395 protein-coding genes, 20 tRNA genes, 9 rRNA genes, 9 pseudogenes and 3 riboswitches (2 of these 436 cut by a window edge) are annotated in these 461373 nt (G+C 53.8%); of the genes and pseudogenes, 178 read left to right on the plus strand and 255 right to left on the minus strand.

Going from position 1 to position 461373, the window contains the following annotated elements; all coding sequences use genetic code 11:
• Window positions 1-310 carry the 5' portion of a galactofuranose ABC transporter, galactofuranose-binding protein YtfQ gene (ytfQ, locus tag U0026_RS20200; protein WP_062776115.1) on the minus strand. It extends 647 nt beyond the left edge of the window, so 310 of the gene's 957 nt are visible here — the first part of the coding sequence; its start codon is at window positions 308-310; the stop codon falls past the left edge of the window.
• Between the two features lie 402 nt (window positions 311-712).
• Here ytfQ and ppa point away from each other — a divergent pair, with 402 nt between their 5' ends.
• On the plus strand, window positions 713-1240 hold the full coding sequence (gene ppa, locus U0026_RS20205) for an inorganic diphosphatase (protein ID WP_062776113.1): 528 nt from the start codon (window positions 713-715) through the stop codon (window positions 1238-1240).
• A 158-nt stretch (window positions 1241-1398) separates the two neighbouring features.
• On the opposite strand, the gene U0026_RS20210 is transcribed toward ppa, so the two are convergent.
• Genes U0026_RS20210 through tamA form a run of 3 tightly spaced genes read right to left on the minus strand, consistent with a single transcriptional unit; the run spans window position 1399 to window position 7252 of the window.
• Window positions 1399-1743, minus strand: coding sequence for a gamma-glutamylcyclotransferase family protein (locus U0026_RS20210; RefSeq protein ID WP_062776111.1), 345 nt, complete (start codon window positions 1741-1743; stop codon window positions 1399-1401).
• A gap of 2 nt (window positions 1744-1745) precedes the next feature.
• Entirely contained in the window at window positions 1746-5522 is a 3777-nt protein-coding gene (tamB, locus tag U0026_RS20215) for an autotransporter assembly complex protein TamB (RefSeq protein ID WP_062776110.1), read from the minus strand.
• A complete protein-coding gene (gene tamA, locus U0026_RS20220) occupies window positions 5519-7252 on the minus strand; it encodes an autotransporter assembly complex protein TamA (protein WP_062776108.1) in 1734 nt (577 codons plus the stop codon). Before tamA ends, tamB begins: the two co-directional genes overlap by 4 nt.
• A 269-nt stretch (window positions 7253-7521) precedes the next feature.
• Here tamA and msrA point away from each other — a divergent pair, with 269 nt between their 5' ends.
• A complete protein-coding gene (gene msrA, locus U0026_RS20225) occupies window positions 7522-8166 on the plus strand; it encodes a peptide-methionine (S)-S-oxide reductase MsrA (protein WP_062776106.1) in 645 nt (214 codons plus the stop codon).
• Here the strand turns inward: msrA and U0026_RS20230 are convergent.
• Complete coding sequence (locus U0026_RS20230) at window positions 8163-9221, minus strand: LacI family DNA-binding transcriptional regulator (RefSeq protein ID WP_062776125.1); 1059 nt, start codon at window positions 9219-9221, stop codon at window positions 8163-8165. The genes msrA and U0026_RS20230 overlap by 4 nt on opposite strands.
• Window positions 9222-9410: 189 nt before the next feature.
• On the opposite strand from U0026_RS20230, the gene U0026_RS20235 reads away from it, so the two are divergent.
• The 6 genes from U0026_RS20235 (at window position 9411) to paeA (ending at window position 16991) form a co-directional block, all read left to right on the plus strand.
• The gene (locus tag U0026_RS20235) at window positions 9411-10565 is read left to right on the plus strand and encodes a Gfo/Idh/MocA family protein (protein ID WP_062776104.1); all 1155 of its coding nucleotides are present in this window, start codon (window positions 9411-9413) and stop codon (window positions 10563-10565) included.
• A 19-nt stretch (window positions 10566-10584) separates the two neighbouring features.
• Entirely contained in the window at window positions 10585-11763 is a 1179-nt protein-coding gene (locus U0026_RS20240; protein ID WP_062776102.1) for a Gfo/Idh/MocA family protein, read from the plus strand.
• A 2-nt stretch (window positions 11764-11765) separates the two neighbouring features.
• On the plus strand, window positions 11766-12833 hold the full coding sequence (locus U0026_RS20245; RefSeq protein WP_062776100.1) for a Gfo/Idh/MocA family protein: 1068 nt from the start codon (window positions 11766-11768) through the stop codon (window positions 12831-12833).
• Between the two features lie 12 nt (window positions 12834-12845).
• Entirely contained in the window at window positions 12846-13868 is a 1023-nt protein-coding gene (locus U0026_RS20250) for a Gfo/Idh/MocA family protein (protein WP_062776097.1), read from the plus strand.
• Window positions 13869-13958: 90 nt separating this feature from the next.
• Window positions 13959-15503, plus strand: a complete 1545-nt coding sequence (locus U0026_RS20255) for an MFS transporter (protein WP_062776095.1) — start codon at window positions 13959-13961, stop codon at window positions 15501-15503.
• 144 nt (window positions 15504-15647) lie between these two features.
• Window positions 15648-16991: a polyamine export protein PaeA gene (gene paeA / locus U0026_RS20260; protein ID WP_062776093.1), complete on the plus strand. Its 1344-nt coding sequence runs from the start codon at window positions 15648-15650 to the stop codon at window positions 16989-16991.
• Window positions 16992-17068: 77 nt separating this feature from the next.
• Here paeA and U0026_RS20265 read toward each other — a convergent pair whose 3' ends face one another.
• Window positions 17069-17275 carry a DUF1107 domain-containing protein gene (locus U0026_RS20265; protein WP_062776091.1) on the minus strand — a complete coding sequence of 69 codons (207 nt, stop codon included), beginning with the start codon at window positions 17273-17275 and terminating at the stop codon, window positions 17069-17071.
• Between the two features lie 322 nt (window positions 17276-17597).
• Between U0026_RS20265 and U0026_RS20270 the strand changes: the two genes are divergently transcribed.
• The gene (locus tag U0026_RS20270; protein ID WP_062776089.1) at window positions 17598-18152 is read left to right on the plus strand and encodes a YtfJ family protein; all 555 of its coding nucleotides are present in this window, start codon (window positions 17598-17600) and stop codon (window positions 18150-18152) included.
• Here U0026_RS20270 and cysQ read toward each other — a convergent pair.
• Window positions 18149-18895 (minus strand): 3'(2'),5'-bisphosphate nucleotidase CysQ, encoded by a 747-nt coding sequence (cysQ, locus tag U0026_RS20275; RefSeq protein ID WP_062776088.1) that lies wholly within the window; start codon window positions 18893-18895, stop codon window positions 18149-18151. The genes U0026_RS20270 and cysQ overlap by 4 nt on opposite strands.
• Before the next feature lie 210 nt (window positions 18896-19105).
• On the opposite strand from cysQ, the gene U0026_RS20280 reads away from it, so the two are divergent.
• Complete coding sequence (locus tag U0026_RS20280) at window positions 19106-21049, plus strand: bifunctional 2',3'-cyclic-nucleotide 2'-phosphodiesterase/3'-nucleotidase (protein WP_126440903.1); 1944 nt, start codon at window positions 19106-19108, stop codon at window positions 21047-21049.
• 75 nt (window positions 21050-21124) lie between these two features.
• Here U0026_RS20280 and U0026_RS20285 read toward each other — a convergent pair whose 3' ends face one another.
• Window positions 21125-21511: a winged helix-turn-helix transcriptional regulator gene (locus U0026_RS20285; RefSeq protein ID WP_062776084.1), complete on the minus strand. Its 387-nt coding sequence runs from the start codon at window positions 21509-21511 to the stop codon at window positions 21125-21127.
• A gap of 84 nt (window positions 21512-21595) precedes the next feature.
• Here U0026_RS20285 and U0026_RS20290 point away from each other — a divergent pair, with 84 nt between their 5' ends.
• From U0026_RS20290 to U0026_RS20300, 3 genes are all read left to right on the plus strand, one after another.
• On the plus strand, window positions 21596-22444 hold the full coding sequence (locus tag U0026_RS20290; protein ID WP_062776083.1) for an SDR family oxidoreductase: 849 nt from the start codon (window positions 21596-21598) through the stop codon (window positions 22442-22444).
• An 80-nt stretch (window positions 22445-22524) separates the two neighbouring features.
• On the plus strand, window positions 22525-23349 hold the full coding sequence (locus tag U0026_RS20295; protein ID WP_062776081.1) for an AraC family transcriptional regulator: 825 nt from the start codon (window positions 22525-22527) through the stop codon (window positions 23347-23349).
• A 75-nt stretch (window positions 23350-23424) separates the two neighbouring features.
• Window positions 23425-24381, plus strand: a complete 957-nt coding sequence (locus tag U0026_RS20300) for a DMT family transporter (protein WP_062776079.1) — start codon at window positions 23425-23427, stop codon at window positions 24379-24381.
• 142 nt (window positions 24382-24523) lie between these two features.
• Here U0026_RS20300 and U0026_RS20305 read toward each other — a convergent pair whose 3' ends face one another.
• Window positions 24524-26173, minus strand: coding sequence for a methyl-accepting chemotaxis protein (locus U0026_RS20305; RefSeq protein WP_062776078.1), 1650 nt, complete (start codon window positions 26171-26173; stop codon window positions 24524-24526).
• Window positions 26174-26403: 230 nt separating this feature from the next.
• On the opposite strand from U0026_RS20305, the gene ytfE reads away from it, so the two are divergent.
• Window positions 26404-27066 carry an iron-sulfur cluster repair protein YtfE gene (ytfE, locus tag U0026_RS20310; RefSeq protein WP_062776076.1) on the plus strand — a complete coding sequence of 221 codons (663 nt, stop codon included), beginning with the start codon at window positions 26404-26406 and terminating at the stop codon, window positions 27064-27066.
• 37 nt (window positions 27067-27103) lie between these two features.
• On the opposite strand, the gene nudI is transcribed toward ytfE, so the two are convergent.
• From nudI to fklB, 3 genes are all read right to left on the minus strand, one after another.
• Window positions 27104-27529, minus strand: a complete 426-nt coding sequence (nudI, locus tag U0026_RS20315) for a nucleoside triphosphatase NudI (protein WP_062776074.1) — start codon at window positions 27527-27529, stop codon at window positions 27104-27106.
• 258 nt (window positions 27530-27787) lie between these two features.
• The gene (cycA, locus tag U0026_RS20320; protein WP_062776073.1) at window positions 27788-29194 is read right to left on the minus strand and encodes a D-serine/D-alanine/glycine transporter; all 1407 of its coding nucleotides are present in this window, start codon (window positions 29192-29194) and stop codon (window positions 27788-27790) included.
• A 301-nt stretch (window positions 29195-29495) separates the two neighbouring features.
• Window positions 29496-30116 carry an FKBP-type peptidyl-prolyl cis-trans isomerase gene (fklB, locus tag U0026_RS20325; protein ID WP_062776071.1) on the minus strand — a complete coding sequence of 207 codons (621 nt, stop codon included), beginning with the start codon at window positions 30114-30116 and terminating at the stop codon, window positions 29496-29498.
• A gap of 325 nt (window positions 30117-30441) precedes the next feature.
• On the opposite strand from fklB, the gene U0026_RS20330 reads away from it, so the two are divergent.
• Window positions 30442-31077 (plus strand): LysM-like peptidoglycan-binding domain-containing protein, encoded by a 636-nt coding sequence (locus U0026_RS20330; RefSeq protein WP_062776070.1) that lies wholly within the window; start codon window positions 30442-30444, stop codon window positions 31075-31077.
• A gap of 92 nt (window positions 31078-31169) precedes the next feature.
• Here U0026_RS20330 and U0026_RS20335 read toward each other — a convergent pair whose 3' ends face one another.
• From U0026_RS20335 to rpsF, 5 genes are all read right to left on the minus strand, one after another.
• Window positions 31170-32099 (minus strand): DMT family transporter, encoded by a 930-nt coding sequence (locus U0026_RS20335; protein WP_062776068.1) that lies wholly within the window; start codon window positions 32097-32099, stop codon window positions 31170-31172.
• A gap of 146 nt (window positions 32100-32245) precedes the next feature.
• A complete protein-coding gene (gene rplI / locus U0026_RS20340; protein WP_062776066.1) occupies window positions 32246-32695 on the minus strand; it encodes a 50S ribosomal protein L9 in 450 nt (149 codons plus the stop codon).
• A gap of 39 nt (window positions 32696-32734) precedes the next feature.
• Window positions 32735-32962, minus strand: coding sequence for a 30S ribosomal protein S18 (gene rpsR, locus U0026_RS20345; protein ID WP_002210155.1), 228 nt, complete (start codon window positions 32960-32962; stop codon window positions 32735-32737).
• Window positions 32963-32966: 4 nt separating this feature from the next.
• A complete protein-coding gene (gene priB, locus U0026_RS20350) occupies window positions 32967-33281 on the minus strand; it encodes a primosomal replication protein N (protein ID WP_062776065.1) in 315 nt (104 codons plus the stop codon).
• A gap of 6 nt (window positions 33282-33287) precedes the next feature.
• Window positions 33288-33683, minus strand: coding sequence for a 30S ribosomal protein S6 (gene rpsF, locus U0026_RS20355; RefSeq protein ID WP_015966190.1), 396 nt, complete (start codon window positions 33681-33683; stop codon window positions 33288-33290).
• 339 nt (window positions 33684-34022) lie between these two features.
• On the opposite strand from rpsF, the gene U0026_RS20360 reads away from it, so the two are divergent.
• Window positions 34023-34298 (plus strand): YdgH/BhsA/McbA family protein, encoded by a 276-nt coding sequence (locus U0026_RS20360; protein WP_062776063.1) that lies wholly within the window; start codon window positions 34023-34025, stop codon window positions 34296-34298.
• Between the two features lie 154 nt (window positions 34299-34452).
• Here the strand turns inward: U0026_RS20360 and U0026_RS20365 are convergent, their stop codons facing one another.
• From U0026_RS20365 to ulaA, 6 genes are read right to left on the minus strand one after another with little or no spacing between them, the layout of a single operon-like run.
• The gene (locus U0026_RS20365; RefSeq protein ID WP_062776061.1) at window positions 34453-35136 is read right to left on the minus strand and encodes an L-ribulose-5-phosphate 4-epimerase; all 684 of its coding nucleotides are present in this window, start codon (window positions 35134-35136) and stop codon (window positions 34453-34455) included.
• Complete coding sequence (locus U0026_RS20370) at window positions 35136-35990, minus strand: L-ribulose-5-phosphate 3-epimerase (RefSeq protein WP_062776060.1); 855 nt, start codon at window positions 35988-35990, stop codon at window positions 35136-35138. Before U0026_RS20370 ends, U0026_RS20365 begins: the two co-directional genes overlap by 1 nt.
• A gap of 9 nt (window positions 35991-35999) precedes the next feature.
• On the minus strand, window positions 36000-36650 hold the full coding sequence (gene ulaD / locus U0026_RS20375) for a 3-keto-L-gulonate-6-phosphate decarboxylase UlaD (RefSeq protein WP_062776058.1): 651 nt from the start codon (window positions 36648-36650) through the stop codon (window positions 36000-36002).
• Between the two features lie 13 nt (window positions 36651-36663).
• Window positions 36664-37131: a PTS ascorbate transporter subunit IIA gene (gene ulaC / locus U0026_RS20380; RefSeq protein ID WP_062776056.1), complete on the minus strand. Its 468-nt coding sequence runs from the start codon at window positions 37129-37131 to the stop codon at window positions 36664-36666.
• Window positions 37132-37140: 9 nt separating this feature from the next.
• Window positions 37141-37446, minus strand: coding sequence for a PTS ascorbate transporter subunit IIB (ulaB, locus tag U0026_RS20385; RefSeq protein ID WP_062776053.1), 306 nt, complete (start codon window positions 37444-37446; stop codon window positions 37141-37143).
• Between the two features lie 12 nt (window positions 37447-37458).
• Entirely contained in the window at window positions 37459-38859 is a 1401-nt protein-coding gene (gene ulaA, locus U0026_RS20390; protein WP_062776052.1) for a PTS ascorbate transporter subunit IIC, read from the minus strand.
• A 362-nt stretch (window positions 38860-39221) separates the two neighbouring features.
• Here ulaA and ulaG point away from each other — a divergent pair, with 362 nt between their 5' ends.
• Both ulaG and ulaR read left to right on the plus strand, forming a co-directional pair.
• The gene (ulaG, locus tag U0026_RS20395) at window positions 39222-40286 is read left to right on the plus strand and encodes an L-ascorbate 6-phosphate lactonase (protein WP_062776049.1); all 1065 of its coding nucleotides are present in this window, start codon (window positions 39222-39224) and stop codon (window positions 40284-40286) included.
• A gap of 332 nt (window positions 40287-40618) precedes the next feature.
• Entirely contained in the window at window positions 40619-41374 is a 756-nt protein-coding gene (gene ulaR / locus U0026_RS20400) for an HTH-type transcriptional regulator UlaR (RefSeq protein ID WP_062776047.1), read from the plus strand.
• Here ulaR and yjfP read toward each other — a convergent pair.
• Window positions 41371-42108, minus strand: coding sequence for an esterase (yjfP, locus tag U0026_RS20405; protein WP_062776045.1), 738 nt, complete (start codon window positions 42106-42108; stop codon window positions 41371-41373). The two genes, ulaR and yjfP, sit on opposite strands and share 4 nt — an antisense overlap.
• 205 nt (window positions 42109-42313) lie before the next feature.
• Here yjfP and bsmA point away from each other — a divergent pair, with 205 nt between their 5' ends.
• The gene (gene bsmA, locus U0026_RS20410) at window positions 42314-42622 is read left to right on the plus strand and encodes a biofilm peroxide resistance protein BsmA (RefSeq protein WP_062776043.1); all 309 of its coding nucleotides are present in this window, start codon (window positions 42314-42316) and stop codon (window positions 42620-42622) included.
• A 130-nt stretch (window positions 42623-42752) separates the two neighbouring features.
• Complete coding sequence (yjfN, locus tag U0026_RS20415) at window positions 42753-43028, plus strand: DUF1471 family protease activator YjfN (protein WP_062776042.1); 276 nt, start codon at window positions 42753-42755, stop codon at window positions 43026-43028.
• 59 nt (window positions 43029-43087) lie between these two features.
• On the opposite strand, the gene U0026_RS20420 is transcribed toward yjfN, so the two are convergent.
• From U0026_RS20420 to nnr, 16 genes are all read right to left on the minus strand, one after another.
• Entirely contained in the window at window positions 43088-44710 is a 1623-nt protein-coding gene (locus U0026_RS20420) for an isovaleryl-CoA dehydrogenase (RefSeq protein ID WP_062776039.1), read from the minus strand.
• An 81-nt stretch (window positions 44711-44791) separates the two neighbouring features.
• On the minus strand, window positions 44792-45880 hold the full coding sequence (locus U0026_RS20425) for a tellurite resistance/C4-dicarboxylate transporter family protein (RefSeq protein ID WP_062776037.1): 1089 nt from the start codon (window positions 45878-45880) through the stop codon (window positions 44792-44794).
• Window positions 45881-45930: 50 nt separating this feature from the next.
• Complete coding sequence (gene rlmB, locus U0026_RS20430; protein WP_062776036.1) at window positions 45931-46662, minus strand: 23S rRNA (guanosine(2251)-2'-O)-methyltransferase RlmB; 732 nt, start codon at window positions 46660-46662, stop codon at window positions 45931-45933.
• A gap of 84 nt (window positions 46663-46746) precedes the next feature.
• Window positions 46747-49269 carry a ribonuclease R gene (rnr, locus tag U0026_RS20435; RefSeq protein ID WP_062776034.1) on the minus strand — a complete coding sequence of 841 codons (2523 nt, stop codon included), beginning with the start codon at window positions 49267-49269 and terminating at the stop codon, window positions 46747-46749.
• 41 nt (window positions 49270-49310) lie between these two features.
• A complete protein-coding gene (gene nsrR / locus U0026_RS20440; RefSeq protein ID WP_062776033.1) occupies window positions 49311-49736 on the minus strand; it encodes a nitric oxide-sensing transcriptional repressor NsrR in 426 nt (141 codons plus the stop codon).
• Between the two features lie 227 nt (window positions 49737-49963).
• Window positions 49964-51262: an adenylosuccinate synthase gene (gene purA, locus U0026_RS20445; RefSeq protein WP_062776122.1), complete on the minus strand. Its 1299-nt coding sequence runs from the start codon at window positions 51260-51262 to the stop codon at window positions 49964-49966.
• A 101-nt stretch (window positions 51263-51363) separates the two neighbouring features.
• On the minus strand, window positions 51364-51561 hold the full coding sequence (locus U0026_RS20450) for a DUF2065 domain-containing protein (protein ID WP_062776031.1): 198 nt from the start codon (window positions 51559-51561) through the stop codon (window positions 51364-51366).
• 71 nt (window positions 51562-51632) lie between these two features.
• Complete coding sequence (gene hflC / locus U0026_RS20455; protein ID WP_062776030.1) at window positions 51633-52637, minus strand: protease modulator HflC; 1005 nt, start codon at window positions 52635-52637, stop codon at window positions 51633-51635.
• 2 nt (window positions 52638-52639) lie between these two features.
• A complete protein-coding gene (hflK, locus tag U0026_RS20460) occupies window positions 52640-53902 on the minus strand; it encodes an FtsH protease activity modulator HflK (protein ID WP_062776028.1) in 1263 nt (420 codons plus the stop codon).
• Between the two features lie 157 nt (window positions 53903-54059).
• Window positions 54060-55340, minus strand: a complete 1281-nt coding sequence (gene hflX, locus U0026_RS20465) for a ribosome rescue GTPase HflX (protein WP_062776026.1) — start codon at window positions 55338-55340, stop codon at window positions 54060-54062.
• Between the two features lie 75 nt (window positions 55341-55415).
• Window positions 55416-55721, minus strand: a complete 306-nt coding sequence (gene hfq, locus U0026_RS20470; protein WP_062776024.1) for an RNA chaperone Hfq — start codon at window positions 55719-55721, stop codon at window positions 55416-55418.
• Window positions 55722-55844: 123 nt separating this feature from the next.
• Entirely contained in the window at window positions 55845-56795 is a 951-nt protein-coding gene (gene miaA, locus U0026_RS20475) for a tRNA (adenosine(37)-N6)-dimethylallyltransferase MiaA (RefSeq protein WP_062776023.1), read from the minus strand.
• A complete protein-coding gene (gene mutL / locus U0026_RS20480; RefSeq protein ID WP_062776021.1) occupies window positions 56788-58647 on the minus strand; it encodes a DNA mismatch repair endonuclease MutL in 1860 nt (619 codons plus the stop codon). Before mutL ends, miaA begins: the two co-directional genes overlap by 8 nt.
• 9 nt (window positions 58648-58656) lie before the next feature.
• Entirely contained in the window at window positions 58657-60015 is a 1359-nt protein-coding gene (amiB, locus tag U0026_RS20485; protein ID WP_062776018.1) for an N-acetylmuramoyl-L-alanine amidase AmiB, read from the minus strand.
• A 16-nt stretch (window positions 60016-60031) separates the two neighbouring features.
• Window positions 60032-60493 carry a tRNA (adenosine(37)-N6)-threonylcarbamoyltransferase complex ATPase subunit type 1 TsaE gene (gene tsaE, locus U0026_RS20490; RefSeq protein WP_062776016.1) on the minus strand — a complete coding sequence of 154 codons (462 nt, stop codon included), beginning with the start codon at window positions 60491-60493 and terminating at the stop codon, window positions 60032-60034.
• The gene (nnr, locus tag U0026_RS20495) at window positions 60486-62012 is read right to left on the minus strand and encodes a bifunctional ADP-dependent NAD(P)H-hydrate dehydratase/NAD(P)H-hydrate epimerase (protein WP_062776014.1); all 1527 of its coding nucleotides are present in this window, start codon (window positions 62010-62012) and stop codon (window positions 60486-60488) included. Before nnr ends, tsaE begins: the two co-directional genes overlap by 8 nt.
• Here nnr and queG point away from each other — a divergent pair.
• Window positions 62011-63150 (plus strand): tRNA epoxyqueuosine(34) reductase QueG, encoded by a 1140-nt coding sequence (gene queG, locus U0026_RS20500; protein ID WP_062776012.1) that lies wholly within the window; start codon window positions 62011-62013, stop codon window positions 63148-63150. The genes nnr and queG overlap by 2 nt on opposite strands.
• 270 nt (window positions 63151-63420) lie before the next feature.
• Here queG and U0026_RS20505 read toward each other — a convergent pair.
• The 4 genes from U0026_RS20505 to orn form a co-directional block, all read right to left on the minus strand.
• Window positions 63421-63496, minus strand: a tRNA-Gly gene (locus tag U0026_RS20505).
• Window positions 63497-63530: 34 nt separating this feature from the next.
• Window positions 63531-63606, minus strand: a tRNA-Gly gene (locus U0026_RS20510).
• 34 nt (window positions 63607-63640) lie between these two features.
• Window positions 63641-63716 (minus strand) — tRNA-Gly (locus U0026_RS20515).
• 180 nt (window positions 63717-63896) lie between these two features.
• Window positions 63897-64442, minus strand: a complete 546-nt coding sequence (gene orn / locus U0026_RS20520) for an oligoribonuclease (RefSeq protein WP_062776010.1) — start codon at window positions 64440-64442, stop codon at window positions 63897-63899.
• 116 nt (window positions 64443-64558) lie between these two features.
• On the opposite strand from orn, the gene rsgA reads away from it, so the two are divergent.
• The 3 genes from rsgA to mscM all read left to right on the plus strand — a co-directional run bounded on the left by rsgA (window position 64559) and on the right by mscM (window position 70129).
• Entirely contained in the window at window positions 64559-65614 is a 1056-nt protein-coding gene (rsgA, locus tag U0026_RS20525; protein ID WP_062776008.1) for a small ribosomal subunit biogenesis GTPase RsgA, read from the plus strand.
• A gap of 120 nt (window positions 65615-65734) precedes the next feature.
• On the plus strand, window positions 65735-66787 hold the full coding sequence (gene asd / locus U0026_RS20530; RefSeq protein WP_062776007.1) for an archaetidylserine decarboxylase: 1053 nt from the start codon (window positions 65735-65737) through the stop codon (window positions 66785-66787).
• Between the two features lie 21 nt (window positions 66788-66808).
• Window positions 66809-70129: a miniconductance mechanosensitive channel MscM gene (gene mscM / locus U0026_RS20535; RefSeq protein WP_062776004.1), complete on the plus strand. Its 3321-nt coding sequence runs from the start codon at window positions 66809-66811 to the stop codon at window positions 70127-70129.
• 176 nt (window positions 70130-70305) lie between these two features.
• On the opposite strand, the gene yjeM is transcribed toward mscM, so the two are convergent.
• Together yjeM and epmA are read right to left on the minus strand one after the other, a co-directional pair.
• On the minus strand, window positions 70306-71808 hold the full coding sequence (gene yjeM / locus U0026_RS20540) for a glutamate/gamma-aminobutyrate family transporter YjeM (RefSeq protein ID WP_062776002.1): 1503 nt from the start codon (window positions 71806-71808) through the stop codon (window positions 70306-70308).
• A 222-nt stretch (window positions 71809-72030) separates the two neighbouring features.
• Window positions 72031-73008, minus strand: a complete 978-nt coding sequence (epmA, locus tag U0026_RS20545) for an elongation factor P--(R)-beta-lysine ligase (RefSeq protein ID WP_062776001.1) — start codon at window positions 73006-73008, stop codon at window positions 72031-72033.
• Window positions 73009-73319: 311 nt separating this feature from the next.
• On the opposite strand from epmA, the gene frdA reads away from it, so the two are divergent.
• From frdA to frdD, 4 genes are read left to right on the plus strand one after another with little or no spacing between them, the layout of a single operon-like run.
• The gene (gene frdA, locus U0026_RS20550; protein WP_062775999.1) at window positions 73320-75110 is read left to right on the plus strand and encodes a fumarate reductase (quinol) flavoprotein subunit; all 1791 of its coding nucleotides are present in this window, start codon (window positions 73320-73322) and stop codon (window positions 75108-75110) included.
• Window positions 75103-75837 (plus strand): succinate dehydrogenase/fumarate reductase iron-sulfur subunit, encoded by a 735-nt coding sequence (locus U0026_RS20555; protein WP_062775997.1) that lies wholly within the window; start codon window positions 75103-75105, stop codon window positions 75835-75837. The genes frdA and U0026_RS20555 overlap by 8 nt, the downstream gene beginning before the upstream one ends.
• A gap of 10 nt (window positions 75838-75847) precedes the next feature.
• Window positions 75848-76243 carry a fumarate reductase subunit FrdC gene (gene frdC, locus U0026_RS20560; protein ID WP_062775996.1) on the plus strand — a complete coding sequence of 132 codons (396 nt, stop codon included), beginning with the start codon at window positions 75848-75850 and terminating at the stop codon, window positions 76241-76243.
• A gap of 10 nt (window positions 76244-76253) precedes the next feature.
• Window positions 76254-76613 carry a fumarate reductase subunit FrdD gene (gene frdD, locus U0026_RS20565; RefSeq protein ID WP_062775993.1) on the plus strand — a complete coding sequence of 120 codons (360 nt, stop codon included), beginning with the start codon at window positions 76254-76256 and terminating at the stop codon, window positions 76611-76613.
• A 29-nt stretch (window positions 76614-76642) separates the two neighbouring features.
• Here the strand turns inward: frdD and ampR are convergent, their stop codons facing one another.
• A complete protein-coding gene (ampR, locus tag U0026_RS20570; protein ID WP_062775991.1) occupies window positions 76643-77518 on the minus strand; it encodes a LysR family transcriptional regulator AmpR in 876 nt (291 codons plus the stop codon).
• Window positions 77519-77650: 132 nt separating this feature from the next.
• Between ampR and blaACT the strand changes: the two genes are divergently transcribed.
• Window positions 77651-78796, plus strand: coding sequence for an ACT family cephalosporin-hydrolyzing class C beta-lactamase (gene blaACT / locus U0026_RS20575; protein WP_062775989.1), 1146 nt, complete (start codon window positions 77651-77653; stop codon window positions 78794-78796).
• A 37-nt stretch (window positions 78797-78833) separates the two neighbouring features.
• On the opposite strand, the gene sugE is transcribed toward blaACT, so the two are convergent.
• The 4 genes from sugE to efp form a co-directional block, all read right to left on the minus strand.
• Entirely contained in the window at window positions 78834-79151 is a 318-nt protein-coding gene (gene sugE / locus U0026_RS20580) for a quaternary ammonium compound efflux SMR transporter SugE (RefSeq protein WP_062775987.1), read from the minus strand.
• A 135-nt stretch (window positions 79152-79286) separates the two neighbouring features.
• A complete protein-coding gene (gene ecnB, locus U0026_RS20585) occupies window positions 79287-79433 on the minus strand; it encodes a lipoprotein toxin entericidin B (protein WP_062775985.1) in 147 nt (48 codons plus the stop codon).
• A 99-nt stretch (window positions 79434-79532) separates the two neighbouring features.
• Window positions 79533-79664 carry an entericidin A/B family lipoprotein gene (locus U0026_RS20590; protein ID WP_062775983.1) on the minus strand — a complete coding sequence of 44 codons (132 nt, stop codon included), beginning with the start codon at window positions 79662-79664 and terminating at the stop codon, window positions 79533-79535.
• A 54-nt stretch (window positions 79665-79718) separates the two neighbouring features.
• A complete protein-coding gene (gene efp, locus U0026_RS20595) occupies window positions 79719-80285 on the minus strand; it encodes an elongation factor P (protein WP_062775981.1) in 567 nt (188 codons plus the stop codon).
• A 40-nt stretch (window positions 80286-80325) separates the two neighbouring features.
• Here efp and epmB point away from each other — a divergent pair, with 40 nt between their 5' ends.
• Both epmB and yjeJ read left to right on the plus strand, forming a co-directional pair.
• On the plus strand, window positions 80326-81354 hold the full coding sequence (gene epmB, locus U0026_RS20600; protein ID WP_062775979.1) for an EF-P beta-lysylation protein EpmB: 1029 nt from the start codon (window positions 80326-80328) through the stop codon (window positions 81352-81354).
• A 153-nt stretch (window positions 81355-81507) separates the two neighbouring features.
• Window positions 81508-82365, plus strand: coding sequence for a YjeJ family protein (yjeJ, locus tag U0026_RS20605; protein WP_062775977.1), 858 nt, complete (start codon window positions 81508-81510; stop codon window positions 82363-82365).
• 39 nt (window positions 82366-82404) lie between these two features.
• Here the strand turns inward: yjeJ and U0026_RS20610 are convergent, their stop codons facing one another.
• Entirely contained in the window at window positions 82405-82758 is a 354-nt protein-coding gene (locus U0026_RS20610) for a DUF4156 domain-containing protein (RefSeq protein ID WP_062775976.1), read from the minus strand.
• Window positions 82759-83003: 245 nt separating this feature from the next.
• On the opposite strand from U0026_RS20610, the gene U0026_RS20615 reads away from it, so the two are divergent.
• Genes U0026_RS20615 through iadA form a run of 3 tightly spaced genes read left to right on the plus strand, consistent with a single transcriptional unit; the run spans window position 83004 to window position 85299 of the window.
• Window positions 83004-83684, plus strand: coding sequence for a nucleoside recognition domain-containing protein (locus U0026_RS20615; protein ID WP_062775974.1), 681 nt, complete (start codon window positions 83004-83006; stop codon window positions 83682-83684).
• Window positions 83665-84126, plus strand: a complete 462-nt coding sequence (locus U0026_RS20620) for a YjiG family protein (protein WP_062775972.1) — start codon at window positions 83665-83667, stop codon at window positions 84124-84126. Before U0026_RS20615 ends, U0026_RS20620 begins: the two co-directional genes overlap by 20 nt.
• A gap of 9 nt (window positions 84127-84135) precedes the next feature.
• Window positions 84136-85299 carry a beta-aspartyl-peptidase gene (gene iadA / locus U0026_RS20625; RefSeq protein ID WP_062775970.1) on the plus strand — a complete coding sequence of 388 codons (1164 nt, stop codon included), beginning with the start codon at window positions 84136-84138 and terminating at the stop codon, window positions 85297-85299.
• Window positions 85300-85372: 73 nt separating this feature from the next.
• On the opposite strand, the gene groL is transcribed toward iadA, so the two are convergent.
• Window positions 85373-87016, minus strand: a complete 1644-nt coding sequence (gene groL, locus U0026_RS20630; protein WP_062775968.1) for a chaperonin GroEL — start codon at window positions 87014-87016, stop codon at window positions 85373-85375.
• Window positions 87017-87049: 33 nt separating this feature from the next.
• Window positions 87050-87343, minus strand: a complete 294-nt coding sequence (locus U0026_RS20635; protein ID WP_003855929.1) for a co-chaperone GroES — start codon at window positions 87341-87343, stop codon at window positions 87050-87052.
• 239 nt (window positions 87344-87582) lie between these two features.
• Here U0026_RS20635 and yjeH point away from each other — a divergent pair, with 239 nt between their 5' ends.
• Window positions 87583-88842, plus strand: a complete 1260-nt coding sequence (yjeH, locus tag U0026_RS20640) for an L-methionine/branched-chain amino acid transporter (protein WP_062775967.1) — start codon at window positions 87583-87585, stop codon at window positions 88840-88842.
• Window positions 88843-88928: 86 nt separating this feature from the next.
• Here the strand turns inward: yjeH and U0026_RS20645 are convergent, their stop codons facing one another.
• Window positions 88929-89405, minus strand: a complete 477-nt coding sequence (locus U0026_RS20645) for an FxsA family protein (RefSeq protein WP_062775965.1) — start codon at window positions 89403-89405, stop codon at window positions 88929-88931.
• Window positions 89406-89743: 338 nt separating this feature from the next.
• Between U0026_RS20645 and aspA the strand changes: the two genes are divergently transcribed.
• The 5 genes from aspA to U0026_RS20670 all read left to right on the plus strand — a co-directional run bounded on the left by aspA (window position 89744) and on the right by U0026_RS20670 (window position 95326).
• Entirely contained in the window at window positions 89744-91180 is a 1437-nt protein-coding gene (aspA, locus tag U0026_RS20650) for an aspartate ammonia-lyase (RefSeq protein ID WP_062775963.1), read from the plus strand.
• 110 nt (window positions 91181-91290) lie between these two features.
• Complete coding sequence (locus tag U0026_RS20655; protein ID WP_062775961.1) at window positions 91291-92592, plus strand: anaerobic C4-dicarboxylate transporter; 1302 nt, start codon at window positions 91291-91293, stop codon at window positions 92590-92592.
• 110 nt (window positions 92593-92702) lie between these two features.
• The gene (gene cutA, locus U0026_RS20660; RefSeq protein ID WP_062775959.1) at window positions 92703-93026 is read left to right on the plus strand and encodes a divalent cation tolerance protein CutA; all 324 of its coding nucleotides are present in this window, start codon (window positions 92703-92705) and stop codon (window positions 93024-93026) included.
• Complete coding sequence (locus U0026_RS20665) at window positions 93002-94705, plus strand: protein-disulfide reductase DsbD (protein ID WP_062775957.1); 1704 nt, start codon at window positions 93002-93004, stop codon at window positions 94703-94705. Before cutA ends, U0026_RS20665 begins: the two co-directional genes overlap by 25 nt.
• Before the next feature lie 45 nt (window positions 94706-94750).
• On the plus strand, window positions 94751-95326 hold the full coding sequence (locus tag U0026_RS20670) for a transcriptional regulator (protein ID WP_062775955.1): 576 nt from the start codon (window positions 94751-94753) through the stop codon (window positions 95324-95326).
• On the opposite strand, the gene U0026_RS20675 is transcribed toward U0026_RS20670, so the two are convergent.
• Window positions 95323-95913: a LysE family translocator gene (locus tag U0026_RS20675; protein WP_062775953.1), complete on the minus strand. Its 591-nt coding sequence runs from the start codon at window positions 95911-95913 to the stop codon at window positions 95323-95325. The genes U0026_RS20670 and U0026_RS20675 overlap by 4 nt on opposite strands.
• A 36-nt stretch (window positions 95914-95949) precedes the next feature.
• Window positions 95950-96798, minus strand: coding sequence for an AraC family transcriptional regulator (locus tag U0026_RS20680; RefSeq protein WP_062775951.1), 849 nt, complete (start codon window positions 96796-96798; stop codon window positions 95950-95952).
• Between the two features lie 169 nt (window positions 96799-96967).
• Here U0026_RS20680 and U0026_RS20685 point away from each other — a divergent pair.
• Window positions 96968-97043: transfer RNA gene (locus U0026_RS20685), tRNA-Phe, on the plus strand.
• Window positions 97044-97180: 137 nt separating this feature from the next.
• Here U0026_RS20685 and U0026_RS20690 read toward each other — a convergent pair.
• Entirely contained in the window at window positions 97181-97573 is a 393-nt protein-coding gene (locus U0026_RS20690; protein ID WP_062775949.1) for a hypothetical protein, read from the minus strand.
• A 256-nt stretch (window positions 97574-97829) separates the two neighbouring features.
• On the opposite strand from U0026_RS20690, the gene U0026_RS20695 reads away from it, so the two are divergent.
• Window positions 97830-98333, plus strand: a complete 504-nt coding sequence (locus tag U0026_RS20695; protein WP_062775947.1) for a 2-thiouracil desulfurase family protein — start codon at window positions 97830-97832, stop codon at window positions 98331-98333.
• Between the two features lie 115 nt (window positions 98334-98448).
• On the opposite strand, the gene U0026_RS20700 is transcribed toward U0026_RS20695, so the two are convergent.
• From U0026_RS20700 to U0026_RS20745, 10 genes are all read right to left on the minus strand, one after another.
• Complete coding sequence (locus U0026_RS20700) at window positions 98449-99078, minus strand: NrsF family protein (RefSeq protein ID WP_062775944.1); 630 nt, start codon at window positions 99076-99078, stop codon at window positions 98449-98451.
• The gene (locus tag U0026_RS20705) at window positions 99065-99622 is read right to left on the minus strand and encodes a sigma-70 family RNA polymerase sigma factor (RefSeq protein ID WP_062775942.1); all 558 of its coding nucleotides are present in this window, start codon (window positions 99620-99622) and stop codon (window positions 99065-99067) included. The genes U0026_RS20700 and U0026_RS20705 overlap by 14 nt, the downstream gene beginning before the upstream one ends.
• A 20-nt stretch (window positions 99623-99642) precedes the next feature.
• Window positions 99643-100875, minus strand: a complete 1233-nt coding sequence (locus U0026_RS20710; protein WP_062775940.1) for a protein-disulfide reductase DsbD family protein — start codon at window positions 100873-100875, stop codon at window positions 99643-99645.
• Window positions 100876-100895: 20 nt separating this feature from the next.
• Window positions 100896-101447, minus strand: a complete 552-nt coding sequence (locus U0026_RS20715; RefSeq protein ID WP_062775938.1) for a peroxiredoxin — start codon at window positions 101445-101447, stop codon at window positions 100896-100898.
• Window positions 101448-101665: 218 nt separating this feature from the next.
• A complete protein-coding gene (locus U0026_RS20720; protein WP_062775936.1) occupies window positions 101666-103045 on the minus strand; it encodes an amidohydrolase family protein in 1380 nt (459 codons plus the stop codon).
• Window positions 103046-103054: 9 nt separating this feature from the next.
• Complete coding sequence (locus U0026_RS20725) at window positions 103055-104008, minus strand: carbamate kinase family protein (protein WP_062775933.1); 954 nt, start codon at window positions 104006-104008, stop codon at window positions 103055-103057.
• An 838-nt stretch (window positions 104009-104846) separates the two neighbouring features.
• Window positions 104847-106262 carry a YlbE family protein gene (locus tag U0026_RS20730; protein WP_062779061.1) on the minus strand — a complete coding sequence of 472 codons (1416 nt, stop codon included), beginning with the start codon at window positions 106260-106262 and terminating at the stop codon, window positions 104847-104849.
• Complete coding sequence (fdrA, locus tag U0026_RS20735) at window positions 106262-107809, minus strand: acyl-CoA synthetase FdrA (protein ID WP_062779058.1); 1548 nt, start codon at window positions 107807-107809, stop codon at window positions 106262-106264. The genes U0026_RS20730 and fdrA overlap by 1 nt, the downstream gene beginning before the upstream one ends.
• Window positions 107787-108662 (minus strand): oxamate carbamoyltransferase subunit AllH family protein, encoded by an 876-nt coding sequence (locus U0026_RS20740; protein WP_062779055.1) that lies wholly within the window; start codon window positions 108660-108662, stop codon window positions 107787-107789. Before U0026_RS20740 ends, fdrA begins: the two co-directional genes overlap by 23 nt.
• Before the next feature lie 39 nt (window positions 108663-108701).
• Entirely contained in the window at window positions 108702-109307 is a 606-nt protein-coding gene (locus U0026_RS20745) for an ankyrin repeat domain-containing protein (RefSeq protein ID WP_062779052.1), read from the minus strand.
• A 243-nt stretch (window positions 109308-109550) separates the two neighbouring features.
• Here U0026_RS20745 and U0026_RS20750 point away from each other — a divergent pair, with 243 nt between their 5' ends.
• Together U0026_RS20750 and U0026_RS20755 are read left to right on the plus strand one after the other, a co-directional pair.
• Window positions 109551-110045 (plus strand): DUF1097 domain-containing protein, encoded by a 495-nt coding sequence (locus U0026_RS20750; protein ID WP_062779049.1) that lies wholly within the window; start codon window positions 109551-109553, stop codon window positions 110043-110045.
• Between the two features lie 145 nt (window positions 110046-110190).
• Entirely contained in the window at window positions 110191-111117 is a 927-nt protein-coding gene (locus U0026_RS20755; RefSeq protein ID WP_062779047.1) for a LysR substrate-binding domain-containing protein, read from the plus strand.
• A 199-nt stretch (window positions 111118-111316) separates the two neighbouring features.
• Here the strand turns inward: U0026_RS20755 and U0026_RS20760 are convergent, their stop codons facing one another.
• From U0026_RS20760 to U0026_RS20770, 3 genes are all read right to left on the minus strand, one after another.
• On the minus strand, window positions 111317-111754 hold the full coding sequence (locus U0026_RS20760) for a hypothetical protein (RefSeq protein WP_062779045.1): 438 nt from the start codon (window positions 111752-111754) through the stop codon (window positions 111317-111319).
• A 155-nt stretch (window positions 111755-111909) separates the two neighbouring features.
• A complete protein-coding gene (locus tag U0026_RS20765; RefSeq protein ID WP_062779043.1) occupies window positions 111910-115209 on the minus strand; it encodes a CapA family protein in 3300 nt (1099 codons plus the stop codon).
• Window positions 115210-115253: 44 nt separating this feature from the next.
• Complete coding sequence (locus U0026_RS20770; protein ID WP_073971232.1) at window positions 115254-116129, minus strand: alpha/beta hydrolase family protein; 876 nt, start codon at window positions 116127-116129, stop codon at window positions 115254-115256.
• 122 nt (window positions 116130-116251) lie between these two features.
• Here U0026_RS20770 and U0026_RS20775 point away from each other — a divergent pair.
• The 10 genes and pseudogenes from U0026_RS20775 to U0026_RS20820 all read left to right on the plus strand — a co-directional run.
• A pseudogene (locus U0026_RS20775) lies at window positions 116252-117886 on the plus strand (Mur ligase); the annotation flags it as partial.
• A gap of 43 nt (window positions 117887-117929) precedes the next feature.
• The gene (lapG, locus tag U0026_RS20780) at window positions 117930-118631 is read left to right on the plus strand and encodes a cysteine protease LapG (RefSeq protein WP_373859611.1); all 702 of its coding nucleotides are present in this window, start codon (window positions 117930-117932) and stop codon (window positions 118629-118631) included.
• Window positions 118632-118640: 9 nt separating this feature from the next.
• Complete coding sequence (gene lapD / locus U0026_RS20785; RefSeq protein WP_062779034.1) at window positions 118641-120587, plus strand: cyclic di-GMP receptor LapD; 1947 nt, start codon at window positions 118641-118643, stop codon at window positions 120585-120587.
• 181 nt (window positions 120588-120768) lie between these two features.
• On the plus strand, window positions 120769-120999 hold the full coding sequence (locus U0026_RS20790) for a hypothetical protein (protein ID WP_241974036.1): 231 nt from the start codon (window positions 120769-120771) through the stop codon (window positions 120997-120999).
• 330 nt (window positions 121000-121329) lie between these two features.
• Window positions 121330-121701: pseudogene (locus U0026_RS22815) on the plus strand (retention module-containing protein); the annotation flags it as partial.
• A 130-nt stretch (window positions 121702-121831) separates the two neighbouring features.
• Window positions 121832-123829 carry a YML083C domain-containing protein gene (locus U0026_RS20800; RefSeq protein ID WP_241973916.1) on the plus strand — a complete coding sequence of 666 codons (1998 nt, stop codon included), beginning with the start codon at window positions 121832-121834 and terminating at the stop codon, window positions 123827-123829.
• Window positions 123830-123927: 98 nt separating this feature from the next.
• The gene (locus tag U0026_RS20805) at window positions 123928-125388 is read left to right on the plus strand and encodes a hypothetical protein (RefSeq protein ID WP_169802392.1); all 1461 of its coding nucleotides are present in this window, start codon (window positions 123928-123930) and stop codon (window positions 125386-125388) included.
• Window positions 125389-125596: 208 nt separating this feature from the next.
• On the plus strand, window positions 125597-126949 hold the full coding sequence (locus U0026_RS20810) for a TolC family outer membrane protein (protein WP_062779032.1): 1353 nt from the start codon (window positions 125597-125599) through the stop codon (window positions 126947-126949).
• 96 nt (window positions 126950-127045) lie between these two features.
• The gene (locus tag U0026_RS20815) at window positions 127046-129232 is read left to right on the plus strand and encodes a type I secretion system permease/ATPase (protein WP_062779029.1); all 2187 of its coding nucleotides are present in this window, start codon (window positions 127046-127048) and stop codon (window positions 129230-129232) included.
• Complete coding sequence (locus U0026_RS20820; protein WP_062779026.1) at window positions 129219-130580, plus strand: HlyD family type I secretion periplasmic adaptor subunit; 1362 nt, start codon at window positions 129219-129221, stop codon at window positions 130578-130580. The genes U0026_RS20815 and U0026_RS20820 overlap by 14 nt, the downstream gene beginning before the upstream one ends.
• Window positions 130581-130880: 300 nt before the next feature.
• On the opposite strand, the gene proP is transcribed toward U0026_RS20820, so the two are convergent.
• Window positions 130881-132383: a glycine betaine/L-proline transporter ProP gene (gene proP / locus U0026_RS20825; RefSeq protein ID WP_062779019.1), complete on the minus strand. Its 1503-nt coding sequence runs from the start codon at window positions 132381-132383 to the stop codon at window positions 130881-130883.
• A 686-nt stretch (window positions 132384-133069) separates the two neighbouring features.
• Between proP and kdgT the strand changes: the two genes are divergently transcribed.
• The 17 genes from kdgT to phnP all read left to right on the plus strand — a co-directional run bounded on the left by kdgT (window position 133070) and on the right by phnP (window position 146485).
• The gene (gene kdgT / locus U0026_RS20830; protein WP_062779017.1) at window positions 133070-134068 is read left to right on the plus strand and encodes a 2-keto-3-deoxygluconate transporter; all 999 of its coding nucleotides are present in this window, start codon (window positions 133070-133072) and stop codon (window positions 134066-134068) included.
• Between the two features lie 243 nt (window positions 134069-134311).
• Complete coding sequence (locus U0026_RS20835; protein WP_062779015.1) at window positions 134312-134647, plus strand: zinc ribbon domain-containing protein YjdM; 336 nt, start codon at window positions 134312-134314, stop codon at window positions 134645-134647.
• Between the two features lie 180 nt (window positions 134648-134827).
• A complete protein-coding gene (gene yjdN, locus U0026_RS20840) occupies window positions 134828-135274 on the plus strand; it encodes a VOC family metalloprotein YjdN (RefSeq protein WP_062779013.1) in 447 nt (148 codons plus the stop codon).
• Window positions 135275-135406: 132 nt separating this feature from the next.
• Complete coding sequence (gene phnC / locus U0026_RS20845; RefSeq protein WP_062779011.1) at window positions 135407-136195, plus strand: phosphonate ABC transporter ATP-binding protein; 789 nt, start codon at window positions 135407-135409, stop codon at window positions 136193-136195.
• 23 nt (window positions 136196-136218) lie between these two features.
• On the plus strand, window positions 136219-137235 hold the full coding sequence (phnD, locus tag U0026_RS20850) for a phosphonate ABC transporter substrate-binding protein (protein WP_153743843.1): 1017 nt from the start codon (window positions 136219-136221) through the stop codon (window positions 137233-137235).
• 367 nt (window positions 137236-137602) lie between these two features.
• On the plus strand, window positions 137603-138385 hold the full coding sequence (gene phnE, locus U0026_RS20855) for a phosphonate ABC transporter, permease protein PhnE (protein WP_062778110.1): 783 nt from the start codon (window positions 137603-137605) through the stop codon (window positions 138383-138385).
• A gap of 20 nt (window positions 138386-138405) precedes the next feature.
• On the plus strand, window positions 138406-139131 hold the full coding sequence (gene phnF, locus U0026_RS20860) for a phosphonate metabolism transcriptional regulator PhnF (RefSeq protein WP_062778109.1): 726 nt from the start codon (window positions 138406-138408) through the stop codon (window positions 139129-139131).
• A complete protein-coding gene (gene phnG / locus U0026_RS20865) occupies window positions 139132-139584 on the plus strand; it encodes a phosphonate C-P lyase system protein PhnG (protein ID WP_062778107.1) in 453 nt (150 codons plus the stop codon).
• A complete protein-coding gene (gene phnH, locus U0026_RS20870; RefSeq protein ID WP_062778105.1) occupies window positions 139581-140165 on the plus strand; it encodes a phosphonate C-P lyase system protein PhnH in 585 nt (194 codons plus the stop codon). Before phnG ends, phnH begins: the two co-directional genes overlap by 4 nt.
• A 1-nt stretch (window position 140166) precedes the next feature.
• A complete protein-coding gene (locus U0026_RS20875) occupies window positions 140167-141231 on the plus strand; it encodes a carbon-phosphorus lyase complex subunit (RefSeq protein WP_062778103.1) in 1065 nt (354 codons plus the stop codon).
• The gene (gene phnJ, locus U0026_RS20880) at window positions 141224-142069 is read left to right on the plus strand and encodes an alpha-D-ribose 1-methylphosphonate 5-phosphate C-P-lyase PhnJ (protein ID WP_062778101.1); all 846 of its coding nucleotides are present in this window, start codon (window positions 141224-141226) and stop codon (window positions 142067-142069) included. Before U0026_RS20875 ends, phnJ begins: the two co-directional genes overlap by 8 nt.
• Window positions 142066-142824 (plus strand): phosphonate C-P lyase system protein PhnK, encoded by a 759-nt coding sequence (gene phnK, locus U0026_RS20885; protein ID WP_062778099.1) that lies wholly within the window; start codon window positions 142066-142068, stop codon window positions 142822-142824. The genes phnJ and phnK overlap by 4 nt, the downstream gene beginning before the upstream one ends.
• Window positions 142825-142938: 114 nt before the next feature.
• On the plus strand, window positions 142939-143619 hold the full coding sequence (gene phnL / locus U0026_RS20890; protein ID WP_062778114.1) for a phosphonate C-P lyase system protein PhnL: 681 nt from the start codon (window positions 142939-142941) through the stop codon (window positions 143617-143619).
• The gene (gene phnM, locus U0026_RS20895) at window positions 143616-144752 is read left to right on the plus strand and encodes an alpha-D-ribose 1-methylphosphonate 5-triphosphate diphosphatase (protein WP_062778097.1); all 1137 of its coding nucleotides are present in this window, start codon (window positions 143616-143618) and stop codon (window positions 144750-144752) included. The genes phnL and phnM overlap by 4 nt, the downstream gene beginning before the upstream one ends.
• Entirely contained in the window at window positions 144752-145303 is a 552-nt protein-coding gene (gene phnN, locus U0026_RS20900; protein WP_062778095.1) for a ribose 1,5-bisphosphokinase, read from the plus strand. The genes phnM and phnN overlap by 1 nt, the downstream gene beginning before the upstream one ends.
• Complete coding sequence (gene phnO / locus U0026_RS20905; protein ID WP_062778093.1) at window positions 145296-145730, plus strand: aminoalkylphosphonate N-acetyltransferase; 435 nt, start codon at window positions 145296-145298, stop codon at window positions 145728-145730. Before phnN ends, phnO begins: the two co-directional genes overlap by 8 nt.
• On the plus strand, window positions 145727-146485 hold the full coding sequence (gene phnP, locus U0026_RS20910; RefSeq protein WP_062778091.1) for a phosphonate metabolism protein PhnP: 759 nt from the start codon (window positions 145727-145729) through the stop codon (window positions 146483-146485). Before phnO ends, phnP begins: the two co-directional genes overlap by 4 nt.
• On the opposite strand, the gene yjdP is transcribed toward phnP, so the two are convergent.
• The gene (gene yjdP, locus U0026_RS20915) at window positions 146482-146802 is read right to left on the minus strand and encodes a DDRRRQL repeat protein YjdP (protein ID WP_062778090.1); all 321 of its coding nucleotides are present in this window, start codon (window positions 146800-146802) and stop codon (window positions 146482-146484) included. The genes phnP and yjdP overlap by 4 nt on opposite strands.
• 402 nt (window positions 146803-147204) lie before the next feature.
• Between yjdP and U0026_RS20920 the strand changes: the two genes are divergently transcribed.
• The 6 genes from U0026_RS20920 (at window position 147205) to U0026_RS20945 (ending at window position 155220) form a co-directional block, all read left to right on the plus strand.
• Window positions 147205-147480: a YtcA family lipoprotein gene (locus U0026_RS20920; RefSeq protein ID WP_062778088.1), complete on the plus strand. Its 276-nt coding sequence runs from the start codon at window positions 147205-147207 to the stop codon at window positions 147478-147480.
• 19 nt (window positions 147481-147499) lie between these two features.
• On the plus strand, window positions 147500-148531 hold the full coding sequence (mdtN, locus tag U0026_RS20925) for a multidrug transporter subunit MdtN (RefSeq protein WP_062778086.1): 1032 nt from the start codon (window positions 147500-147502) through the stop codon (window positions 148529-148531).
• Window positions 148531-150507: a multidrug efflux transporter permease subunit MdtO gene (mdtO, locus tag U0026_RS20930; RefSeq protein WP_062778084.1), complete on the plus strand. Its 1977-nt coding sequence runs from the start codon at window positions 148531-148533 to the stop codon at window positions 150505-150507. The genes mdtN and mdtO overlap by 1 nt, the downstream gene beginning before the upstream one ends.
• Window positions 150504-151946 (plus strand): MdtP family multidrug efflux transporter outer membrane subunit, encoded by a 1443-nt coding sequence (locus tag U0026_RS20935; protein ID WP_062778083.1) that lies wholly within the window; start codon window positions 150504-150506, stop codon window positions 151944-151946. The genes mdtO and U0026_RS20935 overlap by 4 nt, the downstream gene beginning before the upstream one ends.
• A 294-nt stretch (window positions 151947-152240) precedes the next feature.
• Entirely contained in the window at window positions 152241-154388 is a 2148-nt protein-coding gene (gene fdhF, locus U0026_RS20940; RefSeq protein WP_082806333.1) for a formate dehydrogenase subunit alpha, read from the plus strand.
• A 148-nt stretch (window positions 154389-154536) separates the two neighbouring features.
• Window positions 154537-155220 carry a tetratricopeptide repeat protein gene (locus tag U0026_RS20945; RefSeq protein ID WP_062778079.1) on the plus strand — a complete coding sequence of 228 codons (684 nt, stop codon included), beginning with the start codon at window positions 154537-154539 and terminating at the stop codon, window positions 155218-155220.
• A 201-nt stretch (window positions 155221-155421) separates the two neighbouring features.
• Here the strand turns inward: U0026_RS20945 and gltP are convergent, their stop codons facing one another.
• Window positions 155422-156735, minus strand: a complete 1314-nt coding sequence (gltP, locus tag U0026_RS20950; protein WP_062778077.1) for a glutamate/aspartate:proton symporter GltP — start codon at window positions 156733-156735, stop codon at window positions 155422-155424.
• A 414-nt stretch (window positions 156736-157149) separates the two neighbouring features.
• Here gltP and acs point away from each other — a divergent pair, with 414 nt between their 5' ends.
• From acs to actP, 3 genes are all read left to right on the plus strand, one after another.
• Window positions 157150-159108 (plus strand): acetate--CoA ligase, encoded by a 1959-nt coding sequence (acs, locus tag U0026_RS20955; protein WP_062778075.1) that lies wholly within the window; start codon window positions 157150-157152, stop codon window positions 159106-159108.
• A 138-nt stretch (window positions 159109-159246) separates the two neighbouring features.
• Entirely contained in the window at window positions 159247-159561 is a 315-nt protein-coding gene (locus U0026_RS20960) for a DUF485 domain-containing protein (protein ID WP_062778073.1), read from the plus strand.
• The gene (gene actP / locus U0026_RS20965) at window positions 159558-161207 is read left to right on the plus strand and encodes a cation/acetate symporter ActP (RefSeq protein ID WP_062778071.1); all 1650 of its coding nucleotides are present in this window, start codon (window positions 159558-159560) and stop codon (window positions 161205-161207) included. The genes U0026_RS20960 and actP overlap by 4 nt, the downstream gene beginning before the upstream one ends.
• Before the next feature lie 210 nt (window positions 161208-161417).
• On the opposite strand, the gene U0026_RS20970 is transcribed toward actP, so the two are convergent.
• The gene (locus U0026_RS20970) at window positions 161418-162995 is read right to left on the minus strand and encodes a hypothetical protein (RefSeq protein WP_062778069.1); all 1578 of its coding nucleotides are present in this window, start codon (window positions 162993-162995) and stop codon (window positions 161418-161420) included.
• 47 nt (window positions 162996-163042) lie between these two features.
• Here U0026_RS20970 and U0026_RS20975 point away from each other — a divergent pair, with 47 nt between their 5' ends.
• On the plus strand, window positions 163043-164338 hold the full coding sequence (locus U0026_RS20975; protein WP_062778067.1) for a Gfo/Idh/MocA family protein: 1296 nt from the start codon (window positions 163043-163045) through the stop codon (window positions 164336-164338).
• A 106-nt stretch (window positions 164339-164444) separates the two neighbouring features.
• Window positions 164445-165728: an ABC transporter substrate-binding protein gene (locus U0026_RS20980; protein ID WP_373859571.1), complete on the plus strand. Its 1284-nt coding sequence runs from the start codon at window positions 164445-164447 to the stop codon at window positions 165726-165728.
• Window positions 165729-165824: 96 nt separating this feature from the next.
• Here U0026_RS20980 and U0026_RS20985 read toward each other — a convergent pair whose 3' ends face one another.
• The gene (locus U0026_RS20985; RefSeq protein ID WP_062778063.1) at window positions 165825-166514 is read right to left on the minus strand and encodes an LrgB family protein; all 690 of its coding nucleotides are present in this window, start codon (window positions 166512-166514) and stop codon (window positions 165825-165827) included.
• Window positions 166507-166917, minus strand: coding sequence for a CidA/LrgA family protein (locus tag U0026_RS20990; RefSeq protein WP_062778061.1), 411 nt, complete (start codon window positions 166915-166917; stop codon window positions 166507-166509). Before U0026_RS20990 ends, U0026_RS20985 begins: the two co-directional genes overlap by 8 nt.
• Before the next feature lie 102 nt (window positions 166918-167019).
• On the opposite strand from U0026_RS20990, the gene U0026_RS20995 reads away from it, so the two are divergent.
• Window positions 167020-167904 carry a LysR family transcriptional regulator gene (locus U0026_RS20995; protein WP_062778059.1) on the plus strand — a complete coding sequence of 295 codons (885 nt, stop codon included), beginning with the start codon at window positions 167020-167022 and terminating at the stop codon, window positions 167902-167904.
• Window positions 167905-167997: 93 nt separating this feature from the next.
• Here the strand turns inward: U0026_RS20995 and U0026_RS21000 are convergent, their stop codons facing one another.
• The 3 genes from U0026_RS21000 to soxR all read right to left on the minus strand — a co-directional run bounded on the left by U0026_RS21000 (window position 167998) and on the right by soxR (window position 172045).
• Window positions 167998-169644, minus strand: a complete 1647-nt coding sequence (locus tag U0026_RS21000) for a Na+/H+ antiporter (RefSeq protein WP_062778057.1) — start codon at window positions 169642-169644, stop codon at window positions 167998-168000.
• 195 nt (window positions 169645-169839) lie between these two features.
• Window positions 169840-171189, minus strand: coding sequence for an NCS2 family permease (locus U0026_RS21005; protein WP_062778055.1), 1350 nt, complete (start codon window positions 171187-171189; stop codon window positions 169840-169842).
• A gap of 397 nt (window positions 171190-171586) precedes the next feature.
• On the minus strand, window positions 171587-172045 hold the full coding sequence (soxR, locus tag U0026_RS21010; RefSeq protein WP_062778053.1) for a redox-sensitive transcriptional activator SoxR: 459 nt from the start codon (window positions 172043-172045) through the stop codon (window positions 171587-171589).
• An 87-nt stretch (window positions 172046-172132) separates the two neighbouring features.
• Here soxR and soxS point away from each other — a divergent pair, with 87 nt between their 5' ends.
• The 3 genes from soxS to U0026_RS21025 all read left to right on the plus strand — a co-directional run bounded on the left by soxS (window position 172133) and on the right by U0026_RS21025 (window position 174652).
• Window positions 172133-172462 (plus strand): superoxide response transcriptional regulator SoxS, encoded by a 330-nt coding sequence (soxS, locus tag U0026_RS21015; RefSeq protein WP_062778051.1) that lies wholly within the window; start codon window positions 172133-172135, stop codon window positions 172460-172462.
• 255 nt (window positions 172463-172717) lie between these two features.
• Complete coding sequence (locus tag U0026_RS21020) at window positions 172718-172999, plus strand: YjcB family protein (protein ID WP_062778049.1); 282 nt, start codon at window positions 172718-172720, stop codon at window positions 172997-172999.
• A gap of 138 nt (window positions 173000-173137) precedes the next feature.
• The gene (locus U0026_RS21025; RefSeq protein ID WP_062778048.1) at window positions 173138-174652 is read left to right on the plus strand and encodes an MltF family protein; all 1515 of its coding nucleotides are present in this window, start codon (window positions 173138-173140) and stop codon (window positions 174650-174652) included.
• A 205-nt stretch (window positions 174653-174857) separates the two neighbouring features.
• Here the strand turns inward: U0026_RS21025 and ssb1 are convergent, their stop codons facing one another.
• Window positions 174858-175400, minus strand: a complete 543-nt coding sequence (ssb1, locus tag U0026_RS21030) for a single-stranded DNA-binding protein SSB1 (RefSeq protein ID WP_062778046.1) — start codon at window positions 175398-175400, stop codon at window positions 174858-174860.
• 251 nt (window positions 175401-175651) lie between these two features.
• On the opposite strand from ssb1, the gene uvrA reads away from it, so the two are divergent.
• On the plus strand, window positions 175652-178477 hold the full coding sequence (gene uvrA, locus U0026_RS21035) for an excinuclease ABC subunit UvrA (protein WP_062778044.1): 2826 nt from the start codon (window positions 175652-175654) through the stop codon (window positions 178475-178477).
• Here the strand turns inward: uvrA and U0026_RS21040 are convergent, their stop codons facing one another.
• The 5 genes from U0026_RS21040 to dnaB all read right to left on the minus strand — a co-directional run bounded on the left by U0026_RS21040 (window position 178478) and on the right by dnaB (window position 183845).
• Window positions 178478-178831 carry an MmcQ/YjbR family DNA-binding protein gene (locus U0026_RS21040; protein WP_062778042.1) on the minus strand — a complete coding sequence of 118 codons (354 nt, stop codon included), beginning with the start codon at window positions 178829-178831 and terminating at the stop codon, window positions 178478-178480. It abuts the gene before it with no gap.
• Between the two features lie 236 nt (window positions 178832-179067).
• The gene (gene aphA / locus U0026_RS21045) at window positions 179068-179781 is read right to left on the minus strand and encodes an acid phosphatase AphA (RefSeq protein WP_062778040.1); all 714 of its coding nucleotides are present in this window, start codon (window positions 179779-179781) and stop codon (window positions 179068-179070) included.
• Window positions 179782-179980: 199 nt separating this feature from the next.
• A complete protein-coding gene (gene tyrB / locus U0026_RS21050) occupies window positions 179981-181174 on the minus strand; it encodes an aromatic amino acid transaminase (RefSeq protein WP_062778038.1) in 1194 nt (397 codons plus the stop codon).
• A 128-nt stretch (window positions 181175-181302) separates the two neighbouring features.
• Window positions 181303-182382 carry an alanine racemase gene (gene alr / locus U0026_RS21055; RefSeq protein ID WP_062778036.1) on the minus strand — a complete coding sequence of 360 codons (1080 nt, stop codon included), beginning with the start codon at window positions 182380-182382 and terminating at the stop codon, window positions 181303-181305.
• Between the two features lie 47 nt (window positions 182383-182429).
• On the minus strand, window positions 182430-183845 hold the full coding sequence (dnaB, locus tag U0026_RS21060; RefSeq protein WP_062778034.1) for a replicative DNA helicase: 1416 nt from the start codon (window positions 183843-183845) through the stop codon (window positions 182430-182432).
• Between the two features lie 89 nt (window positions 183846-183934).
• Here dnaB and U0026_RS21065 point away from each other — a divergent pair, with 89 nt between their 5' ends.
• Window positions 183935-184918, plus strand: coding sequence for a quinone oxidoreductase (locus U0026_RS21065; RefSeq protein ID WP_062778032.1), 984 nt, complete (start codon window positions 183935-183937; stop codon window positions 184916-184918).
• A 171-nt stretch (window positions 184919-185089) separates the two neighbouring features.
• Here the strand turns inward: U0026_RS21065 and pspG are convergent, their stop codons facing one another.
• Window positions 185090-185329: an envelope stress response protein PspG gene (gene pspG, locus U0026_RS21070; protein WP_062778030.1), complete on the minus strand. Its 240-nt coding sequence runs from the start codon at window positions 185327-185329 to the stop codon at window positions 185090-185092.
• Window positions 185330-185469: 140 nt separating this feature from the next.
• Window positions 185470-186468: a tRNA dihydrouridine(20/20a) synthase DusA gene (gene dusA / locus U0026_RS21075; protein WP_062778028.1), complete on the minus strand. Its 999-nt coding sequence runs from the start codon at window positions 186466-186468 to the stop codon at window positions 185470-185472.
• Between the two features lie 142 nt (window positions 186469-186610).
• Here dusA and U0026_RS21080 point away from each other — a divergent pair, with 142 nt between their 5' ends.
• On the plus strand, window positions 186611-186874 hold the full coding sequence (locus U0026_RS21080) for a type II toxin-antitoxin system HicA family toxin (RefSeq protein ID WP_062778026.1): 264 nt from the start codon (window positions 186611-186613) through the stop codon (window positions 186872-186874).
• Window positions 186871-187206 (plus strand): type II toxin-antitoxin system HicB family antitoxin, encoded by a 336-nt coding sequence (locus U0026_RS21085; RefSeq protein WP_218017074.1) that lies wholly within the window; start codon window positions 186871-186873, stop codon window positions 187204-187206. The genes U0026_RS21080 and U0026_RS21085 overlap by 4 nt, the downstream gene beginning before the upstream one ends.
• A 54-nt stretch (window positions 187207-187260) precedes the next feature.
• Here the strand turns inward: U0026_RS21085 and U0026_RS21090 are convergent, their stop codons facing one another.
• Together U0026_RS21090 and U0026_RS21095 are read right to left on the minus strand one after the other, a co-directional pair.
• The gene (locus U0026_RS21090) at window positions 187261-188508 is read right to left on the minus strand and encodes a conjugal transfer protein TraF (protein WP_062778025.1); all 1248 of its coding nucleotides are present in this window, start codon (window positions 188506-188508) and stop codon (window positions 187261-187263) included.
• Between the two features lie 172 nt (window positions 188509-188680).
• The gene (locus U0026_RS21095; RefSeq protein WP_062778023.1) at window positions 188681-189169 is read right to left on the minus strand and encodes a cupin domain-containing protein; all 489 of its coding nucleotides are present in this window, start codon (window positions 189167-189169) and stop codon (window positions 188681-188683) included.
• Between the two features lie 125 nt (window positions 189170-189294).
• Between U0026_RS21095 and zur the strand changes: the two genes are divergently transcribed.
• Window positions 189295-189810: a zinc uptake transcriptional repressor Zur gene (zur, locus tag U0026_RS21100; RefSeq protein WP_062778021.1), complete on the plus strand. Its 516-nt coding sequence runs from the start codon at window positions 189295-189297 to the stop codon at window positions 189808-189810.
• Window positions 189811-189864: 54 nt separating this feature from the next.
• Here the strand turns inward: zur and U0026_RS21105 are convergent, their stop codons facing one another.
• The 4 genes from U0026_RS21105 to U0026_RS21120 form a co-directional block, all read right to left on the minus strand.
• A complete protein-coding gene (locus U0026_RS21105) occupies window positions 189865-190074 on the minus strand; it encodes a CsbD family protein (RefSeq protein ID WP_062778019.1) in 210 nt (69 codons plus the stop codon).
• A 140-nt stretch (window positions 190075-190214) separates the two neighbouring features.
• The gene (gene dinF / locus U0026_RS21110) at window positions 190215-191534 is read right to left on the minus strand and encodes an MATE family efflux transporter DinF (protein WP_062778017.1); all 1320 of its coding nucleotides are present in this window, start codon (window positions 191532-191534) and stop codon (window positions 190215-190217) included.
• A gap of 69 nt (window positions 191535-191603) precedes the next feature.
• Window positions 191604-192212 carry a transcriptional repressor LexA gene (gene lexA / locus U0026_RS21115; RefSeq protein ID WP_062778015.1) on the minus strand — a complete coding sequence of 203 codons (609 nt, stop codon included), beginning with the start codon at window positions 192210-192212 and terminating at the stop codon, window positions 191604-191606.
• A 99-nt stretch (window positions 192213-192311) separates the two neighbouring features.
• A complete protein-coding gene (locus tag U0026_RS21120) occupies window positions 192312-192680 on the minus strand; it encodes a diacylglycerol kinase (protein ID WP_062778013.1) in 369 nt (122 codons plus the stop codon).
• 128 nt (window positions 192681-192808) lie between these two features.
• Between U0026_RS21120 and plsB the strand changes: the two genes are divergently transcribed.
• Window positions 192809-195238 carry a glycerol-3-phosphate 1-O-acyltransferase PlsB gene (gene plsB / locus U0026_RS21125; RefSeq protein WP_062778011.1) on the plus strand — a complete coding sequence of 810 codons (2430 nt, stop codon included), beginning with the start codon at window positions 192809-192811 and terminating at the stop codon, window positions 195236-195238.
• Between the two features lie 177 nt (window positions 195239-195415).
• Here the strand turns inward: plsB and ubiA are convergent, their stop codons facing one another.
• From ubiA to malK, 5 genes are all read right to left on the minus strand, one after another.
• The gene (ubiA, locus tag U0026_RS21130) at window positions 195416-196288 is read right to left on the minus strand and encodes a 4-hydroxybenzoate octaprenyltransferase (protein WP_062778009.1); all 873 of its coding nucleotides are present in this window, start codon (window positions 196286-196288) and stop codon (window positions 195416-195418) included.
• A gap of 24 nt (window positions 196289-196312) precedes the next feature.
• Window positions 196313-196810, minus strand: a complete 498-nt coding sequence (gene ubiC / locus U0026_RS21135; RefSeq protein WP_062778007.1) for a chorismate lyase — start codon at window positions 196808-196810, stop codon at window positions 196313-196315.
• A 187-nt stretch (window positions 196811-196997) separates the two neighbouring features.
• The gene (gene malM / locus U0026_RS21140) at window positions 196998-197936 is read right to left on the minus strand and encodes a maltose operon protein MalM (protein ID WP_062778005.1); all 939 of its coding nucleotides are present in this window, start codon (window positions 197934-197936) and stop codon (window positions 196998-197000) included.
• Between the two features lie 115 nt (window positions 197937-198051).
• Window positions 198052-199410, minus strand: coding sequence for a maltoporin (locus tag U0026_RS21145; protein WP_062778003.1), 1359 nt, complete (start codon window positions 199408-199410; stop codon window positions 198052-198054).
• 102 nt (window positions 199411-199512) lie between these two features.
• Window positions 199513-200622: a maltose/maltodextrin ABC transporter ATP-binding protein MalK gene (gene malK / locus U0026_RS21150; protein WP_062778000.1), complete on the minus strand. Its 1110-nt coding sequence runs from the start codon at window positions 200620-200622 to the stop codon at window positions 199513-199515.
• Window positions 200623-200991: 369 nt separating this feature from the next.
• Here malK and malE point away from each other — a divergent pair, with 369 nt between their 5' ends.
• From malE to malG, 3 genes are all read left to right on the plus strand, one after another.
• Window positions 200992-202182: a maltose/maltodextrin ABC transporter substrate-binding protein MalE gene (gene malE, locus U0026_RS21155; protein WP_062777997.1), complete on the plus strand. Its 1191-nt coding sequence runs from the start codon at window positions 200992-200994 to the stop codon at window positions 202180-202182.
• Between the two features lie 124 nt (window positions 202183-202306).
• Complete coding sequence (gene malF, locus U0026_RS21160) at window positions 202307-203851, plus strand: maltose ABC transporter permease MalF (RefSeq protein ID WP_062777994.1); 1545 nt, start codon at window positions 202307-202309, stop codon at window positions 203849-203851.
• Between the two features lie 14 nt (window positions 203852-203865).
• On the plus strand, window positions 203866-204756 hold the full coding sequence (malG, locus tag U0026_RS21165; RefSeq protein ID WP_062777991.1) for a maltose ABC transporter permease MalG: 891 nt from the start codon (window positions 203866-203868) through the stop codon (window positions 204754-204756).
• Between the two features lie 355 nt (window positions 204757-205111).
• On the opposite strand, the gene psiE is transcribed toward malG, so the two are convergent.
• Window positions 205112-205522 (minus strand): phosphate-starvation-inducible protein PsiE, encoded by a 411-nt coding sequence (gene psiE, locus U0026_RS21170; RefSeq protein ID WP_062777989.1) that lies wholly within the window; start codon window positions 205520-205522, stop codon window positions 205112-205114.
• Between the two features lie 427 nt (window positions 205523-205949).
• On the opposite strand from psiE, the gene U0026_RS21175 reads away from it, so the two are divergent.
• The 6 genes and pseudogenes from U0026_RS21175 to U0026_RS21200 all read left to right on the plus strand — a co-directional run bounded on the left by U0026_RS21175 (window position 205950) and on the right by U0026_RS21200 (window position 209528).
• Entirely contained in the window at window positions 205950-207227 is a 1278-nt protein-coding gene (locus U0026_RS21175) for an L-cysteine desulfidase family protein (RefSeq protein ID WP_062777984.1), read from the plus strand.
• Window positions 207228-207286: 59 nt separating this feature from the next.
• Window positions 207287-207535, plus strand: a pseudogene (locus U0026_RS21180) (AzlC family ABC transporter permease); the annotation flags it as partial.
• A 48-nt stretch (window positions 207536-207583) separates the two neighbouring features.
• A protein-coding gene (locus U0026_RS21185; protein WP_241973917.1) for an IS1-like element IS1B family transposase occupies window positions 207584-208281 on the plus strand; the annotation gives its coding sequence in 2 pieces (ribosomal slippage) (window positions 207584-207833 and window positions 207833-208281; 699 coding nt in all).
• Between the two features lie 16 nt (window positions 208282-208297).
• Window positions 208298-208807 (plus strand): annotated as a pseudogene (locus U0026_RS21190) (AzlC family ABC transporter permease); the annotation flags it as partial.
• Window positions 208800-209120: an AzlD domain-containing protein gene (locus U0026_RS21195; protein WP_062779392.1), complete on the plus strand. Its 321-nt coding sequence runs from the start codon at window positions 208800-208802 to the stop codon at window positions 209118-209120. The pseudogene U0026_RS21190 and the gene U0026_RS21195, both read left to right, overlap by 8 nt.
• Before the next feature lie 27 nt (window positions 209121-209147).
• Window positions 209148-209528 (plus strand): RidA family protein, encoded by a 381-nt coding sequence (locus U0026_RS21200; protein ID WP_062779390.1) that lies wholly within the window; start codon window positions 209148-209150, stop codon window positions 209526-209528.
• Window positions 209529-209649: 121 nt separating this feature from the next.
• On the opposite strand, the gene U0026_RS21205 is transcribed toward U0026_RS21200, so the two are convergent.
• The 5 genes from U0026_RS21205 to pgi form a co-directional block, all read right to left on the minus strand.
• A complete protein-coding gene (locus U0026_RS21205) occupies window positions 209650-211746 on the minus strand; it encodes a YjbH domain-containing protein (protein ID WP_062779389.1) in 2097 nt (698 codons plus the stop codon).
• Window positions 211746-212483: a capsule biosynthesis GfcC family protein gene (locus tag U0026_RS21210; RefSeq protein ID WP_062779387.1), complete on the minus strand. Its 738-nt coding sequence runs from the start codon at window positions 212481-212483 to the stop codon at window positions 211746-211748. The genes U0026_RS21205 and U0026_RS21210 overlap by 1 nt, the downstream gene beginning before the upstream one ends.
• A complete protein-coding gene (locus U0026_RS21215; RefSeq protein ID WP_062779385.1) occupies window positions 212480-213118 on the minus strand; it encodes a YjbF family lipoprotein in 639 nt (212 codons plus the stop codon). The genes U0026_RS21210 and U0026_RS21215 overlap by 4 nt, the downstream gene beginning before the upstream one ends.
• Window positions 213119-213179: 61 nt before the next feature.
• Window positions 213180-213425: an exopolysaccharide production protein YjbE gene (gene yjbE / locus U0026_RS21220; RefSeq protein ID WP_062779383.1), complete on the minus strand. Its 246-nt coding sequence runs from the start codon at window positions 213423-213425 to the stop codon at window positions 213180-213182.
• Between the two features lie 335 nt (window positions 213426-213760).
• Window positions 213761-215410: a glucose-6-phosphate isomerase gene (gene pgi, locus U0026_RS21225; protein WP_062779381.1), complete on the minus strand. Its 1650-nt coding sequence runs from the start codon at window positions 215408-215410 to the stop codon at window positions 213761-213763.
• A gap of 244 nt (window positions 215411-215654) precedes the next feature.
• Window positions 215655-215852: riboswitch (Lysine riboswitch) on the plus strand.
• A gap of 114 nt (window positions 215853-215966) precedes the next feature.
• Here pgi and lysC point away from each other — a divergent pair.
• From lysC to U0026_RS21240, 3 genes are all read left to right on the plus strand, one after another.
• Window positions 215967-217316 carry a lysine-sensitive aspartokinase 3 gene (gene lysC / locus U0026_RS21230; protein ID WP_062779379.1) on the plus strand — a complete coding sequence of 450 codons (1350 nt, stop codon included), beginning with the start codon at window positions 215967-215969 and terminating at the stop codon, window positions 217314-217316.
• 267 nt (window positions 217317-217583) lie between these two features.
• Window positions 217584-218525 carry a ketopantoate/pantoate/pantothenate transporter PanS gene (panS, locus tag U0026_RS21235; protein ID WP_062779377.1) on the plus strand — a complete coding sequence of 314 codons (942 nt, stop codon included), beginning with the start codon at window positions 217584-217586 and terminating at the stop codon, window positions 218523-218525.
• Between the two features lie 228 nt (window positions 218526-218753).
• Complete coding sequence (locus U0026_RS21240) at window positions 218754-219026, plus strand: YjbD family protein (RefSeq protein WP_062779375.1); 273 nt, start codon at window positions 218754-218756, stop codon at window positions 219024-219026.
• Here the strand turns inward: U0026_RS21240 and rluF are convergent.
• A complete protein-coding gene (rluF, locus tag U0026_RS21245; RefSeq protein WP_062779373.1) occupies window positions 219023-219895 on the minus strand; it encodes a 23S rRNA pseudouridine(2604) synthase RluF in 873 nt (290 codons plus the stop codon). The genes U0026_RS21240 and rluF overlap by 4 nt on opposite strands.
• Before the next feature lie 219 nt (window positions 219896-220114).
• On the opposite strand from rluF, the gene U0026_RS21250 reads away from it, so the two are divergent.
• Both U0026_RS21250 and U0026_RS21255 read left to right on the plus strand, forming a co-directional pair.
• The gene (locus tag U0026_RS21250) at window positions 220115-221038 is read left to right on the plus strand and encodes a sugar-binding transcriptional regulator (protein ID WP_062779372.1); all 924 of its coding nucleotides are present in this window, start codon (window positions 220115-220117) and stop codon (window positions 221036-221038) included.
• 21 nt (window positions 221039-221059) lie between these two features.
• A complete protein-coding gene (locus tag U0026_RS21255) occupies window positions 221060-221872 on the plus strand; it encodes a shikimate 5-dehydrogenase (RefSeq protein WP_062779370.1) in 813 nt (270 codons plus the stop codon).
• Window positions 221873-221903: 31 nt separating this feature from the next.
• On the opposite strand, the gene U0026_RS21260 is transcribed toward U0026_RS21255, so the two are convergent.
• Both U0026_RS21260 and U0026_RS21265 read right to left on the minus strand, forming a co-directional pair.
• Window positions 221904-222221 (minus strand): CcdB family protein, encoded by a 318-nt coding sequence (locus U0026_RS21260; protein ID WP_062779368.1) that lies wholly within the window; start codon window positions 222219-222221, stop codon window positions 221904-221906.
• Window positions 222221-222514, minus strand: a complete 294-nt coding sequence (locus U0026_RS21265) for a type II toxin-antitoxin system CcdA family antitoxin (RefSeq protein ID WP_062779367.1) — start codon at window positions 222512-222514, stop codon at window positions 222221-222223. The genes U0026_RS21260 and U0026_RS21265 overlap by 1 nt, the downstream gene beginning before the upstream one ends.
• A 183-nt stretch (window positions 222515-222697) precedes the next feature.
• Between U0026_RS21265 and pepE the strand changes: the two genes are divergently transcribed.
• Window positions 222698-223387: a dipeptidase PepE gene (gene pepE / locus U0026_RS21270; protein WP_062779365.1), complete on the plus strand. Its 690-nt coding sequence runs from the start codon at window positions 222698-222700 to the stop codon at window positions 223385-223387.
• A 130-nt stretch (window positions 223388-223517) separates the two neighbouring features.
• Here pepE and U0026_RS21275 read toward each other — a convergent pair whose 3' ends face one another.
• Together U0026_RS21275 and metH are read right to left on the minus strand one after the other, a co-directional pair.
• Window positions 223518-225149, minus strand: a complete 1632-nt coding sequence (locus U0026_RS21275) for a Na/Pi cotransporter family protein (RefSeq protein ID WP_062779363.1) — start codon at window positions 225147-225149, stop codon at window positions 223518-223520.
• A 220-nt stretch (window positions 225150-225369) separates the two neighbouring features.
• On the minus strand, window positions 225370-229053 hold the full coding sequence (gene metH / locus U0026_RS21280; protein WP_062779361.1) for a methionine synthase: 3684 nt from the start codon (window positions 229051-229053) through the stop codon (window positions 225370-225372).
• Between the two features lie 195 nt (window positions 229054-229248).
• On the opposite strand from metH, the gene iclR reads away from it, so the two are divergent.
• Window positions 229249-230073 carry a glyoxylate bypass operon transcriptional repressor IclR gene (iclR, locus tag U0026_RS21285; protein ID WP_062779359.1) on the plus strand — a complete coding sequence of 275 codons (825 nt, stop codon included), beginning with the start codon at window positions 229249-229251 and terminating at the stop codon, window positions 230071-230073.
• Window positions 230074-230124: 51 nt separating this feature from the next.
• Here the strand turns inward: iclR and aceK are convergent, their stop codons facing one another.
• From aceK to U0026_RS21330, 9 genes are all read right to left on the minus strand, one after another.
• Entirely contained in the window at window positions 230125-231909 is a 1785-nt protein-coding gene (gene aceK / locus U0026_RS21290) for a bifunctional isocitrate dehydrogenase kinase/phosphatase (protein ID WP_062779357.1), read from the minus strand.
• Between the two features lie 102 nt (window positions 231910-232011).
• Complete coding sequence (gene aceA, locus U0026_RS21295) at window positions 232012-233316, minus strand: isocitrate lyase (RefSeq protein ID WP_062779355.1); 1305 nt, start codon at window positions 233314-233316, stop codon at window positions 232012-232014.
• 31 nt (window positions 233317-233347) lie between these two features.
• Entirely contained in the window at window positions 233348-234949 is a 1602-nt protein-coding gene (gene aceB / locus U0026_RS21300) for a malate synthase A (RefSeq protein ID WP_062779353.1), read from the minus strand.
• Window positions 234950-235219: 270 nt separating this feature from the next.
• Window positions 235220-236149 (minus strand): homoserine O-acetyltransferase MetA, encoded by a 930-nt coding sequence (gene metA / locus U0026_RS21305; RefSeq protein ID WP_062779350.1) that lies wholly within the window; start codon window positions 236147-236149, stop codon window positions 235220-235222.
• Between the two features lie 336 nt (window positions 236150-236485).
• A 5S ribosomal RNA gene (rrf, locus tag U0026_RS21310) occupies window positions 236486-236601 on the minus strand.
• A 97-nt stretch (window positions 236602-236698) separates the two neighbouring features.
• Window positions 236699-239608, minus strand: a 23S ribosomal RNA gene (locus tag U0026_RS21315).
• A gap of 210 nt (window positions 239609-239818) precedes the next feature.
• Window positions 239819-239894: transfer RNA gene (locus U0026_RS21320), tRNA-Ala, on the minus strand.
• 109 nt (window positions 239895-240003) lie between these two features.
• Window positions 240004-240080: transfer RNA gene (locus tag U0026_RS21325), tRNA-Ile, on the minus strand.
• Window positions 240081-240149: 69 nt separating this feature from the next.
• A 16S ribosomal RNA gene (locus U0026_RS21330) occupies window positions 240150-241689 on the minus strand.
• The 16S, 23S and 5S rRNA genes sit together here with 2 tRNA genes alongside, the layout of an rRNA operon.
• Window positions 241690-242318: 629 nt before the next feature.
• Between U0026_RS21330 and purH the strand changes: the two genes are divergently transcribed.
• Window positions 242319-243908, plus strand: a complete 1590-nt coding sequence (purH, locus tag U0026_RS21335) for a bifunctional phosphoribosylaminoimidazolecarboxamide formyltransferase/IMP cyclohydrolase (RefSeq protein ID WP_062779841.1) — start codon at window positions 242319-242321, stop codon at window positions 243906-243908.
• 15 nt (window positions 243909-243923) lie between these two features.
• Window positions 243924-245213, plus strand: coding sequence for a phosphoribosylamine--glycine ligase (gene purD / locus U0026_RS21340; RefSeq protein WP_062779843.1), 1290 nt, complete (start codon window positions 243924-243926; stop codon window positions 245211-245213).
• Window positions 245214-245310: 97 nt separating this feature from the next.
• On the opposite strand, the gene U0026_RS21345 is transcribed toward purD, so the two are convergent.
• From U0026_RS21345 to nudC, 8 genes and pseudogenes are all read right to left on the minus strand, one after another.
• The gene (locus tag U0026_RS21345) at window positions 245311-246003 is read right to left on the minus strand and encodes a DUF1481 domain-containing protein (protein WP_073971255.1); all 693 of its coding nucleotides are present in this window, start codon (window positions 246001-246003) and stop codon (window positions 245311-245313) included.
• Between the two features lie 12 nt (window positions 246004-246015).
• Window positions 246016-246204 (minus strand): annotated as a pseudogene (locus tag U0026_RS21350) (HU family DNA-binding protein); the annotation flags it as partial.
• 19 nt (window positions 246205-246223) lie between these two features.
• Window positions 246224-247371 (minus strand): IS3 family transposase gene (locus U0026_RS21355; RefSeq protein WP_126440740.1). Its coding sequence is split into 2 segments (ribosomal slippage): window positions 246224-247134 and window positions 247134-247371, totalling 1149 coding nucleotides; the frame shifts between segments, so codons are not numbered across the junction.
• 62 nt (window positions 247372-247433) lie between these two features.
• A pseudogene (locus U0026_RS21360) lies at window positions 247434-247520 on the minus strand (HU family DNA-binding protein); the annotation flags it as partial.
• Window positions 247521-247706: 186 nt separating this feature from the next.
• Window positions 247707-248297 carry a YjaG family protein gene (locus U0026_RS21365; RefSeq protein WP_062779347.1) on the minus strand — a complete coding sequence of 197 codons (591 nt, stop codon included), beginning with the start codon at window positions 248295-248297 and terminating at the stop codon, window positions 247707-247709.
• Window positions 248298-248330: 33 nt separating this feature from the next.
• Entirely contained in the window at window positions 248331-249011 is a 681-nt protein-coding gene (gene nfi / locus U0026_RS21370; RefSeq protein WP_062779344.1) for a deoxyribonuclease V, read from the minus strand.
• 9 nt (window positions 249012-249020) lie between these two features.
• On the minus strand, window positions 249021-250085 hold the full coding sequence (hemE, locus tag U0026_RS21375; protein ID WP_062779341.1) for a uroporphyrinogen decarboxylase: 1065 nt from the start codon (window positions 250083-250085) through the stop codon (window positions 249021-249023).
• A gap of 39 nt (window positions 250086-250124) precedes the next feature.
• Window positions 250125-250898 (minus strand): NAD(+) diphosphatase, encoded by a 774-nt coding sequence (gene nudC / locus U0026_RS21380; RefSeq protein ID WP_062779338.1) that lies wholly within the window; start codon window positions 250896-250898, stop codon window positions 250125-250127.
• Window positions 250899-250995: 97 nt separating this feature from the next.
• On the opposite strand from nudC, the gene U0026_RS21385 reads away from it, so the two are divergent.
• The 10 genes from U0026_RS21385 (at window position 250996) to U0026_RS21430 (ending at window position 259822) form a co-directional block, all read left to right on the plus strand.
• Window positions 250996-251481: an Rsd/AlgQ family anti-sigma factor gene (locus U0026_RS21385; RefSeq protein ID WP_062779335.1), complete on the plus strand. Its 486-nt coding sequence runs from the start codon at window positions 250996-250998 to the stop codon at window positions 251479-251481.
• Window positions 251482-251534: 53 nt separating this feature from the next.
• Window positions 251535-251644, plus strand: a riboswitch (TPP riboswitch).
• An 82-nt stretch (window positions 251645-251726) separates the two neighbouring features.
• On the plus strand, window positions 251727-253625 hold the full coding sequence (thiC, locus tag U0026_RS21390; protein ID WP_062779332.1) for a phosphomethylpyrimidine synthase ThiC: 1899 nt from the start codon (window positions 251727-251729) through the stop codon (window positions 253623-253625).
• Complete coding sequence (gene thiE / locus U0026_RS21395; RefSeq protein ID WP_062779329.1) at window positions 253625-254260, plus strand: thiamine phosphate synthase; 636 nt, start codon at window positions 253625-253627, stop codon at window positions 254258-254260. Before thiC ends, thiE begins: the two co-directional genes overlap by 1 nt.
• Window positions 254253-255008 carry a HesA/MoeB/ThiF family protein gene (locus tag U0026_RS21400; protein ID WP_062779326.1) on the plus strand — a complete coding sequence of 252 codons (756 nt, stop codon included), beginning with the start codon at window positions 254253-254255 and terminating at the stop codon, window positions 255006-255008. Before thiE ends, U0026_RS21400 begins: the two co-directional genes overlap by 8 nt.
• Window positions 254992-255192 (plus strand): sulfur carrier protein ThiS, encoded by a 201-nt coding sequence (gene thiS / locus U0026_RS21405; RefSeq protein ID WP_062779323.1) that lies wholly within the window; start codon window positions 254992-254994, stop codon window positions 255190-255192. The genes U0026_RS21400 and thiS overlap by 17 nt, the downstream gene beginning before the upstream one ends.
• Before the next feature lies 1 nt (window position 255193).
• Window positions 255194-255964 carry a thiazole synthase gene (gene thiG / locus U0026_RS21410; protein ID WP_062779320.1) on the plus strand — a complete coding sequence of 257 codons (771 nt, stop codon included), beginning with the start codon at window positions 255194-255196 and terminating at the stop codon, window positions 255962-255964.
• Window positions 255961-257091, plus strand: coding sequence for a 2-iminoacetate synthase ThiH (gene thiH / locus U0026_RS21415; protein WP_062779317.1), 1131 nt, complete (start codon window positions 255961-255963; stop codon window positions 257089-257091). Before thiG ends, thiH begins: the two co-directional genes overlap by 4 nt.
• Window positions 257092-257464: 373 nt before the next feature.
• Window positions 257465-259006, plus strand: coding sequence for a sensor domain-containing diguanylate cyclase (locus U0026_RS21420; protein ID WP_062779313.1), 1542 nt, complete (start codon window positions 257465-257467; stop codon window positions 259004-259006).
• A 185-nt stretch (window positions 259007-259191) separates the two neighbouring features.
• Window positions 259192-259497 carry a PTS sugar transporter subunit IIB gene (locus U0026_RS21425; RefSeq protein WP_062779310.1) on the plus strand — a complete coding sequence of 102 codons (306 nt, stop codon included), beginning with the start codon at window positions 259192-259194 and terminating at the stop codon, window positions 259495-259497.
• A 7-nt stretch (window positions 259498-259504) separates the two neighbouring features.
• Entirely contained in the window at window positions 259505-259822 is a 318-nt protein-coding gene (locus U0026_RS21430) for a PTS lactose/cellobiose transporter subunit IIA (RefSeq protein ID WP_062779307.1), read from the plus strand.
• 63 nt (window positions 259823-259885) lie between these two features.
• On the opposite strand, the gene U0026_RS21435 is transcribed toward U0026_RS21430, so the two are convergent.
• The 16 genes from U0026_RS21435 to U0026_RS21510 form a co-directional block, all read right to left on the minus strand.
• Window positions 259886-260860, minus strand: a complete 975-nt coding sequence (locus U0026_RS21435; protein ID WP_062779306.1) for an ABC transporter permease — start codon at window positions 260858-260860, stop codon at window positions 259886-259888.
• Complete coding sequence (locus U0026_RS21440; RefSeq protein WP_062779303.1) at window positions 260853-262382, minus strand: sugar ABC transporter ATP-binding protein; 1530 nt, start codon at window positions 262380-262382, stop codon at window positions 260853-260855. Before U0026_RS21440 ends, U0026_RS21435 begins: the two co-directional genes overlap by 8 nt.
• 76 nt (window positions 262383-262458) lie before the next feature.
• Entirely contained in the window at window positions 262459-263421 is a 963-nt protein-coding gene (locus U0026_RS21445) for a sugar ABC transporter substrate-binding protein (RefSeq protein WP_156484222.1), read from the minus strand.
• A 200-nt stretch (window positions 263422-263621) separates the two neighbouring features.
• Window positions 263622-267845: a DNA-directed RNA polymerase subunit beta' gene (gene rpoC / locus U0026_RS21450; RefSeq protein WP_062779297.1), complete on the minus strand. Its 4224-nt coding sequence runs from the start codon at window positions 267843-267845 to the stop codon at window positions 263622-263624.
• A 76-nt stretch (window positions 267846-267921) separates the two neighbouring features.
• The gene (rpoB, locus tag U0026_RS21455; RefSeq protein WP_062779294.1) at window positions 267922-271950 is read right to left on the minus strand and encodes a DNA-directed RNA polymerase subunit beta; all 4029 of its coding nucleotides are present in this window, start codon (window positions 271948-271950) and stop codon (window positions 267922-267924) included.
• A gap of 317 nt (window positions 271951-272267) precedes the next feature.
• Complete coding sequence (gene rplL, locus U0026_RS21460; protein WP_052285352.1) at window positions 272268-272633, minus strand: 50S ribosomal protein L7/L12; 366 nt, start codon at window positions 272631-272633, stop codon at window positions 272268-272270.
• A 66-nt stretch (window positions 272634-272699) separates the two neighbouring features.
• Window positions 272700-273197, minus strand: a complete 498-nt coding sequence (gene rplJ, locus U0026_RS21465; RefSeq protein WP_024548056.1) for a 50S ribosomal protein L10 — start codon at window positions 273195-273197, stop codon at window positions 272700-272702.
• A gap of 417 nt (window positions 273198-273614) precedes the next feature.
• The gene (gene rplA, locus U0026_RS21470) at window positions 273615-274319 is read right to left on the minus strand and encodes a 50S ribosomal protein L1 (protein ID WP_062779291.1); all 705 of its coding nucleotides are present in this window, start codon (window positions 274317-274319) and stop codon (window positions 273615-273617) included.
• 3 nt (window positions 274320-274322) lie between these two features.
• On the minus strand, window positions 274323-274751 hold the full coding sequence (gene rplK / locus U0026_RS21475; protein WP_062779289.1) for a 50S ribosomal protein L11: 429 nt from the start codon (window positions 274749-274751) through the stop codon (window positions 274323-274325).
• A gap of 159 nt (window positions 274752-274910) precedes the next feature.
• Window positions 274911-275456, minus strand: a complete 546-nt coding sequence (gene nusG, locus U0026_RS21480; RefSeq protein ID WP_062779286.1) for a transcription termination/antitermination protein NusG — start codon at window positions 275454-275456, stop codon at window positions 274911-274913.
• Window position 275457: 1 nt separating this feature from the next.
• Window positions 275458-275841 carry a preprotein translocase subunit SecE gene (gene secE / locus U0026_RS21485; protein WP_062779283.1) on the minus strand — a complete coding sequence of 128 codons (384 nt, stop codon included), beginning with the start codon at window positions 275839-275841 and terminating at the stop codon, window positions 275458-275460.
• A gap of 222 nt (window positions 275842-276063) precedes the next feature.
• A complete protein-coding gene (tuf, locus tag U0026_RS21490; RefSeq protein WP_126440922.1) occupies window positions 276064-277248 on the minus strand; it encodes an elongation factor Tu in 1185 nt (394 codons plus the stop codon).
• A 116-nt stretch (window positions 277249-277364) separates the two neighbouring features.
• A tRNA-Thr gene (locus U0026_RS21495) sits at window positions 277365-277440 on the minus strand.
• Window positions 277441-277445: 5 nt separating this feature from the next.
• Window positions 277446-277520, minus strand: a tRNA-Gly gene (locus tag U0026_RS21500).
• A gap of 118 nt (window positions 277521-277638) precedes the next feature.
• Window positions 277639-277723 (minus strand) — tRNA-Tyr (locus tag U0026_RS21505).
• Window positions 277724-277733: 10 nt separating this feature from the next.
• A tRNA-Thr gene (locus tag U0026_RS21510) sits at window positions 277734-277809 on the minus strand.
• 412 nt (window positions 277810-278221) lie between these two features.
• On the opposite strand from U0026_RS21510, the gene coaA reads away from it, so the two are divergent.
• On the plus strand, window positions 278222-279172 hold the full coding sequence (gene coaA, locus U0026_RS21515) for a type I pantothenate kinase (RefSeq protein WP_062779868.1): 951 nt from the start codon (window positions 278222-278224) through the stop codon (window positions 279170-279172).
• A 37-nt stretch (window positions 279173-279209) separates the two neighbouring features.
• Here coaA and birA read toward each other — a convergent pair whose 3' ends face one another.
• The 10 genes from birA to pepQ all read right to left on the minus strand — a co-directional run bounded on the left by birA (window position 279210) and on the right by pepQ (window position 290921).
• Window positions 279210-280172, minus strand: a complete 963-nt coding sequence (gene birA / locus U0026_RS21520) for a bifunctional biotin--[acetyl-CoA-carboxylase] ligase/biotin operon repressor BirA (RefSeq protein ID WP_062779866.1) — start codon at window positions 280170-280172, stop codon at window positions 279210-279212.
• Window positions 280169-281197 (minus strand): UDP-N-acetylmuramate dehydrogenase, encoded by a 1029-nt coding sequence (gene murB / locus U0026_RS21525; protein WP_062779864.1) that lies wholly within the window; start codon window positions 281195-281197, stop codon window positions 280169-280171. The genes birA and murB overlap by 4 nt, the downstream gene beginning before the upstream one ends.
• A 301-nt stretch (window positions 281198-281498) precedes the next feature.
• Window positions 281499-281614 (minus strand): 5S ribosomal RNA (gene rrf, locus U0026_RS21530).
• Window positions 281615-281711: 97 nt separating this feature from the next.
• Window positions 281712-284621 (minus strand): 23S ribosomal RNA (locus U0026_RS21535).
• A gap of 217 nt (window positions 284622-284838) precedes the next feature.
• A tRNA-Glu gene (locus U0026_RS21540) sits at window positions 284839-284913 on the minus strand.
• Between the two features lie 86 nt (window positions 284914-284999).
• Window positions 285000-286539 (minus strand): 16S ribosomal RNA (locus U0026_RS21545).
• 396 nt (window positions 286540-286935) lie between these two features.
• Entirely contained in the window at window positions 286936-287469 is a 534-nt protein-coding gene (gene hemG, locus U0026_RS21550; RefSeq protein ID WP_062777466.1) for a menaquinone-dependent protoporphyrinogen IX dehydrogenase, read from the minus strand.
• 12 nt (window positions 287470-287481) lie between these two features.
• A complete protein-coding gene (gene trkH / locus U0026_RS21555; RefSeq protein WP_062777464.1) occupies window positions 287482-288933 on the minus strand; it encodes a Trk system potassium transporter TrkH in 1452 nt (483 codons plus the stop codon).
• Between the two features lie 42 nt (window positions 288934-288975).
• A complete protein-coding gene (locus tag U0026_RS21560; protein WP_062777462.1) occupies window positions 288976-289590 on the minus strand; it encodes an IMPACT family protein in 615 nt (204 codons plus the stop codon).
• A complete protein-coding gene (pepQ, locus tag U0026_RS21565; RefSeq protein WP_062777460.1) occupies window positions 289590-290921 on the minus strand; it encodes a Xaa-Pro dipeptidase in 1332 nt (443 codons plus the stop codon). The genes U0026_RS21560 and pepQ overlap by 1 nt, the downstream gene beginning before the upstream one ends.
• 190 nt (window positions 290922-291111) lie before the next feature.
• On the opposite strand from pepQ, the gene fadB reads away from it, so the two are divergent.
• A complete protein-coding gene (fadB, locus tag U0026_RS21570) occupies window positions 291112-293301 on the plus strand; it encodes a fatty acid oxidation complex subunit alpha FadB (protein WP_062777458.1) in 2190 nt (729 codons plus the stop codon).
• 9 nt (window positions 293302-293310) lie between these two features.
• Complete coding sequence (gene fadA, locus U0026_RS21575) at window positions 293311-294474, plus strand: acetyl-CoA C-acyltransferase FadA (protein WP_062777456.1); 1164 nt, start codon at window positions 293311-293313, stop codon at window positions 294472-294474.
• Between the two features lie 168 nt (window positions 294475-294642).
• On the opposite strand, the gene fre is transcribed toward fadA, so the two are convergent.
• Both fre and ubiD read right to left on the minus strand, forming a co-directional pair.
• Entirely contained in the window at window positions 294643-295344 is a 702-nt protein-coding gene (gene fre, locus U0026_RS21580; RefSeq protein WP_062777454.1) for an NAD(P)H-flavin reductase, read from the minus strand.
• Window positions 295345-295396: 52 nt separating this feature from the next.
• On the minus strand, window positions 295397-296875 hold the full coding sequence (ubiD, locus tag U0026_RS21585) for a 4-hydroxy-3-polyprenylbenzoate decarboxylase (RefSeq protein WP_062777453.1): 1479 nt from the start codon (window positions 296873-296875) through the stop codon (window positions 295397-295399).
• A gap of 163 nt (window positions 296876-297038) precedes the next feature.
• On the opposite strand from ubiD, the gene rfaH reads away from it, so the two are divergent.
• On the plus strand, window positions 297039-297527 hold the full coding sequence (rfaH, locus tag U0026_RS21590) for a transcription/translation regulatory transformer protein RfaH (RefSeq protein ID WP_062777451.1): 489 nt from the start codon (window positions 297039-297041) through the stop codon (window positions 297525-297527).
• A gap of 1 nt (window position 297528) precedes the next feature.
• Here rfaH and tatD read toward each other — a convergent pair whose 3' ends face one another.
• The 9 genes from tatD to udp all read right to left on the minus strand — a co-directional run bounded on the left by tatD (window position 297529) and on the right by udp (window position 305406).
• Window positions 297529-298323, minus strand: coding sequence for a 3'-5' ssDNA/RNA exonuclease TatD (tatD, locus tag U0026_RS21595; RefSeq protein ID WP_164717425.1), 795 nt, complete (start codon window positions 298321-298323; stop codon window positions 297529-297531).
• Between the two features lie 27 nt (window positions 298324-298350).
• Window positions 298351-299115, minus strand: a complete 765-nt coding sequence (gene tatC / locus U0026_RS21600) for a Sec-independent protein translocase subunit TatC (protein ID WP_062777447.1) — start codon at window positions 299113-299115, stop codon at window positions 298351-298353.
• A gap of 2 nt (window positions 299116-299117) precedes the next feature.
• Entirely contained in the window at window positions 299118-299648 is a 531-nt protein-coding gene (tatB, locus tag U0026_RS21605; RefSeq protein WP_062777446.1) for a Sec-independent protein translocase protein TatB, read from the minus strand.
• Window positions 299649-299651: 3 nt separating this feature from the next.
• Window positions 299652-299906 carry a Sec-independent protein translocase subunit TatA gene (tatA, locus tag U0026_RS21610; protein WP_062777444.1) on the minus strand — a complete coding sequence of 85 codons (255 nt, stop codon included), beginning with the start codon at window positions 299904-299906 and terminating at the stop codon, window positions 299652-299654.
• Window positions 299907-299982: 76 nt separating this feature from the next.
• The gene (gene ubiB, locus U0026_RS21615) at window positions 299983-301623 is read right to left on the minus strand and encodes a ubiquinone biosynthesis regulatory protein kinase UbiB (RefSeq protein WP_062777442.1); all 1641 of its coding nucleotides are present in this window, start codon (window positions 301621-301623) and stop codon (window positions 299983-299985) included.
• The gene (gene ubiJ, locus U0026_RS21620; RefSeq protein ID WP_062777440.1) at window positions 301620-302225 is read right to left on the minus strand and encodes a ubiquinone biosynthesis protein UbiJ; all 606 of its coding nucleotides are present in this window, start codon (window positions 302223-302225) and stop codon (window positions 301620-301622) included. The genes ubiB and ubiJ overlap by 4 nt, the downstream gene beginning before the upstream one ends.
• 13 nt (window positions 302226-302238) lie before the next feature.
• Entirely contained in the window at window positions 302239-302994 is a 756-nt protein-coding gene (gene ubiE, locus U0026_RS21625; protein ID WP_062777438.1) for a bifunctional demethylmenaquinone methyltransferase/2-methoxy-6-polyprenyl-1,4-benzoquinol methylase UbiE, read from the minus strand.
• A gap of 100 nt (window positions 302995-303094) precedes the next feature.
• Entirely contained in the window at window positions 303095-304504 is a 1410-nt protein-coding gene (gene rmuC / locus U0026_RS21630; RefSeq protein ID WP_062777434.1) for a DNA recombination protein RmuC, read from the minus strand.
• A gap of 140 nt (window positions 304505-304644) precedes the next feature.
• A complete protein-coding gene (gene udp, locus U0026_RS21635) occupies window positions 304645-305406 on the minus strand; it encodes a uridine phosphorylase (protein WP_062777432.1) in 762 nt (253 codons plus the stop codon).
• A gap of 237 nt (window positions 305407-305643) precedes the next feature.
• Here udp and U0026_RS21640 point away from each other — a divergent pair, with 237 nt between their 5' ends.
• A complete protein-coding gene (locus tag U0026_RS21640) occupies window positions 305644-306459 on the plus strand; it encodes a dienelactone hydrolase family protein (RefSeq protein WP_062777430.1) in 816 nt (271 codons plus the stop codon).
• Window positions 306460-306558: 99 nt separating this feature from the next.
• On the opposite strand, the gene metE is transcribed toward U0026_RS21640, so the two are convergent.
• Window positions 306559-308820 (minus strand): 5-methyltetrahydropteroyltriglutamate--homocysteine S-methyltransferase, encoded by a 2262-nt coding sequence (metE, locus tag U0026_RS21645; protein ID WP_062777467.1) that lies wholly within the window; start codon window positions 308818-308820, stop codon window positions 306559-306561.
• 117 nt (window positions 308821-308937) lie between these two features.
• On the opposite strand from metE, the gene metR reads away from it, so the two are divergent.
• The gene (gene metR / locus U0026_RS21650; RefSeq protein WP_062777429.1) at window positions 308938-309891 is read left to right on the plus strand and encodes an HTH-type transcriptional regulator MetR; all 954 of its coding nucleotides are present in this window, start codon (window positions 308938-308940) and stop codon (window positions 309889-309891) included.
• On the opposite strand, the gene U0026_RS21655 is transcribed toward metR, so the two are convergent.
• From U0026_RS21655 to pldB, 3 genes are all read right to left on the minus strand, one after another.
• The gene (locus U0026_RS21655; RefSeq protein WP_062777427.1) at window positions 309779-310678 is read right to left on the minus strand and encodes a carboxylate/amino acid/amine transporter; all 900 of its coding nucleotides are present in this window, start codon (window positions 310676-310678) and stop codon (window positions 309779-309781) included. The genes metR and U0026_RS21655 overlap by 113 nt on opposite strands.
• 85 nt (window positions 310679-310763) lie before the next feature.
• Window positions 310764-311564 (minus strand): sugar/pyridoxal phosphate phosphatase YigL, encoded by an 801-nt coding sequence (gene yigL, locus U0026_RS21660; RefSeq protein WP_062777425.1) that lies wholly within the window; start codon window positions 311562-311564, stop codon window positions 310764-310766.
• Between the two features lie 40 nt (window positions 311565-311604).
• Window positions 311605-312597 carry a lysophospholipase L2 gene (pldB, locus tag U0026_RS21665; protein ID WP_062777423.1) on the minus strand — a complete coding sequence of 331 codons (993 nt, stop codon included), beginning with the start codon at window positions 312595-312597 and terminating at the stop codon, window positions 311605-311607.
• A gap of 109 nt (window positions 312598-312706) precedes the next feature.
• On the opposite strand from pldB, the gene rhtB reads away from it, so the two are divergent.
• A complete protein-coding gene (gene rhtB / locus U0026_RS21670) occupies window positions 312707-313327 on the plus strand; it encodes a homoserine/homoserine lactone efflux protein (protein WP_062777421.1) in 621 nt (206 codons plus the stop codon).
• A gap of 40 nt (window positions 313328-313367) precedes the next feature.
• Here the strand turns inward: rhtB and rhtC are convergent, their stop codons facing one another.
• The 3 genes from rhtC to pldA all read right to left on the minus strand — a co-directional run bounded on the left by rhtC (window position 313368) and on the right by pldA (window position 316887).
• Window positions 313368-313991 (minus strand): threonine export protein RhtC, encoded by a 624-nt coding sequence (gene rhtC / locus U0026_RS21675; protein WP_062777419.1) that lies wholly within the window; start codon window positions 313989-313991, stop codon window positions 313368-313370.
• Between the two features lie 81 nt (window positions 313992-314072).
• Window positions 314073-315902, minus strand: a complete 1830-nt coding sequence (gene recQ, locus U0026_RS21680) for an ATP-dependent DNA helicase RecQ (protein WP_062777417.1) — start codon at window positions 315900-315902, stop codon at window positions 314073-314075.
• A gap of 118 nt (window positions 315903-316020) precedes the next feature.
• Window positions 316021-316887, minus strand: coding sequence for a phospholipase A (pldA, locus tag U0026_RS21685; RefSeq protein WP_062777415.1), 867 nt, complete (start codon window positions 316885-316887; stop codon window positions 316021-316023).
• 160 nt (window positions 316888-317047) lie between these two features.
• Here pldA and yigI point away from each other — a divergent pair, with 160 nt between their 5' ends.
• On the plus strand, window positions 317048-317515 hold the full coding sequence (yigI, locus tag U0026_RS21690) for an acyl-CoA thioesterase YigI (protein WP_062777413.1): 468 nt from the start codon (window positions 317048-317050) through the stop codon (window positions 317513-317515).
• Between the two features lie 50 nt (window positions 317516-317565).
• Entirely contained in the window at window positions 317566-318459 is an 894-nt protein-coding gene (gene rarD, locus U0026_RS21695) for an EamA family transporter RarD (RefSeq protein WP_062777411.1), read from the plus strand.
• 90 nt (window positions 318460-318549) lie between these two features.
• On the opposite strand, the gene corA is transcribed toward rarD, so the two are convergent.
• The 8 genes from corA to lptM all read right to left on the minus strand — a co-directional run bounded on the left by corA (window position 318550) and on the right by lptM (window position 325464).
• Window positions 318550-319500: a magnesium/cobalt transporter CorA gene (gene corA / locus U0026_RS21700; protein WP_062777409.1), complete on the minus strand. Its 951-nt coding sequence runs from the start codon at window positions 319498-319500 to the stop codon at window positions 318550-318552.
• Between the two features lie 151 nt (window positions 319501-319651).
• On the minus strand, window positions 319652-319708 hold the full coding sequence (ysgD, locus tag U0026_RS21705) for a YsgD/CorL family protein (RefSeq protein ID WP_218007475.1): 57 nt from the start codon (window positions 319706-319708) through the stop codon (window positions 319652-319654).
• 147 nt (window positions 319709-319855) lie between these two features.
• Window positions 319856-322018, minus strand: coding sequence for a DNA helicase II (gene uvrD, locus U0026_RS21710; RefSeq protein WP_062777407.1), 2163 nt, complete (start codon window positions 322016-322018; stop codon window positions 319856-319858).
• Between the two features lie 63 nt (window positions 322019-322081).
• Window positions 322082-322798: a 5-amino-6-(5-phospho-D-ribitylamino)uracil phosphatase YigB gene (gene yigB, locus U0026_RS21715; protein ID WP_062777405.1), complete on the minus strand. Its 717-nt coding sequence runs from the start codon at window positions 322796-322798 to the stop codon at window positions 322082-322084.
• Window positions 322798-323700: a tyrosine recombinase XerC gene (gene xerC / locus U0026_RS21720; RefSeq protein ID WP_062777403.1), complete on the minus strand. Its 903-nt coding sequence runs from the start codon at window positions 323698-323700 to the stop codon at window positions 322798-322800. Before xerC ends, yigB begins: the two co-directional genes overlap by 1 nt.
• Window positions 323697-324404, minus strand: a complete 708-nt coding sequence (locus tag U0026_RS21725; protein ID WP_062777401.1) for a DUF484 domain-containing protein — start codon at window positions 324402-324404, stop codon at window positions 323697-323699. Before U0026_RS21725 ends, xerC begins: the two co-directional genes overlap by 4 nt.
• Window positions 324401-325225 (minus strand): diaminopimelate epimerase, encoded by an 825-nt coding sequence (gene dapF, locus U0026_RS21730; protein WP_062777399.1) that lies wholly within the window; start codon window positions 325223-325225, stop codon window positions 324401-324403. Before dapF ends, U0026_RS21725 begins: the two co-directional genes overlap by 4 nt.
• Before the next feature lie 35 nt (window positions 325226-325260).
• Window positions 325261-325464 carry an LPS translocon maturation chaperone LptM gene (gene lptM / locus U0026_RS21735; RefSeq protein WP_062777397.1) on the minus strand — a complete coding sequence of 68 codons (204 nt, stop codon included), beginning with the start codon at window positions 325462-325464 and terminating at the stop codon, window positions 325261-325263.
• A gap of 138 nt (window positions 325465-325602) precedes the next feature.
• On the opposite strand from lptM, the gene cyaY reads away from it, so the two are divergent.
• The gene (cyaY, locus tag U0026_RS21740) at window positions 325603-325923 is read left to right on the plus strand and encodes an iron donor protein CyaY (protein ID WP_062777395.1); all 321 of its coding nucleotides are present in this window, start codon (window positions 325603-325605) and stop codon (window positions 325921-325923) included.
• Between the two features lie 138 nt (window positions 325924-326061).
• On the opposite strand, the gene cyaA is transcribed toward cyaY, so the two are convergent.
• A complete protein-coding gene (cyaA, locus tag U0026_RS21745; RefSeq protein ID WP_062777393.1) occupies window positions 326062-328611 on the minus strand; it encodes a class I adenylate cyclase in 2550 nt (849 codons plus the stop codon).
• A 409-nt stretch (window positions 328612-329020) separates the two neighbouring features.
• Between cyaA and hemC the strand changes: the two genes are divergently transcribed.
• The 5 genes from hemC (at window position 329021) to U0026_RS21770 (ending at window position 335500) form a co-directional block, all read left to right on the plus strand.
• Entirely contained in the window at window positions 329021-329962 is a 942-nt protein-coding gene (hemC, locus tag U0026_RS21750) for a hydroxymethylbilane synthase (protein ID WP_062777391.1), read from the plus strand.
• Window positions 329959-330699 (plus strand): uroporphyrinogen-III synthase, encoded by a 741-nt coding sequence (hemD, locus tag U0026_RS21755; protein ID WP_062777389.1) that lies wholly within the window; start codon window positions 329959-329961, stop codon window positions 330697-330699. The genes hemC and hemD overlap by 4 nt, the downstream gene beginning before the upstream one ends.
• Before the next feature lie 21 nt (window positions 330700-330720).
• A complete protein-coding gene (hemX, locus tag U0026_RS21760; protein WP_062777387.1) occupies window positions 330721-331923 on the plus strand; it encodes a uroporphyrinogen-III C-methyltransferase in 1203 nt (400 codons plus the stop codon).
• A 3-nt stretch (window positions 331924-331926) separates the two neighbouring features.
• Entirely contained in the window at window positions 331927-333123 is a 1197-nt protein-coding gene (hemY, locus tag U0026_RS21765; protein WP_062777385.1) for a protoheme IX biogenesis protein HemY, read from the plus strand.
• A gap of 724 nt (window positions 333124-333847) precedes the next feature.
• Complete coding sequence (locus U0026_RS21770) at window positions 333848-335500, plus strand: sulfatase-like hydrolase/transferase (RefSeq protein WP_062777383.1); 1653 nt, start codon at window positions 333848-333850, stop codon at window positions 335498-335500.
• A gap of 38 nt (window positions 335501-335538) precedes the next feature.
• Here the strand turns inward: U0026_RS21770 and U0026_RS21775 are convergent, their stop codons facing one another.
• The 22 genes and pseudogenes from U0026_RS21775 to trxA all read right to left on the minus strand — a co-directional run bounded on the left by U0026_RS21775 (window position 335539) and on the right by trxA (window position 354203).
• Entirely contained in the window at window positions 335539-336774 is a 1236-nt protein-coding gene (locus U0026_RS21775; protein WP_062777382.1) for an anaerobic sulfatase maturase, read from the minus strand.
• 144 nt (window positions 336775-336918) lie between these two features.
• Window positions 336919-336995 (minus strand) — tRNA-Pro (locus U0026_RS21780).
• Window positions 336996-337094: 99 nt separating this feature from the next.
• Window positions 337095-337171: transfer RNA gene (locus U0026_RS21785), tRNA-Pro, on the minus strand.
• Window positions 337172-337221: 50 nt separating this feature from the next.
• Window positions 337222-337308, minus strand: a tRNA-Leu gene (locus U0026_RS21790).
• Window positions 337309-337331: 23 nt separating this feature from the next.
• Window positions 337332-337407: transfer RNA gene (locus U0026_RS21795), tRNA-His, on the minus strand.
• Between the two features lie 59 nt (window positions 337408-337466).
• Window positions 337467-337543 (minus strand) — tRNA-Arg (locus U0026_RS21800).
• A gap of 102 nt (window positions 337544-337645) precedes the next feature.
• On the minus strand, window positions 337646-339031 hold the full coding sequence (gene thrP / locus U0026_RS21805; protein WP_062777380.1) for a bifunctional threonine/serine APC transporter ThrP: 1386 nt from the start codon (window positions 339029-339031) through the stop codon (window positions 337646-337648).
• A gap of 230 nt (window positions 339032-339261) precedes the next feature.
• Complete coding sequence (gene wecG / locus U0026_RS21810) at window positions 339262-340002, minus strand: lipopolysaccharide N-acetylmannosaminouronosyltransferase (protein WP_062777378.1); 741 nt, start codon at window positions 340000-340002, stop codon at window positions 339262-339264.
• Window position 340003: 1 nt separating this feature from the next.
• Window positions 340004-341356, minus strand: a complete 1353-nt coding sequence (gene wzyE / locus U0026_RS21815; RefSeq protein ID WP_062777376.1) for an ECA oligosaccharide polymerase — start codon at window positions 341354-341356, stop codon at window positions 340004-340006.
• Entirely contained in the window at window positions 341353-342432 is a 1080-nt protein-coding gene (locus tag U0026_RS21820) for a TDP-N-acetylfucosamine:lipid II N-acetylfucosaminyltransferase (RefSeq protein ID WP_062777374.1), read from the minus strand. The genes wzyE and U0026_RS21820 overlap by 4 nt, the downstream gene beginning before the upstream one ends.
• Window positions 342429-343679, minus strand: coding sequence for a lipid III flippase WzxE (gene wzxE / locus U0026_RS21825; protein ID WP_062777372.1), 1251 nt, complete (start codon window positions 343677-343679; stop codon window positions 342429-342431). The genes U0026_RS21820 and wzxE overlap by 4 nt, the downstream gene beginning before the upstream one ends.
• Before the next feature lies 1 nt (window position 343680).
• On the minus strand, window positions 343681-344811 hold the full coding sequence (gene rffA, locus U0026_RS21830) for a dTDP-4-amino-4,6-dideoxygalactose transaminase (protein ID WP_062777370.1): 1131 nt from the start codon (window positions 344809-344811) through the stop codon (window positions 343681-343683).
• 4 nt (window positions 344812-344815) lie between these two features.
• Window positions 344816-345490: a dTDP-4-amino-4,6-dideoxy-D-galactose acyltransferase gene (gene rffC / locus U0026_RS21835; protein ID WP_062777368.1), complete on the minus strand. Its 675-nt coding sequence runs from the start codon at window positions 345488-345490 to the stop codon at window positions 344816-344818.
• Window positions 345468-346349 carry a glucose-1-phosphate thymidylyltransferase RfbA gene (gene rfbA, locus U0026_RS21840; protein ID WP_062777366.1) on the minus strand — a complete coding sequence of 294 codons (882 nt, stop codon included), beginning with the start codon at window positions 346347-346349 and terminating at the stop codon, window positions 345468-345470. The genes rffC and rfbA overlap by 23 nt, the downstream gene beginning before the upstream one ends.
• A gap of 21 nt (window positions 346350-346370) precedes the next feature.
• Window positions 346371-347438, minus strand: coding sequence for a dTDP-glucose 4,6-dehydratase (rffG, locus tag U0026_RS21845; RefSeq protein WP_062777364.1), 1068 nt, complete (start codon window positions 347436-347438; stop codon window positions 346371-346373).
• A complete protein-coding gene (gene wecC / locus U0026_RS21850) occupies window positions 347435-348697 on the minus strand; it encodes a UDP-N-acetyl-D-mannosamine dehydrogenase (RefSeq protein ID WP_062777362.1) in 1263 nt (420 codons plus the stop codon). Before wecC ends, rffG begins: the two co-directional genes overlap by 4 nt.
• Complete coding sequence (wecB, locus tag U0026_RS21855) at window positions 348694-349824, minus strand: non-hydrolyzing UDP-N-acetylglucosamine 2-epimerase (RefSeq protein ID WP_073971181.1); 1131 nt, start codon at window positions 349822-349824, stop codon at window positions 348694-348696. The genes wecC and wecB overlap by 4 nt, the downstream gene beginning before the upstream one ends.
• Window positions 349825-349879: 55 nt before the next feature.
• Window positions 349880-350926, minus strand: a complete 1047-nt coding sequence (wzzE, locus tag U0026_RS21860) for an ECA polysaccharide chain length modulation protein (protein ID WP_062777358.1) — start codon at window positions 350924-350926, stop codon at window positions 349880-349882.
• 13 nt (window positions 350927-350939) lie between these two features.
• Window positions 350940-352043 carry a UDP-N-acetylglucosamine--undecaprenyl-phosphate N-acetylglucosaminephosphotransferase gene (wecA, locus tag U0026_RS21865; RefSeq protein ID WP_062777356.1) on the minus strand — a complete coding sequence of 368 codons (1104 nt, stop codon included), beginning with the start codon at window positions 352041-352043 and terminating at the stop codon, window positions 350940-350942.
• A gap of 239 nt (window positions 352044-352282) precedes the next feature.
• A complete protein-coding gene (rho, locus tag U0026_RS21870; protein ID WP_052285527.1) occupies window positions 352283-353542 on the minus strand; it encodes a transcription termination factor Rho in 1260 nt (419 codons plus the stop codon).
• An 89-nt stretch (window positions 353543-353631) separates the two neighbouring features.
• Window positions 353632-353733: pseudogene (locus U0026_RS21875) on the minus strand (hypothetical protein); the annotation flags it as partial.
• A gap of 140 nt (window positions 353734-353873) precedes the next feature.
• A complete protein-coding gene (gene trxA / locus U0026_RS21880) occupies window positions 353874-354203 on the minus strand; it encodes a thioredoxin TrxA (protein WP_062777354.1) in 330 nt (109 codons plus the stop codon).
• Window positions 354204-354346: 143 nt separating this feature from the next.
• Between trxA and rhlB the strand changes: the two genes are divergently transcribed.
• Together rhlB and gppA are read left to right on the plus strand one after the other, a co-directional pair.
• Window positions 354347-355612: an ATP-dependent RNA helicase RhlB gene (rhlB, locus tag U0026_RS21885; RefSeq protein WP_062777352.1), complete on the plus strand. Its 1266-nt coding sequence runs from the start codon at window positions 354347-354349 to the stop codon at window positions 355610-355612.
• Between the two features lie 135 nt (window positions 355613-355747).
• Window positions 355748-357229, plus strand: coding sequence for a guanosine-5'-triphosphate,3'-diphosphate diphosphatase (gppA, locus tag U0026_RS21890; RefSeq protein ID WP_062777350.1), 1482 nt, complete (start codon window positions 355748-355750; stop codon window positions 357227-357229).
• Window positions 357230-357267: 38 nt separating this feature from the next.
• On the opposite strand, the gene rep is transcribed toward gppA, so the two are convergent.
• Window positions 357268-359292, minus strand: a complete 2025-nt coding sequence (gene rep / locus U0026_RS21895; RefSeq protein WP_062777348.1) for a DNA helicase Rep — start codon at window positions 359290-359292, stop codon at window positions 357268-357270.
• A gap of 114 nt (window positions 359293-359406) precedes the next feature.
• On the opposite strand from rep, the gene ppiC (U0026_RS21900) reads away from it, so the two are divergent.
• A complete protein-coding gene (gene ppiC, locus U0026_RS21900) occupies window positions 359407-359688 on the plus strand; it encodes a peptidylprolyl isomerase PpiC (protein WP_062777346.1) in 282 nt (93 codons plus the stop codon).
• Window positions 359689-359738: 50 nt separating this feature from the next.
• On the plus strand, window positions 359739-360020 hold the full coding sequence (gene ppiC, locus U0026_RS21905; protein WP_062777345.1) for a peptidylprolyl isomerase PpiC: 282 nt from the start codon (window positions 359739-359741) through the stop codon (window positions 360018-360020).
• Window positions 360021-360284: 264 nt separating this feature from the next.
• On the opposite strand, the gene ilvC is transcribed toward ppiC (U0026_RS21905), so the two are convergent.
• A complete protein-coding gene (gene ilvC / locus U0026_RS21910; protein ID WP_062777343.1) occupies window positions 360285-361760 on the minus strand; it encodes a ketol-acid reductoisomerase in 1476 nt (491 codons plus the stop codon).
• Between the two features lie 153 nt (window positions 361761-361913).
• Between ilvC and ilvY the strand changes: the two genes are divergently transcribed.
• Window positions 361914-362822 carry an HTH-type transcriptional activator IlvY gene (gene ilvY, locus U0026_RS21915; RefSeq protein WP_062777342.1) on the plus strand — a complete coding sequence of 303 codons (909 nt, stop codon included), beginning with the start codon at window positions 361914-361916 and terminating at the stop codon, window positions 362820-362822.
• 209 nt (window positions 362823-363031) lie between these two features.
• A complete protein-coding gene (fabV, locus tag U0026_RS21920) occupies window positions 363032-364225 on the plus strand; it encodes an enoyl-ACP reductase FabV (RefSeq protein WP_062777340.1) in 1194 nt (397 codons plus the stop codon).
• An 84-nt stretch (window positions 364226-364309) separates the two neighbouring features.
• Here the strand turns inward: fabV and ilvA are convergent, their stop codons facing one another.
• The 6 genes from ilvA to ilvL all read right to left on the minus strand — a co-directional run bounded on the left by ilvA (window position 364310) and on the right by ilvL (window position 370867).
• Window positions 364310-365854, minus strand: coding sequence for a threonine ammonia-lyase, biosynthetic (gene ilvA / locus U0026_RS21925; protein ID WP_062777338.1), 1545 nt, complete (start codon window positions 365852-365854; stop codon window positions 364310-364312).
• A gap of 2 nt (window positions 365855-365856) precedes the next feature.
• Window positions 365857-367707 carry a dihydroxy-acid dehydratase gene (gene ilvD / locus U0026_RS21930; RefSeq protein WP_062777336.1) on the minus strand — a complete coding sequence of 617 codons (1851 nt, stop codon included), beginning with the start codon at window positions 367705-367707 and terminating at the stop codon, window positions 365857-365859.
• 65 nt (window positions 367708-367772) lie between these two features.
• Window positions 367773-368702, minus strand: coding sequence for a branched-chain-amino-acid transaminase (gene ilvE, locus U0026_RS21935; protein WP_062777334.1), 930 nt, complete (start codon window positions 368700-368702; stop codon window positions 367773-367775).
• Between the two features lie 17 nt (window positions 368703-368719).
• Window positions 368720-368986 carry an acetolactate synthase 2 small subunit gene (gene ilvM / locus U0026_RS21940; protein ID WP_062777332.1) on the minus strand — a complete coding sequence of 89 codons (267 nt, stop codon included), beginning with the start codon at window positions 368984-368986 and terminating at the stop codon, window positions 368720-368722.
• A complete protein-coding gene (gene ilvG, locus U0026_RS21945; protein WP_062777330.1) occupies window positions 368983-370629 on the minus strand; it encodes an acetolactate synthase 2 catalytic subunit in 1647 nt (548 codons plus the stop codon). Before ilvG ends, ilvM begins: the two co-directional genes overlap by 4 nt.
• Before the next feature lie 139 nt (window positions 370630-370768).
• On the minus strand, window positions 370769-370867 hold the full coding sequence (gene ilvL / locus U0026_RS21950; protein WP_015966468.1) for an ilv operon leader peptide: 99 nt from the start codon (window positions 370865-370867) through the stop codon (window positions 370769-370771).
• 352 nt (window positions 370868-371219) lie between these two features.
• Here ilvL and U0026_RS21955 point away from each other — a divergent pair, with 352 nt between their 5' ends.
• Window positions 371220-372740, plus strand: coding sequence for a YifB family Mg chelatase-like AAA ATPase (locus U0026_RS21955; protein WP_062777328.1), 1521 nt, complete (start codon window positions 371220-371222; stop codon window positions 372738-372740).
• Between the two features lie 27 nt (window positions 372741-372767).
• On the opposite strand, the gene U0026_RS21960 is transcribed toward U0026_RS21955, so the two are convergent.
• Window positions 372768-373106, minus strand: a complete 339-nt coding sequence (locus U0026_RS21960; RefSeq protein WP_062777326.1) for a MaoP family protein — start codon at window positions 373104-373106, stop codon at window positions 372768-372770.
• Between the two features lie 88 nt (window positions 373107-373194).
• Here U0026_RS21960 and hdfR point away from each other — a divergent pair, with 88 nt between their 5' ends.
• A complete protein-coding gene (gene hdfR, locus U0026_RS21965) occupies window positions 373195-374043 on the plus strand; it encodes an HTH-type transcriptional regulator HdfR (protein ID WP_370923024.1) in 849 nt (282 codons plus the stop codon).
• A 100-nt stretch (window positions 374044-374143) separates the two neighbouring features.
• Here the strand turns inward: hdfR and U0026_RS21970 are convergent.
• The 9 genes from U0026_RS21970 to btuB all read right to left on the minus strand — a co-directional run bounded on the left by U0026_RS21970 (window position 374144) and on the right by btuB (window position 382653).
• A tRNA-Trp gene (locus U0026_RS21970) sits at window positions 374144-374219 on the minus strand.
• Between the two features lie 63 nt (window positions 374220-374282).
• Window positions 374283-374359, minus strand: a tRNA-Asp gene (locus U0026_RS21975).
• Between the two features lie 55 nt (window positions 374360-374414).
• Window positions 374415-374530, minus strand: a 5S ribosomal RNA gene (rrf, locus tag U0026_RS21980).
• A 97-nt stretch (window positions 374531-374627) separates the two neighbouring features.
• Window positions 374628-377537, minus strand: a 23S ribosomal RNA gene (locus U0026_RS21985).
• Window positions 377538-377747: 210 nt separating this feature from the next.
• Window positions 377748-377823 (minus strand) — tRNA-Ala (locus tag U0026_RS21990).
• Window positions 377824-377931: 108 nt separating this feature from the next.
• Window positions 377932-378008 (minus strand) — tRNA-Ile (locus tag U0026_RS21995).
• Window positions 378009-378077: 69 nt separating this feature from the next.
• A 16S ribosomal RNA gene (locus U0026_RS22000) occupies window positions 378078-379617 on the minus strand.
• Between the two features lie 377 nt (window positions 379618-379994).
• Entirely contained in the window at window positions 379995-380852 is an 858-nt protein-coding gene (gene murI, locus U0026_RS22005) for a glutamate racemase (protein WP_062776606.1), read from the minus strand.
• Window positions 380797-382653 (minus strand): TonB-dependent vitamin B12 receptor BtuB, encoded by a 1857-nt coding sequence (gene btuB / locus U0026_RS22010; RefSeq protein ID WP_062776607.1) that lies wholly within the window; start codon window positions 382651-382653, stop codon window positions 380797-380799. The genes murI and btuB overlap by 56 nt, the downstream gene beginning before the upstream one ends.
• A gap of 65 nt (window positions 382654-382718) precedes the next feature.
• A riboswitch (cobalamin riboswitch) is annotated at window positions 382719-382904 on the minus strand.
• Window positions 382905-383017: 113 nt separating this feature from the next.
• On the opposite strand from btuB, the gene trmA reads away from it, so the two are divergent.
• The gene (gene trmA / locus U0026_RS22015; protein WP_062776604.1) at window positions 383018-384118 is read left to right on the plus strand and encodes a tRNA (uridine(54)-C5)-methyltransferase TrmA; all 1101 of its coding nucleotides are present in this window, start codon (window positions 383018-383020) and stop codon (window positions 384116-384118) included.
• Window positions 384119-384163: 45 nt separating this feature from the next.
• On the opposite strand, the gene U0026_RS22020 is transcribed toward trmA, so the two are convergent.
• Both U0026_RS22020 and fabR read right to left on the minus strand, forming a co-directional pair.
• The gene (locus U0026_RS22020) at window positions 384164-384517 is read right to left on the minus strand and encodes a YijD family membrane protein (RefSeq protein WP_062776602.1); all 354 of its coding nucleotides are present in this window, start codon (window positions 384515-384517) and stop codon (window positions 384164-384166) included.
• Window positions 384518-384532: 15 nt separating this feature from the next.
• Window positions 384533-385167, minus strand: a pseudogene (fabR, locus tag U0026_RS22025) (HTH-type transcriptional repressor FabR).
• Between the two features lie 197 nt (window positions 385168-385364).
• Here fabR and sthA point away from each other — a divergent pair.
• Window positions 385365-386765 carry a Si-specific NAD(P)(+) transhydrogenase gene (sthA, locus tag U0026_RS22030; protein ID WP_062776600.1) on the plus strand — a complete coding sequence of 467 codons (1401 nt, stop codon included), beginning with the start codon at window positions 385365-385367 and terminating at the stop codon, window positions 386763-386765.
• Here the strand turns inward: sthA and oxyR are convergent.
• The 4 genes from oxyR to argC form a co-directional block, all read right to left on the minus strand.
• Window positions 386748-387665: a DNA-binding transcriptional regulator OxyR gene (gene oxyR, locus U0026_RS22035; RefSeq protein WP_062776598.1), complete on the minus strand. Its 918-nt coding sequence runs from the start codon at window positions 387663-387665 to the stop codon at window positions 386748-386750. The two genes, sthA and oxyR, sit on opposite strands and share 18 nt — an antisense overlap.
• A gap of 322 nt (window positions 387666-387987) precedes the next feature.
• On the minus strand, window positions 387988-389361 hold the full coding sequence (argH, locus tag U0026_RS22040; RefSeq protein WP_062776596.1) for an argininosuccinate lyase: 1374 nt from the start codon (window positions 389359-389361) through the stop codon (window positions 387988-387990).
• A gap of 144 nt (window positions 389362-389505) precedes the next feature.
• Entirely contained in the window at window positions 389506-390279 is a 774-nt protein-coding gene (gene argB, locus U0026_RS22045; protein ID WP_062776594.1) for an acetylglutamate kinase, read from the minus strand.
• Window positions 390280-390291: 12 nt separating this feature from the next.
• Window positions 390292-391296 carry an N-acetyl-gamma-glutamyl-phosphate reductase gene (argC, locus tag U0026_RS22050; protein ID WP_062776593.1) on the minus strand — a complete coding sequence of 335 codons (1005 nt, stop codon included), beginning with the start codon at window positions 391294-391296 and terminating at the stop codon, window positions 390292-390294.
• 153 nt (window positions 391297-391449) lie between these two features.
• Here argC and argE point away from each other — a divergent pair, with 153 nt between their 5' ends.
• The 3 genes from argE (at window position 391450) to U0026_RS22065 (ending at window position 396792) form a co-directional block, all read left to right on the plus strand.
• Window positions 391450-392601 (plus strand): acetylornithine deacetylase, encoded by a 1152-nt coding sequence (gene argE / locus U0026_RS22055; protein WP_062776591.1) that lies wholly within the window; start codon window positions 391450-391452, stop codon window positions 392599-392601.
• 507 nt (window positions 392602-393108) lie between these two features.
• Entirely contained in the window at window positions 393109-395760 is a 2652-nt protein-coding gene (gene ppc, locus U0026_RS22060) for a phosphoenolpyruvate carboxylase (RefSeq protein ID WP_062776589.1), read from the plus strand.
• 183 nt (window positions 395761-395943) lie between these two features.
• Window positions 395944-396792, plus strand: coding sequence for a helix-turn-helix transcriptional regulator (locus tag U0026_RS22065; RefSeq protein ID WP_062776587.1), 849 nt, complete (start codon window positions 395944-395946; stop codon window positions 396790-396792).
• On the opposite strand, the gene U0026_RS22070 is transcribed toward U0026_RS22065, so the two are convergent.
• The 3 genes from U0026_RS22070 to U0026_RS22080 form a co-directional block, all read right to left on the minus strand.
• Window positions 396779-397135 (minus strand): PTS fructose-like transporter subunit IIB, encoded by a 357-nt coding sequence (locus U0026_RS22070; RefSeq protein ID WP_062776586.1) that lies wholly within the window; start codon window positions 397133-397135, stop codon window positions 396779-396781. The two genes, U0026_RS22065 and U0026_RS22070, sit on opposite strands and share 14 nt — an antisense overlap.
• 93 nt (window positions 397136-397228) lie before the next feature.
• A complete protein-coding gene (locus U0026_RS22075; protein WP_062776585.1) occupies window positions 397229-397549 on the minus strand; it encodes a PTS fructose-like transporter subunit IIB in 321 nt (106 codons plus the stop codon).
• A 17-nt stretch (window positions 397550-397566) separates the two neighbouring features.
• Window positions 397567-398646, minus strand: a complete 1080-nt coding sequence (locus tag U0026_RS22080; RefSeq protein ID WP_062776583.1) for a PTS fructose transporter subunit EIIC — start codon at window positions 398644-398646, stop codon at window positions 397567-397569.
• Between the two features lie 312 nt (window positions 398647-398958).
• Between U0026_RS22080 and ptsP the strand changes: the two genes are divergently transcribed.
• The 3 genes from ptsP to gldA are packed head-to-tail and all read left to right on the plus strand — an operon-like array spanning window position 398959 to window position 403249.
• Complete coding sequence (gene ptsP / locus U0026_RS22085) at window positions 398959-401460, plus strand: phosphoenolpyruvate--protein phosphotransferase (protein WP_062776581.1); 2502 nt, start codon at window positions 398959-398961, stop codon at window positions 401458-401460.
• A gap of 11 nt (window positions 401461-401471) precedes the next feature.
• Window positions 401472-402134, plus strand: coding sequence for a fructose-6-phosphate aldolase (fsa, locus tag U0026_RS22090; RefSeq protein ID WP_062776580.1), 663 nt, complete (start codon window positions 401472-401474; stop codon window positions 402132-402134).
• An 11-nt stretch (window positions 402135-402145) separates the two neighbouring features.
• Entirely contained in the window at window positions 402146-403249 is a 1104-nt protein-coding gene (gldA, locus tag U0026_RS22095) for a bifunctional L-1,2-propanediol dehydrogenase/glycerol dehydrogenase (RefSeq protein WP_062776578.1), read from the plus strand.
• Window positions 403250-403452: 203 nt separating this feature from the next.
• Here the strand turns inward: gldA and katG are convergent, their stop codons facing one another.
• The 3 genes from katG to metF all read right to left on the minus strand — a co-directional run bounded on the left by katG (window position 403453) and on the right by metF (window position 407767).
• Complete coding sequence (katG, locus tag U0026_RS22100; protein WP_062776577.1) at window positions 403453-405627, minus strand: catalase/peroxidase HPI; 2175 nt, start codon at window positions 405625-405627, stop codon at window positions 403453-403455.
• Window positions 405628-405853: 226 nt separating this feature from the next.
• Window positions 405854-406759, minus strand: coding sequence for a DMT family transporter (locus U0026_RS22105; protein WP_062776575.1), 906 nt, complete (start codon window positions 406757-406759; stop codon window positions 405854-405856).
• Window positions 406760-406882: 123 nt separating this feature from the next.
• Entirely contained in the window at window positions 406883-407767 is an 885-nt protein-coding gene (gene metF / locus U0026_RS22110) for a methylenetetrahydrofolate reductase (protein ID WP_062776573.1), read from the minus strand.
• A gap of 409 nt (window positions 407768-408176) precedes the next feature.
• Between metF and U0026_RS22115 the strand changes: the two genes are divergently transcribed.
• Both U0026_RS22115 and malI read left to right on the plus strand, forming a co-directional pair.
• A complete protein-coding gene (locus U0026_RS22115) occupies window positions 408177-409676 on the plus strand; it encodes a PTS transporter subunit EIIC (RefSeq protein WP_062776571.1) in 1500 nt (499 codons plus the stop codon).
• A gap of 89 nt (window positions 409677-409765) precedes the next feature.
• Entirely contained in the window at window positions 409766-410782 is a 1017-nt protein-coding gene (gene malI / locus U0026_RS22120) for a Mal regulon transcriptional regulator MalI (RefSeq protein ID WP_062776570.1), read from the plus strand.
• On the opposite strand, the gene U0026_RS22125 is transcribed toward malI, so the two are convergent.
• Window positions 410779-411663: a LysR family transcriptional regulator gene (locus U0026_RS22125; protein ID WP_062776569.1), complete on the minus strand. Its 885-nt coding sequence runs from the start codon at window positions 411661-411663 to the stop codon at window positions 410779-410781. The genes malI and U0026_RS22125 overlap by 4 nt on opposite strands.
• 89 nt (window positions 411664-411752) lie before the next feature.
• On the opposite strand from U0026_RS22125, the gene U0026_RS22130 reads away from it, so the two are divergent.
• Complete coding sequence (locus tag U0026_RS22130) at window positions 411753-412124, plus strand: carboxymuconolactone decarboxylase family protein (protein WP_062776567.1); 372 nt, start codon at window positions 411753-411755, stop codon at window positions 412122-412124.
• Between the two features lie 100 nt (window positions 412125-412224).
• Here the strand turns inward: U0026_RS22130 and U0026_RS22135 are convergent, their stop codons facing one another.
• Together U0026_RS22135 and metB are read right to left on the minus strand one after the other, a co-directional pair.
• Window positions 412225-414657, minus strand: a complete 2433-nt coding sequence (locus U0026_RS22135) for a bifunctional aspartate kinase/homoserine dehydrogenase II (protein ID WP_062776565.1) — start codon at window positions 414655-414657, stop codon at window positions 412225-412227.
• 2 nt (window positions 414658-414659) lie between these two features.
• A complete protein-coding gene (gene metB / locus U0026_RS22140) occupies window positions 414660-415820 on the minus strand; it encodes a cystathionine gamma-synthase (RefSeq protein WP_062776564.1) in 1161 nt (386 codons plus the stop codon).
• A 259-nt stretch (window positions 415821-416079) separates the two neighbouring features.
• On the opposite strand from metB, the gene metJ reads away from it, so the two are divergent.
• The gene (gene metJ, locus U0026_RS22145) at window positions 416080-416397 is read left to right on the plus strand and encodes a met regulon transcriptional regulator MetJ (RefSeq protein WP_052284227.1); all 318 of its coding nucleotides are present in this window, start codon (window positions 416080-416082) and stop codon (window positions 416395-416397) included.
• Window positions 416398-416506: 109 nt separating this feature from the next.
• On the opposite strand, the gene U0026_RS22150 is transcribed toward metJ, so the two are convergent.
• Both U0026_RS22150 and U0026_RS22155 read right to left on the minus strand, forming a co-directional pair.
• A complete protein-coding gene (locus U0026_RS22150; RefSeq protein WP_062776561.1) occupies window positions 416507-417943 on the minus strand; it encodes a glycoside hydrolase family 32 protein in 1437 nt (478 codons plus the stop codon).
• Between the two features lie 16 nt (window positions 417944-417959).
• A pseudogene (locus tag U0026_RS22155) lies at window positions 417960-419200 on the minus strand (oligosaccharide MFS transporter).
• 232 nt (window positions 419201-419432) lie between these two features.
• Here U0026_RS22155 and U0026_RS22160 point away from each other — a divergent pair.
• A complete protein-coding gene (locus U0026_RS22160; protein WP_062776560.1) occupies window positions 419433-420428 on the plus strand; it encodes a LacI family DNA-binding transcriptional regulator in 996 nt (331 codons plus the stop codon).
• A gap of 311 nt (window positions 420429-420739) precedes the next feature.
• Here U0026_RS22160 and U0026_RS22165 read toward each other — a convergent pair whose 3' ends face one another.
• The 3 genes from U0026_RS22165 to rpmE all read right to left on the minus strand — a co-directional run bounded on the left by U0026_RS22165 (window position 420740) and on the right by rpmE (window position 423560).
• On the minus strand, window positions 420740-422164 hold the full coding sequence (locus U0026_RS22165; protein WP_062776558.1) for an MFS transporter: 1425 nt from the start codon (window positions 422162-422164) through the stop codon (window positions 420740-420742).
• 89 nt (window positions 422165-422253) lie between these two features.
• Window positions 422254-422934 carry an oligogalacturonate-specific porin KdgM family protein gene (locus U0026_RS22170; protein WP_062776556.1) on the minus strand — a complete coding sequence of 227 codons (681 nt, stop codon included), beginning with the start codon at window positions 422932-422934 and terminating at the stop codon, window positions 422254-422256.
• Window positions 422935-423347: 413 nt separating this feature from the next.
• Entirely contained in the window at window positions 423348-423560 is a 213-nt protein-coding gene (gene rpmE / locus U0026_RS22175) for a 50S ribosomal protein L31 (protein WP_062776554.1), read from the minus strand.
• A 195-nt stretch (window positions 423561-423755) separates the two neighbouring features.
• On the opposite strand from rpmE, the gene priA reads away from it, so the two are divergent.
• The 7 genes from priA (at window position 423756) to rraA (ending at window position 431734) form a co-directional block, all read left to right on the plus strand.
• On the plus strand, window positions 423756-425951 hold the full coding sequence (gene priA / locus U0026_RS22180; protein ID WP_062776552.1) for a primosomal protein N': 2196 nt from the start codon (window positions 423756-423758) through the stop codon (window positions 425949-425951).
• Window positions 425952-426101: 150 nt separating this feature from the next.
• Window positions 426102-427124 (plus strand): DNA-binding transcriptional regulator CytR, encoded by a 1023-nt coding sequence (gene cytR / locus U0026_RS22185; RefSeq protein ID WP_062776550.1) that lies wholly within the window; start codon window positions 426102-426104, stop codon window positions 427122-427124.
• A 98-nt stretch (window positions 427125-427222) separates the two neighbouring features.
• A complete protein-coding gene (gene ftsN / locus U0026_RS22190) occupies window positions 427223-428188 on the plus strand; it encodes a cell division protein FtsN (RefSeq protein ID WP_073971156.1) in 966 nt (321 codons plus the stop codon).
• A gap of 99 nt (window positions 428189-428287) precedes the next feature.
• A complete protein-coding gene (gene hslV / locus U0026_RS22195; RefSeq protein ID WP_062776547.1) occupies window positions 428288-428818 on the plus strand; it encodes an ATP-dependent protease subunit HslV in 531 nt (176 codons plus the stop codon).
• A gap of 9 nt (window positions 428819-428827) precedes the next feature.
• Window positions 428828-430159, plus strand: coding sequence for an HslU--HslV peptidase ATPase subunit (gene hslU, locus U0026_RS22200; RefSeq protein ID WP_062776546.1), 1332 nt, complete (start codon window positions 428828-428830; stop codon window positions 430157-430159).
• 70 nt (window positions 430160-430229) lie between these two features.
• Window positions 430230-431156, plus strand: a complete 927-nt coding sequence (menA, locus tag U0026_RS22205; RefSeq protein ID WP_062776544.1) for a 1,4-dihydroxy-2-naphthoate polyprenyltransferase — start codon at window positions 430230-430232, stop codon at window positions 431154-431156.
• A 92-nt stretch (window positions 431157-431248) separates the two neighbouring features.
• Window positions 431249-431734, plus strand: coding sequence for a ribonuclease E activity regulator RraA (gene rraA / locus U0026_RS22210; protein WP_062776542.1), 486 nt, complete (start codon window positions 431249-431251; stop codon window positions 431732-431734).
• 76 nt (window positions 431735-431810) lie between these two features.
• On the opposite strand, the gene pfkA is transcribed toward rraA, so the two are convergent.
• The 3 genes from pfkA to cpxP form a co-directional block, all read right to left on the minus strand.
• Window positions 431811-432773 carry a 6-phosphofructokinase gene (pfkA, locus tag U0026_RS22215; RefSeq protein ID WP_062776540.1) on the minus strand — a complete coding sequence of 321 codons (963 nt, stop codon included), beginning with the start codon at window positions 432771-432773 and terminating at the stop codon, window positions 431811-431813.
• Between the two features lie 198 nt (window positions 432774-432971).
• Window positions 432972-433865, minus strand: coding sequence for a CDF family cation-efflux transporter FieF (gene fieF, locus U0026_RS22220; RefSeq protein WP_062776538.1), 894 nt, complete (start codon window positions 433863-433865; stop codon window positions 432972-432974).
• Between the two features lie 139 nt (window positions 433866-434004).
• Entirely contained in the window at window positions 434005-434505 is a 501-nt protein-coding gene (gene cpxP, locus U0026_RS22225) for a cell-envelope stress modulator CpxP (RefSeq protein ID WP_062776537.1), read from the minus strand.
• A 149-nt stretch (window positions 434506-434654) separates the two neighbouring features.
• Between cpxP and cpxR the strand changes: the two genes are divergently transcribed.
• Both cpxR and cpxA read left to right on the plus strand, forming a co-directional pair.
• Complete coding sequence (gene cpxR / locus U0026_RS22230) at window positions 434655-435353, plus strand: envelope stress response regulator transcription factor CpxR (protein ID WP_062776535.1); 699 nt, start codon at window positions 434655-434657, stop codon at window positions 435351-435353.
• On the plus strand, window positions 435350-436723 hold the full coding sequence (cpxA, locus tag U0026_RS22235) for an envelope stress sensor histidine kinase CpxA (protein WP_062776532.1): 1374 nt from the start codon (window positions 435350-435352) through the stop codon (window positions 436721-436723). The genes cpxR and cpxA overlap by 4 nt, the downstream gene beginning before the upstream one ends.
• Before the next feature lie 141 nt (window positions 436724-436864).
• Here cpxA and yiiM read toward each other — a convergent pair whose 3' ends face one another.
• A complete protein-coding gene (yiiM, locus tag U0026_RS22240) occupies window positions 436865-437602 on the minus strand; it encodes a 6-hydroxyaminopurine reductase (protein WP_126440930.1) in 738 nt (245 codons plus the stop codon).
• A gap of 6 nt (window positions 437603-437608) precedes the next feature.
• Window positions 437609-438229, minus strand: coding sequence for a superoxide dismutase [Mn] (gene sodA / locus U0026_RS22245; protein ID WP_062776529.1), 621 nt, complete (start codon window positions 438227-438229; stop codon window positions 437609-437611).
• Between the two features lie 290 nt (window positions 438230-438519).
• On the opposite strand from sodA, the gene rhaT reads away from it, so the two are divergent.
• Window positions 438520-439554, plus strand: a complete 1035-nt coding sequence (rhaT, locus tag U0026_RS22250) for an L-rhamnose/proton symporter RhaT (protein WP_062776527.1) — start codon at window positions 438520-438522, stop codon at window positions 439552-439554.
• Between the two features lie 5 nt (window positions 439555-439559).
• Here the strand turns inward: rhaT and rhaR are convergent, their stop codons facing one another.
• Together rhaR and rhaS are read right to left on the minus strand one after the other, a co-directional pair.
• The gene (gene rhaR, locus U0026_RS22255) at window positions 439560-440408 is read right to left on the minus strand and encodes an HTH-type transcriptional activator RhaR (RefSeq protein WP_062776525.1); all 849 of its coding nucleotides are present in this window, start codon (window positions 440406-440408) and stop codon (window positions 439560-439562) included.
• A gap of 71 nt (window positions 440409-440479) precedes the next feature.
• Window positions 440480-441316 (minus strand): HTH-type transcriptional activator RhaS, encoded by an 837-nt coding sequence (gene rhaS / locus U0026_RS22260; RefSeq protein ID WP_062776523.1) that lies wholly within the window; start codon window positions 441314-441316, stop codon window positions 440480-440482.
• Between the two features lie 303 nt (window positions 441317-441619).
• Between rhaS and rhaB the strand changes: the two genes are divergently transcribed.
• The 5 genes from rhaB (at window position 441620) to rhaM (ending at window position 446957) form a co-directional block, all read left to right on the plus strand.
• Window positions 441620-443089 carry a rhamnulokinase gene (gene rhaB / locus U0026_RS22265; RefSeq protein WP_062776521.1) on the plus strand — a complete coding sequence of 490 codons (1470 nt, stop codon included), beginning with the start codon at window positions 441620-441622 and terminating at the stop codon, window positions 443087-443089.
• Window positions 443086-444345: an L-rhamnose isomerase gene (gene rhaA, locus U0026_RS22270; protein ID WP_062776520.1), complete on the plus strand. Its 1260-nt coding sequence runs from the start codon at window positions 443086-443088 to the stop codon at window positions 444343-444345. Before rhaB ends, rhaA begins: the two co-directional genes overlap by 4 nt.
• 132 nt (window positions 444346-444477) lie before the next feature.
• The gene (gene rhaD, locus U0026_RS22275; RefSeq protein WP_062776518.1) at window positions 444478-445308 is read left to right on the plus strand and encodes a rhamnulose-1-phosphate aldolase; all 831 of its coding nucleotides are present in this window, start codon (window positions 444478-444480) and stop codon (window positions 445306-445308) included.
• A gap of 189 nt (window positions 445309-445497) precedes the next feature.
• Entirely contained in the window at window positions 445498-446646 is a 1149-nt protein-coding gene (gene fucO, locus U0026_RS22280; RefSeq protein ID WP_062776516.1) for a lactaldehyde reductase, read from the plus strand.
• Window positions 446643-446957, plus strand: coding sequence for an L-rhamnose mutarotase (rhaM, locus tag U0026_RS22285; RefSeq protein ID WP_062776515.1), 315 nt, complete (start codon window positions 446643-446645; stop codon window positions 446955-446957). Before fucO ends, rhaM begins: the two co-directional genes overlap by 4 nt.
• A 96-nt stretch (window positions 446958-447053) precedes the next feature.
• Here rhaM and U0026_RS22290 read toward each other — a convergent pair whose 3' ends face one another.
• Together U0026_RS22290 and U0026_RS22295 are read right to left on the minus strand one after the other, a co-directional pair.
• On the minus strand, window positions 447054-448448 hold the full coding sequence (locus tag U0026_RS22290) for a carbohydrate porin (RefSeq protein WP_062776513.1): 1395 nt from the start codon (window positions 448446-448448) through the stop codon (window positions 447054-447056).
• A gap of 353 nt (window positions 448449-448801) precedes the next feature.
• On the minus strand, window positions 448802-449350 hold the full coding sequence (locus U0026_RS22295; protein WP_062776512.1) for a helix-turn-helix domain-containing protein: 549 nt from the start codon (window positions 449348-449350) through the stop codon (window positions 448802-448804).
• A 114-nt stretch (window positions 449351-449464) separates the two neighbouring features.
• Between U0026_RS22295 and U0026_RS22300 the strand changes: the two genes are divergently transcribed.
• On the plus strand, window positions 449465-450115 hold the full coding sequence (locus tag U0026_RS22300) for an AzlC family ABC transporter permease (RefSeq protein WP_126441020.1): 651 nt from the start codon (window positions 449465-449467) through the stop codon (window positions 450113-450115).
• Window positions 450115-450438 (plus strand): AzlD domain-containing protein, encoded by a 324-nt coding sequence (locus U0026_RS22305; RefSeq protein WP_062776508.1) that lies wholly within the window; start codon window positions 450115-450117, stop codon window positions 450436-450438. Before U0026_RS22300 ends, U0026_RS22305 begins: the two co-directional genes overlap by 1 nt.
• Before the next feature lie 88 nt (window positions 450439-450526).
• Here the strand turns inward: U0026_RS22305 and U0026_RS22310 are convergent, their stop codons facing one another.
• Both U0026_RS22310 and fdhD read right to left on the minus strand, forming a co-directional pair.
• Complete coding sequence (locus U0026_RS22310) at window positions 450527-450739, minus strand: YdgH/BhsA/McbA family protein (protein ID WP_062776506.1); 213 nt, start codon at window positions 450737-450739, stop codon at window positions 450527-450529.
• Window positions 450740-450867: 128 nt separating this feature from the next.
• Window positions 450868-451617 (minus strand): formate dehydrogenase accessory sulfurtransferase FdhD, encoded by a 750-nt coding sequence (fdhD, locus tag U0026_RS22315; protein WP_218017073.1) that lies wholly within the window; start codon window positions 451615-451617, stop codon window positions 450868-450870.
• Window positions 451618-452119: 502 nt separating this feature from the next.
• Between fdhD and fdnG the strand changes: the two genes are divergently transcribed.
• The 5 genes from fdnG (at window position 452120) to U0026_RS22340 (ending at window position 458800) form a co-directional block, all read left to right on the plus strand.
• On the plus strand, window positions 452120-455170 hold the full coding sequence (gene fdnG / locus U0026_RS22320; protein ID WP_153743971.1) for a formate dehydrogenase-N subunit alpha: 3051 nt from the start codon (window positions 452120-452122) through the stop codon (window positions 455168-455170).
• A gap of 12 nt (window positions 455171-455182) precedes the next feature.
• Window positions 455183-456085 carry a formate dehydrogenase subunit beta gene (fdxH, locus tag U0026_RS22325; RefSeq protein WP_062776499.1) on the plus strand — a complete coding sequence of 301 codons (903 nt, stop codon included), beginning with the start codon at window positions 455183-455185 and terminating at the stop codon, window positions 456083-456085.
• Window positions 456082-456717, plus strand: a complete 636-nt coding sequence (fdoI, locus tag U0026_RS22330; RefSeq protein WP_062776497.1) for a formate dehydrogenase cytochrome b556 subunit — start codon at window positions 456082-456084, stop codon at window positions 456715-456717. The genes fdxH and fdoI overlap by 4 nt, the downstream gene beginning before the upstream one ends.
• Window positions 456714-457643, plus strand: a complete 930-nt coding sequence (gene fdhE, locus U0026_RS22335; RefSeq protein WP_062776496.1) for a formate dehydrogenase accessory protein FdhE — start codon at window positions 456714-456716, stop codon at window positions 457641-457643. Before fdoI ends, fdhE begins: the two co-directional genes overlap by 4 nt.
• A 239-nt stretch (window positions 457644-457882) precedes the next feature.
• Window positions 457883-458800 carry an alpha/beta hydrolase gene (locus tag U0026_RS22340; protein ID WP_062776494.1) on the plus strand — a complete coding sequence of 306 codons (918 nt, stop codon included), beginning with the start codon at window positions 457883-457885 and terminating at the stop codon, window positions 458798-458800.
• Between the two features lie 26 nt (window positions 458801-458826).
• Here U0026_RS22340 and fabY read toward each other — a convergent pair whose 3' ends face one another.
• The 4 genes in view from fabY to yihX are tightly spaced (at most 44 nt apart) and all read right to left on the minus strand, a layout consistent with a single transcriptional unit that may run on beyond the window.
• Window positions 458827-459768 carry a fatty acid biosynthesis protein FabY gene (gene fabY / locus U0026_RS22345; protein ID WP_062776493.1) on the minus strand — a complete coding sequence of 314 codons (942 nt, stop codon included), beginning with the start codon at window positions 459766-459768 and terminating at the stop codon, window positions 458827-458829.
• A 44-nt stretch (window positions 459769-459812) separates the two neighbouring features.
• The gene (dtd, locus tag U0026_RS22350; RefSeq protein ID WP_062776491.1) at window positions 459813-460250 is read right to left on the minus strand and encodes a D-aminoacyl-tRNA deacylase; all 438 of its coding nucleotides are present in this window, start codon (window positions 460248-460250) and stop codon (window positions 459813-459815) included.
• 2 nt (window positions 460251-460252) lie between these two features.
• Complete coding sequence (locus U0026_RS22355) at window positions 460253-461113, minus strand: virulence factor BrkB family protein (protein WP_062776490.1); 861 nt, start codon at window positions 461111-461113, stop codon at window positions 460253-460255.
• Window positions 461107-461373, minus strand: partial view of a glucose-1-phosphatase gene (gene yihX, locus U0026_RS22360; protein WP_062776488.1) — the 3' portion only. It continues 333 nt past the right edge of the window; 267 of the gene's 600 nt are visible here — the last part of the coding sequence; the start codon falls outside the window, past its right edge; its stop codon occupies window positions 461107-461109. The genes U0026_RS22355 and yihX overlap by 7 nt, the downstream gene beginning before the upstream one ends.

Below are 461373 nucleotides of genomic sequence, written 5' to 3' on the forward strand. Positions count from 1 at the left end.
TCGCCTCTTTGGCTTCTTTCAGTACCGGTTCCCAGCCTGTCGCTACCACAGGTGCGATAAAGATGGCATCAACGCCCTGGGCAATAAACGAACGTACCGCTTTAAGTTGGTTTTCCTGTTTTTGCTGCCCGTCGGCAATCTTCAGGGTGATGCCGCGTTTTTGGGCTTCCTGCTTAGCGACGTTAGTTTCCGCCGCACGCCAGCCGGATTCAGAGCCGACCTGCGAAAATCCTACCGTTAATGGAGCAGCCATGACCATAGACGACATGGCTGCGGAAACTGCTGTGACAAGGAGTAAGCGCTTCCACATAGAGGTATCCTCATAGGGTTATCGTTGGTTAAATATTCTTCTGCGGAAGAACTATAGACAATGGGCTATGTAACGGAATGAGTTACATCACACTTCAAAAAAGTAAATTATTTGTTAACTAGCGAGATGTGGAAGAGATCAACAAGGAGAAGGGGTCGCGCATCCATTGAGCGCTATCGATTTTGTGCAGAAATGCAGCGAGCCGCCGTCATTTTTTACCGTGATGTAAACGGTTTCATGATTTTATTCAGGATGCGGCTAAGTTTATGGATTTTCCTGCCGTAGGAAGTGGCTGAAAAAGACGGACGCGAAGGCGGGGGACGTAAAACAGGTCAAGACTTTCGTGGCGAGTTGGCTATAATACCGGGCACTAGTTTGCCATACATTCTAAAGGAAACAGACATGAGCTTACTCAACGTCCCTGCGGGTAAAGATCTGCCGGAAGATATCTACGTTGTCATCGAAATCCCAGCTAACGCAGATCCTATCAAATACGAAGTCGACAAAGAGAGCGGCGCGCTGTTCGTTGACCGTTTCATGTCCACCGCGATGTTCTATCCGTGCAACTACGGCTACATCAACCACACCCTGTCTCTGGACGGTGATCCGGTTGACGTACTGGTCCCAACTCCGTACCCACTGGAGCCAGGTTCAGTTATTCGCTGCCGTCCAGTTGGCGTGCTGAAAATGACCGACGAATCTGGTGAAGATGCGAAACTGGTTGCGGTACCGCACACCAAGCTGAGCAAAGAATACGATCACATCAAAGATGTGAACGACCTGCCAGACCTGCTGAAAGCGCAGATCACCCACTTCTTCGAGCACTACAAAGACCTCGAAGCAGGCAAATGGGTTAAAGTTGACGGTTGGGAAGATGCAGCAGCAGCTAAAGCTGAAATCATCGCTTCCTTCGAGCGCGCGAAGAAATAAGATTTCTTTTCGAGCTTTGCAAGACACCGCCTTCGGGCGGTGTTTTTGTTTGTGCGGATCCCGGCGGCGCTGCGCTTGGCCGGGCTACGGGCGGGTGAAGAATCTTGCAGTATCAACAATACAAAAAACAACGCCACCCGAAGGTGGCGTTGCCGTATTCAATACTGGTCTTTATCCAACCAGTTGCCGCTTTCTATCAGCTTCATCCCGTCAATTGGGCGCTGATAGACGTACATCCAGGCGCTACCATACGGCGTCTGGATGAGATGACGAGCGTATTCGCCCGCCTTGGTGCGCAGCGCATCCAGTTCGGCCAGCGTCGAGGCGTCTATCCGATAAACCTCACCGTGTACTGTGCCATCACCGGGCACCGCGCCTGGATAGTGGCCCAGGCTGTACAGCTGATAATCGGGAACGCTATGATCGCCCAGCCACAGGGCGTTGGTCATCCAGTGGCTGTTACCTTGTTTGCGCCGTAAACTGCCGTACACAAATATTCGCATTGCTAAAACTCAAACTGATAGAGCAAATCGAGCGCCTGGTCTACGCCAGACACCGCTTCCAGATACAGCTTAGGCATCAGGCGATAGCGTAACGTGAGCGTCGCTAAAGAGTCAAAGATCCCCACACCATATTTCACCTGCAGACCCGGCAATACGTAACCACTGACCACCACCTGGGAGGAATCACCCACCCCTTGCGTATCTAAAGCCAGATTACTTACGCCAAACGTCTCGCCGATTTTACCCACAACTTGACCACTTTGTGCAACCCCCAGACCAATAAGCATTGATGTCATCGCCGCACTGTCACTCTGGCCGCTGTCCAGACCTTGTCCTCGGACGAGGTAGGAGAGCGCTTCTTGCTGCGACATGGCCGGGTCAGAGAAGACCTCAGCCTTAGGTTGATCGGCAGTCCCCGTGACGCGAACACCGGCGATTACGTCGTTTTCTGTCGACTCTGGGTTACGAATAGCTTCGATATTGAGCAGCGGCTGATCAGGCGGACCGGAGAATAGCAGTTCGCCTTTACGCACGATCAAATCCTGCCCATAGGCGTGGAAGCGACCTTCCGGAATATTAATTTGCCCGTTCAGACCCAGCCCTTGTTTATCCTGCGCGACTTTCAGATCGCCGGTCAGACGTGCTTTCAGGCCAAACGCATCGAGGCGAACGTTGTTGCCAACGTGGATCATCAGGTTGCTGTTGATCGGAATCGATGCCGATTTAACCTCTTTTGGCTGAAGTTGATCGTTTAGCATCACTTCATCTTTAGAGACGCCCACTGCGCTCTCAGGCACTTCCTTCACGACGATACGCGCCCATGGAACATCGACGCTGCCATCAAGCGTGAACAGGCTTGGCGTGGCGTTAAATTCGATATCCGGTGACACATCAAGACGCACCATTGGTGGCACGGTGATACGCACCCGGCTGCCTTTCGCCGCAATACGCGCACGCCAGTTCTCGATCTGCCGCCAGTCCGCGTCGCCATTAAGGCTAATCTGCCCTTGCTGGGTACGGATTTCCCCTTGTAGCGTGGAGCTGGCACCGTTGAAGTTCATGGTTATCTGGCTTGGCTGCATGTCGAACGGCATAAAGTTACCGTCAACATCGATACCGTTAAGCTGCAACTGGCCGAACATCAGCGGACTTTGTACATCACCGCCCAGCCGCAAGTTCGCGTTAACCTTACCGTCCGCCTTTTCCCCTCGGGAGAAGACAGGATTAATCATCGCCAGCGAGAAGTTACGGATGTTGACGTTACCGCCCAGGTTACGTCGGCCTTGCGGATCGGTGACCTGTACCTGACCGTCCAGCTGACCGTTATTGGTCAAACGGATAAGCCAGCCCAGCTCGGCGCGATTATTGTGTAGGTCAGCGTTAAGGTTCAGGGTATCAAACGCCACTGGCAGCGGCGCGTTGTTGACTATCTGCGTCACCTTCACGTTGCGCCCAGAAAGCGACACTTTGCCCTGCGGCAGCCCTTCTTTGGTGGTGTCCCAGCTCACATCAGCATTACCGCTGAACACGCCGCTAGCTTGCGTATCTTCCGGCATAAACGGTTTGAGCATCGCCAGGTCAAAACGGTTGAGATTGACGAGGGCACGACCCGCCGCCCCGGCATCAATGGTCTGCGGCACGCACAGTTCGGCATTCGGGTTCACCCAGCAGTGCGGCCCAATACTGATTTTCTGTTCGAGGTTACGATAATCCAGTGCGATATCGCGGTTTATCGACCACGGCCCGACCGGCGTCTGGAAACGGGTATTACTCAGCGCCCCTTTCCAGCGCTCCTCTTTACGATCAAAACTGCCTGACAGTGCCAGTTGGCCGGAAACCGGCTCGCCCTGCACCTGCAATTGCAGCGAGTGCTGTTTTTCACTGCCTTTTGCTGACAGATGAACCAGACCGATATTGACGCTCGGCTGCACAATGCGCTCCACGCGCACATCGAGATTACCGGCAATCTGGTCGGTCGATTTCACATCGCCATCGACGCGTACCTGACCAATCGACAGTTCCTGCCAGCGCAGGCCGCGGGCGGTGATATCTGCCAGCAACTGCGGTGCGTCCACGGTGCCGCGGATATGCACCAGACCTTTAGCGGTACCGCCAAGCCCTGGTAGCATATTGTCGAGTTTCGGCGCATCAATATTGGCGTCGAGGTTGAGATCTTTTACCCCCAGCTCGCCCTTAATATCGGCGGTGTTATTCCCTAAGGCCACGTGCAGCCCCGGAATAGTCCACTGCAAATAGCTGTTGCCACGCAGCGAACCATCGACCTTCACCTTGTTCTGCTTAACGTTACCGGTGATTTTCATCTCCGGAACGTTCATCTGCCAGGTGCCGCCGTAGAGGCTGCCGTTGGTTTTGATCAACCCGTCGATTTTCGAAGGCCAATCTGGCGCAACCTTCGCGGTATTAATGCCCCGCAGCGCCAGTTCACCGCGCCAGCTAATCGCCTGCTGCCAGTCGAGTAGCGCGGTCAGCTCCGTTTTACCTTCCAGCGCCGCCACGGTGAGTTTATCCAGGTTCACCTGCCGCTCGTTGCCTTTGGCATCAATCGTAATATCCGCAGGCGGCACGCCCTCGCCCTTCACGCTGGTGCTAAAGGAGAGGGTGTAGTCGGTCATCTTGCCGCCCAGTTTTAGCTTGAGCTTATCGGCCTGGAACTGTTTTTCGCCGGTAAACGGCCAGTACAACTGCTTGCTGTCAATCGCGACATTAAACGGCAAACCGGCCTCCGCCAGCTGCGCCTGCGCCCGCAGATTCATGTCTACCTGGCCGGAGAGGTTCACGCCCACTTCCAGCTGTTTGCGCACATCGCCGGCAATTTTCAGCTTTATCTTCTCGCCCTTTAGCGGATCGATATTCAGCGTACTGTTAAGGGTCATGTCGACCGGCCAGTCATTCATGAGCTGCGCGGTACCGCTGGCGTTCACCGTCCCCTGGCTGGAATCGATATCCAGCGTGTCGAGCTTCATGTTGCCGTCAATACTGCTCACCTTCAGCAGCATTTTATAGATCGTCAGATCGGTATCGCCGGTGATGCGCAGCTGTTCGCCGCTAAAGGATTGGATATTGAGGTTCAGCGGCAGATGGACATCGGTCATCTCCGGGAGCACCGGTTTAGAGAACAGCTCGGTTAGAGTTTCGCCCAGCGGTTTTTCCTGCGGCTGCGGGTTATTGATCTTCGGTTCAACCACCTCTTTTTGCGCCACGTCCGCCACTTTCGGCAGTGCTATCAAAAGCCCCTGCAACGCGGTTGGCGTCAGCGTCAGGTTTTTCTCCTGCCACTGAAGGCCGCTGCTGAAGTCCATTACGGACACCGTGGTGTCATCAATCTTGATATTAATGTTATTCAGCGCAACCCGGCTTAGGGTGATGGGATACGGTGTGGAAAGATTCAGCGGGCCGCTATCTTCTTCCTCAACCTTCGCGGCAGGCGGCATTTTGCTGCTATCGATAGCCACGTTGATATCACGCAGCGCAATATCGTTGACGCACAGATTACTGTGCCACAGGCAGCTTAGGTTAACCGCCAGGTGGAATTCACCGGCATCCACCGCCACGCCCGGCTGGGTGTAGCGCACTTTTTTCAGCGTCAGATCTCGCCAGCCGCCGGTCACTTGACCGATTTCCAGACCCGGCACCCAGCGGTTCGCCGCATTAAACAGCAGATGTAACCCCGTCGTGGTGCCTATCAGGAAGCCGACAGCCCCCACCAGCACCACGAGGAAAAGCAAAACACCGAGGCTTATTTTCTTCCATAACGTCATAGTTCAGGCCCCAGACCGATATAAAACTGCAATCCATGTTCATCTTTGTCGCCGACCGGAACGGCGAAATCGAGCTTGATTGGCCCAACAGGAGACTGCCAGCGCACGCCGACACCGGCCCCCATTTTCCAGTCGCTTTGGCGGATATCACTCACCGCTTCACCGCCATCAACAAACATCGCGCCCCACCATTTTCCGGTGACGTTGTACTGATATTCCATCGAGCCGGTCGCCAGTTTTGATGCACCAATCAGTTTGCCTTTGGAATCTCTCGGAGCAATGGATTTGTATTTATAGCCACGAATACTGCGGTCGCCACCGGCGAAGAAGCGCAGGTCTGGCGGCACACGATCGAAGTCGCCGGTTTCAATCCAGCCGAGATTACCGCGCATCACGAAACGATGGCTGTCATACAGTGTACGGATCCAGACGTTCTGGGCCTGGAAGACGGAGAAATCAACGTCAGAGCCCCAGGCAGTATTGGAGTAATCAATGGAGTAACGCTGTGAATCGCCCCAGGTCGGCATCAGGCCACCGCGCGAGCGGGTACGGCTGATGGAAACACCAGGATAGAACAGCATGGTGGTATTGGTGACATCGGCCTGAGTAAAGTGGTCGAGGCTCCAGCGCAGGTTAATCGCGCGCTGCCAGCCGCTGGAGAGGTCCCAGAAGCGTGACACGGCAAGCGTCGTGGAGTCGGCTTTGGTATCGTTCAGGTCGGTGCTTTTAAAGCCGCCCTGCACCAGATAATACTGCTCCAGCGGATTTTTCAGCAGCGGCATCTTATAGCTGAAATCAAGCTGTTGTTCCGGTGCCGAGACGCTAAGGCTGGTCGTCAGACTGTGACCGTAAGAGTTCACCCATGGTTTCCTCCATGACCCTTTCACGCGAGGGCCGACATCGGTCGAGTACCCCCCACCGACCTCAACGGTATTTTCACTGCGCGGCGATACCACGCCATGCAGCGGTAATACTTTGGTTTTGCGGGATTTTTCAAACTCAGGTGCGACCACGACAGAATTAAACCACCCCGTCGCGGACAACCGACGGTTCAATTCAGCCAGATCGCTGGACTGGTAATAGTCGCCCTTATGAAACGGCACCAGATGCTGTAAATACTCTTCGCGGATCTGCGAGCCTTCAAAAGTGACGTCGCCAAACCGATAGCGCTCGCCGCTATCGTAATCGATATCCCAGAAGGCCTGATGGCGGTCAAGCGAGACACCAAGCTGGCTCTTTTTAAACTCGCTATCGAAGTAGCCTTTACGCAGCGCGACGCTGGTCAGAGAGCCTTTGAAGCTATCGTAATCGCCGTGATCCAGCACCGTACCAATCTTTGGACGGGTTTTGAGCAGCTTAAGATAATCACTGTCGTCGCGTGCGCCACCGCGCAGAATCACATCAGTGCCACCAATACGCACCGGCTCGCCCGGCGTCACTTTCGCCAGCAGCACCTGGCGACCTTTGGCCGGCGGTGGCTTGAGTTCGAAATCAATCGTCGGTTCGTAATAGCCAAGGGCCTTTAACCCTTCGCGAATAGCATCGTCCACGCGCGCGCGAAAACGACGATCTGGCGTCACTTCGTCACCATCAATCGTCGAAAGCTGCGCCCTGACGTTCTTTTGTAGTTCGCCTGAGAGGCCTTCAACCTGTAGACGGATGTTTGCTGCACTGGCAACACCGCTGGTCAGCAGCAAGCTCACCAAACATAACTGGCGGATTTGTCGCACATTTTCTCCTGAATATCCTTGTTTCCACCCCAAAAAAGGAAACGAAAGTCCGCTCCGCGGTCATGGCTGATTTTGGCCATTTTGCGCACTTACGGCGCACGGCTTATAACACCAATTTAAAAAACCCACTCTTTGTCGGGTTGAAATACAGACAGAGCCCCTAATTATTCTTATGTTTAAATCTAGACGTATTCGGCGTGGTTATTGTGTTAAAAGACGCGCCAGGTTACAACCTTAACGAAAATTACTGTTTCCCGGAGATCAATCCCATGAGTCTAGTTGATAAAAAACACCTTGTATCTCAATCGGATGCGTTGTCCGGAAGAAATACACCTATGCCGGTCGCCACGCTCAATGTTGTGACAGAACACTCAATGACGCACGTTCCTGATGGAATGGAGGTCGCGATTTTCGCGATGGGCTGCTTCTGGGGCGTTGAACGTCTCTACTGGCAAATGCCCGGCGTTTACAGTACCGCAGCAGGTTATACCGGCGGATTTACGCCGAATCCAACCTATCGGGAAGTGTGTTCTGGTGAGACCGGGCACGCAGAAGCGGTGCGCGTCGTTTTCGATCCAGCAGTAGTCAGCTACGGCGATTTACTGAAAACGTTCTGGGAAAATCACGACCCGGCGCAGGGTATGCGTCAGGGTAACGACCACGGCATCCAGTACCGTTCGGCCATCTACCCTACGACACCTGAGCAAGAAGTGGAGGCGCACGCCAGTCTGAAGCAATTCCAGGACGCCATGCGCACGGCAGGCGATGAACGCGCGATCACCACCGAAATTGAAGCCGCAAAACCGTTCTATTACGCGGAAGATGAGCACCAGCAGTATCTGCACAAAAATCCGTACGGCTACTGCGGTATCGGCGGGATTGGGGTTTGTCTGCCGCCACAGTTACAGAACTAACCGTCGAGTGCCACGCGCGCCGCATGCCGCGTGGCGTTAGCTACGGACCCGAAATCCATTACATTCCCCTGCAATAAGAGATTGTAAACCGGCGATTGTGGCCGGTTTAGCCGCGTTTGCAGCAAATGCACCGCTTCAATCCCCAAATCGCGGCATGGCACGCGAATACCGGTAATCGGCATCGTCAGGCTGTTTTCCAGATTCCACGTAAAATCAGTGGTGATAATAGAGATGTCTTCCGGTACGCGTAGCCCATAACGCTGCAACACGTTCATCACCCCTTCGGTCATGTTCGTGCTGTTAGGGAAGATAACATCTGGCCACAGCGTACGATCGTGCTCTTTCAGCCACTTATCCAGCGCTCGCTCTGCCTCTTGCGCCGTAAACCACTCGGTGACCAGTAAATCATGCTGAGGGTTGAAGGGAATGTGGTAGTAGCGATAGGCCTCTTTAATGCCATCCAGCCGGGCATACAGCGTTTCACGACGCAGGCAGGTCATCGTCAGCACGCGCCGATGACCTTGTTCAAAGAGATAGCGCATCGCGGTAAACCCGATGGCCCGGTGGTCGGGCGAGACGCAGTCCAACGCCATATCCCTGTCGATAGAATTAATGAGCACACAGGGTTTATTCAGGGTGCTGGCAAGCTTGAGAATCGTCGGGTCGTCCGTGCCGATGATGACCACGGCGTTGATATTCTTCTGGTTGGCTTTCTCGAGAAATAATTTGACGTCGGCTCGCTGCTCTTCCAGCGCGCAATGGCTTATCCAGACATCGTGCGGCGCACTGGCTTCGGCAATGCCTTTTGTCACCTCCAGATAAAAAGTATCGCCCCGCCCCTGGAATGTCCGTTCCGGCGCAAATACCGCAATACCGTTAATCAACAGCCGCCCATTTGCCAATGAGTCGAGCACCCCGAGCTGGCGAGCGCATTTCACAATCGCCTCACGCGCCTTCTCGCTGGTGTAGGATTTGCCGCTCAGTACCCGGGAAACCGTGCTGATGGAGTAGCCAGTCCGGGCGGCTATTTCATCCATTTTTAGCTTACCTGACATTGTGTGACCTCGCTCGCAATCATCTTTTGCAAATTTTTGCAGATGCAGTGAGCTGATTTTAAAACCCATTTTCAATTTCTCGCCCATATTCCTTTCCCGCCTGCGAGCATTCTCACAAATTCCATTTGTTCGCCTTCACCACCTTGCCTATTTTCAGGCATCAGACATTCCTATCACGTAAGGTGCAACATGGAAAAGGTGCGATTTGGCATTATCGGCGTGGGTAATATCGGGACCGTTCACGCCCGTTACCTGCTGGCGGGGACGGTGAAAGAAGCCTGTCTGACGGCAGTGTGCGACAACAATCTCGATAAACATGCGGCCATTCGCCAGCTTGTCGGCGCAGAGATTGAAATATTCAGCGACGCCGAGGCAATGCTGAAAAGCGGGCTGATTGATGCGGTGATTGTCTCCACGCCGCACTATGACCACCCAGGCCTGTCAATGCTGGCCATGCGCCACGGAATCCATACGTTGTGCGAGAAACCGGCGGGCGTTTACACCGCGCAGGTGCGCGAGATGAACGAATTTGCCCGTGGCTGCAACGTGGTGTTCGGCATGATGTTCAACCAGCGCCCGAACCCGCTGTATCAGAAAGTGAAAGATCTGATCGACAGCGGCGAGTTGGGCGAACTGCGCCGTTCAAACTGGATTATCACCAACTGGTATCGCTCACAGAGTTACTACAACTCCGGCGGCTGGCGCGCGACGTGGAAAGGCGAAGGCGGCGGCGTGCTCTTAAACCAGGACCCGCATCAACTCGACCTGTGGCAGTGGCTGGTTGGGATGCCGGTGCGGATGCGCGCCTTCTGCCAGGAAGGTAAGCATCGCCAGATTGAAGTGGAAAACGAAGTCACCGCTTACGCCGAATACGCCAATGGCGCGACCGGGGTGTTTATCACCACTACCGCCGAAGCGCCGGGCACCAATCGCCTGGAGATCGCAGGCGATCGCGGAAAAGTGGTGGTCGAGGACGGCAAGCTGCGCTTCTGGCGGCTGCGGGAATCTGAAACCGAATTTAACGCCCGCTGGCAAAACGGCTTTGGCGAGCCGGAGTGCTGGGAAGTCACTCTGCCGGTGGCCCCGGAATCCAGTGAACACTACGTGGTCACCGCCAACTTTGCCGCCGCCGTGCTGCACGGTACGCCGCTTATCGCCCCCGGCACCGACGGTATTCACGGTCTGACGCTCTCTAACGCCATGCACTTGTCCACCTGGACCGACGGCTGGGTTGACCTGCCGTTTGACGAGGCGCTGTTTAAAAAATTACTCGACGAACGCATCGCGCGCTCGGTGGATAAGCAGGTTGAAAGCAAGACCCTGGATGCCTCCGGCACCTGGTAAACCGCAGCAGGAGAGACGTATGTTACGCATTGCCATCGTGGGAACCGGGAATATTTCCCATAACCATATTCAGGGATATCAGGAGTTTGCCGATCGCTGCCAGATTGTGGCGTTAGTCGATATCTATCCCGAAAAAGCACTAGAGAAAAAAGAGCGCTACGGACTCACGCAAGCGACGGTATTCAGCAGCCATCAGGCAATGCTGGCGTCGGGCATTGAGGTCGACATCGTCGATGTCTGCACCCCGCCGTATGTGCATGCAGAAATCAGCGTCGATGCCCTTAACGCCGGGAAGCACGTGCTGTGCGAAAAACCGATGGCGGCGTCGCTTGAAGAGTGCGATGCGATGATCGCCGCCCAGCGCGCCAGCGGCAAAATTCTCTCGATTATCGCCCAGAACCGCTTTACCGATGCCTTCTGGCGTTTGAAGCAGGTTGTCGATTCCGGCGAGCTGGGAAAAATTTGTCACGCGCAGGTGGATTCGTTCTGGTGGCGCGGCCACTGCTATTACGACCTGTGGTGGCGCGGTACGTGGGAAAAAGAAGGCGGCGGCTGCACCCTCAACCATGCGGTTCACCATATCGATGCCATTCAATGGATGCTCGGCTTCCCGACTGAAGTGGTGGCGATGATGACCAACGTTGCTCACGACAACGCCGAAGTGGAAGACCTCTCAGCCGCAATTTTCCGCTATAGCAGCGGCGCGCTAACACAGTTGACCGCCTCGGTGGTGCATCACGGCGAAGATCAGAAGATCGTCATTCAAGGCGATAAAGCACGGATTTCCGCGCCGTGGGACATGTGGGCCAGCGTTTCCGCCGATAACGGCTTCCCGCAAGAACAGCATGATGATGAACGCGAAGCGCGGCTGGACGCCCTATTCCGCAATACGCCGAAGCTGAAATATACCCTGCATACCGGGCAGATTAACGATCTGCTTAACGCGGTTGAACAGCACGGCGCACCGCTGATTGACGGTGTGCAGGGCAAACGCTCGCTGGAGCTTATCACCGCTATTTATCAATCCTCGATTACCGGACGGGTGGTTACCCTGCCCGTCAATCCTGATGAGCCCTGGTATAAAACCGGTGGCCTGGTTTCCCTCGCCCCACACTTCTACGAGAAAGCCGCCTCGGTGGAAAACTTCAGTGAAGTTGGCGCAATCCCGTTGGGCAAAGATTTGGACAAAGGAGCATAAACATGAGCATCAAAGACGGTATGAACTACGCCCCAGTGGGCAAACCACAGCCGGTTGTCGGCGCGGGTGAGTTTGTTATTGCCGCCGCCGCACTCGACCACGGCCATATTTACGGGATGTGTAACGGCCTGATTGAAGCCGGCGCCACGCTGAAATGGGTTTATGATCCTGACCCAGCGAAGGTCGATAAATTCGTGCAGCAGTACCCGCAGGTACAGGTTGCACCAACGCTGGAAACTATCCTCAACGACGAGAGCGTGCAATTGGTTACCGGTGCCGCTATTCCGTCCGAGCGTTGCGCACTGGGGCTGAAGGTGATGGACGCAGGTAAAGACTATTTCACCGATAAAGCGCCGTTAACCACGCTAGCTCAACTGGATGCGGCCAAACGTAAAGTGGCGCAAACCGGGCGCAAATATGCGGTCTACTACAGCGAACGCCTGCACGTTGAAAGCGCGGTGTTTGCCGGGCAGTTAGTGCAACAAGGCGCGATTGGCCGCGTGATGCAAACGCTGGGCGTCGGCCCGCACCGTGAAGGCGAAGGTCGCCCGGACTGGTTCTACGAGAAGGAATTTTTCGGCGGCATCCTGTGCGATATCGGCAGCCACCAGATTGAACAGTTTTTGTTCTACACCGGCAACAGCGACGCTCACGTGGTAGCAAGCCAGGTACGTAACGTGAATCACCCGCAGTATCCGCAGTTTGAAGATTTTGGCGACGCGATGCTAGCAGGAGACAACGGCGCAACCGGCTACTTCCGCTGCGACTGGTTCACACCTGATGGCCTTTCCAGCTGGGGCGACGGTCGCCTGACGCTTTTAGGCACCGACGGCTATATCGAAATCCGTAAATACGTCGATATCACCCGCGGCGAGCAGGACGTGGTTTATCTGGTCAACAAAGAGGGTGAGTTCCGCTATCCGGTTGCCGGACAGGTGGGCTTCCCGTACTTCGGCCAACTGATTCTGGACTGCCTGAATCGTACGGAAAACGCGATGACCCAGGAACACACCTTTAAAGCCGCCGAGCTGTGCGTGAAAGCGCAAATGCTGGCGAACGCCGTAGCGTAACGAGAGGCGGTGATGAAAACACGTCATGTGGCGATTATCGGCGGCGGGGCTATCCATACCTGTCATGTGGAAGCCCTGAGCCAGCTCCCTAATGTGGCCTTACGTGCCCTTGTCGATATCGACGGGGATAAGGGAAGCCAGCTGGCGGCGAGCTACGGCTGCCAGTTTTACCTGGATTACCGCGAGATGCTGCGCGATGACGCCATTGACGTGGTACACATCTGCACGCCGCACTTCCTGCATAAGCCAATGATCCTGGCAGCGCTGGCGGCGGGGAAACAGGTGTTCTGCGAGAAACCGATGGTCATGAATCCGCAAGAGGTGGCGGAGATTCAGGCCGCTGCCACGGTGGCCCAGCGCCACGTCGGGATCTGTTATCAAAACCGCCTTAACCCAACCAGCCTGGCTATCCAGCGCTGTATTGAGGAAGGATCGCTTGGTGCCATGCGCGCGATTAAAGCCGTGCTCACCTGGTCGCGTGCCGGGCGCTATTACAGCGCCAGCCCGTGGCGGGGCAGTTTCGCCACCGAAGGCGGCAGCTTGCTGATTAATCAGGCCATTCATACGCTGGATTTGATGCAGTGGTTTGGCGAAGGCGTCAGCCGCTTAAAAGGGGTGGTCGACAGCACGTTGCTGGCAGATGAGATCGAGACCGAAGATAGCGCGATGGCGACGATGTGCTTTAACAACGGCGCGCGCGGGCTATTTTACGCCAGCAACTGTCACGCCAGCGACTCACCGCTGCTGCTGGAGTTGGAATTCGAGCACGGGATGCTGCGTCTTGCGGACAACGTGCTGTGGCAAATCCGTGGCGATGAGCATACCAGTCTTGCCAGCGACGCGTCCCCGGATGGGGTGGGCAAAAGCTATTGGGGCATCGGCCATCAGCAGGCTATTCACCATTTTTATCAAGGACTCGATAATAATACTGCCGTGAATTATTGCGGTATCCATGAAGCGGCAAAATCATTACAGATAGTTAATGCCATTTACCAATCGTCACTATTGAGGAAGTGGGTGAATATAATAGAGTGATCGTCATCCACTATTTCCTGCTGTCAATAATATAAGGTGCAGAGCTGACTCTGCACTGAAACACCCTACCAGTACAGGAATAATAATATTATGGTAAAACCAACCGAACGCCGCGTTGGCTATGGCATCGCTATAGGCTACGGGGTAACCGATCTTTTTGGCGGCGGCGCCTTTGCCGTTATAGGAACATGGCTTTTATTTTTTTACACCACCTATTGTGGTTTAACCGTATTAGAAGCCGGGTCAATATTTGCTATCGCACGTATTATTGATGCGATATTAAGTCCGGTGATGGGCTACATCACCGATAACTTTGGTAACACCTGGCTTGGGCGTAAGTTTGGCCGACGCCGCTTCTTCTTGTTGATAAGCTCACCGCTGATGTTCCTCTACGCGCTGGTGTGGGTTACCGACATGAATTACTGGTACTACCTGGGAACCTATCTGTCGATTGAACTGCTGTCCGCCATGGTGCTGGTGCCGTGGGAAACGCTGGCCGCAGAGATGACCAACCGTTTTAGCGAACGTACCAGGTTGTCGGGCGTGCGTATGATGTGCTCGGCGCTTGGCGGTTTTCTGGCGGTCTCCATTCCCGGTATCATTATGCAATATACCGGTAAGGATAACTCACTAACCTACACGCTCACCGGTATGGTCTTTGCAGTTATTTACTGTGTCGCGGTATTTACCACCTGGGCCTGCACCTGGGAAGCCAAAGATGTTCGTGAAGAATATGAATTCCAACCGGATAATCAACGCAGCAGCGGTCTTTTAAACCATTTAAAATATCTGGTGCTCGATCTTATTTCTTCATTCAAGATAAAAATATTTCGTCAACATATTCTGATTTATATCTGCTCATTTACCGCCATGGATGTGTTTGGGTCAGTATTTGCTTATTACGTGGTGTACGCGTTACATCATGATACTGATATGGTTTCCGGCTTATTAAGCATTGCCGCCTTTGTTTTAATTCCCGGCACCTTCGGTTTTATGATGTTAATGAATAAGTTTAATCTCACACCATCGGGCGCACTGAGGCTCTCATACGGCAGTATTTTTGTGGTGCTGGCATTCCTGTTTATCGCTTATATCGGCAACTTGCAGGTACCCACGCTGCTGTTCTCCGCCGTCTTTGTCCTGTTAGGGCTGGCAAAAGCCGGGCTTTACTACATTCCATGGAACATCTACAGCTTTATCCCGGACGTCGATGAGATCGTGACCCGCCAACGCCGCGAAGGCATTTTCGCCGGTGTGATGGTGTTAACGCGAAAAAGCACCGTGGCGCTGGCAATCATGCTGATTGGTATCGTGCTGGAAGAAAGTGGCTTTGTGAAAGGTGGCGGTTCTCAGCCTGCTAGCGCCCTTCACGCGATCATCGGCCTGATGGTATTTGCCACCGCAGCGCTGCTGGCGGTGAGCTTCTACATGACTTACCGCTTCAAGCTTACGCAGAAAACACACAACCTGCTGGTGAAGGAAGTCGCGCGCCGTAAGCTTGGGGGTAATTCGGAAGACTGCGATCAGGAGACTCGCGAGGTGATTCTGGCGCTGACGGGCTACCCTTATGATAAGGTTTGGGATGCGGTGCCAAATGGCAATGCTAAAACCAAGCCGCTGGTGACAAACGGTTAACCTCTGGCAGCTTTACAGTCCCTTACGCTATACTAGCTTCTGAAAATGCCGGCCCATCTTCTTCGGGCCGGTTTTCAATATGTATTTCACACAGATTTATCAACTTCCCCTTCCGAGGATCTGGCCAGACGGGCCGGATAAGATATGTTAAACAGTATACTCATCATACTTTGTCTGATCGCAGTAAGTGCGTTCTTCTCAATCTCTGAGATTTCACTTGCCGCATCGCGCAAAATTAAACTGAAACTGCTTGCCGATGAAGGCAACATCAACGCCCAACGTGTTCTAAAAATGCAGGAAAACCCCGGGATGTTTTTCACCGTGGTGCAAATTGGCCTGAATGCCGTTGCCATCCTCGGTGGTATCGTCGGTGATGCCGCATTTTCTCCTGTATTTAACTCTCTGTTTTCCCAATACGTGTCTGCGGAACTCTCCGAACAGTTGAGCTTTATTCTCTCCTTCTCGCTGGTTACCGGTCTGTTTATCCTGTTTGCAGACTTAACCCCGAAACGCATCGGTATGGTTGCGCCTGAAGTTGTGGCACTGCGCATCATCAACCCGATGCGCTTCTGCTTGTTCATCTTCCGTCCGCTGGTCTGGTTCTTTAACGGCATGGCCAATATCATCTTCCGTATCTTCAAGCTGCCGATGGTACGTAAAGACGATCTGACCTCTGATGATATTTATGCGGTCTTCGAAGCCGGTGCGCTGTCTGGCGTGCTGCGAAAGCAAGAACATGAGCTGATTGAAAACGTGTTCGAACTGGAATCCCGTACCGTACCGTCATCCATGACGCCGCGTGAGAATGTGATCTGGTTCGATCTGCACGAAGACGAGCAGAGCCTGAAAAATAAAGTCGCTGAACACCCGCACTCTAAGTTCCTGGTGTGTAATGAAGATATCGACCATATCATCGGCTACGTTGACTCAAAAGACCTGCTGAACCGCGTGCTGGCAAACCAAAGTATGGCGCTGAACAGTGGCGTGCAAATTCGCAATACGCTGATTGTGCCGGACACACTGACATTGTCTGAAGCGCTGGAAAGCTTCAAAGCGGCCGGTGAAGACTTCGCTATCATCATGAACGAATATGCGTTAGTGGTGGGGATCATCACCCTTAACGACGTGATGACCACGCTGATGGGCGACCTGGTTGGTCAGGGGCTGGAAGAGCAGATTGTCGCTCGTGATGAAAACTCATGGCTGATTGACGGCGGTACGCCGATTGATGACGTCATGCGCGTGCTGGATATCGATGATTTCCCGCAGTCAGACAACTACGAAACCATCGGCGGCTTTATGATGTTTATGCTGCGTAAGATCCCGAAACGCACCGACTCGGTGAAGTTCTCCGGCTATAAGTTTGAGGTGGTCGATATTGATAACTACCGCATCGATCAGCTTCTGGTGACGCGTATCGACAACAAACCAACGGTACTGGTACCGAAGCAGGCCGACATGATGGAAAGCGAGCAAAACAACGCGTAAGCCCTTTTCCACAGGCTAGAAACATCAACGGCTCCCATTGGGAGCCGTTTTCAATTCTACCGCATTAAGCTTTCAGGTTACGCCATCTCAGTTTGCAGACGTAACACCTGGCGGTTCACTTCAGACATCACAGATAGGTGCTGCTTGTCTTTAATTTTAGGGAGAACAATTTTCCCTTTATCAAATTCAAAAGCGCCAACGTCCTTGATATACAACCGTCCACGGAACAGGGTCTTCACATACTTAGCTACCTGAAACGGGTTGTAGCGTTGGAAAATTTTCATTCTAATCTCCTGCGAGTACTACGCCCTAGTTGATCCACATTTGGCTCAACGCTCCGGGGCGCAAAGTTAAATACTCGTTAACTATAGTCCATAAAAACTAAGGGCCTCCATCATAGGGGGCCTTATTTACCAATTTATTACAATAATTCAGAACTTTCTTTTCAGACATACGACGAAGACAGTATAAGTCTTCGTTTTTATACAATTGTGTGCGTTCCCCCACAAACTGGCACCGTCTTTGCGGGAAAAGTCCATAAATCGCACTTATGATTAAAACTATCGACCAAGTGGTCGGATCACCTGCATAAAAAAAGGAAAAACCATGACTCTACGTACGCTTCTCGCGGTTTCATGCCTGTTAATGCCGTTAATGGCCTCCGCACATAACTTCACAACCGGGCAACGCGTTGCACCCATCGGCGTGGCGGATCGGGGCGAATTGATTCTCGATAGTGATAAGTTTAGCTACAAAAACTGGAATAGCGCGATGCTGCCTGGAAAAGTGCGGGTGGTGCAACATATTGCCGGACGCTCGTCGGCAAAAGAGAAAAATGCGGGGCTAATTGAAGCCATTAAGTCCGCCAAACTGCCTCATGACCGCTACCAGACCACTACCATTGTTAACACCGATGATGCCATTCCAGGCTCAGCGATGTTTGTCCGCAGCAGCCTTGAGAGCAATAAAAAGCTCTATCCATGGTCGCAGTTTGTGGTCGACAGCGATGGTGTAGTGCGTAAAGCCTGGCAGCTTGATGAAGAAAGCTCTGCGATTGTGGTGCTGGATAAAGACGGCAAGATACAGTGGGCAAAAGACGGCGCGCTGACGACGGCGGAAGTGCAGCAGGTGATTACCCTGCTGCATAAGCTGCTGAATTAAAAAATAGAGACGCGGAAACCGGGGTTTAAGAACGACTCACGCGGGGTATAATCCAGCGTTTTGCCCTGCCAGTCGTTCACGTGCGCCCCGGCGGCGGCGGCCACCGCGTGCCCCGCCGCGGTATCCCAGATATTGGTTGGCCCGAAGCGTGGATACAGCTGCGCTTCACCTTCCGCGACCAGACAGAATTTCAGTGACGATCCGATAGATGCCGTCTGGTGCTCGCCCAATTGCTGCAAGTACTCTTTCAGCTCATCATCGTTCGCATAATGGGAACGACTGACCACCACTCGTGGCGGGTTCGCATCACGTACCTGAATTTGCCGACTCACGCCGCCCTCTTCCTTCCATGCTTTGCCGTTAGCCGCGCTGTACATCACTTTCAACACCGGCGCATACACAACGCCCAGCACCGCTTTGCCATTTTCTATCAACGCAATATTCACGGTGAACTCGCCGTTACGTTTGATGAACTCTTTGGTGCCGTCCAGTGGGTCGACCAGCCAATAACGCTGCCAGTGCTGGCGAACATCCCAGCCAGGAGGGTCTTCTTCAGACAAAATTGGGATATCCGGCGTCATTGCCTTCAGGCCGTTAACAATCACATAGTGGGCCGCGATATCGGCCGCTGTGACCGGGGAATCATCTTTCTTGCTGGTCACGTCTAACGGCTGCTTACCCTCATACACCTGCATGATGGCATCACCCGCGTCACGCGCAAGTTGACTGACTTGTTCTAACATTCTCCACCTCGTTGAGATTACAGTGGCGTTAACTTATTGTTTTATTTATATCGCATTGCCGTTAATTCCGCTATTGCCATCATCGTTCCACAGACTGTGAACCGCTGCCGATTTCCCGTCATGATTTTCTGGCATGATTCACATCTTCATAAGTAACAGAAAACAAATACATTTAAATCTGTGTCTTAGATCTATAAAAGGATGCCTCTGATGATCAAGTTTAGCGCAACGCTGCTGGCTACGCTGATAGCAGCCAGCGTAAATGCCGCGACGGTGGACCTCCGCATAATGGAAACCACCGATCTGCATAGCAATATGATGGATTTTGATTACTACAAAGATACCGCTACCGAGAAATTCGGCCTGGTGCGCACGGCAAGCCTGATTAACGCCGCACGTGACGAGGTGAAGAACAGTGTGCTGGTCGATAATGGCGATGTGATTCAGGGCAGCCCGCTTGGCGATTATATGGCGGCGAAAGGCCTCAAGCAGGGTGATATTCACCCGGTCTACAAAGCGATGAATCTGCTCGACTATGCGGTAGGCAACCTCGGCAACCACGAATTTAACTACGGGCTAGACTATCTGCATAAAGCGCTGGCAGGAGCGAAATTCCCGTACGTTAACGCCAATATCATCGACGTTAAGACTAAAAAGCCGCTATTTACCCCTTATCTGATTAAAGAGACCGATGTCGTCGATAAAGACGGTAACAAGCATACCCTGAAAATCGGCTATATCGGCTTTGTGCCTCCGCAGATTATGACGTGGGATAAAGCGAATCTGAGCGGTAAAGTCACGGTCAACGACATCACCGAAACGGCGCGTAAATATGTGCCGGAGATGCGCGCCAACGGCGCAGATGTGGTTGTCGTGATAGCCCACTCTGGCCTTTCCGCCGCCCCGTATCAGGCGATGGCCGAAAACTCGGTCTACTACTTAAGCCAGGTGCCTGGCGTTAACGCCATTATGTTTGGTCACGCCCACGCGGTGTTCCCGGGCAAGGATTTTGCCAACATTAAAGGCGTGGATATCGCCAAAGGTACGCTCAACGGTATTCCCGCCGTGATGCCGGGGATGTGGGGCGATCACTTAGGGGTGGTCGATCTGGTGCTGAACAACGACAGCGGCAAATGGCAGGTCACAACCGCCGAGGCACAGGCGCGACCAATTTATGATGCGGCAGCGAAAAAATCACTGGCGGCGGAAGACAGTAAACTGGTTGCGGCGCTGAAGACCGACCACGATGCCACACGTGAGTTCGTCAGCAAGCCTATCGGTAAATCTTCCGACAACATGTACAGCTTCCTGTCGCTGGTACAGGACGACCCGACCGTACAGGTGGTCAACATGGCGCAGAAAGCCTACGTTGAGCACTATATTCAGGGCGATCCGGATTTAGCAAAACTGCCGGTACTCTCTGCCGCCGCGCCGTTTAAAGCCGGTGGTCGTAAGAACGATCCTGCAAGCTTTGTTGAAGTGGAAAAAGGTCAGCTCACCTTCCGTAACGCCGCCGACCTCTATCTCTACCCGAACACACTGGTGGTGGTGAAAGCCAGCGGTAAAGAGGTGAAAGAGTGGCTGGAATGTTCCGCTGGGCAGTTTAACCAGATTGATCCGCACAGCACTAAACCGCAGGGGCTGATTAACTGGGATGGCTTCCGCACCTATAACTTCGACGTTATAGACGGCGTGAATTATCAGGTGGATATCACTCAGCCAGCGCGCTACGACGGCGAATGCCAGAGCGTTAACCCGAAAGCGGAGCGCATTAAACATCTGACCTTTAACGGTAAGCCAATCGACCCGAACGCGACCTTCCTCGTCGCCACCAATAACTATCGCGCCTACGGTGGCAAGTTCGCGGGCACCGGCGACAGTCATATCGCTTTCGCCTCGCCGGACGAGAACCGCTCCGTGCTGGCGGCATGGATAAGCGCCGAGTCGAAGAAAGCCGGTGAGATTCATCCGGCAGCTGATAACAACTGGCGTCTGGCGCCGATCCACAGCGACACGAAGCTGGATATTCGCTTTGAAACCTCGCCTTCAGAGAAAGCGGCGACGTTTATTAAAGAGAAAGCCCAGTATCCGATGAAGCAGGTGACGACTGATGAGATTGGTTTTGCGATTTATCAGGTGGATTTGAGTCAGTAACATTTTGCGGGGTTCCCGGCGGCGCTGCGCTTGGCCGGGCTACGTGAGTGCATATTTGTAGCCCGGTCGAGGCGTTTACGCCGACACCGGGGTTTTCTGCGCCATCACATCCGGCAAATTGACCTCAATCCAGTCCGCCAGCGCGGCAACTTTCTCACTCACTGCCTCCCCCATCGGGGTCAGACTATACTCCACGCGCGGCGGTACGACCGGGTAAGAGATGCGATTGATAAAGCCATCTTGCTCCAGCGCCTGCAACGACTGGGCGAGCATTTTTTCGCTCACCCCACCCATCTTGCGGCGCAGGTCGCTAAAACGGTGTGTGCCTTCACGCAGCGCCACCAAAATCAATACGCCCCAACGGCTGGTCACGTGTTTGAGTACGTCACGCGAGGGGCAGCTTTCGGCGAACAAATTGCCGTTACGTAGCTTTTGCGTCAGCGTCGGATTTATTTCTTTCATACTTACCTTTTTGTACGTACTTACTAAAAGTTAGTTATGGTGTTAGCTTACCACAACACCATACGAACACGAAGGAGAACACCCATGATTGCGATTACAGGCGCCACCGGCCAACTTGGTCAACTCGTTCTTGATGACCTGCTAAACACCACCGCGGCGCAGCAATTGGCGGCGATAGTGCGTAACCCAGCAAAGGCGCAAGCGCTTAGCCAAAAAGGCGTGGCGGTTCGTCAGGCCGATTACAATGATGAAGCTGCACTCACTGCTGCATTACAAGACGTTGATAAACTCCTGATCATCTCTTCGAGCGAAGTGGGTCAGCGTGCGCCGCAGCACCGCAATATCATCAATGCCGCCAAAGCGGCGGGCGTGAAATTTATCGCCTACACCAGCCTGCTGCATGCGGATAAATCTCCGCTGGGCCTGGCAGATGAACATATTACTACCGAAAAAATGCTGGCCGATTCCGGCATTCCTTACGCACTGCTGCGTAACGGCTGGTATACCGAAAACTATCTGGCGAGCGCACCACCGGCTCTGGAACACGGCGTGTTTATCGGCGCTGCCGGTGAGGGTAAAATCGCCTCGGCAACCCGCGCCGACTACGCTGCCGCGGCGGCTCGTGTGATAAGTGAAGAGGGTCATGCAGGGAAAGTCTACGAACTGGCGGGCGATCATGGCTGGACGCTCTCCGAACTTGCCGCTGAACTGTCGAAACAGAGTGGTAAAAACGTGGTTTATCAGAACCTGAGCCAGGCGGATTTCGCCGCTGCGCTGAAGAGCGTTGGCCTGCCGGAAGGGTTAGCGGATATGCTGGCTGACTCCGACGTTGGCGCATCAAAAGGCGGGCTGTTCGATGACACTCATACGCTCAGTAAACTGATTGGCCGCCCAACCACGTCGCTTGCCGACAGCGTCAAAAGCATCCTGTAAGCGTTAAAAAACGGTTAAATGTGGTAGCGCCCCTGCGGGTCATCTCTGATAATAAAGAGAGGCCTCGGGGGAAATATCACGTGCAGGGTGTACCAGAACAGTTCAGCGATGAGAAAGACAGCGCGCGCTTTCGCCATCTGGCGCAGGTGCCGGGCGTTGAGCTGTATCACGCGCATATCTCGCGCTATGCCTTCGAACCTCATACCCATGAAGCGTTTGGTATCGGCATCATTGAAGCCGGTGCCGAGCGCTTTCGCTATCGCGGCAGCCAGTACGTCGCCCCCGTCCACTCCGTTGTCACCATGAATCCGGATGAGCTGCATACCGGTGAGGCCGAAACCGCCGACGGCTGGCGCTACCGGATGATTTATCTGGAGCCTGACCTGCTCGAAGACGTCACCGGTATCCGCCACTGGTGGTTTGCCGATGTGACTCGCCATGATCCACAGCGTTCACAGATGATTGGCCGCCAGATCCACGCGCTCTGGCATACCGACGATCCTCTGGCACAGAAAGGTCTGTTGTTAGATATGATCGACACCTTCCAGCCGCTGGCCCGCCATGCGCCGGTGTTAGCCGAGGCCAAACATCGTTTTTCCCGCGTGCGCGAATACCTTTACGACAACTATATGCACCCCATCACCCTTGATGAGCTGGCGAACGTCGCCGCCCTCAGCCCGTGGCATTTTCAGCGTCAGTTCAAAGTCCATTTCCACGTGACGCCCCATCAAATGTTGATGGCCGTCCGCCTGTGGCGGGCAAAAGAGTTTCTCACTCACGGGATGCCTGCGGCCGAAGTCGCAGCCGCCACCGGGCTGACCGACCAATCTCACCTGACTCGCGCCTTTACTCAACGCTACGGTATTACTCCGGTGCGCTATCAAAAACAGGTCGCCCGTCGCTAATCAGCAATCTCATACAATACTCAATAGCTTTCCCTTCCTACACTTGGCGCATGATAAATAGATCAGGATGTCATGATGATTAGCGGTGTGCTGTACGCTCTGTTAGCGGGGTTAATGTGGGGGCTGATTTTTGTCGGGCCGCTTATCGTACCGGAATACCCGGCGGTGTTGCAGTCTATGGGACGTTATCTGGCGCTGGGGCTGATTGCCCTGCCGCTGGCATGGCTGGGGCGTCAACGTTTACGTCAGCTCTCGCGGCAGGATTGGTGGACGGCGCTGGCGCTGACGATGGTCGGTAACGTTATCTATTATTTTTTCCTTGCCAGCGCTATTCAGCGTACCGGTGCGCCGGTCTCGACGATGATTATTGCCACCCTGCCGGTGGTGATCCCCATTTTCGCTAACCTGCTTTACAGTCAGCGAGACGGCAAGCTTTCCTGGCTTCGGCTGATGCCCGCGCTGGTGCTGATTGGCATCGGGCTAATGTGCGTTAACGTGGCAGAGCTTCGTCAGGGGTTGCCTGATTTCAGCGGCTGGCGTTACGGCTCGGGCATCGCACTGGCCTCCGTATCAGTGGTGTGCTGGGCATGGTATGCGCTGCGTAACGCCCGATGGCTGCGTGAGAACCCGGACAAACCACCGCTGATGTGGGCCACCGCGCAGGCGCTGGTGACATTACCCGTTTCCGTACTCGGCTACGGTTCGGCCTGCCTGTGGCTGCATGTGCGGACACCCGATTTCGCACTGCCTTTCGGCCCGCGCCCGGCGATGTTTATTGGATTGATGGTGGCAATTGCCGTGCTGTGTTCATGGGTAGGCGCGCTGTGCTGGAACGTGGCTAGCCAGCGGCTGCCGACGGTAATTTTAGGGCCGTTGATTGTCTTTGAAACGCTGGCGGGGTTGCTGTACACCTTCTTATTACGCCAGCAGATGCCACCAATGTTGACGCTGAGTGGGATTGCGCTGCTGGTGGTAGGCGTGGTGATTGCGGTGCGGTCTAAACCGCAGAAACCGGCGGTGGTGCCGGTATGAGGCTCAGTGCCTGTGTTGCCTGATGGCGCTGCGCTTATCAGGCCTACAAGGTCTGCACGATAAATGTAGACCGGATAAGGCGTTTACGCCGCCATCCGGCAATCAAAGACCGGCAGAAATGCCGGTCTTTGAAGCACAAGGCTTAGAAGGTTTCCCAGTTCGCTTCATTCATCGACGCGGTTTTCGCCGTTGGCACAATGGCCTTCTTCACCGGCGCTTTTTGCAGCTGCTGCTGGCGCGTGATTTTAAACACCGCCACCGTTTCATTCAGTCGGGCAGCCTGCTCTTCCAGCGCGGCGGCGGCCGTTGCCGACTCTTCCACCAGCGAGGCGTTCTGCTGCGTAACGCGATCCATCTCAGCGACCGCCTGCCCAACCTGGTCGATCCCACGGCTTTGCTCGTCAGAAGCGGAGGCGATTTCACCCATAATATCGCTCACACGGGTGACCGCATTGACGATTTCCGCCATCGTAGCCCCGGCTTCGTGAACCAGCGCGGAACCGGCGCTAACGCGATTGCCAGAATCATCAATCAACCCTTTGATCTCTTTTGCTGCCTGTGCGCTGCGCTGCGCCAGGGTGCGAACTTCTCCGGCGACCACCGCAAAACCACGCCCCTGTTCACCGGCACGGGCGGCTTCTACCGCGGCATTCAGCGCCAGAATGTTAGTCTGGAAGGCAATGCCATCAATCACGTTGGTGATCTGCGCAATCTTGCTGGAACTGGCGGCAATTTCATCCATAGTCCGCACGACTCCATCCACCACATTCCCGCCCTTCTGCGCCGTCGCCGACGCATTATGCGCCAGTTGGGTCGCCTGGCGAGCGTTGTCGGCGTTTTGCTTAACGGTAGCGGTTAACTGCTCCATGCTAGCGGCCGTTTCTTCCAGCGATGCCGCCTGCTGCTCGGTACGCGATGAAAGATCGTTGCTGCCCGCCGAGATTTCGCCCGCACCGGTGTAGATGGTGTCCGCACCCTCGCGCACCACACCGACGGTGTTCGCCAGTGACTGCTGCATCTCGTTGACGTTGCGCGCCAGCAGCGCCATTTCGTTGCTGCCTTCAGTATTGATGTTGTTGGTCAGGTCACCTTCAGCGATATGGCGGATATGCGCCATCACTAAATGCAGCGGCTTTAACAGCACACGCTGCATGGCTACCCAGCTCATGATGATGACGGCAACGACCATCAGCATGATCGCCGCCAGCGTCCACAGAATACGCGTGTAGTCGCTCTCATTTTGCTGGATACCGGCATTGGTTAATGACGCCTGCGCCGCACGCCAGTCCTGGTAAACCGCCTGCATAGCCTGCTGTTTCTGTTCGGCGTTCTGTTTAAACATCTCGTCCAGCTTGCCTTCCGCCAGCAGTTCGTTCATGCGGGCGAGCGTTGCCGAGTAAATACCGTACTGCTTCTCAAGATTGTCTGACAGGTGCTCATCTAACCCCGGTGTTTCAGGCAGCGCGTAGTATTTGTCGTAATGACGTTTTGCCTCGGCCAGCAGATTATTGGCAGTATCCACCAGCGTTTTCAATTCACCGCCGTTGATACTACTCGCCATGCTACCTTGCAGACGCAGCATGCCACGGTTAAGAGTGACGCGCGCCTGGTTGAGGCTTATCCACGCATCGGTAAACTCCGCCACGTTCTGGCTGGAGAGCTGTGAAACGGTAAAGTTCTGCTTATCATTGTTGACCGCACGCACGAATACGCCCGCTGAGATAAGCTGCATTGCGCCCAGCGCAAGCAACACGATAATCAATACGGTGATGACTTTTATTCTTTTAAACATCATTTGCCTTTCTAGTGCAGGTGATCTGAAGTCTCACTATCGGCAGTATGGCGGGGTTATTTAATCGATTCAGGTCTTACCAGAACCATTCTTAATAAGATTCAGCACCTTAAACATAAATAAATTTTTGTGACAGTCGTCACTTAAATCCGCTCCCTCTAAAGGGGTATATCTTTATTTAAAGATGTATTTAAAATACAACTTATACTATTGATGACGAGGTAACTGCTATGGCCTTCCGCGACCAACCCTTAGGCGAGCTTGCGCTCTCCATTCCACGCGCATCCGCGCTGTTCCGTAAATACGATATGGATTACTGCTGCGGCGGTAAGCAGACGCTCGCACGCGCGGCTGCAAGGAAAGAACTGGACGTAGAAGTGATTGAAGCGGAGCTTGCGAAATTGGCAGAAGAGCCGGTTGAGAAAGACTGGCGTATTGCCCCTCTGCCGGAAATCATCGACCACATCGTGGTGCGTTACCACGACCGTCACCGTGAACAACTACCAGAGCTGATTTTGCAGGCTACCAAGGTTGAACGCGTTCACGCCGACAAACCTAACGTGCCAAAAGGTCTGGCGAAATACCTGACCATGCTGCACCAGGAGCTTTCCAGCCACATGATGAAAGAGGAACAGATTCTGTTCCCGATGATAAAACAAGGCATGGGCAGCCAGGCGATGGGGCCAATCAGCGTGATGGAAAGCGAGCACGATGAAGCCGGTGAACTGCTGGAAGTGATTAAGCACACCACGCAGAACGTCACCATTCCGCCGGAAGCCTGCACTACCTGGAAGGCGATGTACAACGGCATTAACGAAATGATCGACGATCTGATGGAACACATCAGCCTCGAAAATAACGTCCTGTTCCCGCGCGCGTTAGCCGGAGAATAAGACCATAAGCCGCCTCCTGCTGGGGGCGGTTTTTTATTTACAGCAGTCCTTTCTGGCGGAACGTTTCCTGCGTCGCCACATTCAAATCCATGCCAGCCAACGCTTCGGGTTTCACCCAGGCAATTTCTTGAAACTCTTCATTGAAGGTCACGTCGCGGTTAGCGCTTACGCAATCGAAGATGAGATAAATCATGTAGATCTTTTCGGTTGTTCCGTCGGCATAGGTTTTCACCCGCACGTCGTCACGAAAGGCCCAGGGTTTCACTTCGGTGATATCTAACGCGTCACCAAGCTCTTCACGGATCTCTCGTCTGAGTGCCTCTTCCATTGTTTCGCCGGGTTCCATGCCGCCGCCGGATAGCGCCCATTGATTCGGGAAGACGCCACGGTCAACGGCCATTTTACACAGCAGGTATTCGCCCTCGTTTTGAATTACCGGGCAGACAATCGTTCTCTGACGCATTTCATCTCCATATGCTTTCAGGTGTGGCGGGGACGTTAGCATGTTGAAAGTCGGGGGGCTACGAGGTGGGGCGCAAAAATGAAGAAAGCGCCACGATGGGCGCTTTGTGCAGTTTCCCCTCACCTCGGCCCTCTCCCCAAAGGGGCGAGGGGGAAAATCGCATCGAGCAATCTTCTCTCCCGGAGAACAACGGTGAAAATCGCACCAGACTGTCCCCTCTCCCCCTAGGGGAGAGGGTTAGGGTGAGGGGGAAGTCTCTTACTTAGCTCGCTGATTCTTACGCAGGAACATCCAACCCAGTCCCAACACGATAAACCAAATAGGCGTCACCATCAGCGCTTCACGGGTATCGGCTTCCAGCGTCAGCAGCACCAGCACGAAAGCGAAGAACGCCATACATACCCAGCACATCACTTTGCCCAGCGGCATTTTGTATTTGGAAGATTCATGCAGATGTGGACGCTGTTTACGATAAACCAGGTAAGAGCACAGGATAATCGTCCAGACGAACATAAACAGAATTGCCGATACGGTGGTAATCATGGTGAACGCGGCGATCACGCTTGGGTTCACCATCAGCATCACCACGCCACCCAGCAGGCAGATACAGGAGAAGGTCAAGCCCTTCGCCGGTACTGCACGTTTGGAGAGCTTAGCGAACAGGCCAGGTGCTACGCCATCTTGCGCCAAACCAAACAGCATGCGGCTGGTTGAGAAGACGCCGCTGTTGGCGGACGAGGTGGCTGAGGTCAGCACCACAAAGTTGATGATACTGGCCGCGGCCGGCAGGCCTACCAGCATAAACAGTTCAACGAACGGGCTCTTATCCGGCACCACTGAACTCCACGGGGTCACGGACATGATGACGATCAGCGCGAACACGTAGAACATGATGATACGAATAGGAATGGAGTTAATCGCGCGCGGCAGCGATTTCTCTGGATCTTTAGTTTCAGCAGCGGTGGTACCCACCAGCTCAATACCTACGAAGGCGAATACCGCTATCTGGAAGCCTGCGAAGAAGCCGCTAATCCCTTTCGGGAACCAGCCGCCATCATTCCACAGGTGAGCAAAAGAAGCTTCAACACCGGTCGGTGATGTAAAGTGCGTCAGCACCATGACAAGACCAACGATAATCAGCCCCACGATGGCGACAATTTTGATCATCGCAAACCAGAATTCCATCTCTCCGAACATCTTAACCGTGGCAAGGTTAAGGCTCAGCAGCAGGACAACCACCGCTAGCGAAGCGACCCAATCAGAGAGTCCGGGGAACCAGAATTGGGCATAGGCGGTTATCGCCACCACATCGGCCATCCCGGTGACAACCCAGCAGAACCAATACGTCCAGCCGGTAAAATAGCCTGCCCACGGGCCCAACAGGTCGGCGGCAAAGTCACTGAACGACTTATATTCGAGGTTGGAGAGCAGCAGCTCGCCCATTGCACGCATCACGAAGAAAAGCATAAAACCGATGATCATATAAACGAAGATGATCGACGGCCCCGCGAGGCTGATTGTTTTCCCCGAGCCCATAAACAGACCTGTCCCGATGGCGCCGCCGATCGCGATAAGTTGAATATGTCGGTTAGTTAGGTTTCGCCGTAGCGTCTGTTCAGTCGGCTCCTGCCCATCGGCAGCAGCGACCTTGATCTGATCAACCATGTGATTTCTTCCTGTTGTTTCTGTCTGTGTTGTGCGGGCTCTACTGGCCCTTTATGTCGTCATGCAAGACGATCCTATCTATAGGATGCCTCGATATTAGGTAAGAATCGGAGGGATGAATACTATGATTTAAATATAATGTTAATTTTATGTTTAAAGTGAGTGTTATATCACCTCACCTATGGGAAACAGCTCACAAAAATACACGCAACAGCGGTATTTGCAAGATTAAATCCCAGGATATATCAAACTTCAGGAGTTTGTATCCCCTCCCCTTGCGGAGAGAGGATAAACGCGAGGATTACAGGATTTCCAGTAACTCGACGTCAAAGACCAGAGTGCTGAACGGAGGGATAGATGCACCCGCGCCACGCTCACCGTAGGCCAGTTCGTGAGGGATAGTCAGTTCCCATTTAGAGCCAACTGGCATCAGGGTCAGCGCTTCAATCCAGCCTGGAATCACGCCATTAACCGGGAATTCAGCCGGTTCGCCACGTGCAACAGAACTGTCAAAGACGGTGCCATCAATCAGTTTGCCGGTGTAATGCACGCGAACGTGGTCGGTACGTGCCGGGATTGCGCCTTCACCCTGGGTCAGAACGCGGAACTGCAGACCGGTTTCGGTGCTGTTTACGCCGTCTTTTTCACGGTTTTCTTCCAGGTATTTCACGCCATCTTCTGCCATTGAGGCAAAACGTTCGCGACGAACCGCGTCAGCACGTTCGTGGATTTCACGCAGCGCACGGTGAACAACGTCTACTGGTACAGCAGGCTGTTTGCCTTCCAGCGCGTCAGCAATACCGGCAACCAGTGCTTCCGGCAGTAAACCCTGCAAACCGGACTCGCTCAGCTGCTGTCCTACCTGCAGGCCAATACCGTAGCTTGCCTGTGCTTCAATGGTGTCAAAAGTCGGGGTGGCCATCGTCTTTCCTTTCTTCGGGTATAAAGTAGCGGGCAGCATAGCAGCCACGCCGCATAGGGTAAAACTTTGTGTCAGGAAAGATGACAAATTACCGGGAAAAAGAAACAATAAATATTACCTATGGGATATGATGAAAGAATGCTTTACCACGTTCATCAGGCAGTTATACCCAAAATAATTCGAGTTGCAGGAAGGCGGCAAGGGAGTGAATCCCCAGGAGCTTACTCCTGTAAGTGACTGGGGTGAACGAGTGCAGCCAACGCACCTGCAACTTGAAGTATGACGGGTATAGTTGATAGCGAAGACACGGAGCAGGAGGAAAGCCATGCCCGGGAGATTTGAAGTGAAACCTTTGCTGAAGAAAATCTGGCACGCGCCGGACGATCTCCGCATCCTGGATCCGCTGCCGCTTGCCCACCGTCGCGGGGTGATTATCGCCGTAGTGGTGGTGATTATCGGCTTTTTACTGCCTTCCGCAGATGACAGCCCACCGGCTCCGGTCAGCCGTAATGCGCAGCTGGACTTCCAGTCACAGTCCATGCCGCAGCCTGATGCACAGCCACTGCATGCACAGTTGGTGACGCCGACAAATGACCTGGATCAGGTGGCACCGGTAGAGCCAGAACCGGTGCAGGAAGAGCAGCCAACGGAACAGGCCGCGCCGTCACGCACTCAACCGTATCAGGAGAACGCCAATAGCAATGAATGGCGTACCTATCAGGTCGAGGCCGGGAAGACGATGGCACAGCTGTTCCGCGACAATAACCTACCGCCAACCGATGTGTATGCCATGGCGCAGGTTGAAGGTGCAGGCAAGCCGCTGAGTACGCTTAAAAACGGCCAGAAAGTGCAGATTCGTAAAAACGCGAATGGCGTGGTGACGGGTTTAACCATTGAGTCCGATAACGGACAGGTGCTGTTTACCCGTCAGGCAGATGGCAGCTTTATTCGCGCTCGCTAACCGTGCGAATTGCCGGGTGGCGGATTCGCCTTACCCGGCCTACGATCTTGATGCCTGGTAAGCGCAGCGCCATCAGGCATCAAGATAAAGCGTTACCGCTTCACCTTGTTCACCCACCAAATCCCCGAACACACCAGCACCAGCGCCAGCGCATATTTCCACTCAAAAATATTCTCCCCGAGGAAGATAGCCGATAGCACCGAGCCCGATACCGGGATCAGGAAGTTAAACGGCGCAATCATGCCCACGCGATTGTATTTGAGCAGAATGCTCCACAGAGCGAAAGCCACTGAAGAGAGCAGTGTCAGGTAGCCCAGAATCGCCACCGATGAGATACCGTGGAAGGTAAGATGACCGCCGCTAAGGTAACCGCCTACCACCAGCGCCAGGCCACCTAGCGCCAGTTGATAGCCCGTCATGACCGTTGGGTCGACGGTTTGTGAGATGCGCTTCCCATACAGTGAGGCCGCCGACAAAATAAAGGCCGCCAGCACGACAGAACCATCACCCAACAGGCTAAAGCTGAAGTCCAGCAGGCCGCTGTTGAAGTTCACTACCATCACGCCCGCAAAACCCAGAATACAGCCCAGCGTTTTGTTATAGCTGAGCTTGTCATTCTGGTAGATAAAGTGCGCCAGCAGTACGCTAAAGAAGGTGCCGGTCGCATTCATGATCGAGCCTTTAACCCCGGTGGTGAAGGCAAGACCAATATAGAAGAAGATATATTGCAGCGAGGTTTGCGTGAGCCCCAACAGCGTCAGTTGCCCGAATTGACGAGGGCTTAAGCGAGCGATCGGTTTTCGCTGTGCCAGCGCCAGTAGCAATAGCAGCAGCCCGGCAAACAGGAAGCGGTAACCAGCAAAGACAATTTTGGTCGGGATATCGTCGGCGGCAATCTGGAAAATTTCATATCCGCTTTTGATAGCTGGATAGGCGCTTCCCCATAGCAAGCAGCAGAAAGCTGCTGAGATATAAACGACGTTCTTGCGAGAAAATAACGGCGGCTGGCTGAGAGTATCCATTCTTTCACCATAAATTAAAATTATGTTTTATTTTTATGATTATCGCGAAAAGGATGAAAGATAGCCAGTTGAAAAGTGGTGGGGTCAGAAAGCAAAACGCCGGCACAAGGCCGGCGGTTTGTTGTTACCAAAACGTGGGTTGCTGATTAAGCAGCAACAACGTTGATGATAACTTTAGCGAATACTTCGCTGTGAACCTGGAAGTCCACTTCGTGCTCGCCAACAGTACGCAGAACGCCGTTCGGCAGACGAACTTCGCTCTTAGCAACATTAACGCCAGCTGCAGTAACTGCATCAGCGATGTCGCGAGTACCGATGGAACCGAACAGTTTACCTTCGTCGCCAGCTTTAGACGCGATGGTTACTGATTCCAGTGCTACGATCTGTGCAGCACGAGCTTCTGCAGCGCCCAGAACGTCAGCCAGTTTAGCTTCCAGTTCTGCACGACGTGCTTCGAAGAATTCAACGTTTTTCTTGGTAGCAGGAACAGCTTTGCCCTGTGGTACCAGGAAGTTACGAGCGTAGCCCGCTTTAACGTTAACTTGATCACCCAGGGTGCCCAGGTTTGCTACTTTATCAAGCAGAATAACTTGCATTACCTTATCCTCTTAAAGTCGTTAATAGACGGCGGCCGATTACTGATGACGATCGGTATACGGCAGCAGGGACAGGTAGCGAGCGCGCTTGATGCAGCGAGCCAGCTGACGCTGGTATTTTGCACGAGTACCGGTAATACGGCTCGGGACAATTTTACCGCTTTCGGTAATGTAGTTTTTCAACGTTGCGATGTCTTTGTAATCGATCTCAACAACGCCTTCCGCGGTGAAACGGCAGAACTTGCGACGACGGAAATAACGTGCCATATGGCTAGTCTCCAGAATCTATCAATTCAATCTGCTCGGCATGCAGAACCATTTTGCTCAGGCCATTCTTTGCTTTGTGGCAACAGATAAAACCCTGAACGGTGACTGCACTGCCGACCGTTATACTGTGAGTAATGGCTTGGTTTTCGTGTCCGCTAATAATAACGGGCATTTGGCACCATGCCTGCCGGTGGAAACCGGCTTCCTCTTGCACAGAACGGTGCTCAAGCACGAACTGGCAATGAGGAATTCCTGATGGGCTGACCTTGCGAAGCGGCGTCCTGCACACAGTGCCGGATAACACCAGACGGTTGGTCATCAGAAATTACTCTTCAGAATCCCCAGCTTCAGCATCATCTGCGGTTTCATTTGCGAAATCGTCACGACGTTCACGACGCTCGTCTTTCGCTTTAACCATTGGAGATGCTTCGGTAACAGCGTGCTTAGTACGCATAACCATGCTGCGGATAACGGCATCGTTGAAGCGGAAGTTTGTTTCCAGCTCATCGATCGCTTCCTGCGGGGCTTCAACGTTCAGCAGAACGTAGTGAGCTTTGTGCAGTTTGTTGATCGGATAAGCCAGCTGACGGCGGCCCCAGTCTTCCAGACGGTGGATCGTGCCTTCTGCTGCAGTGATTGCACCAGTGTAGCGTTCGATCATACCCGGAACCTGTTCGCTCTGGTCAGGATGGACCATAAAAACGATTTCGTAATGACGCATCGAATTGCTCCTTACGGATTATTCAGCCTCCTGTCTGGGTCAGCCGAGGCCCATGGAGGCAAGGAACGTGTTAAAGGTCGGCTGAAAAATGACGCGTAATAGTACTTGCGCCCCTCTGGAAACACAAGCTGATTGCGCAAAAAATTCGCACAAAGCGCAAAGTGAGCCTAAGTCGGTGATTTAAAATTAAACAGCCCGATAAGCGGTAATTTTTTGAACAACAGCATCAGAAATGGTCTCGGTGGAGTTGCCGCAGACGGATTACACTTATATCAGAAGTCACCCACAACCAGAGGAGAGCCCCGCGTTAACGTCAGGACTGTCGGTAAGGAGTCAAGTATGAAAAACATCATTTTTGCCATAATAGCTGCGTTACTGGTAAGCACCAGCGCACAGGCTGCCATTAAGATTGATGGCCGTCAGGCACGTAACATGGACGATGTGCAGAGCCTGGGAGTTATCTATATCAATCATAATATCGCCACTGAGCAAGAGGCCGACCAGGCACTCAGTCAGCAGAGCGATGCACAGGGGGCCAAATACTATCAGCCTATCCTGATGCATGAGCCGGGAAGCGATGGGTTAATCCACGCCAGCGCTGCTATTTATCGCTGATACCCGACCTTCGCCCCCGCCTAGGGGGCGAAGCATAAAAAGCCCCGAAACCAGACCAGTAACATCCCGTGGGAGTACAAATTTCGGGGCGTGATGCTTTTTGTCGGTAGCCTGAGTGGGATTCCGGCGGCGCTGCGCTTGGCCGGGCTACGGGTTACTGCCCGTAATAAGCATTTGGGCCGTGCTTACGCATGAAATGCTTATGCATCAGGTAATCATCAATATGGTTGAGCGCCGGGTTAATAGCACGCGCAATCCACGCCATTCTCGCCACCTCTTCCATCACCACCGCATTATGTACCGCATCGTGCGCATCTTTACCCCAGGCAAACGGGCCGTGCTGATAGACCACAACGCCCGGCGTATGCAGCGGCTCAGCATCACCCAACGTTTCGATGATCACTTTGCCGGTGTTCAGCTCATACTCGCCCTGCACTTCTTCTGCCGTTAACGCCCGAGTGCAGGGAATGTCGCCGAAGAAGTAGTCCGCGTGGGTCGTCCCCAGCGCCGGAATAGCCAGCCCCGCCTGCGCCCAGGCCGTGGCGTGGGTGGAGTGGGTATGCACTACGCCGCCAAGCGAGGGGTAACGCTGATACAGCGCCAGATGGGTCGCGGTATCAGAAGAAGGACGATAGCGACCTTCCACGACTTTCCCTGACATATCCACCACCACCATATCGTCAGCGGTCATGCTCTCATAGACGACACCGCTAGGCTTAATCACCACCAGCCCACGTTCACGGTCAATAGCGCTAACGTTACCCCAGGTAAAAGTCACCAGCCCGTAGCGCGGCAAGTCCATATTGGCGTCGAATACCTGCTGTTTAAGCTCTTGCATTATGCCACCTCCACAAGGCCCGCACGGGCCATTCGCGCTTTCACCCAGTCACGCGCTTTGGCCACTTCTTGCGCCGGGTTATCAGAGGTTTCGCTCCACATTTCAATCAAATATGGGCCGCAGTAACCGCTCTCTTTAAGCGTTTCAAAGCAGCGTTCAAAATCAACCACGCCTTCACCAAACGGCACATTTTTGAAGACGCCGGGTTTGGTGTCTTTCACATGTACGGCGACGATATGCCCAATTCCGGCCTGGAGTTCCATCTGCACGTCGTTATCCCACGCCGACAGGTTGCCGATATCTGGATAGAGCTGGAACCATGGGTTATTCAGATAGTGCGCGTAGCCCAGCGCTTTGCTGATCGAGTTCATCAGCGGGTAGTCCATGATCTCCATCGCTAGCGTCACCTGCGCACGGCTGGCCATCTCGACGCTCTCTTTCAGCCCATCGCGGAAACGGCGGCGCGTTTCGTTGTTGGCTTCCTGATAGTAAACGTCATAGCCCGCCAGCTGGATAACGCGGATACCAATATCCTGTGCGAACTGAATCGCCTTGCGCATAATCTCCAGACCCTGCGCCCGCACCGCATCGTCTTCACTGCCTAACGGGAAACGGCGGTGAGCGGAGAGGCACATGGACGGCACCCGTACGCCGGTTTCGGCAATCGCGCTCACCAGCGCCAGACGCTGCTCCCGGCTCCAGTCAAGCCGGGCCAGCCGCGCATCGGTTTCATCCACCGACATTTCGACAAAATCAAACCCCAGCTCTTTTGCCAGCTGTAGCCGCTCCATCCAGCACTCCCCGGCGGGGAGCGCTTTCTCGTAGATACCGAGCGGTGTGTTATTTAACGACATAGCCGCTCCTTAGCCCCAAAGCTGGGCAATAGAGCGTTTAAACTGACGCGCTGCTTCTACCGGTGAAGCAGCATCACGAATACTGCGACCCGCAATAAAGACGTGAATCGGAATGCCTTTGAACAACGGCAGATCTTCCAGCGCCAGGCCGCCAGTCACCGTGACCTTAAAGCCCATATCCGCCAGACGCTTGATGGCGCTGATATCCGCCTCACCCCACGCCACGCCCGCCGCCTGCGCATCACGGCTGCGGTGATACACTACCTGCCTGATACCGGCGTCGCGCCACTCCTGCGCCTGTTCCCAGGTCCAGAAGCCTGTCAGCTCAATCTGGACGTCGCCGTTGAACTCTTTCGCCACGTCCAGCGCGCCTTTAGTGGTGTTGATATCCGCGCAGCAGATCACCGTCACCCAGTCAGCATTGGCTTCAAAGCACATGCGCGAGAGGATTTTGCCCGCATCGGCAATTTTGGCATCCGCCAGCACGATTTTATGTGGATACAGCGCTTTCAGGTCGCGAACCGCACGCACACCTTCGGCCACGCAAAGAATGGTGCCAACTTCAATAATGTCGACTTCATCGGCAATCAGGCGCGTTGTTTCATACGCGGAGGCCATTGATTGGTTATCCAGTGCAACCTGCAACATAGGTAATGACATTTTGGTATTCCTTTTAAACAGCCGCCGCGTTGGCGTTATCAATTAAATCCAGCACTTCCTGCGCGGTGCGGCAGGCGCGTAAACGGTCGAAGTTGGCTTCATCATCAAACAAATTGACGATCTGCATGATGCCCACTTCCTGGTGAGTGTTGGCATCAACTGCCGCCATGGTTATCAGGATATCGACCGGGTCGTTATCTTCGTGGTTAAACACCAGCGGCGTTTTTAGCGTCACTAGGGCAAAGCCGGTTTTCTTAACGCCCTCTTCCGGGCGCCCGTGCGGCATCGCCAGACCCGGCGCAATGACAAAGTAAGGGCCATGTTGAGCAACGCCATCTAAAATGGCCTGGTAGTAGCGTGGCTCGACCACGTCAGCTTTAACCAGCAGGTCAACGCCCAGCTTGACCGCTTCCTGCCAGGTTGCCGCAGCGGCTTGTAAAAGAATGGCGTCGTTGTCCACCAGCGAATCACGTAATTTCATGGCGCTTCCTTACTTCACGTCCTTCGGAAAATGTTCTTTGATCACTTCAAGCAGCTTCGGCCCAAAGTCGGCAGGCGACAGCATGTTGCGCACGCCTACGACGTATTTGTTGCCGGAAACGGTGATTTCGCCAGCGATATGGGTGGAGGCGATAATAATGTCCGCGCCGCTCAATTCACTTTTGTATTCCCCTACCGCGCAGCTGTTCACCGTATGGTCAATGTTTGACTGCGTCAGGAACTGATCCACCTTCATTTTCATGATCATGGAACTGCCTTGCCCGTTACCACATACAGCCAGAATACGTACGGTCATAGTCAAAACTCCTTATTGAGCAGAAGCGTCTGCCAGTTGTTTTTCCGCATCTTCCTCAGCGCGCAGCGCGCGTCCGGCGAAGACCATATAAGCCAGTGCAATCACAATAATGACGGCCATAAAGACGATGCCGACGGAGGCGAAGCCCTGCATCATCGGCGGTGCCAGAATTGACCAGTCCGCCATACCCATCCAGGCGCTCATACCGGTGAGTTTCACCGCCCAGACGCAGCCAAAGATTTCAATCATGCCCATCACCAGACAGATCTTGAGTGCCGCGCGCCAGCCGCCAAAGTGGTTAGCAAACACGCCAATGGTGGCGTTGGAGAAGAACATCGGGATAAAGCCAGGGATGATGAGAATGGAAGAACCGATGCCAACCAGAATACCGACGGCGATCAGCTGACCGATGGTGCCCCACATAAAGCCCCAGACCACGGCGTTCGGCGCGAAGCTATAAATTGCCGCACAATCGATTGCCAGCACAGCGCCTGGGATCAGGCGTTGAGAAATGCCGTTGAACGCTTCAGAGAGCTCGGCGACAAACATGCGCACGCCCTGAGTGATGATGAAAATCGCCACCGCAAATGAGAAGCCGGTTTGCAGGATATAGACTGTCCAGTGGGTTTTCCCCGCCATCGCCTGGACAACATCAATACCGAAAGAGAGCAAAATCGCGCCAAAGAAGATGGTCATCACAATCGCCGTGGAGACGATATTGTCGTGGAAAATATTCAGCCAGCCCGGCAGTTTGAGGTCTTCCACGCTCTCTTCTTTCTTGCCCAGATACGGCGCGATTTTATAGGCGATCCATGACGCAAACTGCTGCTGGTGTCCAATGGAGAAGCCGCAGCCGTCGGTCACTTCTTGCGTTGGCTTGTACATCATGTTGGACGTGATGCCCCAGTAGAGCGATACCAGTACCGCCGTGCAGATAATGGTGGTCCACATCGGGTAACCGAAGATATAGAAGGAAACCGCAATCAGCCCCGCCTGCTGGAACATGATGTGCCCGGTGAGCATGATGGTGCGAATACCGGTAATCCGCCGCAAGAGCACGTAACAGATATTCAGCGCCAGCGCTAACAGCACGGCATAGCCCACCCAACTATAGGCGTCGCCCATACGTTCGATGGTTGCCATCATGGAGGCGTAGGTATCAGAAATCGCGCCGTTGATGCCATAAACCTCAGACATCTTCGCCACCACCGGTTTAAAGGTGCTGGTCAGAATGCCGGACCCGGCCTGCAACAGCATAAAACCGATAATTGTTTTAATGGTGCCTTTAATAATCACGCTGACGCTTTTACGCAGCAGGATGTAGCCAAGGCAGGTCACGATACCCAACAGCAGCGGAGCGTTGGTCATCACCTGGTTAAAAAAGACGGTAAAGATGTTGTAGAGGATCTCCATCACGCTCTCCAGTCATTGAGGGAGGCTAAACCTACTCCGAGGTTAGCCGGGTGCCACACACTCTAATAATCAAAAATAATCACAACAAGATTCAATATGATTAATTGTGACGCGCGCCGCAATAATAAGCGCATCTTTAGCATGGAAATGCTTTGCAATAAAATCGCATGAGAATAAACGATTAAAATCAATAAATTAGAATTCATACATTGGTTAATCATTGATTATATGTCGTTACTTCCGGAACCAATACACCTCATTTCACGAAAATTACCCCATTGCATTCATGAAAAAACGATGCCAATATAAATCATAACAAATCACATAATGATTACTTATGACAAGTAAAAGAGGAAAACACGATGAGCAAAGTAGAAACTATCTCGCGGGAATCCTGGATCCTGAGCACCTTCCCGGAATGGGGAAGCTGGCTGAATGAAGAGATTGAGCAGGAGCAGGTCGCGCCGGGAACCTTTGCAATGTGGTGGCTGGGCTGTACGGGGATCTGGTTGAAATCAGAAGGCAGCGCCAACATCTGCATCGACTTCTGGTGTGGTACCGGTAAGCAAAGCCACGGTAACCCATTGATGAAGCAGGGACACCAGATGCAACGGATGGCTGGGGTGAAAAAACTGCAGCCAAACCTGCGTACCACGCCGTTTGTACTGGACCCGTTTGCCATTCGCCAAATTGATGCTGTGCTGGCGACTCACGATCATAATGATCATATCGATGTGAACGTCGCCGCCGCCGTCATGCAGAATTGTGCTGATGATGTGCCATTTATCGGGCCGCAGACCTGTGTTGATCTGTGGATCGGATGGGGCGTGCCGGAATCACGCTGCATCGTGGTTAAACCAGGCGATGTAGTGAAAGTGAAAGATATTGAAATTCATGCGCTTGATGCATTTGACCGTACGGCACTGATCACCCTACCAGCGGATCAAAAAGCGGCTGGCGTGCTGCCAGACGGTATGGATGCGCGGGCGGTTAACTATCTGTTTAAAACCCCGGGCGGTACGCTGTATCACAGCGGTGATTCCCACTATTCCAACTACTACGCTAAGCACGGTAACGAACACCAAATCGACGTCGCACTGGGCTCATACGGTGAAAACCCACGCGGGATTACCGATAAAATGACCAGCGCCGATATGTTGCGTATGGCGGAAGCGCTGAATACCAAAGTGGTGATTCCATTCCACCATGATATCTGGTCAAACTTCCAGGCCGATCCTCAAGAGATTCGCGTGCTGTGGGAGATGAAAAAAGACCGTCTGAAGTACGGATTCAAACCATTTATCTGGCAGGTTGGCGGCAAATTTACATGGCCGCTGGATAAAGATAACTTCGAATACCACTATCCGCGCGGTTTCGATGACTGCTTTACCATTGAGCCGGATCTGCCGTTTAAATCGTTCCTGTAGTTTGTTGGCTACGCAGAAATCCCGGCGGCGCTGCGCTTGGCCGGGCTACTCGTGCGGTTTCGATGACTGCTTTACCATTGAGCCGGATCTGCCGTTTAAATCGTTCCTGTAATATTTGGGTTACGCAGAAATCCCGGCGGCGCCGCGCTTGGCCGGGCTACTCGCGCACAAAGAGGTAGCCCGGCCAAACGTAGCGCCGCCGGGGGAAATCCGCGCACACCCACACATAAACGGTGCTTCCGGAAATTCCCCACCTCATCGGGATATAGTTTTAGTATTTTGCTGATTTTTCAAATATCATCTTTACTCATCATTTCTTTTCGGATTAGCTCATGACGGAAGCGCAAAGACATCAGATTCTACTGGAACTGCTGGCACAAGCGGGCTTTGTTACAGTAGAGCAGGTGATTTCCCGTCTGGGGATCTCACCCGCCACGGCCCGCAGGGACATTAACAAACTCGATGAAAGCGGCAAGCTGAAGAAGGTGCGCAACGGCGCCGAGGCTATCAACCAGCAGCGCCCAAGCTGGTCGCCGATGAATATTCATCAGGCACAGAACCACGATGAAAAAGTTCGGATTGCCAAAGCCGCTGCACAGCTGGTGATGCCGGGCGAAAGCGTGGTGATCAACTGCGGATCGACCGCCTTTTTAGTCGGCCAGGAGATCTGCGGCAAGCCGGTGCAGATCATCACCAACTACCTGCCGCTCGCCAACTACCTTATCGAGAAAGAACACGACAGCGTGATCATTATGGGCGGCCAGTACAACCGTAGCCACGCGATTACGCTTAGCCCACAGGGTAGCGAGAATAGCCTCTACGCTGGACACTGGATGTTCACCAGCGGCAAAGGACTCACGACGGAAGGGCTGTACAAAACCGATATGCTGACTGCGATGGCCGAACAAAAGATGCTGAACGTGGTGGGCAAACTCGCGGTACTGGTCGACAGCAGTAAAGTCGGTGAGCGAGCGGGCATGCTGTTTAGTCGTGCCGATGAGATTGATATCTTAATCACCGGCAAACAAGCAGACCCCGAGATCCTCAAAAAGCTTGAAGATCAGGGCGTACAGGTGGTCCGCGTCTAAAGATGCTGGCGGAAAAACGCTACCGTACTCGCCAGTGCTTCAGGCGTAATGCGGTGGCGAACGCCCGATTGCCAGACACAGGTTAGCCGTTCATCCAGATGGGCTTCTCGCAGCGCCTGCTGTAGACGGAAGGTTTCCCCTGCGGGCACCACATCATCTTCTTCGCCATGCCATAGCAGTAACGGACGATCGGCCAGCCTCGCAAGTTGATGCCCGACATCCCATTTTGCCAACGGTGCCCGCAGCCGTTCCTGCTCCTGCGTTGTCGCTGCAGTGGGTGGGAACAGAGAGTGCGATAGCGACGTGAAGTAGCCCGACCCCATCAGACTCGCCACGCATTTCAGTTCAGGATGCTGCGCCATGAGCCCCAGTGCGGTCATTCCGCCCATTGATGCACCGGCAACCGCCACTCTTCCCTCACTCACCAGCCCGCTCGCCAGCAGTGCATCTCTTAGCGCGGGAAACTCGGTGAAGTTCTGCACCAAAATCTGCCAGAAATGCTGCATCCGTCCTTCGCTATCTCCGGTAAAGCGTTCACCGTGATCGGCAGCGCTGGGCATAATGACCCGAAAACCCGCCTGCGCTAATGCCACTGCAAAATAGCTATAAACCACGTTAGAAGAGGTAAATCCGTGATAAAACACGATGCTGGGAAGCGCTTTTTCCACGTATCCTTTGGGGCAGGCATGGAGAATTTGTTGTCCTGCCAGCGTGCGCATTTCCAGTTCAATCATGAGTTAACTCCTTTAGCTATGCTGCTAAGGCATACGAAATTGATGCAGTAATATGACGACAATACCCTTGATTGATAACATTGAGAACCCGGTTACGGTTTCAGGTTATTTTCATTCGAAAATAGCGCTATGGTTAACAATTCAGGAACATTAACCTAAAAGGGAATTTTTTCCCCACTACACTATGTCTATCAGGAAACGGGAAATGGCGATAAAACGGTTTATCCCTATGTTGTTGGCGCTCATGCTGAGCGGTTGCACCCTGCTGGAAGGCACGCCCGAAGCGCCCCCAGCAGTAACCGACCACCCGCAGGAGATTCGCCGCAACCAGACGGAAGGTTTGCAGCGCATGGGTACAGTCAGCGCGCTGGTACACGGCTCGCCGATGGACGTTGAAGAGACGATCAGGGCAAAAGCCACCGCGCAGAAAGCGGATTACTATGTGATCGTCATGATTGATGACACCGTAGTGCCGGGGCAGTGGTACTCACAGGCCATTCTTTACCGTAAGTAACCTTTTATTCGCTTTACGTAGGTTTGCACCACTTCACGTTTCCTTGATGCACAATGGCGCCTCTGTCTGAATACAGGATATGCGTCTGCTATGGACTGCCCCCACTGGGTTATGTGAAATGGAGCTGACGATGAAACAATCATTTACCTTATCTACCCTGCTATTGCCCGGCGGCTCGCACACTACGGCGGCACAATCCGCAGAGTTTGCCAGCGCAGATTGTGTCACCGGGCTTAATGAAATCGGGCTGATTTCAGTGAATAACGTTGCCGGAAGCCTGGAAGATGTCGAGATGGAGATTGCCCGTAAGGCAGACGAGCAAGGCGCCTCCTGGTATCGTATTGTTCAGATGTATGAAGAACCGCAGCAAGATAACTGGCGAGCACAGGCGATAATCTATGCCTAAGACCAGCCAATAGTGGAAGATGCGTTAACGCTGTAACGCCTCTTCCACGCCCCAATGACTCACCGAACGCCCCCCGTCGCGCGACTCAATACCTCATTGATCACCTGTTCATTCAGTAACACGCCACCGCGTGAGTCCAGCATCATCTGGCACCATGCTTGAGCCAAAGGTGGAGACGCATAACGCAGCATCTGTGCCCCAACGCCCAGTAAATAAACCTGGCCCGTAATTTCGCGTCCCATTGCCTCTGAAGGCTTTCGTAGCCGCTGCTGTAACTGCCGCCATTGGCGGTCGAAATGACGATCCAGCCCTTTAACTTCCGCACACTCGGCGGCCAACAGCGAAACGGCATCCGGTTGCTTCATCAATACGCGCAATACGTCGAGGCACATGATGTTACCGGAGCCCTCCCAAATACTATTCACCGGCATCTCACGGAACAGACGAGGCAGTTCACTCTCTTCGCAATAGCCGATACCGCCCAGCACCTCCATCGCTTCTGCAACAAAAGGAATACCCGCTTTGCAGATGGCAAATTTGGCCGCAGGGGTAAACAGCCGCGCCCACAGCGCCTCCTGCGGGGAGCGAGATTGCCCCCAGGCGCTGGCGAGGCGAAACAGCAATGCAGTTTGCCCTTCCAGCTGTAACGCCATTTTGCCCAGAACCTGGCGCATTAACGGGAGATCAACCAGATTATGGCCGAATGCCTGACGCTGGTACGCATGGTAGACAGCCACTGATAACGCACGACGCATCAAACCGTGGCTGCCAAGCGCACAATCAAAACGCGTCAGGCCGCCCATTTTCAGGATCTGCCGGATACCGTCCCCCTCCTCACCGATTGGCCAGCCGAGCGCTTGATCAAATTCCACCTCGCTGCTGGCATTGGCGCGGTTACCGAGCTTATCCTTCAGCCGTTCCAGCCTAATCGCGTTACGCGTGCCATCGGGCAATAAGCGCGGTACAAAGAAGCAGGTTAACCCGCCATCAGCCTGTGCCAGCACCAGATGAGCGTCGCTTTGTGGTACGGAGTAGAACCATTTATGCCCGGTGAGTTGATAGCTACCATCCGCCAGCCGTGCGGCACGGGTGCTGTTGCTTAGGACGTCTGAGCCCCCCTGCTTTTCCGTCATGCCCATACCGATAAGCAGTCCGCGTTTCATCGCACCCGGCTGCTGATGTGGGTCATAACGGTCACTGTTTAAAGGCGTGCGCCAGTCTGAAAATAGCGGCGGCAGCGTTTTCAATAGCAAAGGCGTGGCGGCAAATGTCATGGTGATGGGGCATAACGTTCCGGCTTCTACCTGCGCATGCAGCATAAAGCGTGCGGCGCGGGCGACAAATGCTCCGTTGCGCGCCTCTTCTTCCCAAGGGAGGTTATGCACACGGTTGGCACAGAGCCCCTGCATCAACAAATGCCAGGCAGGATGGAAGCGAACGTCATCTTGCCGTTGCCCTTGCGGATCGTAACGAAGCAATTCAGGGGGATGTGCATTGGCTAACCGTCCCAACTCCAGTGATTCGGCGGTGCCAAACTGTTGACCAATACTGGCGAGCAGGTCGCTGTCCCAACCCGCATCGTGACGGGCAACCGCCTCGCACAGGGCGATATCAGATAAGAACAGATTACTGTTGTTTAAGGGGGTCGGTTGATTAAAAACGGTATGAGTCTGCCAGCGCACTGTCTCTCCCTCCGTCAATGGGCAATGCCCTAAGTATGGACGGAGGTGAAGCATCAACAGCGTGCAAGGTCACAAAATAGGTTATTGCACCTTAATTCTCTTGCAGAAAGAGGCCAGCATCCAGAGGTAAAAACCTAGCCACAGCAGTAAAACTCCGACCATTGCGACCCTAACCCATTCAGTGGGTAAATCAACCTTGAGATATTGCATAACGTTCATTGTTGTGACGGCAAACATGCCGGAAGGGAAAACAATAGACCAGTTGCCAGGCGAATATGCCAGGTTCAGTGAACGCGTTACCGTACGCCAGACTAGAATCGTCAACAGCAGTATCAGCCACCATGCCGCTGCCGCCCAAAGGAAAAAGGTGATGGTAATTATCGATGGGGTAACGGCGAGAAACAGATCATGATGATCGTTTTCCAGCACCTTTACTCCAGCCAACGAAGCAATCGCCAGCGCCCCCATATTAATCCACCATGAGGGAGAAAAATCTTTACGGTTTACCGATCTGAATAGCCATTTGAAGAAGATCAGCGGGATAATAATGAAATAAAGCATGATGCTCGCCGACCACAACGCCGTAAGCATTAGCACCTGCAGTTGCGGCGCAGTACCTCGTAGCGACATGCCCAATACCACAATAGAACACCCTGACACGGTGCACAGCAGCCATAGCCCATCGAGTCCCTGTGCAGGCGAACACTTATCCTTAGACATGGCGATACCGGCAATTAGCGAGAAGATCACCACCAGATACAGGGAAATGCTGATAAACAACAGCACATTCGGCATGCTATGGAGCGTCGTTAACGCATTGTATTGCACACCAAGCACGCTGGTGCCCGCGACCATCGTCAAGTAGCCAGGGCCTTTATCGGAGTGAATCAAATCCTCCCACACTACCGTAGGGTATGTGATGAGTTTAGCGATTGCTAAAATGAGGCAGAGTGCATAGTGAAGCGTATTAAGGTAGAGCAGGGCTCGTGCAATGCTGTGAAAACCCGCCGTCTCGCAACCAATACTGACGATACCGGTCGCCATGACCAGGGCAAAATAGTTATAGGGGAAGTGAGCGATAATTCGCGGAATCAGAGATGAACAAGGAGCAGGATTCATGAATAGCAGCCACTTTTCGTCAAGAGAGGCGGATGAAATTAATGCGGTCACCCTCTCCGTTAGGAAGTAGGGTGACCGCATTACGCTGTCACCCTGAAAGCTTAGCCGCGCTGGCGTACCGCTTCAAACAAACAAATGCCGGTCGCAACGGAGACGTTCAGCGACGACACGCTGCCCGCCATCGGAATGCTGATCAGTTCATCACAGTGTTCGCGGGTCAAACGACGCATGCCTTCACCTTCCGCGCCCATCACCAGCGCCATCGCACCGGTCATTTTGCTCTGGAACAGAGTATGCGTGGCTTCACCAGCGGTACCGACAATCCAAACGCTCTCTTCTTGCAGCATACGCATGGTACGCGCCAGGTTTGTCACGCGGATAAGCGGCACGTTTTCTGCGGCACCACAGGCGACTTTTTTCGCCGTCGCGTTCAGTTGCGCCGAGCGATCTCTTGGCACGATAACCGCATGGACACCGGCAGCATCCGCGCTACGCAGGCAGGCGCCGAGGTTATGCGGATCGGTAACGCCATCGAGGATCAGCAGGAACGGTTTGTCGATTGACGCAAGCAGCTCCGGCAGATCGTTTTCCTGATACTGACGACCCGGCTTCACGCGCGCAATGATCCCCTGGTGCACCGCACCTTCGCTTTTCTCGTCCAGGTACTGACGATTTGCCAGTTGGATCACCACGCCCTGCGCTTCCAGTGCGTCGATAAGCGGCATCAGACGCTTGTCATCGCGGCCTTTCAGAATAAAAACTTCCTGAAAACGTTCAGGCGCACGTTCCAGCAGTGCCTGCACTGCATGGATGCCGTAAATCATTTCGCTCATTCAATTCACTCGTTACTTGTGTATTCGGGATTGCCCTTATTTCCCGCTTCCATACAGGAAGCGGGAGGTGGGGATCACAATAGTTTACTCAGTCGGTTTCTTTTTTGCAGCACGCTTCGCTTTAGTCGCGGCAGCAATTTTCTGTGACTTCGCCGATGGCTTTTTGGCTTTTTTCGCACCGGTTTTGTCAGAAGCCGGTTTCGCTTTACCTTGCTCAGTTGCCTGATTCGGGTTGGCTTTGCCATTCTTCGCGGACGAATTCGGGTTAGCTTTCGCTTTACCTTTCTTCTCGCCGCGGAAGGCGCTGTCCGGCTCAAAGTTGGTGCGTTTGCCCGCCTGGCGACGACGACTCGCGCTCGGCTTACCGCCGCTGCCTTTCTTCGCTTTCTCGCGTTCGGTCTTACCGACGTTACGCGGGCCACGCTCGCTGGAAATCAGTGAGAAGTCGATTTTACGCTCGTCCATGTTGACCGCTTCAACGCGAACTTCAACACGGTCGCCGAGGCGATAGGTCTGACCGCCGGATTCGCCAATCAGACGCTGACCAATCTGGTCAAAGCGATAGTAGTCGTTATCCAGCGAAGAAACGTGCACCAGGCCATCGATAAACAACTCATCCAGACGAACGAAGAAGCCAAAGCCGGTGACACTGGCGATAACGCCATTAAAGACGTTGCCCACCTGATCCTGCATAAAGTCGCATTTCAACCAGTCGGAAACGTCGCGTGTGGCCTCATCGGCACGGCGTTCAGCCATTGAACAGTGCTGACCAAGTTGCAGCATCTCTTCCAGCGAGTAATGGTAGCCGCCAGTTTCAGTGCTGTTACCTTGGTGCCCCTGCTCTTTCGCCAACAGATACTTAATGGCGCGGTGCAGCGAGAGGTCAGGATAACGACGGATTGGTGACGTAAAGTGCGCATAAGATTGCAGCGCCAGGCCGAAGTGACCGCGGTTTTCCGGATCGTAAATCGCCTGCTTCATCGAGCGCAGCAGCATGGTTTGCAGCATTTCCGCATCTGGACGGCCAGCGACAGATTCCAGCAGCTCCGCATAATCACGCGGCTCCGGTTTGTTGCCGCCAGGCAGTTCCAGCCCTAATTCCGACAGCACCGAACGGAAAGCGGTAATGGCTTCGGTTGTTGGTTTGTCGTGAATACGGAACAGCGCAGGCTCTTTGGCTTTCTCAACGAAACGTGCCGCCGAGATGTTGGCCAGGATCATGCACTCTTCAATCAGCTTGTGCGCATCGTTACGCTGAGTCTGCTCGATTCGTTCAATGCGGCGGTCGGCGTTGAAGATAAACTTCGCCTCTTCGCTTTCAAACGAGATGCCGCCACGCTCAGCACGCGCTTCATCCAACACTTTGTAGAGGTTATGCAGCTCTTCAATGTGTTTAACCAGCGGCGCATACTGTTCACGCAGCTCCTGGTCGCCTTGCAACATATGCCAGACCTTGGTGTAGGTCAGACGCGCATGCGAACTCATCACCGCTTCGTAGAATTTGAAACCGGTTAAGCGCCCTTTCGTCGAGATAGTCATTTCACAGACCATACACAGACGGTCAACCTGCGGGTTCAGGGAACACAGGCCGTTAGAGAGCACTTCCGGCAGCATCGGGACAACCTGCGTTGGGAAGTACACGGAAGTCCCGCGATTACGGGCTTCGCCATCCAGCGGAGTCGGCGGACGGACGTAATAACTGACGTCAGCAATCGCAACCCACAGACGCCAGCCGCCACCGCGTTTTTTCTCGCAGTAGACCGCATCATCAAAGTCGCGGGCATCTTCGCCATCGATAGTTACCAGCGGCAAATCACGCAGGTCAACGCGGCCCACTTTTGCCTCTTCCGGCACCTGCTCTTTCAACCCGGCAACCTGCGCTTCTACCGCTGGCGGCCAGACATAAGGAATCTCATGGGTACGCAGTGCCATCTCAACGGCCATGCCGGTACCCATGTTTTCGCCCAGCACTTCAACGATTTTACCAATCGCTTTGGTGCGACGGGTTGGGCGCTGAGTCAGTTCGACCACCACCACAAAGCCCATACGCGCACCCATCACCGCTTCTGGCGGGATCAGGATGTCGAAGCTCAGACGGCTATCGTCCGGCACCACAAAGCCAACGCCAGCGTCGGTGAAGTAGCGACCGACAATTTGCGCGTTGCGTGGCACCAGTACACGGACAATACGCCCTTCGCGACGACCTTTGCGGTCAGCGCCCAGCGGCTGTGCCAGCACTTCATCGCCGTGCATGCACATTTTCATCTGCTCGCTCGACAGATACAGGTCGTCTTTACGACCTTCCACGCGCAGGAAGCCAAAGCCATCGCGATGGCCGATAACCATGCCTTTAAGCAGGTCAAGACGTTCCGGCAACGCGTAGCACTGGCGGCGGGTAAAGACTAACTGCCCGTCGCGCTCCATGGCGCGCAGGCGACGACGCAGAGCTTCAATTTGCTCTTCGCCTTCAATATTCAACTCAACGGCCAGCTCTTCACGATTTGCCGGTTTTTCGCGTTTTGTTAAGTGTTCAAGGATAAATTCCCGGCTCGGGATAGGGTTGTCGTACTTCTGGGTTTCACGTTCCAGGAAAGGATCTTTTGACATGTCGGTTCCTCCGTCATCATCGCTGCCGGCGGTAGTAATAATTACTCCACCAGCAATAATTTATAAAGCGGTTGATTTTTTTCAACCAAATCGGCCAGTGTGTGGTTATCCAGTTCCTTGAGAAAACTTTGCACGGCTTCAGAAAGTGCCTGTTTCAAACGACAGGCTGGCGTTATGTGGCAGAATTCGCTGCTGCAGTTCACCAGCGTTAACGGTTCTAAATCGCGCACGACATCGCCGACGCGGATCTCTTTTGCAGGTTTACCCAGGCGAATACCACCGTTCTTCCCACGGACTGCCATGACGTATCCGGCACGGCTCAGCTGATTGATGATTTTAACCATATGGTTACGCGACACGCCGTAGACCTCGGTCACCTCCGAGATGCTCGTCATCTTGCCTTCCGGCAGCGACGCCATGTAAATCAGCGCACGTAATCCATAATCGGTAAAACTTGTTAACTGCACATCAACCTCAGGGAAATGGGGAGTAAAAGGTAAGCTTGTTGATATTAATTATATTGATGATAAACCAGCCAGCGTCTGAGCCGCTAATTTATTTCATGACGGGAAGGAAAAAAGCGAAGAGATAACGCACGATTAAGCCGGATGGCGACGCTTTGCGTCTTATCCGGCCTACAGAATGAGTAGGCCTGATAAGCGCAGCACCATCAGGCGCCGCGCCCTGACCATAATTATGCGTCGAACGGGTCGCGCAGGATCATGGTTTCAGTACGGTCTGGGCCAGTTGAAATAATATCAATCGGCACGCCGGTCAGTTCTTCAATACGCTGAATGTAGTCCAGTGCTGCCTGTGGCAGACCGCTACGTTCCTTCACGCCAAAGGTGGTTTCAGACCAACCCGGCATGGTTTCATAGATTGGTTCAATACCTTCCCAATCATCTGCTGCCAGCGGAGTGGTAGTCACTTCACGACCATCCGGCATACGGTAAGCAACACAGACTTTCACTTCTTTCAAGCCGTCCAGAACGTCCAGCTTGGTCAGGCAGAAGCCAGACAGGGAGTTAATCTGTACCGCGCGACGTACGGCAACGGCGTCAAGCCAGCCGGTACGACGACGACGACCGGTAGTTGCACCGAATTCGTTACCCTGTTTGCACAGGAACTCACCGGTTTCATCAAACAATTCGGTCGGGAATGGACCAGCACCCACGCGAGTGGAGTACGCTTTGATGATACCCAGTACGTAGTCAACATAGCGCGGGCCAAGGCCTGAACCGGTTGCTACGCCACCTGCGGTGGTGTTAGAAGAGGTCACGTACGGATAGGTACCGTGGTCGATATCCAGCAGCGTACCCTGTGCGCCTTCGAACATCACGAAGTCACCGCGTTTACGTGCCTGATCCAGCAGGTCAGAAACGTCTACCACCATACCGGTCAGGATGTCGGCAACCGCCATCACATCGTCCAGCACTTTCTGGTAGTCAACCGCTTCAACTTTGTAATAGTTCACCAGCTGGAAGTTGTGATATTCCATCACATCTTTCAGTTTTTCGGCGAAGGTTTCTTTGTCGAAGAGATCACCCACACGCAGACCGCGGCGAGCAACTTTATCTTCATAAGCAGGACCGATACCACGACCGGTGGTGCCGATAGCTTTGGAACCGCGCGCTTTTTCGCGAGCGCCATCCAGAGCGACGTGATAATCGAGGATTAACGGGCAGGCTTCGGAGAGCAGCAGACGCTCACGAACCGGGATACCACGGTCTTCCAGGCCTTTCATCTCTTTCATCAGCGCAGCAGGAGACAGCACAACACCGTTACCGATGATGCTAGTCACATTCTCACGAAGAATACCTGATGGAATAAGATGGAGGACGGTTTTCTCACCGTTGATTACGAGAGTATGGCCTGCGTTATGGCCACCCTGATAGCGAACAACATATTTTGCACGCTCAGTCAGAAGATCGACGATCTTCCCTTTACCTTCGTCACCCCATTGGGTGCCCAGCACGACGACGTTGTTACCCATTTTAAAAATTACCGGTTGCTTAAAAATGGATTCTACCATCGCTTTTTCAGATATACAGCACTTTTTACCCACAAAATAGCGTCTGTATGCTCTTTTTTTAATCAGCCAACCGTTTTCGTCAACATGTAGTAGATGACGATGCCAGCAACCACAAGACCCCCGCCAAATCGCCGTAATATCGTATCCGGTAATTGCGTCATCGTAGAGATCATCTTGCGCCAGGCTTTCGGATACAGCATTGGCCCCAGGCCCTCAAGCACCAAAACCAGCGCAAGCGCCAGCAGGATTGTCGAATTCATTATTCATCACTCTTATAAAAAAACCACCGACTCCCGGAAGAGGCGGTGGTTTTGTTCACGCGTCAGCGCAATTAACGCGTCGCGTTACCTGGCGTCTTCATGTAGCGGAAGAAGTCGCTATCCGGGCTCAGCACCATCACGTCCTGGTTGCCGCTGAAGCTCGCTTCATAGGCACGCAGGCTACGGATAAAGGCATAGAAGTCTGGATCCTGGCTGAACGCATCAGCGAACAGTTTCGCCGCTTCTGCATCGCCTTCACCGCGCATAATACGTCCCTGACGTTCTGATTCTGCCAGCGTCTTCGTCACTTCATAGTCAGCGGTAGCGCGCAGTTTTTCTGCCTCTTCCTGACCTTGTGAACGGTGACGACGGGCAACGGCTTCACGCTCAGCACGCATACGGTTGTAAATCGCTTCTGAAACCTCAGCAGGCAGGTTGATCTGCTTGATACGCACATCGACCACTTCAATCCCTAACGCCGCCATACTGTTCGGGTTAATGGTTGGCCCCTTGATGTTAGCCTGCTGCTCAACGCGCTCTGCGGCTTCCGCAATGGCGCTGTCAGCGGCTGGCGTGGAGACTTCATCCTCGGTACCCGCAGAACCGGAGTTCAGAGCATCGCGGACTTCCAGCGTTAAGCGACCACGGGAGTCGGTAACGATGTCTTTCACGTCCAGGCGACCAATCTCAGAACGCAGACGGTCAGAGAACTTACGTTTCAGCAGGACTTCGGCCTGGGAGACGTCGCCGCCGCCGGTTGCCAGGAAGTAACGGCTGAAATCGCTGATACGCCACTTAATGTAAGAGTCGACGATCAGGTCTTTCTTCTCTTTGGTCACGAAGCGATCGGCCTGGTTATCCATAGTCTGGATACGGGCATCAAGCATTTTTACCGATTGAATAAACGGAACCTTAAAGTGCAGGCCCGGCTCATAAATCAACGGCTTCTTGTCACCATCACGCACGACGCTGCTGAACTGGAACTTAATTCCGCGCTCGCCTTCTTTAACAACGAAGATAGAGGTGTAAAGCACTACCAGCGCAATGATGATAATCGCGATAACTGACTTACGCATCGTTATTCCCCCTGACGCTGGTAATCGTTACGCTGCGCGTTAGCGCGGCGTTGGTCCATGATATTGCCCTGACTGGCAGACGGCGTGTTACTTGCGCTGCTGCTGGAAGAGGACGCTGGCGGCAGGCGCAACAGGTTGTTGGCACCACTGCTATCGCTCTTTGCCGCTGGGGCATTACCGCCTTTCAGCATCTGATCCAACGGCAGAACCATCAGGTTGCCATTCTTGTTGTCGCTAACCAGCACTTTGCGGGTATGGCTAAGTACTTTTTCCATGGTCTCGATATACAGACGCTCGCGCGTAATCTGCGGTGCAGCTTTATATTCCGGCAGGAGCTTAGCAAAACGAGCAACCTCACCCTGCGCTTCCAGTACGGTCTGAGTCTTATACGCACGCGCTTCTTCCAGAATACGCTGCGCCTGACCGTTTGCACGTGGCTGCACTTCGTTGGTATACGCTTCCGCTTCGCGGATGTACTGCTGCTCGTTCTCACGCGCGGCAATCGCATCATCAAACGCAGCCTTCACCTCTTCCGGCGGACGAGCAGCCTGGAAGTTGACGTCCAGCAGGGTGATACCCATGTTGTATGGACGAATGGTCTCTTCCAGCTCACGCTGGGTATCGCTACGAATAACGGTACGACCTTCGGTCAGGATACGATCCATGGTGTATTTACCGATTACGCCACGCAGGGCGCTGTCGGTTGCCTGACGCAGGCTGTCGTCAGCACTGGTCACGCTAAACAGATAACGACGAGGATCGGTAATACGGTACTGCACGTTCATTTCAACGCGCACGACGTTTTCGTCGGAGGTCAGCATCACACCGGAAGCTGCCAGTTCGCGAACCGCTTCAACGTTCACCGGAGTGACTTCGTCAATAAAGGTTGGCTTCCAGTTCAGGCCCGGTTCAACCAAATGGCTGAACTGACCAAAACGGGTGACAACACCGCGCTCGGCTTCTTTGATGGTATAGAAACCGCTGGCCGCCCAGATAACGACCACGGCTGCAGCTGCGATACCGACAATACGACCGCCCATCGGAGCACGAGGCCCCTGAGACGAGTTACCGCCGCCGGAGCCGCCTTTACCGCCCCCAAAACCACCAAGCTTTTTGCTCAGTTTACGGAAGATATCATCCAAATCCGGTGGCCCCTGATCGCGACCGCCTTTATTTCCATTTCCCCCGGAGTTGCCGCCTTGATTATTGCTGCTCCCCCACGGGTCGCGGTCTTGTCCGTTATTACCGGGCTGATTCCACGCCATGTTTATGCTCCATATTTGTTATGCGGTGATATACCTTTTCCCAGTTCAGATCTTTTCGCTGTTAACCGCGACTCCATCCTGGTTGTCGCCGTCGCGTTGAGGCGACCTGAACCGCTGGGTGCCCAAAGGGCTAATTTTTTTCAGGCAAGCTGCACTATCAGACGACGTAGTCTGCCAGTGTTGGTTCTTGTTTACAGAGGCGACGCCAGTCGACAATCGGCATACGAACCTGCAAATTGACGCAGCCGTCATCCTCCATCCACTCTTTTTCGATTGCCTGAAGCTGATAAAAGCGACTACGCAAACGCCCTTCCTGCGGAGGTAAACGCAGCGTATGCTGCGCGACTTCACCGGAGAGCAGTTCCGTTAACGCCTGAAAAAGGAGTGGTACGCCTACCCCGGTGTGAGCAGACAGCCACACCCGGATAGGTTTGTTCTCTTCGTCCCTGTCGATACGGGGTTCAAACTCATCGAGCATATCGATTTTGTTCATCACCAGCAGGGTTGGAATCTCGTGCGCGTCGATCTCTTCAAGAACGGTATCAACCGCATCGATATTTTCCTGTACGCGAACGTCCGCAGCATCGATCACGTGGAGCAACAGCGTCGCTTCACGGGTTTCCTGCAACGTGGCTTTAAACGCCGCCACCAGGTCATGAGGCAGGTGGCGAATAAAACCAACGGTATCGGCTAATACCGTTTCACCGACATCCGCAACATCAATACGACGCAGGGTCGGATCGAGAGTTGCGAACAGCTGATCGGCGGCATACACCTCCGACTCAGTCAGGTGGTTAAACAACGTTGATTTACCGGCGTTGGTGTATCCCACCAGCGATACCGTCGGCACATCAGCCTTGACGCGCGCACGACGTCCCTGCTCACGCTGTTTGGCAACTCTCTCAATGCGCGAGAGAATTTGCATAATACGATTACGCAGTAAACGACGGTCAGTTTCGAGCTGGGTTTCACCCGGACCACGCAAACCGATACCGCCTTTTTGTCTTTCAAGGTGCGTCCAGCCGCGTACCAGGCGTGTTGCCAGGTGGCGTAGCTGTGCGAGCTCAACCTGCAGCTTACCTTCATGGGTACGCGCACGTTGGGCAAAAATATCTAAAATCAGACCCGTACGGTCAATAACCCGACATTCACACAAACGTTCAAGATTACGTTCCTGCGCGGGGCTAAGTGCATGATCAAACAGCACAACGGAAGCGCCTGTCGCTTTTACGGCTTCCGCAATTTCGACAGCCTTACCTTCACCAACAAAATACTTTGGGTGCGGGGCTTTACGGCTACCAGTAATCACCTGCAATGCTTCGACGCCGGCAGAAGAGACCAGAGATTCAAACTCCTGGAGGTCTTCCATGTCTTTGTCTTGCGTAAAATAGATGTGTACCAGCACCGCCTGCTCACCGGCATCATAACGGTCAAACAAGCGTTATATCTCCTGAAATACCAGCGGGGAACCTTAGTAATTCGGCTCCCCGACTTGGATTAACAGCCTTCAACCTTACTCGGTTTCTTCGCTGTCTTGCGGCGCAGAACCCTGCGCGGTGCCACCGTGGTGGTAGTTGCTACCTGTGCCGCCGCCAGCATTGTTGCTGTGATGAGAAACCGGACGTGACGGAACAACGGTAGAAATTGCGTGCTTATAGACCATCTGGCTGACCGTGTTTTTCAACAGGATCACAAACTGATCGAAAGACTCAATTTGACCTTGCAGCTTAATACCATTCACCAAATAAATAGAAACTGGAACTCGTTCCCGACGCAATGCGTTCAGGAACGGATCTTGTAATGATTGCCCCTTAGCCATTCTCTCTTTTCCTTATATGCTTATTTGTACTTATACACTTCGTCATTCAGGCAACGCCTGAGCGATTTGCGTATGAACCTTACGATTCGAAAATTGCGCACGATACGACTCAATTGTACACATTCAATGAGTACTAGCACCCACTACCTGCATAACCTGGCTAAACGCCTGCTCTGGCTGCTCACTATCTAACCAATGAACGCCTTCCCAACCGCGTAACCACGTCACCTGGCGCTTCGCTAGCTGTCTCGTGGCACAAACTCCTCTATAAACCATTTCATCATATGAAATCTCGCCTTCAAGGTAAGACCACATCTGGCGGTATCCCACACAACGAATGGAAGGCATGTCCGTATGCAAATCTCCGCGAGCAAATAGCGCTCGCACTTCTGCTTCAAAACCTGAAGCTAACATCTGATGAAAACGCTGCTCAATGCGCTGATGGAGCAGTTCACGGCTCGCCGGGGCGATGGCGAACTGATGCACCTTATAGGGCAGAGCGTCTCCTGACGTTTGTGTCAGCTCCGTTAAAGTTTTACCCGAAATGAAAAAAACTTCCAGTGCTCGGGAAAGTCTTTGCGGATCATTTGGATGAATACGCTCAGCGGCAACAGGATCTATCTCCCGTAACTGCTGATGTAGCGCAACCCATCCTTGCTCTGCCGCCTGCTGTTCAATCCGCGCCCGGACTTCCGGGTCGGCTGAAGGCAGCGGTGATAAACCTTCAAGCAACGCCTTGAAATATAACATTGTGCCACCGACCAGCAGGGGAATTTTCCCAGCTGCGGTGATCTCCGCCATCTGCGCTAAGGCATCACGACGAAAATCCGCCGCCGAATAGGCCTGCGACGGATCGAGAATATCCAATAATCGATGCGGGGCGGCTTGTAACTCTTCCTCGCAAGGCTTGGCAGTGCCGATATCCATCCCTTGATAAATAAGGGCTGAATCAACACTAATCAACTCAACTGGCAAAACTTTACGTAATTCAATTGCCAACGCTGTTTTGCCCGAAGCCGTGGGCCCCATTAAAAAAATTGCCTTAGGCAGGCTCGCCTCGGTTACATCACTCATTTCTCAGGGCATTCATCGCAGAATCTAAATCAACAGGTTGTAACAGACCACCTGGTGGGGATTTGACAAGCTGCGGGCAAAGACGTTCAACATCCGCCAGCATGCCAATCGCCTGTGCCGTGTTCCACTGGGCATGATCGCTCGCCAGATTGCGGGCCAACCACTGCGCAATGTTCCCGGCATCGACATGACTTTGTCCCACTAAGTAGCCTATCAGTTCAGGAATCAAGATTTGTAAATTTTGTTGTCGTAAGGGTAAAGGCACCGCGCGGACAGTGACGTGCTGCCCTTCCAACAGGATTTCAATACCCAGTTGGCTTAGCGTCGCTTGCGCGTCTTTCAGCGTCTTACGTTCATCTTCGCGGGCCTTAAGGCGCAGCGGAATCAACAACGGCTGGGCGCAAATCGTCGCGTCCCCCGGCGTTAGCTGCGCTTGACGCAACCAGCGTTCCGCCACGGGCAACGCCAATATGCTCAGCTTCCCGTTACGTTCAAGCAACGCGCAGGTGTCAGCCATAATCGCTAACACACGCCCAAAGCTCTGGCTATGCCCCACCAGATTATCCGCCTCTGGCTGCGCGGGCTCCGGTCGACCGTCTGGCGTATCCAGCAGTTGGCGATAAAGCGCGCCTTGCTGCTTTTGATAACCAGGCTGTGCGTTCGGCCAACTTGCTCCGCCGCTATTACCGGCTCGCGAGCTTGCGCCACCGGTTGATGATTGATAACGGGGAGTTTCTGGTTCACGGGCTACCGCAGGTTCAGCAAACTGGTTGCGACCGGCAGCGATGCGGTTTTCCGGCAATGCGCGCGGCGCGGGTTCATCCTCGGCCGTCAGCGGCAGCGGCGTATCCAGTTGCTGTTGCAGCACGCTCAGCACGCCCTGGTAGATAAAGTCATGCACCAATCGCGACTGATGGAAACGTACTTCATGCTTTGCCGGATGTACGTTCACATCCACCTGATGTGGATCGATTTCCAGATACAACACGAAGGCCGGCTGCTGATCGGCGCCGAGCTTGTCTTCACAGGCCTGGCGAATCGCGTGGTTAATCAGCCGGTCGCGCATCATGCGTCCGTTCACGTAACAGTACTGAATTTCCGCCAGCGCCGTGGTGGTGTGATTCGGGTCGGCAACCCAACCGCGCAGCGCTAAATCGCCATGCTGCCACTCGATTGCCAGCGCTTGTTCAAGAAACGGCACGCCGCAAATGGCGCCGAGGCGACGATCTTTTGATGCCCCTTCCGCCACCGCCCGGTACTGGCGGATGACTTTACCGTTATGGGTCAGATTGAAGCTCACATCGAAACGCGCCAGCGCAATGCGGCGGATAATCTCATCAATGTGATTAAATTCGGTTTTTTCCGTGCGCATAAACTTACGCCGCGCCGGGGTGTTGTAGAACAGGTCCAGCACTTCCAGCGTCGTCCCGACCGGGTGCGCCGCCGGCTTGACCGTCACCGCTTGATCGCGGCCTTCCGCGTAGGCTTGCCAGGCTTCCTGCTGTTCCGCTGTGCGTGAGGTCAGAGTCAGACGGGCAACTGAGCTGATACTCGCCAGCGCTTCACCGCGAAAACCGAGGCTGACAATCGCCTCAAGGTCGTCGAGCGAAGCAATTTTACTGGTGGCATGACGCGCCAGCGCCAGCGCTAGCTCGTCTTTTTTAATTCCGCAGCCGTTATCACGAATGCGGATAAGCTTGGCCCCACCGCGTTCGATATCAATATCGATGCGGGTAGCGCCCGCATCGAGACTGTTTTCGACCAGCTCTTTCACTACCGATGCAGGACGCTCCACCACTTCACCCGCAGCAATCTGGTTGGCAAGCTGTGGCGGTAAAACCTGAATCGGCATGAATACTCCTTAGTTAACGAGCGTCCTGTTAGATGACGCGGCGCTGGCGGTTTGTGACTGTTCGTCACGAGGGCCGGATTGTATCGGATGCGCCGTAAAATAGTTACGTAAACCGGTATAAATGGCATTAGCAATTTTCTGCTGATAGTCATCGCTGCCCAGCAGGCGCTCTTCGCCGCTGTTACTGATAAAGCCGGTCTCAACCAGGATTGACGGGATATCCGGCGAACGCAGCACGCCAAGGCTGGCATGTTCCGGGCGACGTTTATGCAAATTACCCACCCGTTGCATCTGGCTGATAACACTGGTCGCCACATCATACCCTACGCGCTGGGAATGACCGAATTGCAGATCCAGCACCGCCTGGCTCAGGTAAGGGTCTGCCTGACTGTTCGCCAATACATCTCCCGCCCCGCCCAGCAATTCTGACTGTTTCTCATGCTGCTCAAGCCAACCGGCCATTTCACTGTTGGCCCGACGGTTAGACAGCACCCACACGGAAGCACCGGTTGCATCGCGATTTGGCGCGGCATCGGCATGAATCGACACCAGGAAGTGGGCGTTTTGCTTACGCGCCACGTCAGAGCGTCCCATCACCGAAATAAAGTAGTCGCCATCACGCGTTAATACGCCACGGAACATCGGATCGTCGTTCAACAAGGCCCTGAGCTTACGCGCAATGGCGATGGTGACGTTCTTCTCGCGCGTACCGCCCGGGCCAATCGCACCAGGATCCTGTCCACCGTGACCGGCATCGATAGCAATAATCACTTTATCACCAGGAACGCTGCTCGCGCGCGCTGCCGGACGTGGCGTTGGGTTAACGGTATTGGCAATGGCAGGCTGGCGCTCGCTGGTCACGATACGCCCGCTATTGCTGCTACCGCTAAACGGATTACGCGCAGGCTGGCTTGGCGTTGGCGCAACCACCGGCGTTTCCACCCGCTTTACGACCACAGGGGGCGGCGGTGGAGGTGGCGGCGCATCCGCATTAATGGTGAACACCACGGTATAGCTGGCCCCGTTTTGCTGTTTCACCGCCCGCGTTTTGCCATTTTCCGTTAAGTCGACCACCAGTCGTAACGATTGATCGTCTTTCGGCGTCGCGGAGCGAATACCTTTCACCAGGTTGTTACCGCTAAAGCGCAGCGGCAGCCCTTGAATCACGCCCGTTTGCTTGATATCCAGTACGACGCTACGTTTGTCGTCCTGGCTAAAGTTATATTCCGGATCACCCATAAAGCTGAACGTGATACGCGCCTGCGTTTCACTGTTCGCCACCTGGATGTCAGACAAGCTCGCCGCCATTGCCGGTGTACCCACCAGCATCAGCGCGGCGATTAACCACCCTTTTGCGCGAAAAATCATCCTGCGATCCCTAAAATTAACCGGCAAACCGCGCCAGCAGAGACTCACCTAATGAGGAGACCGCAGCGATGCGCGCCTCACGCCCTTGCGCCTGGTAATCTAAGTGTATTTCGATATCCGGCTCGGGCAGAACACCGGTGCCCTGTTGTGGCCATTCCACCAGGCAAATGGCATCGTTAGCAAAGTAATCGCGGATCCCCATAAATTCGAGCTCCTCAGGATCCGCAAGGCGGTACAAATCAAAGTGGTAGACCATGAGTTCGGCGAGCTGATAAGGCTCCACCAGGGTATAGGTGGGACTTTTGACATTGCCCTTATGGCCCAGCGCCTGTAGGAATCCACGGCTAAAGGTGGTTTTACCCGCGCCTAAATCGCCATACAGATAGATAACCGTTGCGCCGACGCAGGCCTGCGCCACTCGGTTGCCAAGGTCAAGGGTTGCCTGCTCGTCAGCTAAAGGAATCACTCGATTAATCATGGTTTACGTCAATCACATCCGGGTTAACAACACGCCGTAGCGTGGAAAAAAGATCGGTCGCCAGCATACCGCGGGTGCCATAGCGCGCCGCCAGTTCGTCGGCAGCAGCACCGTGGGCGATACACCCCGCGCAGGCTGCATCATACGGCGATAATGCCTGCCCCAGCAATGCGCCAATGATGCCGGAAAGTACATCCCCCATTCCACCACTGGCCATGCCAGCATTTCCGGCATCAATAATACTGTTCACACCGCGTTCATCGGCGACGATCGTCCCTGCGCCTTTCAGCACCACGACGCCGCCGTACCGTTGTACCAGACGCTGTGCAGAAAGTAAGCGATCATTCTCAATTTCCGCCACCTTACAGTTGAGCAGACGCGCGGCCTCTCCGGGATGCGGTGTGATCACGCGATTGTGACGTTTATCCGGATTGATTGCCAGTAGGTTCAGCGCGTCGGCATCCCACAGCGTAGGTTTGCGGAAATTGTCGATTTTACGCAGCGCCTGTTTCCCCCACGCCGCCTGACCGAGGCCTGGGCCAATCACCACCACATCCGCCCATTCCAGGCTTTCATCCAGCGACTGCGGCGTGAGTTCATCGACCATCAGCTCCGGGCGGGCGGTGATTATCGGAACAATATTTTCAACGCGTGTCAGCACTTTCACTAACCCCGCCCCTGCGCGCAGTGCCGCCTCACCTGCCATTCTTATCGCCCCTGCGGTGCCGTGGTCGCCACCAATCACCACCAGCCGACCATGGTCACCTTTATGCGAAGTAGGACGGCGCGGCGTAAACCACTGCGCCAGTTGGGAAGCATCCAGGCGATGAATGTTTGTTGACTGTTGTGACAGCCACGCCTCCAGCCCCAGCGCATGGTGGTGGAGCTGTCCGACCACATCGCGCGCCTTTCCGGTTAATAACCCCGGCTTGAGTGCGATAAAAGTGATGGTGTGATGAGCATGAACAACCGCGCCAGGCGTCGTCCCGGTCTGAGCATTGAGTCCGGACGGAATATCCAGCGCAATAATCGGCGCAGGGAAGTGGTTAGCTTGTTCAATCAGGCTCGCCACGTTCTCGCGCGGCGCATTTTGCAGGCCGGTCCCCAGCAGTCCGTCGATAATTAAATCGGCATCCTGCGGCCATGGAGTCGCTGTTGAGTGAATCACTCCATCAGCGGCAAGCCACGCTTCACGCGCGCTAAGTGCTTCTTGTGGCAACGGTTTATCACTTGCTTGTGCCAGCAACGTCACCCGAATGCCCGCCGCCACTGCCAGGCGAGCGACGACGTAGCCATCGCCACCGTTATTGCCATGACCACACAAAATCAGCCAGTGTCGTGCCGCAGGATATGCCGTGCGCGCTACGTCAAACGCCGCCTGACCCGCGCGCAACATCAGCTCATACAAGGAAATGCCGAGGCTCTGGGCCGCCGTTTTTTCGGCGCGACGCAGTTCGTCCGCAGGCCATATGGAGTGTGGTATACTTTGGGGGATTCTTGTCAATGTATGGTCCGTCATGTCACAGCCCCTCGATCTCAATCAATTAGCGCAACAAATCAAACAATGGGGCACTGAACTCGGTTTTCAGCAGGTCGGTATTACCGATACTGACCTCAGCGAAGCCGAACCCAAACTTCAGGCATGGCTGGATAAACAATACCACGGCGAGATGGATTGGATGGCGCGCCACGGCATGATGCGCGCCCGTCCGCACGAACTACAGCCCGGAACGCTCCGGGTGATTAGCGTTCGCATGAACTATCTTCCCGCCAATGCGGCTTTTGCCCGCACGCTGAAAAACCCCGAACTCGGTTACGTCAGCCGTTATGCCCTTGGGCGTGATTATCATAAGCTGTTGCGTAACCGCCTTAAAAAGCTCGGTGAAATGATTCAGGAACAGTGTGTCTCGCTGAATTTTAGACCGTTTGTCGACTCCGCGCCTATTCTTGAACGTCCTTTAGCTGAAAAAGCTGGAATTGGCTGGACCGGAAAGCACTCACTGATCCTCAACCGCGATGCCGGATCGTTCTTCTTCCTCGGCGAACTGCTGGTGGATATCCCACTGCCTATCGACCAACCGGTGGTCGAAGAGTGTGGGCGCTGCGTGGCCTGCATGACAATTTGCCCCACTGGCGCAATCGTCGAACCGTATACCGTTGACGCACGCCGCTGCATTTCCTACCTGACGATTGAGCTAGAAGGTGCCATCCCGGAAGAATTTCGCCCGCTCATCGGCAACCGAATCTATGGCTGTGACGACTGTCAGCTAATTTGTCCATGGAATCGTTTTTCACAGTTGACCGACGAAGCGGACTTCAGCCCGCGTAAAGCGCTGCATTCGCCAGAACTTATCGAACTGTTCGCCTGGAGCGAAGCTTGGTTTCTGAAAGTGACGGAAGGGTCGGCAATTCGCCGTATTGGTCATTTACGCTGGTTACGCAATATCGCCGTTGCACTGGGTAACGCACCGTGGAGCGAAGCGGCAATTCATGCGTTGGAAAGTCGTAGAGGTGAGTACCCACTACTCGATGAGCACATTGACTGGGCTATTGCGCAGCAAATTGAGCGACGTAACGCCTGTGTGGTTGAAGTGCAGTTGCCGAAGAAACAGCGGCTGGTGAGAGTGGTAGAAAAAGGGTTACCGCGCGACGCGTAAACTATTCACAGCCTGTGAGTAAAAATAAAAACACATTGCGTTTCAACACGCCAAAGTTCGTCAAGCGATCTCGCTAACATTTTGAAATGATATATCGTCTTATATTTCAATAAGATAATTAAACTCGCAAAAATCTTAAAAAAAATAGCATGCTAACAACAGAATGAAAGGCTGTGGATAACTCTGTTTACAAGAGTATTTCAGAAACGAAAAAAACAACCTCAACGAATGATTGCGTTGTGGAAGTATTTTTATTTTGGAAGAAAAATTTGGAGCGGGAAACGAGACTCGAACTCGCGACCCCGACCTTGGCAAGGTCGTGCTCTACCAACTGAGCTATTCCCGCTTGGGTGTGTCTTACTACGACTACTTTCAAATTTTGGAGCGGGAAACGAGACTCGAACTCGCGACCCCGACCTTGGCAAGGTCGTGCTCTACCAACTGAGCTATTCCCGCATTTAGGTGCTTGGTGCTGTACTACTTTCAAATTTGGAGCGGGAAACGAGACTCGAACTCGCGACCCCGACCTTGGCAAGGTCGTGCTCTACCAACTGAGCTATTCCCGCAAAATCTGGCAATTTTTGTTGCTGTCGTAATTCGCATTTCTGCTTCGTTACGGGAGGCGCATTATACGAGAATTCTTTCCCCCTGCAACCCCCCTTGAAGCGATTTTTTAAATTTATCGTTCAAGTGCTGGATAAATCGGCAGATTGACTATTCTATCGCCAATTCATCCCGTTAGCACGTTAAAGCTGAATAAAATGTTCGCGGTAGTAGGCCAGTTCCGCCACTGACTCACGGATATCATCCATCGCCTGGTGGGTGCCCTGTTTTTTGAAGCCAGGTAAAATTTCCGGTTTCCAGCGACGCGCCAGCTCTTTTAAGGTGCTCACGTCCAGATAGCGATAGTGGAAGTAGGATTCCAGCTCCGGCATGTATTTAAACAAGAAGCGACGATCCTGCCCGATGCTGTTCCCGCAAATCGGTGATTTACCTTCTGGCACCCACTTTTTCAGAAACTCCAGCGTCGCCAGTTCGGCTTCACGATCGCCCTGAGTACTGGCCTTCACGCGCTCAACCAGCCCGCTACCGGTATGGGTACGCACGTTCCAGTCATCCATCAGCGCCAATTGGGCATCTGATTGATGGACGGCAATCGTTGGCCCTTCCGCCAGAATATTGAGCTGCGCATCGGTCACCAGCGTGGCAATTTCGATAATGCGATCGTGCTCGGGATTCAGGCCGGTCATCTCCAGATCGATCCAAATCAGGTTGTTTTCATCTGCACTCATGTTATTTTCCACCCTTCTGTCTGACCTGCCGCAACAAGACGCGACGGGTTAACTAGTATTAATTAGCGTGTATCATAGAGGTTTTGCCCAGCACGGGCGACCAGGAGTCAGCACGATTGAGTAAAAATAAACTCTCCAAAGGTCAGCAGCGTCGCGTATCAGCTAACCACCAGCGCCGCTTAACCACCACAAAAGAGAAGCCCGATTTCGACGATAACCTGTTTGGCGAAGCCGCCGAAGGGATCGTCATTAGCCGCTTCGGTATGCACGCCGACGTGGAATCCGCCGATGGCGAAACCCACCGCTGCAATATCCGTCGCACCATTCGCTCACTGGTTACCGGCGACCGCGTCGTCTGGCGTCCAGGTAAAGCTGCCGCGGAAGGCGTAAGAGTCAAAGGTATCGTTGAAGCGGTACACGAACGCAAGTCGGTTCTGACGCGTCCGGACTTTTATGACGGCGTGAAGCCCATCGCTGCCAATATCGATCAAATTGTCATTGTGTCCGCTATTTTGCCAGAGCTGTCGCTGAATATTATCGACCGTTACCTCGTGGCTTGCGAAACGCTCGACGTAGAACCGCTGCTAGTATTGAATAAAATTGACCTGCTTGATGAAGAGGGCATGGCATTCGTCAACGAGCAGATGGATATCTACCGCAATATCGGTTATCGCGTCCTGATGGCTTCCAGCCATACTCAGGATGGCTTAAAGCCACTGGAAGAAGCGCTGACGAACCGAATCAGTATCTTTGCAGGGCAGTCTGGGGTCGGTAAATCCAGCTTGCTCAACGCTCTGCTGGGGCTCTCCGACGACAGCATCCTGACCAACGACGTTTCTAACGTCTCCGGTCTGGGGCAGCACACCACCACGGCGGCGCGTCTGTATCACTTCCCACACGGCGGCGACGTGATTGACTCCCCGGGCGTGCGTGAATTTGGTTTGTGGCACCTTGAGCCGGAACAAGTGACCAATGGATTTGTCGAATTCCATGACTATCTTGGCCTGTGCAAATATCGCGACTGTAAGCACGACAACGATCCCGGCTGCGCCATTCGTGAAGCCGTTGAGAACGGCAAGATTGCTGAATCACGTTTTGAGCATTACCACCACATTCTGGACAGTATGTCGCAGGTAAAAACGCGTAAAAACTTTTCAGATACCGATAAATGAGAACTATGATTTTGCCGACTGACATTCTGGCTAACAATCGCTAGAATCGGCCGCTTTTCTCATTAAGATCCGACGTTCGGCGTCGGATCAGGAACGACACATATTGGCCTGGAGGCTACCTTGTTAAACTCGTTTAAACTTTCACTGCAATACATTCTGCCTAAACTGTGGCTTACGCGTCTCGCAGGCTGGGGTGCAAGCAAACGAGCGGGATGGCTGACCAAACTGGTTATCGATCTGTTCGTGAAATTCTACAAGGTCGATATGAACGAGGCGCAGAAGCCGGATACCGCCAGCTATCGCACCTTCAACGATTTCTTTGTTCGTCCGCTGCGTGATGAAGTGCGTCCACTCAACACCGATCCAAGCGTCCTGGTGATGCCAGCCGACGGTGTTATTAGCCAGTTAGGTGCGATCGAAGGCGACAAAATTCTGCAGGCGAAAGGCCACAATTACTCGCTAGAAGCCCTGTTGGCCGGTAACTACATCATGGCTGACCTGTTCCGTAACGGGACATTCGCCACGACCTACCTGTCACCGCGCGACTATCACCGTGTGCATATGCCGTGTAACGGTATCCTGCGTGAGATGATTTACGTACCAGGCGATCTGTTCTCCGTAAACCACCTGACTGCACAAAATGTACCGAACCTGTTTGCCCGTAACGAGCGCGTCATCTGCCTGTTCGATACTGAGTTTGGCCCAATGGCACAGATTCTGGTTGGCGCGACGATTGTCGGCAGTATTGAAACCGTTTGGGCTGGCACCATCACCCCGCCACGTGAAGGCGTGATTAAGCGCTGGACCTACCCTGCGGGCGACCAGGAGGGTTCAATCGCTCTGCTGAAAGGTCAGGAAATGGGCCGCTTCAAGCTGGGTTCCACGGTTATTAACCTGTTTGCACCGGGCAAAGTGAAGCTGGCTGAGCAGCTGCAAAACCTCTCTGTGACCAAACTGGGTGAGCCGCTGGCTATCTCTACCGAAGCCGTCGTAGAACCAGAAGTGGTCGCCGAACCAGAAGTTGTGGTTGCGCCGGAAGTGGTCGTCGAACCGGAAATGGTGGCTGAACCAGAAGTCGTCGCTGAGCCGGTTATTATCGTTGAACCAGTTGAAGAAAAAGTTATCGAACAGAAGGTCGCACCACTGACCGACGATAAAAAAGAGCAAAGTTAATTACTGAAAAAGGGTTTTGATGTGCGCCTGATTATCACGTTACTGATGGCCTGGTGCCTCAGCCAGGGGGCGTACGCAGCGACGGCCCCCAACGCCCGACAAATCGCCCAAGAACTGGAACAGGCGAAAGCGGCCAAGCCCGCTCAGCCTGAAACCGTCGAGGCACTACAAAATGCACTGACCGCGCTTGAGGAGCAAAAAGGCTCCCTCGAGCGCGCCGCTCAGTATCAGCAAGTCATCGATAACTTCGCCAAACTCTCCCAGACGCTGCGCAACCAGCTAAATAATCTGCGCGATGAACCTCGCCCTGCACCAGAAGGCATGAGCTCAGATGCGCTAAACCAGGAGATTTTGCAGGTTAGCAGCCAGCTGCTAGAAAAAAGTCGCATTGCTCAACAGGAACAAGAGCGCGCACGCGATATTGCCGATTCTGTTAATCAGTTGCCACAGCAGCAAACCGACGCCCGCCGCCAGTTGAATGACGTGGAGCGCCGTATCGGCACGACGCCGGGCAATACACCGCTGGCGCAAGCGCAGGCCCTCAGTCTCCAGGCCGAATCCAGTAAACTTAAAGCGTTGGTTGATGAGCTAGAGCTGGCACAGTTATCGGCAAATAACCGCCAGGAGCTGTCACGTATGCGTTCTGAGCTGGCGCAAAAGCAGAGCGAGCAGCTCGACGCCTACTTGCAAGCACTACGTAATCAGTTGAACAGCCAGCGCCAGCGCGAAGCGGAACGGGCGCTGGAAAGCACCGAACTGTTGGCAGAGAACAGTGAGAACCTACCGGCAGGGATCGTTAACCAGTTTAAAATTAACCGTGAACTGTCACAGGCGCTGAACCAGCAAGCTCAGCGCATGGATCTCGTCGCCTCTCAGCAGCGTCAAGCAACCAACCAGACCCTTCAGGTGCGTCAGGCACTCAATACCCTACGCGAACAGTCCCAGTGGCTCGGCGCTTCGAATCTGCTAGGCGAAGCGTTACGCGCCCAGGTTTCACGTCTGCCAGAGATGCCAAAGCCACAGCAACTGGACACAGAAATGGCGCAACTTCGCGTTCATCGTCTGCGTTATGAAGACCTGCTGAATAAACAGCCGCAGTTGCGGCAGATTAATCAGGTTGACGGCCAGCCGCTCACCAGTGAGCAGAATCGTATTCTTGAGGCGCAACTGCGGACTCAACGCGAGCTACTCAATTCACTGCTGCAGGGTGGTGACACGCTGATCCTCGAGTTAACCAAGCTGAAGGTTTCCAACAGCCAGTTGGAAGATGCGCTCAAAGAGGTTAACGAAGCCACACACCGCTACCTGTTCTGGACGTCAGATGTGCGCCCTATCGACTTCAGCTGGCCGCTGGAGATCGTGCAAGACCTACGCCGCCTGATCTCACTGGACACCTTCAGTCAGCTTGGCAAAGCCAGCATGATGATGCTCACCAGCCGCCAGACATTGCTGCCGCTGTTTGCCGCTCTACTGCTGGTCGGTTTTAGCATTAGCTCACGTAAGCACTTCACGCGCTTCCTCGAGCGCTGTAGCGCGCGGGTAGGCAAAGTTACCCAGGATCACTTCTGGCTCACGATGCGCACCGTATTCTGGTCGATTCTGGTGGCATCACCGCTACCGGTACTGTGGGCCACGCTGGGTTACGGTCTTCAGGAGGCCTGGCCGTTCCCGCTTGCCGTAGCGATCGGCGATGGCGTCACCGCCACCGTGCCGCTGCTGTGGGTGGTGATGATCTGCGCCACCTTTGCGCGCACCAACGGTCTGTTTATCGTTCACTTCGGCTGGCCGCAAAATCGCGTCGCCCGTGCCATGCGCTATTACCTGATGAGCATTGGGCTTATCGTGCCGCTGATAATGGCGCTGATCATGTTCGATAACCTCAACGACCGCGAGTTCTCAGCATCGCTAGGCAGACTTTGCTTTATGTTGATCTGCGGAGCATTGGCGATTGTCACGCTCAGTCTCAAGCGCGCGGGAATTCCTTTGTATCTCGACAAAGAAGGCAACGGCGACAACCGGGTTAACAGCATGCTGTGGAACCTGATGATTGGCGCACCGCTGGTCGCCATTTTTGCTGCCGCCGTCGGCTACCTCGCCACCTCACAAGCGCTGCTGGCACGCCTTGAGACATCGGTCGCCATCTGGTTCCTGCTGTTGGTGATTTACCACGTCATCCGCCGCTGGATGTTAATTCAGCGCCGCCGACTGGCGTTTGAACGCGCCAAAAACAAGCGTGCTGAGATGCTGGCGCACCGCGCCCGTGGCGAAGAAGAGCCGCATCCGTCGAGCCTTGAAGGTGCGGCAGAAATGGAAGTCAGTGAGGTGAATCTCGATACCATCAGCGAACAATCGTTGCGGCTGGTACGGTCAATACTGATGCTGGTCGCACTGGTATCCGTGATTATTCTGTGGTCGGAAATTCACTCAGCGTTCGGCTTCCTTGAGAACATCTCGCTGTGGGACGTAACCTCAACCGTACAGGGCGTTGAGAGCATTGAGCCTATCACCCTCGGTGCCGTGTTGATTGCGATTTTGGTGTTGATTATCACCACCCAGCTTGTCCGTAACTTACCCGCGCTACTCGAGCTTGCCATCCTACAACATCTGTCGCTGACGCCGGGTACCGGCTATGCCATTACCACCATCACCAAATATCTGCTGCTGCTGATCGGTGGGCTGGTCGGATTCTCGATGATTGGTATTGAATGGGCGAAGTTACAGTGGCTAGTCGCGGCGCTGGGTGTCGGGTTGGGCTTTGGCTTGCAGGAGATATTCGCCAACTTTATCTCTGGTCTGATTATTCTGTTTGAGAAACCCATTCGTATCGGCGATACGGTCACCATCCGAGACCTGACCGGCAGCGTGACGAAAATTAACACCCGCGCCACCACTATCAGCGACTGGGACCGTAAGGAGATAATCGTGCCGAATAAAGCGTTTATCACCGAGCAGTTTATCAACTGGTCTCTGTCGGATTCGGTCACCCGCGTGGTGTTAAGTATTCCAGCACCGTCTGATGCCAATAGCGAAGAGGTGGCGCAGATCCTGCTCACCGCAGCGCACCGTTGCTCGCTGGTCATCGATACCCCGCCGCCGGAAGCTTTCCTCGTGGATTTACAACAGGGCATTCAGATCTTCGAGCTGCGTATCTATGCCGCCGAGATGGGTCACCGTATGCCGCTGCGTCACGAGCTGCACCAGTTGATTCTGGCCGGTTTCCGCCAGCACGGTATCGATATGCCGTTCCCACCGTTCCAGATGCGTCTGGAAAGCCTGAATGGCAAGAAAACGTCGAATACGTTGTCATCGGCGGGAAGAACACGCCAGCCGGGAAGTTTGTAAGCGCAACGATCTGTCGCAACAGGTAGGCCTGAAAGCTGCGCGCCATCAGGCACAACCCTGCAGATTGCCGGATGGCGGCTTCGCCTTATCCGGCCTGCGTAAACTGTAGCCCGGACGAGGTGCGCAAGCACCGACGCCGGGCTACCTTCCTGCCAGATCCCCTGCGGCATTCAACATTACTCCGCCGCCAACTCCGGTTGGCGGTTAATGCGGCGGTGATAGTTCTCATAAATCGCCATCGCCAACAGCGAGAAGAAGATCGGCCCACCGACCATCCATAGCGCGCTGCTCCAGTCACCCGCATCAATCACCGGCTGAATCACGGTAAAGATGTTGGCAAAAGTCACCACTAAAACCACCACCGTCGTTGCCAGCCATGTAGATGCCTTGGTTTTAAACATCACAAATGGACGTTCGAGATCCATTTTGGCTTTAAAGAACGGGAAGGCCAGCGCCAGGAACAGATATGGCAGGGTCATTGAGACATTCGCCATCAACGTCAGCTTGTTGTAAAACGCTGAAGCGGTATCACCGCCAAAAGAGACCAGCAGAATAAACAAGCTCACCAACGCACACTGCATCCACATTGCCGTAGATGGCATACCGTTTTCATTGAGACGGGTCATCGACGCCGGCCACAACGCTTTTGGCGTGCCCTGAATAATCGCCTTCAGCGGCGAGTAGCTTAAGGTGAAAAACGCGCCGGTATAGGCGAGGAACATCGACAGCCCGGTGATACGCGCAAACCATACGCCCACCGTGGCAGCCACTTCAGGCGGCAGGTGCAAAGCATTGCCAAGCGTGGTGCCCAGACTGGTCATCAGCACGTAGGTAATATTGCCAAGGTTAACCGAATGGTCGCTTAAAATTTGCTGCCAATTAGTACTCACACCCCACAAGAATATGGCGAGTGAATAACCAATCGAAATAACAATCGCGGCAAAGATAATACCTTTGGCAAAGTTCTTTTCCGGTTTATCAGTTTTGTCCACCAGACCACCGACAGCTTCAATACCGCCGTAAGCGAAAATGGCAAATACCACAAACGATAATACCGCCAGCCCGGATTGATAACCCGGATTCGGCGAGGCGGTGAAATTAATCGGCTGTGCGAAGTGGCCGCCGTTTAATAACAAAATGGCAATACTCACTAACAATAAAACTAAATTCAGACACATAACGGCAATGCCGCCCACGGCGGTAATTCGGGCAATTTTATTAATTCCTTTTGCCGCAACCGTTGTGACTAACACCATCCACACGACCGCTAACAGCCCGACCACCTGCGTGGAGGCCAGCCCCGCAAAGCCCCAGTGTTGGGTCATGTCTGTGCCAAATAAGAAGGTCGAGAACGGAACCCATACTTTCGCTGAGGTGCTTACCATCCAGATAACGTAGGAGGAGAACCACATAAAGGTGCCAATAAATGCGTAGCGCGGGCCGACGCTATTATTCATCCACGAATAGATACCGCCCTCTTCCTTACGGTAGGCAGATCCCATTTCAGCCATCATTAAGGCGAATGGAATAAAGAATAAAAGCGCGGAAAATATATACCAGGTGATGGCGCTATATCCCATCAGGTAAAACGCGGAGGGGCTATTGGCAAAACCAAAAACTGAGGTAAATATCATGAGAATGAGGCCAATAAGGCTCATCTTTTTTATTGATTGGGTCATTTGACCATCCCTTACTCTGGACTGTTTTTTTAACATATCGAGCGGCATCGCGCGGCAGGCTTGTATCGGCAAGGCAGCGGAAATCGACGCGAGAAATTGCTGGCAGGATGATAGCAAATAGCCAGACGAATCTTGTGGCCATAAGAGGGAATTTTGAAATTAAAAACTAGAAAATGGCGCAATTTGCGCCATTTTATGTTGCATAATTGTATGCAATCAGGCTTATGCCCGATCCACGCTGAACGCCAATACGTCCGACAGTTGTTCAGCGCCTAACGCCAGCATGACCAGACGATCAACGCCCAGGGCTACACCGGAACAGTCTGGTAAACCCGCCGCCAACGCATCCAGTAGATTCTGGTCGATAGGCTGTGCCGGGAGACCACGCGCTACGCGCTTGCGGTTATCCTGCTCAAAGCGCTGCTGCTGTTCGCGGGCGTCGGTCAGTTCATGGAAGCCATTCGCCAGCTCAATCCCTTTGAAGTAAACCTCAAAACGCTCGGCTACGCGGTGATCTTCAGCGCTAATCTGCGCAAGCGAAGCCTGGCTTGCCGGGAAGTGGTAAACAAACGTCGGCTTGTCTTTGCCGATATGCGGCTCAACGCCCATCGCAAACAACAGTTGTAGCAAGGTATCGCGGTCTTCTTCGGTATCGGCGATGTTGCTCAAATCAAGCTTTGCCGCCACTTCACGTAGCTGGGTTTTGTCCGCTGACAGCGGGTCAATTTCCAGGTGACGCTGGAACGCCTGCTGATAAGAGAGGCTTTCAGCGGGCTGGGTTTCCAGCACCTGCTGCAACAGATCATCGACTTCGTTAATCAGACGATACATGTCGAAGTGCGGTCGATACCACTCCAGCATAGTGAACTCTGGATTGTGGTGACGCCCCATCTCTTCGTTACGGAAGCTTCGGCACAGCTGGAATACCGGGCCACAGCCCGCTGCCAGCAGGCGCTTCATATGGTATTCCGGGCTGGTCATCAGATACAGATTCATGCCCTGGGAATGCCCCGGGCCAACAAAGCGAGTCTCAAACGGGACTAAATGGACGTCTGTCACCGTTGCCTGGCTCATACAAGGCGTCTCCACCTCCAGTACACCGCGGTCGGCAAAGAAACGACGAATTTCCGCCATCAGCGCCGCGCGTTTTAACAGGTTAGGGATGGATGCGCTCGGCTGCCAGGTTGCCGTCTCGCTCATGTTTTTTTCTCCGATTTCAGACAAGGGCACGAAGTCTACCCTCAAGCATCACATGACACAAATTTTGCCCAGCAATTTCCCGCAGGACAGGAACGACAATTTCTCTAAGTAATTCCACAACGTAATTCATCAGCTACATTGATAAATAAAGCGCACATAACGATAAAAAAATCGAACACGTCAAATTTCCCTGACGACCTCACGGGTATACTGCTTTACCCATAAAGGAGCAGTGGAAACGTTTTTACGCCAGGCTACCTGATATCCCCCGCGTAGCTTGTTGTGAAATAACAAAAATCTGGAGGAATGTCGTGCAAACCTTTCAAGCCGATCTTGCCATTATAGGCGCTGGTGGCGCTGGATTACGTGCTGCTATCGCAGCGGCCCAGGCCAACCCGAAAGCCAAAATCGCGTTGATCTCTAAAGTTTATCCTATGCGCAGCCACACGGTTGCCGCTGAAGGTGGCTCCGCCGCCGTCGCACAGGACCATGATAGCTTCGAATACCATTTTCACGACACCGTCGCCGGTGGCGACTGGCTTTGCGAACAGGATGTCGTCGATTACTTCGTCCACCATTGCCCAACGGAGATGACCCAGCTCGAACAGTGGGGTTGCCCGTGGAGTCGTCGCCCAGACGGTAGCGTCAACGTCCGACGTTTCGGCGGCATGAAAATCGAGCGTACGTGGTTCGCCGCCGATAAAACCGGCTTCCACATGCTGCATACTCTGTTCCAGACCTCCCTTCAATTCCCGCAAATCCAACGTTTTGATGAACACTTCGTCCTCGACATTCTGGTCGATGACGGTCAGGCCCGTGGCCTGGTGGCGATGAATATGATGGAAGGCTCACTGGTGCAAATTCGCGCCAACGCGGTGGTGATGGCGACCGGCGGCGCAGGCCGCGTGTATCGCTACAACACCAACGGTGGCATCGTCACCGGCGATGGTATGGGCATGGCGCTGAGCCACGGCGTGCCGCTGCGTGATATGGAATTTGTTCAGTATCACCCGACCGGTCTGCCGGGTTCGGGCATCCTGATGACTGAAGGCTGTCGTGGTGAAGGCGGTATCCTGGTCAACAAAAATGGCTATCGCTATTTGCAGGATTACGGCATGGGGCCGGAAACACCGCTCGGCGAGCCGAAAAACAAATATATGGAGCTGGGTCCGCGCGACAAAGTCTCCCAGGCCTTCTGGCACGAATGGCGTAAAGGCAACACCGTACCGACCCCGCGCGGCGATGTGGTTTACCTCGACCTGCGCCATCTCGGTGAGAAAAAGCTGCTGGAACGTCTGCCGTTTATCTGCGAACTGGCGAAAGCCTACGTCGGTGTCGATCCGGTGAAAGAGCCGATTCCTGTGCGTCCAACCGCGCACTACACCATGGGCGGCATCGAAACCGATCAGCACTGCGAAACCCGCATTAAAGGGCTGTTTGCCGTCGGCGAATGTTCTTCCGTCGGGCTGCATGGCGCAAACCGTCTGGGTTCCAACTCATTAGCAGAACTGGTGGTGTTTGGCCGCATGGCCGGCGAGCAGGCGATGGCGCGTGCTGCAACAGCGGGAGAAGCGAACGGCAGCGCGCTGGACGCGCAGGTCAGCGACATCGAAAACCGCCTGAAGGCCGTCATGAACCAGGAAGGCAACGAAAACTGGTCGAAGATCCGCGACGAAATGGGTCTGTCGATGGAAGAAGGCTGTGGGATTTACCGTACGCCGGAACTGATGCAGAAAACCATCGATAAACTGGCCGAGCTGCAAGAGCGTTTCAAGCGCGTGCGCGTGACCGATACTTCCAGCGTGTTCAACACTGACCTGCTCTACACCATCGAGCTGGGCCACGGGCTAAACGTTGCCGAATGTATGGCACACTCTGCAATGGCGCGTAAAGAGTCGCGCGGCGCACATCAGCGTCTGGATGAAGGCTGTACCGAACGTGATGACGTAAACTTCCTCAAGCATACCCTCGCCTTCCGCGATGCCGACGGCACCACCCGCCTCAACTATAGCGATGTAAAAATCACCACTCTGCCACCGGCGAAACGCATGTACGGCGGCGAAGCAGAAGCGGCCGAGAAGAAGGAGAAGGCCAATGGCTGAGATGCAAAATATCAAAATTGAGATTGTGCGCTACAACCCGGAAGTGGACAGTGCACCGCATAGCGCCTTTTATGAAGTGCCTTACGATGAGCAGACTTCACTGCTCGACGCGCTGGGCTACATCAAAGACAACCTGGCACCGGATTTAAGCTACCGCTGGTCCTGCCGTATGGCGATCTGTGGTTCCTGCGGCATGATGGTTAACAAGGTGCCAAAACTAGCCTGTAAGACCTTCCTACGCGAATACACCAAAGGTCTCAAGGTTGAAGCGCTGGCTAACTTCCCGATTGAACGCGATCTGGTGGTCGATATGACCCACTTTATCGAGAGTCTGGAAGCGATTAAACCGTACATCATCGGCAACCCACGCACGCCGGATCAGGGCCCGAACACGCAGACCCCGGCGCAGATGGCGAAATACCATCAGTTCTCCGGCTGCATCAACTGCGGTCTGTGCTATGCGGCCTGCCCACAGTTTGGCCTGAATCCTGAGTTCATTGGTCCTGCGGCCATAACGCTTGCGCACCGCTACAACGAAGACAGCCGCGATCACGGTAAGAAAGAACGTATGGCGCAGCTTAACGGCCAGAATGGCGTCTGGACCTGCACCTTTGTCGGTTACTGCTCCGAAGTGTGCCCGAAACACGTCGACCCGGCCGCCGCCATTCAGCAGGGCAAAGTGGAAAGCTCGAAAGACTTTCTTATCGCCACCCTGAAACCACGCTAAGGAGTGCATGATGACGACTAAACGCAAACCCTATGTACGGCCGATGCCGTCCACCTGGTGGAAAAATCTGCCGTTTTATCGCTTCTATATGCTGCGTGAAGGCACGGCGGTACCGGCGGTCTGGTTCAGCCTTGAACTGATGTATGGGATTTTCGCCCTCAAACACGGCCCTGAAACCTGGGCTAATTTTGTCGGCTTCCTGCAAAATCCCATTATCGTTATCCTGAACCTGATTGTGCTCGCAGCGGCGTTGCTTCATACCAAAACCTGGTTTGAACTGGCGCCGAAAGCCGCGAACATCATCGTAAAAGGCGAGAAAATGGGGCCAGAGCCGGTGATTAAAGGGCTATGGACGGTGACGGCTCTCGTCACTGTGGTCATTCTGTTTGTCGCACTGTTCTGGTAAGGAGACTATTGTGATCAATCCAAATCCAAAACGTTCTGACGAGCCGGTCTTCTGGGGACTGTTTGGCGCAGGCGGTATGTGGAGCGCCATCATTGCGCCGGTAATTATTCTACTGGTCGGTATTTTACTGCCGCTGGGGCTGTTCCCGGGCGACGCACTGAGCTATGAGCGCGTGCTGGCCTTTGCCAGCAGCTTCATTGGCCGCGTCTTCATCTTCCTGATGATTGTCCTGCCGCTGTGGTGCGGCCTGCACCGTATTCACCATGCGATGCACGACCTGAAAATCCACGTGCCAAGCGGCAAGTGGGTGTTCTACGGTCTGGCCACCATCCTGACCGTGGTCACATTGATTGCCGTGGTCACCATTTAAGTCCACAGGCCCGCCATCCGGCGGGCCTGTTATTTTCGCATCTTCCCCACCAGCCACTGCGCAAACTCACCCATGGCGGGCGTTTCTGCACGTGACTGAAGCCGGGTAAGCCAGTAACTCCCCAAATCAATCTGTGTTGTAAACGGCTGAACAATACGCTCGCTATTGAGCAAGTGGGTAAACATCTCAACGGGTGCAATAGCGATCCCTGCGCCTGCCTGTGCAGCTTCTAGCATGGTGACCGACGAATCAAATACCATCACCCGATGTGTCGGCGACGGCGGCAACTCACCCGCGGCCTGCATCCACGCCGTCCATTCATCGCGCCGGTAGGAACGCAGAAGAGTGAATTTCAACATATCGGCTGGCGAATGCAGATTAGCGGCAATCTCTGGCGAGCATAGCGGTGCCAATGGCGCAGGGCACAGGAACATTGCATCGGTGCCATGCCAGGCTCCGCCGCCGTAACGAAGGGTAAAATCCAGCCCCTCGGCCGCAGGATCGACACGGTTATTATGCGTCGACAGTTGTAGATCAATATGCGGGTAACGGCGATGAAAATCCTCAAGCTGTGAGAATAGGAAGCCGGTCGCAAACGTGCCAACGACGCCCACCTTCAGCTTCTCCTGAGCGCGATTACTGGCAAAGCGATCGAGCATCCCGGCGATACGATCAAAAGAATCGTTCAGGACGGGCAGGAGATTTTCGCCTTCAGTGGTCAACATCAGGCCGCGGGACACCCGCACAAAAAGCTGGCAATTCAAATGCTGCTCCAGCGCCTTCACATGCTGACTAATAGCCGAATGGGTCACATTCAGCTCAATAGCGGCATGCGTAAAATTCAGATGCCTGGCGGCGGCTTCGAAAGCCCGAAGCGAATTCAGGGGGATATAGCTGCGCGTCATAGACCCATCCGTTAGAAAAATTAACAGCTCATGCTAAATTTAACCGTTTGTCAGGCCTAGTCAAATCCCACAAACTACGCTCGTCTGAAGGGCCCGGACATACTCTTGATCTGTGATTATGGAAGATAATTGATGATGAAAAAATCCCTTTGCTGCGCCCTGCTGCTCGGCGTCTCTTGCACCACGTTTGCCGCGCCAATGTCTGAAAAACAGCTGGCTGACGTCGTGGAACGTACCATTACGCCGCTGATGAAAGCGCAGGCCGTTCCGGGCATGGCTGTCGCGGTCATTTACCAGGGCAAACCGCACTACTTTACCTTCGGCAAAGCCGATATCGCCGCCAATAAACCGGTGACCCCGCAAACGCTGTTCGAACTGGGTTCTATTAGCAAAACCTTCACCGGCGTGCTGGGCGGCGATGCCGTTGCTCGCGGTGAGATTTCCCTTAGCGATAAAGCGACAAAGTACTGGCCTGAATTGACCGGCAAACAGTGGCAATGTATTAGCCTACTGGATCTGGCGACCTATACCGCAGGCGGCCTGCCGCTACAGGTACCCGATGACGTCACCGATAACGCATCCTTGCTGCACTTCTACCAGACCTGGCAGCCGCAGTATCACCCCGGCAGCACGCGTCTTTATGCCAATGCCAGTATTGGTCTGTTTGGTGCGCTGGCCGTCAAACCGTCCGGCATGAGCTTTGAGCAAGCGATGACCGAACGCGTCTTTAAACCACTCAAATTAGCCCATACGTGGATAAACGTTCCACCACAAGAAACCCAGCACTACGCCTGGGGCTATCGCGACGGTAAGGCCGTCCACGTTTCGCCAGGCATGCTGGATGCACAAGCCTATGGCGTGAAAACGAACGTCGAAGATATGGCGAGCTGGGTGATAGCGAACATGACGCCGGACAGCGTCCAGGATGCGTCTTTGAAGCAAGGTATCACCCTGGCGCAGTCTCGCTACTGGCGCATCGGCTCTATGTATCAGGGACTTGGCTGGGAGATGCTTAACTGGCCGGTCGACGCCAAAACGGTAGTCAACGGTAGTGATAACAAGGTCGCACTGGCGGCGTTACCGGTGAAAGAAGTGAATCCGCCTGCGCCACCGGTCAAAGCATCGTGGGTACATAAAACCGGTTCTACCGGCGGGTTCGGTAGCTACGTGGCGTTTATCCCTGAAAAGGATCTTGGCATCGTGATGCTCGCCAACAAGAGCTATCCCAACCCTGCCCGTGTTGAAGCGGCTTACCGCATTCTGAGCGCGCTGCCATAACGGCTTGCCGGGCAGTGTCTCCACCGCCCGGTCAATATTAATGTGCGCTGATTTTCAAACCAATAATGCCCAGAACGATAAGCGCCAGGCTGGCAATACGCATTGGGCTTGCGGACTCACCTAACAGCAAAATACCGGTTATCGCCGCCCCGACCGCACCAATCCCCGTCCACACCGCATAGGCCGTTCCAACGGGCAGACTTTTCATCGCCCATGACAGCATTGCCATGCTAACGACCATCGCCACAACGGTAATCACGCTGGGAACCAGACGGCTAAAACCATGGGTATATTTAAGGCCAACGGCCCAGACGACTTCGAGAAGACCAGCAACAAAGAGAATTAACCAAGGCATATAAGGCTCCATTAAATGGGGCCGTCCCCGGATGCGATACGCTTACAGGTCGTCCCGTAAGGTTTTGTGAAAAGTCGCAGTAGTATAAGGCAGGAAAAACGACGGTACAACGTTACGCCGTACCGTCATATATCTTTATTGCTGGGCTTTAGTTGCCGCGCCAGAAATCGCACTGCCACCATCCGAAATATCCTGTCCCACACCACGTGTGGTATTACAGGCGGTTAAAACAGAGGAAAGTACCAGAACTGTAAAAAGTGATGCGATCGCTTTTTTCACCATAATAATATCCTTTGCGTGAGTTTTTGTTATCTAGCTCTATAAGCATAGACAACTTCACTCAGGATGTTGGGATCTCAGCGTTTTTTAGGAAGAAAGGAATTAACTCACGGCGTGGGAAATAGCGTGACCCAGACTCTGAATATCTTCACCCACGCCACGCGCGGTGTTGCAGCCGGTCAGCAGTGCGCCGCTCAGAAACAGCAGCAGAAAAAGTTTAACGGTCGGTTTCATCATCCATGCCCGCAAGAGATCGACGCAACAACAACGTTGCTGCGTCTAATCGCATTACTTGACGCGTGAGACGTATTCGCCAGAGCGAGTATCGACTTTGATCACTTCGCCAATCTGTACGAACAGTGGCACTTTAACGACAGCGCCGGTGCTCAGCGTTGCTGGTTTACCGCCGGTACCTGCGGTATCACCTTTCAGACCAGGATCGGTTTCAACGATTTCCAGTTCAACGAAGTTCGGTGGGGTCACGGAGATAGGCTGACCGTTCCACAGGGTCACGATGCACTCAGCCTGATCCAGCAGCCATTTCGCGTTATCACCAACCGCTTTCTCATCGGCAGCCAGCTGCTCGAAGGTTTCGTTGTTCATGAAGTGCCAGAACTCACCGTCGCTGTACAGGAAGGTCAGGTTCATATCGGCAACATCTGCACCTTCAGCAGAGTCGGTAGACTTGAAGGTTTTCTCAACACGAGTACCGGTCAACAGACGACGCAGTTTAACGCGTGCGAATGCCTGACCTTTACCCGGCTTAACGAATTCACTGGCTTCAACCGCGTACGGTTCGCCGTCCATCATGATTTTAAGACCAGCACGAAAATCGTTGCTATAGTAAGTCGCCATAAGGCCCTCTGAAATTGTTAAATGGTAGCTAAGCCACAAAATGGCGCATATTGTAACCCTAAATACCCCATCCAGAGAAGATTGGTTGATGCAACTTGCCGATGTTCTCACCGATCCGGATGAACTATTACGTCTTCTGAATATAGACGCTGATGAAAATTTGCTCGCAGGACGAGACGCGAAGCGCCTTTTCGCCCTGCGTGTTCCACGTGCATTTATCGCGCGAATGGAAAAAGGCAATCCCAACGATCCGCTTTTGCGCCAGGTACTGACCTCGCAAGAGGAGTTTATTGCCGCGCCCGGTTTTTCCACCGACCCGCTGGAAGAACAGCACAGCGTGGTACCCGGTCTGCTGCATAAGTACCGAAATCGCGCACTGTTGTTGGTCAAAGGGGGCTGTGCAGTCAACTGCCGTTATTGCTTCCGTCGTCACTTCCCGTATGCCGACAATCAGGGCAATAAACGCAACTGGCAGGCAGCGCTGGACTACATAAGCGCGCATCCGGAACTGGACGAAATTATCTTCTCCGGCGGCGATCCGTTGATGGCAAAAGATCATGAACTGGACTGGCTTGTCAGCCAGCTAGAGGCCATCCCGCATATCAAGCGCCTGCGCATTCACAGCCGCTTGCCGATTGTGATTCCCGCACGCATCACCGATACGCTGGTCGCCCGCTTCGCACGTTCATCGCTGCAAATTCTGCTGGTGAACCATATCAACCACGCCAATGAAATTGACGGCGCATTTTGCGCTGCCATGACCAACCTGCGCAAAGCGGGTGTCACGCTGCTTAACCAAAGCGTACTGTTGCGCGGCGTGAATGATAATGCGCAAACCCTGGCAAACCTTAGCAACGCGCTGTTTGATGCGGGAGTGATGCCTTATTACCTGCACGTGCTGGACAAAGTTCAAGGTGCGGCGCACTTCCTTGTCAGTGATGAAGAAGCGCGCGAAATCGTGCGTGAACTCTTAACGCTAGTCTCAGGCTATATGGTGCCAAAACTGGCGCGCGAAATTGGCGGAGAGCCAAGTAAAACGCCACTGGATCTCAATCTACGCCAACGTTAAGCCCCTCTCTCTATACAGGCTTCGGCCTGTATATATTCTCTGGACTTCATAGTGACCTGTGCTATTTTAACTCTCTCAATACTGCCATAAAAATAAACCAGATCAATAAGTTAAATAATTTCATTTAACTCAAAAATGGTTAAGGAGAACCGTTTGGCTATCACTATCATGGGTATTAATGCGGGCGTTATCCGCCAGGATAAAAATTTCATTGCTCTGGCGCTGAAAATCAAAGCCCCACGTAGCAAAGAGTTGCTTTTCTTCCTTCCTACACTGGTGCTGAAAGACCTGCTTATCGCACTGGAATTTCGTATTTCGCAGATCCCAACGCTCAGCGCAGACGACCGTAGCCACTATGAAAAATTGCGCGATAAAGCCGTGCAGAAAATGCATCAAAACATCCCCACTATTTCACGCGAAGAGCTGGAACACGCGGATGTGAATATGCGGGTCAATACCCTTGCGCTATTGCAACACGATGCGAACACCATGACCTTTGCACTGAATTTGCAATCAGGTAAAACCGTTGAGCTGACGGTTGATCTGCTCCAGATTGAGCTGCTGATTACCGTCATGATCCACGCCATCAACAACGCCGATATGCGCGAACTTGCCGTACGCATGTCATCAATTCTTGATTTCTTACCCCTGTACGACGTGGACTACCGCGACGGTGGCAATCTTGAATACGACTCTTATGACCACCCAGCCTGGAAGCGTAACTTGTTTGTGCATCATCTGGCGGTGCTTTATCGCTACACAGATGCTGACAGCAAAGTGCAGTTTTGTGGGACGGTGATTAAAACGCGCAGTAAGCCTGGGACTAAAGAAGTGGAGGGTATTTCTCGCCGCCTGCTGGACGTCAGCCCGCGACTGAACAAGCTAGCAAACATGCCAAGCCAGGTGCTGGTGAGAGCGCTCTCTTCCGATAAGAACAAAACGTTTAGCGCTGATGCCTGTATGCAAGCGCTCTATCAACTGCAACAAAACGCTGAAAAAGCCAAAGCCTGATTTGCAGCCCCCGGTAAAACGCCGGGGGCTACATAAAAATCAATTCGGGCACTTATAAACCTGGCCGTTCATTTCGCTATCGGTAGGAATGAAGCTGGACAACATGCCTTGCGTTGGGCTGCTCACACCGTAAATCACGTTTCCGCCCAGTTCAGCCGCATGGTTACGCAATGCGTTTGCCGCGCTACGCATCGAGCCGCCTTCAGCGCCCTGCTGGCCTGAAAGCCAGTTACCCTGTTTACCGGTTGCCGCGCCCACCAACTGACACTCCGCGCCCGGCTTATCTTCCACAAAGCGAACATTCTGGCCGCCAGCGGTCAGCTCCGTTGAAGAGCTACAGCCTGCTAACAGCAACGCCGCGCCGACAATCCCTGCTAAATATTTCACCTGCATGTTGTTCCCCATAATCAATAAGCTGGACGCATGTCGTCCGCGTTTAAACCTTATACTAAAAAGATGAACAAAAGAAAAATCCTCATGCATTTCTGCAATGAATATGGCAGATCATCGCCTTGAACCGAACGCCCCTAAATGTATTCCGATAATACGCTCAAAATGTCGTCTTTTGGCACCTTATGGTTTTTAGTGTTACCCGGTACACCGTTTCCGTACCGCGCACTCAACAATAAGGACACAACATGAGCAAAACATCCTCGGGAACAGAGGAAAAGGTGACATGGGTAGGTTATTTCGTTTTTGTACTTACCATTATTTTTTTCTCAGGCTGCTTCGCTAACAGCACACAATGGTGGCGTGTTTTCGATTTTACGGTGCTGAATGGCAGCTTTGGTCAGGTTAACGCCGTAGGCGAAAAAGCCCTCTCTTTTCGCGGCGTGGGTGGGACGGGGGCAAAAGATGGCTTCTTGTTCGCCCTTGAGCTAGCGCCATCCGTCATTTTGTCACTCGGTATTATTTCCGTCACCGAAGGGCTGGGAGGCCTACGCGCGGCGCAGCAGTTGATGACGCCAATACTGCGTCCTCTGCTGGGCATTCCGGGTATTTGCTCACTGGCGCTCATCGCCAACCTGCAAAACACCGATGCCGCCGCAGGGATGACAAAGGAACTGGCCGATGAGGGAGCAATTAGCGACCAGGAACGCGCCATTTTTGCCACATTCCAGACCAGCGGTAGCGCTATCATCACCAACTATTTTTCCTCTGGCGCTGCGCTGTTTGCGGTTCTTACCGTACCGGTCATCACCCCGCTGGTCGTCATTCTCCTGTTTAAATTTATCGGCGCTAATCTTTTACGCCTGTGGATTACCCAGCTTGAAAAACGCAGCCATAAGGAGGCCAGCAATGACAACTCTGCCGCGTAAAAACATCATGGACCTCTTTATCGATGGCGCTCGCCGCGGATTTACCATCGCCACCACCAGCCTTTTGCCAAACGTTGTCATGGCGTTTGTCATTATTCAGGCGCTCAAAGTTACCGGGCTTTTGGATATCGTGGGAAAAGTCTGCGAACCCATTATGGCGCTATGGGGATTACCGGGCGTTGCCGCGACGGTGTTACTCGCCTCAGTGATGAGCATGGGCGGTGGCGTCGGCGTTTGCGCAAGCCTGGTGGTCGCTGGCACGATTAGCGACCACGATGCCACCGTGCTCCTGCCTGCCATTTATCTGATGGGGAATCCGGTACAGAACACCGGCCGTTGCCTTGGCACCGCGGGGGTAAACCCAAAATATTATCCACACATTATCGTCATCTGCGTCGTCAACGCCCTGCTCTCTCTTTGGGTGATGCAGCTACTTTTCTAAGGAATCATGATGAACGTATCTTTGCTGGAGCCGCGTTTATTTCGCGATGCACATCTCTATACGCCAGAAGACCAGGGAATCTGCGATCTTCTGGTCGCGGGGGGAAAGATAATCGCCTATGAACCGGCGGGAGTCGACATTACGCTGCCGGGTTGTCAGGTGAGTTCGCTTGATGGCGCGACCGTTTGCCCAGGCTTTTTCGATCAGCATGTGCATTTGATTGGCGGTGGAGGTGAGGCGGGGCCGCACACGCGGACACCGGAAGTGCAGTTATCAAAGCTTGTGACCGCCGGAATCACCTCGGTGGTGGGCCTGCTCGGCACCGATGGCATCACCCGCCATCCTGAGTCACTGCTGGCCAAAACCCGCGCCCTCGAGCACGAAGGGATAAGCGCCTGGATGCTGACCGGTGCCTATGGGCTGCCGTCGCCGACCATTACCGGTAGCATCGAAAAAGACATCGCCTTTATCGATAAAATTATCGGCGTGAAATGCGCCATCTCCGATCACCGCTCTTCTGCGCCCGACACAGCCCAGCTAGCGAATATGGCGGCACAGTCACGCGTCGCGGGGCTGCTCGGGGCGAAAGCTGGGGTGTCTGTGTTTCATATGGGCAGTAGCTCGCGCGAACTGGAGCCCATCTATGAAATTCTAAGACGCAGCGATGTGCCCATCACGAAACTCCTCCCCACGCATGTTAACCGCGCCGAGTCACTGTTCATGGCAGCCCTGCGCTTTGCCCGTGAAGGCGGCTACATCGACATCACCAGCAGTATTGACGCACCTATCGACCCTGCCCGCGCCATTATGATGGCCCGCGAAGGCAACGTGCCGTTATCGCGAGTGACGCTGAGTTCCGATGGCAACGGTAGCCAGCCGCATTTCGATGCTAACGGTAATCTGACGGGGATCGGCGTAGCGGGATTTGAATCGCTGCTTAACACGTTGCAACAGCTAGTGATTGAGCATCATCTGCCGCTGGAAGAGGCGCTACTTCCGCTGACCCGCAATGTGGCTGAGTTTCTCGGGTTTGCCCATAAAGGGCAGCTGGCGCCAGGCTGTGATGCTGATTTTCTGGTACTGGATGAGGAGCTGAATATCCGTGAAGTCTGGGCTAAAGGCCGGCAGATGGTGCGCGACAATAAGGCTATTGTGAAAGGAACTTTTGAGTAATTGCCGCTAAAAAGCAAAACCCCCGAACATTTCTGTTCGGGGGTTTCTTTAGGCTATGGGGTATAGCGCACGATTACATCATGCCGCCCATACCACCCATGCCGCCCATACCAGCAGCACCTAAGTCAGGAGCATCGCCTTTAGGCAGGTCGGTCACCATGCACTCGGTGGTGATCATCAGGCCAGCAACAGAAGCGGCGTACTGCAGAGCAGAACGGGTCACTTTAGTTGGGTCCAGGATACCCATGTCGATCATGTTGCCGTATTCTTCGGTTGCTGCGTTGTATCCGTAGTTGCCGTCGCCCGCTTTCACGGTGTTAGCTACTACAGAAGGTTCTTCGCCGCAGTTCAGAACGATCTGACGCAGTGGAGCTTCCATTGCGCGCAGCGCAACTTTGATACCCACGTTCTGATCTTCGTTCTGGCCACGCAGGTTGCTCAGTTTAGACGCTACGCGAATCAGCGCAACACCACCACCAGCTACCACACCTTCTTCTACCGCAGCACGGGTCGCGTGCAGGGCATCGTCAACGCGTGCTTTTTTCTCTTTCATTTCAACTTCGGTAGCAGCACCGACTTTGATTACTGCAACGCCGCCAGCCAGTTTCGCTACGCGTTCCTGCAGTTTTTCACGGTCGTAGTCAGAAGTTGCTTCTTCAATCTGTTTACGGATCTGAGCAACACGGCCCTGAATCGCAGCTTCTTCACCCACACCATCGATGATAGTGGTGGTGTCTTTGTTGATCACAACGCGTTTTGCCTGGCCCATATCTTCCAGGGTCGCTTTTTCCAGCTCCATACCGATCTCTTCAGAGATAACGGTACCGCCAGTCAGGGTTGCGATGTCTTGCAGCATAGCTTTACGACGGTCGCCAAAGCCTGGTGCTTTAACCGCAGCCACTTTCACGATGCCACGCATGGTGTTAACCACCAGGGTCGCCAGCGCTTCGCCTTCAACATCTTCAGCAATGATCAGCAGTGGTTTACCGGCTTTCGCAACGGCTTCCAGAACTGGCAGCATTTCACGGATGTTGGAGATTTTCTTGTCAGCCAGCAGGATGAACGGGCTTTCCAGTTCAACAGCGCCAGTTTCTGGCTTGTTGATGAAGTATGGGGACAGGTAGCCACGGTCGAACTGCATACCTTCAACTACGTCCAGTTCGTCTTCCAGACCGGTACCGTCTTCAACGGTGATCACGCCTTCTTTACCGACTTTATCCATCGCTTCAGCGATCAGTTTACCGACGGTTTCGTCGGAGTTAGCGGAGATGGTACCAACCTGAGCAATGGCTTTAGAGTCAGAGCACGGTACGGACAGCGCTTTCAGTTCTTCAACAGCAGCAACGACAGCTTTGTCGATACCACGTTTCAGATCCATTGGGTTCATGCCAGCAGCAACGGCTTTCAGGCCTTCAGCGATGATAGACTGAGCCAGTACGGTTGCGGTGGTGGTACCGTCGCCTGCCGCGTCGTTCGCTTTAGAGGCAACTTCTTTCACCATCTGCGCGCCCATGTTTTCGAACTTGTCTTCCAGTTCGATTTCACGTGCTACGGATACGCCATCTTTAGTGATGGTTGGTGCACCGAAAGATTTGTCCAGAACCACGTTACGGCCTTTAGGGCCCAGGGTCACTTTTACTGCGTCTGCCAGTACGTTAACGCCGCGCAGCATTTTCACACGAGCGTCGTTACCAAATTTTACGTCTTTAGCTGCCATTTCTTCTATTCCTCAAATTCGTTCGCGCGTTACTTACGCTTCAACAATTGCCAGGATGTCGCTTTCAGACATGATCAACACTTCTTCATTGTCGATCTTCTCAGATTTCACGCCGTAGCCGTCGTTGAAAATCACGATGTCACCAACTTTAACGTCCAGCGGCTGCACGGTTCCGTTTTCCAGGATGCGGCCCTTACCGACAGCGATGATTTCGCCACGCGTTGATTTTGCTGCCGCAGAACCGGTCAGGACGATGCCGCCAGCAGATTTGGTTTCAACTTCTTTACGTTTGACGATCACACGATCATGTAGCGGACGAATACTCATTGATAGCTCTCCTTTGAGAAAGTCATTATCAGTTATGGATGACGCCGGGCCGAACACGGTTTTCCGACTAGTGCCTGAGAGATGGGGGTGTTCTCTTCCCCTTCAAGGGGGAAACTTAAAAAAATTTTTTTCCTGTGGCGTAATCACGATAAATCGCTGAAATACAGGCTGACTACAGCACAATGAGGCGGAGCCTAAATGGTAAAATCGCGCTCTTTGCAAAGGTATGGGCGAGGGTCATGGCAGGACTAAAACAGGAGCTAGGTTTAGCTCAGGGGATCGGATTACTCTCGACGTCGCTACTGGGCACCGGCGTCTTTGCTGTCCCGGCGTTGGGCGCATTGGTGGCGGGCAATAACAGCCTGTGGGCTTGGCCGGCCTTGATTGTACTGGTGTTTCCTGTCGCGATTGTCTTCGCTCTGCTCGGGCGTCATTTCCCCAGCGCGGGCGGTGTAGCGCATTTTGTTGAGATGGCCTTTGGCCCGCGATTAGCCCGTGTGACCGGCTGGCTGTTCCTGTCGGTTATCCCCGTTGGGCTGCCTGCCGCGCTGCATATCGCCTCCGGCTTCACCCAGGCGCTGTTTGGCTGGCACGGCTGGCAACTGCTGATGGCCGAAGTGGCGACGCTCGCCATTATCTGGTGGCTGGGGTCACGCGGAGCCAGCTCCAGCGCCAATATCCAGACGCTGGTGGCCATTATGATTGTCGCACTGCTGGCGGCTATCTGGGTCTACGGTGATATCGCGATTCAAGGCATTCCTTTCCCGGCGATTGCTGAGATCGACCATTCACAGCTGTTTGCCGCGCTGTCGGTGATGTTCTGGTGTTTTGTCGGCCTTGAAGCGTTTGCGCATATGGCCTCAGAATTTCGCCACCCGGAGCGGGACTTCCCCCGCGCGCTGATTATCGGCCTGCTGCTGGCAGGTGTGGTGTACTGGGCCTGCACGGTGCTGGTACTGCGTTTCCATGCCTATGGCGCGGCCAATACTGCCGCCGCATCGCTGCCGACCATCGTGGTGCAACTGTTCGGCGTGAAGGCACTGTGGGTGGCGAGCGTCATTGGTTTTCTCGCCTGTTTTGCCAGCCTCAATATCTACATTCAGAGCTTTGCCCGTCTGGTGTGGTCGCAAGCGCAATATAAACCCGCCAGCTATCTGGCGCGGCTGTCGCCAAACCACGTGCCGCGCAATGCGCTGAGCGTGGTGATTGGCAGTTGTATGGTGAGCACGCTGGCGAGCTATTGGCTCAACATCAATCTTGATGCGCTGATCATCTACGCCAACGGCATCTTTATCATGATTTATCTGCTGTGCATGCTGGCAGGCTGTAAGCTGCTCACCGGACGTTTCCGGATGCTGTCGATGCTCGGCGTGGCGCTGTGTGTGCTGTTGCTGGCGATGGTGGGCTGGAAGAGTCTGTACGCCATGGTGATGCTGGCGGCGCTGTGGTGGTTGCTGCCGAAGCGCAAAACCATTAAGCCGGATACGCACCCGGCTTAAATCCCGGCGGCGCTTCGCTTGGCCGGGCTACAACAACCGGTAGCCCGGGCGAGGCGTTTATGCCTACCCCGGGGCCGTGCTACGAATTACGGGCGGTTATCATCTTTATGGTCAATCTGGTCTGGGCGCTCGTCCTTACGCTGGTATTCGCCATCGAAGGTCTGCCCGCTCGTCGTCCCGCCAGCGAATCCGCCACCCGGCATACGATTAAAGTGCAGATAAGGCATCAGCTTGACGGTCAAATGCTTTTGCACCGGCGGTAAAAGCAGCACCAGTCCGAGGAAATCGGTAAAGAACCCCGGTAGCAGCAACAGCAAACCGGCAAGGATCAGCGAAACGCTTTTGACCATCTCCACCGCTGGGCTTTCACCCGCCTGCATCTTTTCCTGCATCAGCATCAGATTTTTGAAGCCCTGGTTACGCACCAAAGACATCCCGATAACCGAAGTAAAGATAACTAAAACTAACGTCAGCAGGACGCCAAACACATGGGCGACCTGGATAAAAATTGAGATCTCAATGTAAACATAGAGAAATATGGCAACTAACGGTATCCAGCGCACTGGCATCTCCTGTGAGGTAAACAACGCGTATCACGCGCCTGCGACAATTCATCATTCGCAGCATGAGATCTAAATGGTGGTTTTTCACCATTTTTCAATCAGAGCCGATTGATATTTTTGTCAACAATCGTCAAGCGGTGACTCATTTCACAAATCAATAATTCTTATGTGCTTCGCCTGATAATAAGTGATCCAGATAACTGCAATCCGCTATTATCAGCATATGATCATGGACACCGGGCCGATTAAGGAAATAATCTGCGGTCAGAAAAACGCATGACCACAAAAATCCTGCGTATTTGGTGAAATCATTGGCAGCTCGCAAAAAGAAGGTTCACATGCTAAACAACATTCGTATCGAAGAAGATCTGTTGGGTACCAGGGAAGTTCCTGCTGACGCTTACTACGGCGTTCATACTCTGAGAGCGATTGAAAACTTTTACATTAGTAACAGTAAAATCAGCGACATCCCAGAGTTCGTCCGTGGGATGGTGATGGTGAAGAAAGCGGCGGCGATGGCTAACAAAGAGCTGCAAACCATTCCTAAAGGCGTCGCGAATGCCATCATTGCTGCATGTGATGAAGTCCTGAATAACGGCAAATGCATGGACCAGTTCCCGGTTGACGTTTACCAGGGCGGTGCCGGCACCTCCGTCAACATGAACACCAACGAAGTGCTCGCGAACATCGGTCTCGAACTGATGGGCCATCAGAAAGGTGAATACCAGTTCCTGAACCCGAACGACCACGTCAACAAATGCCAGTCCACCAACGATGCCTACCCAACCGGTTTCCGCATCGCGGTGTATACCTCTATCGTGAAGCTGATTGATGCCATCCACCAGTTGGGCGAAGGCTTCCAGCGTAAAGCGGATGAATTCCAGGATGTCCTGAAAATGGGTCGCACCCAGTTGCAGGATGCCGTGCCGATGACGCTGGGCCAGGAATTCCATGCCTTCAGCGTATTGCTGAACGAAGAGACCAAAAACCTGCTGCGCACCGCGGAACTGCTGCTGGAAGTTAACCTCGGCGCGACCGCTATCGGCACCCGTCTGAACACCCCTGATGGCTACCAACAGCTGGCAGTACAGAAACTGGCGGAAGTCAGTAACCTGGCGGTTGTCCCGGCTGAAGACCTGATTGAAGCCACCTCAGACTGCGGCGCCTACGTCATGGTACACAGCTCGCTGAAACGCATGGCGGTGAAAATGTCGAAGATCTGTAATGACCTTCGCCTGCTCTCCTCCGGCCCGCGCGCTGGTTTAAACGAAATCAACCTGCCGGAACTGCAGGCGGGCTCCTCTATCATGCCAGCCAAAGTGAACCCGGTCGTGCCAGAAGTCGTAAACCAGGTCTGCTTTAAAGTGATTGGCAACGACACGACAGTCACCATGGCATCCGAAGCCGGTCAGTTGCAGCTGAACGTGATGGAGCCAGTGATTGGCCAGGCGATGTTTGAGTCTATCCACATCCTGACCAACGCCTGCTACAACCTGCTGGAAAAATGCGTCGACGGCATCACCGCCAACAAAGCGGTCTGCGAAAGCTACGTCTACAACTCCATCGGTATCGTCACCTACCTGAACCCGTTTATCGGCCACCACAACGGCGATATCGTCGGCAAAATCTGTGCTGAAACCGGCAAGAGCGTACGGGAAGTCGTGCTGGAACGCGGGCTGCTTACCGAAGCGGAGCTGGATGATATCTTCTCTCCGCAAAACCTGATGCACCCGGCCTATAAAGCGAAGCGATATACCGATGAAAGCGAACAGTAGTCTTTCAGACTAGATACACGAGGCATGTCATGATGACATGCCTTTTTTGTTTCTATAATTCACGAAAACACAACAATTACATATCAATCTGGTAAACAAGGAAGGCTAATATGTTTGGAGCAGAACTGGTCATTGTGCTTCTTGCCATTTATCTAGGGGCAAGACTCGGGGGGATCGGCATCGGCTTTGCCGGCGGCTTAGGCGTGCTGGTATTGACGCTGATTTTCCAGATACAACCGGGCGCGATACCCTTTGACGTTATCGAAATCATCATGGCCGTTATCGCCGCGATTGCCGCCATGCAGGTGGCAGGCGGGATGGATTATCTGGTCAGCCTGGCGGAGCGCATGCTGCGCCGTCACCCAAAATACATCACCTTCCTGGCGCCTTTAGTCACCTGGTTTATGACCATTCTGGCAGGCACCGGTCACACCGCCTTCTCTACGCTGCCGGTGATCACCGAAGTCGCCAAAGAGCAGGGTATTCGCCCTTCTCGTCCGCTGTCGATTGCCGTAGTCGCCTCACAGATTGCGATTACCGCCTCGCCAATTTCCGCGGCGGTGGTGTTCTTCGCGGGGATTCTGGAACCGATGGGCGTTAGCTACCTGACGCTGCTCTCCATCTGTATTCCGGTCACCCTGATTGCCGTGCTGCTTACCTCCGTGGTGTGTAACTTCCTCGGCTGCGAGCTAAAAGACGATCCGGTATACCAGGAGCGTCTGGCAAAAGGCGAAGTCAGCCTGCGCGGCAGCCAGGTCTTCAAGCTGAAGCCTCACGCTAAACGCTCGGTGCTGCTGTTCCTCATCGGCATCGTGGCGGTGATGTTCTACGCGACCGCCATCAGCGACACCGTTGGGCTTATCCAGAACCCGGTACTGCCGCGTAACGAAGCGATTGTGGTGTTCATGCTGACCATCGCCACGCTGATTTGCGTCACCTGCAAAATCGACACCGGCGAAATCCTGAATGCCAGCACCTTTAAATCAGGCATGAGCGCCTGCGTGTGCGTTCTGGGCGTGGCGTGGCTGGGCGATACCTTCGTTAAAGCGCACATCGCCGACATCCAGGCAGTGGCGGGTGACCTGCTGCAAAACTACCCATGGCTGCTGGCAATCGTGCTGTTCTTTGCCGCCACCCTGCTTTACTCCCAGGCAGCCACCACCAAAGCGCTGATGCCAGCGGCACTGATGCTGGGCGTCACCCCGCTGACGGCCATTGCATCCTTTGCGGCGGTTTCCGCGCTGTTCGTCCTGCCAACCTACCCAACGCTGCTGGCGGCGGTAGAAATGGACGACACCGGTTCTACGCGCATCGGCAAATACGTGTTTAACCACGCCTTCCTGATCCCGGGTGTTATCGCCATTACCCTGTGCGTGATTCTAGGCTTTATCTTCGGCGGCCTGATGCTCTAACCGCCTACGCTGTAAAAATCATTAAAGTCGGGCCGCTCTGCGGCCCGATTCATTCAACCCCGATGACCCGGCGTGCTATAGTGCCTTTTTTCATCGATACGAGGTTGGCAATGAGTACTCCCGACACTGTTGTGGTTCTCTGTACGGCTCCAGATGAAGCAACCGCCCAGGATCTGGCGGCAAAAGTACTGGCTGAAAAACTGGCAGCCTGCGCCACGCTGTTACCCGGCGCAACATCGCTCTACTACTGGGAGGGGAAACTCGAACAGGAGTATGAAGTGCAGATGATTTTAAAAACCAACGTCGCTCACCAGCAGGCGCTGCTCGATTGTCTGAAGGCCCACCACCCGTATCAAACGCCCGAATTACTCGTCATTCCCGTTTCTCATGCAGATGTTGATTATCACTCATGGCTCAACGCTTCCTTACGCTAGTTCTGCTGCTGTGCAGCACTTCCGCTTTCGCCGGGTTATTTGACGCGCCCGGCCGCTCTAATTTCGTCCCTGCTGACCAGGCCTTTGCCTTTGATTTTCAGCAGAACCAGCACGACGTTAACCTCACCTGGCAGGTGAAAGACGGCTACTACTTGTATCGCAAGCAGGTCAGCATCACGCCTGCCAATGCCCAAATCGCCCCGCTGCAAATGCCGAAAGGCGAATGGCATAACGACGAGTTTTACGGCAAAAGCGAAATCTATCGCCAGCAGTTAACGGTACCGGTAACTCTGACTCAAGCCGCACAAGGCGCCACGCTGACCGTCACCTATCAGGGCTGCGCTGATGCAGGCTTCTGCTACCCGCCAGAAACCAAAACCGTGCCGCTGAACGCCGTTGCGGCTCAGGCTCAAACTCCCCCTCTCCCCTCCGGGGAGAGGGCCGGGGTGCGGGGCGAATCCAGCGCCGATCTCCCGTTTAGCGCCCTCTGGGCCTTACTCATCGGTATCGGCATCGCCTTTACTCCCTGCGTACTGCCGATGTATCCGCTGATCTCCGGCATCGTCCTCGGCGGCAAACAGCGCCTCTCCACCGCTCGCGCACTACTGCTGGCCTTTATCTACGTACAAGGCATGGCGCTGACCTACACCGCGCTCGGCCTTATCGTCGCCGCCGCCGGAATGCAGTTCCAGGCCGCGCTCCAGCACCCTTACGTGCTCATCGGCCTGTCGGCGGTGTTTATCCTGCTGGCGCTGTCGATGTTCGGCGTTTTTTCACTCCAGCTACCGTCATCGCTGCAAACCCGCCTCGCTTTATTGAGCAACCGCCAACAGGGAGGCTCCACTGGCGGCGTATTCGTAATGGGGGCGATTGCCGGACTTATCTGCTCGCCGTGTACCACCGCGCCTCTGAGCGCCATTCTGCTGTATATCGCTCAGAGCGGTAATTTGTGGCTTGGCGGCGGGACACTGTACCTCTACGCCCTAGGCATGGGGCTGCCGCTGATTATCGTCACCGTCTTCGGCAACCGCCTGCTACCGAAAAGCGGCCCGTGGATGGCGCAGGTCAAAACCGCCTTTGGCTTTGTGATCCTCGCCCTCCCGGTATTCCTGCTGGAACGTATTATTGGCGATGTCTGGGGATTACGGTTATGGTCGATGCTCGGCGTGGCGTTCTTTGGTTGGGCGTTTATCTCAAGCCTTGGACTCAGCAAGCCGTGGCAACGAATCGTGCAGATTATCCTGTTAGCCGCAGCGCTGATTAGTGTACGTCCACTTCAGGACTGGGCTTTTGGTCACACGGCAACACAGAGCCAGGCGCATCTGAGCTTCACCCGTATCAGCAACGTTTCGGATCTCAATACCGCGCTCGCCAACGCGCGCGGCAAACCGGTGATGCTTGACCTCTACGCCGACTGGTGCGTAGCCTGCAAAGAATTTGAGAAGTACACCTTCAGCGACCCGCAGGTTCAGCGGGCACTGCAAAATACCGTCCTTTTGCAGGCCAACGTCACCGCCAATAGCGCGCAAGACGTGGCGCTGCTAAAGCATTTACAGGTTCTGGGGCTACCGACTATCCTCTTCTTCGATAAAGAGGGTAATGAACACCCCGACGCACGAGTGACCGGCTTTATGGATGCCAACGCATTCAGCGCACATTTGCGCGATCGCCAACCGTAGACAACACTTTTAGACGGGAAACTGTCGGTAACGGAGGAAAAGAACGTGCAACGCGAAGACGTATTAGGAGAAGCTCTACAGCTCCTTGAACAAGAAGGGATTGCGAGCACCACGCTGGAGATGGTTGCCGAGCGCGTGGACCGCCCGTTAGATGAACTGCGCCGCTTCTGGCCGGACAGCGAAGCGCTGCTGTATGACGCATTGCGCTACCTGAGCCAACAGGTTGAGACCTGGCGTCGTCAGTTAATGCTCAATGAAGAGCTCACGCCCGAACAAAAGCTGCTGGCTCGCTATACCGCACTGACCGATTGCGTCAGCAAAAATCGCTACCCCGGCTGCCTGTTTATTGCCGCCTGCACCTTCTACCCGGATGCGGATCACCCGATTCACCAGCTCGCCGAGCAGCAAAAGCGCGATGCTTACCAGTACAGCCATGAACTGCTGACGCAGCTGGAAGTGGATGACCCGGCGATGGTCGCCAAACAGATGCAGCTGGTGCTGGAAGGCTGCTTAAGCCGCATGCTGGTCAGCCGCAGCCAGGCCGACGTCGACACTGCCCATCGTCTGGCTGAAGATATCCTGCGCTTTGCCCAGTGCCGCCAGGGTGGCGCGCTGACCTAAGCCAGCATTCCTGCCCACGCCGACACCAGCAGACACAGCGCCATCAGCCGCTGAAACCGCACCATCGCCACGGTGGTGCGGAACACGCGGTTCACCGCCTTCCCAAGCCACGCCCAGCACATCAGACACGCCACCGAAATAAGCAAAAACCACAGCGCCATCAGCGCCACTTCACGCAGCGCATTCGCCCCGCTCGGCGCGAACAAACTCACCACCGCCAGCGCCATCATCCACGTTTTCGGGTTAATCACCTGCAACAATGCCGCCGCTTTGGCAGTAAAACGATGGCGTGTCTGCCCGGCAATATTCGCCGCCGGAGCGCAGAATAGCTGCCAGCTCATCCAGGTCAGCCACAGCACGCCTGCCCAACTCATCACCTGACGCACTAACGGATACTGGCTCAGTAACTCACCCGCACCAGCCCCCGAAACCAGCACAATGGCACTGGCAGCAACACAGCCGCTTATCAGCGCCGGGATCGTCGCCCTCACGCCATAGTGCTGGCTGTTGGTCAGCACCAGAATATTGGTAGGTCCTGGGGTGATTGAGGCAACAAAAGCAAACAGCAGGAACGGCATGATATTCACAGGTGACTCCTTATTATTGGAGTCCTGACTGTGCCGTTATTTATTGGAAACGTCTGGAAGGTTTGTGCACAACCGACGGTAGTGCGCGGGCGTAATGCGGTACGCCCGCTGGAACCAGCGCCCGAGGTGACTCTGGTCAGCAAAACCCAGTGTCGCCGCCACCTCCACCGGCAGCTCACCCAACCCCAGCAACTGGCGCGCTTTCGCCAACCGCAGCTGAATCAGCCACGCGTGCGGCGCCAGATGAAACTCGCGCTTAAAACTGCGCGTGAGGGTAAAACGGTCGGTGCCGGTCTCCCGCGCCAGATCCGACAGGCCAATATTATCGCCCATATGCGCATGCAGATAATCCCGCGCCCGGTGGGCGATGGCCGCACTTTGGATCTGTGACGGCAGCCGTTTGCGCCACTGACAATGCGAGGTCAACTGCGCCAGCAGATTATCCATGCTGCTTTGCTGCACGATACGCATCTCATCGGTATGCAAGGTACTGAAGGTGTCATTAATCGCCCGCACCAGCTGCGGCTCTCGGGTGAGCGTTTGGTTAAAGTGCAGTGAATAGCTGTCCGGCGTGGCGTCATAGAGCCCGTGCAGGGTGTGGGTCAGCCAGCGCTCGTCGAGATAAAACGTGAGGTAGGTAAAGCCTCCGGCCACCGGTGCATCACCGTCGTGTATCTCCCCCGGTTCCAGCAAAAAGGCATCGCCCGGCAGACTATGATGGCGCTCGCGACGACAGTGAAACTGCTGCGTTCCAGCGAGCGTGATGCCCACCAGATAGCTGTCGTGCCAGTGCGGGTCGAAGGCATGGCCTTCAAAGTGCGCTTTTATCGTTTCAATGCCGGTATCCGCATGCTGTCGCAGCTCAAGCCAGTCTTTTGTCGCCATCCTGCCCTCCTCTTGCCGCCAGCATTGCCTGATTGCCGCGCCGCTGTCTGGAAGATTTGTGCAAACAGTCGGCGTAAACGCGTAGATTGCCGGAATAGTAAGCAGTTGAACAGCTTTTCGGTGAATTTGGTTGACGAAAGAGAGCGACTACGGTTTAATGCGCCTCGTTGCCCGGATAGCTCAGTCGGTAGAGCAGGGGATTGAAAATCCCCGTGTCCTTGGTTCGATTCCGAGTCCGGGCACCACTATTTAAAGAAACCAGCCTACGGCTGGTTTTTTGCTATCTGGCTACGGCCGATTTCTGGGCGCTGATAAGCGTGGCTTTAATGCAGGCACGCTTACGCTAATAGCCCGGTAAGTGAATACAGGCGGTGGCTCTTTATCACTTAATTTTGCGGGATAAATTGCTGACCTGATTTGAAAGGTTGTCGTTGCTCCGCTTCATGCCATCAAGACTTCTTTGCAATCGCTCGATCTTACTCTCCTGCTCAGAATTCTTTCTCTCAAGCTGTAAAACCTTCTTAGTTAGCTCATCGACTTTGCGGTTGTCGGACTCCATCCTCCTCACGCTATCCTGCATTTTCTGTAGATCCGACTCCCTGAAATGAGAAGGCTGGATTTCATCTAAATCAGAAATTACCGGAATAAATCCTTTATTAGAGTTGCGGGCATCGATACTAACCTGGACGTTATTTTGATCCGCAGAGTGTACGTAACCTATTGAAGAAAAATAAAAAAAAGAGACAAAACACAGACCAGACAGATATTTATTCATTTCTAACGTCCTTTTATATTTTTCAATCACTTCCAGGAGCCTCCTTCTGGCATCACCCGCTCAGGATAAAACACATGGCTTACCCTCTGGCAATTCATAAACGGGGTTCCAGAGCAGAAGATACTATTCGTTTTTCATTATAAGACGCGTTTCCTCCCCCCCCAAATCCAACCGCCCCCCGCTCATTTTCTGCTACCTTATAACCGCCGGTATCGCGATAAGCGCGTTACCACGCACCTTATCAAAGGTATCTCCCATGCCCGTCAAAGAAAAAATCCTGCTTAGCGCCTGCCTGTCAGGACACCTTGTCCGCTACAACGGTACCGACAAATCCTGTTCCTCAGATCTGCTGCAACGCTGGCACGAAGAAGGCCGTCTGGTCACCCATTGCCCGGAACTGGCGGCAGGGCTACCTACCCCACGCTTATCCGCAGAGATGGTGAGTGGTCAGGGGATCGACGTGCTGAACGGGCACGCACAGGTGGTAGAAAGCGACGGGCGTGATGTGACGCAGCCGTATGTGCTGGCGGCGTGGCTGGCGTTAAAAACTGCGCAGAGTCAGGGCTGTCGGTTTGCGATTATGACCGACGGTAGCCCAACCTGCGGGAGCCAGAATGTATATGACGGGGCATTTAGCGGAGTGAGGGTACCGGGTGAAGGGGTCGCGGCGGCGCTGTTGCGCCAGCATGGAATTGAGGTGTTTAGCGAGTTTCAGTTGGATGCGCTGAAGCGGCGGTTGGATGAGGTTGAAGGGGCATAGATCGAGCAGTCCCGGCGTCGGCGCGTTGCGCCTCGACCGGGCTACGCCCAGCGGTACCCGGCAACATATGTATGCCGGATAAGCGTAGCGCCATCCGGCAATGCCACGGCGCTCATCAGACAATCCTCACCCACCGCCACCCCACCGCCATCATCACCAGCACAATCGTCACCCCCGCCGCCATATGGAGCAGGAAATCTAGCGGATGCACCTCCACCGGGTGGCAAAACGACAGCATCGTCAGCGCCATACAGGCGATTCCCACCCCTGACGTCGCCAGCGTGCGCAGCGGATACAGGGCCCGGGTGCGACGCAGGTAGCCCATCATAATGACCATCATCGGTGTGCTCACCGCCATCATAAACGCGTAGCAGTTCACTTCGTCGGGATGACTTTCCGGCGCGTGTGTCGTCCCGAGGCTGAAGATAACGCCGCCCAGCCAGAGCGCTATAAGTGGCACAAACCACTGCCAGCCCAGTGGTTTTCGCCCGGCAATGCTCAGCAGAAAGGCGTTACGTATTGCCAGTATGCCCATCACAAAAGCCACGGTCAGTTGCAGCGCCGCCAACAGCGCGCCGGATTGCGTCCAGTCCGTCGCTACCCGATGGAACACCAGGCTATTGAGCCAACCGCACGGCAGCGCCATCAGCAGCCAGGCGACGACCCGTCGGTTGCTCGCCCATGGGCGGCGTATTGGCCCGGCGTCGCGACTTAGCTTCGCAATAAAAAGATCATGATCGGTCATGGTTCGCTCCCATCCGGCGAAGGTTGGTAAGTGCTCTGTGTAATAGCGATTTCACCGCCGAAACGCTTAAATTATGGCGGACAGCGGCTTCGGCGAGGCTCATCTCCTGCAGGTGGATATGCTCCACAATCTGCCGTTGGCGTGAGGGGAGCTGGTCGAGGATCTGCGCCAGCGCTTCTTCTCGTTCATCCTCTTCCAGGATGTGTTCAGCGATAGGCTCAACGGCCTCCCCCTCATCGGCTTCACGCAGCCAGTGGCGGCCACGCTTACGCAGCGCATCAACGGTGCGGGCCTGGGTGATGGCCATCAACCACGGTAAAAACGGACAGGCGGGATCGTAGGTGTGGCGCACCCGATGGACTGCCAGCAGAACGTCCTGGATAACATCGTCAACCAGCACGCTGTCGGCAATCTGCTTGCGGACCATCACCCGAATCACCGGCACAATGGCCCGCAGCAGTTGGGTATAGGCATCGCGATCCCCCGCCTGCGCGCTTGTCATCAGCGCAGGCCATGCTTCACGCGGCGCTAAACCGTTATCCATATTCCGCCATGCCCGTTACCTCATGCTTTTTTACCGGATGCCTGATTCAGGGCGTTGACCACAATCGTCGGGGTCAGCACCTGCGGCAGCACTTTCGGGGCGCTGCCGTCCGCCGGGTAGACTACGTAGAGCGGCAAACCACCCTGCCCAAACGCGGTCATCGCGTCATCAATATCGGCGTTAAATTTGGTGGAGTCCGCCACCATGTAGATTGTATTCGTGCTCGCCAGCGCCTGCTTCACCGCCGCTGTGGAGAGCGACGTGCGCTCGTTTACCTGGCAGGTAATACACCAGGAGGCGGTGAAATCGACAAAGATAGCCTTGCCATGCCCGCGCATCTCCTCCACCGTCTGCGGCGACCACTTCACCTGGGTGATATTTTCCACGCGCGCAAGATCCGGCTGCGACGGCTGGACGTGCATCACGCCGGGCAGCGGGCTGACCGCAGCAATAAACAGCACCACCGTCACCGCCAGCAGCGCTTTATAGGATTTTCCGATATAGCGTCGGCGCTGGGCCATACCGTACAGCCACGCGGCAAAGCTCACCACTACGGCACAAATCAGCATCGCTAACAGCGCGGTGGTACCCGCTTGCTGCGTCAACACCCACACCAGCCAGGCAAACGCCCCGAGCATCGGGAACGCCAGGCCACGCTTGAGGATGTCCATCCATGCGCCCGGTCGCGGCAGATGTTTGGCGATGGCCGGGAACATCGAGACCAGCGTAAACGGCGCGGCAAAGCCTATCGCCAGCGACAGGAAAATCGCCAGTGAGGCCAGCGGAGGCTGCACCAGTGCATAGCCCACCGCGCCCGCCATAAAGGGTGCCGAGCAGGGTGTCGCCACCACAATCGCCAGCGCACCGGTTAGCGCAGAACGTACAAAAGCCCCGCTTCCTACCGAAATCTCCCCAGCTCTTTGCAACGACAAGCCCACTTCAAACACGCCGAGCAGATTCAGCGCCGCGCCCAAAATAATCAGCGCCAGCACGGCAATGACCATCGGCGACTGAAGCTGGAACCCCCAGCCGACGGCGGTACCACCGGCACGCAGCGCCAACAGTATGCCAGCCAGCACCAGCATGGTAAAAATCACGCCGAGCAAAAAGCCCAATCCTTCGGTGCGCGCACTTTTGGCATCACCCTCATGGCGCAAAATGCCCAGCGCTTTCAGTGAAATGACCGGGAACACGCAGGGCATCAGGTTGAGGATAATGCCGCCCACAAAGGCAGCCAGAATAGCAGTTAACATAGCGAACCCCGGCGGCTAAATTACGAGTGCGATTTCGCGTACAGCTTCACGGCATCCATCGCTTTCTGGATGTGTTCATCAGGGTTACGGTCGGTATAGCTCATCAGAATTTTGCCGTCCGGGGCGATCACAAACGAGGTACGGTCGGACAGCGTTTTGCCGTTCATCTGCATAAGCGTCTGGTACTGCGTCGCCACTTTCGCCCCTGGGTCTGCCGCCACGGTAAATTTATCCCGACACTCCAGCTTCGAGAACTCATCCACCTGGTCAACATTCCCGGCGGTCACGCCCACCACGGTTGCACCGAGCTTTTTGAAATCATCGGTGGCTTCGGCAAAGGCGTGCGCCTCAAGGGTACAGCCTTTGGTGAACGCAGCCGGAAAGAAGTAGAGCACTACCGGCCCTTTCTGCAAGGCCTGTTGCAGGGAGAAGGTCAGTGGCTTACCGCCGAGCGCGCCTTGCAGGCTGAAGTCCGGCGCTTTTGCGCCTGGTTCAAGGGCGGCATTCGCATTCATGGCGAAGAGAGAAAGGCTGAGTACGGCGGCGGCTGACAAGGTTTTTAAACGATTCATGGTCGACTCCATCAGGGGAATAAAGGTGCTCTGTACATAATAGTTCGCACGCTAAGGCCTGAAGGTTTCGGTCGGGGATAAAAAAATTTTAGGGGGAGTTCGAGCGCTCCCGGAGTCGGCGCGATACGGGTGCTATGTAGGCCGGATAAGCGCAGCGCCATCCGGCAGTATCGGCGCAGGTTGCCGGATGGCGGCGTTGCCTTGTCCGGCCTACAAGGTTATGCCACGCTTCCCCACACCAGCCGTCCTTTATGGAACGTTGCGGCGCGCGGAGAGATCCGCGCCACGGCTTCCGCCGAGCACGAGGCGTCCACCAGCACAAAGCTCGCCTCATCCTGCGCCTTGGGCCACACGCGCTCACCCTTCTCATTTAACGGCATCATGTCACCGGTCGCCAGGAACAGCGAGCGCGAGAGATTTTGTTCGTTCGGGCGGATGTAGAGTTGAGCGTACAGGTTGGCTTTTTCCAGCATATCGCCGAGGCCGTATGGCGCCCAATGATCGATGGCGCTATCGGTACCAGTCATCAGCGTCACGCCTTTGTCGCGTAGCTGTTTGAGCGGCATATGCAGCGTACCGATCGGCACCGTCGAGGCGATGGAAATCTGCTGCGCCGCCATCCGCGTCGCAATCTCATCAACCTGCTGTTCGTTCATCATTGCCAGCGCGAAAGCGTGGCTGATGGTCAGCTTGCCCTTGAGTTCTGGGGTTCTCTCTACGGTCTCCACCATATATTTCACCGCCGCCACGCCCGCGGGGCTGGTTTCATGAAGATGGATATCCACGCCTTTTTTATAGTCGATGGCAATCTGGAACATGGTGTCGAGGGACTTCTCCATTGCGCCATCGACGTTGGTCGGATCTAACCCGCCGACGTAATGCGCACCTGCCTGCATTGCTTCGCGCATCAGCGGTTCAGATTTCGATAACAGCAGGCCATGCTGCGGGAAGGCGACAATCTCACAGTCGAAATCAGCCTGACGTCGTGCCAGCACCGCCTGTAAATTTTCGAGGTTTTTCAGCCCGGAAACCGGCTCAATATTGCAGTGGCTACGGGCAATGGTAGTGCCTTTCGATTGCAGCAGATCAATCAGCTTCTCAGCCCGCTCCTGGGTGTACGGCTGGAGTTCAGGCAGCAGCTTTTGCTCGAGCTTTATCATATCCTGAATCGTGGTGCCCGCCGGGCGGTTGAGCGAGCGCCACGGGCCGCCGTAGAAGGTTTTGTCGAGGTGGATATGCATGTCGCGCATCGCGGGCAGCATCAGTTTGCCACCGGCATCATAGTGCGGCAGCGTGGCGTCCGGGTGGTTTTGATTATCGCGCAGGGCGACGATTTTGCCGTCCTGAATCTCCACGGTGTGACGCGCGGTACGGGTATGAACTGCCACCGCACCCTCATATTCAAAGCCCGTTTCGAGCAGCACGTTATCCAGATAGTAATGGCGGTCGGTGATGTTCATGGTTCCTTTGGTCTCGCAGGTCGCCGTGCCGGAAGTGGCAGCATACGCCACCGGGGCGGTCGCGCCAAACAGCGCGGCGGCGGTGACCATTTTGCCGCTGTGGCTCAAAAACTCACGGCGACTTTTGTTCTCTTTCATCGTCGTTCCTTAATGTTTGTGGATGATATGGGTGCCCGTTTCACCGCGCAGAGCGGCGGGCAGGCAGTCCGGGGTGGTGATAATTACCCGCTTCCCACCGTGTTGTAGAAACTGTAGGCTGGCGACAATTTTTGGCAGCATGCTGCCTGCCGGGAAATGGCCTTCGTGCATGTAGCGAGTCATGGTGGCGATATCCACAAGCCCCAGCGCCTGCTGCTCAGGTTTGCCGAAGTGGACGCAGACTTTTTCCACACCGGTGGTGATCACCAGAATATCGGCGTGGATCTCGCGCGCCAGCAGGGCGGTGGAAAGATCTTTGTCGATCACCGCGTCCACGCTGTGATAATCCCCGTCATCGCCCAGCACCACCGGAATTCCGCCGCCGCCCGCGCCGATCACCACAAAGCCTTGTTGAGTCAGCGTTTTGATGGCTTCAGCTTCGACAATACGTTTCGGCTCCGGCGAGGCCACCACGCGGCGATAACCGCGCCCGGAATCTTCGACAAAGCGCCATGTTGGATTCGCGCTTAGCAGGGCATCGCGCTGTTCGGCGCTAAAAAATGCGCCAATCGGTTTGCTGGGATGGATAAAGCCGGGATCGTTTTTATCCACCTCCACCTGCGTCACCACCGTCACCGCTTTTTGCTCGCCGCGTTTCGCCAGGCGGTTATTCAGCGCCTGTTGAATCAGATAACCGATGCCGCCCTGAGTGTCGGCAACGCAGTTGGCAAGCGGAGTGAGCGGCAGCCCTTCGCGCTCGTGGGCAATCTCCGCACGACGCAGATCCAGCCCCACCTGCGGGCCGTTACCGTGCGTCAGCACGATGTTGTAATCCGATGCCAGCATCGCCAGCACCGTGTCCGCCACCGCTTTCACCGCCTCTGACTGATGTTCAATCGACTGGCTGGCGTTGTCTTTGATTATGCTGTTGCCGCCAATGGCAACGACCACAAGTTCTTTCATCGTGTAGGTTCCAGTGCAGAAGGTGATGTGATTATTGTTGTTGGACCAATCGTTGTAGCCCGGCCAAGCGCAGCGCAGCCGGGGATTTCCGGCTCCGTACCCGTTGTCCCCTCACCCTAACCCTCTCCCCACAGGGGAGAGGGAACCGTTAAGTGCGCCCGGATACCATGTAGCCCGGCCAAGCGCAGCGCCGCCGGGGATTTCAGGCTCCGTGCCCGTTGTCCCCTCACCCTAGCCCTCTCCCCACAGGGGAGAGGGAACCGTTAGGTGCACTTGGATACCATGTAGTCCGGCCAAGCGCAGCGCCGCCGGGGATTTCCGGCTCCGTACCCGTTGTCCCCTCACCCTAGCCCTCTCCCCACAGGGGAGAGGGAACCGTTAAGTGCGCTCGGATACCAAGTAGCCCGGCCAAGCGCAGCGCCGCCGGAGATTTCAGGCTCCGTGCCCGTTATCCCCTCACCCTAACCCTCTCCCCATGGGGGAGAGGGAACCGTTAGGTGCACTTGGATATCATGTAGCCCGGCCAAGCGCAGCGCCGCCGGAGATTTCAGGCTCCGTGCCCGTTATCCCCTCACCCTAACCCTCTCCCCATACGGGAGAGGGAACCGTTAAGTGCGCTCGGATACCATGTAGCCCGGCCAAGCGCAGCGCCGCCGGGGATTTCAGGCTCCGTGCCCGTTGTCCCCTCACCCTAACCCTCTCCCCACAGGGGAGAGGGAACCGTTAAGTGCGCTCGGATACCATGTAGCCCGGCCAAGCAAAGCGCCGCCGGGGATTTCAGGCTCCGTGCCTGTTATCCCCTCACCCTAGCCCTCTCCCCAGAGGGGAGAGGGCACAGTCAGGCGTTATAATGTTCGCACCAGCTCAGAATCGCTTTCTCGAAACAGGCGAACGGCGGGTGTACTATCCCGGCGCCAATCATGCCGATACCCGCATCTTTATGGGCAATGGCGGTGTTGATCACCGGCAGAATGCCGCTGCTACCCACGCGGGTGATGTCGATAGCCGTTGGCACGCCCATAAAGCCAAGCAGCGGAATCGTGACGTTCGGGTTTTCACCCAGCGTGATTTCACGCATCTGGCGGGAGAAGTCGATAGCCTCTTCCACCGTGCCACCCACCAGCGCCACAATCGCCGGGGCTGTCGCCATCGCAAAACCACCGATGCCGTAGGTTTCGGTAATCGCGCTGTCGCCGATATCCAGCCCCGAGTCTTCCGGTTTGTATCCGGCAAACATCGGGCCAATCACCTGCTGCGCCGGGCCGGTAAACCACTGCCCCGGTAGGCCGCTGACCCGCAGGCCGAACTCGACGCCGTTGCGCGCCATGGTGGTGACCACGGTGCTGTACTCGATACCGTGCGCCGCGTCCATCGCCGCTTTGCACATCGCCATCCACGTCGGGCCTGAGAAGTAGTCGCTACTGGCGACAAACTCAAACACTTCGCGCTGCTGCTCAACGGAGTAACCCGCCTGAATAATCCCCGGCGTCAGCGCCTGAATCAGCAGAGTGGTACCCGCGTTGTTGCGGTTATGACACTCGTCGCCCATATGCAGCGCCTGGGCCAACATTAAGCGCAGGTCGATCTCGCCGATGATTTTCATCGCGTCGCGCAGCATCGGGCCCTGCACATCGCGCATCCAGTTCAGACGGTCGATCACGCTCTGGTCGTTGGCCCCCATGCGCAAGATCTTCGCCATCTGCTCGCTCATATTGGTATAAGCAATGTTGCCGTAGGTCTTGTTTTCGACGATATGCATAAACATCGAGGCCGAAGTGACGCCCGCCATCGACCCCACGCAGTCGTGCTCGTGGCACGGCGAGAAGGTGATTTCGCCGGAAGCCGCCAGCGCCGCCGCGTCGTCGATATCCTTCGCCAGCCCTTCAAACACCAGCGCCCCGGTGACCGCGCCTTTCATCGCGCCACACATATTTTCCCACTGCACCGGCGGGCCAGCGTGGAGGATCGTTTTCGGCGTCATGCCCGGCACCACGTTAATCGCCTGGTCAAAACCAATCAGCACCGGGTGCGACTGAATAATGCGCTCCAGCGCCTGCTGGTTAGCGGCGGCAATTTTGTCTGCCAGCGGTGAATCGGCAATGCTGTCCAGCGCCTTCACAATCTGCATATTGCCCTGCCCCGGCGGCGTCCAGTCGAGCTGGGCGACGTCGACATGCTGCTTTTTCAAATCATCGCTGAACAGGGCAATGCCTACGTTAATCACGTTCAACGGCTGGTTAAATAACTGGCTCATCAGGCATTCTCCCCTTTGCAGATAAATTCACGTGCCAGCAAACCGGTATTGGTGCTGCTGCTGGCGAGGACAACGCCCGCGTCGGTTAGCAACTGGCGCTGTTTTTCCAGCGACGGCGTATCGAGATCGGTACCCAGCACGTAGGCGAGGATCACCAGCTCACGGTCATCAGCGGCGGCGATCGCTTTTGCTTCGCGGATCGCCTCGATCGTTGAACCCACCGGATCCTCGTGCGATCCGAACCCCAGCACGAAATCCATCACGATCACGCCAACTTGCGGATCGCGCGCTTCCTGAATCAGGCGGCTGATGCGATTGGTCGGGTCGATCATCGGGTGCGGTTTGCCGTTGGTGAAATCGTCATCGCCAAAGTCGAGGAAGGTGTGTTTGACGCTGCGGTTAATGTCCGTCAGACGGAAGGCCGGATCCGGCTGAATATTGCTGTAGACGTCGCCGTGTTTTTCCATCACCGCAAACATCGTTTCGTCACACAGCGTGCCGCCGCAGAACAGGCCGCGAATGTATTTTTGCTGTGGCGTGAGCTTGCCGCGCACCTCAGCAATCAGCGCCTCGTTAAGCGGGTTAAGGTCGAGCGAGGCTTTCTCCACACCGCTCAGCAGAACCGCTTTCAGCGCTGCGTCTTTGGTCCCGCGCGCAAACTGTAGCCCTTGTTCATCAGCCGGAGGCTCAGCGCGGCCAAGGAAGCAGGCGACCACCGGTTTACGGCAGGCGCGGGCGCGTTCCACGACCTTGCGTGCCACCGCTGGAGCAGGTGGTTTAGACACCAGCACAATAATTTCGGTTTGCGGATCGTTTTCCAGCATGGTGATGGCATCAAGCATCATCAGGCCGCCAATTTTTTCGCTTAGGTCACGCCCACCGGTACCGATAAGCTGCGAGATGCCACCGCCGAAGTCGTGAATGCGCACGCTCAGCTCCTGGCTGCCGGTGCCGGATGCGCCAATAATGCCAATATTGCCGCGACGTACCGCGTTACCAAAACACAGCGCCGCGCCGTTAATGATGGCGGTGCCGCAGTCCGGCCCCATCATCAGCAGCCCTTTTTCATGCGCCAGTTGCTTAAGCGCCAGTTCATCTTCAATCGACACGTTGTCGGAGAACAGCATCACGTTCAGGTCGTTTTGCAGCGCCTGACGCGCTTCACGGGCGGCGAACAGACCATTGACCGAAATCACCGCCAGATTGCTGTCCGGAATGTGTTTTTTGGCACTGGCAAGGGTGGCGTAGCGCGCTTCGTGCGAGCCGCTGTCGGCCTTTTTAGTGAATAATTCTTCAATAGCCGCTAGCGTCTGATCGTTATCGGCACCGTCTTTGCCGTTGATGACAATCATCAGGTCACCGTTTTTTGCGCCATCGAGTTCTGTCGTCAGCAGCCCGAGATTTTTCAGCACGCCTTTGTTCATCTCAGTCGCCATTGCCACAAATGCCTGCTCAACGCCGTCAAGCTGGTTGGCGCGTGTCGATATCGACATCAGCGACACGGAATCAAAATACGTGTTCTTTTTAATAACTATTTTGACTGACATAATTCCCTCCATACGTTTGGCTCAGTGCGCAGGCGTCCGCCATGCCGTAAAGCATGTCGCAGCCGGAACTTGAGCCAATATTTTTGATATTGGCGATAGCCTGGATAGAAAAATAGGTGGGTTCATTAATGATATTATTAATAAGCCCGTAAAGACTTTCGCGATAGCGCTGTTCAAATGCGGCCTCCAGCGTTATGGCGCTGAGCAGCGTGGTATTTTTATTCGTGGCCTGAAGTGCGGCTAAAAAATCGGTTTTATATTTTTCTGCCGGATGCCCCGGTATAAATAAAACCGTACTCAGCCCCACTAAATAATCATCAGCCGACGGTGTTAAGCCGATACCCAAACCAATCATATTGGCAACCGCCGCGCTAATATTTTTACCGCTTTGTAATGCGTTAATTAATGTAAGACGTCGCTGCTGTAATTGTGTTGATATCGCTTGATAAAAGGGATTATCGCCCTGTCCAAGAAATAATGTCTCGTGATCCTGTAGCTGCTGGCGAATAACATCGTGCCAGCGTTGCCAGGGGATCTGAAAGAACCTGTCGGTATTCAATTGCAGTTCCGGCGGCTGCCAGCGTTGGCAGGAAGCGGTATCTATCCATTTATCCTCACCAATTGTGATACCTGAAAACTGAAACTGAACCGACTCGCCAGGCCGGAAAAGGCCTTCAAAGTGAGTGAGTGCCAACCTACTGCTATAAGGGGCGTTATCACAGGTTTCACATAACAACGTCAGCAACCGCTGCTGCGCCGGGAAGTAGATATTTACCGCCCGGGAGAAAACCTGTTCAACCCGCCCAACGCCGCGCTCGGACAAAAAGCGCGAATCCGCAGTTAGCGCTTGCACACACCGCCGTATTGGGGTGTCGATAGCGGTTCTCCTGGGTCAAGCTCCAGCAGCAATAAGCAACTGGGCAATTTCCTCAAATCCCTTCTCCCGCGCCAGTTCCAGCGGGGTTTTGCCATATTTATCGGTCATGTGCGGGCTCGCGCCGTGCTCCAGCAATAACGCCACAATCGCCTGCTGGGTTTCACCACCGTCGTTCAGTACAATGGCTTCCAGCAGCGGTGTCCAGCCAACAAAGTTGGTGTGATTGAGGTTAATTGCCGTGCGATGCAAAAGCTCCTGGACGATATCAAGATGGCCTTTTTCACACGCGGGCGTGAGCCCTACGCCGCCAAAACGGGTCAGGCGATTCAAATCCGGGCGTGCCGGTATAATTAAACGCAGTAGCGTTAAATCATTATTCAGGCAGCAAATCAGGAAAGGGTTTAAACAGGTGTGATCTTGTTTATTAATATCAGCGCCCGCGTCAATTAAGGTGGCCACGCAATCATATTTTTTATTCAGGCTCGCCAGCGTAATGGCGGTTTGCCCCTGGCGATTAACAGCATTAATATCGACACCCTGACGCAGACAGGATTTTAATTTTGCCAGCTCACCTTGTTGCGCTGCTAACAGATAATCAGCAATCAGATTGGTATTGGTCATTCTCATTCCCCTGATTTTTGTGGCTGTTTTTTGATGAATGGAGAATAGCAATGAAATTCATAGAAAAGAACCCGCTTAAATTTTATTCGCCGTAACCCGCCTCATTATTGAAAATAATTTAATAATCCGTACAGACTGTGCAGTGGTGCACCCTTTATCTCTTTGCCACGATGCCCCTTAACTCAATCGGGTTTTCTTTCTATATAGTTTCAGCACGAAACCACTATACGAGAGGAAATCATCATGAACGGACTCACCGCAACGGGCATTACTGTTGGGATCTGTGCAGGTCTCTGGCAAATGGTGTCCTCGCAGGTTGGGCTCGCACCTGGCTGGGAGTTACTCGGTACCATCGGGTTTGTCGCGTTCTGTAGTTTCTATGCGGCGGGCGGCGGTAACACCGGTTTTGTAAAGAGCCTGTTTGTGAATTACTCCGGGGCCGTGTGGGCGTTTCTGGCGGCGATGGCCTCCGGTTGGCTGGGGTCGGTAAGCGGCTTGTCGCCTTTCTGGGCTAGTGTGGTCATGACGGTGCCGTTCTCCGCCATGGTGGTCTGGCAGGGCCGATTCTGGCTCACCTCATTTATCCCAGGCGGCTTTCTTGGCATGACGCTGTTTTTCGCCACCGGGCTGAACTGGTGGGTCACGTTGCTCGGCTTTCTGGCGGGAAACTGCGTGGGGATTATCTCGGAATATACCGGACGCAAGCTAAGCGAGGCCACCTCGAAAGAGGCCGGATAAGCGCAGCGCCATCCGGCAGCATGCCACAGAGGTGCCAAATAGACGCATAAACGGCGGTTTTAAAAGTTATTCAAAAATGATTGCTCAATCATAAGCACTGCCAATACATTCATCAGTGGATCTCACTGATGGCAGGAGTGCGCGGATGAACTCAATTTTTACCGAAGAAAACCTGCTGGCGTTTACCACCGCCGCGCGGTTTGGCAGCTTTAGCAAGGCAGCGACGGAGCTGGGGCTGACCACCTCCGCCATCAGCTATACCATCAAGCGGATGGAAACCGGGCTGGATGTGGTGCTGTTTACCCGCAGCACGCGCAGTATTGAACTCACCGAGTCCGGTCGCTATTTTTTCCGCAAAGCCAGCGATCTGCTTAATGATTTCCATGCGATCAAACGCAGCATTGATACCATCGCCCAGGGAATTGAGACCCGCGTGCGCATCTGTATTAACCAGTTGCTGTATACGCCAAAGCACACCGCCCGACTGCTTCAGGTATTGAAAAAGCAGTTTCCGACCTGTCAGATAGCGGTGACCACCGAGGTCTATAACGGCGTGTGGGATTCGATCATTAATAACCAGGCCAATATCGCCATTGGCGCGCCGGATACCCTGCTGGACGGTGGCGGCATTGATTACACCGAGATTGGCGCGATTCGCTGGGCATTTGCTATCGCCCCAACTCACCCGCTGGCATTTATGCCGGAGCCCATTTCAGAAAGCCAGCTGCGGTTGTATCCCAACATCATGGTTGAAGACACTGCGCACACCATCAACAAAAAGGTCGGCTGGTTACTGCACGGTCAGGAGTCGATCCTGGTGCCGGATTTCAACACCAAATGCCAGTGCCAGATCCTCGGAGCGGGAATTGGTTTTCTGCCGGATTATATGGTGCGAGAGGCGCAGTCGTTACTGGTGACCCGCCAGATCCACAATCCACGTCAGGATTCGCGAATGCTGCTGGCAACCCAGCACTCAGCCACTGGGCAGGTGACGCAGTGGATTAAGAAGGAATTTGGGGCGCAGGGGGTGTTGACGCAAATCTATCAGGATCTTCTTCACCGCAAAGAATAACGGCTATTGCACAATGTTCTGAAGACTCGACCAGCCTCCTCACCCTAACCCTCTCCCCATAGGGGCGAGGGGACCGTTCGGTGTACGAATGATAGGACTGTTCTTACAAACTGGCACTATGTACTCCCTCTCCCTTTCAGGGAGAGGGCTGGGGTGAGGGTAAATACACTGAACATACAAATTGTTCTTTTCGCGCACATCACGTGCACATATAGCGAAACGGCCCCGGCTCGCACCGGCGCAGGATGACGTTCAGTCTGTTTTCTTTGAGGGTGTACATGCCACCGGAATACGGGTCGACGATAAACCACCCCGGAATGCCCCCAAAGATAAGGTTGCCAAAGGTGTACCAGTGACTGAGACGATATTCGAGCGGCACGATGCTGGAGTGATATCCCTCATGCTTTACCGTCAACGTATATTCCCGCTTGCCAAAATAACTGCCGTCGTTTTTTTTCAGGATAACCGATGTCGGCGTACTGCCCTTCGCTACAATATTGCCAACGCTATCCACGACGCTGAATGCCGTATTCGTCGGGAAGCTATTAATATAAACCGCTTCATCATCGCTTCCGACGATTGTGGCGCAGCCGGTGAGTAAAAAGGGCAATAACAAGACAAAAGCAAATCGCTTCATGATCAACACTCCAGTTCAATACCCGATAAAAGCGGCTGAAATGGAGGCTAACTTAAACCTGAAAACGATTTCCCAACATCGCAGCCGGATAAGGCGTTTACGCCGCCATCCGGCAATCAAGCCCGCGTTGCCCGATAGCGCTGCACTTACCGGGTCTACAGGCAGGAACCAAACTGAGCGGGCAGCGGCAAGATAATCACCCGACGCCCTTCAGCCAGCGTTTCAATCCTCGCGCCGTCATCAGTAAAGGTCACGCCCTGAGTTTTAAGGGCGGCGATCGCCTGTTCAAACTCATCGTTCGTAACCGGCCTTGGCTGCCAGAAAGTTTCCGGGTTTTGCGTGTAGATGGGATGAAGCTGAAGCTGCGGCTGTACACCGCCTAGCAACAAGCGGACGATAAAACTAAACGGCGGCACGCCGCGCTGCCGGTACTCGCCGTTGCTGTTGAACACACCGTTGCCAATACTGTAGGCCACCCAGCTATCGCCAAGTCGTTCAAATTCACCCAGCATATGTGGGCCAGAGCCAATAATCAGATCGGCCCCCGCCAGCGTCAACCGTCTTGCCAGCTGCCTTTGCATCGGCAGCGTCCAGCGGTAATCCTGCCCCCAATGGGCCAGTACCACGCTGGTGATTGACGGGGAGGCAGCTTTGTCCGCGCGTAATTGTTCAATTAAGCCCCCGCTCAGGCAAGCCGCTCCCGCGCGGCGCGGTAAGGCATAGAAGGCGCAATCTTGCTCCATATAGCGGCGATACCAGTAGGCGCTGTAGAACTTAAAGGTTCTCCCGCCCAGCGTAAACACCAGCGGCGCCTCTGCCTGCTGGGCGTTCAGCCCGGCGCCAAAACTGGCAATCCCCCCTTGTTTCAGGGCCGAAAGCGTGCTCTCAACACCTGAAATACCGGCATCCATCACGTGATTATTGCCCAGCGCCACCGCATCAATGCCCACTTTTTTAAGCGCCGCAACCGACCGCAGCGGGGAGCCCGTCAGGCAAAACGGTTTACGCCCCTGCAAGCCGTTTTCGTTCTCAATGCTCAATGCCGCTTCAAAGTTGGCGATGGTGTAATCGCTGCCCTTGAGCAGTGGTGCTATGCCCTGGAACGAGTAGTCGTATCCGTAGCGCATCAGCGCATCATCCACCCCACGTCTGGCGCGCTGCGCGCTGTACCACTCGCCATAATAGGTATCCCCCACCAGCGTGATGGTCGACGGTTCATTCAAGGCTTGCGGGACGGGCGCGACAACGTCTTCCGCGTCTGGGGCCAGCAGCCCATCCAGCAAATAATCCAGTTGGAAAGCATCGCTAGCACCTGCGGCACAGGCCAGTAAGAGCGCGTTATCCCGACGTTGGATAGCAAATCCCCAGCACGGTGAACCGCCAGAAGCGAAGCTATAGCTAGCGCGGCCGTCAGACTGAATATTATTGAGTTTTTGATGCAGAACGCCGCCGATATCCTGTTCAAAATCGGCGAACCAGTGCAAAAAGTGGGGATACGTCTGATAAAAATAGCGAATCAATGACGCCACATCTTCAAGCGTCGTTCGCTGCCCCTGCTGGGTGCGGCCCGCCAGGTTATTGATATGTGTCTTTTGCATCCCAGCTTTATCCATCACCGCCGCTAAAACCGCTAACGGATCGGAGGACGGGGTAGAAAGCAGGCTGGCGAGATTCATGGCGGCGTCGCGGGCGTTGCTGATAAGCATCCCCTGCACCAGTGATTTCACACTGAAACATTGCCCGTCCTGCAGCCCGAGCGCCGGGCCTTGCGAAAGCACATTATCGGGCACGGTTTTCACCGATACCACATCGCTCAGGCGATACGTTCTGGCCAGAATACCGGAGGCCAGCGCCGTGCTTAGCAAGAGATGGCTCAAATGACGCGGATTAAAGGTCTTGTAGTGATGATTCGCGCGCAGCACGCTGCCATCGTTAAGATTCACGAGCAGCGTGGCAGAGTCGTCGCCTAACGACACCACCGTCGCTTTTGCATGGTCTTTCATTTTGCCAATGATGAGGTGGAAATCAGAGTCGCTCACGCTGCCTTTAACCAGCACCACATCACCATCACGCAGCTCGCCCAGCACCGTTTCTGACATTAAGTCGACGTCGGTAAAATAGCCGCCAACGATGTGTGCCGGAAGCTTATTCTTAAGCGCCAGCATCTCTTCGCCGTGCAAATACACCTTATCAAACCCCGCCGCCAGAATCGGCTCTGCCAGCGCCTCATGGCTAACCTGCGCCAGCTCGCCAAGCGTTGCCAGCCTTCCCAGCACCGCAATGCGCCGCTGGTTTTCACCGCGCGGATAGAGCGCCGCCACCTCCAGCCCGTTTTTCATCGAGATAAATGCGGCGTTATAGTTGTCATCAATCAACGTGACCGCGCCGCCCGTCGGCAGGCGCAGCGTTTCGGCTTGCAGCTTTTTCGCCACATTACGGAAATATGCCATCCGGTTAGCCGCCTGACCGGTGTCAACGCCCAGCAGATGAAGTGCGGCCAGAACGGCCACCGAATTCCCTGCCATGCCCCGGCCTGGAACATTCAGGCGATAGGTGAGCGATGTGCCCCTGAGATTGACGGTGATATCCGAACCGTGGGTATCCGCTTCATAAGCGGTAATGGGAATGTCCGCATCTGGATGAAAGCCGTAGGTCAGCACCGTAGCGCCATACCCCTCCACCTTCTGGCGAACATAGTCGTATTCCGCCATGTCCCGGTTGAGCACCGCGTAGCCTTCCGGTTTCATGCCCCGGCACAGGCGGGATTTAAAGCGCGCGGTGTCGCGTAAGCCTTTGACGTAGTGGCTTATCTGCGTCAGGCCAATTTCGGTGATGATGGCAACGTCGGCCTTAATACGCGAACCCACACCGCCGGACTCCATCCACAGTGCCGAAATCGCCACCTCCAGCGCAACATAATCAGGGTTGGTAATGCAGCGTGCCAGGCTCACCGCTGTCCCGGTACGGGTATTGTGGTTGCCTCGGGTGGCAATCACCGCCCCTTCCTCACTCAGCAGCATATTCAGCAAATCTTTGGTGGAGGATTTGCCGACCGTGCCGGTCACCGCAACCACTTTGCCATGCATACGGGCACGCGCTTCATCGGCCAGGATATTCAGCACATCGTAAGAATTCTCGACCACCAGTTGCGGAAATTCCGGCGGCAGCTCGGGGATAAATCGTTGCACGATAGCCCCGCAGAATTTCTCATGATGACGCTTGAGCGTCTCGTGTGTGTCTTTCCAGCCGGCATAAATGCCCGAGTTACCCGACCCTTTATGCCAGGTATCAGCATCAATAGCGACCAACAGATAACGACGGCCAGGCTGTTTGAGATCAAACGTTTTTAAAGCGATATCATCCGCAAACCAGCCCTCTTGCGGCAGCACGCTCCAGCGGCCATTTAACAGTTGGGCCAGCTCATCGGCTTGCCATCCCTGTACCTGTTTGTGCATGTCAGCTTCCTTGAAAGGGAGACTTCAAATGGGGTGTATTCAAATCATAATTCACATTGCTGTAAATTTTGTCGCAATGGGCTGGATTTTAACTGATGAAACTGGGGGGCGACCGCGGGCCATTCAATTAAGGACACCCAGTGCCCTTTTGCACGTAATGCGGTGGCGAATTTCACCTGCAAATCAAATGGCGTCACGCGATCCTGTAAATTACCGATAATCAGTATATGGCGCTTGGGGTCGGCCACTATTCCACTTATATGTTCGAGGGGATCGTAAGGATTGGCCAGGCCATTAATATCTTTATCGCGCTGGCTTTTTTCACCACGAATAACCCGTAAGCGTTCAGCTCTTTCCAAAAGCCCATACGCACCTGAGGTCAAAATCGCGCAGCGAATATCCTGACGTCCCAACGTTAATATTGCCGCTGCCGCCGTCGCGCCGCCGCTATGGCCGCTGAGAATAAAATTCTGCATCCCGTAGCGCTCACGTAAGCTCGTTAATGCCGCGTCAACCGCCATAAACTCCGCACGCTGACGCCGCTTCGCATGATTACCGCTGGAACCATAAGTGCCCGGACGCGCCAGGATAATGACCGGTAAGCCTATCTTTTCAGAGAGTTTTTGCGCCTGAAGATTGAGTGCCTCAACCGTATTATTAGGAATGTCTGCGGGGTCACGACGCATCAGCGTATCCCGGTCGCCGGATAGCACCACCACCACATTTTTCGCCGAGGTAAGATGGCCCGCGGAGAAATAGCGAATACAGGCGTTTCCACCCGCATAATTCACCCACAGCGCCTGCTGCTGAAGCGGGCACTGTGCTTCAACCGCTGGTTGATTCCAGAGAAGCGGCGGCGATGCCCATGCGGATAAGGAAATACTGAGACATAATATAAAAACAGCGATCCGTTTACGCACGTTCCACTCCAGTTCAACGTTGAATAAACATTTTCGACAGAATACACAAAGCGCCGGACATGGTGTTATTCTGGCCCGATAAAATGTTGTACAAGGATTGACTGGCGCAACAAGGAGAATAAATGTCACTGAGTCATTTACTTGCGCAGACCCGGCCACAGGTCGAACAGCTTGGTATTGCCACGCAACCTGCTCCCTTCCCGGGATTTATTCTTTTTCTGAGCGCAAGCAATGGTCAGGAACGCGCCTTTACCACTTACGCCTGCGGCCAAACGCTGGACGAAGCCTGGCTGGCGGCGGCCAACGATTTACAGCGCTGGGAAAGCCAACAAACTACTGCTCCCGTTTGGCTGCGCGTCGATCTGGTCGATAAAATTCAGACCCTACGTTGGGATCGCTTGCAGGAAAAACTGGCGCAAACCAAGCGTAATTACTTCCGCTTTGGTCTGAGTTTTACTCCCGATTTCCAGCACGCTATCCTCGAACAAGAAATTAACGCCAATGCGCTGCTGTATGACGGCAATGAAGGCGTCGCTACGCCCAATGCCACCAACCTGGCACATTACGCACACTGGCGTTTTGCTACAACATTGCAGTGGCCCGAAAGCGCAGAACAGCTTATCTGGCGCTTCACCACCCGCAGCCTGGTTTGCGATGGCGATCAGGTCTATCCCATTGAATTTAGCGGACGTAATGCCGGTTACCGCCGCCTGAACCATTGGCAGGAAGAGGCGCTCGAACCGATGATCTTCTCCGCCAGCGACTATCTGGCGCGCCAGGTGCAGGCCTCAGGGCGCTACGACTATGGCTGGTTCCCCTGCTTTGACCGGGCTATTCCAACCTACAACACCCTGCGCCATGCCAGCTCCACCTATGCGCTGCTGGAAGGCTGGGAGATCACACAAGATAAATCACAGTTTGCCGCCATTGAACGGGCGCTGCACGACCTCTCAACGTCACTGATTGAAACCCGCACTTTGCCAGATGGCAGCGACGCAGACTTCCTTGTCGATACCGGCGGTGAAATTAAACTTGGCGGGAACGCGGTCTGCATCCTGGCAATGACCAAATATACCGAGCTGACCGGCGATACGCGTTATCTGTCACAGATGGAACGGCTGGCCAACGGTATCGGGTTCATGCAAAAACCGGAGACCGGCGGATTCAATCATGTGCTGCACGCCGCCGATCTGTCGCTCAAAGCCGAACACCGTATTATTTATTACGATGGGGAAGCGGCCTTTGCGCTCATGCGCCTGTACGGACTGACCCAAACGCCGCGCTGGCTGGCCATCGTCGAACGTGCCATGGAACATTTCATCGCCCAAAAACACTGGCAGGCGCACGATCACTGGCTAAGTTACTGCGTCAACGAATTAACGCTCTATCGTCCTGAACTGCGCTACTACCAGTTTGGCCTCGATAATGTGCGCGATCACCTCGACTTTGTTATCGAACGGGTAACCACTTACCCAACCCTGCTGGAGCTGATGATGGCGGCGTCACGGATGCTGGCACGTCTGGCCGACTCAGAGCATCGCCACTTGCTGGATGATTTCGATATGGCGAAATTCGATTGGGCGCTAGAGTCGCGTGCTCGCTATCTTGCTAACGGTTTTTTCTGGCCGGAACTGGCGATGTTTTTCAAAAACCCGCCACGCATCGTCGGCAGTTTTTTCATTCGTCACCACAGCTTCCGGGTACGAATCGATGATGTAGAACACTACCTTTCCGGCTATGTTGCTTACCGCAAACACTGGCGTCATTCACATGGCGACACGGTGTAATACGTTGGGGTTTATCCTCTTTCAACGACACCACGTCCGGGATTTCTTTTCCCGCGAACGCTGGCTGCCGTTTTTTTTGGCGCTGCTGTTACTTGTTCCTCCGGATTTAGGGGCAGGCTGGGATTTTAATACCATCAATTCGCGTACCCAGCGGCTTTATGGCCCGGCGACCCCGACTGCCCAGCGCAATATCGACGCCTGGGAAACGTTGCTTAAACACCCTCCCCAAGGCAATATTCGAAATAAGCTAAACATCGTAAATCAGTTTTTTAATTCGCGGATACGCTTCGTTGATGATATTACGGTGTGGGGACAACAAGATTATTGGGCAACGCCAGTGGAAGCACTGCGTAAAGGCGCGGGCGATTGTGAAGACTATGCGTTGGCAAAATATTTTACCCTACGAGAATTGGGCGTTCCTGCCAGCCAATTAAGAATTACCTACGTTAAAGCATTACAATTAAATCAGGCACATATGGTTGTGACGTGGTACGCGACCCCAGATGCAATTCCGCTGGTTCTGGATAATCTCAAGCCCGCCATATTACCCGCTACCGCGCGCAGCGATCTGCTTCCCGTTTATTCCTTCAACGGAGAAGGGTTATGGATCCCGCAGGCCAGCGGCAGCAAGCGCGTAGGCGACAGTACCAAACTCTCCCGTTGGCAGGATCTTCTCACCAGGATGCGTGCAGAAGGATTTGTAATTAATGAATAGGAAGCAGACATGTCACTTTATAAACAGCTACTGATTGGCATCTGCCTGTTTACGCTGACGATTTTCTGCGGCAATTTTTTTGCCACACTGGAAAGCTCACGCGAGCAATATCATAACCAGCTGAGCGCCCATGCCCAGGATGCCGCCACGGCACTCGGTCTTTCTCTGACCGCAAATATTGACGATCCGGTGATGACTGAGTTGATGGTGAACTCCATTTTCGACAGCGGTTATTTCTATCGCATTCGGGTCATTGATATCAAAAGCGGTAAGCCGATTATTGAACGGCAAAACGTGCCACCAAGCGCCAACGTCCCCGGCTGGTTTGCCCGTATGGTGCAGCTAAACCCAGGCCAGGGTGAAGCCATGGTGATGCGCGGTTGGACACAGGCCGCTCGCGTTGAAGTGATAAGCCACCCGATGTTTGCGCTAACGCGCCTGTGGGAAAGTCTCGTCGCCAGTTTCCTGTGGCTGACCGGCTGTAGCGCTCTGTGCATCCTTGGGGCGATGCTTCTGTTGCGTCATCGTCTTCGCCCGCTCAATTATATCGTTGAACAGGCGATGGCTATCAGCCGCCGCGAGTTCCTGAGTCTGCCAGCGCTGCCTAAAACGCCAGAACTTCGCCGAGTGGTGGAAGCGACCAACATGATGGTCACTCAGTTAAAAGCGCTGTTCAGCGAACAGGCAAAACGCACCGAAAGCCTGCGTCAAGAGGCCTATAACGACAGTCTGACTGGCCTGAACAACCGCCGCGCATTCGACATGAAACTCCTCACCAAACTGAGTGATGAAGACCATGCCGACGGCAATCTGATACTGCTTCGTGTACAGGACCTGATGGGGCTTAACCAACGTTTAGGCGGCGCGAATACCGATAAACTGCTGAAGTCCGTCACTGATATTCTCAACAACCTACAACAGCGTTTCTTCCACAGTGAAGGCTTTGTCGCCCGCATACGCGGCGGCGAGTTCGCCATCATCACCGCGCCAGTGTTAGCCACTGAAATGGAGAGTTTTGCGAGCGCCCTCAATACCCAGCTCAAAGCGTTGTACGAAACGGGATTAAGCGACGTGAATCCGGTAGCGCACTTTGCTGAGATCTCCTTCCGCTTTGGCGATTCACCACAGACAATCCTGCGACAGGCAGACCAGATTCTGGTTGCCGCTGAAGCCGATATGCGTACCTTTGTCGATCCTGAAAACGTCGAAAAACTGGCGCCGGATGAAGACCATCATCACTGGCATCAGCGTCTGAGCGCCATTCTGGATAAAGAAGCGTTCGAGCTATATTCCCAACCCGTTTATCAATGCAATGATCAACATATTGTTTTACACCGAAAAATTCTGGCGCGTATTAAAACCGAGGATGGCGAGATTATTCCAGCGGGCCGCTTTATTCCGTGGGTTCGCCGTCTGGCGCTAGGCCGACGTATGGATGTGGTGATGTTAAAGCAGACGCTCCGCGCGATGGAAAGTACCACTCACGCCTTTGCGCTGAGTATCAGCGGGGAGAGCGTGGCGGACGATGAGAGCCTCAATGCCCTGCTCCAGCCGCTTAAATCCGCGCGCCACCTAACCTCAAGATTGACGCTTGAACTCGACGAAAACGAACTGCCCGATCCGGAACGCGTTAGCGTGCTGGTGAAAAAGTTGCAGGATCTCGGCTGTGGCCTCGGCATCCAGCACTTCGGGGGCCGCTTCCATCTCATTGGTAACCTGCCTCAGTGGGGGCTTGCCTGGATCAAAGTGGACGGTGGGTACATTCATCGTATTGACGAAGAAGACGATAAAAAGCTATTTATCGAAGCCATCTACTGGGCGACACGGCAGATCAACCTGCCGCTTATCGCCGAACGTGTGGAAACAGAGGGTGAGCTAGCGGTACTGGAAAAAATAGGTCTGTACGGTGCAATGGGGCGTTATTTCAGCGACGCCAGCACGCTAGATCCTAAATAATTTGCGCTGCTGTCATTAGACCTGCAACGTGAAGTATGGCGGGCATACAATAAATCTCAGGAGAGCAACCATGCATTTTATCGAACGCGATGGTGAAGGACGGATCGTGCGGGTTGAAGCCGTTGAATTCAGCGGCATGACGGAAAGAAGCGAGAATTTAACGCCAGAAATCAGCGAATGAATTAAAGTGGAAGGCATCCGCGCCGCGACATTACAGCAGCTCCAGCAGAGCGATCTGGACATGGTTCGTGTGCTGGAAGACCTTATTGAAGTCCTGATGAGTAAGGGCGTCATCAGTATTACTGACCTGCCACCAGCCGCGCAAAATAAACTGTTGAACCGCGCCCAGGCACGTCAAACGCTCAGCGGTCTGGAAGGACTTATTGGCGATGATGATGAAAGACTCATCTAATCATTCGTATTATTAACTATTTCAGGCGTAAAATAGTACGCCTGAAATATCATTAGCTCCCTAACCATGCTTTTTTAATTCCTCTCTCCCTACCAATATTTCACAAGACATTTAGATTGAAACCACATTAAAATCAAAGAATATATTCCTCCTCCGTAATAACCTCGTAAGAGGTTATAAATATTGCATATTGCTGATGTTTTTCAGTGAAAATATAAGTCAAATTAATCTATCCAACTGAATTACATCGAATAGATCAACAATAGATGCAATCTTTTATTTGTGATTTTGCAGTTAAGGAAGAACTGCAAACACCGTGGGGAGTGTCATATGAGCGGTATAGCCGGAACAATAAAAACCATCATTGGGCAGGTTTTTGCCATTGCGCCTGACGGGAGTCGCCGTTTATTGGTAGAGGGCGACAAAATCCAGACTGGCGAGCAGATTGAGACAGGCGCAAACGGCGCCGTCACCCTGACACTCTCGAATGGGAAAACGTTCGATCTCGGGCGCGATAGCCACTGGGAAGGCGAGCATAATCTCTCACCAACCCCCTCTTCTACGGATCAAACGGATATTGCTGCCATTCAGCAAGCGATAGCCGACGGTCAGGATCCAACACAACTTCTGGAAGCCACCGCCGCTGGCCCGCAATCCCCAACCGGGAGCGGCGAACCCGGCGCTGGTGGCGCGCACACGCACGTTATCCTCGACCTGACTGGCGAGATTGTCGATCCCACCGCTGGCTACCCCACCCAAGGTCTGGACTTCCCCGATACCCCGGTAGCGGAAGAACTCACGATTCTGAATAACGCGGACGCGGATAATTCGCGTGATGATGGGGACGCCGATGCTGATGCGGACGCCGATTCCGATGCGGATGCAGATGCGGATGCCGACGCTGATGCCGATGCCGATGCGGACGCCGATTCCGACGCGGACGCTGATGCAGATGCGGATTCAGATGCGGACGCCGACGCCGATTCTGATGCGGACGCCGATTCCGACGCGGATGCAGACGCAGACGCGGACGCCGATGCGGATGCGGATGCGGATGCAGATTCCGACGCAGATGCGGATGCAGATGCAGATGCGGATTCAGACGCAGACGCGGATGCGGATTCCGACGCGGACGCCGATTCCGACGCAGATGCGGATGCTGATTCCGATTCGGACGCGGATGCAGATGCAGATGCAGATGCAGATGCTGATGCTGATGCGGATTCCGATGCAGACGCAGACGCAGATGCGGATGCCGACGCGGATTCAGATGCCGATGCTGACGCCGATGCAGATTCCGATGCTGACGCCGATGCAGATGCGGATGCGGATGCAGATTCCGACGCGGACGCCGATGCCGACGCGGATGCAGACGCAGACGCGGACGCGGATGCAGACGCGGATGCAGATTCCGATGCAGACGCCGATGCAGACGCGGACGCAGATGCCGATGCTGACGCAGATGCCGATGCTGACGCAGATGCCGATGCTGACGCAGATGCCGATGCGGACGCAGATTCCGATGCGGATGCAGACGCGGACGCGGATGCAGATGCGGATTCCGATGCAGACGCGGACGCTGATGCGGACGCTGATGCGGATGCGGATGCGGATGCGGATGCGGATGCCGATGCGGACGCCGATGCAGATTCCGACGCAGATGCAGATTCCGACGCAGATGCTGATTCCGACGCAGATGCTGATGCGGATTCAGACGCGGATGCGGATTCAGACGCAGATGCTGATGCGGATTCCGACGCGGACGCCGATGCTGACGCCGATTCCGACGCAGATGCGGATGCTGATTCCGATGCAGACGCCGACGCAGACGCAGATGCGGATGCCGACGCGGATTCAGATGCCGATGCTGACGCCGATGCAGATGCTGATGCAGATGCGGATGCTGATGCAGATTCCGACGCAGACGCCGATGCTGACGCAGATGCCGATGCAGATTCCGACGCAGATGCCGATGCAGATTCCGACGCAGATGCCGACGCGGATGCAGATTCCGACGCAGACGCCGATGCGGATGCAGATTCCGACGCAGACGCCGATGCGGATGCAGATTCCGACGCGGATGCTGATGCCGACGCGGATTCCGATGCTGACGCAGATTCCGATGCAGATTCCGACGCGGACGCAGATTCCGACGCGGACGCCGATGCGGATGCAGATTCCGACGCGGATGCCGATGCGGATGCTGACGCGGATGCGGATTCAGACGCCGACGCAGATTCCGATGCTGATGCTGATGCAGATGCAGATGCAGATTCCGACGCAGACGCGGATGCCGATGCCGATGCTGACGCAGATGCCGATGCAGATTCCGACGCAGATGCCGATGCGGATGCAGATTCCGACGCGGATTCCGACGCCGACGCAGACGCCGATGCAGATGCCGATGCGGATGCTGACGCGGACGCCGATGCAGATTCCGACGCAGATGCCGATTCCGACGCGGACGCCGATGCGGATGCCGATTCCGATGCTGACGCGGATGCAGACGCCGATGCTGACGCAGATTCCGACGCAGATTCCGACGCAGACGCCGATGCGGATGCCGATTCCGACGCGGATGCAGATGCCGACGCGGACGCGGATGCTGACGCAGATTCCGACGCGGATGCTGACGCAGATTCCGACGCGGATGCTGACGCCGATGCAGACGCAGATTCCGACGCGGATGCTGACGCCGATGCAGATGCCGATGCTGACGCCGATGCAGATGCCGACGCGGATGCCGATGCAGATGCCGACGCGGATGCTGACGCCGATGCAGATGCCGACGCCGATGCAGACGCAGATTCCGACGCCGACATCACCCTAAACATCGACTTCACCGCCTCAACCGGTACAAAAGTCTCTGAAGTAAACGGCGGCAGTAAAGATCCCAGCGGCAACGGTTTCGATGTTGATAGCAACGGGATGATCACATCCGTGGGTGAAAACGTGGTGCTCTGGGTTTCTAAGGGCGATGTTGGGAAGTATGTTTCCAGCGATATCCCTGCCGCCAATATTCACTATTACACCCAGGGGAATGCCAGCGGCACTGCGGGTAAGAGCGATATTTTCGTGCTGCACGAAGGCAGTACTTACACCCAGGGCGATAATACACAGCACGCCATGAACGCGGTGAACGGCAACCGGGAATCCACCACGAGCAGCGCGCACGACTATATCTTCGTTGCGGGCGCGTCGGCCTGGAGTTCGTCGGCAGGCTCGGCAAACATCAACAACAGCATTAACTATTACGAAAGCGTCAACGTCACGATTGGCAATAAAACCTACGGTGGCAATAACCGGGTATCAGACGTTATCTCCGGTAAAGGCGAAGAAGGGCTTAATCAGGGCGATCATGACGTTAAGACCAGCTGGCATTATGATCTCAATATCGACGCTAACCTTGAGGGCGGCGCTGATGGTGATCATATCACCTCCATCTCGCTGGGCGGCCTTCCTGTGGGATCAAACCTGAGTTATCAAGGCGTTAACTACACCGTCGACGCCCACGGTAATGTGGTCATCGATGTACAGGATAGCGCCGACCTTAACGCGCACCTGACGCTGACATCACTAACCGAGGTCACCAACCCAGGTTCAATTACCGTCGATATCTCGACGGAGGTCGGAGGCTCGCAGCATACGTCTGGTGATATTGATGCCAACAGCGGCGAGCATTCCATTCCCGTTAGTGAGAGCGCCCATACCTACTCAGCCGAAGCGCTGGACGAAGAACATCATGACGCGGTGGCGCACACGGACACCACCGAGCACGCCGACATGACAACCTCAGCCGAGAATCATTCGGACAGCGAGCTTACGGACAATAGCGCGAGTGAACATACCGACAACACAGACTCGGCTGCTCAAACAGAGAATACCGCGACCTCTGACCTGGCCGAAAATGCCAGCGCAACGGATCACGGGTCAGACAATCTGACAAACGATGACCCATCGACCAGCCAGGATAATGCCAGCCTGCTGATTGACCATGAGGATCTCGATTTAAGCACCGTTGACTCTGATACTTCTGCCGTACAGTCAACGAACGAAAATCCGGAAACGTCGCTTAACCTGCTGCTGGGCGATATTGATACACAGCTAAACGACACCGACGCGGCGCAGAGCGAAGCGTCGGTAGCTGAAAAATCTGCCCCGGCGGAAAGCGCCGAAATGAACACGGAAAACGTGATTAACCTCAGCGATATTATCCATGACGATGGCGCAAAAGATCTCAGCTCGCTAATACAAGTCGCGGATGCAACGGATAATACGCAGGCCGTTGGTCACGTGCAGGATGTTCCGGCGGATAGCGCTGAGGACTGGAACGCCCACGGCGCGGCTGAGCTGGACCATTTAATCGCGCAGCCTGACAGCGAGGTGTAATGCATAGGGTCAGTAAAAGCTGACCCTGCAACGTACACCGGTAAGAACGGCAAAACGTTGTAGATCGGCTCAAAAGCCGGCGACGGTGATTTACGATGCCATGGTGCAGTTAGGGCCATGCCGATAATTTTCTTTTTTGTCTAACGACATTGCCTCTGGCGGATGACACCACGAGTCAGGGAAATGGATCTATGGGAAGGTCTACACAATGAATAAACCAATTCGGGTATTAACAAGCCTCTCTTTACCACTGCTGTTTACCAACATCGCGAGCGCAGCCACTTTAGAACAGGCGGTAAAAGACAGTTTGCTGTGGCATCCGCAGGTCAGCGCTTCGGTCAACAGCCGTTATTCTGCCGATCAGGATTTACGGGCGGCCAAAGGGGGCTATTTACCCAGCTTAGATCTCTCCGCAGGTACCGGTTGGGAGCAGACCGATAACGCCAGCACCCGTGCTGCTGACGATCACCGCCGAAATCTGCACCGCAGCGAGTCGAGTATTAATCTGCGTCAGAACGTATTTAACGGTTTTGCCACCACCAGCGAAGTCGCTCGCCAAAAAGCGACGGTGAACTCCCGCGCTTACACGGTGATGAACACCAGCGAAGTGACGGCCCTGACCGCGATTCAAAGCTACCTGGATGTCCTGATGCGCCAGCGTATGGTGAAACTGGCGCAGGATAACCTGAAAAGTCACGAGCGTATTTTCGACCAGATCCGCCTGCGTACTGAAGAGGGTGTAGGGCGCACGGCGGACTATGAGCAAGCCCAGGCGCGTCTGGCTCAGGCCAAAAATAACCTGCTGACTGAGCAAACAAATCTGGAAGACGCGCAGGCGAACTACTACAGCGTCGTCGGAAAAGAGGCAGATGGCCTCTCGATGCCGATGACCACTAAAATCCCCGCGTCTCAGGCGCAAGCGCGCACGCTGATGCTGGATAACAGCCCGCTGCTGAAGCAAGCAGACTCGGATGTCGACGCCACTCGCCAGCAATATGAGGCGGCGAAGTCACGTTTTTATCCTAGCGTCGATGTGGATGTTGGTCGCAGAATGGATAACAACGTCGACGGTACACGCGGTCACGATCAGGAGTGGCAGGCGATGGTCAGAATGAACTATAACGTCTTCAACGGCGGCAGCGACCAGGCACAACTGTCCTCTTATGCCTATAAAATGCAGGAGGCTCAGGACGTGAAACGCAACGCTCTGCGTCAGTTGGATGAGGAGCTACGTCTGTCATGGAACGCCTGGCAGAATGCCAAACAACAGGTGCCCATTGCGAAAGACTATGCCGACCGCAGCGCCGTAGTGCGCACCGCGTACCAGGAACAGTTCAGCATCGGCGAGCGTAGCTTGCTGGACATGCTGGACAGTGAAAACGAAGTGTTCAACGCACAGCGCCGTTACGTCGAAATGCAATTTACGGAAATGTTCACCACCTACCGCATTAACGCGCGTATTGGCGATCTGTTAAAACAGCTGAATATTCAGGCTCCTTCAGCGGCACAACCGGTAGACATGCCGCAAACCGCGAATAGCGAATTACCTGAACTGCAGTAAAATTTTAGGCCTCTTGGTTATCTCATCATTCGGTGAGATAACCTTTTGTCTGTTTTAGCCTGGGCGATTTTTATCGCTGGTTTATAAGGTCTGACTATGGCGTCTACTACTGATTCACTTGAGCAAACGATCTCCGCAACGGATGATTCGGTCAGGCACGATCCGCGCCAGGACCACGATGATCCCCTGCTCGACGCGCTGATGATAGTCTGCAAATTGCACAACATCATCACCAGCCGTAATGTATTAACCGCCGGGCTTCCCCTGCAAGCCCACCTGCTTACCCTCAGCGCCTTTCCGCGCGCCGCACAGCGTGCGGGCCTGAAAGCGCGTGTTCTGCAACGGCCGCTGGAAAAAATCTCACCACTGTCGCTACCCGCCATCGTGCTGCTTAAAAACGATCAAGCCGCGGTACTGATAGGCTGGGATGACCAGCAACGTGCACGTCTGCTGCCGACCGAAACGGAAGGGGGAGAAATTGTGCTCACCCGCGAAGCGCTGGCGGAAAACTACAGCGATAAGGCAATTTTCATTCAGCCTGAGCACGCCTTTGACAACCAGCCAACGGCGGCGATTCCACGCACCCGCTCCTGGTTTAAAGACACCTTGAAGCTGTCCAAATTTCTCTATCTCGACTCGGTGGTCGCCAGCTTTATCATTAATATTATTGCTATCGCCACGCCGCTGTTCGTGATGAACGTTTACGACCGAGTGGTGCCAAACCAGGCGACTTCAACGTTGTGGGTGTTGGCTATCGGGATCAGCGTCGCGTTTATTTTTGACCTCATCTTGAAGGTATTACGCGGCATATGCCTCGATTTAGCAGGGAAAAAGACCGATCTTATCGTTTCTGCCGCGCTGTTTGAGCGCCTGCTGGGCATGAAAATGAAGGTGCGCCCCGACCGGGTGGGCGGCTTTGCGCAGAACTTCCAGGAGTATCAGTCGGTGCGCGAGTTTCTCTCCTCGCTGACCCTGACCACGCTTATCGATTTTCCGTTCACCCTACTCATTCTGCTGGTGATTGCCATCATCGGCGGCCCGCTAGCCTTTATCCCCCTGCTCTGCTACCCCATTGCCCTGCTGGTTAACTGGGTTATCCAGAAGCCGTTGATGACCCAGGTCCATAAGACCTATCGTCTGGCCACCGAGCGCCAGGCCATGCTGGTGGAAACCGTGACCGGGCTGGATGCCATTAAGGTCAATAACGCCCAAAGCGAGCGCCAGTATCAGTGGGAGCAGATTATCGGCCAGCTCAGCAAGCTTGAGATGCGGGTAAAATCACTCTCATACGTCGCAGTAAACTTTACCGCCTGGATCCAGCAAATTGGCGGTGTTGCCCTCATTGTCGCCGGGGTTTACAGCATTATCGCCGGTAATCTCAGCATGGGCGGGCTGATTGCCTGTTACTTGCTTAGCCGCCGCGCCGTCATGCCGATTGGCCAGTTCTGTAGCCTCATCACCCGCTATCAGCGCGCCAAAATGACCAAGGCCACTATCGACCGGATGATGGATCTCGAACAAGAAGTCCAGGAAGGTGAGGTGCCGCTTAAGCGCGAAACGCTGTCCGGGGCGATTGAGTTTCGTGATGTCTCCTTCCGTTATCCGCAAAACCAGTATCTTTCGCTTAACGGTGTGTCCTTGAAAATTGAACCGGGCGAGAAAGTGGGGATTATCGGCAGGAGCGGCTCAGGAAAAAGCTCACTGGCGAAACTGTTGGTTGGTTTTTATCAGCCGGACAGCGGGACTATCCTGATAGACGGCATTGATGCCCGCCAGCTCGACGTCAATGATGTGCGCCATAATATCGGCTATGCACCGCAGGACATCCATCTGTTCAGCGGCACACTGCGCGACAATCTGTTAACCGGCGCAGGCTATGCCGATGATGAAACCATGATTCGCGCGGCAACCATCGCGGGCGTACATGAGTTCGCTCGTCGCCATCCTTCCGGCTATAACATGCAGGTCGGTGAACGCGGGATGAATCTCTCCGGCGGGCAGCGTCAAGCCGTCGCCCTCGCCCGCGCGCTGCTACTCGACCCACCAATCCTGCTGATGGACGAGCCGACCAGCTCCATGGATAACACCAGTGAAGATCTGATTAAGAAAGCGCTGACGCCGATAGTCAGCAATAAAACGCTGCTTCTGGTCACCCACCGGGCATCACTGCTCACGCTGGTTGACCGTCTGATTATTCTCGATAACGGTAAAATCATCGCTGACGGTGCAAAAGAAAGCGTCATGGCCGCCCTGAAAAAAGGACAAATTCATGCGCAACGCTAAACTCAATCGCCTGATGCAATGGCTTTTCGGCGACAAAAACGGCGCTACGCTGACGGCCAATGAGGTCAATAAGGCGCTTATCGATGACTCACCGCGCGTGGTGCGTATTACGCTGTGGGTCATACTGGGCTTCTTTATCGTCATGATTGCCTGGGCATCGCTTGCTGAGATTGATGAAGTGACGCGCGGTGATGGCAAGGCAATTCCCTCTTCACGTCTGCAAAAAATCCAGAACCTGGAAGGCGGCATCGTCGCGGAAGTGTTTGTGCAAGAAGGCGAGGTGGTTAAGGCTGGTGCACCGCTGCTGCGCCTGGATGACACCCGTTTTCGTTCCAATGCGGGCGAGTCCGAGGCCGACCGGCTGGAGTTGAAAGCGCGCGTTCAGCGCCTGACCGCTCAGCTTGCCGATAAAGAAACGCTGACGCTGTCTGCAGATATTATGGAAAAAGTGCCGGATATCGCCAACGGTGAAGTGGAGCTGTTTACCAGCATCAACAAGCGTATTCAAAGCGAACTGTCCGGGCTTAATGAGCAACTGGTGCAGAAGAAACAGGATCTGCTGGACTATCAGGCGAAGGCCGAACAGTACCGTCGAAGCCTGGGGCTGTTGCAGCAAGAGATCGGCATGTCCGAGCCGCTGGTCGCCAAAGGGGCTATTTCCCGCGTCGAGGTGCTGCGTCTGCGCCGTTCTGAGGTGGAAACCCGTGGGCAGCTGGAATCTGTCACCCTGGCGGTGCCAAGAGCGCAGGCGGCGATTAAGGAGATTGAGAGTAAGGTTGCTGAACCGCGTGGGCGCTATCGTAGCGAGGCGTTAACGCAGTTGAATGAGGCTCGTACCGATCTCAGTAAAATAGAAGCCTCAGGCAAGGCGATTGATGATCGGGTGAACCGTACCTTGGTCACCTCGCCGGTGCGCGGTGTCGTGCAGCAGATGATGGTCAACACCATCGGCGGCGTCATTCAACCGGGGAGCGATTTGGTTGAAATCGTGCCGCTAGACGACACGCTGCTGATTGAGGCGAAAATCCGCCCTCAGGATATTGCCTTCCTGCGTCCGGGCCTTGAGGCCATGGTCAAGTTTACCGCCTACGATTACACCATCTACGGCGGTCTGAAGGCAAAGCTTGTGCAGATAAGCCCGGATACGGTGACGGATAAAGAAGGCAAAAGCTTCTACGTGATTCGTCTGCGTACTGATAAAAACCACCTCGGCAGCGATGCAAAACCGCTGATTATTATTCCGGGCATGGTGGCCTCGGTGGATATTATTACCGGTAAGAAAACGATTCTGGCTTATCTACTGAAGCCAATTCTCCGGGCGAAAGCGGAAGCGTTTCGCGAGCGGTAAAGACAAAAACCCGGTGACACTCACCGGGTTTCTTGTTGGTGCGGGGTACGTCCCGGCGGCGCTGCGCTTGGCCGGGCTACATTTCTGAAGCCAATTCTCCGGGCGAAAGCGGAAGCGTTTCGCGAGCGGTAAAGACAAAAACCCGGTGATGTTCACCGGTTTTTTTGTTGGTTCGTGGTGCGTCCCGGCGGCGCTGCGCTTGGCCGGGCTACATTTCAGATGTGGAATACGGGTTGTTTTGGTAGCCCGGGCAAGGCGTGAAACGCCGCCCCCGGGGCCACTCGGTGCCACATTCACACCTTAATCATTAATTTTCGGATGCTGCATCACCAACTGAGAACGTTTCTCCTGCAACACGGCAATCTCCTCATCGAGGTCTTCAATCTTATGCTCGATGTGGTCATGGTGCTCCTGGAGGATCTCTTTCGCTTCAGCCATATCCGATGCCGCAGGCGTCGCGCCTTTCAGCGGTCGGTTAGCGGTCTCTTTCATCGTCACACCGGTAATCAGACCAATCACCGCAACCACCATCAGGTAGTACGCTGGCATCATCAGATCCTGCGTCGTTTCCACCAGCCACGCGGCTAACGTTGGCGTCAGACCGGCAACCAGTACCGAGATGTTAAACGCACTCGCCAACGCACTGTAGCGGATGTGGGTCGGGAACATCGCCGGTAACGACGAGGCCATTACCCCGGTGAAACAGTTCAGAATTACCGCCAACAGCAGCAGACCGGAGAAAATCAGGCCGATAGAGTTGCTGTTAATCAGGATAAAGGCCGGAATCGAGAACACCAGCAATGCCACACTACCGACAACGATAAACGGACGGCGACCAAAACGGTCACTCAGCAGCCCCATTACCGGCTGAACAAACAGCATACCGATCATGATGGCGATAATAATCAACACGCCGTGGTCTTCCGAGTAGTGCAGGTTATGCGACAGGTAGCTCGGCATGTAGGTCAACAGCATGTAGTAGGTAACGTTGGTTGAGATAACCAGGCCGATACACGCCAGCAGGCTGCGCCAGTGTTTAGTCGCAATCTCTTTAAACGAAACCTTTGGTCCTTCCTGCAAGCCCTCACGATCGCCCTGTTCAAGCTTCTCAACGTGCTGCTGGAACGCCGGAGTCTCTTCTAGCGCATGGCGCAGGTAAAGACCAATGATCCCCAGCGGCAACGCGACGAAGAACGGAATACGCCAGCCCCACTCAAGGAAGTTCGCTTCACCCACGACGGTGGAAAGCAGTACAACCAGCCCCGCACCCATCACAAAACCGGCAATGGAACCGAAGTCCAGCCAGCTACCCATAAACCCACGTTTACGGTCAGGTGAATATTCGGCAACGAAGATAGATGCCCCGGTATATTCCCCACCTACCGAGAAGCCCTGTGCCATTTTACACAGCAGCAGCAGGATAGGTGCCCAGATACCAATCGTGGCATACGAAGGAATAAGGCCGATACAGAATGTACTGATCGACATAATGATAATGGTGATGGACAAGATCTTCTGACGGCCGTATTTATCCCCGAGCATCCCGAAGAACAATCCACCCAGTGGGCGAATCAGGAATGGGACGGAGAAGGTACCCAGTGCGGCAATCATCTGCACGCTTGGGTCAGCGTCCGGGAAGAAGACTTTACCTAATGCATAAGCAACAAACCCATAAACACCGAAGTCAAACCACTCCATCGCGTTCCCCAGCGAGGCTGCGGTGATGGCTTTGCGTAGCTTGGCATCGTCAATAATAGTGACGTCACGAATCGTGATCGGTTTTACTTTTTTCCTTTTAAGCATGGTTTTCCTCGTTCAATTTCGCCTTGAACGCACACCCAGTGGCTGCAAACGACACCGTGTTTGCTAGAGTGCGTATAGGACCTTTGGTGATCCTGTTTCCGTTTATTCAAGCGTAGCAGGTTTGCATGTCTTTGTTGGAGTATGTATTTCCAGACAACCAAACCTGTTGAGCCTGCTGGCGTATTAGTTAAAAAGGCAACCCTCGAAAATGACCGCTTGAGGGATAATCCTATTTACCCTAACAGCGATTTTTATTGTGATCAACTTAACAAAAGAATTACCCCCTGCCACTACCGCGAAATAATTCCCTCACATTTTTCCACAGATATAAATTTTCTATCCCCACAACACCTTACCAGCGCTGTCTATTTATTAATCAATTAATACAAAACACTTTTCAGAATTTTTCACATTTTTTTCACAGCTTTTTTATTTCTCATCAGAGTTCAGATTCCACTTATGAAATATGTGATCTATATATCTAAAACGTCGTTTTATTTTCATTGAATCAGCATTCCAGTAAATGCATTATAGCGTCCGAAACCGCGTTAAAGATGCCAGTAAACGCCGCCCTCAACCGGGTGATAACTGGGATACCAACACCAGATGATAGCAAGCTAATAAGCTGAAATTATTATACTTAACCTCTTCCATCACCTTACGGTGATGAGAAGCGAGGATGCAACATGAAGATTAAAGCAACAATGGAACGAATCCCGGGTGGGATGATGCTTATCCCGTTATTGTTAGGGGCAATTTTAAATACCTTTGCACCGAGCACTGGCGAATATTTTGGTTCTTTCACCAAAGGTATGATTGGCGGAACAGTCCCTATTCTGGCGGTCTGGTTCTTCTGTATTGGGGCATCCATTGATTTACGTGCCACCGGTACGGTATTACGCAAATCTGGCGCACTGGTACTGACCAAAATTGCGGTGGCGTGGGTCGTGGCAATGATTGCTGCGATGTTTATTCCAGACACCGGGATCCAGACCGGATTCTTTGCCGGGCTGTCGGTTCTGGCTATCGTTTCTGCGATGGATATGACCAACGGTGGGCTGTATGCCAGCCTGATGAATCAATACGGCACTAAAGAAGAGTCTGGTGCGTTCGTGCTGATGTCTCTGGAATCTGGCCCGCTGATGACCATGGTTATCCTCGGTTCCGCAGGCCTGGCATCGTTTGAGCCGCACCACTTTATTGGTGCCGTGCTGCCATTCCTGATTGGTTTTGCGCTGGGCAACCTCGACCACGACCTGCGTTCTTTCTTCAGCAAAGCTACGCCGGTGCTGATTCCGTTCTTCGGTTTCGCGCTGGGTAACACGATTAATCTGAACGTCATCCTCGACACCGGCCTGCTGGGTATCGTACTGGGCGTGGCGGTGATCATCATCACCGGTATCCCACTGATTATCGCCGACCGCGTGATTGGTGGCGGTAATGGTACCGCTGGTGTTGCTGCCTCCTCCGCCGCCGGTGCTGCCGTGGCGAACCCGGTGATTATTGCGCAGATTAACCCGTCATTCGCCCCAGTTGCCGCGTCAGCCACGGCATTGGTTGCCGCCAGCGTGATTGTTACGGCGATTCTGGTGCCGATTATTACCGCGCTGTACGCCAAACGTTACGGCAAGCCGCAATCAGCTGAAAATAAAACAGAAAGCGCTCAACAGCCCGCGCATCACTAATCTGTCCCCTCGCCCCTATGGGGAGAGGGTTAGGGTGAGGGGAGATATGCACGCTGTACCCTCACCCCGGCCCTCCCCCTGCAAGGGAGAGGGGAAAACATCCCCTCGTTTTCTGACCATTCGTCAACCAAACTCCGGATAACACCGACAAATGCAGGGTTTTGTTGTATCATTAGGGCCATTTTCGGCGATTTGCCGTTTTACAGGCCCTTGCCTTTCGCACTGCACTTTTAAGGATATCCCATGTCATTACCCCATTGCCCACAATGCAACTCCGAATACACCTATGAAGACAACGGCATGTTTATCTGCCCGGAATGCGCACACGAGTGGAATGATGCTGAACCCGCAGCCGACAGTGACGAGCTGATTGTCAAAGATGCCAACGGCAACCTGCTGGTCGATGGCGACAGCGTGACCGTGATTAAAGACCTGAAGGTCAAAGGCAGCTCTTCAATGCTGAAAATCGGCACCAAAGTGAAGAATATCCGTCTGGTGGAAGGCGATCACAACATCGATTGCAAAATCGACGGTTTCGGCCAGATGAAGCTGAAATCTGAGTTTGTGAAAAAGAACTGATTTCTGTGCGGTACTGTATTGCCGGATGGCGCTTAGCTTATCCGGCCTACAGGGTGCACAGTTCGTTGTAGGCCGGATAAGATGCGCAGCATCGCCATCCGGCAATCCCCCCGCCCCGCTTCGCCCCCTGAACCAACTCGCACTACACTTACTGGGCTATCCTTACCTGAGGTAACGATCATGCCATTAAGTCCGTATCTCGCTTTTTCCGGCAACTGCGCCGACGCTATCGCCTACTACCAACAGGCGTTGGGCGCGGAGCTACGCTACAAAATGACCTTCGGCGAAATGCCCCCCTCCGCCATGGATGATGAAGGTGGCTGCCCGTCCGGCCTCAAATTCCCCGACAGCGCTATCGCCCACGCCAACGTGTCGATTGCCGGCAGCGACATCATGATGAGCGATTCCGTCTCAAAAAATGACCTCCACTACACCGGTTTCACCCTGGTGCTCGACACCCAGGACGTCAAAGAAGGCAAACGGTGGTTCGATAACCTTGCTGCCAACGGCAAGGTGGAGATGCCCTGGCAGGAAACCTTCTGGGCGCACGGCTTTGGTCGCGTGGTCGACCGGTACGGCGTGCCGTGGATGATTAACGTCGTCAAACAGCAGGAGCCAACGCTCTAATCCCACGGGAGGCACGGCCTCCCGTCTTGTCATCGAAACCCCGCCAATTATTCATCGCCCAGTCATGTTCCGTTAACCCAAACGTCACACTACTTCGCCACGATGGAGCCACTTTTTTGAAGGGGTTCCAGCATGCAAACGATCATTCGCGTTGAAAAGCTCAACAAGACGTTCAATCAGCATCAGGTGCTGCACGCCATCGACCTGAACGTACACGCCGGTGAGATGGTCGCTCTGCTTGGGCCGTCCGGTTCTGGCAAATCCACCCTCTTACGCCATCTGAGCGGCCTGATTGTTGGCGATAAAACGCCGGAGTGCCACGTCGAGTTATTGGGCAAGACGGTGCAAAAGGCAGGCCGTCTGGCACGCGATATTCGCAAAAGCCGCGCCCACACTGGCTACATCTTCCAGCAGTTCAACCTGGTCAACCGCCTGAGCGTGCTGGAGAACGTGTTGATTGGCGCGCTCGGCAGCACGCCGTTCTGGCGTACCTGTTTTAACTGGTTCAGCCGCGAGCAAAAGCAGCGAGCATTGCAGGCATTGACCCGCGTGGGTATGGCACACATGGCCCACCAGCGTGTTTCAACTCTCTCCGGCGGCCAGCAGCAGCGCGTGGCAATTGCCCGGGCGCTGATGCAGCAGGCGAAGGTGATTCTGGCCGATGAACCGATTGCCTCACTGGACCCGGAATCAGCGCGCATCGTGATGGACACCCTGCGCGACATCAACCAGACCGATGGCATCACCGTGGTGGTGACGCTGCACCAGGTCGACTATGCGCTGCGCTACTGCGAACGCATCGTCGCGCTGCGTCAGGGACATGTGTTCTACGACGGTAGCAGCCAACAGTTTGATAACGAACGTTTTGACCATCTCTACCGCAGCATTAACCGCGTCGAAGAGAACGCGCAGGCTGCCTGACTCCCCACGATTGAGGAATGGAAATGAGCTATAAAACGGTTGCCGCGCTGGCCTTTACCAGCCTGTTTAGCCTCAGCACCCTGTTTGCCCCGGCACACGCCGAAGAGCAGGAAAAAGCGCTGAACTTCGGCATTATTTCGACGGAATCACAGCAGAATTTAAAGCCGCAATGGGAACCGTTCCTGAAGGACATGGAAAAGTCGCTGGGTGTAAAGGTTAACGCCTTCTTCGCGCCAGACTATGCCGGGATCATCCAGGGCATGCGTTTTAATAAAGTGGATATCGCCTGGTACGGCAACCTCTCGGCGATGGAAGCGGTGGATCGTGCTAACGGCCAGGTGTTTGCCCAGACCGTCGCCGCCGACGGCTCCCCGGGTTACTGGAGTGTGCTGATCGTCAACAAAGACAGCCCAATCAATAACCTTAACGACCTGCTCGCCAAACGCAAAGAACTCACTTTCGGCAACGGCGACCCGAACTCCACCTCAGGTTTCCTCGTCCCGGGTTACTACGTCTTCGCCAAAAACAATATCTCCGCCAGCGACTTCAAACGCACGGTCAACGCCAGTCACGAAACCAACGCGCTGGCGGTTGCTAATAAGCAGGTCGATGTGGCGACCAATAACACCGAAAACCTCGACAAGCTGAAGACTTCCGCACCAGAGAAATTGAAAGCGCTGAAGGTTATCTGGAAATCCCCTCTGATCCCGGGCGACCCGATTGTGTGGCGTAAGAATCTGTCCGAAGAGACCAAGGACAAGATCTACAAATTCTTTATGGGCTACGGCAAAACGCCGGAAGAAAAAGCGGTGCTGGAACGTTTGGGCTGGGCACCGTTCCGCGCCTCCAGCGACCTGCAGTTGCTGCCGATTCGTCAGCTGACGCTGTTTAAAGAGATGCAGACGGTGAAGGGCAACAGCACGCTGAACGAGGGCGAAAAGGCCACGAAGACCGCCGATATCCAGGCGCGGTTGAACGACCTTGACCGCACGACGGCGGCGATTGGTGCGATGACGTCCGTGAGCAAAGCAGTGCAGTGATCTTTTCCCCCCTCTCCCTCTGGGAGAGGGCCGGGGTGAGGGAAAATCGGTACGGAGCCGCCCCCTCACCCTAACCCTCTCCCCATAAGGGAGAGGGAACTCAGGAACCAAAGCAGTGCAGTGATCATTCCCCCTCTCCCTCTGGGAGAGGGCCGGGGTGAGGGAAAATCGGTACGGAGCCGCCCCCTCACCCTAACCCTCTCCCCATAAGGGAGAGGGAACTCAGGAACCAAAGCAGTGCAGTGATCTTTTCCCCCTCTCCCTCTGGGAGAGGGCCGGGGTGAGGGAAAATCGGCACGGAGCCGCCCCCTCACTCTAACCCTCTCCCCATAGAGGAGAGGGAACTCAGGAACCACGGAGCCAAACCATGCAACATACCATTACCGTTCCCCCACCCAAGCGCAGCTGGTTCTCGCTGATCAGCTGGGCCATCCTGCTCGCGGTGCTCGTCGTCTCCTGGGAAGGGGCGGAAATGAATCCGGTAACCCTGTTCACCGACGCGGGCAACATGGCGACCTTCGCCGCCGACTTCTTCCCGCCGGACTTTAGCCAGTGGCAGGACTACCTCAAAGAGATGGCCGTAACCCTGCAAATCGCCGTCTGGGGTACTGCTCTCGCCGTCGTTCTCTCCATTCCCTTTGGCCTGATGAGCGCCGAAAATCTGGTGCCGTGGTGGGTTTACCAACCGATGCGCCGCCTGATGGACGCCTGCCGCGCCATTAACGAAATGGTTTTCGCCATGCTGTTCGTCGTCGCCGTCGGTTTAGGCCCATTCGCCGGGGTGATGGCGCTGTTCATCCATACCACCGGGGTACTGTCTAAGCTGCTGTCTGAAGCAGTAGAAGCCATTGAACCCGGCCCGGTTGAAGGGATTCGCGCCACCGGCGCCAACAAAATTGAAGAAATTATCTACGGCGTCCTGCCGCAGGTGATGCCGCTTTTAATCTCCTATTCGCTGTACCGTTTTGAGTCCAACGTCCGCTCCGCCACGGTGGTCGGCATGGTGGGCGCAGGCGGGATTGGCGTGACGTTATGGGAAGCGATTCGCGGCTTTCAATTCCAGCAAACCTGCGCATTGATGGTGCTTATCATCGTCACCGTCAGCCTGCTGGATTTTCTATCACAGCGTTTGCGTAAGCACTTTATCTGATTAGCGAGGTCTTGTTGACTATGCACCTGTCTACACATCCGACCAGTTATCCCACACGTTATCAAGAGATTGCCGCTCACCTGGAACAAGAGCTGCGTCAGAACTACCGCTGCGGCGACTATCTGCCCGCCGAGCATCAGCTGGCGGCGCGCTTTGAAGTGAACCGTCACACCCTGCGCCGCGCTATCGACCAGTTGGTCGAAAAAGGCTGGGTGCAGCGCCGTCAAGGCATCGGCGTACTGGTGCTGATGCGCCCGTTCGACTACCCGCTCAATGCACAGGCACGCTTTAGCCAGAACCTGCTCGATCAGGGCAGCCATCCCACCAGCGAGAAGCTGCTGTCGGTGCTGCGTCCGGCCTCCGGGCATATCGCCGACGCGCTGGGGATTACCGAGGGCGACAACGTTATCCACCTGCGCACCCTGCGCCGGGTCAACGGCGTGGCGCTGTGCCTTATCGACCACTACTTTGCTGACCTCACCCTGTGGCCGCAACTGCAAAGTTTCAGCAGCGGTTCACTGCATGACTTCCTGCGCGAACAGTCCGGTATTGCGCTCAAACGCAGCCAGACCCGTATCAGCGCACGCCGGGCGCAGGCCAAAGAGAGCCAGCGGCTGGAAATCCCCAACATGGCGCCGCTTCTGTGCGTGCGCACCCTGAACCACCGTGAAGGCGATGATCAGGTGATGGAGTACTCCGTCAGCCTGACTCGCGCCGACATGATTGAATTTATTATGGAGCACTGAATGCACGCCACTATTGCTCACCGTCAGCACTGGATGTCGGTGCTGTCCCATAGCGATCCCGCAAGCCTCGCAGAAAAAATGGTCGCCCTGAATATCACCGCCGAATACGACGTCATTCGTGCGCCAGAAACCGGACTGGCTCAGCTTCAGGGCCGAATGGGCGGCATTGGCGATCGTTTTTTTGCCGGTGACGCCACCTTGACCCGCGCTGCCGTGCGCCTCGGCGACGGCACGCTGGGCTACAGCTGGATCCTCGGACGCGACAAATCGCATGCCGAACGCTGCGCGCTGCTCGATGCCCTACTCCAGCAGCCGACTCACTATCAAACCTTACTTGAAACCCTGATTACCCCGCTGGAAGCCGACCGCACGGCACGCATTGCCGCGCGTCAGGCTGAAATCAACGCCAGCCGGGTCGACTTCTTTACGCTGGTTCGCGGAGATAACGCATGACCCTGGAAACCGCTTTTTCATTTCCCGTGCAGGATGCCCAGCACAGCTTTCGTCGCCTGTTAAAAGCGATGAGCGAGCCGGGCGTGATTGTCGCACTGCATCAACTCAAACATGGCTGGCAGCCGCTGAACGTCGCCACCACCAGCGTGCTGCTGACGCTCGCCGATAACGACACGCCGGTGTGGCTGGCAGGCGCGCTGCATAACGATATCGTCAGCCAGAGCCTGCGTTTTCACACCAACGCACCGCTGGTGGAACAGCCGCAGCAGGCCACTTTCGCAGTATCCAATGACACCATCAGCCGTGAGCAACTCGACGCGCTGTGCGCCGGCAGCGCCGTTGCGCCGGAAACCAGCGCCACGCTGATAGTCCAGGTCGCCAGCCTCAGCGGTGGCCGCATGTTGCGTCTGACCGGTGCGGGCATCGCCGAGGAACGGATGATCGCCCCGCAGCTACCGGACTGCATCCTGCATGAATTGACCGAACGCCCGCACCCGTTCCCGCTCGGTGTCGATCTGATCCTCACCTGCGGCGAGCGGCTGTTAGCCATTCCGCGCACCACTCACGTAGAGGTTTGCTGATATGTACGTTGCCGTCAAAGGGGGCGAGAAGGCGATTGAAGCCGCTCACCAGCTCCAGGAAAGCCGACGCCGGGGCGATACCGCGCTACCGGAACTCTCCGTCGCCCAGATAGAAAACCAGCTGAATCTGGCAGTTGACCGGGTGATGACCGAAGGCGGCATTGCCGACCGCGAACTGGCGGCACTGGCGTTAAAGCAGGCCAGCGGCGATAACGTCGAAGCTATTTTTCTGCTGCGCGCCTACCGTACCACGCTGCCAAAGCTGGCGGTAAGCGAGCCGCTCGACACCCGTAAAATGCGCCTTGAGCGGCGTATCTCTGCGGTCTACAAAGATGTGCCTGGCGGGCAACTGCTTGGCCCCACCTACGATTACACTCACCGTCTGCTGGATTTCACACTGCTGGCAAACGGTGAAGCCCCAGCGCTGAAAACCGAAGACGGCGAGCACGCGCCCGCGCCGCATGTGTTCAGCTTGCTGGAAAATCAGGGTCTGGCAAACGCCGAAGCCTACCACGGCACCCTGCCTGACGACATTACCCGCACGCCACCGGTTTACCCGTGCTCACGCTCGTCCCGCTTGCAACAGCTAATGCGCGGCGATGAGGGCTATCTGCTGGCGCTGGCCTACTCCACCCAGCGCGGCTACGGACGTAATCACCCGTTTGCCGGGGAAATTCGCAGTGGCTATCTCGACGTGGAAATTGTGCCTGAGGAGCTGGGTTTTGCGGTGAACGTCGGCGAACTGCTGATGACCGAGTGCGAAATGGTCAACGGTTTCGTCGACCCCGCGGACGCACCGCCGCACTTCACCCGTGGCTACGGCCTGGTGTTCGGCATGAGCGAGCGCAAAGCGATGGCGATGGCGTTGATCGACCGCGCGTTACAGGCCCCGGAATACGGCGAGCATGCTATCGGCCCGGCACAGGATGAAGAGTTCGTGCTGGCGCACGCTGACAACGTTGAGGCCGCAGGCTTTGTCTCGCACCTCAAACTCCCTCACTACGTCGATTTCCAGGCCGAACTGGAACTGTTAAAACGCCTGCAACGGGAGCAGAACCATGGCTAATCTCAGCGGCTATAACTTTGCCTATCTTGATGAGCAGACCAAGCGCATGATTCGTCGCGCGATCATGAAAGCGGTGGCGATCCCCGGCTATCAGGTGCCGTTCGGCGGCCGTGAAATGCCGATGCCTTACGGCTGGGGCACCGGTGGGATCCAACTAACTGCTAGCGTGATCGGCGAATCTGACGTGCTGAAAGTCATCGATCAGGGCGCGGATGACACCACCAACGCCGTGTCGATCCGCAACTTCTTCCAGCGCGTGACCGGCGTTCACACCACCGACGCGACCTGTGACGCGACGCTTATTCAGACCCGCCATCGGATCCCGGAAACACCGCTGGTTGAGGATCAGATCCTTATCTTCCAGGTACCGATCCCTGAACCGCTGCGCTTTATCGAGCCGCGTGAAACCGAAACCCGCACCATGCACGCGCTGGAAGAGTACGGCGTGATGCAGGTGAAGCTGTATGAAGATATCGCCCGCTTCGGCCATATCGCCACCACCTACGCCTATCCGGTGAAGGTCAACGACCGCTATGTGATGGACCCGTCGCCGATCCCGAAATTTGATAACCCGAAGATGGACATGATGCCCGCGCTTCAGTTGTTTGGCGCCGGGCGCGAAAAACGCATCTACGCCGTACCGCCGTATACCCGCGTAGAGAGTCTCGATTTCGACGACCATCCGTTTACCGTGCAGCGCTGGGACGAGCCGTGCGCCATCTGCGGATCGACCCATAGCTATCTTGATGAAGTGGTACTGGATGATAGCGGCAACCGGATGTTTGTCTGCTCCGATACCGACTACTGCCGCCAACAGAGCGAGGCAAAAAAAGCATGACTCAACCATTACTCTCCGTTGACCGCCTGACCCATCTGTATGCGCCGGGGAAGGGGTTTAGCGATGTCTCCTTTGATTTGTGGCCGGGCGAGGTGCTGGGGATCGTGGGCGAGTCCGGTTCCGGCAAAACCACGTTGCTGAAGTCTATTTCCGCACGGCTGACGCCGCAGGAAGGCGTAATCCGCTATCAGGACAGTTCGCTGTATGCCATGAGCGAGGCCGAGCGTCGTCGCCTGTTACGCACCGAATGGGGCGTGGTGCATCAGCATCCAATGGACGGCCTGCGCCGTCAGGTGTCTGCGGGCGGTAATATCGGCGAACGGCTGATGGCGACCGGCGCGCGGCACTATGGTGATATTCGCGCTACCGCCCAGCGCTGGCTGGAAGAGGTCGAAATTCCAGCCTCGCGTATTGATGACCTGCCGACCACATTCTCCGGCGGAATGCAGCAGCGTTTGCAGATTGCCCGCAACCTGGTGACCCATCCGAAGCTGGTGTTTATGGACGAGCCAACCGGCGGGCTGGACGTGTCGGTGCAGGCACGCCTGCTCGACCTGCTGCGCAGCCTGGTGGTGGAGCTGAACCTGGCGGTGGTGATTGTCACCCATGATTTGGGCGTCGCGCGCCTGCTAGCTGACCGGTTGCTGGTGATGAAGCAAGGTCAGGTGGTGGAAAGTGGGTTAACCGACCGGGTACTCGACGATCCGCATCATCCGTACACGCAGTTGTTGGTGTCGTCGGTGTTGCAGAATTAACCCTCGTGCCGTTCCCGGCGGCGCTGCGCTTGGCCGGGCTACAGATTCGGAGTAGCCCGGCCAAGCGCAGCGCCGCCGGGGAAGCACAAATGCTTAAAGAGGCAAAAAATGAACGTGATCCGCGTTGAAAACGTCAGTAAAACCTTCGTTCTGCACCAACAAAACGGCGTCCAGCTCCCGGTACTGCGCGATGCCTCGCTTACGGTCAAGGCCGGTGAATGCGTGGTGCTGCACGGCCACTCAGGCAGTGGGAAATCCACCCTGCTGCGCTCGCTGTACGCCAACTATCTGCCGGACGAAGGGCATATCCACATTAAACACGGCGGCGAATGGGTGGATTTAGTCTGCGCCCCGGCGCGCAAAGTGGTGGAAGTGCGCAAAACCACCGTCGGCTGGGTGAGTCAGTTCCTGCGCGTCATCCCGCGCATTTCCACGCTCGACGTGGTGATGCAGCCGCTGCTCAACACCGGCGTACCGCGTGAAGCCTGTGCCGCCAAAGCCGCCAGGCTGCTGACCCGCCTGAATGTCCCTGAACATTTATGGCACCTTGCCCCATCAACCTTTTCCGGCGGCGAACAACAGCGCGTCAACATCGCCCGTGGCTTTATCGTCGACTACCCGATTTTGCTGCTCGACGAACCCACTGCCTCGCTGGATGCCAAAAACAGCGCGGCGGTTGTCAGTCTGATTAACGAAGCCAAAGCCCACGGTGCGGCCATCGTCGGCATTTTTCACGACGAAGTCGTCCGCAACCAGGTCGCCGACCGCCTTCATCCAATGGGTATTCCTGCATGATTATCAATAACGTCAAACTGGTGCTCGATAACGATGTGGTTCATGGCTCGCTTGAGGTGCAGGACGGTGAAATCCGTGCCTTTGCCGACAGTCAGAGTCGCCTTCCACAAGCAATGGACGGCGAAGGCGGCTGGCTGCTGCCGGGGCTGATTGAGCTGCATACCGATAATCTGGATAAATTCTTCACCCCGCGTCCAAAGGTTGACTGGCCTGCCCATTCGGCGATGAGCAGCCACGACGCGCTGATGGTCGCCAGCGGTATCACCACCGTGCTGGATGCGGTGGCGATTGGCGATGTGCGCGATGGCGGCGACCGTCTGGAAAATCTGGAGAAGATGATTAACGCCGTGGAAGAGACGCAAAAGCGCGGACTCAACCGCGCCGAACACCGCCTGCATCTGCGTTGCGAACTTCCGCACCACACCACGCTGCCGCTGTTTGAAAAACTGGTCAGCCGCGACCCGGTGTCGCTGGTATCATTGATGGATCATTCGCCGGGCCAGCGTCAGTTCGCCAACCGCGAGAAGTACCGGGAATATTATCAAGGTAAGTACTCACTTACCGATGCACAGATGCAGCAGTATGAAGCAGAACAGCTTCAGCTTGCAGCACGCTGGTCTCAGCCCAACCGTACCGCCATAGCAGGGCTGTGCCGCGAGCGGCAAATCGCGCTCGCCAGCCACGATGATGCCACGCACGATCACGTGGTTGAATCACATCTCTTAGGCAGCGTGATTGCCGAGTTCCCCACCACCTTTGAAGCCGCAGAAGCCTCGCGTCGCCACGGCATGAACGTGCTGATGGGCGCGCCCAATATCGTGCGTGGCGGCTCGCACTCCGGCAACGTGGCGGCGCATCAACTCGCCGAACTGGGGCTGCTGGATATTCTCTCTTCCGACTACTACCCAGCCAGCTTGCTGGATGCCGCGTTCCGCGTGGCAGATGACGAGAACAATGCTTTTACGCTGTCACAGGCGGTGAATCTGGTGACGCGAAACCCGGCACGGGCGCTGAGTCTGCACGACCGTGGGGTGATTGGTGAGGGCAAACGGGCCGACCTGGTGCTGGCGCACCGCAAAGGCGATCACGTTCATATCGACCACGTCTGGCGTCAGGGAAAAAGGGTGTTCTGATGAGGGGAAAACTTGTCTGGTTAATGGGGCCGTCAGGCTCCGGGAAAGATAGCCTGCTGGAGGTACTCCGCCTGCAGGAACACAGCGATCTGCTGGTCGCGCATCGCTATATCACCCGTCCGGCCACCGCTGGCTGTGAAAACCATATCGCTCTGAGTGAGCAGGAGTTTTTCACCCGTGCCGGGCGCAATCTGCTGGCGTTAAGCTGGCACGCCAACGGGCTGTACTACGGCGTGGGCGTGGAGATTGACCTCTGGCTGCACGGCGGCTTCGACGTGGTGGTTAACGGCTCCCGCGCCCATCTGCAGCAGGCAAAAGCCCGCTACGCTGAGGCGCTGCTGCCGGTCTGTTTACAGGTGTCGCCCGGGATTTTGCGCGAGCGCTTGCAGACTCGCGGCCGTGAAAACGGCGTCGAGATCGCCGCTCGTCTGGAACGTGCCGCACGCTACACGCCAACGGAGTGCCACACGCTCAATAACGACGGAAGTCTGCTACAGTCGGTGGATACACTGCTGGCCCTGATGGGACGAAAGGAGAAAAGCCATGCCTGAGCGTGAACTGCGCCATGCCACCTTTGAAGACGTCGACGACGTCTACGCGTTAATGTGCGAGTTAAAACAGGCCGAATTCGACCGCGATGCCTTTTACACCGGCTTCGCTGCCAATCTGCAGGACAAGAATCTGCATTATCAGTTGGCGCTGCTGGAGGGGTATGTTGTTGGCATGATAAGCCTGCATTTGCAGTTTCATCTGCATCACGCCAACTGGATAGGCGAGATTCAGGAACTGGTGGTGATGCCAAAGGCTCGCGGATCAAAAGTCGGTAGCTTGCTGCTGGCATGGGCGGAAGAGACGGCGCGTGAAGCGGGAGCCGAGATGACCGAACTGTCGACCAGCACCAAACGGCTTGATGCCCACCGTTTCTATCAGCGCGAAGGCTACGCGCCCAGCCACGTCCGCTTTACCAAAGCACTATGAGCTTAACCCTCACGCTTAGCGGTACCGGCGGCGCACAGGGTGTCCCCGCCTGGGGATGCCACTGCCCCGCCTGCACACGTGCCAGGCGGGCGCCGCAGTTTCGCCGTCAGGCCTGTAGCGGTGTGGTCAAATTCAATGATGCCGTTACGCTGCTTGATGCAGGGCTGCACGATCTCACTGAGCGCTGGCCTGCCGGCTCTTTCCAGCAGTTTTTGCTCACGCATTATCATATGGATCATGTACAAGGGCTGTTTCCGCTACGCTGGGGCGTGGGCGAAAAGGTGCCGGTCTACGGCCCACCGGATGAGCAAGGTTGTGACGATCTATTCAAACATCCCGGCCTGCTGGATTTCAGCCACACCGTTGAACCGTTTGTGGTTTTTGATTTGCAGGGATTGCAGGTAACGCCCGTACCGCTGCAACATTCAAAACTGACCTTCGGTTATCTGCTGGAGACGCCGCACAGCCGCGTCGCGTGGCTTTCCGACACCGCCGGGTTGCCGGAAAAAACGCTCACCTTTTTAAGCAGCAATCGCCCGCAGGTGATGGTGATTGATTGCAGCCATGCCCCGCAAGAACATACTCCGCGTAACCACAGTGATTTAGCCACCATTCAGGCGCTAAACGAACGAATCCGCTGCCCCCGAGTGATTCTGACCCACATCAGCCACCAGTTTGATGAATGGATGATGCATCACCTGCTCCCCGCAGGAATCGAAGCGGGCTATGACGGGCTAGAAATTACGCTGGATTAGCGGTCGTAATCCTCTTCCAGCCTGCGTTCTTCATCTTCAATTTGACGACGCTCCTGATCGAGCTGACGCTGACGGTCATCAATCTGTCGACGGCGATCGTCTAACTGACGGCGTCTGTCGTTATATTGCTGGCTGCTTGGCGAACTGCCGCGATCGTCCCACGAACGATCGTTATCCTCACGATCGTTGCCTGGGTTATAGGCGTCGTTGACCGCCTGCTGAATATTGCCGATCGCGTCGTCGATAATGTCCGCATGGGCTAGCTGGCTGGTCAGCGATACAACACCGAAAATAAAAGCACTCAGATAACGTTTCATAGAGCCAGTCTCATCAAGGGGGCTGGCTGTAGGTTAGGCGAGCGAGTCTAAGTCGTGTAGCGGAGGAATCTCAATTCAGAATGTGCAAAACACGCACGTTCACTATATGTGTTATCTAAATATTATTCATTGATATTATCATTATAAAAATTTACCCCCCATAAAATCAGGAAATAAACCAAAACCTATTACAGATCTCTTAATTTTTATTTTAATTAACACTCACGATCACATTCATATAATTGATAACCCAATGCTTAAAATAAAATAAACAAATAAGTTATGAATGCGGTTTCTTCACAACGCTATTTTTCTCATCAACAAAAATAGCCATACTGGTACTCCTTATTCTCTTTTACATTCACCCGGATATTGTTCGCAATACACAGGATGTATTTTAATATGCAAATAATTAAATCCAGGTTTGTGATGCAGCTAAAAAAAATTAGCGGTCTGCTACTCGCCGCGTCTCTCACCGGGTGCTCACTGCCCCCGGCGATCCCCGTTATTGGCGCTTATTACCCTAGCTGGCTTTTCTGCATGATTGCCGGCGTCATTCTGACGCTCATCACCCGGCGGGTGATCCTGCGAAAATATACATCGCCGTCATTTGCAGGGGTTATTTATACCGCCCTCTTTGCACTCTACTCCATGCTGTTCTGGCTGGTATTTTTTTAACTCACATTGAGATGCGCCCATGGAAAGCTCGCAGAAAAAAGCTCCTCGTAACAAAGTGCCCGCCCTGGCTCTGGTTATTCTTGCCCTTGTGGTGATGATATTTGTCATCTGGCGTGTCGATAGCGCCCCGTCCACCAGCGATGCCTATGCATCTGCCGACACCATTGATGTCGTCCCGGAAGTCAGTGGACGCATAATTGAACTGGCCGTCACCGATAACCAACAGGTGAAGCAAGGTGACCTGCTGTTCCGTATCGACCCTCGCCCATATGAGGCGAATCTTGCGAAAGCCCAGGCGATGCTGACTGCCCTCGATCAACAGATCATGCTGACCCAACGTACCGTGGATGCGCAAAAACTGGCTGCGAATTCCGTTGAAGCCACCGTCGCCAAAGCCCGCGCCGCCGCCAAACAGGCCAGCAGTACGTTAAACCGCACGGCCCCGCTGCTCTCGCAGGGATTTGTCTCGGCGGAAGACGTTGATCGTGCCCGCACCGCACAGCGCGCCAGTGAAGCCGATCTCAACGCGGCATTGTTGCAGGCACAACAGGCCGCCACTGCCGTTAGCGGCGTAGATGCGCTGGTCGCTCAGCGCGTCGCTATCCAGGCCGATATCGCCCTGACCCGACTGCATCTTGAAATGGCAACGGTGCGCGCGCCGTTCGACGGTCGCGTGGTGTCGCTAAAAACCTCCATTGGCCAGTTTGCTTCCGCGATGAAGCCGATCTTTACCCTGATTGATACCCGTCACTGGTACGTTATTGCCAATTTCCGCGAAACCGAGCTGAAAAATATCCACGCCGGGACCCCTGTTACCCTTCATCTGATGAGCGACAGCGGCAAAACCTTTAACGGCAAAGTCGATTCTATCGGCTACGGCGTGCTGCCGGACGATGGCGGCATGGTGCTTGGCGGCCTGCCGCGTGTCTCACGTTCGATTAACTGGGTGCGTGTCGCTCAGCGTTTCCCGGTAAAAATTGTGGTCGATAAACCGGATGCCGACATGTTCCGTATCGGCGCATCGGCGGTTGCCACGCTTGAGTCGCAATAATGAACGCGCTCAATTACCTGCCGCTCCCGCTGGTCAGGCTGTTGGCGTTTTTCCGTGAGGAGTTAAGCGAAAAACGCCCCGTGCGAGTGCCACAAACCCTCCAGCTGTGGGTGGGCTGTCTGCTGGTGGTGATTATCTCCATGACCTTTGAGATCCCGTTTATGGCGATCTCATTGGCGGTGCTGTTCTATGGCGTACAGTCGAATGCCTTTTACACCAAATTTGTCGCCATTCTGTTTGTGGTTGCCACGGTGATGGAAATCGGCAGCATGGTGCTGATCTATAAATGGTCTTACAGCTACCCGTTGATCCGTATGATCATTGCCAGCCTGATCGTCCTCGGCTGTATGTTTATGATGCGTACTTACAAGCTGGGGCTGCTGTTTTTCGCTGTCGCTATTATCGCCGTCTATGGTCAAACCTTCCCGGCGATGATTGATTATCCGGAAATCGTCGTTCGCCTCACGCTGTGGTGTATTGTGGTGGGGCTGTATCCTTCGCTGCTGATGGTGTTAATCGGTGTACTCTGGTTCCCAAGCCGCGCCGGAAAGCAAATGCAGGATGCGCTGTGCGCAAGGCTTGATGATGCGCTAAGCCATCTGACCACCACTACCACACCGCTGGCGGAAAAGTACGTCGAACGCGAAGTGCTGGCGCTGCAAAAGCTCAATGTTTTCTGTATGGCAGATGATGCCGACTGGAAAGCGCGCAGCGCCTGGTGGCAAACCTGCGTCATGACCGTCACCTATCTGTACACTACGCTGAATCGCTACGTCACCGACGCCGCCTCGCGGCATCCAGAACTGGTACATAAAATCCAGCGTGAAATTGCGTCGTTGCAACACGCGATTGCCGACGCCACACCCTGGCAAAGCACATGGCAACTGAGTGCCGACGAGCGCGCCGCTGCCCGCGAGTGTGGGCTGGAAAACCTCTGTGAACACCTGCATCGGCTTGGGCAGATGGATCCGGATACGCCGCCTGCCCCCGCCGCTAAACAGCCTTCGATGGTGCCGGACGCTTTCAGCAATCCCGTCTATATCCGCTACGCCCTGAAAACGCTGCTGGCCTGCATGATTTGCTACGTTTTCTACTCCGGCACCGACTGGGAAGGCATTCATACCTGTATGCTGACTTGCATTATCGTCGCTAACCCCAGCATTGGCGCATCCTGGCAAAAAATGGCGCTGCGTTTTGGCGGCGCGGTGTGCGGCGCAGTCCTGGCGCTTCTCATGACTATTTTCGTTATTCCGTGGATAGATAATATTGTTGAACTGCTGTGCGTGCTGGCACGGCTGCTTCTGCTGGGCGCGTGGATCGCCACCGGATCGGAGCGATCGTCGTATATCGGCACACAGATGATCGTCACCTTCGCGCTGGCCACCCTCGAGAATGCTTTTGGCCCGGTGTACGATCTGGTTGAGATCCGCGATCGTGCGGTTGGTATTCTGATCGGTACTGCCGTTTCCGCAGTGGTCTACACCTTTATCTGGCCGGAAAGCGAAGCCTCGGCCCTGCCGCAGAAACTGGCGGGCGCGCTGAGTACCCTTGGAAAACTGCTGCGTCTCCCTCAGCACGATCCCGCCATGCAGCGAACCTACCTTCAGCTACGCATTGGCTGTCACGCTGCTTTCAACGCTTGTGAAGAGATGCGCGAACGCGTGGCGCTGGAGCTTCAGCTCAATGATGATGAACGCAGCCAGCTACTGGCTCGTAGCGATGGCGTTATTCATCACGGGCGCGAGATCCTCTACCACTGCGATGGCCTCACCCAACCGGAGCCCCCGCTCGCCGAGACGCTTGAGCACTACGCGGCGGGTCTTGCCAGCAACAACACGCCGTCTGACCGTGACACATCATCAACCTTATCTGAACAAGCGCAGTGCGTGATGCAGCAGATAGCCCGTTTACCCGACTGGAATCATCCGGCCCACACTGCCGCCGGGGAACAGGCGCAAGGAGCCACATCTCAATGACCCGTAACTTATCCCGCTTAATTCTCTGCGGCCTGCTCGGCAGCACAACGGCGCTCTCCGGCTGCGCGCTGATCCGCAATGATTCCGCGCCACACGCGCAGCTGCAACCGGCACAAATCAAGCTGGCGAGCGATATTCACCTCGCCAGCCAGGGGTGGCCACAAGCGCAATGGTGGCGGCAGTTTAACGATCCACAGCTCAGCGCGCTGATTGAAAAAACTTTGTCCGGTTCCCACACGCTTGCCGAAGCGAAGCTGCGCGAAGAGAAAGCCCAGTCACTGGCCGAACTACTGGAGGGCGGGTCGAAGCTCCAGATGGCGGCACTGGGGATGATCAACCGTCAACGAGCCTCCGCCAACGGCTTCCTCGGGCCTTATGCGCTGGATGCGCCACGCTTAGGGATGGACGGCCCCTATTACACTGAAGCCACCGTCGGCCTGGTCGCTGGACTGGATCTCGATTTATGGGGCGCGCACCGCTCTGCGGTCGAGGCGGCAATTGGCGCGCATAACGCCGCACTGGCGGAAACCGCGGCGGTAGAACTGGCGCTCTCCACCGGGGTGGCGCAGCTTTACTACAGTATGCAGGCAAGCTTCCAGATGCAGAGTCTGCTTGAGCAAACCCGCGTGGTGATTGATTACGCCGTGCAGGCGCATCAGAGTAAAGTCACCCATGGTCTGGAAGCGAAAGTGCCGTACCACGGCGCGCGCGCGCAGGTACTGGCGGTCGATAAACAGATAGCCGCCGTGAAGGGGCAAATCAAAGAAACGCGCGAGTCGCTACGTGCGCTGATGGGCGCAGGTGCAGATGGGATGCCAGAAATTAAACCGGTGGCGCTACCGAAGGTACAAACGGGCATTCCAGCTACGCTTTCTTATAACCTGCTGGCCCGTCGTCCGGATCTACAAGCAATGCGCTGGTACGTACAAGCATCGCTGGATCAGGTAGATGCCGCACGCGCGCTGTTCTACCCAAGCTTTGACCTGAAAGTCTTCTTTGGCCTCGACTCCATCCACATCGACACGTTGTTTAAAAGCACCAGTCGCCAGATTAACGTCATTCCCGGTTTACGCCTGCCGCTGTTCGACGGTGGTCGCCTGAATGCCAATCTGAAAAACAGCCGTGCCACCAGCAACATGCTGATTGAGCGCTATAACCAGTCGGTATTGAATGCGGTGCGTGACGTAGCGATTAACGGTACTCGTTTGCAAACGCTGGACGATGAACGAGCCCTCCAGGCAGAACGCGTCGACGCCACGCGCTATAGCCAAAGCGCCGCCGAAGCCGCGTTTAAACGTGGCCTCGGCAGCCGACTTCAGGCCACCGAAGCCCAACTGCCGGTGCTTGCCGAGCAGATGTCGCTGCTGGTGCTCGACAGCCAGCGCGTGATTCAAAGCATTCAGCTCATTAAATCGTTGGGCGGCGGCTATCACCAGTAGGCCGGATGGCGCGCAGCTTTCAGGCCTACGAGACGGTAGCCCGGCCAAGCGAATGCGCCGCCGGGGAAACTCGGTGCAAAACCCCGGCATCGCAGCAAAGCCGAGCTACCGTTTAAATGTCATCCCATTATTCCTTTCGACACGTCAAATATGACGACAGCCTGTTTTTCGTCAGGGTTTTGACCAAAATTCACCCGTAATATCAGGGAATGCCCACAATAAAAAAGTGGCATAAAAGATGCATACTAAGGGCGACAGCGCGTATGCGCGATTTGATTAACTGGAGCGAGACCGATGAAAAAAGTCGTCACGGTTTGCCCGTATTGCGCATCAGGTTGCAAAATTAACCTGGTGGTCGATAACGGTAAAATCGTCCGGGCTGAGGCGGCGCAGGGGAAAACCAATCAGGGTACCCTGTGTCTGAAGGGCTATTATGGCTGGGACTTCATTAACGATACCCAGATCCTGACCCCACGCCTTAAGACCCCAATGATCCGTCGCCAGCGCGGCGGCAAACTGGAATCCGTATCCTGGGATGAAGCGCTAAATTACGTTGCTGACCGCCTGAGCGCGATCAAAGCGAAATACGGTCCTGATGCTATTCAGACTACCGGTTCCTCACGCGGAACGGGTAATGAAACCAACTATGTAATGCAGAAATTTGCGCGCGCCGTTATTGGTACCAATAACGTTGACTGCTGCGCTCGCGTCTGACACGGCCCTTCGGTTGCAGGTCTGCACCAATCGGTCGGTAACGGCGCAATGAGTAATGCGATTAACGAAATTGATAACACCGATTTAGTGTTTATTTTCGGGTACAACCCGGCGGATTCCCACCCTATCGTGGCGAATCACGTCATTAACGCTAAACGTAACGGGGCGAAAATCATCGTCTGCGATCCGCGTAAGATTGAAACTGCGCGCATTGCCGACATGCACATCGCGTTGAAAAACGGCTCGAATATCGCGCTGCTCAACGCCATGGGCCACGTCATTATTGAAGAAAACCTGTACGACAAAGCGTTCGTTGCCGCGCGTACTGAAGGTTATGAAGAGTACCGTAAGATTGTCGAAGGCTATACGCCGGAGTCTGTCGAAGCGATTACCGGCGTGAGCGCGCAGGAAATCCGTCAGGCAGCCCGTATGTATGCGGCGGCAAAAAGCGCGGCTATCCTGTGGGGCATGGGTGTGACCCAGTTCTACCAGGGTGTGGAAACCGTGCGTTCACTGACCAGCCTCGCGATGCTGACCGGCAACCTCGGTAAGCCAAGCGTCGGTGTTAACCCGGTTCGCGGCCAGAACAACGTTCAGGGTGCTTGCGATATGGGCGCGCTGCCGGACACCTATCCGGGCTATCAGTACGTGAAGTTCCCGGAAAACCGCGAGAAGTTTGCAAAAGCTTGGGGCGTAGAAAGCCTGCCAGCACACACCGGCTATCGCATCAGCGAGCTGCCGCACCGTGCGGCGCATGGCGAAGTGCGCGCGGCGTACATCATGGGTGAAGATCCGTTACAGACCGATGCTGAACTTTCCGCAGTGCGTAAAGGCTTCGAAGATCTGGAACTGGTTATCGTCCAGGATATCTTCATGACCAAAACCGCTGCCGCCGCAGACGTTATTTTACCGTCTACGTCGTGGGGCGAGCATGAAGGCGTCTTTACCGCCGCTGACCGTGGTTTCCAGCGCTTCTTTAAGGCCGTTGAGCCGAAGTGGGACCTGAAAACGGACTGGCAGATTATCAGTGAAATCGCCACCCGTATGGGCTACCAGATGCACTACAACAACACCCAGGAGATCTGGGACGAGTTGCGCGGTCTGTGCCCTGATTTCTACGGTGCCACCTACGACAAAATGGGCGAACTGGGCTATGTGATGTGGCCGTGCCGCGATGAGTCTGACGAAGACCAGGGGACGTCTTATCTCTTCAAAGAGAAGTTCGACACTCCGAACGGTCTGGCGCAGTTCTTTACCTGCGACTGGGTTGCGCCTATCGACAAACTCACCGACGAGTTCCCGATGGTGCTGTCGACGGTTCGCGAAGTCGGCCACTACTCTTGCCGTTCGATGACCGGTAACTGTGCGGCGCTGGCAGCACTGGCGGATGAACCGGGCTATGCCCAGATCAACACCGCCGACGCCGCGCGTTTAGGTATTGAAGATGAAGCGCTGGTGTGGGTGAATTCCCGCAAAGGCCGTGTCATCACCCGTGCCGCCGTGAGCGATCGTCCGAACAAAGGTGCGATTTACATGACCTACCAGTGGTGGATTGGGGCATGTAATGAGCTGGTGACCGAGAACTTAAGCCCGATTACCAAAACACCTGAGTACAAGTACTGTGCTGTGAACGTAGAACGCATTGCCGATCAACAGGCCGCCGAGCAGTATGTCATTGATGAGTACAGCAAGCTGAAGGCCAGTCTGCGCGAAAGCGCGATGGGCTAAGCGGACGCTGGGGACGCCCCGGAGTCGGTGCTGACGCACCTCGTCCGGGCTACTTAGCCGTCTGTCTCAACGCCCCCATTTCGGGGGCGTTTTTTTATCCTCGTTTTCTCTTTATACTGCCCTCTTCCTCGACTACCCACATAATAAGATGAAACGAATTTTTGCATTACTCTGGTTGATTGCCTTATCCGTACACGCGGAAGAGCCGGGCAGCCAGTATCAGAAAGCCGCAGAAGCGGGCGACGCTCGCGCGCAGTACTATCTGGCCGATACCTGGTTTAGCTCCCGTGATTTGGGTAAAGCAGAGTTTTGGGCACAGAAATCCGCTGACGGCGGCGATGCTGACGCCTATGCACTGCTGGCGCAGATTAAAATTACCAATCCGGTAAACCTCGATTTTCCTGCGGCCAAAATTCTGGCGGAAAAAGCCGTGAAAGCCGGCAGTCGGGCCGGGGAAGTAATTCTGGCACGTATCCTGATTAACAGTCAGTCGGGAGAGACCGACTATCCGCGAGCCATTACCCTCCTCCAGCAGGCCTCCATGAACGCCGAAAGCGATTTTGCGGTTGATGCGCAAATGCTGATGGGGCTGATTTACGCCAACGGCGTCGGGGTAAAGGAAGATGATGAAAAAGCGACGGATGCTTTCAAAAACAGCTCCACGTTGTCGCGTACCGGCTACGCCGAGTACTGGGCCGGGATGATGTTCTTGAACGGCGAGAAAGGCTTTATCGTGCCAAATAAACAGAAAGCGCTACAGTGGTTGAACCTGAGCTGTACGGAAGGGTTTGATACCGGGTGCGAAGAGTTTGATAAGGTGAGTGCGGAGTAAGGGGTTACACTCGCCTTTTAGCACTGTGTTGCACCCTCACCCCAACCCTCTCCCTGAAAGGGAGAGGGTGCATATCAGTCGCCACATCAGCGCACCAGCCAGTCCCCTCGGAGGGGTAGCCCGGCGAAGCGCCGCCGGGATAGTCACCAAATCCCAAAAATAATAACGCCGGGCAAGCCCGGCGTTATTGTTTCTATCTATTTATTGGTCAGCGGTTTTATCAAACCTGCCCAACACTTCGCGTTCATACGCCCGCGCTTTTTTGTGGTCGAATTTGTGTTCCCACTTAGAGATGACCAACACCGCCAGCGCGTTACCCACCACGTTCAGCGCGGTACGCGCCATATCGAGGATACGGTCAACACCGGCAATAAACGCCAGACCTTCCAGCGGAATACCCACGCTACCCAACGTCGCCAGCAGCACCACGAAGGAGACGCCCGGCACGCCAGCAATCCCTTTCGAGGTCACCATCAGCGTCAGTACCAGCACGATTTCCTGCCAGATAGACAGGTCGATACCGTACAGCTGCGCAATAAAGATCGCCGCAATACTCTGATACAGCGTTGAACCGTCGAGGTTAAAGGAGTAGCCGGTCGGTACCACGAAGCTGGTGATCGACGCCGGTGCGCCGTAGGCTTCCATCTTCTCAATAATACGCGGCAGCACGCTCTCGGAGCTGGCGGTGGAGTACGCCAGAATCAGTTCGTCTTTGAGGATGCGAATCAGGATCCAGATACTCAGCCCGCAGATACGTGCCACGATGCCTAGCACCACCAGCGCAAAGAACAGAATCGCGAAGTGAACCAGCAGCACCAGCTTCGCCAGCGGCCACAGCGAGGCAAAACCGAAATTCGCTACCGTCACAGCGATCAGCGCAAACACACCAACCGGCGCATAGCGCATGACCATGTGGGTCACTTTAAACATAGTTTCAGAGATAGAACGGAACACGGTGACCAGCGGTTCACGATGCGTGGCGGGCAGCGAAGAGAGGCCCAGACCGAACAACACCGAGAAGAAGATAATCGGCAGCATGTCGCCTTTAGCCATCGACGCCACGATATTGGTTGGCACCAGCGACAGAATCGTCCCCATCAACCCATGAGCGTGACTCTGTACTTCCGCCGTCGTACTTTGATATTTCGAAATATCCACCGTCGCCAGCTGCGACATATCGATCCCTGACCCAGGCTGGAAGACATTCGCCAGGGTAATACCGATAATAATCGCTATCGTGGTGATCACTTCGAAATAAAGAATGGTTTTAGCACCAATTCGGCCTAACTGTTTGGCGTCACCGACGCCAGCTATTCCCACGACCAGCGTTGAAATAACAATCGGCACGACGATCATTTTAATCAGATGGATGAAAATATCACCAGCGGGGGACAGGAGATTCAAAACCAACCAGTCACGGCTATCGCTATGATAATGAAGATAACTACCCAGAATAATACCTAGCACAAGGGCAATCAGAATTTGCCATGCAAGGCTGATTCGTGTTTTTTTCATAACTGCAGACTTCCTCAATGAAAAATACCATACCGAACGGGAATGGTATCCACTTGAAAGGGGGTGATTTGTGTTGCGTTTACTTTTAGAGGTTTTTAACGCGCAATATCAGTATCATTTGCACGGTATCTCGTGCAACCCTTTCAGATCAGGGCTTTTCACCACAAAAATCCTTATTCCCGCTAATTTCTACCAGTCATTATTTATAAGTTTTTGTTATAAAAACAAAAAATTTCCGCCATTTTCTATAAATCCCTTCCCGTAATTATTTCTGTTCAAAGAATCAAATGAACGTTATTTGAACAATTCCACTATTGCGTGATCTGCCGCGCAAATAGTAAACAAAGATTCTCCACCCTCTGTTATTAACTTTTATGAGACATATTATTAACATCTTACATGGAGAAAAAAAGCATGAGCCAAATTCACAAACACTCTATTCCTGCAAATATTGCAGAACACTGCCTGATAAATCCGGAACAATATCTGACCAAATACCAACAGTCGGTCACCCAACCAGATGCCTTCTGGGGTGAAGAGGGAAAAATCCTCGACTGGATGCAACCTTATACCAAGGTGAAAAACACCTCCTTTGCGCCTGGCAACATCTCCATTAAATGGTATGAAGATGGCACCCTGAACCTGGCGGCAAACTGCCTTGATCGCCACTTACAAGAGCGTGGCGATCAGACGGCGATTATCTGGGAAGGCGACGACGCCACCCAAAGCAAACATATTACCTATCGCGAACTGCATCGCGACGTCTGCCGTTTCGCCAATACTCTGCTGTCGCTGGGCGTGAAGAAAGGCGACGTGGTGGCGATCTATATGCCGATGGTGCCAGAAGCGGCCGTTGCCATGCTGGCCTGCGCCCGCATTGGTGCAATCCATTCGGTCATCTTTGGCGGCTTCTCCCCGGAAGCCGTGGCCGGGCGTATCATCGACTCCAATTCCCGTCTGGTGATCACCTCTGACGAAGGCGTGCGCGCCGGGCGTAACGTTCCACTGAAGAAAAACGTCGACGATGCGCTGAAAAACCCGAACGTCAAAACCATCGAAAACGTGGTTGTCCTCAAGCGCACCGGCGGAAAAATCGACTGGCAGGAAGGCCGCGACCTGTGGTGGCATGACCTGCAAGAGCAAGCCTCCGACCAGCATCAGCCGGAAGAGATGAATGCGGAAGACCCGCTATTTATCCTTTATACCTCCGGCTCCACTGGCAAGCCTAAGGGCGTACTGCACACCACTGGCGGTTATCTGGTGTATGCCGCGACCACCTTTAAGTATGTTTTCGACTACCATCCAGGCGACATCTACTGGTGTACTGCCGATGTGGGCTGGGTCACCGGTCACAGTTACCTGCTGTACGGCCCGCTGGCCTGCGGCGCAACCACGCTGATGTTTGAAGGCGTACCGAACTGGCCAACGCCTGCGCGTATGTGTCAGGTGGTTGATAAACATAAAGTTAACATTCTCTACACCGCGCCAACGGCCATCCGTGCGCTGATGGCGGAAGGCGATAAAGCCACCGCCGGAACCAATCGTTCCTCCCTGCGTATCCTGGGCTCCGTCGGTGAGCCGATTAACCCGGAAGCGTGGGAATGGTACTGGCGTCAAATCGGCAACGAAAAATGCCCGGTAATGGACACCTGGTGGCAAACCGAAACCGGTGGTTTTATGATCACCCCGCTACCGGGCGCTATCGAACTGAAAGCCGGTTCCGCCAGCCGTCCATTCTTTGGCGTGCAGCCTGCGCTGGTGGATAACGAAGGTCATCCTCAGGAAGGCGCTACCGAAGGCAACTTGGTGATCACCGACTCCTGGCCGGGGCAGGCACGTACGCTGTTTGGCGATCACGAACGCTTTGAACAGACCTACTTTTCCACCTTCCAGAATATGTATTTCAGCGGCGACGGCGCGCGTCGGGATGAAGACGGCTATTACTGGATTACCGGTCGTGTCGATGACGTGCTGAACGTTTCCGGTCACCGCTTAGGGACCGCAGAAATCGAATCGGCACTGGTATCGCATCCGAAGATTGCCGAAGCCGCAGTTGTCGGTATCCCACACAACATTAAAGGCCAGGCGATTTACGCCTACGTCACCCTGAACCACGGCGAAGAGCCAACCCCTGCGCTGTACACCGAAGTTCGCAACTGGGTGCGCAAAGAGATTGGCCCGCTGGCGACGCCGGACGTACTGCACTGGACTGATTCCCTGCCGAAAACCCGTTCAGGCAAAATTATGCGCCGTATTCTGCGCAAGATTGCCGCGGGCGATACCAGTAACCTGGGCGATACCTCAACGCTCGCCGATCCGGGTGTGGTGGATAAACTGCTGGAAGAGAAGCAGTCCATCGCCATGCCGTCATAAAACAACGTTGCCCGGTAGCGCTTCGCTTACCGGGCCTACAGTTCACCACCGAAGTAGGCCGGATAAGACGCCAGTCGCCCTCCGGCAATAGACAGCCCTATAACAAAAAACCTTACCTATACCTCTGGAGACTCTGTGATGAATGATCAAATTTGTCAGCAGATAGAAGGTAGTGCGCATTTCAGGGAACTGGTTCAAAAACGGCAACGGCTTGCCACCTTCTTATCGCTGATTATGTTAGTGGTTTACGTCGGCTTCATCTTGCTCATCGCTTTTGCCCCAGGCTGGCTTGGCACGCCGCTGCATGCGGGTACCAGCGTCACGCGCGGCATTCCTATTGGGATCGGCATTATCGTTATCTCCTTTATCCTGACCGGTATTTACGTCTGGCGGGCGAACAGCGAATTTGACCGTTTGAACAAGGCCGTACTGCGCGAGGTAAAAGCATCATGAAGAAAGTCCTGACGGCGCTCGCCGCCACACTTCCTTTCGCGGCCAACGCCGCAGACGCTATCAGCGGCCACGTCGAGCGCCAACCGACCAACTGGCAGGCGATTATCATGTTCCTGATTTTCGTCCTCCTGACGCTCTACATCACCTACTGGGCGTCAAAACGTGTTCGTTCCCGTAATGATTACTACACTGCGGGCGGCAACATTACCGGTTTCCAGAACGGGCTGGCGATTGCCGGTGACTTTATGTCGGCGGCATCGTTCCTTGGGATCTCCGCGCTGGTTTATACCTCCGGCTACGATGGTCTGATTTACTCGCTCGGTTTCCTCGTCGGCTGGCCAATCATTCTGTTCTTGATCGCCGAACGTCTGCGTAACCTCGGCCGCTACACCTTTGCCGACGTGGCGTCCTACCGCCTCAAGCAAGGGCCAATCCGTATGCTCTCTGCCTGCGGCTCTCTGGTGGTGGTAGCGCTGTATTTGATCGCTCAGATGGTGGGCGCAGGGAAACTTATCGAATTGCTGTTCGGCCTGAACTACCACGTCGCCGTGGTACTGGTGGGTGTGCTGATGGTGATGTACGTGCTGTTTGGCGGCATGCTCGCCACCACGTGGGTACAGATTATCAAAGCCGTCCTGCTGCTGTTCGGCGCCAGTTTTATGGCCTTTATGGTGATGAAGCACGTCGGCTTTAGCTTCAATAATTTGTTCACCGAAGCCATGGCGGTGCACCCGAAAGGGGCGGCGATTATGAGTCCGGGCGGGCTTGTGAAAGACCCGATATCCGCGCTGTCGCTGGGGCTGGGCTTGATGTTCGGTACCGCCGGTCTGCCGCATATTCTGATGCGTTTCTTCACCGTAAGCGATGCCAAAGAAGCGCGTAAGAGCGTGTTCTATGCCACCGGTTTTATGGGTTACTTCTACATTCTGACCTTTATCATCGGCTTCGGCGCCATCATGCTGGTCGGTGCAAACCCGGCGTTTAAAGACGCGGCGGGTGCGCTTATTGGCGGTAACAACATGGCGGCGGTGCATCTGGCTGACGCGGTTGGCGGTAACCTATTCCTCGGCTTTATTTCGGCGGTCGCTTTCGCCACCATTCTGGCGGTGGTCGCCGGTCTGACGCTGGCAGGCGCTTCGGCGGTCTCTCATGACCTGTACGCTAACGTCTTTAAGAAGGGCGCAACCGAGCGCGAAGAGCTGAAAGTCTCGAAGATTACGGTTCTGGTATTGGGTGTGGTAGCGATTCTGCTGGGTATTTTGTTTGAGAATCAGAATATTGCGTTCATGGTTGGCCTAGCGTTCTCTATCGCAGCAAGCTGCAACTTCCCTATCATTCTGCTTTCCATGTACTGGTCGAAACTGACCACCCGTGGCGCAATGATTGGCGGCTGGCTGGGGCTGTTGACGGCAGTGATTCTGATGATCCTTGGCCCAACCATTTGGGTGACGATCTTAGGTCACGAAAAAGCGGTCTTCCCGTATGAATATCCGGCGCTGTTCTCGATTGCCATCGCCTTTATCGGTATCTGGTTCTTCTCAGCCACCGATAACTCCGAAGCGGGCAACCTCGAACGCAACCAGTTCCGCGCGCAGTTTATCCGCTCGCAAACCGGTCTGGGCATCGATGAAGGTCGTGCACACTAAAAACCCCTCCCCGACCGCTGGTCGGGGATCACATTTTTTTGCCCTTCAGGTGACGTTTATCACGTCACCAAAATGATAAAAGCCGCTACGCATCACACACTTTATCTCCCCTTCGCGAAGCCCATCACACTTTTCCCGTTTTCACGCCTTTCCCCCGTTTTAGCACTACGACGTTTACAGACAATACCCGCCACAGTTTTTATTCTTTACTCACAGCGACTTATTAAGGCTTAGGGCAAAACGGCTCAACCGCTCCGGGCTTAACAGCAGCGGTAAGAATAATGGGCCGCTGGCGGGCGGATTGACCAGCCAGCGTTCCAGCGTATCGGTGTAGTGTAAAAGCTGATGCTGATGTTTTTGCAGTGTGTCACCAGGCAGGCTTTGCGGGCCGTAGTGGTCGAGCCACAGGATATCGGCCATCGCCGCAGCCACCCGGGAGAACATCTGGCTGTAGATTTCCGCGCTGCGCCAGGCGGCAAGCAGTATCTCCAGCGAGTCATTCTGACAGGTGATACGCGGCATCAGCTCACGCAGATTTTGTACCGTGCGTGAGGCCAAAAAGCAGGCGGCCTCTTTCTCCAGCGCCACCCGCTCGCGCTGTTCTTTGCCGAGTTCGGGGTCGTCGGTGGGCATCAGCGGTTGCCAGGCGTGCATCCAGTTAGCGCTGCGGGTGTCCATATGCAGAAGCTGCTGTGCCTGCGCGACGCTCTCCGGGATCTGGCTTTGGTAGTGCAACCGTCGCCCGAGGAAGTTAGGCGTTTTACATAGCCAGTCGTAGCTGGCGTGGACGATGGACGAGAGTTGATGCTTGTCCTGTAGAGAGCGAAAGCCAAGCTGCTGTTGTTCAGCCCAACATTCAAAAGCAGAAGGCTGCGCGGTATCAGCGGTCTGGTTGGCGGCAGAAAGGCCAAACAAGTTGATGGCATTGGCGGAGTCCATCACCCGGCTGTCGGGCAACCACTGCCAGCTCACGCGTGAGGTAATGGCTTCGATTTCGTTCTCAGTGGCACTCAGCGCCCAGCTCAACCGGCCGCTGATTTCATCACCCAGATAGCACGGCAGCGCGGTCCAGCCGTAGCCGGTGCCAAAGAGATCGTACTCGATCCATTTTTTATGTCCCGGCAGCGTGGCGATATGCGGGTGATTGGCAAAACCAGGATGGTAATCCAGCTCTGTGGCCTTCACCGAGGCGCGAACATCGTCGGGAAGCGTTGCCAGCAGGTTGGAGAGCTGTTGGCGCGGCCAGCTGTCATCAATGTAGTCACGCAGCACCAGCTTTTTGCCTTGGGCGCGCAGCAGGCTCCAGACGTCGTGCAGACTTTGCTGCCAGCGCGCGGTCTGAAAGTCCGGCGTGGTCAGGCTGAGGATAAGCCCGCTGAGATGTGGTAATGCCTGTAATAACGGATGCAAAATCGCGGCATAGAAATGCTGCCAGAAATCCGGCGAGCTTTTTTCGTCGAAGGTCAGTTCGGGAAATTTACGCTTAATTATATCGTCGCTCGGCGCGGCTTCGCCTTGCAGCCAGAACGATAAATTATTTTCCGCCAGATAACGGTCGACGCGTTTTAAATACTGCAACGCGTAATGTTGCTGATGAATAAGGTTCTCGACGTTAAGTTTTTGGCTTAATGGCGAGGGCGTAGCAAGCACAGAAAGCAGTTCCTGTTGGTGCAGGATGATGCCGGTGAAACCGTGCTGTTTCGCGCTTTTAACGCCCTGAATAAACCAGGGCCAGTGCCATATAAAAGTGCTATTCAGCTCCATCAATTGATGCGGAATACGTTTCATTGCCTCGCCCTGCAAATAAATATGTACTTATCATAATCGAGGATGCCATGAAAAAATATGCTCTGGTCGGAACTGGAGGTCGTGCGGGTTTATATATTGCCGCTATTGGTGGAACCTGGCGTGATAACGCCAAAATGGTCGCGTTTTGCGACACCAACCAGACGCGTATGAATTACGCCAATACGCTGCTGCAAAAAGAAGGCGCGGAGCCGGTCTCCACCTGGAAAGCGGCGCAGTTTGAAGAGATGATCCGCGAGACTCGCCCGGATATCATCATCGTTACCACCATGGACCGCACCCACGATGACTACATTGTCCGGGCGCTGCATGCGGGCTGTGATGTGATCACCGAAAAACCGATGACCATCGATGAGAAGCGCGCGCTGCGTATTCTCGACGCCATCGAAGAGACCGGGCACACCGTGCGCGTGGCCTTTAACTATCGCTATGCGCCGCACCACAGTAAAGTGCGCGAACTGCTGATGCAGGGCGTGATTGGCAACGTCACTTCCGTTCACTTTGAATGGCTGCTCAACACCGAGCACGGCGCAGATTATTTCCGTCGCTGGCACCGTGAAAAACGCAACAGCGGTGGCCTGCTGGTACACAAATCCACCCACCACTTCGACCTGATGAACTTCTGGCTGGCAAGCTATCCGGAGCGCGTTTACGCCGAAGGCAGCCTGCAATTCTACGGCAAAGAGAATGCCGAGAAGCGCGGCGCTTCCCGGTTCTACCCGCGCACCCACGGTTTTGCCGAAGCGAAAGACGATCCGTTTGCGCTGAATATGGCAGACAACGCGCAGCTAAAAGCGCTGTATCTCGACGCCGAGCATGAAGATAACTACTTCCGCGATCAGAGCGTGTTTAGCGACGGCATTACCATCGAAGACACCATGTCGGTGCTGGTGAAGTACCAGAATCAGGTGCAGCTCACCTACTCGCTCAATGCTTACCTGCCGTGGGAAGGGCTGAACGTGGTATTTAACGGTACTGAAGGCCGCCTGGAGATGAAAATCGTCGAGAAGTCCTACGTCAACGCCGGGGGCAAACGCGAAAACGAAGGCAGCCTGGAGCAGTGCGATATCACCGTGTTCCCGATGTTTGCCGAACCATGGAAAGCGGAATTCAACCTTGGTGAAGGCGGCCACGGCGGTGGCGATAACGCCATGCTGGCAGACCTGTTTGGCGAGCCGGGCAACGATCCGTTGCAGCGGGCGGCCGACCATCGTGCAGGCGCAATGTCTATCCTCACCGGCATTGCGGGCAATATCTCAATGCAGCAGCAGCGCCCGGTGAACTTTAAGGAATTTGAACTGGTTTCCCGCCTGGCGAAACGCTAAGCACCTCACTCCGGCGCGGCAGATCGCTGCGCCGGAGAGAAGGGTCAGTATTTTGTCGTTACTCACCTGTTTAATAAAACTATTTCTGCCTCTGTCCCGGAGACGAATAATGAATAAAATCGCGTCAGGTGTTATCGCATCACTGTTACTTTCCTGTACCTCTGTCTGGGCGCAGCAGCCCGTTGAATTACGCATGTCATGGTGGGGAGGCAACAGCCGCCACCAGGCGACCCTGAAGGCACTGGAGGCCTTTGAAAAGACCCATCCTGATATCAAAGTGAAGGCCGAATATACCGGCTGGGACGGACACCTCTCGCGCCTGACGACCCAAATGGCCAGCGGCACCGAGCCTGACGTTATGCAGACCAACTGGCCGTGGCTGATTATTTTCTCCAAAAATGGCGAAGGTTATTACGATCTCAATAAGCTCAAAGACCAGCTCGATTTAAGCCAATATCAGGCCAAAGATCTGCAATCGACCACCGTTAAAGGCAAGCTAAACGGCCTGCCGATTTCGGTCAACGCACCGGTGTTTTACTACAACGACGCCACCTGGAAAAAAGCCGGGCTGTCCTATCCGAAAACCTGGGATGAGTTCTTTGCCGCCGGGAAAACGTTCCAGCAAAAATTGGGCAACAATTACTACCCGTACAGCATGGTCGATCAGGACGTGATTTTGCTGCTCAACGCCTACATGATGCAGAAATATCAAAAACCGATGTTCGACAGCAGCGGTAAATTTACCTGGAGCGAGGAGCAGTGGGCCGAAGCGTTCAATTTTGTGAAGCGCCTGAGCGACGACCATATTCTTCCGTCGCCGAAAACACTCTCTTCTTACGGCAAAGGCAATCTGTATGAGATGAAACCGTGGATAGCGGGCGAATGGGGCGGGCTGTTTACGTGGAATATCACCATCCGCATGTTCGCTAACAATATGACGCCACCAGCCAAACTGGTGCTGGGCGACTACGTGATGCAACCGGGGTCAGATGAGTCGGGCGTGTACTTTAAAACGGCACAGATGTTCTCGGTGGCAAAATCCACTAAACACCCGAAAGAGGCGGCGATCCTGGTCAACTTCCTGCTAAACGACCCGCAGTCGGTTGAGGCGTTAGGGCTGGAGCGCGGTATTCCGTTGAGTAAAGCAGCAGAGACGCTGCTTACCGAGAAGGGCGTGATAGACCCGGCCGATCCGGTGGTTGCTGGGTTAAGACAGGCGCAGTCGCTGCATACCACCGCCGTGGCGACGCCGTATATTGAAGATTTACAGGTTATCGATCAATTTACCTCAGCCCGCGAAAAGCTCGATCAGGGTAAGCTGACAACCACGCAGGTCGCCGCAGAATTCCGTCAGCAGGTGGAGCGGATTGTGCGACGGTTGAACCGGTAAACTGGCATTGTTGCCTGATGGCGCACAGCTTTAAGGCCTACGGGATTGCGTCTTTTGTAGGCCGGATAAGCGCAGCGCCACCCGGCAGAGAACGGCTCAGAACATCAGCCAGCCAACCATCGGCGCAACCAGCACCATCACCACGCCGGAGAGCATCATCACAAGGCTAGCAACGACGCCTTCCTGCGGGCCCAGCTCGTAGGAGCGCGCGGTTCCAGCACCGTGTGACGCCGCGCCAAAGCCCGCGCCTTTTGCCATCCCTTCACGAATCGCCAGGCGTAAAAACAGCACGTCACCAATCGCCATACCAAACACCCCGGTCACTACCACGAACAGCGCCACCAGCTCCGGCTGACCGCCGAGTGATTTCGCCGCCGCCAGCGCAAACGGCGTGGTGATGGAGCGTACCGCCAGACTACGTTGAATCTCATCGGGCAGCGTGAACAACCGCGCCAGCCAGACCGAACTGGTGACCGCCACCACCGTTGCCGTCACCACGCCCGCAGAAAGCGACATCCAGTGACGCTTAATGATGGCCAGATTGTCATACACCGGCACCGCAAAGGCGATGGTCGCCGGGCCCAGCAGCCACAGCAGCCAGTGCGCTTCCCCCATGTAGTTTTGATAGGAAATATGGCCAAACACCAGCAGTAAGACCAGCAGCACCGGGGTCAAAACCAGCGGCATCAGCGGCAATTTACGAAAGCGGCGATACAGGCGTTTATTGGCAAAGTAGAGCACCAACGTAATCACCAGACACGCGACGCTCAGTTGAAAATTAGTCATGGCGCATCCGTTTCATTTCAAAGCGATACACCTTGTCGACTACCCAGGCGGTCGAGCCCAGCACCATCATCGTGCTCAGCGCAATCACCAGGAAAATCCGCCAGCCGTCAATCATCAGCAGCTGCGCGTAGTTCACTACCGCCACCACCGCCGGGACAAAGAACAACAGCATTTCGGCCAGCAGCCAGCGCGACCCGGCGCGCACCCATTTCAGCGGAACAATGTGACAGACGATCAGCGCCAGTAGCAGCACCATGCCGACCAGATTGGCAGGCAGCGGCAGATTCCACCAACTTACTAAATACTCAGCAAAAACAAACAGTCCAGCGTACAGCAGTACCTGTACCGGGACCTGCAAACGGTTTAAAACGGAGGGCACTACGCGCCCTAAGGCCTCAGCCATGGAGGGATGTCCAGAAAAAATCACAGGCGCACAGTATAGTGAGGCAACGATGATGACAGAAATGAATTAAACTCATTGGTAGCATAGTTTAGAGGCATAATCATGGACATAAGAACGCTGCGCTACTTTGTCGAAGTGGTTCGTCAACAGAGCTTTACCCGCGCAGCGGAGAAGCTTTTCGTGACGCAACCAACCATCAGCAAGATGCTCAAAAATCTGGAAGATGAACTGAATTGCACCCTGCTTATCCGCGACGGTCGTAAGCTGTTGATGACCGATACCGGGCAGGTGGTGTTCGAGCGCGGGCTGGCGATTCTGGATGAATTTCGGCAACTGGAAGCTGAGCTTAGCGATATCAATCATCTCAACAAAGGCGTGCTGCGGCTGGGGATCCCGCCGATGGTCGGCATGCTGATGGCTGGGCCGATTAGTCTGTTTCGCCAGCGCTATCCTGGCGTTGAGCTCAAAATATCTGAATTTGGCGGCCTGACCGTGCAGCAAGCAGTGATGAATGGCGAGCTGGATTTAGCGATGACCGCATTGCCGGTGGAAGACGAAGAAGCGCTCACCACCCGCCTGCTGTTTAGCCACCCGCTGTGCGTGCTGGTGCCGCGCTCCGGCGAATGGCTTGAGCAAACCTCAGTCTCACCAGAGCAGCTAGCCGCGCATCCGCTGCTGATTTATAACGAAGATTTTGCCCTAAGCCGCCAGTTGATGCAGCTTTTCGCTCACCACGATGTCAAGCCACGGATTGCGGTACGCAGCGGACAGTGGGATTTTCTCGCCGCCATGGTGCAGGCGGGTGTTGGCGTAGCAATTTTGCCGGAACCGATTTGTCGTCGTCTGGATGAAAAAACGCTGCGCTGGCTGCCGCTGGAAAGCGAGCTGCGCTGGCAGTTGGGGATGATTTGGCGGGAAGGGGTGTATTTGTCGCACAGCGCCCAGGCGTGGCTGAAGTGCTGCGAAGGCTTTGCGTTGCCGGAGTAGTACCGAGCCGCCCCGGGGTCGGCGCAAACGCCTCGCCCGGGCTACAAGATAGGTAGCCCGGCCAAGCGCAGCGCCGCCGAGAATCTCTATGTGCTACGCATCTTCAATCAACAACGCTTCCAGCAGGTCGAGGTCATGCAGCAGTTTCTGCAAGGTCTCGTTACTGATTTGCCGGGTTGCGCGCAGGTGATATAGCTCACCGCGCTCAGAACGCAGCGCCGCCAGGCGGAAGCGACGTTCCAGTTGCTCTTCCAGCATCGATGTTTCGACGTCATTTCGCCCATCAACCCGACGACGCAGGTTACCAATGACGCGCGAACTCACCTCGGTCAGCAATTGGTTATCGATATTCTCTTCGGTATCCGCCGCCAGACGCTCTTCCATTTTCTGGATAGCCACAATCGCCACGTCCGCCGTTGCTGCCCGCGCTAACCGCTCTTCTTTGCGCTGCTGAACATTGTCGGTCGATTCGATATGGCGCAGCAGAATCGGCAGCGCAATCACACCCACAAACAGCGAGAACAGAATCACACCCGCGGCCAGGAACACCAGTTCATAACGCGCCGGGAAAACATCACCGGACGGCAGCAGCAGCGGGATAGAAAGCACACCCGCCAGCGTAATGGCCCCACGCACCCCGGCAACCGTTGAGATAAGCAGTTCACGCGTGGTCCACGAACCAAACTCCATCGGTTTCTTTTTCAAGAAACGCTGACTTAATTTGCTCATCGTCCACAACCAGCCAAAACGTACAAACATCAGCGCGGCATAAATCAGGATGATATCGGTAAACAGCATCCAGGTTTCAACGTTCGGATCGGCCTCAGCCGCCACCAGCGAGCTATGGAGGATATCCGGCAATTGCAGGCCCAACAGCAGGAAAACCATGCCGTTAAACACGAATTCCAGCATCGCCCAGGTGCTGTTAGCACGCAGGCGCATCGCCAACGGTGCGGTACGCATCACGCCTGAACGGGTGATGGTCATCCCCGCAGCAACCGCCGCCAGGATACCGGAAACGCCGATATGTTCAGCAATCAGGTAGGAAGCGAACGGTAACAGGAACAGCAGCACAATCTGCGTGGCCGGTTCATCACCGCCCCAGCGACTCAGGAAACGCATGGAGCGGCCATATAGCCAACTGACCACAAAGCCCGCCAGAATGCCGCCTATCGCCACTTTGAGGAACTCTACTGTCGCACCGCCTACGGTGAAGATCATCGTACCCATCGCCACCGCGACGGCAAACTTCAACGACACCAGGCCGGAGGCGTCGTTCATCAGCGCCTCCCCCTGCAAAATGCCCATGATCTTTTTCGGAATGCGCCCTTCACCAACAATGCCGGAGAGCGCAACAGCATCGGTTGGCGACAGGACTGCCGCCAGCGCGAACGCCGGAATCAGCGGAATGCCAGGGACAATCCAGTAAATCAGGAAGCCAATCCCGACAACCGTCACCAGCACGAGCGCCAGCGCTAGCCCGAAGATCTCCCTACCGTGTTCAATAAACTCGCGCGTGGGTGTCTTCCAGCCATCCGCAAACAGCAGCGGTGGGATGAACAGTACGAGGAACAGTTCGGGGTCGAATTCAACATGCAAACCAAATGTCGGCCATGCCAGCATGGCACCAATGGCAATTTGCATTAAAGGAAGTGGAATCTGGAAAGGCAGTACGCGTGTCACCACCCCGGAGAGCGAAACCACAAGGGTCATAATAAGTATGGTAAAGAATATTTCCATGCGTTCCCTGTTTGCTGCGTTGTCTCAATTATTCAAAACATGAAGCGTCGTGCTTCTTATTATACGGTCTCCAGAGTAACGCAAAAGCAAACAAGACGTGGCTGAAAATGGAAAAAAAGTGTTGGTACGTACTGCACATGGATGACAAACAAAAAACCCGCCAGTTGGCGGGTTCTGTGGATCACGGTGACGATATTAAATCGCCCAGCCGCCCGCATAGAAAACGACCAGCGCCACCGCAATAATCACGGTACCGATATTCAACTTGCGCCATTCACCGGAGACCACGCGACCAATAACCAGCGTCGCGAAGCCGATCATGATGCCGGTCACGATGTTACAGGTCAGCACAATCATCACTGCAGTAATCAGGCCAGACATCGCGTCAACAAAATCGTTGAAGTCGATGCGCGCCACGTTGCTCAGCATCAGCAGGCCGACGTACATCAGCGCAGGTGCGGTCGCATAGCCTGGAACCAGGTAAGACAGCGGAGAGAGGAACAGGATCAGCAGGAACAAGATACCCACGGTCACCGCGGTTAAACCCGTTTTACCGCCCGCTGCCGTACCTGCTGCAGATTCAATGTACACCGCCGCTGGAGCCGCACCGACGACTGCGGAGAACACGCTGCTCAGGGAGTCGGTAGTCAGCGCTTTGCCGCCGTTGATGATCTGACCGTCTTTATCCAGCAGATTGGCCTGACCGGCTACAGCACGAATGGTACCGGTGGCGTCAAATACCGCCGTCATCACCAGCGCCAATACGCTTGGCAGCACGATTGGGTTCAGGGCCCCCATGATATCCAGGCTACCGATAAGCGAGTTGCCGTTGTCATCACTCAGGGATGGCATGGCGAAGATGCCAGAGAAGTGCACGTTGGGATCGAAAATCAGGCCAACAATGGAGATACCGATGATGGTCAGCAGAATACCGCCTGGCACCTTCAGTTTTTCCAGACCGATGATCATCGCCAGACCAATCAGCGTCATGATAACCGGGAAGCTATCGAATTTGCCCAGCGCAACCGGCAGACCTTCAATGGGGTTTTTAACAACCATGCCCACGCCGTTAGCGGCAATCAGCAGCAGGAACAGACCAATACCGATACCGGTGCCGTGCGCAATGCCCTGCGGCAAATTGCGCAAAATCCAGCTACGGATCCCAGAAGCAGAGATAATGGTAAACAGCACGCCCATCAGGAAGACGGCACCCAGAGCCACCGGAATGCTGATCTGCTGGCCCAGTACCAGGCTAAATGCGGTGAAGGCAGTCAGTGAAATGGCGCAGCCAATGGCTAGCGGCAGGTTTGCCCACAGACCCATGACAATTGAACCTACGCCCGCAACCAGACAGGTCGCGACGAAGACCGCGGCTGGCGGGAAGCCTGCTTTACCCAGCATACCCGGCACAACAATAACCGAGTACACCATTGCCAGGAAGGTCGTAAGACCGGCAACAATCTCCTGACGAACGGAGCTACCACGTGCAGAAATTTTAAACCAGGCGTCTAACGAACCGCCGGTACGCGCTGAAGGCGTAGACATAGAAAACATCCCCTGAGAGTTTTTATCATTCGTTCGTCTGCGTGGTGGAACATCCACTGCCAGTTAAGCGTCATCTCCTTGTGCTACATTGCGGCAATAGGGGAGCCACAAAAAAGCAAACGATTAACTCCGCGCAGACAAAACGATAATCGGAAGTCCCCATTTGCGCGTTTGCGCAATGAGGTGAGCCTGTCGTTTTCGACGTAAGATGCGTCCGAAAATTCGAGGCAAACGATTATCTGGCTTTTATACCCTCTTTTTCAACAGAAGTTTGCCCTGCTGTATCAAAATTAACGATTGCCGATGAAGAATTCACCAACCCATGCGCAAACGTTATCGTTAATGCGCAATCTGGCAACAATTCTGTGGCATAAATGTCGCAATCACCCGGCATGGATTATTCGTCTTCTAACAGTCGCGCACCGGTGCCCTCTTCACCCAATTTATCACCTGGGTTACGCAACGGGCAGTCACGCAATGACATACAACCGCAACCAATGCAGCCGTTGAGTTGATCGCGCAGCGCTTCCATGGCGTGGATGCGTTTATCCAGCTCTTCGCGCCATTGGGTGGTGAAATGCTTCCAGTCTTTCGGCCCCAGCGTGTGGTTTTCCGGTAGAACGCGCAGAGATTCACCAATGGTGCCGAGCGGGATCCCTAAGCGCTGGGCAATTTTAATAATCGCCACGTAGCGCAAAACATCGCGCTTATAGCGCCGCTGATTGCCGCTGTTTCTCGTGCTGCGAATCAGCCCTTTGCTTTCATAAAAATGTAACGCAGATACCGCTACGCCAGTTCGTTTCGCTACTTCACCCGGTGAAAGCAGCGTTTTTATTCTCGTCGATTTTTTTTCCATAATCCGCTTTACCTCAAGTTAACTTGAGGAATTATACTCGCCCTCAGAACAGAAATCGACGCGAAAATAGACAACGGGGAGAGCCTTATGTCCCATCGGGAAATTATTCAGACGCTTATTGAATGGATAGATGAACATATCGAGCAACCGCTTAATATCGATATCGTGGCCAAAAAATCCGGCTATTCGAAGTGGTACCTGCAACGGATGTTCCGCACCGTGATGCATCAAACGTTGGGTGATTACATTCGCCAGCGGCGTCTGTTGCTGGCGGCGGAAGCGCTGCGCACCACCCAGCGACCCATCTTCGATATCGCGATGGATCTGGGTTACGTTTCGCAGCAGACGTTTTCCCGCGTATTCCGCCGTGAATTCGACCGTACACCGACAGCCTATCGTCATCAGATCTCCGCTTAATATGCCTCTTTGCTGCCGTCGCACACCGCGCGGCAGCACCATTCCCATACCCTTTTAACGGTTATTTTACTGACAAAAATCCTGCGCCCGCCTCTGGTGAATAAAACAACAAACGTGATATAGTTCACAAAATAGAATGAAACAGAAACAGCGTTTCATCTCGTTTGATGCCTTCAGATAGCCAGAGCGCCTCGTGCCTCAGTGAACAACGCGCTGTCAGGGCAATGTCTTGTTTATCTCTGAGGATAAGGTTTCATGGTTTCCATTACCGCAGGCGTCGCGCTGCTACGTTGGCCGTTAACCAGCGCAGTACTGATGTTTATCGCCAGTACCCTGAAGATTCAACTTCGTAAATCAGACTACGCCGGGCTGGCAGTGATCAGCGGTATGCTGGGTGTCGCAGCAGCTTGCTGGTTCGCGACGGGCTTACTGGGGATTACTCTGGTGGATATTTCGACCATCTTTAATAACATCAAAGATGTGATGGTTGAAGTGATGAGTCATGCGCCGCCTGAATGGCCGGTGCCGATGTATTGAGTGCTGATGAAACTGCTAAAACCCCGATTTATCGGGGTTTTTTATTGCCCAAATTCACCAGGGAAAACCCTTTCCACACCAGGTGTTTTACTCTCCATCGACTAAAATAAACGGATGCGCCCTGCGGAGTGCCGCACCATGAACACCGTCCCTTTCTATCGTTTTATCATTCCCTGCCTCAGCGTTCTGCTGCTTCAACCCGCTTATGCTGCCTCGACGGAGAGTGAGCCTTCCGACACTCTAGAGGTCAATATCGAAACGATCATGCAGCCGTGGACGGGCGATCTTCCCGGCATGCAAGACCGACGAGTGATCCGGGTGTTGACCACCTACAGCAAGACCTTTTTTTTCATCACCAAAGGCCAGCAGCGCGGGGCAACTCACGATATTTTCGCTGCGTTTGAACAAAGCCTTAACGCGCAGTTGGCAAAAGATAAAAAGCTGAAGCAGCGCCATCTTAAGGTACGTATTATCTTCGTCCCGGTAACGCGAGATACGCTTTTTAGCGCCCTCAATGAAGGTAAAGGGGATATCGCGGCCGCAAACCTGACCATCACCCCTTCCCGCCAAAAAGAGGTCGCCTTCACCGAGCCACTCTACTCCGGGATCAAGGAGTTACTGATCTCAGGCCCCGCCTCTCCACAGGTAAAAAACCTCGACGATCTCTCCGGCAAGACGGTATTTGTGCGTCTTTCATCAAGCTATTACGAAAGCGTGCTTACCCTAAATGCGCGTTTCGCCAAAGAGAAGCGCCCTCCGGTAACCATCAAACCCGCTCCCGAAGCACTGGAAGATGAGGATTTACTGGAGATGCTTAACGCGGGGCTTATCCCTCTGACCGTGGTCGACCGCCATAAAGCCGTATTCTGGAAACAGGTATTCCCCAAAATTGAGGTACACGAAAAGGTGGTGCTCCGAGATGACGGCAGCATTGCCTGGGCCGTGCGTAAAAATAATCCGAAGCTGCTGGCTGAGCTGAATGATTTTGTCAAAGACCACCGCCAGGGCAGTACGCTGGGTAATACACTTTTGTTGCGCTATCTGAAGAGCGCAAGCTATGTCAAAAATGTCGCCGCAGAGAGGGAGCGACGCAAGTTTCTCAAGATGGTGGAGGTGTTTAGAAAATATGGCGACCGTTATGATGTTGACTGGCTATTGATGGCCGCGCAGGGATATCAGGAATCACGGCTCGATCAGTCGGTACGCAGCCATGTTGGGGCGATTGGCGTGATGCAGGTGATGCCAAAAACCGGTAAAGAGTTGAAGGTGGGCGACATCAAACAGCTGGATCCCAATATTCATGCTGGGGTGAAATATATGCGCTGGATGATCGATCGCTACTATGCCGATGAACCCATGACGCAGCTAGATAAGGCACTGTTTTCCTTCGCCTCCTATAATGCTGGGCCAGCGCGTATTGCTCGCCTGCGAGTGGAAACGAAGAAGCGTGACTTTGATCCCAATATCTGGTTTGGCAACGTCGAGAACCTTGCCGCTGAGAAAATTGGTGCAGAGACAGTGACCTACGTCAGCAACATCTATAAATACTACATCGCTTATCGGCTGATTCTTGACGAGATGAACCGCAAGCGGGTGGCGACGGGAAAGCCACCGATTCTGCCCGTGCTCAATGAAACATCAATGGCCAACTGAGGGCGTGATCGCCTCCACTGAATTACCTATCGTAGACCGGATAATGCATTTACGCCGCTGCACGGTTGTACCTGATGGCGCTTTGCTTATCATGCCTACCCAGAGCCGACGATAATCGACACCGTAGTCTGAGACGGTCTGCCCCAAAAACAAAAAACCCTGCCGAAGCAGGGTTTCATATTCTGAGTTCGCGAAAACGCGAGTCTTAGAATGGGATATCGTCGTCGAAGTCCATTGGTGGTTCGTTAGACTGTGCCGGTGCAGATTGTGGCTGCTGCTGCGGGCGAGACTGCGCGCCGCCGCTGAACTGATTGCCGCCCTGTGGCTGCTGAGGTTGACCCCAACCGCCCTGCTGCTGGCCGCCGCCTGCGTTACCGCCAGCCGGTGCGCCGCCGCCCTGACGGCCGCCGAGCATCTGCATGGTGCCGCCTACGTTCACGGTCACTTCAGTGGTGTATTTTTCAACGCCGGACTGATCGGTCCATTTACGGGTACGCAGCTGGCCTTCGATATAAACCTGAGAGCCTTTACGCAGGTATTCGCCCGCAACTTCCGCCAGCTTGCCAAACAGCACTACGCGGTGCCATTCGGTCTGCTCTTTCATTTCACCGGTCGCTTTATCGCGCCAGGATTCGGAAGTAGCCAGCGTAATGTTGGCAACTGCGCCACCATTCGGCATGTAGCGCACTTCCGGGTCCTGGCCCAGGTTACCGACGAGAATCACCTTGTTTACGCCTCTGCTGGCCATGTTTGTCTCTCCTGAATATGTGTCTTGATTAAGTGTAAACGCGCCAGTGTATCATTTCCAGACGGTATTTTGGTAGCTGCGAGGTGGATTCCACTAAACATCTTATTGCACTGCAATTTTCATCCGTCACTCCGTTCGGCATTCCAATACTGTATATTCATTCAGGTTAAGTTGTGTCATAATTAGCCGTTTCTGCCGTTTGTCCTTCGAACAAACCAGGCAATCCGTGTATCTTCTACCGGGAAAGGTGAATGGATAAGATCGAAGTTCGGGGCGCCCGCACCCACAATCTCAAAAACATCAACCTCGTCATCCCTCGCGACAAACTGATTGTCGTGACCGGGCTGTCTGGGTCTGGCAAATCCTCATTGGCTTTCGACACCCTCTACGCCGAGGGACAGCGTCGCTATGTAGAATCGCTTTCTGCCTATGCGCGTCAGTTCCTGTCGTTGATGGAAAAGCCGGACGTCGATCATATTGAAGGGCTGTCGCCAGCGATTTCTATCGAGCAGAAGTCGACCTCGCATAACCCGCGTTCTACCGTCGGTACCATCACCGAAATTCACGACTACCTGCGTCTGCTGTACGCACGTGTCGGCGAACCGCGCTGCCCGGATCACGACGTACCGCTGGCGGCGCAAACGGTCAGCCAGATGGTCGATAACGTGCTGTCGCAGCCGGAAGGCAAACGCCTAATGCTGCTGGCTCCGATCATTAAAGAGCGCAAAGGCGAGCACACCAAAACGCTGGAAAACCTGGCAAGCCAGGGTTACATCCGCGCGCGTATTGACGGCGAAGTGTGTGACCTGTCCGATCCGCCGAAGCTTGAGCTGCAAAAGAAACACACCATTGAAGTGGTTATCGACCGCTTTAAAGTTCGCGACGATCTGACGCAGCGTCTGGCTGAATCCTTTGAAACCGCGTTGGATCTCTCTGGCGGTACGGCGGTGGTCTCTGATATGGATGACCCGAAAGCGGAAGAGTTGTTATTCTCCGCCAACTTCGCCTGCCCGATTTGCGGCTACAGCATGCGTGAGCTGGAACCGCGCCTGTTCTCGTTCAACAACCCGGCAGGCGCCTGTCCAACCTGTGATGGTCTGGGCGTACAGCAGTATTTCGATCCTGACCGCGTTATCCAGAACCCCGAGTTGTCGCTGGCCGGTGGCGCCATTCGTGGCTGGGACCGTCGCAACTTCTATTACTTCCAGATGCTGAAATCACTGGCGGAGCACTATAAGTTCGACGTAGAAGCACCATGGGAAAGCCTAAGCGCCACCGCGCAGAAAGCGATTCTCAACGGTTCAGGTAAAGAGTCGATTGAATTTAAGTACATCAACGACCGTGGCGACACCTCCGTGCGCCGCCATCCGTTTGAAGGCGTGATGCACAATATGGAGCGTCGTTACAAAGAGACCGAATCCAGTGCGGTACGTGAGGAGTTGGCGAAATTTATCAGCAACCGTTCCTGCACTAGCTGCGACGGTACGCGTCTGCGTCGCGAAGCGCGTCACGTGTACGTTGAGAACACACCGCTGCCAACCATCTCCGATATGAGTATTGGTCACGCGCTGGACTTCTTCACCAACATGAAGCTGTCCGGCCAGCGGGCAAAAATTGCGGAAAAAGTGCTTAAAGAGATTGGCGATCGCCTGAAATTCCTGGTGAACGTCGGCCTCAACTACCTCACTCTGTCCCGTTCAGCGGAAACGTTGTCCGGCGGCGAAGCTCAGCGTATCCGTCTGGCGAGCCAGATTGGCGCCGGGTTGGTTGGCGTGATGTATGTGCTGGATGAGCCGTCTATCGGTCTGCACCAGCGCGATAATGAACGTCTGCTGGGTACGCTGGTACACCTGCGTAATCTCGGCAATACGGTGATTGTGGTGGAGCACGACGAAGATGCCATTCGCGCGGCCGACCACGTTATCGATATTGGCCCGGGCGCGGGTGTGCACGGTGGTCAGGTGGTAGCTGAAGGGACACTGGACGACATCATGGCGGTGCCGGAGTCGTTAACCGGACAGTTCATGAGCGGTAAACGCAAAATTGAAGTGCCGAAAAACCGCGTGCCAGCAGACCCGGAAAAAGTGCTCAAACTGACCGGCGCATCGGGTAACAACTTAAAAGATGTCACCCTGACCCTACCGGTCGGCCTGTTTACCTGCATTACCGGCGTGTCCGGTTCAGGTAAATCGACGCTGATTAATGACACGTTATTCCCGATTGCACAGACTCAGCTCAATGGTGCCACCATCGCTGAACCGGCGCCGTATTGCGACGTGCAGGGGCTTGAGCATTTCGATAAGGTTATCGATATCGACCAGAGCCCGATTGGCCGTACGCCGCGATCGAACCCGGCAACCTACACCGGTGTCTTCACGCCAGTGCGTGAGCTGTTTGCGGGCGTACCGGAGTCGCGTACCCGTGGCTATACGCCGGGGCGCTTTAGCTTTAACGTGCGCGGCGGACGCTGCGAAGCCTGCCAGGGCGATGGCGTTATCAAAGTCGAAATGCACTTCCTGCCGGATATCTACGTGCCGTGCGACCAGTGCAAAGGCAAACGCTATAACCGCGAAACGCTGGAGATTAAGTACAAAGGCAAGACCATCCACGAAGTTCTGGATATGACCATTGAAGAAGCCCGTGAGTTCTTCGATGCCGTTCCGGCGCTGGCGCGTAAGCTGCAAACGTTGATGGACGTTGGCCTGACCTACATTCGTCTTGGCCAGTCGGCCACCACGCTGTCCGGCGGTGAAGCGCAGCGCGTGAAGCTCGCGCGTGAGCTGTCAAAACGCGGTACTGGCCAGACGCTGTACATTCTGGATGAACCGACCACCGGCCTGCACTTTGCCGATATCCAGCAATTGCTGGAAGTGCTGCATCAGCTCAGAGATCAGGGCAACACCATCGTGGTGATTGAGCACAACCTGGACGTCATTAAAACGGCTGACTGGATTGTCGACCTGGGTCCGGAAGGCGGCAGCGGCGGCGGTGAAATCCTCGTTTCCGGCACGCCGGAGACGGTGGCTAACTGCGAAGCGTCACACACCGCGCGTTTCCTGAAACCTCTGCTGCAATAACTACGAGTACATCTGCTGCCGGAGCGCTTCCGGCAGCAGTTCTACCGCCAGTTGATACGACGCGTCCACCAGATAGTAAATCTGCGAATTCGGCAATGAGCCATCAAGATACAACGTACTCCAATGCGCCTTATTTAAATGGCGACTTGGGCGTACATCTTTGTGCTGCTGTCGCAGCAGTTCCGCCAGTTCGGGGCTGGTTTTCAGTGAAACCGCCGGGCGGTCTTCCACATCCTTTACCATCGCGAAAAGTACGTCAGCCACTTTAATTTGAGTTGCCTTCCAGTCGCTGTGTACGCTTTGTTCCGCGCCACGTTTGGCCATGCAATACAGCAGAAGATCCGAACTGGTCATCGTTTCATACTCCTTAAGTCTCACAAACCACTTTGTGCAAAAAACCATCATCTCAGTGTGCAACAAGATGCCGAAAGGATAAACCTTCCAGTGACTGATCTTGACTAAAAAAGCATCATTTATTGATAGGCGTTTGGAGCGAATTGTAGGCCGGATAAGCAAAGCGCCATCCGGCAGCGTGGGCAGATTGCCGAATGGCGGCGTAAACGCCTTATCCAGCCTACCCTTGTTTGGTATTAGTACTCAGAATTAACGATCACTTCTTCGTTGAATGTGCCAACCTGCGGCAGCGGTCGGTAAGTCGAGTTAGAGGCACGCAGTACGCGGATTGCTCTGGCACCCACTTCACGCGCAGCGGTGATATCGTTGTCGGAATCGCCGTAGAAAACGCGAATATTCTTCTCTTTGAGCCACTGGGTTTTGCTGTTCTGTCCAGGATTGTCACCGGCAAAAATCACCGGATTCATGCTCGCTCCTGGGATCAGGAAATAATCCTGCAGCGTTTTTGAGACGGTTTCAGTTTTGGTCTGGCTGCGACCGGTCACAAAGTAGATGCTATCGCCGCGCTTCACGTGCATCGCAATCAACGAGCGGGCAACCTCTTTCGGGATACTGAAAGCATCCCAACCGTTATTCATTTTTTCCCAGAATTCTGGTTTTTTCAGATAGTCCTGGGAATCTGGAGAGTAGGTCTTTTGTCCGCGCCAAAAACCAGGGCTGGAAAACAGCACGGTATCATCGATATCAAAACCGACCGCCATCGGCGGGTGACCGAGCAGGCTGTTCTCAATTTGAGCGACTGAAACCCAGTGAATTGGCGCTTGTTCGGCAAGCTTTGCCACATCGGTACCGGGGTAGAGCGGAGACGGTGACGAGGCATGGGCCGTCACCGAAGAATTCAGTGCAAATAACAAGCAGACGGCACTGAGAGCTTGCGTGATCTTGCGCATGGTTTCCCTTAAATCGTCGAGTCGTTATTGTAATAAAGTGAGGGGTGTTTCAAATAAAAGCCCTGCGACCTTACCGCCTGGCAACGATGAAAGGAAGGTTTTTCTGAGAATAATCCTGTAAAAAGTAAGGTGATCACATTTTGATGCTTTAATCCCACTCTGGCTCAGAATAAAGCCCCAGGCCAGAGTGAGCACATACTTACATCACAGCGGCGAACGCTTTTGCTACACGCTGAACGTTACGAGTATTGAGCCCAGCCAGGCACATACGTCCGCTGGCAATAAGGTAAACACCAAATTCATCACGCAGACGATCCACCTGAGCAGCACTCAGGCCGGTATAACTGAACATCCCACGCTGCTTCAGGAGATAGTCAAAGTTGCCATCGGGCATCTCTTCTTTCAGCACCTTCACCAGCGCCTCGCGCATCTGCTGAATACGCACGCGCATCCCTTCGACTTCGGCCAGCCACTCAGCGTTAAGTTGCGCATCGCCCAGCACCGTTGCCACCACCTGCGCCCCGTAATTCGGCGGGCTGGAGTAATTGCGACGAACGGTCGCTTTCAGTTGCCCCAGCACGCGCAGCGCGGTTTCATTATCTTCGCAAACCACCGACAGGCCGCCGACGCGCTCGCCATAGAGGGAGAAAATTTTGGAGAATGAGTTGCTGACCAACGCAGGCAGGCCCGCATCGGCAATCGCGCGAATCGCGTAGGCATCGTCATCCATTCCCGCACCAAAGCCCTGATAGGCGATGTCGAGGAACGGGATCAGGTCACGCGCTTTCAGTACTTCAACCACCGCATCCCACTCTTTAGGCGTGAGGTCGGCCCCGGTTGGGTTATGGCAGCATGGGTGCAACAGCACAATACTGCGGGCAGGCAGCGCGTTGAACGCTTCCAGCAGTGCATTAACACGAACACCGTTGGTTTCGCTGTCGAACCAAGGATAGGTACCCACGGTAAAGCCTGCGCCTTCAAAAATAGCGATATGGTTTTCCCAGGTCGGGTCGCTGACCCATACGCCGGAGTCCGGGAAGTAGCGCTTAAGGAAATCAGCGCCAATTTTTAACGCGCCGGAGCCGCCGACCGTCTGAATAGTGGCGACACGCTGTTGCTGGAGAACCGGATGGTCGGCGCCAAACAGCAGCGGTGCCACGGTGTGACAATAGCTGTTAAGCCCTTCCATTGGCAGGTATAAGGACGCACCGTGCGGCTGCGTGTTCAGAAGTGCTTCAGCCTTAGCCACCGAGTCTAACTGCGGGATGATACCGTCTTCGTTATAGAACAGGCCGATGCTGAGGTTTACTTTCTCGCTGCGGGGATCTTCTTTAAAGCGTTCCATTAACGAAAGAATGGGGTCGCCCGCATAGGCGTCAACTTTTTGAAACACGCGATGGTTCTCCAGGTGTACAGAAGGCAGGAAATAACACAATAAACTGGATGTTGCGGAAGGTCGAGAGGTTGTTGGTGGGTTTTTCCCGGCGTCACGCAGTGAAGCCGGGGAATAGCGGCGTAAGACTAGTCGATATACTTCATCGCCACACGTGACGTCAGGCGCGTGATAAGTTCGTAAGCACTCACTTTCGTTATTTCGGCAATGCGTTCAACCGGTAGCCCTTCACCCCACAAGGTGACTGCATCACCGGTTTTATCCTCGGCTTCAGGCCCTAAATCAACGCAGATCATGTCCATCGCTACGCGCCCGACAACAGGCACGATACGACCATTCACCAGCACCGGCGTACCGGATGGCGCCGCGCGCGGATAACCATCGCCGTAGCCCATGGCCACCACACCTAAACGAGTGTCGCGTTCGCTAATCCAGGTACCACCGTAGCCGACCGCTTCGCCCGCTTTGTGCTCGCGGACAGCAATTAAGCTGGAAATCAGCGACATCACCGGCTGCATACCAAAATCCGGGCCCCAGGGTTTCTGCTCGAGTGGCGACACGCCGTAGAGAATGATACCCGGACGCGCCCAGTCGAAATGCGATTGCGGCCACAGCAGGATACCGCCGGATGCCGCGATAGAGCGCTGACCCGGTTTGCCTTCGGTAAACGTATTGAAAATATCAAGCTGGCGTTCGGTCGCGCCGCAGTCTGGCTCGTCGGCGCGGGCAAAGTGGCTGACGATATTTACCGGCTGACAAACGTTTCTGCACTGGCTCAGACGCTGGTAAAAAGCATCAGCCTCTTCCGGGCGTACACCCAGACGGTGCATACCCGTGTCGAGTTTCATCCAAACGGTGACCGGCTCGGCCAGTTCAGCAGCTTCCAGCGCTTCCAGTTGCTCAACGTTATGTACGGCGGTGTGCAGATGCTGCGCCGAGATGGTTGGCAGGTCTGTGGCATTAAAGAAGCCTTCCAGCAGCAGTATCGGTTGAGTGATTCCGCCTTCACGCAGGCGCAATGCTTCTTCAAGACGGGCCACGCCAAAAGCATCCGCGTCGGGGAGCGTTCGCGCGGTCTCAAGAAGACCGTGTCCGTAGGCGTTCGCTTTCACCACCGCAACCAGCTTGCTGGCAGGTGCCAGTTCACGCAGACGTTGCAGGTTGTGTCGCAGAGCGCGGCGGTTAATGACTACAGTTGCCGCTTGCATTTGTGTTCCTTGATAAGTGTTTGCTTAAGTAACTTGATTCAATCTTATTATTCGTCGTCGTACTGCGGTCCTGCGTAGTTATCGAAACGCGACCATTGACCGTTGAACGTCAGACGTACCGTCCCGATTGGGCCGTTACGCTGTTTACCAATGATAATCTCGGCGATACCTTTTAAGTCACTATTTTCGTGATAAACCTCATCACGATAGATAAACATGATTAAGTCGGCATCCTGCTCGATGGAGCCGGATTCACGCAAGTCGGAGTTGACCGGGCGTTTGTCCGCACGTTGTTCCAGGGAGCGGTTAAGCTGCGACAGCGCCACCACCGGTACGTGCAGCTCTTTAGCTAACGATTTAAGCGAGCGGGAGATTTCAGCGATTTCCAGCGTACGGTTGTCGGAAAGCGACGGCACACGCATTAGCTGGAGGTAGTCGATCATAATCAGGCCAATACCCCCATGTTCACGGGCGATACGGCGCGCGCGGGAGCGTACTTCCGTCGGCGTCAGGCCGGATGAGTCATCAATATAGATGTTTCGTTTTTCCAGCAAGATCCCCATGGTGCCGGAAATACGCGCCCAATCTTCATCATCAAGCTGACCGGTACGAATACGGGTCTGGTCAACGCGAGACAGAGACGCCAGCGTACGCATCATGATCTGTTCTGATGGCATCTCGAGACTGAAGATGAGAACCGGTTTATCCTGCAACATCGCCGCATTTTCGACGATGTTCATTGCAAATGTCGTTTTACCCATCGCTGGACGAGCGGCCACAATAATCAAATCTGACGGCTGTAAGCCTGCGGTTTTTTTATTGAGATCATCATAACCGGTGTTTACCCCGGTGACGCCGTCGTGCGGCTGCTGGAAAAGCTGTTCGATACGCGCGACGGTAGCGTCGAGCACTTCGGTAATATTTCGCGGGCCTTCGTCTTTATTGGCGCGGCTTTCAGCGATTTTAAAGACGCGAGACTCCGCCAGATCCAACAGGTCTTCACTGGTGCGGCCCTGCGGGTCAAAACCGGCTTCGGCGATTTCATTGGCCACCGAGATCATTTCACGGACAACCGCACGTTCACGAACAATATCAGCGTAAGCACTGATGTTCGCCGCACTTGGCGTGTTTTTTGACAATTCTGCCAGGTAGGCGAAACCGCCGACACTGTCCAGTTGCCCCTGTCGCTCCAGCGATTCCGCGAGCGTGATCAGGTCAATCGGGCTACCGCCTTCTTGCAAACGCCCCATCTCCGTGAAGATGTGGCGGTGCGGACGCGTGTAGAAATCGTCGGAGACCACGCGCTCAGCGACGTCGTCCCAGCGCTGGTTATCCAGCATTAAACCGCCCAACACCGATTGTTCCGCTTCAATCGAGTGCGGCGGTACTTTCAGCCCTGCGACCTGAAAGTCGCGGTCGCGAGCTTCGGTTTGGGGTTTGTTGAAGGGTTTATTTGCTGCCATAGTGAATGGTATTACCGAGATAGAGAGTGGGTCGAAAGATTACCATATTATATCACTTTTGACCGCATCCAAATGAGACTGGAGGAAGCATGGCAACCCGCATTGAATTTAGCAAACATGGCGGCCCGGAAGTGTTGAACGCCGTCGAATTCACCCCGAATGCCCCCGGTGAAAACGAAGTGCAGGTGGAAAACAAAGCCATCGGCATCAACTACATCGACACCTATATCCGCAGCGGCCTCTACCCACCGCCGTCGATGCCAAGCGGTCTGGGCACTGAGGCTGCCGGGGTGGTCAGCCAGGTGGGTAGCGGCGTTAAACACATCAAAGCAGGCGATCGCGTGGTATACGCCCAATCCGGGCTGGGTGCATACAGTTCAGTGCATAACGTGCCAGCCGATAAAGTCGCCCTGCTACCTTCAGCTATCTCTTACGAGCAGGCTGCCGCGTCATTCCTGAAGGGTTTAACGGTCTATTATTTGCTGCGTAAAACCTATGAAATCAAACCCGGCGAGCCGTTCCTGTTCCACGCGGCGGCAGGTGGTGTGGGGTTGATTGCCTGTCAGTGGGCAAAAGCGCTGGGAGCGAAGCTTATCGGCACCGTAGGAAGCGCAGAAAAGGCCGAGCGAGCTAAACAGGCGGGAGCCTGGCAGGTAATTAATTATCGCGATGAAAATATTGCTGAGCGGGTTAAGGAGATTACTGGCGGTAAAAAGCTGTCGGTGGTCTACGACTCGGTGGGTAAAGACACATGGGAGGCATCACTCGACTGCTTAAAACGTCGCGGCCTGATGGTTAGTTTTGGCAATTCATCCGGCCCGGTGACCGGCGTCAACTTGGGGATCCTCAATCAGAAAGGTTCATTGTTTGTCACCCGCCCTTCTCTTAACGGCTACATCACAAATTATGATGAACTCAAAGAGGCCAGCCATGAGCTGTTTTCGCTTATCGCCAGCGGCATTATCAAAGTGGATGTGGCAGACAGCCAGAAGTATCCGTTGAAAGAGGCGCGACGTGCACATGAAATTCTGGAAAGCCGGGCCACACAGGGGTCAAGCCTGCTGATTCCGTAAAGTTTCTCGCGCACAAAAGACTAGGGCTTCCCGTAGGAAGCCCTTTCTTTTTTTAGTTCGGCTGTATGTAGGGTACAGCTCGATGAATTCGTTAACCGAGCCATAGTGACAGATTTATTACGCAAAACCTACGGTGTTTTATGCAAAAATATTGAGGTTGTGACAGAAGCCTCAATACCTCCGGTAGTTGCTGCGGTAGGTTTGATTTTTCGGTGATTTAATCGCTCGAATAATCCACACGCCGACCACCGCCAGGATCAGCCACGGCAGTAACTTGATCATAATCGCGAACAAGCCACCGACAAACATCAGAGCCGTTGCCGCCACCAGCGCGGCAATAATGCCGAGCAGAGAAATGCCGGTAACCAGCAGCATCACGAAAAATCCAATCACAAATAACAGTTCCAGCATGGTCGCTCTCCCAGAATAAAACGCTTTTCTGTCAGAACTATTACAAGAATCGTGCCAAAAATAACTTATTGAATATCAACAAAAACGCCCTGCAACAGGGTGCAAGGCGTGGTGAATTTGACCAGGTTTTAGCGAAATAATTAACGCTTATCAGCGACCAGCTTTAATGCATGTTCCAGCACATTGATATCAGCACCGGGTTTGTGCGCATTTTCGCTCAGGTAGCGACGCCACTGGCGCGCACCCGGAATGCCCTGGAACAGCCCCAGCATATGGCGAGTCACGTGGCCCAGATAGGTGCCGTTGCTCAGCTCGCGCTCAATGTACGGGTACATCGCACGCACCACGGCCACCGGGTCAGCATCCACGCCATTGGTACCGAAGATTTCACGGTCAACCGACGCCAGAATACCTGGGTTTTGATAGGCTTCGCGACCCACCATCACGCCGTCCATATGTTCCAGATGCACTTTGGCCTCTTCCAGCGACTTGATGCCGCCGTTGATAGACATGGTCAGGTGCGGGAAATCGCGTTTGAGTTGGTAAACACGCGGGTAGTCCAGCGGTGGAATCTCGCGGTTCTCTTTCGGGCTTAAGCCCGAGAGCCAGGCTTTACGCGCATGGATGATAAACATTTCACATTCGCCGCGACCGGACACGGTTTCAATGAAATCGCAGAGAAATTCGTAGCTGTCCTGGTCGTCAATGCCGATACGGGTTTTCACCGTCACCGGGATGGAAACCACATCGCGCATCGCCTTAACGCAATCCGCCACCAGCTGCGCGTTGCCCATCAGGCAAGCCCCGAACATGCCGTTTTGTACACGGTCAGAAGGGCAGCCGACATTGAGGTTAATTTCATCATAGCCCCGCTCCTGCGCCAGTTTCGCACAGTGTGCAAGCGCTGCCGGATCGCTCCCACCAAGCTGCAGGGCAATCGGATGCTCTTCATCACTGAAGGCCAGATAGTCGCCCTTGCCGTGAATAATCGCCCCGGTGGTCACCATTTCGGTATACAGCAGCGTGTGCTGTGACAGCAGGCGCAGGAAGTAGCGGCAGTGTCTGTCCGTCCAGTCGAGCATTGGCGCGATGGAAAAACGGTGAGCGGGGAAAGCAGCAGTCGAAGATTCTGACAACATGGCGATTATTTAAGCATCCGGAAAAAGGGGGCGGTACTATAGCACAGCCGGGAAACGGATACGATTCGCCTTGATATGATATCAAAAAATGATATCATAAAATTGACTTTGGCGATCCCTACATCAAAAAATGGAAATTGAGATGAAATCATTGAACGCCAGGCACCAGAAAACATTACAGCTGATCTTCTCTCTGCCCACACCGGCCTCACTGGAATGGCGAAAAATTGAAGCACTATTTATCGCTTTGGGTGCCAAAGCTTCGGAAGGAAATGGCTCTCGGGTTCGATTTGAAATTAACCAGGTCGTAGCCTCTTTCCACCGACCTCACCCTGACAAGGAAGCAAAGGTTTACCAGGTTCGCGATGCTATGGCATTTCTTATCGCAGTAGGAGTGACACCATGATGAATACCATGACGTACAAAGGCTATGCCGCAAAAATTGATTACAGTGACGAAGACCAATGTTTTGTCGGGCGTATTGCTGGCATCAGGGATGTGATTGGTTTCCATGCAGATAACGTAGCTGACCTTCGCATTGCCTTTGAGGAAGCCGTTGACGATTATATCGCGTATTGCACAGAGCAAGGCCGTGAGCCATTGCGCCCAGCAAGCGGAAAAATTAGCCTGCGAATCTCTCCTGAGGTTCACTCGGCAATCAATATCGCAGCAGAAGTATCCGGTAAAAGTGTCAATCAATGGATTAACGACACGCTTTCGCGGGCCGCCCACGGTTGAACCTGAGCGTTGAACATCCCCGGCGGCGCTGCGCTTGGCCGGGAATAGTGCGGTTTAGAACGTGACGCTGACCTGCGCGCCTGCGCCCCAGGTTTGGTCTTCGCCGTACAGCCCCATCAGGTCGAGGTGTACCCGGTTAAACGGTGCAAAACCGACGCCGCCGGTGAAGACGTTGCTGTCGTTATCCTTGACGTCTGCACGGTAGCCTGCGCGCAGTGCCAACCAGTCGAGCGGACGTACCTCGGCACCGACGCCGACGTATTGCGAGCTTTCCTCACTCTTGAAGCCTTTGGTTTCCGTCAGATCACCATCAGCGCTCAGGGTAAGCATGTCGGTATGCCAGGCCACGCCTGCGGTGACCAGCGGACGGATTTGGTACGTGTCGCGCACACCGTCCACCTCTTTGGTGTCGATATCGCGGGAGAACAGGTTTTGCCCACTCAGCCCCACAGTCCAGTTGTCGCCAAAGTCGGCGGCCATCCCGGCATCCACGTTAAAACCGGTGTCGTCGTTACGATAGCGGCTGCTATTGATATCGTCGCTGCTGAAGTTGTAGATCGACACGGTGTAGTTATAGAGCCAGGTTTTTTGCAGTTTTGGCGTCACGCCAAATGATACCGGCACGCCACCAAAATCAAACTGGCGGGCAATAGCAACACCGTAGTCGGAAACGATCGCCGCTCGGCCATAACCTTTAGATTTGAGATTTTGTGGGTTAACCGCCAGTGCGCTGGAAGGCACGGCTTCAACGCCACGCAGCAGGTCAATATCGCCCTGGTCGATATACGAACTCACTCGCGCCCGAGCGCTAGCTTTCGCCACAAACGCCACGTCCAGAGTCTCATTCGGAATACTCACCGCCAGCCCCGCCCCAGCTTTCGCACTGGCGGTTTTTCCCTGGAGTGAAGAGAGCTGATCCGCTAAATCACCGGCGGCAGATGAAACCTGTCGGTAGCCCGCACTGCCGGGGACGAACAGGTCGAAAAGATTGATATTGTCCAGAGAGTGGCGATAGTTGTTTACATCGTCGCTGATATCATCAATTTTATCGCGCAGATTGTCCTTGTCTGATATCTGCGCACCAATTGTCGGTAGGATCACCGTCACATTATCGTCCGGTTTGGATTTTGCCAGCAACGCTGGGTTAATCAGCACCCCGCTACCGTATTTCGCGGAAGCGACACCGGTGCCACCCATGGCGTCATTTCTGGCTTCCGTCCAGCCGTTTGCTGCCCCTGCCTGTCCTGCCACTAAAAAAGAGACAGCGATCCCCATCAGCGAAAATTTTTCGTTTTTTTTCACAGTTTGCCCGTTTTATTGTCTGTTATGAAACAACACTCCCTCTGTTATCACCCAGAGAGAGAAGAACTATTGCTGTGAATAACGGGACAAAAAGCGGTTTGTTCCCTTAACTGAAATTTTCGACAGGCTATATTTATTAGTAAGCGCCCTAATCTTTTATAGAAGAGGATCGTTAATTTCGCCCAGGTTTTCCGTCGTGTGGGCCAAAAAACTGCGGTGGGTGATCCACCCAACGGTCTTCACGGGTGACAGCATACGACGCATTTAGCGGATAGTAGATTCGGTTCGACCGCTTGTTTGCCTCACCGACTACCAATAAACGCACCTCTTCTGAGGTGTTATTGATAAAGGTGTGACAGACACCGGTTCCGGCCGGAAAACCGACGCTATCACCCGGTTCCAGCTTCCACAAATAACCATTAATCCATGCCTGAGGGTAGCCCTCCAGCACATAGATAAACTCTTCCTCATCACTTTCAGCATGCGGGTAAGAGGTGCGACGGCCCGGTGGTAAACGCTCGTGATGAATACCAAGATGCCTAAGCCCCAACGCACGAGCCAGCGGCGCGCCAATAGCAAAGCGTTCTTCACTATCGGGATAAGTCGAATTATCGGGTCCTTCAACATCGTGCCAATGGCGAATGCAATCGGGTCTTTTCATCATTTTCGTCCTGAGTGTGAACTAAGCCTGCTATAACACACCTATAGCACACGGGTGGAAACTCGGCGTTTCTAACATAACATGATAAAGTATGCGTTTGTTTCACCCGTAACTCGAGGACGCCAATGGATAAGACCACTACGCAAGAACTGTTAGCGCAAGCTGAATTGCTGTGCGCGCAACGCGGCGTGCGCCTGACTCCGCAACGTCTGGAAGTACTGCGTCTGATGAGTCTGCAGGAAGGGGCGATTAGCGCCTACGATCTGCTCGATCTACTGCGCGTCAAAGAACCCCAGGCTAAGCCGCCAACGGTTTATCGCGCACTGGAGTTTCTGCTCGAGCAAGGTTTTGTGCATAAAGTGGAGTCTGCGAACAGCTACGTGCTCTGTCACCTGTTCGATCAACCGACTCACACCTCGGCGATGTTTATCTGCGACCGCTGCGATGTGGTGAAAGAAGAGTGTGCGGAAGGGGTGGAAGATATCATGCATACGCTGGCGGCAAAAATGGGCTTTGCCCTGCGCCATAACGTTATTGAAGCACATGGTTTGTGTTCAGGCTGCGTGGAAGTAGAAGCGTGCCGGGCGCATGAAGATTGCCAACACGACCATACCATTCAGATTAAAAAGAAATCCCGCTAGTGGCTGCTTAACGGGGGAGCGTACGTCCTTGTACGCACGGGTAGGAATTATACGTTACCAGTGATGGTTATTACGTTTGTCCCAGCTATCGACCTCTTTCTCCGCTTCATCCTTCGCGTAGCCGTAGCGTTCCTGAATTTTACCGACCAGCTGATCGCGTTTACCTTCGATCACCGTCATATCGTCATCGGTCAGTTTGCCCCATTGCTCTTTCACTTTACCTTTAAGCTGTTTCCAGTTGCCGCCGATTTCGTCTTTATTCATCATCAAATCCTCGAACGTCAGTGATTGAACTAGTGAACTAAAGGTTGCTGTAGAGCAGACGTCTTTTTCTCTAAGCGTGAGATTAATTGTAGTCACTCATTCTGGGGTTGATTCACTATTCGGAATCTTTAACCGTTCCGTCAGAGAAACCAGCTATTGTTCCGCCAGTGCCGACGCCAGATAACCGCCAGAGACAAACCGCGCAAAGCAAGGAAAACAGCCAGCGCTAGCCACAGACCGTGATTGCCAAGAACCGGCAGCGCCAGCAGCGTTAACGCAAAACCTACCGCCGCTACCGCCATGCTGTTACGCATCTCCGCCCCACGCGTTGCCCCGATAAACATGCCATCGAGCAAGTAACACCACACGCCAATCACCGGTAACACCACCTGCCAGAGCACATAGCGATCGGCTAGCTGTTGTAGTTCGGGCAATGAAGTCAGCAACGCAACGATATGCTCACCGAAAACGGCATAAATCAGCGCGAAGGCTAGCGCAACCACGCCGGCCTGACGACACGCAGCCCGCCAGACCTCCAGCAATTTGCTACCATCCCGCGCGCCGTAGGCCTGCCCGGAATGCGCTTCTACCGCATAGGCGAAGCCGTCCAGTGCATAGGCCGTGAAGGTCAGCATGGTCATCAGCACCGCATTCACCGCCACCACGTCGCTACCAAGACGCGCGCCAAAAACGGTCACGGCACCAAAGCAAAGCTGGAGCAGCAACGAGCGCAGCATGATGTCGCGGTTCAGCGCCAGCAAGCGGCGGAAGTCACCCGCCCAGGCGGTTTTGAGCATTGCCCAGGAAATCCCGCGCATCACCAGCACCTTACGCACCATGCCCAATCCCACCAGCAAGGTAGCGTATTCGGCAATCGCCGTTGCCAGCGCCGCGCCCTGCACGTTCATGTGTAGCCCCATAACCAGCCACAGATCGAGCACAATGTTCAGAACGTTACCGACCACCAGTAGCACTACGGGCGCTCGCGCATATTGCACGCCGAGCAACCAGCCCAGCAGTACGAGGTTTGCCAGTGATGCCGGAGCGCTTAGCCAACGGATGGAAAGAAAACGCCGCGCCTGCTCCAGCACTTCACCGCTCCCTCCGACGATGGACAGCGCCAACTCAATCAATGGATTTCTGAAGAGGACAATCAGCAATCCGGCCCCCAGCGCCAGCAGCAGCGGCTGCACCAGCGCACGAGCCAGCGCCTGCGGATTTTTGGCGCCAAACGCCTGTGATGTCAGGCCAGTAGTGCTCATACGTAAAAACAGCAATAGCATGAACAGGAAACTGGTCGCAGTGGCGCCAATCGCCACGCCGCCGAGGTAAACGGGACTGTCGAGGTGACCAATAACCGCGGTATCCACCAGCCCCAGAAGAGGAACGGTGATGTTGGAGAAGATCATGGGAAGCGCCAGGCGCCACAGGGCCTTATCGGCGGAAGTCAGAAGCGGCATGTGTGTATACCAGAAAGAAAAAAGGCTGTGATAGCGAAAGCCTCACAGCCGTTTAAGACAGGGGAAGAGTTACAGCCATTCACCGTTGCGGATAACGCCAACGGCTAGCCCTTCAATCGAGAAGTTCTGCTGACGCAGATCGACCACGATAGGGGAAAATTCGCTGTTTTCGGGCAGCAATTCGACGACGTTACCCTGTTTTTTCAGGCGTTTCACCGTCACTTCTTCGTCGATACGCGCCACCACAACCTGGCCGTTACGCACGTCCTGAGTTTTATGCACAGCGAGCAGATCGCCATCCATAATCCCGATATCTTTCATCGACATGCCGCTCACCCGAAGCAGAAAATCTGCGCTCGGTTTGAACAGCGAAGGGTCAACCTGGTAGTGCCCTTCAATGTGCTGCTGCGCCAGCAGCGGTTCGCCCGCCGCCACACGGCCTACCAGTGGCAGGCCCGTTTCTTCTTCCACCAGCAGGCGGATGCCGCGAGAGGCGCCTGAGACAATCTCAAGAACCCCTTTACGCGCGAGCGCTTTAAGGTGTTCTTCAGCAGCGTTCGGGGAACGGAACCCCAAGCGCTGAGCAATTTCCGCACGTGTTGGCGGCATGCCCGTCTGGCTGATGTGATCCCGGATGAGATCAAACACCTCTTGCTGCCTGGTCGTTAATGCTTTCATTCCGCCCCCTGGGTGTATATACAGTTATGCTGTGAGTATATACAGCTAGTGTCTATTTTGGAACCATAAAACACGCAAAATCAGGCAGTTTTCACAGCTTTAGTGGAAATGCGCCCACAACAGGATGCCCCAGGTGAGAAGCGCGACGAAAATCGACAGTAGCACCGCCGCCGATCCCATGTCTTTCGCACGCCCCGACAGTTCGTGATGCTCCGAACCAATACGGTCAACTACCGCTTCCAGTGCACTATTGAGAATTTCCACTATCATCACCAACAGGACGGAGCCGATAAGCAGCACGCGGGTGATGGGATCAACATCCAGCCAGCAGGCGATGATAATCGCCACGACCGAGGCGGCCCCTTCCTGGCGGAAGGCAGCTTCGTTGATCCATGCCGCGCGAAATCCTTTCCAGGAATAGCCTGCAGCTTTGATGATTCGGGTGAGCCCAGTGGTATTATTGGCCATCTAAAGAACCTTTTTCATTTATACGTCTATGACAATGCGTGTTATGAAGCGGTAGAACAGAAATTCTGCCGACTTTCTGATATTCTTGCCGCGCATTTGCATGATTAACCAGAGGCTTTACATCGTTTATGTCCGGCTGGCCACGAATTTACTACAAATTACTGAATTTACCATTAAGTGTTCTGGTAAAGAGCAAGTCTATTCCGGCAGAACCTGCCCAGGAATTGGGGCTTGATACATCACGTCCAATTATGTACGTCCTGCCTTATAACTCTAAGGCCGACTTACTGACGCTGCGCGCCCAGTGTCTGGCGCACGAGCTTCCCGATCCGCTCGAACCGTTAGAAATCGACGGCACCCTGCTGCCGCGCTACGTGTTCATTCACGGCGGCCCGCGCGTCTTCACTTACTACACGCCGAAAGAAGAGTCGATTAAGCTGTTCCACGACTACCTCGATCTGCACCGTAGCAATCCAAATCTGGATGTGCAAATGGTGCCGGTGTCGGTGATGTTTGGGCGTTCTCCAGGTCGCGAGAAAGGCGAGGTGAATCCACCTCTGCGGATGCTGAACGGCTTCCAGAAATTCTTCGCCGTCTCCTGGCTGGGGCGCGATAGCTTCGTGCGTTTCTCCCCGTCCGTCTCACTGCGCCGCATGGCCGATGAACACGGCACGGATAAGACCATCGCCCAAAAACTGGCGCGTGTGGCCCGTATGCACTTTGCTCGTCAGCGCCTGGCAGCAGTAGGTCCACGCCTGCCTGCACGTCATGACCTGTTCAAAAAACTGCTGGCGTCAAAAGCGATTGCCAAAGCGGTAGAGGACGAAGCACGCAGCAAAAAAATCTCCCACGAAAAAGCGCAACAGAATGCCATTGCGCTGATGGAAGAGATTGCCGCTAACTTCTCCTACGAAATGATCCGTCTGACCGACCGTATCCTGAGTTTTACCTGGAACCGTCTGTATCAGGGGATTAACGTCAATAACGCCGAGCGCGTACGCCAGTTGGCGCACGACGGGCATGAGATTGTTTATGTGCCCTGCCACCGCAGTCACATGGACTATCTGCTGCTCTCTTACGTGCTCTACCACCAGGGGCTGGTGCCGCCACATATCGCTGCCGGTATCAACCTGAACTTCTGGCCAGCGGGCCCGATTTTCCGCCGCCTGGGCGCGTTCTTTATTCGCCGTACCTTTAAGGGCAATAAGCTCTACTCAACCGTGTTCCGCGAATATCTTGGCGAGCTGTTTAGCCGTGGTTATTCCGTGGAGTACTTCGTTGAGGGTGGTCGCTCCCGTACCGGTCGTCTGCTGGATCCGAAAACCGGCACCTTGTCGATGACGATTCAGGCGATGCTGCGCGGCGGTTCTCGTCCTATCACGCTGGTGCCAATCTACATTGGTTACGAGCACGTGATGGAAGTGGGCACTTACGCCAAAGAATTACGCGGCGCGACGAAAGAGAAAGAGAGCTTACCGCAGATGCTGCGAGGCTTGAGCAAACTGCGTAATTTGGGGCAGGGTTATGTGAACTTCGGTGAACCGATGTCGCTGATGTCCTATCTCAACCATCACGTACCGGAATGGCGCGAGTCTATCGATCCTATCGAAGCCGTGCGTCCGGCGTGGCTGACGCCAACCGTCAATAAGATGGCGGCAGAACTGATGGTGCGCATCAACAACGCCGGTGCGGCGAACGCCATGAACCTGTGCTGTACCGCGCTGCTGGCTTCTCGTCAGCGTTCGTTGACCCGCGAGCAGTTAACGCAGCAGCTGGATTGCTATCTAGACCTGATGCGTAACGCGCCGTACGCGCCGGATGCCACCGCGCCGAAAGCGTCGGCGAGCGAGCTTATCGACCACGCGCTGCAGATGAACAAGTTCGAAGTCGAGAAAGACACCATCGGCGATATCATCATTCTGCCGCGCGAGCAGGCGGTATTGATGACTTACTATCGCAATAACATTGCGCATATGTTGATGATGCCGTCGTTGTTAGCCTCGATTCTGACCCAGCACCGTGAGATCTCACGCGAGCAGGTTCTTGAGTACATTGGGACGCTGTATCCAATGCTGAAGGCAGAGCTGTTCCTACGCTGGGATCGCGAGGAGCTGCCGGCGGTTATCGATACGCTGATTGCTGAGATGGCGCGTCAGGAATTGGTCAACGTGGATAACGACAAGCTGCGTATCAACGCCTCTCATTCCCGTACCCTGCAACTGTTAGCCGCAGGCGCGCGTGAAACGCTGCAACGTTATGCGATCACCTTCTGGCTGCTGAGCGGAAACCCGTCGATGAACCGCAGTACGCTTGAGAAAGAGAGTCGCACGCTGGCTCAGCGTCTGTCTGTTCTGCACGGCATTAACTCACCGGAGTTCTTCGATAAAGCGGTGTTCTCATCGCTGGTGTTGACCCTGCGTGATGAAGGCTATATCAGCGACAGCGGCGACGCCGAGCCGGAAGAGACGATCAAGGTGTACCAGATGATGGCAAGCCTGATTACCCCGGACGTGCGCTTGACGATTGAGAGCGTGACGCAGGAAGAAGCGGCGCAGTAAAAACAAAAATCCCCGGCATCGACCGGGGATTTTTTTATGCTTTTGTAGCCCAGACGAGGTGTTTACGCCGACTCCGGGGTGATTCCGTGCCAATTCCCGGCGGCGCTGCGCTTGGCCGGGCTACCGGTGAGGTGTAGGCCGGATAAGGCAAAGCCGCCGTCCGGCAATGTGCACAGTTCAGAACTGCCAGTAGCTCATCGCCAGACCAATAAACAACACCAGCCCCACGTAGTTATTGTTTAAAAATGCCTGGAAGCAGGGGTCGCGTTCACGGTTACGGATAAGCTTCTGCTGATACACAAACAGCGCGCCAGCGACCAGAATCGACCAGTAGAACTCCCAGTTCAGGTCATTCAGCCAGCCAATCGCCGCCATTAGCGCCAGTACACCCGCCTGCAAAATACCGATAATCAGCCGGTCGTATTGGCCGAATAAAATGGCCGTCGATTTAATGCCGATTTTAACGTCATCGTCGCGATCAACCATCGCGTACTGGGTGTCATAGGCGACCGCCCACAGGATGTTTGCCAACAGCATCAACCAGCAACTGAGCGGTAAGGTTTCGCTAACGGCGGCAAACGCCATAGGGATTGACCAGCCAAAAGCCGCGCCCAACACCACCTGCGGCAAATGGGTGTAGCGCTTCATAAACGGGTAGACCCAAGCCAGCGCCAGACCGGCGACCGACAGCAGGATGGTCATGGTGTTGAGCGTTAGTACCAGCAAGAACGACAGCAGTACCAGCACAGCAAACAGGATCCGCGCCTCTTTCTCGCTCACCGCACCGCTAGGAAGCGGACGGTTTGCTGTGCGCTTCACGTGCCCATCAAATTTACGGTCGGCGTAGTCGTTTACCACGCAGCCTGCGGCGCGCATCAACCAGACACCCGCGACGAACACCGCCAGAATCCACAATGGTGGTACGCCCGGTGCCGCGACCCACAGCGCCCATAGCGTTGGCCACAGCAGCAACAGTGCGCCAATCGGTTTGTCCGTGCGCATCAGTCGGTGATAAGCCATCAGCTTACCCGACCTAAGACTCGTCTCCATTTTCCTTCTTCCTCTTAATGCAGCTTAATACAGCGGCGACGCCGGTAAAAACAGCTCTGTCAGCAGCAGCGGTTTCCCGCTCAGACGGAGGCGAGAACGACGCCCCCACAGCGCATCGTGACGCCCAATTTCAATAAAGTCGCGGGTCAGTTGGGAGGACGTAAACAGATAACGCCCCAGTGGGGTTTTCCCCAGTTGCTGTAGCGCCAGCTCTGGCCCACAGAGGGTTGATTCAGGCACCACGGTACGCCCGGCAAGCCACGGTTCGTCACCCACGCACAATAATATTTCTCGCAGCCAATAGCGAGGTTCTTCCGGCAATAGATGCTGTTCACTGGTCAATGCATCGCGGTGGATAAATTCTTCGTTTAATAGCGTAACGCTAACCGGTTTCCCATACTGCTCAAACCGTTTGGTCATAGAATCTTCCAGCATCAGCCAATCACGCAGAGCCGGTTCGAGCGGGGGAACGACGTCAAAATAGCGCAAATTACGCAGTTGCGTCAGTGCAGAGTGCGACATGCCTGTCTCTCCAATACATAGCGTTCAGGCATTGTATCGCAGAAAGGCGTGGGAGGGAGTGCAGGAATGGTCAAATACGATCATAAGCGCAACAGCGGTGCAACAGATGATGCTAGATGCCAAAAAAGGTGCGCCCGTGAGGGCACACCGAAAGGCTTCGCCTAAACATCCGCGCTGCGGGGAGAACTTACCCCTTGCCTTTTACAGCGCCGATAAAGGTGGAACGAGCAGATTTGGAGCCCAGACGTTCGGCTTCATTCATCAATTTCAGGGCCTTGTCGATGTCCCCTTTCGCCACAGCTTGTTTAATACCGTTGTTAAAGTAGCTTTCGGTATCGTTGAGCATCGGTTCCGCTTTTGCAGCAGGAGCCGGAGCTGCTGCGACGGCTGCCGCAGGTGCTGCATAGGTTGGTGCGGCGGTATTACCGACGGTCACCGGAGCCGGGCCGGAAGAGCCGAATAGTGGGCCAACCAGTACGCTGGAGCTGCTGTTGGTTTTCACTTTCAGCTTCACCAGACCGTCGGTGGTGTGTTTTGCAATCGGGTCTGGAATATCCGGGATCGCGTTGCCAATACCTTTGGCATAAGCTTTTGCCGGATCCAGCAGCTTAGTGGTCTGCTGCAAATCTTTTTCAGTAGTAAAGACCAGTACGTAGAGTTTTTGCTGTCCCAGCGCTGGCGTCAAACGCATAACACCTTCCAGGCGGTCGGCGCTCATGACACCCGGTTCCTGGTAGGTAAAGTAGCTGCTAGGGAAATAGGCAGAAGGCGTCATATTCTGATCAAGAATCAACACATTCGGTGCAAAGACGGTAGTTTGTTTGTTCACTTCGCTGGATAGCGTCAGCGTGAGTTCGCCAATGTTAGCCGGTACGCTGTAAGCAACAACTTTACCGGTGATACCTGGAACATTCAGCGTTTGTCCGCCCACCGCAATTTGCGTGGACTGAACTTTAGATTGGTCGACCGGCGTCCAGGTCAGTTGTTGCAAGGACGACATCGGGATGGTTGGCGCGGCGCTGGTGTTTTGCGGCACATAGTTGACGTCGGCAAGGCTGATGCCCGGGACGCTCGCCATTAATCCAGCGGTTAAACATAGAGCAACGAGACTTTTTTTCATTTTCATTATGATGACCTCAGAAATCGCCAGTCTAGCGGTGGCCAGGCAATAGCGCGCTAAACCTTATGAAATAGAGGGGCTTGCGCCCCTCGTCAGATTATTGCTTCAGGTTAATGCTGAATTACCACCAGATTTCCATCTGAGCACCGAAGGAGAACTCATCGCTGTCGCCGCGGCTGGTGTTGGATGTGCTTGAGTTGCTTGAAACGGCATAACGAGTTGCATCGCCGTTGCTGTTTTTCGCGTAGCCCCAGTTTTCATCCCATTTCGCATAGGTTGCGAACACACGGATCGCCGGACGAGACCAGATGCTGTCACCCGCCTGCCATTGTTGTGCCAGGGTGATTTTGTACTGGCTGTTACGGTCGCCAGTCTGCTGGGATTTCACGTTGTCATAGCCAACTTCCAGCAAGGTGCTCATGATTGGTGTCCATTTGTACATTGGACGGATACCCACGGTATACCATTCGGTACCCAGGTCGTTATCCATATCGAGATTCTGATACATACCGACGTACATCAGGTCCCAATCGTCACTCAGAGAGATAGCACCGTGGTCTAATACGCGCACCAGGCTACCGTTGTTGTTTACAACGTTGTTGGCGTAGTTCGTTTTTGTACCGTCTGGATTGGTAATGGTTATCGTAGAAGAACCGAAGGAGCCCTGAGACAGCCCTTTACCCTGAGAAGTCATAGAGTCAGTTGCGTACTGAACAACAAACTTGTTGTAGCCTTTCAGCATGCTCTGGGTATGTTCAGCGGTGAACATCCAGCCATCTTTAGAAGCGCCATCTGCCAGGCTGTAGTCATCAGTGGTGTTTGCACGACCGTAGTCAGCACCCAGTTCCAGCATGCCGTCTGGGTTGATAGCCAGCTGCGCTAAACGCACGTCAAAGACGTCGTTGGCGGTATCTTTGGTTTTGTCATAAATATTCTGGCTGCTGAAGGCATAAGAACCACCAGCTTCCTGAGAACGGGTCGCTGCCAGAGACAGTTTACCGAAGCCCAGATCGACGTTTTCGATACCCGCACCAGGACCTGAAATATCCCAGTAGTAGAAGTCGATCATGTGAACATCATGACGTTGGTAGAAGCGCTTACCGGCCCAGATAGTGGAGCCTGGCAGCCAATCAATCAGGTTTTTACCCTGCACGTTTGCTTCACGGAATGCTGGGTCAGTCCCTTCCCAGTCATTCTGCTGGGCAACGGAGTAAGCCACGTTAGTGTCGAAGTAGAAGCTCTTATCGCCTTCTTTCCACACTTCCTGGCCTAATTTCAGTTCGGCGTAGGTTTCACATTCGTTACCGAGACGGTATTTACTTTGTGCACCAGTTGCCTGGAAACATTGTTGTTCGCCACCGCTACCTGTCCAGCCAATACCGGAACGTGCGTAGCCATGGAAATCTACTGCCATTGCTTGAGCAGACATAATGCCTGCAGCAACAGCAACCGCCACGGGGAGTTTGCGCAGAGTAATCATCTATTCTATCTCCTGAGATCATTGCTTTTCTTTAACATTTCACCCCGTAACGCCTTATCGTTGGCGGTGTAAGGGTTTCCTGTTTGTTTTGTTATGGGGCTCTTAAACACCGGGTTCTTTGTGCAGCCGACGACATGCAGTGCCATCTTCTCGGAACAGATGACAACGCTCTGGCGGCAAACCAATGGCGAATGTGGCACCCTCTTCTACCAACACCACGTCGTTCTGGCGGTACACCAGGTTTTGACGAATGGCGGGGATCTGGATATGAATTTGTGTTTCGTGACCGAGCTGTTCGACAACATTCACGATGCCTTCCAGCGTCACATCGGCGATGTGGCTAGGCAGCAGGTGTTCAGGGCGGATGCCCAGCGACATGTTGGTACCAACATTCACGTTGCTGCTTTCTACCGGTAGCCAGATTTGCTGGCGGTTCGGCAGCTCAACCTGCACCTGATCAATTGCAGTTGCGGTGACTTTAACCGGCAGGAAGTTCATCTTCGGCGAGCCGATAAAGCCCGCAACAAAGCGGTCAGCCGGGTAGTGATACAGCTCCAGCGGTTTACCCACCTGTGCTACGCGACCGGCATCCAGTACCACGATTTTGTCCGCGAGGGTCATGGCTTCGACCTGATCGTGGGTGACGTAAATCATCGTGCGGCCAAGGCGTTTGTGCAGACGGGAAATTTCAATACGCATCTGGACGCGCAGCGCCGCATCCAGGTTCGAAAGGGGTTCATCGAGCAGGAACACGCGTGGTTCTGCCACCAGCGTACGACCAATGGCGACACGCTGACGCTGACCACCGGAGAGCGCTTTCGGTTTACGTTCCAGCAAATGTGCTAGCTGTAAGACTTCAGCAACTTGCGTGACGCGCTGGTTGATCACCTCTTTTTTGGCACCCGCCAGTTTCAAACCAAAGGACATGTTCTCGGCAACGGAAAGGTGGGGATATAACGCATAGGACTGAAACACCATGCCCACGCCACGTTCAGCAGGTGGGATATCGTTCATGCGGGTTTCACCAATATACAGATCGCCACTGGTGATGGTTTCGAGGCCCGCGATCATACGCAGCAACGTTGATTTGCCACAGCCTGATGGCCCGACAAACACCACGAACTCCCCTTCCTGGATGTCGAGGTTAATATCTTTCGACACCACCACGTCTCCCCAGGCTTTCGTTACATTGCGTAGCTGTACGTTCGCCATGCCCTTCTCCCTCGTTACAACTCGTCACCAAAAGACACATTCAAGATGGGCTGACTATGCAGCAACCATCATTCTGGTGAATCCTCCACCCCCCCGGTTTTTTATGGGGGAGGAGGCGGGAGGATGAGGAGGCGCGCTCTGCTCCCGATGACATCTCATCCGAACGAAAATCGTGATGGTGCTTGCAAAAACCGGCGCATTTTTTTGTGCGCTGGAACGCATAACCGGGGATTTTGTTATCGAGATCACACTAATAACCCCTAGGGCGTAGACTCCAGGAGGATGGAAAGGGGTTGCTAAAAAAGGAAACTCATCAACGTTAAACCACCTCTGTGTATCCACGAGTACATCACCAAAAAGGACGGATAGATGAAAATCAAAACTGGCGCTCGCATCCTTGCGCTTTCCGCATTGACCACGATGATGTTTTCCGCCTCTGCTCTGGCAAAAATTGAAGAGGGAAAGCTGGTTATCTGGATTAACGGCGACAAAGGCTATAACGGCCTGGCCGAGGTCGGTAAGAAATTCGAGAAAGATACCGGAATCAAAGTCACCATCGAACACCCGGATAAGCTGGAAGAGAAATTCCCGCAGGTTGCGGCAACTGGCGACGGCCCGGACATTATCTTCTGGGCACATGACCGCTTTGGCGGCTACGCACAGTCTGGCCTGCTGGCCGAAGTTACCCCAGATAAAGCGTTCCAGGACAAGCTCTACCCGTTCACCTGGGATGCAGTACGTTACAACGGCAAACTGATTGCTTACCCAATCGCGGTTGAAGCGCTGTCGCTGATTTACAACAAAGACCTCGTGCCTAACCCACCGAAAACCTGGGAAGAAATCCCAGCACTGGATAAAGAGCTGAAGGCAAAAGGTAAATCTGCGCTGATGTTCAACCTGCAAGAACCGTACTTCACATGGCCGCTGATTGCTGCCGACGGCGGTTACGCGTTCAAGTTTGAAAACGGCAAGTACGATGTGAAAGACGTGGGCGTAGATAGCGCTGGCGCGAAGGCGGGTCTGGGCTTCCTGGTTGACCTTATCAAGAACAAGCACATGAACGCAGACACCGACTACTCCATCGCTGAAGCCGCCTTTAACAAAGGCGATACCGCAATGACCATCAACGGTCCGTGGGCGTGGTCGAACATCGATAAGAGCAAAATCAACTATGGCGTAACGCTGCTACCAACCTTCAAAGGCAAAGCGTCTAAACCGTTTGTTGGCGTACTGAGCGCGGGTATCAACGCTGCTAGCCCGAACAAAGAGCTGGCGAAAGAGTTCCTCGAAAACTACCTGCTGACCGATCAGGGTCTGGATGAAGTGAACAAGGACAAACCGCTGGGCGCTGTTGCGCTGAAATCCTTCCAGGACCAGTTAGCGAAAGATCCACGTATCGCGGCGACCATGGATAACGCCCAGAAAGGCGAAATCATGCCGAACATCCCACAGATGTCTGCATTCTGGTATGCCGTTCGTACCGCAGTGATCAACGCCGCCAGCGGTCGTCAGACCGTCGATTCTGCGCTGAAAGATGCACAAGGTCGTATCACCAAGTAATGTTTTTATCCCCTCTCCCGCAGGGAGAGGGTTAGGGTGAGGGTTGTTTAATATATCCGCCCTCACCCCGACCCTCTCCCCCAGGAGAGGGAGAAAAGCTCAAACGTTGTAGAGGAAGATCCCCATGGATGTCATTAAAAAGAAGCATTGGTGGCAAAGCGACCGGTTTAAATGGTCAGTGATAGGTCTGCTTGGACTGCTGGTGAGTTACCTTGTCGTTTTAATGTATGTACAGGGGGAGTACCTGTTTGCCATCATGACGCTGATTTTAAGTTCAGCGGGCCTGTATATTTTCGCCAATCGTAAAACCTACGCGTGGCGCTATGTTTACCCGGGCGTTGCCGGGATGGGGCTCTTCGTCCTGTTCCCGCTGATTTGTACTATCGCCATCGCATTTACCAACTACAGCAGCACCAACCAGCTGACCTTTGAACGCGCCCAGGAAGTCCTGATGGACCGCTCCTATCAGGCCGGTAAAACCTACGGCTTCGGCCTGTATCCTGCTGGTGACGAGTGGCAACTGGCTCTCACCGACGGTGAAAGTGGTAAAAATTATCTCTCCGACGCCTTCAAGTTTGGCGGCGAGCAGAAACTGCAACTAAAAGAGACCGACGCCCTGCCAACCGGTGAGCGCGCGGCACTACGCATCATCACCCAGAATCGTCAGGCACTGAACCAGCTCACTGCGGTTCTGCCGGATGACAGCAAAGTCACCATGAGCTCGCTGCGCCAGTTCTCCGGCACCCAGCCGCTCTATACGCTTGCCGACGACGGCCTGCTGACCAACAACCAAAGCGGCGTGAAATATCGTCCTAATAACGACATTGGTTTCTACCAGACCATTAACGCTGACGGCCACTGGGGCGATGAAAAACTCAGCCCGGGCTACACCGTGGGCATCGGCTGGGATAACTTCACCCGCGTCTTCACCGACGAAGGTATCAAAAAACCATTCTTCGCCATCTTCGTCTGGACGGTGGTGTTCTCCGTACTGACGGTGATCCTGACCGTAGCGGTCGGCATGATTCTGGCCTGCGTTGTACAGTGGGAATCGCTGAAGGGCAAAGCTATCTACCGCGTACTGCTGATTCTGCCGTATGCCGTTCCGTCGTTTATCTCAATTCTGATTTTCAAAGGGCTGTTCAACCAGAGCTTTGGTGAAATCAACATGATGCTGAGCGCGCTGTTTGGTATCAAACCGGCCTGGTTTAGCGACCCAACTACCGCGCGTTCGATGATTGTGATCGTCAACACCTGGCTGGGTTATCCGTACATGATGATCCTGTGCATGGGCCTGTTGAAAGCGATTCCGGACGACCTGTATGAAGCCTCGGCAATGGACGGCGCCGGGCCGTTCCAGAACTTCTTTAAGATTACGTTCCCGCTGCTGATTAAGCCGCTCACGCCGCTGATGATCGCCAGCTTTGCCTTTAACTTTAACAACTTCGTACTGATTCAGCTGTTGACCAACGGTGGCCCTGACCGCCTCGGCACCACGACGCCAGCCGGTTATACCGACCTGCTCGTGAGCTACACCTACCGCATCGCCTTTGAAGGCGGCGGCGGCCAGGACTTTGGTCTGGCGGCAGCGATTGCGACGCTTATCTTCCTGTTGGTTGGTGCGCTCGCGATAGTGAACCTGAAAGCCACGCGTATGAAGTTTGATTAAGGGAGACAACGATCATGGCTATGGTACAACCCAAATCTCAGAAACTGCGTCTCTTCACCACGCACCTTCTGCTACTGATTTTCATTGCGGCGATTATGTTCCCGCTGCTGATGGTTATCGCGATTTCACTGCGCGAAGGTAACTTCGCTACCGGCAGCCTGATTCCGGAAAATATTTCCTGGGAACACTGGAAGCTGGCGCTGGGCTTTAGCGTTGAACATGCGGATGGCCGCGTCACGCCGCCGCCTTTCCCGGTTCTGTTATGGCTGTGGAACTCGGTGAAAATCGCGGGCATCACCGCTATCGGTATCGTCACGCTCTCTACCACTTGTGCTTACGCGTTTGCCCGTATGCGTTTCCCGGGCAAAGCCACTTTGCTAAAAGGGATGTTGATTTTCCAGATGTTCCCGGCGGTGCTGTCACTGGTCGCGTTGTATGCCTTGTTTGACCGCCTGGGCCAGTACATTCCGTTTATCGGCCTGAACACCCACGGCGGGGTGATCTTCGCCTACCTCGGCGGCATTGCGCTGCACGTGTGGACGATTAAAGGTTACTTCGAAACCATTGATAACTCATTGGAAGAAGCAGCGGCGCTGGATGGCGCTACCCCATGGCAGGCATTCCGCCTGGTCTTGCTGCCGCTCTCCGTACCGATTCTGGCGGTGGTCTTTATCCTGTCGTTTATCGCCGCAATTACCGAAGTACCGGTTGCATCACTGCTGCTGCGTGATGTGAACAGTTACACCCTGGCCGTGGGTATGCAGCAATACCTCAACCCGCAAAACTATCTGTGGGGCGATTTTGCTGCAGCGGCTGTTCTTTCCGCCATCCCTATTACCGTGGTCTTCCTGCTCGCGCAGCGTTGGCTGGTAAACGGCCTCACGGCCGGCGGCGTGAAGGGCTAAGTTTCATCGTTACATACACAAAATCATTCGAGGTGCATTAAGGCGGCAAGCGAATGAATCCCAGGAACGTACACAAGTACGTGACTGGGGTGAAAGAGTTCAGCCAACGTAGAGGCAACTTGAATGATGACGTGTATACGCCACTGATATCATCCTCAACTTGTATTAACCCTAACTTGTGACTGTTTGGCGCTCTTCGGAGCGCCATTTTTTTAGTTGAGGTGTAGCGTCCGAAAGTAGCCCGGACGAGGCGTCTGGAAGGTTCGGCACTCATCCCGGCGGCGCTTCGCTTGGCCGGGCTACGGGTGCAGTGTAGGCCCGATAAGCGCAGCGCCATCGTGCAATCCAGCGCGGGTCATTCTCGCTTGAGCCGTTTCGAGTTACATAACCATAGCGTAATCACCAGCAGCAAAATGGCAGCGGAGTAAATCAACACATCCAGCGGCGAGGTATGATCAACAATAATCAATCTCACAATCGCCGTAATACCGATATAGACAAAATAACGCAGCGGGAAGTGAAAACCGGATTGAAAGTACTTCACAATCAGGGCAATGAATTCGAAGTAAAGGAAATAAACAACTAATCCTTCTACCAGCTCATATTTACTGGTGCGTTCCGGTGCGAACAACACATCAGCCAGATGCAAAGTTTCTTTACCGAGGAAAACGATCAGAATCAAGCCAAGGCATAGCAGCCCCAGATTCAATACGGTCTGGAGAATGGTGGAGATAAATTCCACAAGGGGGCGTGATAGTGACGTCATTGCGAGCACCTCTTTTGCTGGGCCGAGCCTTTTGTATAGCGTAAAAGTGTGATCTAGATCTAGTTTTTTCATCACTATCGTCCCATTCCGTACGCCCATAAATCGGTTACAGAATGCACTTAACTTAGGGTCATTATTCTTGTCATCTTTGGAAACATTTCTCTTTTTACACCCTAAAAAGAAAAAAATTTTTCTTTTGATTACGTGATCGACTTAACTAAATCCCCTATCAAGGTCAAAAAATAAAAAAATCACACCTTAAAAATCAACGAATTAACATATTAAAAACATAATACAGCCACTATTTTAATAAGAGAATGCTTTTCCCCATTACCCGATAAATAGTATGGAATTAGAGTAAGTTTTTTCTCAAGAAAAAATCTACATTAGCCCTACTAACAACACGTTTATTCTGGAAGTGCATAGCATGAGCAATGATAGTTCCTCACTCTTTATTCAGTGGTTAAAGAAAGAAGTCGCTCCGGCATTAGGCTGTACTGAGCCGGTTGCTATCGCATTCACAGCAGCCTATGCGGCAAAATATCTGGATCAGCCCTGCGATAAAATCAGCGGTTTTATTTCGGCCAATCTGTATAAAAATGCCATGGGCGTAACCATTCCCGGCACCACCGTTTCTGGCGTTAATCTTGCAGCGGCCATTGGCGCTTTTGGTGGTCATCCAGAAAAAGGTCTACAAACGCTGGAAGGCATTACGCAACACCATGTTGAATTAGCACAGGCGCTAATTAGTCTGAATAGTGTGAATATCGACGTGCAAGATACGCCCGACTTTATTCACCTCGACCTCACCGTCAACGCCGCTGAACAGGCCTGCCGCGTGGTGGTAAAAGGCTCACATACAAATGTGGTTGAGATTTACCTTAATGGTGAGCCACAAGCATTACCGCAGCCAAAAAATGCCGCTGAAAAGCAGCGCGAACTCTCTACCTTCAGCTTACAAGAAGCTTTCGATTTTATTACCACAGCACCTTTCGAAGACATTGCTTTTATACTGGAAGCCGGTCGTCTGAATTCGGCATTATCGCAGGAAGGCAAAACCAAGAAATACGGTTTGAATATTAACGGCACCTTCTCTGATGCGGTTAATAAAGGGCTGATGAGTAACGACCTGATGAGCAAAGTCATCATCAACACCGTTGCCGCGTCCGATGCCCGCATGGGTGGCGCACCGGTGATTGCGATGTCAAACTTTGGTTCGGGTAATCAGGGAATTACTGCCACTATGCCAGTAGTTACGGTCGCAAATCATCTCAACGCCGATGAAGACACACTCGCACGCGCGCTGGCACTTTCCCACCTGACTGCTATTTCCATCCATTCTCGCTATACGCGACTGTCCGCATTATGCGCCGCCTCAACCGCAGCCATGGGCTCGGCCGCTGGGATGGCCTGGTTATTTACCCGCAATCTCAACACCATCAATGCCGCCGTGATTAATATGGTGAGCGATGTCACCGGGATGATTTGCGATGGTGCTTCAAACAGCTGTGCGATGAAAGTCTCTTCAGTAGTTTCCAGCGCCTTTAAATCCGTACTGATGGCCATGCAGGATAGCTGCGCCAGCGCCAATGATGGCATTGTTTGTAATGACGTCGAGCAAACCATTAATAACCTGTGCCGCTTGGTTATTAAGCCGATGACGCATACCGATAGGGAAATTATCAGCATTATGGTCGCGAAGTAATTCGCGGCTTTCCGCCCATTCCCTAATAAGCCGATTGTTAATTCGGCAGGTATTATCTTATGAGTAAGAAAGCAATACTGCGTGGCATGAGCGCCATTACGCCGCTGTGCATCGGTGATTTTCCATTTTCATTTATTGTCGGTGCATTAAGCGTGAGCGCCGGGATGAGTATCTGGCAAAGTACCGTATGGTCAACTATTGTGATTGCCGGCTCAGCCCAAATGCTGGCGCTAAATATGTTGAAAACAGGCGCCAGCATTGGCGTGATTATTTTCACGACTCTCATTATTAACTTACGCCAGGTGATGCTGCCAACTTACTGATTTAGTGTATGATGGTGTTTTTGAGGTGCTCCAGTGGCTTCTGTTTCTATCAGCTGTCCCTCCTGTTCAGCTACTGACGGGGTGGTGCGTAACGGCAAAAGCACCGCCGGACATCAGCGCTATCTCTGCTCTCACTGCCGTAAAACATGGCAACTGCAGTTCACTTACACCGCTTCTCAACCCGGTACGCACCAGAAAATCATTGATATGGCCATGAATGGCGTTGGATGCCGGGCAACTGCCCGCATTATGGGCGTTGGCCTCAACACGATTTTCCGCCATTTAAAAAACTCAGGCCGCAGTCGGTAACCTCGCGCATACAGCCGGGCAGTGACGTCATCGTCTGCGCGGAAATGGACGAACAGTGGGGATACGTCGGGGCTAAATCGCGCCAGCGCTGGCTGTTTTACGCGTATGACAGGCTCCGGAAGACGGTTGTTGCGCACGTATTCGGTGAACGCACTATGGCGACGCTGGGGCGTCTTATGAGCCTGCTGTCACCCTTTGACGTGGTGATATGGATGACGGATGGCTGGCCGCTGTATGAATCCCGCCTGAAGGGAAAGCTGCACATAATCAGCAAGCGATATACGCAGCGAATTGAGCGGCATAACCTGAATCTGAGGCAGCACCTGGCACGGCTGGGACGGAAGTCGCTGTCGTTCTCAAAATCGGTGGAGCTGCATGACAAAGTCATCGGGCATTATCTGAACATAAAACACTATCAATAAGTTGGAGTCATTACCCTTACGCCATGTCTTATACAGCGCATCGTTATCAAGCCAGGTCAGAGAAGCATCATTCTTTAAAAAATGCTTTATGGCATACGCATTAACCGATGAGGTGTATGCCACCACCATTAAAGAGATGGAGCAGAATAAAAAGGATAAATACCTTTTCTATTTCTCCGCCATGCTTACGTTCTGGGTGGTGTGGGTATTCGCCGATTTCCTTGGCGCGCTGGTTGGAGCCTCTTTCCCCAATATTGAAAAATATGGGCTGGACTTTGCCATGGTCGCCGCATTTATCGCGATAGTGGTGCCGCAGATCAAAAGCCAGGCCTGCACCGTTGCAGCGGTTGTCGCCGCGGTTTCCGGCGTGCTGCTAGTCGTGCTGCCGTACTCGCTGGGCATTGTTATCGCCTCTATTCTGGGCGTACTCGCCGGCCTGAGCGTGGATCTTGCCGAAGAACGGCGCGCAGCACGTGCCAACACCGCTCCTGCTTTGCCACTGGAAGGAGCACTGGAAAATGAATAACAGCCTGTTTTTCGCCCTGACGCTGGGCATGGCCGCAGTCACCTTTCTGATCCGCTATTCCTTTATCGGCATCGCCGGGAAAGTGCGAATGTCCGACCGCGTCAGCAAAACGCTGCGTTTTGTTCCGGTGACGGTACTGCCAGCCATCATCACCATCCAGATCTTGAGCGTTAATTCCAGCATGGAGTTCGATCTAAAAAACCCGAAGGTGATCGCCGCGATCGTCTGCACGCTTGCCAGCTTCCGTCTCGGCCTGGTCTGGGTGGTTGTCAGTGGTGTCGGTACGCTGGTTTTGTTGAATTACTTTATGTAGTTGAGTTGAAATTAGGAGAAGAAAATCATGGTTATCAATACCCCAAATGCCCCTGCGGCAATCGGCCCTTATGTCCAGGGTGTTAATCTCGGTTCGATGGTCATCACCTCAGGTCAGCTGCCGGTGAATCCACAGGATGGCAGCATGTCTGATGATATCGCTGTGCAGGCGCGCCAGTCGCTGGAGAACGTGAAAGCCATCGTTGAGGCGGCAGGTCTGTCGGTGGGCAATATTGTGAAAACCACCGTGTTCGTGAAAGATCTCAATAACTTCGCAGCAATTAACGCCGCGTATGAGGCCTTTTTCACCGAGCACAATGCCACCTTCCCAGCGCGCTCCTGCGTTGAAGTGGCGCGTCTGCCAAAAGATGCTGGGGTGGAGATTGAGGTGATTGCGGTTCCACGTTAATCGCTTCGAGTATCTTTTGTGACGATGATAATCCCGGCGGCGCTGCGCTTGGCCGGGCTACGTATGTGCTCATTGTAGCCCGGACGAGGCGTTTACGCCGACTCCGGGAAGCCCCAACCCGCTAGCGGAAGTTCAGGCTCTTATCACTCGTCATGTTATACAGCTCAAACTTACGTCCCAGCATCTGCCCACCATCACGCGTCAGCGGCGTCCAGCCCACCGATGCCCGGCTGCGGGTTGGGCCGGAAGAGAAGAGATCCATTGGGATATTAACGTAAACCCCTTTGGTGAACTCCCCTTCACCGTATTCGTCCGCCGAGACGTTGGTGATGGTGGCATATGCCCCCACTATCACACCGCTATCGAAGTGTTTTGAGATGTCCAGCGTGCCGCCTTTGTCGCCCGCCAGATACTGCCCGACGCTGGCTTTGACCAACACATCCTGGGCGAACGATGGCGTCCAGTAGGCGGTGAGATGGCCTGTTTTCACGCTGTAGTCGGTGAACTTCATCATGTCCTGCGCGCTACGCCAGTCACGCTGCTTCACATAGTTCGCATTCAGACCAAACGACCAGTTGCTGTCGACCGGGCGATACAACACCTCAGCCCCCGCGCCGCCGTACATGGTTTCCAGGTAGCCACCGTAGACCTGGCCGTAGAAATCATTGCCCAAATACTGGAAGTAGTTGGCCTGCAGGTTATTAACGTAAACATCATTCTCAACGTATTCACGGATATGCGTGCGCACGCGCGGCAGCGATGAATCATCCGGCGGATTGGTGTAATTGAACTTGTCGTAGTTGTTGGCGATATTGGCGAAAATACTGCCGCTGGTCAGCAGGTGGTCGGTCACCCACCAATCTGCGGTACCCATCACGCCAACCTGATACATGTAGAAGCTTTCCGGGCCACCGATCGACTGGCTTAGTACCGGGTCGAGATGGAGGTTAAATCGCGACTTATCCATGTACCAACCCTGCTCGGTTTTATCCGGTATAACCGGGGCCATGCGTTTTTGTACCAGCGGCGTTTCCTGGCCTAACGGCTCACCTTCAAGATGATTCTTTAAACTGGACACTTCGGTTTCCGTAGTGACTTCCGGCAGATTAAGGCGCGTTTCGGTAATACGGATCGTGCGGATCCCTTCGGGCAGATCGTTCATAACGATCCGATTGGCCCGTTCGATCCCCTCGCGCGAATCGCGATATTTCACCTGCTCGCCGGTCACGTACAGCGTGTCGCCTTTCACCTGCATATTTGGTGAGACAAATCCGGCGTTGTACTTCAACTGGGTGAGCTGATTGGCTACCACTGAATGCTGGAGGATGGCGTCCTGCGGCTGCGGACGATAGGCCGGACGTGAGTTATCGTTATACGAAGGACGCAGATCATTAAAGTTGGTGCGCAGAGTAAAGCCAAACATCACGGTATTACCGCGCTCGTAACTCAGGTTGACGTCGGCCCAGTCGGCAACGCGGTAGATGGCGCCGACGTTAAACTTGCTCTTTTGTTCAAGCTTACCGGCGAAGTCCTGCTGGTAGTTATTCCCTTCGTACTCCAGCTTCAGGCGCAGCGGCTGCCATGGCGTCTGGTATTCCACGCCGCCAAACCAGGCCGCCGGGCCGTGGAACATCTGGCTGCCGTCGACGGATCCGGCTTTGCGATAGCTGTTATCACGCGAGCAATATTTATCGCTGTATGAGCAAAATGGATTAGTGGCGTTACCGCTGGTGCCGAGATAACCCCAGCCCAACCCTAAGGAGAAATCAAACGGCCCCCAGGCCTTACTGGCAACCACATATTCCGAGTCAAACAGCCCGGTACCGCCGATATCACGCGCGCCCACCGCCACCTGCGGCATCCAGTAGCTCTCCTCCCACAGGCGCAGCTTCACGTCGAAGGCTTTATCTTTGTAGGTCTGTGAGCCGGAGAAGGCGTCAACGTCGCTGTAATTTTTGGTTCGCACGTCGGTATAACGCAGCGTCGTTTCCAGCCACGGGAACAGCTGTGCGGAGGCAGAATAGTAGCGATACTGGTCGTTATCACGATAGTTCGCACTAAACTCGCCCTCACGCGCCATCCGCGCAGTCGGGGTTTGCAGCAGCCCCACGCCACCAAAATCCGACTGTGAAGGGCCAATAGGGGCGGGATAAGTTTGTGCGTGACAGGCCGCGCTTACTGACAGCGCCAGCAGACTATACAGACAGGTTTTTTTCATTATTCAGGTCTCCGCTGCGTCAGGGAGCGAAGGACAGCAGCGTTCAGCGCCTCATATTTATTCGTCCACAAAGCATCGGCAAAGCCGACAAACACAATGCTGCCGGGCATCGGCTCTACATGGCGCTTATTCCAGTAGGCCACCGGGGCTTTTTGCGTGCGCCCATCCGGGTAGATAACCCACACATAGCTACGATCGGCGCCGCTTAACAGATTGATATTGTCGAGATAGCTCGCCACATCGCGACCCGGCGTAAACGCGATATTCCCCGGTTTATCCACCAGCCCAACCAGCGTAATGGTTGAGGGTTCTCGCCCCAGCCACAGGGTGTAGTTGCCCTGAAGCGGCGGATTATTTTCGCTATGGACGCGGACAATATCCGGGTCGAGCGGAACCTGCAGACGACCCGTGACGGGCATAGCCTGAAGCTGGTGACGTAGCGCGTTAATGGCCCTAGCCGCGCTGCCGCCCTCGTCTGCCGCCAATGCGCTAAGCTGCGCCAGCAGCGCCTGATGTTCACGCTCCGCCCTCGCCGTGGCCTGCGGGGTGTCAATCACCGCGCCAGGCCACCAGCTACCCGCCAATCTGGGTTGACCGACCAAATCAGCCAGTCGCTCGGCATCGGTCAACGTCAACGGTTTAGCAATCCCCGCCTGATGAACTTCAACGGTGCCCGCCGCCTGCGCGGTAAAAGAAAATAGATTCAGGATGGCTGCGGCAATAAGCGTTTTATTCATGATTTCGCGGCCTTAATAAGCGTGGTGTTGACCGGGAAAGTACCCGCACCAAGATACTGTTCTGACTGGCGAATTTGTCCATCGCTGTCAACCCAGTAGCGATTGCGCCAGTGGGTTTCAGTGGTCGTCACCTCTTCTTCCAGTATCCGTACCGAGGTGTTTTCACCGGCCATTGTTAGCGTGTCGCTGCCGTTCCAGCGAAACGTCGAGGTGGCGGTGGCGTAGCGCACCTGCTGATGTTCCGTCCAGCCCATTGTCCGCACCCAGGTGACACCGTCGGTAATCTGATTCGGATGCGCTAGCGGATCGTTCTCAAGGTTATTCACCGTCAGGAGGTTGTCGCCCCCCAGTTTGGTTTTCACCAGACGCCCGTGCTGGGTGACCAGCATCGCCTGATCCTGGGTGAGCCATTTCTGCTGTCCGTTTTCAGAGAAGGCCAGCACGACGAAAATCTGCGGGCCGCCGTTAAGACGCATGTATTGGCTGGCGTACGGCATATTCTGGATATCGTCGTCGGTCAGTTGTACGCCTGATGCGCCAAATACGCTGTCCCATAGGGAATGCCCCAGCGCCTTTGTATTGGGGGAACACGCCTGAAGCAGCAGGCAAAATAGGGGGATAACAAGTCGCTTCACGACGTTTCTCCGGGGGCGAAATAACCACACCGAAGTGTGGTTAGAATTAACGTACCCTTACTTACTGGGTACTGGTGGTCGTGCTGGTTGTGGTGGTGGTTCCGGTGTTGGAACCATCGCCGCCAGCCGCCGTCAGCGCCATACCGACCGCAGAGCCTACGGTGCTGGAGCTGGTGGCGGTTGAACTCCCGGCAGACACAGACGTTGCCGCAGTGCCAGCCGCTTCACCGGTTTCAATCGGTGCCGCGCTGACGCTTGCCGCAGCAAACGCCGATATGGCAAAAATGCCATAGAGAGTTTTCTTCATAAGTATTCCCTTCATTAGATGAATGGAGATATACCTGAAATTTTCAGGCATCATCGAGTATACACAAACCGATGTACGGAATTGACGTAGGGAATATTGAGGAAAGGCTTTTCGGATAATAAGAAAATTGAATATAAGAAATATAATAAATTATTTAATTCAGTAGGTTAAGTTAATTCAAAAAAATAACAATATACGGATAATCCGAAAGCTGTGGGTCGCAGACACGATATTTAGGATTATGCTCAAGAGCAATATAATGCAGAATATCAGGATAAGCAGAATAATCTGACAAAAAAATGCCGGCATTAAGCCGGCATGGAAAATAAATAACCTTACGCGCGCCAGGATTTATAACGGTTGATCAAACCATTGGTCGAGCTATCGTGGCTATCAATTGCCTTATCATCATTCAGTTCCGGCAGAATGCGGTTAGCCAGCTGTTTGCCAAGCTCCACGCCCCATTGGTCGAAGGTGAAGATGTTCAGGATAGCGCCCTGAGTAAAGATTTTGTGCTCATACATGGCGATCAATGCACCCAGGCTGTACGGGGTGATTTCGCGCAGCAGGATGGAGTTGGTCGGGCGGTTGCCTTCGAACACTTTGAATGGCACCACGTAATCCAGGGTCGCAGGATCTTTACCCTGGTCACGATATTCCTGCTCCACCACGTCGCGCGCTTTACCAAACGCCAGCGCTTCGGTCTGAGCGAAGAAGTTAGACAGCAGTTTCGGATGGTGGTCAGTCAGCGGGTTGTGGGTGATGGCCGGGGCGATGAAATCGCACGGTACCACTTTGGTGCCCTGGTGAATCAACTGATAGAACGCGTGCTGGCCGTTAGTGCCCGGCTCGCCCCAGATAATTGGGCCAGTCTGATGCTCAACTTTATTGCCGTTACGGTCAACGTACTTACCGTTGGACTCCATGTTGCCCTGCTGGAAGTACGCGGCAAAGCGGTGCATATACTGGTCGTACGGCAAAATGGCTTCGGTTTCGGTGCCGTAGAAATTGTTGTACCAGATACCAATCAGCGCCAACAGTACCGGCAGGTTTTTCTCAGCTGGCGTGGTGGAGAAGTGTTTGTCCATCGCGTGGGCGCCGGACAGCAGCTCAACAAAGTTGTCGTAGCCTACGGACAGGATGATCGACAGACCAATCGCAGACCACAGAGAGTAACGACCGCCAACCCAGTCCCAGAATTCGAACATATTTGCGGTGTCGATACCGAACTCAGCCACGGATTTACCGTTGGTGGACAGCGCCGCGAAGTGTTTCGCCACGTGCTTCTGGTCACCCGCGCTTGCCAGGAACCAGTCGCGCGCGCTGTGGGCGTTGGTCATGGTTTCCTGAGTTGTGAAGGTTTTAGACGCCACGAGGAACAGGGTGGTTTCCGGGTTCAGCGCTTTCAGCGTTTCGGCAATGTGGGTGCCATCCACGTTGGAAACAAAATGCATGTTCAGATGGTTTTTGTACGGGCGCAGCGCTTCGGTCACCATGAATGGGCCGAGGTCAGAACCGCCGATACCGATGTTGACCACGTCGGTGATCGCTTTACCGGTATAGCCTTTCCAGCTTCCTGAAATAATCGCTTCAGAGAAGGATTTCATCTTCTCCAGTACCGCGTTCACTTCCGGCATCACATCTTTGCCATCAACCACAATCGGGGTATTGCTACGGTTACGCAGCGCAACGTGCAGCACGGCACGGTCTTCGGTACGGTTGATCTTTTCGCCAGAGAACATGGACTTGATGGCACCGCTCAGATCGGTCTCTTTGGCCAGATCCAGCAGTTTAGTCAGGGTCTCTTCGGTGATGCGGTTTTTGGAGAAATCGACCAGCATCTGATCGTCGAAGGTTGCGGAAAACTTGCCAAAACGGTCGCCGTCTTTAGCGAACAGTTCCGCAATGGTAACGTCCTTCATTTCATCGAAGTGTTTCTGTAGTGCCTGCCACGCAGCGGTCTGCGTTGGATTGATATTTTTCATTAGCAATACCCTTCTGATTTAAAAATCGTAACTGTCCTCGATTGTAGCGCCAGTCACAAAAAATTGTGATGGTTTTAATGTTATCGCCCCTCCGGATGACAAAATCGCGCAGAAAACAGACAAAAAAACCGCCTTTATAAGTCTGGTTTCTCAGACCCATGACTGCATGAAAAATCCGCATAACCCCAGCGTTGACAACCTACCCGCTAACCCTTTATTTATAAATGTACTACCTGCGCTCGCGCAGGCCAGAAGAGGCGCGTTGCCCAGGTAAACGGTGTTTGAGGAACCAGTCCTGTGAAAACACCTGAAGGGGAGCAACGCCGAGATGATTGAACAACAGGTTGCGTTCATCATCGGCTACAGGGGCTGAATCCCCTGGGTTGTCACCAGAAACGTTCGCAGTCGCACGTTTCACAAGTGGTGGAGCACTTCTGGGTGAACTCGTAGTTGTTTATCGCTCTGCGCCCACCCGTCTTTCGCTCTTCCCTTGTGCCAAGGCTGAATAATTTGGACTGACTGATATAAGCCAGCCCTCCCCTGACACGAGGTTATTATGACAGCATTAGTAGTCGCCAAATTTGGCGGAACCAGCGTAGCCGATTTTGATGCTATGAACCGCAGCGCCGATGTGGTGCTCTCCGACGCCAGCGTGCGTGTTGTTGTGCTGTCGGCCTCTGCAGGCGTCACCAACCTGCTTGTGGCGCTGGCTGAAGGGCTGGAAACCCCTGAACGTCTTGCCAAACTCGACGCTATCCGCGCGATTCAATATGCCGTGCTGGATCGTTTATCTCACCCAGCCGTTATTCGCGATGAAATCAATCGCTTGCTGGATAATCTGGCAACGCTGGCACAAGCTGCCGCCACCGAACCTTCTACCGCACTGACCGACGATCTGGTGAGCCACGGCGAACTGATGTCGACCCTGCTGTTTGTGGAAATTCTGCGTGAGCGTAACGTTCAGGCGCAGTGGTTTGACGTGCGTAAAGTCATGCGCACCAACGATCGCTTTGGCCGTGCCGAGCCGGACGTTGCCGCGCTGGCAGAACTCTCAGCACAGCAACTGGCCCCGCGCCTGGATGAAGGGCTGGTGATAACCCAGGGCTTTATCGGTAGCGAGAGCAAAGGCCGCACCACCACTCTGGGCCGCGGCGGCAGCGATTACACCGCCGCGCTGCTAGGCGAAGCGCTGCATGCCACTCGCGTGGATATCTGGACCGATGTGCCGGGCATCTACACCACTGACCCACGCGTGGTTCCGGCGGCAAAACGTATTGATGAGATTGCCTTTGAAGAGGCCGCAGAACTTGCGACCTTCGGCGCGAAAGTGCTGCATCCGGCCACCTTGCTGCCTGCGGTGCGCAGCGATATTCCTGTGTTCGTGGGCTCAAGTAAAGATCCGAAAGCCGGTGGCACCCTGGTGTGCAATGAAACCACCAACCCACCGCTGTTCCGCGCGCTGGCGCTGCGTCGCAAGCAAACGCTGCTGACCCTGCATAGCCTGAATATGCTGCACTCCCGCGGCTTCCTGGCGGAAGTGTTCGGGATTCTGGCACGCCACAATATTTCGGTCGACCTGATTACCACCTCCGAAGTCAGCGTCGCACTAACGCTCGATACCACCGGTTCAACCTCTACTGGCGACACGCTGTTGACGCAGTCTTTGCTGATGGAACTCTCGGCGCTGTGCCGCGTTGAAGTGGAAGAGAATCTGGCCCTGGTGGCGATTATCGGTAACGACCTGTCAAAAGCCTGTGGCGTAGGTAAAGAGGTATTTGGCGTCCTGGATCCGTTCAATATCCGCATGATTTGTTACGGGGCATCCAGCCATAACCTGTGCTTCCTGGTGCCGGGTGCGGAAGCCGAGCAGGTTGTGCAGAAGCTCCATCACAATCTGTTTGAGTGATTTAACATCTGTGCCCATAGCGGGAACATGAACATAATTTGTTTGAATAATATTCCATCACGCGATAAACAATAACTATAGCCGGGCTCGAACCCGGCTTTTTTATAACAACACAACACCAAAATACACAAAATCATTCGAGTTGCATCAAGGCGGCAAGCGAGCGAGTCCCCGGGAGCGTACATAAGTACGTGACTGGGGTGAGAGAGCGCAGCCAACGCAGAGGCAGCTTGAAGGATGAAGTGTAGAAATCGCAAGGAATACACCATGCTCGCCATACTCACCCGGCTGTTCCCGCTATGGGCGCTGCTACTCTCTGTTATTGCCTACTTCACGCCCTCCACCTTCACGCCTATCGGGCCGCTGGTGCCGTCGCTGCTGATGCTGATTATGTTCGGTATGGGCGTACATCTTAAGATTGACGATTTTAAGCGCGTGCTCTCACGCCCGGCTCCGGTCGCCGCAGGGATTTTCCTGCACTATCTGGTGATGCCGCTCGCCGCCTGGCTGTTGGCGATGGCTTTCCATATGCCGCCGGAGCTTTCCGCCGGGATGGTCTTAGTCGGCAGCGTAGCCAGCGGCACGGCGTCTAACGTGATGATCTATTTGGCGAAAGGCGATGTTGCGCTTTCTGTCACCATATCCTCGGTGTCCACGTTGGTCGGCGTCGTTGCGACACCGCTCCTCACCCGTTTGTACGTGGATGCGCATATCCAGGTGGATGTGATGGGGATGCTGCTCAGCATTCTGCAAATTGTGGTCATCCCGATTGCGCTGGGTCTGGTGATTCATCACCTGTTCCCGCGCGTGGTCAAGGCGGTTGAACCTTATCTGCCCGCGTTCTCGATGGTATGTATTCTGGCGATCATCAGCGCGGTGGTCGCAGGCTCGGCTTCACATATTGCTTCGGTCGGCTTTGTGGTGATTATTGCGGTGATTTTGCATAACACCATTGGTCTGCTGGGCGGTTATTGGGGCGGGAAACTGTTTGGCTTTGACGAGTCGACCTGCCGCACGCTGGCGATTGAAGTGGGGATGCAAAACTCGGGGCTGGCAGCCGCGCTGGGTAAAATCTACTTTGGGCCGCTGGCAGCACTGCCCGGAGCGCTGTTCTCCGTCTGGCATAACCTATCTGGCTCGCTGCTGGCGGGGTATTGGTCAGGAAAGCCGATTGTAGAAAAACGGCGTGGAGACGTGAAAGAAAGTTGATCGTTTAGCTCGGACGAGGTGCGCTAGCACTGTCTCCGGGAATGGCTCGGTGCAAATCCCGGCGGCGCGCAGCGAAGCCGGGCTACATAAAATGTAGGCCCGATAAGCGTAGCGCCATCGGGCAAAATGACGCACATTGCCGGATGGCGGCGTAAACGCCTTATCCGGCCTACAAAGATATGTCTCTTTGCCGTACACTGGGTTAACCATCCGATAGAGGGCACCCCTATGGCACTCCCCCGCATTACGCAAAAAGAGATGACCGAGCGCGAACAGCGCGAACTGAAAACGCTGCTCGACCGCGCGCGCATTGCGCATGGCCGCCTGCTCACCAATGCAGAAACCAACAGCGTGAAAAAGGAGTACATCGATAAGCTGATGGTAGAACGCGAAGCCGAAGCGAAAAAAGCCCGCCAGTTGAAGAAAAAGCAGGCTTATAAACCGGATACCGAAAGTTCATTCTCGTGGTCGGCGAGCACGCCGACGCGCGGCAGACGTTAACGCCCTTTCTTTTTACGCCCCGGTGAGACGAAACGTTTACCGTTAGCCGCCGGGCGCGCAGGTTTTTCGCTGGTTTTTTCCATCTTCACCACCGGGCGTTTAATGCCTGTGGTCTTCGGCTTAGCCTTCGCTTTTGGCTTCACATCCGATGATGAATTCTCAATCAGCTTGAAGAGATCGATAAGCTCGTCGTCCGTCAGGTCACGCCACTCGCCCAGCGGAATACCCGTCAGGCTAACGTTCATAATACGCGTACGTTCAAGTTTCGTGACTTCAAAACCGAAGTGTTCGCACATGCGGCGAATCTGGCGGTTCAAGCCCTGCACAAGGGTGATACGGAAGACGAACGGCGCTTCTTTCTTCACCTTGCACTTCTTCGTCACCGTCCCCAGGATCGGCACGCCTGCGCCCATTCCACGGATAAAGTCATCGGTCACCGGCTTATCAACCGTCACCAGATACTCTTTTTCATGGTCGTTACCGGCGCGCAGGATTTTGTTCACCAAGTCGCCGTGATTGGTGAGGAAAATCAGACCCTGAGAGTCTTTATCCAAACGGCCAATCGGGAAGATGCGTTTGCTGTGGTTAACGAAATCAACGATGTTGTCGCGTTCGCCATCTTCGGTGGTGCTGACAATGCCGACAGGTTTGTTTAGCGCAATCAGCACTAAGTCATCCGCTTCCCGCGGCTCAATCAACTGACCGTTAACCTTAACAACGTCGCCCGGCATTACCTGGTCGCCAATCGTGGCGCGTTTGCCATTGAGGAACACGTTGCCTTGTTCGATGTAACGATCCGCCTCGCGGCGTGAGCAAATCCCGCTTTCGCTGATGTATTTATTTAATCGGGTTGATGAGTCTGGCAGCATAAAATCTCCTGTAAAAGCGAAATATACCTCACCTTGGCGCTGAGGAAAAAGAGTCCGCCAAAAATCATTGCCAATATCCCACCTTCTTTGCACAAACGTGCAAAATCATCTGTAAATGGCATAAGTAAAATGGTCTTGAACTCGCCGTATGATGGCGATATACCAGATCAAGTATCTCATTTTATGTTTTGCACATATGTGCAGGAGCCTGCTGCCACAATGGAAAACAGTGACGACATTCGTCTGATGGTGAAAATTGCCCAGCTTTATTATGAGCAGCAGATGACTCAGGCGCAGATCGCGCAAAAGCTGGGTATTTACCGCACAACCATCAGCCGCTTATTAAAACGCGGCCGCGAACTGGGTGTTGTGAGCATCGCAATTAACTACGACTACAACGATAGCCTGTGGCTGGAGCAGCAGCTCAAGTTGAAATTCGGGCTTAAAGAAGCCGTTGTGGCTCCGCAAGACAGTGAGGTCGGACTCTACGGCGCGCAGTGGGTTGAACGACTGGTGTCGCCGGGCATGATCATCGGTTTTGGCTGGGGGCGCGGGGTTAATGCCCTGGTCGAACAGCTTTCGCCATCAAGCCAGCCTCATCAGCTGGTGTGCGTTCCGGTCGTCGGTGGGCCTGCGGGTAAGCTCCCCAGCCGCTATCACGTCAACACGCTCACCTACCACGCCGCCAGCCGCCTGAAGGCAGAGTCCCATCTGGCTGACTTTCCAGCGCTGCTGGATAACGCCATGATCCGCAACGGCATCATGCAATCGCAGCATTTCAAAACCATCGAGCAATACTGGCAACAGCTGGATATTGCGCTGGTGGGAATTGGCTCGCCCGCCATTCGTCATGCGGCAAACTGGCAGGCTTTTTATGGTAATGAACAAAGCGACGAATTGGTTGCTCGCCACGTCGCGGGCGATATCTGTTCACGTTTTTTTGATAGTGCGGGCGCCCCCGTCCACACCGCCATGCAGGAAAAAACGCTGTCTATTGAGTTAACAACCTTACAGCAAGCCCCTTACGCCATCGGGATCGCTTATGGCGAGGAAAAATATAGCGCGCTGCTTGGGGCGCTACGCGGCAAGTACATCAACGGCCTGATTACTGACCGGGCCACCGCCGAATATTTAGTGCAGTAAAACATCCACGAGGACACCTTCATGATTAACCGCGATACTCAACTGTGCATGTCGCTTGCCGGACGCCCCGGCAACTTCGGTACCCGTTTTCATAATTATCTGTATGAAAAACTAGGGCTGAATTTCATCTACAAAGCATTCACTACCCAGGATATTGAAGCGGCGGTTAAAGGCGTGCGCGCTCTTGGTATCCGTGGCTGCGCGGTCTCGATGCCGTTTAAAGAGAGCTGTATGGTGTTCCTCGATGCCATCGACCCGTCAGCCAAAGTCATTGATTCAGTGAACACTATTGTGAACGATGACGGTAAATTAACCGGGTTTAATACCGATTACATCGCTGTAAAAAACCTGATTTCCAGCCACCAGCTTGATAGCGGAGCACGGGTGATGATTCGCGGCAGCGGCGGGATGGGAAAAGCAGTGATTGCCGCCTTCCGCGATGCCGGTTTTGACGATGTGATTATCGCTGCTCGCAATGAAGCCAACGGTACGGCGCTGGCGCAGCAGTACGGGTTCAAGTGGCAGGCACTACCGGAAGCTACCGATATCGATATTCTGGTCAACGTCACGCCGGTCGGTATGGCAGGTGGTAAAGAGAGCGAGGAACTCGCTTACAGTGAAGCAATGGTCGAACGTGCCAGCGTGGTGTTTGACGTGGTGGCACTGCCGCCGGACACGCCGGTGATTAAGCTCGCCCAGCGTCTGGGGAAAAAGACGATTAGCGGCGCGGAGGTGATTGCTATCCAGGCGGTAGAACAGTTTGTGATGTACACCGGCGTACGGCCAGACAACGCGCTGGTAGCGGAAGCGGCAGCATTTGCCAGAGCGGGGTAACGAGGGATGGAAGAGCGCTGGATTCGGCGCTCTAATACCCATTGAGGATAAAGTCTACCGCATCCCGCAGAACGTTTTTATTCGTCTGTAAATCAGCAACCCGTTCTCCCAGCTCCTTTACAGGAATACCCGCCATCATATGCGCCATCACGACAAAAGGCTGCCCGCTAATCGTTACTACCGGACATACTTTAGCCGGGGGGATGCCTCCAGGTAGCTGCTTGAGCGCAACGACCGGGGCCACCAACACATGTTTTAAAACATTAGCAACCGGGTGCTGTAGATTGATTAAGTAGGGATAAGCATTTTTACCCTTCCCCCGATTTTCATACGCACAGTACTGCTCCATCAAAATGGCCTTTGAAAATCACTGAACGAGCCGTTTTCATCAACCCATTGATTAACGGAATCAATCGCTTTTTCATTGTCTCGCAACCAAACACCCCGTTGGTTTTCTCGAAATTTTTCCTGCAAGGCCTCGGTTAATATCGCAGACAAATTCATTTTCAACCTACGAGCTTCTTCGAGAACTTCAGGTGCCAAAGAGACATTCACGGACTTTTTTGCATTAGAAATAGTGCGCATGATAACCCCCACTGTAATGCGCATGGTTTGTCTAAGATTAACGTAATAATCGAGCATCTTCTATTCCTTATCGGATGAGTTTGATAAGACACTAAACGCTCAAGCCCCTCATGTCCTGGCACAAAAATCATTCCTGCGAGCAGCATTCCACAACATCGTGAACCCCGTCAGTGAGCCATTCAACGTAGAGTGATAACATCCTGCCCTGACTGATAAATTTTTCTATTAATGGGAGAAATGATGGAACTGCTTTTGCTGAGTAACTCGACGCTGCCGGGCAAAGCCTGGATGGAACACGCCATGCCGCTGATTGCCTCGCAGTTAAACGGTCGCCGTTCTGCGGTGTTTATTCCGTTTGCGGGCGTAACGCAGACTTGGAACGATTACACCGCCAAAACTGCCGCTGTGTTTGCGCCACTGGGCGTGACGGTAACCGGTATTCATAGCGTGGCCGATCCTATTTCCGCCATTGAGAACGCCGAGCTGGTGATTGTTGGCGGCGGTAACACCTTCCAGTTGCTCAAAGAGAGCCGTCAGCGCGGGCTGCTGGCGCCGATTGTCGACGTTGTTAAACGCGGCGCGCTGTACATCGGCTGGAGTGCAGGCGCAAACCTTGCCTGTCAGACCATCCGCACCACCAACGATATGCCGATTGTTGACCCTAAAGGCTTTGATGCGCTGGCGCTGTTCCCATTACAAATTAACCCACACTTCACCAATGCGCTGCCGGAAGGGCACAAAGGCGAAACTCGCGAGCAGCGGATTCGCGAGTTGCTGGTGGTGGCACCGGAGTTAACCGTGATTGGGCTACCGGAGGGGAACTGGATCCAGGTGGCGCAGGGGCATGCGACGTTAGGTGGGCCAAATACCACGTACGTGTTTAAAGCAGGTGAAGACGCGGTGGCGCTGGAGGCAGGGCATCGGTTCTGATATTGGGTTTGGTGCATCCCCGGGGTCGGTGTAAACGCCTCGCCCGGGCTACAAATGTGCTCGAGCGTAGGGTTGTTGCCGGATAAGGCGAAACCGCCATCCGGCAACAAGATCAGCTATTTCTCGCCCGCTAGTAATCGTCGCGGTTGTCGTCTTCGTCCGGTTGCTCAAGGACGCTGTAGGCCACTGAGCAGAACAGCGAGTTTAGACGCAGCATATCGCCCAACAGCGCCAGGTGCAGGGTACTGGTTTCAATACTCTGCACGTTCTGCTGGTGCAAACGATCTACGTGCGCGTGCGCATAGCGACGGTTCATGATACGGAAGCGATGCTTACTACGCCGCAGTCGGCGTGCGGTGGTAATGTCGCCGGAGAAGAAAACCGACATCGCCAGTTGCAGATTGCCCAGCAGCAACTCATGCAACGCATCCAACTCTTTCAAACCTTCAATCGAGAAAGCGCGCCGCGCCGCCAGCGATTTATCCGCAATTTCGCTGCCCATACGCTCAATAATATCTGACGCCTGCTCGAGGTTGAGCGACATCTCAATGATCTCCGCCCAGCGGCGAGACTCTTCTTCGGCCAGTTCGTCTTTCGGCATCCGCGCCAGATAGAGCTTAATGGCGGTATACAGCACGTTGATATCATCCGCCTGCTTACGCAGGTTTTTCTCTTCACGCGGCTCGCCGTTCATCACCTTTTTCAACCCTTCCAGCATCTGCTCGGTGGCATCACCAATACGCAGCGTTTCACGCGCGGCATTGGCCAGCGCAAGCGTAGGCGTATCCAGCGCGGTGACATCCAGATGTTTCGGTTTCAGGTGCGCATCCAGCTCAGGATCGTCACGGATCAACCGTTTACACAGCCGCGCCATTGGTTCGGCGAACGGCACCATCGCCACGCAGCGGATGAGGTTGTAGAAGACGTGGAAGTAGATAACCAGCTCGGCTTCAGGCAGCGGCAATTTTTGCAGCGTGGTCGCCAGTACGTGAACAAATGGCAGAATTATCAGGCTCCCCACCAGCTTAAACAGCAGGCTACCCAGCGCCACGCGGCGAGCGGAAGCGTTCGCTGCGCTGTTGTTGAGCATCGCCAGAAGTCCGGAGCCAAGGTTGGCACCAATGACCAGACATAGCGCCACCGGGAAAGAGATGACCCCGGCGGTAGTCAGCGTGGCGGTTAACAGCACCGCCGCCAGGCTTGAGTAACTGATAATCGCAAATACCGCACCAATCAGCGCATCCAGCAGGATATCGCCGGTCAACGAGGCAAAGATAACCTGCACACCGTTGGCCTGGGTGATGGGCGTGACCGCCTGCACAATCAGCTCCAGCGCCAGCAGAATCAGACCAAGGCCAATCCCGACGCGCCCAAGCTGTCCTTCGCGCGTCTGTTTACGGCCCAGGAAGAACGTCACACCGATAAAAATCAGCAGCGGTGACAGCCAGGAGAGATCGAACGTCAGGATACGCGCCATCAGTGCGGTACCGACGTCAGCGCCAAGCACAATCACCAGCGCGGGCGTCAAGGCAACCAGATCCTGGGCAACGAACGAGGTCACCAGCATGGTGGTGGCGTTACTACTTTGTACCAGCGCAGTCACGCCAATACCCGCACAGAAGGCGAGCGGTTTTTTCTCAACGCTTCGGCTGAGGACGGTACGCAAGCGTGCGCCAAAGACGCGCATCACGCCAGTACGAACAATGTGTGTGCCCCACACCAGCAGGGCGACAGCAGAAAGCAGGTGTAGCAGAGTTAACACGGAATCAGCTTCTCCTTATTGTTATGGGTTCCTGAGGCGTATATGCCTGATGGCGCTGCGCTTATCAGGCCTACAAATCATCCCTATGTAGGCTGGATAAGGCATTTATGCCGCCATCCGGCAATGGCCTTCTTTCAGTATAAGGGTTTACACACAATAAAGAGACAGGGTGCTCATTGAGCACCCTGATAGTTGTAAGGAAAGATGACAGTTTTGTGAATCAGTCGGCGTCGTAACCGAGGTTAGGGGCCAGCCAGCGTTCCACTTCCGCCACGCTCATCCCTTTACGCTGCGCGTAGTCCTCAACCTGATCGCGCTGAACCTGCGCCACGGCATAGTACTTGCTGTCCGGATGGCTGAAGTACCAGCCGGAGACCGACGCCCCAGGCCACATGGCGAAAGATTCGGTCAGCTTCATGCCGGTGTGCGTTTCGACATCCAGTAATTCCCAGATGGTGCCTTTTTCCGTGTGTTCCGGACAGGCCGGATAACCTGGTGCCGGGCGAATACCCTGGTAGTTTTCACGGATCAGCTCATCGTTGCTGAGATTTTCGTTCGGGGCATAACCCCAGTAGACTTTGCGTACCCGCTCGTGCAGATACTCGGCAAAAGCTTCAGCCAGACGGTCTGCAATCGCCTTCACCATGATTTTGTTGTAATCATCGTGCTGGGCTTCAAACGCGTCCGCCAGCGCATCTTCTTCCAGGCCACCGGTCACGGCAAACGCACCAATATAGTCCGCTTTACCCGAGTGTTTTGGCGCCACAAAGTCAGCCAGGCAGTAGTTAGCAAAGCCAACCTTCTCGGTCTGTTGACGCAGATGGCGCCCGACGTTCAGCACGTGGGTGCGCGTTTCATCACGGTAAATCTCCACGTCGTCACCGACACGGTTAGCGGGGAACAGCCCGACGACACCGCGCGGGTTGAGAGCTTTCTCGGCGCTTAGTTTATCCAGCAGATCGTTAGCATCTTTGAACAGGCGCTTGGCTTCTTCCCCCACCACTTCATCTTCGAGAATGCGCGGGTATTTACCGGCCAGTGACCAGGTCATAAAGAACGGCGTCCAGTCGATATAGTTACGCAGCGTTTCAATACTGGCTTCAACTTCCTGCACGCCCAGACGATGAGCAACCGGCGGCGTGTAGCTTTCCCAGTCAAACGCTAAATCGTTTTCGCGAGCGGCGGCCAAGGTTACCGGCGGGGTACGCGGTTTCTTACGCGCGTGCTGAATGCGTACGGTTTCATACTCTTTGCGCGTGCGGGCGACAAAATCGTCGTGCTGAGTATCCGACAGCAGCGCGGCAACCACGCCCACGGTACGCGAGGCGTTTTGCACGTAGACCGTCGGGCCACTGTAGTTTTGTTCGATTTTCACCGCCGTGTGCGCTTTTGAGGTGGTGGCACCACCAATCAGCAGCGGGATCGTGAAGCCCTGACGCTCCATCTCTTTTGCCACGTTGACCATTTCGTCCAGCGACGGGGTAATCAGCCCGGAAAGGCCAATCAGGTCGGCGTTCACTTCGCGGGCGGTTTTGAGGATTTTTTCCGCAGGTACCATCACGCCAAGGTCGATAATTTCGTAGTTGTTACATTGCAGCACCACGCCGACGATATTTTTGCCGATGTCGTGTACGTCGCCCTTCACGGTCGCAATCACCATTTTGCCGTTGCTGGAGCCTTTCTCTTTACTGGCTTCAATGTACGGCTCAAGGTAGGCCACCGCCTGCTTCATCACGCGGGCGGATTTCACCACCTGCGGCAGGAACATTTTGCCTTCGCCGAACAGATCGCCGACCACATTCATGCCGTCCATCAGCGGGCCTTCGATAACTAATATCGGGCGATCGGCTTGCTGGCGGGCTTCTTCGGTATCCAGTTCGATAAAGTCGGTGATGCCCTTCACTAAAGAGTATTCAAGGCGTTTTTTGACTTCCCAACTGCGCCATTCCGCCTGTTGCGCGTTGGCAGTGTCGTCGGTTTTGCTGCCGCGATATTTTTCCGCCAAATCCAGCAGACGCTCGGTGCCATCGTCACGGCGGTTGAGGATCACGTCTTCTACCGCATCACGCAGGTCAGCGGGCAGGTCATCGTAAATCGCCAGTTGCCCGGCGTTGACGATACCCATGTCCATCCCGTTGCGAATAGCGTAGTAGAGGAACACCGCGTGAATCGCTTCACGCACCGGGTCGTTACCGCGGAACGAGAACGAGACGTTGGAAACACCGCCGGAAATCAGCGCATGCGGCAGCTCGCGCTTGATATCTTCACAGGCACCGATAAAATCCTGCGCGTAGTTGTTGTGTTCTTCAATCCCGGTTGCCACGGCGAAAATATTCGGGTCGAAAATAATATCTTCCGGCGGGAAACCGACCTCTTCGGTCAGTATTTTGTACGCCCGGCGGCAAATCTCAATTTTACGGGCGCGTGTATCGGCCTGCCCCTGCTCGTCAAAGGCCATCACCACCATGGCAGCACCGTAGCGGCGCACTTTCTTCGCATGGTGGATAAACAGATCCACACCTTCTTTCATCGAGATGGAGTTAACAATCCCTTTGCCCTGAATACATTTGAGCCCTTTTTCGATGACTTCCCATTTGGAGGAGTCGATCATAATCGGCACGCGGGCAATATCCGGTTCCCCGGCAATCAGATTGAGGAAACGCACCATTGCCGCTTCGGCGTCGAGCATCCCCTCATCCATGTTGATATCGATAATCTGCGCGCCGCTTTCCACCTGCTGGCGGGCCACAGCCAGTGCTTCGTTATATTTTTCTTCTTTGATCAGGCGTTTAAATTTCGCCGAGCCGGTGACGTTAGTACGCTCGCCGACGTTCACGAACAGGCTATCGTCACCAATATTCAGCGGTTCCAGACCGGCCAAACGGCAGGCAACCGGCAAGTCAGGCAGCTTACGTGGCGGCAGACCTTCAACCGCACGGCTCATGGCGGCGATATGTTCCGGCGTGGTGCCGCAGCAGCCGCCAACAATATTCAGGAAGCCCGCCTGCGCCCATTCACCAATTTGCGCAGCCATGGTTTCGGCATCAAGGTCATATTCACCGAAGGCGTTCGGCAGACCGGCGTTCGGGTGTGCGGTGACGTAGCAATCGGCGATGCGCGAAAGCTCTTGTACGTACTGGCGTAGCTCGTCCGGGCCTAACGCGCAGTTGAGGCCAAAGGTCAGCGCATCGGCATGGCGCAGTGAGTTATAGAAGGCTTCCGTCGTCTGGCCGGAGAGTGTACGACCAGAGGCATCGGTGATGGTGCCGGAGATCATAATCGGCAGGTCGACGCCCAGCGCTTCGAACTCTTCTTTAACGGCAAAGATCGCGGCCTTGGCGTTCAGGGTATCGAAGACAGTTTCAATCAGGATCAGGTCGCTGCCGCCCTCCACCAGCGCTTTGGTGGACTCGCGGTAGGCGGCCACCAATTGATCGAAGGTGACGTTGCGGTATGCCGGGTCGTTAACGTCCGGGGAGATGGACGCGGTACGGTTGGTCGGGCCAAGCACGCCCGCGACGTAGCGCGGTTTGTTCGGTGTGCGTGCCGTCCACTCGTCTGCACTGGCACGTGCCAGTTTGGCCGCAGCAAAGTTGATTTCCGCCGACAGGGACTCCATTTGGTAATCCGCCATGGCGATGGTCGTGGAGTTGAAAGTGTTGGTTTCAATGATATCTGCGCCCGCTTCAAAGTAAGCGCTATGGATGGCAGAAATCACCTCCGGTTTGCTCAGCACCAGCAGGTCGTTATTGCCCTTCAGGTCGCAGGGCCAGTCAGCGAAACGTTCGCCACGGAAGTCCTGTTCGCTTAGACGATAGCCCTGGATCATGGTGCCCATGCCTCCGTCCAGAACCAAGATACGTTCATTTAACTGCTGACGTAATTGTTCAACTTTGCTGCTCACACTCGCTCCCGACAACGCTCAACGAAACCCAGAAAAAAGGCAATAAGGCATACTGGCATAAACCGAGGTGACGGAAAAGAAAACAACCGCCTACATGAGACAAGTTCAACATGACTCATCGGAGCAGTAAGATGAACGGTTGTATTATAATCAATAAAAACGAAAACAATTTCCACGATACAGAAAGGAGTTGCGATGGTAGCCAACGTTCCAGCTAAACGCGGCAGAAAGCCCGCCACTGCCGCCGCACCCGCGACGGGTCAGGTACAATCATTAACCCGTGGCCTGAAGCTGCTGGAATGGATTGCCGAATCTCACAATAGCGTTGCGCTCACCGAGCTGGCGCAGCAGGCCGGATTACCGAACTCCACCACCCACCGTTTACTGACCACCATGCAACAGTTGGGGTTTGTGCGCCAGGTGGGCGATTTGGGGCACTGGGCGGTTGGCGCGCATGCGTTTATCGTCGGCAGCAGCTTCCTGCAAAGCCGGAATCTGCTGGCCATTGTCCATCCGATTTTACGCACGCTGATGGAAGACTCCGGCGAGACGGTCAATCTGGCGGTACTCGACAAGAGCGATCATCAGGCGATTATTATCGACCAGGTTCAGTGTACGCAGCTAATGCGTATGTCGGCCCCCATTGGCGGCAAGCTGCCCATGCATGCATCCGGTGCGGGTAAAGCCTTTTTATCCCAACTGACTGAAGAAGAGGTCACAAGCCTGCTGCACCGTAAAGGGCTGCACGCTTACACTCATGCGACGCTCGTATCACCGCTGCATTTGAAGGACGACCTGGCCCAAACGCGCAAGCGTGGTTATTCGTTTGATGATGAGGAACATGCGCTCGGTCTGCGCTGCGTGGCGGCGTGTATTTACGATGAGCACCGCGAACCGTTTGCGGCCATTTCGATTTCCGGGCCGATTTCCCGCATTACCGATGACCGCGTGACCGAGTTTGGCGCGATGGTGATTAAAGCGGCGAAAGAGGTGACGCTGGCGTATGGCGGGATTCGTTAAACAAAATGCCCCAAAGGGGCATTTTCGGTAGGCCTGATAAGCGTAGAGCCATCAGGTAGATCGGCGCACATTGCCGGATGGCGGCGCAATCGCCTTATCCGGCCTACCCTCTGCTCCGTAGCGCACTTCGAAGCGCTGGCGGCGGCGATAAGCGAATACATCTTCTACGTGGCCATTTTTAATCCGTGTTTGTAGGCCGCGCCAGTAGTCGGCATTGAACAGATCAGCATGCATCTCTTCGAATAACGGCCCAATGCGCGGGTCGGCGCAGAGCCAATGACGAAACTCTTCTGGGAATACATCTCCCGGCGAGACGCTGTACCAGGGTTCACTTGCCAGCTCATCTTCCGGATAACGCGGCGGCGGAATATGGCGGAAGTTCACCTCCGTCATATAGCAAATTTCATCGTAATCGTAGAACACCACTCGCCCATGACGGGTGACGCCGAAGTTTTTAAACAGCATGTCGCCGGGGAAAATATTCGCCGCCGCCAGTTGGCGAATTGCATTGCCGTAATCTTCAATGGCATCGCGAAGTTGCTGGCCCTCGACCCGTTCCAGCCAGATATTGAGCGGTACCATTCGACGCTCAATATAGAGATGACTAATCGCGATTTTATCCCCCATATCGACGATTTTTTGTGGTGCTTCTTGCAGTAACAGCGCCATTAGCGCCGGATCAATTTGCCGTTTTTCCAACACGAAATTCTCAAATTCCTGGGTATCTGCCATACGTCCCACGCGATCATGCTCTTTGACTAACTGGTAGCAGGCGCGAACGTGAGCGGCAGACATCTCCTTTTGCGGGGCAAATTTGTCTTTGATGACTTTAAACACCCGGTCGAAGCCCGGCAGCGTGAATACCAGCATCACCATGCCGCGAATGCCCGGCGCTTCAATAAACGATTCGTTAGCGGTGGAGATATAGTTCAGATATTCACGGTAGCTTTCGGTTTTGGCGTGCTTCTGGCAGCCAATCGCCATGTACAGTTCAGCCGTAGTTTTGCCCGGCAGAATTTCACGCAGCCATTCAACCAGTGCTGCCGGCAGCGGTGCGTAAACCATAAAGTAGGAGCGGGCAAAGCTGAAGACGATACTCGCCTCTTCCGTGGTGGTGAGGCAGGTATCGACAAACAGCTCCCCTTCATCAGTACGATGCACAGGAATTAAAAACGGTAGCGTGCCGGTCGGCGTGATGAGTTTGCCAATAAGCCAGGCCGCTTTGTTGCGGTAAAACAGTTCGTTGGCAATCTGGAGATGTGATTGATGCAGCGTATCCACGTCCAGCGTTTCGCACAGATGCGCCATGATGTAACCCACATCGCGAAACTTGTTTTGCCACGGTAGACGCAGCGGCAGGTCGCTGAGCATTTTGAAAATGACCGCCTCCCAGCCGTTATCCGGGAAAAAGTCTTTGGCCAGTGGCCGAGGGATAGCGCGAAAGCGGCGCTCCGGCTGTGAGCTGAAAATAAACAACCGCTCAGGGCTAAGCGAGCGGTGGTCAAATAACCGGCAATAGACTGAGTTAAAAAAGCTCTCCGCAATCTCGAAGCGCGGGTAGTCCGGTAATAAACGCATGTAGTGCGCCTTCACCCGCAGTAAAAAATCGGCATCGGTGCTTTTGCCGTCGGTAATACAGCGCAACTGTTCAACCACCAACCCCACGTGGTGGTCGTACAGATGGATACGGCTTTTCATCGCCTGTTGCACCGCATGCCAATCGGCCTGCTCAAAACGCTGCTGCGCGCCGGAGGTCACCTCCAGAAATCGTCCATACTGGGCATCAAAGCCTTGCAGGATGGTTTGCGCTATCAGTAACTCCAGGCCTCGCGTCATTGCTTTCCCTCATCCAGCACACGGTCGTGCCGGATGGTGCGTTCGCTTATCCGGCCTACATACCTTTGTAGGCCCGGTAAGCGCAGCGCTACCGGGCATTAATCAGAACTGTGATTCTTCGGTTGAACCGGTCAGCGCCGTGACGGACGACGCGCCGCCCTGGATAATGGTGGTGACCTTATCGAAGTAACCGGTACCCACTTCCTGTTGGTGAGAAACAAAGGTGTAGCCGTCTTTCGCCGCGGCGAACTCTGGCTGCTGGACCTTCTCAACGTAATGCTTCATGCCCTCGCCCTGCGCGTAGGCATTTGCCAGGTCGAACATGTTGAACCACATGCTGTGAATGCCCGCCAGGGTGATGAACTGATATTTGTAGCCCATGTCAGACAGTTGCTGCTGGAAGCTGGCGATGGTTTTATCATCCAGCTTTTTCTGCCAGTTGAACGACGGTGAGCAGTTGTAGGCCAGCAGTTTGCCCGGGTATTTCGTATGAATCGCATCAGCAAAGCGTTTTGCCAGCTCCAGATCTGGTGTAGATGTTTCACACCAAACCAGATCAGCATACGGGGCATACGCCAGGCCGCGGCTAATGGCTTGCTCAATCCCTGCCTGGGTGCGGTAGAAGCCTTCGCTGGTGCGCTCACCGGTAATAAATCCGCTATCGTATGGATCGCAGTCGGAAGTGATTAAGTCTGCGGCGTCCGCATCGGTACGGGCAATCAGTAACGTTGGTACACCCATCACATCAGCGGCCAAACGCGCTGCGACCAGTTTCTGAATCGCTTCCTGAGTTGGCACCAGTACTTTGCCGCCCATATGACCGCACTTCTTCACCGACGCCAGTTGATCTTCGAAGTGTACCGCCGCTGCACCGGCTGCAATCATCGACTTCATCAGTTCAAAGGCGTTCAGCACGCCGCCGAAACCCGCTTCCGCATCGGCAACGATCGGCAGGAAGTAGTCCACATAACGTGGATCGTTCGGTTCAATCCCGTTTGCCCATTGGATCTGATCGGCACGACGGAAAGTATTGTTGATTCTATCCACCACCGCAGGTACCGAGTTCGCCGGATAGAGGGATTGGTCCGGGTACATGCTGGAGGCAAGGTTAGCATCCGCCGCAACTTGCCAGCCAGAGAGGTATACCGCTTCAATACCCGCTTTCGCCTGCTGCAACGCTTGGCCGCCGGTCAACGCGCCCAGACTGTTGACGTAGCCTTTTTTCGCATCACCATGCAGCAGTCGCCACATTCTGGCGGCACCCAGCTGCGCCAGCGTACATTCCGGATTGACCGAGCCGCGCAATTTCACCACTTCTTCCGCGCTGTACGGGCGGTTGATGCCTTCCCAACGAGTCTGTGTCCACTCTTTTTGTAATTCTTCGATTTGCTGAGTACGAGTTTTCATGTGCAGATGCTCCATATTGTTATGTGGTGAATTAAGCCAGCAGGCGGTAGCCCGGCAAGGTCAGGAAGTCGATCAGTTCGTCGGAGGTGGTAATTTGCTCCATCAGGCGCGCGGCATCATTGAAACGGCCACCGTTGAAACGCTCATCACCCAGTTCGTCTTTGATAACCAGCAGTTCTTCAGCCAGCATCTGGCGGAACAGCGGTTTGGTCACCGGCTTACCGTTGCTTAGCGTTTTCTGGTGGTGGATCCACTGCCAGATAGACGTTCGTGAAATTTCTGCGGTGGCCGCATCTTCCATCAGGCCATAAATTGGTACGCAGCCATTACCCGAGATCCACGCTTCGATGTACTGCACGGCGACGCGGATATTGGCGCGCATCCCCTCTTCGGTACGTTCACCGTTACACGGCGTAAGCAGTTCTTCAGCGGTAATAGGCGCATCATCAGCACGGGTGACGGACAGCTGGTTTGGCCGCTCACCCAACACCTCGTTAAACACCGCCATCGCGGTATCCGCCAGTCCCGGGTGAGCAACCCAGGTACCGTCGTGACCGTTGTTAGCTTCCAGTGACTTGTCCGCTTTCACCTTGTTCAGCACCTGCGCATTACGCTCAGCATCTTTGCTTGGGATAAACGCCGCCATGCCGCCCATCGCAAATGCGCCGCGCTTGTGGCAGGTTTTGATCAGCAGGCGTGAATAAGCGCTCAGGAACGCTTTATCCATTGTCACCACCTGACGATCGGGTAAGACACGGTCGGGATGGTTTTTCAACGTTTTGATATAGCTGAATATGTAGTCCCAGCGGCCGCAGTTCAGACCCACGATATGGTCACGTAGGGCGTGCAGAATTTCGTCCATCTGGAAGACGGCTGGCAGCGTTTCAATCAGCAACGTCGCCTTAATGGTGCCGCGTGGCAGGTCAAAACGGTCTTCGGCGTAGCAAAATACTTCACTCCACCAGGCAGCTTCCTGCCAGGCCTGCGTTTTCGGCAGGTAGAAATAGGGGCCGCTACCTTTTGTCAGCAGCGCTTTGTGGTTATGGAAGAAATAGAGCGCGAAATCAAACAGGCTGCCAGGGATCGCTTCACCACGCCAGGTGACGTGTTTTTCCGGCAGATGCAGACCACGGACGCGGCAGACAAGTACCGCCGGGTCAGGTTTCAACTGGTAAATTTTGCCTGCGTCATTGGTGTAGCTGATGGTGCCATTGACGGCATCACGCAGGTTGATTTGCCCTTCAATCACTTTGTTCCAGTCTGGGGCTAACGAGTCTTCAAAATCGGCCATAAACACTTTGACGTTGGCATTCATGGCGTTAATCACCATTTTGCGTTCAACCGGGCCGGTAATTTCTACACGGCGATCCTGCAAATCCGCCGGGATGCCACGCACTGTCCAATCACCATCACGAATGGAAGCGGTTTCCGAAATAAAATCAGGCAAAATTCCGTCATCAATACCCTGTTGCTGTTGAATGCGAGCGGCCAGCAGTTTATTGCGTTTTGGCGTAAATCGGGTCACCAGTTCGGTCAGAAACTCCACCGCTTCCGCGGTCAGAACCTGCTGTTCCTGCGTGCCTGAGGGCTTCAGAAAAGCCAGTTCATCGGTTGTTGTGGCCTGTTGTGTCATGGTGCTGCTCCTCGTTAATGATCCGAATAGTGTCCCCGTAAGATGGGCAAACGATCGTTGTCGCTTTTTCGCCCAACGTTTTTAAGCCTAATCAATAAAATTAAAAAATCAAAAACGATTTCCATTTTTAATTAAAAATAATTGTAATTTGTTGATTAATATAAGATTAAATATTGGCAATTAACTGGGGCGATTTTCGGAAACAAAAAAGGCACCCGAAGGTGCCTGATGAAGATGCTGAAACGCTTTAGGATCGCAGAGGGTAGTCGATCAATCCAATGTTGGGTTCATATTCCGCAGATCGTATGGCGTGATCTGATAGACATAATAGTTGAGCCAGTTGATAAACAGCAGGTTGCCATGACTTCTCCAACTGGCCTGCGGTTTATTTTGCGGGTCGTCTTTCGGGAAATAGTTATAGGGAACTTCCGGGCTTAAACCTGCATCGACATCACGGAAAAATTCGCTGGCTAGCGTGTCGGCATCATACTCTGGGTGACCGGTGACGAAGGCAATGCGCTTGTCTTTACTGGCAAACAGGTAAGCATCACCATTCGCCATTTCGGCTAAGATTTCGAGATCGGTATAGTCACGAATTAGTTTCGCCGGGAAATCGGCGTAACGTGAGTGTGGAGCGAGAAAAGCATCGTCAAAACCACGCGTCAGGAGTGCATGGGGCTCGAGTATGTGGTGTTCATAAACACCAGAGAGCTTGTCATCACGGGTCTGTTTCGGGATACCGTAGAGAATATTGAGTGCGGCTTGTACCGCCCAACAGACAAATAACGTTGAGGTGACATGATCTTTGGCCCACTCAAGTACCTGCTGGATTTGAGGCCAGTAGGCGACATCATTGAACTCAACCAATCCTAGCGGTGCGCCGGTGACGATTAACCCATCGAAATTTTCGTTGCGGATATCGTCAAAATTGCAGTAAAAGTTATTGAGGTGTTCCGCCGGCGTGTTGCGCGATTCGCGCGCATCGATACGCAGCAACTGGATATCCAGCTGTAGCGGAGAGTTTGACAGAAGACGCAGGAATTGATTTTCTGTCTCAATTTTCTTTGGCATCAGGTTAAGGATCAGCACCTTCAACGGACGAATTTCCTGACCTGTTGCACGCGATGCTGTCATAACAAAGACATTCTCATCACGCAAAAACTTGACGGCTGGTAGCTCGTCCTGCACCCGAATCGGCATAACCTTGTTACCTCACAGCATACGTATAAACGTTTAGACTTCCAGACAGCTAACGATACCCAGAATTAAGCGAAATGTCGAGTCTGCAAGTGGAAGGTGAGAAAGTTTCAATCAGCAAGGAGAGGGTAAAATGATTGGGCGGTTGAGTCTTCAGGAATGGGATTATGCGTTACGAGGGGGCTTCCCCGGAGTCGGCGTGAACGCCTCGTCCGGGCTTCCGGTGTTGTGCGGAATGTAGCCCGGGCGAACGCAGTGACCCCGGGATTTTATCCGCCTTTCATTTCGCACACACGCAAAAAAGCCCATCCGGCAGGATGGGCTTCTTCACTATTTGATGCCTGGCAGTTCCCTACTCTCGCATGGGGAGACCCCACACTACCATCGGCGCTACGGCGTTTCACTTCTGAGTTCGGCATGGGGTCAGGTGGGACCACCGCGCTAGTGCCGCCAGGCAAATTCTGTTTATCAACACGCATCTCTGCATGTCGATTTAATCTGTCTCAAGCTGAATATCGTGTCTCATCACCAACAAAACACCTTTGGCGTTGTAAGGTTAAGCCTCACGGTTCATTAGTACTGGTTAGCTCAACGTATCGCTACGCTTACACACCCAGCCTATCAACGTCGTAGTCTTCAACGTTCCTTCAGGACTCTCAAGGAGTCAGGGAGAACTCATCTCGGGGCAAGTTTCGTGCTTAGATGCTTTCAGCACTTATCTTTTCCGCATTTAGCTACCGGGCAATGCCATTGGCATGACAACCCGAACACCAGTGATGCGTCCACTCCGGTCCTCTCGTACTAGGAGCAGCCCCCCTCAATTCTCCAGCGCCCACGGCAGATAGGGACCGAACTGTCTCACGACGTTCTAAACCCAGCTCGCGTACCACTTTAAATGGCGAACAGCCATACCCTTGGGACCTACTTCAGCCCCAGGATGTGATGAGCCGACATCGAGGTGCCAAACACCGCCGTCGATATGAACTCTTGGGCGGTATCAGCCTGTTATCCCCGGAGTACCTTTTATCCGTTGAGCGATGGCCCTTCCATTCAGAACCACCGGATCACTATGACCTGCTTTCGCACCTGCTCGAGCCGTCACTCTCGCAGTCAAGCTAGCTTATGCCATTGCACTAACCTCCTGATGTCCGACCAGGATTAGCTAACCTTCGTGCTCCTCCGTTACTCTTTAGGAGGAGACCGCCCCAGTCAAACTACCCACCAGACACTGTCCGCAACCCGGGTAACGGGTCTACGTTAGAACACCAGCCATTAAAGGGTGGTATTTCAAGGTTGGCTCCATGCAGACTGGCGTCCACACTTCAAAGCCTCCCACCTATCCTACACATCAAGGACCAGTGTTCAGTGTCAAGCTATAGTAAAGGTTCACGGGGTCTTTCCGTCTTGCCGCGGGTACACTGCATCTTCACAGCGAGTTCAATTTCACTGAGTCTCGGGTGGAGACAGCCTGGCCATCATTACGCCATTCGTGCAGGTCGGAACTTACCCGACAAGGAATTTCGCTACCTTAGGACCGTTATAGTTACGGCCGCCGTTTACCGGGGCTTCGATCAAGAGCTTCGCCTTACAGCTAACCCCATCAATTAACCTTCCGGCACCGGGCAGGCGTCACACCGTATACGTCCACTTTCGTGTTTGCACAGTGCTGTGTTTTTAATAAACAGTTGCAGCCAGCTGGTATCTTCGACTGATTTCAGCTCCATGGGTAAACCACTTCACCTACATATCAGCGTGCCTTCTCCCGAAGTTACGGCACCATTTTGCCTAGTTCCTTCACCCGAGTTCTCTCAAGCGCCTTGGTATTCTCTACCTGACCACCTGTGTCGGTTTGGGGTACGATTTGATGTTACCTGATGCTTAGAGGCTTTTCCTGGAAGTGCGGCATTTGTTACTTCAGCACCGTAGTGCCTCGTCATCACACCTCAGCGTTAATAAGAGTCCGGATTTACCTAAACTCTCCGCCTACATGCTTAAACCGGGACAACCGTCGCCCGGCTAACATAGCCCTCTCCGTCCCCCCTTCGCAGTAACACCAAGTACAGGAATATTAACCTGTTTCCCATCGACTACGCCTTTCGGCCTCGCCTTAGGGGTCGACTCACCCTGCCCCGATTAACGTTGGACAGGAACCCTTGGTCTTCCGGCGTGCGGGTTTTTCACCCGCATTATCGTTACTTATGTCAGCATTCGCACTTCTGATACCTCCAGCACCCCTCACAGGACACCTTCAACGGCTTACAGAACGCTCCCCTACCCAACAACACATAGTGTCGCTGCCGCAGCTTCGGTGCACAGTTTAGCCCCGTTACATCTTCCGCGCAGGCCGACTCGACCAGTGAGCTATTACGCTTTCTTTAAATGATGGCTGCTTCTAAGCCAACATCCTGGCTGTCTGAGCCTTCCCACATCGTTTCCCACTTAACTGTGACTTTGGGACCTTAGCTGGCGGTCTGGGTTGTTTCCCTCTTCACGACGGACGTTAGCACCCGCCGTGTGTCTCCCGTGATAACATTCTTCGGTATTCGTAGTTTGCATCGGGTTGGTAAGTCGGGATGACCCCCTAGCCGAAACAGTGCTCTACCCCCGAAGATGAGTTCACGAGGCGCTACCTAAATAGCTTTCGGGGAGAACCAGCTATCTCCCGGTTTGATTGGCCTTTCACCCCCAGCCACAAGTCATCCGCTAATTTTTCAACATTAGTCGGTTCGGTCCTCCAGTTAGTGTTACCCAACCTTCAACCTGCCCATGGCTAGATCACCGGGTTTCGGGTCTATACCCTGCAACTTAACGCCCAGTTAAGACTCGGTTTCCCTTCGGCTCCCCTATTCGGTTAACCTTGCTACAGAATATAAGTCGCTGACCCATTATACAAAAGGTACGCAGTCACCCTGATAAATCAAGGCTCCCACTGCTTGTACGTACACGGTTTCAGGTTCTGTTTCACTCCCCTCGCCGGGGTTCTTTTCGCCTTTCCCTCACGGTACTGGTTCACTATCGGTCAGTCAGGAGTATTTAGCCTTGGAGGATGGTCCCCCCATATTCAGACAGGATACCACGTGTCCCGCCCTACTCTTCGAGTTCACAACACATGCATTTTTGTGTACGGGGCTATCACCCTGTATCGCCGGACTTTCCAGACCGTTCCACTAACACACATGCTGATTCAGACTCTGGGCTGCTCCCCGTTCGCTCGCCGCTACTAGGGGAATCTCGGTTGATTTCTTTTCCTCGGGGTACTTAGATGTTTCAGTTCCCCCGGTTCGCTTCATTACGCTATGTATTCACATAATGATAGTGTGTCGAAACACACTGGGTTTCCCCATTCGGAAATCGTCGGTTATAACGGTTCATATCACCTTACCGACGCTTATCGCAGATTAGCACGTCCTTCATCGCCTCTGACTGCCAGGGCATCCACCGTGTACGCTTAGTCGCTTAACCTCACAACCCGAAGATGTTTCGTAAAACATTCCGCAGTTGCGAAAATTTGAGAGACTCGAACACACCGCTTATCTGTTCTTATTACGGAGAACAGACACAGTGTGTCGTTTCAATTTTCAGCTTGATCCAGATTTTTAAAGAGCAAAACTTCGCAGTGAACCTTTTCAGGTACACTCTGAAGTTTTTTTTGTTTTGTTCGCAGTAAAAGGATGGTGGAGCTATGCGGGATCGAACCGCAGACCTCCTGCGTGCAAGGCAGGCGCTCTCCCAGCTGAGCTATAACCCCATCGTAACACTAATCTCTGGTACCGATAATTCATTCTGAGACAAGGCGTGGAAGGGCGAAGCATACTGAAGTATGCGAGTCGTTTCACAACGCAGTATCAGGATGAATTTGGTAGGCCTGAGTGGACTTGAACCACCGACCTCACCCTTATCAGGGGTGCGCTCTAACCACCTGAGCTACAAGCCTGCAGAGATTTTTACTGCTAATTTTCATCAGACAATCTGTGTGGACACTTCAAAGCACGTTTCTTTAAGGTAAGGAGGTGATCCAACCGCAGGTTCCCCTACGGTTACCTTGTTACGACTTCACCCCAGTCATGAATCACAAAGTGGTAAGCGCCCTCCCGAAGGTTAAGCTACCTACTTCTTTTGCAACCCACTCCCATGGTGTGACGGGCGGTGTGTACAAGGCCCGGGAACGTATTCACCGTAGCATTCTGATCTACGATTACTAGCGATTCCGACTTCACGGAGTCGAGTTGCAGACTCCGATCCGGACTACGACATACTTTATGAGGTCCGCTTGCTCTCGCGAGGTCGCTTCTCTTTGTATATGCCATTGTAGCACGTGTGTAGCCCTACTCGTAAGGGCCATGATGACTTGACGTCATCCCCACCTTCCTCCAGTTTATCACTGGCAGTCTCCTTTGAGTTCCCGGCCGAACCGCTGGCAACAAAGGATAAGGGTTGCGCTCGTTGCGGGACTTAACCCAACATTTCACAACACGAGCTGACGACAGCCATGCAGCACCTGTCTCAGAGTTCCCGAAGGCACTAAAGCATCTCTGCTAAATTCTCTGGATGTCAAGAGTAGGTAAGGTTCTTCGCGTTGCATCGAATTAAACCACATGCTCCACCGCTTGTGCGGGCCCCCGTCAATTCATTTGAGTTTTAACCTTGCGGCCGTACTCCCCAGGCGGTCGACTTAACGCGTTAGCTCCGGAAGCCACTCCTCAAGGGAACAACCTCCAAGTCGACATCGTTTACGGCGTGGACTACCAGGGTATCTAATCCTGTTTGCTCCCCACGCTTTCGCACCTGAGCGTCAGTCTTTGTCCAGGGGGCCGCCTTCGCCACCGGTATTCCTCCAGATCTCTACGCATTTCACCGCTACACCTGGAATTCTACCCCCCTCTACAAGACTCTAGCCTGCCAGTTTCGAATGCAGTTCCCAGGTTGAGCCCGGGGATTTCACATCCGACTTGACAGACCGCCTGCGTGCGCTTTACGCCCAGTAATTCCGATTAACGCTTGCACCCTCCGTATTACCGCGGCTGCTGGCACGGAGTTAGCCGGTGCTTCTTCTGCGAGTAACGTCAATCACTAAGGTTATTAACCTTAATGCCTTCCTCCTCGCTGAAAGTACTTTACAACCCGAAGGCCTTCTTCATACACGCGGCATGGCTGCATCAGGCTTGCGCCCATTGTGCAATATTCCCCACTGCTGCCTCCCGTAGGAGTCTGGACCGTGTCTCAGTTCCAGTGTGGCTGGTCATCCTCTCAGACCAGCTAGGGATCGTCGCCTAGGTGAGCCATTACCCCACCTACTAGCTAATCCCATCTGGGCACATCCGATGGTGTGAGGCCCGAAGGTCCCCCACTTTGGTCTTGCGACGTTATGCGGTATTAGCTACCGTTTCCAGTAGTTATCCCCCTCCATCGGGCAGTTTCCCAGACATTACTCACCCGTCCGCCACTCGTCACCCAAGAGCAAGCTCTCTGTGTTACCGTTCGACTTGCATGTGTTAGGCCTGCCGCCAGCGTTCAATCTGAGCCATGATCAAACTCTTCAATTTAAGTGTTTGATGCTCAATCAATTAAACTTCGTAATGAATTACGTATGTTCACTCGTTGAGACTTGGTATTCATTTAGCGTCTTGCGACGTTTAAGAATCCGTATCTTCGAGTGCCCACACAGATTGTCTGATAAATTGTTAAAGAGCAGTGCAACACGGCTTTCGCTCACTGTTGCGAGGTGGCGTATATTACGCTTTCCTCTTTCAGAGTCAACCGTTTATTTTCAGGTTTTTCTCTTCAACCGAACCGGCTAGTTAATGTGAAGTGATTCACGTTTGCCGTCTCAGTGGGGTCGCATTATAGGGAGTTTCTCTCACCCCGCAACCCTTAAATGACAGAAAAATGACTGACTGCTGCAATCCCCAGCAGAACCCCGCCTTATACCCATTTACACACAGAGTTATCCACATTCTTAATCATCATTACCTCTGATCCTTTCATTCTGTCCCTTATATAAAGGTGCAAAATCGGGGGTTCGGCGGAAAGAGAAAAATTCGCGAGCGTTGCGCAAACGTTTTCGTTACAATGCTGCGGCAAAACAATGATGCCCCGTAAGGGGCGTTAGCTGAGTTTTTACGCAAGAATTCACCTAACGCTCTCTGTAATAGTCAAATCCAGGGGATTTACCATGCAACAACGTCGTCCAGTCCGCCGCGCTCTGCTCAGTGTTTCTGACAAGGCCGGTATCATCGAGTTCGCCCAGGCACTTTCCGCACGTGGTGTGCAGTTGCTGTCTACAGGCGGTACCGCCCGTCTGTTAGCAGAGAAAGGTCTGCCGGTAACCGAAGTTTCCGATTACACCGGTTTCCCGGAAATGATGGATGGACGCGTGAAAACCCTGCATCCAAAAGTACACGGTGGCATTCTTGGCCGCCGCGGTCAGGACGACGCCATTATGGAACAGCATCACATCGAGCCTATCGATATGGTCGTCGTTAACCTTTACCCATTCGCCGAGACTGTTGCCCGTGAAGGCTGCTCGCTGGAAGATGCGGTAGAGAATATTGATATCGGCGGCCCAACCATGGTGCGCTCAGCGGCTAAGAACCACAAAGACGTCGCCATCGTAGTAAAGAGCAGTGACTACACCGCGATTATTAGCGAGATGGACGCTAACGACGGTTCGTTAACCCTCGACACCCGTTTCGACCTCGCCATTAAAGCTTTCGAACACACCGCCGCCTACGACAGCATGATTGCCAACTACTTCGGCAGCATGGTTCCGGCCTACCACGGTGAAAGCAAAGAAGCTGCGGGTCGCTTCCCGCGTACTCTTAACCTGAACTTCATTAAGAAGCAGGATATGCGCTACGGCGAAAACAGCCACCAGCAAGCTGCCTTCTATATAGAAGAGAATGTTCAAGAGGCTTCCGTTGCCACCGCAACGCAGGTGCAGGGCAAAGCGCTCTCTTATAACAACATCGCCGATACCGATGCCGCGCTAGAATGTGTGAAAGAGTTCAACGAACCGGCCTGCGTTATTGTTAAGCACGCTAACCCGTGCGGCGTCGCGGTAAGTACCTCTATTTTCGAAGCCTACGACCGCGCCTATAAAACCGACCCAACCTCCGCGTTCGGCGGCATCATCGCTTTCAACCGTGAGCTGGATGCTGAAACGGCGCAAGCTATTATCTCCCGCCAGTTTGTTGAAGTGATCATCGCGCCGTCTGCCACAGAAGAAGCACTGAAAATCACCGCCGCTAAACAGAACGTTCGCGTCCTGACCTGCGGTCAGTGGACAAGCCGCGTTGCCGGTCTGGACTTCAAACGCGTAAACGGTGGCCTGCTGGTTCAGGATCGTGATCTTGGTATGGTCACCGAAGGTGAACTGCGTGTGGTTTCCAAACGTCAGCCTACCGAACAAGAATTACGTGATGCGCTGTTCTGCTGGAAAGTGGCGAAATTCGTAAAATCTAACGCCATTGTTTACGCCAAAGAGAATATGACTATCGGGATAGGCGCAGGCCAGATGAGCCGCGTTTACTCTGCGAAAATCGCCGGGATTAAAGCCGCAGACGAAGGTCTGGAAGTGAAAGGTTCCGCCATGGCATCCGATGCCTTCTTCCCATTCCGCGATGGTATTGATGCCGCCGCGGCCGTCGGTGTGAGCTGTGTTATCCAGCCTGGCGGTTCTATTCGCGATGAAGAAGTGATTGCAGCCGCCGACGAACACGGCATCGCAATGATCTTCACCGACATGCGCCACTTCCGCCATTAATTTACGGAGCAGACGATGAAAGTATTAGTTATTGGCAACGGTGGGCGTGAGCACGCCCTGGCCTGGAAAGCAGTACAGTCGCCAAACGTCGAGACCGTTTTTGTTGCCCCAGGCAACGCGGGCACCGCGCTGGAGCCTGCACTGCAAAACGTGGCTATCGGCGTCACCGATATCCCGGCACTGCTGGCCTTTGCCCAGAGCGAGAAAATTGATCTGACCATTGTTGGCCCGGAAGCGCCGCTGGTCATTGGTGTGGTCGACGCCTTCCGCGCCGCCGGTCTGAAAATCTTTGGCCCAACCGAAGGTGCCGCGCAGCTTGAAGGATCAAAAGCCTTCACCAAAGATTTCCTCGCCCGCCACCAGATCCCCACGGCCGAGTACCAGAACTTCACCGAAATCGAACCCGCGCTGGCTTACCTGCGCGAGAAAGGCGCACCGATCGTCATCAAGGCCGACGGCCTGGCTGCCGGTAAAGGTGTTATCGTGGCGATGACGCTTGAAGAAGCCGAAGCCGCCGTTCACGACATGCTGGCTGGCAATGCCTTTGGCGATGCAGGTCACCGTATCGTGATCGAAGAGTTCCTCGACGGTGAAGAGGCAAGCTTCATTGTGATGGTCGACGGCGAGCACGTGCTGCCAATGGCCACCAGCCAGGATCACAAACGCGTGGGTAATGGCGACACCGGCCCGAACACCGGCGGAATGGGCGCATATTCCCCGGCGCCAGTTGTGACCGATGAAGTTCATCAGCGCACCATGGAACGCATCATCTGGCCAACCGTAAAAGGCATGGCGGCGGAAGGTAACACCTACACCGGCTTTCTGTATGCGGGTCTGATGATCGACAAACAGGGCAACCCGAAAGTTATCGAGTTCAACTGCCGCTTTGGCGATCCGGAAACTCAGCCGATCATGCTGCGCATGAAATCGGACCTGGTGGATCTGTGCCTCGCCGCCTGTAACGGTAAGCTGGATGAAAAGACTTCCGAGTGGGATGAACGCGCAGCATTAGGCGTAGTGATCGCCGCAGGCGGTTATCCAGCCGATTACCGTACCGGAGACGTTATCCACGGCCTGCCGCTGGAAGAAGCGTTAGACGGCAAAGTATTCCACGCCGGGACTAAACTTGCCGACGACGACCGCGTACTGACAAACGGCGGTCGCGTCCTTTGCTCTACCGCGCTGGGTCATACCGTTGCCGAAGCACAGCAGCGCGCTTACGCGTTAATGACCGATATTCACTGGGACGGCAGCTTTAGCCGTAACGATATCGGCTGGCGCGCCATCGAGCGTGAGCAAAACTAACGGTTGAGTGTGGCCAACGGCGTTTGGCGCATTATATCTAATTAACGGGTGGCTTCATTTTTGTTGCCGCCCGTTTTTTTGTCGCCGTGAGTTGGCCTTAGAAGGTTTTCTCCGTCGGCTGCCAGGTACAGTAGTCCTGATTCGCCACCAGCAGGAGCTGCGAGCCTTCAGGCGCTTCCAGCCAGGCGATACTCACCTCTACGCGAGAACGGCTCTGGCGACTGGCGATATGCCCCAGGGCGCGGGAGTCAAAATCAGGTTTGACCGTGTCCCCTTCACAGGTTGTCACGCTCTGGTCCGCATGCCAGCGTCCCTGACGCAACACAACCTTCCCCAGGCGCAGTGCGTCGCTGGTCTGGCGGATCTGCTCAGCGCGATAGCGATAAAGCGCCACCTGGTCGCTGGAGAGCTGCTGTTTGTGCCCATCAACCTCACGTTGCATAAAGCTCAACTCGCCGTTGCTATCAAAACGGGCGCGGATATGTTCCGGAGGTTTACTGTAGATATTCAGTTCAATCAGTTGCAGCCTATCACCCTGCCAGCGGTACTCACTGGTTGAGGTGCTGCCACTGTGCCACGGGCTGAAGGCGGTCAGCAGGCGCGTCTCGCCACCGCTATCTTTACGCCAGATGCGCACAGCACCTTGCGTGTCAGCATAGCCGCTGGCGGTAAAAGGGGGTAATGCGTTGTTATGACTACAAGCTGTCAGCAACAGTATGCCTGCCAGCCCCGATAAACGACGCCAGATAAACGAAAGGGGCGAAACCGCCCCTTCTTTAAAACTGTTCACTGCCACGCAATCTTACTTAACTGCGTCTTTCAGAGCTTTGCCTGAAACAAATGCCGGCACGTTAGCTGCGGCGATTTTGATTTCGTTACCGGTCTGTGGGTTACGGCCGGTACGCTCAGCGCGGTGGTTCACTTTGAAGGTACCGAAACCAACCAGTTGTACAGCTTCACCTTCTTTCAGAGACTCAGTAATAGCAGCCAGGTGAATCGCCACGGATAATCTAGACACTTCCTAGCCGTTGATAATACTGGTTTTCATATTCTGTCGGTGACATCTGATCGCTGGAACCATGCCGACGCTTACTGTTATAAAACATTTCGATGTAATCAAAAATATCGCTGCGGGCTTCTTCCCGCGTTCCGTAGCTCTTTTTCTTTATCCGTTCGCGTTTCAACAACTGGAAAAAGCTTTCTGCAACCGCATTATCATGGCAGTTACCGCGACGGCTCATGCTGCCCTCCAGGCCGTGTGATTTCAGGAACGACTGCCACTCATGGCTTGTGTACTGACTGCCCTGATCCGAATGAACCAGCACCTGTTTTTGGGGATTACGGCGCCATACAGCCATCAGCAGTGCGTTCAGGACAATGTCCTTTGTCATCCGGGATTGCATGGACCAGCCGATAATTTTGCGTGAGAACAGATCAACAACCACGGCAAGATACAGCCAGCCTTCGTGGGTCCTGATGTAGGTTATGTCCGTTACCCAACGCTTATCCGGAGCATCCGGATTGAACTGTCGCTGGAGCCTGTTGGGCGACACGATACTGGGCTCGCCTTTACGTGCCCGCGGGCTCCGGTATCCGACCTGAGCCTTTATCCCGACACGTTTCATCAGTCGCCAGACTCTGTTCACTCCGCACTGTTGCCCGCTGTCCCGCAGATCCAGATGGATTTTGCGATAACCATAGACGCATCCCGATTCCAGCCAGAACTGTTTAATCTGTCCTGTCAGTCTCAGGTCTGCCTGATGGCGTTGTGAATGCGGCTGCTGAAGCCAGGCGTAAAAACCACTGGGATGAACATCCAGCACCCGACAGAGCAGGCGAACAGGCCAGCAACAGGTGTTGTCACGGATAAAGGCGTACCTCAGTCGGACAGCTTTGCGAAGTACGCCGCGGCTTTTTTTAATATGTCCCGTTCGTCGGTAACCCGCTTCAGCTCTTTCTGGAGACGGCGGATCTCGGCCTGAGCATCTGACTGTTCTTTATTAGCGGAAGAATCCGGACCGTACTTCTTTATCCAGGCGTAAAGGCTGTGGGTGGTGATATCGAGACGTGTTGCAACGCTGGCAACAGAATAACCGCGATCAACAACCTGTTTGACTGCTTCAGTTTTAAACTCTTCGGGATAACGCTTACCGCTCATGGGCACCTCTCTTTAAGCCATCTTAAATGACTCTGAGGTGTCTGTTAAACCCGTGGCGATTCAAGGGTGGATTCCAGTGCAGCTTTAGCCTGGGTTTTAGACAGTTCAGCCTTGTCCGCAATTACATCAATCAGTTGAGTCTTGTTCATAAGTTATCCTTACAATGTGTTTATCGCTTGCTAAGCATCGAGTGCGACGGAAATGCCAAAAAAGCACCCACCTGCATACACGCACCGATAGCCACTTTTTTTCGCCCTCCAAATGTAGACCAGACGGGGGGCAGATGTGAAGCCTTCAGGCGTGACAATTCAGGCGGTAAATCACGTTTTATTGTCTCATTGCTGAAAATTTATACCAATATTGCTCTCACCGGCTTCCCGGAGGTCTGCACGCAGTCCTTTAATCAGTTCAAGGTCCCGTTCTTCACACTCGGCTAAAAGACGGAAAATCTCCCACTGAATGTCCCATTCTTGCTCGACGGCAGGGTTCAATCTCAGCTCTTCATCGGTCATTTCTTGACCTGCCTGAGTCATTTCCAACATCGCTACAGTGGTAATGGAACACTTACTGACTTCGATAGCGTGCTCGAGCGTTTCGCCACTCAAACGAGAATGAATTAATTCACTCAACGCGACGCAAGCATCGATTGCCGGATAGACGCCGTACAAATCATAGTCGTCGGCTACCGGAATCGCCTCTTCAAACTTTTCCAGCTGGCTGTCGAAATTGATTTTGGCATCTTTGACCGTTAACGATTCCCAAACCAAATCGAGAATGCGGCGATAAATTTGTCCATCACCAAATTCCGTCTGCTTACAAAACATGGCGTAGTTCGGGTACATGCGTTCGCACAGGCAAGCCATAAAAGTGACGTGCTGCCAGCTTTCCAGCTTCTCCAGACGCAGATGAATCGGATTTTGTAACATGATGAGTTCTCAAATACGGAAATTAACCGCAGTTTACCCGATATGGGGCGCTTTTGCTGCAAGGCGCGTAAAAGCCGGTCGCCCTGATGCCACGGCATCTGCCCAGCGGGTGGGTTCAGGCAGGCGATAACCGTTCATACAGCGCTGTACCCATGTCAGGGCGCTATCCAGACTTACCCGATGTCCCGTCGAAATAAATAACGGGTTACAACGTACTTTGCTGCGCCAGACCCATGCTAATTGCTCACCTTTGTCCAGCAACGGTGCCAATGCGCCGGGCTCTGCGGCAAGCGGCTCAAATTTGCCACAGAGCCGCTTTTTCGCCACACCAATCGTTGGGACGTCCACCAGCAGACCAAAATGGCTGGCAACACCAAGCCGACGGGGGTGGGAAATACCGTGACCATCAACAAACAGCAGGTCGGGCTTATGCGATAGCTGCTGCCATGCCGCCATCAGCGCAGGGGTTTCACGAAAAGAGAGGAAGCCGGGAATGTACGGCATGGTGGTGGCGACACGCGCCACCTGATACTCGACCAACTCCAGCGAAGGATACGATAACAACACCATCGCCGCTCGCGTCACTTCACCGCCCTGCTCGAAACCGACATCCGCCCCGCCGATCAGATCCGGCGGATCGTTATCAAGGCGATCCTCAAGGATCACCGAGGAGGCCAGTTCAAGCTGCTGCGCGCGTAGTGCCGCGAGGTCCATATTCATTCCTTAGCGATGATATTGCGCCGACAGACGGTGTACAGCCTCCACAAAGACGCCCGCATGTTCCGGCGGCACATCCTGATGGATACCGTGACCGAGGTTAAAGACATGCCCTTCGCCCTGGCCGAAGCCTGCAAGAATCGTCGAGACTTCCTCTTCGATACGCGGTGCCGGTGCGTACAGCATGGACGGGTCCATGTTGCCCTGCAACGCAACCTTGTGGCCGACACGACGGCGCGCATCGGCGATATCAACAGTCCAGTCGAGGCCCAACGCATCACAGCCGGTTTCCGCCATCGCCTCCAGCCACTGTCCGCCACCTTTGGTGAACAGCGTGACCGGCACGCGACGACCCTCGTTTTCACGCAACAGGCCATCGACAATTTTGTGCATGTAGTACAAAGAGAACTGCTGGTAATCGCGACCAGTCAGCACGCCGCCCCAGGTGTCGAAAATCATCACCGACTGTGCGCCCGCTTTAATCTGCGCGTTGAGGTACAGCGTGACGCTCTGCGCCAGCTTATCGAGCAGCAGATGCAGCGATTTCGGATCGGCATACATCATCTTTTTAATGACGGTAAAGGCTTTGCTGCTGCCACCTTCAACCATATAGGTCGCCAGCGTCCACGGGCTACCGGAGAAGCCAATCAGCGGCACTTCACCTTTCAGTTCACGGCGGATGGTACGCACCGCGTTCATGACATAGCCCAGTTCGCCTTCCGGGTCTGGAATTGGCAGTTTTTCAACGTCAGCTTTACTGGTGATTGGCGAGGTAAAGCGCGGGCCTTCCCCGGTTTCAAAATAGAGTCCCAGCCCCATGGCATCCGGAATAGTCAGGATATCGGAGAAGAGGATCGCCGCATCAAGCGGGTAGCGGCGCAGCGGCTGCAGCGTGACCTCACAGGCCAGCTCCGCATTTTTACACAGCGACATAAAGTCGCCCGCCTGAGCCCGGGTAGCCTTATACTCTGGCAAATAACGGCCAGCCTGACGCATCATCCATACCGGAGTGACATCAACGGGTTGGCGCAACAGCGCACGCAGATAACGATCGTTCTTCAGTTCGGTCATTTTACATTCCTTTAGCGTTGATGCGCCCAGTGTAACATGTCACTCATACTCGGCCCGACACATTGCCACGGTATCTTCTATCAGACGGCGTGCCACAGTACCCGGTGGCGGAAGCAGCGGTAAATCGTCATAGCGATACCAGTTTGCCGTCAACAGTTCTTTCGGGTCGATAACAATCTCACCGCTATCGTATTCCGCCATATAGGCAGTCATCAGCGATTGTGGGAACGGCCATGGCTGTGAAGTGACGTAGCGTAGGTTCTTCACCTTGATACCACTCTCTTCCATGACCTCACGCGCCACAGCCTGTTCCAGCGTTTCACCCACTTCGACAAAACCTGCCAGCACGGTATGTACACCGTTACGGTGGCGAACATGCTGAGCCAGCAAAATAGAATCATCACGCCGAATCGCAACAATAATGCACGGCGCAATTTGCGGATAGTAGCGTTCGCGGCAGTGGCTACAGAGCATCGCCCATTCGGTTTTGCTCGGATGCATGGTGTGACCGCAGTAACCGCAGAATTTGTGTGAGCGGTAAAACTCTGTCAGTTGTACGCCACGCCCAGCAAGCTGGAACAGCCCCACATCCTGATCGAGCACTTGCCGTACCGATCCCATATCGTGACGACGGTGTTGCTGTACTAGCCAGACCGGCAGGCCTTCCCATTCACCAATTTGCTGTGCGGGTAGCCCCACAAGATCGAAATTTACCGCTTCGCCGCAGGGCAATTCCCCACCGGGCAGCCATAATTTTTGTTCGTGGCTGACGATCCACCAACCGCGATCCCATTTTTCAATTATACGATCCATATCTCTTGCGCAACCTTTGCTTCACAGGCATGTTGTTAACATTATTATTACATAACGACGTGAGCAGATTTTAACCTTACCGATGCGGGGTCAACCTATGTTAAACCAGTTAGAAAGTCTAAAAGAGCGTATTCATGGACACCACAAACTGGTCGACCGCTGGCTGAATATTCGTAAGCACCTGCTCGTGGCGTACTACGATTTGGTTGGCCTTAAGCCTGGCAAAGAATCGTTTATGCGGCTAAATGAAAAAGCGCTCGATAACTTTTGCCAGCGACTGGTCGACTACCTGTCTGCCGGTCATTTCAGTATTTATGAACGCATTATCCATAAAATGGAAGGCGAGAGTCCGCTTTTAAACGCCACCAAAATCTGGCCGCAGCTAGATGCTAATACCCAACAGATTATGGATTTCTATGATTCGACGCTGGAAAACGCCATCGACCAGGATAACGTGAATGAATTTCAGCAGGCGCTTTCTGATATCGGTGAAGCGCTTGAGGCACGTTTCCGGCTGGAAGATCAGCTGATCATGCTGGCCTTTAAGACGCTTAACGAAGGCGAATTCAAACGCCCGGCTTGAGATTTGCTGTATTAACGCGTAGTTTACAATCATTACCTCTGGTTATCAGAGGTTGCTTCTTGTCGGAGTGCCCAGTGCGCAAGCACGGGCTGAGACCGTTAATTCGGGATCCGCGGAACCTGATCAGGTTAAGACCTGCGAAGGGAACAAGAGTTAATCTTCAGTTGCATCGCCCATGGGCGATCTTCCCTCTTGCTTCATCCGTCGTCTGACAAGCCATCTCCTTACTTTTTCTGGAATGAGCTATGTCTGTCACAACTAAACCATCCCGCCGCGAACAGCGCGCCCAAGCCCAACACTTTATCGACACCCTGGAAGGGACCGCCTTTCCTAACTCAAAACGTATTTATATCACCGGCTCACAGCCGGATATCCGTATTCCGATGCGCGAAATCCAACTCAGCCCAACGCTCATTGGCGGCAGCAAAGATACCCCACAGTTCGAAGAGAACGAAGCCGTGCCGGTTTATGACACCTCTGGCCCGTATGGCGATCCTGATGTGGCGATTAACGTCCAGCAGGGTCTGGCAAAACTGCGCCAGCCATGGATTACCGCGCGTAACGATAGTGAAGAGTTAGATGACCGTAGCTCGGCCTACACCAAAGAGCGTCTGGCCGATGATGGCCTTGATGAACTGCGTTTTACCGGGTTACTCACGCCAAAACGTGCCAAATCTGGACACTGCGTCACCCAATTGCACTATGCCCGCCAGGGAATTGTCACCCCAGAGATGGAGTTTATCGCCGTACGCGAAAACATGGGTCGTGAGCGTATTCGCAGCGAAGTGTTACGCCACCAGCATCCGGGGATGAGCTTTGGCGCCAGCCTGCCGGAAAATATCACGCCAGAATTCGTGCGTGATGAAGTCGCCGCCGGACGCGCCATCATCCCCGCCAACATCAACCACCCGGAATCGGAACCGATGATCATCGGACGTAACTTCCTGGTGAAGGTCAACGCCAACATCGGCAACTCCGCAGTCACCTCCTCCATCGAAGAAGAAGTGGAAAAACTGGTGTGGTCCACCCGCTGGGGCGCGGATACGGTGATGGATCTGTCCACCGGTCGCTATATTCACGAAACCCGCGAATGGATCCTGCGAAACAGCCCGGTGCCGATCGGTACCGTACCGATCTACCAGGCGCTGGAGAAGGTCAACGGGATCGCCGAAGATCTCACCTGGGAAGCGTTCCGCGACACGCTGCTGGAGCAGGCCGAGCAGGGCGTCGACTATTTTACTATCCACGCGGGTGTGCTGCTGCGCTATGTGCCGATGACCGCTAAACGCCTGACCGGAATTGTCTCGCGCGGCGGTTCCATCATGGCGAAATGGTGCCTCTCCCATCACAAAGAAAACTTCTTGTTCGAGCACTTCCGCGAAATCTGTGAAATCTGTGCCGCCTATGACGTTTCCCTATCATTGGGCGACGGCCTGCGTCCAGGCTCTATTCAGGATGCCAACGATGAAGCCCAGTTCTCTGAGCTGCATACGCTGGGCGATCTGACCAAAATTGCCTGGGAATATGACGTGCAGGTGATGATTGAAGGCCCGGGCCACGTGCCGATGCAGATGATTAAGCGCAACATGACCGAAGAGCTGGAGCACTGCCACGAAGCGCCGTTCTACACCTTAGGGCCGTTGACCACCGATATTGCGCCGGGTTATGACCACTTCACCTCCGGCATTGGTGCGGCGATGATTGGCTGGTTCGGATGCGCGATGCTGTGCTACGTGACGCCAAAAGAGCACCTCGGCCTGCCGAACAAAGAAGATGTGAAACAGGGGCTGATTACCTACAAGATCGCCGCGCACGCCGCCGATTTAGCCAAAGGCCATCCGGGCGCGCAGATCCGCGACAACGCCATGTCAAAAGCGCGCTTTGAATTCCGCTGGGAAGACCAGTTTAACCTGGCACTCGACCCATTCACCGCCCGCGCTTATCACGATGAAACTCTGCCGCAAGAGTCCGGTAAAGTTGCCCACTTCTGCTCAATGTGTGGGCCAAAATTCTGCTCGATGAAAATCAGCCAGGAAGTGCGCGACTACGCTGCCGCACAAACCATTGAAGTGGGGATGGCGGATATGTCGGAGAACTTCCGCGCCAAAGGCGGTGAAATCTACCTGAAAAAGGAGGAAGCCTGATGTATCAGCCTGAATTCCCAACGGTACCTTTTCGCTTAGGGTTATATCCGGTCGTTGACAGCGTGCTGTGGATTGAACGCCTGCTGTCGGTGGGCGTGCGCACGATTCAGCTACGCATCAAAGATATGCGTGATGAGGATGTTGAAGCCGACGTGATTGCCGCCATTGAACTGGGGCGTCGCTATGACGCCCGCCTGTTTATCAATGACTACTGGCAACTGGCGATTAAGCATAGCGCTTACGGCGTACATCTTGGTCAGGAAGACCTTGAAACCACCGACCTGAAGGCCATTCAGGCGGCTGGATTACGCCTTGGGGTTTCCACCCACGATGATATGGAGATCGATGTCGCACTCACCGCTCGCCCCTCTTATATCGCCCTGGGGCACGTCTTCCCGACACAAACCAAGCAGATGCCTTCATCACCCCAGGGGCTGACGCAACTGGCAAGCCATATTGAACGACTCGCCGACTACCCTACCGTCGCTATTGGCGGCATCAGCCTTGCGCGGGCACCGGCTGTGCTGGCGACCGGCGTGGGCAGCATTGCGGTGGTCAGCGCCATCACGCAGGCCGCTGACTGGCGCGATGCCACATCACAACTGCTAACTATCGCGGGAGCGGGCGATGAATGATCGTGATTTTATGCGCTACAGTCGCCAGATTTTACTGGGTGATATCGCGATAGAAGGACAGCAAAAGTTGCTTGGCAGCCACGTGCTGATTGTCGGTTTGGGTGGATTAGGATCCCCAGCCGCGCTGTATCTGGCAGGCGCCGGGGTGGGCACGTTAACACTCGCCGACGATGACGATGTGCATCTGAGTAACCTACAGCGGCAAATCCTTTTCACGACCGATGACGTCGCCCGACCGAAATCTCAGGTCACCCGGCAGCGGCTATCCCGGCTTAACCCGGATATTGAACTGGTCGCGCTTGGGCAGCGTCTAGCGGGAGATGCTCTTAGGCATTCCGTAGCACGTGCCGATGTCGTCCTCGACTGTACCGACAACATGGCAACGCGCCAGGCGATTAACGCCGCCTGTGTGGCATTGGATACACCGCTTATCACCGCCAGCGCCGTCGGTTTTGGCGGCCAGTTGATGGTCCTGACGCCGCCGTGGGAGCAAGGTTGTTATCGCTGCTTATGGCCAGACGACGTGGAGCCAGAGCGTAACTGTCGCACCGCAGGCATTGTCGGCCCGGTCGTCGGCATCATGGGGACGTTGCAGGCGCTGGAAGCCATCAAACTGCTCAGCGGTATTGAGAGTCCTCGTGGAGAATTACGCTTGTTTGACGGCAGGACCAACCAATGGCGCGGCCTGGCGTTACGACGCGCCCGCGGTTGCCCAGTGTGCGGAGGGCGACATGCAGATTCAGTTTAATGATGAGCTTATCCAGTACGCCGAGGGACAAAACGTCAGCGCGCTGTTGGCTGAGCTTCATCAACTCAAACCGGGGACAGCGCTGGCATTGAATCAACAGATCCTGCCGCGTGAGCAATGGGAACAGCAAATCGTGCAGGAAGGCGACCAAATCCTGCTTTTTCAAGTTATTGCAGGAGGTTGATATGTTACGTATAGCCGACAAAACGTTTGATTCACATCTGTTCACCGGCACCGGGAAATTTGCCTCATCACAACTGATGGTGGAGGCGATTCGCGCCTCCGGCAGCCAACTGGTGACGCTGGCGATGAAGCGCGTGGATTTACGCCAGCACAGTGACGCTATTCTGGCACCGTTGGTTGAAGCGGGGGTGACACTGCTGCCCAATACATCCGGCGCGAAAACGGCAGAAGAAGCTATCTTCGCGGCACAGCTAGCGCGTGAAGCGCTGGGCACGCACTGGCTCAAGTTAGAAATTCATCCCGATGCCCGCTGGTTGTTGCCAGACCCCATCGAAACGCTGAAAGCTGCCGAAGCGCTGGTGAAGCAGGGTTTTGTGGTCCTGCCCTACTGCGGCGCTGACCCGGTGCTGTGCAAGCGGCTGGAAGAAGTGGGCTGCGCGGCGGTGATGCCTCTCGGTGCGCCCATTGGTTCGAATCAGGGATTGGAAACCCGGACAATGCTGGACATTATTATTCAGCAGGCCACCGTACCGGTAGTGGTGGATGCAGGGATCGGCGTACCCAGCCATGCCACGCAGGCGCTGGAAATGGGTGCCGACGCGGTGCTGGTCAACACGGCGATTGCCGTGGCGGACGACCCGGTAATGATGGCGACGGCGTTCCGGCTGGCGGTTGACGCGGGCCTGCTAGCACGCCAGGCGGTGCCGGGCGCACGTAGCGCGCAGGCAAACGCCACCAGCCCATTAACCGGATTCCTGGAGGCCTTAGTATGAAAACGTTCAGCGATCGCTGGCGACAACTGGAATGGGACGATATCCGTTTGCGTATTAACAGCAAAACGGCCGCCGATGTCGAACTGGCGCTCAACGCCACGCAGCTCAGCCGCGACGATCTTATGGCGTTGCTCTCCCCGACAGCCGCCGACTATCTTGAGCCCTTAGCACAGCGGGCGCAAAAGTTGACCCGCCAGCGTTTTGGCAACACGGTCAGTTTTTACGTTCCGCTGTATCTGTCGAATCTGTGCGCGAACGACTGCACCTACTGCGGCTTCTCCATGAGTAATCGCATCAAGCGTAAGACGCTGGATGAAGGCGAAATCAGCCGTGAATGTGAAGCGATTCGGGCATTGGGTTTTGAACATTTGCTGCTGGTCACCGGCGAGCATCAGGCAAAAGTCGGCATGGATTACTTCCGTCGCCACCTGCCGGATATTCGCCGTCAGTTTGCTTCGTTACATATGGAAGTGCAGCCGCTGGACACCAAGGAATATGCCGAGTTAAAAACGCTGGGGCTCGATGGGGTGATGGTATATCAAGAGACCTATCACGAAGGAATGTACGCGCAGCACCATCTCAAAGGGAAAAAGCAGGATTTCTTCTGGCGTCTTGATACCCCTGACCGTTTGGGTCATGCGGGCATTGATAAAATCGGTCTCGGTGCGCTGATTGGTCTGTCGGATAGCTGGCGGGTCGACTGCTTTATGGTCGCCGAGCATCTGCTGTGGCTACAGCAACATTACTGGCAGAGCCGCTATTCAATCTCGTTTCCGCGTTTGCGTCCGTGCGCAGGAGGGATTGAACCCGCTTCATTGATGGATGAACGGCAGTTGGTGCAGGTTATCTGCGCTTTCCGCCTATTCTCACCAGACACTGAGCTGTCACTGTCTACCCGTGAGTCACCCTATTTCCGCGACCACGTCATTCCTCTGGCCATCAACAACGTCAGCGCCTTCTCAAAAACACAGCCTGGAGGTTATGCCGACAACCACCCTGAGCTTGAACAATTTTCCCCACACGACGGACGTACGCCGGTTGAAGTCGCCAGCGCGCTGACGGCGCGTGGACTACAACCGGTGTGGAAGGATTGGGACAACTGGTTGGGACGCGCCTCGCAACGCTAAAGCAAACTGTGCAATGCAGATAAACAGGCTGGATAGTGCCTCGCAGCAATAAAAAGTGAGGATTGTCCGGGAGAATGATCTTCCTTACGCTGCTTTGGTCGGCTAATCGCGCTGACCAGGGCAGCGTTTCTTCCTCTGTTGCCCTGCCCAATTTCAATGGATGAAAGATTTATATCAATAGGACTTTTCGAGTGATTTAATCTAAAGATGCAGATTAAATACTCATATTGTTTCCGATAAAGTATAATTTAACTGTATATAAAATATTCATGGCTTTTCCGGTGGACTATAATTTTTCAAGAAAAGCGATGCACAAATTGCAGCCCTGACTCTCTCCGACTTTCTGCAATTTTTCCCAGGACTGGAAACCCGTATGAAGCCTCAAAACAAAAGTCTGTCGTTTACGACCCCTATTTTTATTAGCTTTGCGGGCATTATCTTCTGTTTTGTACTCATCGCAGCACTCGTCACCGTTATTCAGCGAAATGACATTATCAATGCCTATCATGGTATTAATCGCAATTTTGCCCATAATCTCGCGGTCAACTACACCGAGTCCATCCTGCACGAAAATGATTATATTTTGGGCCGTGCGGTGACCTATTTATCGCGCAATGATGAACTTGATAATGTGGTGAACAAGGATCCGGATAAAGGGCTGCAATCGATGATGCAGTTGCTGTCGATGATGCCAACGGTATCATCGCTCTCTATTGCTGATAGCGAGGGCCATTATCTTCGTGCGCCACAGGTTATTGAACGCGCCAATGCCCCGGTATTTGACGCCACCAGCCGCCCATGGTTTGTTCATCAAGGCGATGCCGGGATCTTCAGTCGTTATACCCAGCCTTACATCGACTTCTACACCCACCAGCAAACCGTCACGCTGGCAAAACCGGTTATCTCTGCCGAAGGTAAGCTAAAAGGTACGCTGGCATTTCACTTCGACTTAACCGCGATGAGCCATACGCTGCGCCAGATGAAACCACCCGTCCAGGGTGAATTTTTTGTGGTGAATCGCAAGGGCCAGGCTTTACTCCATCCCGATAGCGGCAAGCTCTTTCAGACGGTGCTCTCAGACAAATTACTCACTAATATGACCGCGGGCGACGGAGAGATTTTCGATAAATCAAGCCGCACCTGGTACTACTACTATTCATTCACCAATCCCGACTGGTTTGTTATTTATAAAGTTTCAGGTAAAACGCTGAGCCAACTCGCTCAACATGAAAGCATTATCGCCAGTTGGGGATTTGCACTGGCAGGAATTATCATCATCACCTTCGGTTTGTACCTGCGCCAGGCTTCTCGAGCCATTCTGATGAACATCATCAACGCGATTAAAACCGGTGACACCCAGAATGCACCGGGGCTTGAAGTGATGCTGCACAAAGCGATTGAGGTGAATAAAGAGCGTGAGCGTGCTTATGTCAGGCAGGCGACGGTGGACTCGCTCACCGGATGCAAAAACCGTTGGGCATTCGACACTGATATCACTGAGTTAATGAACAATCATCAACCCTTTGCTCTGGCGCTGGTCGATATCGATAACTTTAAATCAATTAACGATACCTGGGGCCATCTCAGTGGCGACATCGTGCTACGCAATGTGGCCCGCGAAGGTATCGCCATCCTACAAGCGCACGGGCTTTCGCTGTATCGCTATGGTGGCGAAGAGTTTGCGATTATCTTCACCGCGGAGGTGGTTGAAGAGGCGCAAACCTTACTTGAAGAATGGCGGATGAACGTCGCCAGTCGGACATGGCGTGAAGAGGGACTCAGCGTTACTTTCAGCGCCGGGCTTGGCGAATGGCATATGGAAACACTGGAACATCTGGTTTCCAGCGTTGATGAGGCACTCTATAAAGCCAAACGTCAGGGAAAAAATCGTATCTTGCGCACCTCGCACACCTAAGTCATACCTCCACACACATAAAACCCGCAATACGGTTTTTATGTGTGTCATGCACTAAAAATGTAACCGGTTTCAGTTTTTTGAATCGATCTTTGTGATGCCTTACACACAATCGCTGTAAAGCGGTTGTTGATCGTTTCAGCTCGCGATAAACATGAGTTATCACGGGTCATGAGGGAGCATTTATGAAGAATATCGTTTTATGCTGCGCTGCAGGAATGTCCACCAGTATGCTGGTTCAACGCATGAAGGACGCCGCTCAGAAAAAAGGCATCGAGGTCTCAATTAAAGCCGTACCGGTGGCCGAATTTAAAGCAAATATCAACGATGCAGATATCGTCCTGCTCGGGCCGCAGGTTAAGTATGAGCAAGCTAAGTTACAGGCTCTGGCTGATCCTATGGGCAAAAAAGTCGCCGTCATCGACATGATGGACTACGGCATGATGAAAGGCGATGTCGTGCTTGAGAAAGCCCTTAAGTTAATGGAGTGAGGAAGACGTGGAAGATTTAGAATCAATCATCATGGAACTGCTGGTGAATGCGGGTGCCGCACGTAGCTCAGCATTAACCGCGTTGCAGCTTGCTCGCAAAGGTGACTTTGAAGGTGCAGGAAAAGCGATGGAAGAATCTCGTGAGTTTGTGAAACAGGCTCATGGTATCCAGACCCAGCTCATCGGCCTTGATGAAGGTACTGGCAAATTACCGGTTAACCTGATTACCGTTCACTCTCAGGACCACCTGATGAATGCGATGGTGATTCAGGATCTGGCGACCGACATGATTGAACTGTATCGTCGTATTCCTCTGGTCAGCTAATCACGCTGCCATAAGAATGCACAAGGCACCCAATCGGGTGCCTTTAACTTTCGCGCCTGACAGCTATCGTTTTTGACGGTGGCTACGGTAAGTGTCCAATACCACGGCAACCACAATGACTGCCCCCGTAATCACACGTTTTGTTGGTTCACTTGCGCCAATTTGCGCCAGCCCAGCCGCCAAAACTGAAATGATCAGCGCCCCCAGAAACGTACAGATAACCGAACCCCTGCCCCCCATCAAGCTGGTACCGCCAATGACGACCGCCGCAATGACTTGTAATTCCATTCCAACACCACCGTTGGGATCGGCCGCTTCCAGACGTGCCACCTGAAACAATGAAGCCAGCCCGGCCAATGCGCCCATGAGTGCAAAGACGATCACTTTATACGGCGCAGGATTAATACCCGATAATCGTACCGCCTCTTCGTTCGTGCCAATTCCAATTAAATGACGACCAAAAATCGTGCGCGTCAGCACCAGATGTCCGGCAATAATCACTAAGATGGCGATAACAAATGACGGTGAAATGCCGAAAACAATCGGGTCGGCCAGAAAATCAAAGCTCGAACCGATATAGGCAGTACGCGAATCCGTCAGCTGATACGCACTACCGCGGGCCATCTCCAGCATCCCCAAAGAGACAATAAACGTTGGAATACGCCAGATAACCGAGATAAGCCCGGTCAGTGAGCCCACAAATGTTGCCGCCACAATACCTGACAACGCCGCCAGCCATGGCGACCAGTGCAGATTGAGATAGGTGACGCTCACTACCGCCGCTGACAGCGCCAGAACCGAGCCCACCGACAGATCAATACCGGCAATAATCAATACAAACGTCATTCCTACCGACATCACCATCAGGTCAGGGATTTGATTGGCGATAGTGCTAAAGGTATTCAGACTTAAAAAGTGATCGCTTAAGAATGAGAACAGGATAATCATCGCCAGCAACGCGCCAATTAATCCCAGATAACTGCTCAGAATGCGCCATGAAGCAGTGTGTCTTTTAACGGGTAGTGAAGTGTTACTCATCGTGTAAGTTCCCTGTGGCGTGTTGATAGCCAGAAAAAGCCGCGGCCAGAATCGCGTCCTGCGTCCAGCTATCACGGGTAAAGGTCTTCACTAACTTGCCGGCAGACAGTACCGCGATACGGTCACAAATCAGCATCAGTTCTCTGAGATCGCTGGAGACAACGATTAGCCCCTTGCCGCTCTGCGTCAATTCATTAAGCAGCAGATAAATGTCTCTCTTTGCACCAACATCAATACCGCGTGTCGGTTCATCAAAAAGGATGATGTCGCAATTACGCTCCAGCCAGCGGCTAATCAGCACCTTTTGCTGGTTACCACCGGATAGGCTATCCACAGCGAACTCGGCCCCGGCGGTACGGATCCCGAGCCGGGAGATATACTTCTGCGCCAGTTGCTGCTCCTGATGACCGTTGAGCCATGACAGGCGGCTAACCTTTTCGCTATTACCCAGTGAGGTGTTCGCCGCAACCGAATGGGGCAGCAACAAGCCCTCTCCTTTACGATCTTCCGTCACCAATGCAATGCGGTGAGCAATCGCCTCCGATGGCGAGCGAATGGTGACAGGTTTCAGCGGACAGCCCACCAGTAACTGCCCGCTGTCGATACGGTCTGCGCCAAAAATCGCCCGCATCAATTCGGTTCTTCCCGCCCCCACCAACCCACTGATACCCAGAACTTCGCCGCGATGTAAGGTCAAGGAGATATCCTGTAGCGCTTCGCCGCGGGTAAAATGCTCGACCTTCAGTATTGGGTCACCCTGACGTCGTGCACTGACGTCAAAAGTGCTGTCCAGATCGCGCCCCACCATCAGTGAAACCAGCTGATCGCTGCTATACCGTTTAATATCATCCGTGCAGACGACGTTACCATCACGTAGCACCGTAATATCATCCGCGATTTGCGCAAGCTCATCGAGGCGATGAGAGATATAGACCAGTGAGACACCACGTCGCTTAAAGAGCTGAATTTGTTCAAACAGCAGTTCAACTTCACGGCTGGTAAGCATGGCGGTGGGTTCATCAAGGATTAGAATTCGGCTGTCGCCAATGAGGTTGCGGGCAATTTCAATCATCTGCTGATGACCGATGCCAAGTTCTCCCACCAGCATATCCGGGTCAAGCGCCTGCAAACCGACCATCGACATCACAGGCAACGCCTGCTCCCGCAGCCGTTTACGGTTTATCCATCCGCCCCAGTTGGGTAATGTCTCAAGAAAGAGGTTCTCAGCAATCGTTAAGGTCGGTAGCAGATTCAGCTCCTGCATCACCATACGGATACCGAGCTTCTCCGCCTCTTTGCGGCTGGCCGGGGCATAAGGCTGCCCGAGGTAGGTCATTGTTCCGGTCGTTGGGGTAATCAGGCCGCCGATAATTTTAGACAGCGTACTTTTGCCGGCGCCGTTCTCCCCCGTAAGCGCCAGCACTTTTCCTGCATATAAGGTCAGATTGATATGGCTCAGCACCGGTTCATTGTAGGTTTTACCGATGCCGGACATTGACAGAATTTCTTGATAATCAGCCATTTTGCCCGTACCTGCTCTGTCGAATCCCTTTAAAATCCGGGGGATAACCCGCGTCCCCCGAAGAGTCAGATGCGCCTTACTGCTTCACAATCAGTTTCACCGGCGTCTCAACGCTACCGGAAAGTTCGCTCTGTTTTTTTCCCGCCTTTAACGCATCCAGCGCGGTATTAATGCCGAATACCGCCTGCTGAGAAGCAAACTGATCCGCCGTCGCCAGCACACGCCCGTCCTGCAACATAGGTTTAATCGCTTCGATATTGTCATAACCGACAACCTGCACCTGACCGCGTTTCCCCGCAGCGCGAATCGCCGAAACGGCCCCGAGGGCCATATTGTCGTTATCCGCCAGCAGCGCTTTAATATTCGGGTATTCACTCAACATGGCAGCAGCAATCGTGTTGGCGTTATTCATTTCCCATTGACCAGACTGAACGGAAACGACCTTCATTCCTCCGGCTGACATCGCATCCTGGAACCCCAGCGTACGCTGTTGGGAGTTAGTGGAAGTGGGAATACCTTCGATAATACCGACCTCATCACCCGCTTTCAGGTGCTTAGCCAGGTAATCGCCAATATCTTTTGCGCCTTTACGGTTATTCGGCCCAACAAACGGCACGTTCAACCCTTTGTCTTTTAACACCGCTGCATCGAACTGATTGTCGATGTTAATCACCAGGATCCCGGCATCAACCGCCTTTTTCACCACCGGTACCAACGCTTTTGAATCGGACGGTGCAATGATGATGGCATCGGCTTTGGCGACAATCATCTGCTCAACAATCTGGATCTGGCTAGAGGTGTCGGTTTCATTTTTAATGCCGTTTGAAACCAGATCGAACTTATCCGCATTTTGCTTTTGGTAATCTTTTGCGCCATTTTCCATGGTCAGGAAAAACTCATTGGCCAGTGATTTCATCACCAATGCAATTTTAGGTTTATGCGGTGCCGCATCAGCAGAATAGGCAGGGCTGATGATTGCAGCAGAGAGTGTCATGGCTGAAGCCGCACCAAGGAAATAAGAAAAAACTTTTTTATTCATGATGTTATCCATTTTCAGAGGTAGGGTAAGACGCTATACCCGATGCAGTATAGTCAAGCAAAATGGAGGTCAGAGTGAGGCACTGCACAATATCCCGGCATGGTGGCTGGGCGCGCAGAAATAAGAGAGGAAGGGAAAAAACAATAAAAAAGGCCAGTCATAAAGACTGGCCTTTTAACTTATCGTACTAACGTAGACGATTAGTCTTTGTCAGAACCACCCAGACCTGCGTTCAGCAGTTCTGCCAGGCTTGCAGATGCATCTTCCGCAGTTACCTGCGGTGCTGCTGGCTGTTCGCCTGCAGCGCGACGGCGCATACGATCCTGGTGATACGCATAACCGGTACCCGCTGGAATCAGACGACCCACGATAACGTTCTCTTTCAGGCCACGCAGTTCGTCACGTTTACCCGCAACGGCTGCTTCGGTCAGGACACGTGTGGTCTCCTGGAACGATGCGGCAGAGATGAACGACTCGGTTGCCAGAGACGCTTTGGTGATACCCAGCAGGTCGCGTGCATAAGTTGCAGCCACTTTGCCATTCGCTTCCAGATCGCGGTTAGCAATCTTAACGCGAGAGTATTCAACCTGTTCGCCTTCCAGGAAGTCGGAGCTACCAGCAGTATCGATGGTTGCTTTACGCAGCATCTGACGAACGATAACTTCAATGTGTTTATCGTTAATCTTAACGCCTTGCAGACGGTAAACGTCCTGTACTTCGTTGGTGATGTAACGCGTTACCGCGTGTACGCCACGAAGACGCAGGATGTCGTGCGGTGCTTCTGGACCATCGGAAACCACGTCACCACGTTCTACACGTTCGCCTTCGAACACGTTGAGCTGACGCCATTTTGGAATCATCTCTTCGTATGGATCGCTACCGTCTAACGGAGTGATAACCAGGCGACGTTTGCCTTTGGTTTCTTTACCGAAGGAAATGATACCGGTAATTTCCGCAAGGATAGCTGGCTCTTTCGGACGACGTGCTTCGAACAGATCCGCAACGCGTGGCAGACCACCGGTGATATCCTTGGTACCGCTGGATTCCTGAGGAATACGCGCAAGAGCATCACCCGCACTGATCTGGATGCCATCTTCCAACTGAACAATCGCTTTACCCGGCAGGAAGTACTGCGCAGGCATATCGGTGCCAGGGATCAGAACATCGTTACCGTTAGCATCAACGATTTTCAGGGCTGGACGCAGGTCTTTACCACCCGCCGTACGCTCTGCAGAATCCAGAACAACCAGCGATGACAGACCGGTCAGCTCGTCGGTCTGACGAGTAATGGTCTGGCCGTCGATCATGTCAGTGAAGCGCAAGAAGCCGCTGACTTCAGTGATAACTGGCATGGTGTGCGGATCCCAGTTTGCTACGGTCTCGCCGCCAGCAACCTGCTCACCATCACCTTTGCCCATCACGGAACCGTAAGGCACTTTGTAGCTTTCTTTGGTACGACCGAATTCGTCGATCAATTTCAGCTCGGTGTTACGAGAAGTGATCACCAGTTTACCGCTGGAGTTCACAACCGACTTCGCGTTGCTGAGCTTGATGCTACCTTTGTTTTTCACCTGGATGCTAGATTCAGCAGCCGCACGAGATGCCGCACCACCGATGTGGAACGTACGCATCGTCAGCTGTGTACCCGGTTCACCGATGGACTGTGCCGCGATAACGCCGATAGCCTCACCTTTGTTGATGATGTGACCACGCGCCAGGTCACGACCGTAGCAGTGCGCACATACACCAAAGTCGGTGTCACAGGATACAACGGAACGCACTTTGACGGAGTCAACGGAGTTCTCTTCCAGCAGGTCACACCACTGTTCGTGCAGCAGCGTGTTGCGTGGAACCAGAATATCCGCCGTACCCGGCTTCAGAACGTCTTCAGCAGTCACACGACCCAATACGCGATCGCGCAGTGGCTCTTTAACATCACCACCCTCGATAACCGGGGTCATGGTGATGCCTTCCAGCGTGCCACAGTCATCTTCAGTAACAACCAGATCCTGAGCAACGTCAACCAGACGACGTGTCAGATAACCGGAGTTAGCTGTTTTCAGTGCGGTATCCGCCAGACCTTTACGAGCACCGTGAGTAGAGATGAAGTACTGGAGTACGTTCAGACCTTCACGGAAGTTCGCGGTGATTGGCGTTTCGATGATGGAACCATCTGGCTTAGCCATCAGACCACGCATACCGGCCAGCTGACGAATCTGTGCTGCAGAACCACGCGCACCGGAGTCGGCCATCATGTAGATGCTGTTGAAGGAAACCTGCTGCTCTTCGACGCCGTCACGGTTAATAACGGTTTCGGTTTGCAGGTTGTCCATCATCGCTTTGGATACACGATCGTTCGCCGCAGCCCAGATATCGATAACTTTGTTATAACGTTCGCCAGCGGTAACCAGACCAGATTGGAACTGCTCCTGGATCTCAGCAACTTCAGCTTCCGCTTCGCTGATGATTTCGTATTTCTTCTCTGGGATAACCATGTCGTCGATACCAACAGATGCGCCTGAGCGCGCTGCATAGGCAAAGCCGGTGTACATGGTCTGGTCAGCGAAGATTACGGTCGGCTTCAGGCCCAGAATGCGGTAACAGGTGTTCAGCATTTTGGAGATAGCTTTCTTGCCCAGCGCCTGGTTGACGATGGAGAAAGGCAGACCTTTCGGTACGATCATCCACAAAATAGCACGGCCAACGGTCGTGTCTTTAATGCTGGTGGTCGCGACGAATTCGCCGTTTTCATCTTTTTCGTATTCGGTGATACGCACTTTAACGCGCGCATGCAGAGAGGCCAGACCTGCGCGATAGATACGCTCAGCTTCTTTAGGGCCAGTCAGCACCATGCCTTCGCCTTTGGCGTTAACACAGTCACGGGTCATGTAGTACAGACCCAATACAACGTCCTGAGAAGGAACGATGATTGGCTCGCCGTTCGCAGGTGACAGGATGTTGTTGGTAGACATCATCAGCGCACGCGCTTCCAACTGGGCTTCCAGCGTCAGCGGTACGTGAACTGCCATCTGGTCACCATCGAAGTCGGCGTTATAAGCCGCACAGACCAGCGGGTGCAGCTGGATGGCTTTACCTTCGATCAGTACTGGCTCAAACGCCTGGATGCCCAGACGGTGCAGTGTTGGAGCACGGTTCAGCATCACTGGGTGTTCGCGGATAACTTCATCCAGGATATCCCAAACGACAGCTTCTTCACGCTCAACCATTTTCTTAGCGGCTTTGATGGTGGTGGCCAGGCCACGCAGCTCCAGCTTGCCGTAGATGAATGGTTTGAACAGTTCCAGTGCCATTTTCTTCGGCAGACCGCACTGATGCAGACGCAGGTATGGACCTACGGTGATTACAGAACGACCGGAGTAGTCAACACGCTTACCGAGCAAGTTCTGACGGAAACGACCCTGCTTACCTTTGATCATATCGGCCAAAGATTTCAGAGGACGCTTGTTAGAACCGGTGATCGCACGACCGCGACGGCCGTTATCCAGCAGGGCATCGACCGCTTCCTGCAGCATACGTTTTTCGTTACGTACGATGATGTCAGGCGCAGCCAGATCCAGCAGGCGTTTCAGACGGTTGTTACGGTTGATAACGCGACGATACAGATCGTTCAGATCTGATGTTGCGAAACGACCACCATCCAGCGGAACCAGCGGACGCAGATCTGGCGGCAGAACCGGCAGAACGGTCAGGATCATCCACTCTGGCTTGTTGCCAGACTGTACGAACGCTTCCAGCAGTTTGATACGCTTGGTCAGCTTTTTACGCTTGGTTTCGGAGTTGGTTTCGTTCAGCTCTTCGCGCAGAGTTTCACACTCTTGCTCCAGATCCATGCTTTTCAGCAGGGCCTGGATAGCTTCCGCACCCATCTTCGCATCGAATTCGTCACCGAACTCTTCCAGCGCGTCCAGATACTGCTCTTCAGTCAGAATCTGTTGACGTTCCAGGTTGGTCATACCGCCTTCGATAACAACATATGATTCGAAGTACAGTACGCGTTCGATATCACGCAGTGGCATATCGAGCAGCAGACCGATACGGGACGGCAGCGATTTCAGGAACCAGATGTGCGCAGTTGGACATGCCAGCTCGATGTGGCCCATGCGTTCACGACGCACTTTAGTCTGGGTCACTTCAACGCCGCACTTCTCACAGATCACACCACGGTGTTTCAGGCGCTTGTACTTACCGCACAGGCACTCGTAATCTTTTACTGGCCCAAAGATACGGGCGCAGAAAAGGCCGTCACGCTCAGGCTTGAACGTACGGTAGTTAATGGTTTCCGGCTTTTTAACTTCACCGAAAGACCATGAACGGATCATGTCTGGCGATGCCAGAGCAATTTTGATCGCATCAAACTCTTCGGTTTTAGTCTGCGCTTTCAGAAACTTTAATAAATCTTTCACGGATTTGCTCCCGTCGGAGTTAGCACAATCTGGCGCCGGGTCTTACCCCGGCACCAGTGACCTGTTTGAGCGAGAGTTACTCGTCTTCCAGCTCGATGTTGATACCCAGCGAACGGATCTCTTTCAACAGTACGTTGAAGGATTCCGGCATGCCCGGTTCCATCTGATGGTTACCGTCTACGATGTTTTTATACATCTTAGTACGGCCATTCACGTCATCAGACTTAACGGTGAGCATTTCCTGCAGGGTGTATGCCGCGCCATATGCTTCCAGCGCCCACACTTCCATCTCCCCGAAGCGCTGACCACCGAACTGAGCCTTACCACCCAGCGGCTGCTGAGTAACCAGGCTGTAAGAACCGGTAGAACGCGCATGCATCTTGTCATCAACCAAGTGGTTCAGTTTCAGCATGTACATGTAGCCGACGGTAACCTGGCGCTCGAACTGCTCACCGGTACGACCATCGAACAGAGTGATCTGACCGGAAGTCGGCAGGCCACCCAGCTGTAACAGTTCCTTGATTTCAGACTCTTTCGCACCGTCGAATACTGGCGTTGCGATCGGCATACCTTTTTTCAGGTTTTCAGCCAGACGCAGAACTTCATCATCGGTGAAGGTGTTCAGGTCAACTTTCTGGCGAACGTCGGTACCCAGATCGTACGCACGCTGGATGAATTCGCGCAGCTTGGCGACTTCTTCTTGCTGCTTAAGCATGGCGTTGATTTTCTCGCCGATACCTTTCGCAGCCATACCCAGGTGAGTTTCAAGGATCTGACCGATGTTCATACGCGATGGTACGCCCAGCGGGTTCAGTACGATATCTACCGGCGTACCGTTAGCATCGTGTGGCATATCTTCGATCGGGTTGATCTTAGAGATAACACCCTTGTTACCGTGACGACCTGCCATTTTGTCACCAGGCTGGATACGGCGTTTAACGGCCAGGTATACCTTAACAATCTTCAGCACGCCCGGTGCCAGATCGTCGCCTTGGGTGATTTTGCGGCGTTTCGCTTCGAGTTTTTTCTCAAACTCGTGCTTCAGTTCGTCGTACTGTTCAGCCAGCTGTTCCAGCTGATTCTGTTTCTCTTCGTCGTTCAGACCGAGTTCCAGCCAGCGATCGCGAGGCAGTTTGTCGAGCTTCTCAGCTTCAACACCACCGGCAACCAGCACCGCGTAGATACGGCTAAACAGGCCAGCTTCGAGGATCTGCAGTTCTTCAGACAGGTCTTTTTTGGCCTGCTTCAGCTGCATTTCTTCGATTTCCAGCGCACGTTTGTCTTTTTCTACGCCATCGCGAGTAAAGACCTGAACGTCGATAACAGTACCGGAAACACTGTTTGGTACGCGCAGAGAAGAGTCTTTAACGTCAGACGCTTTCTCGCCGAAGATGGCACGCAGTAGCTTCTCTTCTGGGGTCAGCTGGGTTTCACCTTTCGGCGTTACCTTACCTACCAGAATGTCGCCACCGGTGACTTCTGCACCAATGTAAACAATACCGGACTCATCCAGTTTGGAGAGCGCAGCTTCACCCACGTTCGGGATGTCAGCGGTGATCTCTTCTGGCCCCAGCTTGGTGTCACGGGACACACATGCCAGTTCCTGAATGTGGATGGTGGTGAAACGGTCTTCCTGAACAACACGCTCGGATACGAGGATGGAGTCTTCGAAGTTGTAACCGTTCCATGGCATGAATGCCACGCGCATGTTCTGACCGAGCGCCAGCTCACCGAGGTCGGTAGATGGACCATCTGCCAGCACGTCGCCGCGCTCGATTGGCTCACCCAGAGACACACATGGCATCTGGTTAATACAGGTGTTCTGGTTAGAACGGGTGTATTTGGTCAGGTTGTAGATGTCGATGCCCGCTTCGCCCGGATACATCTCGTCTTCGTTAACTTTGATAACGATACGGGATGCATCGACGTACTGTACGGTACCGCCACGCTTAGCCACTGCAGTAACACCGGAGTCGACGGCAACAGCACGTTCCATACCGGTACCAACCAGCGGCTTATCAGCACGCAGAGTTGGAACGGCCTGACGTTGCATGTTCGCACCCATCAATGCACGGTTGGCGTCATCGTGTTCAAGGAACGGGATCAGGGACGCACCGACGGATACCACCTGTTGGGTGGATACGTCCATGTAGTCAACCTGGTCGCGGCTGAACAAGCTGGATTCGCCTTTGCTACGGCACGTTACCAGGTCTTCTTCAAAGTGGCCTTCGTCATCCAGGTTGGAGTTCGCCTGAGCGATAACGTAGTTGCCTTCTTCGATAGCAGACAGGTAATGAATTTCGTCGGTAACAACACCGTCAGTCACTTTACGGTACGGAGTCTCGAGGAAGCCGTATTCGTTAGTCTGTGCGTACACGGACAGGGAGTTGATCAGACCGATGTTTGGACCTTCAGGCGTTTCGATTGGACATACGCGACCGTAGTGAGTCGGGTGTACGTCTCGAACTTCAAAGCCTGCACGTTCACGGGTCAAACCGCCCGGGCCGAGGGCAGAGATACGACGTTTGTGCGTGATCTCAGACAACGGGTTGTTCTGGTCCATAAACTGAGACAGCTGGCTGGAACCGAAGAACTCTTTCACTGCCGCAGAAATCGGCTTGGCGTTGATCATATCCTGAGGCATCAGGGTATCCAGATCGCCTAAAGACAGACGCTCTTTCACCGCACGCTCAACACGTACCAGGCCAACGCGGAATTGGTTTTCCGCCATTTCGCCTACGGAACGGATACGACGGTTGCCGAGGTGGTCGATATCATCCACTTCGCCTTTGCCGTTACGGATATCAATGAGCTTTTTCATCACTTCGATGATGTCTTCTTTGCTCAGGATACCGGAACCTTCGATCTCATCACGCAGCAGAGAACGGTTGAACTTCATACGACCTACCGCAGACAGATCATAGCGGTCTTCGGAGAAGAACAGGTTCTCGAACAGGTTTTCAGCAGCTTCACGAGTCGGCGGCTCACCAGGGCGCATCATGCGGTAGATTTCTACCAGCGCGCTCAGGCGATCGTTAGTTGGGTCGACGCGAATCGTTTCAGAGATGTACGCACCGTGGTCCAGATCGTTGGTGAACAGCGTTTCGATACGCTTGTGACCAGACTGGCTCAGCTTAGCCAGCAGATCCAGGCTCAGCTCCATGTTCGCTGCACAAATCAGCTCACCGGTGGATTCGTCAACGTAGTCTTTAGCCGCAACTTTACCCGCGATGTACTCAACCGGAACTTCGATATGTTTGATATCGTCTTTTTCCAGCTGGCGAATATGACGCGCAGTAATACGACGTGCTTTCTCTACGTAGATTTTGCCATTCGCTTCGATATCGAAGGACGCAGTTTCACCACGCAGGCGCTCTGGAATAAGTTCCATCTGCAGCTTGTTGTCACGAATTTCGAAGACAACTTTGTCAAAGAACAGGTCAAGGATCTGTTCAGTGGTGTACTGCAGCGCACGCAGAATGATGGTCGCAGGCAGTTTACGACGACGGTCGATACGGACAAACAGGTTGTCTTTCGGATCGAACTCGAAGTCCAGCCAGGAACCACGGTAAGGGATGATACGCGCGTTATACAGCACTTTACCCGAAGAGTGGGTTTTACCCTTATCGGAGTCAAAGAAGACGCCTGGGCTACGGTGCAGCTGAGAAACGATAACACGCTCAGTACCATTGATAACAAAGGTACCGTTGTCGGTCATGAGCGGAATTTCGCCCATGTACACTTCTTGTTCTTTGATGTCTTTTACAGTGCCTTCCGGCGCTTCACGCTCGTAGATCACCAGACGCAGTTTTACGCGCAGCGGTGCAGAATAAGTCACGCCACGAATCTGACATTCCTGAACGTCAAACACCGGTTCGCCCAAGCGGTAGCTGACGTATTGCAGCTCCGAATAACCGCTGTAGCTTTTAATCGGGAATACGGAACGGAAAGCTGCTTCCAGACCATACTGACCTTCAGGATCTTGCTCGATAAACTTCTGGAACGAGTCAAGCTGGATAGAAAGGAGATAAGGTATGTCCAGAACCTGCGGACGTTTACCAAAATCCTTACGAATACGTTTTTTCTCGGTATAGGAGTAAACCATAGGGTTCCTCAGCTCGCTGACAAGTCGACGCATCTGTCCATAGGCAGACAGTTTGTGCAACACTATTTTGTGGACCGGAAAATGGAACACTTTCCGCAATACTTGTTGCTATCACGCTTAAACCATTTCATTACGATTTACACAGAGCGAGCACCCTGTCGCAATATATTAAGTCGTCGATAGAAACAGGCATTGTCAGGACAGCCAGCAGTCAAACAGTGTGAAATGCTACTGGCGCCTTACAGCGCAAAATGGCTGGTGACTAAAAGTCACCAGCCATCGGCCTGATTTCTCAGGCTTCAACTAGAAAAGTTGGCTTATTTAACTTCAACTTCAGCGCCAGCTTCTTCCAGAGATTTTTTCAGTGCTTCAGCGTCATCTTTGCTCACGCCTTCTTTCAGTGCAGCTGGAGCAGATTCTACCAGGTCTTTAGCTTCTTTCAGACCCAGGCCAGTTGCGCCACGTACTGCTTTGATTACTGCAACTTTGTTCGCGCCAACAGCTTTCAGTACGACGTCGAATTCAGTTTTTTCTTCAGCAGCTTCAGCAGGGCCCGCAGCTACAGCTACAGCAGCAGCAGCAGAAACGCCGAATTTTTCTTCCATTGCAGAGATCAGTTCTACAACGTCCATTACGGACATAGCTGCAACTGCTTCAATGATTTGATCTTTAGTGATAGACATTTAAATTGTTCCTGAAAATCAGTATAAGTTTATACGTAAGCAAATACTTTACAAAGACAACTGCGATTAAGCAGCTTCTTTCGCATCGCGTACAGCAGCCAGAGTGCGAACCAGTTTGCCAGCCGAAGCTTCTTTCATGGTTGCCATCAGGCGTGCAATTGCTTCTTCGTAGGTCGGCAGGGTTGCCAGGCGATCGATTTGCGATGCCGGGATCAACTCACCTTCAAAGGCTGCGGCTTTGACCTCAAATTTTGCATTCGCTTTCGCGAAATCTTTGAACAGACGAGCAGCTGCGCCCGGGTGTTCCATAGAATATGCAATCAGGGTCGGACCAACAAACGTGTCTTTCAGGCACTCGAACTGAGTACCTTCAACGACGCGGCGCAGCAGGGTGTTACGAACAACACGCATGTATACGCCAGCTTCACGACCTGCTTTACGCAGTTCAGTCATTTTGTCTACAGTAACGCCACGGGAATCCGCAACTACTGCAGACAGCGCGCCTTTGGCTACTTCGCTGACTTCAGCAACAATCGCTTGTTTGTCTTGAAGATTTAAAGCCATTAGCTTTGCTCCTGGATGTTTGCCGGGACTCATGTCCCGGAACTCACTTCACTCTCCCAAACGGAAAGAGCGTCTAAATACGGTGAGCAGAAACAAGCCAGAGTATTAAAAATAATCTTAGCGTTCTGTCACCGTCTACGCAGGGCATTAAGCTTCTTTCGAAACACCTGCGGTCTTCGACGGAGGCCTGGATAGGCCAGGCTCCAACGAACAAATCTTGTCTATGTCTTCGTCCTTTGAACTGCTGCTGCGTTGGCTACTCTCGCTCACACCAGTCACATAGTTAACTATGCTCCTGGCGATTAACTCGCTTGCCGCCTTGCCGCAATTCAAATGACTCGCATAGCGTCTGTCTATTTCAACAGAATCGTGGGGGTAGAATTGTAGACAAATCCACCGCCCACGTAAAGGCGAATCTTAGTTCGCTACTGCAGTCAGGCCAGCCTGATCAACAGAGACACCTGCACCCATGGTGGTGGAGATGCTAACTTTCTTGATGTACACGCCTTTCGCCTGAGTTGGTTTTGCTTTTTTCAGCGCAACCAGCAGAGATTCCAGGTTTTCTTTCAGTTTGTCAGCGTCAAAGTCCACTTTACCGATGGTGGTGTGGATGATGCCGTTTTTGTCGTTACGATAACGAACCTGACCTGCTTTAGCGTTCTTAACCGCTTCAGCAACGTTAGGAGTTACAGTACCAACTTTAGGGTTTGGCATCAGACCACGTGGGCCCAGAACCTGACCCAACTGGCCAACAACGCGCATTGCATCCGGAGAAGCAATAACAACGTCGAAGTTCATTTCGCCTTTTTTGATCTGGTCAGCCAGATCTTCCATACCTACCAGCTCAGCGCCAGCAGCTTTAGCTGCTTCAGCGTTAGGGCCCTGGGCAAATACGGCAACGCGAACGGAACGGCCAGTACCGTGTGGCAGTACAGTTGCACCACGTACGTTCTGGTCAGATTTACGAGCGTCGATACCGAGGTTAACGGCAACGTCAACGCTTTCGTTGAATTTAGCAGTGGCCAGCTCTTTCAGCAGAGCAATGGCTTCATTGATGTCGTACTGCTTAGTAGCATCAACTTTGTCACGGATCACGCGCATACGCTTGGTCAGTTTAGCCATTTCTTAATCCTCCACTACCAGGCCCATGGAACGTGCAGTACCTTCGATTGAGCGAGTCATCGCTTCAATGTCGGCGCCAGTCATGTCGGCAGCTTTGGTCTGCGCGATTTCCAGTACCTGAGCACGGGAAACTTTACCTACTTTGTCTTTGTTCGGCTTACCGGAACCAGACTTAATACCAGCCGCTTTTTTCAGCAGAACTGCTGCTGGAGGCGTTTTGGTAATGAAGGTGAAAGAACGGTCAGCATAAACGGTGATAACAACCGGAATTGGCAGACCTTTCTCGATGGAATCAGTTTTTGCGTTGAACGCTTTACAGAATTCCATGATGTTCACGCCCTGCTGACCCAGTGCTGGACCAACCGGTGGACTTGGGTTCGCCATACCAGCTGCAACCTGCAGCTTGACGTAGGCTTGGACTTTCTTAGCCATTCTAAAATCCTCTAATTGGGTAATAGCGCCTCAAGGAGGCTCCCCGTGATATAAAAATTCGTTTTACAGGCCTGGGCCCATAAAAACAAAAGGCGCGAAATTGTATGTCAATTTCACGCCTCATGCAACGATTAAATCGATGCTTTTTTGATCGCCGTCTTACGCTTTCTCAACCTGAGCAAAGTCGAGTTCTACCGGGGTCGCACGACCAAAGATAGAAACAGACACGGTCAGGCGGGACTTCTCGTAATCAACGTCTTCAACAACACCGTTAAAGTCGGCAAACGGACCATCGCTAACGCGAACCATTTCACCAGGCTCAAACATTGTTTTAGGACGTGGCTTATCACCGACCTGCTGCAGACGGTTCATGATCGCATCAACTTCTTTGTCGCTGATAGGCGCAGGACGGTCAGACGTCCCACCGATAAAGCCCATCACGCGCGGAACGCTACGTACCAGGTGCCAGCTTGCGTCGTTCATCACCATCTGAACAAGTACGTAACCTGGGAAGAATTTACGCTCGCTTTTACGACGCTGGCCGCCACGAATTTCGACCACTTCTTCAGTCGGAACCATGACTTCGCCAAACAGCTCTTCCATGTTTTGTAATTTGATATGCTCGCGCAGCGACGTGGCTACACGGCCTTCAAAACCGGAAAACGCCTGAACGACGTACCAACGCTTTTTAGGTGCTTCAGACATCTTAGAACCTCAGGCCAGTGATAAAGGATACCAGGCGAACCAGAATACCATCCAGTCCCCACAGGATCAGTGACATTACCGCAGTGACCGCAGCAACGATCAGCGTAGTGTGCAGCGTTTCCTGGCGAGTCGGCCAAATAACCTTACGTACTTCTGTTCTCGCTTCACGAGCAAACGCAACGGTTGCTTTGCCTTTTGTCGTCAACAGCGCGACACCACCCGCTGCAGCAATAATAATTACTACGGCCAGCGCACGCAGCGGCAGCATCATGTCACGATAAAGGTAGTTACCTACGATTGCAGCAATCAGCAACACGGCAACGGCTACCCACTTCATCGTTTCCAGGCCACGCCCGCTCCCTTGAGCTTCGGTATTCGCACTCATAAACCAACCTGTCAGAAGAATTCTACAAACATTTCCACCCCGCGGGTGCGAGGCGATCCAAACCGAAATTGAGTTTCGGACTAAACGCCCTCTACAGAGCCTGTCTCAGCAATGATTATGGCAAAAAAAATCACTGATGAGCCAGGTTCTGGTTCGACAGCGTATAAAAAGGGCATCAAATGATGCCCTTTTATTGCGCATTGCGTCAAATGTTATCGGCAATTAGCTCATTACTTTGGCAACAACGCCCGCGCCAACGGTACGGCCGCCTTCACGGATTGCGAAACGCAGACCGTCATCCATCGCGATTGGGTGGATCAGGGTAACAACCATTTTGATGTTGTCGCCCGGCATTACCATCTCAACGCCTTCTGGCAGTTCGATGGTGCCAGTCACGTCAGTAGTACGGAAGTAGAACTGTGGACGGTAGCCTTTGAAGAACGGAGTATGACGGCCGCCTTCATCTTTGGACAGGATGTACACTTCAGATTCGAACTTGGTGTGTGGCTTGATAGAGCCCGGCTTAGCCAGAACCTGGCCACGCTGGATTTCTTCACGCTTGATACCACGCAGCAGAACACCGCAGTTCTCGCCTGCACGACCTTCGTCCAGCAGCTTACGGAACATTTCAACGCCGGTACAGGTAGACTTAGCAGTCTCTTTGATACCAACGATTTCAACTTCTTCACCAACTTTGATGATACCGCGCTCTACACGACCGGTAACAACGGTACCACGGCCAGAGATGGAGAATACGTCTTCGATAGGCAGCAGGAACGGCTTGTCAATCGCACGTTCTGGTTCTGGGATGTAAGAATCCAGGAAGCCAGCCAGTTCGATGATTTTCGCTTCCCACTCTGCATCGCCTTCCAGCGCTTTCAGAGCTGAACCACGGATGATTGGGGTATCATCACCTGGGAAATCGTACTGAGACAGAAGTTCACGAACTTCCATTTCTACCAGTTCCAGCAGCTCTTCGTCATCAACCATGTCACATTTGTTCAGGAACACGATGATGTAAGGAACGCCTACCTGACGACCCAGCAGGATGTGCTCACGAGTCTGTGGCATAGGGCCATCAGTCGCAGCAACAACCAGGATAGCGCCATCCATCTGCGCAGCACCGGTGATCATGTTTTTAACATAGTCGGCGTGGCCTGGGCAGTCTACGTGTGCGTAGTGGCGAGTCGGGGTGTCATATTCAACGTGGGAAGTGTTGATGGTGATACCACGAGCTTTTTCTTCTGGTGCGTTATCGATCTGGTCGAATGCGCGAGCAGAACCGCCGTAGGTTTTAGCCAGTACGGAGGTGATTGCAGCGGTCAGGGTAGTTTTACCATGGTCAACGTGGCCGATAGTACCGACGTTGACGTGCGGTTTGGTACGTTCAAATTTTTCTTTAGACATCGATAGTCCCTCTAATACACGGATAAATCGGTGATATCACCACATCAACCAGACGATAAGCCTGAACTGTTGAATGCATTAATTTAAACAGAGAGAAACGGGAAGGAGAAGTGAAGTGGTGCTGATACCCAGAGTCGAACTGGGGACCTCACCCTTACCAAGGGTGCGCTCTACCAACTGAGCCATATCAGCACGTCTGGAGCGGGCAGCGGGAATCGAACCCGCATCATCAGCTTGGAAGGCTGAGGTAATAGCCATTATACGATGCCCGCATCCTGAAACTCGGCTACCCAGTTCTTTCTGTGCAAAAAAAAGAGATTTCTCTCTTTTCTTTTTTTGAGCTAGTCATCTTACCAACCAACTCTGGCTTCGCAATGCTTAGCCGGAAAATGGTGGTGGGGGAAGGATTCGAACCTTCGAAGTCGATGACGGCAGATTTACAGTCTGCTCCCTTTGGCCGCTCGGGAACCCCACCAGGCACTTGATGGTGCCGACTACCGGAATCGAACTGGTGACCTACTGATTACAAGTCAGTTGCTCTACCTACTGAGCTAAGTCGGCATCAAGTAGCGCGCATTTTATGTAGACCCGTGCCGACATGCAACTAAAAAATTGCATAAAATGTTCTATCGCTCATGTTTTGTGCATTTGCGCGTAAAAACCAAGCAAGACGTCCGTTTTATAACCAAAAATAGCGGTAATGGCGCATCGCTCCACCTCTAGCAATAGGCTCATTGCCGCACAAGCTAATAGAGGATAGGCTTTTGACTGCCCTTTGCTTCTTTATAGCATCCACATCCAGGTCCTCTTGTTTGAGGTCTGCGATAAAGAGCGGTGTTTTCTCACGAAAGCGCCACTCATTTGGATTTTTTCTTCTTTTTCTCTTCCATCTGGTGTTAACCTCCTGCCCATTGTCCTGATTAACTGAATGTGAAGCGTCGCGCGAAATCAGTGCGGTAGCCAGAACATGCTTATGAAAAAACAAGAGCAAACGTTAATGACACCTTATCTACAGTTCAATCGTAGCCAGTGGGCGGCGCTGCGTGATTCAGTGCCAATGACCCTGACTGAAGGGGAAATTACGCGCCTGAAAGGTATCAACGAAGATTTGTCGCTTGAAGAAGTGGCAGAGATCTATTTGCCTTTATCACGCCTACTGAACTTCTATATAAGTTCTAACCTGCGTCGCCAGGCGGTACTGGAGCAATTCCTCGGTACCAACGGTCAACGTATACCTTATATCATCAGCATTGCTGGCAGCGTGGCTGTTGGCAAAAGCACGACTGCCCGTGTATTACAGGCACTGCTTAGCCGCTGGCCTGAACATCGCCGTGTCGAGCTCATCACCACCGATGGCTTCCTGCACCCTAACGAAGTGCTAAAAGAACGTGGGTTGATGAAGAAAAAGGGCTTCCCGCAGTCTTATGATATGCATCGATTGGTCAAATTCGTTTCTGACCTGAAGTCAGGGGTGCCTGATGTCACTGCACCGGTTTATTCCCATCTTATTTATGATGTTATTCCCGACGGTGATAAGACAGTCACTCACCCAGATATTTTAATCCTTGAAGGATTAAATGTCTTACAAAGCGGAATGGACTATCCACACGATCCACATCATGTATTTGTATCCGATTTTGTTGATTTCTCTATTTATGTGGATGCTCCAGTAGATCAGTTAAAATCCTGGTATATCAACAGATTCTTGAAATTCCGCGAAGGTGCATTTACAGACCCTGATTCCTATTTCCATAACTATGCTCAGCTTTCAAAAGAGGAAGCAATTAACATTGCAACATCGCTATGGAATGAGATTAACTTACGGAATTTGAACGAAAATATCCTACCAACTCGTGAGCGTGCCAGTCTTATCATGACGAAAAGCGCTAACCACTCTGTTGAACAAGTTCGTTTGCGTAAATAATCTTGATTAATAAAAAAGGGAGCCGAAGCTCCCTTTTTTATTCTGCGCTGCGAAGTGAAATCTCTCCGCCAAGCCACGGTTTAATTATTCCATCTTGCTCAAGTAATAATGCCCCCTGAGTATCAATGCCGCGAGAAATACCAAAGATCTCTTTATCGCCAATAATTAACTTAACCGGGCGGTTAATAAAGTTATCCAGCTTGTCCCAGCGATGCAGATAGGGCGCCAGCCCTTCTTGTTCGAAAACGCGTAAAGCATCATGCAGTTCATTAATCAGGCGGGCGGCCAGAATATTACGGTCGATAACAATGCCAGCCTCCTGCAGGTTAATCCAGCCCTGGTTAATAACGTCGTTCTCAACCCGACGCATCACAAGATTGATACCTGCACCAATGACAATGTGCGCCGCATCCCCTGTTCTCCCGATGAGTTCAACCAGAATACCCGCTAGCTTACGATCATTCAGATAAAGATCATTTGGCCATTTTACGCGAACTTTATCAGCCCCAAGTTCTTGTAAAACTTCGGCCATGACAATGCCAATGACAAGACTAAGACCGATTGCGGCAGCAGGCCCCTGCTCTAAACGCCAAAACATGGAAAGATATAGATTCGCACCAAAGGGGGAAAACCATTTTCGCCCACGTCGACCACGCCCTGCCTGCTGATATTCAGCAACACAGGCATCGCCAGATTGCAGTTCGGTAATACGATCCAGAAGATACTGGTTGGTTGAATCAATTACGGGAAGGACAGTAACGTTTCCATAATTGACTTTATTGCGAATACGTTCGGCATCCAGTAATTGGATAGGCTCAGGCAGACTGTAACCTTTTCCAGGGACGGTAAAAACATCGATACCCCAGTCACGCAAGGTCTGAATATGTTTATTAATGGCCGCTCGGCTCATGCCTAGCTGCTCACCCAATTGCTCACCTGAGTGGAAATCACCATCAGCAAGTAGAGAGATGAGGATTAATGGAACAGTATTATCTTTCATTTAATGACCTCAACCGCACTAACTTCACCCGAACTACCAATAAAACGGACTTCCGGCTCCAGCCAGACGTTGAATTTTTCGCCGACTTGCTGGCGAACATAGTGGGCCAATCTGACAACATCCTGGCTCTGAGCATGTTCAACGTTAATCAAAACCAGCGCCTGTTGTTGGTGCACTGCTGCACCACCTTCGATATGGCCTTTCAATTGGCATTGATCGATGAGCCAACCAGCAGCTAATTTAACGCTACCGTCCTTTTGCAGGTAATGTGGTGCTTTCGGGAAATTTGCCAGCAATGTTTCGGCGTATTCACCGCTAACAACGGGGTTCTTAAAGAAGCTACCGGCGTTACCATTGACCTTAGGATCCGGCAGCTTAGTCATGCGCATATTGCATACAGAATCGAAAACATCTCGTGGAGTGACAGTTTCAGGATCCAACTTAGTGAGATCGCCGTAGGTCAGAACGGGCTTCCAGGTTTTAACCAAACTGAAACCGACGGCAACAATGACAAAACGGCCCTGATAAGCATGCTTGAAGATGCTATCGCGATAACCGAACTGACATTCAGCCGCGGACAGACGTTTTCGTTCGCCCGTAGCAAGTTCAAGGCAGTCAACATATTCGCAAACGTGTTGCAATTCGACGCCATAGGCACCGATATTTTGAATTGGAGAAGATCCAGCACAGCCCGGGATCAGTGCAAGATTTTCCAAACCAGGCATGTTGTTATCTAATGCAAAACGGACTAATTGATGCCAGTTTTCCCCGGCATTAACATGTAAATGCCATGCTTCTGCAGTTTCCGTCACCTCAATGCCTTTAAGGCGGTTAAGGATGACGGTACCAGAAAAGTCTTCCAGAAACAGGACATTGCTCCCTTCACCCAGAATTAAAACCGGTAACCCTTCACGGGTAGCGTGTTGCCAGGCATTTAATAATTGTTGTTCATTTTCCGCGCATACGATGTGTTTTGCACAATGGTCAATGCCGAAGGTGTTCAAGGGTTTTAAGGAGTGGGTCATGGCTGCTTTCCTGAGGCTAAATCGACGACAGTTTACCGTATCTGCACGGGGAAGGCTTGCGGTTATGTGAAGAGGAGTAGTGTAGCCGATATAATGGCTGGGATTTTCACCGTATGTTGGTGGGGGCTGGGAATTTTTGGTTCAGATCCACCCCGGAGTCGGTGTAAACGCCTTATCCGGGCTACCGGACGGGGCTGTTGTCGCCCGGGCGAACGCAGTGACGCCGGGATTTTATCCGCCTTTCATTTCGCACACACGCAAAAAAGCCCATCCGGCAGGATGGGCTTCTTCACTATTTGATGCCTGGCAGTTCCCTACTCTCGCATGGGGAGACCCCACACTACCATCGGCGCTACGGCGTTTCACTTCTGAGTTCGGCATGGGGTCAGGTGGGACCACCGCGCTAGTGCCGCCAGGCAAATTCTGTTTATCAACACGCATCTCTGCATGTCGATTTAATCTGTCTCAAGCTGAATATTGTGTCTCTCTACCTACAAAACACCTTTGGCGTTGTAAGGTTAAGCCTCACGGTTCATTAGTACTGGTTAGCTCAACGTATCGCTACGCTTACACACCCAGCCTATCAACGTCGTAGTCTTCAACGTTCCTTCAGGACTCTCAAGGAGTCAGGGAGAACTCATCTCGGGGCAAGTTTCGTGCTTAGATGCTTTCAGCACTTATCTTTTCCGCATTTAGCTACCGGGCAATGCCATTGGCATGACAACCCGAACACCAGTGATGCGTCCACTCCGGTCCTCTCGTACTAGGAGCAGCCCCCCTCAATTCTCCAGCGCCCACGGCAGATAGGGACCGAACTGTCTCACGACGTTCTAAACCCAGCTCGCGTACCACTTTAAATGGCGAACAGCCATACCCTTGGGACCTACTTCAGCCCCAGGATGTGATGAGCCGACATCGAGGTGCCAAACACCGCCGTCGATATGAACTCTTGGGCGGTATCAGCCTGTTATCCCCGGAGTACCTTTTATCCGTTGAGCGATGGCCCTTCCATTCAGAACCACCGGATCACTATGACCTGCTTTCGCACCTGCTCGAGCCGTCACTCTCGCAGTCAAGCTAGCTTATGCCATTGCACTAACCTCCTGATGTCCGACCAGGATTAGCTAACCTTCGTGCTCCTCCGTTACTCTTTAGGAGGAGACCGCCCCAGTCAAACTACCCACCAGACACTGTCCGCAACCCGGGTAACGGGTCTACGTTAGAACACCAGCCATTAAAGGGTGGTATTTCAAGGTTGGCTCCATGCAGACTGGCGTCCACACTTCAAAGCCTCCCACCTATCCTACACATCAAGGACCAGTGTTCAGTGTCAAGCTATAGTAAAGGTTCACGGGGTCTTTCCGTCTTGCCGCGGGTACACTGCATCTTCACAGCGAGTTCAATTTCACTGAGTCTCGGGTGGAGACAGCCTGGCCATCATTACGCCATTCGTGCAGGTCGGAACTTACCCGACAAGGAATTTCGCTACCTTAGGACCGTTATAGTTACGGCCGCCGTTTACCGGGGCTTCGATCAAGAGCTTCGCCTTACAGCTAACCCCATCAATTAACCTTCCGGCACCGGGCAGGCGTCACACCGTATACGTCCACTTTCGTGTTTGCACAGTGCTGTGTTTTTAATAAACAGTTGCAGCCAGCTGGTATCTTCGACTGATTTCAGCTCCATGGGTAAACCACTTCACCTACATATCAGCGTGCCTTCTCCCGAAGTTACGGCACCATTTTGCCTAGTTCCTTCACCCGAGTTCTCTCAAGCGCCTTGGTATTCTCTACCTGACCACCTGTGTCGGTTTGGGGTACGATTTGATGTTACCTGATGCTTAGAGGCTTTTCCTGGAAGTGCGGCATTTGTTACTTCAGCACCGTAGTGCCTCGTCATCACACCTCAGCGTTAATAAGAGTCCGGATTTACCTAAACTCTCCGCCTACATGCTTAAACCGGGACAACCGTCGCCCGGCTAACATAGCCCTCTCCGTCCCCCCTTCGCAGTAACACCAAGTACAGGAATATTAACCTGTTTCCCATCGACTACGCCTTTCGGCCTCGCCTTAGGGGTCGACTCACCCTGCCCCGATTAACGTTGGACAGGAACCCTTGGTCTTCCGGCGTGCGGGTTTTTCACCCGCATTATCGTTACTTATGTCAGCATTCGCACTTCTGATACCTCCAGCACCCCTCACAGGACACCTTCAACGGCTTACAGAACGCTCCCCTACCCAACAACACATAGTGTCGCTGCCGCAGCTTCGGTGCACAGTTTAGCCCCGTTACATCTTCCGCGCAGGCCGACTCGACCAGTGAGCTATTACGCTTTCTTTAAATGATGGCTGCTTCTAAGCCAACATCCTGGCTGTCTGAGCCTTCCCACATCGTTTCCCACTTAACTGTGACTTTGGGACCTTAGCTGGCGGTCTGGGTTGTTTCCCTCTTCACGACGGACGTTAGCACCCGCCGTGTGTCTCCCGTGATAACATTCTTCGGTATTCGTAGTTTGCATCGGGTTGGTAAGTCGGGATGACCCCCTAGCCGAAACAGTGCTCTACCCCCGAAGATGAGTTCACGAGGCGCTACCTAAATAGCTTTCGGGGAGAACCAGCTATCTCCCGGTTTGATTGGCCTTTCACCCCCAGCCACAAGTCATCCGCTAATTTTTCAACATTAGTCGGTTCGGTCCTCCAGTTAGTGTTACCCAACCTTCAACCTGCCCATGGCTAGATCACCGGGTTTCGGGTCTATACCCTGCAACTTAACGCCCAGTTAAGACTCGGTTTCCCTTCGGCTCCCCTATTCGGTTAACCTTGCTACAGAATATAAGTCGCTGACCCATTATACAAAAGGTACGCAGTCACCCTGATAAATCAAGGCTCCCACTGCTTGTACGTACACGGTTTCAGGTTCTGTTTCACTCCCCTCGCCGGGGTTCTTTTCGCCTTTCCCTCACGGTACTGGTTCACTATCGGTCAGTCAGGAGTATTTAGCCTTGGAGGATGGTCCCCCCATATTCAGACAGGATACCACGTGTCCCGCCCTACTCTTCGAGTTCACAACACATGCATTTTTGTGTACGGGGCTATCACCCTGTATCGCCGGACTTTCCAGACCGTTCCACTAACACACATGCTGATTCAGACTCTGGGCTGCTCCCCGTTCGCTCGCCGCTACTAGGGGAATCTCGGTTGATTTCTTTTCCTCGGGGTACTTAGATGTTTCAGTTCCCCCGGTTCGCTTCATTACGCTATGTATTCACGTAATGATAGTGTGTCGAAACACACTGGGTTTCCCCATTCGGAAATCGTCGGTTATAACGGTTCATATCACCTTACCGACGCTTATCGCAGATTAGCACGTCCTTCATCGCCTCTGACTGCCAGGGCATCCACCGTGTACGCTTAGTCGCTTAACCTCACAACCCGAAGATGTTTCGTAAAACATTCCGCGTTGCGAAAATTTGAGAGACTCGAACACACCGCTTATCTGTTCTTATTACGGAGAACAGATACAGTGTGTCGTTTCAATTTTCAGCTTGATCCAGATTTTTAAAGAGCAAATATCTCAAACGTAACTCACTGAGTTAGTTTTGAGATATCGATGGGTTGTGCCTTTCACTCACGACCAGCAAGTGGCGTCCCCTAGGGGATTCGAACCCCTGTTGCCGCCGTGAAAGGGCGGAGTCCTAACCGCTAGACGAAGGGGACACGATGTGTCACGACTTCGCAGCCGTCTTGCTCATTACTTCTATCAGACAATCTGTGTGGACACTTCAAAGGTCGGTTCTTTAAGGTAAGGAGGTGATCCAACCGCAGGTTCCCCTACGGTTACCTTGTTACGACTTCACCCCAGTCATGAATCACAAAGTGGTAAGCGCCCTCCCGAAGGTTAAGCTACCTACTTCTTTTGCAACCCACTCCCATGGTGTGACGGGCGGTGTGTACAAGGCCCGGGAACGTATTCACCGTAGCATTCTGATCTACGATTACTAGCGATTCCGACTTCACGGAGTCGAGTTGCAGACTCCGATCCGGACTACGACATACTTTATGAGGTCCGCTTGCTCTCGCGAGGTCGCTTCTCTTTGTATATGCCATTGTAGCACGTGTGTAGCCCTACTCGTAAGGGCCATGATGACTTGACGTCATCCCCACCTTCCTCCAGTTTATCACTGGCAGTCTCCTTTGAGTTCCCGGCCGAACCGCTGGCAACAAAGGATAAGGGTTGCGCTCGTTGCGGGACTTAACCCAACATTTCACAACACGAGCTGACGACAGCCATGCAGCACCTGTCTCAGAGTTCCCGAAGGCACTAAAGCATCTCTGCTAAATTCTCTGGATGTCAAGAGTAGGTAAGGTTCTTCGCGTTGCATCGAATTAAACCACATGCTCCACCGCTTGTGCGGGCCCCCGTCAATTCATTTGAGTTTTAACCTTGCGGCCGTACTCCCCAGGCGGTCGACTTAACGCGTTAGCTCCGGAAGCCACGCCTCAAGGGCACAACCTCCAAGTCGACATCGTTTACGGCGTGGACTACCAGGGTATCTAATCCTGTTTGCTCCCCACGCTTTCGCACCTGAGCGTCAGTCTTTGTCCAGGGGGCCGCCTTCGCCACCGGTATTCCTCCAGATCTCTACGCATTTCACCGCTACACCTGGAATTCTACCCCCCTCTACAAGACTCTAGCCTGCCAGTTTCGAATGCAGTTCCCAGGTTGAGCCCGGGGATTTCACATCCGACTTGACAGACCGCCTGCGTGCGCTTTACGCCCAGTAATTCCGATTAACGCTTGCACCCTCCGTATTACCGCGGCTGCTGGCACGGAGTTAGCCGGTGCTTCTTCTGCGAGTAACGTCAATCACTGCGGTTATTAACCACAATGCCTTCCTCCTCGCTGAAAGTACTTTACAACCCGAAGGCCTTCTTCATACACGCGGCATGGCTGCATCAGGCTTGCGCCCATTGTGCAATATTCCCCACTGCTGCCTCCCGTAGGAGTCTGGACCGTGTCTCAGTTCCAGTGTGGCTGGTCATCCTCTCAGACCAGCTAGGGATCGTCGCCTAGGTGAGCCATTACCCCACCTACTAGCTAATCCCATCTGGGCACATCCGATGGTGTGAGGCCCGAAGGTCCCCCACTTTGGTCTTGCGACGTTATGCGGTATTAGCTACCGTTTCCAGTAGTTATCCCCCTCCATCGGGCAGTTTCCCAGACATTACTCACCCGTCCGCCACTCGTCACCCAAGAGCAAGCTCTCTGTGCTACCGTTCGACTTGCATGTGTTAGGCCTGCCGCCAGCGTTCAATCTGAGCCATGATCAAACTCTTCAATTTAAGTGTTTGATGCTCAATAAATTAAACTTCGTAATGAATTACGTATGTTCACTCGTTGAGACTTGGTATTCATTTAGCGTCTTGCGACGTTTAAGAATCCGTATCTTCGAGTGCCCACACAGATTGTCTGATAAATTGTTAAAGAGCAGTGCAACACGGCTTTCGCTCACTGTTGCGAGGTGGCGTATATTACGCTTTCCTCTTTCAGAGTCAACCGTTTAATTTCGCTTTTCTCTGTCGGCGTTCTCTTAAGAACCCCTGATGACCCGGCGGCTTGCTTGCCGTTGTTCCGTCTCAGTGGGGCCGCATTATAGGGAGAAATTGAGAACCCGCAAGCATAATTCTGAAAAAAGTTTTCGTTCGCTCAATTTCCAGGCAACACGTCGAATTAGCGCCCTATTTGCGCGAAAGTTGCGCGATTTCTTTGGCAAAACCCGCTACCTGCTCCCAGTCGGTATACACCACTTCTTTACTGGTATCCGTTTCACCGCCAGTCATCTTCATAATCAGGCGGATCATGAAGCGGTCAAACCATCCGTATCGCGGATAACGCAATGCTCCAGCGAATACTGCGCTGGTATCTGGATGCCACGGAGAACGCAACAGAAACTTGCGGGTATAGCTATTAGTCTGCGGAGAACGCTTCTCTGGTTTACGGGCCACCAGATTTACCGAGAAGAATGCACTTGGCACCGCCTGCAATGCCGTCGCGTACTTTTTCACAAAGCGATCAAGAGCAGGATGGAAATGACCGTAGCGAATAGAAGCACCAATGATGACCCGGTCGTACAGCTGCCACTCAATATTATCTGTACGGTTCAGATCAACCATCGCCGTATCCACCCCCAGTTCATGCAACTGTGAGCAAAGGTAGGCGGCAATTTCGCGCGTCTGCCCATCACGGGTAGAAAAGAGCATTAATGTTTTCAACGCTAACTCCTGTTATTCGCGCCAGAATGTTGGGGTAAACAGCACCAGCAGCGTAAAGACTTCAAGACGACCAAACAGCATATTCGCGATAAGGATCCACTTCGCCACCGGATTCATGCTGGCAAAGTTATCCGCCACCACACCCAGTCCAGGGCCAAGGTTGTTTAACGTTGCGACAACTGAGGCAAATGCCGAGAAGTCATCCACACCGGTAGCGATGATTGCCAGCATGCTTATAATGAAGACCAGTGCATAGGCCGAGAAGAAGCCCCACACCGCTTCAAGAATACGTTCAGGTAGCGCACGATTACCCAGCTTAATGCTGTATACCGCATTCGGGTGGACGAGACGTTTGAGTTCACGGTTCCCCTGTTTAAACAGCAGCAGGATACGAATGACCTTCAATCCCCCACCAGTTGAACCGGCGCAACCACCGATAAATGCGGAGCACAGTAACAGCACCGGCAAGAATAAAGGCCAACGTGCAATACTGTCGGTGGTGAAACCCGCCGTCGTCGCCATCGAAACAACCTGGAAGAAAGCCTGGTTTAGCGTCGTCACCGCCGACGCGTAAATATCGTGGAACCACAACACCAACGTACAGATAACCACCAGCGTGAGCTGCACGCCGATAAACATACGGAATTCCGGGTCACGCCAGTAGACCTTCAGGCTACGTCCACTGAGCAAAGAGAAGTGCAGACCATAGTTACATCCTGAGATCAGCAGGAAGATAGCAATGATGGTGTTGATGGTTGGACTATTAAAGAAGCCGACGCTGGCGTCATGCGTTGAGAAGCCGCCGATAGCAATCGTTGCAAAGCTGTGGCCGATGGCGTCGAACGCTGGCATTCCAGCAAACCATAAAGCCAATGCACACGCGACCGTCAGCAAGACATAAATAAGCCACAGCGTTTTTGCCGTTTCAGCGATACGCGGACGCATCTTGTTGTCTTTTAGCGGGCCGGGCATTTCCGCCCGATAAAGCTGCATTCCCCCTACGCCGAGGATAGGCAGAATCGCCACGGCAAGCACGATGATCCCCATCCCGCCAAACCACTGCAGCATCTGTCTATAAAAGAGGATCGCGTGAGGCAATGAGTCCAGCCCCACCAATGTTGTCGCCCCGGTGGTCGTTAACCCCGAAAACGATTCAAAAAACGCATCGGTCACCGTCAGGTTAGGTTGCTCAGAGAAGATAAAGGGCAGCGCACCCACGCTCCCCAGCACCGTCCAGAACAACACAACAATCAAAAATCCTTCACGGGATTTCAACTCACCCTTCTCACGGCGGTTTGGCCACCATAGCAGCGAGCCAATCGCCAGCGCAACGAAAAAGGTTTGAGTAAATGCGCGCCCGGCGCCATCGCGGTAAATCAAAGCCACCAGGCCCGGCAGGATCATTGTCCCCGAGAATAAGATGACCAGAAGTCCAACAATTCGAGTAATGGCACGAAAATGCATTTCCGGCGCGTCCTTTGATATTCAAAAAAATTCAGGAGGGGATTATTCGTCAATCGCTAACAAATGCAATGAACCACGGCTAAAATCTGCCAGTCTTGCTGAAAATTCAGGCACTTTTGCCTTAGGAAGCGCCACTCGAAGTTGCACCGATGCCTGATAGTCGCTGGAAACGATTTGTCCCGCATACTGCCCGACGAGCGTTTCAATACCCGCAAGCTGACCGTATTCACATAAAAGAGTATATTCGGTTAACGGCGTTTTGAGCTGCGTGATCAGCAGATTCAGTGCCTGCTGTACTCCGCCACCATAGGCTTTGACCAGCCCGCCAGTTCCCAACAAGATCCCGCCGTAGTAGCGCACGACTACGGCGGTAATTTCACCCACACCGCTCCCCATCAACTGAGCAAGCATGGGTTTCCCGGCCGTACCTGCCGGTTCACCATCATCAGAGAAACCAAGTTGCTGTGAGTCATCAGGTCTGCCCGCGACCCACGCCACACAATGGTGGCGGGCATCCGGGTGTTCAGCCCTAACCGACTCGACGAACGCTTTTGCCGCGTCCACCCCATCAGTATGCGCTAACAGGGTGATAAAGCGGCTCTTCTTGATCTCTTCAACAAAGGTGACCGGTTCGGCCGGTATTCGCCAGCTATCCATTACGCCAGTTTCAGATCACGCGTCATGTTTTCGACATTGTTCTCGTGGATTACCACGTTATCTTCAATACGAATGCCGCCGAAAGGCTTGAGCGCTTCAATTTTCTGCCAGTTGAAATGCTTGCTGTACTGACCTTCACGCCATGGTGCAAGCAGAGACTCAATGAAGTAGATGCCCGGCTCGATGGTCAATACCATGCGCGGCTCCAGTACACGCGTGCAGCGCAGGTACGGGTATTTCGATGGTGCCGCCAGATGCGTACCGGAGTCATCCTGCATAAAGCCGGCAGCATCATGAACCTGCAGACCCAAAGGGTGACCAATGCCGTGTGGCATAAACGGCCCGGTCAGGTCGTTCTCAACCATGGCTTCTTCGCTCATGTCGGTCACGATCTGATGTTTACGCAGCAGCTTAGCAATACGCTGATGGAACTGAATGTGGTAATCCACATAGCTGGTACCCGCTTTCATGGTCGCAATCAGCGCCAGTTGCTCGGTATTCACATCTTTAATGAGCTGCGCAAAGTCGTTATCACTGTGCGCCGCCCAGGTACGCGTCAGGTCAGCGGCATAGCCGTTGTACTCGGCGCCTGCATCAAGAAGGAAACTGCGCGACTCTGATGGCGCACGATGATCTAACTTGGTGTAGTGCAATACGGAGGCATGTTCATTCAGCGCCACAATGTTGCCGTAAGGCACATCGATATCACGATGACCGGTAGCCGTCAGGTATGCGAGGTTGATATCAAACTCGCTCATGCCGGAACGGAACGCTTCTTCTGCCGCATGATGCCCGTTAACCGCCATTTTCTGCGCTTCACGCATACACGCCAGCTCATAATCGGTTTTATAGGCGCGATAGTAGTGCAGATAATCGATTACCGGTTTTGGGTTGATATTATTTGCCGCGATGCCTAAGCCCAACGCACGTTCCGGAACCGGACCAATATAGCCAATGTTGCCACGGGCCGCAGGCAGCTGGCTGCCAATACCGTCTGCTTTCGGCAGCGCGATTACTTCAACATCATCAGTCCAGAACGAGGTTGGCAACGGTTCAACGTTGTGCCAGTAATCAACCGGCAGATAGAACCACAGCTTCGGTTTATTGACACCGTCCACCAGCAACCAGCAGTTCGGTACCTGGGTTACCGGCACCCACGCTTTAAACTGCGGGTTGACCTTGAACGGATACGCGTGGTCATCGAGAAAAACATTCATCAGCTCGCCGGAGTGGATAAGCAACGCATCAAGCTTGAAACGCTCGAGTGCATTACGCGCCCGCTCTTGTAAGGTAACAATATGATTTTTATAGAGTGCGGCCAGAGATTCCATTATTTATCCTTCTGAATATTTACCCTCAAGTTTCCGCATATTAGCACACCTCACCCACCCTGCGTGATTTCCACCGGGCGTGATCGCGCCAGCAAATATTTAAAGACTCATTTGCATTTATTTAACACAAAATACACACTCGAGTTTATCTGGTACGACCAGATCACTTTGCTGGATTCAGGAGACTGACATGCTCTACAAAGGCGACACCCTGTACCTCAACTGGCTGGAAGATGGCATTGCCGAACTGGTGTTCGATGCCCCCGGCTCCGTTAACAAGCTAGATACCGCGACCGTAGCCAGCCTCGGCCAGGCGCTCGACGTCCTCGAAAAACAAAAAGAGCTGAAAGGGCTGGTGCTACGCTCTGAAAAGGCGGCTTTTATTGTCGGTGCGGATATTACCGAATTCCTTTCGTTGTTCCTGGTACCTGAAGAACAGTTCAGCCAGTGGCTGCATTTTGCCAATAGCGTCTTTAATCGTCTGGAAGATTTGCCGGTTCCAACCCTTTCCGCCATTAACGGTTATGCGCTCGGCGGCGGCTGCGAATGTGTGCTGGCGACCGACTACCGCCTGGCGACACCGGATCTGCGCATCGGCTTGCCAGAAACCAAGCTAGGCATTATGCCGGGCTTTGGCGGCTCAGTACGTCTGCCGCGCCTGCTGGGTGCCGATAGCGCGCTGGAGATCATTGCTGCCGGTAAAGATGTCAGCGCGGAGCAAGCACTGAAACTCGGTTTGGTCGATGGCGTCGTTAAACCGGAGAAACTGTTCGACGGTGCGCTGGCGGTACTGCGTCAGGCCATCAACGGCGACCTCGACTGGAAAGCCAAGCGTCAGCCAAAGCTTGAACCCCTCAAGCTCAGCAAGATTGAAGCCACCATGAGCTTCACCATCGCCAAAAGCATGGTGATGCAGACGGCGGGCAAACACTACCCAGCGCCAATCACGGCGGTGAAAACTATCGAAGCGGCAGCCCGTTTTGGCCGTGAAGAAGCGCTGAATCTGGAAAACAAAAGTTTTGTTCCACTGGCCCATTCCAATGAAGCCCGTGCGCTGGTCGGCATTTTCCTCAACGACCAATTCGTGAAAGGTCAGGCGAAGAAACTGACCAAAAATACCGAACCACCAAAACATGCTGCGGTACTTGGTGCTGGCATTATGGGTGGCGGGATTGCTTACCAGTCAGCCTGGAAAGGCGTGCCGGTGATTATGAAGGATATTAATGAGAAGTCGCTGGCGCTCGGCATGAATGAAGCCAGCAAGCTGCTCAACAAACAGCTGGAGCGCGGTAAGATCGACGGTCGGAAGTTGGCAGGGGTCATTTCTACCATTCAGCCGACGCTGGACTACGCAGGCTTTGACCGGGTTGATGTCGTCGTTGAAGCGGTCGTGGAAAATCCGAAGGTGAAGAAAGCCGTACTGGTCGAGACCGAGCAAAAAGTTCGTCCGGACACAGTGCTGGCGTCCAACACTTCAACGATTCCTATCGGTGATCTGGCCGATGCGCTTGAACGCCCGGAAAACTTCTGCGGGATGCACTTCTTTAACCCAGTACACCGTATGCCATTGGTTGAGATTATCCGTGGCAAGAAAACCTCGGATAGTACCATCGCCAAAGTGGTCGCCTGGGCAAGCAAAATGGGCAAAACGCCAATTGTGGTTAACGACTGCCCTGGCTTCTTCGTCAACCGCGTCCTGTTCCCGTACTTTGCCGGTTTCAGCCAGTTGCTGCGCGACGGTGCGGATTTCCGCAAAGTCGATAAAGTCATGGAGAAACAGTTCGGTTGGCCTATGGGCCCAGCTTACCTGCTCGATGTGGTTGGTATTGATACCGCCCACCATGCACAAGCCGTGATGGCCGCCGGTTTCCCGCAGCGTATGCATAAAGACTATCGCGATGCCATCGACGCACTGTTCGATGCCAGCCGCTATGGACAGAAAAACGGTCTGGGCTTCTGGCGTTATAAAGAAGACAGCAAAGGTAAACCGAAGAAAGAAGAAGATCCTGCGGTGGATAGCCTGCTGGCCGACGTATGCCAGCCTAAACGCGACTTCAGTGAAGAAGAGATTATCGCCCGCATGATGATTCCGATGGTCAACGAAGTAGTGCGTTGCCTAGAAGAAGGCATTATCGCAAGCCCGGCAGAAGCCGACATGGCGCTGGTCTACGGCCTCGGCTTCCCTCCATTCCACGGCGGAGCATTCCGCTGGCTGGATACGCTTGGCAGCGCGAAGTATCTCGATATGGCGCAGCAATATCAGCATCTCGGCCCATTGTATGAAGTCCCGGCCGGGCTGCGCGACAAAGCGCGTCATAACGAAGCGTATTATCCCCCGGTTGAACCCGCCCGCCCGGCTGGTGAGCTGAAAACGGCTTAAGGAGTCACGATGGAACAGGTTGTTATTGTTGATGCAATTCGTACCCCGATGGGCCGCTCGAAAGGGGGCGCGTTCCGCAACGTACGTGCAGAAGATCTCTCCGCCCATTTGATGCGTAGCCTGCTGGCACGCAACCCGGCGCTTGAAGCGGCGGCTATCGATGACATCTATTGGGGCTGCGTGCAGCAAACGCTGGAGCAGGGCTTCAACATCGCCCGTAACGCTTCATTGCTGGCGGAGATCCCGCATTCAGTTCCGGCGGTTACCGTTAACCGCCTCTGTGGTTCTTCAATGCAAGCTCTGCACGATGCGGCACGCATGATCATGACCGGCGATGCGCAGGTCTGTCTGGTCGGCGGCGTCGAGCACATGGGCCACGTGCCGATGAGTCACGGTGTGGATTTCCATCCGGGCATGAGTCGTACCGTTGCCAAAGCCGCGGGGATGATGGGTCTGACGGCTGAAATGCTCTCACGTATGCACGGTATTAACCGTGAAATGCAGGATGCTTTCGCCGCACGTTCTCACGCGCGAGCCTGGGCTGCAACCCAGTCCGGTGCCTTTAAGAATGAAATTATTCCAACCGGCGGGCACGATGCAGATGGTGTACTGAAACAGTTTAATTACGATGAAGTTATCCGCCCGGAAACGACCGTTGAGGCGCTTTCTACCCTGCGTCCAGCATTCGATCCGGTAACCGGTACAGTTACCGCCGGGACATCTTCCGCGCTCTCCGACGGGGCTTCCGCCATGCTGGTGATGAGCGAAAGCCGCGCACGGGCATTGGGATTAACCCCTCGCGCACGTATTCGCTCAATGGCCGTGGTGGGCTGCGACCCTTCCATCATGGGTTATGGTCCGGTTCCAGCCTCAAAGCTGGCGCTGAAAAAAGCCGGTCTAACCGCCAGCGACATTGATCTGTTTGAGATGAACGAAGCGTTTGCCGCACAGATCCTGCCGTGCATTAAAGATCTGGGGTTGATGGAGCAGATCGACGAGAAGATCAACCTTAACGGTGGGGCTATCGCCCTGGGTCATCCGCTAGGGTGTTCCGGTACGCGTATCACCACCACCCTGCTGAATCTGATGGAACGCAAAGACGCCCAGTTTGGTCTGGCGACCATGTGTATCGGGTTGGGTCAGGGGATCGCGACCGTTATCGAGCGCGTATAAAAACGCGCTCGATAACGCAAACATTATCATTACTGTAGGCCGGGCAAGCGCAGCGCCCCCCGGCAAACATGCCGGATGGCAACGCTGCGCGTTTTATCCGGCCTACAGCACAAAAAAGTTTAATTGCCGTTCTTCCCGCCTGTCAGGGGCGGGTTTTTTATTCGTCTATCAGATAAATGCAAACGCATCGCCAAACAGGCGGTCTTCCCGCGCCTGGCGTTCGTTACAGAACAAGTCACGGGCAATTTTCGCCATTTCAAAGCGACCTGCGATGTAGATATCGTGCTCCGCCAGCGTACCGTAATCCTGCAATACCGCCGTCAAAACAGTCCCAGAACGTCCGCGCCAGCCTTCTTCAGGCTGTTCAACCACCGGTTCAACACGCAGATTAGGGTGAGTCACCGACAACGCTTCCAGCTCGGAGAGATCGTAAAGATGCTTCTCTTCACGGCCGCCCCAATAAATCGTCACATCACGATTCGGGTTACGCGCCAGCGCGGTCAGTAGAATTGAGCGCACATATGAGAAGCCAGTCCCACCTGCAATCAGCACCAGCGGACGATCGTCTTCATCGCGAAGCCAGGCCTCGCCGTGCGGGATATCCACCACCACTTCACGATCTTTCAGAATACGGTCCATGACCGCCATCGCGTACAGATTTAGCTCTGAAGCGCCGATATGCAGCTCAATAAACGCTTTTTCATCCGGCGTAGAGGCCATGGAGAACGGGCGTTTGTCGCGCTCATCCATTACCACCATCAGATACTGCCCGGCGCGGAATGAGAAGGCGGCGTCGGGCACTAAACGAACGCGATATACCGTATCGGTAATGGCATCCACCGAAGTCACTTTACAGCTTAAGGTTGTCATGCGCTCCCTCTGTCGGGTCTTTCCCCATCCATAAAGTCAGGGAATATATTTATCATTTATCGTCGGAAAAAATGGCCAGCTCGTCCCAGATGTCATCAATGCGCGCCGTAACGGCGGGATCTTTCTTGATCGGACGGCCCCACTCGCGCTGGGTTTCCCCAGGCCACTTATTGGTGGCATCCAGCCCCATTTTCGACCCCAGACCGGAAACCGGCGAGGCGAAATCAAGATAATCAATCGGCGTATTTTCTACCAGCACGGTATCCCTCGCAGGATCCATACGGGTCGTAATCGCCCATATCACATCGTTCCAGTCACGTGCGTTCACATCATCATCGCAGACAATCACGAATTTTGTGTACATAAACTGGCGTAAAAACGACCATACGCCCATCATCACGCGTTTTGCATGTCCGGCATACTGCTTTTTCATGGTGACGACGGCAAGGCGGTATGAACAACCTTCCGGCGGCAAGTAGAAATCGACAATCTCCGGGAACTGTTTTTGCAGAATTGGCACGAAGACTTCATTCAGCGCCACACCTAACACTGCGGGTTCATCGGGTGGACGTCCGGTATAGGTGGAATGATAAATAGCGTCTTCGCGCTGGGTAATATGCGTCACGGTAAAGACCGGGAAACTATCCACTTCGTTGTAATAACCGGTGTGATCACCATACGGGCCTTCCGGCGCGAACTCACCCTGCTCGATGTAACCTTCAAGGATAATCTCAGCGCTGGCCGGAACTTCCAAATCGTTGGAAAGACACTTCACCACTTCGGTTTTGGTGCCACGCAGCAGGCCAGCAAAAGCATACTCGGAGAGAGTGTCCGGCACCGGCGTCACCGCGCCAAGAATGGTCGCAGGATCGGCACCCAACGCGACGGAAACCGGGAACCGCTCACCAGGATGAGCCGCACACCACTCCTGAAAATCAAGCGCGCCGCCGCGATGCGACAGCCAGCGCATAATCAGTTTATTTTTGCCAATCACCTGCTGGCGATAGATACCCAGATTCTGCCGTTCTTTGTGTGGCCCACGGGTCACCGTCAGCCCCCACGTAATCAGTGGTGCAGCATCTTCGGGCCAGCAGGTCATCACCGGAATGCGGGATAAATCGACGTCATCTCCAGAGATAACTTTTTGCTGGCAAGGCGCGCCGCGCAGCCGTTTGGTCGGCATGTTCAGTACTTGCTTAAACTGCGGCAGCTTGTCGTACAGATCGCGGAAACCTTTTGGCGGCTCAGGCTCTTTCAGGAAGGCTAATAACTTACCCACTTCACGCAACGCGCTGACATCTTCCTGCCCCATGCCCATTGCCACACGTTTTGGCGTGCCGAACAGGTTACACAGCACCGGCATGGAATAACCTTTGGGATTCTCGAACAGCAATGCAGGCCCACCGGCACGAAGGGTGCGGTCGGCAATTTCGGTAATCTCCAGATGGGGGTCAACCGGGAGGCTAATACGTTTTAGTTCGCCCTGCTGCTCAAGTTGTGTCAGAAAGTCGCGCAAGTCATGGTATTTCATGGGGTAATTATTGGCCTCCTGGTAAGCGCCTCATTATACGGCGAATGGGTCCGTGATGCTGTATTTTTGTTAAATTAGCGTAAATTAAAGCAGCGATAATCAACGTCGCGATTTAGCCGCACTTTTGTTATGCTTCCGCGTTAAATAGCAAAAAAGAGTCATTATGCAAGCCTGGTATTTACTGTACTGCAAACGCGGGCAACTTCAGCGTGCCCAGGAACATCTTGAACGACAGGCGGTAAACTGCCTGACGCCGATGATCACCCTGGAAAAAATCGTGCGCGGCAAACGCACCTCAGTCAGTGAGCCACTGTTCCCGAACTATATGTTTGTGGAATTTGACCCAGAAGTCATTCATACCACTACCATCAACGCCACCCGCGGCGTAAGCCACTTTGTGCGTTTTGGGCTTCATCCGGCGACGGTACCGTCAACGGTTATCCACCAGCTTTCGCTTTATCAGCCAGATGACGTTACCGATCCGGAAACCCCCTATCCTGGCGACAGCGTTGTCATTACCGAAGGCGCGTTCGAAGGGTTACAGGCCATCTTTGCCGAGCCGGACGGCGAAGCGCGCTCTATGCTGCTGCTCAACCTGCTTAACAAGCAAATCAAGCAGAGCGTTAAGAACACCGACTTCCGTAAATCCTGATTTAAAAGTCGATATTAAACAACTGTCTGGCATTGTTGTCTGTGACGGCTTCCAGCCATTGTGCCTCTTCCCCACGCCATTGGGCAACGCGAGTCAGAATATGCGGCACAAACGCCGGTTCATTACGACGCGATGCCGGCTTTGGCGTCATATCGCGCGGCAAAAGATACGGTGCATCCGTCTCCAGCAGCAGGCGATTGGCCGGGATCATCGGTAACATCTCGCGCAGCTCCAGCCCCCGACGCTCATCGCATACCCAGCCGGTAATGCCGATAAACAACCCGTGATCCAGACAAGCCTGCAATTCATCCCGCGTACCGGTAAAGCAATGCAACACGGCACCCGGCAGATGGTCCAGCCAGGGCTCCAGCAGCGCAAAGAAGCGATCGTGCGCGTCACGACAGTGCAGGAATACCGGCATCCCCAATTCAGCAGCCATCGCCAACTGGGCGCTAAAAGCGGTTTCCTGTTCCGCAGGCGTTGAGAAATTACGGTTAAAGTCCAGACCGCACTCGCCCACCGCCACCACTTCCGGTTTATTGACCAGCGTATAAATAGCGTCTGCGACTTCCGGTGACCAGCTGCTGCTGTCATGCGGGTGCACGCCTGCGGTAGACCAGCAAAGTTCAAATCGTTCTGCCAGCCGCTGGGCTTCTTCACTCTCATGACGGTTGGTACCAGTCAACAGCATACCGTGTACGCCAGCGGCGCGGGCGCGGGTGACCACCTCGTCGCGATCGCTGGAAAACTGTGAACTCGTTAAATTAACACCGATATCAAACATCATGGCTCCCATATGACAACCGCCCTGACGGGCGGTTGGTTATTCTTCAGTTTCTTCTGCTTGCGCGTCTTCCTCACGCGTTGCTCGCTTCCCGGCGTAGAAGCGGGAGAAAAACAGTCCCACTTCAAACAGACAGTACATCGGGATGGCCAGCAACGTTTGCGAGAACACATCCGGTGGCGTCAGCAGCATGCCAACCACGAATGCGCCGACCAGCACGTACGGACGCTTCTTGCGCAGGTCGTCTGGCGTGGTGACACCAACCCAACACAACAAGACAATCGCCACAGGCACTTCAAACGATACGCCAAACGCAATAAATAGCGACATGACGAAGTCGAGGTAGCTCTTAATATCGGTTGAGACCAGCACCCCAACCGGCGCAGTGTGCGTCAGGAAGCCGAAGGCCAGTGGGAACACCACGAAATAGGCGAACGCCATACCGGTATAAAACAGCAAAGTACTGGAGACCAGCAGCGGTACCACCAGACGACGCTCATGCTTGTACAGCGCAGGCGCAACAAACGCCCATACCTGGTACAGGATGACCGGCGCCGAGAGGATAAGCGAGACCATAAAAGTCAGCTTGATTGGCGTGAAAAACGGTGACGCCACATCGGTTGCGATCATCGTCGCACCCTGCGGCATCTGTTTAATCAGCGGTGCCGACACCAGTTGATAGATATCATTGGCGAAGTAAACCAACGCCAGAAAAATGACAATGACCGCAATAATGCAATTGAGCAGGCGCTTACGCAGCTCAATCAGATGAGCGATCAACGGTTGAGTATCTTCTACGCTCATGTCTACGGTTTATCACTCGATGCGGGGGATGAATCAGGAACGGCGGCGGTAGAGACTTTCTCTTTCTCTACCGGTTTGACCACGATAGTCTCAGGCTCTGAGGCTTCAACGTGCTGCGAAACCGGCTCCTCAGACGGTGCCACCTGCGGCTCAGCCGTAACCGGCTGTGCGGCGTCCTTATCCTTCACCACAGGGTTATGGATAGTATTGGCCTCGTCACTCGCCTTTTCAGGATCGTGCGCTGAGTAAGAACGCTTCATAGACTCTGCCGCTTCACGCAGTTCGTCCATAGAAGCCTTCAGCTCAGGCGTCAGACTATCCAGACTCGCTTTCTCCACTTTCTTCAGGCTGTCCTGAAACTCCTGGAGTTTAAGCTCCTGCGTCAGCTCATTTTGTACGGTTGCCGCCAGCGAGCGCAGTGCTCTGATCCAGCCAACAACCGTCTTCACTGCTACCGGTAGTCGTTTTGGCCCCAACACCACAAGGCCAACAATAAACACCAGCAACAGTTCACTGAAACCAATATCAAACACGAATTACACCTGCTCGTTGTCGTGGCGTTTCGCTTCGTCTTTCTTCGCACTTTCCTGCTTATCAGTAATTGATTGCGCAGTGAAGTCTGCATCCTGGCTCGGTTTGTCTTTCTTGTCGTCTTCATCACCCATGGCTTTTTTGAAGCCTTTGATAGACGCGCCTAAATCCGACCCAAGTGAGCTCAGCTTTTTAGTCCCAAAAAGCAGAACCACGATAACGACGATAATCAGCAACTGCCAAATACTAATACCACCCATACAAGTTCCTCTGATAGATGATGAAATAATCAGCGTGCATTATACGTTATGCAACGCCCTGTTAGCGACGCAAAAATCAGCGCGTCTTCCGCCAGCCTGCAAGCCATACCACCAGACCTCCGGCCATAAGCCATGCGGGTGTTAGCCCCCATTCCGGACGGTAAACCAGTAACACTGTACCGCTCAGGAGTAAAACCGCACCTATACCAAAGAGATAACGCGATTGCCCCTGCCGGATATGATGCGTTGCCATGTCTTGTGAAATCTTCGCCAGGCTAGCTTGCATCTGTTTACTCTGACGCAGGCTGTCGTACACCAACTCAGGGATTTCCGGCATTTTTTCGATCCAGAACGGTGCTTTGTCTTTCAACGCCCGGAACAATGCAGGAATCCCCACCTGATCCTTAATCCATGACTCAAGGAAAGGTTTCGCCGTCTTCCATAAATCTAACTGAGGATAGAGCTGACGTCCTACCCCTTCTACGTAAAGTAATGTCTTTTGCAGTAACACCAGTTGTGGTTGCACTTCCATATTGAAGCGGCGAGCGGTGTTAAACAGGTTTAACAACACGTGACCGAAGGAAATTTCTGCCAGCGGTTTTTCAAAGATGGGTTCGCACACGGTACGGATAGCAAACTCAAACTCTTCAACGCTGGTGTCCGCCGGTACCCAGCCAGAATCCACATGTAGCTCTGCCACCTTGCGGTAGTCGCGGTTGAAGAAGGCGATAAAGTTTTCCGCTAGATAGCGCTTATCGTCTTTATTTAACGAGCCGACAATACCGCAGTCGATACCGATGTACTGCGGATCTTCCGGGTGTTCGTAGCTGACGAAAATATTCCCCGGGTGCATGTCGGCATGAAAGAAGCTATCGCGGAATACCTGAGTGAAGAACACCTGCACACCACGTTCAGCCAGCAGTTGCATGTTGGTATTTTGCTTTTCCAGCGTCTCGATATCAGACACCGGGATGCCGTAAATACGCTCCATCACCAGCATATCAACGCGGCAGTAGTCGGAGTAAATCTCCGGCACATAGAGCATCGGGCTATTTTCAAAATTACGACGCAGCTGAATAGCGTTAGCGGCTTCACGCAGCAGGTTTAATTCATCAAGCAACGTTTTTTCATAGTCACGGACGACTTCCAGCGGGCGCAGTCGACGACCATCTGGCAGCAGGCGTGGAACCCAGCGAGCCAGCCGGTAGATAAGTTTCATATCCGCTTTGATGACCGGCAAAATGTCCGGACGGATAACCTTAATCACCACTTCCCGACCATTCTCTTTCAAGCGTGCCGTATGCACCTGAGCAATCGAAGCGGAAGCCAGCGGTTCAATATCAAAATCATCGAACCAGCTTTCGACGGGAATATCCCCCATCGATTTTTCAATTTGCTGTTTTGCCAGCTTGCCATCAAACGGTGCCACGCGATCTTGTAGCATCACCAGTTGGTCGGCAATTTGCGGCGGGAAAAGGTCGCGGCGGGTAGAGAGCATCTGGCCGAACTTGATCCACACCGGGCCAAGTTCCTGGAGCGCTAACCGCAGGCGGTCACCCAACGGTTTATCCTTGTGGCGATTCGGCATCCAGAACAACAACCGACGTCCAATACGCAGCGGCAGCGTGATTCGCATTTTGGGAATCAGCTCATCTAGCCCGTAGCTCAAGAAGGTGCGGATGATAAAATACAGGCGCCGTAATTCTCCTGGCGTCATTTCTCCTCCAGTTTTTCCAGCCGTTTGGTCAGGGCAGCAAGCTCTCGCTCCACGGCCATCGCTTCTTCAGCAAACCAGGCCACTTCTAATGCTCCCGGAGCAAGACGCCACTCTTCTGTGAGCGCTTCAGCAACATACTGCTGCTGGCGCGCCAGGCCATGCTGCAAAAATTTCATACCGCCACGCAGGGCTTTGCTGACGCCTTCGGCCGCAATATCTCCGGTATATGGCGCTAAAAGCTCAGCCGGGTCAAATTCGGCAAGATCAGCCAGCGACACCAGATTCTGCACCACCTGAAGATCGCCCTGTACTTCGAGGTCATTATTACGAATAAGCGCAGTCAGTTGCTGGCGGTTACGCAACTGCGGCAGCACGCTAGCGCGGGTCATCACGGTACAGTCAGCATCGCCTTCCCATGCGCCCAGTACGTCAACCTGACGCTCGCTGAAAACTAACACTAGCGGTGAGGTGAACTCTTTAAGTTCAATGCGCAGTACTTTACCAATAAGACGCTGACGAGCAGGTTTTAACGCCTTCTCACGCCACAGCAGCGCGTTGATGGCGGTCTCAATGCTGCCGGTTACTAAAGGTTTCAACGGCATAGCAGCCTCTCAATCAGAATTTATAGCCACGGTGCAGCGCGACGATCCCAGCCGTCAGGTTGTAGTAATCTACGTTTTCCAGACCCGCATTTTGCATCATCTCTTTCAGGGTATCCTGATTCGGATGCATACGGATGGATTCAGCCAGATAGCGGTAGCTGTCTGCATCGTTCGCGACCATTTCGCCAATGCGCGGCAGAATATGGAACGAGTAAGCATCGTAAGCTTTGCTCAGGGGGTCAATAACCGGCTTGGAGAACTCCAGCACTAACAGGCGGCCACCTGGCTTCAGTACGCGATACATGGAGCGCAGCGCTTTGTCTTTATCAGTGACGTTACGCAGGCCAAAAGAAATGGTGATGCAGTCAAAGGTGTTATCCGGGAATGGCAGCGCTTCTGCGTTCGCCTGAACGTATTCTACGTTACCCACTACGCCAATATTACGCAGCTTTTCACGACCCATTTTCAACATCGAGTCGTTAATATCAGCCAGCACGACGCGCCCGGTTTCGCCCACCATACGCGAGAATTTCGCCGTCAGGTCACCGGTACCGCCCGCCAGATCGAGAACTGTCTGTCCACGGCGCACGCCGCTGCAATCAATGGTAAAACGCTTCCAGAGACGATGAATACCGAATGACATCAGGTCATTCATAACATCGTATTTTGCGGCGACAGAATGGAATACATGCGCCACCATGTCTACCTTCTGATCTTTGGCAATTGTTTGAAAGCCAAAGTGCGTCGTTTCTTGTGAATCCTCAACCATCTCTATGCCTGCTTATCAAGAAAATGTTCATGGAGTGTAACAGATTGGGCACGATTGCCCTACGATTCCACCCCGTTACGAAATCGCCGGTAGCGCTGAATTAGCGGTGTTCTGCCGCTAACGGATTGTCATCATTCAACTCTTCATCATCACGCAGTCGGAACTCATCATCCTGCGAGGTCGCTTGCTCGACGAGATCGGGGTTGATCTCGCGCTTCACCTCGACGCCAAGATGACGGAACGCCTCCGCCTGAGACAACACGTTACCCCGCCCCGAGGTGAGTTTTTTCATCGCCTGACGGTAGTTATCCTGCGCTTTTTCGAGACTCTGGCCGATCGACGACATATCATCAACGAAGAGGCGCATTTTGTCATATAAGCGGCTGGCGCGTTCAGCAATATGTTGCGCATTACGGCTTTGATGCTCATAGCGCCACAGATTAGCAATAGTACGCAACGCCACCAGCAGCGTAGTGGGACTGACCAGCATAATGTTATTTTTTAACGCTTCGCTGATCAATTCTGGCTGGCGGTCGAGCGCCAGCAAAAATGCCGGTTCGACAGGAATAAACATCAGGACGTAGTCCAGGGAGCGCAGCCCCGGCAACTGTTGATAATCTTTACGCCCCAACAGACGAATGTGTTTACGTACCGCCGCAATGTGCTCTTGCAGAGCCGCTTCACGCGTATAGTCATCTTCAGCGTTAAAATAGCGCTCGTAGGCCACCAGCGTCATCTTGGCGTCTACCACCACATCCTTACGGTGCGGGAGGCGGACAATAACGTCCGGCTGCATGCGGGAGCTGGCGTCGGTGTTAATGCTGACCTGGGTTTCATACTCATGACCTTCGCGTAGGCCAGAAGCTTCCAGAACGCGGGTGAGAACCACTTCGCCCCAGTTACCCTGGGTTTTGTTATCCCCTTTTAGCGCCCGGGTCAGATTGACTGCTTCCTGCGCCATTTGGGCATTCAACTGTTGCAGATTACGAATTTCATGCGCCAACGTGTGGCGCTCACGCGCTTCCTGACCAAAGCTGTCCTGAACCTGACGACGAAAACCATCAAGCTGTTCACGTAACGGCGTCAACAGGCCGTGTAGACTTTGACGGTTTTGTTCATCCACCCGACGATTGCTCTGCTCAAAGATACGGTTGGCGAGGTTCTCAAACTGCTCGCTCAGGCGTTGTTCGCTGTTGAGCATCAGGCAGTGTTTTTCATCACCGTGCTGGCGAGTGGTCTCCAGCAACGTGGTCACTTCGCGCAGATCGACTTCGAGCGACGAGTTGATTTCTCGCAGGCTACGCAGCTCGTTGTTAAGCAGTTCACACTCTTCGCGCCAGTGGGCGTTCTGGGCAATGTGTTGTTTCGCGGCACTTAATTCACCGTACACATCTCGCTCTTCCGCCAACTGCTCGGCACGCTGATGCGCCACACGATAGCTCGCAGCCAGCCAGCCAATCGCTATGCCCGCCAACGCCACTAACGCATAAATCACCACGGCAATATCCACAACGCCCCCTACTTAAACCGGTTATCTGCACAAAATAGAATTGTGCTGTATAAACGTCCAGTTTTAAAGCAGTTTCCTGCGAGCCGCTGCGCAAAAAGAAAAAGGCCGAACAAGTCGGCCTTTTACGAAGGAGAGGAAAACTACAGCAGGCGACGCGCCGCTTCTACCACGATTTTCACCGCGTGGCTTTCGGTCTTCTTCATGGTCTCTGCGTTAGGAATTTCCTGCTGGGTGCGGTTGACGATAACGCCAGCAACCATCCCCGCGCGCAGACCCTGGCTTGAGCACATGGTCAGCAGGGTAGCGGATTCCATTTCGTAGTTCATCACGCCCATTGACTGCCACTCTTCCATCGAACCTTTGTAGTTTCTCACTACGCGGCCAGAGAAGGTGTCATAGCGTTCCTGACCTGGGTAGAAGGTGTCTGATGATGCAGTCACGCCCACATGAGTGGTCGCGCCGATAGCTTTCGCCGCTTCAACCAGCGCAGAGGTACAGGCGAAATCAGCAACCGCTGGGTATTCCATTGGGGCAAAATGCAGGCTCGCGCCGTCAAGACGGACGGATGCGGTAGTCACCAGTACATCGCCAACGTTGATGTGCGGCTGAATAGCGCCGGTGGTGCCCACACGCAGGAAAGTGCGGATACCCAGCTGTGCCAGTTCTTCCACGGCAATAGAGGTAGACGGGCCACCGATACCGGTCGAGCAAACGATGACTGATTTGCCATCCAGTTCAGCACGCCAGGAGGTAAATTCACGATGAGATGCCAGTTTTACCGGCTTATCCATCAGCGCGGCGATCTTTTCCACACGCTCCGGGTCACCGGGGACGATCGCAAGCGTAGCCCCTTGTAAATCGTTTTTAGTGAGGCCGAGATGAAAAACATCAGACTTGGACATAAAGAACTCCTCTGTGGTTTAAGTTTTGCAGAAGAAGCAAAAATGTACTTTATAGAAGACCACGATACTTTTTCGTGACTACCATCACTAAGGAATAAAAATATTACATTAAATTCCATGCAATTAGTGATTCACATCACATTAACAAGTTATTGTGATCGTCAGCTGCACAAAAATACGCCGTATTCAGGCACTGTGATTCTGCTATGAGTTCATTACAAGGGTACGGAGAATGCCATGACAATCAATAAACAACCTGGATTTGCATCTGCTGCTTCACCTCATGCCTCGACTACCGTCCATACGCCCGAAGAGGCTATTACGGCGGGAGAAACCTCCATTCCCTCACAGGGAGATACGCTGCCGGCTTATCAAGCCCGACCAAAACATAGCGATGCGCCTCTCCCGGTAATCATCGTAGTGCAGGAGATTTTTGGCGTCCACGAACACATCCGTGATATCTGCCGTCGGCTGGCGCTGGAGGGTTATCTGGCTATCGCACCAGAACTCTATTTCCGCCAGGGCGATGCCAGTGACTATGACGATATCCCGTCATTGTTCAGCGGTCTGGTATCAAAAGTTCCCGATGCCCAAGTGCTGGTCGACCTCGACCATGTTGCCAGTTGGGCTGCGCGCAACGGCGGTGATGCCAATCGCTTGTCGGTGACCGGTTTTTGCTGGGGAGGACGTATTGCATGGCTGTATGCCGCGCACAATCCACAGCTGAAAGCCGCGGTGGCCTGGTATGGTCGCCTGACCGGTGACAAGACATTAAACAATCCAAAACACCCGGTTGATGTGGCGGTAGACCTTAGCGCACCGGTGCTTGGGCTGTACGGCGGGCAGGATACAGGGATCTCACTTGAGTCCGTCGAAACAATGCGTCATGCGCTACGCGCGGCTAATGCGAAAGCCGAGATTGTGGTGTATCCCGACGCCGGACACGCGTTTAATGCCGATTATCGCGAAAGTTACCATGAAGAGTCAGCTAAAGATGGCTGGCAACGGATGCTGGCGTGGTTTGCGCAGTATGCGGGGAAGAAAAGCCAGTAGCCTAATAAAGTAGCCCGCCCAAGCGAAGCGCCGCCGGGATTCGGCTCCCGAGCCTTCCCGGAGTCGGCGCAAACACCTCGTCCGGGCTACCTTGTTTTTTTACGCCTGCCGCAGATTTTGCGCGGCTTTCACCATATTCGCCAGCGCGGCCCGGGTTTCCGGCCAGCCGCGCGTTTTCAGGCCGCAGTCGGGGTTAACCCACAGACGTTCCGCCGGAATACGTTGCTCGGCTTTCTTCAGCAGCGCTTCAATCCATTCCACGCTCGGCACGTTTGGCGAGTGAATGTCGTACACGCCAGGCCCGATATCATTCGGGTAGTCGAACTCTTCGAACGACTCCAGCAGTTCCATATCAGAACGCGAGGTCTCAATGGTAATGACGTCCGCATCCAGCGCCGCGATGGAATCCATGATGTCGTTGAACTCGCAGTAACACATGTGAGTGTGGATCTGCGTGTCGTCCTTCGCCACTGAGGCATTAATACGGAAGGCTTCCACGCCCCACTCCAGATACGCCGCCCAGTCACTACGACGCAGCGGCAGACCTTCACGCAGCGCTGGTTCGTCGATCTGGATGATACCGATACCGGCAGCTTCCAGATCCGCGACTTCATCACGCAGCGCCAAGGCAATCTGCTTAGCAATAGTTTCGCGGGTCACATCTTCACGTGGGAATGACCAGCAAAGAATGGTCACCGGGCCAGTCAGCATGCCTTTGACCGGTTTGTCGGTCAGCGATTGGGCGTATTTTGCCCATTCCACGGTAATCGCTTGCGGGCGACTGACATCGCCAATCACCACCGGCGGTTTCACGCAGCGTGAGCCATAGCTCTGTACCCAACCGTTTTGCGTAAAGACAAAGCCGTCGAGGTGCTCACCAAAATATTCGACCATGTCGTTACGTTCAGCTTCACCGTGCACCAGCACATCGAGGCCTAAACGCTCCTGCTCCACAATAGCCTGTTTGATGTGCTCGGCAATCCCGGTGCGGTAGTTGCTCGCGTCGAGATTGCCTTTTTTGAAGTCCAGACGCAGACCGCGGATTTCTGTGGTTTGCGGGAAGGAACCGATGGTCGTGGTCGGCCATGCCGGCAGGTTAAAGCGTGCACGCTGGGCTCTAGCACGTACCGGATAAGCATTAGCACGCTGGCTATCCTGCGCGGTAATCGTTGCCAGACGTTTTTCAACCACAGCATTGTGGACGCGGGTTGACTGCCGACGCGCCTGAATCGGCGCACTCCATTCTACCAGCGCAGCGGTATTGCCCGTGTTCAGCGCATCACGCAGCAGCGCCAGCTCACCACATTTTTGCAAAGCGAAAGCAAACCAGCTCTTCACTTCAGCATCAAGGCGGGTTTCGACGCTCAGATCAATGGGGCTGTGCAGTAGGGAGCAAGAAGAGGCCACCCAAAGCGGACGTTTGCCGACAATCGCTTTAATCTGGGTATATTTTTCGGTCAGATCGGCACGCCAGACGTTGCGGCCGTTAATCAAGCCTGCAGAGAGCAGCCAGTCTGCCGGTAGACGCTGATGCAGTTCCTCAACATCATCGCTGCCGTGTACGAAGTCAACATGCAGCCCCTGTACCGGCAGCGCGGTAAGGGTATCCAGATTCGGCGTTACCCCTTCAAAATAGGTGGTCAACAGCAGTTTAACCTGCCCAGTCAGCGCATCGTATGCTGGTTTAAAGGCGTTCAGCCAAACCTGGGGCAACTCTAAAACCAGCGCAGGCTCATCAATTTGTACCCACTCAATACCGCGTTTCGCCAACTCACCCAACACCTGCTGATAAACCGGCAGGATATCGTTCAGCAGACTCAGGCGGTCAAACTGTTCGCCCTTCACTTTCCCCAGCCACAGGTAGGTTAGCGGGCCCAGCAGTACGGGTTTTACGTTGTGGCCGAGCGCCAGTGCTTCATCCACCTCATCCAGCAGTTGGGTCCAGGTCAGTTTGAACTGCTGCCCCTTGGTGAATTCAGGCACCATGTAGTGATAGTTGGTATTAAACCATTTGGTCATTTCTGCCGCCGCCGCAGGTTCACCGGTCGGTGCGCGGCCACGGCCAATGCGGAATAATGTGTCGATATCAACAGAGCCATCTTTATTCTGATGGCGCGCCGGAACGTTACCCAGCAGCAGGCTGGTGGTCAGCACGTGATCATACCAGGCAAAATCGCCCACCGGCAGCAGATCGATACCCGCTTGTTTCTGCTGTTGCCAATGACGAGCGCGCAGCTCACGGCCCACGGCCAGTAGTTCTTCACGGGAGGCGTTACCCGCCCAATAGCTCTCTTGCGCTTTTTTCAGCTCGCGACGCAGGCCAACGCGAGGGAAACCGAGGGTGTGGTTTTGAATAGTCATCATATGCCTCTCATGGAATTTTCAGTATTTAGCCGTCCAGATGTTTACACATCCATAATTGGCGGTTACTGTATAATCCTCAAGCGCAATTTGTTCATGCCGAAGTGAAGGACTTTCATGATCGAGATTAAACACCTGAAAACGCTCCTGGCGTTGCGGAATAGTGGTTCACTGGCAGCCGCCGCGGCGACGCTGCATCAGACCCAATCCGCCCTGTCTCACCAGTTCAGCGATCTGGAACAGCGCCTTGGCTTTCGGCTATTTGTACGTAAAAGTCAGCCGTTACGCTTTACCCCACAGGGAGAGATTCTGCTACAGCTGGCAAACCAGGTGCTGCCGCAAATTAGTCAGGCGCTGCAAGCCTGCAATGAGCCTCAGCAGGCGACGCTACGCATCGCCATTGAATGCCATAGCTGTATTCAGTGGCTGACACCCGCGCTGGAGAACTTCCACAAGCAGTGGCCTCAAGTGGAGATGGACTTTAAATCTGGCGTGACGTTCGACCCACAGCCTGCCTTGCAGCAGAGCGAACTGGACATTGTGCTGACCTCCGACATTCTGCCGCGCAGCGGCCTGAATTATTCTCCGATGTTTGATTTTGAGGTGCGTCTGGTGCTGTCGCCGGATCATCCGCTGGCGACCAAAACGCGTATTACGCCGGAAGATTTAGCGCCAGAAACCCTGCTGATATACCCGGTACAACGTCAGCGTCTGGATATCTGGCGTCACTTCCTGCAACCAGCAGGTATCAGCCCACAGTTGAAAAGCGTCGATAACACGTTGCTACTGATTCAGATGGTTTCTGCGCGGATGGGCATTGCCGCACTGCCGCACTGGGTGGTAGAGAGTTTTGAGCGCCAGGGTCTTATCGTGACCAAAACCCTGGGCGAAGGGCTGTGGAGTCGGCTGTACGCCGCCGTGCGCGATGGCGAGCAGCGTCAGCCGATTATGGATGCGTTTATTCGCTCAGCGCGGAACCACGCTTGCGATCATCTGCCGTTTGTGAGGAATGCGGAGCTACCCAACGCCGATGTACCCAAAGTGAGGCCAGGATCACCGCGGCCCCTGTAAGGAAGCTCGGCCAGTGGGGCTGTTGATGCCAGATAGCCAGGTTAACCAGCAGCCCCGCAGGCACATGCATATTGTTCATAATGCCCAGCGTGCCCGCATCCACCTGTGTGGCACCGTAGTTCCACATAAAGTAGCCAATTCCCGACGCCACCACGCCAAGGAACACCAGAATGCCCCACTGCGGTAGCGTCTGTGGCATTTTCTGCGCATTGCCCAGCAGTGACCAAGCCACCACGGCCACCAAAAAGGCGCCAAGGTAGAACCAGGCAAATGCGTTGTGCTGCGGCATCGGACGGGTTTCCATCAGGCGTTTATAACCCACCATGCCGATGGCAAAGACGATATTGGAGAGCTGCACCAGTATCAACCCTGTCCAGAAATGGCTAGTGACATGGTCATAACGAATAATCCCCGCGCCAATCACCGCTAGCAGCGCGCTAAACGCATAGCTCCAGCGCAGGCGACGTCCACTCATCAGGTCATAAATCAGCGTGATGTAGAGCGGTGTTAGCACGGTAAACAGCAGCAACTCGGAGACGGTCAGGTAGAGATAGGCGCGGAAGCTCAGCATATACATAATGCCAAGCTGCATCGCCCCTACCAGCATATACAGCCCCACTGTTTTCAGACTGTGCCCGCGCGTACGCAGAAACGGCAAAAATACCAGTGCCGCCAGACCGACACGCACCAGCACGGCAAAATAACTATCAACGTGCCCGGCGAGGTACTCGCCGTAGAAGCTAAAAGAGAAAGCCCACAGGATCGTGGTAATAATCAGGAGCGCCACAATGAATGTCTCATAGGAAGATGAACATTCATTGTAGCGAAGAAGAGGGTTGACAACTGACCACTTAGTGACCAGTTGTCACTTTTTAATCAAGGTACAAATTGCGCAGGTAGTGTGGAACCGCATCATCAGCGTTAGAACCTATCACTTCCAGATCGGGGTGAAGATCCTTCAGGCGCTGATGGGCACCTTCCATAATGCAGCCTTTACCGGCCATCGACAGCATTTCTGCGTCGTTCATGCCATCGCCAAAGGCGATACAGTCTTTCAACGTGTAGCCCATCGCTTTTGCCACCGCTTCCAGCGCGTGGCCTTTAGATACGCCACCCGCCATCACTTCCAGACAGGTCAGAGTAGAGAAACTCACATTAACGCGATCGCCCCAGCGCGCGTTAATGGCCTGCTCCAGCGGTAGCAGCGTTTCGTGGTCGTTGCAGGTAAAGAACACCTTGCTCACGCCTTCCGGCTCCAGCAAACCCGGCTCATATAACGTGTAGTTGAAGACCGCTTCTTTGAAGAAACGCATCTCTTCCGGACGATGGCGATTCATAAACCATTCATCATCACGATAAACGTTGGTGACGATATCCGGGTTGGCATTCACCATCCCGAAGAGATCGGTCGCAATATCGCGGTCCAGGTTATGGGCGAATACCTGGTTGCCATCAGCATCGTGTACCCGCGCGCCGTTCGAGGTGATCATGTAGGATTTGATCCCGAGGTTATCGCGGATCTGCCCAACATCAATGTAGTGACGCCCGGTCGCGAAGACGAAGTTCAGACCGCGCTCGGTCAGCAACTTGAGAGTCTCTTTTGCGTATGGCGTTAAGTGGTGATCAGGGGAGAGTAAGGTACCATCTAAATCAGACGCAACAACCTGGTACATATTCGAATTTAACCTCTAAAAGTGCGGCGCTGGCGCCGAATTAACGATGTCGATGGAAAAAATCGACGATGGCAGTGAGCGCGACTGAGCGCATAGCGTCCTTTTCAAAAAGGATCTCATGATAGGCACCTTGTATGACAAGCGGCTTACCGCCATCGCAAGGATGGCCCGCTTCGGCGCGAATTTCACAATAACGATCGTGCATGCGATTATCAACGACGCGTTCTTCCTCCGCCTGAATCAGCAGCACGGGGAAAGTGTCCGTCGCGGCATTTGCCAGGATTTGTTCTCCCGCCAGAATACCTTCTCGCACCCAATGGTACGTGGGCCCGCCCACGCGTAGCCGGGGTTCATCCGCATAAAAACGGACATTACGCCGGTAGCGCTCGCGGCTATGGGTTAAGGTGTTAACGCCGAACGGTAACGCGTACCATCGGCCCGTCCCCATTGCATACCCTTCCCGAACACGCTGATGGCCCTCAGCCCAATCGAGAAGCGGTCTGACAACCCACTCCGGCAGACGCATAATAATACCGAACATCGGCGCACAAAGCGCGATGGCATCACAGCCCTGGGGTTTGCGTTGCAAAAATTGTGTCGCAATCGCGCCGCCCATCGAGTGGGCGAGAATAAACCGCTGCCGCCAGCGCCCCGGAACCACTTCTTGCTGCCAAAAAGCATCAAGATCATCGACATAGTCGCTAAAATTCGCGACATGCCCACGATGTGAATCCGACAGCATGCGTCCAGACCGTCCCTGCCCACGGTGGTCGATAATCAACACATCAAAACCACCGTGGAAAAGATCGTACGCCAGTTCGGCGTACTTTACGTAGCTTTCAATTCGTCCAGGGCAGACCACAATTACGCGGTCATGCGCCGGAGAACTGAAACGAACAAACCGTACAGGAACACGATCGACACCGATAAACTCCGCTTCTTCCCGCCCGCGCCAGAACGTCGTCAGTGGGCCGGTGGTAAACGCAGCAAAGGCGTTTTCTCTTGTTTCCCAATCCTTTTGCTGTTGAAACATCGGGCTTCCACCCCAGTTAACCGCTGAAAATTGTTTTTTTGTGACGCTCAACACAGCGCCTATACAATAGCGTATTGTGGCATAAAAACAGACAATCAGGGAGTTTCTCATGACCTTCGAATGGTGGTTCGCCTACCTGCTCACATCCATAATTCTCAGCCTGTCACCGGGCTCAGGGGCGATTAATACCATGACCACCTCGATAAACCACAGCTACCGGGGCGCTGCGGCTTCCATTGCCGGTCTACAAACCGGGCTGGCGATTCACATCGTGCTGGTTGGCGTGGGTCTTGGGACGCTCTTTTCTCGCTCGGTGTTGGCATTTGAGGTACTGAAATGGGCAGGTGTTGCCTATCTTATCTGGCTCGGGATCCAACAATGGCGTGCAGCAGGTTCTATCGATCTGAAAACACTGGCGAAAACGCAAACTCGCGGAAAGCTTTTCCAGCGAGCGGTTTTTGTTAACCTGACCAATCCTAAAAGCATCGTGTTTCTTGCAGCACTTTTCCCGCAGTTTATCTCCCCGGATCAGCCGCAGGTGATGCAGTATCTCGTGCTCGGCGTGACGACCATCGTCGTGGATATTATTGTGATGATTGGCTACGCCACGCTGGCCCAGCGAATCTCGACCTGGATTAAGGGGCCGAAACAGATGAAGGCATTGAATAAGGTGTTTGGTTCGTTGTTTATGCTGGTGGGTGCACTGCTGGCGTCGGCGCGGCACGCGTGATAGCTGCCCACTCACACATTTGTTTGAGTGGGCTAAACCCTTAACGCGAAATAATCAGATGAATACCAAATCCCGCAAACAGGGTTCCGGCTATACCGTCGATCCATTTCGCGGCACGCTGGTAACCACGGCGCATCGCCGGTAGCGCAAACAGGCTGGCGACAACGGTGAACCAGGCCAGCGTTTCAAGAATAATCAGGACGAAGATGCCCCAGCGCTCACCCGCACCGACGTTATCGCCAACAAACAGCGAGAACACAGAGCCAAAATAGATAATCGCTTTTGGATTGGCCAGGTTTGTCAGCAAGCCTTTCATAAAGCTGCGTCCACCTTGGGCCAGTTCAACCTGAGGTTCTTCTGCCACCGCAGATGTCTCTTTTTTTAGCGCCCCACGCAGCATCTGGTAACCCATCCAGCACAGATACAGGCCACCGCCGACCATGATAATGGTATGCAGCCACGCCATTTTTTCGATAATCAGATGCAGGCCGAGCAGCGCAACGCCCGCCCAGACCATCACGCCGCCGGTGATCCCCAGCACGCCCATCATCGCTTCTTTTCGCGAGCGGCTAACAGCAGTTTGAGACACAAAGAAGAAGTCCGGCCCCGGGCTCATCAACGCAATGATGTGCACCAGCGCCACGGTAAGAAACAGCGTAATCATGATAGACCTACCAACGGGACGATAAATTCGCGGAAAAATAGTACAGTGAGTGACTATCCTGACACTTTTTACGTGGGCTGACTACTCTTCATCGTCACCATCGACGTGGGCGCGAATCAGCGCCAGAAACTCACGGCCGAAACGCTCAAGTTTGCGCGTACCCACACCGTTCACACTCAGCATATCGCTAGGTGAAACCGGCATTTGTTCAGCCATCTCAATCAGCGTCGCGTCGTTGAAGACCACGTATGGCGGGATATTTTCTTCATCGGCAATCGCTTTACGCAGCTTACGCAGTTTGGCAAACAGCTGGCGGTCATAATTGCCCACCGCGGCTTTCTGCATCACCCGAGGCTTCAACGCCACGATACGCGGCACCGCAAGCTGGAGCGGCGCTTCACCGCGTAACACCGGACGGGAAGCATCGGTGAGCTGTAGTGCCGAATGCTGGGCGATATTCTGAGTGACAAATCCAAGGTGGATCAGTTGGCGGATTACACTCACCCAATGTTCGTGGCTCTTTTCGCGGCCCATTCCATAAACTTTGAGTTTGTCATGGCCGAAATCGCGAATACGCTGGCTGTTGGCCCCGCGAATCACCTCAACCACATAGCCCATACCAAAGCGCTGGTTAACGCGGCCAATGGTGGAAAGCGCAATCTGGGCGTCCTGTGCACCATCATATTGTTTCGGTGGGTCGAGGCAGATATCGCAGTTACCGCACTGCTCCTGACGTCCTTCACCAAAGTAGTTGAGCAACACCAGACGACGGCAGGTCTGCGCTTCAGCAAAGGCCCCCATCGCGTTGAGCTTATGACGTTCAATATCTAACAGCATTCCCGCCGGTTTTTCTTCCAGGCAGCGACGCAGCCAGGCCATATCGGCCGGATCGTAAAACAGCATCGCTTCCGCAGGTAAGCCATCACGCCCGGCACGGCCGGTTTCCTGATAGTAAGATTCAATATTGCGCGGAATATCAAAATGCACCACGAAACGGACGTTCGGTTTGTTGATACCCATCCCAAACGCAACGGTAGCGACTACGATTTGCAGGTCATCTCGCTGGAATTTCTCCTGCACATCGGCACGAACGGTATGTTCCAGTCCGGCATGATAGGCTCCCGCGCTAATGCCACGGCTTTGCAGACGCGCGGCGGTATCCTCAACTTTCGAACGGCTGTTACAGTAAATAATGCCCGATTTACCTTTCTGCTCCTGCACATAGCGCATCAACTGGTCGAGAGGCTTAAACTTCTCCATCAGCATGTAGCGGATATTTGGGCGGTCAAAACTACTGATTTGGATCAGCGGATCGTTAAGCCCCAGCAGACGGGCAATGTCGCTGCGGGTGGTGTCATCAGCCGTCGCGGTGAGCGCCATAAACGGCAGTGATGGGAAACGCTGACGCAGTTGCCCTAGGGCAGCATATTCCGGGCGGAAATCATGCCCCCATTGGGAAATACAGTGCGCTTCATCCACCGCCAGCATCACCGGATTCCAGTGCGCCAGATGCTCAAGGAAGTTATCCAGCATCAGGCGTTCCGGGGCGATATACAGTAAGCGAATCTGCCCGGTACGACACCCGGCCATTACTTCTTGCTGCTGTTCACGGGTCTGGGTGGAGTTGATGCAGGCTGCCGCCACGCCGTTTGCCAGCAACTGATCGACCTGGTCTTTCATCAAAGAAATCAGCGGTGAAACCACCACCGTCAGGCCATCAAGTACCAGTGCAGGGATCTGATAACACAGCGATTTACCGCCGCCGGTCGGCATCACAACTAAACAGTCGCGTCCTTCCAGCACGGTATCGATGATGGTTTCCTGGCCCGGGCGAAATTGCTGGTAGCCAAAGGTCTCCTGCAAAACCTGTTTAGCCAGCGATCCCTGATTCAAAACTTCCGCCTGTGCCACATTGACCCCATTCACCGTAAAATAAAAACAGGCGCTATTTTCAGCGCCTGCGTGCCAAACTGCAACGTTTTAGACGAAATCCTTCGGTAATGCTCGCAACAAACCGACGGATACGCTGTTAAAACAGATCGTTAAGCATCACACCAACACCCACACGAGTCTGGTTAAAGTTATAGTCGATAAGTGACTCACCATAACCGCTGTAAACTTGGGTATAAAAACGAACGTGCTTAGTTATCGGGTAACTCACCCCCAACTCTGCACCGCCGTAGCCGGTGTTCCAGTTATATTGCCCCTGTGCGCTGAGTACCGCATCGCCTAACTGGTAACCGATTTTCAGCCGGTAATAGCCCATATACTTGGTGATATCCGGGTTGTCATCGGTTTCACCCAGCACGTACCACGGCTTCACTTCTACCAGCCAGTTGCCGTTTTGCGCCATCAGACGAGCATAGAGACGGTTCCAGCTGCGGGAAGTCGGGTCGGAACGACCATTAGAATCATGGTTGTAGCCCATTTCAACGTCACGTAGGGTCCAGCCCGCAAACCGGTAATCGGTCGCGAAACCGAGGAATACCTGTGGTTCATAGTTCGTTTCACGAAACGGCGCGGACTCATCGCTATTGGAGAGTTGCCACCATGAGCGCTGTGTATAAGATGCGGCCAGCACCGAGTTATCTCCCAGGATCCCACGCCATAGCGGGAATGCCAGGCTCAGCTGGAATTTGACCTCATCCTTGCGCGCATTCTCTGCCCAGTTATAGGTGCGAATCGCCTCTTTATTGAGATCGCTGGTCCAGGTGTACAGCAGGTAGTTACTCTCATAAGGATAGAGCGTGAATGGATTATCATGCTCTTGCAGCAAATTGGCGATAATACTGCCGCGCACTGCGGGCACATCATGCACTTCTTTAATTGTTGCTTCCTGCGCAAACGCTGAGATAGGCAGCAGTAGCGCCAGTAACCCACTCCATGAGAACCGCATCAGTCACTTTCCCCTGAGATATATAAAAACAATGAATAACAAAATGACACGTATTCTACCTGTTTGTGCCGGTCTTGCTCATCAAACCTTTCCTAAAGTAGAAATCATCGTGCGATAAGCATAAAATCAACATTTCATTAACATAAAATGCAAGGTCACTATGTCTGCACAACTCACCGCCGAAGACGCTCTCAAGCTGGTTGGGGAAATATTTGTCTACCACATGCCGTTTAACCGGGCGCTGAATCTCGAGCTGGAGGTCTACGAAAAGGCCTTCGCGCAGCTGAGTTTTAACAATCAACCGATGATGGTCGGCAACTGGGCACAAAGTATTCTGCACGGAGGGGTGATTGCCTCGGCATTGGATGTTGCAGCCGGTCTGGTGTGCGTAGGCAGTACGCTGGCTCGCCATGACACGATCAATGAAGACGAGCTGCGCCAGCGGTTGTCAAAAATGGGCACTATCGATCTGCGTGTAGACTATTTACGCCCTGGCCGCGGTACTCGTTTTACCGCCACCAGTACGCTCCTGCGCGCAGGGAATAAGGTTGCCGTGGCCCGCGTGGAGTTGCACAACGAAGAACAAACGCATATCGCCAGCGCCACCGCGACATATATGGTGGGATAACCGCCATAATCGCGTAACATTGCGTGACTTTTTCGAAATGGATGTTTCTCATGGATCCCAAACAGACGCGTCAGGGCGTGCTTCTTGCCCTTGCCGCCTATTTTATCTGGGGCATCGCTCCCGCCTACTTTAAGTTGATTTACTACGTTCCCGCCGATGAGATACTGACTCATCGCGTCATCTGGTCATTTTTCTTTATGGTGGCGCTGATCAGCATCAGCCGTCAGTGGTCGCAGGTCAGAACGCTGCTCAAAACCCCAAAAAAGGTCTTTCTGCTAGCACTTTCGGCAGTACTGATTGGCGGTAACTGGCTGCTGTTTATCTGGTCAGTCAATAACCATCACATGCTGGAAGCCAGCCTGGGGTACTTTGTTAACCCACTGGTGAACATTGTGTTGGGGATGATTTTCCTCGGCGAGCGCTTTCGACGGATGCAATGGCTGGCGGTGATTCTGGCGATTTGCGGCGTGCTGGTACAGCTATGGACGTTCGGTTCGCTCCCGCTCATCGCATTAGGATTAGCGTTTAGCTTCGCGTTCTACGGCCTGGTGCGTAAGAAAATCGCCGTTGATGCGCAGACCGGCATGCTGTTTGAAACACTCTGGCTGCTGCCGCTAGCGGCGATTTATCTCTTCGGCATTGCCGACAGCGCAACGAGTCATATGGGAAATAACCCGTGGTCGCTCAATCTGCTGCTGATTGCCGCAGGTGTGGTCACGACGATTCCCTTGCTGTGCTTTACCGGTGCAGCAACCCGTCTGCGCCTATCGACGCTCGGTTTCTTCCAGTATATCGGCCCAACGCTGATGTTCCTGTTGGCGGTAACGTTCTACGGCGAAGTGCCGGGGGCGGATAAGATGGTGACCTTTGCGTTTATCTGGGTCGCACTGGCGGTATTTGTGATGGATGCGATTTATACCCAGCGACGGGGCCGTCGGGGTTAAGGTGTTGCCGGATGGCGCTTCGCTTATCCGGCCTACGATTCGTCATTGTTTGTAGGCCGGATAAGGCATCGCAGCCATCCGGCACACACGTTACAGCCAGTTCTTGCGCTTAAAGTACAAATACGGCGCAAGTCCCGCCAGAATCATAAAGATAATCGCCCCTGGATAACCAAAGCTCCAGCGCAGCTCCGGCATAAACTCAAAGTTCATCCCATAGCTGGATGCCACAAGCGTTGGCGGCAGGAATACCACGGATACCACCGAGAAGATCTTGATGATGCGGTTCTGCTCGATATTGATAAAGCCCATCGCCGCCTGCATCAGGAAGTTAACCTTCTGGAACAGGGATTCGTTGTGCGGCAGCAGGGATTCGATATCTCGCAGGATTTCACGCGCTTGCTCAAGCTGGTTTGCTGGCAGACGTGCCTTACGCACCAGGAAGTTCAGCGCGCGCTGGGTATCCATCAGACACAGGCGCACCTTCCAGCCGATATCTTCCAGTTCTGCCAGCGTTGAAAGTGCATCATCGTACTCATCGCCCTGACGCCCTTCCATAATCACACGGCTGAGCTTTTCCAGATCACTGTAGATATTTTCAATTTCATCCGCCAGTTGTTCGATTTTGGTTTCGAACAGATCGAGCAGCAATTCGTAGGCGTTACCGTCCACCATGAGCTGGCTACGCGAACGCATACGGTACAGGCGAAACGCTGGCAGTTCGCGTTCGCGCAGAGTAAACAGGCGTCCTTCGCGGATAGTAAATGCGACGGTTGAGTTACCTGCGTGATCGTCCGCATCTTCATAAAAGAAGAAGGAGTGGATGTGCAGGCCGTCTTCGTCTTCAAAAAAACGTGCGGATGCTTCGATGTCTTCCAGTTCAGGGCGCGTGGCCAGGTTCTGGCCCAAATCCTTTTGCACACGGTTTCGTTCATCGTCATCCGGCTCGACTAAATCAACCCAGACCGAGCTGGCCAGGTGTTCAATCTCGTCCGCTTCAAGACGCGTTAAACGATTTTTTTCCAGTTGAAATGCGCTCAGCATGACCGGGACTCCCAATGCAAAAAATTATCGGACAGCCGGTGGGCACACAGAAACTACAGAGGTTTCAGACCATTAAACAGCCTGACTCATTGCGACGGGATCAATACGAGTCGCTGACAACCGCTAAGGCTATCAGCATAAGAGGATAGCCTTAGGAGTTGTTCCTGGATGACAGGAAGGTGAGCCAGCATCTACTGGGTGTGTCCAAGGCTTTGTCCTCTTAGCGTAATCGTGCGCGCATGTTACGCCAGCAAAAAAACGGCGTCAACACGCAACGAAACGCTAACCGGCAATAATTACCTTCTCTTCAGTAAGGCTAGCAGTTCGTTACAAAATAATGATATTTTTCTGAAAGTTATACCGTTTCCAATCTAGCATAGGCTGCCACTAGCCATTTGATTCCTTGCCCCTGGAACGCAACCTGCAGTCGGCTATGTTCACCACTACCTTCCAGATTGACGATAGTCCCTTCACCAAACTTGGCATGGCGAACGCGCTGCCCCAGCTTATAGCCGGTATCGTTTTCCGCCATCGGAGTGCCCATGCGCTGATGATTGACCGGACGACTTACCGTAGCGCGCAAACGCACTTCTTCTACGCACGCTTCTGGCAGCTCACCGATAAAGCGCGACGGACGGTGATACACCTCTTTACCATACAGACGGCGTGTTTCCGCGTAGGTTAACGTCAGCTTTTGCATGGCACGGGTGACGCCAACATAGGCCAGGCGACGCTCTTCTTCCAGACGCCCGCCTTCATCCAACGACATCTGGCTTGGGAACATGCCCTCTTCCATACCAACGATAAACACCTGCGGGAACTCCAGGCCTTTGGCCGAGTGCAGGGTCATCAGCTGTACCGCATCCTGCCAGGTGTCGGCCTGACCTTCCCCAGCTTCCAGCGCAGCATGGGAGAGAAACGCCTGCAACGGCAGTAAATCTTCTTCTTCATCGTTGTAGCTGAACTGGCGCGTTGCCGTCACCAGTTCGTCTAAGTTTTCGATACGCGTCTGGCCTTTCTCGCCCTTTTCCTGCTCATACATCATGCGCAGGCCAGAGTCTTTCACCACCCTGTCCGTCTGCACGTGCAGCGGCATATCGGCGGTTTCCTGTGCCAGCGCGTCAATCAGCTCCATAAAGCGCTGTAGCGCGCTTGCTGCGCGCCCGGCCAGGGCTTTTTCTTGCAACAGCTCGCGACAGGCTTGCCACAGCGTCAGCTGGCGCTCCCGCGAAGTCTGACGCACCACGTCCAGCGTACGATCACCAATGCCGCGCGTTGGCGTATTCACCACGCGCTCAAAGGCGGCATCGTCATTACGGTTGGAGATCAGGCGCAGGTAAGAGAGCGCATCTTTGATTTCCTGGCGCTCGAAGAATCGCATTCCCCCGTAGATACGGTACGGCATACTGACCTGCAACAATGCCTCTTCCAGCACACGCGATTGGGCGTTGCTACGGTAGAGAATGGCGCACTGTTCCAGCGCGCCGCCGTTGTCCTGCCAGGTTTTAATACGATTGACGACGAAACGCGCTTCGTCGAGTTCGTTAAACGCACAGTAAAGAGAGATCGGTTCGCCATCAACGCCATCGGTCCACAGCTTTTTCCCCAGACGTCCGTTGTTGTTTTCAATCAGGGCGTTCGCGGCGCTCAGAATGTTATTGGTCGAGCGGTAGTTCTGCTCAAGACGAATAGTTTCGGCGCCGGGAAAATCGTTCAGGAAGCGCTGGATGTTTTCTACCTGTGCCCCACGCCAGCCGTAAATTGACTGGTCGTCGTCGCCAACGATCATCACCTTGCCAGTGTCACCGGCCAGCAGGCGGATCCACGCGTACTGAATGTTGTTGGTATCCTGGAATTCATCCACCAGAATATTCGAGAAACGTTCACGGTAGTGCTGAAGGATATGCGGCTTGTTAAACCACAGCTCGTGAGCGCGCAGCAGCAGCTCGGCGAAATCCACCAATCCGGCACGGTCACACGCTTCCTGATAGGCCTGATAGACCTTCTGCCAGGTCTGCTCCACCGGATTGCCGTAGCTTTGCAGATGATGCGGGCGCAGCCCTTCGTCCTTCTGGCTGTTGATAAACCACATCGCCTGACGCGGCGGCCACTGCTTCTCATCAAGGTTCATCGCCTTGATCAGACGTTTCAGCAAACGCAGCTGATCTTCGCTGTCGAGGATTTGGAAATCCTGCGGCAGGTTGGCGTCCAGATGGTGGGCGCGCAGCAGTCGGTGTGCCAGCCCGTGGAAGGTACCGACCCACATCCCACCCTGAGAGGTTCCCATCAACTGCGCGATACGGTGGCGCATTTCCGCCGCCGCTTTGTTGGTAAAGGTCACTGCCATGATGGAATACGGCGAGCAGTTTTCCACGCTTTGCAGCCAGGCGATACGGTGTACCAGCACGCGCGTCTTACCACTGCCTGCACCCGCCAGCACCAGCATATTGGTGCGCTTAGCCGCGACGGCTTCGCGCTGTTTATCGTTGAGGCTGTCGAGCAGGTAAGAAACGTCCATTGGCACCGCCGGAAAAATAGAGGCCCAGTAATACACTGGGAATTTATACAGAGTTATTGACGATTATATCAGCGAGGTCAGAGATGCCAACCGCGAAATCTCAATGTGCGGCAACAAACGGCTGTCGGCGGTCTGCATCAGGTCAGCATTTTCCGGTTTGATCCAGCACGCCTGCATGCCGCAGCGGATAGCGCCCGCAACGTCGGTGGTAAGGTCATCGCCCACGTGGAGGATTTGGGCCAGCGGTACATTCAGTTTTTCAGCCGCCAAATGGTACATATCGGCGTATGGCTTGGATCGCCCGTCGGGACCCGCGCGCAACGCAAACTGGAAGTAGCCACTCAGGCCGAACAGTTCCGGCTGAGCGTTACCGTTGGTGATCGCCACCAGCGGCCATTTTTTCGCAAGCGCAGTCAGCGTATCGTGGGTTTCCTGTGGTACATCGATCCGGCTACGCCACTCGGCAAAATTAGCCATTGCCGCATCAGCGCCATTGGCAGCTTCTTGTGCCGTTAGCCCCGCCTGACGCAGACCAAATTCCAGCGCACGCCAGCGCCACTCGGTGACGTCGTGGTAAATTTCCGGTTCGCTTTTCAGCAGTTCATCACGCCAGCCTTGCAACATGCGCGCGTCAAAATTCGCCAGTGCCGGATGATATCCGCGAATAAAAGCCAGCGACTCTTGCATCGTCCGGTCAATGACCGGGCGGTTATCGTAAAGGGTATCGTCAAGGTCAAAGGTCAACGCGGCAATGGTGCCCAGCGGTCGATAAAAACGCATTATTTCTCCCGTTTGGCGCGTGGATGCGCCGCATCGTACACCGTAGCAAGGTGTTGAAAATCAAGGTGGGTATAGATTTGAGTGGTCGAGAGGTTCGCATGGCCTAACAACTCCTGCACACCGCGCAGATCGCCGCTCGACTCCAGCATATGGGTAGCAAACGAGTGGCGCAGTTTATGGGGATTTACATGGCTGTTCAGCCCCTGCTTGATGCCCCATTCGGCAAAGCGTTTTTGCACATTACGCGCGGAAATACGTTTGCCCAACTTCGACAGAAACAGCGCATCATCATCACCGCCAAACAATCCGCGTAAATCCAGCCAGTGCTCAATCCACGCCACGGCATTACGGCCAATTGGCAGGCGGCGTTCTTTGCTGCCTTTACCCATCACCCAGACTTCGCCGGTATCTAAATCGAGATGTTTGATATCCAGCCCAACCAGTTCGGATAATCGCAAACCCGCGCCGTACATCACTTCAAGCATCGCGCGGTCGCGTACTGCCAGCGGGTCATTGAGATCGATATCCAACAGGCGGTTGACGTCGTCGACGTCGATATTTTTAGGAAGATGGCGCGGGGCTTTCGGGGCCGCAATCCCTTTTGCAGGATTCGCCGGTAGCTCGCCCTGGCTGACCATCCAATCAAAGAAACTGCGCAGTGCTGACAGGCGTAGCGCCAGGCTCGCTGCTCCCAAGCCTTTACGCCGGCTACGGGTGGCGAAACTACGTACCATCGCAGCATCACATTGTTGCCAATTCTGCATGCCCATTGCGGCGGCCAGTTCAATAATGGCATCAAGCTGACGCTGATAGTTCAGCAATGTTATCGGGCTAAGCTGACGCTCTACGCCCAGATAGCGCAAAAAGCGCGTGACGGCGGGCGCCAGAGAGATGTCGGTCATACGCGTTCAATCCAACGTTCCAGCAGACCCGGTAGCATCAGCGCAATCTCCTGTAACAGCTGCGTCCCCTGTCCCGGCTGGTAATGCTGCGGGTCACGGCTGCTGAACAAGATAACGCCCAGATCCCCATCACTGCCCATCATCGACATGGCCACGGAACCCACGGCTTTGGCTTCTGGCAGCACCAGCAAAAGCTCTGGGCCGTTAAGATTACCAAGATAGTGATTTGATTGGCCTAAGCGCTGTATACGCAGCGGCTCGAACGCCTGACGCGAAAGAACCAGATGGGTATATTTCGACGGCGCACCTAAGCGCCAGCGATCGGAGAATAGCCGCAGCGATGCTCCCGCCAAACCCAATTCGCGCGCCCAACGGTGAAAGCGTAACAGGAGGTCATCCAGACTTTCAGCGCAAGCCAGCCGGTTTTGCAGATGCAGCAGACGATAGAACAGGCCTTCATTGACTGCCGCCTGATCCATCAGCTGATCCATATTCTCTTCCAGCATGGCGATATAGTTGCGCGAGCGCGCCATGTGCCACTCAACCAGCGACACCATTCCCCGCACCGGGTGCGGTACGCGCATTTGCTCGACAACCGCAGAATTTCGAATAAAGAATTCAGGATGTTGCAACAGATAATCAATAACTGCGTGGTCATTTAACAACGCAGTGGCATCCTGTTGTTCTTCCCCGACATGTTTCATAGATGAATAAATCCGTCATAGACGTGTGCCGCCGGGCCAGTCATAAACAACGGTTGGCCCGGGCCTTTCCAGGCGATATCAAGACGCCCGCCCGGCAATTCCACGCGCACTTCTTCCGCCAACAAACCTTGTTGAATGCCGACCGCGACCGCCGCGCAAGCACCGCTTCCGCAGGCCTGAGTTTCACCGGCACCGCGTTCATACACGCGCAAACGGATATGTTCACGCGCGACAATCTGCATAAAACCAATGTTTGCGCGTTCAGGAAAGCGTTCATGACTTTCCATCACCGGGCCTAGCGTTTCGACCGCCGCGGTGTCGACGTTATCGACTTGAATCACGCAGTGCGGGTTCCCCATAGAAACCACGCCGCACAATACTGTCTGTTCCGCTACACGCATAATATAGGTCTTTTCCGCTTTATTGGCGCGGAAAGGCACCTGCGACGGCTCAAAGTTCGGCTCACCCATATTGACGCGAACCAGCTCGTCGTCCGTTACGGTTAATACCATACGACCGTTTGCCGTACTCACACGGATGTCACGTTTATTGGTCAGGCCTTTCAGCCGTACGAAGCGAGCAAAACAGCGTGCACCGTTACCACACTGCGATACTTCGCTACCGTCAGCGTTAAAGATGCGGTAGTGAAAATCCAGGTCAGGATCGTAAGGCGGCTCAACGACCAGCAGTTGGTCGAAGCCCACACCATGATGCCTGTCCGCCAGGCGACGAATCAGCTCTGGCGAGAAAAAAACATTCTGCGTTACCGCGTCGACAACCATGAAATCGTTGCCGAGGCCATGCATTTTAGAAAACTGCATCATCTACTCCAGTTGCGCGGAACAGAACGTATAAATTAGTAATTAACCTGCGTCGGCCCGCCGGAATCACCACGGTCATTGCGATCCGGGGTATCGCTTTGCACCGGAGGGGTCACGGGTTTGGTCGGTGGAGCTTCCGTTTTATCAGCCGGAGGAAAATAAAGCGGGCCTTTCAGGCCGCAGCCAGCAAGGCTAAACAATGCGAGTAACAATGCCAGCGGTCGAAAAATCTTATTCATTGTGAAGATGCCTGTAGTTCAATGCTTTCTGTTTTCTATCATCGCAGGAGAAGCCGCAAAAGCAAGTGTTAAGCACCTGACTGCAACGTGATTTGTTTCACGCTATACTGCCGAATCACTAAAAAACGGGAAACAACAATGAACGACAGTGAATTTCATCAATTGGCCGACACCCTGTGGATGACCATTGAAGAGCGCCTGGACAATTGGGACGGTGACAGCGATATCGACTGCGAGATCAATGGCGGTGTGCTGACCCTTAGCTTTGATAACGGCAGCAAAATTATCATTAATCGCCAGGAGCCACTGCACCAGGTGTGGTTAGCAACCAAGCAGGGCGGCTACCATTTTGACCTGAAAGGCGATGAGTGGATTTGCGACCGCAGCGGTGAAAACTTCTGGGATTTACTGGAACAAGCTGCAACGCAGCAGGCGGGGGAAGCGGTTAGCTTCCGTTAAGCGCCAATTGCCGGATGGCGGTGTAAACACCTTATCCGGCCTACCAACTGAAGCGCAATCCCGGAGTCGGCGTAAACGCCTCGTCCGGGCTACAAATGACAGGTAGCCCGGCCAAGCAACGCGCCGCCGGGATTTATATTATGAAAAATACTGCTGCAGCAGCGGCGTATTATCGTTGTCCTGATTGGACGGCGGCGGTGGGGTAATCGCCTGGCTACGGAATGGGATCACCTGCGTGCGGCCATCGACTTTCACAATCTGATAGAACTGCGGCAAGTTGAAGTTGATAAAGCTTGAGCCGTAGGTAAAGCGGTCGTGCGACGATGAGTAGAAACGGCTGACGTCACGCACCAGCTCCTCTTTACTCCCCTCACAGTGGTGATAAACCTCTGCGCGGTTGCTCTCGTCGAGAATATAGATATTAAAGCCCTGCTCTTCACCCGATGCTTCAAAGAAGAACTGGATAATCCCTTCGCTGGCAAAGCCATCAACAACCGGTGGTAACTCCACGTGGTTGGTCTCAACTTGTACCGACAGACCATGCAGCTTGTTGTGCGAAATCGCGCCATAGAACTCAATGGCGTTTTCCAGCTTCTGCACCGACACATTCAGGCGCTCAAAGAAGAGACCCCAAGTCTGCCCGGAGACGCGCAGCGCTTTGAAGCGGCCCGTTTCATGGCGAGTGCTTGAAAGGCGCAGTTCGATACACTCAGACACCAGTTGCTGCACGCGGGTACGAATCAAGCCGCGCAGATGCTGGCTGTAGCAGAACACTTCGACGCTATCCGGCGGCGCAGCATCCTGGTGCATTTTACCGAGGATGGTTTTCAACGCCTCGATCATCGCCTGCTCGCCGTTAAAGTGCAGCGTACGCACTTCGTTCCACGAGTTGCGATACAGCAGGTCAACGCTGCCGACCAGGCATTTCTGGTCTTCGCCGAAGCTGAAGATATCGAGCTTGCGGAAGTCGAAATGTACGACCTGATTGCGGAAAGCCGCCGTCGGGTCATATTCGAGGTTAACGATAATCGCCAGGTGGCGAATTTCACACGGGCTGTACAGTGCTTTCGGGGTCGGCGACGGCAGGCGTAGCGGGAAGTGGTGCGATACGTCAGCGACCATTTCCTGCAATTTCGCCAGATCGACAATCTCATTGCCTTTGATAAACAGGCGCGTACGAGAGGTCAACAGGCCGTTAAACCAGGCCCAGGCCACCAGCTTATTAAGATAGCGGTTATATTCCAGCGGCTGATGGCTAACAATCGATTCCATGTTCGGCGCGCGGTTGTAGAGATACCAACCCGTACGGTTAGCACGTCCCGGCGGAACATAGATAAAGGTCAGATTCGGTTCGGAAAGATCCGGTGAAATTTGCGGGTTAACCAGCGTCACTTTACCCGGCAATGCTTCAAACGCCGCATACAGTTTACGCGTCAGCACACCGATATCCTGCGGACTGGCGGATACGCTGAGATTATTGCGGCGAGCAAAGCGGATCAGATTACGGTAGCTTTGCATCATGGCATCAAGCAGTTCGTTGTGCGCTTCACGCACCTGATCGATTTTCCAGTTGGCGCGGTTGTCGAGCATCGCCAGACGTTCTTCGCTCCAGCCCCACTCTTTCACCAGTTGCCCAATCACCTCACGACGCCAGCCAACGCAGGCACGTTCACGACTGAGCTTTTCGCACACTTTCAGATAGAAGCAGCGGCGGACGAGATCCAGACGGGTGTCGTCTTCAATGGCCTTCAGATACTCAGTGACGCGCTCCAGCATCATGCAGTAAGCGTCGAGACCAAAGGAGACAATCTCGCCGTCGTGCAGGCGCTGTTTAATATCTTTCGCCAACAGGCGGGTACCAGGATATTCCCAAGAATAAGCTTCAAGCAGCAGAGTTTTCAGCACCGCTTTATACGGTGAGTCGATACTCTTATAGAGCTGCCACAGGCTTGCGCCAAAGTATTCTTCGGCGGAGAGCGAACTCAATCCACCGAGGTCGAGCCATTCGTTTGGCGTCAGCACACCCTGAGCGTAAAGCGTCATGACGTAATCGTCGTAATGCTCTTCTTCTTCGCACGGCACCATATTCCACAGAATACGTTTGCCGGCCAGGCGCACCGCCGTACGGTAAAACTCGTCGAGCAGTAAAATATGCTGTGTTGAACCGCAGTCTTCGCCGCCGAGACTGCCGCTTTCATTGTGACGGAAGCGGTTTTCGTCGATCAGGAAGAAGCTGACTTCAACGCCAAGCGACGCCGCCCAGCTTTCCAGCAGGCTGCATTTTCGTTGCAATAGTTGGCGTTCATCATTATCGAGCCACGACTGATGGCAGACCCAGATATCGAGGTCGGAAGAACAGCTCTGGCCGACGGACGAGGTGCTGCCCATCGAGTAGATGCCTGTTATCGGCAGCTCGCCCTTCGCGGAGATCTGCGGCGCCATGCCGCGATGCAGTTCGAGCTCATCAAGGTAATGACGTTGGGTTTCATCAGGCGTGTAAATGCAGATGCCCTTGGGAACGTTACCGTCAAGGTAACCCGGCATCAGCGGATGATGATAATGTAATAATGTCGGCAGTAGACTGTATACCTGCTGGAAAGCAGGGCCCATGGCTGCAAGCGCGCGATCTACACGCAGTTGGTTGATGGCATCCAGTCTCTGTTTAAGCGTCTCAATATAGAGGTACAAGACATATCGCCTGATGTTCAAACCTCGACGTATCTTTAAACAATGCAGGTACGGAGGTTTTTAATATTTCAACAAGAAGAACCGTTACCGTTTATCGCCCGCCGTTGTGATGATTAAAATTCGGGCAAAAATCGGTTTAAAACGTGATCAATCTAACACCTTGCCGGTTGACGGTAAAGAATGTTGCACTACAACAAGTGTAGCATCTAATGCTGTTGTAAACCCCGGCATACGATCAAGACAGTGCCAGTAATACCAGGTAAACACAACTCCGTTTACGTCTGCCATCATTTACACAACAGGCATGTTTCCTGCATTGCGATTAGTTCAGAGTATGAAACCCTGAAAACTAACATCATTAAGTCAACAATGTTAGGATGAACAACGGACGATAATGACGGTAACAAGCATGTTAGACAAAGTTTTGAGAATTGCCACACGCCAAAGTCCGCTCGCTCTCTGGCAAGCGTACTATGTAAAAGAACGCCTGATGGCTTGCCATCCAGGGCTGACGGTGACGCTTGTCCCGATGGTTACCCGCGGTGACATTATCCTTGATACTCCGCTGGCCAAAGTGGGTGGCAAGGGGCTTTTTGTCAAAGAGCTTGAGCTGGCACTGCTTGAAGATCGCGCCGATATCGCCGTGCATTCAATGAAAGATGTGCCCGTCGAGTTCCCAGAAGGACTGGGCCTCGTGACCATTTGTGAGCGCGAAGACCCACGTGATGCCTTCGTGTCGAACCATTTCACCTGCATGGATGACCTCCCAGCGGGAAGCATCGTGGGCACCTCCAGCCTGCGTCGCCAGTGCCAGATTGCCCAGCGCCGCCCGGATCTGGTGATTCGCTCGCTGCGCGGGAACGTCGGCACGCGTCTAAGCAAACTCGATAACGGCGATTACGATGCCATTATTTTGGCCGTCGCTGGACTCAAGCGTCTTGAGCTGGATGCCCGCATCCGCCAACCGATGTCACCAGAAGAATCGCTTCCGGCCGTGGGTCAAGGCGCAGTCGGCATTGAATGTCGCCTGGGTGATGAGCAAACTCGCGCACTGCTCGCACCGCTGAACCACGACGAAACCGCCGTTCGCGTGTGCGCCGAGCGCGCCATGAATACGCGCCTGGAAGGCGGCTGTCAGGTTCCTATTGGCAGCTATGCTGAGCTTATCGACGGCGAGTTGTGGCTACGCGCACTGGTTGGTGCGCCGGACGGCAGTGAAACGGTACGCGGCGAACGTCGTGGTAAACCTGAAGACGCCGAACGCATGGGTATTGAGCTGGCCGATGAACTGCTGGATAACGGTGCCCGAGAGATTCTGGCTGCGGTTTACGACGGAGACGCCGCCGTATGACCATCCTGGTAACCCGCCCCTCTCCACAAGGAGAAGAGTTAGTGAGCCGTTTACGCGCGCTGGGGCGAGTGGCCTGGAGTTTCCCACTGATTGATTTTACCCCCGGCCGAGAGCTGAATACGCTCGGCCAATCGTTGCAGACATTGGGCGACGGGGATTTAATTTTCGCGCTGTCGCAACACGCCGTCAGCTTCGCGCATGCGCAGCTACAGCAACAGCACCTTCGCTGGCCAACCTCGGCACACTATTTTGCGATTGGCCGCACCACGGCATTAGCCCTGCATCAGGTCAACGGTCTCGATGTTCGTTATCCATTAGATCGGGAAATTAGCGAAGTGTTGCTACAATTACCTGAATTGCAAACTATTGCGGGAAAAAAGGCGCTCATCTTGCGTGGTAACGGCGGACGTGAATTGCTCGCTGAAACCCTCACCGCACGGGGTGCCGATGTGACGCTTTGTGAATGTTATCAACGCAGCCCCATCCACTACGATGGCGCGGAAGAAGCGATGCGCTGGCAGTCGCGTGAAGTCACGACGATTGTGGTCACCAGTGGTGAAATGTTGCAACAACTGTTGACGCTCATTCCTCTCTGGTACCGGGAAAACTGGCTGCTTAAGTGCCGGTTACTGGTGGTGAGTGAACGCATTGCAAAACTTGCCCAGGAGATGGGCTGGCAGGATATTCAGGTTGCCGATAGCGCAGACAACGATGCGCTGCTGCGCGCATTACAATAACTCTCAAAATTGGAAGCCATAATGACGGAACAAAAAGAAAACTCCGCCGTGGTTGAAGAGTCCAGGGACGCCGTGAACACCACGCCAAAACCCGACACTCGTAAGCCAGAAAATGCTGAGAAAAAAAATAACGGCGGGAAAACTAGCCTGGTGTTGAGCGCGGTCGCGATCGCCATTGCACTGGCAGCAGGCGTTGGCCTGTACGGCTGGGGCAAACAGCAGGCCGTCAACCAGTCCTCTACCAGCGATACGCTCGCGAATCAGCTTATTGCGCTGCAAAAAACGCAGGATGCGCAAAAAGAGGCGCTGGAGACCACTCTCAAACAGCAGGCGACTCAACTGGAAGAGGCGAAAGCCCAACAGAGTGAACTGGCTAAGCAGCTTGATGAACTCCAGCAAAAGGTTGCCGCTATCTCAGGTACCGACTCCAAAACCTGGTTGCTCTCGCAGGCTGATTTCCTCGTGAAACTGGCAGGGCGCAAACTGTGGAGCGATCAGGATGCCACCACCGCTGCCGCACTGCTGAAAAGCGCCGATGCTAGCCTTGCCGATATGAACGATCCCAGTTTAATCGCAGCTCGTCGGGCGATCACTGAAGATATCGCCAGTCTTGCCGCCGTTTCTCAGGTGGATTACGACGGCATCATTCTTAAGGTGAATCAGTTGGCAAACCAGGTCGATAACCTGCGTCTGGCCGATAACAATACCGATGGTTCACCGATGGATAACGACGACAGCGAACTGTCTGCATCACTGGGTGAATGGCGCGTTAATCTGCAAAAAAGCTGGCAGAACTTTATGGACAGCTTTATTACCATTCGCCGCCGTGATGAAACCGCCGTACCGCTGCTGGCGCCAAACCAGGATATCTACCTACGGGAAAATATCCGTTCTCAGCTGTTAGCGGCTGTACAAGCGGTACCGCGCCATCAGGATGAAACCTACAAGCAGGCGCTGGATAATGTCTCAACATGGGTTCGCGCTTACTACGACACCGATGATGCGGCGACTAAAACGTTCCTGAATGATATTGAAACGTTGAGCCAGCAGAGCATTTCGATGGACGTCCCAGAAACGCTGGAAAGCCAGCCTATTCTGGAAAAACTGATGCAGACTCGGGTACGTAACCTGATGGCGCAACCTGCTATCGCACAACCCGCCGCAGAACAACCTGCTGCCGCGGCGCCTGTGACTGAGCAGCCAGCTGCACCACAAGGAGAATAATCGATGCTGAAAGTTCTCTTACTCTTTGCACTGCTGATAGCAGGCGTAGTGGTCGGTCCGATGGTCGCCGGGCATCAGGGCTATGTGTTGATCCAAACGGATAATTACAACATCGAAACCAGCGTGACCGGACTCGTCATCATTATGATTTTGCTGATGGTGGTTCTGTTCGCGCTGGAGTGGATCCTGCGCCGTATTTTCCGCACCAGCGCCCATACGCGTGGCTGGTTCGTCGGGCGTAAACGCCGTCGCGCACGTAAGCAAACCGAGCAAGCGCTGTTGAAGCTGGCGGAAGGCGACTATCAGCAGGTAGAAAAGCTGATGTCGAAAAATGCCGATCACGCGGAGCAGCCGGTGGTCAACTATCTGTTGGCAGCCGAAGCGGCGCAGCAGCGTGGTGATGAAGCTCGTGCTAATCAGCATCTGCAACGCGCAGCGGAAAACGCCGGCAACGATCTGATTCCGGTCGAAATCACCCGTGTTCGCTTACAGCTTGCCCGCAATGAAAATCATGCGGCACGCCATGGCATTGATAAGCTGCTGGAGATTGCGCCACGTCATCCGGAAGTGCTGCGTTTGGCTGAACAAGCCTATATTCAGACCGGTGCCTGGAGTTCTCTGCTGGACATTATCCCGTCGATGGCCAAAGCCCAGGTCGGTGATGATGCCCACCGCAACGCGCTGGAGCAGCAAGCGTGGATTGGTCTCATGGATCAAGTGCGTGATGATCAGGGTAGCGAAGGTTTACGTGACTGGTGGAAGAATCAGAGCCGTAAAACTCGCCATCAGGTGGCATTGCAGGTTGCCATCGCCGAACACTTAATTGAATGTGACGATCATGACACCGCCCAGCAGATCATCATCGATGGCCTGAAGCGCCAGTATGACGATCGTCTGGTGATGCTGATCCCACGTCTGCACACCAACAATCCTGAACAGATGGAAAAACTGCTGCGCCAGCAAATTAAAACGGTGGGCGATCGTCCACTGTTATGGAGCACGCTGGGCCAGTCGCTGATGAAACACGGTGAATGGCAGGAAGCGAGTCTCGCTTTCCGCGCCGCTCTTAAGCAGCGCCCGGATGCCTTCGATTATGCCTGGCTTGCCGACGTGCTCGACCGTCTGAAACAGCCGGAAGAGGCCGCGACAATGCGCCGTGAAGGGCTAATGCTAACGTTGCAAAATAACCCGCAAGCGTAAAGCTGGGGTTTTCAAAAAGGGACCGGGAGGTCCCTTTTTTTATGGCTTCAGGCAGTACAGAGTCTCTGTTCAGGCATAAAAAAACGCCTGCTCGTATTCGGAGCAGGCGTTAAACAGGTTTAATTCGACAACATATTGGTGCTTCACTCAACGTAATGTCCATGGTGTCTGATGAGGCGAAAGCGACATCTGTCAGTGGACGATAAGCACCGTAAACGGCTCTGCGTCATTCCTGGGTTTATGAGGCCAAAGGCGAACATAAGAGATGGAATGAGCATCTACGCGGCGCATTATGTCACAGGATCCTAAGGGAAGACACCTCCCGTTACATAAAAATAATCAGGTCAAGTGCTAGCATGATACGCAGGGAAAAATCGGCTGATGGGAACACACATTTTTCCCATCTAAAACTGATATTCTGCCTAAAACAAATATATGATAAATAAAAAATAGAGATGTTTAAATTTTATTCATTTACTAATTTTATATTTAAAGATGAAGTAACAATTTAGAATACAGTTGGCCTCGCATCTCTTCCCTCCTTTTATTTACAGCATAAAAATATCAGGTATAAGATTCTGAGCACGACAAGATATGGCGCTGCTCACACCATAAATATATTCATAAGTATTATGCAGTTATAGCATTCATCAATCACCGAGCGGCTCCGAGACCACAGCACTGCTATTTATCGAATATATATATGTATTATGGAGAATCTATAATGGATTTATCATTTCCTCGAAAGCTGCTCGCGCTTGCCGTTATTACCGCGCTTCCCGCACTCGCTAATGCCGCGGATACACCTGCAGTGGCGACGGTTAAACCAGGTTATTCCGGTTACGATCATCCCAATCAGTATTTAGTAAAACCGACCACCAGCATCGCCGATAATATGATGCCGGTAATAATGCATCCCGAGCAGAATAAAGAAACCCAGCAGAAGCTGGCGGAGATAGAGAAAAAAACCGGCAAGAAACCGAACGTCATCATTTTCATACTCGATGATGTAGGCTGGATGGATGTCGGTTTCAACGGTGGCGGCGTCGCAGTCGGTAATCCGACCCCCGATATCGATGCGGTCGCCAGTCAGGGTCTGATTCTCACCTCCGCCTATTCACAGCCAAGCTCCTCCCCTACTCGTGCGACCATATTGACCGGACAATATTCCGTTCACCACGGTATTCTGATGCCGCCAATGTACGGCATGCCAGGCGGGCTGGAAGGGTTAACAACGTTACCACAGCTGCTGCACGATCAAGGGTATGTGACTCAGGCTATCGGTAAATGGCACATGGGCGAGAACGAAGGTTCACAGCCGCAGAATGTGGGCTTTGATGACTTCCGTGGCTTCAACTCCGTCTCTGATATGTATACCGAATGGCGCGACGTTCACGTGAACCCGGAAGTAGCGCTTAGCCCTGCCCGCTCCGAGTACATCAAAAATTTGCCGTTTAGCAAAGATGATGTTCATGCGGTACGCGGTGGCAAGCAAGAAGCCATTGCGGATATCACGCCGAAATATATGGAAGACCTCGACCAGCGCTGGATGCAATACGGCGTCGATTTCCTCAATAAGATGACGAAAAACGATAAGCCATTCTTCCTGTATTACGGCACGCGCGGCTGTCACTTCGATAACTATCCGAACGCCAAATATGCGGGTAGCTCACCGGCGCGCACTTCCTACAGCGATTGCATGGTCGAAATGAACGATATCTTCGGCAACCTGTATAAAACGCTGGAGAAAAACGGTCAGCTTGATAACACGCTGATTGTCTTTACCTCCGATAATGGCCCAGAAGCGGAAGTTCCGCCACACGGTCGCACGCCATTCCGTGGCGCGAAAGGATCGACCTGGGAAGGCGGCGTGCGTGTGCCAACATTCGTTTACTGGAAAGGGATGATCCAGTCGCGTAAATCTGACGGCATTGTCGATCTGGCGGATCTGTTCCCAACGGCGCTGGCTCTGGCCGGTAAGCCGGGCGCAGAAGTGTCAAAACTGGTGCCGAATACCACCTTTATCGACGGTATCGATCAGTCTTCATTCTTTATCGGCACTAACGGCCAGTCTAACCGTAAGGCGGAGCACTACTTCCTGAACGGTCAGCTCTCGGCGGTGCGTATTGATGAGTTCAAGTATCACATGCTGATTCAACAGCCATATGCGTTTACGCAGAGTGGCTATCAGGGCGGTTTCACGGGTGCGGTGATGCCAACAGCAGGCACCATGATCTTTAACCTGTATACAGACCCACAGGAAAGCGAATCTGTGGGTGTGCGTCATATACCGATGGGCGTGCCGCTACAGACTGAAGTTCATGACTACATGAAAATCCTGCAGAAATACCCACCGAAGGTACAAATCAAACTGTAAATCTTCTCGCCCACTTCCTTATTGGAAGTGGGTTTTTCTTATTTGCTAACCTTCACCAGATTGGCCCGCATAATATCGCTAGCCGGACGCCCGCTTGCCAGCAGATCGGCCATGGCTTTCAGATACGGCGGCAGGTGACGGAAATAGCGCTGGAACCCGGCACACAGATAGTGCAATCCCGGTTCACCGGATGCCGTCGGCATAAATCGTTGCTTCGGACAGCCGCCCCAGCAGGCTTTCAACACCTGACACTCACGACACTGCGTAGGTAAATGCGTGTACTTGTCTTTACCAAACTGTTCCTGCGCTGGGGAGTCAACCATGCTGGCAAAAGTATCGTGGTGCAAATTACCAAGCTGATACTCAGGGTAAACATAATGGTCGCAAGCGTAGACGTCACCGTTATGCTCCACGGCCAGCGAGCGTCCACAGGTTGGCTGATGATGGCAAACCACGCCTGGCGCACCGACAAAGCTGGCGAAAGCCCACTCAATGTTCATCACGAAAACGCGCCCTACGTCACGTTGGATCCATCGGTCAAATACCGTCACCAGAAAATCGCCATAATCCTCAGGATGTACCGACCACTCGGTCAAGGTGCCTTTCATTTCACCCGGCGCATGAAGCGTCAGCCCGGCCTGTGCGGCACGCTCATCTGCCAGACGTTCAACAACGGGGATAAACTGGATGAACTCAACGCCCGCCTCGCATAAAAAATCATACACCAGAAGAGGTTCACGCGCGCTGGTACGGTTAACGCAGGCCAGCACGTTGTAGTTAACGCGATGCTTTTGCAGCAGGGTTAGCGCGCGCATCACCAGTTTATGCGTCGGGCGACCGCCTTTCGTCACGCGATACTGATTATGGATCTCCGCAGGGCCATCCAGAGAAAGTCCGACCAGAAACTGCTGCTGCGCCAGAAAGGCACACCACTTATCATCCAGCAGCACGCCGTTGGTCTGAAAGCTGTTAGCGATCCGCCGACCCTCGCCATATTTTTGTTGCAGGGCAACGGCGCGACGATAGAAATCGAGACCCAGCAAAGTGGGTTCACCGCCCTGCCAGGTAAAGGCAATCTCATCTTGCGGCTCGCTGGCAGCAATGTAGTGACGAACGTAGGCTTCCAGCGTGGCATCATCCATACGCAGCGTCGGACGAGTGGAATACAGGGCGTGTTTTTCGAGGTAAAAGCAGTAGGTGCAGTTCAGATTACACTCTGACCCGCTTGGTTTGGCCATCGCGTGAAACGCTCGCGTCGGTACCTGTTGCAGCATGTTCACTCCTTCCTGAGCAAAATGGTATCCATAAGGAAGAAGGGATAGTACTGCGGTGAAGAAAAGCAAAAGAGGCGTTTATTGCGGCGTGAGGTGAGCAGGATTACAGAAAACAAAAAACCCCGCCGAAGCGGGGTTCAAAATTGGTCGGCGAGAGAGGATTCGAACCTCCGACCCACTGGTCCCAAACCAGTTGCGCTACCAAGCTGCGCTACTCGCCGAAATACTGCGGTACTGCTTTTTGAATTTTGAGTTCAATTCGTTTTTTCGTAAACGGAATGTCCGTAAACAAAAAACCCTGCCTGAGCAGGATTCAAAATTGGTCGGCGAGAGAGGATTCGAACCTCCGACCCACTGGTCCCAAACCAGTTGCGCTACCAAGCTGCGCTACTCGCCGAAATTTTGCTTTACTGCTTTTTGAACGCTACGTTCAATTCGTTAAAGTCGTGGTGCGAAGGGAGGGACTTGAACCCTCACGTCCGTAAGAACACTAACACCTGAAGCTAGCGCGTCTACCAATTCCGCCACCATCGCATGTTCACAACTTTATCAAATAATGGGGTGGCTAATGGGATTCGAACCCACGACAACTGGAATCACAATCCAGGGCTCTACCAACTGAGCTATAGCCACCACTACTTAATTCTTTCTACGCGGTCTTTAAAACCACCGCAGCTCCAGCACCGGGTAAATGGTGCGCCCGACAGGATTCGAACCTGAGACCTCTGCCTCCGGAGGGCAGCGCTCTATCCAGCTGAGCTACGGGCGCTTAGCGCCGTTGCGGGGTCGGATATTACGGACTTCCTACCCCGCTGTCTAGTGCCTTTTTAAAGAAAATTATCGTTTGCTCATGCTTTGCGCATTTTGTCGCTTATTTCTGCAAATTTTGCACTTTTGCGGCCTGGCTCATGCCAAATACCTTATAAACCAGCGTCACAATCGCTAAGAACAGCGCACCAACAAACAACGACATACGGGTATCCTCATTGAGTCCCATCCCGATAAGTACGCAAACCAGGAACGCCATGGTCACGTAGTTAGCCCACGGGAATAAAATGGAGCGGAACGGGTGGCTAGCAATCGCTTCTTTATGCGCACGACGAAAACGAAGCTGGCTAATCAGGATAACAAACCACGGCACCATTCCCGGCAATACGCTGGCGCTGTAGACATATACAAATACGCGCTGCGGGTTAGGAATGATGTAGTTGAGGCATGAGCCAATCAGCAAAATCACAATCGACACGCTAACGCCTGCTGCCGGCACACCGCTTTTGGTCACTTTCGCCATCGCCGCCGGAAGCTGGCGGTTTTTCGCCAGCGCATAGAGCATACGTCCGCAGCTGTACATCCCGCTATTACAGCCGGACAGTGCCGCCGTCAGCACCACAAAGTTGATGATTCCTGCCGCCGCGGTAATACCGATTTTGGCGAAGGTGAGGACAAACGGACTACCGTTAGTGCCAATCTGGTTCCACGGGAAAATAGTGACGATGACAAAAATGGCACCCACATAGAAAATCAGGATACGCCACAGCACTTTGCCAACCGCGCTACGCAGCGTTGTCTGTGGATTTTTCGCTTCACCGGCGGTCATGCCGATAAGCTCAACGCCCTGATAAGAAGCCACGACAATACACAGTGCCGTCAGGAAGCCCTTCCAGCCGCCCGCGAAGAAGCCGCCGTGTTCGGTCAGATTACTAAAACCAATCGAAGTGCCGCCGTTACCAAAGCCAAAGAAAATCACGCCAAGGCCAATCACGATCATCACAATAATGGTGGTGACCTTAATCATCGCAAACCAGAATTCGATTTCGCCGTATAGACGTACCGCCGCCAGGTTAGCGAGCGCCACAAGGCCCACGGCAATCAACGCGGGTATCCACTGCACCATATCCGGGAACCAGAACTGGACGTAAACACCTATCGCGGTAATCTCCGAGATGCCTACCGCCATCCACATAAACCAATATGACCACGCGGTGAGATAGCCAAAAAATGGGCTCATATATTTATGCGCGTAGACCGCAAACGAACCGGTTACCGGCTCAATAAACAGCATTTCACCCATCGAGCGCATGATGAAGAATACAAAAATCCCCGCCAGAATATAGGCGAGCAATACCGACGGGCCAGCCCACTTCAGGGTGCTGGCGGAGCCCATAAACAGGCCGACACCAATGGTGCCCCCTAGGGCGATTAATTCAATATGACGGGCTTCCAGACCGCGCTGGAGCTCCGGTTTTTTCTCTGCCATAAGTCCTCTTGTGTTTGCATATGACCGGTCGATGCCGGTTTTATTTTTATAGAAAAATAGATGTCTGTCGGATGCGGGCGTCTGCGTAGAAATACGCAGATACCCTTAGGGCAGGCGAATGGTTTAACAATTTCGAATAAATGGCAAATATAAATGAGGAAGAAAGTATCGAAATTGTGAAAGTATCGCGCAGGAAATACGCGGTACTTTCACGTTAATACGCAGAATATTCAGAGATTATTGCTGTAGTGCCAACGTAAATAACGCAGCAGACGAAGCTGGCGTTTAATGCGGCTTGGCTGAGAGAGCAGACGATAAAGCCACTCCAGCCCCAGATTCTGCCAGACCTTCGGCGCACGCTTCACGTGGCCGGTAAATACGTCGTAAGTGCCACCAACGCCCATATACAGCGCATCCGGATAAACCTGTCGACAGTCGCGCATCAGGATCTCTTGCTTTGGCGATCCCATCGCGACGGTAACAATTTTTGCGCCACTATCGCGGATACGCTCAAACAGCGCCTGACGTTCCTGCGCCGTAAAGTAGCCGTCTTGCGTGCCGACCAGATTAACGTTCCACTGCTGACGTAGCTTTTCCGTCGTTTCTGCCAGTACGTCAGGTTTGCCACCTATCAGGAATACCGGCGTACCTTCCGCCCCGGCACGCGCCATCAGCGCTTCCCACAGATCGGCGCCCGCCACCCGCGACACGTTCGCATTGGGGTATTTTTTATTGACGGAGCGAACCACGCTGATGCCATCGGCATATTTAAATTCCGCTGCGTTAATCAGCGTCTTAACCTCAGCGTCATCCTCCAGCGTCAGCATTTTTTCGGCGTTAATCGCCACCAGCGTACCCTGCTTCAGATTGCCGCCCGCATACAGGAAGTCCAGCGCATGCTGCATATTACGCCAGCCAATCAGCTCCAGCCCGCGCAATGTATAGGTCGGTGCGGTCAGTGAATCGTCCATTTTATCCTTCTCTAACGTGCAGGGGACGTTTTGACCGCTGATGGATAAGCCCGGCACTTTCAAATAACCAGTACAATAGTTTCGCCACCAGCAAACAGACCCCAAAGATAACCATAAAAAAGACCACACGAGAGCCGAAAGAGTCCAGCCCCTCACGGGCCAGCACGATCATATTGAAGATCGCGCCAAAACAAAAACTGTGCAAAATGGCCGCTTTATAGCGATTCGGCTCCTGATTGCCCAACATGTATAGCCAGTCAAACCATTTAATAATCAGCCCAACCGCCACTGCGCCAATCGGCACAAACCACACACCACCCATCACCACCAGTGAGCCAATCAGCGTTGGGGAAATAGCGAGCCCGGAATGGTTATTCAGCACTTCCCAGGTAAAGTAGTTGGCGGTATTCAGTATGACGCCCGGCCTTGTTGGCCATAGCCAGCTCGGGATAAAGACATAGAAGTCGCGCACAATCGGCGCCAGTCCCTGAAACTCTATCTTGTCGTAGTTTTGCAACAGCAGCGCCAGGTTTTCCCACGGTGAAAAGGTATCGCGCGTCAGGTAAAGGAAGGTATAAAACGCCTCATCACCGCTGACGTTCATGCCATAGCGCTTAAGTGCCAGCCAGAACATCCCGACAATCCCCATCACGCCTGCCGCAACCAGCATCCACAACGAGATCCAGCCGCGAATAATACCGATAAACAGGAAGATGGCAAAAGCGATGATGATATTGGCCCGGGTGCCGCCAACAATGGCATACGTCAGCAGGCCGAAAGCCACGGTAGCCAGCAGGAAACCTATCCATGCTTTCCAGCCCGGCTTTAAGAAATAAATCACCAGCATCGCCGGAATAAAGAAGTAGAAGAAGCGCTTAAGTGCGACACCAGAAACTTCGCTTGAGAAAATCTGGCTGTACGAATGCAGCTTAAACAGCAGGAAACCGTTATGCAGGAAGAAGGTGCCGACCGTTAACAACGCCAGGCACATCAATAAGATCCAGGTAATATGCGTCTCGACCCGGTTCATGGTAAATAGCGGCCGACGCGGCGTGTTGCCCACGGTGGCTTTACGAAGACGGGTTTTATAGGTGACGTAGTACACCGCGTAGAAACAGACCGAAATCAGCAACGTTTGCAGCAGCACCTCCGGCGGCGCAACACTGACATCAAACCGGAACACCAGCGTGCAGGTCAGCGGGAAGCCGAAGAAGAACGTCAGCAAAAACAGCAGCGAGAAAAAGACGTTGAAGTTAAAGCGCACGCGGCGGAATTCAAACCATGTCAGGGTACCGATAAACAGCGCCGATAAAAGCCAGACGGCAAACAGCCCGGTAAACTGCATTTCGCTCATACCGCTTCCCCCGCCGCCAGCTGTAGCGCCCGATACCATGGCGCCAGATAGTTTGGTTTGAAAAAGGCGATGTCGTTTTTATCCACCAACGCCAGTTGGCGCTGAGCTTCACGTACCACCGGCACGGTCAACGTATCATCGGTAAACAGCACCGGAATATGCTGCTCGACCATGTCCTGCCAGAATGGATTCTGGCGGTTCAGTACGCAGGGGATCCCCGCCTGAACCAGCAGGCAGAGCGTGCCAATGCCCTGCTGGCGGGCAAAAATAAAGTAGCCCAGATCGCAGCGGCGCAGCAAGGCGAGATAAGCGTCAAATTCCAGCTTTTCACGCAGGATCTGTACATGTTCTTTGCTGAAAAGTGCCTGTCCAGCGCTCTCAACCTCAGTAATGTAGCCGCCGTTATTGGCCGGATATCCCATCGGGACGATCACATTAACGGTGTCGCCAAACTGTTGATGGACCGCCTTCAGGGCAGCCACGTGTTCATTGCTTCGATCGCCTGAGTTACCAATTAAAATCGTTAGCTTGCCGTCGCGCGGGGTGCTTTCCGCAAGATCGTTTAGCGTGGGATCCATTCGGGTTGGGAAATAGAGCAGCTCGCCAGAGACTTGCGGGTGCCGTTCGCCGAAGTAGTTCAGGTCGCCACGGGTCGCAAAAACGCGCCCCACTCGTCCCTGCGCCATGCGCCGCAGCGGATAGAACAGGCGGAATTTCAGGCCGCGTGACACTTCATACAAATCCGCACCCCAGATATGCCAGCTCACCTGGGAAGGCTTCAAGCCACCGTTGAGCAGCGCCAGCCAGATCCCGGTATTAAATTGACCGTGGAAGAAGAAGCGCTGCTGGCGATTCGCTTTGGCTTTTGTCACCACCGCCTTCGCCAGTGACGACTTATCCGCATAACGCTCAATCGCAAGCTCAGGAAACGCAGCAGCCAGCTTTTCATCATGGCTCACCACCATAAAGCGTCGGGCATGCACGTGCTCTGTAGCCAGCTTGTCAGCAAAAAAACGTAGCACCGTCTGGTTATGGTGTGGGATATCCGATCCCAGGATATGTATCAATTCGGTCATTGCCGTTTACGCCAAATTAGAAATACGCCGCTGCACAGCGTGAAATAGACAATATAGGTCGCCATGTAAGCCTGAGTCGCGCCCAGCGCGCCGTGCGTGGGGATAAGCCAGTGAGAGAAACCGGTTAACAAGGCAAACTGACTTAGCTCGGCCAGAATATACAAACGCAGCGAAGCTTTGGCGATAACTAAATAACCAAAGACGTAAGCACCTACTTTCAACACATCACCCACCAGCTGCCACGCGAACAGGTCGCGCATGGCGACAAATTTCGCCGAAAATAGCAGCCAGATTGCAAAATCACGCAGTAGCCAAACGGTAAGGCTTGCCGCCGCGACAGCAGGCAAAACAAACTTTAGCGAGCGGCCAATCTCGCGAGAGATATCCTGCTTGGCGGTAAGTCGAGAGAGCGTGGGCAGCAGGTAGACGCTAAACGAGGCCGTGATAAATTGCAGATACGCGTCAGAGATACTGCTAACCCCCTGCCAAATCCCCACTTCATCCCAGCTGTAATGCGCCGCCATGAGGTTTCGCATCATGACGTAGGCCACCGGCATGGTGACCGAGGTCATCAGCGCCATCAGGGTAAATTTACCAAGCTGGCTCGCCAGCGGGCGGTCCCACTGTGGTTTCAGATAGCTCCAGGGGATTGTACCGCGCAGGGAAAGCATCACCGCCGCCGGAATGACAATCAGCGCCGGAACCAGCGCCAAACCCAGTAATGCGCCTTCATACCCGCCGAATCGGTAGCAGGCATAATAGGCCACAACGCCAATCACGCTCCCGGCAATCAACGACAGCGCATTGCCTGCCGCATCGCGGAAGCCCTTCATCAGTGCCAGCAGCAGGTTGGCCCAGGCGATGCCCATTTGCACCAGCGCCACCAGACGTACTAACCCCTGATAATCCGTGTGACCAAACAGGCCCTGGCTTATCGGGGCCGCCGCCAGCAGGAAAATCACCGCCAGCAGCGTGGAGAACCCCAGCACCATCGCCGAAGAGGTACCGACCACCTGGCGCAGACGCGCCGGATCATCATGATGTTGGGCGACAAATTTCGTCACCCCATTAAAAATACCCGCTCCGGCCAGCACGCCGAGCACCGTCACCAGTTGACGAAAATTCCCCGCCTGACCCACGCCGGAAGGGCCAAACGACACTGCCAGCAGTTTCACCACCAACAGCCCAACGCCAATTTTTACCAGCGTGGACGCGGCGGTCCACACCGAAGCTTTAGCCAGCGACATATCAGGCGAAGTAGCTCAGCAGCGTATTGATTACCGTACGCTGATCGACCGGCGACAGGTTGTAGAACAGAGGCAAGCGGAGTAACCGCTCACTTTCTATTGTGGTATGACGATCTTCACCGCGGAACTCGCCAAATTTCTCGCCCGCCGGGCAAGAGTGCAGCGGAATATAATGGAATACGGCAAGGATTTCGGCTTCTTTCAGCCAGTTAATCAGCGCACTACGATCTTCCATGTCGCGCAGCTTAATGTAGAACATATGCGCGTTATGCCCGCAATCTTGCGGGATCACCGGCAGGTCAATACGCCCGGCGTTCGCCAGCGGCAGCAGCGCGTCGTAATAGCTCTGCCACAGTGACAAGCGCTGTTTGTTTATGCGTTCAGCGGCTTCCAGTTGCGCCCACAGATAAGCGGCCTGAAGATCGGACATCAGGTAGCTGGAACCAATATCGCGCCAGGTATATTTGTCCACCAGCCCACGGAAGAACTGGCTGCGGTTAGTCCCTTTTTCACGGATGATTTCTGCACGCTCAACCAGTGCACGGTCATTAATCAGCGTCGCGCCGCCTTCGCCGCCCGCGGTGTAGTTCTTGGTTTCATGGAAGCTAAAGCAACCAATATGACCAATGGAGCCCAGCGCGCGGCCTTTGTAGGTCGACATCACGCCCTGCGCGGCATCTTCCACCACGAACAGGTTATATTTTTTCGCCAGCGCCATGATAGTGTCCATCTCACAGGCGACGCCTGCATAATGTACCGGCACGATAGCGCGCGTTTTATCGGTGATCGCCGCTTCAATCTGCGTTTCATCGATATTCATTGTCTCTTTGTGAACGTCAACAAAGACGATTTTCGCCCCGCGCAGCACAAAGGCGTTGGCGGTAGAGACAAAGGTGTAGCTCGGCATGATCACTTCATCACCCGGCTGGATATCCAGCAAAATCGCCGCCATTTCCAGCGAAGCGGTACAGGACGGGGTCAACAGCACCTTGGCGCTGCCGAAACGCTGCTCCATCCATTGCTGGCAGCGACGGGTAAAACCGCCGTCGCCGCACAGTTTGCCGCTGCCCATCGCAGACTGCATGTAATCGAGTTCTGTACCCACGACCGGTGGGGCGTTAAATGGGATCATGATGTCACCTGTATAACCAGTACGCGGTGCTGACAACGTTAGCGCCGCTGTGAATATAGCGTTGAAGTGCTGCGGTATTGCCGGCTTGCGTCGCCACCCGTAGCGTTGAATGGCCGCGAGTATACGCCCAGCGCACCGCCGCCTGCATCAGTTCAGCCCCTGCACCACGTCCGGCCAGCAGGCCAATACGTGCATCAGAAGCATTTAATTCTCGTAAGGACACAAATCCACGGATAGCGCGGCGCTCATCACGGAAAATCAGGCATTGATTGTCGAAGGTGCCTTTTACCGCGTTTTCAATCCACTGGGCATAGAAACGCCCGCTGGCATCGGGTGCGTACCACGGAGCACGAAAGCGACTTAAGGCGAACGCCTGTGCCGCCAGAGCACGCAGCTCGGGAATATCCGCCTGGGTTGCCACCTCCGCCTGCGGACAGGCGACTGCCGTTACCGCGAGCGCCAGGTCAACTTCACCTTCGACCAACTGGAAGCCCAGTTGCTGTAGGGTATCAAGCGCCTCGACCTGATGCGCGGCAATTTTTGCCTGCACCCGTGACCAGCCCACGAGCCTTTCGGCAGTGAGCGTTGGCGCATCGTCAGCAAAGCGGACAATCGCACTCTTCACGTTGAAGAACTGGTTTTCCCAGGTCAGAGGCTCAATATTGGCGAGGACGGGCACGGAGCAACTCCAGCAGGTATTGACCATAACCGGTTTTCGATAATCTTGCGGCGGCGCGTTTTACGCCTTCATCATCCAGCCAACCGTTGCGCCAGGCAATTTCTTCCAGACAGGCAATTTTAAAGCCCTGCCGTTTTTCTACGGTCTGCACAAACATACTGGCTTCAATCAGGCTGTCATGGGTGCCGGTATCAAGCCAGGCAAAGCCGCGTCCCAGCAGTTCAACAGTCAGCTTGCCATCGTCGAGGTACATCTGATTGAGCGAGGTGATCTCCAGCTCGCCACGTTCAGAGGGCTTCACGCGCTTAGCGTACTCAACAACATCACCGTCATAGAAGTAGAGCCCAGTCACCGCCCAGTTTGATTTTGGCTGTTTTGGCTTCTCTTCCAGCGACAGCGCGTGGAAATTATCGTCAAACTCCACCACGCCAAAGCGTTCCGGGTCCATCACCTGATAGCCGAATACCGTTGCACCTTGCGTGCGCGCCGCAACGTGACGCAGTTTCGGGCTAAAGGCCTGACCAAAGAAGATATTATCGCCAAGCACCAGACAGGACGGTTCGCCATTGAGGAACGTCTCACCGATGATAAATGCCTGCGCCAGACCATCCGGAGTAGGCTGCTCGGCATACTGTAGTGAAATACCAAACTCACTGCCGTCGCCCAGCAGGCGCTGGAAGCTGCTTTTGTCTTCCGGGGTGGTGATAATCAGAATATCGCGAATACCCGCCAGCATTAGCACCGACAGCGGGTAATAAATCATCGGTTTATCGTAAATCGGCAGCAGTTGCTTTGATACACCACGGGTGATCGGATGCAGGCGCGAACCCGATCCGCCAGCAAGAATAATACCTTTCATTGCGTTCTCTCCTCCGCAGGATTAACCCTTCAGGCCCAGACGTTCGCCCTGATAGCTCCCGTCCTGTACCTGCTTCCACCAGCTTTCGTTGGCGAGGTACCACTGCACGGTTTTACGCATGCCGCTTTCAAAAGTCTCTTCCGGCACCCAGCCCAGTTCCCGGGCGATTTTCGCGGCATCAATGGCGTAGCGCAGGTCGTGTCCGGGGCGATCGGCGACAAAGGTGATCAGGTCATGATAGTGCGCAAGGCCCTGTGGCTTTTGCGGCACCAGTTCTTCTAGCAACGCGCAAATCGTCTCAACCACGTCGAGGTTTTTACGCTCGTTGTGACCGCCGATATTGTAGGTTTCGCCAATAGCCCCTTTCGTTGCCACCAGGTATAGCGCACGCGCGTGATCGTCAACGTACAGCCAGTCGCGGATCTGCTGACCATTGCCATACACCGGCAGCGGTTTGCCCGCTAGCGCGTTGAGAATGGTCAGTGGGATCAGTTTTTCCGGGAAGTGATATGGGCCGTAGTTGTTTGAGCAGTTGGTAATCAGCGTCGGCAGACCGTAGGTGCGAAGCCAAGCGCGGACCAGATGATCGCTACTGGCTTTGGAGGCAGAGTAAGGGCTGCTTGGCGCATACGGCGTCGTTTCGGTAAAGAAATCGTCTACCGAATGCAGATCGCCGTACACTTCATCGGTTGAAATATGATGGAAGCGGAATGCGGCTTTGCCGTCATCGTCAAGCGTAGACCAAAAGGCGCGAGCGGCTTCGAGCAGCGTGTAGGTGCCCACGATGTTGGTTTCGATAAATGCAGCCGGCCCGTCAATGGAACGGTCAACGTGGCTTTCAGCCGCCAGGTGCATCACCACGTCCGGGCGATAATGCGCAAAGACACGATTCAACTCGGCGCGGTCGCAGATATCCACCTGCTCAAAAGCAAAGCGCGCATCGTGCGCCACCGGGGCCAGCGAGGTCAGATTGCCCGCATAGGTGAGCTTGTCGACCACCACCACGCTGTCTGCGGTGTGGTTGATAATATGGCGAACGACCGCCGAGCCGATAAAGCCCGCGCCGCCGGTGACCAGGATCCGTTTCAACGCCAGACTCCTTTGGTGTCGACCACATACTGCTGCGTAATCGCGTCGCCGCTAATCGCTTTAAACTGCGCGTGATCCACCAGCATCACAATCACATCGGCACTCGCCAGCGCGGTTTCTACCGACACCAGTGAGCAAAGCCCATCGAGCTTTTTCGGCAATTGATGAATGTTCGGTTCTACCACCAACGTTTCGCCGCTGTGCCATTTGGCAATCAGCGCGGCAATTTCCATCGCCGGGCTTTCACGCAGGTCATCAATATTCGGCTTAAACGCCAGGCCAAAGCAGGCGATTTTCAATTCACTCGCACGTTTATCATTGGCGGCCAGACAATCGGCCACATTGGCCTTCACCTTGTCGATAACCCACAGCGGCTTATGGTCGTTCACTTCACGCGCGGTGCGGATAAGACGCGCCTGTTCCGGGTTTTGCGCCACGATAAACCATGGGTCGACGGCGATACAGTGTCCGCCAACGCCAGGGCCTGGCTGGAGAATATTGACGCGTGGGTGACGGTTCGCCAGGCGAATCAGTTCCCAGACGTTAATTTCCTGATCGGCGCAAATAAGCGACAGTTCGTTGGCAAACGCGATGTTAACGTCACGGAAGCTGTTTTCCGTCAGTTTGCACATTTCGGCGGTACGAGCGTTGGTCACCACGCATTCGCCTTCAAGGAAAATGTTGTATAGCTCGCTGGCGCGCGCCGAACAAACCGGCGTCATGCCGCCAATCACGCGGTCATTCTTAATCAGCTCAACCATAACCTGCCCAGGTAGCACGCGTTCCGGACAGTAGGCGATATTAATATCCGCCTGTTCACCCACCTGCTGCGGGAAGCTCAGGTCAGGACGCATCTCGGCAAGCCAACCGGCCATCAGCTCGGTTGCGCCTACCGGAGAGGTGGACTCGAGGATCACCAACGCCCCTTTTTTCAGCACCGGTGCAATAGAGCGCGCCGCCGCTTCCACGTAGACCATATCCGGCTCATGATCGCCTTTAAACGGCGTCGGTACGGCAATCAGGTAAGCGTCCGCCGCTTCCGGCGTGGTCGTTGCGCGCAGGTAGCCATCCGCCACCGCGGTTTTGACTACCCGGTCGAGATCGGGCTCAACAATATGAATTTCACCACGATTGATGGTATCTACCGCGTGTTGATTGATATCGACACCCACAACCTGTTTTTGCCGTGAAGCAAATGCAGCTGCAGTAGGAAGGCCGATATAGCCCAGACCGATCACCGAGAGGGTTGAGAAACTCATAGCGTTACCTGATTATTTTTTAATGCTGATAAAATACGTTCGCATGCCTGACCATCACCGTAAGGGTTATGGGCCCGGCTCATTCTTTGATATTCATCTTCATCACGCAGCAGACGCGTCACTTCGTCCACAATGCGTTGGCTATCTGTTCCAACTAAACGCACCGTACCGGCGTCAATAGCTTCCGGGCGTTCAGTGGTTTCGCGCATCACCAGCACCGGTTTGCCTAGCGACGGCGCCTCTTCCTGAATACCGCCGGAGTCGGTGAGAATCAACCACGCATGGTTCATCAACCAGACGAACGGCAGATAGTCCTGCGGGTCGATAAGGATCACGTTATCGATATGACCCAGAATACGATTCACCGGCTCGCTGACATTGGGGTTCAGGTGGACTGGATAGACAATCTGCACATCGGGATTATTCGCGGCAATGTGCGCCAGCGCGTGGCAAATCTGTTCGAAACCCTGACCAAAGCTCTCGCGGCGATGTCCGGTTACCAGGATCATCTTTTTACCGTTGTTGAGGAACGGGTAACGCGCAAGCAGCTCGCTGCTGAGTTTTTCGTCCTTCATCACCCGATCGCGCACCCAGAACAGCGCATCAATGACCGTATTACCGGTCACGTAGATATGCTTACCGGAAAGGTTTTCCCGCAGCAAATTCTGCCGTGAGTTTTCAGTAGGCGCAAAATGGTACGTTGCCAGATGCCCGGTCATCGTGCGGTTAGCCTCTTCCGGCCACGGCGAGTAGAGATCGCCGGTACGCAATCCGGCTTCCACATGGCCGACGGGAATACGCTGATAAAACGCCGCCAGACTAGCCGCTGCCGTCGTCGTGGTATCACCATGCACCAACACAACATCTGGCTTAAAGGACTCCAGAACGGGCTTTAACCCCTGCAAAATACGGCAGGTTATTTCCGTTAAACCCTGTCCTGGACTCATGATATTAAGGTCATAATCCGGAACGATGGAGAAGAGTTTGAGCACCTGATCAAGCATTTCCCTATGCTGCGCGGTCACGCAAACTTTTGCCTCGAAATGAGGATCCTTTGCTAGCGCATGGACCAGAGGCGCCATTTTTATCGCCTCTGGGCGAGTGCCAAATACAGTCAGTACTTTCACATCGATTCTCTTCTTTAGATGATACCGGCCCATCGTCCTTTATCGTGATGAGGAATTACCGTGGGCGACGACGCGCCAATGCAATCCCGGCACCCACCAATGCACCGACAATTCCCCACATGACCATCAGGAATACGCGACGCGGGCTGGTACGCGTCACCGGCTCCTCTGGTGTGCGTAAGTAACGATAGGTCTGGAAACTTGCTGCCAGCGTTGGCCCGACGTTAAGGGTCGTTAGCATAGCTTTCCCCTGATCGTAATCAAGGTCAAACGTTGGCCCCACGGCCTGAAGATTTTCCAGGCGAGCCTGTAGCATTGGACGGCCGAGTAATGAGAGTTCAGAATCCGGTAATTCATCAGCCGGAATGTCTGTCTCACTGCGGTTAATATTGTGCTGCTGGGCAATTTTCAGCGCAGCTTCAATGCTGTGCATACGGCGGTCGAAAATCGCCTTCGCCACCTCTTCCTGACGTTTCACCTGCGCTTTAACCTGGATGGTACGCGCGGCCCATGCGCCTTTCAGCTCATCATTGAGATGGCCCGCGGCACGCTGGCTGGCAAACGCTACATACTGGCGAAGCAGGTTGTTAGCATCCTGAGCGGTTTCCGCCGTGAGCTTCACGCTGTCGCTGACGTTCTTCATCACATCGCCTGGCATAAACTGGATATCGTTCACCAGGTCATCCAGCTGTGCGGCATCGGCACGTGAATTACCGACCATTCTCTGCTTGTAATAGTCCGTCTGCGACCAGAAATCGCGGCGCGTATCCCATGATGCAAGCTGCATGATGAACTCTTTGTAGACTTCATCCATCACCGAAGGCGGTGCAGCGGTGGTTGGGTTGACCTTCACATCGAGATTACGCAAAAACTGCTGCTGCGAGTAGTAGCCGTCCAGCATGTTCACGGTTGGTCGGTCGGTTATCGCCGTCGTGCTCCATTCCTGCCGGGCAAAAAAGGTATAAATCAGTACGATAGCGGCGAACAGCACCGCGAGACCGATAATCCAGTGTTTTCCCGACCACAACCCGCGAAACAGGCCACGAATATCCAGTTCATTCTCGGCACTTGATGACCGTGCTTCTGGTAATGGTTGTGTCATTACTACCCCAGTTTTACTTGGTTAATTTTGGATGGTTGTCACTGTTCCGACGCATTCTGCGCTTCACACGTTTGATAAAACGCGCCGCTTTCCAGGCCCGCTTGATGCAGTAGCCATAAAGGGCAAAGGCCATGAGAAACAGTATCAGCATGACCCACTCAGGTACAACACGGGTGTATTCCGCGGCAACGCCGATAGCTGCCAGCAATGCGGCGGCGGCGGTAATCAGTACCAGCGCCTGACGCGAGGTAAAACCGGCACGCATAATCAGATGGTGGATATGCTGTCGGTCAGCCGAGAACGGGCTCATGCCCTTGCGCAAGCGGCGATACATGATAGCCACCATGTCCATCAGCGGAATGGCGACAATCCATAATGCCGTTACCGGGCTGATAGGATGGTGCGTCCCCTGCGTGGTTTCCAGCAGGATCCAGATAACCGTAAAACCAATCAGCGTACTGCCCGCATCGCCCATAAACACTTTAAAGCGGCGGCCCAGAATTCCGAGGTTCAACATGATGTAAGGCAGAATGGCCGCAATCATTGCGAAGCACCACATGGCAAGGCTAGTCTGCCCATCAAACCAAAGGATAAGCCCAATTGCGCCAAAGCTAACGCTTGATAAGCCACCAAGGAGACCATCAATCCCATCGACCATATTGAAAGCGTTAATGACCGCCCACACGGCGAAGAGAGTAAGGAAGTACCCAAAAGGCCCCAGAACCAGCTCCCACGAGCCAAAAATATAGCCAAGGCTGCGCAACGAGAGGTTTGCGGCGGTCATCATCACGATGCCAATCAAGGCCTGAACGGTGGCGCGGAATTTCACGCTAATGTCATAGCGGTCGTCCAGAGCACCAACCGCCACCAAAACGCCAGCACAGGCGAGATAGAGGGAGGCGTGAGGGATATAATAATTTGCGGTCGCAAAAGTTAAGCAGATCCCGGCGTAAACCGAGATACCGCCCACAAGTGGGATGATTCCCTGGTGACGTTTACGATAATTAGGTCGATCCACCAAACCGATCTTTTTAGCCGCTTTGCGCGCGAAAAAAAGAAATACGGTGGTGAACAAAAAAATACCGATCAAGTCAGTACCGACGGCCAGTAAACTCACAATTTATACTCGCTGCGAATATTAATAGCGAAAGTATACCCACGATAGAGACTCATCAGAAGAGGAAGGCTGATGAATTTGGGGAAACTCGCCTGATTTATAACCAATTTTGTAAACTAGCTACCATTGTAGCTGTAAACCCCAATTGTCAGCGAAAAAAATGATTCGCCCTATCACCTAAAGTCCTAAAAACAAAAACGCCACACAAATGTGTGGCGTTTTTCGGCAAAAAAACAATTTTACGAGCGTTTCATCATGTCGAAGAAGTCGTCGTTAGTTTTGGTCATTGCCAGTTTATTGATGAGGAATTCCATCGCGTCGATTTCACCCATTGGATGGATGATTTTGCGCAGGATCCACATTTTCTGCAGCTCTTCTTGCGTGGTGAGCAGCTCTTCTTTACGGGTACCGGAACGATTGTAGTCGATAGCCGGGAAGACGCGTTTTTCAGCAATCTTACGAGAGAGGTGCAGTTCCATGTTGCCGGTACCTTTAAACTCTTCATAGATAACTTCATCCATTTTAGAGCCGGTATCGACCAGAGCCGTCGCGATGATGGTCAGGCTGCCGCCCTCTTCCACGTTACGTGCTGCACCGAAGAAACGCTTCGGACGGTGCAGGGCGTTGGCGTCCACACCACCAGTCAGTACTTTACCGGAAGCCGGTACCACGGTGTTGTAGGCACGTGCCAGACGGGTAATGGAGTCAAGCAGGATGATAACGTCTTTCTTGTGTTCAACCAGACGTTTCGCTTTCTCGATAACCATTTCCGCAACCTGAACGTGGCGGGATGCCGGTTCGTCAAAGGTAGAAGCAATGACTTCACCTTTCACCAGACGCTGCATCTCGGTCACTTCTTCCGGACGTTCGTCAATCAGCAGAACCATCAGTACGCAGTCTGGGTGGTTGTAGGCAATGCTCTGCGCGATGTTCTGCAGCAGCATGGTTTTACCGGCTTTCGGCGGTGCCACAATCAGACCACGCTGGCCGCGACCGATTGGCGAGGCCAAATCCAGTACGCGAGCGGTTAAATCTTCGGTAGAACCGTTACCACGTTCCATACGCAGACGAGAGTTTGCGTGCAGCGGGGTTAAGTTCTCGAACAGGATCTTGTTACGCGAGTTTTCCGGCTTGTCGTAGTTAACTTCGTTAACTTTCAACAGCGCAAAGTAACGCTCACCCTCTTTCGGCGGACGGATCTTACCCGAAATGGTGTCACCAGTGCGGAGGTTGAAACGGCGGATTTGGCTAGGGGAAACGTAGATATCATCGGGACCGGCGAGGTAGGAGCTGTCTCCTGAACGGAGGAAACCAAATCCATCCTGCAGGATCTCCAGCACACCGTCGCCAAAGATATCTTCGCCACTCTTTGCGTGCTGCTTCAGGATGGCAAAAATGATGTCCTGCTTGCGCATACGTGCCTGGTTTTCCAGACCCATATTTTCGCCGAGAGTAATCAGCTCAGAAACCGGCGTATTCTTTAATTCGGTAAGATTCATAATGGTGTGAGTTCTTAAACTTGGGGGAAATCTCGAACTTAATGTTGTGAATGGTATGGCAGGGTCATCCATGCCTGTTTACGGCCATCACTCATGTCTGTTCGCTGTCTGGTCACAGGAGAGTACGCAGAACTGAAACGACAAGACGGAAAGAGTGACAAACCTGGAATTTTTTTAACCTCTGACGCCATACAACACAACGGGAGGTTTAGATAAACAAGATTCAAACAAGGTATGTTTAAAACGAAGTCAAAAATAACTTAGCACGACTGAAGCCGGGCGTCCAGAGTTCTGCTTAAATTAAGAACACTGGACGCCGGCATCGAATTTCTTACGCCAGGTTAGCGTCGAGGAACTCTTTCAGTTGGCCTTTAGACAGCGCGCCAACTTTAGTTGCTGCAACTTCGCCGTTCTTGAACAGCAGCAGCGTAGGGATACCGCGGATGCCATACTTCGGCGCAGTACCTGGGTTCTGATCGATGTTCAGTTTAGCAACGGTCAGTTTGCCCTCATACTCCGCAGCGATTTCATCCAGAATCGGGGCGATCATTTTGCACGGACCACACCACTCTGCCCAGAAATCGACGAGTGTCAGCCCGTCAGCCTTGAGTACGTCCGTGTCAAAACTGTCGTCAGTCAGGTGAATAATTTTATCGCTCATATTTAACTCCACAGGAATAAGCCTGGTGTGTTGGTGTAGCATTAACCAACGAGGTGTTGATGTTGACTTCGCCAACAAAGGTTGACGTTATTTCACCGGATACGCTTTCTTAATGCAATAGTAAGCTGATATTCTACCACACTATGAGCAAAACACATTTAACAGAACAGAAGTTTTCCGACTTCGCCCTGCACCCTAAAGTGGTTGAAGCCCTTGAAACCAAAGGGTTTTATAATTGCACACCCATTCAGGCGCTGGCATTGCCGCTGACGCTTGCTGGACGTGATGTGGCTGGACAGGCGCAAACCGGTACCGGGAAAACGATGGCGTTTCTGACGTCTACGTTTCATTATCTTCTTTCTCACCCGGCAAGTTCCGACCGCCAGGTGAACCAACCGCGCGCCTTAATTATGGCGCCAACCCGTGAGCTGGCAGTCCAGATTCACGCCGACGCAGAGCCGCTGGCTCAGGCGACAGGCCTGAAATTGGGTCTGGCTTATGGCGGTGATGGCTATGACAAACAGCTGAAAGTGCTGGAGAGCGGCGTCGATATTTTGATCGGCACCACAGGCCGTCTTATTGATTATGCAAAACAGAACCACATCAACCTGGGCGCGATTCAGGTGGTGGTGCTGGACGAAGCCGATCGCATGTACGATCTGGGCTTTATTAAAGATATCCGTTGGTTGTTCCGTCGTATGCCGCCAACCAATCAGCGTCTGAACATGCTGTTCTCTGCCACACTGTCCTATCGCGTCCGCGAACTGGCGTTCGAACAAATGAACAATGCCGAGTACGTGGAAGTTGAGCCAGAGCAGAAAACCGGCCACCGTATTAAAGAAGAACTTTTCTATCCATCGAACGAAGAGAAGATGCGTCTTCTGCAAACGTTGATTGAAGAAGAGTGGCCAGACCGCGCGATTATTTTCGCCAACACCAAGCATCGTTGTGAAGATATCTGGGGTAGCCTGGCAGCTGACGGTCATCGCGTCGGTTTGCTGACCGGTGACGTGGCGCAGAAAAAACGCCTGCGTATTCTGGAAGATTTCACCAGCGGCGATATCGATATTCTGGTCGCGACAGACGTTGCTGCCCGCGGTCTGCATATTCCAGCCGTGACGCACGTCTTTAACTACGATCTGCCAGACGACTGTGAAGATTACGTTCACCGCATCGGCCGCACCGGTCGTGCAGGGGCAAACGGTCACTCAATCAGCCTTGCCTGTGAAGAGTACGCCCTGAACCTGCCAGCGATTGAAACCTATACCGGCCACTCAATTCCGGTCAGTAAGTACAATCCGGATGCGCTGTTAACCGACTTGCCAAAACCATTACGTCTGACGCGCGTTCGTCAGGGCAATGGCCCGCGTCGTTCAGGCGCACCACGCAACCGCCGTCGCTCAGGTTAAATACATTATGCCATACACAAAATCATTCAAATTTTATCAAGGCGGCAAGCAAACGAATCCCGATGAGCTTACATTAGTAAGTGATTCGGGTGAGTGCGCGCAGCCAACGCAGAGACAATTTGAAGGATGAAGTGTATGACTTCCACCTCGCTTTATGCAGCTATCGATCTCGGTTCCAATAGTTTTCATATGCTGATAGTTCGCGAGGTGGCGGGCAGTATCCAGACGCTGACGCGCATCAAGCGCAAAGTGCGTCTGGCTGGCGGACTTAACCGTGAAAATGAGCTTTCGACGGAAGCGATGGAACGTGGCTGGCAGTGCTTACGCCTGTTCGCCGAGCGTTTACAAGATATTCCCCCGACCCAAATCCGCATAGTGGCGACCGCAACGCTGCGTCTTGCCGTGAATGCTGATGTCTTTATTGCCAAAGCGCAGGAAATTCTCGGCTGTCCGGTACAGGTTATCCGTGGCGAAGAGGAAGCGCGTCTGATTTATCAGGGTGTCGCGCACACCACCGGCGGCGACGATCGCCGTTTAGTGGTGGATATTGGCGGGGCTAGCACTGAACTGGTCACCGGTACCGGTGCACAAACTACCTCGTTATTCAGCCTTTCTATGGGCTGCGTCACCTGGCTTGAACGCTACTTCACCGACCGCAACCTGGCTCAGGAACATTTCGACGAAGCCGAACGCGCCGCACGTGAAGTGCTCAAACCGGTTGCCGACGAACTGCGTCACCACGGCTGGAAAGTCTGCGTCGGTGCTTCCGGCACGGTTCAGGCATTGCAGGAAATCATGATGGCGCAGGGGATGGATGAACGCATTACCCTCGCCAAACTTCAGCAACTCAAGCAGCGCGCAATTCAATGCGGGCGCCTGGAAGAGCTGGAAATTGAAGGGCTGACGCTAGAACGCGCGCTGGTTTTCCCAAGCGGACTGGCGATTCTTATCGCTATTTTCACTGAGCTAGACATCCAGTGCATGACGCTGGCCGGCGGCGCACTGCGTGAGGGGCTGGTCTACGGCATGTTACATCTGGCCGTTGACGAAGACATTCGCAGCCGCACGCTGCGCAATATTCAGCGTCGCTTTATGGTGGATACCGAACAGGCTAACCGCGTGTCGCAATTGGCGGCGAATTTTGTCAATCAGGTGGGTAACAGGTGGGATCTTGAACCGTTAAGCCGTGAACTGTTGCTAAGCGCCTGCGCACTGCATGAAATTGGTCTCAGCGTTGATTTCAAACAAGCGCCACAGCATGCCGCCTATCTGGTACGCAATCTTGACCTGCCCGGCTTTACGCCTGCACAGAAGAAGCTGTTAGCGACGTTACTGTTAAACCAGACCAACCCTATCGATCTCTCGTCACTCCATCAGCAAAATGCGGTACCTCCGCGCGCAGCTGAGCACCTATGCCGCCTGCTACGTCTGGCGATCATCTTCGCCACTCGTCGTCGTGACGATCTGGTGCCTGAAATGCTGTTGCAGGTAAATGATGAGACTCTGACGCTCACGTTGCCACAAGGATGGCTTGCGCAACATCCATTGGGTAAAGAGACTATCGATCAGGAAAGCCAGTGGCAGAGCTATGTCCACTGGCCTCTGGAAGTGCGCTAACCCGCCATTATTGCCGGATGGCGCTACGCTTATCCGGCCTACGGTTTGGCTTTTTTAGCCGCCATCATCGCTTTCAGATTTGCCAGATGACTCTGCCCTTTCTGCATCCGTTCTTCAGCACTCACCACTTTGCGCTCCTGCTCCCAGATAACATCATCCTGCGGCAGCTCCAGCAGGAATCGGCTCGGTTCTGGTCTTATGAGTTCACCGTATTGACGGCGTTCTTTGCAAAGGGTGAAAATCAGTTCTTTCTGCGCGCGAGTAATCCCCACGTAGGCCAGACGACGTTCTTCATCAATATTATCTTCATCGATGCTGCTTTGATGCGGTAAGAATCCTTCTTCCATACCGACCATAAACACGTATGGGAACTCCAGCCCTTTCGAGGCGTGAAGCGTCATCAACTGTACCTGATCCAGGTCTTCCTCACTTTCACCACGTTCCATCATGTCACGCAGGGTGAAGCGGGTCACCACCTGGGTCAACGTCATCGGCTCTTCCAGTTCGCTACCTTCGAGCATTTCCGTCATCCAACCGAATAGCGTGTTGACGTTCTTCATGCGCATTTCGGCGGCTTTCGGGCTAGGCGAGGTTTCAAACAGCCAGGATTCGTAGTTAATGCCGTGAATCAGATCGCGCACCGCCGCAATCGGTTCACGCTCCGCCAGACGCTGAACTTCACCCAACCATTGGGTAAAACGGGTCAACGACTCATAGCCGCGCCCGGTCAGCGTTTGGTTGAGGCCCATGTCGAAGCTGGCGGTAAACAGGCTTTTATTACGGGTTGTCGCCCACTCGCCGAGCTTTTGCAGCGTCGCCGAGCCAATTTCACGTTTTGGCGTGTTGACGATACGCAAGAACGCGCTGTCATCATCTGGGTTACTCAGCACCCGCAAATACGCCAGCAGGTCTTTAATCTCCGGTCGGGAGAAGAACGAAGTGCCACCAGAAATTTTGTACGGGATGCGGTTTTGCATCAGGAATTTTTCGAACACACGCGACTGATGGTTGCCGCGATAGAGGATCGCGTAATCCTTATACTCGGTCTTATTAACGAAGTGATGGGCAATCAACTCCCCGGTAACGCGTTCCGCTTCGTGTTCTTCATTGTTGGCGCTTAATACTTTGAGTTCAGGCCCATACTGCAACTCAGAGAACAGGCGCTTTTCAAATACGTGCGGATTATTGGCAATCAGGATATTCGCGGCTTTCAGAATGCGCCCGGATGAACGGTAGTTCTGCTCAAGTTTTATCACCTGCAACGCTGGGAAATCTTTGCTCAGCAGCACCAGGTTTTGCGGACGTGCGCCGCGCCATGAGTAGATAGACTGGTCATCATCACCCACCACGGTAAAGCGCGCGCGGTTACCCACCAGCAGCTTCACCAACATATATTGGCTGGTATTGGTGTCCTGATATTCATCCACCAGCAAGTAGCGGATTTTGTTCTGCCAGCGCTCGCGCACTTCTTCATCGCGCTGCAACAACAGCGTTGGCAGCAGGATCAGATCATCGAAATCGAGTACGTTGCAGGCCTTCATGTGCGCATCGTACAGCCCGTAGCAGTGGGCAAAAATACGATCGCGCTCGCCTTTCGCACTGGCCGCCGCCTGCGAGGGGGTCATCAGATCGTTTTTCCAGTTAGAGATCGTCGAGATCAACTGCTGGAACAGGACCTTATCGTCTTCGATAATTCCTTCGGTCAGATCTTTAAGCAGTGCGGTTTGATCGGTATCGTCAAACAGGGAGAAGTTCGACTTCATCCCCAGGGCCGCGTATTCACGTTTGATAATATCCAGCCCCAGCGTGTGGAAGGTGGAGATCATCAAGCCGCGCGCCTCTTTACGCCCCAGCGTCTGCGCCACACGCTCTTTCATCTCGCGCGCGGCCTTATTGGTAAAGGTCACCGCAGCAATATGCCGTGCCTGATAGCCACAAGCGTGGATCAGGTGCGCAATTTTATTAGTGATAACGCGGGTTTTGCCGGATCCAGCGCCCGCCAGCACCAGGCAGGGTCCGGTGACGAATTCGACGGCTTGTTGTTGTCCGGGGTTCAAACGCATGACGTATTGCTCAATCTGTAAACACGGGGGTGTGGATTGTAGCAGAAAGTCCGGCTGAGATTTACCCGGCAAATGGTAAAGTGTTGGCTGCAATCTAATGATGAGAATAAGCCCATGGCAAAGAGCGCGTCAGCCCTGCATATCCTGGTAAAAGAAGAGAAACTGGCCCTTGAGATCCTAAGCAAGCTAGAACGCGGGATCAGCTTCGATCATCTGGCTAAACGTTATTCACGCTGTCCTTCTGGGCGTAACGGTGGCGATCTTGGTGAATTTAAACAGGGGATGATGGTCGGCCCGTTTGATGCCGCTGTTTTTAGCTGTCCGCTGCTAAAACCCTTTGGGCCGGTGAAAACCAAATACGGCTACCACATTATCAAGGTACTGTATCGCCGATAAGCCGTGCTAAAATCGCCAGCCTAAATCTTTCCCTCTTTAAAGGCACAATCATGGCTAAAACCGCAGCAGCACTGCATATCCTCGTAAAAGAAGAACAACTGGCACTGGATCTTCTGGAGCAAATTAAAAACGGCGGCGATTTCGAGAAATTGGCGAAGAAGCACTCTATTTGCCCGTCAGGCAAAAGAGGCGGTGACTTAGGCGAATTCCGTCAGGGTCAGATGGTTCCAGCGTTCGATAAAGTGGTGTTCTCCTGCCCGGTACTGGAGCCTACTGGCCCACTGCACACGCAGTTTGGTTACCACATCATTAAGGTGCTGTACCGTAAATAATTTACGCGGATAGAAAAACAGCATCGATATTTGCATGGTGCTTTCCCGGAGTCGGCGTTGCCTCGTCCGGGCTACCAGTAGAGTAGGCCTGATAAGCGCAGCGCCATCAGGCAATGTGCGGTTATGCCTGATGGCGCTGTGCTTATCAGGCCTACACGGTATTTCGGCATACCTTCAACGTTTGCATAATCCACGTGTCCTTCGGGCGTAAAAAAACGGCCCGGTAGCGAGGCGCTGACCGGGCCGGATGATAACGAGGTTTGATTAGCCCGCGACGGCGATACGCTTCATGTCAGTCATGTAGCCACGCAGTTTCTGGCCAACTTCTTCAATCGCGTGGCTACGGATGGCGTCGTTAACGTCACGCAGCTGCGCGTTATCAACCGCACCTTCAGCAATGGCTTTGCCCAAATCGCCCGGCTGGATTTCCGCCATGAACCCTTTCAGCAGCGGTACGCAAGCGTAAGAGAACAGGTAGTTACCGTATTCTGCGGTATCGGAAATAACCACATTCATTTCATACAGACGCTTACGGGCGATGGTGTTGGCAATCAGCGGCAGCTCGTGCAGTGATTCGTAGTAAGCGGATTCTTCGATGATGCCGGAATCCACCATGGTTTCAAACGCCAGCTCAACGCCCGCTTTCACCATCGCGATCATCAGAACGCCTTTATCAAAGTACTCCTGCTCGCCGATTTTACCGTCGAACTGAGCGGTGGTTTCGAACGCGGTTTTACCGGTCTCTTCACGCCAGGTCAGCAGTTTCTTATCGTCGTTAGCCCAGTCCGCCATCATACCGGAGGAGAATTCGCCGGAGATGATGTCGTCCATGTGTTTCTGGAACAGCGGCGCCATGATTTCTTTCAGCTGTTCAGACAGCGCGTAAGCACGCAGTTTCGCCGGGTTAGACAGACGATCCATCATCAGAGTGATGCCGCCCTGCTTCAGCGCTTCGGTGATGGTTTCCCAGCCGAACTGAATCAGTTTTTCCGCGTATGCCGGGTCAGTACCTTCTTCCACCAGCTTGTCGAAGCACAGCAGAGAACCGGCCTGCAGCATGCCGCACAGGATAGTCTGCTCGCCCATCAGGTCAGATTTTACTTCCGCGACGAAAGAGGATTCCAGCACGCCCGCACGGTGACCACCGGTTGCGGCTGCCCAGGCTTTAGCAATTGCCATGCCTTCGCCTTTCGGATCGTTTTCCGGGTGAACCGCGATAAGCGTCGGTACACCGAAACCACGTTTGTACTCTTCACGCACTTCGGTACCCGGGCACTTCGGCGCGACCATCACCACGGTGATGTCTTTACGGATCTGCTCGCCCACTTCCACAATGTTGAAACCGTGGGAATAGCCCAGCGCCGCGCCATCTTTCATCAGCGGCTGTACGGAACGTACAACGTCGGAGTGCTGTTTGTCTGGCGTCAGGTTAACCACCAGGTCGGCCTGCGGAACCAGCTCTTCGTAGGTACCGACTTTAAAGCCGTTTTCGGTCGCTTTACGCCATGAAGCGCGCTTCTCAGCAATCGCCTCTTTACGCAGTGCGTAGGAGATATCCAGACCGGAGTCACGCATGTTCAGGCCCTGGTTCAGACCCTGAGCGCCGCAGCCGACGATGACCACTTTTTTACCCTGAAGGTAGCTCGCGCCATCGGCGAATTCGTCGCGGCCCATAAAGCGACATTTACCCAGCTGTGCCAGCTGCTGGCGCAGGTTCAGTGTATTAAAGTAGTTAGCCATGATGGTGTACTCCGTGATGTTGTGTGTCTTATTGTTCGGTTCGCGTTTCAGCGAGAATGAACCCACATTACAACAGGAAATTTATTGCGGAAATTGATATATTCACAACGTCACGTTGCAATTTATGCAATGTAAAATCGTGGAGTGTGAACCGTGGATTTACGCGATCTAAAAACCTTCCTGCACCTGGCGGAAAGCCGCCACTTTGGCCGCAGCGCGCGGGCGATGCACGTCAGTCCCTCCACGCTTTCCCGCCAGATTCAACGGCTGGAAGAGGATCTTAGTCAGGCGCTGTTTATTCGCGATAACCGCACAGTTACCTTGACCGAAGCCGGAGAAGAGCTTCGGGTCTTTGCCCAGCAGACGCTGTTGCAGTATCAGCAATTGCGCCACACCCTCGATCAGCAAGGGCCATCGCTGTCGGGCGAGCTGCATATCTTTTGTTCGGTGACCGCTGCGTATAGTCATCTCCCGCCGATCCTTGACCGCTTTCGCGCCGAGCATCCCTCAGTAGAAATTAAGCTCACGACCGGCGATGCCGCCGACGCGATGGAAAAGGTGGTGACGGGAGAAGCTGACCTGGCGATAGCCGGGAAGCCGGAGACGCTGCCGGGTGCCGTGGCATTCTCAATGCTGGAAAATCTGGCGGTGGTGCTGATCGCTCCGGCATTACCTTGCCCGGTACGCAATCAGGTTTCCGTTGATGAACCCGATTGGTCCACGGTGCCGTTTATTATGGCCGATCAGGGGCCGGTACGACGCCGGATTGAGCTGTGGTTCCGCCGTCATAAAATCAGCAATCCATCAATTTACGCCACGGTCGGCGGTCATGAAGCGATGGTTTCGATGGTGGCGCTGGGCTGCGGCGTAGCGCTGCTGCCGGAAGTTGTGCTGGAAAATAGCCCTGAACCGGTGCGCAACCGCGTGATGATTTTAGAGCGCAGCGATGAGAAGACCCCGTTTGAGCTGGGTGTCTGCGCACCAAAGAAGCGGCTGCATGAGCCGCTCATTGATGCGTTCTGGAAAATTGTGCTGGAGCGCAAAATCGACGAAGGAAAGTAGCGACTCACGCGCGCATCATCGTGCGCAGAAAGGGCCTGAAGGCTAAAATCAGTGGTAGATTCAGTATTGAAGCACCTTTCCTGTATAATGCCGCGTGCCATAATACAGAAATGTAGTGGGGGGCTTGCTCATCATGACGTTAAGCAAGCCAGAACAGACGGTGTCATTGCGCACTTGACAGCGAAATACAAACTTAATTAGCCATCATTATGATAATCAAACCAAAAATTCGTGGATTCATCTGTACAACGACCCATCCGACTGGCTGCAAAGTCAATGTGGAAAAACAGATCGAGTATGTTAAGCAAAACGGGAAAATTGCCAACGGCCCTTCCCGCGTACTGGTTATCGGTGCTTCCACCGGTTACGGCCTAGCTTCAAGAATTTCCGCAGCGTTTGGCAGCGGTGCCGCCACTATTGGCGTATTTTTCGAAAAACCAGGTACGGAAACTAAACCGGGTTCCGCAGGCTGGTATAACTCAGCGGCTTTTGATCAAGCGGCTAAACGTGAAGGCTTGTACTCGAAAAGCATCAACGGCGACGCATTCTCCGATGAGTGCCGCGATGAAGTTATCAAACTGATTAAAGAAGATCTGGGTCAGATCGATTTAGTCGTTTACTCACTGGCTTCTCCAGTGCGTAAAATGCCGAAAACTGGCGAAGTGGTTCGTTCTGCGCTGAAACCAATCGGCGAGGTTTACACCTCTAAAGCGATTGATACCAACAAAGATCAGATCATCACTGCCAGCATTGAACCGGCAACCGAAGAAGAAGTTCAGAACACCGTGACCGTGATGGGCGGCGAAGACTGGGAACTGTGGATGGGCGCGCTGAGCGAAGCTGGCGTGCTGGCTGAAGGCGTGAAAACCGTTGCCTACTCTTACATCGGTACCGACCTGACCTGGCCAATCTACTGGCACGGCGCGCTGGGCAAAGCGAAAGAAGACCTCGATCGTGCAGCAGGTGAACTGCGTAACCAGCTGGCTCCGCTTCACGGTTCCGCCAACGTAGCGGTACTGAAGTCGGTCATTACCCAGGCGTCTTCTGCTATTCCAGTGATGCCTTTGTATATCTCTATGGTCTTCAAGCTGATGAAAGCACAGGGCATTCACGAAGGGTGCATCGAACAGATCAACCGTCTGATGACCACCAGCTTGTACGGCGACAAGGCTGCACTTGATGATAACCAGCGTATCCGTATGGATGACTGGGAACTGCGTGAAGACATTCAGCAGGCCTGTCGCGACCTGTGGCCGCTGATCACCACCGAAAACCTGGCGCAAGAAACCGACTATGCAGGATACAAGCAGGAATTCCTGAGCCTGTTCGGTTTTGGCCTCGACGGCGTGGATTACGATGCGGATGTGAACACCGAAGTTGAATTCGATGTGATCACGCTGTAGTTGACTGATTAGTCGCAAAAAAAAGGGGTTCATGGAAAACATGAACCCCTTTTTTAATGGCCCTGACCTGCGCGATATCAGACGTTAACCCGCAAGGAAGAAACGGAACGCTGGATTGTGAGTTTCGTCGTGACAGTCGTAGCCCAATTCGTTAAGACGGGTTTCGAAGTCCGGCTCATTCTCGCCTAGTTCAAACGCCGCCAGCACGCGCCCAAAGTCGGTACCATGGCTGCGATAGTGGAACAGTGAAATATTCCAGTGCGTGCCTAAAGTATGCAGGAACTTCAAAAGCGCGCCCGGCGATTCCGGGAACTCGAAGCTGTACAGACGCTCCTGCAACGGCTGTGACGGACGTCCACCAACCATATAGCGCACATGCAGCTTAGCCATTTCGTCGTCGGAGAGATCCACCACGCTGTAGCCACCCTCGTTGAGCAACTGGAGGATTTCTTTGCGTTCCTCCAGCCCACGACTCAGGCGTACGCCAACAAAAATACAGGCGTCTTTTGCATTGGCATAACGGTAGTTAAACTCGGTTACCGAGCGCCCACCCAGCAGTTGGCAGAACTTCAGGAAGCTCCCCTTCTCTTCCGGAATGGTCACCGCCAGCAGCGCTTCACGCTGTTCCCCCAGCTCGCAACGTTCGGAAACGTAACGCAGGCCGTGGAAGTTAACATTCGCGCCGGAGAGCACGTGTGCCAGTCGTTCACCGCGAATATTGTGCTGAGCGATGTATTTTTTCATCCCCGCCAGCGCCAGCGCGCCTGATGGCTCTGCTACCGCACGCACGTCTTCAAACAAGTCTTTCATTGCCGCACAGATAGCATCGCTATCCACGGTGATGATGTCGTCGAGATATTCCTGACACAGACGGAAGGTTTCATCACCGATGCGTTTCACCGCCACGCCTTCGGCAAACAACCCAACGCGCGGTAAATCGACCGGATGACCGGCATCCAGCGCCGCTTTCAGACAGGCTGAATCTTCGGCTTCGACCGCAATCACTTTGATTTGCGGCATCAGTTGTTTAATCAGCACCGCCACGCCCGCCGCCAGACCGCCGCCGCCGACCGGCACAAAAACCCGGTCGAGATGCGCATCCTGCTGGAGCAGTTCTAACGCCAGCGTACCCTGCCCGGCAATCACCATCGGATGATCGAACGGTGGCACCCAGGTAAAGCCCTGCTGCTGCGACAGTTCAATCGCTTTGGCTTTGGCTTCGTCAAAATTAGCCCCGTGCAACAACACTTCGCCGCCGAAACCGCGAACCGCGTCGACTTTGATATCTGCGGTAGCTGTTGGCATGACGATAAGCGCCTTCACACCTAACCGCGAAGCTGAGAAGGCTACGCCCTGCGCATGGTTACCTGCGGACGCGGTAATCACCCCGTGGGATTTCTGCTCCGCTGTCAGGCCCGCCATCATTGCGTAAGCACCACGCAATTTGAAGCTATGCACCGGCTGACGGTCTTCGCGCTTCACCAGTATCACGTTGTCAAGACGTGACGACAGCTTGTCCATTTTTTGCAGCGGCGTAACCTGCACCGCTTCATAGACCGGTGCGCGTAGCACCGCTCTGAGATATTCCGCCCCCTCAGGGGCGCCGGATAGGGGTTGTGAATCTGCCATGATTAGCCACCCAGTTTTGATTTATCGCGTACCGCACCTTTGTCGGCGCTGGTTGCCAGAGTGGCATAGGCGCGAAGGGCAAAGGAGACCTGACGCTCACGATTTTTCGGCGTCCATGCTTTATCACCACGGGCCTCCTGCGCTTCACGACGTGCGGCAATTTCCGCATCGCTGAGCTGCAATTGGATACCGCGATTCGGGATATCGATAGCGATCATGTCGCCATCTTCAATAATCGCAATGTTGCCGCCGCTCGCCGCTTCTGGAGAAACGTGACCGATAGACAGGCCTGATGTCCCGCCGGAGAAACGACCGTCGGTGATCAAGGCGCACGCTTTGCCAAGGCCCATTGATTTCAGGAAGGTGGTTGGGTAAAGCATTTCTTGCATGCCCGGCCCGCCTTTCGGCCCTTCGTAGCGAATCACCACCACGTCACCCGCCACCACTTTGCCACCAAGGATCGCGTCTACCGCATCGTCCTGGCTTTCGTAGACTTTAGCCGGACCGGTAAATTTGAGGATACTGTCATCTACACCGGCGGTTTTCACGATACAGCCATTTTCTGCAAAGTTACCGTACAGTACGGCCAACCCACCATCCTGACTGTAGGCGTGTTCCAGCGAACGGATACAGCCTTCGGCACGATCGTCATCCAGCGTATCCCAGCGGCAATCCTGAGAGAACGCCTGAGTGGTACGGATACCCGCCGGGCCTGCACGGAACATTTTTTTCACGGCTTCATCTTGCGTCAGCATGACATCGTACTGATCCAGGGTCTGAGGCAGCGTCAGTCCCAGCACGTTTTTCACGTTACGGTTCAGCAAGCCTGCACGATCCAACTCACCTAAGATACCCAGAACGCCACCTGCACGGTGGACGTCTTCCATATGATATTTCGGCGTACTCGGCGCGACTTTACACAGCTGCGGCACGTTACGGGATAACTTGTCGATATCCGTCATAGTGAAGTCGATTTCCGCTTCCTGCGCGGCAGCCAGCAGGTGCAGTACGGTGTTAGTGGAACCGCCCATGGCGATATCCAGCGTCATGGCGTTTTCAAAGGCCTCTTTGCAGGCGATATTACGCGGCAGTGCCGAGGCGTCATCCTGCTCGTAGTAGCGTTTGGTCAGCTCGACAATACGCTGGCCTGCGCTGAGGAACAGCGCTTTACGATCAGCGTGGGTCGCCAGCAATGAACCATTGCCCGGCTGTGACAGCCCCAGCGCTTCAGTCAGACAGTTCATTGAGTTGGCGGTGAACATACCGGAGCAGGAACCGCAGGTTGGGCAAGCCGAACGTTCAACCTGATCGCTTTGCGAATCAGAGACTTTCGGGTCAGCGCCCTGAATCATCGCATCGACCAGGTCGAGCTTGATGATTTTGTCAGACAGTTTGGTTTTCCCGGCTTCCATCGGGCCGCCAGACACAAAGATCACCGGGATGTTCAGGCGCAGGGAAGCCATTAACATCCCCGGGGTGATTTTGTCGCAGTTGGAGATACAGACCATCGCATCGGCGCAGTGGGCGTTCACCATATACTCAACGGAGTCGGCAATCAGTTCGCGCGACGGCAGAGAATAAAGCATGCCGCCGTGGCCCATGGCGATACCATCATCCACGGCAATGGTGTTGAACTCTTTAGCTACGCCGCCGGAGGCTTCAATTTGCTCGGCAACCAGTTTACCGAGGTCGCGCAGATGCACGTGGCCGGGCACGAACTGGGTAAACGAGTTTACAACAGCGATAATCGGTTTGCCGAAGTCATCATCGGTCATCCCGGTGGCGCGCCACAGTGCGCGAGCGCCCGCCATATTGCGGCCGTGAGTGGTGGTGGCGGAACGGTATTTAGGCATGCTTTAGTACTCCCAGTCTTTATCTCGTTAAATGGGGTGCTGCGTGACACCCCATCTTTTTATACTTATGGATTAACCTGATCCAACCAACCCCATTTATCCTCGGTTTCACCGGTGAAGAGGCCAAAGAATGCTTGCTGAACACGTTTGGTGACCGGGCCACAGCGGCCTTCACCGACCTGAATACCATCGACGCTGCGCACCGGGGTAATTTCGGCGGCGGTACCGGACATAAACACTTCATCAGCCAGGTACAGGGATTCACGCGACAGCACCTGTTCACGCACTTCAATACCCAGCTCTTTCGCCAGCTTGATGATGGCGTCACGGGTGATACCCGGCAGCGCAGAAGAGGTAAACGGCGGGGTGAATATCACGCCATCTTTCACTTCGAACAGGTTTTCGCCCGCGCCTTCAGACAGGTAGCCGTTAACGTCCAGCGCAATACCTTCCTGATAGCCGTGGCGACGTGCTTCGCTACCGACCAACAGTGAAGAAAGATAGTTACCGCCCGCTTTAGCCGCAGTTGGGATAGTGTTTGGCGCAGCGCGATTCCAGGAAGAAACCATCGCATCGATCCCCTGATCCAGCGCTTCAGCGCCCAGGTAGGCACCCCACGGGAACGCCGCGATGATCACGTCAGTGGTATAGCCCTCTGGCGGGTTAACGCCCATACCCACATCGCCGACAAAGACCAGCGGACGGATATAGGCGCTGGTCAGGTTGTTTTTACGCAGCACTTCACGGCAGGCTTCCATCAGTTCATCAACACTCTGAGAGACCGGGAAACGATAGATTTTGGCGGAGTCACGCAGGCGCTGCATATGCTCGCGGTGACGGAAAACAACCGGGCCTTTGTGAGAATCGTAGCAGCGGATACCTTCAAATACGGAGGTGCCGTAATGCAGCGCGTGGGACATAACGTGAACCTTCGCGTCTTCCCAACGAATCATCTCACCGTTGAACCAGATGTAATCCGCTTTTTTCGTCGTCATTTCTCTTCCTCTTGCGCTCAGGCGCGAATTTGTTGTTGTGATGTGCTTGTACACTGTTGAACGGCAACGTAAGCCACGTCCACCAGTTTATTTAATTGGCTAAACAATAAGTCGACCGGGCGTTGGCTGGCAACGGTCAGTTCGATATTGATATTCTGCGCATCGCTGGCGGTTTCCATATTCATCGAGCAAATCTGAAAGCCGCGATGGCGAACCACACGTAAGACGCGTTCTAAGGTTTCCGGGTTGAAGCGGGCCTGCACGTTGACCTGATGTTGCATCATGATAATTTCTCCAGCATTTGTGAGTTGCTCGCACCTGGCGGCACCAGCGGCCAGACATTCTCAAGTTCGTCGATTGAGACATGAAGCAGGTATGGACCTTCGCTTGCCAGCATGGTGTCGAGTGCCGCTTCAACCTGGTCTTTACGGGTGATGTGTTGGCCAGGGATGCCGAAGGCGTTGGCCAGCATGAGGAAATCGGGGTTATCGGTCAGGGTGGTTTCGCTGTAACGTTCCTGGAAGAACAGTTGCTGCCATTGTCGAACCATCCCTAAACGCTGGTTATCGATTAAGACGATCTTCAGCGGTAACTGCTTGCGTTTCACGGTGCCCAGCTCTTGTACATTCATCATGAAAGAGCCGTCACCGGAGATACAGATAACCGTATCATCCGGACGCGCCACCTGAGCCCCTACGGCCGCCGGCAGACCAAATCCCATGGTGCCCAAACCGCTGGAGGTGATGAAGTTTTCCGGGCGGGTATAAGTCATATGCTGGGCTGACCACATTTGATGCTGGCCTACGTCGGTGGTCACGACGCTATCGGCCGGCTTCCTGTCGGAGAGCTGTTTTAACAGCAGCGGCGCATAGATAGGCTCGCCCGGATGATCGTAACGCCACGCATGTTCAGCACGCATCGCAGCAACGTGCTCACACCAGCCGTCAATCGCCAGTGTCTGCTGCAAAGCGGGCAGCAATGCATTGAGGTCACCCTGCAACGCGACATGAACCTGACGCAATTTATTCATTTCTGCCGGGTCGATGTCCATATGGATAACTTTTGCATGCGGCGCAAAAGTATTAAGCTTGCCGGTCACGCGGTCGTCAAAGCGGGCGCCGACGGCGATCAGCAGATCGCACTCTTGTACCGCCAGGTTAGCTGCTTTGGTGCCGTGCATCCCCAACATGCCGAGATAGTACGGATACTCCACCGGCACCGCACCCAAGCCTTTCAGCGTGCAGGTGGCAGGAATTTTTGTGACTGCCATAAATTCACGCAGCGCTGGAACAGCCTGCGCCATCCCGACACCGCCACCAACATACAGCATCGGTTTCTGTGCCTGCGTCAGCATCTGCTGCGCCTGGACGACTTCGGCATGTGGGAAAACATCAGCACTTTCAACGGTGGAGAAGTACGGCTCTAAATCACCTTGTGCAATCTGGATGTCTTTTGGGATATCAACCAGTACCGGGCCTGGACGGCCTGAGTTTGCCACCTGGAACGCTTCTGCCATGATGCGTGGCAGTTCTTCCAGGGATTGCACCAGGAAACTGTGTTTGGTGCAGGCCAACGACAAACCGAGAACGTCCACTTCCTGAAAGGCGTCCGTACCGATAAGCGGTGCGGCAACCTGGCCGGTGATAGCAACAACGGGAACAGAGTCGAGCAGCGCATCTGCCAGGCCGGTTATCAGGTTAGTGGCACCCGGGCCTGAAGTGGCGATACACACGCCGGTTTTACCGGTGGCACGGGCGTAGCCGATAGCCGCCACCGCCGCGCCCTGCTCGTGTCGACACAGCAGGTGTTCTACGCCGCCGTCATACAGGGCGTCGTAAACTGGCATGATGGCTCCACCCGGATAACCAAATACCGTTTCAACTCCCTGCGCTCGCAACGCATGTACTACCCACTGTGCGCCATTCATAGTTAGTTCCCCGCCGTAGATCGTAAGAAACAGAATATTATGCTATTGCTCACTCTCTGCTCCTCGTTAATGTTTTTAAGTCATAAAAAAACCCCCGGACCTTTCGGTGCGGGGGTCTTAGTTCGTTAAGGCTTGATTCCTAAGCCTTTCCTCGTCCAAGTGCAGCCCCGCACGGTGGGATAATAATCACCACCACGCTAATCACGACTAGGCTAATCACTCGTAGAAGGGCTTTCATTTTTGTATTTTCTTGTATCTTGTTCGAAGGAATGCCTACAGAGTTACCACAGACATCACAAAATGCACAAGTTTTTTTATATCCTTATTACTTACCTTGCTAACAAAATTAGCAAAAGAAATTGTTTTATATGGAAAAATTATGAAATGAAAATATTTCACCTTTTTATCTTCAGCGCGGGGATGAAAAGGGGATCGACCGAGATGTATTAGAAAAGTGCGATCGCGATTCCTTACCTCATGAAACGTGAAGAAAAAACGCTAAAAAACGTGAATGCGCTGCGTAAATACGTAAAAACGCGAGTTAATAAGCAAAATACGCGATGCATAATACCTTCATTCAGGGAGGAGTTATGTCGCTATCCGTTGTCTATACGCGCGCCGCGCTGGGGGTCAATGCCCCGCTTATTACTATCGAAGTTCATATCAGCCAGGGCCTGCCCGGACTGGTGATGGTCGGGCTGCCAGAAACGACTGTCAAAGAGTCGCGTGACCGCGTACGCAGTGCCATCATCAACAGTGGATATGCCTTTCCGGCAAAAAAAATCACCATCAACCTGGCTCCGGCTGATCTGCCAAAGGAGGGCGGTCGATATGATTTACCTATCGCTATTGCGCTCCTGGCAGCTTCTGAGCAGCTTAACAGTCAGAAACTGGGGCAATATGAGTTCGTTGGTGAATTGGCGCTTACGGGCGCGCTGCGAGGCATTCCTGGGGCTATCTCTGCCGCGATGGAGGCAATCCATGCGGGGCGGCAAATTATACTCGCCGATGAGAATGCACCGCTGGTTGGGCTATTAGGCGGCAGTGACTGCTTGATTGCCAGTCATCTACTTGAAGTATGTGCGTTCCTTGAAGGGAAACAAGACCTTCGCCTACCCCCACCTGAAAACATCCCGATTGCCGAAAACAGCGAAGATCTGAATGATGTTATCGGGCAACAGCAGGGTAAGCGGGCGTTAGAAATCACCGCCACAGGAGGGCATAATTTGCTATTGATTGGCCCTCCTGGCACGGGAAAAACCATGCTTGCCAGCCGATTACCCGGGCTATTACCACCGCTAAACGATCGAGAAGCACTGGAAAGTGCCGCGATTATCAGCCTCGAAAATACCGGTAATGTCCGAACCCAGTGGCGCTGCCGTCCTTTTCGCGCCCCCCACCATAGCGCCTCGTTGGCAGCCATGGTGGGCGGTGGGTCAATACCCGCACCCGGTGAGATCTCTCTGGCCCATAATGGTATTTTGTTTTTAGATGAACTGCCTGAGTTTGAACGACGAGTACTGGATGCGCTACGGGAGCCCATTGAGTCAGGGAAGATTCACATCTCACGCACCCGGGCAAAAATTACCTATCCTGCTCGCTTTCAACTTATCGCTGCCATGAATCCTAGTCCGACGGGGCACTATGAAGGCCAGCACAATCGCTGCACCCCGGAGCAAACTCTGCGCTACCTTAATCGCCTCTCAGGCCCTTTCCTCGATCGCTTCGATCTCTCACTGGAGATTCCTCTGCCGCCGCCGGGCTTGCTCAGCCAGCCTACTCATCAAGGCGAAAGTAGCCGTACGGTGCAAAAGAGGGTCATCGCAGCCCAGCGCTATCAGTACGACAGGCAAGATAAACTGAATGCCCACTTAAGCAGCAGTGAAATTAAACAATACTGCGCGTTGAATGATGATGATGTGTTGTGGCTTGAGCAGACGTTAACGCGCCTTGGGCTATCTATACGCGCCTGGCAGCGTCTGCTAAAGGTTTCACGTACGCTGGCGGATATGGAGGGGGTTAGGTGTATTGAACGACGTCATTTGCAGGAGGCGCTCAGCTATCGTGGTATCGATAGGATGCTGCTGCATCTGCAAACGTTACTACAATAAAAAAAGGGGCCTGAGCCCCTTTTTTTATTAGTCGTCGCTGTCGGTATAGTCTTCAGCGCCTTCTACCTGCGGTTTACCGCCAGACAGAGTGTGGAAGCGCTTCGGACGCTTAATGCGCGTCACATACTTGTGCCATACGCGTTCAGCTTCGGTCACCGGCTCACGCTCACCTCGGCATACAGTGAGGAACTGCTGCTCCTCTTCGGTAACAGGCTCGCGCTTACCGAGATCAAGTTCGTTAAAGGCAAAGCCATAACGCTCCAGCAACTGCGCCTCTTTGATGGTGAAATCACCATGACGAGAGAACCCACGCGGATAATTTTTATTATCGAAAAAACGATTAGTTGTCGTAAAGCTTTCCGCCATCCTACACGCTCCTAATTCTTTGGCCGAGCTATTTATGGCGCGGAGTATTAGATACGCTTGACAGAGTGTAAAACAAAAGATTTAAATCATTACGACAAAAAATTTTGCGGAGAAAGCTGTGGATACCGAATTGCTGAAAACTTTCCTCGAAGTGAGCAGAACTCGTCACTTCGGGCGGGCTGCGGAAGCGCTCTATCTGACACAATCGGCGGTAAGCTTTCGCATACGTCAGTTAGAAAATCAGCTTGGGGTAAACCTGTTCACCCGCCATCGCAATAATATCCGGCTGACAGCAGCAGGTGAGAAGCTTCTCCCCTATGCTGAGACGCTGATGAGTACATGGCAAGCTGCACGCAAGGAGGTGGCGAATACCTCAAGGCACAACGAGTTTTCGATTGGTGCGAGCGCCTCACTATGGGAGTGTATGCTCAACGAATGGCTTGCCAGACTATACCAGGCGGACGATACGTTGCAGTTTGAAGCGCGGATCGCTCAGCGACAGTCATTGGTAAAACAGCTCCACGAGCGTCAGCTCGATCTGCTGATTACCACCGAAACCCCTAAAATGGATGAGTTTAGCAGCCAGTTGTTGGGGCATTTCCCTCTTGAACTGTACTGCGCGACTCCGGCGACAGTCAGATCTGAGCTGAACTATCTGCGCCTGGAGTGGGGGGCTGACTTTCAGCAGCATGAGGTTGGGCTTATCGCCAGTGATGATATTCCGCTTTTGACTACCAGTTCAGCGACTTTAGCCCGTCGCCAACTGTTGCCATTAAAAGGGTGTACCTGGTTGCCAATTACGTGGGCGCAGGATCAAGGAGAGCTGTACCCCGTTGCGGACGGTTCAGCGATTTCACGACCTTTATACGCAATTTGGCTGCAAAATAGCGACAAACAGGCGCAAATTCATGACATATTGAAAACCAACGTTTTCTGAGAGTTAGAAGAGATCTTTGGCCCGAAGGAACAGCTTTGGGCCTTTTAGAAAGGTAAATTTTAGACAAAAAAAATCCTTTGCCGAAGCAAAGGATTATATATGGCAGGGGCGGAGAGACTCGAACTCGCGACACCCGGTTTTGGAGACCGGTGCTCTACCAACTGAGCTACGCCCCTAAAGACTTCTTAATTTTTGTTATCATTAAGCCTGCTAAGTTAGCAGGCTTAATTTTTAATAAGTGGCGGAACGGACGGGACTCGAACCCGCGACCCCCTGCGTGACAGGCAGGTATTCTAACCGACTGAACTACCGCTCCACCGAATTTCTTTGTCACTACCCGGATTATTCATCCCGGTTTACTGCAATTTGATGCCTGGCAGTTCCCTACTCTCGCATGGGGAGACCCCACACTACCATCGGCGCTACGGCGTTTCACTTCTGAGTTCGGCATGGGGTCAGGTGGGACCACCGCGCTAGTGCCGCCAGGCAAATTCTGTTTATCAACACGCATCTCTGCATGTCGATTTAATCTGTCTCAAGCTGAATATCGTGTCTCATCACCAACAAAACACCTTTGGCGTTGTAAGGTTAAGCCTCACGGTTCATTAGTACTGGTTAGCTCAACGTATCGCTACGCTTACACACCCAGCCTATCAACGTCGTAGTCTTCAACGTTCCTTCAGGACTCTCAAGGAGTCAGGGAGAACTCATCTCGGGGCAAGTTTCGTGCTTAGATGCTTTCAGCACTTATCTTTTCCGCATTTAGCTACCGGGCAATGCCATTGGCATGACAACCCGAACACCAGTGATGCGTCCACTCCGGTCCTCTCGTACTAGGAGCAGCCCCCCTCAATTCTCCAGCGCCCACGGCAGATAGGGACCGAACTGTCTCACGACGTTCTAAACCCAGCTCGCGTACCACTTTAAATGGCGAACAGCCATACCCTTGGGACCTACTTCAGCCCCAGGATGTGATGAGCCGACATCGAGGTGCCAAACACCGCCGTCGATATGAACTCTTGGGCGGTATCAGCCTGTTATCCCCGGAGTACCTTTTATCCGTTGAGCGATGGCCCTTCCATTCAGAACCACCGGATCACTATGACCTGCTTTCGCACCTGCTCGAGCCGTCACTCTCGCAGTCAAGCTAGCTTATGCCATTGCACTAACCTCCTGATGTCCGACCAGGATTAGCTAACCTTCGTGCTCCTCCGTTACTCTTTAGGAGGAGACCGCCCCAGTCAAACTACCCACCAGACACTGTCCGCAACCCGGGTAACGGGTCTACGTTAGAACACCAGCCATTAAAGGGTGGTATTTCAAGGTTGGCTCCATGCAGACTGGCGTCCACACTTCAAAGCCTCCCACCTATCCTACACATCAAGGACCAGTGTTCAGTGTCAAGCTATAGTAAAGGTTCACGGGGTCTTTCCGTCTTGCCGCGGGTACACTGCATCTTCACAGCGAGTTCAATTTCACTGAGTCTCGGGTGGAGACAGCCTGGCCATCATTACGCCATTCGTGCAGGTCGGAACTTACCCGACAAGGAATTTCGCTACCTTAGGACCGTTATAGTTACGGCCGCCGTTTACCGGGGCTTCGATCAAGAGCTTCGCCTTACAGCTAACCCCATCAATTAACCTTCCGGCACCGGGCAGGCGTCACACCGTATACGTCCACTTTCGTGTTTGCACAGTGCTGTGTTTTTAATAAACAGTTGCAGCCAGCTGGTATCTTCGACTGATTTCAGCTCCATGGGTAAACCACTTCACCTACATATCAGCGTGCCTTCTCCCGAAGTTACGGCACCATTTTGCCTAGTTCCTTCACCCGAGTTCTCTCAAGCGCCTTGGTATTCTCTACCTGACCACCTGTGTCGGTTTGGGGTACGATTTGATGTTACCTGATGCTTAGAGGCTTTTCCTGGAAGTGCGGCATTTGTTACTTCAGCACCGTAGTGCCTCGTCATCACACCTCAGCGTTAATAAGAGTCCGGATTTACCTAAACTCTCCGCCTACATGCTTAAACCGGGACAACCGTCGCCCGGCTAACATAGCCCTCTCCGTCCCCCCTTCGCAGTAACACCAAGTACAGGAATATTAACCTGTTTCCCATCGACTACGCCTTTCGGCCTCGCCTTAGGGGTCGACTCACCCTGCCCCGATTAACGTTGGACAGGAACCCTTGGTCTTCCGGCGTGCGGGTTTTTCACCCGCATTATCGTTACTTATGTCAGCATTCGCACTTCTGATACCTCCAGCACCCCTCACAGGACACCTTCAACGGCTTACAGAACGCTCCCCTACCCAACAACACATAGTGTCGCTGCCGCAGCTTCGGTGCACAGTTTAGCCCCGTTACATCTTCCGCGCAGGCCGACTCGACCAGTGAGCTATTACGCTTTCTTTAAATGATGGCTGCTTCTAAGCCAACATCCTGGCTGTCTGAGCCTTCCCACATCGTTTCCCACTTAACTGTGACTTTGGGACCTTAGCTGGCGGTCTGGGTTGTTTCCCTCTTCACGACGGACGTTAGCACCCGCCGTGTGTCTCCCGTGATAACATTCTTCGGTATTCGTAGTTTGCATCGGGTTGGTAAGTCGGGATGACCCCCTAGCCGAAACAGTGCTCTACCCCCGAAGATGAGTTCACGAGGCGCTACCTAAATAGCTTTCGGGGAGAACCAGCTATCTCCCGGTTTGATTGGCCTTTCACCCCCAGCCACAAGTCATCCGCTAATTTTTCAACATTAGTCGGTTCGGTCCTCCAGTTAGTGTTACCCAACCTTCAACCTGCCCATGGCTAGATCACCGGGTTTCGGGTCTATACCCTGCAACTTAACGCCCAGTTAAGACTCGGTTTCCCTTCGGCTCCCCTATTCGGTTAACCTTGCTACAGAATATAAGTCGCTGACCCATTATACAAAAGGTACGCAGTCACCCTGATAAATCAAGGCTCCCACTGCTTGTACGTACACGGTTTCAGGTTCTGTTTCACTCCCCTCGCCGGGGTTCTTTTCGCCTTTCCCTCACGGTACTGGTTCACTATCGGTCAGTCAGGAGTATTTAGCCTTGGAGGATGGTCCCCCCATATTCAGACAGGATACCACGTGTCCCGCCCTACTCTTCGAGTTCACAACACATGCATTTTTGTGTACGGGGCTATCACCCTGTATCGCCGGACTTTCCAGACCGTTCCACTAACACACATGCTGATTCAGACTCTGGGCTGCTCCCCGTTCGCTCGCCGCTACTAGGGGAATCTCGGTTGATTTCTTTTCCTCGGGGTACTTAGATGTTTCAGTTCCCCCGGTTCGCTTCATTACGCTATGTATTCACATAATGATAGTGTGTCGAAACACACTGGGTTTCCCCATTCGGAAATCGTCGGTTATAACGGTTCATATCACCTTACCGACGCTTATCGCAGATTAGCACGTCCTTCATCGCCTCTGACTGCCAGGGCATCCACCGTGTACGCTTAGTCGCTTAACCTCACAACCCGAAGATGTTTCGTAAAACATTCCGCAGTTGCGAAAATTTGAGAGACTCGAACACACCGCTTATCTGTTCTTATTACGGAGAACAGACACAGTGTGTCGTTTCAATTTTCAGCTTGATCCAGATTTTTAAAGAGCAAAACTTCGCAGTGAACCTTTTCAGGTACACTCTGAAGTTTTTTTTGTTTTGTTCGCAGTAAAAGGATGGTGGAGCTATGCGGGATCGAACCGCAGACCTCCTGCGTGCAAGGCAGGCGCTCTCCCAGCTGAGCTATAACCCCATCGTAACACTAATCTCTGTACCGGTAATTCTTGTTGAGGCAAGGCGTGGAATAACGAAACATACTGAAGTATGCGAGTTGTTCCGCAACGCAGCATCAGCAAGAATTTGGTAGGCCTGAGTGGACTTGAACCACCGACCTCACCCTTATCAGGGGTGCGCTCTAACCACCTGAGCTACAAGCCTGCAGAGATTTTTACTGCTAATTTTCATCAGACAATCTGTGTGGACACTTCAAAGCACGTTTCTTTAAGGTAAGGAGGTGATCCAACCGCAGGTTCCCCTACGGTTACCTTGTTACGACTTCACCCCAGTCATGAATCACAAAGTGGTAAGCGCCCTCCCGAAGGTTAAGCTACCTACTTCTTTTGCAACCCACTCCCATGGTGTGACGGGCGGTGTGTACAAGGCCCGGGAACGTATTCACCGTAGCATTCTGATCTACGATTACTAGCGATTCCGACTTCACGGAGTCGAGTTGCAGACTCCGATCCGGACTACGACATACTTTATGAGGTCCGCTTGCTCTCGCGAGGTCGCTTCTCTTTGTATATGCCATTGTAGCACGTGTGTAGCCCTACTCGTAAGGGCCATGATGACTTGACGTCATCCCCACCTTCCTCCAGTTTATCACTGGCAGTCTCCTTTGAGTTCCCGGCCGAACCGCTGGCAACAAAGGATAAGGGTTGCGCTCGTTGCGGGACTTAACCCAACATTTCACAACACGAGCTGACGACAGCCATGCAGCACCTGTCTCAGAGTTCCCGAAGGCACCAAAGCATCTCTGCTAAGTTCTCTGGATGTCAAGAGTAGGTAAGGTTCTTCGCGTTGCATCGAATTAAACCACATGCTCCACCGCTTGTGCGGGCCCCCGTCAATTCATTTGAGTTTTAACCTTGCGGCCGTACTCCCCAGGCGGTCGACTTAACGCGTTAGCTCCGGAAGCCACGCCTCAAGGGCACAACCTCCAAGTCGACATCGTTTACGGCGTGGACTACCAGGGTATCTAATCCTGTTTGCTCCCCACGCTTTCGCACCTGAGCGTCAGTCTTTGTCCAGGGGGCCGCCTTCGCCACCGGTATTCCTCCAGATCTCTACGCATTTCACCGCTACACCTGGAATTCTACCCCCCTCTACAAGACTCTAGCCTGCCAGTTTCGAATGCAGTTCCCAGGTTGAGCCCGGGGATTTCACATCCGACTTGACAGACCGCCTGCGTGCGCTTTACGCCCAGTAATTCCGATTAACGCTTGCACCCTCCGTATTACCGCGGCTGCTGGCACGGAGTTAGCCGGTGCTTCTTCTGCGAGTAACGTCAATCACTGCGGTTATTAACCACAATGCCTTCCTCCTCGCTGAAAGTACTTTACAACCCGAAGGCCTTCTTCATACACGCGGCATGGCTGCATCAGGCTTGCGCCCATTGTGCAATATTCCCCACTGCTGCCTCCCGTAGGAGTCTGGACCGTGTCTCAGTTCCAGTGTGGCTGGTCATCCTCTCAGACCAGCTAGGGATCGTCGCCTAGGTGAGCCATTACCCCACCTACTAGCTAATCCCATCTGGGCACATCCGATGGTGTGAGGCCCGAAGGTCCCCCACTTTGGTCTTGCGACGTTATGCGGTATTAGCTACCGTTTCCAGTAGTTATCCCCCTCCATCGGGCAGTTTCCCAGACATTACTCACCCGTCCGCCACTCGTCACCCAAGAGCAAGCTCTCTGTGCTACCGTTCGACTTGCATGTGTTAGGCCTGCCGCCAGCGTTCAATCTGAGCCATGATCAAACTCTTCAATTTAAGTGTTTGATGCTCAATAAATTAAACTTCGTAATGAATTACGTATGTTCACTCGTTGAGACTTGGTATTCATTTAGCGTCTTGCGACGTTTAAGAATCCGTATCTTCGAGTGCCCACACAGATTGTCTGATAAATTGTTAAAGAGCAGTGCCGCTTCGCTTTCTCAGCGGCGCGGGATGTGCATATTACGCTTTCCCGCTTCAGAGTCAAGCATTTAATTTCGCTTTTCTCCGCTGAAGTTCTTCTTAAGAACCTCGCTAACACGGCGGCTTCTATTCCGTTGTTCCGTGTCAGTGGAGGCGCATTATAGGGAGTTCTGAGACGTTGACAAGCCCTGTTTTAAAAAAACTTTTCAACCGTCTCTTTTTTGCTCAAATCAGGCTGAAACAGGCAGTTTTTCGAGCGTTTCAAAGCCATAACGCTGTAAAACGGGTAAAAGTTGCTCAGTTTCTGTTGTCAACGCCATGCAGTAAGCCAGATTTTCATCGCTGGATTTCGCATCTGGCGCTTCATGTTCTAGCAACCAGGCTGTACGACGCGCAATCGCAGCACCAGAATCCACCAACCGCGTTCCTTCCGGAAGTACCTGCAACAGCTCCTCTTGTAATAGAGGGAAATGGGTACAGCCAAGAACAACCGTATCCGGCGGCTCCTGCATCCGTAGCCATGGACGCAGAATACGGCGTAGCTCCTCAAGTGAAACGGGCTCACCATGCAGTTTCGCTTCTGCCAGCTCAACCAATTCCGCCGAGCCCAGCATTTCAATCCGGCATTCATCCGCAAAGCGTGCAATCAACTCATGGGTATAAGGACGCTTCACCGTTCCTCGCGTCGCCAGTAGCCCAACGATACGGTTCGCCGATAGGCGCGCCGCCGGTTTAATTGCAGGAACAACGCCCACTACCGGGAAGGCAAATTTCTCACGCAGCGCAGGCAGCGATACCGTGCTTGCCGTATTACAGGCGATAACCGCTAGCGCCAACGGGTAGCGTTGTTGTACTGCAGTGACAATTTCGAGGACACGTTCAACGATAAACGCTTCACTCTTTTCCCCATATGGGAAAGCAACGTTATCGAAAGCGTAGATATAATGGAGATCCGGCAGGAGATGCCGAATCTCATCGTAGACCGACAACCCACCGACCCCGGAATCAAAGACCAGGACGGTGGGACGTGGTTTAGAAGGTGTAGCTGCCAGACAAGGTGTATTCCCGTCCTGCAGTTGGGTAGCCATATGCTGTCTCGTAATCTTTATCGAACAGGTTGGCGATTTTACCACGAACTGTCAGGTGTGAGGTGACCGGATATGACAATCCGACATCCCATAAGCTTACGCCACCCAGTTTAACATCGCGCTGATTGTCATAATCGTTATCGTAACGCTGGCCGATATACTGATACATCACGTTCCAACCCAGATCAAAGACCTGACCGGTGAGCTCATATTTCGCCTGTTGCTTAGCACGGCGATAAAGAACTTTATCCGTTTCGTCATCACGCGGATCGACATACTGCAATGTCAGGTGATGCTCGACGGGACCAGTTGTAACATTGCCCGTCCACTCCACGCCTTTAATTGTGGCCGACTTCACGTTGACGTACTGGTTATTCTTATAATCAATCAGATTCTGGATTTCATAATGGTATGCCGACAAGCGCCAATCCAGCGGCCCGGTTAGCCCATCAATTCCCGCTTCCCACTGTTTAGACTCTTCCGGCTTCAGGTCTGGGTTAGCCGCAATACCTGGGCCGTAGGAGGAAGCAAAACGCGTTGCGCCGAATTGCTGACCCAGTGACGGTGCCAGGAAACCCGTGCCGTAGGAGAGCGTAGCTCGATAGCCTTCAACAAACTCCCACCCCGCCGCCGTCTGCCAGGTTCCGCGCCAGCCGAACTGCTCATCGTGATCTTCGCGGCCCGAGGCCTCGAGGGTAACGCTATCAATCTGCTGCTGCCCGGTCAGGTAAAGCCCGGTAGTGTCACGCTTGTAGGTATCCGACAGCGTCGTGCTGCTTGAGAACAGCTTTTCCTGTTTCCAGTCAACGCCACCGCTAATCGCCCCGTGCCCAACCTCAACGTTATTCCCCCACTGAATATAACGCTGCTCCATATCGTCGAGCGTCGCATCACCCGCATAGCGACCGAGGTCGTTGCTGTAGTTGTAGCTTTTCAGATGCTGATAGTTGGCGATCAGTTGAGAAGAATAGATGCCCGAGTTGTAGCGCAGACCGGTATCCCAGGATTGGTTGTAGTTCTGCACTTCATCATTACCGCCCGCATAGCCATACCCACCCTGATCGTAGTCGCTGTTGGCGGTATAGCCATAACCACGGAAGAAGCCAGAGAAGCTATCGTCAAACTTGTGCTGTACGCCGCCCCAGAACATCTTGTTGCGGTAACCATCGCGATCGCTATCACCGCTGTAGGTGGAATTCGGCTGGACGTTAAAGCCTTTTGTCGTCTGGTATGCACCAGCGGCGGTGACGAGGGTATCGCCAAAGCGCTTATTCATCGCACCATCGTAGGTTTGATAACCGTCGCTACCCACACCGGCGTTAATCTGCGAACGTTCTTCATCAGTCATGGTAATAATGTTGACCACGCCGCCAATTGCACCGGAGCCATAAACCGCGGAACGTGGCCCGCGGATATATTCAACACGCTGAACCAGTGATACTGGAATCTGACCAATATCGATACCATTCGATATGCCAGCTCGCGCCATTGGCACACCATCAATCAGCACCAGAACATGACGCCCTTCCGTGCCGCGCACGTAGAGAGAGGAGCTTTTCCCCATCCCCCCATTCTGGCTGATATCCACACCCGGTAAACGGCGCATCACATCATTAAGATCTTTTGACTGCCAGCGCTGGATATCATCTCGCGTGACCACATCGGTCGGCGCCAGTACGGTATTTACAGGTTGCTGGAAACGGTTGCCGGTCACCACCAGCGTGTCTGACTTGCTGTCTTGCGCCCAGCCGGAAAATGCCGTGACGGATAATGCCGTCAGCAGCGAAACTTTTTTAATCATTTTAAAAGCATCCGAATCAATAAAGGATGCCGCAGGCTTTATCAGTTGCTCGCGACGATAAAAGCCTAATGCGACGTCATCCGGCAGGTCTTCGGGCTTGGAGGCTATATATAGAGAGGATGACTTCCCACGGCACGCCGCAGTGTCTGCATATGATGCACTCCTCTCCACCTTCCTTACCGCTGCGCGTCAGCCCCAGATTTACACTGGATTCCCTTTTAACTCACAGGACCGGTACGCGAATGCTACATTTAGTTACATACGGATGTCCAGACTGCTATTTATCATTTTCAACCGCATGAGGCTGGACATCCCCTGTGCAAGCCCTACAATCCCCGCGTACTTTTATTATTCAGGATGCATCATGACCCCCGAACACCTCCCTACCGAACAGTACGACGCTCAGCTCGCCGAGAAAGTCACTCGCCTGCAAACGATGATGACGCCGTTTAGCGCGCCTGCGCCGGAGGTGTTTCGTTCACCGGTCAGTCACTACCGCATGCGCGCAGAATTCCGCATCTGGCACGACGGTGATGATCTTTACCACATCATGTTTGACCAGCAGACGAAGGCCCGCATCCGCGTTGACGCCTTTCCGGCGGCAAGCCAGCTTATCAATACCTTGATGACCGCGATGCTTGACGGCGTGCGCGACAATCCAGTGCTGCGCCACAAGCTGTTCCAGATTGACTACCTCACCACGCTCAGCAACCAGGCGGTTGTTACGCTGCTGTACCATAAAAAGCTCGACGATGCGTGGCGTGAGCAGGCCGAAGCATTGCGTGATGCGCTGCGTGCGCAGGGGCTGAACGTCCACCTCATTGGTCGCGCCACTAAAACCAAAATCGAGCTGGATCAGGACTATATAGATGAGCGCCTACCGGTCGCCGGAAAAGAGATGATCTACCGTCAGGTAGAAAACAGCTTCACCCAGCCCAACGCGGCGATGAACATTCAAATGCTGGAATGGGCGCTGGACGCCACGCAGAATTCACGCGGCGACCTGCTGGAGCTGTACTGCGGCAACGGTAACTTCTCGCTGGCACTGGCGCGTAACTTCAACCGCGTACTGGCGACCGAAATAGCCAAACCCTCGGTAGCCGCAGCGCAGTACAACATCAGTGCGAATCAGATCGATAACGTGCAGATCATCCGCATGGCTGCGGAAGATTTTACTCAGGCGATGAACGGCGTACGGGAATTTAACCGTTTGCAGGGCATTGATTTGAAGAGCTATCAGTGTGAGACGATTTTTGTCGATCCACCGCGCAGCGGGCTGGACAGCGAAACCGAGAAGATGGTGCAGGCGTACCCCAATATTCTGTACATCTCCTGTAACCCGGAGACGTTGTGCCAGAACCTGGAAACGTTAAGCCAGACGCATAACATCACCCGCCTGGCGCTGTTCGACCAGTTCCCGTATACCCATCATATGGAATGCGGCGTACTGTTAACGAAGAAATAAGACTGACGGTAGGCCGGATTAGCGTAGCGCTATCCGGCCTACCTTTTATGAACCTTGCTTACGGTTACGCATCCGATAGCCAATCCAGAAGACCATCGTGACCGACAATACTGCCGGGAAGAAGTTGGAACCGATATCCGGGTATTCGGCCCGCACCACCGTGCTGTACAGCAACACGCCAAGAATAAAACAGGCGGCTGACAATGCGGGTAACCCCACCGGCATCGTGCGGTTTTGATAGCGTTGATGCAGACAATAAACCGTCAACACCAGAGAAATTATCGGAAAGACGGAGAACGGAACAATAGAGCTAAATAGCGCTGCAAACGTTCCGTTAATCGATAAGCCCGCCAACAGCGCTAGCAGCAGCGTACCTTTATCTTGACCTGACTGTTTCATTGCTCGTCTACCACCTTATTCGGAATGATGTGACTCTTCTCTTGTTCACGGCGATACCAATAGTACGCGCCCTTGGAGATCATCCGTAATTGCAGCACCAGTCGCTCTTCCAGTTGCCGACGCTGCTCAAGGCCAACATCTAAGGCCTCCGCTCCCGCGCTAAATACGATAGTCACCATCGCCTCAGCCTGCGCTTCCGTAAACGCGCGAGGCATATGGTTTTCGATTTCCAGATAGTCGGCAAGTTCCGCAATAAAATGCTGAATCTCGCGGGCAACTGCCGCACGGAATGCCGCAGATGTGCCAGAACGCTCACGTAGCAACAGACGGAAGGCGTTCGGGTTATTACCGATAAATTCCATAAAGGTGGATACAGAAGTGCGGATAACGCTGCCGCCTTTGGCAATACGCTGACGCGCCTGGCGCATCAACTGGCGCAGCATCAAGCCGCTCTCGTCAACCATGGTCAGCCCCAGCTCATCCACATCGCGGAAATGGCGATAAAAGGAGGTTGGCGCAATCCCCGCCTCACGCGCCACTTCACGCAGGCTTAGGCTGGCAAAACTTCGCTCGGCACTGAGTTGACTAAATGCCGCTTCCACCAGCGAACGCCGGGTTTTTTCTTTTTGTTGCGCTCTAACACCCATCACGATGACTGAATCCTTCCATATGCCGTATTGGCACTATACCAGAGATTAAAACGATTCCACTTACGCAGCTTTGTTAATGATTGTTTACATGCTATTTATGCTATTTCGTATGAAATAAGCCCAACGATAATTGGGTTATCCCTTCGATGATGTTATGATTCTGTTGATTTTATGTATAAGAACAGGTACGCCTTACCATGTCACATTCCTACGATTATGATGCAGTAATAATTGGTTCCGGCCCGGGCGGCGAAGGTGCTGCTATGGGTCTGGTGAAGCAAGGAGCCCACGTCGCCGTTATTGAGCGTTACCATAATGTCGGCGGCGGTTGTACCCACTGGGGTACCATCCCATCTAAAGCCCTTCGCCATGCCGTCAGCCGTATTATCGAATTCAACCAAAATCCACTCTACAGCGACCACAGCCGACTTCTCCGATCCTCATTTGCCGACATCCTGAATCATGCCGATAGCGTTATTAATCAGCAAACGCATATGCGTCAGGGTTTTTATGAGCGCAATCACTGTGAGATGCTGCAGGGTGACGCCCACTTTGTTGATGAGCACACCATCGCGCTGAAGTGCCCGGACGGGTCGGTCGAAACGATAACCGCCGATAAATTCGTGATCGCTTGTGGATCACGCCCGTACCGCCCGGCAGACGTTGATTTTACCCATCCGCGCATTTACGACAGCGACTCCATCCTCAGCCTGCACCATGAACCTCGCCATGTCATTATCTACGGCGCAGGAGTTATCGGCTGCGAATATGCGTCGATCTTCCGCGGAATGGAGGTCAAAGTTGACCTGATTAACACCCGCGACCGTCTGCTGGCATTCCTCGACCAGGAGATGTCAGACTCCCTTTCTTATCACTTCTGGAACAGTGGTGTGGTCATTCGCCACAACGAAGAATACGAGAAGATTGAAGGGGTCGACGACGGGGTGATCATGCACCTGAAGTCCGGCAAAAAGCTCAAGGCCGACTGCCTGCTGTTTGCCAATGGTCGAACCGGGAATACCGAATCACTGGCGCTGGAAAACATTGGCTTACAGGCCGATGGCCGTGGTCAGTTGAAGGTCAACAGTCTGTATCAAACCGCGCTGCCGCACGTCTACGCGGTTGGTGATGTTATCGGTTATCCGAGCCTCGCTTCAGCCGCCTACGATCAGGGCCGTATTGCCGCGCAGGCGTTGATGAAAGGCGAAGCCTCCGGGCATCTGATAGAAGATATTCCAACGGGTATCTACACCATCCCGGAAATCAGCTCCGTCGGTAAAACCGAACAACAGCTGACAGCCATGAAAGTGCCTTATGAGGTGGGTCGTGCGCAGTTTAAACACCTGGCGCGGGCGCAAATCGTTGGCATGAGCGTGGGGAGCCTGAAAATCCTGTTCCATCGGGAAACAAAGGAAATCCTCGGCATTCATTGCTTTGGCGAGCGCGCGGCCGAAATTATTCATATCGGCCAGGCGATTATGGAGCAAAAAGGTGGTGGCAACACCATTGAGTACTTCGTTAACACCACCTTTAACTACCCGACCATGGCGGAAGCCTATCGAGTTGCGGCGCTGAACGGCTTAAATCGCCTTTTTTAGCGCCTTGTCAAAATGGCCGTCCATCGTTTCACGGACGGCCTCTGCCAGCTGCTCATAGCGGCTGCGCAGTGGCGATCCCGGTCGATAGACCAGCCCGACGGTACGGCGTGGCTCCGGCTTAATGCACGGTAGATACACCACACCATCGCGTTTGCGCTCCGGCGGTACTGCCAGCTGAGGCAACAAGGTAATTCCGCTTCCCGCAGCCACCATATTACGCAGCGTTTCCAGACTGGTTGCCCGGAAATGGGTATCTTCATCCGCACCGGCTTCAAAGCAGAAACCCATCGCCTGATCGCGCAGACAGTGACCGTCTTCGAGCATCAGCAATTTTTCACCGGCCAGATCCGACATCGGTACGCGATCGCGCTCCGCCCACGGGTGATCTTCGTAGATCGCCAGCAGCATCGGCTCGTCATACAGTGGAACTTCGATAAACGCCTCGCTCTCCTTCACCAATGCCAGAATCACACAGTCCAGCTTACCGCTGTCGAGCTGCGCCAGCAGCTGATGGGTTTGCGCTTCATGCAGATACATTTCCAGCTTCGGGAAGGTTTGGTGCAGTATCGGGATAATATGGGGTAGCAGATATGGGCCAACGGTGGGAATCAGGCCGATATGCAGCGGACCAGACATCGTCTCTCCCTGCTGACTTGCCATTTCCTTAAGCACTTTGACCTCACGCAACACCGTGCGCGCCTGGTCCACCAGCAGCAGCCCCGCCTGGGTAAACAGGACTTTGCGGCTGGTTCGTTCCAGCAGCATGACGCCCAGTTCATCTTCCAGTTTACGAATCTGCCCGCTCAGAGTTGGCTGGCTGACATGGCAGGAATCTGCCGCCCGGCGGAAGTGCCGATGTTCAGCTAACGCCACCAGGTATTCAAGATCGCGAATATTCATTATTCTTCCTCCATCGCCATGATAGTTCATAGCGATAGATAGAATAGCAACGAATGATTATCCCTATCAAGGACTCTGTTTAATAATACAGCACAGAAACAGGTGACCCTTGTTTAACCCTTCAAGTCGTCACACTGATTCGGCGTTTCTCTCAAACTCAAATCACCAAAGCCAACATGAACGTTTGCGGGCCCCGTGGCCCGCTTTTTTTTGCGTAAAGGTGGCTATGAATCAAGTAGCCCGGGCGAGGCGTTTACGCCGCCCCCGGGAAGGCTCGGTACTACTCCCAGCGTTGCATTTGCTCGACCGGGCTACATTTCGATTAACTCAAACGCATTTGCGCATCGCGGATAGCCTGTGCAACCTGCTGAGGCGACACACCGCCTTTGGCCGCACGCTTATCAAGGCAGGATTGCAGCGACAGAATCGGATAGACGTCATCGCCAATCACCGCACTGAATTTTTGCAAGTCAGCCAGCGCTAAATCTTCCAACGGTTTGCCCTGAGCAATGGCCTCGACTACTGCCTCACCGACAATGTGGTGTGCTTCACGGAACGGTACGCCTTTGGCCACCAGATAATCCGCAAGCTCGGTCGCATTTGCATAACCCTGCTGCGCCGCTTCCTGGCAACGTGGACGTTTCACCTGAATACCGTCCAGCACCAGCACCGCCATATGCAGACAATCCATCCAGGTATCCAGCGCATCGAACACGCCTTCTTTGTCTTCCTGCATATCTTTGTTGTAGGCCAACGGTAACCCTTTCAGGGTCATCATCATGCCGGTCAGCGCGCCCTGCACACGGCCACATTTGCCACGAATAAGCTCCAGCGCATCCGGGTTTTTCTTCTGTGGCATCAGCGAAGAGCCGGACGTCACGCGATCGGAAAGCTCCACGAAGCCCGCTTCACCGGTATTAAAGAAGATCAGATCTTCGGCAAAGCGCGACAGGTGCACCATGCCAATTGACGCATTCGAGAGCAGTTCCAGCACATGATCCCGGTCAGACACGCTGTCCAGGCTATTGCGGGTTGCAGAAGCGAAGCCCAGCCAGCCTGCCAGTTGTTCACGGTCGATTTCGTACGCGGTTCCCGCCAGCGCGCCGCAGCCCAGTGGGCTCACATCCAGACGCTTGAGAGTATCGTGCAAACGGCTTTCATCACGCGCCAGCATTTCAACGTACGCCAGGCACCAGTGCGCAAACGTGACCGGTTGGGCACGTTGCAGGTGGGTATAACCCGGCATGACGGCGTCCTGATTAGCTTGCGCCGTCTCAACCAACGCGCTTTGCAGCTGGCGGTTGGCGGTCAACAGCTCGGCTACGGTGTCTTTACACCACAGCTTAAGATCGGTAGCGACCTGGTCATTACGGCTACGCCCGGTGTGCAGTTTTTTGCCCAACTGACCGACTTTGTCGATGAGCTTGCCTTCCACCCAGCTATGGATGTCTTCGGCATCGCTTTCAAGAATTTGCTGTGGGTTCGCACGAACCTCTTCCAGCAGCACGCTTAGCGCCTCTTCCAGTTGAACCTGTTCCTGCTCGGTCAGCACGCCAACCGTTACCAGCGCTTTAGACCAGGCAACAGAGCCAATGATATCCTGCTCCGCCAGGCGGTAATCAAAGCGTAAAGAGTCATTGAACTGTTTGAACCGCTGATCCGCTGCCTGTGTAAAACGCCCGCCCCAAAGTGCCATAACATGCTTCCTTAAATTCGATTATTGATGCTGGATATTGAAAACAACCCTCACCCCGGCCCTCTCCCTGAGGGAGAGGGAGAAAATCGGCTCCGATCGGTCCCCTCGCCCCTCCGGGGAGAGGGTTAGGGTGAGGGGAAAAACTTACGCCAGAATACGCGTACCAATCGGCGTGCCGTTAAACAGCGCTGGCAGTTGCTCGGCATGACGCCAGGAGGCGATATCCACCGGACGGCCCAGCGTGCGCGCCGCATCAAGCGCCGCGTTCACCTTCACGATCATGCCATCGGTAATAATGCCCTGGTCAATCAACTGCTCAGCCTTCGCCGCGGTCATCTCGGCAATACGCTGGCCTTTACCATCCAGAATACCGCTCACATCAGAAAGCAGAATCAGATCTGCACCTAATGTCGCCGCCAGCGCCGTTGCCGCCTGGTCAGCGTTAACGTTCATCAGTTGCCCTTCGGCGGTCACGCCAATTGAGCTCACCACTGGCAGGAACCCGCCTTCCAGCAGCAGATTAATCAGTTTCGGCGATCCCGGCTGCGCCAGACCCACGTGACCCAGCTCTTCATCCAGCTTCGTCACCTTCACGCTGTCACCATCGCCGAGGAACAGGCCCACGGACGCGATATCATGCTTCTTCGCCCATGCCAGAAGCGTTTTGTTGGCAGTACCCGCCAGCGCACCAGTGATGATGTCGATTTGATCGGCTGGCGTAACGCGCAAACCATTTTTCTTTTTCACCGGCAGATTGAGCTGCTTCATCAGCTCATCCACCACGCAGCCGCCGCCGTGGACAATCACCAGCGGGCGCTGATGTGATTCACGATAGTTAACCAGCGCGCTAAAAAGACGCTCCAGCGCTTCTTCGCTATCCAGTAACACGCCGCCCAGTTTGATAATTAATGGATTCATCGTCATCACACCTTAAATAAGAGACTGCGTCTCAGCGAAGCCGAAACGGATATTGGCGCACTGCACGGCCTGTGCGGCAGCGCCTTTCAATAAATTGTCTTCGGTCGCCACCACAATCAGGTGCTCGCCCTGAACGGCAAAACCGATATCGCAGAACGGCAGCCCGACCACATTTTTCAGTGCCGGAACACCTTTATCGTATAAACGCACCATCGGTTTGTCGGCGTAAGCCTGTTGCAATGCCTTAGCTACCTGCGCATGCGTCACGCCTGGTTTCAAGCGGCAGGTGATCGTTTCCAGAATACCGCGAGCAAAGTTGCCCAGATGCGGGGTGAAAATCACATCTGCGCCAAGATGGCTGGCGATTTCCGGCTGATGGCGGTGGGTAAACACGCCATACGGTTGCAGGCTCACTTCGCAAAAACTATTGGAGATTGCCGCTTTACGACCGGCACCGCTGACGCCTGAGGTGGCGTTGATCACCGGCCACTGGTTGAGATCCAGGAGATCGCCATCAATCAGAGGTTTCAGGGAAAGCTGCGCCGCCGTTGGATAACAACCCGGCACGGCAATCAGCTTAGCCTCTTTCAGCGCATCTGCACTCCATTCGGCCAGGCCATACACCGCCTGCGCCAGCAGTTCTGGATGCTGATGGGTGAAACCGTAATATTTTTCATAGAAGGCGCCGTCGTTGACCCGGAATGCACCGGAAAGATCGAACACCACGCAACCCGCCGCCAAGAACTGCGGGGCCAGGTCATGACTCACTTCATGAGCGGTCGCCAGGAAAACAACGTCCACACCCGCGCTGAATTCACTGATATCTGACATCGGCTGCAACGGCAGATCAACAATGCCTTTTAGCTGTGGATGCAAATCGGAGATTAACTTTCCCGCATCATTGCTTTGCGCTGAGACCGTCAAAGCGGTTATGTTCATATGAGGATGGCGATTTACATAGGTCACAAGCTCTGCGCCAGCGTAACCGCTCGCGCCCACAATCAGCGTATTCAACATCGGTGCAGTTCACCTTCTTATGTCTGTTTGCCTGATTAAGCGTAATCACTTCACCTTACACTTGGTGGGTTTTCTTACGCCTAATGATAATGTATTTTTATTCAAAAATACTGCATGAATATTGATACTATCACGACCCGAGGTGTGTCAACAATGAAAAACAATTTACCCCCATTTATCGAGATTTACCGTGCGTTGATCGCCACTCCGTCCATCAGCGCAACCGAAGAAGCGCTCGATCAGAGCAATGCGTCTTTAATCACTCTGCTCGCGGATTGGTTCGCCTCTTTAGGCTTCGAAGTTGAGGTGCAGCCGGTCCCTGGCACCCGCAATAAATTCAACCTGCTCGCCAGCACTGGTCACGGCGCTGGCGGCCTGCTGCTTGCCGGCCATACCGACACCGTCCCGTTTGACGATGGCCGCTGGACGCGCGATCCGTTTACCCTCACCGAGCATGAAAACAAGCTCTACGGTTTGGGTACTGCCGATATGAAAGGTTTCTTTGCGTTTATTCTCGACGCATTGCGCGATGTTGATGTGACGCAGTTGAAAAAGCCGCTCTACATCCTGGCGACCGCCGATGAAGAGACCAGCATGGCCGGCGCGCGCTACTTTGCCGAGTCCACCGAACTGCGCCCGGATTGCGCCATCATCGGCGAGCCCACCTCGCTGCAACCGGTGCGGGCGCACAAAGGCCATATGTCGAATGCGATTCGTGTATTGGGCCAGTCCGGCCACTCAAGCGACCCGGCACGCGGTGTTAACGCCATTGAAATTATGCACGACGCAATTGGCCGGGTGATGCAACTGCGCGACTCTCTGAAAGAACGCTATCACTATGAAGCGTTCACCGTTCCTTACCCGACGCTCAACCTCGGCAGCCTTCACGGCGGCGATGCCTCCAACCGCATTTGTGCCTGCTGCGAACTGCATATGGATATTCGCCCGCTGCCGGGCATGACCTTAAACGATCTCAACGGCCTGCTGGATGAAGCGCTGGAGCCGGTGAGCGCACAGTGGCCGGGGCGTCTGACCATCAGCGAACTGCACCCGCCGATTCCAGGCTATGAATGTCCGCCGGATCACCCACTGGTCGAGGTGCTGGAAAAACTGCTCGGCGCGAAAACCGAAGTGGTGAACTACTGCACCGAAGCACCGTTTATCCAGACCCTGTGCCCAACCATCGTCTTAGGCCCAGGTTCGATTAATCAGGCCCACCAGCCGGACGAATACCTGGAAACGCGCTTTATTAAACCAACGCGAGAATTAATTACTCAGGTGGTGCATCACTTCTGCTGGCACTAATGAGTCTTGCCCGGAAGCGCTGTGCTTATCGGGCCTACCCCCGTCTGTAGGCCGGATAAGCACAGCGCCACCCGGCACCTCATCACCCCCGCGTTCCCGAGATCTCCTTCACATTTTCATAAGCATTTCTTATCTGGCACGATGCGAATTAACTTTCGTAAATTGTCGCGATTTATTCGTTTGCTGAAGCGATTTCGCAGCAATTGACGTAAGGGTTTTTACGTGGCTTTATAAAAGAGGTGTATTTATCTCGCCCTTACGTTCCGGCGACGGGATATATACACACAATCATTCGAGTTGCATCAAGGCGGCAAGGGAATGACAAATTCGTCAGGAACGAATTTGACCAGCCGAAGGCTGGCCTCTGGTGAGGGACAGGGATGTCCCTCATTAATCCCCGGGAGCGTACATAAGTACGTGACAGGGGTGAATGAGCGCAGCCAACGCAGAGGCAACTTGAAGGATGACGTGTATAACAAAATAAAATGAGATGGGGTGTCTGGGTTAATGAACGAACAATATTCCGCGTTGCGTAGTAATGTCAGTATGCTCGGTAAAGTGCTAGGCGATACCATCAAGGATGCGCTTGGTGAGAACATTCTTGACCGTGTCGAAACGATCCGTAAGTTGTCCAAATCTTCTCGTGCGGGCAACGAAGCCAACCGCCAGGAGCTGCTGACCACCTTACAGAACCTGTCTAATGATGAACTGCTGCCGGTCGCCCGCGCATTCAGCCAGTTCCTGAATTTGGCTAACACCGCTGAGCAATACCACAGCATTTCGCCAAAAGGCGAAGCGGCGAGCAACCCGGAAGTGATTGCCCGTACCCTGCGTAAACTCAAAGACCAACCCAATCTCAACGAAACTATCATTAAGCAGGCCGTTGAATCTCTGTCGCTGGAGCTGGTACTGACCGCGCACCCGACCGAAATCACTCGCCGTACGCTTATCCACAAGATGGGCGAAATCAATAACTGCTTAAAACAGCTCGATAACTCCGATATCGCCGACTATGAGCGCCATCAGGTAATGCGCCGCTTGCGCCAGCTGATTGCCCAGTCCTGGCATACGGACGAAATTCGTAAGAACCGCCCAAGCCCGGTTGATGAAGCAAAATGGGGCTTTGCGGTTGTCGAAAATAGCTTGTGGGAAGGTGTGCCAAACTACCTGCGCGAGCTAAATGAACAACTCGAAGAGAACCTCGGCTATAAATTGCCGGTGGATTTCGTGCCTGTACGCTTCACCTCCTGGATGGGAGGCGACCGCGACGGTAACCCGAACGTGACTGCCGAAATCACCCGTCATGTACTGCTACTGAGCCGCTGGAAAGCAACAGATCTGTTCTTAAAAGATATTCAAATCCTGATTTCTGAGCTGTCGATGGTTGAATGTACCGACGAGCTGCGCGAACGCGTTGGTGAAGAGGGTGCAACCGAACCGTATCGCTACCTGATGAAAACGCTGCGCGGTCAATTGATGGCCACGCAGGCCTGGCTGGAAGCTCGACTGAAAGGCCAGAGATTGCCGAAACCGGCCGGCCTGATAAGCCAGAACGAGCAGCTTTGGGAACCCCTGTACGCTTGTTATGAATCCCTGCAAGCCTGCGGCATGAGCATCATCGCTAACGGTGAATTGCTCGACACCCTACGCCGGGTGAAATGTTTTGGCGTACCGCTGGTGCGTATCGACGTGCGTCAGGAAAGCACCCGTCACACCGAAGCGCTGGGCGAACTGACCCGCTATCTGGGCATCGGCGACTACGAAAGCTGGTCAGAAGCCGACAAACAAGCGTTCCTTATCCGCGAACTGAATTCTAAACGCCCTCTGCTACCGCGTAGCTGGGAGCCAAGCAACGACACTCGCGAAGTGCTCAACACCTGTAAAGCGATTGTTGATGCACCGCAGGGTTCGGTTGCTGCCTACGTTATCTCGATGGCGAAAACACCGTCCGACGTGCTGGCCGTTCACCTACTTCTAAAAGAAGCCGGAATCACCTTCGCGCTGCCAGTTGCCCCGCTGTTCGAAACGCTGGACGACCTGAACAACGCCGACGATGTGATGACCCAACTGCTGAGCATCGACTGGTATCGCGGTTTTATTTCGGGCAAACAGATGGTGATGATTGGCTATTCCGACTCCGCGAAAGATGCGGGCGTGATGGCAGCCTCCTGGGCGCAATACCAGGCACAGGATGCGCTGATTAAAACCTGCGAAAAAGCCGGTATCGAGCTGACATTGTTCCACGGACGCGGCGGTTCTATCGGTCGTGGCGGCGCACCGGCTCATGCTGCGCTGCTGTCACAGCCTCCGGGCAGCCTGAAAGGCGGCCTGCGCGTCACCGAACAGGGTGAGATGATCCGCTTCAAATACGGCCTGCCGGAAATTACCGTCAGCAGCCTGTCGCTGTACACCAGCGCCATTCTGGAAGCTAACCTCCTGCCGCCGCCAGAGCCAAAAGAAGAGTGGCGCGGCATCATGGACGAGCTGTCGGATATCTCCTGCGAGATGTACCGTGGCTACGTGCGTGAAAACAAAGATTTCGTGCCTTACTTCCGTTCCGCAACGCCAGAACAGGAACTGGGCAAGCTGCCGTTAGGCTCTCGTCCAGCGAAACGTCGCGCAACCGGCGGCGTTGAGTCCCTTCGCGCCATTCCATGGATCTTCGCCTGGACCCAGAACCGTCTGATGCTGCCTGCCTGGCTGGGTGCCGGTGCGGCGCTGCAAAAAGTGGTTGAAGATGGCAAACAGAGCAAGTTGGAAACCATGTGCCGCGACTGGCCATTCTTCTCTACCCGCCTGGGTATGCTGGAGATGGTGTATTCCAAGGCCGACCTGTGGCTGGCGGAATACTACGATCAGCGCCTGGTGAAACCAGAGCTGTGGGTGCTCGGCACCGAGCTTCGTGATCTGCTGGAAGCCGATATCAAAGTGGTATTGGATATCGCCAACGATGCGCATCTGATGGCCGACCTGCCGTGGATTGCTGAGTCAATCCAGTTGCGTAACATCTACACCGACCCATTAAACGTTCTGCAAGCCGAGTTGCTGCACCGTTCACGCCAAGCGGAAGAACAAGGTCTGGAACCGGATCATAACGTTGAACAGGCGCTGATGGTCACCATCGCAGGCGTAGCTGCGGGTATGCGTAACACCGGTTAAACGTTTATGTAGGCCGGATAAGGCGTAGCCGCCATCCGGCAATGTACCCCGGTCTGCCTGATGGCACGGTGCTTATCAGGCCAACCAAATCTGTAGTCAGATTCCAAAAGGCCACAATCTTTGTGGCCTTTTTCAATGCCAGCGGTTAAGGTTTCTACGTTGTACATCACGACAGGGAGCCCTATGTTTTTCGACATCAACCCACTGCTTTCCCACATCGCATCAGGCACCACCCCGCTGCAAAAAATCTGGTTTGCCGCAAGCCACACCTCCACACCAGAGATGGCCTTTCAGGTCGATTTTCCTCGTCTGGAGATTGTGCTTTCCGGGCAACTGGCGGATGCCGGGCTTCATGGTGATAACGTCCACATGAGTGGGATGGATGCGCTGTATGTCCCGGCCGGCGGCTGGAACTTCCCGCTATGGCATCACCCCGCAACAACCCTGAGCATACTGTTTGGTAAGCAACAGTTGGGATTTAGCGTGCAGCAGTGGGATGGTAATCAGTTGAAAAACGTGTCGAAACAGCACGTTGCGCGCCGTGGGCCACGTATAGGATCGTTTCTGTTGCAAACCATGAGCGAAATCCAGATGCAGCAACAGGAACAACAAACGGCCCGGCTCATTGCCACCAGCCTGATTAGCCACTGCGCCGATCTGCTGAGCAGCCAGATCCAAACCGCCTCCCGCAGTCAGGCACTGTTCGACGCTATCCGTGAATATATTGATACCCACTTTGCCGAGCCGCTCACCCGTGAGTCAGTGGCGCAAGCGTTCTATATCTCACCGAACTACCTGTCGCATCTGTTCCAGAAAAGCGGAATTATGGGATTTAATGAATACCTCAATCACACCCGCCTGGAGCATGCCAGACGGCTGTTGAAGGGGTACGATATGAAGGTTAAAGAGATAGCTCACAGCTGCGGCTTTGTCGACAGCAACTATTTCTGTCGCCTGTTTCGTAAAAATACCGACCGTTCACCGTCGGAATATCGCCGCCAGTATCATAGTCAACTGACTACGACAGAATAATATGCGTGTGCTGTGGTGCGGAAAGCAGTTTGCGCACCGAACTCATTACCTTCTGCGGCTCACGTAGAAAAGCGCTGATCCCCGACTGTACATAGCGACTCTGGGTAAATCTTTCCGCGCCGTTAAGTTCAATGTCAGTAATCAGCAACACCACATCCGCACGGCGAATATCGTCCTCAGTCAGCGCATTCTCAATTCCCAGCGCCCCCTGAGTTTCAATTTTGATCGACCATTTTTCCTGCTGGCAGAGTTTTTCCAGACGTTCAGCCGCCATATAGGTATGAGCGACCCCGCTTACGCAGGCGGTTACCGCCACTAACATTCGTCCGCTCGTTGCTGTCATCGTCCTCTCCTTGCAGAAAGCACACGCTGGCGGGCGCAAAGTGTCTTCTTCGCGCCCGCCAGCGATAGCATGTTGATGATATCGAATTCCGTCTTACGCACTCTGCGCTAAGTGTGCCTCAATTTTATTCATAATAGCGTCAGCGCGCTTTACCGCATCACTAATATTAACCCGCACAATGGTTTTCCCTGCAAAACGTTCTTCCGCTTTAATCCCGATATCCTTGGTCAGAATCACCATATCCGCCGCTTCAACGTCGCTTGCCGTCAGTTCATTCTCCTGACCAATCGACCCCTGCGTCTCTACCTTCACATTCCAACCTTTAGATTTCGCTGCACTCTCCAGCGCTTCCGCTGCCATGTAGGTATGTGCCACGCCGGAAGGACAAGCCGTTACCGCAATAATATTGGTCATAATCTTTACCTTCTCAATTAGTTAATTTCGAAATCCAAATCCAGGTCGTCTTCTTTCTCAACAACCGCTTTCTTGTTCTTACGCGCCAGGCTTTTCAGCAGATTTACGCTAACAGCCGTCACCACCGCACCGACGACAATCGCCAGCAGATACCCCAGCTTACCTTCCACTACCGGCAGGACGATCAGGCCGCCCCATCCGGCATAACACTGTGCGCCCATCAGCGCGGCGGTTACCGTGCCGCACACGGAACCCAGCATGATGGAGGGAATCACGCGCAGCGGGTCGGAGGCTGCGAAGGGAATCGCCCCTTCGGTCACGCCCACACAGCCCATAACTAACGCGGCTTTACCGGCCTCACGTTCTTCACTATTGAAGTTTTTACGGTTAATCAGCGTTGCCAGACCCAGGCCCAGCGGCGGTACACAGATACCGACAGCGGCAATTGCCACTACGGTATAGACCCCCTGAGAGACACAAATCAGCATGAAGGCGTAGGCCACTTTGTTCACCGGGCCGCCCATATCGAACGCCAGCATCAGGCCCATAATCACCGCCAGTACCACAATGCTGCCCTGTTGCATCCCTTGCAGCCACTGGGTCAGACTGGTCGTCAGCATCCCCACCGGCTCGCCCAACCCCCACATCATGATGCCCGCCGTAATCAGCGTACCTGCAATGGGAATCACGAAGATTGGCATCACCGAGCGCAGCACCTTATGCACCGGGATTTTCTTCAAGTAATACACCACGATACCGCCGATAATCCCGGCAATCAGCGCGCCAAAGAAGCCTGCACCGAAGCTATTACCGACCCAGGCCCCAATGGCACAAGGCGCCAGCGCAGAACGTTCCGCAATGGAGTAACCGATGTAAGCCGCGAGGAATGGCACCATCAGCGTCAGGCCCGCGACGCCGATATCAAAGAGTTTTTTCAGGTTAGGGTCGGTTAACGCATCCGGCACGGCACCTTTGCCGTACAGCATGACGGAGACCGCCAGTAAAATGCCGCCCGCTACGACAAACGGGATCATGTGCGACACGCCAGTCATCAAATGCTGGCGGGTGTTTTTGAGTATCTGCACCAATTCTTTCATCAGTCGCTCCCGGGCCTTGTTAGCCCATGTCCATTAAGGTGTTGTGGCAAACAATAGGCAATTGGTGGCGGGACAGACAGTGGATAAAAAGTGCATTTACTGGATTTTTGTAATGTCAGAAGAAAAATGCGAGCGACCTCTAAAGTTCGCGTGCATTGCGTCTTTATATGCAAGACAAGCAACCTGTGAGGTTGCTCGCATTTTCCAGCAGACAATACATTTGTCCAGTTTTTGACATAAATGTCAGATAGCAGGGCCGAGGACAAGCCCCCTATGCTGTTACCCATATCGAATGATTTGGGAGATAGGGCTATGACGTTGGTTGTTGAATTTGTCTGCGAATTACCGAATGGCGTGCACGCTCGCCCTGCCAGCCATGTCGAGACGCTGTGCAACACATTTAGCTGCGATATCGAATGGCATAACCTGCGCAGTGACCGTAAGGGCAATGCCAAAAGCGCGCTAGCGATTATCGGTACCGATACGCTCGCGGGTGATAGCTGCCAGTTATTAGTTAGCGGTGCGGATGAGCAGGCCGTGCACCTTCGCCTCAGCCGCTGGATAAAAGAGGAATTCCCGCTATGTGACGCCCCCCTGGCGCAAGTCGCCTGCGTTGAGCAGGAAGCACTACCGGAATCCTTAACCCGTCTCGATCCGACGCTTTTCCGCGCCCAGCCGGTCTGTAGCGGTAGCGCAGGCGGTGTTCTCACCCGCCTGGCCGCGCTCGATCTGAATAATCTCGGCGAACTTCCCCCAACAAAAAGCCCGGAGCAGGAACAATCAGAGCTGGATAGCGGCCTGACCCTGCTCGTCAAAACGCTTGAACTGCGTCTACTGGAAAACGACAGCACCGCCAGTGCGATTCTGGAAGCTCACCGCTCGCTGGCAACCGATACTTCACTGCGCCAGCATCTGCTCGCGGGCATCAATAGTGGTTTGAGCTGTGCCGAAGCGATTATCGACAGCACCCAACATTTCTGCGCCGAGTTCGCACATTCCAGCAGCAGCTATCTACAAGAACGCGCGCTGGACATGCGTGATGTTGGCTTCCAGTTGCTCCAGCATATTTACGGCGAGCAGCGCTTCCCGGCACCCGGTCAATTAACTCAACCCGCTATCTGTATGGCGGAAGAGCTGACGCCAAGTCAGTTCCTTGAACTGGATAAAACCTTACTCAAAGGCCTGCTACTGCAAAGCGGCGGCACTACTTCGCACACGGTGATTCTCGCGCGTTCCTTTAATATTCCAACACTTGTTGGTGTCGATATTGATGCCCTTGAATCCTGGCAGAATCAGCCGGTCTATCTTGACGGTAATGCCGGTGCCGTGGTTGTCGCGCCAACGGAAGCCATCGCCCGCTATTATCAGCAAGAAGCGCGCGTACAGGCGGCTATCCGCGAACAACAGAGCGTGTGGTTGAACAAAGAGGCGCGTACCGCCGACGGTATTCGTCTGGAAGTTGCCGCCAATATCGCCCACTCGGTGGAGGCCCAGGCAGCGTTTGGCAATGGCGCAGAAGCGGTCGGCCTGTTCCGTACCGAAATGCTCTATATGGACCGCACCAGTGAACCGAGCGAAAGTGAGTTGTACAACATTTTCTGCCAGGCGCTGGAATCCGCAGACGGGCGCAGCATCATTATCCGCACCATGGATATCGGCGGCGATAAGCCTGTGGATTACCTAAATATTCCAGCGGAAAACAACCCATTCCTCGGCTACCGCGCGGTGCGTATTTACGAAGAATACTCAGGTCTATTTACCACGCAGCTACGCGCCATTTTGCGCGCCTCCGCACACGGCAGCCTGAAAATCATGATTCCGATGATCTCCTCCATGGAAGAGATCCTGTGGGTCAAAGAGAAAGTCGCCGAAGCCAAACAACAGCTACGCAACGAGCACGTCCCGTTTGATGAGCGCATTCCGTTGGGCATTATGCTGGAAGTACCGTCAGTGATGTTTATCATCGACCAGTGCTGTGAAGAGATTGATTTCTTTAGCATTGGCAGCAACGACCTGACGCAATACCTGCTGGCGGTCGACCGTGATAACGCCAAAGTCACTCGCCATTACAACAGTCTGAATCCGGCCTTCCTGCGCGCACTCGACTTCGCCGTCCAGGCGGTTCACCGCCAGGGGAAATGGATTGGTTTATGCGGAGAGCTGGGGGCGAAAGGCTCGGTATTGCCGCTGTTGGTTGGGCTGGGAATGGATGAAATCAGCATGAGCGCGCCGTCAATTCCGGCGACCAAAGCACGTTTGGCGCAGCTCGACAGCCGTGCCTGCCGACAGTTGCTCAACCAGGCAATGGCCTGTCGCACCTCGCTGGAAGTAGAACACCTGCTCGCCCAGTTCCGCATGAGCCAGCAAGACGCCCCGCTGATTACCCCGCGCTGTATTTCGCTGGATAACGACTGGCGCAGCAAAGAAGAAGTGATCAAGGGCATGACTGATAACCTGCTCCTCGCCGGGCGCTGCCGCTATCCGCGTAAACTGGAAGCTGATTTATGGGCACGCGAAGCCGTCTTCTCGACCGGTCTGGGCTTTAGTTTCGCCATTCCACACAGCAAGTCCGAACATATCGAGCAGTCGACCATCAGCGTCGCCCGCCTGCCCGCCCCGGTCGTCTGGGGTGATGAAGAGGCGCAGTTCATCATTATGCTGACGCTCAACAAACATGCCGCCGGTGACCAGCATATGCGCATCTTCTCGCGCCTGGCTCGCCGCATTATGCATGCCGAATTCCGCAACTCTCTGGTCAACGCCGCCTCTGCCGACGCCATTGCCAGCCTGCTGCAACACGAACTGGAACTTTAAGAGGAAATAGCATGGAACTGTATCTGGATACCGCCAATGTGCAGGAAGTTGAACGCCTGGCCCGAATTTTCCCAATTGCTGGCGTGACCACCAACCCGAGTATCGTAGCGGCCAGCCGTGAATCTATCTGGGACGTGCTGCCACGATTGAAAAAAGCAGTGGGCGAAAACGGGACGCTGTTTGCCCAGACCATGAGCCGCGATGCCGACGGCATGGTCGCCGAGGCACGTAAACTCAACGAAGCTATCCCGGGTATCGTCGTTAAAGTCCCGGTCACTGCTGAAGGATTAGCCGCTATTAAGCTGCTGAAAAAAGAGGGCATTCCCACACTTGGCACCGCCGTTTACAGCGCTTCGCAGGGGCTGCTAGCCGCGCTGGCGGGAGCCAAATACGTTGCGCCTTACGTTAACCGCGTGGACGCCCAGGGGGGCGACGGCATCCGCATGGTACAAGAACTGCAATCCTTACTGGAACTGCACGCGCCGGAAAGCAAAGTACTGGCTGCCAGCTTTAAAACACCTCGCCAGGCACTGGACTGTTTATTGACGGGATGCGAAGCCATCACCCTTCCTTTAGATGTAGCGCAACAAATGCTCGGCACACCCGCTGTAGAGTCAGCGATAGATAAGTTTGAGCAAGACTGGAAAAACGCATTTGGTCATCTGAACCTGTAAAGGAGAAATGTATGGATCGCATTATTCAATCACCAGGTAAGTATATTCAGGGTGCTGACGTTATCACGCGTCTTGGCGAGTACTTAACGCCCATGGCGAATAGCTGGCTAGTCGTCGGCGATAAGTTCGTGCTGGGCTTTGCTGAAGAGACGCTGCGAAAAAGCCTGACCGGCGCAGGTCTGTCAGTAGAAATCGCGCCGTTTGGCGGCGAGTGTTCGCAAAATGAAATCAACCGTCTGCAAGACGTGGCAAATAGCGCAAAATGCAGCGCTATTTTGGGTATCGGCGGCGGGAAAACGCTGGATACCGCCAAAGCGCTGGCTCACTTTATGAATCTGCCGGTCGCCATTGTGCCGACCATCGCCTCGACCGATGCGCCGTGCAGCGCGCTGTCAGTACTCTACACCGACGATGGCGAATTTGACCGTTACCTAATGCTGCCGCATAACCCGAACATGGTTATCGTCGACACTAAAATTGTCGCCGGAGCACCTGCTCGACTGCTGGCAGCCGGTATTGGTGATGCATTAGCAACCTGGTTTGAAGCCCGTGCCTGTTCACGCAGTGGCGCTATCACCATGGCTGGCGGCCAATGTACTCAGGCGGCGTTGGCGCTGGCTGAACTGTGCTACAACACGCTTATTGAAGAAGGCGAAAAAGCGATGCTGGCGGCCGAGCAGCACGTGGTCACACCTGCGCTAGAACGCGTTATTGAAGCCAATACTTACTTAAGCGGCGTTGGCTTTGAAAGTGGCGGTCTGGCGGCGGCACATGCGATTCACAACGGCATGACAGCCATCCCGGATGCGCATCACTTCTATCACGGTGAAAAAGTTGCCTTCGGTACGCTGACCCAACTGGTGCTGGAAAACGCTTCGGTGGAAGAAATTGAAACCGTTGCCGCTCTGTGTCACAGCGTTGGTTTGCCAATAACCCTTGCGCAGTTGGATATTAAAGAAAATATTCCGGTGAAAATGCGTCTGGTGGCGGAAGCCGCCTGTGCCGAAGGTGAGACGATTCACAATATGCCGGGTGGTGCAGATCCTGACCGTGTTTACGCGGCGCTGCTGGTGGCCGATCAGTATGGACAGCGTTTCTTGCAGGAGTGGGAGTAATCCCCCTCACCCTAACCCTCTCCCCATAGGGGAGAGGGAACCGTTTAGTGCGGTTTGTGGAGGCAGAGCGTAAAGGTAGCTTTGGCTGCTGTTCTCCCTCGCCCCTTTGGGGAGAGGGCCGGGGTGAGGGGCATTCCGACACCGCACCCCATAAACAAAAATCCCCGCGAAAGCGGGGATTTTTTTATACCGTCAAACCCACTTTACAGCAGGTCGAAACGGTCTAGGTTCATCACTTTCACCCATGCCGCAACGAAGTCTTTCACAAACTTCTCTTTGGCATCGCTGGAAGCATAAACCTCAGCCAGTGCGCGCAGTACCGCGTTGGAACCAAACACCAGATCCGCACGCGTCGCGGTGTATTTCACCTCGCCACTCATACGGTCACGGCCTTCGAACAGCTCAGAAGAAGCATCCGTCGCTTTCCACTCAGTGCGCATATCCAGCAGATTCGAGAAGAAATCGGTGCTGAGTACGCCCACGTTGTCAGTAAGCACACCATGCTGGCTTTCATCGAAGTTCGCGCCCAACACGCGCAGACCACCCACCAGCACCGTCATTTCCGGTGCAGTCAGCGTCAGCAGCTGTGCTTTGTCGATAAGCAAGGACTCAGTGGTTGCTTCACCCGGTGCCGCACGATAGTTACGGAAACCGTCGGCAATGGGCTTGAGCAGCTCAAACATCTCGATATCCGTCTGATCCTGGCGCGCATCTACGCGGCCCGGTGCAAATGGAACGTTGACGACAACGCCCGCCGCTTTCGCTGCTTTCTCTACACCCACAACACCTGCCAGCACGATAATATCGGCCAGTGAAGCTTTGTGCGCCGATTTATAGATACCTTCTAACACCGGCAGAACGCGAGCGGCTGTGGCGTTAACGTCCCAGCTTCTCTGTGGTGCCAGCGCCAGACGCGCGCCGTTAGCGCCGCCGCGTTTATCACCACCGCGGAAGGTAGAAGCAGATGCCCATGCGACGGAGATCAGTTCGCTTACGGAAAGACCTGATGCTGCGATATCCGCTTTCAGACTTTCAATATCTTCCGCAGAAGGCTGGAAGAACGCATGCGGCAGCGGGTCTTGCCAAATCAGATCTTCTTTCGGGACTTCTGGGCCGATATAACGCGCTTTTGGCCCCATATCACGGTGAGTCAGTTTGAACCACGCGCGAGCAAAGGCTTCGTTAAACGCCTGTGGATCGTTAAGGAAGCGACGAGAGATTTTTTCAAAACCCGGGTCAAGACGCAGCGTCAAGTCGGTGACCAGCATGGTCGGCTTACGTTTCTTCTCAGGGTCGAACGGATCAGGAATTAAATCCGGTGCATCCGAAGCTTCAAACTGGATAGCGCCAGCCGGACTGCGGGTCTGCACCCATTCGTATTTGAACAGGTTCTCAAAGAAGTAGTTGCTCCATTGAGTTGGCGTCTGGGTCCAGACCACTTCCAGACCGGAAGTAATGGCGTCCGCACCCGCGCCGCTGCCGTGGCTGCTAGCCCAACCCAGGCCCATCGCCTCAATTGGCGCAGCTTCTGGATCAGCGCCAACATGCGTGGCTTCTGCGGCACCGTGGGTTTTACCCAACGTATGACCGCCGGCTATCAGTGCCACGGTCTCTTCATCGTCCATACCCATATTGCCGAAGGTGGCGCGAATCGCCGAGGCCGCCGACAGCGGTTCACCGCTGGCGTTTGGCCCTTCTGGGTTCACATAGATAAGGCCCATCTCTGTAGCTGCCAGCGGACGTTTCGCCAGCTCTTCTGGATCGCGGTGCGCAAGCCAGGCTTTCTCATCACCCCAGTTGACGTCCAGATCCGGTTCCCAGACATCTTCACGCCCGGCACCGAAACCAAAGGTACGGAAGCCGGAGTTTTCCAGCGCCACGTTACCGGCAAGGATGTACAGATCGGCCCAAGATATTTTCTGACCGTATTTCTGTTTGATTGGCCACAGCAGACGACGCGCTTTGTCCAGGCTGACGTTATCCGGCCAGGAGTTCAGTGGAGCGAAACGCTGCTGGCCGCGCCCTGCGCCACCGCGACCGTCCATTGAACGGTAGGTTCCGGCACCGTGCCATGCCATACGGATAAACAGCCCTACATAGCTGCCCCAGTCGGCAGGCCACCAGGATTGAGAATCGGTTAATAGCGTGCGGATATCGCCTTTTAACGCGGAGTAGTCCAGCTTGCTGAATTCTTTGCGGTAATCGAAATCCTCACCCAGCGGGTTGGATCGATTGGAGTGCTGATTAAGAAGATCGACGCGAAGCTGCTTCGGCCACCAGTCTTTCGTACTGGTGCCAGCGCCTGCGCTTTGATCGTGCCCACCACCGTGGTGGAAAGGACATTTACCTGCGTTCTGGTTATCGTCTGGCGTGCTCATCACTATGCTCCCTTACAGTATTTATCATTAAGATATACACCCATGCTGATAAGTTATAGCTGAAATGGCCCACGGATTTGATAGCTAATTCCTCTTATTTTTTCCTTGTCAGAGAGGAATTCCTACGTAGGTCGCCATTTATCCTTACATAAAGCATGACAATTGACTGTGATCGATAGGGAGAATTGATCAGAATCCCTCATAAAAATAAGGGATTTCTCAATATCTAGCAGGCACTACGTAGCTGAGACGTACGCTTTTTAAGACTCACAATGGCCAGTGCAAACACGATCAGCACGATACCGAGACTCTCCAGGTTGTCCGGCGTTTCCCCCAACAGCCACCAGGAAAACAGGACGCCAAAAACCGGCACGGCGAGCGTACTCAGACTCGCAATGCCTGCAGGTAGATTGCGCAGAACGTATAGCCACAGGCTCCAGGCCAACGCCGTGGCTAGAATGGCGCTATAGCCTAGCGCCCAAAAAACGCCTGGTTGCCAGTCAATTGGCCGCTGTGGAACCAGCAGAGCCACCATACTCATCACCAGCGCGGCGTAAAGCATTTGCCAACTGGTAAGAGCCAGCAGATCAAGGCCAGGATGACGCTGGTACATGCGTTTGGCGACAATCGCACTCGCCCCCCAGCTAATCCCGGAGAGGATCGCCAGCAGTGCGCTTTTCATTGAAGAGAGGTCAAGCTGCCACGGTTGCATGACCAGACATAGCCCTACCGCCGCCACGCCAATCGCGCCATATTGCAGCCGCCGCATCCGTTCACCGAGAAATAGCGCCGCCAGAATGACCACCCAGAATGGCATGGTGTAGGTCAGAATGGCGACCTTACCGGCTCCGCCGCTCATCAGCGCCCACTGCGCCAAACCAATCATGCCGCAGGTTTGCAACAGCGCAATCGCCAGCGTGTAGCCAAAAGGTGTTGGCCGCATACCGCGACCGCGAAGGAGTAAAACGATAAACAGCAGCAGTGCGCCAGCAATACAGCGTAGCGCGGTGAAGTCGAAGGCGCCGATATAAAGCGTCACCTGTTTCATCGCAATCCAGCTGTAGCTCCAGATGAGCGTCAGCACTAGCAGGCCAATAAGCGCCAGCGGATTGCTTTTCCCTTCAGTGGTCATGATAAGTCCGTAACGGTGATGTAAAGGCCGTTACTATACTGCGCGAAAGCCCTGCATAAACAGGGCTTTTATCGAGAATGGTCCGGTGGTGCTATGCTTACCGAGCCGACAGGTTGGCAAGGGTTACGCCGGGCGCACGCCCAGGGTATGGCAGATGGCGTAGCTCATTTCAGCGCGGTTCAGGGTATAGAAGTGGAAGTCCTTCACCCCTTCACGGCTGAGAATTTTAACCATGTCCATGGCGATATTGGCGCCAACCAGCTTGCGGGTTTCTGCGTCATCGTCCAGACCGTTGAACATCTGCGACATCCATGAAGGGATGCGCACGTTGGTCATGTCGGCAAATTTTTTCGCCTGCTTGAAGTTCGACACCGGCAGAATACCCGGAATAATTTCTACATCGATACCCGCGGTTACGCAGCGGTCACGGAAACGAAGGTAGCTTTCCACATCGAAGAAGAATTGGGTGATGGCACGGTTTGCCCCGGCGTCCACTTTACGTTTTAGGTTGAGCAGGTCAGCCTGAGCGCTTTTGGCTTCCGGGTGTACTTCCGGATACGCCGCGACGGAGATATCAAAGTCCGCTACGTCTTTTAACAGCGTCACCAGATCGGCCGCATACATATCCGGCTTACCGCTGCCCGGCGGCAGGTCACCGCGCAGCGCCACGATATGGCGAATGCCGTTGTTCCAGTAGTCCTGAGCGATAGCGCGCAACTCGTCACGGCTGGCATCAATGCAGGTCAAATGCGGCACAGCTTCCAGACCGGTACGGTCTTTAATGCCTTTAATAATGCTGTGCGTACGATCACGCTCACCGGAGTTTGCACCATAGGTGACCGACACAAATTTCGGTTTCAGGATGCTTAGGCGATCGATGGAGTTCCACAGGGTTTGCTCCATTTCACTGGTGCGCGGCGGGAAAAACTCAAAAGAAACGTTAATCTGCCCAATGTCGGCCAGACTCTGATTCAGCGCTTCCCGCTGGTTGGCGTGAAAAAAGCTCATACCTTACCTCATCAATCGCGTGTCATTATTGTTGTGTTGTAAACATCTATCCGTTTAGACGTCTGGATGTAAAAATGCCCCAAAATGAGACGTGCGTCAATAGAAAGATCGGCGTAAAAAGTGAGTAATGTTCAGCGAAGATGAAAAAAACTCAACTGACTACTCTTTATACAATCCCATCTCTTCTTTTCATCGCCGATTTTGATAATAACCTCATTTTTTATACGCAATTAAAATTGAGATGTACATCGCATATTTCTCAAACATCGTCCCCCTAAACCAAAATTCTATTGCAGACGTTAATGGCTTGTTTCACGATAAGTAGAACGTTCTACTAAAACGTTATACTCACTATAAACAGGGTTATGAAAAGCACGCACAAAGAGGCGGCTATTCGGGGGAAATCAGTATGAGTCTGATATCGAGCTTTATAAAATCGCTTTCTAAACTGTCGATGATTGGTCGCGCGCTAATGCTGCCAATCTCGCTGCTGCCTGCGGCCGGTCTGCTGCTGGCATTCGGAGATAAATTCCATATGCCGCTGATGATGAACGCGGGCGGGATTATCTTCGATAACCTACCGATGCTGTTCGCCATTGGTTCTGCCGTCGGTCTGGCCTCGGAGTCCGGCATTGCCGCGCTGTCGGCGGCCGTCTCGGTGTTTGTCACCAACGTCACGATCGGTACCGTTTTGAGCATCACCCCTGAAATGGCGAGCCAGGGCGGAAAATACGCCATGGTGGTGGGTATCCCAACCTTGCAGATGGGCGTCTTTGGCGGCTTGATTTGCGGTATCCTGGCAGCGTGGTGTTATAACCGCTTCCACAAACTGCAATTGCCAGAATTCCTCGGCTTCTTCTCCGGTAAGCGCTTTGTCGCTATCGCCACCGCGCTGCTATCGTTCGTGCTCGGACTGATTCTGCCGTACATCTGGCAGCATATTCAGGCCGGTATCGACGCGCTGTCAGTGATCATCAACGGCGATAATCAGGCCGCCTCGACCTTTATATTCGGGCTGGTTGAACGCGCACTGATCCCGCTGGGCCTTCACCACATCTGGTATCCATCGTTCTGGTACTCGTTTGGCGACTACACCACTCACGCAGGCCAGGTGATCCACGGCGACCAGACTATCTGGTTCAAAATGCTGGAAGAAGGCGTGAAATCCTTCAGCAGCGATACTTACCAGAACGCCGGTAAGTTTATGCAGGGTGAATTCCCGCTGATGCTGTTTGCACTGCCGGCGGCCTGTCTGGCGATGTACCACGAAGCACATACCAAGAATAAGAAAATCGCCGCCGGTATTCTGTTCTCCGCCGCGCTGACCTGCTTCCTGACCGGGATAACGGAGCCGGTAGAATTTACCTTTATCTTCGTAGCGCCGATTCTCTACGTCTTCAACGCGATTATGGCCGGCCTTTCTTACATGGCGATGTATCTACTGCATGCACATATTGCCAAATCGTTCTCAGCCGGGCTTATCGATTATATTTCGTTTGGCATCCTGCCATCGTTTAACGGCTACCAGACCAACTTCCTGAGCGCGATTATCGTTGGCGTGCCGATGGGACTGATCTACTACTTCACCTTCCGCTTTGTAATCCGCCGCTTCGACGTTAAAACGCCGGGCCGTACGGAAACCACGGTGACCGCCAATGATAAAAGCGATACCGAACTGGCGACCGACATCATCGGCCTGCTGGGTGGTCAGAAGAATATTTCCTCCGTCGGTTCGTGCATCACGCGACTGCGTCTTGAAGTGGAAGATAAAAAAGTCGTCGATAAAGATGGTTTGAATAATATCGGTGCACGCGGCGTCGTTTTTGTCGGCGATAATGGGATTCAGGTGATATTTGGCGCGCGAGCGCAATTTATCGCGCAAACCATGTCGACGATGATTGGCAAATAATCATAAGATTACACGCGGTTGAAGGTTCCCGTCCCTGATGGGAACCTTCTTGCATTCGGTGGATTGTCGATTCAGCTCAGGGAGTGATTTTGAAGAAAGTCAGCATAATTGATGTCGCAAAACGAGCAGGCGTGTCGGTTTCTACCGTCTCACTCGTACTTCGCCAGAAAGGCAAAATCTCCGAGGCGACGATTGAGAAAGTGCAGGCTGCCATCACTGAACTGGGCTATGTCCACAATATTGCCGCTGCCAACCTGCGTTCCAATACCTCGAATCTGATTGGCCTGATCCTGCGGGACTTCAGCGACAGTTTTTCCATCAAGGTGATGGCGAGCATTGTTCAGGAGCTGGAGTCACAGGGCTTTATGGTCTTCCTCGGACAACCGCTCAACGAACATGAGCATCTCGAACGCTGCCTGTTATCGTTCAAGCAGCAAGGTGTCGCCGGGGTGATTTATCTGGCGTCTGACGTGAACCGCGACACGCTGCCGGCACAAATTCGTCAGTGTCCGCTGCCATTAGTCGTGGTGTCGCAGTCGCCCATCAAAGAAGCCTGCAACCTGGTCCTGCGTGATAACCAGCAGGCGGCAAGCCTTGCCACTCGTTATCTTATCGAACGCGGACATCGCTATATTGCCTATCTGGGTGGTCAGGATAATAACCTGATTCGTCAGCAGCGGCTGGAGGGTTTTCGCAATACCTTAACCCGCTACGGCATTACCCCTCGTGAAGAATTTACCCCAGCCTGCGGCGATGACACGCACGCTGCCAGTATCGCCACCCGCCATTTACTGGAAAATAATAACGCCATCACTGCCGTGTTGTGTCACTCGCCCGATGCGATGATCGGCTGCATTGATGGGATTCATAAAGTAGGCCGCACCGTGGGGAAGGACGTGTTTCTCACCCAGCAGGTGGCGCTGATTGGCTTTGAGGATATGCTGCATATCAACCTCACCTCCCCGGCGTTTAGCTATGTCTCGTCTGCCAGCGAAGAGACCGGGCGTCAGGCGGCAACGCTTATCATCCGCAAGCTCAAAGAGCCGACGTTGCAATGCCAGTCTATTACGCTGTCTGGGCAACTGGTGACGCGCGAGTCGGCTTAAACGACGCTCGCTAACCAGCCAAACCGCGCTTCATTTTCTGCCAGCATCACCAGCCCAGACTGCACGCGTAATGGGCTATCGCTTAGCGGACGAAAAACCACACCCTGCCGCTGGATTGCGGCAAACGACGAGGGAAACAGGCTCACGCCATCGCCACGGGCGATACGCGCCAGCAAAACGTCATGTTCAAGCGGTTCCTCAACACATGTTGGCGAGTAGCCTGCGTGGCGAAAAATATCCCGCGTGTAGTCGAAAAAGGCCGGATTACGTTCGCGCTTAAACCAGAAGAGAGGGCGCTCGCTGAGCGCAGCTAGCGTTAGCGAATCGGCTTTAGCTTCCGGCCATTGAGCTGGCAAGGCAGCAATCAGCGGTTCCTGCAAGGCCAATGGAATCACGGTAAGCCCGTCAGTCTCCAGCGGCAACGCCACCAGCGCCGCGTCTAGTTTGCCACGACGCACCTGACGCACCAGTTCCGGTGAACCGTGGCGCACAATATTCAATGTCGTCACTTGCGCTTCAAGCTGCATTTCCAGCGAGGCAAATACTCCCTGCTCAAACGCGGTCGTTAGCCCTAAACGCATCGACTGCGAACCGGCTTGCCCAAGCTGACTCAACGCGGCATAGGTTTTATCCTGCTGCGCCAGCAACGGGCGGATAATCTCCAGCACGCGCAGCCCCTCATCCGTGAGCGTCAGCCCTTTGGTATGGCGGACAAAAAGCGTCATCCCCAGCCGTTCTTCAAGCAGGCGAATATGGCGGCTGAGCGGCGGCTGCGACATAAACAGGCGCTGTGCCGCACGGCTCATGTTGTTCTCCTGGGCCACCACCGCAAAGTAGCGCAGCAGGCGAATGTCCAGAGAATGAAGCGGAGAAGTTGTCATACCAAAAAGGTATCACGAAATCGGTATTATCCCAATCATTCTGCGCCACCTATTCTCTCGCTATACCGCAAATCAATGAGGGAATTACCATGCATTCAGAACGCTATATTACCGGGCAGAAAATGTTGCAACAGGTTGATGGTAAAGGGGGTGACGCGGTCGTCGAGAGCCTGAAAGAAATTGCGCCAGACTTCGCCCGCTACCTGCTCGAGTTTCCCTTTGGCGATATCTATGCCCGTCCGGGTCTGGATTTACGCAGCCGGGAAATTGCCACCGTCGCCGCACTTACCGCGATGGGAAACGCCACGCCGCAGCTAAAAGTGCATATTGCCGCCGCGCTGCACGTGGGGTTAACGCAGGAGGAGATTATTGAAGTGATTATGCAGATGGCCGTTTACTCCGGGTTCCCGGCGGCGCTGAACGGACTGTTCGCGGCAAAAGAGGTATTTGCAAAAGGGTGAGGCTGCCGGATGGCGATGCTTGCGCATCTTATCCGGCCTACAACGGTGTAATACCTTTCTGCGTAGGCCGGATAAGCAAAGCGCCATCCGGCAACACACGTTACAGCAACTGCGCCAGACGATTAATATCCGACTGAATCGCCCCAGCCGTCACGTCGCGCCCAGCCCCCGGCCCGCGGATCACCAGTGGGTTATCGCGATACCAGCGGCTTTCGATGGCAAAGACGTTATCGCACGGCAGCAACGCCGCCAGCGGGTGTTCCTGACGCACCGCTTCCACACCCACGCGCGCTTTGCCGTTGGCATCGAAACGCGCCACGTAGCGCAGCACCAGCCCCATTTCCTGAGCGGCTTCCAGACGCTGGATCATCTGCTCGTTCAGCTCATCGCCATTTTCAAAGAAGTGATCAATGGAACCCTCTTCGCAATGCGCAGGCACCAGCGACTCAACGCGCACCTGATCCGGCTCGATGTCATAGCCCGCTTCACGCGCCAGAATCACCAATTTACGCATCACATCTTTCCCGGAGAGATCCACGCGCGGGTCAGGTTCGGTTAGCCCTTGCTGCCACGCCTGGTCTACCAGGTCGGTAAACGGTACGCTGCCGTCGAATTGCAGGAACAACCAGGAGAGCGTGCCGGAGAAGATACCGCTGATCGCCAGAATGCTGTCGCCGCTGTCAATCAGGTCGCGCACGGTATGGTTAACCGGCAGACCTGCGCCGACAGTGGCGTTATACAGCCAGTGGCGACCCGTTTTCTCGAAGGCATCATGGATCTGGCGATACTTATCGCTGCTGCTCGCCCCAGCCAGTTTGTTAGCGCTGATCACGTGGAAACCGTGGCTGGCGAAATCGAGGTACTGATCGGCCAATTGCGGGCTTGCCGTCACGTCCAGCACGACTAAATCATCATATGGGTGAGCGCGCATCCACAGGAACAGTGATTCTTCATCCTGCTCGATGGCCTCATCATCAAAGAAAGCCAGCGCGCGACTGGCGTCCAGCCCTTCATAACTCAGCAGGCTGCGGCGACTGTCCACCACGCCCGCCAGCACAAATTCAAATCCGGTGCGGGCAGAGAGCGTGCCCTGCTCGCGGGCAAACAGTTCCAGCCAGCGTGAGCCAATATTGCCCTTGCCAAACAGCACCAGGCCAATACGTTTTTCGGCGCGGAACAGCGACTGGTGCAACCCCTGAATCAGACTTTCCGTTGGCCCTGCGCGCAGCACGGCGACCAGGCTGATGCCCTCTTCCGACTGCCAGGTAAACTCAACCGGTTGGCCTTTCAACTGCTGCCAGAAACGGTGGCAGTGCAGCGGGTTACGGGCGACACCCGCGCCAACCATCGCCACCAGTGCCAGCCCCTGGCGCAGACGCAGTTCGCCCGGTAAACCGGCTTCATCAAGGATTTTCAGCGCGCTATCGGCCACTTCCGAGGTATAGCAGAATTGCAGCAGTTGGCGATCGGTATGCACGCCCACAGCCAGCGGGCGGATCTGCGCACGCTTAAGCAGTTGATCAATCTCTTTATGCGCCAGCTTAAAGTCCTGGCTCGCGGGAACGCGGAATTCAATTAAGCAGACATCATCATGGCTGGTGACGATACGCGCGCCGGTACCGGATGCCAGTACGCGCTCAATGCGCGTCGAGCCCTGATCCGGCGTGTAGCTACAGCGTAATTGCAGGTCGATGTCGCTACCGGAAACCGGCTGCAACGTTCGGGCGTGCAGAACCGGAGCTGCCAGACGCGCCAGTTCACTGGCTTCATCCAGACGCAGCAGCGGCAACAGACAGGCATCTTTCACTTTGCGCGGGTCAGCGCTGTATACCCCGGCAACATCGCTCCAGATGGTCACGCGGGAAACGCCCGCCAGCGCGCCAATTTGGGTCGCCGAGTAGTCTGAGCCGTTACGGCCCAGCAGGACGGTTTCGCCCGCATTGTTGCGGCTGATAAAACCGGTCACCACAAAACGTTTACCCGGATGCTGCGCCAGCAGTTGTTGCAGCAACGGGTAGGAAAGACCTTCATCCACCTGCGGCTGCGCGCTGCGTTCCGCACGTAAAAAGGCACGGGCATCCAGCCAGACGGCATCCAGACCTTGCAGCTTCAGGACTTCCGCCATCAGACGCGCCGACCACACTTCACCGTGGCCGACCACTTCCGCGTATACCGCGTCATTCACGCCTGCATCCAACAGCCCAGCCAGGCGCTCAAGATCATGGATAAAATCAGCAATCATGCCGTCGGCAATGTCGGCAGGCAGCAAACCGCTAATCAGTTCGGACTGATAGCGGCGCAGCGTCTGCTGAACCTGATGCGCAGAGAGGCGATCGGTCTGGCTAAGTTTCAGCCAGCTGATCAGCTGGTTAGTGGTGCTACCCGCGGCGGAAACCACCATCATATCGCCGGGCTGCGAGTATTCGGCCATAATGCCGACAACACGCAGGTAACACTTCACATCAGCCAGACTACTGCCACCAAATTTATGCAGTTGACGCTCTTTCGCCCCTGCCTGCGCAATCACACTCATGTTTACCCCTCGGCTGCGATCCGGAATCCATTTTCCAGATCGGCAATTAAGTCTTCACTATCTTCAATACCGGTTGAGATACGCAATAGCGTCTCAGAAATACCTGCGGCTGCGCGCGCTTCTGGCGCCATGCCCGCGTGCGTCATAGTTGCCGCGTGAGAGATAAGGCTCTCAACGCCGCCCAGCGATTCCGCCAGGGTGAACAGCGACAGCCCACTCAGGAAACGGCGTAGGGTTTGTTCATCACCACCCAACTCAAAGCTCAGCATCGCGCCAAAACCTTTCTGCTGACGGGCAGCAATGTCGTGCCCCTGGTTTTCCGGCAAAGAAGGATGATACAGCTTTTTCACCAGCGGCTGTGTTTTCAGGAAATCGACAATCGCATAGGCGTTGCGTTGCGCCACTTCCATACGCGGAGAGAGCGTACGCAGGCCGCGCAGCAGCAGGTAGCTATCAAACGCGCTGCCGGTGACGCCGATATTATTCGCCCACCATGCCAGTTCTGTGACGATTTCAGGATCTTTGGCAATCACCACGCCCGCCACCACGTCAGAGTGACCGTTTAGATATTTGGTGCAGGAGTGCAGCACCAGGTCAGCACCTAACGCCAGCGGATTTTGCAGCGCCGGGCTCAGGAAGGTGTTGTCCACTACGCTCACCGCACCGGCTTCGCGTGCCAGCTGACAGATTTTCGCAATATCGACCACGCGTAACAATGGGTTGCTTGGGCTTTCTACCAGCACCAGTTTCGGTTTTTCCGCTAGCGCCGCTTTCAGTGCATCGTCATTACCCTGGTCAACAAACAGCACGCGATAGCAGCCACGTTTTGCCAGGCTGTCGAACAAACGGTAGCTACCGCCGTAACAGTCATGCGGTGCCACCAGCAGGTCGCCAGGTTTCAGGAAAACGGTCGTCACCAGGTGAATCGCCGACATCCCGGTATTGGTCATCACCGCACCTGCGCCCCCTTCCAGCTCGGCCAGCGCCCGCTGAACCACATCACGCGTCGGGTTACCGCGACGAGAGTAGTCATGCGCACGCGGCTCATTAAAACCGGTAAAGTTATAGGTGCTGGAAAGATGGATAGGCGGGACAACACAACCATACTGCTCGTCGTCATTTAAACCGCTACGCACTGCTATGGTGGCCTGTTTACGGGTCATGAGGATTCGTTCCTGGCAAGGTCTGTGGGAAGTCAGACTCCAGAGTAAACATTGTTTACATAGCCGTCAATACATCTAGACATCTAAACCTCTTTGCGTATAGATTGAGCTATTGGCAAATAGCCGTTAAAATTATATGCATTAGCGCACGTCTGCGAAGGTGAAACCCGTGCCAGAACGGGGCCTGTACGGTAAACTGCGCGCGATCATGGTCGTCAATCGGCCTGTTAACTTATGACTAGAGGATTAAAGGTATCTCATGGCTGAATGGAGCGGCGAATATATCAGCCCATACGCTGAGCACGGTAAGAAGAGTGAGCAAGTAAAAAAAATTACGGTTTCCATTCCTCTGAAGGTGTTGAAGATCCTCACCGATGAACGCACGCGTCGTCAGGTCAACAACCTGCGTCACGCCACCAACAGCGAACTGCTGTGTGAAGCGTTCCTGCATGCATTTACCGGTCAACCGTTGCCTAACGATGAAGACCTGCGTAAAGAGCGCAGCGATGAAATTCCAGAAGCGGCGAAATTGATAATGCGTGAGCTGGGGATTGACCCGGAGACGTGGGAGTACTGATCCCATAAAAAGCCGGGAGACGCCTGCGTTTCCCGGCTTTTTTGTTTTCAGGGCAAGACTCGTGCGTCCAGCGTATTACCCCACGTTCTGCAATTCGACGGGGTTCCCGTTATTTATCCAAAGGCCAATATCCCCCTGAACTTAGCGTCGCACTGCCGCTGCTGGCAAATATCGCTAGCTGGCGCTGTGTTTCCTGCGGGTAGATACGGCTGCTTAAGCAGGCGTCACCATCATTGACGAACACCTCAACGGAAGAACGATCGATAAAAATACGCAAGGCAAGGCGATCGCCTGCCGGCAGCGGCACGCTACGGCTGCCCTCTAGCGCAAACTGCGGGTAGCGACGTTCCAGCACCAATCGCTGCGACTGCGCGTCAACAAACACCCGCAGACCGTCGCCTAAGGTGAGACCGTAACACTCAGCCGTGGCGGTGTTCATCTCCCACACCAGCTCCAGCTCAATGGCTTCGGCCTCTTCAACAACGGGTGCAGATTGGTTCTTTAACTGCTGCGCCAGCAGCGGATAATAGCTACCGCGCAGCACTGCCACTTCTTCGGCTGGCGTCATTCGCAGGCGATTATCGGCACCAAGGCGAATTTCACGCGGTAAAGAGAGCATTCCTGCCCAACCGTCCTGCTGTTCCGGTAGCGGTGACTCCCACATGTCCAGCCAGCCAATGACAATGCGTCGCCCATCTGGCGTCAGGAAACTCTGTGGAGCATAGAAATCATGGCCGCGATCCAGCTCGATAAACTCGCTTTGCGCGACAAATTGCTGTCCCGGTAACCAGTCGCCAATCAGATAGCCGCTCTGGAATAGATTGCGGTTACGGTAACCCTCCGCCGCCAGCCCCTGCGGTGAAAACATCAGTACACGTTTGCCGTTGAGCGTGAAAAAGTCTGGGCACTCCCACATAAAGCCCATCCCTTCCTGCGCCTCGGCCAAAATGCCATCCTCTTGCCACAGTCGGAGATCGTCGGAGCGGTACAAGCGCACCTGCCCGGTATCGCCAACGCGTGAACCGACAATCAGGTACCAGGTTTCCCCTTCGCGCCAGACCTTCGGATCGCGAAAATGGTGCAGGCCCGCAGGGGTATCAATAATTTGCCCCTGGCGCTCAAAATGAATCCCGTCGCGGCTGGTTGCCAGACATTGCACCTGGTAGAGATTATCGTCACTGCTCGAATCGCCGTGGAACTTATGCCCGGTGTAAATCAGCGCCAGGTTGTCGCCATCGACCACCGCCGATCCGGAGAAGCAGCCGTCCTTATCCTCCGGCCCTTCCGGCGCCAGCGCCACCGGCAGATGTTCCCAATGCACTAAATCCTTACTTCGGGCGTGTCCCCAGTGCATCGGCCCCCATCGGGTTGAGTACGGATGATGCTGATAAAACGCATGGTACCAACCGTCAAACCACACCAGTCCGTTGGGGTCGTTCATCCACCCGGCGCGAGCGGCGAGGTGATAGCGAGGATACCAGCGCGTATTTAGCGTCGCGCTGCGTTTATGGAGTTCCTGTTCAGCATGGGCAATGGAAAATGTCATATTCTTCACTCTTAATTCAGACAGCAGAAGGTTGCGTCAGCAGCGGGTCAGAAGTCGGTTTACTGGCGCGTAATAGAAAAATGGAGATAAAGGTGGTGCAGAACACCAGCGCCCCCATAAACAGATAGGATTCAGCGAAGCCATATTTTTCATAGCTATAGCCAGCAATGGGTGACAACACGGTGCGATTATCGAGCTGGTACAGGCGAATCCGACCAGATAGAGGGTGGAGGAGAGGCGCTTATCAAAATTGGCGCTGTTGTATTTAAAAATGGAGACCAACAGCACCGGCAGTTCAACGCCGTGCAGCAGTTTGGTGATGGAAATCAGCAGCGGCCCTTCCACCAGCCCAGAAGAGAGCATCCGTAGCGCCATCACCATTCCGGCAAAGATCAGCCCGTTTTTGGCGCCGATGCGGTTCACCAGCCACGGTGCGCAGAACATCCCCGCAGCTTCAAGGAATACCTGGAACGAATTCAGATAGCCATACATGGCGTTCCCTTCCTGAAGCGTCGGGAACTGCGAGGAAAAGTAAACCGGGAACTGCTGGTCGTAGACACCATAAATACAGGTACCGACCACGAAAAATACCAGCGCCCAGAAATGCGGTAACGTCAGTAAACGCAGAGCATCTTCCAGCTTCACTTTACCGGCTGCCCCCTCCTCTTCCGCCGTCTGTGCATCGGTGACCACGTGCAACCGTGACAGCAGAAATAAGAACACCAGCCCTGAACAACTCGCCACCGCGAAGTTAAGTTTGGGATCGATATTAAACAGTATGCCGGCAAAAAAAGTAGCGACCGCCCAGCCAAGCGAGCCCCACATCCGTGCCCTGCCAAACTCAAAGTGGGTTTGTCGCGCAACGCGCTCGGTATACGTCTCCAGCACACCAATGCCGCCGTTAAAGGTTAAGCCGACATAAATCCCACCGAAAATACTGCCCATAATAATGTTTATTTTCAGCAGGTAACCGAATAGCAGGTAGGCTGGGCCAGAGAGGATAAGCAGCACGGTGATGTACCACAGCAGATTTTTGCGCAGGCCCAGCTTGTCTTGAATAAAACCGTAGCAAACCTGGGCAAACAGGGCTGACACCGACAGGACAGCGTAGATGATTCCCGTATCGCTCGCTTTGAGCCCAACCTCCTGGTGGAGCCAGATAGGTAGCAACGAACCGGAAGCCGACCAAGTGACGAAAAAGAAAAACAGTAAAGCGCTGAGTAACAGGTAACTGCGAGAGTGATGTTCTTTCATCATGGCAACCTCATCGTGGATTAACGCCACGATGGTAACGTTAACAAAAAACATTCCTCATGCCATTTTGCTGCGATATCCGATGTTAATCACAAAAGTTAACGTTAACATAGTTAAAATAAGATCACGATCAACTATTTGATACCATAGCAGCGAGGTAGATTGCGCTAGAATTGCGCGCTATCCTTTTACATCAGTAAGTTAGTGGCTGTATTGCAACGGTGGAGTAAGAAACATGGCATCCTTGAAAGATGTGGCAAAGCTAGCGAACGTTTCATTGATGACGGTTTCCCGTGCCCTAAATAGCCCGGAGCGGTTAAAGCCGGAAACGCTAGCCCGGGTACAATCAGCCATTGCTCAGACCAACTACGTCCCCGATCTCTCAGCCAAAAAAATACGCGGCGCGCACGATACGGCGAAAACCATTGGTGTGCTGGCGCTCGATACGGTGACTACGCCGTTTTCGGTCGAGATTACGCTCTCCATTGAGGAAACGGCGCGGGCCCACGGCTGGAATAGCTTTGTGGTGAATATGTTTTCTGACGACAGTCCGGAAGCCATTGTCGACTTGCTGCTGTCTCACCGCCCCGGCGGCATTATTTACACCACCATGGGGCTTCGTCAGGTACCGGTGCCCGCTAAACTGCTGACGCTTCCCTGTGTGCTGGCGAACTGCGAAAGCCTCTACCACCCGGTCGCAAGCTTTATCCCGGATGATGAGCAAGGTCAGTATACGGCGGTAACCGGTCTGCTGGCGGCGGGATACACGCGCCCGCTGTGCCTGCATTTACCGCAAACCCACCTGGCAACCATTCGTCGTCGTCGTGGGCTTGAACGAGCCTGCCGGGAAGCGGGCATTAATCCTGACGCGCTGACCCACGTCTACATGGAATATGGTGACGAACACTATCGCGATATGCCCGCCCAGGTTCTGGCGCATATCATGCAGGGGAAACCACAGTTTGATTCCATTATCTGCGGCAACGACCGTATCGCATTTATGGTCTATCAAACGTTGCTGGCGCAGGGGCTAAGGATCCCCGAGGACGTGGCGGTATTGGGGTATGACAATATGGTGGGCATTGGCGATCTCTTCTTGCCGCCGCTTTCAACGGTACAGTTGCCGCATTATGAGATTGGCCGACTGAGCGCCCTGCACATCATTAACGGCGACAATCATCGGGATACGGTTCGCGTTGCGAGCCCATGGTTGCCCGGAAAATCGATATAAAAAAACCGCTTATGTAAGCGGTTTTCGGGGATTTTTTTAGCGTCTTAGAAGCGCGTAACTTCAGGATGCAGCTCAGACAGTGAGATCAGGTAGGAAACAAAAACGTTTTTGATTGCGGTCAGCATAGTCACACCTTTACCCATGATTATTTTAAGGTCATTTGATGAGCAAATAATAAGCTCATCCGGAGCGCTGCGCAATATTTTTGTGATGCCAGTCACACTTTTTCACCCACTGAAGCCCAGAAAATGAAAGAGGCGAGATTTCTCCCGCCCCCTCCGCTCGCTTCAAAGCATCACGCATTCACAACATTACTTGCTGATGCCATTGAATTTATTCAGCGTCTCTTCCATTTTAAGCGTTTCTTTACGGTTAAGCGGATAGAAATAAATCAAAATCACTGCCGCCAAAAACAGGCACAAAGCCGGTAAGAGATTCGCCATGGTATAAATATTTTCCTGCACCACGCTGGTTTGTACCGCACCGCCCGTTGACGAAGATTGATAACCAATTATCGCCAGCATAAAGCCGCCAATAGCCCCGGCACACGCCTGGCCAATTTTGCGGGCAAAGAAGTTCACACCATACACGGTGCCGTCTTCACGATCGCCGGTGACATACTGATGATAATCACAAACATCGGTCATAAACGCCCAAATCATCAGGTTGAATAACCCCGCCCCCAGCGTCGCCAGGAACAGAAACACCAGATAGACTTTCGCATCCGTAATGTGGACGAAGTACATAATCACGTACATGACCACCGCAAAAAGCAGCGCGCCTACGCTGGCCTCTTTCTTACCAAACCGCCTCGTGAGCCATGACGCTGACGGTGCCAGCAACACCAGGGAGCCGAAGGTAAACAACAACGCGACGGACATGGCCTCTTTATTGTGGAAATAGTCATTAAACAGATAGGTCATATTGGTGCCAGACAACCCCTGGTTAATCACGATAAGCAAATCCACAACGACTAGAACAATCAGCGCCTTATTGCGTAGCAGCCCTTTTAGCAGCACCGAAACCGGCATGCTCTCTTTTCTCTCCACGCGTACGCGTTCCGTCGTTAACTGACAGGTCAAACTTAAAAAGATAAAGCCCAACACCGCACAGCCAATAGAGATCCAGAAGAAATGCTGCCCGGAAATGACCTGGCTTCCGTCCACAAGGGTGGTATACATCAGGATAGGAATGAAAAAGCCGGTTGCCCCGCCGCCAATTGCTGACCCAACGCTACGGTAGGTTGAGAGCGATACGCGATCTTCCGGGTTAGAGCTTATCGCCGCAGACATCGCGCCATAAGGAATACTCACGGTCGATAACAGTGAACCGTAAATAAAATAGGAGAAACAGATGTAGATAATTTTTGCCGTATAAGAAAAATCATTCACAAACGGCAGGAACAGGACGACCGCAATAATGCAGAACGGATACTTCATACGACGCACCCAAGGGTTAAAACGCCCATTGGCCGTCAGTTTGGAAGTATCACATAGGCGCCCTACGCCAACGTCGACAAACGCATCAAAAAGCTTGGTCACAAAATAGAGCGACCCGACAATGACACCGGAAACGCCGAGTACGTTAGTGTAGTAAATCATTAAAAAACTATTAACCAACCCAAGAATAAAACAGGTTCCCAGGTCGCCACATAAATAGCCAATTTTATCTCTGAACCCGAAAGGCCTGACGGCAATACTTTTATCGATTCCGGTAATAGCTCCATCACTAGACATGATGTCAACTCCTTAGACACATTATTCACGCAAATTATGCGTATTGCTGGATACTCGGTGAAATAAACGGATACGAAGGATATTAATGATTAGAAGTTATAACCCAGGCCTATACGATAACGCGTCTGGCGATCGTCAGTGGTGGTGGTATTATAACCTGAAGAGACATTACCAACTTCAATGAATGGAACCCAGGAGTCGATATTATAGGCGATACGGAAATTATATTCGTAATCATCTTTACCGTTATTGTAGAGATCTTCACTATCCGCAACTTTATAAATTCCGTTCAGTTCGAACATCCAATTATTCACGTTATAGCCCATCCAAGCTTCTGGACGATAAACGGTGCGGTCATCTCGCCCATCACCATTACGACGGGCATACTCGGTACGATAGCGGAATGCGGTCCACCAGTTTTCGTTAATGTTATACTGCACGCGAATATAAGGCTTGTAGATTGCCATGTCGTCGCCCATTTCAACAGCGACCCCGGGCTGTAAAATAAAACCTTGCCATTCAAACTGATAGCTAGCCGTATACTCTGCACTGTTCGACTCCATATTGTTCAGAGCATGATTCGACTCTTTATCATCGGAGCGTGATACCGCTTCAACGGCAACACCAAAACCGGTCGAAAAACGATTCGACATATAGACACGATCATAGTTACGACCATCATCATAGTACTCATGACGGTAGTCCACATATCCAGCATGAGCCGCACCGCATAATAATGGAAGCAGTAATAAGGTATATTTTGTTTTCATAGCAATCACTCTTAAAAACATCAGCAATAAATCCAATCGCCTCTGGCTTTTTGACCAAAACGCAATAGGGGGATCTAGTAGTAGTTTTAAATTACGCTGAAAGTTTATTTTATAAGGTATCTAAACACCTTTTCATTACTGCCACGCAGGAAATAAAAATGGCAATAAAAGAAAGGTAGTAAAGATAGAGATCACCAATGCATATAATTTATCGTGAATTTATCAGAAGGAATCAAATACAAACAAAACACTTTATTAATGAATCTATAAAGCTACGATTATATATATACCAGAGACATTGAAAAACATATTTACCATATTAATTAAACGGATTTTTATATTTTTAATATAAAAATAAAGACAAATTTCAGACACAAAAAAAGCGCCCTAAGGCGCTTTTTTCGCTTGGCAACTTACTTGCTGCCTGGGATGCTGAAACGCTTGTTGAAGCGGTCAACACGGCCACCGGTAGCAACGTCACGCTGCTTGCCAGTATAGAACGGGTGGCACTGACCGCACACGTCCAGGTTCAGATCGTGACCTACGGTAGAGCGGATTTTCATGACGTTACCGCAAGAGCAAGATGCAGTAATTTCTTCGTATTTAGGATGGATATCTTTTTTCATGGGGAAAACCTCGGTTAAGGCCGCGTCGCTCTTCCAGCCCTAACGCCAGACACCACGCGATGTTAATAGTATATCTCTGACGCCAAAATGCATCAAAGGCGGCGAATCATACAGAATTTGACCAGTAGATGCAAACTGATCCGCACCCCTACAATGTGTATACTGTCTCGCCAGATTTCAAGTCAGGAAGAAAACATGCCCGTTGCTCACGTTGCTCTGCCTGTTCCACTGCCCCGTACATTTGACTACCTGCTGCCTGACAATCTCAGCGCCAAAGCGGGCTGTCGCGTGCGCGTGCCGTTTGGCAAACAAGAGCGCGTGGGGATCGTGGTGTCAGTTAACGAAAGCAGCGAACTCCCTATTACGGAGCTTAAGGCCGTTGCAGAAGTGCTGGACGAAGAACCGGTGTTTTCATCTGCCGTCTGGCGTCTGCTGCTGTGGGCGGCCGACTATTATCATCACCCGATTGGCGACGTATTGTTTCACGCGCTGCCCATTTTGCTGCGTCAGGGGAAACCTGCCAGCGCCACGCCGCAGTGGTTCTGGTTTGCCACAGAACAAGGGCAGGCGGTGGATATCAACACGCTTAAACGCTCGCCTAAGCAGCAACAAGCGCTGGCGGCGTTACGTCAGGGGAAAATCTGGCGTCATCAGGTGGCAGAGCTTGAATTCAATGAAACCGCCATGCAGGCGCTGCGCACCAAAGGCCTGAGCGAACTCGGCAGTATCGCCCCGGAAACCGTAGACTGGCGCACCGCCTATTCCGTACCGGGCGAGCGGCTGCGGCTCAATACCGAACAGGCAACGGCAGTGGGCGCGATTCATAGCGCATCAGATGAATTTTCCGCATGGCTGCTGGAAGGGGTGACCGGCTCGGGGAAAACCGAGGTCTACCTCAGCGTGCTGGAAAACATACTCTCAAAAGGCAAACAGGCGCTGGTGATGGTGCCAGAAATTGGCCTGACGCCGCAGACTATCGCCCGCTTCCGCGAGCGTTTTAACGCGCCAGTTGAAGTACTGCACTCGGGGCTTAACGACAGCGAGCGCCTTGCCGCCTGGCTGAAAGCCAAAAGTGGTGAAGCGGCGATTGTTATCGGCACTCGCTCATCGCTGTTTACGCCGTTTAAAAATCTTGGCGTCATCGTGATAGATGAAGAGCACGATAGCTCTTACAAGCAGCAGGAAGGCTGGCGTTATCATGCTCGTGACCTCGCCGTATGGCGCGCCCACAGCGAGCAAATCCCGATTATTCTGGGTTCCGCCACGCCTGCGCTGGAAACCCTGCTGAACGCCCGCCAGCATAAATATCGCATGCTGCGTTTAACCCGCCGCGCGGGTAACGCGCGCCCAGCCACTCAGCACGTGCTCGATCTCAAAGGCCAGCATTTACAGGCCGGGCTTTCCCCAGCGCTGATAAACCGCATGCGTCAGCACCTGCAAGCCGATAATCAGGTGATCTTATTCCTGAATCGCCGGGGCTTTGCACCGACGCTGCTGTGTCACGACTGCGGCTGGATTGCCGAGTGCCCACGCTGCGATAGCTACTACACTCTGCACCAGGCTCAGCATCATCTGCGCTGCCACCATTGCGACAGCCAGCGCCCTATCCCACGCCAGTGCCCATCGTGCGGCTCCACGCATATGGTGCCGGTCGGTCTGGGAACCGAACAGCTTGAACACGCGCTGGCCCCCATGTTCCCCGGCGTACCGCTGTCGCGTATTGACCGCGATACCACCAGCCGTAAAGGGGCGCTAGAGCAGCATCTGGCGGAAGTGCATCGCGGCGGCGCCCGTATTCTTATCGGCACACAGATGCTGGCAAAAGGGCACCATTTTCCCGACGTCACGCTGGTTGCTCTGCTCGACGTTGACGGCGCACTCTTCTCCGCCGACTTCCGCTCAGCCGAACGCTTTGCCCAGCTTTATACCCAGGTCTCTGGCCGTGCGGGACGTGCAGGTAAGCAAGGCGAAGTCGTTTTACAAACCCACCATCCTGACCATCCTTTGCTGCAAACGCTGCTGTATAAAGGTTATGACGCCTTTGCCGAGCAGGCGCTGGCCGAGCGGCAGACGATGCAACTCCCGCCGTATACCAGCCACGTGTTGATTCGCGCGGAAGACCACAATAGCCAGCAGGCCCCGCTGTTCCTGCAACAGCTACGCAATCTCATTCAGGCGAGCCCGCTGGCAGACGATAAACTGTGGGTGATTGGCCCGGTACCGGCGCTGGCGCCGAAGCGCGGCGGTCGATATCGCTGGCAAATCCTGTTACAGCACCCTTCACGCGTGCGCTTACAACATATCGTCACCGGCACGCTGGCGCTTATCAATACGCTCCCTGAATCCCGTAAGGTGAAGTGGGTTCTCGACGTCGATCCTATCGAAGGTTAATGCAGAGTTGAGAGCGGGATCGTGAAATCAAACAATCATCACACTTTCGATGAAAATTCTGTAACAGGTCTGCCTAACTATCTGATAAAAGTGTGTCAGATGTCAGGTCACAAGGGATGTGCCTGCGCCAGCAAGTGAGGAGAGGATCAGGTGAAGGCTAAAAAACCGGTTGTTGCCGCAACCATGAAAGATGTTGCCCTACAAGCGAATGTCTCTACGGCAACCGTATCACGTGCATTAATGAATCCCGAGAAAGTTTCGCAAGCAACACGTAGCCGCGTAGAGCAGGCAGCGCTGGAAGTCGGTTACCTCCCGCAGTTGCAGGGACGTAACATGAAACGCAATGAGTCACGCACCATTTTGGTGATTGTTCCTGATATCTGCGATCCCTTTTTCAGCGAAGTGATCCGTGGGATCGAGGTGACGGCGGCGGCACAAGGTTACCTGGTACTGATTGGCGACTGTGCGCATCAGAACCAGCAGGAAAAAACCTTTATCGATTTAATCATCACCAAGCAGATTGACGGTATGTTACTGCTTGGTTCGCAACTTCCTTTCGACGCCAGCATTGAAGAACAGCGCAACCTGCCACCGATGGTGATGGCTAACGAATTTGCACCTGAGCTGGGTCTCCCGACGGTACACATCGATAACCTCACCGCCTCGTTTGATGCCGTTAACTATCTGCACGAACTCGGGCATAAACGCATTGGTTGTATTGCCGGGTCGGAAGAGATGCCGCTGTGTCACTATCGCCTACAAGGATATGTTCAGGCGCTGCGCCGCTGCGGGATCACCGTCGACCCTCACTACATTGCTCGCGGTAATTTTACCTATGAAGCTGGCTCCAGGGCGCTTGAACAGCTCCTGGCTTTGCCACAGCCACCAACCGCCGTCTTCTGTCACAGCGATATCATGGCGCTGGGTGCGCTCTCCTGTGCAAAACGCCGAGGGTTAAAAATCCCTGACGACCTGTCCATCATTGGGTTCGATAACATCTCTCTGGCGGAGTTTTGCGACCCGCCGCTCACCACCGTTTCACAGCCGCGTTTCGATATCGGGCGCGAAGCCATGTTGCTGTTACTCAATCAACTGAGCGGGCAGCTTGTTGATAGTGGTTCGCGTCTGTTGGATTGCGAACTGGTGATTCGCGGCAGTACAAGCAAAATATGATGCAAAGCCTGGCGCTTTAGGACTTGCTTGTCTGGTCAAAGCGCCGCCGCTTAAGTAACATGTCGGGCTAACAAACGGAAAAAGACAGCGAAACGATAGTGGCACAACGAGACTATGTACGCCGCGGCCAGCAGGCACCTTCGCGGCGCAAAAGCAGTAATTCACGGAATACACGGAAAAAACAGAATAATTTTCCGGCGGTCTCTCCTGCCATGGTGGCAATCGCGGCTGCGGTCGTGGTCGCTTTTATCGGCGGTTTATACTTCATCACGCATCATAAAAAAGAAGAGTCTGAATCGCTACAAAGCCGCCAGATAACAGGGAACGGCCTTCCGCCGAAACCAGAAGAACGCTGGCGTTACATTAAAGAGCTGGAAAGCCGCCAGCCTGGCGTCCGTGCGCCAACCGAACCGTCAGCCGGCGGGGAAGTGATCAACCCTAATCAGCTCACCGACGAACAGCGCCAGCTGTTAGCGCAAATGCAGGCAGATATGCGCCAGCAGCCTACGCAGCTCACCGAAGTGCCGTGGAATGAGCAAACGCCTGCACAGCGTCAGCAAACGCTACAACGTCAGCGTCTGGCGCAACAGCAGGTTCAGCAACAGCAATGGACGCAAACGCAGCCGGTACAGCAACCGCAAACCCGCGCAGCGCAACCCGTTCAACAGCCGCGTCAAACGCAGACGCAGCAGCCGCCAAAATCAACGGCGGCAAATTCCGCGTATCAGGATCTGCTGCAAACGCCTGCGCACACCACGACCTCACAGCCTAAAACCCAGGCTGCTGCCCCAGTCGTGCGTGAAACCACGCCGCCGAAAGCCACCGAGAAAAAAGATGAGCGTCGCTGGATGGTGCAGTGCGGTTCATTTAAAGGTGCCGAGCAGGCAGAAACCGTCCGCGCGCAGTTGGCTTTTGAAGGATTTGATTCAAAAATCACGACAAATAACGGCTGGAACCGTGTGGTTATCGGCCCGGTCAAAGGCAAGGATAACGCCGACGGCACCATCACCCGCCTGAAAATGGCCGGTCACGCAAACTGCATTAGGCTCGCCACTGGGGGTTGAAACCCCCAAAATCCCCCCCATCTATAATTACATTCTGCCCCGTACACGGTACGGGGCATCTCTATCCGTATTCGCAACTTGCAACAAAGGGGTCTGCTCGTGACAACAATAGTAAGTGTTCGCCGTAACGGCCACGTTGTAATTGCCGGTGATGGCCAGGCCACGCTGGGCAATACCGTCATGAAGGGCAACGTGAAAAAAGTGCGTCGTTTGTATAACGACAAAGTGATCGCCGGTTTTGCGGGCGGTACGGCAGACGCCTTCACGCTGTTCGAACTGTTTGAACGTAAACTGGAAATGCACCAGGGGCACCTGGTGAAAGCCGCCGTTGAACTGGCGAAGGACTGGCGTACCGATCGTATGCTGCGCAAGCTGGAAGCCCTGTTGGCGGTCGCCGACGAAAACGCCTCACTGATCATCACCGGTAATGGTGATGTCGTGCAGCCGGAAAACGATCTGATTGCCATCGGCTCCGGCGGCCCGTATGCCCAAGCCGCAGCCCGTGCTCTGCTGGAAAACTCCGAGTTAAGCGCACGTGAAATTGCTGAGAAAGCGTTGAATATTGCAGGCGATATCTGCATTTATACCAACCATTTCCACACCATCGAAGAATTGACCTCCAAGGCGTAAGGATCTCCCATGTCTGAAATGACCCCACGCGAAATTGTCAGCGAGCTGAACAAACATATTATCGGTCAGGACGCAGCTAAGCGCTCCGTGGCTATCGCCTTACGTAACCGCTGGCGTCGTATGCAGCTCGATGAAGCGCTGCGCCACGAAGTCACACCGAAAAACATTCTGATGATCGGCCCAACCGGCGTCGGTAAAACCGAAATCGCCCGTCGTCTGGCCAAGCTTGCCAACGCGCCGTTCATCAAAGTTGAAGCCACCAAGTTCACCGAAGTGGGCTATGTGGGCAAAGAAGTGGACTCCATCATCCGTGATCTGACCGATTCGGCGATCAAGATGGTCCGCGTTCAGTCCATCGAGAAAAATCGCTACCGCGCTGAAGAGATGGCGGAAGAGCGTATTCTTGACGCACTGATCCCACCGGCAAAAAATAACTGGGGCCAGTCTGAACAGCCACAGGAACCTTCTGCTGCACGTCAGGCATTCCGTAAAAAACTGCGCGAAGGCCAACTGGACGACAAAGAGATTGAGATCGATCTCGCGGCAGCACCGATGGGCGTCGAAATCATGTCGCCTCCAGGCATGGAAGAGATGACTAGCCAGTTGCAGTCTATGTTCCAGAACTTGGGCGGCCAGAAGCAGAAACCGCGTAAGCTGAAAATCAAAGATGCGATGAAGCTGCTGATTGAAGAAGAAGCGGCGAAACTGGTTAACCCAGAAGAACTCAAGCAAGACGCTATCGATGCGGTTGAACAGCACGGTATCGTGTTCATCGATGAGATCGATAAAATCTGTAAGCGCGGTGAATCCTCCGGCCCTGACGTGTCTCGTGAAGGCGTACAGCGCGACCTGTTGCCACTGGTTGAAGGCTGCACCGTTTCGACTAAGCACGGTATGGTCAAAACCGATCACATCCTGTTCATCGCGTCCGGCGCATTCCAGGTTGCGAAACCGTCTGACCTGATCCCAGAACTGCAGGGTCGTCTGCCGATTCGCGTTGAGCTGCAGGCGCTAACCACCAGCGACTTCGAGCGCATCCTCACCGAGCCAGACGCCTCTGTCACCGTACAGTATAAAGCGCTGATGGCGACCGAAGGCGTGAATATCGAGTTCACCGAAGACGGTATCAAGCGTATCGCCAAGGCGGCATGGCAGGTTAACGAAACCACCGAGAACATCGGTGCCCGTCGCCTGCATACCGTATTGGAGCGTCTGGTGGAAGATATCTCCTATGACGCCAGCGAGATGAGTGGTCAGAGCATCACAATTGATGCGGAATACGTGAGTAAACATCTGGATGCATTAGTCGCAGATGAAGATCTGAGCCGTTTTATCCTATAATCGCGGTCACTGCATTTTCATCTTTAAATTGATGGGGCTGAAAAGCCCCATTTTTATTGGCTGATTACTCATGACAAATACACCTGTAAGCCGCACCCAGGCATGGCTGGAAAGTCTGCGCCCGAAAACATTACCTCTGGCCTGTGCTGCAATTATCGTCGGTACTGCCCTCGCCTGGTGGCAGGGTCATTTTGATCCCACCGTCGCCATTCTGTCGCTGATTACTGCAAGTCTGCTGCAAATTCTCTCCAACCTCGCCAATGATTACGGTGACGCGGTGAAAGGCAGCGATAAGCCGGATCGCATCGGCCCACTGCGTGGGATGCAAAAAGGGGTGATTACCAAAGAACAGATGAAGCGGGCGCTGATTATCACCGTCGGGCTTATCTGCATCTCTGGACTTGCCCTGCTGTTTACCGCATCTCAGACCACGGGTGATTTTATCGGTTTCCTGGTGCTTGGGCTGCTGGCGATCATCGCCGCCATCACCTACACCGTGGGTACCCGACCTTACGGTTATATCGGTTTGGGTGATATCTCCGTGCTGATTTTCTTCGGCTGGTTAAGCGTGATTGGCAGTTGGTACTTGCAGGCGCACAGCCTGAGCAGCGCCATTATCCTGCCCGCGACGGCCTGTGGTCTGCTGGCAACGGCCGTGCTGAATATCAATAACCTTCGCGATATCGATAGCGACCGCGAAAACGGTAAGAATACGCTGGCCGTCCGTTTAGGGCCGGTTAACGCACGCCGTTACCACGTCTGTCTGCTGATAGGCACGCTGGTCTGTCTGGCGCTGTTTAATCTGCTCTCGCTTCACAGTCTGTGGGGCTGGCTGTTCGTGCTGAGTACGCCTTTGCTGGTCAAACAAGCCCGCTACGTGATGCGTGAACGCTCACCGCAGGCGATGCCGCCAATGCTGGAGCGGACGGTAAAAGGAGCGCTGTTAACTAACCTGCTGTTCGTTATCGGAATTGTGCTCAGCAAGACGTTGGCTTAACTGACAAATATCAATTAACAATTGATGATTTTGCAAACAATGCGTAGAGCGCGATATACTAAAATCACTCGCAGCAACTGAGCGTTAATCCTATGAAATACGATACTTCCGAGCTTTGCGACATCTACCAGGAAGATGTCAACGTAGTAGAACCCCTGTTCTCTAACTTTGGCGGACGGTTGTCGTTCGGTGGGCAAATCATCACCGTAAAATGTTTCGAGGATAACGGGTTGCTGTACGATCTGCTCGAACAGAACGGTCGTGGCCGCATCCTGCTGGTCGACGGCGGCGGTTCTGTCCGTCGCGCACTGATTGACGCCGACCTCGCCCGTCTGGCCACCCAGAACGAGTGGGAAGGCATTGTGGTGTACGGCGCGGTGCGTCAGGTTGATGATTTAGAAGAGCTGGATATCGGCATCCAGGCGATTGCCGCGATTCCAGTGGGTTCCGCAGGTGAAGGCATTGGTGAAAGTGATATCCGCGTTAACTTCGGCGGCGTGACCTTCTTCTCCGGCGACCATCTTTATGCCGATAATACCGGTATTATCCTGTCGGAAGATCCGCTGGATATTGAGTAAGCCCCACAAAAAAGCCTTCTCATAGAGAAGGCTTTTTTTTCATCCACAATTTGCCTGTTACCAGGCACACCACGAATTAGTACAGCTGCTTAGCGCATTCCAGCCAGTCACCTTTAAACGGACGCTTCACGCTTTCGATAGCATCGATAATGTCATGGTGAACCAGTTTTTCGTTCTGAATACCGACGCAACGACCACCGAAGCCCTGCTGCAGCAGTTCAATGGCATATGCGCCCATACGGGACGCCAGGATGCGGTCGTAAGGAACCGGGGAGCCGCCGCGCTGAATATGGCCGAGAACGGTCGCACGGGTTTCACGGCCGGTCTCAGTTTCAATAAACTGCGCCAGTTCGTCGATGTCGCACATGTGTTCAGTAATCGCCACGATCGCGTGTTTCTTACCTTTGGCGATACCCGCTTTGATTTCGGCAACCAGATCGTCACGCTTGAACTCAACTTCCGGTACCACGATAAATTCGCAGCCGCCCGCAATGGCCGCTGCCAGCGTCAGGTCACCGCAGTAGCGGCCCATTACTTCGACAACGGAAATACGCTGGTGGGAAGAAGAGGTGTCACGCAGACGGTCAATCGCTTCAACCACGGTGCTCAGCGCCGTGAAGAAACCGATGGTGTAGTCGGTGCCTTTGATGTCGTTATCAATGGTGCCTGGCAGACCGATGCAAGGGAAGCCCATTTCGGTCAAACGTACTGCACCCATGTAGGAACCGTCACCACCGATAACCACCAGCGCATCGATACCGCGTTTTTTCAGGTTTTCGATAGCCACGGCACGGATGTTTTCATCACGGAATTCAGGGAAGCGCGCAGAACCCAGGAATGTACCGCCACGGTTGATCATGTCAGACACGCTGTAACGGTCTAGCGGAACCATACGGTCTTCGTACAGGCCCAGGTAACCGTCATAAACGCCCATGACCTCAATACCTTCCGTCAACGCTGCACGCACAACACCGCGGATTGCGGCGTTCATACCCGGCGCATCGCCGCCGCTTGTCAACACACCGATTTTCTTAATCATGACTACCTCTGAACTTAGGAATGCTAAAAATTAATTCTTTTGCCCGAAGCGCTCCCAAAAAAACGGGGAGAGAACGACTCTATGTAGAGATAGTATATCAAGCGCTTCTTGCTGAATTGATTCAGGTCAGGCTAAACGGCGGTTATTTATACAAATAATGCCGATCCAGCTCACGTTTTGTACAACCACTGCGAAAGTTCAAATTGCTCTGTTTCCCTGCGGGACAACAGAACAGGGATCCTGATGAATAATCACATCGGACCCCGGGAAACGATGCAAAATCGCCTGCTCAACCTGATCGGCAACGTAATGCGCCTGAACCAAAGGCAGGTTATCTTCCATTTCCAGATGGATCTGGATAAAGCGGGTCGGCCCTGACTGCCGCGTTCGGAGATCGTGAGCACCGCTAACGCCCGGCCAGGCGGTGACGATGTCGAAAATTTCCTGGCGCTCGTCATCGGGCAACGCACGATCCAATAATGATTGAACCGCTTCGTACCCCATGCGTAACGCGCTATATAGAATATAGATGCCAATTCCTAATGCAAACAGCGCATCTGCACGATGCCAGCCGTACCAGGAGAGGCCGAGCGCGACGAGAATCGCACCGTTCATCATAACATCAGACTGATAATGAAGCATATCTGCGCGTACAGCCTGGCTTTGTGTTCTTCTCACTACCCAGCGCTGAAACGTCACCAGAATCAACGTACTGATAAGCGCAATCACCGTAACCGCCACGCCAATACCGGGCTGGCTCATGGGTGTCGGCCGCGCCAGATGCTGGAACCCGGTTAAAAACAGGAACAGCGCCGACCCGGAAATAAACATACTTTGCGCCAACGCCGCCAGCGATTCCGCTTTTCCGTGGCCGAACGTATGTTCTTCATCCGCCGGTTGCAGCGAGTAACGCACCACCAGCAGGTTGGTCAGCGAGGCGGCGATATCGACCAGAGAATCCACCAGCGCCGCCAGAATACTCACTGACCCGGTGTACCACCACGCAAAAATTTTAATCACTAGCAGCAACGATGCCATCACCGTTGCGGCTATCGCTGCCCGACTCACCAGCCGGCCATAAGATTGATTCATAAACACTCCCACCTTCAGATTTGCGTAGTATAGCGGAATGTGTGAGGGGGAGTCGGTGACGAATTTAAGACAAAAAAAACCCCCACATCATGTGGGGGAAGACAGGGATGGTGTCTATGGCAAGGAAAAACAGGGTTTATTACTGGTTGCTACGGGTATTGCTACTAAACAGGGTCTGAATCGAACCTTGTTGCATCCGTGCAACATCACGCAGCTGATCCATGCGCTGCTGGTGCTTCTGGTTTAAAGCCGCTTGCTGCTCTGGCGTAAGCAGTCGGTACATCTGGTTGCGAACTTTCGCCATTTCTATCTGGCTGTTCACCTGCTCCTCGGCCATTTTCTCGGCCTGGGCTCGCACAGCGGCTTCATCAAATTTTTCTGCGGTGACAAGGCGATGCATTGTCTCCACTTCGCTAACATTAACAGGTGGACGATCGTGTCGTGCCCGTTGCATCAAATCGCGCATTTGCTGGCGTTGATGTTCGGTTAAACTAATACCGTCGAACATATGGCCCTGGCCACTACTCAGCGGATTAGCTTCCGCCGGGTGCCAGTTAACGCTGGTGACGACTTCATCGGCCTGGCTTAGTGCACTGAATGCCAGCGTTGAGGCCATGACGGCAGCGATAACATTGCGCATCACATGCTCCCAAAAACTTTTGTGTCGCGAATCAACGAGAGACAGTTTACGATTCAGGCTGCAAACATGCGTCAGGGGGTGTAAAACAACGTAAAGTCATGGATTAGCTAGCCCTGATGACGTAATTTCTGCCTCGGAGGGATTAAAATATGAATAAAATTTTGTTAGTTGATGATGACCGAGAGTTAACTTCTTTGCTCAAGGAACTTCTTGATATGGAAGGCTTTAACGTCCTGGTTGCCCACGATGGTGAACAGGCTTTATCGCTGATTGATGACAGCATCGACCTACTTTTACTCGACGTGATGATGCCGAAAAAGAACGGTATCGATACGCTTAAAGAATTACGACAAACACACCAGACACCCGTCATTATGTTAACCGCCCGTGGAAGCGAGCTGGATCGCGTTCTGGGCCTTGAACTGGGCGCAGATGACTATCTGCCTAAGCCATTTAACGATCGCGAGCTGGTTGCGCGTATCCGCGCTATTTTGCGCCGTTCACACTGGAGCGAACAGCAGCAAAATAGCGAGAGCAGTTCACCGACCGTTGAAGTTGATTCTCTAAGCCTGAATCCAGGCCGTCAGGAAGCTAGCTTTGATGGACAGACACTGGAGCTTACCGGCACCGAATTTACCCTGCTTTATCTGCTGGCGCAGCATCTGGGCCAGGTCGTTTCACGTGAACATTTAAGCCAGGAAGTGCTGGGAAAACGCCTCACGCCGTTCGACCGCGCCATTGATATGCACATCTCCAACCTGCGCCGGAAACTGCCGGAGCGTAAAGATGGTCACCCATGGTTTAAAACGCTACGTGGTCGCGGCTACCTGATGGTTTCCGCTTCATGATAGGAAGTTTAACCGCACGCATCTTCGCCATCTTCTGGCTTACGCTAGCGCTGGTGTTGATGCTGGTGTTGATGCTGCCTAAGCTCGACTCACGCCAGATGACGGAGCTGCTGGAAAGCGAGCAGCGCCAGGGCTTGATGATCGAGCAGCACGTCGCAGAAGAGTTAGCCAACGACCCTCCCAACGATTTGATGTGGTGGCGTCGGTTGTTCCGCGCAATTGATAAGTGGGCCCCGCCGGGCCAGCGCCTCCTGCTGGTCACCAGCGAAGGCCGCGTGATTGGCGCTGAACGCAACGAGATGCAGATTATCCGTAACTTCATCGGACAATCTGATAACGCGGATCACCCGCAGAAGAAGAAGTACGGGCGCGTAGAGCTGGTTGGGCCATTTTCTATTCGTGACGGCGAAGATAACTACCAGTTATACCTAATCCGTCCAGCCAGCAGTTCGCAGTCCGACTTTATCAACCTGTTGTTTGATAGGCCATTACTGCTGCTTATCGTGACCATGCTGGTCAGCGCACCGCTGCTGTTATGGCTGGCGTGGAGCCTGGCAAAACCGGCGCGTAAGCTGAAAAATGCGGCAGATGAAGTCGCCCAGGGCAACCTGCGTCAGCATCCAGAACTGGAAGCCGGGCCGCAGGAATTTCTGGCGGCAGGTGCCAGCTTCAACCAAATGGTGATGGCGCTGGAGCAGATGATGACCGCACAGCAGCGTCTGCTCTCCGATATCTCCCATGAACTGCGCACGCCGTTAACCCGTCTGCAACTGGGCACCGCCCTGCTGCGTCGTCGTAGCGGTGAGAGCAAAGAACTGGAACGTATCGAAACGGAAGCGCAGCGTCTGGACAGCATGATCAACGACATGCTGGTGATGTCGCGGAATCAGCAGAAAAACGCACTCTTGAGTGAAACGCTGAAGGCTAATCAGCTGTGGGGTGAGGTACTCGACAACGCCGCATTTGAAGCCGAACAGATGGGCAAGTCATTTAACGTTGACTATCCGCCTGGGCCGTGGCCGCTATACGGTAACCCGAACGCACTGGAAAGTGCGCTGGAGAATATCGTTCGCAATGCGCTGCGCTACTCACACACCAAAATTGCCGTGAGCTTCTCGGTGGATAAAGACGGTATTACCATCCATGTTGATGATGATGGCCCAGGCGTCAGCCCGGACGATCGCGAGCAAATTTTCCGTCCTTTCTACCGCACCGACGAAGCGCGCGACCGCGAATCTGGCGGGACGGGGTTAGGGCTGGCGATTGTGGAAAGTGCCATTCAGCAACATCGTGGTTGGGTGAAAGCCGACGACAGTCCGTTGGGTGGGTTGCGGTTAACGCTGTGGCTTCCGCTTTACAAGAGAACCTAAAAACCATCGGCCTGCTTATGCAGGCCGATTTTTTATGCGGCTATGGGTAGCCCGGACAAGGTGCGAGAGCACCGACTCCGGGATCTCACAGGCTTCACGTTCGTTAACCCTCCCGGGGGCGGCGTAAACGCCTCGCCTGGGCTACTTGCCCCACAATCTTCTGGAATTATCTTCAATCTTGCCGCTTAAACGCCGCTTCTGCATCGTTCGACTCCAGCTAACAGAAAGCCCTGCTGCGCTCAGCAGTCGGTGATACTGATCGTCATCAAATGGCATCGACCAGGCGATCACACCGGCTTCATGCACCGACACATCACTCAGACGCGAAACCAACTCAAGCGGCGCATCGCTGGACACGTTACCTGTAGCAATCACACGATACAGCCAGCCCGTTTTGCCACTGTTTTGCATCACAGAAGCCATATCGCTTATGGCGAAGTGGTAATTGAGCTTAAAGCACGGGGAACGCGGTTGGGTGACCTGGATTAACGTCTCGCCCCAACGATAAATATCGCCGATAAATACGTTGTGTTCATTCATGCCTTCCGTCGATAAATTTTCACCAAATGCCGGGGCATAAAACAGGGAGGCCTGGTCGGGAAAGTCACGCGCCCATTCAGCGTAATGTTCGCGGGGATAGTGGCACAGTGCCCGGTCGGGGCCGCCGTGGATTTTTTTTTCGGCCTGTTCATCGCCCAGCAGCCCGAGATCGTTAAGCGTAAGCTCGCCGTCTACCTGTACTTTAGCAATGGAGCTAGGGCGGCTACCGTCGTAGTCGCGAATTTTTCCTATGAACACATCAACCGGATAATGCATCTGCTGCTCCTTACGCGGATACAAAAAAAGCGAGTCATCAGACTCGCTTCTACAGACCGGCAATGCAAATTATTTTTTAGCGGCGAAACGCGCTGCTGCTTCGTCCCAGTTCACCACGTTCCAGAACTCTTTAATGTAGTCCGGGCGACGGTTCTGGAATTTCAGGTAGTAAGCGTGTTCCCACACATCCAGACCCACAATTGGGAAACCGGAAGCGCCAGAAACGGCTTCACCCATCAGCGGGGAATCCTGGTTTGCGGTAGAAACCACAGCCAGTTTGTCACCTTTCAATACCAGCCAGGCCCAACCGGAGCCGAAACGGGTCGCAGCCGCTTTTTCAAATTCAGCTTTGAAGTTATCAACGGAACCAAAGTCACGCTCGATAGCCGCTTTCAGGTCACCCTGCAGAGTGGTGTCTTTTTTCAGGCCTTTCCAGAAGAAGCTGTGGTTAGCGTGGCCACCGGCGTTGTTACGCAGAACGGTTTTCTTATCCGCTGGCAGTTGATCCAGTTTCGCGATCAGTTCTTCTGCAGACAGGGAAGCGAACTCCGGCAGGCTTTCCAGCGCAGCATTGGCGTTGTTAACGTAAGCCTGGTGGTGTTTGCTGTGGTGGATTTCCATGGTCTGTTTGTCGAAGTGTGGTTCCAGAGCATCGTACGCGTAAGGCAGTGATGGCAGGGTATAGCTCATAATCATCTCCATTATTATCGGACGGCAAACTGTAAACGCCGCGTAATCAGTTGGTTCATTATAGTTAATTAAATAATATTGAAAATGATTATCAATGCCGTAGTTTTAATAAGGTTATAACACATCCGCATAGTCAGCATTTTGTGAGCAAGAACAGCTCATTACCGCCCTCACTGCCATCTTTTCCGCTTAGATGGCACCAGTCTGAAGGTGAATGAACTGACGAATTTTTACACTCATCCTGTCGAGAGACAATCAATACAACAAAAGTTGGATGAGGATAAAAATAAATGAATCATGCGATTACGATGGGTATTTTTTGGCATTTGATAGGCGCAGCCAGTGCAGCCTGTTTCTATGCTCCGTTTAAAAAAGTTCAACGATGGTCATGGGAAACCATGTGGTCTATTGGCGGGATTGTCTCGTGGATAATCCTTCCCTGGACTATCAGCGCAATGCTGCTGCCCGATTTCTGGGCTTACTATCACTCCTTTAGCGCTTCAACGCTCCTGCCCGTGTTTCTATTTGGCGCCATGTGGGGGATCGGCAACATCAACTATGGCCTGACAATGCGTTATCTTGGTATGTCGATGGGTATCGGCATTGCCATCGGTATTACGCTCATTGTCGGTACGTTAATGACGCCTATTCTGAATGGTCAATTTGATGTCCTGATTCATACCCAGGGCGGAAAAATGACGCTTCTTGGCGTGCTGGTCGCCGTTATTGGCGTGGGTATTGTGACCCGCGCAGGCCAGCTAAAAGAACGCAAAATGGGCATTAAAGCAGAGGAATTCAACCTGAAAAAAGGGTTGGTGCTGGCCGTCATGTGCGGCATTTTCTCCGCCGGGATGTCCTTTGCAATGAGTGCCGCAAAACCCATGCACGAAGCAGCAGCCGCGCTAGGTGTCGATCCGCTATATACCGCTTTACCCAGCTATGTGGTGATTATGGGCGGCGGCGCGCTGGTCAACCTCGGGTTCTGCTTTATTCGTCTGGCAAAAGTGAAGAGTTTGTCGATAAAAACCGATTTCTCGCTGCCAAAATCGCTCATCATCAGCAATATCCTACTGTCGGCATTAGGCGGTTTGATGTGGTACTTCCAGTTCTTCTTCTATGCCTGGGGCCACGCCAGCATTCCCGCGCAATATGACTATATGAGCTGGATGCTGCACATGAGCTTCTATGTTCTGTGCGGTGGATTGGTCGGTCTGGTACTGAAAGAGTGGAAAAACGCCGGGCGTCGTCCGGTCAGCGTGCTGAGCCTGGGGTGTGTGGTGATTATTATTGCCGCCAATATCGTGGGGCTAGGAATGGCAAGCTAGATCCTTCAGGCGGCAATGCGACTGCGTTGCCGCCACTGCCCCGGCGTCATTCCCACTTCCCGGTTAAACACTACCGAAAAATAGTTACTGTCCTCAAACCCGCACTGCATCGCCACTTCACCAATCAGCAGTTCAGTATGTTGCAGAAGATACTGCGCATGACAAATTCGTAGCTGACGCAGGTAGTGGTTCACCGTCATGCCGGTCTGACTACGGAACTGCTGGCGCAGCGTGCGTTCGCTGCACGCCTGCTGCTCACAGAAGCTATCCAACGCAAAAGGACGATTGAGGCTCCCCGCCAGCACCGTCAGTAGCCTATCCAGCAGCGCCTCACTCTGTGTCGCGTTCTGGTTATCGGTGGCGTAACGATAGCGTTTGAGGCACACCACCAGCTGGGCAAACAGCAGTTCAGACATCTCATTTGCCAGCGCGTCATCTTTGCGACTCTCCTGCTCAAGCTGGGTCATGATTTGCCGCGCCTGGTTCATGCCGGTACTGCCAATACGCCAGTGCGGCGCCCAGTGTGAACCGTGCAATCCTGGAATATGGGATACCCAATCGAGGTTGAGCTTTAAGCGCTCGGGACAGTAGATAATATTTTGTAAAACCAGATCGTTAACAGAGGCGTAGGAGTGCTTATCTTCAGCGCGGATGTAAAAGAGGTCGCCGCGTGTAATCCGATAGGGGCGGTCATTGAGGATATGTAAGCCGTTGCCGCGCCAGACCATCACCAGCTCGTAAAAATCATGTGTATGTTCAGCAAAAACATTCTGTGGATAGCGGTCAGCCACCGCCACGGCCTGCGCCGGGCTGGTAAAAAATTCAGATTTTCGCAGGATTAACTGACCGGACACGCGGATACCTCTCGACTCACAGCCGATTATTATTCGCCGTTTTGCGCTAAAAAACGGTGATTGTCCTCGCGTTACTGGAGCAACGTGTCACGTCCCTGACGAATATCCCGCGGTGACCAGTTAAATTCCCGGCGGAACAAGGTTGAGAAGTGGTTGCTGTCGCCAAAACCACAGCGGTAGGCAATGTCGGTCACGCTGTCATCGCTATGGCGCAACAGATGCCGCGCCTTAATCAGGCGCAGGCGATTGAGATAACGCTGCGGCGTTAAACCAGTACAGTGCTTGAGCTGGCGATGCAGCGTGCGCAGCGATAAAGAGAAACTCTCTGCCAGCCCTTCCCAGCACACCTCTTCTGCGAAGTGATCTTCAAGCCAGGCCATCAGCTGATTGAGCCGCGCATCATTGTCCTCCGCTCCTTGCTCCTGGCTGCCTTTACGCAGCAACACCAGCAGTTGCATAAACAGAATCTCACGGTTGGCTAACGACATCATATCGATACCGTCCTTCACCTCTTCCATCTGACTGACGATAGCCCGCACCTGCTGCAAAGTGCTCTGGTTTACGCGCCAATGGGAAGGATAGTGACCGTCCTGCTCCTGCGGTAACAGCTTATTCAGCCCTGACAAAAACTGGAAAGCATCTGGTGCGCGATACAACACATTGGTCAGGCACAGGTTATCGGTATGCTCATACAGATGTCGGTCAAAGTCGCGGACGAAGCACACTGTTCCGCCGCAAATTGTATGCGGCTGACCATTGAACACATGAATACCCGATCCATGATCGACGATAACAATCTCATTAAAATCATGATGATGCTCAGGAAATGCGCCCTGCGGAAGTCGTTGTTCGATAGCAACGGGCAGGTGACCTGAAGAGAAGAAATCCACGCTGTGTAGTACGGTCATAACGACTCCCGCCAGATGAGAAAAGTTATCAGGATAGTAATATCCGATGAGCGATCTGACCTTGACGTTTTGACAGTAAAGCGCGCAAATCCGGTCGTTTTTTCAAGAAATAGCCGGAAAGATCGGGAAATGCGCTCACCATCACACCCCCTTAACCCAGTGCCATCGCAAGAATTTGTGAACTCCCTCACGTTCACCTTTGCTTTCTTGCCAGCGCCCTATGGCGACTGTCAGTAACGAGAAGGTTGTTTCATCACCCCTTTTTTAGACTAATCGGTAATGACTCTTAGAAGGACTCTTACCATGACTTTTCGCCATTGCGTGGCCGTCGATTTAGGCGCCTCAAGCGGACGTGTAATGCTGGCGCGTTTTGATGCCGACACACGCTTGCTGTCACTGCGCGAAATCCACCGTTTCGTCAACAATCTGCATAAGCAGGCGGGTTTTGACACCTGGGATATCGATGGGCTGGAAGCCGAGATCCGTATCGGCCTCAACAAGGTTTGCGAAGAAGGCATTCTTATCGACAGCATCGGTATCGATACCTGGGGCGTGGACTATGTGCTGCTGGATAAAAACGGTCAGCGGGTTGGCCTGCCGGTGGCGTATCGCGACAAGCGCACCGACGGCGTGATGGCCCTCGCCATGGAGCAGTTGGGTAAAGGTGATATTTACCGTCGCAGTGGCATTCAATTTCTGCCGTTTAACACGTTATATCAGCTTCGTGCGCTGGTTGAGCAGCAGCCGGATCTCGTATCACAGGCCGCTCATGCCTTGTTGATCCCAGACTATTTCGGCTACCGCCTCACCGGAAAGATGAACTGGGAATACACCAATGCAACCACCACCCAGCTCGTCAATATCGACAGTGATAACTGGGATGAAGACCTGCTGAACTGGACCGGCGCACCGCCGTCATGGTTCGGTACGCCAACGCATCCCGGCAATGTGGTCGGTCACTGGATTTGCCCGCAGGGTAATCATATCCCGGTGGTTGCCGTGGCCAGTCACGATACCGCCAGCGCCGTTATCGCCTCACCATTAGCAGATACTGACGCCGCCTATCTCTCTTCCGGCACTTGGTCGTTGATGGGCTTTGAAAGCAAAAAACCTTACACCAGCGAGCAAGCCCAGCGCGCCAACATCACCAATGAAGGCGGTGCAGAAGGCCGTTACCGGGTGCTGAAAAACATTATGGGGTTGTGGCTATTACAGCGCGTCTTGAAAGAGCAAAACATCAGTTGCCTGGCAACGCTGATTGCCGAAACGGCCAAGCTGCCGGCCTGTCACTGCCTGATTAACCCGAACGACGATCGTTTTATCAACCCGGAAAACATGAGCGCTGAAATTCAGGCCGCCTGCCGTGAAAGCGCGCAGCCGGTGCCGACCAGCGCCGCTGAACTCGCTCGCTGTATTTTCGATAGCCTGGCGCTGCTGTACGCGGATGTTCTGAACGAACTGGCGCAACTGCGCGGTAGGCCGTTTAGCCAGCTTCATATTGTCGGCGGCGGCTGCCAGAACCAATTGCTAAACCAGCTGTGCGCCGATGCGTGTGGGATAACCGTGGTCGCAGGCCCGATTGAAGCCTCTACCCTCGGCAATATTGGTATTCAACTGATGACGCTGGATGAACTGTCCAACGTCGACGATTTCCGCAAGGTGGTGAGCCATAACTACGGCCTCACAACTTTTACCCCTAATCCAGATAATGAAATTGCTCACTACATTGCGCAGTTTCAGCAACAACGACAGACAAAGGAGCTTTGCGCATGACCACTCAACTTGACCAGGCCTGGGAACTCGCGAAACAGCGCTACGCCGCAGTCGGCATCGACGTCGAAGAAGCCTTACGCCAACTGGACCGTTTACCTGTTTCGATGCACTGCTGGCAGGGCGATGACGTTGCGGGTTTTGAAAATCCAGAGGGCAATTTAACGGGTGGTATTCAGGCGACCGGTAACTATCCAGGCAAAGCGCGTAACGCCACTGAACTGCGTGCCGATCTGGAGCAGGCGCTGAGCCTGATCCCGGGGCCAAAACGCCTGAATCTGCACGCTATCTATCTGGAGTCTGACACCCCGGTTGCACGCGACCAAATCAAACCTGAGCACTTCAAAAACTGGGTTGAGTGGGCAAAAGAACACCAGCTGGGCCTCGATTTTAACCCGTCGTGCTTCTCGCATCCGCTGAGCGCAGACGGCTTTACCCTGTCTCACGCTGATCCAAAAATCCGTCAGTTCTGGATTGACCACTGCAAAGCCAGCCGTCGCATTTCCGCTTACTTCGGTGAGCAGCTGGGTACGCCGTCCGTCATGAACATCTGGATCCCGGACGGCATGAAAGACGTGACGATTGACCGCCTGGCGCCGCGCCAGCGTCTGGCCGCTGCGCTGGATGAAGTGATTAGCGAGAAATTCGACACGGCGCATCATATTGATGCCGTCGAGAGCAAGCTGTTCGGTATTGGTGCTGAGAGCTACACCGTTGGCTCTAACGAGTTCTATATGGGCTACGCCACCAGCCGCCAGACCGCACTGTGCCTGGATGCCGGTCACTTCCACCCAACCGAAGTGATCTCCGAAAAAATCTCCGCCGCCATGCTGTACGTTCCGCGCCTGCTGCTGCACGTGAGCCGTCCGGTACGCTGGGATAGCGACCACGTGGTGCTGCTGGATGATGAAACGCAGGCTATCGCCAGCGAAATTATCCGCCACAACCTGTTCGACCGTGTCCACATTGGTCTCGACTTCTTCGACGCGTCTATCAACCGCATCGCTGCCTGGGTTATCGGCACTCGCAACATGAAAAAAGCCCTGCTGCGCGCGCTGCTGGAACCCACCGACGAATTGCGTCAACTCGAAGTTTCTGGTGACTACACCGCACGCCTGGCACTGCTGGAAGAACAAAAATGTCTGCCATGGCAGGCAGTGTGGGAAATGTACTGCCAGCGTAACGATACCCCAGCGGGGAGTCAGTGGCTGGAGAGCGTGCGCGGCTATGAGAAAGAGATTTTAAGTCAGCGTGGGTGATTGACCCTCACCCCGACCCTCTCCCTGAGGGAGAGGGAGAAAACACGACACTGAACAGTTCCCTCGCCCCTTCGGGGAGAGGGTTAGGGTGAGGGGAAAACCCCGCATCAACACTACAGGAACAACAAGACTATGCAGACCATCACCGATTCCTGGTTCGTCCAGGGCATGATCAAAGCCACTTCCGATGCTTGGTTAAAAGGCTGGGACGAACGTAACGGCGGCAACCTGACTCTGCGTCTGGATGAAGCGGATATCGCGCCATTCGCCGCTGATTTCCACGCCAAACCGCGCTATATCGCCCTGAGCCAACCGATGCCGATGCTGGCAAATACCCCATTTATCGTCACCGGTTCCGGTAAATTCTTCCGCAACGTACAGCTCGACCCAGCCGCCAACCTGGGCGTAGTGAAGGTCGACAGCGACGGCGCGGGCTACCACATTTTGTGGGGGCTGACTCATGAGGCCGTACCAACCTCCGAGCTGCCAGCGCACTTCCTGTCACATTGTGAGCGTATCAAACTAACCGGCGGTAAAGACCGCGTGATCATGCACTGCCACGCGACCAACCTGATCGCCCTGACCTACGTGCTGGAAAATGACAGCGCGTTAATCACCCGCAAACTGTGGGAAGGCAGCACCGAGTGTCTGGTGGTGTTCCCTGACGGCGTGGGCATTCTGCCGTGGATGGTTCCGGGCACTGACGAAATCGGCGAAGCGACCGCGGTGTCCATGCAGCAGCACTCGCTGGTTCTGTGGCCATTCCACGGAGTCTTCGGTAGCGGCCCAACGCTCGACGAAACCTTTGGTCTGATTGATACCGCTGAAAAATCCGCAGAAGTGCTGGTTAAGGTGTACTCAATGGGCGGCATGAAGCAAACCATCACCCAGCAGGAATTGATTGCTCTCGGCCAGCGCTTTGGCGTAACCCCGATGGCAAGCGCGCTGAATCTGTATAAGTAAGCATACCGCCTGGCCTCAGCCATTGAGGTCAGGCATCAGAATGCATCCCATTATCTCAACGCTGAGCTAATGGGATGAGTTCTTAGCCAGCCGTGGCACAACTCTTACCCATTCCCCCTCCCTGATCATCACACCAAACCAGCCGAGGGAACGCAGGATTTCACAAGTTAGGTATCAAGGAGAAACACCATGAGTTTTATGTTAGCACTGCCAAAAATCAGCCTGCATGGCGCGGGCGCCATTGGCGATATGGTCAATCTGGTTGCCGGTAAAAAATGGGGCAAGGCGCTTGTCGTCACCGACGGTCAACTGGTGAAAATGGGCCTGCTGGACAGCCTGTTTACCGCACTGGACGCCCATAAAATGTCTTATCACCTGTTTGACGAGGTTTTCCCAAACCCCACGGAAGAGCTGGTACAAAAAGGTTATGCGGCGTATCAGGCTGAAAATTGCGACTACATCATCGCCTTTGGCGGCGGCAGCCCAATTGATACCGCAAAAGCGGTGAAGATCCTGACCGCAAACCCAGGCCCGTCTACCGCCTATTCCGGCGTAGGCAAAGTGGCGAACGCAGGCGTGCATCTGGTGGCTATCAACACCACCGCCGGTACCGCTGCCGAGATGACCAGTAACGCGGTCATCATCGATACCGCCCGCCAGGTGAAAGAAGTCATTATTGATTCCAATATTATCCCGGATATTGCCGTCGATGATGCCAGCGTGATGCTCGATATCCCGGCTTCCGTCACCGCCGCTACCGGGATGGATGCTTTAACCCACGCGGTTGAAGCGTACGTTTCCGTGGGCGCACACCCGTTAACCGACGCCAACGCACTGGAAGCGATTCGCTTAATTACCCTGTGGTTGCCAAAAGCCGTGGACGACGGTCACAATCTGGAAGCCCGCGAGCAGATGGCGTTTGGTCAGTATCTGGCGGGAATGGCATTTAACAGCGCCGGCTTGGGTCTGGTCCACGCCCTGGCACACCAACCGGGCGCAACGCATAACCTGCCACACGGCGTCTGCAACGCCATTTTACTGCCGGTTATCGAGAACTTTAACCGTCCAAATGCGGTTGCACGTTTTGCCCGCGTGGCGCAAGCAATGGGCGTCGAGACTCGCAATATGAGCGATGAAGCGGCAAGTATGGAAGCCATCAACGCCATTCGTAAACTCAGCGCGCGGGTGGGCATTCCAGAAGGATTCAGTAAACTGGGCGTAACGAAAGAAGACATCGAAGGGTGGCTGGATAAAGCGCTGGCCGATCCTTGCGCGCCCTGTAATCCACGCACCGCCAGCCGCGATGAAGTTCGCGAGCTGTATCTGGAGGCATTATGATCCGCAAAGCCTTTGTGATGCAGGTTAACGCCAATGCACATGAAGAGTACCAGCGCCGCCATAGCCCGATCTGGCCGGAACTGGAAGCCGTACTGAAAGCGCACGGTGCGCACCACTACGCTATTTATCTCGATAAAGAACGTAACCTGCTGTTTGCGACCGTCGAGATTGAATCTGAAGAACGCTGGAACGCCGTGGCCAGTACGGAAGTGTGCCAGCGCTGGTGGAAACATATGGCCGACGTGATGCCGTCTAACCCGGATAATAGTCCGGTGAGTGCAGAGCTTAAAGAAGTGTTTTACCTGGCGTAATACCGCAACATGCCCGATGGCGCTTCGCTTATCGTGCATGCACGGCACCACAAATTAAAAAGGCCTCTGTAAACAGAGGCCTTAATTTTTCTAGATTTAGAAGTAGTATTTGAAGCGAACGCGCGCGCCGTAGCGATCGTCGTCGGAGGAGATTTTCTGGTCGCTTTGGATTTTAGACCAGTAAGTCCCCAGATAAATATTGAAGTTTTGCATATTCATGACATTCGGAATTAAATATGACGCATGAATGGTATGAATATCATACGTCCCTTCATCCTGAATAACACAGTCGTTGTAGCAGACTACATTATCAAAATCATCAATTTTGTTATGAGCATAAATATAGCCCAATTCGAAGTTCTTCCACAAAATGTTCGTTGCTGCAGTGAAGTCATCTTCATTACTCGCATCTAAATAGGCGGTATTCAGGTTAAATACCACACCATTTTCCGGATCGGTTTTCAGGCCATTCCATGTCATGGTTAAACCATAGCCGGTACGATCGGATTGGTCGACAAATTCACCCTTTTTATTGGTATAACCGTATGCATTATTAACAACGTTGGATTCCATTGCCGCCGAGAATGAGAGCTCGGTCATTGGCGACCAGGAAATAACCGGGCGCATATAGACAACGTTTTTCTGTTGCTCAACTTCACGTCCGTGATAACTGCGCCCGCCAGGGACGTTATCGCCATCAGCAAACAGCGTGGTTCCGTCTTCAACCAGCGAGTTCAGTTCGAAGTACCAGTCATCAACCTGTTTACTCATCAGGAAGTTACCACCCGAATCAGAACGTCCGCGACCTTCTTTCATCATGTAGATATAACCCTGACCATCGGTGTACAGGTCGTTGGCGGTATTCCCGGAGTGCTCAACGAAGGTATCCTGGTTAAGCGGGAACATATCGAAGGCCTCAAAGCGACCGACTTTGATTTTCCAGTCATCCTTCTGACCGAAGTGGAAGTACGCATCATCAAGGTTCATGGAGCCTGTCATATCGGCTAACGGCTGAATAGAGAAGCCCGCATATTGACCGTTCTCCATTGTACGCGTTCCATCGACACCCAGCAGAATACGGCCGTTCAAATCCCAGCGTTCGTTTGAGTTATCATGGCTGAGCTGCGTCAGCGTACCGCGACGGCTTTCACCGTCCATGTTGAATTCCACGTCACCGTAGATTTTCAGATCGCCATATCCTGTCAGCAGCAGATTAGGCGTAGACGCATTTTTCTGTGTTTCGGTGGCGGCCGTCTGTCCATTCACCGGTGTATTGCCCTGAGCGTCTTTAATTTCTTTAATTTCAGCAGATTGCTGAACCTGCATGTCTTGCACTTTACGCTCAGCCTGGGTGGCGCGAGTTTCCGCGGCTTCCAGGCGTGATTCAAGCTGTTCCAGTCGCTGTTCCAACGTCATTTTCGTTGTTTTAGCAACACCGGTATTGGCCACTAATAACAATCCAATCGCAATAGCTAATGTCGATTTCTTCATTATTCGCTTTCCTTGAAATAAAGAATAACCGGGAAATCCCGAAAGAGATCTCACGCGCACTTATTTTTATGATGAATATTGTTTTATAATTTATTCACCAAATGAAACGAGATCTTAGAATGGAAACGTTTCATCACAGGCACGAGAACACTAGCCAATAAAGTTCAACCCGTAAATAATACATTTTGAAATATCGTGAGCGAGATAACACTGGCGAGCAACAAAATAACAAACAGAGATATGAATATATCTATAGATTATTCTAATTAATAATCCATAGATAAGTAATATTATATAATTGATATGAAAATCAATAAAACACACGGTTATTTATATATTACCGCGTGCTGTTATCAGTTTTGTTCAGCCACCAGCAATGCCATGGTGTCCGGCTCCAGCGCTTTAAACAGATGCTCCTCATCAGCGGGATAACAAATGTAGTCCCCCGCATGCAACTCTTCCGGTGCACAAGTGAGCCCCACCAGCGCTCGCCCCTGAGTCACGATAATATGTTCTACCGAACCCGGTGGATGCGGATGCGAAATTCGATCGGCACCCGGCTGGGTGGTCAGCAGATAGATATCGCGACGCGCTCCCGGTGGACAGGCAGCAAGCAATGTCGCCTGATAGTTTGCCTGTTCAGCGATAACTTTTGTCCCCTCGCCCCGACGAATCACCTGCGTTTTATTAGGCTGCGGCTCCAGCAGGCGTGCAAACGGGATCCCCAATGCCACGCACAGCGCCCACAGGGTTTCCAGACTTGGGTTACCGTTCCCGGCCTCAAGCTGAGAAAGCGTCGATTTTGCAATCCCAGCACGACGCGCAATTTCAGCCAAAGACAGGCCTGTTCTCGCCCGCTCGCGCACCAGGCTCTTAGCAATCACGCTGATTGGCTGTGACATACACAACTCCATCGTTTTATATATCGAACGAATCGTTCGTCTTGAACTACCACTCTGATTCGTTCATTATAATGGATAACTCGTTCGATATGGTAAATATAGATGTCTCTGAACATGTTCTCCTGCCTGAAAGGCGATACGCTAAAAGCCATTTTTCTGGTATGTCTCGCCGTTGGCGTCGTGGGTGTTTCCTATGGTTCGCTGGCGATGGCCTATGGTTTCCCGCTTTGGGTTCCCTTACTGCTTTCGGTCTCCGTTCTCGCAGGCGCGTCGGAATTCATGTTTATCGGTATTGTTGCAAGCGGTGGCAATCCTCTGGCAGCGGCAGCGGCGGGTCTACTGGTGAATGCCCGGCATATTCCTTTTGGCGTGACGGTGAGGGAGTTGGTCGGGCGTCGTGCAGCGAGCTTTATTGGCTGCCATATCATGAACGATGAGAGCGTTGTGTTTGGACTCTCACAGCCCACGCCTGAACAACGTAAAGCCGCCTTTTGGTTGTGTGGGATGGGCGTCGCCCTTGTCTGGCCACTGGGAACTCTATTTGGCGCAGCGGTGGGCAAGCTATTGCCAGCACCGGAAACCATCGGCCTGGATGCGGTCTTCCCCGCCATCCTGCTCGCCTTAGTCATTCCCGCCTTCAAGAATCGCACAACGCTCATTCGCGCCTGTAGCGGTGCGGCACTCTCACTGGCTAGCGTGCCGTTCATCCCCGTAGGATTACCGGTCCTGCTTTCACTGTTTGGCCTGCTGGTGAGGAAAAAATAATGGGTAACATGACGCTGTTTATCGCCGGGATCGCTATTTTATCGGTGGGGACTTATTTGATGCGGCTTGGCGGTGCGAAGCTGGGTAACCGGTTAGCCTTCTCTGAACGTTCTCAGGCACTGCTTTCCGATGCCGCGACGGTGCTGCTTTTTTCCGTCGCTCTGGCCACTACCTTTTATGAAGGAGAGCACTTCTCCGGGATGGCGCGCGTACTGGGGGTTGGTTTTGCGGTGTTTCTGGCATGGCGTAAAGCGCCATTAATCGTGGTGATTTTTGCTGCCGCCATCGCCACCGCGCTGCTGCGTCTGGCTGGTATCCACTAAAGTAGACCGGATAAGCGAAGCGCCATCCGGCCTACCACTGAAACGAAAAAAGCGCCCATAGGGCGCTCTTTCGACAGTTGCGTATTGCTTATTTGTTCAGTTCTGCGGTCATGTGCACGCGGTTACCGCTGTAAGCCTGGGTGATTTTGTAAGAGCTTGCACCCGCTTGTTCGGCCTGAGCGGCGATTTTTGCTTCTGCACCGTCAAGAGTAGAAGCACTGGCGGTGACGGTTTGTGCTGCGAATGAACCGAAAGAAGTTGCGAGAGCGATAACTGCGACAAAAGTTTTGATGCTTTTCATGAGATAAACCCTTTAAGTTGGTTGTTTGTGTAAGGCATGTTGCCTTGATGTGATAAATGATAGGTCACATCTCAATCAACTAAAAGCGGAGTTATTTGTCGATGTCATTCAAAATAACTGAATATAAATTAACCACCGATTAATCGCTGCGGGTGGGTGTAAATCGTCGCCCGGCCCGGCTTGCAAAAACCGACCAGCGTCAGATTACAACGCTCGGCAACCTCTACGGCCAGCGTTGTCGCGGCGGATACTGCAAACAGGATCTCAACGCCACACATTGCAGACTTCTGCACCATTTCATAACTGGCGCGGCTGGACACCAGCGCAGCACCTTTCTGCCATAGCGCGCCCTCTTTGGCGCGATGTCCCAGCAGCTTATCGAGCGCCACGTGACGACCCACATCCTCATGCCCGCCCACCAGCTCACCCGAGGGCATCACCCACGCGGCAGCATGTGTACAACCCGTTTCACGGCCCACTGGCTGAACGTCATCTAAATGACGGAGTGCATAATCGAGATGGGCCAGATCAAATATCTGGCTAAACGGCAGCGGTTGGATAGGCTTCCCGATATCGTTGAGCTGCTCAACGCCACACACGCCACAGCCTGTGCGGCCAGCGAGCGCCCGGCGGCGCTCTTTTAGCCCCATGAAGCGGCGGCTGGAAAGCTCGATTCTGACCTCCATGCCGTTGCAGGCAGGGACGACGTCCATACCGAAGATTTCGCGCGGATGCTCGATAATGCCTTCAGATAAAGAGAAACCTATCGCAAAAGCTTCCAGATCTTTCGGCGTCGCCATCATCACGACGTGAGAGATGCCGTTGTAGACCAACGCAACGGGAACTTCTTCTGCAAGAATATCCTGAGTGGGTTGCATAATCTGTGGCCTTCTGAAGACAGAACGCTCGGCTGCGCCAATCAGCTGCAACGAGGGTTTGACTTCATCTTTAAAATTAAACACGGCAAATACTCTGACAACATCAACAATACGGGGCGTCTATTCCACCACAACACAGGGGAATTGAGGCTTATTATGGATCAAGTTTGTGGTGCAATAACGCACAACTGCACTTATAACGCCACATTATGCGACAAACAATCCCTTGCGCGAAATCTAATCCCTTATAGTTAATGACGTTAATTACCCATCCTCTACCCGCCACAATCCGATCAATTTGTGAGCTAAACCACAATTCAATGTTAATGCGCGCAAATTCTATTCACCTACCATTAACCGTATCGGAACAGGCCTACCGATAATGTGGTATTCTGATTGAAAGCCCTCCTGGAACTGAGGGCATCACATTTTTCAGCACCTTCGTCGTGCTACGGCGAAGAAAAACTACAAGCAATAACAATGTCGAAACAAGGAGCGATCCATGCAGGTCAGCAGAAGACAGTTCTTTAAGATCTGCGCTGGCGGTATGGCAGGAACCACGGCAGCGGCGCTGGGCTTTGCCCCGGGCATCGCACTCGCGGAAACACGGCAGTACAAGTTGCTGCGCACCCGTGAGACTCGTAACACCTGCACTTACTGCTCTGTCGGTTGTGGGCTATTGATGTATAGCCTCGGCGACGGCGCAAAAAACGCAAAAGCCTCGATTTTCCATATCGAAGGGGACCCGGATCACCCGGTTAACCGTGGCGCACTGTGCCCGAAAGGCGCAGGCCTGGTGGACTTTATCCACTCAGAAAGCCGTCTGAAGCATCCTGAATACCGCGCACCAGGCTCCGATAAATGGCAGAAAATCAGTTGGGATGAAGCGTTTGATCGCATCGCCAAACTGATGAAAGCTGACCGTGACGCCAACTTTATTGAAAAGAACGATGCCGGGACTACCGTCAACCGTTGGTTGACCACCGGTATGCTGTGCGCATCGGCATCCAGTAACGAAACCGGATTTTTAACCCAGAAATTTACGCGCGCGCTCGGTATGCTCGCGGTCGACAACCAAGCACGTGTCTGACACGGACCAACGGTAGCAAGTCTTGCTCCAACATTTGGTCGCGGTGCGATGACCAACCACTGGGTCGACATCAAGAACGCCAACCTCATCGTGGTGATGGGCGGTAACGCCGCAGAAGCTCACCCAGTTGGGTTCCGCTGGGCGATGGAAGCCAAAATCCACAACGGCGCGAAGCTGATAGTTATCGATCCCCGCTTTACGCGTACCGCGTCGGTGGCAGATTTCTACGCCCCTATTCGCTCCGGTACTGACATTACGTTCCTGTCAGGCGTCATGCTGTACCTGTTGAATAATGAAAAATTCAACCGTGAGTACACCGAGGCCTACACCAACGCCAGCCTTATCGTACGTGAAGATTTCAGCTTCGACGACGGCCTGTTCAGCGGCTATGACGCACAGGCGCGTAAGTACGATAAAACGTCCTGGAACTACGAGCTGGATGAGAACGGTTACGCCAAACGCGATACCACCCTCACCCATCCGCGCTGCGTGTGGAATCTGCTGAAGCAGCATATTTCCCGCTACACGCCGGAGATGGTAGAGAATATTTGTGGGACGCCAAAAGCCGACTTCCTCAAAGTCTGTGAATACATCGCAGAAACCAGCGCGCACGATAAAACTGCTTCATTCCTGTACGCCCTGGGCTGGACGCAGCACTCCATCGGTTCGCAGAACATCCGTACCATGGCAATGATTCAGCTGCTGCTCGGCAACATGGGCATGGCTGGCGGCGGCGTGAACGCCCTGCGTGGTCACTCCAACATTCAGGGGCTGACCGACTTAGGATTGCTGTCGCAAAGCCTGCCAGGCTACATGACGTTGCCAAGCGAAAAACAGACTGACCTGCAAACTTACCTCACCGCCAGCACGCCAAAACCGCTGCTGGAAGGCCAGGTGAACTACTGGGGCAATTACCCGAAATTCTTCGTCTCAATGATGAAGACCTTCTATGGCGATAAAGCCACGGCTGAAAACAGCTGGGGCTTTGACTGGTTGCCGAAGTGGGATAAAGGGTACGACGTGCTGCAGTACTTCGAGATGATGAAAGAGGGCCAGGTCAACGGTTATCTCTGCCAGGGCTTTAACCCGGTTGCCTCATTCCCGAACAAAAACAAAACGGTCGCAGCGCTTTCGAAACTGAAATACCTGGTGACCATCGACCCACTCAACACCGAAACGTCGACGTTCTGGCAGAACCACGGTGAGTCTAACGATGTTGATCCGTCGAAAATCCAGACCGAAGTGTTCCGTCTGCCATCCACCTGTTTCGCCGAAGAGAACGGTTCTATCGTTAACTCCGGTCGCTGGTTGCAGTGGCACTGGAAAGGCGCTGACGGCCCAGGGGAGGCGGTAACCGACGGCCAAATTCTCGCCGGTATCTTCTTACGCCTGCGTAAAATGTACGCTGAAGAAGGCGGCCCGGCACCTGAGCAGGTGCTGAACATGAGCTGGAACTACTCAACGCCGGAAGAACCTGCGTCTGAGGAAGTGGCGATGGAAAACAACGGTAAAGCGCTGGCCGATATTATCGACCCAGCCACCGGAGCGGTCATCGTCAAGAAAGGCCAGCAGCTCAGTTCGTTTGCTCAATTGCGTGATGACGGCACCACCGCCAGCGGCTGCTGGATCTTTGCCGGTAGCTGGACGCCTGACGGTAACCAGATGGCGCGTCGCGATAACGCCGACCCATCCGGCCTTGGCAACACGCTGGGCTGGGCCTGGGCTTGGCCGCTGAACCGCCGCATTCTGTATAACCGCGCTTCCGCAGACCCACAGGGCAAACCGTGGGATCCAAAACGCCAGCTCCTGAAATGGGACGGCGCGAAGTGGGGCGGTGTCGATATCCCGGACTACAGTGCCGCCGCACCAGGCAGCAACGTCGGGCCGTTTATCATGCAGCCGGAAGGGATGGGACGCCTGTTCGCCCTTGATAAGATGGCGGAAGGTCCGTTCCCGGAACACTACGAGCCGTTTGAAACACCGCTGGGGACCAACCCACTGCACCCGAACGTGATCTCCAACCCTGCCGCCCGTATCTTTAAAGGCGACAAGGAAGCGTTAGGTACAGCGGATAAGTTCCCGTACGTCGGCACCACCTATCGTCTGACCGAGCACTTCCACTACTGGACCAAGCATGCGTTGCTTAACGCTATCGCTCAGCCGGAACAGTTTGTAGAGATTGGCGAAAAACTGGCGAATAAGCTGGGTATTGCCCATGGCGATACCGTTAAAGTCTCCTCCAACCGTGGCTATATTAAAGCCAAAGCGGTGGTGACCAAGCGTATTCGCACGTTGAAGGCAGACGGTAAGGATATCGATACCATCGGTATTCCGATCCACTGGGGCTATGAAGGTGTGGCGAAGAAAGGGTTTATTGCCAATACCCTGACACCGTCCGTCGGTGATGCAAACTCGCAGACGCCGGAGTTTAAGTCCTTCCTCGTGAACGTGGAAAAGGTGTAACGGAGACGACCTATGGCTTATCAATCACAAGATATTATTCGTCGTTCCGCCACTAACGGTTTCACTCCCGCGCCTCAGGCGCGGGATCACCAGGAAGAGGTGGCGAAGCTCATCGACGTCACCACCTGTATTGGCTGTAAAGCCTGTCAGGTGGCGTGTTCAGAGTGGAACGATATCCGCGATGAAATCGGCAGCAACGTTGGGGTGTACGACAACCCCGCCGATCTGACCGCCAAATCCTGGACGGTGATGCGCTTCTCGGAAGTTGAGCAAAACGACAAACTGGAGTGGCTCATCCGCAAAGATGGCTGCATGCACTGCGCCGATCCGGGCTGCCTGAAGGCATGTCCGGCTGAAGGGGCTATCATTCAGTATGCCAACGGCATTGTCGACTTCCAGTCCGAGCAGTGCATCGGCTGCGGTTACTGCATTGCAGGCTGTCCGTTCAACGTGCCTCGCCTGAACCCGGAAGACAACCGCGTCTATAAATGTACGCTGTGCGTCGACCGCGTGAATGTGGGACAGGAACCGGCTTGCGTAAAAACTTGCCCGACCGGCGCTATCCACTTTGGCTCTAAAGAGGATATGAAAGTGCTGGCAGGCGAGCGCGTCACCGAACTGAAAACCCGCGGCTACGACAATGCAGGCTTGTATGATCCGGCCGGTGTCGGCGGTACACACGTTATGTACGTGTTGCACCACGCCGATAAACCGAATCTGTATCACGGCCTGCCGGAGAACCCGGAAATCAGCGCCACCGTGAAGTTCTGGAAAGGTATCTGGAAACCGCTGGCCGCCGTTGGTTTTGCGGCCACGTTTGCCGCGAGTATCTTCCACTACGTCGGTGTCGGCCCGAACCGCGCGGAAGACGAAGAAGATAACCTGCATGAAGACAACGATGAGGTGCGCAAATGAAAAAACGTGACACCATCGTGCGCTACACGGCGCCGGAACGTATCAACCACTGGGTCACCGCCTTCTGCTTCATGCTGGCGGCGATAAGCGGGCTGGGATTTTTCTTCCCATCCTTCAACTGGTTAATGCAAATCATGGGCACACCGCAGCTGGCGCGAATTCTGCACCCGTTCGTCGGCGTCATCATGTTTGCATCGTTTATCATCATGTTTTTCCGCTATTGGCACCATAATCTAATCAATCGGGATGATATCTTTTGGGCGAAGAATATTCGTAAGATCGTCGTCAACGAGGAAGTAGGTGACACCGGGCGTTATAACTTCGGCCAGAAATGCGTATTCTGGGCGGCGATTATCTTCCTGGTGCTGCTGCTGGTGAGCGGTGTGATTATCTGGCGTCCGTACTTTGCGCCTGCTTTCTCAATCCCGGTGATCCGATTTGCGTTAATGCTGCATTCATTTGCCGCAGTGGCGTTAATTGTGGTTATCATGGTGCATATTTACGCCGCCCTTTGGGTGAAAGGCACCATTACCGCGATGGTGGAAGGATGGGTCACCAGTTCATGGGCGAAGAAACATCACCCACGCTGGTACCGTGAAGTCCGCCAGAAACAGGAAAAGTCATCTGAATGAGTATTCGCATAATCCCGCAAGATGAGCTGGGTTCGAGCGAGAAACGTACGGCGGAAGTCATTCCGCCGTTGTTGTTCCCCAGACTCAAGAACCTCTACAACCGCCGTGCCGAGCGTCTGCGCGAGCTGGCTGAGAATAACCCGCTGGGTGATTACCTGCGCTTTGCAGCGCTCATCGCCCATGCTCAGGAAGTCGTGCTGTATGACCATCCGCTGAAGATGGATCTGACCGCGCGCTTGAAAGAAGCGAATGATCAGGGCAAGCCGCCGCTGGATATTCACGTTCTGCCGCGCGATAAGCATTGGCACACCCTGCTGCAATCGATGATTGCCGAGCTGAAGCCTGAGATGAGTGGCCCGGCGCTGGCGGTTATCGAAAACTTGGAAAAAGCCTCCGAGCAAGAACTGGAAAATATGGCGAGCGCGCTGTTTGAATCCGATTTCGCTTCGGTAAGCAGCGATAAAGCCCCGTTCATCTGGGCTGCGCTGTCGCTTTACTGGGCGCAGATGGCGAGCCTTATTCCAGGCAAAGCCCGTGCGGAATATGGCGAACAGCGCCAGTTCTGCCCGGTATGCGGTTCAATGCCGGTCTCCAGCATGGTGCAAATCGGTTCGACTCAGGGCTTGCGTTACCTGCACTGTAATCTGTGTGAAACCGAGTGGCACGTGGTGCGCGTGAAGTGCAGCAACTGCGAACAGAGCCGCGACCTGCATTACTGGTCGCTGGACAACGAACAGTCGGCAATTAAAGCTGAAAGCTGCGGTGACTGCGGCACTTACCTGAAGATTTTGTATCAGGAAAAAGACCCGAAAGTCGAAGCCGTCGCGGACGACCTCGCCTCACTGGTACTCGACGCGCGGATGGAGCAGGAAGGGTTCGCCCGTAGCTCTATCAACCCGTTCTTGTTCCCGGGTGAAGGGGAGTAAATCCAACCAACAACCCGGTGACGCTACCGGGTTGTTTTTAATCACTCAAAAAACGCCTTATCCCTCTTCCACCTCTCATTCAACATACGAAGTACAGCCCCTCCTTAACCGTCATATGTGCTTTTATACCCTTTTGCGAGTAGCTTTCCGGAATCAGACATTGTCGACATTCGCCTATTTTCATTCATCAGGAACCAGGTTATAACACTGTATAAATGAACAGTTAACAGGAGAGGAAAATGGCGCTGGAAAATGGAATTGCGGAGCTCGTTGCTGAGTTTATTACGGCAGGTCGTCCCTCTTCAAGACAGCAGAATATTGATGACCGGAGGGCGGGTTATATCGCCAGTACGGTGCTTGCCGGTGAGAAAGAGATACGGGTCAAATCGGAAGATATTGTGCTCGAAGGCATGACACTTCGCGTGATATCCCCACTAAATGCGGCATATTCACTACCGTGCGTCATTTACTACCATGGCGGTTGCTTTGTTAGCGGCGGCTTTATTACACATGATAACCAACTGCGACAGTTAGCCTACCACAACGGTTGCCGGGTGATTGCCGTACAGTATCGCCTCGCGCCAGAGTACACGTTCCCAGCCGCTCATGACGATGCCGAGCAGGGGGCGAATCTGGTGCATAAATACGCCGAACAACTGGGTATCGACCGTCATCGTATTACGCTTGCCGGGGATAGCGCAGGCGGGCATCTGGCGCTGGTGACTGCGCTACGCTTAAAAAATTCCGCACAGTGGACGCCTGCCGCATTACTCCTGATTTACCCGATGCTCGACGCTACCGCCAGTTTTGCCAGTTACCTCAGTAATGGTCAGGATTACATCATCACTCGTGACACACTGCTCTCGGGCTATGAAATGTACCTCCAGGAGGCTGATATCCAACATCCTGAAGCGAGCCCGCTCTGGCGAGACGATTTTAGCGGTTTACCGCCGGTACATATCCTGACCGCGGAATTTGATCCGCTACGGGATGAAGGAGAGGCATTGCAACAAAGGCTAACTCGACAGGGTGTCGCCTGTACCGGCCAGCGTTACCTCGGTGTAATACATGGGTTCTTCCAGCTTGGCGGAGTCAGTGAAACGGCGCGAGGGGCAATGCGGGACGTGGCCCGGCGAATTGCCTGGGCCAGCGAGTGATTGAGGGATATCTGTAGAGGCGCGCCCTACTCTTCCTCGTTACCGCCCTCTTCATAGGCACCAAACGGTCTGGCAGGCAGCACAATGTATGTACCTTCAAACACCACGCCAGGTGAATCATCGCCAAAGAGCTCAACCTGCATCTGGACCCGCGCTTTACGACCTCTGGCCAGACGGTCTAAATCGCCGCTCAGAGAACCTAAGTCGGCAATGGCCGTAGGCCTTCCGGTGATCGGTCTGCTGTAACGAATATGGGCATCAGCCAGGATGATCGTGCCTCCCAGATGACGCTCGCGCAGCATCAACCAGATAAGCCCCCAGCCGGTTAAGGTCGCAAGCGAGAATAGGCTCCCGGCAAACAGCGTATGGTGCGGGTTCTGATTACCGGTTTCCGGCATGGTGGTAATAAATTTTTGTCCGGTGTACTGCTGAATGCGTACACCCATTTTTTCGCTAAGCGGAATATGGTCGTACCAAGCCTGCTGTAGCTGCGCACACCAGTCACCGCGATGCAGAATGTCATCAAGAGAGGCCACGGGCTTTATCATCAGGAAGTGGCGAACTGGGGTAGTTTGCGGCGTCGTAATCTCACCATGACTCACAAAGCCCAGCTTGGCGAAGAATGCCATCGCGTCCTCACGTGCGCTACAGGTCACACGTTTAACCCCTTCCTGACGCGCCACGGACTCGAGGGTCATCGCAATGAGCGTCCCCAGGCCTTTATCCTGAACATCAGGATGGACCGCCATAAAGCGGATAGAGGCTTCGCTGTCGGCGTTAATATAAAGGCGGCCGATGGCAACAAGCTTTCCCTCTTCATCAACCACCATCTGATGATGGGCCAGCGCATCCCACGCATCGCGTTCGGAGCCTTTCGGTTGATGAAGCGGTTTACGCAGCATTTCCCAGCGGAACTGGTAATACTGCTCTAATTCTTCTGCCGTTTGCGGTACTCGGAGATGATACATAATGGCACTCTCTTTTGTCCCCCGCGTTCTACCGGGAAGTGGATTCATACCTGCAACCAGAACGTAACCGGGCCATCGTTGACCAGCGACACCTGCATATCCGCAGCAAATCGTCCTGTTTGGGTGTTCATTTCCTGTTGGCGGCAACGCTCAACAAAGTATTCGTAAAGCGCTTCGGCGCGGTCTGGAGCGGCCCCCTTAGAAAAGCCTGGGCGCATTCCACGTTCGGTGTCCGCAGCCAATGTAAACTGTGATACCACCAGCACGCTGCCACCGGCCTGCTTCACGTTTAGGTTCATTTTATCGTCAGCATCGCTGAAAATTCGGTAACCCAGCACACGTTCACACAGGCGATTAGCCTTTTGTTCGTCGTCATCTCTCTCAACCCCCAGCAGCACCAGCAGCCCTGGACCTATTTCCCCAGTCACCTCATCCGCCACGCTGACGCTGGCACGGGTAACTCGCTGAATTAATGCAATCATGGTTATTCGTCTTCTTGTGGTTCTGTTTTTAATTTTCGGTATTCACCGAGAGTGACAGTTATTTCCGCACCAAGCAAGACGATACACCATGTCCAATAGACCCAGACAAACAGAATAGGAATCACCGCCAGAACGCCATAAATCAACTGATAAGACGGGAACATGGTGATATAAAGCGCAAAACCTTTCTTTCCCGCTTCGAACAAGACAGCGGCAACAAATGCACCGGTTATCGCATCGCGATTAGGTACACGGGTAATCGGCACTACGCTGTAGAGCAACCAGAATGAGAGCCAGGAGAGCACCAGCGGAAAAATTCTCAGCACGTTATCGATAACGGTATTGAGATCGCTGGCCCAACGCAGCGAGAGCAGATAGGAACTTATTGCCAGACTGGCTCCGGCCAATATCGGCCCAAGCGTCAAAATCATCCAGTAAACCGCAAAAGAGTAAACTTTGGGTCGGGTACGCTTGCTGCGCCAGATGGTATTTAACGCGCTGTCGATGGCATACATCAGCAGCAGCGCAGTGACTATCAGCCCACATGCCCCTACTGCCGTCATTTTGCTGGAGTTAGCAACAAACTGTTCAATATAACGCTGAATCACATCCCCAGTCGCTGGGATGAAGTTGGCAAAGATAAAGTGGCGCAGTTGCACACTGACGTCAGAAAACATCGGGAAAGCCGCAAAAAGCGCGAAAATAACGGCAACCAACGGTACCAACGAGAGTAATGAGACATAGGCAAGATTCCCCGCCAACGTCGTCATATTGTCCTCATCAATACGCTTCCAGAGCAACTTCAACCAGGCCCAAATCGGACGTATATGGTGCCTGGCTTTATGATGAACGGTTTTTAACATAACAACTTCGCGAAATATTCAGGAATGGTCGCTCTGTCGGTCACCAGAATACTGGTGATCCCCAACTGGTTAGCGCCTTCTATATTCTCGGCATTATCATCGAAGAAGACCGTCTCTTGCGCTGAAAAACCTTCCGCCTGGATAACATGTTGGTAAATACGAGCTTCAGGCTTACGCATCCCCAGTTCTTGCGACAGATAGATATGATCGGCAGCCTGCTGTATCTCCGGATACTCCTGAGGCCAGAACGTCGTGTGTAA

The organism is Kluyvera intermedia (assembly GCF_034424175.1).
Taxonomy (GTDB): domain Bacteria; phylum Pseudomonadota; class Gammaproteobacteria; order Enterobacterales; family Enterobacteriaceae; genus Kluyvera; species Kluyvera intermedia.

Coding starts and splice junctions, on each gene's coding strand:
- ppa (WP_062776113.1), top strand. CDS start 713: ATGAGCTTACTCAACGTCCCTGCGGGTAAAGATCTGCCGGAAGATATC.
- U0026_RS20210 (WP_062776111.1), bottom strand. CDS start 1,743: ATGCGAATATTTGTGTACGGCAGTTTACGGCGCAAACAAGGTAACAGC.
- tamB (WP_062776110.1), bottom strand. CDS start 5,522: ATGACGTTATGGAAGAAAATAAGCCTCGGTGTTTTGCTTTTCCTCGTG.
- msrA (WP_062776106.1), top strand. CDS start 7,522: ATGAGTCTAGTTGATAAAAAACACCTTGTATCTCAATCGGATGCGTTG.
- U0026_RS20230 (WP_062776125.1), bottom strand. CDS start 9,221: ATGTCAGGTAAGCTAAAAATGGATGAAATAGCCGCCCGGACTGGCTAC.
- U0026_RS20235 (WP_062776104.1), top strand. CDS start 9,411: ATGGAAAAGGTGCGATTTGGCATTATCGGCGTGGGTAATATCGGGACC.
- U0026_RS20240 (WP_062776102.1), top strand. CDS start 10,585: ATGTTACGCATTGCCATCGTGGGAACCGGGAATATTTCCCATAACCAT.
- U0026_RS20245 (WP_062776100.1), top strand. CDS start 11,766: ATGAGCATCAAAGACGGTATGAACTACGCCCCAGTGGGCAAACCACAG.
- U0026_RS20250 (WP_062776097.1), top strand. CDS start 12,846: ATGAAAACACGTCATGTGGCGATTATCGGCGGCGGGGCTATCCATACC.
- U0026_RS20255 (WP_062776095.1), top strand. CDS start 13,959: ATGGTAAAACCAACCGAACGCCGCGTTGGCTATGGCATCGCTATAGGC.
- paeA (WP_062776093.1), top strand. CDS start 15,648: ATGTTAAACAGTATACTCATCATACTTTGTCTGATCGCAGTAAGTGCG.
- U0026_RS20265 (WP_062776091.1), bottom strand. CDS start 17,275: ATGAAAATTTTCCAACGCTACAACCCGTTTCAGGTAGCTAAGTATGTG.
- U0026_RS20270 (WP_062776089.1), top strand. CDS start 17,598: ATGACTCTACGTACGCTTCTCGCGGTTTCATGCCTGTTAATGCCGTTA.
- cysQ (WP_062776088.1), bottom strand. CDS start 18,895: ATGTTAGAACAAGTCAGTCAACTTGCGCGTGACGCGGGTGATGCCATC.
- U0026_RS20280 (WP_126440903.1), top strand. CDS start 19,106: ATGATCAAGTTTAGCGCAACGCTGCTGGCTACGCTGATAGCAGCCAGC.
- U0026_RS20285 (WP_062776084.1), bottom strand. CDS start 21,511: ATGAAAGAAATAAATCCGACGCTGACGCAAAAGCTACGTAACGGCAAT.
- U0026_RS20290 (WP_062776083.1), top strand. CDS start 21,596: ATGATTGCGATTACAGGCGCCACCGGCCAACTTGGTCAACTCGTTCTT.
- U0026_RS20300 (WP_062776079.1), top strand. CDS start 23,425: ATGATTAGCGGTGTGCTGTACGCTCTGTTAGCGGGGTTAATGTGGGGG.
- U0026_RS20305 (WP_062776078.1), bottom strand. CDS start 26,173: ATGTTTAAAAGAATAAAAGTCATCACCGTATTGATTATCGTGTTGCTT.
- ytfE (WP_062776076.1), top strand. CDS start 26,404: ATGGCCTTCCGCGACCAACCCTTAGGCGAGCTTGCGCTCTCCATTCCA.
- nudI (WP_062776074.1), bottom strand. CDS start 27,529: ATGCGTCAGAGAACGATTGTCTGCCCGGTAATTCAAAACGAGGGCGAA.
- cycA (WP_062776073.1), bottom strand. CDS start 29,194: ATGGTTGATCAGATCAAGGTCGCTGCTGCCGATGGGCAGGAGCCGACT.
- fklB (WP_062776071.1), bottom strand. CDS start 30,116: ATGGCCACCCCGACTTTTGACACCATTGAAGCACAGGCAAGCTACGGT.
- U0026_RS20330 (WP_062776070.1), top strand. CDS start 30,442: ATGCCCGGGAGATTTGAAGTGAAACCTTTGCTGAAGAAAATCTGGCAC.
- U0026_RS20335 (WP_062776068.1), bottom strand. CDS start 32,099: ATGGATACTCTCAGCCAGCCGCCGTTATTTTCTCGCAAGAACGTCGTT.
- rplI (WP_062776066.1), bottom strand. CDS start 32,695: ATGCAAGTTATTCTGCTTGATAAAGTAGCAAACCTGGGCACCCTGGGT.
- rpsR (WP_002210155.1), bottom strand. CDS start 32,962: ATGGCACGTTATTTCCGTCGTCGCAAGTTCTGCCGTTTCACCGCGGAA.
- priB (WP_062776065.1), bottom strand. CDS start 33,281: ATGACCAACCGTCTGGTGTTATCCGGCACTGTGTGCAGGACGCCGCTT.
- rpsF (WP_015966190.1), bottom strand. CDS start 33,683: ATGCGTCATTACGAAATCGTTTTTATGGTCCATCCTGACCAGAGCGAA.
- U0026_RS20360 (WP_062776063.1), top strand. CDS start 34,023: ATGAAAAACATCATTTTTGCCATAATAGCTGCGTTACTGGTAAGCACC.
- U0026_RS20365 (WP_062776061.1), bottom strand. CDS start 35,136: ATGCAAGAGCTTAAACAGCAGGTATTCGACGCCAATATGGACTTGCCG.
- U0026_RS20370 (WP_062776060.1), bottom strand. CDS start 35,990: ATGTCGTTAAATAACACACCGCTCGGTATCTACGAGAAAGCGCTCCCC.
- ulaD (WP_062776058.1), bottom strand. CDS start 36,650: ATGTCATTACCTATGTTGCAGGTTGCACTGGATAACCAATCAATGGCC.
- ulaC (WP_062776056.1), bottom strand. CDS start 37,131: ATGAAATTACGTGATTCGCTGGTGGACAACGACGCCATTCTTTTACAA.
- ulaB (WP_062776053.1), bottom strand. CDS start 37,446: ATGACCGTACGTATTCTGGCTGTATGTGGTAACGGGCAAGGCAGTTCC.
- ulaA (WP_062776052.1), bottom strand. CDS start 38,859: ATGGAGATCCTCTACAACATCTTTACCGTCTTTTTTAACCAGGTGATG.
- ulaG (WP_062776049.1), top strand. CDS start 39,222: ATGAGCAAAGTAGAAACTATCTCGCGGGAATCCTGGATCCTGAGCACC.
- ulaR (WP_062776047.1), top strand. CDS start 40,619: ATGACGGAAGCGCAAAGACATCAGATTCTACTGGAACTGCTGGCACAA.
- yjfP (WP_062776045.1), bottom strand. CDS start 42,108: ATGATTGAACTGGAAATGCGCACGCTGGCAGGACAACAAATTCTCCAT.
- bsmA (WP_062776043.1), top strand. CDS start 42,314: ATGGCGATAAAACGGTTTATCCCTATGTTGTTGGCGCTCATGCTGAGC.
- yjfN (WP_062776042.1), top strand. CDS start 42,753: ATGAAACAATCATTTACCTTATCTACCCTGCTATTGCCCGGCGGCTCG.
- rlmB (WP_062776036.1), bottom strand. CDS start 46,662: ATGAGCGAAATGATTTACGGCATCCATGCAGTGCAGGCACTGCTGGAA.
- rnr (WP_062776034.1), bottom strand. CDS start 49,269: ATGTCAAAAGATCCTTTCCTGGAACGTGAAACCCAGAAGTACGACAAC.
- purA (WP_062776122.1), bottom strand. CDS start 51,262: ATGGGTAACAACGTCGTCGTGCTGGGCACCCAATGGGGTGACGAAGGT.
- U0026_RS20450 (WP_062776031.1), bottom strand. CDS start 51,561: ATGAATTCGACAATCCTGCTGGCGCTTGCGCTGGTTTTGGTGCTTGAG.
- hflC (WP_062776030.1), bottom strand. CDS start 52,637: ATGCGTAAGTCAGTTATCGCGATTATCATCATTGCGCTGGTAGTGCTT.
- hflK (WP_062776028.1), bottom strand. CDS start 53,902: ATGGCGTGGAATCAGCCCGGTAATAACGGACAAGACCGCGACCCGTGG.
- hfq (WP_062776024.1), bottom strand. CDS start 55,721: ATGGCTAAGGGGCAATCATTACAAGATCCGTTCCTGAACGCATTGCGT.
- miaA (WP_062776023.1), bottom strand. CDS start 56,795: ATGAGTGATGTAACCGAGGCGAGCCTGCCTAAGGCAATTTTTTTAATG.
- mutL (WP_062776021.1), bottom strand. CDS start 58,647: ATGCCGATTCAGGTTTTACCGCCACAGCTTGCCAACCAGATTGCTGCG.
- amiB (WP_062776018.1), bottom strand. CDS start 60,015: ATGATTTTTCGCGCAAAAGGGTGGTTAATCGCCGCGCTGATGCTGGTG.
- tsaE (WP_062776016.1), bottom strand. CDS start 60,493: ATGATTAATCGAGTGATTCCTTTAGCTGACGAGCAGGCAACCCTTGAC.
- queG (WP_062776012.1), top strand. CDS start 62,011: ATGTCACAGCCCCTCGATCTCAATCAATTAGCGCAACAAATCAAACAA.
- nnr (WP_062776014.1), bottom strand. CDS start 62,012: ATGACGGACCATACATTGACAAGAATCCCCCAAAGTATACCACACTCC.
- orn (WP_062776010.1), bottom strand. CDS start 64,442: ATGAGTGCAGATGAAAACAACCTGATTTGGATCGATCTGGAGATGACC.
- yjeM (WP_062776002.1), bottom strand. CDS start 71,808: ATGACCCAATCAATAAAAAAGATGAGCCTTATTGGCCTCATTCTCATG.
- epmA (WP_062776001.1), bottom strand. CDS start 73,008: ATGAGCGAGACGGCAACCTGGCAGCCGAGCGCATCCATCCCTAACCTG.
- U0026_RS20555 (WP_062775997.1), top strand. CDS start 75,103: ATGGCTGAGATGCAAAATATCAAAATTGAGATTGTGCGCTACAACCCG.
- frdC (WP_062775996.1), top strand. CDS start 75,848: ATGACGACTAAACGCAAACCCTATGTACGGCCGATGCCGTCCACCTGG.
- ampR (WP_062775991.1), bottom strand. CDS start 77,518: ATGACGCGCAGCTATATCCCCCTGAATTCGCTTCGGGCTTTCGAAGCC.
- blaACT (WP_062775989.1), top strand. CDS start 77,651: ATGATGAAAAAATCCCTTTGCTGCGCCCTGCTGCTCGGCGTCTCTTGC.
- sugE (WP_062775987.1), bottom strand. CDS start 79,151: ATGCCTTGGTTAATTCTCTTTGTTGCTGGTCTTCTCGAAGTCGTCTGG.
- ecnB (WP_062775985.1), bottom strand. CDS start 79,433: ATGGTGAAAAAAGCGATCGCATCACTTTTTACAGTTCTGGTACTTTCC.
- U0026_RS20590 (WP_062775983.1), bottom strand. CDS start 79,664: ATGAAACCGACCGTTAAACTTTTTCTGCTGCTGTTTCTGAGCGGCGCA.
- efp (WP_062775981.1), bottom strand. CDS start 80,285: ATGGCGACTTACTATAGCAACGATTTTCGTGCTGGTCTTAAAATCATG.
- epmB (WP_062775979.1), top strand. CDS start 80,326: ATGGCGCATATTGTAACCCTAAATACCCCATCCAGAGAAGATTGGTTG.
- U0026_RS20610 (WP_062775976.1), bottom strand. CDS start 82,758: ATGCAGGTGAAATATTTAGCAGGGATTGTCGGCGCGGCGTTGCTGTTA.
- U0026_RS20615 (WP_062775974.1), top strand. CDS start 83,004: ATGAGCAAAACATCCTCGGGAACAGAGGAAAAGGTGACATGGGTAGGT.
- U0026_RS20620 (WP_062775972.1), top strand. CDS start 83,665: ATGACAACTCTGCCGCGTAAAAACATCATGGACCTCTTTATCGATGGC.
- iadA (WP_062775970.1), top strand. CDS start 84,136: ATGAACGTATCTTTGCTGGAGCCGCGTTTATTTCGCGATGCACATCTC.
- groL (WP_062775968.1), bottom strand. CDS start 87,016: ATGGCAGCTAAAGACGTAAAATTTGGTAACGACGCTCGTGTGAAAATG.
- U0026_RS20635 (WP_003855929.1), bottom strand. CDS start 87,343: ATGAGTATTCGTCCGCTACATGATCGTGTGATCGTCAAACGTAAAGAA.
- yjeH (WP_062775967.1), top strand. CDS start 87,583: ATGGCAGGACTAAAACAGGAGCTAGGTTTAGCTCAGGGGATCGGATTA.
- aspA (WP_062775963.1), top strand. CDS start 89,744: ATGCTAAACAACATTCGTATCGAAGAAGATCTGTTGGGTACCAGGGAA.
- U0026_RS20655 (WP_062775961.1), top strand. CDS start 91,291: ATGTTTGGAGCAGAACTGGTCATTGTGCTTCTTGCCATTTATCTAGGG.
- cutA (WP_062775959.1), top strand. CDS start 92,703: ATGAGTACTCCCGACACTGTTGTGGTTCTCTGTACGGCTCCAGATGAA.
- U0026_RS20665 (WP_062775957.1), top strand. CDS start 93,002: ATGGCTCAACGCTTCCTTACGCTAGTTCTGCTGCTGTGCAGCACTTCC.
- U0026_RS20680 (WP_062775951.1), bottom strand. CDS start 96,798: ATGGCGACAAAAGACTGGCTTGAGCTGCGACAGCATGCGGATACCGGC.
- U0026_RS20690 (WP_062775949.1), bottom strand. CDS start 97,573: ATGAATAAATATCTGTCTGGTCTGTGTTTTGTCTCTTTTTTTTATTTT.
- U0026_RS20695 (WP_062775947.1), top strand. CDS start 97,830: ATGCCCGTCAAAGAAAAAATCCTGCTTAGCGCCTGCCTGTCAGGACAC.
- U0026_RS20700 (WP_062775944.1), bottom strand. CDS start 99,078: ATGACCGATCATGATCTTTTTATTGCGAAGCTAAGTCGCGACGCCGGG.
- U0026_RS20705 (WP_062775942.1), bottom strand. CDS start 99,622: ATGGATAACGGTTTAGCGCCGCGTGAAGCATGGCCTGCGCTGATGACA.
- U0026_RS20710 (WP_062775940.1), bottom strand. CDS start 100,875: ATGTTAACTGCTATTCTGGCTGCCTTTGTGGGCGGCATTATCCTCAAC.
- U0026_RS20715 (WP_062775938.1), bottom strand. CDS start 101,447: ATGAATCGTTTAAAAACCTTGTCAGCCGCCGCCGTACTCAGCCTTTCT.
- U0026_RS20720 (WP_062775936.1), bottom strand. CDS start 103,045: ATGAAAGAGAACAAAAGTCGCCGTGAGTTTTTGAGCCACAGCGGCAAA.
- U0026_RS20725 (WP_062775933.1), bottom strand. CDS start 104,008: ATGAAAGAACTTGTGGTCGTTGCCATTGGCGGCAACAGCATAATCAAA.
- U0026_RS20730 (WP_062779061.1), bottom strand. CDS start 106,262: ATGAGCCAGTTATTTAACCAGCCGTTGAACGTGATTAACGTAGGCATT.
- fdrA (WP_062779058.1), bottom strand. CDS start 107,809: ATGTCAGTCAAAATAGTTATTAAAAAGAACACGTATTTTGATTCCGTG.
- U0026_RS20745 (WP_062779052.1), bottom strand. CDS start 109,307: ATGACCAATACCAATCTGATTGCTGATTATCTGTTAGCAGCGCAACAA.
- U0026_RS20750 (WP_062779049.1), top strand. CDS start 109,551: ATGAACGGACTCACCGCAACGGGCATTACTGTTGGGATCTGTGCAGGT.
- U0026_RS20755 (WP_062779047.1), top strand. CDS start 110,191: ATGAACTCAATTTTTACCGAAGAAAACCTGCTGGCGTTTACCACCGCC.
- U0026_RS20760 (WP_062779045.1), bottom strand. CDS start 111,754: ATGAAGCGATTTGCTTTTGTCTTGTTATTGCCCTTTTTACTCACCGGC.
- U0026_RS20765 (WP_062779043.1), bottom strand. CDS start 115,209: ATGCACAAACAGGTACAGGGATGGCAAGCCGATGAGCTGGCCCAACTG.
- lapD (WP_062779034.1), top strand. CDS start 118,641: ATGTCACTTTATAAACAGCTACTGATTGGCATCTGCCTGTTTACGCTG.
- U0026_RS20805 (WP_169802392.1), top strand. CDS start 123,928: ATGATCACATCCGTGGGTGAAAACGTGGTGCTCTGGGTTTCTAAGGGC.
- U0026_RS20810 (WP_062779032.1), top strand. CDS start 125,597: ATGAATAAACCAATTCGGGTATTAACAAGCCTCTCTTTACCACTGCTG.
- U0026_RS20815 (WP_062779029.1), top strand. CDS start 127,046: ATGGCGTCTACTACTGATTCACTTGAGCAAACGATCTCCGCAACGGAT.
- U0026_RS20820 (WP_062779026.1), top strand. CDS start 129,219: ATGCGCAACGCTAAACTCAATCGCCTGATGCAATGGCTTTTCGGCGAC.
- proP (WP_062779019.1), bottom strand. CDS start 132,383: ATGCTTAAAAGGAAAAAAGTAAAACCGATCACGATTCGTGACGTCACT.
- kdgT (WP_062779017.1), top strand. CDS start 133,070: ATGAAGATTAAAGCAACAATGGAACGAATCCCGGGTGGGATGATGCTT.
- U0026_RS20835 (WP_062779015.1), top strand. CDS start 134,312: ATGTCATTACCCCATTGCCCACAATGCAACTCCGAATACACCTATGAA.
- yjdN (WP_062779013.1), top strand. CDS start 134,828: ATGCCATTAAGTCCGTATCTCGCTTTTTCCGGCAACTGCGCCGACGCT.
- phnC (WP_062779011.1), top strand. CDS start 135,407: ATGCAAACGATCATTCGCGTTGAAAAGCTCAACAAGACGTTCAATCAG.
- phnD (WP_153743843.1), top strand. CDS start 136,219: ATGAGCTATAAAACGGTTGCCGCGCTGGCCTTTACCAGCCTGTTTAGC.
- phnE (WP_062778110.1), top strand. CDS start 137,603: ATGCAACATACCATTACCGTTCCCCCACCCAAGCGCAGCTGGTTCTCG.
- phnF (WP_062778109.1), top strand. CDS start 138,406: ATGCACCTGTCTACACATCCGACCAGTTATCCCACACGTTATCAAGAG.
- phnG (WP_062778107.1), top strand. CDS start 139,132: ATGCACGCCACTATTGCTCACCGTCAGCACTGGATGTCGGTGCTGTCC.
- phnH (WP_062778105.1), top strand. CDS start 139,581: ATGACCCTGGAAACCGCTTTTTCATTTCCCGTGCAGGATGCCCAGCAC.
- U0026_RS20875 (WP_062778103.1), top strand. CDS start 140,167: ATGTACGTTGCCGTCAAAGGGGGCGAGAAGGCGATTGAAGCCGCTCAC.
- phnJ (WP_062778101.1), top strand. CDS start 141,224: ATGGCTAATCTCAGCGGCTATAACTTTGCCTATCTTGATGAGCAGACC.
- phnK (WP_062778099.1), top strand. CDS start 142,066: ATGACTCAACCATTACTCTCCGTTGACCGCCTGACCCATCTGTATGCG.
- phnM (WP_062778097.1), top strand. CDS start 143,616: ATGATTATCAATAACGTCAAACTGGTGCTCGATAACGATGTGGTTCAT.
- phnN (WP_062778095.1), top strand. CDS start 144,752: ATGAGGGGAAAACTTGTCTGGTTAATGGGGCCGTCAGGCTCCGGGAAA.
- phnO (WP_062778093.1), top strand. CDS start 145,296: ATGCCTGAGCGTGAACTGCGCCATGCCACCTTTGAAGACGTCGACGAC.
- phnP (WP_062778091.1), top strand. CDS start 145,727: ATGAGCTTAACCCTCACGCTTAGCGGTACCGGCGGCGCACAGGGTGTC.
- yjdP (WP_062778090.1), bottom strand. CDS start 146,802: ATGAAACGTTATCTGAGTGCTTTTATTTTCGGTGTTGTATCGCTGACC.
- U0026_RS20920 (WP_062778088.1), top strand. CDS start 147,205: ATGCAAATAATTAAATCCAGGTTTGTGATGCAGCTAAAAAAAATTAGC.
- mdtN (WP_062778086.1), top strand. CDS start 147,500: ATGGAAAGCTCGCAGAAAAAAGCTCCTCGTAACAAAGTGCCCGCCCTG.
- mdtO (WP_062778084.1), top strand. CDS start 148,531: ATGAACGCGCTCAATTACCTGCCGCTCCCGCTGGTCAGGCTGTTGGCG.
- U0026_RS20935 (WP_062778083.1), top strand. CDS start 150,504: ATGACCCGTAACTTATCCCGCTTAATTCTCTGCGGCCTGCTCGGCAGC.
- U0026_RS20945 (WP_062778079.1), top strand. CDS start 154,537: ATGAAACGAATTTTTGCATTACTCTGGTTGATTGCCTTATCCGTACAC.
- gltP (WP_062778077.1), bottom strand. CDS start 156,735: ATGAAAAAAACACGAATCAGCCTTGCATGGCAAATTCTGATTGCCCTT.
- acs (WP_062778075.1), top strand. CDS start 157,150: ATGAGCCAAATTCACAAACACTCTATTCCTGCAAATATTGCAGAACAC.
- U0026_RS20960 (WP_062778073.1), top strand. CDS start 159,247: ATGAATGATCAAATTTGTCAGCAGATAGAAGGTAGTGCGCATTTCAGG.
- actP (WP_062778071.1), top strand. CDS start 159,558: ATGAAGAAAGTCCTGACGGCGCTCGCCGCCACACTTCCTTTCGCGGCC.
- U0026_RS20970 (WP_062778069.1), bottom strand. CDS start 162,995: ATGAAACGTATTCCGCATCAATTGATGGAGCTGAATAGCACTTTTATA.
- U0026_RS20975 (WP_062778067.1), top strand. CDS start 163,043: ATGAAAAAATATGCTCTGGTCGGAACTGGAGGTCGTGCGGGTTTATAT.
- U0026_RS20985 (WP_062778063.1), bottom strand. CDS start 166,514: ATGACTAATTTTCAACTGAGCGTCGCGTGTCTGGTGATTACGTTGGTG.
- U0026_RS20990 (WP_062778061.1), bottom strand. CDS start 166,917: ATGGCTGAGGCCTTAGGGCGCGTAGTGCCCTCCGTTTTAAACCGTTTG.
- U0026_RS20995 (WP_062778059.1), top strand. CDS start 167,020: ATGGACATAAGAACGCTGCGCTACTTTGTCGAAGTGGTTCGTCAACAG.
- U0026_RS21000 (WP_062778057.1), bottom strand. CDS start 169,644: ATGGAAATATTCTTTACCATACTTATTATGACCCTTGTGGTTTCGCTC.
- U0026_RS21005 (WP_062778055.1), bottom strand. CDS start 171,189: ATGTCTACGCCTTCAGCGCGTACCGGCGGTTCGTTAGACGCCTGGTTT.
- soxR (WP_062778053.1), bottom strand. CDS start 172,045: ATGGAAAAAAAATCGACGAGAATAAAAACGCTGCTTTCACCGGGTGAA.
- soxS (WP_062778051.1), top strand. CDS start 172,133: ATGTCCCATCGGGAAATTATTCAGACGCTTATTGAATGGATAGATGAA.
- U0026_RS21020 (WP_062778049.1), top strand. CDS start 172,718: ATGGTTTCCATTACCGCAGGCGTCGCGCTGCTACGTTGGCCGTTAACC.
- U0026_RS21025 (WP_062778048.1), top strand. CDS start 173,138: ATGAACACCGTCCCTTTCTATCGTTTTATCATTCCCTGCCTCAGCGTT.
- ssb1 (WP_062778046.1), bottom strand. CDS start 175,400: ATGGCCAGCAGAGGCGTAAACAAGGTGATTCTCGTCGGTAACCTGGGC.
- uvrA (WP_062778044.1), top strand. CDS start 175,652: ATGGATAAGATCGAAGTTCGGGGCGCCCGCACCCACAATCTCAAAAAC.
- U0026_RS21040 (WP_062778042.1), bottom strand. CDS start 178,831: ATGACCAGTTCGGATCTTCTGCTGTATTGCATGGCCAAACGTGGCGCG.
- aphA (WP_062778040.1), bottom strand. CDS start 179,781: ATGCGCAAGATCACGCAAGCTCTCAGTGCCGTCTGCTTGTTATTTGCA.
- alr (WP_062778036.1), bottom strand. CDS start 182,382: ATGCAAGCGGCAACTGTAGTCATTAACCGCCGCGCTCTGCGACACAAC.
- dnaB (WP_062778034.1), bottom strand. CDS start 183,845: ATGGCAGCAAATAAACCCTTCAACAAACCCCAAACCGAAGCTCGCGAC.
- U0026_RS21065 (WP_062778032.1), top strand. CDS start 183,935: ATGGCAACCCGCATTGAATTTAGCAAACATGGCGGCCCGGAAGTGTTG.
- pspG (WP_062778030.1), bottom strand. CDS start 185,329: ATGCTGGAACTGTTATTTGTGATTGGATTTTTCGTGATGCTGCTGGTT.
- dusA (WP_062778028.1), bottom strand. CDS start 186,468: ATGTTGTCAGAATCTTCGACTGCTGCTTTCCCCGCTCACCGTTTTTCC.
- U0026_RS21080 (WP_062778026.1), top strand. CDS start 186,611: ATGAAATCATTGAACGCCAGGCACCAGAAAACATTACAGCTGATCTTC.
- U0026_RS21085 (WP_218017074.1), top strand. CDS start 186,871: ATGATGAATACCATGACGTACAAAGGCTATGCCGCAAAAATTGATTAC.
- U0026_RS21095 (WP_062778023.1), bottom strand. CDS start 189,169: ATGAAAAGACCCGATTGCATTCGCCATTGGCACGATGTTGAAGGACCC.
- zur (WP_062778021.1), top strand. CDS start 189,295: ATGGATAAGACCACTACGCAAGAACTGTTAGCGCAAGCTGAATTGCTG.
- U0026_RS21105 (WP_062778019.1), bottom strand. CDS start 190,074: ATGAATAAAGACGAAATCGGCGGCAACTGGAAACAGCTTAAAGGTAAA.
- dinF (WP_062778017.1), bottom strand. CDS start 191,534: ATGCCGCTTCTGACTTCCGCCGATAAGGCCCTGTGGCGCCTGGCGCTT.
- lexA (WP_062778015.1), bottom strand. CDS start 192,212: ATGAAAGCATTAACGACCAGGCAGCAAGAGGTGTTTGATCTCATCCGG.
- U0026_RS21120 (WP_062778013.1), bottom strand. CDS start 192,680: ATGGCCAATAATACCACTGGGCTCACCCGAATCATCAAAGCTGCAGGC.
- plsB (WP_062778011.1), top strand. CDS start 192,809: ATGTCCGGCTGGCCACGAATTTACTACAAATTACTGAATTTACCATTA.
- ubiA (WP_062778009.1), bottom strand. CDS start 196,288: ATGGAGACGAGTCTTAGGTCGGGTAAGCTGATGGCTTATCACCGACTG.
- ubiC (WP_062778007.1), bottom strand. CDS start 196,810: ATGTCGCACTCTGCACTGACGCAACTGCGTAATTTGCGCTATTTTGAC.
- malM (WP_062778005.1), bottom strand. CDS start 197,936: ATGAAAATGAAAAAAAGTCTCGTTGCTCTATGTTTAACCGCTGGATTA.
- U0026_RS21145 (WP_062778003.1), bottom strand. CDS start 199,410: ATGATTACTCTGCGCAAACTCCCCGTGGCGGTTGCTGTTGCTGCAGGC.
- malK (WP_062778000.1), bottom strand. CDS start 200,622: ATGGCGAACGTACAGCTACGCAATGTAACGAAAGCCTGGGGAGACGTG.
- malE (WP_062777997.1), top strand. CDS start 200,992: ATGAAAATCAAAACTGGCGCTCGCATCCTTGCGCTTTCCGCATTGACC.
- malF (WP_062777994.1), top strand. CDS start 202,307: ATGGATGTCATTAAAAAGAAGCATTGGTGGCAAAGCGACCGGTTTAAA.
- malG (WP_062777991.1), top strand. CDS start 203,866: ATGGCTATGGTACAACCCAAATCTCAGAAACTGCGTCTCTTCACCACG.
- psiE (WP_062777989.1), bottom strand. CDS start 205,522: ATGACGTCACTATCACGCCCCCTTGTGGAATTTATCTCCACCATTCTC.
- U0026_RS21175 (WP_062777984.1), top strand. CDS start 205,950: ATGAGCAATGATAGTTCCTCACTCTTTATTCAGTGGTTAAAGAAAGAA.
- U0026_RS21195 (WP_062779392.1), top strand. CDS start 208,800: ATGAATAACAGCCTGTTTTTCGCCCTGACGCTGGGCATGGCCGCAGTC.
- U0026_RS21200 (WP_062779390.1), top strand. CDS start 209,148: ATGGTTATCAATACCCCAAATGCCCCTGCGGCAATCGGCCCTTATGTC.
- U0026_RS21205 (WP_062779389.1), bottom strand. CDS start 211,746: ATGAAAAAAACCTGTCTGTATAGTCTGCTGGCGCTGTCAGTAAGCGCG.
- U0026_RS21210 (WP_062779387.1), bottom strand. CDS start 212,483: ATGAATAAAACGCTTATTGCCGCAGCCATCCTGAATCTATTTTCTTTT.
- yjbE (WP_062779383.1), bottom strand. CDS start 213,425: ATGAAGAAAACTCTCTATGGCATTTTTGCCATATCGGCGTTTGCTGCG.
- pgi (WP_062779381.1), bottom strand. CDS start 215,410: ATGAAAAATATCAATCCAACGCAGACCGCTGCGTGGCAGGCACTACAG.
- lysC (WP_062779379.1), top strand. CDS start 215,967: ATGACAGCATTAGTAGTCGCCAAATTTGGCGGAACCAGCGTAGCCGAT.
- panS (WP_062779377.1), top strand. CDS start 217,584: ATGCTCGCCATACTCACCCGGCTGTTCCCGCTATGGGCGCTGCTACTC.
- U0026_RS21240 (WP_062779375.1), top strand. CDS start 218,754: ATGGCACTCCCCCGCATTACGCAAAAAGAGATGACCGAGCGCGAACAG.
- rluF (WP_062779373.1), bottom strand. CDS start 219,895: ATGCTGCCAGACTCATCAACCCGATTAAATAAATACATCAGCGAAAGC.
- U0026_RS21250 (WP_062779372.1), top strand. CDS start 220,115: ATGGAAAACAGTGACGACATTCGTCTGATGGTGAAAATTGCCCAGCTT.
- U0026_RS21255 (WP_062779370.1), top strand. CDS start 221,060: ATGATTAACCGCGATACTCAACTGTGCATGTCGCTTGCCGGACGCCCC.
- U0026_RS21260 (WP_062779368.1), bottom strand. CDS start 222,221: ATGGAGCAGTACTGTGCGTATGAAAATCGGGGGAAGGGTAAAAATGCT.
- U0026_RS21265 (WP_062779367.1), bottom strand. CDS start 222,514: ATGCTCGATTATTACGTTAATCTTAGACAAACCATGCGCATTACAGTG.
- pepE (WP_062779365.1), top strand. CDS start 222,698: ATGGAACTGCTTTTGCTGAGTAACTCGACGCTGCCGGGCAAAGCCTGG.
- iclR (WP_062779359.1), top strand. CDS start 229,249: ATGGTAGCCAACGTTCCAGCTAAACGCGGCAGAAAGCCCGCCACTGCC.
- aceK (WP_062779357.1), bottom strand. CDS start 231,909: ATGACGCGAGGCCTGGAGTTACTGATAGCGCAAACCATCCTGCAAGGC.
- aceA (WP_062779355.1), bottom strand. CDS start 233,316: ATGAAAACTCGTACTCAGCAAATCGAAGAATTACAAAAAGAGTGGACA.
- aceB (WP_062779353.1), bottom strand. CDS start 234,949: ATGACACAACAGGCCACAACAACCGATGAACTGGCTTTTCTGAAGCCC.
- metA (WP_062779350.1), bottom strand. CDS start 236,149: ATGCCGATTCGGGTGCAGGACGAGCTACCAGCCGTCAAGTTTTTGCGT.
- purH (WP_062779841.1), top strand. CDS start 242,319: ATGCAACAACGTCGTCCAGTCCGCCGCGCTCTGCTCAGTGTTTCTGAC.
- purD (WP_062779843.1), top strand. CDS start 243,924: ATGAAAGTATTAGTTATTGGCAACGGTGGGCGTGAGCACGCCCTGGCC.
- U0026_RS21365 (WP_062779347.1), bottom strand. CDS start 248,297: ATGTTACAAAATCCGATTCATCTGCGTCTGGAGAAGCTGGAAAGCTGG.
- nfi (WP_062779344.1), bottom strand. CDS start 249,011: ATGGACCTCGCGGCACTACGCGCGCAGCAGCTTGAACTGGCCTCCTCG.
- hemE (WP_062779341.1), bottom strand. CDS start 250,085: ATGACCGAACTGAAGAACGATCGTTATCTGCGTGCGCTGTTGCGCCAA.
- nudC (WP_062779338.1), bottom strand. CDS start 250,898: ATGGATCGTATAATTGAAAAATGGGATCGCGGTTGGTGGATCGTCAGC.
- U0026_RS21385 (WP_062779335.1), top strand. CDS start 250,996: ATGTTAAACCAGTTAGAAAGTCTAAAAGAGCGTATTCATGGACACCAC.
- thiC (WP_062779332.1), top strand. CDS start 251,727: ATGTCTGTCACAACTAAACCATCCCGCCGCGAACAGCGCGCCCAAGCC.
- thiE (WP_062779329.1), top strand. CDS start 253,625: ATGTATCAGCCTGAATTCCCAACGGTACCTTTTCGCTTAGGGTTATAT.
- U0026_RS21400 (WP_062779326.1), top strand. CDS start 254,253: ATGAATGATCGTGATTTTATGCGCTACAGTCGCCAGATTTTACTGGGT.
- thiS (WP_062779323.1), top strand. CDS start 254,992: ATGCAGATTCAGTTTAATGATGAGCTTATCCAGTACGCCGAGGGACAA.
- thiG (WP_062779320.1), top strand. CDS start 255,194: ATGTTACGTATAGCCGACAAAACGTTTGATTCACATCTGTTCACCGGC.
- thiH (WP_062779317.1), top strand. CDS start 255,961: ATGAAAACGTTCAGCGATCGCTGGCGACAACTGGAATGGGACGATATC.
- U0026_RS21420 (WP_062779313.1), top strand. CDS start 257,465: ATGAAGCCTCAAAACAAAAGTCTGTCGTTTACGACCCCTATTTTTATT.
- U0026_RS21425 (WP_062779310.1), top strand. CDS start 259,192: ATGAAGAATATCGTTTTATGCTGCGCTGCAGGAATGTCCACCAGTATG.
- U0026_RS21435 (WP_062779306.1), bottom strand. CDS start 260,860: ATGAGTAACACTTCACTACCCGTTAAAAGACACACTGCTTCATGGCGC.
- U0026_RS21440 (WP_062779303.1), bottom strand. CDS start 262,382: ATGGCTGATTATCAAGAAATTCTGTCAATGTCCGGCATCGGTAAAACC.
- U0026_RS21445 (WP_156484222.1), bottom strand. CDS start 263,421: ATGAATAAAAAAGTTTTTTCTTATTTCCTTGGTGCGGCTTCAGCCATG.
- rpoB (WP_062779294.1), bottom strand. CDS start 271,950: ATGGTTTACTCCTATACCGAGAAAAAACGTATTCGTAAGGATTTTGGT.
- rplL (WP_052285352.1), bottom strand. CDS start 272,633: ATGTCTATCACTAAAGATCAAATCATTGAAGCAGTTGCAGCTATGTCC.
- rplJ (WP_024548056.1), bottom strand. CDS start 273,197: ATGGCTTTAAATCTTCAAGACAAACAAGCGATTGTTGCTGAAGTCAGC.
- rplA (WP_062779291.1), bottom strand. CDS start 274,319: ATGGCTAAACTGACCAAGCGTATGCGCGTGATCCGTGACAAAGTTGAT.
- rplK (WP_062779289.1), bottom strand. CDS start 274,751: ATGGCTAAGAAAGTCCAAGCCTACGTCAAGCTGCAGGTTGCAGCTGGT.
- nusG (WP_062779286.1), bottom strand. CDS start 275,456: ATGTCTGAAGCACCTAAAAAGCGTTGGTACGTCGTTCAGGCGTTTTCC.
- secE (WP_062779283.1), bottom strand. CDS start 275,841: ATGAGTGCGAATACCGAAGCTCAAGGGAGCGGGCGTGGCCTGGAAACG.
- tuf (WP_126440922.1), bottom strand. CDS start 277,248: ATGTCTAAAGAAAAATTTGAACGTACCAAACCGCACGTCAACGTCGGT.
- coaA (WP_062779868.1), top strand. CDS start 278,222: ATGAAAAAACAAGAGCAAACGTTAATGACACCTTATCTACAGTTCAAT.
- birA (WP_062779866.1), bottom strand. CDS start 280,172: ATGAAAGATAATACTGTTCCATTAATCCTCATCTCTCTACTTGCTGAT.
- murB (WP_062779864.1), bottom strand. CDS start 281,197: ATGACCCACTCCTTAAAACCCTTGAACACCTTCGGCATTGACCATTGT.
- trkH (WP_062777464.1), bottom strand. CDS start 288,933: ATGCATTTTCGTGCCATTACTCGAATTGTTGGACTTCTGGTCATCTTA.
- U0026_RS21560 (WP_062777462.1), bottom strand. CDS start 289,590: ATGGATAGCTGGCGAATACCGGCCGAACCGGTCACCTTTGTTGAAGAG.
- pepQ (WP_062777460.1), bottom strand. CDS start 290,921: ATGGAATCTCTGGCCGCACTCTATAAAAATCATATTGTTACCTTACAA.
- fadB (WP_062777458.1), top strand. CDS start 291,112: ATGCTCTACAAAGGCGACACCCTGTACCTCAACTGGCTGGAAGATGGC.
- fadA (WP_062777456.1), top strand. CDS start 293,311: ATGGAACAGGTTGTTATTGTTGATGCAATTCGTACCCCGATGGGCCGC.
- fre (WP_062777454.1), bottom strand. CDS start 295,344: ATGACAACCTTAAGCTGTAAAGTGACTTCGGTGGATGCCATTACCGAT.
- ubiD (WP_062777453.1), bottom strand. CDS start 296,875: ATGAAATACCATGACTTGCGCGACTTTCTGACACAACTTGAGCAGCAG.
- rfaH (WP_062777451.1), top strand. CDS start 297,039: ATGCAAGCCTGGTATTTACTGTACTGCAAACGCGGGCAACTTCAGCGT.
- tatD (WP_164717425.1), bottom strand. CDS start 298,323: ATGGGAGCCATGATGTTTGATATCGGTGTTAATTTAACGAGTTCACAG.
- tatC (WP_062777447.1), bottom strand. CDS start 299,115: ATGAGCGTAGAAGATACTCAACCGTTGATCGCTCATCTGATTGAGCTG.
- tatA (WP_062777444.1), bottom strand. CDS start 299,906: ATGGGTGGTATTAGTATTTGGCAGTTGCTGATTATCGTCGTTATCGTG.
- ubiB (WP_062777442.1), bottom strand. CDS start 301,623: ATGACGCCAGGAGAATTACGGCGCCTGTATTTTATCATCCGCACCTTC.
- ubiJ (WP_062777440.1), bottom strand. CDS start 302,225: ATGCCGTTGAAACCTTTAGTAACCGGCAGCATTGAGACCGCCATCAAC.
- ubiE (WP_062777438.1), bottom strand. CDS start 302,994: ATGGTTGAGGATTCACAAGAAACGACGCACTTTGGCTTTCAAACAATT.
- udp (WP_062777432.1), bottom strand. CDS start 305,406: ATGTCCAAGTCTGATGTTTTTCATCTCGGCCTCACTAAAAACGATTTA.
- U0026_RS21640 (WP_062777430.1), top strand. CDS start 305,644: ATGACAATCAATAAACAACCTGGATTTGCATCTGCTGCTTCACCTCAT.
- metE (WP_062777467.1), bottom strand. CDS start 308,820: ATGACTATTCAAAACCACACCCTCGGTTTCCCTCGCGTTGGCCTGCGT.
- metR (WP_062777429.1), top strand. CDS start 308,938: ATGATCGAGATTAAACACCTGAAAACGCTCCTGGCGTTGCGGAATAGT.
- yigL (WP_062777425.1), bottom strand. CDS start 311,564: ATGTACCAGGTTGTTGCGTCTGATTTAGATGGTACCTTACTCTCCCCT.
- pldB (WP_062777423.1), bottom strand. CDS start 312,597: ATGTTTCAACAGCAAAAGGATTGGGAAACAAGAGAAAACGCCTTTGCT.
- rhtB (WP_062777421.1), top strand. CDS start 312,707: ATGACCTTCGAATGGTGGTTCGCCTACCTGCTCACATCCATAATTCTC.
- rhtC (WP_062777419.1), bottom strand. CDS start 313,991: ATGATTACGCTGTTTCTTACCGTGGCGCTGGTGCACATCATTGCGTTG.
- pldA (WP_062777415.1), bottom strand. CDS start 316,887: ATGCGGTTCTCATGGAGTGGGTTACTGGCGCTACTGCTGCCTATCTCA.
- yigI (WP_062777413.1), top strand. CDS start 317,048: ATGTCTGCACAACTCACCGCCGAAGACGCTCTCAAGCTGGTTGGGGAA.
- rarD (WP_062777411.1), top strand. CDS start 317,566: ATGGATCCCAAACAGACGCGTCAGGGCGTGCTTCTTGCCCTTGCCGCC.
- corA (WP_062777409.1), bottom strand. CDS start 319,500: ATGCTGAGCGCATTTCAACTGGAAAAAAATCGTTTAACGCGTCTTGAA.
- uvrD (WP_062777407.1), bottom strand. CDS start 322,018: ATGGACGTTTCTTACCTGCTCGACAGCCTCAACGATAAACAGCGCGAA.
- yigB (WP_062777405.1), bottom strand. CDS start 322,798: ATGCGTTTTTATCGACCGCTGGGCACCATTGCCGCGTTGACCTTTGAC.
- xerC (WP_062777403.1), bottom strand. CDS start 323,700: ATGACCGACATCTCTCTGGCGCCCGCCGTCACGCGCTTTTTGCGCTAT.
- U0026_RS21725 (WP_062777401.1), bottom strand. CDS start 324,404: ATGAAACATGTCGGGGAAGAACAACAGGATGCCACTGCGTTGTTAAAT.
- dapF (WP_062777399.1), bottom strand. CDS start 325,225: ATGCAGTTTTCTAAAATGCATGGCCTCGGCAACGATTTCATGGTTGTC.
- lptM (WP_062777397.1), bottom strand. CDS start 325,464: ATGAATAAGATTTTTCGACCGCTGGCATTGTTACTCGCATTGTTTAGC.
- cyaY (WP_062777395.1), top strand. CDS start 325,603: ATGAACGACAGTGAATTTCATCAATTGGCCGACACCCTGTGGATGACC.
- hemC (WP_062777391.1), top strand. CDS start 329,021: ATGTTAGACAAAGTTTTGAGAATTGCCACACGCCAAAGTCCGCTCGCT.
- hemD (WP_062777389.1), top strand. CDS start 329,959: ATGACCATCCTGGTAACCCGCCCCTCTCCACAAGGAGAAGAGTTAGTG.
- hemX (WP_062777387.1), top strand. CDS start 330,721: ATGACGGAACAAAAAGAAAACTCCGCCGTGGTTGAAGAGTCCAGGGAC.
- hemY (WP_062777385.1), top strand. CDS start 331,927: ATGCTGAAAGTTCTCTTACTCTTTGCACTGCTGATAGCAGGCGTAGTG.
- U0026_RS21770 (WP_062777383.1), top strand. CDS start 333,848: ATGGATTTATCATTTCCTCGAAAGCTGCTCGCGCTTGCCGTTATTACC.
- U0026_RS21775 (WP_062777382.1), bottom strand. CDS start 336,774: ATGCTGCAACAGGTACCGACGCGAGCGTTTCACGCGATGGCCAAACCA.
- thrP (WP_062777380.1), bottom strand. CDS start 339,031: ATGGCAGAGAAAAAACCGGAGCTCCAGCGCGGTCTGGAAGCCCGTCAT.
- wecG (WP_062777378.1), bottom strand. CDS start 340,002: ATGGACGATTCACTGACCGCACCGACCTATACATTGCGCGGGCTGGAG.
- wzyE (WP_062777376.1), bottom strand. CDS start 341,356: ATGAGCGAAATGCAGTTTACCGGGCTGTTTGCCGTCTGGCTTTTATCG.
- U0026_RS21820 (WP_062777374.1), bottom strand. CDS start 342,432: ATGACCGAATTGATACATATCCTGGGATCGGATATCCCACACCATAAC.
- wzxE (WP_062777372.1), bottom strand. CDS start 343,679: ATGTCGCTGGCTAAAGCTTCGGTGTGGACCGCCGCGTCCACGCTGGTA.
- rffA (WP_062777370.1), bottom strand. CDS start 344,811: ATGATCCCATTTAACGCCCCACCGGTCGTGGGTACAGAACTCGATTAC.
- rfbA (WP_062777366.1), bottom strand. CDS start 346,349: ATGAAAGGTATTATTCTTGCTGGCGGATCGGGTTCGCGCCTGCATCCG.
- wecC (WP_062777362.1), bottom strand. CDS start 348,697: ATGAGTTTCTCAACCCTCTCGGTGATCGGTCTGGGCTATATCGGCCTT.
- wzzE (WP_062777358.1), bottom strand. CDS start 350,926: ATGACACAACCATTACCAGAAGCACGGTCATCAAGTGCCGAGAATGAA.
- rho (WP_052285527.1), bottom strand. CDS start 353,542: ATGAATCTTACCGAATTAAAGAATACGCCGGTTTCTGAGCTGATTACT.
- trxA (WP_062777354.1), bottom strand. CDS start 354,203: ATGAGCGATAAAATTATTCACCTGACTGACGACAGTTTTGACACGGAC.
- rhlB (WP_062777352.1), top strand. CDS start 354,347: ATGAGCAAAACACATTTAACAGAACAGAAGTTTTCCGACTTCGCCCTG.
- gppA (WP_062777350.1), top strand. CDS start 355,748: ATGACTTCCACCTCGCTTTATGCAGCTATCGATCTCGGTTCCAATAGT.
- rep (WP_062777348.1), bottom strand. CDS start 359,292: ATGCGTTTGAACCCCGGACAACAACAAGCCGTCGAATTCGTCACCGGA.
- ppiC (WP_062777346.1), top strand. CDS start 359,407: ATGGCAAAGAGCGCGTCAGCCCTGCATATCCTGGTAAAAGAAGAGAAA.
- ppiC (WP_062777345.1), top strand. CDS start 359,739: ATGGCTAAAACCGCAGCAGCACTGCATATCCTCGTAAAAGAAGAACAA.
- ilvC (WP_062777343.1), bottom strand. CDS start 361,760: ATGGCTAACTACTTTAATACACTGAACCTGCGCCAGCAGCTGGCACAG.
- fabV (WP_062777340.1), top strand. CDS start 363,032: ATGATAATCAAACCAAAAATTCGTGGATTCATCTGTACAACGACCCAT.
- ilvA (WP_062777338.1), bottom strand. CDS start 365,854: ATGGCAGATTCACAACCCCTATCCGGCGCCCCTGAGGGGGCGGAATAT.
- ilvD (WP_062777336.1), bottom strand. CDS start 367,707: ATGCCTAAATACCGTTCCGCCACCACCACTCACGGCCGCAATATGGCG.
- ilvE (WP_062777334.1), bottom strand. CDS start 368,702: ATGACGACGAAAAAAGCGGATTACATCTGGTTCAACGGTGAGATGATT.
- ilvM (WP_062777332.1), bottom strand. CDS start 368,986: ATGATGCAACATCAGGTCAACGTGCAGGCCCGCTTCAACCCGGAAACC.
- ilvG (WP_062777330.1), bottom strand. CDS start 370,629: ATGAATGGCGCACAGTGGGTAGTACATGCGTTGCGAGCGCAGGGAGTT.
- ilvL (WP_015966468.1), bottom strand. CDS start 370,867: ATGAAAGCCCTTCTACGAGTGATTAGCCTAGTCGTGATTAGCGTGGTG.
- U0026_RS21955 (WP_062777328.1), top strand. CDS start 371,220: ATGTCGCTATCCGTTGTCTATACGCGCGCCGCGCTGGGGGTCAATGCC.
- U0026_RS21960 (WP_062777326.1), bottom strand. CDS start 373,106: ATGGCGGAAAGCTTTACGACAACTAATCGTTTTTTCGATAATAAAAAT.
- murI (WP_062776606.1), bottom strand. CDS start 380,852: ATGGCTACCCAACTGCAGGACGGGAATACACCTTGTCTGGCAGCTACA.
- btuB (WP_062776607.1), bottom strand. CDS start 382,653: ATGATTAAAAAAGTTTCGCTGCTGACGGCATTATCCGTCACGGCATTT.
- trmA (WP_062776604.1), top strand. CDS start 383,018: ATGACCCCCGAACACCTCCCTACCGAACAGTACGACGCTCAGCTCGCC.
- U0026_RS22020 (WP_062776602.1), bottom strand. CDS start 384,517: ATGAAACAGTCAGGTCAAGATAAAGGTACGCTGCTGCTAGCGCTGTTG.
- sthA (WP_062776600.1), top strand. CDS start 385,365: ATGTCACATTCCTACGATTATGATGCAGTAATAATTGGTTCCGGCCCG.
- oxyR (WP_062776598.1), bottom strand. CDS start 387,665: ATGAATATTCGCGATCTTGAATACCTGGTGGCGTTAGCTGAACATCGG.
- argH (WP_062776596.1), bottom strand. CDS start 389,361: ATGGCACTTTGGGGCGGGCGTTTTACACAGGCAGCGGATCAGCGGTTC.
- argB (WP_062776594.1), bottom strand. CDS start 390,279: ATGAATCCATTAATTATCAAACTGGGCGGCGTGTTACTGGATAGCGAA.
- argC (WP_062776593.1), bottom strand. CDS start 391,296: ATGTTGAATACGCTGATTGTGGGCGCGAGCGGTTACGCTGGCGCAGAG.
- argE (WP_062776591.1), top strand. CDS start 391,450: ATGAAAAACAATTTACCCCCATTTATCGAGATTTACCGTGCGTTGATC.
- ppc (WP_062776589.1), top strand. CDS start 393,109: ATGAACGAACAATATTCCGCGTTGCGTAGTAATGTCAGTATGCTCGGT.
- U0026_RS22065 (WP_062776587.1), top strand. CDS start 395,944: ATGTTTTTCGACATCAACCCACTGCTTTCCCACATCGCATCAGGCACC.
- U0026_RS22070 (WP_062776586.1), bottom strand. CDS start 397,135: ATGACAGCAACGAGCGGACGAATGTTAGTGGCGGTAACCGCCTGCGTA.
- U0026_RS22075 (WP_062776585.1), bottom strand. CDS start 397,549: ATGACCAATATTATTGCGGTAACGGCTTGTCCTTCCGGCGTGGCACAT.
- U0026_RS22080 (WP_062776583.1), bottom strand. CDS start 398,646: ATGAAAGAATTGGTGCAGATACTCAAAAACACCCGCCAGCATTTGATG.
- ptsP (WP_062776581.1), top strand. CDS start 398,959: ATGACGTTGGTTGTTGAATTTGTCTGCGAATTACCGAATGGCGTGCAC.
- fsa (WP_062776580.1), top strand. CDS start 401,472: ATGGAACTGTATCTGGATACCGCCAATGTGCAGGAAGTTGAACGCCTG.
- gldA (WP_062776578.1), top strand. CDS start 402,146: ATGGATCGCATTATTCAATCACCAGGTAAGTATATTCAGGGTGCTGAC.
- katG (WP_062776577.1), bottom strand. CDS start 405,627: ATGAGCACGCCAGACGATAACCAGAACGCAGGTAAATGTCCTTTCCAC.
- U0026_RS22105 (WP_062776575.1), bottom strand. CDS start 406,759: ATGACCACTGAAGGGAAAAGCAATCCGCTGGCGCTTATTGGCCTGCTA.
- metF (WP_062776573.1), bottom strand. CDS start 407,767: ATGAGCTTTTTTCACGCCAACCAGCGGGAAGCGCTGAATCAGAGTCTG.
- U0026_RS22115 (WP_062776571.1), top strand. CDS start 408,177: ATGAGTCTGATATCGAGCTTTATAAAATCGCTTTCTAAACTGTCGATG.
- U0026_RS22125 (WP_062776569.1), bottom strand. CDS start 411,663: ATGACAACTTCTCCGCTTCATTCTCTGGACATTCGCCTGCTGCGCTAC.
- U0026_RS22130 (WP_062776567.1), top strand. CDS start 411,753: ATGCATTCAGAACGCTATATTACCGGGCAGAAAATGTTGCAACAGGTT.
- U0026_RS22135 (WP_062776565.1), bottom strand. CDS start 414,657: ATGAGTGTGATTGCGCAGGCAGGGGCGAAAGAGCGTCAACTGCATAAA.
- metB (WP_062776564.1), bottom strand. CDS start 415,820: ATGACCCGTAAACAGGCCACCATAGCAGTGCGTAGCGGTTTAAATGAC.
- metJ (WP_052284227.1), top strand. CDS start 416,080: ATGGCTGAATGGAGCGGCGAATATATCAGCCCATACGCTGAGCACGGT.
- U0026_RS22150 (WP_062776561.1), bottom strand. CDS start 417,943: ATGACATTTTCCATTGCCCATGCTGAACAGGAACTCCATAAACGCAGC.
- U0026_RS22160 (WP_062776560.1), top strand. CDS start 419,433: ATGGCATCCTTGAAAGATGTGGCAAAGCTAGCGAACGTTTCATTGATG.
- U0026_RS22165 (WP_062776558.1), bottom strand. CDS start 422,164: ATGTCTAGTGATGGAGCTATTACCGGAATCGATAAAAGTATTGCCGTC.
- U0026_RS22170 (WP_062776556.1), bottom strand. CDS start 422,934: ATGAAAACAAAATATACCTTATTACTGCTTCCATTATTATGCGGTGCG.
- rpmE (WP_062776554.1), bottom strand. CDS start 423,560: ATGAAAAAAGATATCCATCCTAAATACGAAGAAATTACTGCATCTTGC.
- priA (WP_062776552.1), top strand. CDS start 423,756: ATGCCCGTTGCTCACGTTGCTCTGCCTGTTCCACTGCCCCGTACATTT.
- hslU (WP_062776546.1), top strand. CDS start 428,828: ATGTCTGAAATGACCCCACGCGAAATTGTCAGCGAGCTGAACAAACAT.
- menA (WP_062776544.1), top strand. CDS start 430,230: ATGACAAATACACCTGTAAGCCGCACCCAGGCATGGCTGGAAAGTCTG.
- rraA (WP_062776542.1), top strand. CDS start 431,249: ATGAAATACGATACTTCCGAGCTTTGCGACATCTACCAGGAAGATGTC.
- pfkA (WP_062776540.1), bottom strand. CDS start 432,773: ATGATTAAGAAAATCGGTGTGTTGACAAGCGGCGGCGATGCGCCGGGT.
- fieF (WP_062776538.1), bottom strand. CDS start 433,865: ATGAATCAATCTTATGGCCGGCTGGTGAGTCGGGCAGCGATAGCCGCA.
- cpxP (WP_062776537.1), bottom strand. CDS start 434,505: ATGCGCAATGTTATCGCTGCCGTCATGGCCTCAACGCTGGCATTCAGT.
- cpxR (WP_062776535.1), top strand. CDS start 434,655: ATGAATAAAATTTTGTTAGTTGATGATGACCGAGAGTTAACTTCTTTG.
- cpxA (WP_062776532.1), top strand. CDS start 435,350: ATGATAGGAAGTTTAACCGCACGCATCTTCGCCATCTTCTGGCTTACG.
- sodA (WP_062776529.1), bottom strand. CDS start 438,229: ATGAGCTATACCCTGCCATCACTGCCTTACGCGTACGATGCTCTGGAA.
- rhaT (WP_062776527.1), top strand. CDS start 438,520: ATGAATCATGCGATTACGATGGGTATTTTTTGGCATTTGATAGGCGCA.
- rhaS (WP_062776523.1), bottom strand. CDS start 441,316: ATGACCGTACTACACAGCGTGGATTTCTTCTCTTCAGGTCACCTGCCC.
- rhaB (WP_062776521.1), top strand. CDS start 441,620: ATGACTTTTCGCCATTGCGTGGCCGTCGATTTAGGCGCCTCAAGCGGA.
- rhaA (WP_062776520.1), top strand. CDS start 443,086: ATGACCACTCAACTTGACCAGGCCTGGGAACTCGCGAAACAGCGCTAC.
- rhaD (WP_062776518.1), top strand. CDS start 444,478: ATGCAGACCATCACCGATTCCTGGTTCGTCCAGGGCATGATCAAAGCC.
- fucO (WP_062776516.1), top strand. CDS start 445,498: ATGAGTTTTATGTTAGCACTGCCAAAAATCAGCCTGCATGGCGCGGGC.
- rhaM (WP_062776515.1), top strand. CDS start 446,643: ATGATCCGCAAAGCCTTTGTGATGCAGGTTAACGCCAATGCACATGAA.
- U0026_RS22290 (WP_062776513.1), bottom strand. CDS start 448,448: ATGAAGAAATCGACATTAGCTATTGCGATTGGATTGTTATTAGTGGCC.
- U0026_RS22295 (WP_062776512.1), bottom strand. CDS start 449,350: ATGTCACAGCCAATCAGCGTGATTGCTAAGAGCCTGGTGCGCGAGCGG.
- U0026_RS22300 (WP_126441020.1), top strand. CDS start 449,465: ATGTTCTCCTGCCTGAAAGGCGATACGCTAAAAGCCATTTTTCTGGTA.
- U0026_RS22305 (WP_062776508.1), top strand. CDS start 450,115: ATGGGTAACATGACGCTGTTTATCGCCGGGATCGCTATTTTATCGGTG.
- U0026_RS22310 (WP_062776506.1), bottom strand. CDS start 450,739: ATGAAAAGCATCAAAACTTTTGTCGCAGTTATCGCTCTCGCAACTTCT.
- fdhD (WP_218017073.1), bottom strand. CDS start 451,617: ATGCAACCCACTCAGGATATTCTTGCAGAAGAAGTTCCCGTTGCGTTG.
- fdxH (WP_062776499.1), top strand. CDS start 455,183: ATGGCTTATCAATCACAAGATATTATTCGTCGTTCCGCCACTAACGGT.
- fdoI (WP_062776497.1), top strand. CDS start 456,082: ATGAAAAAACGTGACACCATCGTGCGCTACACGGCGCCGGAACGTATC.
- fdhE (WP_062776496.1), top strand. CDS start 456,714: ATGAGTATTCGCATAATCCCGCAAGATGAGCTGGGTTCGAGCGAGAAA.
- U0026_RS22340 (WP_062776494.1), top strand. CDS start 457,883: ATGGCGCTGGAAAATGGAATTGCGGAGCTCGTTGCTGAGTTTATTACG.
- fabY (WP_062776493.1), bottom strand. CDS start 459,768: ATGTATCATCTCCGAGTACCGCAAACGGCAGAAGAATTAGAGCAGTAT.
- dtd (WP_062776491.1), bottom strand. CDS start 460,250: ATGATTGCATTAATTCAGCGAGTTACCCGTGCCAGCGTCAGCGTGGCG.
- U0026_RS22355 (WP_062776490.1), bottom strand. CDS start 461,113: ATGTTAAAAACCGTTCATCATAAAGCCAGGCACCATATACGTCCGATT.